General features: G+C 55.9%; 444 protein-coding genes, 4 tRNA genes and 3 pseudogenes (2 of these 451 running past the window's edge). 171 read left to right on the top strand and 280 right to left on the bottom strand.

Annotated features, from left to right (window positions below):
* The 14 genes from P0119_12215 to P0119_12150 form a co-directional block, all read right to left on the bottom strand.
* Positions 1–123 carry the 5' end (the start) of an NADH-quinone oxidoreductase subunit N gene (locus P0119_12215; protein MDF0666820.1) on the bottom strand. 1,365 nt of this gene lie to the left of the window's left edge, so the window shows 123 of its 1,488 coding nt (coding positions 1–123); the start codon lies at positions 121–123; its stop codon lies off the left edge, out of view.
* Positions 120–1,673 (bottom strand): NADH-quinone oxidoreductase subunit M, encoded by a 1,554-nt coding sequence (locus tag P0119_12210; protein MDF0666819.1) that lies wholly within the window; start codon positions 1,671–1,673, stop codon positions 120–122. The genes P0119_12215 and P0119_12210 overlap by 4 nt, the downstream gene beginning before the upstream one ends.
* Positions 1,674–1,678: 5 nt before the next feature.
* Positions 1,679–3,568: an NADH-quinone oxidoreductase subunit L gene (gene nuoL / locus P0119_12205; GenBank protein ID MDF0666818.1), complete on the bottom strand. Its 1,890-nt coding sequence runs from the start codon at positions 3,566–3,568 to the stop codon at positions 1,679–1,681.
* Positions 3,569–3,582: 14 nt separating this feature from the next.
* Complete coding sequence (gene nuoK, locus P0119_12200; protein ID MDF0666817.1) at positions 3,583–3,882, bottom strand: NADH-quinone oxidoreductase subunit NuoK; 300 nt, start codon at positions 3,880–3,882, stop codon at positions 3,583–3,585.
* A complete protein-coding gene (nuoJ, locus tag P0119_12195; protein ID MDF0666816.1) occupies positions 3,882–4,379 on the bottom strand; it encodes an NADH-quinone oxidoreductase subunit J in 498 nt (165 codons plus the stop codon). The genes nuoK and nuoJ overlap by 1 nt, the downstream gene beginning before the upstream one ends.
* Before the next feature lie 70 nt (positions 4,380–4,449).
* Entirely contained in the window at positions 4,450–4,989 is a 540-nt protein-coding gene (gene nuoI, locus P0119_12190) for an NADH-quinone oxidoreductase subunit NuoI (protein ID MDF0666815.1), read from the bottom strand.
* Positions 4,990–5,070: 81 nt separating this feature from the next.
* Positions 5,071–6,078 carry an NADH-quinone oxidoreductase subunit NuoH gene (gene nuoH, locus P0119_12185; protein ID MDF0666814.1) on the bottom strand — a complete coding sequence of 336 codons (1,008 nt, stop codon included), beginning with the start codon at positions 6,076–6,078 and terminating at the stop codon, positions 5,071–5,073.
* Complete coding sequence (gene nuoG, locus P0119_12180; protein ID MDF0666813.1) at positions 6,024–8,783, bottom strand: NADH-quinone oxidoreductase subunit NuoG; 2,760 nt, start codon at positions 8,781–8,783, stop codon at positions 6,024–6,026. Before nuoG ends, nuoH begins: the two co-directional genes overlap by 55 nt.
* Positions 8,784–8,787: 4 nt before the next feature.
* A complete protein-coding gene (locus P0119_12175; protein MDF0666812.1) occupies positions 8,788–10,092 on the bottom strand; it encodes an NADH-ubiquinone oxidoreductase-F iron-sulfur binding region domain-containing protein in 1,305 nt (434 codons plus the stop codon).
* Between the two features lie 72 nt (positions 10,093–10,164).
* Positions 10,165–10,629: an NADH-quinone oxidoreductase subunit NuoE gene (nuoE, locus tag P0119_12170; GenBank protein ID MDF0666811.1), complete on the bottom strand. Its 465-nt coding sequence runs from the start codon at positions 10,627–10,629 to the stop codon at positions 10,165–10,167.
* A 113-nt stretch (positions 10,630–10,742) separates the two neighbouring features.
* On the bottom strand, positions 10,743–12,539 hold the full coding sequence (gene nuoC, locus P0119_12165; GenBank protein MDF0666810.1) for an NADH-quinone oxidoreductase subunit C/D: 1,797 nt from the start codon (positions 12,537–12,539) through the stop codon (positions 10,743–10,745).
* Positions 12,536–13,243, bottom strand: coding sequence for an NADH-quinone oxidoreductase subunit B (locus P0119_12160; protein MDF0666809.1), 708 nt, complete (start codon positions 13,241–13,243; stop codon positions 12,536–12,538). Before P0119_12160 ends, nuoC begins: the two co-directional genes overlap by 4 nt.
* Positions 13,227–13,703 (bottom strand): NADH-quinone oxidoreductase subunit A, encoded by a 477-nt coding sequence (ndhC, locus tag P0119_12155; GenBank protein MDF0666808.1) that lies wholly within the window; start codon positions 13,701–13,703, stop codon positions 13,227–13,229. The genes P0119_12160 and ndhC overlap by 17 nt, the downstream gene beginning before the upstream one ends.
* A 458-nt stretch (positions 13,704–14,161) precedes the next feature.
* Positions 14,162–16,819 carry a CBS domain-containing protein gene (locus P0119_12150; protein MDF0666807.1) on the bottom strand — a complete coding sequence of 886 codons (2,658 nt, stop codon included), beginning with the start codon at positions 16,817–16,819 and terminating at the stop codon, positions 14,162–14,164.
* Positions 16,820–17,157: 338 nt separating this feature from the next.
* Between P0119_12150 and P0119_12145 the strand changes: the two genes are divergently transcribed.
* Complete coding sequence (locus tag P0119_12145; GenBank protein MDF0666806.1) at positions 17,158–17,553, top strand: hypothetical protein; 396 nt, start codon at positions 17,158–17,160, stop codon at positions 17,551–17,553.
* 68 nt (positions 17,554–17,621) lie between these two features.
* Here the strand turns inward: P0119_12145 and P0119_12140 are convergent, their stop codons facing one another.
* Together P0119_12140 and P0119_12135 are read right to left on the bottom strand one after the other, a co-directional pair.
* Positions 17,622–18,368, bottom strand: coding sequence for a DUF3047 domain-containing protein (locus P0119_12140; protein ID MDF0666805.1), 747 nt, complete (start codon positions 18,366–18,368; stop codon positions 17,622–17,624).
* 14 nt (positions 18,369–18,382) lie between these two features.
* Positions 18,383–19,969: a mercuric reductase gene (locus tag P0119_12135; protein ID MDF0666804.1), complete on the bottom strand. Its 1,587-nt coding sequence runs from the start codon at positions 19,967–19,969 to the stop codon at positions 18,383–18,385.
* Positions 19,970–20,284: 315 nt separating this feature from the next.
* Here P0119_12135 and P0119_12130 point away from each other — a divergent pair, with 315 nt between their 5' ends.
* Positions 20,285–20,929, top strand: a complete 645-nt coding sequence (locus P0119_12130; GenBank protein MDF0666803.1) for a sulfite oxidase-like oxidoreductase — start codon at positions 20,285–20,287, stop codon at positions 20,927–20,929.
* Between the two features lie 3 nt (positions 20,930–20,932).
* On the opposite strand, the gene P0119_12125 is transcribed toward P0119_12130, so the two are convergent.
* The 8 genes from P0119_12125 to P0119_12090 all read right to left on the bottom strand — a co-directional run bounded on the left by P0119_12125 (position 20,933) and on the right by P0119_12090 (position 30,210).
* Positions 20,933–21,403 (bottom strand): YnbE family lipoprotein, encoded by a 471-nt coding sequence (locus P0119_12125; protein ID MDF0666802.1) that lies wholly within the window; start codon positions 21,401–21,403, stop codon positions 20,933–20,935.
* Positions 21,400–24,198 carry a YdbH domain-containing protein gene (locus P0119_12120; protein ID MDF0666801.1) on the bottom strand — a complete coding sequence of 933 codons (2,799 nt, stop codon included), beginning with the start codon at positions 24,196–24,198 and terminating at the stop codon, positions 21,400–21,402. Before P0119_12120 ends, P0119_12125 begins: the two co-directional genes overlap by 4 nt.
* Before the next feature lie 150 nt (positions 24,199–24,348).
* Positions 24,349–24,564 carry a DUF3565 domain-containing protein gene (locus P0119_12115; protein ID MDF0666800.1) on the bottom strand — a complete coding sequence of 72 codons (216 nt, stop codon included), beginning with the start codon at positions 24,562–24,564 and terminating at the stop codon, positions 24,349–24,351.
* 40 nt (positions 24,565–24,604) lie between these two features.
* The gene (locus P0119_12110; protein MDF0666799.1) at positions 24,605–24,829 is read right to left on the bottom strand and encodes a hypothetical protein; all 225 of its coding nucleotides are present in this window, start codon (positions 24,827–24,829) and stop codon (positions 24,605–24,607) included.
* Positions 24,830–25,056: 227 nt separating this feature from the next.
* The gene (locus P0119_12105; protein MDF0666798.1) at positions 25,057–25,602 is read right to left on the bottom strand and encodes a heme-binding protein; all 546 of its coding nucleotides are present in this window, start codon (positions 25,600–25,602) and stop codon (positions 25,057–25,059) included.
* Positions 25,603–25,898: 296 nt separating this feature from the next.
* On the bottom strand, positions 25,899–28,466 hold the full coding sequence (locus P0119_12100) for a glucosidase (protein MDF0666797.1): 2,568 nt from the start codon (positions 28,464–28,466) through the stop codon (positions 25,899–25,901).
* A gap of 377 nt (positions 28,467–28,843) precedes the next feature.
* A complete protein-coding gene (locus tag P0119_12095) occupies positions 28,844–29,029 on the bottom strand; it encodes a hypothetical protein (protein MDF0666796.1) in 186 nt (61 codons plus the stop codon).
* Positions 29,030–29,181: 152 nt separating this feature from the next.
* Complete coding sequence (locus tag P0119_12090; protein MDF0666795.1) at positions 29,182–30,210, bottom strand: pectinesterase family protein; 1,029 nt, start codon at positions 30,208–30,210, stop codon at positions 29,182–29,184.
* 30 nt (positions 30,211–30,240) lie between these two features.
* On the opposite strand from P0119_12090, the gene coaE reads away from it, so the two are divergent.
* From coaE to P0119_12065, 5 genes are all read left to right on the top strand, one after another.
* Complete coding sequence (gene coaE / locus P0119_12085; protein MDF0666794.1) at positions 30,241–30,891, top strand: dephospho-CoA kinase; 651 nt, start codon at positions 30,241–30,243, stop codon at positions 30,889–30,891.
* Positions 30,892–30,994: 103 nt separating this feature from the next.
* Complete coding sequence (gene trxB / locus P0119_12080; GenBank protein MDF0666793.1) at positions 30,995–31,918, top strand: thioredoxin-disulfide reductase; 924 nt, start codon at positions 30,995–30,997, stop codon at positions 31,916–31,918.
* Between the two features lie 68 nt (positions 31,919–31,986).
* The gene (gene thiI, locus P0119_12075; protein MDF0666792.1) at positions 31,987–33,174 is read left to right on the top strand and encodes a tRNA 4-thiouridine(8) synthase ThiI; all 1,188 of its coding nucleotides are present in this window, start codon (positions 31,987–31,989) and stop codon (positions 33,172–33,174) included.
* 226 nt (positions 33,175–33,400) lie between these two features.
* The gene (gene lexA / locus P0119_12070; GenBank protein MDF0666791.1) at positions 33,401–33,949 is read left to right on the top strand and encodes a transcriptional repressor LexA; all 549 of its coding nucleotides are present in this window, start codon (positions 33,401–33,403) and stop codon (positions 33,947–33,949) included.
* A gap of 445 nt (positions 33,950–34,394) precedes the next feature.
* The gene (locus P0119_12065) at positions 34,395–35,105 is read left to right on the top strand and encodes a hypothetical protein (GenBank protein ID MDF0666790.1); all 711 of its coding nucleotides are present in this window, start codon (positions 34,395–34,397) and stop codon (positions 35,103–35,105) included.
* Positions 35,106–35,200: 95 nt separating this feature from the next.
* Here P0119_12065 and P0119_12060 read toward each other — a convergent pair whose 3' ends face one another.
* Positions 35,201–35,425 carry a hypothetical protein gene (locus P0119_12060; protein ID MDF0666789.1) on the bottom strand — a complete coding sequence of 75 codons (225 nt, stop codon included), beginning with the start codon at positions 35,423–35,425 and terminating at the stop codon, positions 35,201–35,203.
* A gap of 12 nt (positions 35,426–35,437) precedes the next feature.
* Positions 35,438–35,704 (bottom strand): hypothetical protein, encoded by a 267-nt coding sequence (locus P0119_12055; GenBank protein MDF0666788.1) that lies wholly within the window; start codon positions 35,702–35,704, stop codon positions 35,438–35,440.
* A gap of 210 nt (positions 35,705–35,914) precedes the next feature.
* Here P0119_12055 and P0119_12050 point away from each other — a divergent pair.
* A tRNA-Arg gene (locus P0119_12050) sits at positions 35,915–35,991 on the top strand.
* A 571-nt stretch (positions 35,992–36,562) separates the two neighbouring features.
* On the opposite strand, the gene P0119_12045 is transcribed toward P0119_12050, so the two are convergent.
* On the bottom strand, positions 36,563–36,745 hold the full coding sequence (locus tag P0119_12045) for a hypothetical protein (protein ID MDF0666787.1): 183 nt from the start codon (positions 36,743–36,745) through the stop codon (positions 36,563–36,565).
* A gap of 87 nt (positions 36,746–36,832) precedes the next feature.
* Between P0119_12045 and P0119_12040 the strand changes: the two genes are divergently transcribed.
* Positions 36,833–37,090 (top strand): hypothetical protein, encoded by a 258-nt coding sequence (locus P0119_12040; GenBank protein ID MDF0666786.1) that lies wholly within the window; start codon positions 36,833–36,835, stop codon positions 37,088–37,090.
* Between the two features lie 313 nt (positions 37,091–37,403).
* Here P0119_12040 and P0119_12035 read toward each other — a convergent pair whose 3' ends face one another.
* The gene (locus P0119_12035) at positions 37,404–37,961 is read right to left on the bottom strand and encodes a Slp family lipoprotein (GenBank protein ID MDF0666785.1); all 558 of its coding nucleotides are present in this window, start codon (positions 37,959–37,961) and stop codon (positions 37,404–37,406) included.
* A 707-nt stretch (positions 37,962–38,668) separates the two neighbouring features.
* Entirely contained in the window at positions 38,669–38,848 is a 180-nt protein-coding gene (locus tag P0119_12030; protein MDF0666784.1) for a hypothetical protein, read from the bottom strand.
* Positions 38,849–39,457: 609 nt separating this feature from the next.
* Between P0119_12030 and P0119_12025 the strand changes: the two genes are divergently transcribed.
* From P0119_12025 to P0119_12015, 3 genes are read left to right on the top strand one after another with little or no spacing between them, the layout of a single operon-like run.
* Positions 39,458–40,051 carry a hypothetical protein gene (locus P0119_12025; protein ID MDF0666783.1) on the top strand — a complete coding sequence of 198 codons (594 nt, stop codon included), beginning with the start codon at positions 39,458–39,460 and terminating at the stop codon, positions 40,049–40,051.
* A gap of 4 nt (positions 40,052–40,055) precedes the next feature.
* The gene (locus tag P0119_12020; protein MDF0666782.1) at positions 40,056–40,472 is read left to right on the top strand and encodes an Lrp/AsnC ligand binding domain-containing protein; all 417 of its coding nucleotides are present in this window, start codon (positions 40,056–40,058) and stop codon (positions 40,470–40,472) included.
* A complete protein-coding gene (locus P0119_12015) occupies positions 40,469–40,963 on the top strand; it encodes a hypothetical protein (GenBank protein MDF0666781.1) in 495 nt (164 codons plus the stop codon). The genes P0119_12020 and P0119_12015 overlap by 4 nt, the downstream gene beginning before the upstream one ends.
* Here P0119_12015 and P0119_12010 read toward each other — a convergent pair.
* The 6 genes from P0119_12010 to P0119_11985 all read right to left on the bottom strand — a co-directional run bounded on the left by P0119_12010 (position 40,960) and on the right by P0119_11985 (position 50,981).
* Positions 40,960–42,372 (bottom strand): sigma-54 dependent transcriptional regulator, encoded by a 1,413-nt coding sequence (locus tag P0119_12010; protein MDF0666780.1) that lies wholly within the window; start codon positions 42,370–42,372, stop codon positions 40,960–40,962. The two genes, P0119_12015 and P0119_12010, sit on opposite strands and share 4 nt — an antisense overlap.
* Complete coding sequence (locus P0119_12005) at positions 42,372–43,544, bottom strand: ATP-binding protein (GenBank protein ID MDF0666779.1); 1,173 nt, start codon at positions 43,542–43,544, stop codon at positions 42,372–42,374. Before P0119_12005 ends, P0119_12010 begins: the two co-directional genes overlap by 1 nt.
* Before the next feature lie 82 nt (positions 43,545–43,626).
* Entirely contained in the window at positions 43,627–45,996 is a 2,370-nt protein-coding gene (malQ, locus tag P0119_12000) for a 4-alpha-glucanotransferase (GenBank protein MDF0666778.1), read from the bottom strand.
* A gap of 232 nt (positions 45,997–46,228) precedes the next feature.
* Positions 46,229–47,521, bottom strand: a complete 1,293-nt coding sequence (locus P0119_11995) for an HlyD family type I secretion periplasmic adaptor subunit (protein ID MDF0666777.1) — start codon at positions 47,519–47,521, stop codon at positions 46,229–46,231.
* Between the two features lie 113 nt (positions 47,522–47,634).
* Positions 47,635–49,758 carry a type I secretion system permease/ATPase gene (locus P0119_11990; GenBank protein ID MDF0666776.1) on the bottom strand — a complete coding sequence of 708 codons (2,124 nt, stop codon included), beginning with the start codon at positions 49,756–49,758 and terminating at the stop codon, positions 47,635–47,637.
* 1,019 nt (positions 49,759–50,777) lie between these two features.
* The gene (locus P0119_11985) at positions 50,778–50,981 is read right to left on the bottom strand and encodes a transposase (GenBank protein MDF0666775.1); all 204 of its coding nucleotides are present in this window, start codon (positions 50,979–50,981) and stop codon (positions 50,778–50,780) included.
* A 130-nt stretch (positions 50,982–51,111) separates the two neighbouring features.
* Here P0119_11985 and istA (P0119_11980) point away from each other — a divergent pair, with 130 nt between their 5' ends.
* Both istA (P0119_11980) and istB (P0119_11975) read left to right on the top strand, forming a co-directional pair.
* Entirely contained in the window at positions 51,112–52,380 is a 1,269-nt protein-coding gene (gene istA / locus P0119_11980) for an IS21 family transposase (protein ID MDF0666774.1), read from the top strand.
* Positions 52,377–53,159, top strand: coding sequence for an IS21-like element helper ATPase IstB (istB, locus tag P0119_11975; GenBank protein MDF0666773.1), 783 nt, complete (start codon positions 52,377–52,379; stop codon positions 53,157–53,159). The genes istA (P0119_11980) and istB (P0119_11975) overlap by 4 nt, the downstream gene beginning before the upstream one ends.
* Here istB (P0119_11975) and P0119_11970 read toward each other — a convergent pair.
* From P0119_11970 to P0119_11945, 6 genes are all read right to left on the bottom strand, one after another.
* A complete protein-coding gene (locus tag P0119_11970) occupies positions 53,156–54,421 on the bottom strand; it encodes an IS1182 family transposase (GenBank protein MDF0666772.1) in 1,266 nt (421 codons plus the stop codon). The genes istB (P0119_11975) and P0119_11970 overlap by 4 nt on opposite strands.
* 376 nt (positions 54,422–54,797) lie before the next feature.
* Entirely contained in the window at positions 54,798–55,532 is a 735-nt protein-coding gene (locus P0119_11965; protein MDF0666771.1) for a hypothetical protein, read from the bottom strand.
* Entirely contained in the window at positions 55,529–56,959 is a 1,431-nt protein-coding gene (locus P0119_11960; GenBank protein ID MDF0666770.1) for a calcium-binding protein, read from the bottom strand. Before P0119_11960 ends, P0119_11965 begins: the two co-directional genes overlap by 4 nt.
* Before the next feature lie 2 nt (positions 56,960–56,961).
* On the bottom strand, positions 56,962–57,399 hold the full coding sequence (locus P0119_11955) for a hypothetical protein (protein ID MDF0666769.1): 438 nt from the start codon (positions 57,397–57,399) through the stop codon (positions 56,962–56,964).
* Between the two features lie 36 nt (positions 57,400–57,435).
* Positions 57,436–57,858: a hypothetical protein gene (locus P0119_11950; GenBank protein MDF0666768.1), complete on the bottom strand. Its 423-nt coding sequence runs from the start codon at positions 57,856–57,858 to the stop codon at positions 57,436–57,438.
* A gap of 14 nt (positions 57,859–57,872) precedes the next feature.
* Positions 57,873–58,202: a hypothetical protein gene (locus P0119_11945; protein ID MDF0666767.1), complete on the bottom strand. Its 330-nt coding sequence runs from the start codon at positions 58,200–58,202 to the stop codon at positions 57,873–57,875.
* Between the two features lie 372 nt (positions 58,203–58,574).
* Between P0119_11945 and P0119_11940 the strand changes: the two genes are divergently transcribed.
* From P0119_11940 to P0119_11925, 4 genes are all read left to right on the top strand, one after another.
* A complete protein-coding gene (locus P0119_11940) occupies positions 58,575–59,111 on the top strand; it encodes a hypothetical protein (protein MDF0666766.1) in 537 nt (178 codons plus the stop codon).
* Between the two features lie 350 nt (positions 59,112–59,461).
* On the top strand, positions 59,462–60,634 hold the full coding sequence (locus P0119_11935; GenBank protein ID MDF0666765.1) for a hypothetical protein: 1,173 nt from the start codon (positions 59,462–59,464) through the stop codon (positions 60,632–60,634).
* Positions 60,635–60,782: 148 nt separating this feature from the next.
* Entirely contained in the window at positions 60,783–61,271 is a 489-nt protein-coding gene (locus tag P0119_11930; protein MDF0666764.1) for a hypothetical protein, read from the top strand.
* Positions 61,272–61,413: 142 nt separating this feature from the next.
* Complete coding sequence (locus tag P0119_11925) at positions 61,414–61,995, top strand: DUF3365 domain-containing protein (GenBank protein ID MDF0666763.1); 582 nt, start codon at positions 61,414–61,416, stop codon at positions 61,993–61,995.
* A gap of 872 nt (positions 61,996–62,867) precedes the next feature.
* On the opposite strand, the gene P0119_11920 is transcribed toward P0119_11925, so the two are convergent.
* The 10 genes from P0119_11920 to P0119_11875 all read right to left on the bottom strand — a co-directional run bounded on the left by P0119_11920 (position 62,868) and on the right by P0119_11875 (position 71,255).
* Positions 62,868–63,119: a hypothetical protein gene (locus P0119_11920; protein ID MDF0666762.1), complete on the bottom strand. Its 252-nt coding sequence runs from the start codon at positions 63,117–63,119 to the stop codon at positions 62,868–62,870.
* Between the two features lie 269 nt (positions 63,120–63,388).
* Positions 63,389–64,732, bottom strand: coding sequence for a hypothetical protein (locus tag P0119_11915; protein MDF0666761.1), 1,344 nt, complete (start codon positions 64,730–64,732; stop codon positions 63,389–63,391).
* Between the two features lie 119 nt (positions 64,733–64,851).
* Positions 64,852–65,031, bottom strand: coding sequence for a DUF5989 family protein (locus P0119_11910; protein MDF0666760.1), 180 nt, complete (start codon positions 65,029–65,031; stop codon positions 64,852–64,854).
* Positions 65,032–65,063: 32 nt separating this feature from the next.
* Entirely contained in the window at positions 65,064–66,230 is a 1,167-nt protein-coding gene (locus tag P0119_11905) for a 4Fe-4S binding protein (protein MDF0666759.1), read from the bottom strand.
* Positions 66,231–67,242: 1,012 nt separating this feature from the next.
* On the bottom strand, positions 67,243–68,103 hold the full coding sequence (locus P0119_11900; protein MDF0666758.1) for a sterol desaturase family protein: 861 nt from the start codon (positions 68,101–68,103) through the stop codon (positions 67,243–67,245).
* Between the two features lie 33 nt (positions 68,104–68,136).
* Entirely contained in the window at positions 68,137–68,952 is an 816-nt protein-coding gene (locus P0119_11895) for a class I SAM-dependent methyltransferase (GenBank protein ID MDF0666757.1), read from the bottom strand.
* A gap of 118 nt (positions 68,953–69,070) precedes the next feature.
* Complete coding sequence (locus P0119_11890; GenBank protein MDF0666756.1) at positions 69,071–69,358, bottom strand: hypothetical protein; 288 nt, start codon at positions 69,356–69,358, stop codon at positions 69,071–69,073.
* 142 nt (positions 69,359–69,500) lie between these two features.
* On the bottom strand, positions 69,501–70,286 hold the full coding sequence (locus P0119_11885; GenBank protein ID MDF0666755.1) for a methyltransferase domain-containing protein: 786 nt from the start codon (positions 70,284–70,286) through the stop codon (positions 69,501–69,503).
* Positions 70,287–70,384: 98 nt separating this feature from the next.
* A complete protein-coding gene (locus tag P0119_11880) occupies positions 70,385–70,651 on the bottom strand; it encodes a zf-HC2 domain-containing protein (protein ID MDF0666754.1) in 267 nt (88 codons plus the stop codon).
* Positions 70,652–70,667: 16 nt separating this feature from the next.
* A complete protein-coding gene (locus tag P0119_11875) occupies positions 70,668–71,255 on the bottom strand; it encodes a sigma-70 family RNA polymerase sigma factor (protein MDF0666753.1) in 588 nt (195 codons plus the stop codon).
* A 408-nt stretch (positions 71,256–71,663) separates the two neighbouring features.
* Here P0119_11875 and accC point away from each other — a divergent pair, with 408 nt between their 5' ends.
* The 5 genes from accC (at position 71,664) to sthA (ending at position 78,277) form a co-directional block, all read left to right on the top strand.
* The gene (gene accC, locus P0119_11870; GenBank protein ID MDF0666752.1) at positions 71,664–73,082 is read left to right on the top strand and encodes an acetyl-CoA carboxylase biotin carboxylase subunit; all 1,419 of its coding nucleotides are present in this window, start codon (positions 71,664–71,666) and stop codon (positions 73,080–73,082) included.
* A gap of 44 nt (positions 73,083–73,126) precedes the next feature.
* On the top strand, positions 73,127–75,082 hold the full coding sequence (oadA, locus tag P0119_11865; protein MDF0666751.1) for a sodium-extruding oxaloacetate decarboxylase subunit alpha: 1,956 nt from the start codon (positions 73,127–73,129) through the stop codon (positions 75,080–75,082).
* A complete protein-coding gene (locus P0119_11860; protein ID MDF0666750.1) occupies positions 75,057–76,067 on the top strand; it encodes an alpha/beta hydrolase in 1,011 nt (336 codons plus the stop codon). The genes oadA and P0119_11860 overlap by 26 nt, the downstream gene beginning before the upstream one ends.
* Positions 76,068–76,095: 28 nt before the next feature.
* Positions 76,096–76,782 (top strand): thiol peroxidase, encoded by a 687-nt coding sequence (gene tpx / locus P0119_11855; GenBank protein MDF0666749.1) that lies wholly within the window; start codon positions 76,096–76,098, stop codon positions 76,780–76,782.
* 91 nt (positions 76,783–76,873) lie between these two features.
* Positions 76,874–78,277 (top strand): Si-specific NAD(P)(+) transhydrogenase, encoded by a 1,404-nt coding sequence (gene sthA, locus P0119_11850; GenBank protein ID MDF0666748.1) that lies wholly within the window; start codon positions 76,874–76,876, stop codon positions 78,275–78,277.
* 208 nt (positions 78,278–78,485) lie between these two features.
* Here the strand turns inward: sthA and amrB are convergent, their stop codons facing one another.
* The 8 genes from amrB to P0119_11810 form a co-directional block, all read right to left on the bottom strand.
* The gene (gene amrB / locus P0119_11845) at positions 78,486–79,721 is read right to left on the bottom strand and encodes an AmmeMemoRadiSam system protein B (GenBank protein MDF0666747.1); all 1,236 of its coding nucleotides are present in this window, start codon (positions 79,719–79,721) and stop codon (positions 78,486–78,488) included.
* A gap of 56 nt (positions 79,722–79,777) precedes the next feature.
* The gene (locus tag P0119_11840; protein MDF0666746.1) at positions 79,778–80,536 is read right to left on the bottom strand and encodes a hypothetical protein; all 759 of its coding nucleotides are present in this window, start codon (positions 80,534–80,536) and stop codon (positions 79,778–79,780) included.
* A gap of 10 nt (positions 80,537–80,546) precedes the next feature.
* Complete coding sequence (locus P0119_11835; protein MDF0666745.1) at positions 80,547–81,371, bottom strand: hypothetical protein; 825 nt, start codon at positions 81,369–81,371, stop codon at positions 80,547–80,549.
* Positions 81,372–81,444: 73 nt separating this feature from the next.
* On the bottom strand, positions 81,445–82,095 hold the full coding sequence (locus P0119_11830; protein ID MDF0666744.1) for a hypothetical protein: 651 nt from the start codon (positions 82,093–82,095) through the stop codon (positions 81,445–81,447).
* A complete protein-coding gene (locus tag P0119_11825) occupies positions 82,092–83,363 on the bottom strand; it encodes a hypothetical protein (protein MDF0666743.1) in 1,272 nt (423 codons plus the stop codon). The genes P0119_11830 and P0119_11825 overlap by 4 nt, the downstream gene beginning before the upstream one ends.
* A complete protein-coding gene (locus P0119_11820) occupies positions 83,360–84,484 on the bottom strand; it encodes a hypothetical protein (protein ID MDF0666742.1) in 1,125 nt (374 codons plus the stop codon). Before P0119_11820 ends, P0119_11825 begins: the two co-directional genes overlap by 4 nt.
* Positions 84,485–84,557: 73 nt before the next feature.
* Entirely contained in the window at positions 84,558–86,390 is a 1,833-nt protein-coding gene (locus P0119_11815) for a glutamate mutase L (GenBank protein MDF0666741.1), read from the bottom strand.
* Positions 86,387–86,719: a hypothetical protein gene (locus tag P0119_11810; protein ID MDF0666740.1), complete on the bottom strand. Its 333-nt coding sequence runs from the start codon at positions 86,717–86,719 to the stop codon at positions 86,387–86,389. The genes P0119_11815 and P0119_11810 overlap by 4 nt, the downstream gene beginning before the upstream one ends.
* 165 nt (positions 86,720–86,884) lie before the next feature.
* On the opposite strand from P0119_11810, the gene P0119_11805 reads away from it, so the two are divergent.
* The 3 genes from P0119_11805 (at position 86,885) to P0119_11795 (ending at position 90,004) form a co-directional block, all read left to right on the top strand.
* Positions 86,885–87,319 carry a nucleotidyltransferase domain-containing protein gene (locus P0119_11805; protein ID MDF0666739.1) on the top strand — a complete coding sequence of 145 codons (435 nt, stop codon included), beginning with the start codon at positions 86,885–86,887 and terminating at the stop codon, positions 87,317–87,319.
* Positions 87,320–87,839: 520 nt separating this feature from the next.
* The gene (locus P0119_11800) at positions 87,840–88,637 is read left to right on the top strand and encodes a hypothetical protein (protein ID MDF0666738.1); all 798 of its coding nucleotides are present in this window, start codon (positions 87,840–87,842) and stop codon (positions 88,635–88,637) included.
* A 248-nt stretch (positions 88,638–88,885) separates the two neighbouring features.
* Positions 88,886–90,004 carry a nucleotide-binding protein gene (locus P0119_11795; protein MDF0666737.1) on the top strand — a complete coding sequence of 373 codons (1,119 nt, stop codon included), beginning with the start codon at positions 88,886–88,888 and terminating at the stop codon, positions 90,002–90,004.
* A 397-nt stretch (positions 90,005–90,401) separates the two neighbouring features.
* Here P0119_11795 and plsY read toward each other — a convergent pair whose 3' ends face one another.
* The 10 genes from plsY to lepA form a co-directional block, all read right to left on the bottom strand.
* Positions 90,402–91,004 carry a glycerol-3-phosphate 1-O-acyltransferase PlsY gene (gene plsY / locus P0119_11790; protein ID MDF0666736.1) on the bottom strand — a complete coding sequence of 201 codons (603 nt, stop codon included), beginning with the start codon at positions 91,002–91,004 and terminating at the stop codon, positions 90,402–90,404.
* Between the two features lie 166 nt (positions 91,005–91,170).
* The gene (locus P0119_11785) at positions 91,171–92,007 is read right to left on the bottom strand and encodes a hypothetical protein (GenBank protein MDF0666735.1); all 837 of its coding nucleotides are present in this window, start codon (positions 92,005–92,007) and stop codon (positions 91,171–91,173) included.
* 104 nt (positions 92,008–92,111) lie between these two features.
* Entirely contained in the window at positions 92,112–92,708 is a 597-nt protein-coding gene (pgsA, locus tag P0119_11780) for a CDP-diacylglycerol--glycerol-3-phosphate 3-phosphatidyltransferase (protein MDF0666734.1), read from the bottom strand.
* 168 nt (positions 92,709–92,876) lie between these two features.
* The gene (locus P0119_11775; protein MDF0666733.1) at positions 92,877–93,992 is read right to left on the bottom strand and encodes a KpsF/GutQ family sugar-phosphate isomerase; all 1,116 of its coding nucleotides are present in this window, start codon (positions 93,990–93,992) and stop codon (positions 92,877–92,879) included.
* The gene (gene kdsA, locus P0119_11770) at positions 93,965–94,792 is read right to left on the bottom strand and encodes a 3-deoxy-8-phosphooctulonate synthase (protein MDF0666732.1); all 828 of its coding nucleotides are present in this window, start codon (positions 94,790–94,792) and stop codon (positions 93,965–93,967) included. Before kdsA ends, P0119_11775 begins: the two co-directional genes overlap by 28 nt.
* A 9-nt stretch (positions 94,793–94,801) precedes the next feature.
* Entirely contained in the window at positions 94,802–96,403 is a 1,602-nt protein-coding gene (locus P0119_11765) for a CTP synthase (GenBank protein MDF0666731.1), read from the bottom strand.
* A gap of 49 nt (positions 96,404–96,452) precedes the next feature.
* Positions 96,453–97,253 (bottom strand): 3-deoxy-manno-octulosonate cytidylyltransferase, encoded by an 801-nt coding sequence (kdsB, locus tag P0119_11760; protein ID MDF0666730.1) that lies wholly within the window; start codon positions 97,251–97,253, stop codon positions 96,453–96,455.
* Complete coding sequence (rfaE1, locus tag P0119_11755) at positions 97,246–98,313, bottom strand: D-glycero-beta-D-manno-heptose-7-phosphate kinase (protein MDF0666729.1); 1,068 nt, start codon at positions 98,311–98,313, stop codon at positions 97,246–97,248. Before rfaE1 ends, kdsB begins: the two co-directional genes overlap by 8 nt.
* A complete protein-coding gene (gene lepB / locus P0119_11750) occupies positions 98,283–99,053 on the bottom strand; it encodes a signal peptidase I (GenBank protein MDF0666728.1) in 771 nt (256 codons plus the stop codon). The genes rfaE1 and lepB overlap by 31 nt, the downstream gene beginning before the upstream one ends.
* A complete protein-coding gene (gene lepA / locus P0119_11745) occupies positions 99,050–100,990 on the bottom strand; it encodes a translation elongation factor 4 (protein MDF0666727.1) in 1,941 nt (646 codons plus the stop codon). Before lepA ends, lepB begins: the two co-directional genes overlap by 4 nt.
* Positions 100,991–101,054: 64 nt before the next feature.
* Between lepA and bioA the strand changes: the two genes are divergently transcribed.
* Positions 101,055–102,422: an adenosylmethionine--8-amino-7-oxononanoate transaminase gene (gene bioA, locus P0119_11740; protein MDF0666726.1), complete on the top strand. Its 1,368-nt coding sequence runs from the start codon at positions 101,055–101,057 to the stop codon at positions 102,420–102,422.
* A 48-nt stretch (positions 102,423–102,470) separates the two neighbouring features.
* Positions 102,471–103,670 carry an L-2-hydroxyglutarate oxidase gene (lhgO, locus tag P0119_11735; protein MDF0666725.1) on the top strand — a complete coding sequence of 400 codons (1,200 nt, stop codon included), beginning with the start codon at positions 102,471–102,473 and terminating at the stop codon, positions 103,668–103,670.
* Between the two features lie 3 nt (positions 103,671–103,673).
* On the opposite strand, the gene P0119_11730 is transcribed toward lhgO, so the two are convergent.
* The 15 genes from P0119_11730 to P0119_11660 form a co-directional block, all read right to left on the bottom strand.
* Positions 103,674–104,471, bottom strand: coding sequence for an SAM-dependent chlorinase/fluorinase (locus P0119_11730; GenBank protein MDF0666724.1), 798 nt, complete (start codon positions 104,469–104,471; stop codon positions 103,674–103,676).
* A 1-nt stretch (position 104,472) separates the two neighbouring features.
* Positions 104,473–104,949: a transcription elongation factor GreA gene (gene greA / locus P0119_11725; GenBank protein MDF0666723.1), complete on the bottom strand. Its 477-nt coding sequence runs from the start codon at positions 104,947–104,949 to the stop codon at positions 104,473–104,475.
* A 192-nt stretch (positions 104,950–105,141) separates the two neighbouring features.
* Positions 105,142–108,393 carry a carbamoyl-phosphate synthase large subunit gene (gene carB, locus P0119_11720; GenBank protein ID MDF0666722.1) on the bottom strand — a complete coding sequence of 1,084 codons (3,252 nt, stop codon included), beginning with the start codon at positions 108,391–108,393 and terminating at the stop codon, positions 105,142–105,144.
* A gap of 18 nt (positions 108,394–108,411) precedes the next feature.
* Positions 108,412–109,368, bottom strand: coding sequence for a M48 family metallopeptidase (locus P0119_11715; GenBank protein MDF0666721.1), 957 nt, complete (start codon positions 109,366–109,368; stop codon positions 108,412–108,414).
* Between the two features lie 84 nt (positions 109,369–109,452).
* A complete protein-coding gene (gene sppA / locus P0119_11710) occupies positions 109,453–110,403 on the bottom strand; it encodes a signal peptide peptidase SppA (GenBank protein ID MDF0666720.1) in 951 nt (316 codons plus the stop codon).
* Complete coding sequence (gene carA / locus P0119_11705; GenBank protein MDF0666719.1) at positions 110,396–111,568, bottom strand: glutamine-hydrolyzing carbamoyl-phosphate synthase small subunit; 1,173 nt, start codon at positions 111,566–111,568, stop codon at positions 110,396–110,398. Before carA ends, sppA begins: the two co-directional genes overlap by 8 nt.
* Positions 111,565–112,083, bottom strand: coding sequence for a DUF4149 domain-containing protein (locus P0119_11700; protein MDF0666718.1), 519 nt, complete (start codon positions 112,081–112,083; stop codon positions 111,565–111,567). Before P0119_11700 ends, carA begins: the two co-directional genes overlap by 4 nt.
* A 4-nt stretch (positions 112,084–112,087) precedes the next feature.
* Positions 112,088–113,374 (bottom strand): dihydroorotase, encoded by a 1,287-nt coding sequence (locus P0119_11695; GenBank protein ID MDF0666717.1) that lies wholly within the window; start codon positions 113,372–113,374, stop codon positions 112,088–112,090.
* A 140-nt stretch (positions 113,375–113,514) separates the two neighbouring features.
* On the bottom strand, positions 113,515–114,435 hold the full coding sequence (locus tag P0119_11690; protein MDF0666716.1) for an aspartate carbamoyltransferase catalytic subunit: 921 nt from the start codon (positions 114,433–114,435) through the stop codon (positions 113,515–113,517).
* A 13-nt stretch (positions 114,436–114,448) separates the two neighbouring features.
* Positions 114,449–115,015 (bottom strand): bifunctional pyr operon transcriptional regulator/uracil phosphoribosyltransferase PyrR, encoded by a 567-nt coding sequence (gene pyrR, locus P0119_11685; protein MDF0666715.1) that lies wholly within the window; start codon positions 115,013–115,015, stop codon positions 114,449–114,451.
* Between the two features lie 366 nt (positions 115,016–115,381).
* Entirely contained in the window at positions 115,382–117,028 is a 1,647-nt protein-coding gene (locus tag P0119_11680; GenBank protein MDF0666714.1) for a hypothetical protein, read from the bottom strand.
* Positions 117,029–117,249: 221 nt separating this feature from the next.
* The gene (locus P0119_11675; GenBank protein MDF0666713.1) at positions 117,250–118,419 is read right to left on the bottom strand and encodes a hypothetical protein; all 1,170 of its coding nucleotides are present in this window, start codon (positions 118,417–118,419) and stop codon (positions 117,250–117,252) included.
* A 231-nt stretch (positions 118,420–118,650) separates the two neighbouring features.
* Entirely contained in the window at positions 118,651–118,863 is a 213-nt protein-coding gene (locus P0119_11670; protein MDF0666712.1) for an ATP-grasp fold amidoligase family protein, read from the bottom strand.
* Positions 118,864–119,265: 402 nt separating this feature from the next.
* On the bottom strand, positions 119,266–120,204 hold the full coding sequence (locus P0119_11665) for an ATP-grasp fold amidoligase family protein (protein ID MDF0666711.1): 939 nt from the start codon (positions 120,202–120,204) through the stop codon (positions 119,266–119,268).
* Positions 120,205–121,074: 870 nt separating this feature from the next.
* Complete coding sequence (locus P0119_11660) at positions 121,075–121,845, bottom strand: YqgE/AlgH family protein (protein MDF0666710.1); 771 nt, start codon at positions 121,843–121,845, stop codon at positions 121,075–121,077.
* Between the two features lie 205 nt (positions 121,846–122,050).
* Here P0119_11660 and P0119_11655 point away from each other — a divergent pair, with 205 nt between their 5' ends.
* Positions 122,051–122,638 carry a tetratricopeptide repeat protein gene (locus P0119_11655; GenBank protein ID MDF0666709.1) on the top strand — a complete coding sequence of 196 codons (588 nt, stop codon included), beginning with the start codon at positions 122,051–122,053 and terminating at the stop codon, positions 122,636–122,638.
* A 261-nt stretch (positions 122,639–122,899) separates the two neighbouring features.
* On the top strand, positions 122,900–123,490 hold the full coding sequence (locus P0119_11650; GenBank protein MDF0666708.1) for a tetratricopeptide repeat protein: 591 nt from the start codon (positions 122,900–122,902) through the stop codon (positions 123,488–123,490).
* Positions 123,491–123,629: 139 nt separating this feature from the next.
* On the opposite strand, the gene P0119_11645 is transcribed toward P0119_11650, so the two are convergent.
* The 13 genes from P0119_11645 to P0119_11585 all read right to left on the bottom strand — a co-directional run bounded on the left by P0119_11645 (position 123,630) and on the right by P0119_11585 (position 137,434).
* Complete coding sequence (locus P0119_11645; protein MDF0666707.1) at positions 123,630–124,571, bottom strand: urease accessory protein UreD; 942 nt, start codon at positions 124,569–124,571, stop codon at positions 123,630–123,632.
* Between the two features lie 2 nt (positions 124,572–124,573).
* Positions 124,574–125,245, bottom strand: a complete 672-nt coding sequence (gene ureG, locus P0119_11640) for an urease accessory protein UreG (protein ID MDF0666706.1) — start codon at positions 125,243–125,245, stop codon at positions 124,574–124,576.
* A 91-nt stretch (positions 125,246–125,336) separates the two neighbouring features.
* A complete protein-coding gene (locus P0119_11635) occupies positions 125,337–126,023 on the bottom strand; it encodes an urease accessory UreF family protein (protein MDF0666705.1) in 687 nt (228 codons plus the stop codon).
* Positions 126,024–126,106: 83 nt separating this feature from the next.
* A complete protein-coding gene (gene ureC, locus P0119_11630; protein MDF0666704.1) occupies positions 126,107–127,831 on the bottom strand; it encodes an urease subunit alpha in 1,725 nt (574 codons plus the stop codon).
* Positions 127,828–128,280 (bottom strand): urease subunit beta, encoded by a 453-nt coding sequence (locus tag P0119_11625; protein ID MDF0666703.1) that lies wholly within the window; start codon positions 128,278–128,280, stop codon positions 127,828–127,830. Before P0119_11625 ends, ureC begins: the two co-directional genes overlap by 4 nt.
* A 325-nt stretch (positions 128,281–128,605) precedes the next feature.
* Complete coding sequence (locus tag P0119_11620; protein ID MDF0666702.1) at positions 128,606–128,908, bottom strand: urease subunit gamma; 303 nt, start codon at positions 128,906–128,908, stop codon at positions 128,606–128,608.
* Positions 128,909–129,205: 297 nt separating this feature from the next.
* Entirely contained in the window at positions 129,206–129,940 is a 735-nt protein-coding gene (gene urtE / locus P0119_11615) for an urea ABC transporter ATP-binding subunit UrtE (protein MDF0666701.1), read from the bottom strand.
* A 23-nt stretch (positions 129,941–129,963) separates the two neighbouring features.
* Positions 129,964–130,728 carry an urea ABC transporter ATP-binding protein UrtD gene (urtD, locus tag P0119_11610; protein ID MDF0666700.1) on the bottom strand — a complete coding sequence of 255 codons (765 nt, stop codon included), beginning with the start codon at positions 130,726–130,728 and terminating at the stop codon, positions 129,964–129,966.
* Positions 130,725–131,858 carry an urea ABC transporter permease subunit UrtC gene (gene urtC / locus P0119_11605; protein MDF0666699.1) on the bottom strand — a complete coding sequence of 378 codons (1,134 nt, stop codon included), beginning with the start codon at positions 131,856–131,858 and terminating at the stop codon, positions 130,725–130,727. The genes urtD and urtC overlap by 4 nt, the downstream gene beginning before the upstream one ends.
* Entirely contained in the window at positions 131,851–133,434 is a 1,584-nt protein-coding gene (urtB, locus tag P0119_11600) for an urea ABC transporter permease subunit UrtB (protein MDF0666698.1), read from the bottom strand. The genes urtC and urtB overlap by 8 nt, the downstream gene beginning before the upstream one ends.
* A 142-nt stretch (positions 133,435–133,576) precedes the next feature.
* A complete protein-coding gene (gene urtA / locus P0119_11595) occupies positions 133,577–134,947 on the bottom strand; it encodes an urea ABC transporter substrate-binding protein (protein MDF0666697.1) in 1,371 nt (456 codons plus the stop codon).
* Positions 134,948–135,326: 379 nt separating this feature from the next.
* Positions 135,327–135,980, bottom strand: coding sequence for a response regulator transcription factor (locus P0119_11590; protein MDF0666696.1), 654 nt, complete (start codon positions 135,978–135,980; stop codon positions 135,327–135,329).
* Positions 135,977–137,434, bottom strand: coding sequence for a PAS domain S-box protein (locus P0119_11585; protein ID MDF0666695.1), 1,458 nt, complete (start codon positions 137,432–137,434; stop codon positions 135,977–135,979). The genes P0119_11590 and P0119_11585 overlap by 4 nt, the downstream gene beginning before the upstream one ends.
* 482 nt (positions 137,435–137,916) lie before the next feature.
* Here P0119_11585 and P0119_11580 point away from each other — a divergent pair, with 482 nt between their 5' ends.
* From P0119_11580 to P0119_11570, 3 genes are all read left to right on the top strand, one after another.
* A complete protein-coding gene (locus P0119_11580; GenBank protein MDF0666694.1) occupies positions 137,917–139,224 on the top strand; it encodes a hypothetical protein in 1,308 nt (435 codons plus the stop codon).
* Between the two features lie 335 nt (positions 139,225–139,559).
* Positions 139,560–140,489: a hypothetical protein gene (locus P0119_11575; protein MDF0666693.1), complete on the top strand. Its 930-nt coding sequence runs from the start codon at positions 139,560–139,562 to the stop codon at positions 140,487–140,489.
* Positions 140,490–140,695: 206 nt separating this feature from the next.
* Positions 140,696–141,052 carry a hypothetical protein gene (locus tag P0119_11570; GenBank protein ID MDF0666692.1) on the top strand — a complete coding sequence of 119 codons (357 nt, stop codon included), beginning with the start codon at positions 140,696–140,698 and terminating at the stop codon, positions 141,050–141,052.
* A 59-nt stretch (positions 141,053–141,111) separates the two neighbouring features.
* Here P0119_11570 and P0119_11565 read toward each other — a convergent pair whose 3' ends face one another.
* The 8 genes from P0119_11565 to ald form a co-directional block, all read right to left on the bottom strand.
* Entirely contained in the window at positions 141,112–141,507 is a 396-nt protein-coding gene (locus P0119_11565; GenBank protein ID MDF0666691.1) for a c-type cytochrome, read from the bottom strand.
* Between the two features lie 34 nt (positions 141,508–141,541).
* Complete coding sequence (gene queC, locus P0119_11560; protein MDF0666690.1) at positions 141,542–142,240, bottom strand: 7-cyano-7-deazaguanine synthase QueC; 699 nt, start codon at positions 142,238–142,240, stop codon at positions 141,542–141,544.
* 48 nt (positions 142,241–142,288) lie between these two features.
* Positions 142,289–142,852, bottom strand: a complete 564-nt coding sequence (locus tag P0119_11555) for a TraR/DksA C4-type zinc finger protein (GenBank protein ID MDF0666689.1) — start codon at positions 142,850–142,852, stop codon at positions 142,289–142,291.
* 118 nt (positions 142,853–142,970) lie between these two features.
* On the bottom strand, positions 142,971–143,495 hold the full coding sequence (locus P0119_11550; protein MDF0666688.1) for an adenine phosphoribosyltransferase: 525 nt from the start codon (positions 143,493–143,495) through the stop codon (positions 142,971–142,973).
* Positions 143,496–143,499: 4 nt separating this feature from the next.
* Positions 143,500–144,453, bottom strand: coding sequence for a sigma-70 family RNA polymerase sigma factor (locus P0119_11545; GenBank protein ID MDF0666687.1), 954 nt, complete (start codon positions 144,451–144,453; stop codon positions 143,500–143,502).
* A 13-nt stretch (positions 144,454–144,466) separates the two neighbouring features.
* Positions 144,467–144,763, bottom strand: coding sequence for an acylphosphatase (locus P0119_11540; protein MDF0666686.1), 297 nt, complete (start codon positions 144,761–144,763; stop codon positions 144,467–144,469).
* Positions 144,764–145,233: 470 nt separating this feature from the next.
* Positions 145,234–145,310: transfer RNA gene (locus P0119_11535), tRNA-Pro, on the bottom strand.
* A 34-nt stretch (positions 145,311–145,344) separates the two neighbouring features.
* Complete coding sequence (gene ald / locus P0119_11530) at positions 145,345–146,448, bottom strand: alanine dehydrogenase (GenBank protein ID MDF0666685.1); 1,104 nt, start codon at positions 146,446–146,448, stop codon at positions 145,345–145,347.
* A gap of 170 nt (positions 146,449–146,618) precedes the next feature.
* Between ald and P0119_11525 the strand changes: the two genes are divergently transcribed.
* Genes P0119_11525 through P0119_11510 form a run of 4 tightly spaced genes read left to right on the top strand, consistent with a single transcriptional unit; the run spans position 146,619 to position 148,103 of the window.
* Positions 146,619–147,002, top strand: a complete 384-nt coding sequence (locus P0119_11525) for a hypothetical protein (GenBank protein ID MDF0666684.1) — start codon at positions 146,619–146,621, stop codon at positions 147,000–147,002.
* A gap of 13 nt (positions 147,003–147,015) precedes the next feature.
* Positions 147,016–147,369, top strand: a complete 354-nt coding sequence (locus P0119_11520; GenBank protein ID MDF0666683.1) for a (2Fe-2S) ferredoxin domain-containing protein — start codon at positions 147,016–147,018, stop codon at positions 147,367–147,369.
* Positions 147,370–147,390: 21 nt separating this feature from the next.
* Positions 147,391–147,804, top strand: coding sequence for a hypothetical protein (locus tag P0119_11515; protein MDF0666682.1), 414 nt, complete (start codon positions 147,391–147,393; stop codon positions 147,802–147,804).
* A complete protein-coding gene (locus P0119_11510; protein MDF0666681.1) occupies positions 147,801–148,103 on the top strand; it encodes a hypothetical protein in 303 nt (100 codons plus the stop codon). The genes P0119_11515 and P0119_11510 overlap by 4 nt, the downstream gene beginning before the upstream one ends.
* A gap of 86 nt (positions 148,104–148,189) precedes the next feature.
* Here P0119_11510 and P0119_11505 read toward each other — a convergent pair whose 3' ends face one another.
* Together P0119_11505 and P0119_11500 are read right to left on the bottom strand one after the other, a co-directional pair.
* Complete coding sequence (locus P0119_11505; GenBank protein MDF0666680.1) at positions 148,190–149,233, bottom strand: phytoene/squalene synthase family protein; 1,044 nt, start codon at positions 149,231–149,233, stop codon at positions 148,190–148,192.
* Entirely contained in the window at positions 149,230–149,667 is a 438-nt protein-coding gene (locus P0119_11500; protein MDF0666679.1) for a cupredoxin domain-containing protein, read from the bottom strand. Before P0119_11500 ends, P0119_11505 begins: the two co-directional genes overlap by 4 nt.
* A 212-nt stretch (positions 149,668–149,879) precedes the next feature.
* On the opposite strand from P0119_11500, the gene htpX reads away from it, so the two are divergent.
* Entirely contained in the window at positions 149,880–150,800 is a 921-nt protein-coding gene (htpX, locus tag P0119_11495; GenBank protein MDF0666678.1) for a protease HtpX, read from the top strand.
* Between the two features lie 6 nt (positions 150,801–150,806).
* On the opposite strand, the gene P0119_11490 is transcribed toward htpX, so the two are convergent.
* Positions 150,807–151,091 (bottom strand): hypothetical protein, encoded by a 285-nt coding sequence (locus P0119_11490; protein ID MDF0666677.1) that lies wholly within the window; start codon positions 151,089–151,091, stop codon positions 150,807–150,809.
* A gap of 281 nt (positions 151,092–151,372) precedes the next feature.
* On the opposite strand from P0119_11490, the gene P0119_11485 reads away from it, so the two are divergent.
* Positions 151,373–152,782: an MFS transporter gene (locus P0119_11485; protein MDF0666676.1), complete on the top strand. Its 1,410-nt coding sequence runs from the start codon at positions 151,373–151,375 to the stop codon at positions 152,780–152,782.
* On the opposite strand, the gene P0119_11480 is transcribed toward P0119_11485, so the two are convergent.
* From P0119_11480 to P0119_11465, 4 genes are all read right to left on the bottom strand, one after another.
* Complete coding sequence (locus P0119_11480) at positions 152,776–152,997, bottom strand: hypothetical protein (protein MDF0666675.1); 222 nt, start codon at positions 152,995–152,997, stop codon at positions 152,776–152,778. The two genes, P0119_11485 and P0119_11480, sit on opposite strands and share 7 nt — an antisense overlap.
* Positions 152,998–153,501: 504 nt before the next feature.
* Positions 153,502–154,284, bottom strand: coding sequence for an IS21-like element helper ATPase IstB (istB, locus tag P0119_11475; GenBank protein ID MDF0666674.1), 783 nt, complete (start codon positions 154,282–154,284; stop codon positions 153,502–153,504).
* A complete protein-coding gene (gene istA / locus P0119_11470; GenBank protein MDF0666673.1) occupies positions 154,281–155,549 on the bottom strand; it encodes an IS21 family transposase in 1,269 nt (422 codons plus the stop codon). Before istA (P0119_11470) ends, istB (P0119_11475) begins: the two co-directional genes overlap by 4 nt.
* Before the next feature lie 103 nt (positions 155,550–155,652).
* On the bottom strand, positions 155,653–156,813 hold the full coding sequence (locus tag P0119_11465) for a hypothetical protein (GenBank protein ID MDF0666672.1): 1,161 nt from the start codon (positions 156,811–156,813) through the stop codon (positions 155,653–155,655).
* Between the two features lie 172 nt (positions 156,814–156,985).
* On the opposite strand from P0119_11465, the gene P0119_11460 reads away from it, so the two are divergent.
* The 7 genes from P0119_11460 to P0119_11430 all read left to right on the top strand — a co-directional run bounded on the left by P0119_11460 (position 156,986) and on the right by P0119_11430 (position 163,341).
* Positions 156,986–157,432, top strand: a complete 447-nt coding sequence (locus P0119_11460) for a GatB/YqeY domain-containing protein (protein MDF0666671.1) — start codon at positions 156,986–156,988, stop codon at positions 157,430–157,432.
* Between the two features lie 83 nt (positions 157,433–157,515).
* Positions 157,516–158,154, top strand: a complete 639-nt coding sequence (locus P0119_11455) for a response regulator (protein ID MDF0666670.1) — start codon at positions 157,516–157,518, stop codon at positions 158,152–158,154.
* A gap of 44 nt (positions 158,155–158,198) precedes the next feature.
* Positions 158,199–159,203, top strand: a complete 1,005-nt coding sequence (locus tag P0119_11450) for a diguanylate cyclase (GenBank protein ID MDF0666669.1) — start codon at positions 158,199–158,201, stop codon at positions 159,201–159,203.
* Positions 159,204–159,467: 264 nt separating this feature from the next.
* Complete coding sequence (locus tag P0119_11445; protein MDF0666668.1) at positions 159,468–161,525, top strand: response regulator; 2,058 nt, start codon at positions 159,468–159,470, stop codon at positions 161,523–161,525.
* 2 nt (positions 161,526–161,527) lie between these two features.
* Positions 161,528–161,851, top strand: a complete 324-nt coding sequence (locus P0119_11440) for an Hpt domain-containing protein (GenBank protein ID MDF0666667.1) — start codon at positions 161,528–161,530, stop codon at positions 161,849–161,851.
* A 267-nt stretch (positions 161,852–162,118) separates the two neighbouring features.
* A tRNA-Ala gene (locus tag P0119_11435) sits at positions 162,119–162,194 on the top strand.
* Positions 162,195–162,441: 247 nt separating this feature from the next.
* Entirely contained in the window at positions 162,442–163,341 is a 900-nt protein-coding gene (locus P0119_11430; GenBank protein MDF0666666.1) for a DUF72 domain-containing protein, read from the top strand.
* Between the two features lie 17 nt (positions 163,342–163,358).
* Here the strand turns inward: P0119_11430 and purN are convergent, their stop codons facing one another.
* Positions 163,359–164,033: a phosphoribosylglycinamide formyltransferase gene (gene purN, locus P0119_11425; protein ID MDF0666665.1), complete on the bottom strand. Its 675-nt coding sequence runs from the start codon at positions 164,031–164,033 to the stop codon at positions 163,359–163,361.
* On the bottom strand, positions 164,023–165,060 hold the full coding sequence (purM, locus tag P0119_11420; protein ID MDF0666664.1) for a phosphoribosylformylglycinamidine cyclo-ligase: 1,038 nt from the start codon (positions 165,058–165,060) through the stop codon (positions 164,023–164,025). The genes purN and purM overlap by 11 nt, the downstream gene beginning before the upstream one ends.
* Before the next feature lie 276 nt (positions 165,061–165,336).
* On the opposite strand from purM, the gene P0119_11415 reads away from it, so the two are divergent.
* Positions 165,337–165,954, top strand: a complete 618-nt coding sequence (locus P0119_11415) for a response regulator (protein ID MDF0666663.1) — start codon at positions 165,337–165,339, stop codon at positions 165,952–165,954.
* A gap of 18 nt (positions 165,955–165,972) precedes the next feature.
* Here the strand turns inward: P0119_11415 and P0119_11410 are convergent, their stop codons facing one another.
* The 8 genes from P0119_11410 to P0119_11375 all read right to left on the bottom strand — a co-directional run bounded on the left by P0119_11410 (position 165,973) and on the right by P0119_11375 (position 173,351).
* Positions 165,973–167,364 (bottom strand): sigma-54 dependent transcriptional regulator, encoded by a 1,392-nt coding sequence (locus P0119_11410; GenBank protein ID MDF0666662.1) that lies wholly within the window; start codon positions 167,362–167,364, stop codon positions 165,973–165,975.
* Between the two features lie 40 nt (positions 167,365–167,404).
* Positions 167,405–169,738 (bottom strand): ATP-binding protein, encoded by a 2,334-nt coding sequence (locus P0119_11405; GenBank protein ID MDF0666661.1) that lies wholly within the window; start codon positions 169,736–169,738, stop codon positions 167,405–167,407.
* Positions 169,739–169,879: 141 nt separating this feature from the next.
* Positions 169,880–170,272: a DUF1844 domain-containing protein gene (locus P0119_11400; protein ID MDF0666660.1), complete on the bottom strand. Its 393-nt coding sequence runs from the start codon at positions 170,270–170,272 to the stop codon at positions 169,880–169,882.
* A 326-nt stretch (positions 170,273–170,598) separates the two neighbouring features.
* The gene (locus P0119_11395; GenBank protein ID MDF0666659.1) at positions 170,599–171,474 is read right to left on the bottom strand and encodes an alpha/beta hydrolase; all 876 of its coding nucleotides are present in this window, start codon (positions 171,472–171,474) and stop codon (positions 170,599–170,601) included.
* A 252-nt stretch (positions 171,475–171,726) separates the two neighbouring features.
* Positions 171,727–172,020, bottom strand: a complete 294-nt coding sequence (locus P0119_11390) for a HigA family addiction module antitoxin (GenBank protein MDF0666658.1) — start codon at positions 172,018–172,020, stop codon at positions 171,727–171,729.
* Entirely contained in the window at positions 172,020–172,298 is a 279-nt protein-coding gene (locus P0119_11385; protein MDF0666657.1) for a type II toxin-antitoxin system RelE/ParE family toxin, read from the bottom strand. Before P0119_11385 ends, P0119_11390 begins: the two co-directional genes overlap by 1 nt.
* Positions 172,299–172,422: 124 nt before the next feature.
* Positions 172,423–172,866: an SRPBCC domain-containing protein gene (locus P0119_11380; GenBank protein MDF0666656.1), complete on the bottom strand. Its 444-nt coding sequence runs from the start codon at positions 172,864–172,866 to the stop codon at positions 172,423–172,425.
* 20 nt (positions 172,867–172,886) lie between these two features.
* Entirely contained in the window at positions 172,887–173,351 is a 465-nt protein-coding gene (locus P0119_11375; GenBank protein ID MDF0666655.1) for a hypothetical protein, read from the bottom strand.
* Positions 173,352–173,630: 279 nt separating this feature from the next.
* Between P0119_11375 and mazG the strand changes: the two genes are divergently transcribed.
* Positions 173,631–174,497 (top strand): nucleoside triphosphate pyrophosphohydrolase, encoded by an 867-nt coding sequence (gene mazG, locus P0119_11370; GenBank protein MDF0666654.1) that lies wholly within the window; start codon positions 173,631–173,633, stop codon positions 174,495–174,497.
* Between the two features lie 17 nt (positions 174,498–174,514).
* Complete coding sequence (locus tag P0119_11365; protein MDF0666653.1) at positions 174,515–175,132, top strand: hypothetical protein; 618 nt, start codon at positions 174,515–174,517, stop codon at positions 175,130–175,132.
* A gap of 32 nt (positions 175,133–175,164) precedes the next feature.
* On the opposite strand, the gene P0119_11360 is transcribed toward P0119_11365, so the two are convergent.
* Complete coding sequence (locus P0119_11360; protein ID MDF0666652.1) at positions 175,165–175,581, bottom strand: hypothetical protein; 417 nt, start codon at positions 175,579–175,581, stop codon at positions 175,165–175,167.
* A 239-nt stretch (positions 175,582–175,820) separates the two neighbouring features.
* On the opposite strand from P0119_11360, the gene P0119_11355 reads away from it, so the two are divergent.
* Positions 175,821–176,657: a hypothetical protein gene (locus tag P0119_11355; GenBank protein MDF0666651.1), complete on the top strand. Its 837-nt coding sequence runs from the start codon at positions 175,821–175,823 to the stop codon at positions 176,655–176,657.
* Between the two features lie 59 nt (positions 176,658–176,716).
* On the opposite strand, the gene P0119_11350 is transcribed toward P0119_11355, so the two are convergent.
* Positions 176,717–180,460, bottom strand: a complete 3,744-nt coding sequence (locus P0119_11350) for a hypothetical protein (GenBank protein ID MDF0666650.1) — start codon at positions 180,458–180,460, stop codon at positions 176,717–176,719.
* 332 nt (positions 180,461–180,792) lie between these two features.
* Between P0119_11350 and P0119_11345 the strand changes: the two genes are divergently transcribed.
* Positions 180,793–181,521: an NADH-cytochrome b5 reductase gene (locus P0119_11345; protein MDF0666649.1), complete on the top strand. Its 729-nt coding sequence runs from the start codon at positions 180,793–180,795 to the stop codon at positions 181,519–181,521.
* Positions 181,522–181,560: 39 nt separating this feature from the next.
* Here P0119_11345 and hemG read toward each other — a convergent pair whose 3' ends face one another.
* The 3 genes from hemG to hemE all read right to left on the bottom strand — a co-directional run bounded on the left by hemG (position 181,561) and on the right by hemE (position 185,169).
* Positions 181,561–183,036: a protoporphyrinogen oxidase gene (gene hemG / locus P0119_11340; protein ID MDF0666648.1), complete on the bottom strand. Its 1,476-nt coding sequence runs from the start codon at positions 183,034–183,036 to the stop codon at positions 181,561–181,563.
* Positions 183,033–183,983: a ferrochelatase gene (gene hemH, locus P0119_11335; GenBank protein MDF0666647.1), complete on the bottom strand. Its 951-nt coding sequence runs from the start codon at positions 183,981–183,983 to the stop codon at positions 183,033–183,035. The genes hemG and hemH overlap by 4 nt, the downstream gene beginning before the upstream one ends.
* A 160-nt stretch (positions 183,984–184,143) precedes the next feature.
* Entirely contained in the window at positions 184,144–185,169 is a 1,026-nt protein-coding gene (hemE, locus tag P0119_11330) for a uroporphyrinogen decarboxylase (protein MDF0666646.1), read from the bottom strand.
* A 132-nt stretch (positions 185,170–185,301) separates the two neighbouring features.
* On the opposite strand from hemE, the gene P0119_11325 reads away from it, so the two are divergent.
* Together P0119_11325 and P0119_11320 are read left to right on the top strand one after the other, a co-directional pair.
* Positions 185,302–185,562, top strand: a complete 261-nt coding sequence (locus P0119_11325) for a hypothetical protein (GenBank protein MDF0666645.1) — start codon at positions 185,302–185,304, stop codon at positions 185,560–185,562.
* Entirely contained in the window at positions 185,559–185,975 is a 417-nt protein-coding gene (locus P0119_11320) for a PIN domain-containing protein (GenBank protein MDF0666644.1), read from the top strand. Before P0119_11325 ends, P0119_11320 begins: the two co-directional genes overlap by 4 nt.
* Before the next feature lie 88 nt (positions 185,976–186,063).
* On the opposite strand, the gene P0119_11315 is transcribed toward P0119_11320, so the two are convergent.
* The 9 genes from P0119_11315 to P0119_11275 all read right to left on the bottom strand — a co-directional run bounded on the left by P0119_11315 (position 186,064) and on the right by P0119_11275 (position 196,891).
* A complete protein-coding gene (locus P0119_11315; GenBank protein ID MDF0666643.1) occupies positions 186,064–186,306 on the bottom strand; it encodes a DUF2283 domain-containing protein in 243 nt (80 codons plus the stop codon).
* Positions 186,297–186,599, bottom strand: a complete 303-nt coding sequence (locus tag P0119_11310; protein MDF0666642.1) for a hypothetical protein — start codon at positions 186,597–186,599, stop codon at positions 186,297–186,299. Before P0119_11310 ends, P0119_11315 begins: the two co-directional genes overlap by 10 nt.
* Positions 186,592–186,870 carry a hypothetical protein gene (locus tag P0119_11305; GenBank protein MDF0666641.1) on the bottom strand — a complete coding sequence of 93 codons (279 nt, stop codon included), beginning with the start codon at positions 186,868–186,870 and terminating at the stop codon, positions 186,592–186,594. Before P0119_11305 ends, P0119_11310 begins: the two co-directional genes overlap by 8 nt.
* A 65-nt stretch (positions 186,871–186,935) precedes the next feature.
* Positions 186,936–190,487 carry an SUMF1/EgtB/PvdO family nonheme iron enzyme gene (locus P0119_11300; protein ID MDF0666640.1) on the bottom strand — a complete coding sequence of 1,184 codons (3,552 nt, stop codon included), beginning with the start codon at positions 190,485–190,487 and terminating at the stop codon, positions 186,936–186,938.
* A gap of 303 nt (positions 190,488–190,790) precedes the next feature.
* Positions 190,791–191,861, bottom strand: a complete 1,071-nt coding sequence (locus P0119_11295; GenBank protein MDF0666639.1) for a hypothetical protein — start codon at positions 191,859–191,861, stop codon at positions 190,791–190,793.
* Positions 191,842–193,755 (bottom strand): hypothetical protein, encoded by a 1,914-nt coding sequence (locus tag P0119_11290; GenBank protein ID MDF0666638.1) that lies wholly within the window; start codon positions 193,753–193,755, stop codon positions 191,842–191,844. The genes P0119_11295 and P0119_11290 overlap by 20 nt, the downstream gene beginning before the upstream one ends.
* Before the next feature lie 8 nt (positions 193,756–193,763).
* On the bottom strand, positions 193,764–194,756 hold the full coding sequence (locus tag P0119_11285; GenBank protein MDF0666637.1) for a MoxR family ATPase: 993 nt from the start codon (positions 194,754–194,756) through the stop codon (positions 193,764–193,766).
* Positions 194,757–194,812: 56 nt separating this feature from the next.
* Positions 194,813–196,081: a DUF4062 domain-containing protein gene (locus P0119_11280; protein ID MDF0666636.1), complete on the bottom strand. Its 1,269-nt coding sequence runs from the start codon at positions 196,079–196,081 to the stop codon at positions 194,813–194,815.
* 600 nt (positions 196,082–196,681) lie between these two features.
* Positions 196,682–196,891 carry a type II toxin-antitoxin system HicB family antitoxin gene (locus P0119_11275; protein MDF0666635.1) on the bottom strand — a complete coding sequence of 70 codons (210 nt, stop codon included), beginning with the start codon at positions 196,889–196,891 and terminating at the stop codon, positions 196,682–196,684.
* Positions 196,892–197,331: 440 nt separating this feature from the next.
* Here P0119_11275 and P0119_11270 point away from each other — a divergent pair, with 440 nt between their 5' ends.
* The gene (locus P0119_11270) at positions 197,332–198,387 is read left to right on the top strand and encodes an acyl-CoA desaturase (protein MDF0666634.1); all 1,056 of its coding nucleotides are present in this window, start codon (positions 197,332–197,334) and stop codon (positions 198,385–198,387) included.
* Here P0119_11270 and P0119_11265 read toward each other — a convergent pair.
* From P0119_11265 to P0119_11255, 3 genes are all read right to left on the bottom strand, one after another.
* Positions 198,384–198,854, bottom strand: a complete 471-nt coding sequence (locus P0119_11265) for a hypothetical protein (protein MDF0666633.1) — start codon at positions 198,852–198,854, stop codon at positions 198,384–198,386. The two genes, P0119_11270 and P0119_11265, sit on opposite strands and share 4 nt — an antisense overlap.
* Positions 198,855–198,877: 23 nt before the next feature.
* The gene (locus tag P0119_11260) at positions 198,878–199,702 is read right to left on the bottom strand and encodes a DMT family transporter (GenBank protein MDF0666632.1); all 825 of its coding nucleotides are present in this window, start codon (positions 199,700–199,702) and stop codon (positions 198,878–198,880) included.
* A 544-nt stretch (positions 199,703–200,246) separates the two neighbouring features.
* On the bottom strand, positions 200,247–200,423 hold the full coding sequence (locus P0119_11255) for a hypothetical protein (protein ID MDF0666631.1): 177 nt from the start codon (positions 200,421–200,423) through the stop codon (positions 200,247–200,249).
* 162 nt (positions 200,424–200,585) lie between these two features.
* Here P0119_11255 and P0119_11250 point away from each other — a divergent pair, with 162 nt between their 5' ends.
* The 18 genes from P0119_11250 (at position 200,586) to P0119_11165 (ending at position 215,356) form a co-directional block, all read left to right on the top strand.
* Positions 200,586–200,900 carry a zinc ribbon domain-containing protein gene (locus P0119_11250; protein MDF0666630.1) on the top strand — a complete coding sequence of 105 codons (315 nt, stop codon included), beginning with the start codon at positions 200,586–200,588 and terminating at the stop codon, positions 200,898–200,900.
* 49 nt (positions 200,901–200,949) lie between these two features.
* Complete coding sequence (locus P0119_11245; protein ID MDF0666629.1) at positions 200,950–201,771, top strand: substrate-binding domain-containing protein; 822 nt, start codon at positions 200,950–200,952, stop codon at positions 201,769–201,771.
* 22 nt (positions 201,772–201,793) lie between these two features.
* Positions 201,794–202,246, top strand: coding sequence for an IPT/TIG domain-containing protein (locus P0119_11240; GenBank protein MDF0666628.1), 453 nt, complete (start codon positions 201,794–201,796; stop codon positions 202,244–202,246).
* 73 nt (positions 202,247–202,319) lie between these two features.
* The gene (locus tag P0119_11235) at positions 202,320–202,694 is read left to right on the top strand and encodes a hypothetical protein (protein MDF0666627.1); all 375 of its coding nucleotides are present in this window, start codon (positions 202,320–202,322) and stop codon (positions 202,692–202,694) included.
* A gap of 390 nt (positions 202,695–203,084) precedes the next feature.
* Positions 203,085–203,435 (top strand): transposase, encoded by a 351-nt coding sequence (locus P0119_11230; GenBank protein MDF0666626.1) that lies wholly within the window; start codon positions 203,085–203,087, stop codon positions 203,433–203,435.
* 90 nt (positions 203,436–203,525) lie between these two features.
* The gene (locus P0119_11225; protein ID MDF0666625.1) at positions 203,526–204,041 is read left to right on the top strand and encodes a transposase; all 516 of its coding nucleotides are present in this window, start codon (positions 203,526–203,528) and stop codon (positions 204,039–204,041) included.
* 284 nt (positions 204,042–204,325) lie between these two features.
* A complete protein-coding gene (locus P0119_11220) occupies positions 204,326–205,525 on the top strand; it encodes a substrate-binding domain-containing protein (protein ID MDF0666624.1) in 1,200 nt (399 codons plus the stop codon).
* A gap of 55 nt (positions 205,526–205,580) precedes the next feature.
* A complete protein-coding gene (locus P0119_11215; protein ID MDF0666623.1) occupies positions 205,581–207,128 on the top strand; it encodes an alginate export family protein in 1,548 nt (515 codons plus the stop codon).
* Between the two features lie 20 nt (positions 207,129–207,148).
* Positions 207,149–207,901, top strand: coding sequence for a molybdate ABC transporter substrate-binding protein (gene modA, locus P0119_11210; protein ID MDF0666622.1), 753 nt, complete (start codon positions 207,149–207,151; stop codon positions 207,899–207,901).
* A gap of 68 nt (positions 207,902–207,969) precedes the next feature.
* Positions 207,970–208,644: a molybdate ABC transporter permease subunit gene (gene modB, locus P0119_11205; GenBank protein MDF0666621.1), complete on the top strand. Its 675-nt coding sequence runs from the start codon at positions 207,970–207,972 to the stop codon at positions 208,642–208,644.
* Positions 208,641–209,732: a molybdenum ABC transporter ATP-binding protein gene (modC, locus tag P0119_11200; GenBank protein MDF0666620.1), complete on the top strand. Its 1,092-nt coding sequence runs from the start codon at positions 208,641–208,643 to the stop codon at positions 209,730–209,732. The genes modB and modC overlap by 4 nt, the downstream gene beginning before the upstream one ends.
* Before the next feature lie 13 nt (positions 209,733–209,745).
* Positions 209,746–210,336: a hypothetical protein gene (locus P0119_11195; GenBank protein ID MDF0666619.1), complete on the top strand. Its 591-nt coding sequence runs from the start codon at positions 209,746–209,748 to the stop codon at positions 210,334–210,336.
* A gap of 13 nt (positions 210,337–210,349) precedes the next feature.
* The gene (locus tag P0119_11190) at positions 210,350–211,009 is read left to right on the top strand and encodes a molybdopterin-dependent oxidoreductase (GenBank protein ID MDF0666618.1); all 660 of its coding nucleotides are present in this window, start codon (positions 210,350–210,352) and stop codon (positions 211,007–211,009) included.
* A 303-nt stretch (positions 211,010–211,312) separates the two neighbouring features.
* Complete coding sequence (locus P0119_11185; GenBank protein MDF0666617.1) at positions 211,313–211,705, top strand: TOBE domain-containing protein; 393 nt, start codon at positions 211,313–211,315, stop codon at positions 211,703–211,705.
* Positions 211,706–211,879: 174 nt separating this feature from the next.
* Positions 211,880–212,083: a TOBE domain-containing protein gene (locus P0119_11180; protein ID MDF0666616.1), complete on the top strand. Its 204-nt coding sequence runs from the start codon at positions 211,880–211,882 to the stop codon at positions 212,081–212,083.
* A 419-nt stretch (positions 212,084–212,502) separates the two neighbouring features.
* Positions 212,503–214,050, top strand: coding sequence for an alginate export family protein (locus tag P0119_11175; protein MDF0666615.1), 1,548 nt, complete (start codon positions 212,503–212,505; stop codon positions 214,048–214,050).
* 147 nt (positions 214,051–214,197) lie between these two features.
* On the top strand, positions 214,198–214,959 hold the full coding sequence (gene modA, locus P0119_11170) for a molybdate ABC transporter substrate-binding protein (GenBank protein MDF0666614.1): 762 nt from the start codon (positions 214,198–214,200) through the stop codon (positions 214,957–214,959).
* Positions 214,960–215,266: 307 nt separating this feature from the next.
* Positions 215,267–215,356, top strand: a tRNA-Ser gene (locus P0119_11165).
* Positions 215,357–215,519: 163 nt separating this feature from the next.
* Here P0119_11165 and P0119_11160 read toward each other — a convergent pair.
* Positions 215,520–217,043 carry a DUF2779 domain-containing protein gene (locus P0119_11160; protein MDF0666613.1) on the bottom strand — a complete coding sequence of 508 codons (1,524 nt, stop codon included), beginning with the start codon at positions 217,041–217,043 and terminating at the stop codon, positions 215,520–215,522.
* 73 nt (positions 217,044–217,116) lie between these two features.
* Between P0119_11160 and P0119_11155 the strand changes: the two genes are divergently transcribed.
* Positions 217,117–218,448, top strand: a complete 1,332-nt coding sequence (locus P0119_11155; GenBank protein ID MDF0666612.1) for an MATE family efflux transporter — start codon at positions 217,117–217,119, stop codon at positions 218,446–218,448.
* A 113-nt stretch (positions 218,449–218,561) separates the two neighbouring features.
* Here P0119_11155 and P0119_11150 read toward each other — a convergent pair whose 3' ends face one another.
* The 8 genes from P0119_11150 to P0119_11115 all read right to left on the bottom strand — a co-directional run bounded on the left by P0119_11150 (position 218,562) and on the right by P0119_11115 (position 229,063).
* Complete coding sequence (locus P0119_11150; protein ID MDF0666611.1) at positions 218,562–219,194, bottom strand: carbonic anhydrase; 633 nt, start codon at positions 219,192–219,194, stop codon at positions 218,562–218,564.
* 175 nt (positions 219,195–219,369) lie between these two features.
* A complete protein-coding gene (locus P0119_11145; GenBank protein MDF0666610.1) occupies positions 219,370–221,655 on the bottom strand; it encodes a bifunctional SulP family inorganic anion transporter/carbonic anhydrase in 2,286 nt (761 codons plus the stop codon).
* A gap of 457 nt (positions 221,656–222,112) precedes the next feature.
* The gene (locus P0119_11140; GenBank protein ID MDF0666609.1) at positions 222,113–222,754 is read right to left on the bottom strand and encodes a hypothetical protein; all 642 of its coding nucleotides are present in this window, start codon (positions 222,752–222,754) and stop codon (positions 222,113–222,115) included.
* 568 nt (positions 222,755–223,322) lie between these two features.
* Complete coding sequence (locus P0119_11135) at positions 223,323–223,721, bottom strand: PepSY domain-containing protein (protein ID MDF0666608.1); 399 nt, start codon at positions 223,719–223,721, stop codon at positions 223,323–223,325.
* 537 nt (positions 223,722–224,258) lie between these two features.
* Positions 224,259–224,675: a hypothetical protein gene (locus P0119_11130; GenBank protein MDF0666607.1), complete on the bottom strand. Its 417-nt coding sequence runs from the start codon at positions 224,673–224,675 to the stop codon at positions 224,259–224,261.
* Between the two features lie 1,805 nt (positions 224,676–226,480).
* Positions 226,481–226,828 carry a hypothetical protein gene (locus P0119_11125; protein MDF0666606.1) on the bottom strand — a complete coding sequence of 116 codons (348 nt, stop codon included), beginning with the start codon at positions 226,826–226,828 and terminating at the stop codon, positions 226,481–226,483.
* Positions 226,829–226,949: 121 nt separating this feature from the next.
* Positions 226,950–227,702, bottom strand: a complete 753-nt coding sequence (locus P0119_11120; protein MDF0666605.1) for a hypothetical protein — start codon at positions 227,700–227,702, stop codon at positions 226,950–226,952.
* A 14-nt stretch (positions 227,703–227,716) separates the two neighbouring features.
* The gene (locus tag P0119_11115) at positions 227,717–229,063 is read right to left on the bottom strand and encodes a 2-dehydropantoate 2-reductase (GenBank protein MDF0666604.1); all 1,347 of its coding nucleotides are present in this window, start codon (positions 229,061–229,063) and stop codon (positions 227,717–227,719) included.
* A gap of 90 nt (positions 229,064–229,153) precedes the next feature.
* Between P0119_11115 and P0119_11110 the strand changes: the two genes are divergently transcribed.
* Positions 229,154–229,888: an NAD-dependent deacylase gene (locus P0119_11110; protein ID MDF0666603.1), complete on the top strand. Its 735-nt coding sequence runs from the start codon at positions 229,154–229,156 to the stop codon at positions 229,886–229,888.
* Here the strand turns inward: P0119_11110 and P0119_11105 are convergent.
* On the bottom strand, positions 229,868–230,596 hold the full coding sequence (locus P0119_11105) for an HAD-IA family hydrolase (protein MDF0666602.1): 729 nt from the start codon (positions 230,594–230,596) through the stop codon (positions 229,868–229,870). The genes P0119_11110 and P0119_11105 overlap by 21 nt on opposite strands.
* A gap of 141 nt (positions 230,597–230,737) precedes the next feature.
* On the opposite strand from P0119_11105, the gene P0119_11100 reads away from it, so the two are divergent.
* The 14 genes and pseudogenes from P0119_11100 (at position 230,738) to P0119_11035 (ending at position 245,516) form a co-directional block, all read left to right on the top strand.
* Positions 230,738–231,883, top strand: coding sequence for a response regulator (locus P0119_11100; GenBank protein ID MDF0666601.1), 1,146 nt, complete (start codon positions 230,738–230,740; stop codon positions 231,881–231,883).
* Between the two features lie 255 nt (positions 231,884–232,138).
* Positions 232,139–234,880, top strand: coding sequence for a valine--tRNA ligase (locus tag P0119_11095; protein ID MDF0666600.1), 2,742 nt, complete (start codon positions 232,139–232,141; stop codon positions 234,878–234,880).
* 3 nt (positions 234,881–234,883) lie between these two features.
* Positions 234,884–235,765, top strand: coding sequence for a carboxylating nicotinate-nucleotide diphosphorylase (gene nadC / locus P0119_11090; GenBank protein ID MDF0666599.1), 882 nt, complete (start codon positions 234,884–234,886; stop codon positions 235,763–235,765).
* Between the two features lie 3 nt (positions 235,766–235,768).
* Positions 235,769–236,608: a biotin--[acetyl-CoA-carboxylase] ligase gene (locus P0119_11085; GenBank protein ID MDF0666598.1), complete on the top strand. Its 840-nt coding sequence runs from the start codon at positions 235,769–235,771 to the stop codon at positions 236,606–236,608.
* Positions 236,609–236,632: 24 nt separating this feature from the next.
* Positions 236,633–237,151, top strand: a complete 519-nt coding sequence (locus tag P0119_11080) for a type III pantothenate kinase (protein ID MDF0666597.1) — start codon at positions 236,633–236,635, stop codon at positions 237,149–237,151.
* Between the two features lie 23 nt (positions 237,152–237,174).
* On the top strand, positions 237,175–237,435 hold the full coding sequence (locus P0119_11075) for a hypothetical protein (protein MDF0666596.1): 261 nt from the start codon (positions 237,175–237,177) through the stop codon (positions 237,433–237,435).
* Positions 237,436–237,525: 90 nt separating this feature from the next.
* Positions 237,526–238,107, top strand: coding sequence for a nucleotide exchange factor GrpE (gene grpE / locus P0119_11070; protein ID MDF0666595.1), 582 nt, complete (start codon positions 237,526–237,528; stop codon positions 238,105–238,107).
* A gap of 41 nt (positions 238,108–238,148) precedes the next feature.
* Positions 238,149–240,071, top strand: a complete 1,923-nt coding sequence (gene dnaK / locus P0119_11065) for a molecular chaperone DnaK (protein ID MDF0666594.1) — start codon at positions 238,149–238,151, stop codon at positions 240,069–240,071.
* A 74-nt stretch (positions 240,072–240,145) separates the two neighbouring features.
* The gene (gene dnaJ, locus P0119_11060; GenBank protein ID MDF0666593.1) at positions 240,146–241,279 is read left to right on the top strand and encodes a molecular chaperone DnaJ; all 1,134 of its coding nucleotides are present in this window, start codon (positions 240,146–240,148) and stop codon (positions 241,277–241,279) included.
* A gap of 41 nt (positions 241,280–241,320) precedes the next feature.
* Complete coding sequence (locus tag P0119_11055; GenBank protein ID MDF0666592.1) at positions 241,321–242,061, top strand: RsmE family RNA methyltransferase; 741 nt, start codon at positions 241,321–241,323, stop codon at positions 242,059–242,061.
* A gap of 195 nt (positions 242,062–242,256) precedes the next feature.
* The gene (locus tag P0119_11050; GenBank protein MDF0666591.1) at positions 242,257–243,579 is read left to right on the top strand and encodes a B12-binding domain-containing radical SAM protein; all 1,323 of its coding nucleotides are present in this window, start codon (positions 242,257–242,259) and stop codon (positions 243,577–243,579) included.
* Positions 243,580–243,937: 358 nt separating this feature from the next.
* Positions 243,938–244,285 (top strand): annotated as a pseudogene (locus P0119_11045) (DUF5674 family protein).
* A gap of 8 nt (positions 244,286–244,293) precedes the next feature.
* Positions 244,294–244,623, top strand: coding sequence for a hypothetical protein (locus P0119_11040; protein ID MDF0666590.1), 330 nt, complete (start codon positions 244,294–244,296; stop codon positions 244,621–244,623).
* Positions 244,624–244,739: 116 nt separating this feature from the next.
* Positions 244,740–245,516: a hypothetical protein gene (locus tag P0119_11035; GenBank protein ID MDF0666589.1), complete on the top strand. Its 777-nt coding sequence runs from the start codon at positions 244,740–244,742 to the stop codon at positions 245,514–245,516.
* Between the two features lie 34 nt (positions 245,517–245,550).
* Here P0119_11035 and P0119_11030 read toward each other — a convergent pair whose 3' ends face one another.
* From P0119_11030 to recA, 14 genes are all read right to left on the bottom strand, one after another.
* On the bottom strand, positions 245,551–245,778 hold the full coding sequence (locus P0119_11030) for a helix-turn-helix domain-containing protein (protein ID MDF0666588.1): 228 nt from the start codon (positions 245,776–245,778) through the stop codon (positions 245,551–245,553).
* A 105-nt stretch (positions 245,779–245,883) separates the two neighbouring features.
* Positions 245,884–246,099 carry a hypothetical protein gene (locus P0119_11025; protein MDF0666587.1) on the bottom strand — a complete coding sequence of 72 codons (216 nt, stop codon included), beginning with the start codon at positions 246,097–246,099 and terminating at the stop codon, positions 245,884–245,886.
* Between the two features lie 77 nt (positions 246,100–246,176).
* Entirely contained in the window at positions 246,177–247,133 is a 957-nt protein-coding gene (locus tag P0119_11020; GenBank protein ID MDF0666586.1) for a YCF48-related protein, read from the bottom strand.
* Between the two features lie 41 nt (positions 247,134–247,174).
* Positions 247,175–248,905: an IPT/TIG domain-containing protein gene (locus P0119_11015; protein ID MDF0666585.1), complete on the bottom strand. Its 1,731-nt coding sequence runs from the start codon at positions 248,903–248,905 to the stop codon at positions 247,175–247,177.
* Between the two features lie 176 nt (positions 248,906–249,081).
* Positions 249,082–251,958: a PAS domain S-box protein gene (locus tag P0119_11010; GenBank protein MDF0666584.1), complete on the bottom strand. Its 2,877-nt coding sequence runs from the start codon at positions 251,956–251,958 to the stop codon at positions 249,082–249,084.
* A gap of 16 nt (positions 251,959–251,974) precedes the next feature.
* On the bottom strand, positions 251,975–252,265 hold the full coding sequence (locus P0119_11005; protein MDF0666583.1) for a hypothetical protein: 291 nt from the start codon (positions 252,263–252,265) through the stop codon (positions 251,975–251,977).
* A 421-nt stretch (positions 252,266–252,686) separates the two neighbouring features.
* Entirely contained in the window at positions 252,687–253,151 is a 465-nt protein-coding gene (locus tag P0119_11000; protein ID MDF0666582.1) for a RidA family protein, read from the bottom strand.
* A gap of 94 nt (positions 253,152–253,245) precedes the next feature.
* Positions 253,246–254,427 carry a phosphopentomutase gene (locus P0119_10995; protein ID MDF0666581.1) on the bottom strand — a complete coding sequence of 394 codons (1,182 nt, stop codon included), beginning with the start codon at positions 254,425–254,427 and terminating at the stop codon, positions 253,246–253,248.
* Between the two features lie 162 nt (positions 254,428–254,589).
* Positions 254,590–255,267, bottom strand: a complete 678-nt coding sequence (gene deoC, locus P0119_10990) for a deoxyribose-phosphate aldolase (protein ID MDF0666580.1) — start codon at positions 255,265–255,267, stop codon at positions 254,590–254,592.
* Between the two features lie 3 nt (positions 255,268–255,270).
* Positions 255,271–256,353, bottom strand: coding sequence for an endolytic transglycosylase MltG (gene mltG, locus P0119_10985; GenBank protein ID MDF0666579.1), 1,083 nt, complete (start codon positions 256,351–256,353; stop codon positions 255,271–255,273).
* Complete coding sequence (gene ruvX, locus P0119_10980) at positions 256,268–256,852, bottom strand: Holliday junction resolvase RuvX (GenBank protein ID MDF0666578.1); 585 nt, start codon at positions 256,850–256,852, stop codon at positions 256,268–256,270. Before ruvX ends, mltG begins: the two co-directional genes overlap by 86 nt.
* Positions 256,853–256,856: 4 nt before the next feature.
* Positions 256,857–259,490, bottom strand: a complete 2,634-nt coding sequence (gene alaS, locus P0119_10975; protein MDF0666577.1) for an alanine--tRNA ligase — start codon at positions 259,488–259,490, stop codon at positions 256,857–256,859.
* Entirely contained in the window at positions 259,480–259,920 is a 441-nt protein-coding gene (locus tag P0119_10970; GenBank protein ID MDF0666576.1) for a regulatory protein RecX, read from the bottom strand. The genes alaS and P0119_10970 overlap by 11 nt, the downstream gene beginning before the upstream one ends.
* A 66-nt stretch (positions 259,921–259,986) precedes the next feature.
* The gene (gene recA / locus P0119_10965; protein MDF0666575.1) at positions 259,987–261,057 is read right to left on the bottom strand and encodes a recombinase RecA; all 1,071 of its coding nucleotides are present in this window, start codon (positions 261,055–261,057) and stop codon (positions 259,987–259,989) included.
* Positions 261,058–261,247: 190 nt separating this feature from the next.
* Here recA and P0119_10960 point away from each other — a divergent pair, with 190 nt between their 5' ends.
* The 6 genes from P0119_10960 to P0119_10935 all read left to right on the top strand — a co-directional run bounded on the left by P0119_10960 (position 261,248) and on the right by P0119_10935 (position 263,617).
* The gene (locus P0119_10960; GenBank protein MDF0666574.1) at positions 261,248–261,484 is read left to right on the top strand and encodes a DUF4160 domain-containing protein; all 237 of its coding nucleotides are present in this window, start codon (positions 261,248–261,250) and stop codon (positions 261,482–261,484) included.
* Positions 261,465–261,809 (top strand): DUF2442 domain-containing protein, encoded by a 345-nt coding sequence (locus P0119_10955; protein ID MDF0666573.1) that lies wholly within the window; start codon positions 261,465–261,467, stop codon positions 261,807–261,809. Before P0119_10960 ends, P0119_10955 begins: the two co-directional genes overlap by 20 nt.
* Positions 261,810–261,988: 179 nt before the next feature.
* Complete coding sequence (locus P0119_10950; protein MDF0666572.1) at positions 261,989–262,267, top strand: UPF0175 family protein; 279 nt, start codon at positions 261,989–261,991, stop codon at positions 262,265–262,267.
* A 23-nt stretch (positions 262,268–262,290) separates the two neighbouring features.
* Complete coding sequence (locus P0119_10945) at positions 262,291–262,647, top strand: hypothetical protein (protein ID MDF0666571.1); 357 nt, start codon at positions 262,291–262,293, stop codon at positions 262,645–262,647.
* A 348-nt stretch (positions 262,648–262,995) separates the two neighbouring features.
* Positions 262,996–263,310, top strand: coding sequence for a hypothetical protein (locus P0119_10940; protein ID MDF0666570.1), 315 nt, complete (start codon positions 262,996–262,998; stop codon positions 263,308–263,310).
* Positions 263,303–263,617 carry a type II toxin-antitoxin system MqsA family antitoxin gene (locus P0119_10935; protein ID MDF0666569.1) on the top strand — a complete coding sequence of 105 codons (315 nt, stop codon included), beginning with the start codon at positions 263,303–263,305 and terminating at the stop codon, positions 263,615–263,617. Before P0119_10940 ends, P0119_10935 begins: the two co-directional genes overlap by 8 nt.
* A 255-nt stretch (positions 263,618–263,872) precedes the next feature.
* Here P0119_10935 and P0119_10930 read toward each other — a convergent pair whose 3' ends face one another.
* Positions 263,873–265,024 (bottom strand): hypothetical protein, encoded by a 1,152-nt coding sequence (locus P0119_10930; protein ID MDF0666568.1) that lies wholly within the window; start codon positions 265,022–265,024, stop codon positions 263,873–263,875.
* Between the two features lie 200 nt (positions 265,025–265,224).
* A complete protein-coding gene (locus P0119_10925; GenBank protein MDF0666567.1) occupies positions 265,225–265,419 on the bottom strand; it encodes a hypothetical protein in 195 nt (64 codons plus the stop codon).
* Positions 265,420–265,911: 492 nt separating this feature from the next.
* Here P0119_10925 and P0119_10920 point away from each other — a divergent pair, with 492 nt between their 5' ends.
* The 3 genes from P0119_10920 to P0119_10910 all read left to right on the top strand — a co-directional run bounded on the left by P0119_10920 (position 265,912) and on the right by P0119_10910 (position 267,123).
* Positions 265,912–266,118 carry a hypothetical protein gene (locus P0119_10920; GenBank protein MDF0666566.1) on the top strand — a complete coding sequence of 69 codons (207 nt, stop codon included), beginning with the start codon at positions 265,912–265,914 and terminating at the stop codon, positions 266,116–266,118.
* A 403-nt stretch (positions 266,119–266,521) separates the two neighbouring features.
* Positions 266,522–266,713 (top strand): type II toxin-antitoxin system Phd/YefM family antitoxin, encoded by a 192-nt coding sequence (locus P0119_10915; GenBank protein MDF0666565.1) that lies wholly within the window; start codon positions 266,522–266,524, stop codon positions 266,711–266,713.
* A gap of 101 nt (positions 266,714–266,814) precedes the next feature.
* Entirely contained in the window at positions 266,815–267,123 is a 309-nt protein-coding gene (locus P0119_10910; GenBank protein ID MDF0666564.1) for a type II toxin-antitoxin system RelE/ParE family toxin, read from the top strand.
* A gap of 130 nt (positions 267,124–267,253) precedes the next feature.
* Here P0119_10910 and P0119_10905 read toward each other — a convergent pair whose 3' ends face one another.
* Complete coding sequence (locus tag P0119_10905; protein ID MDF0666563.1) at positions 267,254–267,856, bottom strand: hypothetical protein; 603 nt, start codon at positions 267,854–267,856, stop codon at positions 267,254–267,256.
* Positions 267,832–268,347, bottom strand: coding sequence for a hypothetical protein (locus P0119_10900; protein ID MDF0666562.1), 516 nt, complete (start codon positions 268,345–268,347; stop codon positions 267,832–267,834). The genes P0119_10905 and P0119_10900 overlap by 25 nt, the downstream gene beginning before the upstream one ends.
* Before the next feature lie 390 nt (positions 268,348–268,737).
* On the opposite strand from P0119_10900, the gene P0119_10895 reads away from it, so the two are divergent.
* The 7 genes from P0119_10895 (at position 268,738) to gap (ending at position 274,895) form a co-directional block, all read left to right on the top strand.
* Positions 268,738–269,640 (top strand): hypothetical protein, encoded by a 903-nt coding sequence (locus P0119_10895; protein ID MDF0666561.1) that lies wholly within the window; start codon positions 268,738–268,740, stop codon positions 269,638–269,640.
* 196 nt (positions 269,641–269,836) lie between these two features.
* Entirely contained in the window at positions 269,837–270,397 is a 561-nt protein-coding gene (locus P0119_10890; protein MDF0666560.1) for a zinc-dependent peptidase, read from the top strand.
* Positions 270,357–270,842: a zinc-dependent peptidase gene (locus P0119_10885; protein ID MDF0666559.1), complete on the top strand. Its 486-nt coding sequence runs from the start codon at positions 270,357–270,359 to the stop codon at positions 270,840–270,842. Before P0119_10890 ends, P0119_10885 begins: the two co-directional genes overlap by 41 nt.
* A gap of 159 nt (positions 270,843–271,001) precedes the next feature.
* Positions 271,002–271,223, top strand: a complete 222-nt coding sequence (locus P0119_10880; GenBank protein ID MDF0666558.1) for a hypothetical protein — start codon at positions 271,002–271,004, stop codon at positions 271,221–271,223.
* Between the two features lie 200 nt (positions 271,224–271,423).
* Positions 271,424–271,804 carry a DUF488 domain-containing protein gene (locus P0119_10875; GenBank protein MDF0666557.1) on the top strand — a complete coding sequence of 127 codons (381 nt, stop codon included), beginning with the start codon at positions 271,424–271,426 and terminating at the stop codon, positions 271,802–271,804.
* A 152-nt stretch (positions 271,805–271,956) separates the two neighbouring features.
* Positions 271,957–273,600, top strand: coding sequence for a transaldolase (gene tal, locus P0119_10870; GenBank protein MDF0666556.1), 1,644 nt, complete (start codon positions 271,957–271,959; stop codon positions 273,598–273,600).
* 275 nt (positions 273,601–273,875) lie between these two features.
* Entirely contained in the window at positions 273,876–274,895 is a 1,020-nt protein-coding gene (gene gap / locus P0119_10865; GenBank protein MDF0666555.1) for a type I glyceraldehyde-3-phosphate dehydrogenase, read from the top strand.
* Between the two features lie 149 nt (positions 274,896–275,044).
* On the opposite strand, the gene P0119_10860 is transcribed toward gap, so the two are convergent.
* A complete protein-coding gene (locus tag P0119_10860; GenBank protein MDF0666554.1) occupies positions 275,045–275,341 on the bottom strand; it encodes a hypothetical protein in 297 nt (98 codons plus the stop codon).
* A gap of 522 nt (positions 275,342–275,863) precedes the next feature.
* Between P0119_10860 and P0119_10855 the strand changes: the two genes are divergently transcribed.
* The 11 genes from P0119_10855 (at position 275,864) to glgP (ending at position 293,340) form a co-directional block, all read left to right on the top strand.
* On the top strand, positions 275,864–276,058 hold the full coding sequence (locus tag P0119_10855; GenBank protein ID MDF0666553.1) for a hypothetical protein: 195 nt from the start codon (positions 275,864–275,866) through the stop codon (positions 276,056–276,058).
* Positions 276,059–276,186: 128 nt separating this feature from the next.
* On the top strand, positions 276,187–277,239 hold the full coding sequence (locus P0119_10850; protein ID MDF0666552.1) for a DUF2235 domain-containing protein: 1,053 nt from the start codon (positions 276,187–276,189) through the stop codon (positions 277,237–277,239).
* A gap of 434 nt (positions 277,240–277,673) precedes the next feature.
* The gene (locus P0119_10845; GenBank protein ID MDF0666551.1) at positions 277,674–281,387 is read left to right on the top strand and encodes a nitrate reductase subunit alpha; all 3,714 of its coding nucleotides are present in this window, start codon (positions 277,674–277,676) and stop codon (positions 281,385–281,387) included.
* 22 nt (positions 281,388–281,409) lie between these two features.
* Positions 281,410–282,954, top strand: coding sequence for a nitrate reductase subunit beta (narH, locus tag P0119_10840; GenBank protein ID MDF0666550.1), 1,545 nt, complete (start codon positions 281,410–281,412; stop codon positions 282,952–282,954).
* Positions 282,951–283,514 (top strand): nitrate reductase molybdenum cofactor assembly chaperone, encoded by a 564-nt coding sequence (gene narJ, locus P0119_10835; GenBank protein MDF0666549.1) that lies wholly within the window; start codon positions 282,951–282,953, stop codon positions 283,512–283,514. The genes narH and narJ overlap by 4 nt, the downstream gene beginning before the upstream one ends.
* 1 nt (position 283,515) lies before the next feature.
* Positions 283,516–284,208 (top strand): respiratory nitrate reductase subunit gamma, encoded by a 693-nt coding sequence (gene narI / locus P0119_10830; GenBank protein MDF0666548.1) that lies wholly within the window; start codon positions 283,516–283,518, stop codon positions 284,206–284,208.
* A 280-nt stretch (positions 284,209–284,488) separates the two neighbouring features.
* The gene (locus P0119_10825) at positions 284,489–287,338 is read left to right on the top strand and encodes a bifunctional transaldolase/phosoglucose isomerase (protein ID MDF0666547.1); all 2,850 of its coding nucleotides are present in this window, start codon (positions 284,489–284,491) and stop codon (positions 287,336–287,338) included.
* 131 nt (positions 287,339–287,469) lie between these two features.
* On the top strand, positions 287,470–289,560 hold the full coding sequence (gene tkt / locus P0119_10820; GenBank protein ID MDF0666546.1) for a transketolase: 2,091 nt from the start codon (positions 287,470–287,472) through the stop codon (positions 289,558–289,560).
* Positions 289,561–289,617: 57 nt separating this feature from the next.
* Positions 289,618–290,646, top strand: coding sequence for a decarboxylating 6-phosphogluconate dehydrogenase (gene gnd / locus P0119_10815; GenBank protein ID MDF0666545.1), 1,029 nt, complete (start codon positions 289,618–289,620; stop codon positions 290,644–290,646).
* Between the two features lie 2 nt (positions 290,647–290,648).
* Positions 290,649–290,771 carry a hypothetical protein gene (locus tag P0119_10810; protein ID MDF0666544.1) on the top strand — a complete coding sequence of 41 codons (123 nt, stop codon included), beginning with the start codon at positions 290,649–290,651 and terminating at the stop codon, positions 290,769–290,771.
* Between the two features lie 46 nt (positions 290,772–290,817).
* Entirely contained in the window at positions 290,818–293,340 is a 2,523-nt protein-coding gene (glgP, locus tag P0119_10805; GenBank protein ID MDF0666543.1) for an alpha-glucan family phosphorylase, read from the top strand.
* Between the two features lie 45 nt (positions 293,341–293,385).
* On the opposite strand, the gene P0119_10800 is transcribed toward glgP, so the two are convergent.
* The gene (locus P0119_10800; GenBank protein MDF0666542.1) at positions 293,386–294,009 is read right to left on the bottom strand and encodes a response regulator transcription factor; all 624 of its coding nucleotides are present in this window, start codon (positions 294,007–294,009) and stop codon (positions 293,386–293,388) included.
* Positions 294,010–294,649: 640 nt separating this feature from the next.
* Here P0119_10800 and P0119_10795 point away from each other — a divergent pair.
* The 10 genes from P0119_10795 (at position 294,650) to P0119_10750 (ending at position 302,817) form a co-directional block, all read left to right on the top strand.
* Positions 294,650–295,291 carry a universal stress protein gene (locus tag P0119_10795; GenBank protein MDF0666541.1) on the top strand — a complete coding sequence of 214 codons (642 nt, stop codon included), beginning with the start codon at positions 294,650–294,652 and terminating at the stop codon, positions 295,289–295,291.
* A 220-nt stretch (positions 295,292–295,511) separates the two neighbouring features.
* A complete protein-coding gene (locus P0119_10790; protein MDF0666540.1) occupies positions 295,512–297,518 on the top strand; it encodes a glycoside hydrolase family 15 protein in 2,007 nt (668 codons plus the stop codon).
* Between the two features lie 318 nt (positions 297,519–297,836).
* Positions 297,837–298,484 (top strand): XRE family transcriptional regulator, encoded by a 648-nt coding sequence (locus P0119_10785; GenBank protein ID MDF0666539.1) that lies wholly within the window; start codon positions 297,837–297,839, stop codon positions 298,482–298,484.
* A 35-nt stretch (positions 298,485–298,519) separates the two neighbouring features.
* The gene (locus P0119_10780; protein ID MDF0666538.1) at positions 298,520–299,347 is read left to right on the top strand and encodes a hypothetical protein; all 828 of its coding nucleotides are present in this window, start codon (positions 298,520–298,522) and stop codon (positions 299,345–299,347) included.
* Between the two features lie 237 nt (positions 299,348–299,584).
* Positions 299,585–300,016 (top strand): CBS domain-containing protein, encoded by a 432-nt coding sequence (locus tag P0119_10775; GenBank protein MDF0666537.1) that lies wholly within the window; start codon positions 299,585–299,587, stop codon positions 300,014–300,016.
* A 108-nt stretch (positions 300,017–300,124) separates the two neighbouring features.
* Positions 300,125–301,852 carry a ubiquinone-dependent pyruvate dehydrogenase gene (gene poxB, locus P0119_10770; protein ID MDF0666536.1) on the top strand — a complete coding sequence of 576 codons (1,728 nt, stop codon included), beginning with the start codon at positions 300,125–300,127 and terminating at the stop codon, positions 301,850–301,852.
* A gap of 24 nt (positions 301,853–301,876) precedes the next feature.
* Entirely contained in the window at positions 301,877–302,155 is a 279-nt protein-coding gene (locus P0119_10765; GenBank protein MDF0666535.1) for a UPF0175 family protein, read from the top strand.
* Complete coding sequence (locus tag P0119_10760) at positions 302,152–302,472, top strand: hypothetical protein (protein MDF0666534.1); 321 nt, start codon at positions 302,152–302,154, stop codon at positions 302,470–302,472. The genes P0119_10765 and P0119_10760 overlap by 4 nt, the downstream gene beginning before the upstream one ends.
* A 10-nt stretch (positions 302,473–302,482) precedes the next feature.
* Positions 302,483–302,668 carry a hypothetical protein gene (locus P0119_10755; GenBank protein ID MDF0666533.1) on the top strand — a complete coding sequence of 62 codons (186 nt, stop codon included), beginning with the start codon at positions 302,483–302,485 and terminating at the stop codon, positions 302,666–302,668.
* The gene (locus P0119_10750; GenBank protein ID MDF0666532.1) at positions 302,656–302,817 is read left to right on the top strand and encodes a hypothetical protein; all 162 of its coding nucleotides are present in this window, start codon (positions 302,656–302,658) and stop codon (positions 302,815–302,817) included. Before P0119_10755 ends, P0119_10750 begins: the two co-directional genes overlap by 13 nt.
* A 649-nt stretch (positions 302,818–303,466) precedes the next feature.
* Here P0119_10750 and P0119_10745 read toward each other — a convergent pair.
* From P0119_10745 to P0119_10735, 3 genes are read right to left on the bottom strand one after another with little or no spacing between them, the layout of a single operon-like run.
* Positions 303,467–303,658, bottom strand: coding sequence for a DUF4926 domain-containing protein (locus tag P0119_10745; protein MDF0666531.1), 192 nt, complete (start codon positions 303,656–303,658; stop codon positions 303,467–303,469).
* Between the two features lie 41 nt (positions 303,659–303,699).
* Entirely contained in the window at positions 303,700–304,020 is a 321-nt protein-coding gene (locus tag P0119_10740) for a type II toxin-antitoxin system RelE/ParE family toxin (GenBank protein ID MDF0666530.1), read from the bottom strand.
* Positions 304,020–304,271: a type II toxin-antitoxin system ParD family antitoxin gene (locus P0119_10735; GenBank protein MDF0666529.1), complete on the bottom strand. Its 252-nt coding sequence runs from the start codon at positions 304,269–304,271 to the stop codon at positions 304,020–304,022. Before P0119_10735 ends, P0119_10740 begins: the two co-directional genes overlap by 1 nt.
* 499 nt (positions 304,272–304,770) lie before the next feature.
* On the opposite strand from P0119_10735, the pseudogene P0119_10730 reads away from it, so the two are divergent.
* Positions 304,771–304,935 (top strand): annotated as a pseudogene (locus P0119_10730) (IS3 family transposase).
* Here P0119_10730 and P0119_10725 read toward each other — a convergent pair.
* The 5 genes from P0119_10725 to P0119_10705 form a co-directional block, all read right to left on the bottom strand.
* Complete coding sequence (locus P0119_10725) at positions 304,917–305,189, bottom strand: hypothetical protein (GenBank protein ID MDF0666528.1); 273 nt, start codon at positions 305,187–305,189, stop codon at positions 304,917–304,919. The pseudogene P0119_10730 and the gene P0119_10725 sit on opposite strands and share 19 nt — an antisense overlap.
* Positions 305,190–305,375: 186 nt before the next feature.
* Positions 305,376–305,588, bottom strand: coding sequence for a type II toxin-antitoxin system HicB family antitoxin (locus P0119_10720; GenBank protein ID MDF0666527.1), 213 nt, complete (start codon positions 305,586–305,588; stop codon positions 305,376–305,378).
* 10 nt (positions 305,589–305,598) lie between these two features.
* The gene (locus P0119_10715) at positions 305,599–305,787 is read right to left on the bottom strand and encodes a type II toxin-antitoxin system HicA family toxin (GenBank protein MDF0666526.1); all 189 of its coding nucleotides are present in this window, start codon (positions 305,785–305,787) and stop codon (positions 305,599–305,601) included.
* A 212-nt stretch (positions 305,788–305,999) separates the two neighbouring features.
* Positions 306,000–306,356: a DUF2442 domain-containing protein gene (locus tag P0119_10710; protein ID MDF0666525.1), complete on the bottom strand. Its 357-nt coding sequence runs from the start codon at positions 306,354–306,356 to the stop codon at positions 306,000–306,002.
* 441 nt (positions 306,357–306,797) lie between these two features.
* Complete coding sequence (locus tag P0119_10705) at positions 306,798–307,214, bottom strand: tyrosine-type recombinase/integrase (protein ID MDF0666524.1); 417 nt, start codon at positions 307,212–307,214, stop codon at positions 306,798–306,800.
* A 550-nt stretch (positions 307,215–307,764) separates the two neighbouring features.
* Between P0119_10705 and P0119_10700 the strand changes: the two genes are divergently transcribed.
* From P0119_10700 to P0119_10655, 10 genes are all read left to right on the top strand, one after another.
* A complete protein-coding gene (locus tag P0119_10700; protein MDF0666523.1) occupies positions 307,765–310,005 on the top strand; it encodes an FdhF/YdeP family oxidoreductase in 2,241 nt (746 codons plus the stop codon).
* A gap of 104 nt (positions 310,006–310,109) precedes the next feature.
* Positions 310,110–310,895 carry a formate dehydrogenase accessory sulfurtransferase FdhD gene (fdhD, locus tag P0119_10695; protein ID MDF0666522.1) on the top strand — a complete coding sequence of 262 codons (786 nt, stop codon included), beginning with the start codon at positions 310,110–310,112 and terminating at the stop codon, positions 310,893–310,895.
* A 19-nt stretch (positions 310,896–310,914) separates the two neighbouring features.
* Positions 310,915–311,691, top strand: coding sequence for a class I SAM-dependent methyltransferase (locus P0119_10690; GenBank protein ID MDF0666521.1), 777 nt, complete (start codon positions 310,915–310,917; stop codon positions 311,689–311,691).
* Positions 311,692–312,004: 313 nt separating this feature from the next.
* A complete protein-coding gene (locus P0119_10685) occupies positions 312,005–312,208 on the top strand; it encodes a hypothetical protein (GenBank protein MDF0666520.1) in 204 nt (67 codons plus the stop codon).
* Between the two features lie 399 nt (positions 312,209–312,607).
* Positions 312,608–312,934, top strand: coding sequence for a PilZ domain-containing protein (locus P0119_10680; GenBank protein ID MDF0666519.1), 327 nt, complete (start codon positions 312,608–312,610; stop codon positions 312,932–312,934).
* A gap of 52 nt (positions 312,935–312,986) precedes the next feature.
* Positions 312,987–313,256, top strand: a complete 270-nt coding sequence (locus tag P0119_10675; protein ID MDF0666518.1) for a hypothetical protein — start codon at positions 312,987–312,989, stop codon at positions 313,254–313,256.
* A 32-nt stretch (positions 313,257–313,288) separates the two neighbouring features.
* Complete coding sequence (locus P0119_10670; protein MDF0666517.1) at positions 313,289–313,855, top strand: ankyrin repeat domain-containing protein; 567 nt, start codon at positions 313,289–313,291, stop codon at positions 313,853–313,855.
* A gap of 659 nt (positions 313,856–314,514) precedes the next feature.
* Complete coding sequence (locus tag P0119_10665) at positions 314,515–314,718, top strand: hypothetical protein (protein MDF0666516.1); 204 nt, start codon at positions 314,515–314,517, stop codon at positions 314,716–314,718.
* 62 nt (positions 314,719–314,780) lie between these two features.
* On the top strand, positions 314,781–315,086 hold the full coding sequence (locus P0119_10660) for a hypothetical protein (protein ID MDF0666515.1): 306 nt from the start codon (positions 314,781–314,783) through the stop codon (positions 315,084–315,086).
* A 19-nt stretch (positions 315,087–315,105) separates the two neighbouring features.
* Positions 315,106–315,249 carry a hypothetical protein gene (locus tag P0119_10655; GenBank protein ID MDF0666514.1) on the top strand — a complete coding sequence of 48 codons (144 nt, stop codon included), beginning with the start codon at positions 315,106–315,108 and terminating at the stop codon, positions 315,247–315,249.
* Positions 315,250–315,442: 193 nt separating this feature from the next.
* Here P0119_10655 and P0119_10650 read toward each other — a convergent pair whose 3' ends face one another.
* Positions 315,443–315,892, bottom strand: coding sequence for an Hsp20/alpha crystallin family protein (locus P0119_10650; GenBank protein MDF0666513.1), 450 nt, complete (start codon positions 315,890–315,892; stop codon positions 315,443–315,445).
* Positions 315,893–316,027: 135 nt separating this feature from the next.
* Positions 316,028–317,161 carry a citrate synthase gene (locus P0119_10645; protein MDF0666512.1) on the bottom strand — a complete coding sequence of 378 codons (1,134 nt, stop codon included), beginning with the start codon at positions 317,159–317,161 and terminating at the stop codon, positions 316,028–316,030.
* Positions 317,162–317,322: 161 nt separating this feature from the next.
* Between P0119_10645 and P0119_10640 the strand changes: the two genes are divergently transcribed.
* Complete coding sequence (locus P0119_10640) at positions 317,323–317,715, top strand: hypothetical protein (GenBank protein MDF0666511.1); 393 nt, start codon at positions 317,323–317,325, stop codon at positions 317,713–317,715.
* 12 nt (positions 317,716–317,727) lie between these two features.
* Here P0119_10640 and P0119_10635 read toward each other — a convergent pair whose 3' ends face one another.
* Complete coding sequence (locus tag P0119_10635) at positions 317,728–318,099, bottom strand: hypothetical protein (GenBank protein ID MDF0666510.1); 372 nt, start codon at positions 318,097–318,099, stop codon at positions 317,728–317,730.
* Between the two features lie 85 nt (positions 318,100–318,184).
* Here P0119_10635 and arsC point away from each other — a divergent pair, with 85 nt between their 5' ends.
* Positions 318,185–318,535, top strand: coding sequence for an arsenate reductase (glutaredoxin) (gene arsC / locus P0119_10630; GenBank protein ID MDF0666509.1), 351 nt, complete (start codon positions 318,185–318,187; stop codon positions 318,533–318,535).
* A 203-nt stretch (positions 318,536–318,738) separates the two neighbouring features.
* On the opposite strand, the gene rnd is transcribed toward arsC, so the two are convergent.
* From rnd to P0119_10615, 3 genes are all read right to left on the bottom strand, one after another.
* The gene (gene rnd / locus P0119_10625) at positions 318,739–319,944 is read right to left on the bottom strand and encodes a ribonuclease D (GenBank protein ID MDF0666508.1); all 1,206 of its coding nucleotides are present in this window, start codon (positions 319,942–319,944) and stop codon (positions 318,739–318,741) included.
* 13 nt (positions 319,945–319,957) lie between these two features.
* Entirely contained in the window at positions 319,958–320,587 is a 630-nt protein-coding gene (locus P0119_10620; protein MDF0666507.1) for a J domain-containing protein, read from the bottom strand.
* A gap of 99 nt (positions 320,588–320,686) precedes the next feature.
* On the bottom strand, positions 320,687–322,129 hold the full coding sequence (locus P0119_10615; protein ID MDF0666506.1) for an NAD-dependent malic enzyme: 1,443 nt from the start codon (positions 322,127–322,129) through the stop codon (positions 320,687–320,689).
* Positions 322,130–322,264: 135 nt separating this feature from the next.
* Here P0119_10615 and P0119_10610 point away from each other — a divergent pair, with 135 nt between their 5' ends.
* The 5 genes from P0119_10610 (at position 322,265) to P0119_10590 (ending at position 329,640) form a co-directional block, all read left to right on the top strand.
* The gene (locus tag P0119_10610) at positions 322,265–325,948 is read left to right on the top strand and encodes an aldo/keto reductase (GenBank protein MDF0666505.1); all 3,684 of its coding nucleotides are present in this window, start codon (positions 322,265–322,267) and stop codon (positions 325,946–325,948) included.
* 30 nt (positions 325,949–325,978) lie between these two features.
* Positions 325,979–326,551, top strand: coding sequence for an OmpA family protein (locus P0119_10605; GenBank protein ID MDF0666504.1), 573 nt, complete (start codon positions 325,979–325,981; stop codon positions 326,549–326,551).
* A gap of 122 nt (positions 326,552–326,673) precedes the next feature.
* The gene (locus P0119_10600) at positions 326,674–328,224 is read left to right on the top strand and encodes a Ppx/GppA phosphatase family protein (protein MDF0666503.1); all 1,551 of its coding nucleotides are present in this window, start codon (positions 326,674–326,676) and stop codon (positions 328,222–328,224) included.
* Positions 328,221–328,970 carry a dTMP kinase gene (tmk, locus tag P0119_10595; GenBank protein MDF0666502.1) on the top strand — a complete coding sequence of 250 codons (750 nt, stop codon included), beginning with the start codon at positions 328,221–328,223 and terminating at the stop codon, positions 328,968–328,970. Before P0119_10600 ends, tmk begins: the two co-directional genes overlap by 4 nt.
* Positions 328,918–329,640, top strand: a complete 723-nt coding sequence (locus P0119_10590; GenBank protein ID MDF0666501.1) for a hypothetical protein — start codon at positions 328,918–328,920, stop codon at positions 329,638–329,640. The genes tmk and P0119_10590 overlap by 53 nt, the downstream gene beginning before the upstream one ends.
* Here the strand turns inward: P0119_10590 and P0119_10585 are convergent.
* The 20 genes from P0119_10585 to gmd form a co-directional block, all read right to left on the bottom strand.
* On the bottom strand, positions 329,637–330,170 hold the full coding sequence (locus tag P0119_10585; protein ID MDF0666500.1) for a histidine phosphatase family protein: 534 nt from the start codon (positions 330,168–330,170) through the stop codon (positions 329,637–329,639). The two genes, P0119_10590 and P0119_10585, sit on opposite strands and share 4 nt — an antisense overlap.
* Before the next feature lie 171 nt (positions 330,171–330,341).
* Positions 330,342–330,770, bottom strand: coding sequence for a tetratricopeptide repeat protein (locus P0119_10580; protein ID MDF0666499.1), 429 nt, complete (start codon positions 330,768–330,770; stop codon positions 330,342–330,344).
* Between the two features lie 18 nt (positions 330,771–330,788).
* Complete coding sequence (locus P0119_10575) at positions 330,789–332,195, bottom strand: AAA family ATPase (protein ID MDF0666498.1); 1,407 nt, start codon at positions 332,193–332,195, stop codon at positions 330,789–330,791.
* Between the two features lie 31 nt (positions 332,196–332,226).
* Complete coding sequence (locus P0119_10570) at positions 332,227–333,054, bottom strand: CpsD/CapB family tyrosine-protein kinase (protein MDF0666497.1); 828 nt, start codon at positions 333,052–333,054, stop codon at positions 332,227–332,229.
* A 14-nt stretch (positions 333,055–333,068) separates the two neighbouring features.
* Entirely contained in the window at positions 333,069–334,841 is a 1,773-nt protein-coding gene (locus P0119_10565; GenBank protein ID MDF0666496.1) for a Wzz/FepE/Etk N-terminal domain-containing protein, read from the bottom strand.
* 4 nt (positions 334,842–334,845) lie between these two features.
* Positions 334,846–335,976, bottom strand: coding sequence for a hypothetical protein (locus tag P0119_10560; protein MDF0666495.1), 1,131 nt, complete (start codon positions 335,974–335,976; stop codon positions 334,846–334,848).
* A gap of 89 nt (positions 335,977–336,065) precedes the next feature.
* The gene (locus P0119_10555) at positions 336,066–336,668 is read right to left on the bottom strand and encodes a polysaccharide biosynthesis/export family protein (GenBank protein MDF0666494.1); all 603 of its coding nucleotides are present in this window, start codon (positions 336,666–336,668) and stop codon (positions 336,066–336,068) included.
* 9 nt (positions 336,669–336,677) lie between these two features.
* Positions 336,678–339,059, bottom strand: coding sequence for a tetratricopeptide repeat protein (locus tag P0119_10550; protein MDF0666493.1), 2,382 nt, complete (start codon positions 339,057–339,059; stop codon positions 336,678–336,680).
* A gap of 75 nt (positions 339,060–339,134) precedes the next feature.
* Entirely contained in the window at positions 339,135–340,769 is a 1,635-nt protein-coding gene (locus tag P0119_10545; GenBank protein MDF0666492.1) for an MraY family glycosyltransferase, read from the bottom strand.
* 32 nt (positions 340,770–340,801) lie between these two features.
* Complete coding sequence (gene xrtD, locus P0119_10540; protein MDF0666491.1) at positions 340,802–342,376, bottom strand: VPLPA-CTERM-specific exosortase XrtD; 1,575 nt, start codon at positions 342,374–342,376, stop codon at positions 340,802–340,804.
* Between the two features lie 168 nt (positions 342,377–342,544).
* Complete coding sequence (locus tag P0119_10535) at positions 342,545–343,210, bottom strand: hypothetical protein (protein MDF0666490.1); 666 nt, start codon at positions 343,208–343,210, stop codon at positions 342,545–342,547.
* Between the two features lie 283 nt (positions 343,211–343,493).
* Positions 343,494–344,363, bottom strand: a complete 870-nt coding sequence (locus tag P0119_10530; protein MDF0666489.1) for a WecB/TagA/CpsF family glycosyltransferase — start codon at positions 344,361–344,363, stop codon at positions 343,494–343,496.
* On the bottom strand, positions 344,360–345,424 hold the full coding sequence (locus P0119_10525; GenBank protein MDF0666488.1) for a glycosyltransferase family 4 protein: 1,065 nt from the start codon (positions 345,422–345,424) through the stop codon (positions 344,360–344,362). Before P0119_10525 ends, P0119_10530 begins: the two co-directional genes overlap by 4 nt.
* A 208-nt stretch (positions 345,425–345,632) precedes the next feature.
* Positions 345,633–347,132, bottom strand: a complete 1,500-nt coding sequence (locus tag P0119_10520) for an oligosaccharide flippase family protein (protein MDF0666487.1) — start codon at positions 347,130–347,132, stop codon at positions 345,633–345,635.
* Between the two features lie 22 nt (positions 347,133–347,154).
* Positions 347,155–348,258, bottom strand: a complete 1,104-nt coding sequence (locus P0119_10515; GenBank protein MDF0666486.1) for a glycosyltransferase family 4 protein — start codon at positions 348,256–348,258, stop codon at positions 347,155–347,157.
* Complete coding sequence (locus P0119_10510) at positions 348,255–349,586, bottom strand: O-antigen ligase family protein (GenBank protein ID MDF0666485.1); 1,332 nt, start codon at positions 349,584–349,586, stop codon at positions 348,255–348,257. Before P0119_10510 ends, P0119_10515 begins: the two co-directional genes overlap by 4 nt.
* Positions 349,587–349,694: 108 nt before the next feature.
* The gene (locus P0119_10505) at positions 349,695–351,575 is read right to left on the bottom strand and encodes a family 10 glycosylhydrolase (protein ID MDF0666484.1); all 1,881 of its coding nucleotides are present in this window, start codon (positions 351,573–351,575) and stop codon (positions 349,695–349,697) included.
* A gap of 520 nt (positions 351,576–352,095) precedes the next feature.
* Complete coding sequence (wecB, locus tag P0119_10500; protein MDF0666483.1) at positions 352,096–353,196, bottom strand: UDP-N-acetylglucosamine 2-epimerase (non-hydrolyzing); 1,101 nt, start codon at positions 353,194–353,196, stop codon at positions 352,096–352,098.
* Between the two features lie 167 nt (positions 353,197–353,363).
* Complete coding sequence (locus P0119_10495; protein MDF0666482.1) at positions 353,364–354,323, bottom strand: GDP-L-fucose synthase; 960 nt, start codon at positions 354,321–354,323, stop codon at positions 353,364–353,366.
* Between the two features lie 15 nt (positions 354,324–354,338).
* A complete protein-coding gene (gmd, locus tag P0119_10490) occupies positions 354,339–355,346 on the bottom strand; it encodes a GDP-mannose 4,6-dehydratase (GenBank protein MDF0666481.1) in 1,008 nt (335 codons plus the stop codon).
* Positions 355,347–355,494: 148 nt separating this feature from the next.
* Here gmd and P0119_10485 point away from each other — a divergent pair, with 148 nt between their 5' ends.
* The 11 genes from P0119_10485 to gspK all read left to right on the top strand — a co-directional run bounded on the left by P0119_10485 (position 355,495) and on the right by gspK (position 366,060).
* Positions 355,495–356,409 (top strand): hypothetical protein, encoded by a 915-nt coding sequence (locus P0119_10485; GenBank protein ID MDF0666480.1) that lies wholly within the window; start codon positions 355,495–355,497, stop codon positions 356,407–356,409.
* 266 nt (positions 356,410–356,675) lie between these two features.
* Entirely contained in the window at positions 356,676–358,427 is a 1,752-nt protein-coding gene (gene gspE, locus P0119_10480) for a type II secretion system ATPase GspE (protein ID MDF0666479.1), read from the top strand.
* A 97-nt stretch (positions 358,428–358,524) separates the two neighbouring features.
* Positions 358,525–359,763 carry a type II secretion system inner membrane protein GspF gene (gspF, locus tag P0119_10475; protein MDF0666478.1) on the top strand — a complete coding sequence of 413 codons (1,239 nt, stop codon included), beginning with the start codon at positions 358,525–358,527 and terminating at the stop codon, positions 359,761–359,763.
* Between the two features lie 31 nt (positions 359,764–359,794).
* Positions 359,795–360,358: a type II secretion system major pseudopilin GspG gene (gene gspG / locus P0119_10470; GenBank protein ID MDF0666477.1), complete on the top strand. Its 564-nt coding sequence runs from the start codon at positions 359,795–359,797 to the stop codon at positions 360,356–360,358.
* 8 nt (positions 360,359–360,366) lie between these two features.
* Positions 360,367–360,975, top strand: coding sequence for a prepilin-type N-terminal cleavage/methylation domain-containing protein (locus P0119_10465; protein ID MDF0666476.1), 609 nt, complete (start codon positions 360,367–360,369; stop codon positions 360,973–360,975).
* A gap of 15 nt (positions 360,976–360,990) precedes the next feature.
* Complete coding sequence (locus P0119_10460) at positions 360,991–361,419, top strand: prepilin-type N-terminal cleavage/methylation domain-containing protein (GenBank protein ID MDF0666475.1); 429 nt, start codon at positions 360,991–360,993, stop codon at positions 361,417–361,419.
* Positions 361,391–362,014 (top strand): type II secretion system protein GspJ, encoded by a 624-nt coding sequence (locus P0119_10455; protein MDF0666474.1) that lies wholly within the window; start codon positions 361,391–361,393, stop codon positions 362,012–362,014. Before P0119_10460 ends, P0119_10455 begins: the two co-directional genes overlap by 29 nt.
* Positions 361,990–362,895 (top strand): type II secretion system protein GspN, encoded by a 906-nt coding sequence (gene gspN, locus P0119_10450; protein MDF0666473.1) that lies wholly within the window; start codon positions 361,990–361,992, stop codon positions 362,893–362,895. Before P0119_10455 ends, gspN begins: the two co-directional genes overlap by 25 nt.
* Positions 362,896–363,000: 105 nt before the next feature.
* On the top strand, positions 363,001–364,584 hold the full coding sequence (pilM, locus tag P0119_10445) for a pilus assembly protein PilM (GenBank protein ID MDF0666472.1): 1,584 nt from the start codon (positions 363,001–363,003) through the stop codon (positions 364,582–364,584).
* Complete coding sequence (gene gspM / locus P0119_10440) at positions 364,581–365,129, top strand: type II secretion system protein GspM (protein ID MDF0666471.1); 549 nt, start codon at positions 364,581–364,583, stop codon at positions 365,127–365,129. The genes pilM and gspM overlap by 4 nt, the downstream gene beginning before the upstream one ends.
* Positions 365,116–366,060 carry a type II secretion system minor pseudopilin GspK gene (gspK, locus tag P0119_10435; GenBank protein MDF0666470.1) on the top strand — a complete coding sequence of 315 codons (945 nt, stop codon included), beginning with the start codon at positions 365,116–365,118 and terminating at the stop codon, positions 366,058–366,060. The genes gspM and gspK overlap by 14 nt, the downstream gene beginning before the upstream one ends.
* Before the next feature lie 143 nt (positions 366,061–366,203).
* Here gspK and P0119_10430 read toward each other — a convergent pair whose 3' ends face one another.
* The 9 genes from P0119_10430 to P0119_10390 form a co-directional block, all read right to left on the bottom strand.
* Positions 366,204–367,103, bottom strand: a complete 900-nt coding sequence (locus P0119_10430) for a response regulator (protein MDF0666469.1) — start codon at positions 367,101–367,103, stop codon at positions 366,204–366,206.
* Positions 367,100–367,459: an Hpt domain-containing protein gene (locus tag P0119_10425; GenBank protein ID MDF0666468.1), complete on the bottom strand. Its 360-nt coding sequence runs from the start codon at positions 367,457–367,459 to the stop codon at positions 367,100–367,102. Before P0119_10425 ends, P0119_10430 begins: the two co-directional genes overlap by 4 nt.
* A 23-nt stretch (positions 367,460–367,482) precedes the next feature.
* A complete protein-coding gene (locus P0119_10420) occupies positions 367,483–368,691 on the bottom strand; it encodes a SpoIIE family protein phosphatase (GenBank protein ID MDF0666467.1) in 1,209 nt (402 codons plus the stop codon).
* Between the two features lie 69 nt (positions 368,692–368,760).
* Entirely contained in the window at positions 368,761–369,111 is a 351-nt protein-coding gene (locus tag P0119_10415; GenBank protein MDF0666466.1) for an STAS domain-containing protein, read from the bottom strand.
* Positions 369,112–369,159: 48 nt separating this feature from the next.
* A complete protein-coding gene (locus P0119_10410) occupies positions 369,160–369,498 on the bottom strand; it encodes an STAS domain-containing protein (protein ID MDF0666465.1) in 339 nt (112 codons plus the stop codon).
* A 16-nt stretch (positions 369,499–369,514) separates the two neighbouring features.
* A complete protein-coding gene (locus P0119_10405) occupies positions 369,515–370,576 on the bottom strand; it encodes a chemotaxis response regulator protein-glutamate methylesterase (protein ID MDF0666464.1) in 1,062 nt (353 codons plus the stop codon).
* Between the two features lie 79 nt (positions 370,577–370,655).
* Entirely contained in the window at positions 370,656–371,267 is a 612-nt protein-coding gene (locus P0119_10400) for a hypothetical protein (GenBank protein MDF0666463.1), read from the bottom strand.
* A gap of 5 nt (positions 371,268–371,272) precedes the next feature.
* Positions 371,273–372,091 (bottom strand): protein-glutamate O-methyltransferase, encoded by an 819-nt coding sequence (locus P0119_10395; GenBank protein ID MDF0666462.1) that lies wholly within the window; start codon positions 372,089–372,091, stop codon positions 371,273–371,275.
* 256 nt (positions 372,092–372,347) lie between these two features.
* Positions 372,348–375,122, bottom strand: a complete 2,775-nt coding sequence (locus tag P0119_10390) for a methyl-accepting chemotaxis protein (protein ID MDF0666461.1) — start codon at positions 375,120–375,122, stop codon at positions 372,348–372,350.
* A 571-nt stretch (positions 375,123–375,693) separates the two neighbouring features.
* Between P0119_10390 and P0119_10385 the strand changes: the two genes are divergently transcribed.
* Positions 375,694–376,026, top strand: a complete 333-nt coding sequence (locus P0119_10385; GenBank protein MDF0666460.1) for a hypothetical protein — start codon at positions 375,694–375,696, stop codon at positions 376,024–376,026.
* 291 nt (positions 376,027–376,317) lie between these two features.
* Here P0119_10385 and P0119_10380 read toward each other — a convergent pair whose 3' ends face one another.
* From P0119_10380 to P0119_10340, 9 genes and pseudogenes are all read right to left on the bottom strand, one after another.
* Positions 376,318–376,866 carry a chemotaxis protein CheW gene (locus P0119_10380; protein ID MDF0666459.1) on the bottom strand — a complete coding sequence of 183 codons (549 nt, stop codon included), beginning with the start codon at positions 376,864–376,866 and terminating at the stop codon, positions 376,318–376,320.
* A gap of 59 nt (positions 376,867–376,925) precedes the next feature.
* Positions 376,926–379,094 (bottom strand): chemotaxis protein CheA, encoded by a 2,169-nt coding sequence (locus P0119_10375; GenBank protein MDF0666458.1) that lies wholly within the window; start codon positions 379,092–379,094, stop codon positions 376,926–376,928.
* A 172-nt stretch (positions 379,095–379,266) separates the two neighbouring features.
* Positions 379,267–379,545 (bottom strand): annotated as a pseudogene (locus tag P0119_10370) (response regulator).
* A gap of 259 nt (positions 379,546–379,804) precedes the next feature.
* Complete coding sequence (locus P0119_10365) at positions 379,805–380,107, bottom strand: STAS domain-containing protein (protein MDF0666457.1); 303 nt, start codon at positions 380,105–380,107, stop codon at positions 379,805–379,807.
* Positions 380,108–380,206: 99 nt separating this feature from the next.
* The gene (locus P0119_10360) at positions 380,207–381,055 is read right to left on the bottom strand and encodes a flagellar motor protein MotB (GenBank protein MDF0666456.1); all 849 of its coding nucleotides are present in this window, start codon (positions 381,053–381,055) and stop codon (positions 380,207–380,209) included.
* Between the two features lie 84 nt (positions 381,056–381,139).
* Positions 381,140–381,910: a flagellar motor protein gene (locus tag P0119_10355; protein MDF0666455.1), complete on the bottom strand. Its 771-nt coding sequence runs from the start codon at positions 381,908–381,910 to the stop codon at positions 381,140–381,142.
* Between the two features lie 12 nt (positions 381,911–381,922).
* A complete protein-coding gene (locus P0119_10350; protein MDF0666454.1) occupies positions 381,923–382,510 on the bottom strand; it encodes a protein phosphatase CheZ in 588 nt (195 codons plus the stop codon).
* A gap of 47 nt (positions 382,511–382,557) precedes the next feature.
* The gene (locus P0119_10345) at positions 382,558–382,938 is read right to left on the bottom strand and encodes a chemotaxis response regulator CheY (GenBank protein MDF0666453.1); all 381 of its coding nucleotides are present in this window, start codon (positions 382,936–382,938) and stop codon (positions 382,558–382,560) included.
* A 318-nt stretch (positions 382,939–383,256) separates the two neighbouring features.
* Positions 383,257–383,487 carry a helix-turn-helix domain-containing protein gene (locus P0119_10340; protein MDF0666452.1) on the bottom strand — a complete coding sequence of 77 codons (231 nt, stop codon included), beginning with the start codon at positions 383,485–383,487 and terminating at the stop codon, positions 383,257–383,259.
* A 177-nt stretch (positions 383,488–383,664) separates the two neighbouring features.
* Between P0119_10340 and P0119_10335 the strand changes: the two genes are divergently transcribed.
* Positions 383,665–384,564 carry a P-loop NTPase gene (locus P0119_10335; GenBank protein ID MDF0666451.1) on the top strand — a complete coding sequence of 300 codons (900 nt, stop codon included), beginning with the start codon at positions 383,665–383,667 and terminating at the stop codon, positions 384,562–384,564.
* Between the two features lie 27 nt (positions 384,565–384,591).
* On the opposite strand, the gene P0119_10330 is transcribed toward P0119_10335, so the two are convergent.
* The 12 genes from P0119_10330 to P0119_10275 all read right to left on the bottom strand — a co-directional run bounded on the left by P0119_10330 (position 384,592) and on the right by P0119_10275 (position 398,273).
* Entirely contained in the window at positions 384,592–385,203 is a 612-nt protein-coding gene (locus tag P0119_10330) for a PilZ domain-containing protein (GenBank protein ID MDF0666450.1), read from the bottom strand.
* Positions 385,204–385,290: 87 nt separating this feature from the next.
* Positions 385,291–385,617 (bottom strand): hypothetical protein, encoded by a 327-nt coding sequence (locus P0119_10325; GenBank protein MDF0666449.1) that lies wholly within the window; start codon positions 385,615–385,617, stop codon positions 385,291–385,293.
* Positions 385,614–386,006 (bottom strand): flagellar export chaperone FliS, encoded by a 393-nt coding sequence (fliS, locus tag P0119_10320; GenBank protein ID MDF0666448.1) that lies wholly within the window; start codon positions 386,004–386,006, stop codon positions 385,614–385,616. Before fliS ends, P0119_10325 begins: the two co-directional genes overlap by 4 nt.
* 21 nt (positions 386,007–386,027) lie before the next feature.
* Entirely contained in the window at positions 386,028–387,431 is a 1,404-nt protein-coding gene (gene fliD, locus P0119_10315; protein MDF0666447.1) for a flagellar filament capping protein FliD, read from the bottom strand.
* A gap of 20 nt (positions 387,432–387,451) precedes the next feature.
* Positions 387,452–387,808: a flagellar protein FlaG gene (locus P0119_10310; GenBank protein MDF0666446.1), complete on the bottom strand. Its 357-nt coding sequence runs from the start codon at positions 387,806–387,808 to the stop codon at positions 387,452–387,454.
* Between the two features lie 69 nt (positions 387,809–387,877).
* On the bottom strand, positions 387,878–388,705 hold the full coding sequence (locus tag P0119_10305) for a flagellin (GenBank protein MDF0666445.1): 828 nt from the start codon (positions 388,703–388,705) through the stop codon (positions 387,878–387,880).
* Between the two features lie 190 nt (positions 388,706–388,895).
* Complete coding sequence (locus P0119_10300; GenBank protein ID MDF0666444.1) at positions 388,896–389,423, bottom strand: hypothetical protein; 528 nt, start codon at positions 389,421–389,423, stop codon at positions 388,896–388,898.
* Positions 389,424–389,437: 14 nt separating this feature from the next.
* A complete protein-coding gene (locus tag P0119_10295; GenBank protein ID MDF0666443.1) occupies positions 389,438–391,105 on the bottom strand; it encodes a glycosyltransferase family 9 protein in 1,668 nt (555 codons plus the stop codon).
* On the bottom strand, positions 391,102–392,919 hold the full coding sequence (locus P0119_10290; GenBank protein ID MDF0666442.1) for a glycosyltransferase: 1,818 nt from the start codon (positions 392,917–392,919) through the stop codon (positions 391,102–391,104). The genes P0119_10295 and P0119_10290 overlap by 4 nt, the downstream gene beginning before the upstream one ends.
* Positions 392,916–394,067, bottom strand: coding sequence for a glycosyltransferase family 9 protein (locus P0119_10285; GenBank protein ID MDF0666441.1), 1,152 nt, complete (start codon positions 394,065–394,067; stop codon positions 392,916–392,918). The genes P0119_10290 and P0119_10285 overlap by 4 nt, the downstream gene beginning before the upstream one ends.
* A gap of 89 nt (positions 394,068–394,156) precedes the next feature.
* On the bottom strand, positions 394,157–397,279 hold the full coding sequence (locus P0119_10280) for a glycosyltransferase (GenBank protein ID MDF0666440.1): 3,123 nt from the start codon (positions 397,277–397,279) through the stop codon (positions 394,157–394,159).
* 268 nt (positions 397,280–397,547) lie between these two features.
* Complete coding sequence (locus P0119_10275; protein MDF0666439.1) at positions 397,548–398,273, bottom strand: flagellar brake protein; 726 nt, start codon at positions 398,271–398,273, stop codon at positions 397,548–397,550.
* Between the two features lie 244 nt (positions 398,274–398,517).
* On the opposite strand from P0119_10275, the gene P0119_10270 reads away from it, so the two are divergent.
* Positions 398,518–399,777 carry a DUF3391 domain-containing protein gene (locus P0119_10270; GenBank protein MDF0666438.1) on the top strand — a complete coding sequence of 420 codons (1,260 nt, stop codon included), beginning with the start codon at positions 398,518–398,520 and terminating at the stop codon, positions 399,775–399,777.
* Entirely contained in the window at positions 399,774–402,671 is a 2,898-nt protein-coding gene (locus P0119_10265; protein MDF0666437.1) for a response regulator, read from the top strand. The genes P0119_10270 and P0119_10265 overlap by 4 nt, the downstream gene beginning before the upstream one ends.
* A 216-nt stretch (positions 402,672–402,887) precedes the next feature.
* Here P0119_10265 and P0119_10260 read toward each other — a convergent pair whose 3' ends face one another.
* The 17 genes from P0119_10260 to P0119_10180 all read right to left on the bottom strand — a co-directional run bounded on the left by P0119_10260 (position 402,888) and on the right by P0119_10180 (position 418,965).
* A complete protein-coding gene (locus tag P0119_10260) occupies positions 402,888–403,193 on the bottom strand; it encodes a type II toxin-antitoxin system RelE/ParE family toxin (GenBank protein ID MDF0666436.1) in 306 nt (101 codons plus the stop codon).
* Positions 403,190–403,423, bottom strand: coding sequence for an addiction module protein (locus P0119_10255; GenBank protein MDF0666435.1), 234 nt, complete (start codon positions 403,421–403,423; stop codon positions 403,190–403,192). The genes P0119_10260 and P0119_10255 overlap by 4 nt, the downstream gene beginning before the upstream one ends.
* A gap of 208 nt (positions 403,424–403,631) precedes the next feature.
* Positions 403,632–406,742 (bottom strand): hypothetical protein, encoded by a 3,111-nt coding sequence (locus P0119_10250; protein ID MDF0666434.1) that lies wholly within the window; start codon positions 406,740–406,742, stop codon positions 403,632–403,634.
* 9 nt (positions 406,743–406,751) lie between these two features.
* The gene (locus tag P0119_10245) at positions 406,752–408,038 is read right to left on the bottom strand and encodes a DUF2130 domain-containing protein (GenBank protein ID MDF0666433.1); all 1,287 of its coding nucleotides are present in this window, start codon (positions 408,036–408,038) and stop codon (positions 406,752–406,754) included.
* Positions 408,039–408,308: 270 nt separating this feature from the next.
* Positions 408,309–408,791 (bottom strand): flagellar assembly protein FliW, encoded by a 483-nt coding sequence (locus P0119_10240; GenBank protein MDF0666432.1) that lies wholly within the window; start codon positions 408,789–408,791, stop codon positions 408,309–408,311.
* 10 nt (positions 408,792–408,801) lie between these two features.
* Complete coding sequence (gene csrA, locus P0119_10235; protein ID MDF0666431.1) at positions 408,802–409,047, bottom strand: carbon storage regulator CsrA; 246 nt, start codon at positions 409,045–409,047, stop codon at positions 408,802–408,804.
* Positions 409,048–409,119: 72 nt separating this feature from the next.
* Positions 409,120–410,889, bottom strand: coding sequence for a flagellin (locus tag P0119_10230; protein ID MDF0666430.1), 1,770 nt, complete (start codon positions 410,887–410,889; stop codon positions 409,120–409,122).
* Positions 410,890–410,905: 16 nt separating this feature from the next.
* Positions 410,906–412,930 carry a flagellar hook-associated protein FlgK gene (gene flgK / locus P0119_10225; protein ID MDF0666429.1) on the bottom strand — a complete coding sequence of 675 codons (2,025 nt, stop codon included), beginning with the start codon at positions 412,928–412,930 and terminating at the stop codon, positions 410,906–410,908.
* A 6-nt stretch (positions 412,931–412,936) separates the two neighbouring features.
* Entirely contained in the window at positions 412,937–413,443 is a 507-nt protein-coding gene (gene flgN / locus P0119_10220; protein MDF0666428.1) for a flagellar export chaperone FlgN, read from the bottom strand.
* A 76-nt stretch (positions 413,444–413,519) separates the two neighbouring features.
* Positions 413,520–413,825 (bottom strand): flagellar biosynthesis anti-sigma factor FlgM, encoded by a 306-nt coding sequence (gene flgM / locus P0119_10215; GenBank protein MDF0666427.1) that lies wholly within the window; start codon positions 413,823–413,825, stop codon positions 413,520–413,522.
* 86 nt (positions 413,826–413,911) lie between these two features.
* Complete coding sequence (locus P0119_10210; GenBank protein MDF0666426.1) at positions 413,912–414,262, bottom strand: rod-binding protein; 351 nt, start codon at positions 414,260–414,262, stop codon at positions 413,912–413,914.
* Positions 414,263–414,312: 50 nt separating this feature from the next.
* Positions 414,313–415,452 (bottom strand): flagellar basal body P-ring protein FlgI, encoded by a 1,140-nt coding sequence (locus P0119_10205; GenBank protein ID MDF0666425.1) that lies wholly within the window; start codon positions 415,450–415,452, stop codon positions 414,313–414,315.
* A gap of 19 nt (positions 415,453–415,471) precedes the next feature.
* Positions 415,472–415,738, bottom strand: a complete 267-nt coding sequence (locus P0119_10200; protein ID MDF0666424.1) for a hypothetical protein — start codon at positions 415,736–415,738, stop codon at positions 415,472–415,474.
* A 14-nt stretch (positions 415,739–415,752) separates the two neighbouring features.
* A complete protein-coding gene (locus tag P0119_10195; GenBank protein MDF0666423.1) occupies positions 415,753–416,469 on the bottom strand; it encodes a flagellar basal body L-ring protein FlgH in 717 nt (238 codons plus the stop codon).
* 7 nt (positions 416,470–416,476) lie between these two features.
* Positions 416,477–417,277 carry a flagellar basal body P-ring formation chaperone FlgA gene (flgA, locus tag P0119_10190; protein MDF0666422.1) on the bottom strand — a complete coding sequence of 267 codons (801 nt, stop codon included), beginning with the start codon at positions 417,275–417,277 and terminating at the stop codon, positions 416,477–416,479.
* 10 nt (positions 417,278–417,287) lie between these two features.
* Positions 417,288–418,079, bottom strand: coding sequence for a flagellar basal-body rod protein FlgG (gene flgG / locus P0119_10185; GenBank protein MDF0666421.1), 792 nt, complete (start codon positions 418,077–418,079; stop codon positions 417,288–417,290).
* Positions 418,080–418,194: 115 nt separating this feature from the next.
* Positions 418,195–418,965 (bottom strand): flagellar hook-basal body protein, encoded by a 771-nt coding sequence (locus P0119_10180; GenBank protein ID MDF0666420.1) that lies wholly within the window; start codon positions 418,963–418,965, stop codon positions 418,195–418,197.
* Between the two features lie 308 nt (positions 418,966–419,273).
* Here P0119_10180 and P0119_10175 point away from each other — a divergent pair, with 308 nt between their 5' ends.
* From P0119_10175 to P0119_10160, 4 genes are all read left to right on the top strand, one after another.
* Entirely contained in the window at positions 419,274–419,531 is a 258-nt protein-coding gene (locus P0119_10175; GenBank protein MDF0666419.1) for a hypothetical protein, read from the top strand.
* A complete protein-coding gene (locus tag P0119_10170; GenBank protein ID MDF0666418.1) occupies positions 419,501–420,373 on the top strand; it encodes a hypothetical protein in 873 nt (290 codons plus the stop codon). Before P0119_10175 ends, P0119_10170 begins: the two co-directional genes overlap by 31 nt.
* Before the next feature lie 163 nt (positions 420,374–420,536).
* Entirely contained in the window at positions 420,537–421,460 is a 924-nt protein-coding gene (locus P0119_10165) for a hypothetical protein (protein ID MDF0666417.1), read from the top strand.
* A gap of 60 nt (positions 421,461–421,520) precedes the next feature.
* A complete protein-coding gene (locus tag P0119_10160) occupies positions 421,521–422,123 on the top strand; it encodes a hypothetical protein (protein MDF0666416.1) in 603 nt (200 codons plus the stop codon).
* Between the two features lie 240 nt (positions 422,124–422,363).
* Here P0119_10160 and P0119_10155 read toward each other — a convergent pair whose 3' ends face one another.
* The 17 genes from P0119_10155 to P0119_10075 all read right to left on the bottom strand — a co-directional run bounded on the left by P0119_10155 (position 422,364) and on the right by P0119_10075 (position 438,566).
* Complete coding sequence (locus tag P0119_10155) at positions 422,364–423,092, bottom strand: GGDEF domain-containing protein (protein ID MDF0666415.1); 729 nt, start codon at positions 423,090–423,092, stop codon at positions 422,364–422,366.
* Positions 423,093–423,426: 334 nt separating this feature from the next.
* Positions 423,427–424,176 carry a FliA/WhiG family RNA polymerase sigma factor gene (locus P0119_10150; protein MDF0666414.1) on the bottom strand — a complete coding sequence of 250 codons (750 nt, stop codon included), beginning with the start codon at positions 424,174–424,176 and terminating at the stop codon, positions 423,427–423,429.
* Positions 424,177–424,200: 24 nt separating this feature from the next.
* The gene (locus P0119_10145; protein ID MDF0666413.1) at positions 424,201–425,070 is read right to left on the bottom strand and encodes a MinD/ParA family protein; all 870 of its coding nucleotides are present in this window, start codon (positions 425,068–425,070) and stop codon (positions 424,201–424,203) included.
* 19 nt (positions 425,071–425,089) lie between these two features.
* Positions 425,090–426,439, bottom strand: coding sequence for a flagellar biosynthesis protein FlhF (flhF, locus tag P0119_10140; GenBank protein MDF0666412.1), 1,350 nt, complete (start codon positions 426,437–426,439; stop codon positions 425,090–425,092).
* 7 nt (positions 426,440–426,446) lie between these two features.
* Positions 426,447–428,543, bottom strand: coding sequence for a flagellar biosynthesis protein FlhA (flhA, locus tag P0119_10135; GenBank protein ID MDF0666411.1), 2,097 nt, complete (start codon positions 428,541–428,543; stop codon positions 426,447–426,449).
* A gap of 6 nt (positions 428,544–428,549) precedes the next feature.
* The gene (flhB, locus tag P0119_10130; GenBank protein MDF0666410.1) at positions 428,550–429,632 is read right to left on the bottom strand and encodes a flagellar biosynthesis protein FlhB; all 1,083 of its coding nucleotides are present in this window, start codon (positions 429,630–429,632) and stop codon (positions 428,550–428,552) included.
* Complete coding sequence (gene fliR, locus P0119_10125) at positions 429,625–430,413, bottom strand: flagellar biosynthetic protein FliR (GenBank protein ID MDF0666409.1); 789 nt, start codon at positions 430,411–430,413, stop codon at positions 429,625–429,627. The genes flhB and fliR overlap by 8 nt, the downstream gene beginning before the upstream one ends.
* Positions 430,414–430,422: 9 nt before the next feature.
* A complete protein-coding gene (fliQ, locus tag P0119_10120) occupies positions 430,423–430,692 on the bottom strand; it encodes a flagellar biosynthesis protein FliQ (protein MDF0666408.1) in 270 nt (89 codons plus the stop codon).
* A 55-nt stretch (positions 430,693–430,747) separates the two neighbouring features.
* Entirely contained in the window at positions 430,748–431,515 is a 768-nt protein-coding gene (gene fliP, locus P0119_10115; protein ID MDF0666407.1) for a flagellar type III secretion system pore protein FliP, read from the bottom strand.
* Positions 431,505–431,912, bottom strand: coding sequence for a flagellar biosynthetic protein FliO (locus P0119_10110; GenBank protein ID MDF0666406.1), 408 nt, complete (start codon positions 431,910–431,912; stop codon positions 431,505–431,507). The genes fliP and P0119_10110 overlap by 11 nt, the downstream gene beginning before the upstream one ends.
* Positions 431,913–431,931: 19 nt before the next feature.
* A complete protein-coding gene (gene fliN / locus P0119_10105; protein MDF0666405.1) occupies positions 431,932–432,300 on the bottom strand; it encodes a flagellar motor switch protein FliN in 369 nt (122 codons plus the stop codon).
* Positions 432,301–432,326: 26 nt separating this feature from the next.
* The gene (gene fliM / locus P0119_10100) at positions 432,327–433,301 is read right to left on the bottom strand and encodes a flagellar motor switch protein FliM (protein ID MDF0666404.1); all 975 of its coding nucleotides are present in this window, start codon (positions 433,299–433,301) and stop codon (positions 432,327–432,329) included.
* Positions 433,302–433,311: 10 nt separating this feature from the next.
* Complete coding sequence (locus tag P0119_10095; GenBank protein ID MDF0666403.1) at positions 433,312–433,863, bottom strand: flagellar basal body-associated FliL family protein; 552 nt, start codon at positions 433,861–433,863, stop codon at positions 433,312–433,314.
* A 299-nt stretch (positions 433,864–434,162) separates the two neighbouring features.
* Positions 434,163–435,521: a flagellar hook protein FlgE gene (locus P0119_10090; GenBank protein ID MDF0666402.1), complete on the bottom strand. Its 1,359-nt coding sequence runs from the start codon at positions 435,519–435,521 to the stop codon at positions 434,163–434,165.
* 20 nt (positions 435,522–435,541) lie between these two features.
* On the bottom strand, positions 435,542–436,195 hold the full coding sequence (locus P0119_10085) for a flagellar hook assembly protein FlgD (protein ID MDF0666401.1): 654 nt from the start codon (positions 436,193–436,195) through the stop codon (positions 435,542–435,544).
* Positions 436,196–436,216: 21 nt separating this feature from the next.
* Positions 436,217–437,377 (bottom strand): flagellar hook-length control protein FliK, encoded by a 1,161-nt coding sequence (locus P0119_10080; GenBank protein ID MDF0666400.1) that lies wholly within the window; start codon positions 437,375–437,377, stop codon positions 436,217–436,219.
* Positions 437,378–438,140: 763 nt separating this feature from the next.
* On the bottom strand, positions 438,141–438,566 hold the full coding sequence (locus P0119_10075; protein ID MDF0666399.1) for a hypothetical protein: 426 nt from the start codon (positions 438,564–438,566) through the stop codon (positions 438,141–438,143).
* 360 nt (positions 438,567–438,926) lie between these two features.
* On the opposite strand from P0119_10075, the gene P0119_10070 reads away from it, so the two are divergent.
* The 4 genes from P0119_10070 (at position 438,927) to P0119_10055 (ending at position 442,239) form a co-directional block, all read left to right on the top strand.
* Positions 438,927–439,931, top strand: a complete 1,005-nt coding sequence (locus P0119_10070; GenBank protein MDF0666398.1) for a sensor histidine kinase — start codon at positions 438,927–438,929, stop codon at positions 439,929–439,931.
* A complete protein-coding gene (locus P0119_10065) occupies positions 439,928–440,074 on the top strand; it encodes a hypothetical protein (protein MDF0666397.1) in 147 nt (48 codons plus the stop codon). The genes P0119_10070 and P0119_10065 overlap by 4 nt, the downstream gene beginning before the upstream one ends.
* On the top strand, positions 440,074–440,241 hold the full coding sequence (locus tag P0119_10060) for a LuxR C-terminal-related transcriptional regulator (GenBank protein MDF0666396.1): 168 nt from the start codon (positions 440,074–440,076) through the stop codon (positions 440,239–440,241). Before P0119_10065 ends, P0119_10060 begins: the two co-directional genes overlap by 1 nt.
* Before the next feature lie 402 nt (positions 440,242–440,643).
* Positions 440,644–442,239 carry a DHA2 family efflux MFS transporter permease subunit gene (locus P0119_10055; GenBank protein MDF0666395.1) on the top strand — a complete coding sequence of 532 codons (1,596 nt, stop codon included), beginning with the start codon at positions 440,644–440,646 and terminating at the stop codon, positions 442,237–442,239.
* Positions 442,240–442,380: 141 nt separating this feature from the next.
* Here P0119_10055 and istB (P0119_10050) read toward each other — a convergent pair whose 3' ends face one another.
* Both istB (P0119_10050) and istA (P0119_10045) read right to left on the bottom strand, forming a co-directional pair.
* Positions 442,381–443,163 (bottom strand): IS21-like element helper ATPase IstB, encoded by a 783-nt coding sequence (gene istB, locus P0119_10050; protein ID MDF0666394.1) that lies wholly within the window; start codon positions 443,161–443,163, stop codon positions 442,381–442,383.
* On the bottom strand, positions 443,160–444,428 hold the full coding sequence (istA, locus tag P0119_10045; protein ID MDF0666393.1) for an IS21 family transposase: 1,269 nt from the start codon (positions 444,426–444,428) through the stop codon (positions 443,160–443,162). Before istA (P0119_10045) ends, istB (P0119_10050) begins: the two co-directional genes overlap by 4 nt.
* 147 nt (positions 444,429–444,575) lie before the next feature.
* On the opposite strand from istA (P0119_10045), the gene P0119_10040 reads away from it, so the two are divergent.
* Complete coding sequence (locus P0119_10040; GenBank protein ID MDF0666392.1) at positions 444,576–446,000, top strand: efflux transporter outer membrane subunit; 1,425 nt, start codon at positions 444,576–444,578, stop codon at positions 445,998–446,000.
* Between the two features lie 4 nt (positions 446,001–446,004).
* A complete protein-coding gene (locus P0119_10035; GenBank protein ID MDF0666391.1) occupies positions 446,005–447,135 on the top strand; it encodes an HlyD family secretion protein in 1,131 nt (376 codons plus the stop codon).
* A gap of 409 nt (positions 447,136–447,544) precedes the next feature.
* Here the strand turns inward: P0119_10035 and P0119_10030 are convergent, their stop codons facing one another.
* A complete protein-coding gene (locus P0119_10030) occupies positions 447,545–447,970 on the bottom strand; it encodes a PIN domain-containing protein (protein MDF0666390.1) in 426 nt (141 codons plus the stop codon).
* The gene (locus P0119_10025) at positions 447,948–448,142 is read right to left on the bottom strand and encodes a hypothetical protein (GenBank protein MDF0666389.1); all 195 of its coding nucleotides are present in this window, start codon (positions 448,140–448,142) and stop codon (positions 447,948–447,950) included. The genes P0119_10030 and P0119_10025 overlap by 23 nt, the downstream gene beginning before the upstream one ends.
* A gap of 185 nt (positions 448,143–448,327) precedes the next feature.
* On the opposite strand from P0119_10025, the gene P0119_10020 reads away from it, so the two are divergent.
* Both P0119_10020 and P0119_10015 read left to right on the top strand, forming a co-directional pair.
* Positions 448,328–448,654, top strand: coding sequence for a type II toxin-antitoxin system RelE/ParE family toxin (locus P0119_10020; GenBank protein MDF0666388.1), 327 nt, complete (start codon positions 448,328–448,330; stop codon positions 448,652–448,654).
* Positions 448,651–448,944, top strand: a complete 294-nt coding sequence (locus P0119_10015) for a helix-turn-helix transcriptional regulator (protein ID MDF0666387.1) — start codon at positions 448,651–448,653, stop codon at positions 448,942–448,944. The genes P0119_10020 and P0119_10015 overlap by 4 nt, the downstream gene beginning before the upstream one ends.
* 332 nt (positions 448,945–449,276) lie before the next feature.
* On the opposite strand, the gene P0119_10010 is transcribed toward P0119_10015, so the two are convergent.
* The 5 genes from P0119_10010 to P0119_09990 are packed head-to-tail and all read right to left on the bottom strand — an operon-like array spanning position 449,277 to position 453,679.
* On the bottom strand, positions 449,277–450,122 hold the full coding sequence (locus P0119_10010) for a hypothetical protein (protein ID MDF0666386.1): 846 nt from the start codon (positions 450,120–450,122) through the stop codon (positions 449,277–449,279).
* 11 nt (positions 450,123–450,133) lie between these two features.
* The gene (locus tag P0119_10005; GenBank protein ID MDF0666385.1) at positions 450,134–451,081 is read right to left on the bottom strand and encodes a hypothetical protein; all 948 of its coding nucleotides are present in this window, start codon (positions 451,079–451,081) and stop codon (positions 450,134–450,136) included.
* A complete protein-coding gene (locus P0119_10000; GenBank protein MDF0666384.1) occupies positions 450,990–451,745 on the bottom strand; it encodes a hypothetical protein in 756 nt (251 codons plus the stop codon). Before P0119_10000 ends, P0119_10005 begins: the two co-directional genes overlap by 92 nt.
* Complete coding sequence (locus tag P0119_09995) at positions 451,742–453,478, bottom strand: hypothetical protein (protein ID MDF0666383.1); 1,737 nt, start codon at positions 453,476–453,478, stop codon at positions 451,742–451,744. Before P0119_09995 ends, P0119_10000 begins: the two co-directional genes overlap by 4 nt.
* 18 nt (positions 453,479–453,496) lie before the next feature.
* The gene (locus P0119_09990; GenBank protein MDF0666382.1) at positions 453,497–453,679 is read right to left on the bottom strand and encodes a hypothetical protein; all 183 of its coding nucleotides are present in this window, start codon (positions 453,677–453,679) and stop codon (positions 453,497–453,499) included.
* 919 nt (positions 453,680–454,598) lie between these two features.
* Between P0119_09990 and P0119_09985 the strand changes: the two genes are divergently transcribed.
* The gene (locus P0119_09985) at positions 454,599–458,069 is read left to right on the top strand and encodes a hypothetical protein (protein MDF0666381.1); all 3,471 of its coding nucleotides are present in this window, start codon (positions 454,599–454,601) and stop codon (positions 458,067–458,069) included.
* 412 nt (positions 458,070–458,481) lie between these two features.
* On the opposite strand, the gene P0119_09980 is transcribed toward P0119_09985, so the two are convergent.
* The 4 genes in view from P0119_09980 to P0119_09965 are tightly spaced (each overlapping or abutting the next) and all read right to left on the bottom strand, a layout consistent with a single transcriptional unit that may run on beyond the window.
* Complete coding sequence (locus P0119_09980; protein MDF0666380.1) at positions 458,482–459,225, bottom strand: hypothetical protein; 744 nt, start codon at positions 459,223–459,225, stop codon at positions 458,482–458,484.
* The gene (locus tag P0119_09975; protein MDF0666379.1) at positions 459,222–459,662 is read right to left on the bottom strand and encodes a flagellar FliJ family protein; all 441 of its coding nucleotides are present in this window, start codon (positions 459,660–459,662) and stop codon (positions 459,222–459,224) included. The genes P0119_09980 and P0119_09975 overlap by 4 nt, the downstream gene beginning before the upstream one ends.
* Entirely contained in the window at positions 459,659–460,966 is a 1,308-nt protein-coding gene (locus P0119_09970; protein MDF0666378.1) for a FliI/YscN family ATPase, read from the bottom strand. The genes P0119_09975 and P0119_09970 overlap by 4 nt, the downstream gene beginning before the upstream one ends.
* Positions 460,956–461,373, bottom strand: partial view of a response regulator gene (locus tag P0119_09965; GenBank protein ID MDF0666377.1) — the final stretch only. The gene runs 599 nt beyond the window's last position; the window shows 418 of its 1,017 coding nt (coding positions 600–1,017); its start codon lies off the right edge, out of view — the gene reads right to left on this strand; the stop codon is at positions 460,956–460,958. The genes P0119_09970 and P0119_09965 overlap by 11 nt, the downstream gene beginning before the upstream one ends.

Genomic DNA, 461,373 nt, shown 5'->3' with positions numbered 1-461,373 from the left:
CAGGAACGATAAGAGGGCGATGGTCGCATGGTGTCGCCTGACGGCGAGTACGAGCATCGTCACAATGGAGAGCGCACCGAGATCGAGAATGGGGGAAAGGGCAATGAAATCTTGTAGCGTCACGGTGCACTCACGTGAGAGGTGAAACTGTTGGACGACGGCAAGAATTTCGATGGCGGGTGAGTCAGATTGGAGGATGGCGGCGTTTGCTGTACGAGCGTTGCCATGACCGGCATCGTGGTGCTCAACACAGGCCTCGGATAGAGCCCAAGCCAGACTTGTAGTACTGCCATGAGGAGCAATGTTCCAAACGCGATATTCGATAAGTCCGGTTCAATGCGGGTTTCACGCTGCCGGCCAAAGAATGCGCGTTGCATCATGGCAAGAGAATAAATTGCGGCCATGACCATGCCGGTCGATGCCAAGATGGTCAAGAACGGCTGAACGGAAAAGGATCCAAAGAGAACGAGAAATTCGCCGATGAAATTTGCCAAGCCCGGCAGACCGAGAGAAGCCAACGCAAAGAACAGAGTCATCGACGCCACACGTGGAATCACTCCCCACAATCCTCCCATCTGTCGCATGTCCCTCGTATGGAGACGCTCTTGCAGCGCGCCTGCCAACATGAAGAGGGCGCCGATGCTCAGCCCATGCGCCACCAGTTGCATCACCGCTCCTTGCAGCGCCAATTCCGTCCCAGCAAAGGCGCCGAGTAGGAAAAAACCCATGTGGCTGATGCTGCTATAGGCCACCAGTCGTTTCATATCCGTTTGGGCACAGGCTAAGACAGCCCCGTAGAGGATGCCCATCACGCCGAGTCCCATTGCGATGGGAGCGAACTCACTGATCGCGTCGGGAAACAACGGAATCGTGAAACGGATCAATCCATAGGCACCAGTTTTTGCTAACAGCCCGGCGAGGATGACAGTCGCGCCGGTTGGAGCTGCTGTGTATGTGTCGGGCAGCCACGGATGAAAAGGCGGAGCCGGCAGCTTCACCGCGAAGCCGATGAAGAAAGCCAGCATCAGCCACCAGCCCATCTCGTTTTTCTGCGCCAGTCCCATCAGATCGGCATAGTCGAAACTGGGTCTTCCAAACGCATGTTGATGAAGTAGTGCCAGAGCGATGATCGCCACGAGGAGGAGTAGGCTACCAGCCTGAGTAAACAAGAAGAACTTGAACGAGGCGTGCCGACGTTGCTCATGTCCCCACATGGCGATCAGGAGATACATGGGTACCAGCATGACTTCCCAGAAGAAAAAAAACAGAAACAGATCGATCGCCAGGAACACCCCGATGACCCCGCCCAGGGCCAGCAGTACGTTACAGTGGAAGAATCCGACCCGAACTTGGATTTCTGTCCAGGATGCGACGATGGCGATGAGACCGAGGAAGGTCGTCAAGAGGATGAGCACCAAACTGAGACCATCGAGACCGAGATGCAGACTGATGCCCCACAGGGGAATCCAGCTGGTTTGACTTTCTAAGAGCCATGCCCCCTGGCCTGGGTCCTGGAACCACTGGTCTTGGCTCCATAGCAGAAGGGCCAGGAGAAGATCGATGAACAAAGCACCGATCGCGATCCAGCGAGCGGCGTGGCGGGACCACTGCTCCCCCATCCACGCGAGGGGCGCGGCAAGCAGGGGGATGAGTATGAGCAGCCACAGGACCATACGATTTAGATCGCAAACAGACCGAGTAACACAAGAGCGCCGACAGCAACGGTCGCCGCATACCAGCGGACGTGACCCGTTTGAGTTCGACTCAACCACACATGGAAGGATTCAGCTGCAACACCGAGTGATTCGTAACCCCGGTCGATGAGCTCACCTGATTCCCTGGTAAGATGGAGCCAGGGCTGTACGATCAGTCCGTCATACATTCGATCAAAGCCCCACCCTCCTTGCCACAATGTCACCAGGGTATGACCCAATAATGTTCCTGCAAGTCGATCAACTACGCTGGCTCGTGGAAGGAACAGGACTGCGGCCAGCCCGATTCCCAACAGTCCCGAGGATGTGACGGCGATCTGTACAAGGGCCTCAACCGACTCATCCATCTCTGGCATTGTCTCGATCGGCGGCAGGACATGCGACAGGTACTGACTAAACAGAGACAGGTCGCCAAGCGTGCGGGGCACTTCAAGAAAGCCGACTGTGACAGCGAAGAGAGCCAACACCACCAGAGGAACGCGCATCGCAAAACCTGGTGCTCCGCTCGGTGGCGTGCGGACCTCTCCAAAAAAGACCCGAAAGATCAAACGGAAACTGTAGAGTCCGGTGAGCAGCGTCCCGAGTAACGCGCCGAACCAGATCCAACGATGGCTCAACGGTGACGACCAGGCAGACCACAAGATCCAGTCCTTGCTGTAAAACCCGGAGGTGATGAACGGGACACCGGACATCGCGGCGGCGCCGATAAGGAATGTCCAAAACGTCAGCGGCAGTTGACGCCGGAGGCCGCCCATCCGGAAAATGTCCTGCTCATGGTGGAGGCTGTGGATGACGGATCCAGCCGCTAAAAAGAGCAATGCCTTGAAGCAGGAATGGGTCAGAAAGTGAAAGAGAGCGGCAGACCAGGCTCCGACGCCAAGCGCAAGAAACATATATCCGATCTGGCTCATCGTCGAATAGGCGAGCACCCTCTTGATGTCGCGTTGAACCAAGGCGCTGCAGGCAGCGAGGAGCAAAGTCAGAAGGCCGATCACCGCGACGACCTCCAGTACCGATGGCGCGAGCTCAAAGAGTCGATGCATGCGAGCGATGAGGTAGACACCCGCCGTCACCATCGTTGCCGCATGGATGAGGGCGCTGACCGGAGTGGGACCGGCCATCGCGTCCGGCAACCAAACTTGAAGCGGCAGCTGGGCCGACTTTCCGACCGCCCCGACCAAAAATAGAATGGTCACGATCACGGCAATGTCCGAACCCACCGGCCAAGCCTCAGCGGCAAGCGTCTGGACCTGTTGTATCGACAAGGTCTTCAGTTGAGTAAAGAGGATGAATAAGCCGATGGCAAAAGCCGTGTCTCCGATACGAGTCACAATGAAAGCCTTCTGCGCGGCGGCGCCGTACTCCGGTTCGCGATACCAAAAACCGATCAAGAGGTAGCTGCACAGCCCCACACCTTCCCAGCCGAGGTAGAGCAGAAGCAGATTGTCTGCCAGCACCAGCGTCAGCATGGCTGCCACGAACAGATTCATGTAGGCAAAGAACCGCGCATACCCATCGTCATCGACCATGTACTCGACTGAGTACAGATGGATCAAAAAACCAATAGCAGTGATAACCGCCACCATAAGGAGTGAGAGAGCGTCCAGGTACCAGGAGACCCCGACGGTCATCCCCGAAGTGTCGATCCAATTCCACAGCGTTTGATGGTAGGAAGTGCGATCGGGAAAGACTCGGAGAAAATCTGCACCGACGAGCGCAGTGACGAGGGCCGTCGTGCCCACCGAACCGCAGCCGACCCACGCGACCTGTCGCCGAGAGAAACGCCCTCCGAACAGGGCTAACCACAGAAAGCCGGCGAGCGGTAGGGCTGGGATAAGCCAAAGAAGGCGAAGCATAATGTGTAGTGTTGTCAGCCTTTCATCTCGCTGAATGCATCCGCGTCCAATGTTTGGAACCGGTAGGACAGCTGGAGTACGATACCAAGCGCCACGGAGACCTCAGCCGCCGCCAGCGTGAGGATGAACAAAAACATGATCTCTCCATCTACCTGTCCCCAGCGAGCTCCGCCGGCAATGAACGCCAGACTTGCCGCGTTGAGCATGATTTCGAGCGACAGCAACATGTAGAGAATGTTCCGTCGACTCAAGAGACCGACCAATCCGATGCAGAACAGCATGATGGCCAGCACCAGCGCATGCGTCGTGAGCATCAACGCGACTCCTTCGACACACGACGGCCCAAGTGATAGGCACCGATCAGGCCGGGAAGCAACAACATCGACGCTAATTCCACCCCAATGACATAGGGGCCATAGAGGACGATGGATATGGCTTTCCGGCGGGCTTCCGTAACCTCGATCGGCAGACGGTCCCCGGCAACAATGAGATATCCCACCTCACCAAGCAGCACCAGGGCCAGCACACTTGGCCCCACCCATGTTCCCGGCGTGAGCCAACTCTTTTCCTGCTCGACAGCGAGCGGCCCTAAGAGCATCACCACAAAAATGAAGAGCACCATAATGGCGCCGCCGTAAATAATGATCTCCAGCGCTGCGGCAAACTGAGCGCCGAGCAAATAGAAGATCAGAGCCAGCGCGATGAGCGCCACGACCAGATAGAGCAGCGCGTGGACGGCATGCACATGGGTGATGACACGCACAGTCGCCAGGAGAGTTACGGCAGCGGCGATGTAGAAAAGAATTTCCATAGTCTCACATCAGTGCCGAGTCCTGAGTGCTGAGTAAAACAAGGCTTCTTGCTCACCACTCAGCACTTCTTTATGGCATCAAACTCCTCACATCCACCGGCGGGAGTTCGTTTTCAGCTTGACCCTTGTCTTTATCGCGAATTTTCACACCGGCGACTCGATAAAAGTTATAGCCGTGATACTTGCCGGTACCGCTGATTAGGAGATCTTCCTTTTCGTAGACCATGTTTCGACGCGCATATTCGCTCTGTTCAAAATCCGGGACGAGCTGGATTGCATAGGTGGGACAGGCATCTTCACAATATCCACAATAGATGCAACGCGAGAAATTGATCCGAAAGAATTCCGGATAGCGGCGCTCATGAGCGGTCGGGTCTTCAGTGGCCTGCAGGGCGATGCAATCAACGGGACAAGCCACTGCGCAGAGATAACAGGAGACGCAACGTTCTTCTCCGTCGGGATCTCGGGTGAGTACGATTCGCCCTCGCCAGCGTGGAGGCAAATAGGGCCGCTCTTCCGGATACTGAACCGTGACAGGTTTTGTAAATGTTCGTTTGAAGACGATCCATAGCCCCAGGATCAGATCGCGCGGATATGCCCACGTTTTCATCATGCTAAGACTGTTCCGAGCGTTTGACGCCGCGCCCACACCCCATACGGTCCATGCTCACTGGTACACCGTGATACCCTTTCATCCTGCTTTCCACAGAACCACGCCTCCTGTAACCAGGAGATTAATCAATGCCAACGGCATCACCACTTTCCAGCCGAACGACAAGAGTTGGTCAAAGCGAAGCCTGGGCCAGGTCGCTCGAATGAGTATGATCAGGACAATGAAGACGGACATCTTCAAGACAAACCACACCACCGGCGGCAGCCAGGGTCCGTGCCAGCCGCCGAAGAAGAGGATCACGGTCATCGCCGAGAGTAAGATGACGCTGAGATATTCGCCGACAAAAAACATCCCGAATTTCATCCCGCTGTACTCCGCGTGATAGCCGGCGACCAGCTCCGCTTCCGCTTCCGGCATGTCGAACGGCGTGCGATGCGCTTCAGCCAGTCCGGCCATGAAGAAACCGAGAAAACCAAGAAATTGGGGGACGACGAACCACAGATGCCGTTGCGCTTCCACAATGTCGCTGAGGTTGAACGATCCTGCCAGGAGCACGGCTCCCATCAATGACAGCCCCATGAACACTTCATAGCTCAATAGCTGCGCGATGGCTCGAAGGCTGCCGAGAAACGCGAACTTGCTGTTGGATGCCCACCCTCCGATGATCACGCTGTAGGCGGCGAGGCTCGCCATGGCCAAAAAAAACAGGATCCCCATGTTGAGATCTGCGACAACGAAGCCGGGAACGATCGGCACGACAGCGAACGACATGAGCGCGGTGATGACGACGATGGCCGGTGTGAGGACGAAGACCGCCTTATCCGCGAAGGGCGGAATCCAGTCTTCTTTCGTGAACATTTTGATCATATCCGCCAATGATTGCAGGAGACCGCCGGGTCCTACCCGGTTGGGTCCATGCCGTTCCTGCCAGATTCCCAGCAGTCGACGTTCAACCCAGATCAGCAATCCGGCCAGCGTGAGAACGCCGCCGAGGATGACGACGATCGTCAGCGCGGTGCGGCTCCAATCGATCACGCGACCCTCCGCTTCCGTCCGGTCTTGATCGTCTTGCACAGATCGACCCACGCCGGCAATCTCACCCCGGATACATCAGGTCCAAGAGATATGCCTGCAGTGCCGACCGGCATCGAAGGGTCGAAGTGCAGGGCAAGGCGATAGGTCGTTCCCTGCAACGCCAATTCAATTGTGGTTCTGTCTTCTAGGCTGAACCGCGCTCCATCTGATGGGTGCAAAGCCATGAACGGTTCAGAAATCCGTTCAGCAATCGCCGGAGATCGATTGCTGAGCTCCTCGCCCCCAAATACAGCGGACAGCGGCAAGAGCAACCATCGATGAGGGGTAGAGTGAAAAGGACGTGGAATGGCGGTGAACCAAAATGGCGCTTCCGTCGCGACCGGCTCGATCAGCCTCAGACCAGGCATTTCATCACGCAGCGGTCCGCCGACTTCGTCCTGGTATTTGTTCAAAGCTTGGATGGAATTCCATCCAGGACTCCAGAATTGTGGAATCAGCAGTGAAGGAACCGGTCCTCGGTACCCCTCCATAGAGAAAGCCAGCGGAGTATCGGGGTCGCGCGGAGGCGGAGGCTCGTGGACGGTGAGGTGGGACAACATAGACGTGCGCCCGCTATACCGATCCGGTTGCCGAGGGATTTTTTGTCCGACCATGCGAAGGCCGGCTGGTGGGGCAACCTCTCCGACCTTCGCGAGCTCTGGAACAGCGGAGGCCGTGGCGGCGATAGCATCCTCAAAGGTGTGCCAGGCGGCTACGCCGGACAGACCCTCCGTCTGATCTGCTTTTCTGTGGGCAAGATCCCTCAGCCAACGCCAGCTTTCCGTGATATCACCATCAGGTACGAAGACTTGGTAAAACCGCTGCGCCCGCCCTTCTTGATTCACGAGGGTCCCATCGGATTCTGGAAACGTGGCAGCCGGCAGCAGCACGTCGGCACGTTCTGTCGTACGATGCTCGAGCGAGTCGATCACGATCACTGTTTTTGCGGCATCCAAGAAGGCATCGACTTCTGCCTGCTCCGCGCGTCGGTACAGGTCGTTCTCCAGCACGATGACAGTATCGACCTTTCCCTGACTGATCGAGTCGAAGGCCTCATTCAGAGTTCCGCCGCCCAACAACGCGAGACCGACGCTATTACAATCCGGAACAACGAAACTGAGACGGGGCTGCATCCCTCTCTGGTGCAAAGCCCACGCGACATTGGCAGCAGCTTCGATCGTCGCGCGAGAGCCGCTTCTCGTGCCGGCAATAATCAACGGGCGCTTAGCTTGGGTCAGTGCGTCGGCGATGCGTTGAGCGAGGGGACGCACGTCGTCGATGAGATTCGGAACGGACGGCGCATCATTTCCGATTATTCCAGCGACGGCGAATCCGAGCCGTGCAATGTCGTCTGGCGCGGCGAAATAGCTGTCCGTCGCATAGTCATGGAACCAGGTACGTCGATAGCCGGTCACAAACAATGGGCCTCGCTTGTCCTGCATGGCGTTGCGCACCGCAGTCTCATCCCATCGGGGAATCTTCAACTCATCGACTCGTTCCATCGGCTGTTGTCGGACTGATTGCAGAATGGCGAGCGCCAATCGGGGCGCGTCGTTCAAGAGGTCTTCGCCAAGGACGAGGACGGCGTCCGATTGTTCTGCGTCCTGAATCGAAGCGGAGGGTACCGGTCCCGACCTAAGAATATTGAGGATCGTGGAAAGGAGCTGGTGTTCGCGCTCGTCAAGCCCATGAAAAAACTGATGCGGTCCGACCAATGAACGAAGCGCCACATTGGCCTCTAGCGAGGCACGAGGCGAACCGATTCCAACGATCCCGCGAGCGCGTCGCAAGCGGTCCGCTGCGAACGCGAGGATCTGCGGCACTCCTTCCGGCTTTGCCGCCTTGGCGCGGTCGGGCTCTGACCGCATGAGAGCCCGTTTGATCCGGTTGTCGCTGTTGACATACTCATAGCCGAACCGCCCTCGATCGCAAAGAAAATACCCGTTTACTCGGCTGTTGAACCGATTCGTGATCCGACGCAAAATGCCGTAGCGCTCTCCTGGCGTCGTGTTGCAGCCAACGCTGCAATGGGGGCAGATCGATTGGGCTGATTGGAGGTCCCATTTCCTTGTATAGTGATGGAACAAGGTTTTGTCGGTGAAGACTCCGGTAGGACAGACTTCCACAAGATTTCCGCTGAATTCATTCTCCAACGTGCCGTCCTGCTCCCTGCCGAAATAGAGCGCGTCATGCGCGCCGAAGACGTTGAGGTCTCGCCCGCCCGCATAGTCTCGGTAGAATCGCACACAGCGGTAGCATTGGATGCACCGGTTCATCTCGTGCCTGATGAAAGGACCGAGATCCTGATTCCGATGAGTCCGTTTAGGAAACCGGTAGCGACGGTAGGCATGACCAGTCATGACCGTCATATCTTGCAAATGACACTCCCCTCCTTCGTCACAGACCGGACAGTCGTGCGGATGATTCACCATCAGCCATTCGATCACCGAGGCCCGAAACGCTCTGGCCTCGGGATCTTCGATGGAAATGCGAGTGCCGTCGGAAACCGGTGTCATGCAGGCCATCACCAGCCGACCGGAACGATCATGCCCGTCTTTGAACTGTTTGACGGCGCACTGGCGGCAGGCACCGACCGATCCCATCGCCGGGTGCCAGCAAAAGTACGGCACGTTCAGCCCGATTCCGAGACAGGCGGCGAGCAAATTGTGCCGTTCATCGACCGCGTAAGTTCGGTTATCGACGATGATGGTCGCCATACAATTAAACCAGGACCCTCAGCTGCGCGGGCTTGTTACTCCAGGGACATCGCCCCAAGCTGATATGCCGTACGAAATCGTCGCGAAAGTATTTCAATGCCGATTGCAACGGGGCCATCGCACCGGGCGCGAGAGAACAGAATGTATGACCAGGGGCGAGCAACTTGGCCTGCATCTCCAGCAGCGCCAGATCATCGTGGGTGGCGAGTCCTTCCTCGAAGGACTCAAGTATCCGCGCCACCCACGGCAACCCTTCCCGGCAAGGCGTACACCACCCGCAGGATTCGCGGGCAAAAAACTTCTCTAAATTCAGCACAAACCCCACCGGACAGGTGTGGTCGTCGAGCACGATCATGGTACCGGTTCCGAAACGGCCGACCTGGGGCGGGATCGAAGAAAAGTCCATGGGGAGATCGAGGTGTTCCTCGGTCAGAAATGCCGTGGAAGCGCCGCCGGGCAACAAGCCTCGGAAGCTCACGCTGCTGCGCATCCCGCCGGCGTGCTGTTCCAATAACTCACGCGCCGTCGTGCCGAGCGGCAGTTCCCACCATCCAGGATGCGTGACGCGACCGCTTATCCCGTAGATTTTCGTGCCGGCGTCCTTACTCCGGCTCAAACTGCGATACCAAGCGGCACCATGGTTCACGATATGAGGAAGGTTGTATAACGTCTCGACGTTCTGCACGATCGTCGGTTGCCCCCACAAGCCGACTGTCTGTGGGAATGGAGGTTTCGCTCGAGGAACCGCTCGTTTGCCTTCCAGTGCATTGATCAGCGCTGTTTCCTCTCCACAGATGTACCGGCCCGCGCTGGCATGGAGATGGAGGTCAAAACGAAAGGCTGTCCCGGGAAGAGGCTTGCCGAGATACCCTGCTGCATAGGTCTCGGCAATGGCTTGGGTCAGTCGCTCTACAGCCAGATGATATTCCCCGCGCAGAAAGATGAAGCCGACCTCTGCTTCCAAGGCATATCCGGCGATGATCATGCTTTCCACGAGGCCGTGAGGCTCACCTTCCAAAAGGACCCGATCCTTAAACGTACCCGGTTCCATTTCATCGGCATTCGCGACGATGTACTTTGGCTTCGGTGCCTCTGACCCCATCGGCACAAAACTCCACTTACTGGCTGTCGGAAACCCAGCCCCACCTCTGCCCCGCAGTCCTGCTTCGGCGACCAAACGTTGCACATCTTGAGGCGCCATCCCGGCGGCAATCGTTTGGAGACTTCGATACCCGCCGTCTTTAACGTATTCCCGCAGCAATCGCGGGGTGCCATCTGGATGGATGTACTGGGTGAGTGGACGTTCCATCTTCAATAATCTAAGTGGTGAATTGTTTGGGTTGAATTTCCGAGAACCAAACAGTAAGAACTCAAAACTGATCTATTCGTACTTCTCCACGATGTTTTCCAGTTGTTCGGGCATGACACCGCCGTACAGGTCCTGATCGATCATCATTGCCGGCGCCCTTTCGCAATGTCCCAAGCAGGCGATCGGCAAGAACGTCAGGCGCCCGTCGCGCGTCGTCTGCCCCAGTTCGATGTCAAAGCTTTTCCGGATCTGAGCGCGAACCTGTTCGTACCCCATGATCCAACAACTGATACTGTCGCAAAGGAAAGCCACATGCCGACCGACGGGTTTGCGAAAAATGAGGTTGTAGAACGTCGCGATGCTATCAACATCCTCGCCCGTCATACCGAGGAATTGTGCAATGTCGAGGAGCGAGTCATCCGAGATCCACCCACGTCGTCGCTGTAGAATGAGCAGGGCGTCGATGGCGCCCGCCCGTTTGTCGGGGTAATGTTTCAGCGCACCTTCAAGCTCGCGGCGTTCAATGTCTGTCAGCATAAGTACTCGGCGAGACGAGCGAGAGGCGCGAGACAAGCCGCCTGGTCTCTTTCCATTTCTCGCCTTTCTCGCAATCCTCGTCTCGCCCCTCCCGCCATTCGCGCTCCTCTCGCTCACCGGTCCACATCCGACAGCACATAGTCCACGCTGCCGAGCACGGCTAACAGATCCGACAACAGTTCGCCACGCGCGAGGAGCGGCACCATCTGAATGTGTGCAAACGAGGGGGTGCGAATTCTCGTTCGGTACGAGACCTGAGCCCCATCACTCGTCAAGTAATAACTGGTCTGACCTTTTGATGACTCCGTGGGAACTTCCGCCTCACCGGGTGGAAGCACCGGCCCCCAGCTCACCCCTACAAAATGATGGATGAGCGTTTCGATATCGTGCATCGTGCGTTCCTTAAGCGGTGGAGTCGCGAGCGGATCGAGTGACTTATAGGAACCGGAGGGCATGGAGTCGAGGCACTGGCGAATAATCCGCAGCGACTGGCGCATCTCCAAGACGTGTACCACCGCTCGATCATAACAATCCCCGTTTGAAGCGACCGGAACTTCAAAGTCAAACTGATCATAGCCGGAATAAGGACGAACCTTGCGCAAATCCCAGGGCAAGCCGCAGGCGCGCAACATCGGACCGGTGGCGCCCCAGGCGATGGCCTCTTCACGTGAAAACGCACCGATCCCGACGGTCCGTTCTTTGAAAATCGGGTTGTCCATCACGAGCCGTTCGTACTCATCGAGCCGGCTTGGAAACCATTCAACGAACTGATGAACCAGTTTATCCCACCCAATCGGGAGGTCCTGCGCGACTCCGCCGATGCGAAACCAGTTCGGATGCATACGGCCGCCACAGATCGCTTCTGTGATCGCATGGATTCGCTCCCGATCGTTGAACATATAAAAGACCGGAGACAAGGCGCCGATGTCCTGCGCAAAGGTGCCGTACCAGACGAGATGGCTGGCGAGCCGATAGAATTCGGACATCATGACGCGGAGGACTTGTGCTCGTTTTGGGACCTCAATGCCGGCCAGCCGTTCGACCGCGAGACAGTACGGCATCTCGTTCAGCACGCCCTGAAGGTAGTCCACACGATCCGTATAGGGAATGAACGTATGCCATGTCTGCCGTTCGGCGATTTTTTCCTGCGCTCGGTGGTGGAATCCGATATCAGGCACGATGTTGATGATTTCTTCACCCGCGAGCTGCGTCACGAGCCGGAGGACACCGTGGGTGCCGGTATGGGCAGGACCGAGATTGATGAACATATAGTCGAAGTCCGGATCGTGATGTGTGCGGGACAAGCCCCACTCCTCGGGCTTGAATTGCAGCGCCTCCTGCGTCATGACAAGCTTCTCTGGTGGGAGTTGGAACCGCCCCATCTCTGTCCCGCGCGCGGGATGATCCTTCCGAAGCGGATGCCCCTCCCACCAGGGAGGCATGAGGAGACGCCGGAGACATGGATGACCGTCGAATGAAATGCCGAACATGTCATAGATTTCTCGCTCGTACCAATCGGCGTTGGGCCAGAGATCGACGATCGACGGCAGTGAAAGAGCCTCACTGTTGAGCGGCACTTTGATGCGGATCGATTGGTTCCGATCAAATGAATAGAGGTGATAGAAGACGGTAAAGACACCGATCGGCAAGCCTTCATGGTGCCGGCGTAGCCGTTCATCCGTCGCACTCAAGTCGAACAGCATGGAAAAAGGACGAGGAATCTCAGATTTTAGATAGCGGAGCGTCTCAGGCAGACGGTTCTTCTCGATCCAAATCGTCGGAATCTCGTCCTTTGTTGGTTGCACTGCTGTCACAAAGCCTTCCGAACCGAATCGACCTTCGATCTCTGCCACCACTCCGGTCCATTCACCCATCGAAGTATCGTTCATGGTCGATGATCGTATGGTCATGGTTTCCGATTCGAAGGACTGACTGGTTGTCCTGCGAAGTGGGGTGAGAGCAGATCGGTCCGAGGTAACACATCGATGGCGGGATATTCGCGCTGACGAGTCCGCTCCTCTCGCTTCGCATCCCGCATTGATGGCATCATGGGTTTTTGGACCTCTTGCGGACCGAACCACCAACTCAACGGTCGGCGCTCCGATGCGACCTTGTTCTGTAGGAGCAGAAGGCATTCCATGAAGGCATGCGGTGGCGGAGGGCACCCTGGCATATAGACGTCTACCGGTAGGAATTTATCGACACCCTGTACGACAGAGTAGGCGTCGAACATGCCTCCTGAATTCGCGCAGGAGCCCATCGAGATCACCCAACGCGGCTCCATCATCTGCTCGTAGAGCTGCTTGATGACGGGAGCGACCTTCATGAAAACCGTTCCAGACACGACTAGCACGTCGGCCTGGCGTGGCGATCCTCGTACAACTTCTGCGCCGAACCGGGCAACGTCGTAGACGCTGGTCAGACTCGTGGCCATTTCGACGAAACAGCAAGACAGGCCGAAGTTCAGCGGCCAGAGTGAATTCGTTCGTCCCCATGCCAGTAAATCTTGAAGTCTGGCGAAGAGTACGGATTGACCGACAACAGAGGTCAACGAGCCGTCACCGCCCTCCTGAATGCGCACTCCTTCAAGCCTTCCCTTACGCCACCCTGTCATCGCGCCGCTCCTTGATCCTTGCTGTACGGAGGTGATGGACAGGCGACCGTTGACGCTGCGTATTCCAGTCCAGCGCTCCGGTCAGCCATAAATAGATGAGGGCCGACAAGAGCAGAGCAACAAAGATGGTCACTTCAATGAAACCAAGCCAGCCTGTTTCCGGCACAGCTACCGCCCAGGCATACAGAAAAGCCGCCTCAACATCGAAAATGACGAAGAACATGGCGACCAAGTAATATTGCACCGGCGGGCGAACTTGAGCGCTGCCGGTCGGCCTGATACCAGATTCATAGGGAATGACCGTTGCGCTTTCGGATCGACGTTCGGATTTCTTCCAGTGACGCTCCCCTAGCAACGCTGGGAATCCCAACATGACGACAATTACGAGGCCGACAGCCAACCCATAGACGCAGACCTGCCAAATAGGGTCCTGTAAAATGGTAGAATTACTTATAGACACTTTCGCCTTTCTGAGGTATGGACCAAGAGGTCCTGAAAGTGCAGTTGCACGATAATCTCCTCGCTGCGTCGCAACAATGCTGTCGACGCGAGGGGTAGGAGGTACAAGAGGGAGAGAGGCAGGCCTATCGGCGTGAGGACAGCTGACAAACAGACAACGGTGAAAAGAACAGCGATTACACCGCTCATCATTGTCGCGCTGTGGATCGACATACGCCTGTTACCCCTCTTGCTGCTCAATTGTGGGGGAGGATTGTTGGTAAGAAATATGCTGAAAAACAGGAGGAAAAGTCAGATGCGTTCAGCCTTGATTAATGGCCCTACCGGGTAGGCGCTTTCAGCCGTTCTCCAGGCAAGACGATCGCACGTAGTCGGATGACCAGACTCAGCGAACTGCAAGAAACTCCCGCTGCCTCCCAGCGATGAAATACCTACGTAACTTATCCCTGTGGTTCACCCTCACATCCCGTTACCATCCGTTTTCAACCCGATAAGCTTCATTGCCAGATCCCGCTCTTCCGATTCTGTCTTGATCTCCCCGTTCAGCCGCACGTCAAGCAGTTGGTCAAGGATCTTTTTGAACTGCGGACCTGGTTTCAATCCCATCATCCTGAGATCGGTGCCTGTCAGAATCGGCTTCACCTGCTGATAGGTCGTCAGGAAGGCCGAGACCTGCCGTTTGACTGTTTCTCCCTTGCTCTTCGCCATGATGAGTAACAGTGTCTCATCGGATAATCCCAACAACAGACGGTACACTTCTGCCGGTTTGAGCGATCGCTTCGTCGCAAGCTTTCGAATCACCTTGTGACAGCCCACGTGGGCCATTTTGAGCCCGGCTGCTTCCTGCTCGGAAAAGGGAAATCGTTTGAGCACGTCCTTCACGGCACGTTCCGGCAACAGCTCTAGAAGCCCCATCATGTAGACTAACCAGGGTTCCATCTTCCGATCTAAGTAGAGTAACCGGTACCAATCGACGGTTTCCGCGAGTGCGGCCAGCAACCTGTTCAACCGGTCTGACCAACTCAGCTTCGGATGGATGAACTTCAAGAGATTGAGCTCCGCCAATCGTTTGATCGCCTGTTTCGGCTCCCGCTCACCCAGCAGCAGTTTCAGTTCTTCCAGCAAACGATGGCCGGATAATCGTTCAAACAGATTCATCTTGACGGCGCCGGCGATCAACGCCGCTGTGTCCTTTCCCAAACGAAACCCGAACCGGGATTCAAATCGGATAGCGCGAAAGACTCGGGTCGGATCTTCAACGAAACTCAGCCCGTGCAAGACTCGGATGACCTTGTCATTCAGATCCCGTTGCCCACCGTAGAAGTCGAGCACATCCCCGAACCCCTTTCCGTTCAACTGGACGGCAAGCGCGTTCATGGTGAAATCTCGACGATAGAGATCCTTCTTGATGGAACTTTGCTCCACTGTCGGGAGGGCGGTCGGATATTCGTAGTATTCCGTTCTTGCGGTGGCCACATCAAGCCTGAAGCCATCCGCCGACAGCAAGATGGCCGTGCCGAATCGCTCATGTACCTTGACCCGCGCCTGCAGCACTTCACCGAGCTTGTGGGCGAAGGCGATTCCGTCGCCTTCGACCACAAGATCCAAATCCAGGTTCTCGATGCCGAGTAATAGGTCTCGCACGCAGCCGCCGACGACAAAGAGCGGGACCTCGCAGCGGTCAGCCAATTGACCAGCCTCCTCCAGCACCGTCACTAGGCGCTGCGGCAAGCGGCTCCGCAACAGCCTCTTGACGTTGCGGCGCGACCCTCCACTCTCAGCTTCCGTTTCGCTTGGGCGTATCGTCCGCATTCGAGCCATCTTCAGTACATCGTCGTGCAAGGTCCGCAACAGATCCGTCCTCGTAATGACGCCGACGATTTTCGCCTCTGTGATGATCGGCACAAACCGCTGGTTCCGCTCGATCATGGCCGTTTCGATCTCATGAAACGGAGTGCCCGTCCGCGCCGTATACGCATCGGTCTGCATGATGTCACGCACGGCCAGCTTGCCGAGCCGATGAAACAAGGCTTTCTGAATCGACTCCCGACTGACGAGCCCGGTGTAATGATCTTTTTCATCCAGGATGGGAAAAACATTCAGCCCATAGGCCGTCATCCGCTCTCCCGCTTCAGTCACGCTGGTATCGACCTCGATCGCTTTTACCGGGTGGGTCATGACATCCTGGGCCAGCAGAGTCGGGCGATAGTGTGTGGTCAGCAGGTGAACGATCTTCTCCTTGACCTCCGCAAGCGTCCGTCCTTTGACCGCGGCGGCTGCCGCCACGGCGTGGCCTCCTCCTCCGAATTCCCGTGCGACCCAGCCGACGTCGATCTCAGGCCTGCGGCTTCTCCCGATCACTTCCACTCGATCTGCCATCATCACCGCCACAAGGACGGCATCGACACCCTGTAATTCGGCCAGTCTATGCACGACGTCAGCTGCTTCTCCGCGACAGCGATCCACCGTGCTCGTGGCCACCAGGACCTTGCGACCTTCCAGGTAATGCTCTTCGCTGTGTTCCAACAAATCGTTCAGTAGCGCGACAGCATCAGGATTCAGAGGACGGTGTAGGGTCTCCGCCACCATGGTCAGATCCGCGCCGGCTGCGAGGAGAAACGCCCCAGCTTCGAGGTCTCTGGCGGTGGTGGAAACAAAACTAAATGACCCGGTTTCTTCATACAGGCCCAGGGCCATCACGGTTGCCTCAAACGGCGTCACGGGGATATGCCCTCGCCGGAGTTGCTCGATAAGAATTGTCGTCGTCGCCCCGACCGACGCAATGATCGATTGCTTCGAGCAACCAGCGCAGGATGAGTCCGGTTCGACATGATGATCAAATACGACCACTTCGACTGCGGGATTCCCGATGCACGATCTGAGTGCTCCGATTCGGTTCGAGTCCTGTGTATCAACCAGCACCAGCCTGGTGATCTGCGAAAGATCGATATCCTTGAGCTTCGTGATGTCGAGCTCGTGCACGGCAAGAAAATTACGGACAGCCTCCTGGCCCCCAGCCGGCAAGACCAACTTGGCATCCGGAAACAGCTTGCGCGCGGCGACCATGGAGCCAAGCCCATCGAAATCCGCGTTGGCATGCGTGGCAATGACATCCATGCGCGCATTCTAACAGGGTCCTATTGCATGCGACATGCTGGATTGTGCGTCTATGACACAAGGTGGACATCAAGGCCTTTCACGTCTTTCCATAAGTTCGTCGATCTGCCAGCCATGCGGTGCTGCGGCCATTCAATATGTATCAGCATGTCCGGCGGTCGCCGTGCAATTTTGCCCAACCATGTGCCGTTTTTTCTCCGGTCTCATCGAAACGCAATGTTTTCCAGCAGCAATTTTCTGTAACTGACCAAGAGTCATCATTTCCATATCTCTCGCAATCGGCACGTACTTTGCTGCCCACTCGTACAATTCACATCGTTTGTACCAGGAGGTGCTCAATGAAGATTCAACTCAGAATGATCCCTCCAAGTGTCCTGCGAGGTCTAGCCGTTCTTTCTCTGCTTGTACCGTCCCTGACAGCCGCAAGCTCAAAGGACGTGAACCAGTCGGTTGTCTATTCGTCAGCTGCGACGGAGGTGGGGGCTTCAACAGGGAAATCTCCCTCCCTCCCCTCAGCTGATCGATCGGACCGTAAACCTGGACCGGCATGGAAAACAATCGGTGGCACCGTAAAATATATTAACGGGAATGTCTATACGGTCGAAGACTTCGAAGGGAATCAAATTCAGGTTTATGTAAGTCGCGAAACCACGCAATTGCGCGGCAGCAAGAAGGTCGGCGACCGCGTACGCGCCGAAATCACCCGCAACGGTTTTGCCAACTCGATTCAGTAATACCCGTCTCAAGTAAGCGGGCCGACTGGAATTCACACCGGCCCGCTTGGCTAGGACTCAACCATTCCCTAGTTCACCCGGCCTTTGACGAAGGTAATATCGCCGTAATAGGCGGTGGCTCGTTCTTTCGTATTGTCCGTATCGCTCATGATCGCCACGCCGTTAATCATGGGTGGCTCTTCGCTAAAGGCTTTTTTATAATCCTCATAGATGTTTCGTTCTTCGTCCGTCCAGGTGCCGACTTTTTGTGGTCCGCTTTCGACAACCACCATTTTGACGAAATCCGTATAGGCATTATCGATGATCGTGTCGACCGGCGCCTTTCTTTCCCAAACATAGTTGATCGCGCCGATGGGAATGTCTCCGAACAACACTCGACCGGCCTTATACTTGAGTTTTTTCCCCACGCTCACCTTGTCCGGGTCGTATTCGAAGGTGATGTAGAGCCGAGCCGGATAATCGTCACCGTCTTTTCGCGTGACATCGCTGGTCTTGAGCAGGTTTTCGACTTTCCATTGCCACCGCACGACAGAGAATTCCTTAGGATCTATCTTGACCTGTTTGGTTAGCCCTGAAGCTGAGGCCTCGCTCACGGCTTTTACGACCAGCCTGCCGCCATCCTTGATGACTTCGTAGTGCGTCTGTTTCGGAATCTTCGGGAAGGTAAGCGGCTTCCACCCGTCGGGCAGTGCTGCTCCCTCGGAGGCGGCTGAAAACTTACCAATCTCCAATGCCGCGGGATTTTGAGCCCAGACAAGGCTGTGGGCGCTGAGTGACATGAGCATCGTCCAAGCAAGGACACTAGTCGATGCCATCACATGTCCTGTCATCATCGCCTCAGCCACGCGAAGAGCTTCGTGAGGAGGTTCTTCGTTCCCTGCGTGAAGTGTGCCTTTCGCCAGAGATTCACCACTTTCTTATTCACCTCGATCTGGGTCGGATAAGGATGGATGGTACCGGCTATCGTTTTGGCCCCTGCCCCACCCTTCATGGCAACAGAGAATTCACTGATCATGTCGCCGGCATGGGCCGCCACTACCGTCGCGCCAAGAATCTTGTCCGTTCCTTTTTGAATGTGAATCCGCGCGAACCCGTCCTCCTCTCCATCCAGGATTGCTCGATCAACTTCATCCAATCCATATGTATAGGTTTCAACTTCGATTCTCTTATCCTTTGCGTCTCTTTCGTATATTCCGACATGGGCGAGTTCTGGTTCTGTGAACGTACACCAGGGCATGTTCAACGACTCGACACTGGCATACCCCAAGCCCAAGGGGTGAGGGAACAGGGCGTTTTGGATGATAATTTGCGCCATTGCATCAGCGGCATGTGTAAACTTATAGCGTGAGCAGACATCACCTGCCGCGAAAATCTTGGGGTTAGTCGACTGCAATCGAGCATTCACCCTGATTCCATTCTTATCGTACGAGACTCCAGCGGTCTCCAACCCGATCTTTTCTACGTTCGGAATCCGACCGACCGCGACGAGTATCTCATCGACGATGACATCGTACTGTCGGCCATGTGAGTCGACTGTCACACGTTTACCGCCTTCGATCTTTTCCACCTTCAGATATTTTCCGCAGCAGAGCAGCTTCACACCATCGCGAAGCATCTGTTGTTCAACGATACCCGCTGCATCTCGATCCTCGTTCGGCAGGATGCCATGCATCGCTTCGATCAGATAGACCTGGCTCCCAAAGCGGGCGAAGGACTGTGCCAGCTCGCATCCTATAGGTCCGGCCCCGATGACACCGAGACGCTGCGGCAGCTCAGTCAGAGAAAAGATGGTTTCGTTCGTCAGATAACCGGCTTCCTGAAGGCCGGGGATATCAGGTATGGCCGCTCGCGCACCCGTACAGACAGCGGCTTTCGCGAAGGTGAGAATCCGATTATCGGACCGACCTTCCACTTGGACCGTTTCAAAACCGAGAAAACGTCCGTTGCCGATATACACGTCGACACCCAGTTTGGCATACCGCTGGGCTGAGTCGTTCCGGCTGATGCGGGCCCGCAATTTTCTCATGCGCGTCATCACCGCGCCGAAGTCATACCTCACGCCGGCAGGAATATGGAGGCCGAACTCCGCGGCCTTCCGCAGGTCGGCCCAGACTCTGGCTGCTCGAATCACTCCTTTTGACGGCACACACCCGACATTGAGACAGTCGCCACCCATCAGATGTTTTTCGATTAAGGCGACCTTCGCTCCAAGGCTCGCGGCGATGACGGACGTGATCAATCCGGCGGTCCCGGCTCCGAGTACGACAAGGTTGTAGCGGCCGGTCGGCTCTGGATTGATCCAATCGGCAGGATGCACATTGGCGACGAGCGCTTGATTATATTCGTCGTCCGGAAGCATCAGAGAGTGGTCATGCTCGCTCATTTCGATAACTCTCGAGACGGGTTGCGTAGTCATAGCCTGACATCCTTTGGTGCAGATCGTCAATCGACGCGATATGCATCACACTGCTTTCGCTGTAATCCGTTTATAGGCATACACGAATGAACCGGGAATGATCCCAATCGCCGTGGCCGCGCCATGAGTGCGCTGCTTGCCTGGCTGCCCTCCTAGGCCGAAAAGCCTTACATGGCTGAGCGGCCAACAAGGAGTCCTCTGGAGGTTGCTGCTCGACGAAGTGTTCGGTTGCCATTCAGGTGCAAGACCGGCCGCAGGTCAGTGGGGTTGCCAGATCGGCCTCACTTCCCGTAGTCTGTCCAGAGGGAGGCCGGAATGGACGAGTCGAGCAGGCTGACAAGGACCAAAGAACAATGGGCTCGGGCTCGGCGAGGAGGTGAAGAACGAGAAGTTTTTTATGAGGGCAATGATCGTTTACCTCCAGGCCAACATCTCGTCGACAACTTTCCTGTGCTGGACCTAGGCTTCAAGCCGGAAATTCCACTAGGCGACTGGAGACTCCGCATCGGTGGATTTGTCGCCCACCCGCTTGTCTTGACGTGGGAGCAATTTCTGGCACAACCCCAACTCAAAAACCGGTCGGACTTCCATTGCGTTACTTCATGGAGCCGTTACGACAACGACTGGGAAGGCGTGAGCTTCAGACACTTCATTTCCGTCGTAAAACCGCTGTCGCTTGCGCGGTTTGTCCTCTTCAAGTCCTACGATGACTACACGACGAACCTCCCGCTTGAGGCCTGTGACGATGACGATGTGCTGCTGGCCCATAGCTGGAACGACAAACCCCTGTCCCGAGACCATGGGGGGCCGGTACGCGTGATCGTTCCGAAACGCTATGCCTGGAAAGGGGCGAAGTGGGTGAAGGAAATTACGTTTTCAGATCAGGATGAGAAAGGGTTTTGGGAAGTCCGCGGATATTCCAACCGCGCGCTCCCGTGGAAGAACGATCGTTACGGCTAGTGGCTATTTCCTGATCCATCCACTCGGACGTTCAATAAAATGTCCCTGCTTAGCATTCTGAATGAATTTATCCCCGGCGAGCGTTTCCACCGTTTGGACGTTGGTGAGGTTTCGTTTTGCGATATCTTCATAGGCCTGCCGCCGCTTCTGATTGACGCCCACTATCAACGCTTGAGCTTCAGCATTGGATGGGCCCACCGCTCCCAGATAGCCGTTGCTCTTCTCACCGACCAACCCCCTTCCTTTCGCTTCATCCAACAGTCCGTTCTCGTTCGACAGGATCTGATCCAAGTCTTTATCGACTTTCAGTCGAATCTCATGATCGATCTTCACATTGAGATTGATCGTGATCGGTTTCTCCGGCGTGGCAACTTCCGCTCGCGGAGTACAGGCCGCTAAGGTCAGAAGAAACATGAGCCACGCCGACGCGCCGACGCCTATTCGTATAGTTCCGCTCTGCACGGCTCGATTCATAATGCCCCTTGCCGTCTGTATGTGCTTTCCTCGGTCCCCTGGACATCCTCGACCATGTGAAGGCTTTTGAGGAGCGTGGGGATGTGCTCCTGCACGGTCAGGTTGAAGTGAATTGGGGGAGTATCCCTGAGATCAGGATTTCTGCCTTCCAACCGAGCATTCAGATCCAACATTCCGGTTTCGCCGTATTGCACGTCGACGCGCAGCAGCGAGTACTGAAAGTTAGTGAGCGCTTGCGCAACGAGCTGAAGTTGTCGATCTGATTCTGCAAGGATCTTTAATGATTCGGGCGTCGATGCGTACCGTATGGTACCACCGGGAGGCTGTGCCTCGATCACTCCGTCTTTCACGATGATCCCACCCGCCGTGATGGTAACGGGAAGAGTCCCGTGAAGGGTTCCGGTTCCCTGAAGTCCCTTCTGTTGTTCCAGGCTGAGAATTTGTGCGAGATCAAGATTCTGCAGAGAAAACGTCGTTGCGGCCAGTGGCTTGGTCAAGTCTACCACAGGACCTGGATTACTGATCGTTCCTCCAAATATTTTGCACTGGAAGTCGCTGACATCGATAATCGGTAAATCATCCGACAATTTCCATCTCATCTGGTAGGAAGCCGTAAGATCAGCAGCCTCCACACCGTTCTGTACTGCCGCCACAAAGATCGAGGCCGGTTGTGTCATGACAATTGACTCAAACCCTTGAATAGCTAACACCAGCGTGGTGCTCAAGCCCTTCACGGTATAATCGGAGTAGTGACCGGACAGGTCCTCGGCCACTACCTTCGCGGTCGCCGATACCGAATTCATCATATTGATCCGGTCAGGCAAGTCGCTCGACCAGGACGCATCGACGGCGGCTGTGAACATTCCATCGATGAGATCGGCAGCAGGGGGAAGACCCATGACCATCCGACTGAACCGCCGATCTGTGTCGTTGAACGTCAACGGACCGATGACCGCGTGCATGACTCCTTGCGTCTTTTGCCGAGGCTGTTCGATCCTGGCGGTGATCAACCCCGCATGCGTCGGGGTATCGACTCGGAGGTCGGCCTTGATGCCCAGCTGATCAGCCGAAAACGTGGCCGCCCAATCACTCGTTGAAGGCCACCAAGAACCCTGTTCCGGCCTCACCCCGGCGACCGACAAGGTTCCCTGCGCAGCCCATGCAGCCTTGGTCGTTTCTGCCTGCTGAAGTCTCAAGACGCCTTGTGCGAGGTGAAAGTTTCGACCACTGAGTCTCACAGTCGGAGCTCGAACCGTCGCGATCATCGCTCCCCCACTGCAGTGGATCGTCGTCAGATCGCATTCAACTGCCAGCGGTTCCGACAGATTCAACGTAACATTTGAGATGAGTGTGGGGCCATGTCCGACCTGTTTCGCCGTAATTGAAGATGGCGGTAATAGCATTCCACGTATATACGTCCGAGCCAGCTTGACCGTCCCCTGAACTCTTCCTATCACCTCTTTCGCTGAAAGCCGATCGGCAATGACCTTTGGGAGGATCCCCTCCAGGTAATAGGCTCCTTCAACGGACACCAACTCAGTTCCGACGCCCTCGGCGCGGGCGGTTTCGAATTGCGCAACCAATGGCTCGGGTATCCGACCGTACGTTACATGCAACGGTCCTTGCGCCACCGTACGTATGGGGGTTTCCTTCCAATAGAAAGTCCCTTGCACGGGCTTCTTGTTCTCAATCCGCACCGGCTGATCCCCATGAGGAAGTATCGAGCGAACTGCTTCGGGAATAATGCGCGGTTGGGTGTTGATCGTCGCGGTCAGTACGACACTGGGACTCATGGCCCAGTCGACCTGAGTGGCGTTCCCTCTGAATTTGCCTGCATAAGCAACCGCAATATCCTTGGCCACGCCTTTCAGGGCCGGCAGCGTGACATTGACTCGCATAGTACCGTCCAGATGTGTGCGCTCGTCTTCCCACAACGATTTGAGCGCGGCCTCCGCATCGGCAATTCCCGCCCAGTCTATCGCCACCTCTCCCGTGACCTTCTCCAGTTCCGACCCGATCGGGACAAGGAGTGCGATGAATGGAGCGAGTTCTTGCACATTGACCTGAAAGCTCCCATTGATTTGGATTTGTGTGCCGTTTGGACGAGCTTGCGACCGCAAGGAAACAATCGGCGCCGCTTGCGATCGTTGCGACGCCAAGGTCATCGACCAGGTACTGGCGGAATGCCCTACTACGACGAGGTTGTACGATGCGGTATCGCGTCCACGAAACGCGAGGTGACCTCCCACCTCTCTGCCGATATACGTCAAATTCCCATCAATCGTCACTCTACGAAGGGGCCCCGTCGCTTGCTCACGAAAAATGGTGAGATGATCCAGCTGCAACTCATCGAACGGGAGGATCGGGAGATTGCGTAAGAGATCCCCCGCCGTCAACAGCCGCCACGGTGATTCCATGTCATCAGGCCTCTCCGTATCCTTCGCATTTTGTGCGGAGGGATCTGTGGACTGAACGTTCAACACATGGATTGCCGTGTCGCGCAAGACGATGCGACCGACACGCCCTTGAAGCAGCTGAGCCGGGTCATAGCGAATCTCCGCATCCGTCAGCGAGACCATCAGTCGTTCTTGGCCCAAATCCTGCTGAAACGAGACGACGGGAATGCGCATCTGTCCCCAGCCCGGATAGCCGAGCTGGAGGATGACGTTGCGATACCCATGGTCACGAAGTCTATTCGCCAATAGATAGGAGGCGCCCAACGGCAACAACAAATAGCAGCTCAGGACCGTCACCAGTCCAAGCAGAACGGCGATCTGGTATCGTTGGGACAACATGGATTTCCTGATCAGCCTTGAGAACCTGACGACGGTTGTCAAACAAACCCGTGCTCTCTGTCAAGAGGTCCGAAAGGCTCTGCTGTAAGCCACGGTTCGATCGGCGTGTTTTTCTTCGGGTTATGATGAAAGAAAATGGATGGGCGGAATTCATCCCGAAGTCGGAGGAGGATCAGCGGCCGGTTCCTCGCACTTCTTGCAATTCAAAAAGGTTCCCAAATACTGGTCCCGTCCGAAGGCGGTGAGCACCCAAGGGCGATTCGTGAATGGGGGTTGATGCCGTACGTGTTGTCCGTGACCACAGGCCAGATCCGCCACCCAATCTTCGTACTCATCCTGATGATACCCGACGATCGGTTGCTGCATACTGTCAACATTCCTCAATGTTAGTTGATATGGAAGAAGCTTAGCGGTTCTCGAATGGTAGCTCGGGGCGATGGGCAGCGGCAAAGTAGGCCCACCGCTGTTCTTCATCCTGATCAAAACTTCCAACGAATAGGACATTAGGATCGAGATGGCGAAATTCTGACAGGCTCGTATGACAGTCCTGTGAATCAACTATGCGCGCATCGTACTGTCCGATCACATACAGCATGCCTTTTGGCGCGTGATAAATGTTTCGTCGACCCACATGCCCGGTATCGGGAAACAATTCGGTTGTCGAAGAACACCCCCCTGGACCTCTGACGTTCAAGGTGAGATTAAATCGTGGGAGAAATGGGTCTGTTGCAGTTCTAACGATAGTCAGCCGAAGTTGCACCGAAGGAATTACTACGGAGGCGGGCTCAGGAGTCTTGCTGTTGCAACCCACAACCAACAGCATCACACTCCCCACCACAGCAGCCCACAGGCGCTCTCTCACTTGGATGCAGGCACCTTGGGCGCTGCGCCGATCGTATCGAGCCCCTCTTGGGCGCAAGCATCATCCAGATGAGCTCCCGGTGCTCCACCGACGCCGATTCCCCCGACCACTTCTCCTCCAATCTCGATGGGAAGCCCCCCACCCAGTATCAGGATCTCGGCATTCATGTCACGAAGGGCCTGCAACGTCGGAACTTTCATGATGAGATCGGCTAGCTCACTGGTAGGACGCCGCACACTTGCTGCTGTATACGCTTTCTTCCGGCTGCTATCCACTGTATGCGGCCCGGCACCGTCGGCACGTCCCATCGCGCGAAGGACGCCGGCACGATCCACTATGGAAACGCTCACTCGATATCCATCTTTCTTGCAGGCCTCTAATGCTGCGTGAACCGCCTTGTTTGCTGCTCCAAGCGGCAACACGGACTCCTTTGCCATCTCGTCAGCAAAGATTACACAAGGTATGGCCAAACCTGACAGCGACAACATCACCGTATATGCCATGACTAGCCGACCATTTCGGTCCCATGTAAAGCATGCCATCGTACTCAGTCCTCCCAACAGATCCTGCATGTTCAGACTACGGATGCCTCCGAACTCTGTCAAGAGAGCCAGAAACCAATCAGTCCCGGTTTGGGCACTGATTCGGTTTGGCCACGACTTATTGCGGTGAGATGAGCAAGCTGCTCCAGTCGGAATCGGTACCCCGCGGGGTCTCGTATTGGCACTCGAAACGGTTCCCGATACCCTCTCCCGCGACCGTTTGTCCCAGCTATTCAACGCTCAGTGCCCGACCGGCATTCCAACAATCTACTGTCGCAACTTTTATCGGCACAGTCCTACTCCCCCGACTGTTGAATCAACTTGGCGACAAGTCCGGTCCATCCTGTCTGATGACTGGCCCCGATACCGGCACCATTATCGCCATGAAAATACTCGTAGAAAAGAATGGCGTCTTGCCAGAAAAGATCTTCGTGGAGTTTGTTCCCGTCTCCGTAGACCGGACGTCGGCCGGTTTTATCTCGAAGGAAAATATGAGTCAGCCGTCGGGACAGCTCGGAAGCAACCTCGTCTAAGGTGGCCAATCGACCTGATCGTACCGGATACTCGACCTTGTACTCATTCCCAAGAAAGTAATGAAACTTCTGGAGCGACTCGATCAGCAGATAGTTGACCGGAAACCAGATGGGGCCTCGCCAGTTCGAATTCCCTCCGAATAACCCCGTGCTTGATTCGGCAGGTTCATAATCGACCCGATAGTCTCTGCCCATGATGGAAAGCACATAAGGATGGTCCTTGTGGTAGCGTGAGAGCGCTCGGATGCCGTATGGGGAGAGGAACTCTTCTTCGTCGAGCATGTACCGCAACACTGACTTGAGTCTTGTCGGGTTGACCAGAGACAAGAATCTCCGTATTCCTCCGTCATGTGAATGGGTTTCGACATGAGCGCTGAAATCGGGGCGATTTTCGATGAACCACTGCATGCGGTGCTTAAACCGTGGGAGGCGATCGACTAACTCAGAATCCAGTGTTTCTACGGCGAAAAGCGGGATCAATCCGACTAGAGATCGGACCTTGAGCGGAAGGGTTTGTCCATCCGGAAGATGCAGCACATCATAAAAAAATCCGTCTTCCCTATTCCAGAGCTCGATTTTTTCCCCGCCGATATTGTTCATGGCTCGACAGATGTAGACAAAGTGTTCAAAAAACTTGCTCGCCACATCCTCGTATGCTCGATTATCACGCGCCAACTCGAGTGCGATCGAGAGCATATTGAGGCAATACATCCCCATCCAACTTGTCGCGTCCGACTGTTCGATATGACCTCCGGTCGGCAACGGAGCGCTTCGATCAAAGACGCCGATGTTGTCGAGCCCTAAAAAACCACCTTGAAAGATGTTCTTCCCCTCGGCATCTTTTCGATTGACCCACCAGGTGAAGTTCAACAACAACTTATGGAATACTCGCTCGAGAAAAATCCGATCACCGACCCCGCTTCGCTTTCTCTCAATTTTATAGACTCGCCATGCAGCCCAGGCATGAACCGGAGGGTTGACGTCGCCAAATGCCCACTCATACGCCGGAATCTGACCGTTCGGGTGCATGTACCATTCTCTCAACATCAGAATGAGCTGTTCTTTGGCAAAGGTTGGGTCGACAAGGGAGAGGGGAATGCAATGGAATGCCAAGTCCCAGGCCGCATACCAGGGATACTCCCATTTATCCGGCATAGAGATCACGTCGGCATTGTAAAGATGTGTCCAGTCTGAGTTGCGTCCACGAAGACGTTCAAGGGGAGGTTCAGGCATTCCTGGATCACCGACCAGCCAGCGTTTCAAGTCATAATGGTAGAACTGTTTGCTCCAGAGTAAACCAGCGAACGCCTGTCTCTGCACCAGCCTTGCATCCTCGGAGAGATCAGCCGGAGCCAGTTCGTCATAAAACTCATCGGCTTCATGGATACGTTGCGCAAAGAGCTCATTGAACGCTTGAACTTCGATCCCAGACACTTCTGTTCTATTGGTCAGCCGCAGGCGAATGGTCTCCGATGCACCCTGAGAGAGTGATAGATGATAATGGGCGGCAGCTTTCGAGCCGATCTTCTCAGGATTGATTGCATCTGTTCGACCCTGGACTATGTAGTCATGAAAACTATCTTTCACATAATTGGCGCCATCTTGGTCACCGTATAATCGGCGCGTATTCGTCTCATTTTCAGTAAAGAGTAATGCGGGCCTTCCTTCACACCATAGGCGACGTGCTCCATAATGTTCGTGATCCAATTCAATCACGCTCAGCTCATCGGCAGCTTTTCCTTCGCGCATTCTCGGCCGACGGGCATCGATTCCCCACGACCACGTGTTCCGAAACCAAAGAGTGGGTAACAGCGTTAATTCGGCACGATCCGGCCCTCGGTTCGTCATTTGAATACGGATAAGAAGCTCCTCCGGCGTCGCCTTCGCATATTCCACCACCACATCGAAGTAGCGATTCTCATTGAAAACTCCGGTATCGATCAGCTCATATTCCGGCTCTTCACGTCTCCGACTTCGATTTTCATCTACGAGCTTGCCATACGGAAATTCCGCCTGAGGATACTTATAGAGATACTTCATGTATGAATGGGTTGGCGTGGAATCTAAATAGAAATAGTACTCTTTTGCATCTTCTCCGTGATTCCCTTCGTTACCGGTCAAACCGAATAGGCGTTCTTTCAGAATGGGATCGTGTCCATTCCAAAGCGAGACGGCAAAACAGATGTATTGGTGGCGATCTGAAATCCCGGCAAGCCCGTCTTCGTTCCACCGATAAGCGCGCGACCGAGCATGATCATGAGGAAAGGCATCCCAGGCCGTCCCGTGAAGGCTGTAGTCCTCACGCACCGTTCCCCAGGCACGTTCGCTCAAGTAAGGCCCCCACCGCTTCCAGTGCTGCTGGCGGATTGCATCTTCGGCAAGCCGTTGCCTCTCAGCGCGTGAAGGAGTTTGAACGCGAGCAGGTGTCCGAACTGTGTTCCCCACTGGACCTCTCACTGTACGCACGAGTTAGTAGTGCGACGGGGCTACGATGCACCGCCCTGTGGGCAATAATCAAGCCGGTGTTCGCTGGGTCCAAAGACCTGGACTTATTCCTCTTGTCGGCCTCTCGTATATTTCCTGAATGGCGTATTAGTCGGAAGCAGAGAGGAAAGCGGGGGCCTTACACACAATCTCGATAGAGAGAGGAGGAGAAGACACTGATCATTATTGGGGGGATTGCACTGAAAAAAGCCCGGGTCGAATACTTAGCTCCAGACCACTCGTTCCTGATTCAACAGATACTCAATGACTTCGATGCTGTTCCGCATCTGGATTTGAGCCTGTTCAGACATAGGGAGTACAGCCCCGACCAACTTGCCGGACTCCATATCCATGAGCGAGGGGATGCTTTCACCCGACGGCTTTTCAAGGTTACTACGGAAGCTAGCCAAGGGAGACCTCCTGGTTGAATCCTTCTCGGCGGGCTTGTGACGTTACTTTAATTGAGGAATGGACCGGAAGGATTCGTGGTACACAGACAGCATACCATACGCATTCCATCATATCAGATGCACTCTCTAACTCATTGTTTCAACGGTGGTTATTAACGATTGTGCGCGGGAATCAGAAGCGGAGGAAGTGCTCCAAGATGACGAAACTCTCCGCGGTTGAGCAACGTCGTGTCCGGTTTCAGTCGAAAGTCGTCATGCTCGGCATCCACAAAACGGGGATCGACCGTCATATCCGACTCCGCCTGGAGTTCCGGTGCCTGAATGTTCGGCGAACCGGCTCGCATGTAGTTCACCTCATTATTAAACAACGCGTTGTACGAGGTCTTGGTCTGACTCGACGCGGCGATGAGAAAGCCCACTTTGTTGAGGCTCAAAATATTCCCCGATGCCTCAATCGTGGACAAGCCTAGGAATGCCCCTCCGCCTCCATTCTTAACCAGAGTATTACCCACCAAAACCGCTTTTGCCTGGTCGCCGATCACGACAGCCTCGAACAAATTTCGGGTGATAATATTGCGCTCAAGCCGAACCGAAGACTTGCCGGTCACGTTCACACCGTGGTCGTTATCGTGGATAACATTTCCGATCAGAAGGACCTGAGAATCAGAAAAGTGCAAGCCCGTCGTCTCACTCCCCCCGATCACGGAGTCTTCGATACGAACATCTTCTACTTGTTGACCGAAGACCATTCCTTTCACATGAATCTGACGCAGCGTGATGCGGTTTCCGTTGAAAATGCCGAGGGCATGTCCTCCATGCTCTTTGATCGTGAGGCCGCTGATCTCAATATCTGTCGCCCCATACGGCCATTTACCCACATGCAGCACACCGACCAGCTCCTCTCGTCCAAGCAAGATGACTTTGTCGACTCCCGCTCCGACAATCTTGACCTTCTCCTTACTATGAACGGTCAAATCTTGAGCGTAGGTCCCTGCCTTGATCAGCACCGTGTCGCCCTTCCCGGCACTATCGACCGCCTCTTGAATTGAATAGAAATCCCCCGATCCGTCGAGTGCAACGGTGATCGTCCGTGGACGAGACAACACGGCATCGGTTTCGGCAACACCAGACTCGGAACCAATGAAACAGCAAACGGCTGCGATAAGGAGGAGTCGTCGCACACCGAAACTCTTACAAGCGGAGAACCAAGGATGTCAATCGCGGTTTCTTGGCGAACCTATCACGTGATAAGCTCCGCCGCCATGATCCTGATCGGACTCACCGGAGGCGTCGCCACTGGGAAAAGCACCGTGGCGAAGATGTTCAAGAAATGCGGTGCCATTGTGATCGATGCCGATGAATTGGCGCGTGAGGTTGTCCAGCCAGGCAAACCAGCATGGCGGGACATCGTACGTCGGTTCGGAAAATCCGTCTTGAACTCTGACAGGACGATCAATCGGCAAGTCCTCGGACAGATCGCGTTTGGTGACGGAACAGAGCGTCGAAAGCTGGAACAAATCATCCACCCTCGTGTAGCCAAGAAACAGGCCAGACTCACCAGACAAGCGGCCCAAAGCAATCCGCAGGCCGTCGTAATTTACGATGTCCCTTTGCTCTTCGAAGCCGGTATCGATAAGCGGGTAGACAAGACAGTTGTCGTGACAGCTGATCGCGAAACCCAGATCATGCGGCTGAAAAAGCGGAACGGCTTCACCCGAACCGAGGCTCTCCGACGAATCGGGAGTCAGATGCCGCTCGCGATGAAACGATTTCGTGCAGACTACGTACTCGATGGAACGAAACATCGACAAAGCCTTTCTCGGGACGTCAGTCGACTTTTTGAAAACTTTCGCTCCCTGTGACAGGCTGTTTGCTTTCCGGAGAATTCCCTCCATCTGCCTCTTGCTATGAGACCGCAATAAGGTCCTACCTTCTTCTTCCATCGCTGTGGTACAGTCACTGACCATGCATACCGTCATTATTATTGGATCCGGTCCGGCCGGACTCACCGCAGCGATTTATGCTGCTCGTGCGAACCTCTCTCCCCTGCTCGTCGAAGGCTGGCAAGCGGGTGGCCAGCTCACGACGACCACGGAAGTCGAAAACTACCCTGGTTTCGCAAAGGGCATCATGGGCCCAGAGTTAATGAAAGAGATGCGCTCCCAAGCAGAGCGGTTCGGAACGGTCCTCAAGACCGGAGACGTCACATCTGTCAATCTCAAGACTCGGCCTTTTCAAATCGTTGTGGATGGTGAGGAAACCCTTGAAACCAAGACGTTGATCATCGCGACCGGCGCCTCCCCGATCACGCTTGGTCTCTCAAACGAAAAGCGCTTGTGGGGGCACGGTGTGTCGAGTTGCGCAACCTGCGATGGGTTCTTCTTTAGAGGCAAAGAACTCGTCGTCGTAGGCGGCGGAGACAGCGCAATGGAAGAAGCGACGTTTCTCACTAAGTTCGCCAACAAAGTGTCGATTGTTCATCGTCGTGACAAGCTGCGCGCTTCCAAAATCATGCAAGACCGAGCCACGAAGAATGAAAAAATTGCCTTTGTCTGGAACAGTGTCGTCGAAGATGTTCTTGGGCAGGATGTCGTGTCCGGTGTCCGAATCAGGAACGTCGTCACCGGAACAGTCTGGGATTTGCCCTGTGCTGGATTCTTTTTGGCGATCGGCCACCGCCCGAACACAGCGCTCTTCGCAGGCCAGCTGAAGATGAACCAGGCCGGCTATCTCATAACCAATCACGGAACAGCCACCGATGTCCCTGGTGTGTTTGCGGCCGGGGATGTGCAAGACTCCCATTATCGCCAAGCCGTTACCGCGGCCGGTACGGGCTGCATGGCTGCGATCGACGCCGAGCGGTTCTTAGAAACTTCAAGACAAGGTTGAAGCTAAGGTTGAGCTTTCACGGAAAGAAAGATCTTCCACCTTAACATCGCCCCCACCCTATCCCCAGTATGCGTTGTGTCATCGCCCATTACCACGAGCTGGCTCTTAAGGGAAACAATCGGGATTACTTCGAGCGATGCCTCGTTAAGAACATTCGGACCGCGCTCAAGGATGTCGGAATTCGGCAGGTCGAGAACCTTCACAGTCGCATCCGGATCCGGCTCCCGCTAGAAGCCTCCCCCGAGGTGGTGCGAGACCGGCTCAAACTTGTATGCGGGATCGTCAATTTTTCGCTAGGCCGTGTGGTCCCGCTTGAATTACGCGATCCCAATCTGGGTGCACTCACAACGGCCGTCCTCGAAGAGATTCGATCACAATCCTTCACCACGTTCAGGGTCACAGCCAAACGGGCCGACAAGCGTTTGACTCTGACCTCAATGGATATAGAAAAAGTGCTCGGTGCAGCGGTCTGTAACAGCACCGGCAAGAAAGTCAGCTTGAAGAATCCTGACTTGACCATTTATGTCGAACTCCTCTCGAAGGAAGCGTTTTGCTCGGCGGAAAAGATCGAAGGTCCAGGCGGTATGCCGGTCGGCGTCAGCGGAAAGATCGCCTGCCTGATTTCGGGGGGGATCGACTCACCTGTAGCCGCCTATCGCATGGTGAAGCGTGGCTGCCTTGCTTCCTTCATCCATTTTTCGGGACGACCATTGGTCAGCCGGGCTTCGGAAGAAAAAGTTCACGACCTTGTACGACACCTCACCACCTTTCAATACGAATCACGTCTCTATGTGATTCCCTTTGGAGAGATCCAACGCGAAATCGTCCTCAGTACGCCCGCTCCATTTCGCGTCGTGCTCTACCGACGAATGATGGTACGGATCGCCGAGGAATTGGCCAGAAGAGAGCAGTGTTGGGCGTTAGCGACCGGCGATAGCCTGGGCCAAGTGGCTTCTCAAACGCCTCAAAATTTGTGTGCGATTGAAGAAGCAGCGGAGCTGCCGATCCTCCGTCCACTGATCGGCATGGACAAACGCGAGATCATCGACGAAGCCAGACGTCTCGGTACCTACGAGACGTCAATCGAGCCGGACCAGGACTGTTGCAAGCTATTTGTGCCTCCCCATCCGAGTACCAAAACTCGCCTTGACGATGTGCACAGGGTCGAACGCCTGATCGATGTCTCCACCTTGGTCAAACGAGGGGTGGAGAAGGCGGAGTTGACTGAGTTCTCGTTCCCCTTCTCAACTGCGTAGCTCGTAGGATTATTCTGTTTGGAGCCGAGGATCATGAAGTCACGTGACAAACCCAGTTTCTGAGAACTTGACATTCCTCGTAACTCCTCACGGGCTTGACCTCCCTTTCCGAAAATCCTTCGATTGATCAACATTTCCAGCTGATCCGAAACGTTCTATGACAAAGTCTTCCGATCGTCTGAGCCCTACTTGACAGAGAAGCGGCAGGCATGTTACCAATGGTTACATGTTAAAGCCTAGGGACCTTAAACGGGTTCGAGAAGGATTAGGGCTCACACAGCAGCAACTTGCTGATGTCTTGCACACCACGCGGGTATCAGTGGCGCGGTATGAGGCCGGCATGAGGAAGATTCCCGGTGTTGTCTCCGTTGTGCTGGATCAATTGCGACGGAAAACCGAGATTCCCATGGCCGGCCTGGTCGCAGCCGGCTCACCCATCGAGCCGGTGTCGCAATCGGAACTCGTGGATATACCACCGAGCATGCTGCGAGGCGGTGAGACTTTCGCCCTAAAGATAAAGGGCGAGTCAATGAAAGCTGACGGGATTTTGCCCGGCGATCTGGTAGTCGTGCGCAAACAGGAAACGGCTAAAAACGGACAAACCGTCGTCGCCTTGGTCAATCGCGAAGCCACAATTAAGACATATTTCAAGAAGAATGGGCGCATTGAACTTCATCCGGCCAACGACCAGATGCAGCCGATTATCGTCCGGCCATCGGACGAGTTTCATATCGAAGGCATTGTCATCGGCGTCATTCGGCATTGCGCCGTCTAGTCACACGAAAGGAGCAACGATGATCGCAACAGAGCGAACAACCCTAATAAAAGACCACTTGATGGATTTAGAAAGAACGGTGGCAGCACTGGACAATAGATTGCAGAGCATCCAGTGGGGATTGCAACTAAGCACTATAGAATTGCTCGTAGGCCATTTTCGAAGCGTCATGCGATCCAAGCCGAGAAGCCGGTTCATGTCGACAGTTTGCAATCAACATATACGTTCGAATACAAAGCTGGCGAGTCATGACGGTCCAAGAACATAGCTCACCATCAACGACGACAGGACCCTGTTCTGATTGTGGAATCGTGATCGAACGGCGGATGGAATCGATCGACGGCTTTACACATTCCACGGTCCAGCTTTGTCCAACCTGCTGGAATGCATACCGACAGCGGCAGGTATTTGCCGGCGGATGCTGCGGATAGGAGAAGGCCGTGGTATGAGAGGCACAGAAGCGAGAGGAGGAACTGCTCAGGTGCCGGTCACAGGCTGGGAAAGTCTCCGTCACCAACTCTCGTCACGGTCCAGGCCTGCGAAAGCTGAAACAGAAGGTCCCTCCATCCATGTGGTTCCACTGAATCCGTCTGATCGGCTGACTGTGTTGTATGGTCATCCGGCTGCCTCACGAATCGCCTCACAAGTTCTCGTCGACCGCGCCCTGTCCGGGCAGCCAGTCGTGTTTCTGGATGGAATCCACGCGTTCGATGCGTTCATCATCGGAAGACTGGCTCGCAGCCGCCGGCAACAGCCTCGGAAAGTGCTGGCGATGATCCATGTGGCTCGAGCCTTCAGTGCGCGGCAATTGGAACGGCTGATGTCTCAGTGTTTGGTTGGCGCCTTGGAGCGTTATCAAGCTCGCACGGCAGTGATATCCGGCCTTCTTGAAACCCTATGTGCCGGCGGCCTGACAGATCACGAGGTCAGGCGGCTTACGGACCGCATGATCGAATCGGTGGGACACTTGACGCTGCAAGGATTTTCGTTGCTCTGCCCCTGTCCCTCCGTTCCGATGCCAACGGCTCCAGCCCATCGGCTGTTTACCATATTGCGCTCGATGAGCAACCGTTGCATCCATGTGTATGAGATGCACGGGAAAGTCGTGACAGAGGAAATTCCGTTGGAAGCCATACCCGCCTATACAGAGCCTTGAGAGTGAACATGAACTACTCTACCGAAACGAAAGGCAGACTCCTCGTTGGTGTGAAATCTATGCGGTTCGTCGATTAATGCCCCAGAGGCCACCCTTCATCGTGGGTTGACCAACAAGAAGTCGTCAGCAAAATCTTTGACCAGAGGCTCGACCGCATCGGCTATAATTTGGCGCACATTCGCTTCCCCCACCGCCCCAACAACACTCGCAGACCAGGTGGCCCCCCAGGCCTGCGCTCCCCTCCTCGACAACAAGCCAACTACTTGCTTGAGATCCACGTTTACAGCATAGGCGTACAACCCTAGCTCCTCCTTCAGCATGTTGACATTGATTTAGAGATACGGCGCTGATTCCAAACGTGTTCTTTCTACGTTCGTGAGGACTCGAATGCCTTTTGAGCGGAGGATCAGCTCGACCGCTGTTCGGATCGCATCTTGCGAGAGACTATCGGCGGAGGCATCGGGACTGATATCCTCAACCACCACCCCCACTCCAGAGATCCCTCTTAAGGATTCCCGGCTCCCCGCATCAAGCGCTTGAGCTCCCTCGATATTCCCCCAGACCAAAGCCATGACTATCAGCTGCAACAGGTACCGCATAAGACCTCCAGAAGCAGCTACCTTCTTGCCTTCGTGCATCCGTCGCAAGGGCTCGAAAACTCCTTATCTCCAGGCATGCCTACGCTACCACCAGCGACAGCTCTCTTTCACCAATTTCCGATTGACGCTGATCCTATCCGTGGCTGAAACTGGAACCGAAGTGAGTAACGGGCTTGACAGGGAACCACAAACCAATGAAACTACGGCTACGCCCCCGTAGCTCAGTTGGATAGAGCAGCGGTTTCCTAAACCGCGGGTCGTACGTTCAATTCGTATCGGGGGCACCATACCAACCTTCGGTTGAACCGCGAGGCTATTTTGATGTTTATCGTAATCAAGCCCCGCGGATAGAAACCACCAGTAATCCAAACTCTATTACAGAGCGTACCATGCGCTCTTTATCGTCCTATCGTAATTATTGCACACGGATAAACCTCTTCGGCTTTCCTGTATTTTGGTACCAATCGCGCTCGCACTGGCGTCTCATCAGACGCAGCCTGCTTCTTAGCGGCGCCAGATAAACACCACAGCCCTCTTGCTGTCTCCTTCGGTTGATCCGTGCGCTATCTATTGCCTTATCGTGGCCATGGCGTGGGATAAACACCACCGGTAAAATTTTCTCTGTGGCACTTGCTCGTGCCCTGCACCTTTTTATCGGACCATTGTAATTGTCACGCCCAGATAACTGTCGCGATCGCCGGTCACACAAATCCGGCCCTGACCTTTCCCCTCACAACTACCGCATTGTGACACTTCCCTATCTTTTCCGGCTTGTGTCCGGCAATCCACACACCGTGCTGTATTCCATGACTCGAGAAAGGGTGGTATTATGAAGAAAACATTCGCTTGAAAGGAGTACTAGCTATGAAAGGCTCCCATTCTCATACGCATCTTCACAGCCATGAGCACATGCACGGATCGGCTCAGACTCACAACCACGAACATGCTCACGAGCATGCCCATGCTCACGACCATGGAACCGACGCGGGGCGTCATGATCATCAGCACACCGGCGAGCACGGCGAGCATCAGCACCAGCACCCAATGTAGTCTTCCTTGTGCATGTCTGATTTATTCTCTTCTCGTGATGGGCTAAAGGGTCGCCCAGCTCTGACGAAGAGGCGCCCGATGCAACCACAGACGTTTGCCGAGGTCATGTTTGAACAGCCTCGCACACCTACCCGCCTGGACCGGTTTCTCGACGAGATGAACCCTGTCGTGTCGTGGACGGAACTTGCTGCCGCGATGGCGTCGGTCTATCCCGAGGCTGTGGGTCATGGCGTCCGCCGCTGGGCTGCGCCTCCATTGTCTCCAAAAATGGTTCAACCTTTAGGTGTCGGAGGCGCTGCACGACTCGCGGGCCATCCGGCAGTTCGTGGGCATTAATCTGGGCATCGATCCTCAGAATCGGCGGAAGGAATGAAACCCGGAACTGCATCAGACGAAGAAGGTGATACGGCCTGCAGCGGGCAGCGCGACGTGATCCGGCGCCACGCTCTCGGTGCCCAAAACTTCCGAGTCGAACCAGCCCTCAAGTCAAGGGTTCAATCGGGAGCGTGATTATGAGATATCGCCTCCTTGTCGAACTTCCAATCTTGGTTCTTCAGACTGCACCAAAGGTTTGCGTCGAACACTTGAGACGAATGTACACCGCGTACCATCCTTCCACTGGCACATCAATCGAGCGCGGCTTCATACGCTACCAATAATAGGACCCTCCGTAGTATCCACGGTATTCCTGTGGAATGGGATCGCCGTAGCTATAGTACGGACCATACCCACCCTTCATGTGATCCCAATCCCAGACGGTGATGTGTTTAATGACTAGCTCAGGAACTTGCCGATTGACATCGCCGATTTGTATAGTGGTCGTGCCGAGCACTTCTCCGACAACAGTCACGCGTTTCTCCTTGTCATTAAGCACAGCCGAATCCGGCACCTGATCGCCACGATCGATGATGACGAACCGGCCTTTCGACTCGGTGTCAGGCCCGGAGGGAATCAACTCTTCGGACAGCGGAATCTGCAGCACCTCGATCCATATCCTGTCTTGCATCCGCTTTGCCGACAACACCTTGCCGCCCGCCAGCATAAGCTTTCCTTGATAGGTCTCAGGATGGTCCTTGATATCAACGTAACGGAGATGCCGATCGACACGTCCCTCCAACTGATCGGGGATCACATCCGACGTACGCTGACATGCGCTTGCGACAAGACAGAACACGGCAATGCTCAACGAAAGGCTTGTGCGCTTCATGGTGACCTCCTTCTTCCAAAGATTTCCCCACTTTACAACCGAGGCTCTCTCTCCGGATTGAATAATTCGACCACCTGGCATGCAAACTAACTGTGCAATACCTATTCTTCTGCCTGGACACCGCCACAGACATGTGATGAGAATTGAAAGAGCTGGACCTTGTGGAGCGGACGGCCCTCCGATAACATGATGTCTGTCGGCGCGATATCTGCAGGAAGAGACAACCTGTTCTCGATAGGAACAACTGTCTCGATTGCGCGAGCGCGGTTTGTTCATACGTTGCTCCCACGACTTCCCTGAGATCGACGCCGGATCAAAACAAGAGGGCGTATGCGTCAACCGGAATGTGCGGAATCGAATAGCGCGGGATGGGCGGGATTGACGCGAGGCAGGTATACTGATGATATACCGCTGTTCCCTCTCATCCGACCAATGCGACGGACGTTCTATCTTCATCAATCCGTAGCCTTTCTCCGGCAGATATCCGTAGGAGTAGACGAAGGCTTTCCATCCGTTGCTACCTCGATCCTCCGTCGTCATCTAAACTCGTAAACTCGATGTTTCGATAAGTCTTGCTCATGGTCCGCAGTCTGGGACGTGACAGCACACCTCGTCAAAATTTGGTGTTTTCTTGTCATGCCGTACCCCCTCGGCTAGACTTTTTTCACACAGCCATGGCACGAGCACGCACAGCAGAACATCAACGGTCACGATCGAAAACCGCTCTCATCGATGAGATCACACACGGAATCAACAAGTTTCAGGAAGTTCTGGCGGCAATCAATGACATCAGTCAAGAGGGATTCCCTTATCGTGATGCGGCGCAGAGCAAAGCCGAGCTGCAATTTCGTGAATGCCTGCGACAGACGTTTGGTGAGCGTTCTCATGAATTCCACACGTATCGGAACTTCAAGATTCGCACAGCGACCAAGCCTGAGGTGGCACAGACCCTTTCTGTCATTAAAGACCTTATGCATACCCTAGAGGACCGGAAACTGGAACTGCAAGGACTCAAGCCACCGCCAAAAGCAGAGCCTGCAAATGAGGCGATTTCCAACACCACAGCGCACCTGGTATTGGTCTCACCCGAACCACCAACCACGGCGCCACAGGTAAACTCCCCATTGACAGTCGCCGTGGCCATGACAACAAGTATGGGACCGTCTCCTTCTCCTCTGATACCTCAACCACCACCGTCCATACCTGAGTTCGTCACTGCTCCTGAGCCGTCCCCGATGCCGACATCGACAGTCCCTCCGACTCCTCCGACTCCTCCGCCATCTCCAACACCGACACCCATCGCTGTCGCATCCCAGCCACAACCTCCCCCAGTGGCCGCCGTCACCCCTTCTCTGCCTCCCCCACTCCCAGCTCAGCCAGCGTCATCAACGATTGATAGGCCAGTGGACGTTGCGCAAGCGCCCCCATCTCCAGCGGCAGCTCAGATCTCTCCCTCGACAACGCCACAACCTCCCATCAATACTCCAACCTCTGTGGTGAACGACCAGTCACTGTCCGGAGGGACGCCTTCCACTGGTGGCCGTGCTTCGCAAGACCCATCGTTCGACATGCCGGCGATCAATCTGAGCCGCCCTCTGTTGGGCGAATCCGTGCTCGATTCCGCGCCTGAGCAGGACCCCCTCCATCTCATTCGGAAAGTCTGTCATCGCTTCCACACCATAGCCCGCCAGCTCCGACTCCGGAGAGACTATCGTCCGACACTTGAGGTCGACGACGACTACGACCTACAAGACCTCTTGTGCGCGTTGTTGAAGGTGGAGTTCGACGAAGTAGCAACCGAAGAATGGATACCACCCTATACGGGAGGCTCACCAAGAACAACGCTCCTGGTGAATCGGGATCAAATCGCCGTGGTGTCGAAAAAAACCAGGCCTGGCTTGACCACGAAAGAACTTGTCGAGCAGGTCGCGGCAGACTCCGCTTATTATGGAGCTCAAGGGCGATGCTCCACCTTGTTTTGCTTTGTGTACGATCCGGAAGGCCGCATCGGGAGCCCGAAGCGGCTGGAAACAACCTTAACAAGCGTCAGCGAGCACTGTCGGATCGAAGTGCTTGTTGCGCCAAAGTGAGACCATGGCAAAACCAAATTTAAAGAGGATTCCTTCTATCACGTCGCCATCAAAGACCATGAAGACCAAGCCCGAGTTGACAGAACAAAATGACTTTGCTATAAAACAGCCCACTTCTGGGGCAATTCCTTACACGATTCATGGTCCCGCTCCGGGGGACCAGGGCACGTCGGACCGGGCATACGTGCTGATCAATGTTCTTCCCGGCCAGACAGCGACTGTAGTCAAGGCGTTGGGTGACATTAAGGAAATAAAAACGATTGATCCATGTTGGGGCAAGCCGGATATAATAGCCACAGCCGATATACCGGACCAAGATGCTTTGACTCAATTGGTGTTGAGTCGTATACATCGTATAGAAGGAGTGACGCAGACCGATACTCACCTTGTATACCGTCTGAAGGAGGCCAGAACAAAATGATCCGAAAGGACTGTCTTGCCATCGTCGCCCTCGCCGTCTTTGTCTTTGGGTGTGCCAGAGTCCCACCACCACATAACTCCCTAGCAGAAGTTGTCGAGGTCACATTGCCTGCGCCGGAAGACCGTGTAAAGGCCGCCGTGACCAAAGTATTGGAAGACGACGACTATGATGTGGAATGGACAGACGCATCCCAGTTGAAAACAGGCTACAGGGGTGAACAGCCGAGTATCTATGATAATTGGCTCGGCAAAGGCGTGTTCGGCGTGGTCAGGAGCTATTACGAAGTTTCCGTGAGCCCAGAGACAAGCGAGACCACCCGTCTCCGGCTGCAGGTATCCTCAGAAGGAAAGAGTACCCCCTGGCAAGCCTGGGGCCCTGCGGCAACCCAGGTACCTCAGAGTGCAGAAAATAAGCTGCGCCTGATCAAGAATGAACTGAAAATCGTCCAGAATACGTACACAACAGAGACCTTTTACGGGTCGAAACCTTAGACTGACTCTTTTTCCGCTCCTTCAACCTCATCTCCAAGATCAAGGCCAAAACGCTCTGCCATCCGGTAGAGCGTTCGTCTGTCGATGCCGAGGATTTTTGCGGCCTTCACCTTATTTCCCTTCGTTTCCTTGAGTACGCGAGTCAAATGACGTTTTTCCACTTCTTCTAAGGTCAGGTACGCTTCATCGAGCTGATCGACTTGCGAAAGTCGCGCATCGGCTTCAGCCGTTGCACTCTGGCGAATCACTTCGGGTAAATCCTCAGGCGTCAGAAGAGGCCCGTGGCTCAATGACACAGCGCGTTCAATGGCGTTTTCAAGCTCTCGAACGTTGCCCGGCCATCGATATTGGATCAAGAGCGCCATGGTTTCCGGCAAGACTCCCCGTACCGCATGGTCTGTGCCTGCCGCGCACTTTTGTAGGAAGTGATGTACCAGCATCGGAATATCTTCCCGCCGATCGACCAATGACGGCAACGTGATCGGAACGACTTTCAATCGGTAGAAGAGATCGTCCCGAAACTTGCCTTCCTTGACCAGCTGCTCAAGATCTCGGTTGGTCGCGGCAATGATCCGGACATCGACTCTGGTGGATGTCGTGCTCCCGACCCGGCGAACCTCCTGATCCTGCATAACCCGCAACAACTTCACCTGTAACGCCTGTCCAAGCTCACCGATCTCGTCGAGAAACAGCGTCCCTCCATTGGCCGATTCAAAGAGCCCGACTTTGGTCCCCGCTGCGCCGGTGAAGGCCCCTTTCTCGTATCCGAACATTTCCGATTCCAACAAGGTATCGGGCAACGCACCGCAATTGACTGGAATGAACGGCTTATCCCGGCGTGGGCCGTTCGTATGAATGGCCCGTGCAATGAGTTCTTTGCCGGTCCCGCTTTCTCCTTGGAGCAGGACCGTGCTCTTGCTTTCCGCCACGCGCGCGACCAACTTGTATACCTCCAACATTGCCGTGCTGCTTCCGACCAAGGGAGACCACTCGCCCTTACTCTTCAACTCTTCTCGAAACCGGGCATTCTCTTGGAGCAATCGGCAGTGATCCAGACCCCGTTTGACCACTAGCTTGATGTCCTCTTTCTTGAACGGCTTCGCCAGGTAATCGTAGGCGCCCTGCTTGATCGCTTCGATCGCCCCTTCCAGAGAGCCGAACGCGGTGAGCACCACCACGGCCGTATTCGGACTCAATCGTTTGAACTCACGCAACACTGTCAGCCCATCCACCGCACCCATACGGATGTCCGTCAACACCAAATCGACCCGCCCCTGGCGTCCACGCGCGATCACCTCTTCCCCGTCGGCAAAGGCTTCCACATGATATCCTTCTTTCCTGAGAGCCTCCGCCAACAGCTCTCGCGCAACCACATCGTCGTCGGCCACCAGAATCGTCGCTGGTTGCATTACGCCTCCTCCCTCGTATGAATAGGTTCACTTCGCATTGCCGGTAAGGTCATCGTTACGGTCGTACCACGTCCGATTTCACTCGTCATCGACAGGCTGCCGCCATGAGCCATCGCCGATTCGCGGCTCAAGAATAGCCCCAAGCCCGTTCCCTTGCCAATCGCCTTGGTCGTAAAAAATGGTTCAAAGGCTTTCTGTACGTCTCCCTCCGGCATGCCGCATCCTGTGTCTCGCACCTCGATTGTAATCACTAACGGCGACATGTCCTCTGCGACCAGCCGACCGCGGTCCAACTCGGCTGACGACGCCTCACGATTACCTACCATGATGGTCACTTTGCCCTGTGCGGTGGTTGCGGCGAGCGCATTGGTCAGGACATTCACCAATACCTGATGGATCTTTTCCTTGTCCGCCCAAACCAGCGGAAGGTCCTTTGGAATCTCGACCGTCAGAGCGATCCCCTTCTCATGGAACGCCGGTTCCATCAGGACCGCCGAGGGGCTGACTACTTCTTCCACAGGAAGCCATTGTGGCTCAGGCTGGCGCGGCCTGGTAGAAGACAATAAATCCTGAATGATTCGAACCACTCGCGCGAGCTGGTCATCGATGATGGCCACCCGCTTTCTCATTCCCGGCGTTGCACCAGGCTCCTCGGCCAGAGCCTGAACATGCCATGCGATCGAATGAAGCGGCGTGCCCACCTCATGTGCCACAGACGCCACGAGCTGTCCCACCGCAGCCAATCGCTCCGACCGGTTCAGCTGATCTTTCGCCTGGATCAGTTGCGTGTTGGCTTTGAGCAGATTCTCGGTTTCTCGGGCTAACGCCGACCTCGCCGCCTCCTCTCGCCCCTTTCGTCCTTCCCAGCTCACTCCCAGGTAAGCCACCAATAGCAAGACGCCGACGACGACGCTCCTATTGATGACCGCGGCCTGAAATCGGCCGGGCTTCGTCGGTTGGAGTAGACCTAAATAGGTGGCAACAACACAGGCCAGCACCATAATCAACATGATGGTTCTATTTCGAAGGGTGGTCACCAACAAGATGGGTAACACGTACCCATAGGCGCCGACGACGTTGACCGGGGCGAATTCTTCAATCACTAAGATGATGAGAAAGCAGGCAGTCGCAATGGCAAGCACGAGGCGGTCACGATGTGTCATGACAGTCATCGACTCGCTCCGCCTCGCCGAGCATCACACCTTCTGAATCGAGAACATCGAGAACGAAGGGGGCTCTTCTTCACCGAAGTACTTACACAAGCGGGCGGGTCAAACGCAACAGAGACGCGAGTCGTTCAAATCGTGAGTCCTCGATCAAGTCCTCCACCGTCAGACTCAACTTCCGGCACCAATTCGGGTGCTGGTCCAATGTTCCTGGTAGATTGGCCTGGCATCGGGTGCCGATGACATCATCGATGTTGGCCAAGACAATCCAGGCGGGGGTACGGGCCAGATACTGATGAATCGCCTCCATCAACTCAGTCGTCATGATCGGTACCTGAGTCGGATCCTCAGATACTCCTGAGGGCAGGAGTCCCTCCGACTTCACTGCAACGAGAATCCCTGCTTTTTCTCGATGCCGTTCCGCCCACATCTCCTTTTCAGCATTCTCCGAAGGGAAAAGACTCAGTGCGGATCGCGTTTCGATATCCACGCCTTCCCAATACCCGCGCAGCGTCGGAAGATCGTGGGTGGTCACGACGGCAAGGGATTGAGCTGGATAATGAGCCGGAGGCTTCCACCTTCCCCCATGGTCTCGCTCAAAATACAAGACTCGGTATGATAAGACGCCAGCCGCGACAAGTCGCTCACGCACCCAATCGGGAACGGTCCCCAGATCCTCGCCTATTACTACTGTCTTCGCTCGTACGCTTTCCAACGCCAAGATGGCCAACAGTTCGTCATCCTGGTAATGGACGTACGTCCCCAGCGAGGGCGGGAGACCACGAGGGATCCAAAACAGTCGGAAAAGCGCCATGACATGATCAATCCGTATGGCACCGCCGTAGCGAAGATTATTGCGGAGCAATTCGATAAAGTACCGGTAACCGCTCGTGCGCAGACGCAATGGATCGAGCGGAGAAAATCCCCAATTCTGTCCTTCGGGGGCAAAGGCGTCGGGGGGTGCACCACAGTCAGCCTTGAACGCCAGAACTTCCTGATGCAGCCACCCATCGGCGCCGTAGCGATCGCTTCCCAGAGCAAAGTCATGGTACAAGCCGATCGGCATACCAGCTTCATGTGTTTTCCTCACGGCCTCAAGCAACTGTTCGACGGCCAGCCATTGCAGATATTGAAAGAATCGTACCCGAGACATCTGTCGACGGCGAAACTCTTCCAGGGCGTCCGACTTTCGAGTTCGGTAGGGCTCCGGCCAATCGGCCCAGACGACCGGAGCTGATTGCGAGGATTGCCGTTCTTCCTCAAGGGCCTGAAACAGCGCATAGTGCGCCAAAGACTCCCCTTCCTGCTCCGTAAAGCGATGAAAGCCTCTTCCCCGATCGGTCTTTGGTGTCAAGTCGGGTTCGACACCTTCGAAGTTGTCCCGCAGAAATGTCCGATAACAGAGATCGAGGACCTGGCGTTTCGTCGACCTCACCTCGTCGTAATCCACGAACTCGCATCGCCGAGCCGCTTCAATCCGGGAGCGAAATGCGGGGTCGGCAAGGAACCGTTGTACATCAGGACTCGTCCAGCACTCTGAAACCTGGATGACATCGAGATACAAGTCGTTCAAAAACAGCCGGCTGGTAGGTGAATAGGGACTAATATGATAGGGCTTGGTATTCTTTAGAGCATGGAGCGGGTTCAGCCCGATCACCGCAGCCCCCAGATGTTTTCCAGCCCATTCGATGACAGCACCCAGATCTCGAAAATCGCCGACTCCCCAATTGTGATGGCTCCGCAATGAATAAAGCTGTAAGGCAATGCCCCACCATCGAACACCCTGGTTTAGTTCATCAGGAATGTAACAGCGCTCCGGCGCGACGATGAGGCGGAACGTGGATTCCGCATTCGTGCCGCCTCCCTTCGAATAGGCTTTGACTGTGTAATAGCCAAGCGGCAGGTCTTGTTGAAACGGTAGCGAGACGCGAACAAACCTACGTCCCTGAATCGTGCGAGTCTCTTCGACTCTGAGCCCAGGCCCCTCCGTTCTGTCAAATAGAGTGCCTCCGTTTCCCTCACACAGTGACCACCGAACCTGAAAAGCCGACTCGTCCGGGCTCTCACAAGGCCCATACCAGGACCAGGCACCTGCGTCCCGTCCTAATCGAAGCACATGGACTGGTTCACAGCCTCGCAGCCACCAACGATTATCCCACGTCTCGAGTTCCTCAATGAGTTCTTCCCGATTCCCAGCCCGCAGATTCATGGCAGCCAAGATGGCCCGTCGCGTTTCGTCCGTCGTCACATGGTGCGTTCCAGCGATGTCATAGTAATCGGCGGCAATTCCTGCTCGCTCCGCCAACATGCGTAACAAGTCACCTTCAGATTGGTCGTACATACCGCGAGTGTGAGTGAATGGCTTGGTCAAGTCAAGGTAATGTAATTCCGAGGCTTTTTGGATGAATTCGGCCAGGATGTTGGCGAGAGGAGCAGCAGAGTGCTGGAAAGACCGCATGAAACAAGTTCCTTCAAGTCAACGCACATGCATGGTGGGTATCGGACATCGAAATCAGCTGCTCAACAGCCGCATATTCTTGAAGCGACGAACCAGATGCACCACATCTTGCCGGGGTTGTTCATGTATCTGTCACGGTGCAACAGCCCGGCGCCAGCAAACAGAAGCATAAAGGATTGAACGATCCCCCGGTAGGTAAGATTTTCAAATGGCTTGATAGGGTTCTCCGCTGTTACCGCTCCCTCAGACTTTCTTTCACGGATTTCAGCAAGGGACTCAGTAGATATTCAATGATGCGGCGCTGACCGGTCTTGATTTCAACTGTCACCGCCATACCGGGCGAAAGATTGACCTGTTTACCTTCCACTTGGATTGTCGACCGATCCATGGTGACTCTCGTTGGGTACAGCAGCCCGACTTTTTCGACGGGAGCCGCATCGTTGGAAACCGTCAGCACGTGACCGCGGATCGTGCCATACAAGGTGAATTGAAATGTTTCGACCTTGATCTCAACCGGCTGTCCCTCCCGCACAAATCCCACATCCATATTTTTGACCTGCGCCTCCACTTCGACCGGATGGTCTTGAGGTACGACAATGAGCAACTGCTGCGCCGGAGTGACGACGCCACCGATGGTATGCACGGCTACCTGCTGCACGACGCCGTCGATCGGCGAGGTCAGTCGCTGCAAACCAGTCTTTTGACTAGCCTTCGTGACCTCTTGCGCGAGAGAGGCCGCTTTGGTTTCGAGAACCGACAGTTCTGCCTTTTTCGTCTGCTGAAATTCCGAGATCATAGCCCCATGTTGCGTTTCCGCCTCGGCGAGCGCGGCCTGATCTTGTTGGAGTTTCTTCTTTTGGCCGGCGAGTTCCTGCACCTTGTCGATCCGTTGCTCTTCTGCCTGTAGAAAGTCCATCTTGCTCACTGCCTCGTGTTCGAGCAGCCTTTTATAGACCTCGGCTCGTTCAACCTCCATGGGTACGGTGGCTTCCAAACGGAGAATATTTTCTCTCGTTTGCTCGATCACTGCGAGGCGCTGATCCACAAGATGCCGGGAGGCTGCAACCTTGGCGTGGTATTCGGCCAGCTGGTCCCTTAGCAACTGCTGTTGCAGTCCGACGTAGGCTCCATCTGCACCGAGAGGTGCCTCGAAAGTGACCTGCTCCTTGATCAGAGCCCGCAATCTGGCCGCATCCACCTTCGCCGCGAGGTATTCGTTGAACGCCCGGTCATAGTCGGCACGGTTAAGGGTCGAATCAAGCTCGATCAACACCTCGCCCCGCTTCACTGCCTGTCCATCCTGCACATGGATCGATGCAATGACCGCTGCTTCGTACGGCTGAATGATTTTCGAGTAGCCGCTGGGGATGATCTTGCCTTGCGCGGTAGCCACAATATCGATCCACCCGAAGACGGCCCACAACCCCGCCGTAGTGAAGACAGCCAGTATCGTCCAGACGAGCGCTCGACCGATCGGGGACGGGGGAACCTGCTGGATTTCCAACACGGCCGGTAGAAATTCCATGGTTCGTCTGTCGGAATCAGCCGAACCGACTGGTCGGCATGATTCGGCTTGCCACACCGCCCTCCACACCGTCCAATGTCTGCCGAACGCTCCGGAAGCCATCTGAGAGTCCCCTATTCCTTGCCAATCTGCTGCGCCTGTAATCGCGCATAGAAGCCATCACGACGGAGGAGTTCAGCATGCGATCCCTCCTCGACGATCTCTCCCTTGTCGACGACATAGATGCGATGGGCAGGCCGCACCGTACTCAGCCGATGTGTAATGATGAAGACCGTACGCTCCTTACAGATCTGCGCCATGTTCCGCTGGATCACCGCTTCGGATTCGTAGTCCAATGCGCTGGTCGCTTCATCGAAAATCAGAATACGAGGGTTCGCGACCAAAGCCCGCGCAATGGCGATCCGCTGACGCTGCCCACCTGAGAGCGTGCATCCGTGCTCGCCGATCAGCGTGTCGTAGCCCTCCGTCAATTCAAGGATGAACTCATGAGCCCCAGCTATTTTAGCGGCCTGGATCACCTGCTCCATCGGCAATCCGGGATCGGTCAGCGCGATGTTGCTTCGGACTGAGCCGTTGAACAAGACATTCTCCTGCAGCACGACTCCCACTTGCCTGCGCAGCCATGCAGGATCGACCTGCGCCAAATCCGTTCCATCCACCAAAATGCGTCCCCGCTCCGGCACATAGAGACGCTGCAGCAATTTGGCAATGGTGCTTTTCCCGGATCCTGAACGTCCGACGATGCCGATGACCTGTCCAGGTTCAACGGAAAAAGACATCTTTCTGGTGACTTCCTGCCCATCAGGCCGGTACCGAAACGTCACTTCATCGAATCGTACCTGCCCCATGACCCGAGGCAACGTCGTTCGATTCGGGTTATACGATGGTTCGGGCTGAGTATTGAGCACATCGCCCAACCGTTGCATCGAGATGCCCACTTGTTGAAATTCCTGCCAGAGATTCACCAATCGTAGAAGTGGCCCTGTCACCTGTGCCGACAACATATTGAATGCGATCAGCTGCCCGATACTTAGATTTCCATCGATCACACGATAGGCGCCCATCCACAGCACTGCGACGGTGGTCACCTTTTGGACACAAGTTGCGGACTGACCGGCAATCATCATCACGCTCGTCGCGCGAAAACTCGCCCGCACATAGCCTGCCAATTGCTCTTCCCATCTCCGTACCAGTGGAGGTTCGACCGCCATGGCTTTGACGGTCTGGATCCCGCTGACCGTTTCAACGAGGAACGCCTGGTTTTCGGCGCCTCGGTTGAACTTTTCATGTAAACGCGTCCGGATCGCAGGAGTTATAGCAATCGACAGCAGTGCATAGACTGGAAGCGAAGCCATGACGACGAGCGAGAGCGTGGGGCTGTATGCCCACATGACCGTTAGAAAAACGGCAGTGAACAGGACGTCCAGCACCACCGTCACGGAATGGCTGGTCAAGAATTGACGGATCTGTTCCAACTCGCGTACGCGGGCGACCGTATCGCCGACCCGTCTGGCTTCAAAATAGGACATGGGGAGCGTCAGGACATGCCGGAAGAGTTGGGCGCCCAGACTCACATCGATCCGATTCGTCGTATGCGAAAACAGGTAGATCCGGAGCCCGCCTAGAATCGCTTCGAAGATTGCCAGCGTGATCATACCGATCGCCAACACATGGAGCGTCGTGAACCCCTTGTGTACGAGTACTTTATCGATGACAACCTGTGTAAAGAGTGGCGTCAACAGGGCAAAGAGTTGAAGAAAGAACGACGCGACCAACACTTCACCGAAAAACTTGCGGTATTTGACGATGGCGGGGACGAACCAAGTGAAGTCGAACGTGAGGTCTTGGTGACGGACAGGGGCTCGTTTAGTAAAGAGTAACAGTTCCCCGGTCCATGTCGCTTCAAATTGCTCGCGAGAAAGCGCGAGCGGCCGTGCTTCGACCGGATCCTGGACTAGTGCCTTCTCTTCTTGGACCTTCGCCAGAACGACATAGCGGCCATCAGTTCGCTTTACCATGGCAGGCAGCGGTGTTTTCTGGAGTTTGCTCCATGCGGTCTTGAGTAGACCGGCCTTGAGTCCCACATGCTTTGCGGCACGGAGGATGTCCGCATCGGAAAACACCTGCCCAGACCGCGCGAACTGATGCCGCAGCTGCGAACCATCGGCGGGAAGATCGTGAAAACGAGCGATGATCAGGAGGCAGATCAAGCCGTTGTCGGCTGGCGCCCTGTTCACAGAAGCAGCGGAAGCGTTATGCGGTAGGTGCGGTCCGGAATGGTTCATGCGATCCACGGTTGTATCGGCTCAGCGCGCAAGAGAAATCGTTACCACCTTCTGTGGTTGCACATTATGGAGCACCTGACCTGGTTCAAAGTCTTTCCGAGGCGCTCGGTTCCACGGCCTCTGGATAAAATCGCTGAGGGCCGATTGTACCAACGGATCGGAACTATTCTGGCTTCTCTTAGAGGGGGGACAGTCCAACGGAAGTGGGTACGAACAAGGACGGACGAGGGGGGGAGCAAACGGACATTTCTAAAGTAGGTTGACACTTAGGGAACAGTTGCTTGATTGTTCGCACACGTCAGGCTTAGCCTAAGAGGCCTAGGCTTATAAAGACGCTTCAATGGGAACCGTTTCTCAATTTAAGATCGAGCTGCAGCAGGAGGAAGACGTCCGGTGGATCAGCGAAGTCCCGGCATTACCGGTGTGATGGCCTACGGTCAAACCCGTGCTGCCGCCCTTCCTTCAGTGCAGGCTCTTGCGCTCCGAACCATGGCCAACCGCCTCGAAAACGATGAGGCAGTCCCGAGGAATTACTCGACGTTTCCTTCATTGCGGCATGAGCCGCTAACCTTCAACACCGGCTTCTCACCTACTCTTCACACTTCTTCGAATCGGCCGGCAGATCAAGCGCTCCACGGGGTCACATCGCGTCCTCCAACGAACAGGGCGAGCGGATGTGGTCTTTTCCTTTCACGCTCGCGATGAAATCGGCCCCCGCATGTTCGCTCGCCTAGCCAAAGTAACCGGACTCACTCCGGACGATCTGTGGTGAGGAAAGTACGTATTCATTTTTGTTATAAAAACACTCCCGGCACCTTTTTAGCCCTTCGGAGTCTCGATGGCTGTTTTCTATCACCAGTCGTGAATTATCCGGGCTAGGAGTCCGTCCGACATTGCCCTGAGCGAACTATGAATTTGACCGCGGAGTCAGCTTGTATTCGGCTGCACATGGTCGGCACTGAGCCCTGTCGCTATCTCTGTCTCCTCCGGTTCGCTTTCCGGCTGCCGCACAGCATGCGCAGGCGGTGTCCGGGACCTCGGGGCCGATGAGCGAGGGCCCGCCAGAGCTTCAGGACATTATGGGTGGTACAGATCAGCGCCCACTCGCCCCGCACCTGCCGCATCCCCCGCAACAGGAATTGCCGATAGCCACGCCCCTGCTTGTCAGCGGTCATGCAATAATCCCCAGATGTGGTCAATGAATTCTCCCCACCCTCTCACCGAAGGAGGGATGTGATGGAACTTGACGATAGCAAGGAGACAACGATCATACCGTCCCAGGTAGACCACACTCGGGAGGTATGTATGGTGGATCAAGAGCGGTGGGCGGAGATTCGACGGTTGCGTCATGAAGAGCGGGGATCCATTTCAGGGATTGCGCGGCGGTTGGACCTGGATCGGAAGACCGTGCGGCGCAGTCTGCAGCAGACGACGTGGCAACCCTATCGCCGAGCGGCGATGACGGAGACGCTGCTGACCGCCCATGCCGACTTTGTGCGGACCCGTGCGTCGCAGGTTAATTATTCGGCGCGGATTCTCTATCAGGAACTGCGAGCGAGCCACGAGTACATCGGCAGTTATGAGACGGTGAAGCGAGGGGTGGCGCCGCTGCGTGAGGGTCAGCTGCAGGCGGAGCGGGCCCTCCTCCGCTTTGAGACACCGCCGGGCCAGCAGAGTCAGATTGATTGGGGCCAAGCCACCGTGCCCTTCCGCGCCGGCCCGACGGTGGTGCACGTGTTCGTGTTGACGTTGGGGTTCAGCCGACGTGGGTTCTATTACGCCTGTGCCGATGAGCGGCTGGCGCAGTTTCTCGAGGCCCATGAACGGGCTTTTGCGCATTTCGGTGGCCACACGCGAGAGCATCTGTATGACCGACCGCGAACCGTCTGTTATGCGGATGAGACGGGGCGGCGGCTCTGGAATCCCACCTTCAAAGCCTTCGCCGACTATTGGGGCTTTGAGCCGCGCGTGTGTCGGCCCTATCGGGCCCAGACCAAGGGTAAGGTCGAATCCGGCGTGAAATATCTGAAACGGAACTTTCTGCCGGGACGAACGTTTGTCGATCTGGTGGACTTTCAAACCCAACTTGACGAATGGACCGCGACAATTGCCGACCGCCGCATCCATGGCACGACGCATGAGGAGCCACTCGTCCGGTTTGCGCGAGAACGCAACCACCTGGTCCCGCTGGCGGACCAGCGCGCCTTCCAGCAGGAGGCGCGCGTCTCACGGATCGTGGCCGAGGACTATTTGGTCAGCCTGGCGACGAACCGCTACTCCGTGCCCTTCCGGCTCATTGGTCAGCGGGTTGAAGTGCAACGACGGGGGGACACGGTCCACATCTTTCACCGTGACCAAGAGATCGCGACGCACCCGGTGCTCCCGGGCCAGCACCAATTCCGAATCCAGCCCGAGCACGGCCCTGGAGCCAGTGCGCGTCTCGCCCGCCACCGTCGGTCCACGGTGAGCGATCGGTCCCCTCGCCCCGATGCCTTGCCGGAGGTCGAAGTGCGGGATCTGGCCTGGTACGAGGCGGTGTGTGAGCGCACGGCGTCGCAGGAGGGGCGGCCATGAACGCGGCGCAACTGGAACGGCTCCGTGACCAACTCACGCGCCTACGGCTCTTGAAGAGTCGGGAGCGGCTGGAGGCCCTCTTACAAGAAGCGGCCGTCAAGGAGCTGCCCTATGCCGACTTCCTCGACCAGGTGCTCGGCGAAGAAGTCGCGTCCAAGACCGCGAAGAACATTGCGATGCGGACGAGTTTGGCGCGATTTCCATTCGTCAAGAGTCTGGAGGTCTTCGACTTCAGCTACCAGCCTTCGTTGGATAAGAAGCAGATTCAGCAGGTGGCGACCTGCCACTTCATCGAGCACGGCGAGAATGTCGTGATCTTGGGGCCGCCCGGTGTGGGCAAAAGCCACCTGGCCATCGGGCTAGGGCTGCAAGCCATTGCCCAGGGCTATCGGGTGTTGTTCACGACAGCCGCCGCCATGATCGCTACGCTGACTCGGGCGCTCACGGAGAATCGGCTGGAGGACAAGCTGAAGCTCTATACCATTCCCCGGTTGCTGATCATTGATGAGATCGGCTATCTGCCCATTGACCGCACCGGGGCCAACTTGTTCTTTCAGCTCATCTCACGCCGCTATGAGAAGGGGCCGATGATTTTGACCAGTAACCAGAGTTTCGGGGCTTGGGGCGAGGTGTTTGGCGACCGGGTGCTGGCGACTGCGATCCTGGATCGGGTGCTCCACCACGCGATCACCATCAACATCCGGGGCCATTCCTACCGGCTGAAGGAGAAACTCAAAGCCGGACTTGTGCGGGTCGAAGAAGCGTCAACGACAACCTAACGGGGTGGGGAATTTTCGATGACCATAACTGGGGCAATTTGGATGACCCTTGACACTTTGCGTTGGGCGTAGCATTGTCGCCCGCGTTGCGTACGGAGCGTACGGCGCATCCGATCGGCCACCGACAGTCCCGCTGGCGGGCAGCCACGGGATGCCCTCGGCACGGTCTGGCTGTGAAGCTGGCGGTCCGGCGGGATCAGGGGCCAGCAGCCCAGTGCGGTGAGGGCCGTGACGTTCACCTCGCTGAAATACCCCGCGTCCATGCTCACGGTCCGGGGCACCTGCTCGGTATTGGCGAGGACCTGGGTGAGCATCGGCTGGGCTTGCTGCTTGTCATTCGACTCATCAGTGACGTCGGCGGCCACAATAATCTGGGCCCTCGCATCGACGGCCGCTTGGCAGTTGTACCCTTGCACGACACTCCCCTTGGCGTCCGACGCTGGCATGATCCGGCTCTCCGGGTCGGTGAAGTTGCGCTGGGCCTTCGGATGGGGCACCGGGCTGGGGGGCTGCGGCGGCCGACCCCGGCGCGGTCTTTCTGTCTGGCGAGCCTCCTGAGCCGCCTGCGTGAGAGCAGCCTCAGCCTGGGCCTCCTGCTCCAGCACCGCTTTGGCGGCCCGAATCGTCTGGAGCCGCTGTTCGCGCCGGGCGAGTTCGGCGGGCAGTTCATCGCCGCGCCGATCCGGACCATAAGTCGCATCATCCCGGGCATCGGCGACCTCAGCCTGCTTGAGCAAGGCTGCCACCTCCGCCTGCAGCCGCGCTTCCTCCGTCACCATTCGCCCGTAGCTCATCGCCTTGTGCTTCGAGGCATTCGCCTTCACCTTCGTGCCGTCCAAGGCGATGTGGCCCAGCTTGACCAAGCCCGCCCGTTGGCAGAGTTTCAACACCTGCACAAACAGGGCGGCCAAGGCAGTCAGATGCTGTTTCCGAAAGTCGCTGATCGTCCGGAAATCCGGCCGCTGGTTCGCCGCCAGCACGCGAAAGGCCACATCCTCTTCCAGCTCGCGCGCAATCTGCCGCGACGCCGGAATGCCGACGGCGTAGGCATAGAGCAGCACCTTCACCAGCAGCTGGGGATGATACGGCGCCGTGCCGCGCGTCACCCCGCCATAGGTCGCGAGAATGGGATCGAGGTTCAAGGCCTCCATCAGATCCGCCAGGAAGTAGGCCAGGTGGTCCTCCGGCAACCAGTCCTGCGGAGATGGCGGCAACAGCCACAAGTCGTCGGGCTCGTAGGGGCGAAACGTCCGTGTCGTCATCACACAGCCTCCTCACTCATCACTACGTAGATACACGCATCAGCGGCGGCACGCAAGTGCGAGGGCTAATGTCGGACAGGCTCCTAGGAAAGCGATAATGTCACTGACCGAGTTCTTGTAGAGATCAAACCCGTACCCAACTGCCAATGTTTGCCCGCTACCAGTTGGCTCAGTATACGGCTGAATTCCTTTTGGGGTTGGCCGACCTGGTACCGGAAATGTGAGCCCCTGTTCTCCACTTAATACAAGCGCATACAAGGCATCGCCTTCTCTCTGCTTCACAAAGTCATTGCGGTCAGCAAGGTACGACCCTCTCGTCCAGTCAGTATGCAAATTTGTGAGTGCCATGTCGCGTTTCCCTTCCGCCGGTAATAATCTACAATTGTCGGCGTTCTATGTAACACACCTCTTCAAGCTGCGAGGACTTCGTCTCATCCCGTCGATAGCGCACAATCACGTGCCACGCGCTTCCACCCTCATCACAGCAAAGACCGTGAAGGTTCAAGTATGTCTTCCCGCCAAACACGAACGGATGAATCCATACAACACCCCCCACTCCATGCAACTGCATGCCACCCCGCTTGCCCTTGAACAGCGGGAGCTTTTTGAGTTCGTACCATTCTCCCGTATAGCTGAGATCTTCCAGCAATCCCTCCTGATCAACTTTTGATGGATTCACCAGCTTGTCGTAGATCCCGGACCGTGGCGCATCGCTTCGGAAAATAGAGAGCGTATCGCTGCGAATACCCCCAAGACACCCACTCAGCTTAGTGACAATCTCTGCTCGTCCATCGTTGTTGATATCGAACCGTGCCCAGCGCAGGACATGGCAGTCGGTTTCATGAAATACTGACGCATCCTGGAACTGCTCGCCAAGACTGCGCACAGGCTCCCACTGTACGAACCACCGATGGTGCGGGCGATCTTGAATCCAATGCTCGTTATATTCTTCCGCTAACACTTCAGTAATCGCGGGACAGAGCGTCTTGTCCTCGCTCATTTTCAGCGTGAAATAAAAATGATGCGGCCCCTTCCCCTCAGTGAGTGCCGCCCCCCACAACAACCAGAGCAACCCCAGTGCCAAGCTCAAACCTGTACGTCGTTGTTTCATGCCGCGATCCTTTCCATCGTCCTTGTGCTATCCACCCACCCGAAGGGATCAATCAACCGAATTCCAAACTGTCCGCTCTGGAAATCCTCATTGACGGTCAGGATCTGTGTGCCGTTCAGCTTTACCACGAGATCCGTTCCCGACATCTCGTACCTGATCGTGCCATCAGCACTGACCCAGTCCGTATGCCCAGATTTCTTCACCCCACCGCTGAGCATCTGCCCGTTGACAAAGATCACACCATCAGCATCGGAGTCCTCAATCCGATCATGGTCGTCACCCATGGACCACCGATAGGTATCGAACCCCTCACCGCCTTCAAGTCGGTCATCGCCAGCTCCGCCATACAGTCTGTCTTCGCCGGCGCCTCCATACAGCACATCCTCCCCACCATGCCCGTACACAAAGTCGTTACCCCCTTCACCGAACAAGAGATCGTTCTGGCTCAAGTCCAGACTCCCATATTCATCGAGAGTGTTACTGAACTCCGTGCCCACCAAGACTTCACCGTTGATTGTGTGACCTGAGGAAAACTCTGCAATGACTGGTGCTTTGGCAGGATTGATCACCCGCGCCATAAACTCGGTCAGCGCATCCGCATTGGCTGAAGTAATTTGTGCCTTATTCGGCGCAACAAAGAAAGTATAGGCCTGCAGCACTTCTTTCGCATCGGCCAGATCAGTCGTCGTGGTACCGGGTGCATACCCACCGGCGACTTCGACCACATTGGCAAAGCGTCGAACCGGATCATGAGGCGTTTGCCGAGCTTGTTGTGTGTGAAAGTAAAAGTTCAGCAGATCACCAACACCCAAGTCGCCCTGCTTGGTAATCCTGAACACCGTCTGCCCCTGCACAAAGCGAGCGAGCGCTCCACCCTGACTCATAGGGGGATTGGGAAGTTCAATGTTGTATTGGTTGTCAAAATCAGAGAGAAAGAGCTTCCCCAAGTCGCTTTCTAAAAACGTGCGGTCTGGTCCAGATGTTAAATTGATAACGGCGTTTGCTTTGTTAAGAAGAAGTCCCAAATGGGGGTCGAGTGCATCGTCGATCGCTTGGACACCATAGGAACTGCCTAAGGCCTGGTTAATCTTTGCCTTATCAGACGGATTCAGACTTATTCCGCCAGGCTGGATCGCCAAGCTACGGAGACGGAGCACCTCGGTGTCGTTTGAACGCCCAGTTGCCGGATTCCCATCATCCACAATAAAGCTGCCGCTGATGGTAGCGTTTTCAAGAATCTCTTTTAAGAGATTTTGTCCATCACTATTTGATGATAGGTCAAATTGAGGAACCCCGAATGAATAGCCGCTCTTGCCAACAGCGAAGCTAAGCGTGTAGGGCGATGCCCCGCTGAGTTCGTTTTGAAGGAACAAATCGTTCAGCAATCCCTTCAAGCGTATTTCGTCAGGTGTCCCTGTAAACGGCATGGTTACTTCCCCCCTTTCACATCCATCAAATGGCGATAGAGATCATCTTCGTACCGCTGCCAATCGCGATTGCCTTCTTCGCGGCTACCATAACCTTCCGACGATCCAAATGTCTGGAGGTTGTCAACGAATATTCGTCGGTTTAACAGCTTCGACTTTGTCTTGAACTGCTCGTCAAAACGGATCACAAGCCCATGATCTCTGTCTACCACTAGAAATGTGTCGTCCTCCAAAGGAACAAGGCTCGCCCGAATTGCTTCCACCTGATATGTAAAATCTTCTCCGTCATAACAATCTTCGCGAACAGTGAACCGCTTGGGCTTGCTCAAAATATAAAACAAGTATGTCTGAGCGATCAGTTTCCCTTGTGCGTCCTTCAACAGAAGGAGACGTTCAGTACGCTCAAAACAGCCTTTGCTCTGTCTAATTACATCACTCACACTTTCCAGAATCTTTCCGCTCGATAAGGTGACTCGTCAAACTGAGTGGATAATACCCTCATGCGGCTCAACGCGCTGATGCCCAAAGAATGTGATTCCGTAAGTCTCTGCCTCAAGAATATTCGCCTCTCGTTTTTTAAGTTCCTTGCTGTTGAGCTCGTACGAGATGCGAACGTCGCCATCCGATTGGATATCGGCCTGCAGATATTGCATGGCTCGATGAGGAAGCGGCGTGACCCAATCCCACACATTCGGATACGGAGGATATTTCGTGACGACGTCTGCTTTGTTAGTCGTGTCGCCTGCCTGTGCCATCTCCCACACCCACGCCGATTCTGTGAACGCGACACAAAGCGCCCCTCCCAGAACTAATTGCAGTATCTTGGGTACCTTCACCTTCATCTTTATCCCGCGCTCCTTTTCCAAGGCTTCAACAAAGACAGGCCCATGCCGTCGCATGCCCCTCCCTCTCCTCAGGATTCCGCTGTTGGCTTTTGCTGCCGGGCCTTGCGCAGGCCCACCAGCATCTGCTGAAGCTGCTGCTGCAAACGCACCAGGGCACTGACATCCATAGCGACGCGAGTGACGAGATGGCCATCTAAGCCTTTCGGTGCGGCTTGGCCGTCCTTCGCTGTCTTCGCAACGGCAGCTAACAGGGCTGGTTCGATGAAGCCGAAGTCGAGATAGGCAATCCCCTGTGCAACACCGACATTGGTGTAGTTCGCCGCGCGTGGATGCGCTGAGGATTCGGAAGGTTTCAATTGGACATTCAAGGCAATGGTGGTGTCTTTGAGTTCATTCATCGCGAGAGACTCCTTGGTAAGAAATGACAAAATCGAATGGAAAGAACCATGGATCGCCTCGGCATTGTCCGCTTCATAAGACGAGTGTGCCAGTGATTATTACTTTTGGTCCGGTTAAGAACAGTCGGACGCAACATCTCTCTTTTGCAAGGGGCTGCGAGTCGATCGGCCGTGTTCGTGTTTTCCTTCACTGAAGATCATTCTTGAACAGACATGACCAGCCGCGACCCTAACGTTGGACTCTTCTGAGTTGAAAAGACTCCCGGACCCTTTTTAGTCTTTTGGGCGAAAACCTGCATCTACTTCTTGTCATAGGGGGCAGCCGTGCGTCCGTGATACACTATCGTCGTTGGACGCCTGCGAAAGGATCTTATGGATTTTGTATCACACGGCCTCTGGGGTTCAATTGCGTTCGGTCGAAGAAGCCGATCGAGTTTCGGGCTGGCATTTGCCATCGGGATGGCCCCTGATCTTTTTTCATTCGGGGTCCTGTACGTTGCTGCCACATTCGGCTTATCGCCGAAGCCCGATTTCAGTCGCGGCACTCCCCTGGAATCGACGATTCCTCAATATGTCCATCACCTCTATCATTACACTCATAGCTTCATCATATTTCTTACCGTCTTTTTGCTGATATGGCTTTTCCTGAAACGTCCGGTCTGGGAATTGGGAGCGTGGGGACTCCATGTCCTAGCCGACGTGCCGTTGCATTCGTACGCCTTTTTCCCAACTCCGGTACTGTGGCCCCTCTCTGACTGGAAATTCGACGGATGGCAATGGATGACGCCAGGTATTCTCATCACCAACTTCGCGCTACTGACACTGCTCTATGTCTGGTATACCCGGAAGTTGTTCCTGGCTAGGAAGAAAGAGGAGGCTCGGCCAGAAGCCATTTCGCGAGCCACATGAGTTCCAATTCACACGGTCTAATCACATTAACTGGACGCTATATCCCTCTTTTTTGAGACGCTTGCTGCGCCTCTTGCATCATCGTCAACAGAGGAGTAGGCTGTCAGCAATCGACCCTTTCGCAAGGGGGATCCGATGCCATTTCTCCTCCTCTTGCGCTCTCTCGTTTCTCTCTCCACCTCGGCCCAATACCGCAGTGATCTGATCCTCAATTTATGTGATTCGACTTCGGCGTCTCGTTCCTATCAGTCACCGATATTTCACACCCTGATGGGGCTAGCTGTGCGACGGCAGAAGAGAACATGGTGTCAGCAGATTCAGCAAGATAACCTATAGCAAGGAGGATCGCCATGCATTACATCGGCATCTTAGGAGGAGTTGTTGTCGCGCTCGCCTTCGCTGCGACAGCGACTGCCGGGTCGTTTGAGGATAAGGCGCAAGTGACGGTGAGTGGTGCCGAATACATGTTAAACGGATATATCGTCAAGGTCGAAGGGAACGCCTACTGGATCAGGAAGGCGTCGGGCGAGGTAGTTCGCGTCGCAGTCACGGAAGATACTCACCTGATCTGCCCGACTCGCACCGGTAGCAAGGAAGTGAAAATGGAATCGAAGCCTGGCACCGGTTTTCGAATGGGAGACTGCCCATTTATCCGAGGAGACACTGTGAAGGTCGAGGTCACAGATCTCGGCAGCGCGAGCCTCATGCGGTTTGATGCGCCTCCAGCTTCTGAAACTGTCAACCTTGGACTGCCTCAGGGATGGGACGGCTACATGCCCAATGATGGGGTGCTTTCCTTCAAAGCGGGAGCGCACTATCCCGTGTATACCAAGGATGGTCACCCGGTCGGCCATCTCACAGGAACACTGACGGACACCACAATAGGGACCGAGTATGGACTGATCGAGCTAGAAGGAGACGGGCAGATGATGACCGTGCCCAGAACCGCGATGAGACAAGAATGGTCGGAGCCCAACAAACCTCGTGTGGCGTTGCTGATCAACAAGAATCAGCTTGGGGAGATGGCCCCTCCTACGTACCAGGCCACAAACCTTATTTCGGTCTCGGAGGTCCGTGACTACTGGGCAAAGGCCGCACCTCCCGAACCTTTCGCCCCAAGCGAAGTTGACGTGGTCATTGATATCAGCGAAAAAACTTTTCAAATCACAAAAGGTGGGACAGCCCGTGGATTTGCTCTCATGGCAGGGATGCCGGTGGTCATTAAACTTCTCAACCGGGATCTCGTGGCGCACGAGTTCATGTCTACGCTGTTCCGCGATGTCCCATTCCGTATCTCGGGCAACGCGACGGTGGTCAAGACCGCCCGAGCCTCCGGGATTCGCATCGATCCGGGGCAAGCCGTGACTCTTGAGTTTACCGCCCCTGTCGCCAAGCTGGATCAATATGGCGACAAGGCAACCATCTATGATGTCTTCTGGTGCAATGTCCATGGGAAGGAGCATGGACAAACAATGCGCGGGGAATTGGCGATCATAGAGACCAGTGGAATCGGCGGCGGCTGAAGCGATGGCGGTTCAGGTCGCCCGACGCCGGTTCATCCGATCGACGCGGGCGACCTGATTTCTGTTGCGCGATCCGTTGCTCACACTCCCCGAAGGCATGATCTTCTCCCCAGAATGCATCCGTCGACAAAAAGGAGGAGGCCGAAAAGTGCCCTCACGATCGGGATTGATCGCAGTCGTCATCCTGTTCGCATTTGGGATAGGGATGAGGGGAATAGGCTCGGCCGAAGAGCTGCTGTATGAACCGGATGTCGTCGTTGTGATGAAAGACAAGGCCTTTCATGTGGTCAAGGGCGGACCAGTTGAGAATTCTGGACCGAATCCGGCTTTTTCTTTACCAGTCGGGATGGACCTCGCCATCCTGCTCCGGAATGAGGATGAGGTCGCGCATGAGTTCGTCTCGCCATTACTCATGAAGGCGGAAGACATGGAGATCTCAGGCCACGCGACCATCGTCTATACACTGACCGCCTTCGGAGTTCGGGTTGAACCAAAAGATCGCGTCATGCTCCGCTTTAGTGTCCCTGAAGCGAGCTTTGAGCGGTTTCATTTCTGGTGCAATCTTCACGGGAAGTTACTGAGTGACACCATGCGCGGCGAGATCTTTATCCTGGATGCGAAACAACCATCCAAGTAACGGGATCGTCGGAGCTCTAAGTCATATTGACAGGATCGCGAACTGTCAGCGCTGACAAAATAGTCGAGCTGGAGGCACGCCTCGTAGAGCACATGAGTATCTGAGCAAGTCCCGCATCGGAGTATGAGGAAGGAGGGTTGCCATGATCGAGAAAGCAGCTGGACGGATCCTTGGCAAACTCTTGGCCATTCTGCTTGCAGGTATTGCCGTGACTGTTGCGCAGGCGGGAGGGCCGGAGGGAATCCCCCCGGAGTTGGTGGCAGAATACATTCATGCAGTCATTCAGGTCGATCGGAGCATCTATTCCACCCATGTCGTGGAACAGCTACAGGATCGCAAGGTCACTGTGGCGGCGGAAGACTGGAAAGAAAGGGGGGCGTTGCCTCTTCCGGCCCAATTGCTTCAGATGGCGGGTCAAGAGGTTCAGGGGTTAGGCCTCGGTCTCCATGTTCGCCTAGGCAGCTTAGGCCCAATTTACACGAAGAACGGGCCGGTGGATCAGTTTGAACGAACGGGCTTGGAAGCGGTGGTAAAGAATCCCCGGAAACCCTATACGGGAATCATTACAGAAGGTGATAGACGGTATTTCAAGGCAATTTTTGCAGACCGGGCCGTCTCCATGGCTTGTGTAACATGCCATAACAGTCATCCTCTGAGCGCAAAGCGGGACTACAAGCTCTATGATGTGATGGGAGGGATCATTATTTCCTTTCCAGTTCGTTAAGCCCCCACGATTGACCTCGCCCTCCGTGGGGGGTCTTTTCCTGAGCTCACTGCTCTGTCGTCCGGTAACTCTGCCGCTTGTTGTTGACTTGAGGCAAGACCGCCCTGCTCAAATTTCCCGCTTACAGGTCAACCAGCTCAAGAGTTTCTCTCATCCGAGGTGAGGGATTGAGCACGACGCCGGGGGGCTTTGGAAGTGTAAAGGACGCCCCTCGTGATCCATGCTCATTGATGAGATAGGTCTTGCACCCACGGACTTTGAAAAAGTGGATTCCATCCGGTTATTCACCGGTGCAAACACACTTGCAAATAGGATCAGAGCTTTCAAACGACCATTTCCCATGGTCGCCTCCCTCAACCTTTGTCTTCCCCTGCCGCGCATCGCGTAGGCCGACTAACACCTGATAAATCTGCCGCTGCCACCACACCAAAGTGATCACACCCATCGTAATGTGGGTGACCAGATGTCCGTCCAAGCCTTTCGGAGCCGCTTGCCCAGCTTTGCCGTCTTCGCGATTGAAGCCAGCAGCGCCGGTTCGATGAAGCCGAAATCGAGATAGGTTGTCCCCTACGCCACACCGACGTTCGTGGAGTTGACCGCGCGTGGGTGGGCGGAGAACTCAGAAGGTTTCAATCGGACATTCAATGCAATGGTGGTATATTTTGGTTCGCTCATGGGCGCACACTTCTTGGCCGGGGATGACAGAACGGGAGGATGCGACAAGCGCAGGAACGAACAGATGCATTGCGTTCCCAATAAGAAGTGTGCGTGAGTCCAAGAGGCTCTCGGTTGGCTGTCAAGAAAGCTGTCTCTCCATACCGCATTCCGATCTGACCGGATGAACTCTGCACGAAAGTGCTGAGGCATTCTAACTAGTCGAAAGCTGGGGATGGCTGAAGGCGGACGGCCCGCTCCTCCGCCACCGCCCACTCGATCATGACCTGCCTCGCCGTCCAGACAATCGGTGCCATCAAGGGAGGTTCGATAATCCCTGGCAATTCCCGGCTACGCCTCATCGGCAATGTGATCGATGAGAGCGCCCACCACGATATCGTCACCGTCTCCTCCAACGAGGAGATTATGGCTGCGCGCGCTGAAAAGAGCATCATTGTCTCCATTCCCATACGATGTCCTCAACAAAGGAACCCGACCCCTTTTATTCGAACGGAGAGCCATCGTAGAACATCGGCTCTCAATCCGTCGAGGCTTCACACTACGCGCACAAGGCGGTGGAAATGGTTTGGGTCCAATGAGTTGGATGGTTCAATCGTGTTACAAGCGTTCGATCAAACTGTTCCCGCTTCCTGGCGAGTATATGAGCTGAATTCATCCACGCGAATACGCCTGGAGCTGTTTTCCTTGTCGACTCACCAATTGTGCGGCAAGTCGGTCGTCAATTCGCTACCTTGACATTGCCGTCTTCGAGTATTTCATATAGGGCATCGGCAATCAGATCATGTACCGCGACACTTGGATGATTGTCAAATGGACCTGTTTTAACGGCCCGAGAATCATCGAACTTGGCTATTGAAGTTGACAAATCCACGCAGATCAGGTTTTGCGCCCTGCAGAGTGACAACATCCTCGTGTGGATATCCGCGATTTCTGGCCGCATAACCGGAGGAGCTCCGGCCTTCAATGACATATGCGGGTACAGAGTCACAATGACACGGGGTGCCAGCTCCTTCGCCAACATAGTCCAATCCGAAAAATATCGTTCGAATAATAGCCAACCAGCGCTATCCTCTTTGAAATGACTAGACATGTAGATTTCGTATGGGAGAGTAGAAGAAGGAAGTAACGTATCGAGGCTGAAATCCATGAAGAACCACAAATAAGAATACTTTTGCAGGATGGAATGAAAACACAAATGCCGCCAGAGCCTGTCCCTCCGCGGCCGATGCTCCCTTTCCAGTTCAATGTCATTGATGTACCATTGATAGATTATGACATCGGGCTGTAACTCGTAGCCCCATTTCTTCAGCTGCTGGACATGCTCGTCAATCTCCCTACCGGGCCGGGCTAATACCGCCATATCAACCGGCACGTTGGTCTCTCGAAGTCGAGTGAGCAGCCGGTTTGAGAACAGGCGCTCCTCGTTCCTCACGCCCTGCCCCCAGGTGATTGAGTCGCCCTGGATCAAAATTCTTATGTCATTAGCCTGTTTTGGACCAGCCGGCTCCGGCCCTCTGGAAGGGCCATCGAATCGATTGAATTTGACATCCTTTTCAAGCCGCTGAACGATCGGACCCTTATGCGCACTAAAAGATGCCCCTTCCCAAAACACCAGTCGAAGCGTGAGCTCTCCAGCAAGGAAGAAGATTGCGCCGAAAACAGCTACTCTTAGCGTTAGCTTTCCTACTCTTCGAATGAGCGCTCGTTGCGCTTGTTCATCAGGTGAATTGAGAAGGGAGCTCGGTGCCACGAGTAGAGGCATGCTCTCAGGCCTTTTGTCAAGCTGGATGCCACAGTTCGCACAGGTGATCACGATCAAACCTGAGGGGAACCATCCTTCAACAAATGGTTTGTGACAGCTAGGGCAATGATTCATCATCGGAGACATCCAGGTCGCGATGCTCACGATGACCCACAGAAAGCCTGCCACCTTCGCCGCGGCATAGTGAGTCGGAACGAGAATGATGGCGAGCAAGAAACCGCCAATCAAGACCGACCAAAATAACCGGCCCCGCATTCGTATTCTTGCCAGGTTACGCTGAACGTCCTGAACTTCCAGCATCGACTCCTCCAACACGATAAAATGATTGTCAGATGTGCGGGACCGTGTTTCCTACAAAAACTTCCATCGCGCCGGGTTAACTTGCCGCCTGACGCGATAGGAAGTTAGACTCATTTGGACTAGAAAATTGAATAAATCGCCGGTGCGAGCACGCTTCCTTCAAGAAAGAATCCCAGTGCCGCCAGTAGCAACAGAGCGAAGATAACAGGTGCCAGCCAGTAAGATTTTCTTTCGCCGACGAACTGGATAAATTCTCCAACCGTTCCCAGATAGGCTTTTGTTCGGGAGTCAGTCGCCATATATGTTCCTTCCTTTGTTCATGAACCAGATCTCATGCTTTACCGGCCGCGGCTGCTAACCTTGCCCTGATCTGCGAGGACCATTTCATCAGATACAGGCAACACTCTCGAAATGCGATGAAAGACAGGATTGCGCCTGGATAGAACCAAAATCCTCCAAAGCGCGAAGTGAGACCTCCGCACGCTAGGGCGACAAGAAGCGATGAGAAATCGGCAATCGGACCCAACGGCTCGAACACCTGCATGTGCCGGCTATTGCTGAGCAATCCGTCTTTTCGCACCATCTCCTGCTGCCAGGGACGCTTTTCGTACGGCTTCAGCCGATCAGTTTGGGGAACCGCCGGCAGTGAGGTATCCCTCAACACATTGTCGTCGCATGCGTCGATGCAGGCATAGCACTTGATGCATTCGAGATTCGTGACTTTTCCATCAAAATGCCAAATTTCACGACTCACATCGATTCCCTGCGGGCAGGCATTGCTACAATCCCGACACCCTACACACTGAGCGACACGAGTAATCTTCGCTTGAAACGGAGACCGATTCATGAGAGGCACCATGATCGTGACGTAGGGGCAAAGTATCCGGCAAAACGCGCCATGTCCATAGCGAAGGTTGAGGACGATGCTCATGGTGAATTGAATGAACACGGCAAAGCCAAACGCAATAAAGAAATCGTGCCAGGTTGGGCTGATATCAAAGTTGAACCAGGCGGCTTTGGCAAATGCCTTGCCTTCATAGCCCGGTAGATCGGCGAGCGGTGGGGGCGTCATCGGGCTCACTTTCGTCTGAAATCCCGTGTTGTGGATCAAAACAATGACCGGCAATAAGAGCACAAACAAGGCTCCAATTCTGAGCAGCCAGCGATGGGGAGTATTGATGAGCACGTTCTTGTTCCTTATCTCCAAGTAGCGACGGACCTTCAGCTTGAGAAGAACCCAATCCGCAAATTCGATCGCCCCCCGCATGTGGCAGACCCACCCACAAAAGCCACGTCCAAAAATAAAAATCGATCCTAAGATCAGGAGTACCATGATCGAGGCTGCATTGATGGTCCCATTCGCAAGCGACGGGACTCCCATCATGGCCGTCTTGCCCCAGATCTGTACCCCGAAGATGTGCCAAGCAACCATATGGAATGCGATGTAGACGTGCACAAGCGCCAACGCGATCATCCGGTACTTATGCCGTCTCGTCATCGGCAGGTCCCCGGGAGCGGAAACCTTACATGATGCGGCTGAGTCTCGTGAAGGGCTCCGTCTATCAACAGTAATAAGCTGAAGGGGAGGACTCATTTCCGTCGCAACCTGGTTCATTATACTCACCGTCTGAGCTGCCTGGTCTTTATGATCAAAACAGTGAAAGGGACGCCGCTTTTGAATTTTGTAACACTAATTCGCACTCTCCCGTATACCGCACAAGAGTGAGATCAGACAGGATTTAAAGCGTCATGCGTACCTGGGACAAATTCACGTCAATTGTCAGCGTGCGTCACCGCTCCTCGGCGTCGATGCCTAGCAAATTACGATCCCTCCCCGATGATCAGTCGAACCGACTCCTGTTCTAACTCGTTATGCAGAGGGAAGGGCAGGCATCTTGTGAACGCAAACATCCGACCTAGCCTGGGATGGCGTATCTACAACGACAGCAAGAATGGCAGCCGGTAACGGCTTCTGCTCAACAAGAAGGGTGAGAAACAGATCAAGAGGATTCGGATAACCCTCTATTCATTCCGCAGTCACTAGTCGGGCTGGTTATTTTTGGCGCACCTGTGTAATTGTGACACACACGACGTTTCGCCTTGTATCCAGTTGTCTGCCATTCCTTTTAGAAAGGCCTTCATGATTTCGCGCGTCGCCATGTCAGGCAAACACCTTGCTCAACGTGTCGCGCATGAACCAGGACCAAGGATTTTACTGAAGGATACCGAGATCTCGTCGTCGACAATTCCCGAAACGACTCGGATGATGCCGGCGGGAAGGTACCAGATGTCGATCGTCAGCCCTGATGTAGTGCGAGATTCGCATAACATCGACGACAAAGGCTAGGCCCTATCTCGAACCATTGTCCCGCTGCGCGAGATACCCCAGACTATCGTTCCACGTTTCGAACCGTACCGGTCCGCATGAGCCAGCAATCGACCAAGCGAACCGCTTCTGGCTTTCCCCTACCGCACTGACAACGATGCGGGAGTCCTAGATGAGGGCAAACTCAATTTCTCAGGCAGGAATGGCTTCGCCATTCTCGTTCGTACGGTACTGACGGTTGTCTTGTGTGCCGTCCCAGGGTGGTGACGAACGGAAGGCGCAGCATCCTGAAGAGGTTCAAGCAGACGGTAGGGCCGAGATATTCAAGTCCGATGTTCATGCCTAGGTGACCTAACGCGGGCGCGGGACAATAGGTACCGAACGATCGATCCCACCACGACACGTTGAATCCGTAGTTACTGTTTGTCTCGGGCACGTCCTGAGAATGATGAACACGATGCATGTCCGGAGTCACCACCACCCAGCGGAGTAAGCGTTCAAGACCCTGAGGCATCGCCACGTTGCTGTGGTTGAAAAGCGAGGTCGCGTTCAGGACGACCTCAAAGATCACCACGGCGAACGGCGATGCGCCTACGGCCATGACCGCCATCGTTTTCACTACCAATGACAGCATGATTTCCACTGGATGAAACCGAACGCCGCTCGTCACATCCAAATCCAGATCGGAATGATGCACCATGTGGAACCGCCAGAGCAGCGGTACGCTATGGAAGAGCCGATGTTGCCAGTAGATGATAAAATCGAGCGCTAGGATTGCCGTGGCCGTCTCAAGCCACACCGGTCCTTCGACAAGATACAGCAGCCCCCATCCCCAGTCCTGTGTCGCCACTGCTACAGAGACGGCCCCGCCCATGAACAAGAGTCTGGCAATAACAGTATTCAGCGCAACGATCGTCAGATTCCCGCCCCATCTATAGAGCTTCGAAACCGTGAGCGGCCTTCGCGGCGCCATCAGCTCCCACAGCGCCATCAGAATGAGCACCGACAGGTACGATCCAATGCGGATTGTGTCTTGCGTGGTCATCGAATGCTCCTTGTCAGTTGAACAGCGCCCGGCTCAGCTCACCCCCACCGTCACACGCAAGAACGTTGCAGGAATCGAAGTACTATCCTTCTGCGGACTGGTATTGTGGTCCGCGAAGAGTGTCTCCAACTCCTTCAACAGATCACCGCCTCGGCCGCTCTTGTCCGCTGCTTCGAAGGCGTTCATCGTGGGCCCGTAGTATTGTCTGAAAGCCTGGACGAACGCCGAGGGCCTGCCGGGATAATTAAAGGTATAGGTGTCCCGGACGAAGGAAATCTTCTCTTGGGCAACCCCTGCCTTGGTAAATCGCTCGATTGCGTTGGCCTCGATCCCCCACGTCATCGGACTGACGAATCCTTCCGGCGGTGGCGGCGAGTACGAGGCGCTAATTTTCAAGATTTGTGCGATCAAAGTGGGATCATTGGGAATCCAGTTCCCCATCACGATCCGACCACCTGGCTTCGTCACGCGTACCATCTCCTTGGCCACATCGAACGGCTTCGGGGCGAACATGGCGCCAAAGATGCTCACCACAAGGTCAAAGGTGTGATCCGCGAGACCTTGCAGGTTGGTTGCATCGCCTTCCTGAAATCGGCAATTCGTCAGGCCGTGCTCTTGTGCCCGTCGGTTCCCCGCTGCCACGAGATTTCTGGCGATATCCACGCCGAGAACGTCCGCTCCGAGCTTGGCCGCCGGCAAAGCAGTATTCCCATCACCACAGCCAAGATCCAACACTTTCATCCCCTTTGCGACCCCGAGATTTCTCACCAACGCCTCCCCACTTTCACGCATGCTGGCCGCAATCTGAGTAAAGTCGCCCTTTTCCCACAATGCTTGATTTGAATTCATGATGATTCTCCTCTCAATTGATCACGGAGTTCATACGACCGAACATCTCGGCTCATCGGCGGCGCACAGCGCCGTCCGCTGCAACCGGTTGTTCGGTCGTATTCTTGAAGAGCGCGTTCTATTGCCGTTCGTAAACCCGGACCTCTGGATCCGCCAAGAGGTAGGGCTTCAACTCTCTCACAACATCGTTGCCGAACAGCGCGCTCTTCAGGTAGCTTTCTGCCGAAGCGCGTGAATCGAATCCGTGAAGCACCTGCACATCCTCTTCACGGAGAAGCAGCTCCTTGGATTCCGCACCAGGAATCGTCGCGAGAAACGGTGGTTTGTACTTCGAGTACACCGCGCCGGCCTTCGCGCGATCCACGCCAGACACCTTCATCGTGATTTCGAGATATGCATTGATCATGTTGTCCTCCTGTCGGCTTGCGCGGAATCGCCGCGCCGAAACTCCCATAATGGGAGTGCGGGGAACTGGGTGTGTTTGCAAGACCCTCTTCGAGGTCTCCCCTCGATCGTATCGAGTGCATTCAAGGCACGGCGGCCGTCCGTCAAGACGGCTTGGTGCCTGAGATCACGACGGTCTTCGCCCCGTACTTTGCCGACACCTCGCGGGTATCGGCGTCTACGCTCTTAGAAAAGTAGTCCAACGTCCCGATCACGGTGACATTGTTGAAGCCGGCCGCACGAACCAAGGCAAGATAGTCTTCTTCCTGCACTGCGCCTACAATACACTCAGCCCAGAGCTGGGGATCGTTCCTGGATTCCGGCCTGATCGGCTTGCCCAACACGATGTCCGCGATCTGAATTCGGCCACCAGGACGAAGGACGCGGAAGATTTCGGAAAAGGCCTTGGGTTTATCCGGGACGAGATTCAACACCCCGTTGCTGGTGACACTATCGACGGAGGCATCGGGCAGGGGGATCTTCTCAGCGTTCCCTTTCACAAATTCAACGTGGAATGCCCCCATCTTTTCGGCATTCGCGCGGGCCTTGGACAGCATCGCTTCTGTCATGTCCAGTCCGTAGACTTTTCCGCTGGGTCCAACCAGGGTGGAAGCGATTAGGACATCGGTGCCGGATCCGGACCCGATATCCAACGCCCGATCCCCCTGTTGAATGGCGCTGACGGCAAAGGGGTAGCCGACGCCAGCAAACGATTCGACCGCCGTCTCGGGAATCGCGTCCAGCTGTCTGCTCGGATATCCGACGAACAGACAGGCCGGGCGTCCTGTCGGGAAATGGAATTGTCGATCTGGATGGCTGGCAACATCGGTATACATCTCGGATACCGCTTTGAAAATCGACTCCTTTTTCTCTCCGACAAATGCAACCATGACTCGTCTCCTTTCCTATGGCTCCCTCGGGAATCAGCCCATTGAACAGTCGGACCGATTCCATCGATCGGCCGGCAGCACAAGTTCCTGCGAAGCAATCATGGCGTTTCTCGCTTCTGCTTGGTTGTGAACTGATCAAAGAGGGTTTTGATCCGCTTCTCAAATGAGGATCGCATCGTTCCCCGACCCACCTCTCGAAGACGGATCTTCAGTGATCGCTCAAACTCCGCCCGCGAGAAACAGGTCCGGCAGATCTCGAGGTGCTGTTCCACCTCACGGTGCGTCACTGCTCCAACCTCCTGGTCGAGATAGGCCAGCAAGTGCTTTAAGGCTTCTTCACATCCAATAGGCTTCACCTTTTTCATCAATAACCTCGCTCCATCATCGAGACTTGATCAGTCCGGCGTCTTTGGCATGGTCCCATAGGGCTTTCTGAAGCAGCCCGCGTCCTCTGGACAGCCGGGAACGGACGGTTCCTACGGGGACTCTGAGGATCTCGGATATCTCTTGGTACGAAAACCCCTCCATATCCGATAGGACGACCACCATTCGGAAGACCCCCGGAAGAGCATCCACTGCCTTTTCGATGTCTTGGGAAAGCAGTTTATTGAGAAGCTCCTTCTCCGGGTTTCCCCACCACAGCAGGAACGGCTGGTGGAGCTCTTCAAAGAGCGAGAAGCTGGTCTTCGCATCGGACCGATGTTCCTCGAATGTTTCGGCCTGAGAGCGGACCGCCCGTTTGCGACAGCCGCTGATGAACGTATTCGTCAAGATTCGGAAGATCCAGGACCGAAATTTGTCCGGATCTTTGAGTGAACGCCGGGAAGCCCATGCCTTGGAGACGGCCTCAGCCACCAGATCCTCCGCATCCTCCCTGTTTTTGGCCAACCGAAGCGCGGCGCCGTAGACCTGATCCAGAAGGCCAGTCACCTTCTCCTCAAACACCCGGCGATCATCGTCTTGTGCCAAGGTACGGGATCCTTTCAATTCTGGAGGCATACGTGATGTCGATCCAGCTCCATCAATTTCTCTGTTCAACTACTAAGACGTACAAGGCAAGAAAAAGTTCCTGATGGGGGAAAAGAGTGATTATGCAAGACCCATTCGGTCGTCGTCAGCGCGGCAAGTCAACTCCCTGATAAGCCACCTTGCCAGGCTAAGGAGCCTCACCGATCAAACGAGGGCATCCTGCAAAACAGGGAATCAGGCAGCGATCAATCGCTCGACGACCGACCCGGCGCAATCGGTTCGTTTCGATGGCCACTCTTGACCGTCGATGTGGCAGTTACCCTCGACAGACATTCTGATCCTATGCTAGCGTACGCATGCATTTTTACCGTTCACTTCATTCCACGAGAGAAGGCCCGAGCGTAGGACATGTTCAAGAAGATCTTAATCGCTAATCGCGGTGAGATTGCCATGCGGATCATCCGCGCCTGCCGCGAATTGAACATCGCCACAGCAGCCATCTATTCCGAAGCGGATTCGACCGGGATCTATGTGAAGAAGGCGGACGAATCCTACCTCGTCGGGCCCGGGCCGGTGAAGGGTTTCTTGGATAGCAACCAGATCGTCGACTTGGCCAAACGGATCGGCGCCGATGCTGTCCATCCTGGGTACGGGTTTCTTGCTGAAAATGCGGAATTCGCTGAACTCTGCCAGGCTTCCGGCATCACGTTCATCGGCCCTTCTACCCACGCCATTACCCTGATGGGCAGCAAGGTCAAGGCGCGCGAGCTCGCCGAATCGGCCGGCATTCCGATTGTGCCCGGTACGGATGGCGCCATCACCAGTGTAAAAGAAGCCCTGGTCTTCGCAAAAAAGGCTGGTTACCCGGTCATGATCAAGGCGAGCGCCGGCGGTGGCGGTCGCGGGCTTCGCGTGGTCCGATCAGACGATGAGCTGCGAGAGAACATGGACGTCGCTTCGCGCGAGGCCGAAGCCTCCTTCGGAGACGGCAGCGTCTTCATCGAAAAATATATCGAGCGGCCGCACCATATCGAGTTCCAAATACTGGGGGATCGCCACGGAAATATCATTCACTTAAATGAACGCGATTGTTCAATCCAGAGACGTCACCAGAAGTTGATTGAAATCGCACCGTCGTTGATTCTCACACCGAAGTTACGGGACGAGATGGGCAATGCCGCCATCGCCATCGCACGCGCGGTGAAGTACGACAACGCGGGAACCGTGGAGTTTCTGCTCGATCAAGAAGGCAAGTTCTACTTCATCGAGATGAATCCTCGCCTCCAAGTCGAACACACGGTGACGGAACAGATCACGGCCATCGATATCGTGCGAAATCAGATTAAGATCGCGGCCGGCCTGCCGCTCAGCATCCAGCAAAAGGACGTGATCCTCCAGGGCCACGCCATCCAATGCCGGATTAATGCGGAAGACCCTAAAAACAATTTCCTGCCCTGCACGGGCACGATCACGGCGTACCTCTCTCCTGGTGGAATCGGTGTCCGCATCGACGGTGCGGTCTACAAGGATTACACAATCCCACCTTACTATGATGCGCTGCTGGCCAAGTTAACGGTTCGAGGCCGCACCTGGGAAGAAGCCGTAAGCCGCATGAGGCGGTCGCTCGAAGAATATGTGCTGCGCGGAGTAAAGACAACGATCCCGTTTATGGAAGCGATCATGCAGGAACCGGACTTTATTGCAGGACGTTTCGACACGTCGTATTTCGACACCCACCCTGAATTGTTCTCGTACCACGAGTTTGTGCAACCGGAGGATCTGGTGTTGGCGCTGTCGGCTGCGATTGCCGCCTACGAAGGGCTCTAATTCGAACAAACCCCGCTGCTTCCCGAAGGGATGTACTAACCATCATGGCGAAGAGACGACCACCGACAAGGAAACCGCAGAAAAAGACCAGATCGCCTGCTCCGGCGATCAAGACCGCCAAGAGTACCCCGGCGCTCCCCGGCGAGTTCACGATTACCCCGGCCGCCGGCAAGCCGGTCCTGATCACGGATGTCGCGCTGCGAGACGGCCATCAGTCGTTATTGGCGACACGCATGCGCACGGAAGACATGCTGCCCATCGCACAAAAGCTCGACGCAGTCGGCTATTGGTCGCTTGAGGTATGGGGGGGCGCCACATTCGACACCTGTTTGCGCTTCTTAAAAGAAGATCCCTGGGAACGGCTCCGAGCCCTGCGGGCCGCCATGCCCAACACCAAGCTTCAAATGTTGTTGCGAGGGCAAAACCTCGTCGGCTATCGACATTACGCCGACGACGTGGTGGAGCGGTTCATCGAACGTTCGGCCACGAACGGCATCGATGTCTTCCGCATCTTCGACGCCCTCAACGACGTACGGAATGTCGATCGGGCCGTGAGTGAAGTGAAAGCCTGCGGAAAACATGCTGAAGCCACCATCTGTTACACCGTCAGCCCGGTCCATAGCATCGACCGTTTCGTGGATTTGGCCAGGAGGTTGGAAGATCTGGGAACAGATACGATTTGTATCAAGGACATGGCCGGACTGTTGGCTCCGCTCGACGCATACCATTTGGTGCGTCGGCTGAAGGCCGCCGTCAAGGTCCCGCTTCATCTCCACTCGCATTACACGTCCGGTATGGCCTCCATGACCTCTTTGATGGCGATCCTTGGAGGCCTCGACATGCTCGATACCTCCATCTCTCCGTTGGCAGGAGGAACCTCCCACCCTGCGACGGAAACGCTGGTTGCTTCACTCCAGAATACGCCCTACGATACGGGCCTGGATCTCGCATCGTTCCAGCCGATCACTGAGCACTTCCGAACGGTTCGCCGCAAATATCGCCAGTTCGAGAGCGACTTTACCGGCGTGGATGCAGAGATCCTCATGTCGCAGATTCCCGGCGGCATGCTGTCGAACTTGGCCGCCCAGCTGACAGAACAGAATGCCCTGGACCGGATGAAGGAGGTCCTCGACGAGGTTCCGCTGGTGCGGAAAGACATGGGCTATCCTCCGCTCGTCACCCCGACCAGCCAAATCGTCGGAACCCAGGCAACCCTCAACGTGCTGACCGGTGAGCGATACAAGGTCATCACCACCGAAACCAAGAATTATTTCTTGGGACTCTACGGCCGTGCGCCAGGCCAAGTCGATCTCGATGTGATGGCGCGTGCAACCGGCGACGAAACCCCGATCAAGACCAGACCGGCCGATCGGTTGGAGCCGGAATTGGACGACGCCAAAAGAGAACTGCCCGAGTCGGCCCAGAGCATCGAGGACCAGCTGTCATTCGTCCTGTTTCCCAACATCGCACGGGACTTTTTCGAAGACCGCGAGAGAGGCGACTTAACCCCTGAACCGCTCGAATTGGGGTCGGCGAAAGGGCCCGCCATCGCCCACGAGCTGCACTTGGCGCCTGTGGAATTCAATGTGACGGTGCATGGTGATACCTATCATGTGAAGGTTTCGGGGTCTGGCCGTAAGATCGACGGACGTAAGCCCTACTACATCCGTGTCAACGATAAGCTCGAAGAAGTGTCGCTCGAACCAATTCAAGAAGTGCTTGCCGGTGTCCCGGAGTCGCAAGAGACTGAATCGAGAGGAAAACCCAAACGTCCCAGACCTTCGAAAGCGGGTGATGTGGCTCCACCCATGCCGGGCCGAGTGGTGAAAATCCTGGTTGCAGTCGACGATCGGGTGAAGGCCGGCGATCCCCTGTTGATTATCGAAGCGATGAAGATGGAAAGCCGAGTGCCGGCGCCGATCGATGGGAGAGTCGCCGCGATCTTGGCTGCCGAGGGTGACAATGTGAAGACGGATGAAACGGTCATTCAACTGGAATAATTCCAGCGTCGGCTCGATCTCCGTATCATGCGGACCAGAGCGACTTGCGCTGCTCGTCCTGTGCCTCGTATCGTCTTTCATGACCGCTTGTGCCCAGCCCATACAGATCCCGTCATATTTCGAAACGTTAGAACGGACGCCGATAGAACGCATTCCGATCAACACCGTTCTCGTGCATGATCAACGGATCGCGTATCTCGATGTCGGTACAGGTCCGCCTGTCATCTTGATCCACGGTTTCGGCGGATCCATGTGGCAATGGGAACATCAGCAACATGCCTTGTCTGAACATTTCCGTACCCTGACGCTCGACCTACTCGGTTCCGGATTGTCAGACAAGCCGGACATTGAGTACTTACCGGATCAGATGTTGGACTTTTGTATCGGATTCATGGACGCCTTGCAGATCCCTCACGCCACATTCATCGGTAATTCCATGGGCGCTGGGTTGGCGATTGGGATGACATTGATCCATCCGACCCGTGTCGACAAACTCGTGCTCATCGACGGGTTACCCTCTCATGTCCTGGCCAAGCTCACCAGTCGTTCATTCAAGCAAGCCCTGGAATCTCGAGCCCCTTCCTGGCTCGTCTCCTTCGGTAATTGGCTGTTCGGTGGGCTGGTCACCGAGTCCGTCTTGAAGGAAATCGTCCACGACCACAACCTCCTGACGCCGGCCGTGATCGAACGGTCCAATCGTAATCGCCGGCGCCCCGGCACCATCAAACCTATTATGGCCGTGAGAAACGCCCTCCCCTCCTGGGAAGCCGATTTTGCCCCACGCCTCAGCTCCATCACCCACCCAACCATGATTATCTGGGGTGAAGACGACCGGGTGTTCCCTCTCGCCGTGGGTGAAGAACTTCACCATCGGATTCGTGGATCCCAGTTCGTCAGAATTCCCGATGCCGGCCATATGCCGCAATGGGAACGCCCGGACCTGGTGAACCGATCGTTGATCGCGTATATTCAACTATTACCCTGAATAGATCGCGTGGGAGGAATCCCCACGCATGATCCTCAGAAAGGAGCGTATGATGCGGATAGACAATGCTGGTTTCATCGGCACCCTGTGCCTTGCGCTTGGCCTCGCCGGATGTCAGGCGATGGGAGGATCAACCGGCGCCGGCTTTTCCTACAAGAAGATGCCGGTGGCGGATGGAAGCGCTGTCGCAGGCGAAGGCAACAGCGTCTTATATAAAGGGAGCCCGCTGGCGCTTTCCGGCAACGGCGTGAAGGTCGGCGACGTACTGCGGGACGTGAACGTGGCGCAGAACGACTTATCCCTCGTGAACATCGCGCAGACCAAAGGCGTCGGAAAAGTCCGCGTCATCAGTGTGGTCCCCTCATTGGACACCCCTGTGTGCGAACAACAAACGCATATTCTGAGCGAGCGGAATAAAGGTCTCGATAGGATGGTGGAACTCATCACCGTGAGCGTCGATACGCCCTTCGCCCAGAAACGGTTTGCCAAGGAAGCCAACATCGCCAATGTCACCTTCCTGTCCGACTACCGTGGGGCCGAGTTCGGAAAAACCCATGGTCTCTTCCTGGAAGTCCCACACATTTTGACGAGAGCGGTCATGGTGGTCGATAAGACGAACACCATTCGCTATCTGCAAATCACCCCGGAACTCACGCAACTCCCGGATATGGAAGAAGCCCTACAATTTGCTCGCCGATTGGTGACGGAGAGTTGAGTTTGTGCAATGCTCAGGTGAAGGCTAAGGTTGAGGACGAGGGTTGAGCGAGGCGGATGACCCAGCCCTAACCTGAACCTCTCCCATATCAATGGCTCATTACGATTTACTTGTCATCGGCACAGGACCAGCCGGTCAAAAGGCTGCTATTCAGGCGGCTAAGCTGAACAAGAAGGTCGGGATTATCGAACGGAAGACGGTCGTCGGTGGGGTCTGCATCAACACCGGAACCATTCCAAGCAAATCCCTCCGCGAAGCGGTGCTCTATCTCTCCGGATTTCGTCAACGAAGCATCTATGGGGAAGAATACCGCTTAAAAAAGAAAATCACGATCGAAGACCTTGCTTTCCGCGCAAACCACATCATCAAGCACGAGATCCAGACCGTGCAGAATCAGATGGCCCGGAATCAGGTCGATATGTTTCTCGGTTCGGCCAGTTTCCTTGATCCGCATCGCCTGCGCATTCAAAGGGATCGTGGCGCGCTTGAGCTGACAGCGGACTTCATCGTCATTGCCGTGGGGACGGAGCCGGCTCGGCCGTCACACATTCCATTCGACGACCTGACCGTCATCGACACGGACGGACTCCTGACCCTCAAACGCATTCCCGACTCCATCGTGATCGTCGGAGGCGGTGTGATCGGAACGGAATATGCTTCGATGCTCGCCGCCTTGGGCACCCCCGTCACCCTCATCGATAAACGGCCGCGGCTGTTGGAGTTTGTGGACCCTGAGATCATTGAAACGCTCCAGCAACGAATGAAAGACATGGGAGTGACCCTGTATCATGACGAAGCAGTGCTCGCGATCAAGCAAGAATGGAACAAGTCCGTCCGAGTAACGTTGCAGAACAACCGTGCGGTCCACACATCGACACTCATGTACGCCATCGGGCGCGTTGGGGCGACACAATCGCTGAATCTCCACGCCATCGACCTTAAGCCGGATGAGCGCGGACGCTTAACTGTCAACGAACACTTCCAAACGGCGATTCCCCACATTTATGCGGTCGGCGACGTCGTCGGCTTTCCAGCCTTGGCATCGACGTCAATGCAGCAGGGTCGTCATGCCGCCTGTCACGCCTTTGGCCACCCGGAGCGTACCGACACCTCCCTCCTCCCCTACGGCATCTATGCCATTCCAGAAATCTCCATGGTGGGGCGAAACGAGGAAGAACTCAAAGAGGCAGAGATGCCCTATGGAGTCGGCATCGCCCGCTACGAAGAAATCGCCCGTGGACAACTCATCGGCGATGAAACCGGCATGCTCAAACTGCTGTTTCACCGACACACCAGACATCTGCTCGGTGTCCATGCCATCGGCGAAGGGGCCACAGAGCTGATCCACATCGGCCAGGCCGTCATGGCCTTTCACGGCAAGATCGATTACTTTATCGATACGGTCTTCAACTACCCGACGCTGGCGGAATGTTACAAGGTCGCCGCACTCGACGGCATGAATCGCTCACCGAGAACCTGGATTCCCTACCTATAACGTCGGAACTTGACCCAACTAATTTTGAGTGAGGTAATTAAGCCAGTTCGTAAGCAGGAGGTACGCTGGAGGCTTCCTGGTTCTGGGACAGAACGAGGTAGTTGGAGGCACGGCCAATATTTACAAGGCACCCCGTTCGGAGTCTGCAGCGGAGTGAATGTGTAGGCCGAACGCTCGCTATGATCATACGAATGAGACAAATCTGGAATTAGAAGAACGCCATGCTGGCGTAGGTCACGGTGGAGTTGTATTGATCAGTGATGCCGCGATCATAGCGCAGGACCTGTCCCTTTTCCGCTTGGACCAATCGTAACAAGCTGTAAATCGGTGAGAAGCCGGAGATACGCCGTAGATCGCCTTCTTTTCTGATGTAGTCGGCGAATCCCTCCGGCTTGAGTTCCTCGACCTGTTTCAACATTTCTAAGTCATGCTGCATCGAGCGGTGGAAGGAAAAATCGGTCGGTGGAGCGCTATCGCCGTAGCGGAGGCCGAGGTGGGCCAACTCCCCTGCCGCGATGACACACACGGTCTTTCCAGAGACCGCAATTGTGTCTCGCAAGGCAGTGAGAAATCGATTCACTGAGTTCCGAACGGTTGGATCATTCAGGCTCAGCGCGGAAAACGACGACAGAATGGGGATCATCGAGAAGGGTTTGCCGATAATGGTTTGAAGGAACGGCAGCTGGAATTCAATCGCATGCTCCGACTGGTGAGCGATGTCTTCCTCGAAGCACTCCGGCGCAACCGCCTTGAGGCGAGTAACGATCGGCTGGTTCACCGGCACCACACCAAGCGCGGTCTCAAAATTCTTGTCCGTGACAGCAAAGAGGTTTTCAAGCCCAGCATGGGCGGTCCCGATCAGAACATAGACATCAGGCTGTTGGGCTTCCTGTAACTCTTTGTATGCCCATGCATAGACCGGCCCTGCTTGCTTCAGATCGTAGGTCGGAACGACCAGGCCTTTGATCAGCTTACCCTGATGCTCCGACGGTTTGAAATCCGGCCCGTCGCTTGATGTGAAGAAGCCGTCGATCTGCTTCCGCAGGTTGGCGCCATCCGCCTCGTAGCCTCGCCCGGCAAAAGCTGCCTGTCGGACCGGCTGTTGCCGATAGACAATACAAGCCTGTTGCCGTGCCGACTCGGTTCTTGGCCCTTCCAAGAACAGCTTTTGTTCAAGATCCGCCACCAGTTGTTCCACTTTACTCGGCATCAGAAACTCACCGAACCGTTTCAGGTACAACGCACCGATTTCTTGTAGTGAATGTTCACCATCGAAATGTTGCACGATGAAAAACAAGTTCAACGGCAAGACGAGCTTCTCTTTGCTCAAGCCTCTGGGGTCCCAGAGCACGATCAGCTGATCGTCCCCCTGCTTGATGGGGGAAAATTGCAAGTTCCGCAGGACTGGATATTGCGCGGGTGATTTTGCGGCACCGGATATCATAGCGGAGACATTGTAGGGGACGGACTGGCGCTGCTGCAACCAAGGCCACGACCAACCTATCGAGTATCAGGAGGATGATCTGGTCTCCGCCGAGCGAGCACGAAGAGCGCTCCAACAATAAGAATCAGTAACCAGATGGCAGGCCGACCGTACGAGGCATCGGAGAATTCGATCAAATCCGTCAATCGGCCGATCAAGAGCGACATGCGAGCCATGACCGTGTACCCGAAAGCCGCGCCGAAAGCAATCATCAGGAAGATGATGCCGGTTCGCGCGACCGCCTTTCCCAACCCACTATGCTCGATCGAAAAGAAGAAGTAGAACAGGACTGAGCTGACCCCGAGCAGGATGATGATCGCGTTGAGGTTGCTGGAAGGATTGAGCACATCCATCGAGAACCTCATGCCGTCCGGCCCTGTAAGCGACAGCAACGGTCTCACCGTATCCTCGACTTGCTTTAGAATAAACGAGGAAATCGTTCTCGGAATCGCCAGCCCTGCCCCCATTCCGACGATCAGGGCGAACGCGTACCGGGACATCCAGGCTGCTTTCGGCACATATCGAGTCAACATGAGCATCCCGATGGCGACCGGAATCAGAAGAGCGACCTCACCATTTTCCACGATCGGCTTGACGACCAAGTGGACAATCACGGTGTCGTACGTCTTGACGATGATGTACCCGACGGAGACTCCGACGTAGAGGTGCTCCGCCAGTTTGAACAGCGGGTTGTCCTTGTACAGGAACGTGAAGATGAGGAGAGTCAAGCCGGTTGCAACCCAAGCCCCCACGATCAACTCAAACGGCATGGTCATCGCTGATGCTTCACTTTCTCTGCTGTCGCAGCGAAAAGTAGAATGCGTTGCACATGAGCACCAGGACAATGATGGCGAAATGCGTGGCGGACTGTGCATCCATTCCGGCCACAGCCTTACCCTTCTGACCGATGAGACTTTCGTATTCCGCTGCGCCACGGAGACCGCCAATGAGACCGTTGATCTGCCCACTCCGTAGCAACGGATACAGCCCCGGAGCCATGACTCCCGTGCATCCGCCGCCCATTTCAAACTTGTATTTGTCTTTGCCGAAGACATACCACTCTTCGACTCCGGGCTTCCCTGCTCCCAGGCTGACCAGGTATGTAATATCTTTTAAGCTTCGCACACCGTCCAAAACCGGCAAGTCCTTCGTAGCCTTGCCGCCATAGTCGCTGGGAAAGGCCGAATAGAGGTCCTGCCCCATATTGATGATCACCGCCTGCCCTCCCGGACTCCATCCGAGAAAGGCATAATCTTTTCCGTATGCTTTCTCCATTTCTTTGGCGACTTGTGTGACTAACTGATCAGCCATCCCGGTACCGGACACCCAGAGTGTAATGGTGATCACGCGAAGCTTTTTTCTGAAGGCATGGCGCAGTATGGCTATAGCTTGCGGGTACAGTTCGGGTTTTGATGCGGGATCAAAATCTATCGAGAGGAGAAAAACCGAGTGCTCCGGCAGCGACTCGATATGGTCGTACACGGCGCGCACTTCCGAGGTAATCTTGATCGGCAAACCGACCGGATAGAGCAAGGGCAAGAGTGTGCAGAGCCCGATCACCAGGAAAATGATCCGCCGATCGATCTGAAGCATGCGTTCCGAGAAGGTCATCGTGGGACCGTTGTTCGTAAATCGTTAATCGCAGATCTGCTTGTGGTTAACGAATAACGATTCACGTCTCCTCTCACTCCTTCCCACCACCGAGATATGACCGTTCGACGCCGAAAATAATCTTGAACGACAAGGCCACGGCTCCGAGACTGACTCCGATCAGAATAGCCCGGCGCACAGAGGCGTTGAGTACATTCAAGATCCAGGAAGACACATCGCCGCTCAGGGGAATCAGGTACTCACCCAGCGGCACCCGTCCCATCATGACGATCACCGCTGCGACCAAGAGCACCGCCGCTTCACGACTTCTGGCCCGGAACGAACGGTAGGCAGCCGATGCGATGAAGAATGCCAGGATGGCGAACATCGTGCCTTGCAGCGGCACCATCATGAAGTTGTATACCCAGCCGAATGCCGTCATGGCCCCATCGACGCTCTCTTTTCCGTTGGCCCACAGCCCGACGGCAATCGTTCCTAACATGCCGACATACAAGACAAGGCTATAGCCCCATCCCGCCTCTTGCCGTTTGATCTTGACCGCATGTTGATGAAAGAGACTGGTCACGCCCAAGATCAATGCGAATCCCCCGATGATCTGCAGCCACTTTGTGGCAGAGGTGAGCATCTGTTCCGAGGCCGGATGCGGCACATAGTACTGGCCGGCGAACAGCAACCCAGAAATCAAAGTGATCAAGAGTGGAAGTTGCCGGCGCAGGAAGATCATTTGAGGTCCCTGAAGAGATCGAGAAAGATTTGCGGCCATGACGCACCGGTGACGACTCCGACCGTCGCCAAGACCGTTCCGACAGCAAGCATACCCAAGATCACGGCCTTCCCGATGTCTTGACCACGAAGCGTTCCGATCTGGACCGGCTCTCTGGAAAGGTATGCACTGGCAGCGTAGAGTTCCTCACCGATCAACGTGTAATCGCATGTCGTCACGAAAAACGGCAACTGGTGATCCGAGTCAGTTCCCGCAATCTGAATCGCGCCGGTGCTGGCGCCGGTTTCCGTCAGGAGCAAGGCTTCCGCAAAATACGCCCCCATGAAGAAATTGGCGGCCGGCTTCTTCCGCAGCATAATGCCGTCCACAGCCGCTGTGTAGCTAAACTGATCGGCAGTGATAAAAAAGTTGGCGTCCTCCTTGAAGAGATCAGGCTTCCCTGCTTCCAGATAGGCCTGCTTAGTAATTTCCTGGCAGACCGCCATCGTAATCGGCTCGCGATGGGGCACCATCAGCTCCGTTTCGTACAGCGCAGCCCTTTTCGCGACCTTCCCCAAGATGACCGCGGCAGCGATCGTCGAAGGATCATGCAGGTCGTGCGCGCCGGTCAGATACAGAATCGGCTTGCCTAGTTCCGTTGCTCGTCCGATGGCTTCATCCACTGCATCAAGCCCTGGAATGCGACGCAGAAAGATCTCCTTCCGTTTCGCATGACTGATCGTGTAGAAGACCAACCCTCCGAACGAGATCGCAATAATAAGATTATTGAGTTGATTCCAGTTGAACCAGTCAGGCGAAGGAGTGGCCACTAAGATCGGGCTGAACATCCGCCGATCGTCTTGCACCGCTGCCACCGCAACCCCATAGGACGTGCCATCCTTGACCTGCACGCCTTTGGCATTTCTGATGATCGTCTGATGCCACGACTTGTCAACGTTCCTTGTCCACCAGGCCGTTTTTGTGTCCTTGACATACTTGCTGTTCGCCGGGAACTCCGCGACGACTGAGAAAGTCGCAGGATCAGTTGCGGAGGCATCGCCGACCAAGACCTGATAGCGGACATCAAGGCCATCCCATGGCGCGGGAGCCCACTGTACCGTGAGGCTCCCTCCTCCATCGCTCGGCGTATCGAAGACGTGCACATCTTGAGGAGCCGTCAGCGCTGCCTGTGCGAACATCGGAGAAGTCACGCACACGAAACAGACCAGCCTCCAGAGCGCCGCATAGGCCTTTTGCAGAACACTTGAGGGTTGGGTAAAGGACCTCATGCCCCTTCGATCACCTCGATGTTCGTCCGTGGAACAACCACCTTCTGCCCATCAGAAAACCTCACTTCCAATACTCGCACTTCGCTCTCTGTGGAAATCCTGGTGAGTTCGGACGGAAGCGCCGACACTTCGCCGATACGCCCAAACATCGGATCACGGATGATCCGGACCGGATCTCCGAGGCTGATTCCTTCCCGTTGGGGCGGAGATGTCATCTTTGCATGTCTGTCTCCCTGCGGAACAATAATCTCAGGACGAATCACCCCGGCTCTGATCTGTGTGGCGCCGGAAATCGACGCTTTCTGGCCAGCATGACTTGAGAGCAACTTGAATGTCTTGGTCGCCATCGGAATCGTCCCGAACCCTTCCGTCAGGATCAACGTAAATCCGACCTGTTCCGTTCCGGTGATGGCCACGCCAAGGTCATACCCCAACAAGGCGCGCAGATCTTCATCATGAATCCCCCCGACGACCAGGCCTGCTACACCAACCGCCTTTGCCTGTTTCATAGCCTCGGATGAGAGGAACGATCCTCCTATCACGACTTTACCCTGCATGATCGAAGTGAAATGACCTGGAGTGAGGGGTTTGTCAGGAGCCTGCACTGCCATCACAATCTCACCGGAGGTCTCCCCTCCAATGCCGAAGATCCCTTGGACGAGGCTACAAGTTGTCTCGACGACGACACCCTGCTGCGGAATCGTTTCGATGATCGTTCCGTCCACATAGGCAAGCAGCTGAAGCACCCGTGGAGGCTCGCGCAAGAGGACTTGCCCGGTCACGGTCGACACCGATTCGATCGTGCCCGCCACCGGCGAATGAATCTCCGTCTTAAACCATTTGATCAGCGGCTTGTTCTCGGCGAGGATCTCGTCCCTTTCGACAACATCGCCTTCCTTCTTGGTCAGATACTCTCTGATTTCACCAGGGGCCACGCTGAGTTGATTGGCGAGATTGACTGGAAAGACTTTTCCCGGCAACTCCGCTCGGGCCACCTCTTGTTCGGAACGGACTCTGTCACCGACATGGACTAATATTTTTCCGGGCAGAGGCAACATGCGCCGTCGGTGAACGACCGTCTGATCGGTGACTGTCAAACCAGGTGTGTATGAATGAGCCATCTTGTTCAGCAGGACTGAGCAACGAGGACTGTGGACTGAGTGAATGGGTCTCCTCTTAGCACCTCAGTCCTCACTACTTAGCAGTCGGGTACAACCCGACTGCGTCAAACCATTTCGTGAGGGCCGCGACACGGCCTTGTTGGTCAGCAGAAAGTTGTAGTGGTCGCCCGCGGCCGTCGAGCAAGAGTCCGACAACACCGCCATGGACATCCTTTGTGATCGCCGTGCCGGGACCTTCACCCATGTTGACCCCTTTGGCAGGCTGAATCGTGATCGCCGCCTTTTTGCCAGAGTCTAATGAAAACAATCTCAACTCCCCAAACTTCAATTGCTCCTTCGTGGTCTTCTCGTCGGGCCAGGTAATTTCATAGTCAGCACACAGTTCCCCGTCTTTGCCCTGTCCGATCGGAGCTACGCAGGTCCCGAGATAGATCATGCAATCCCGGACGAACACATCCGTTGCCGCCCTCTCATTGATCGTCGACAGGACTCCGAGATGCGGCATCATGAAGATGCTGTCGACCGACAATCTCGTGCAGCCCATCGGTTCATAGGCATCGACCATCATCAGCATCGACTGGATGCGGCGTGGCGCATGCGAGAGGATGCCGCCGCTGCCGACGATCAGATCCAGCTTCAACATGTCGATCAGTGCCTTGCCGGACGTTTGTTGCTCGAAGACGTCTGAAATCGTTCGTTCCTGCTGCACACCCTTCAACCCCGTGGCCAGCGACTTGTGATGGATCAAGGCCAGGCGCAAGGCTTCGCGCGCAATCGCCTGCTCGATTTGTAGTTCATCGAGCGTTTGTGGAATCGTTGTCGGACGGATCATCTTGTTCTTGATCCGATTGCGCAACGTCTGCTCGTCAATCGTAAACGGTACCCAACGCATGATGCTCGCCAGCCCCGCTTCAGCAAGGACGTTGGAGACGCTGTATGACATGCCGAGATTGGCGCTGACCGTCCGATTGAACACCCCGTCAAACACAGAAAAGACGTCCGTCGTTGCGCCTCCGATATCAACACCGATAAGATTCAGATGTTCCCGTTTGGCGATCGCTTCCATGATGAGGCCGACGGCAGCTGGAGTCGGCATGATGGGTGCCCCGGCCATATCAATCAGTTTCTTATAACCGGGTGCCTGTTGCATCACATGCTCGAGAAAGAGGTCATGGATTTTGTTCCGTGCCGGCGCCAAGTTCTCTCGTTCCAACACCGGCCGGATATTCTCGGTGACAACCAGTGCCGACTTATCTTCCAGAATTTTTTTGACTTGAGGTTGAGCGTCCTTGTTACCTGCATAGATCAGGGGCAATTTGTAGCTCATGCCGAACCGAGGCCGTGGTTCCGCCGCTGCCACATATTCCGCCATCTCTACCACGTGCGTGACGGCCCCTCCATCGGTCCCGCCGGACATGAGAATCATGTCTGGCCTCATGGACCGGATCCGCTCAATCTTTTCGTGAGGCAACCGGCCGTCGTTGACCGCTAACACATCGATGACGATGGCCCCAGCGCCCAGCGCTGCCCGCTGCGCGCTCTCACCTGTCATGTTTTGTACGACACCGGTCACCATCATCTGCAAACCACCGCCCGCGCTGCTGGTCGAGATATAGATATCAACACCGGTCTTGTCATCCCGGCAAGGAGTGATGATCTGATCGCCGTCCAAGATCTTACGACCAGACAACTCTTCGATTTCGGCGATGGCATTCAGCACGCCACGGGTCACGTCTTCAAATGGCGCTTCCACCGTGGTCGGCGCTTCGCCACGATAGGTCTGCCGGTAGTCATCGCCGACTTTTTCGATGAGAATGGCTTTGGTGGTTGTGCTGCCGCAATCGGTGGCGACAATCACGTTGAGAGGATGGTCGATTTTGGGAGGGGTGGAAGCGGAAGCCGTCATTGAGCCGTTGCTCCCTTTGGAGCAGACTTGGCTTCAATGATGGAAATAAGGCGAGTCACAGTATCCCGGCGTTCGAGCAATCGAGCAACCTGCTCGACTTCTTTAACGTTGAACGCGCAATCGATGATCGGCGTGATGAAATGCAGCGCCTGACTTCCAAGAAAGTTCATCGGCCCCATCGATTCCAAGAACATCGTCGCCGGAGCCGCCATCCCACGCTTGACGATCGTCTCGGCAATCCGCTCCAACAACTGGACATCCTCGATTGAGAGGGGCTGAGTCTCAGGCTGAACAGCAAACGCATGGCGAAGGCCAGCTCTAACTTCCATCAACTTGTCCGCCACTGCTTTCTTGGAGAACGATCGCATAAGTGTAGGCCGGACAAGGCAAACCACGAACGGATCGCATTATATGAAGGGGGTTGAGGAGAGTCAATTCAATGGTGGAACTGCGAGGCCGATGCTCTCGCATCGGCTTGCAGCTTTGAGGCATTCATGATACTCAAAAGCATGCAGCTACAAGAGTCACCTCCTACCGCTGATCTCGATCGGAAGATTGAGTCTGTGATGGCTCACTATCCATCGGTGGTCTTGGCTATCCTCTTCGGATCGATGGCCAAAAGTCGCGCGCGCAACGACAGTGACCTCGACATAGCCATCGCGAGTTCTACCCCTCTTACCCCTCAAACTCACATCGCCATCATTGAAGACCTTGCGTTGACCATTGGCCGCCCTGTGGATCTCATAGATCTCGACCGGACTCACAATCCGCTCCTTCAGCAGATCCTGACCAAGGGGCGCAGAGTCCTGTGTCACGATCGGACGCGTTACGCCGACCTTCTTCTGCGCATGATCTATGAAGAAGCGGACGTCATGCCCTATTACCGGCGCATTTTGTCGGACAGACGACAGGCATGGATCGGGACCTAGGAGCCTGTCCGACATTGATCTTTCCACTGCGACGAACGATCTGCAGCCATCTGCGTCGTTCTCAGCCCGAAAAAGTCCTCTATGTATTCCGGCGAATACACCTCCGGTTTTTCCGGGCCTGCAGCCTCACATCTTGCCGCACCACCTTCGCCTGCCACGAACGGCAATGTCGGAGAGGCTCCGAAACAAAATTGGAATCGCTCCGGCGGCGCGTCGAGCGGATTGCCGGCAAGACTCCCTCCGCTACCGTTTAACGAAAGCAGATGTCCAAGCTGCATTGCAATACGGGACTGAGTAAGGCACGAGCCCATCGCCCATATAAGACCGTTACATCCTCGCTCACTACCATGACACTGATTACCAGCGGAACTGTTGCTGAGAACTTTTCCGCCAGCCCACGACATGAATTGTAAGTGGACAGTCTAGTGGCTTGAGCAGAATCGGCGTTGCGGCGCAGTGAGAAGAATAAGTAGACTGGGACAGTTTTTCAGCCCAATAAATCAAGAACGAGTTTATACTAATGAACTGGTATCTCATTGCTGCCATTATTCTCGGTGCACTGAGCGCCTATTTTGGATACTTAGGCACGAGCACGGAATCAAAATCGGATTCTGAAGAACACACAGCGAGAATTGAGGGCCAGCTTAAAGAACTTGGCAACAAGATCGAGACGTTGGCCACTGCCGAACCACCGCACGGTGCAACTTCATCAGAGCTTGCCAGCCTACAAGAAAAATACAACTCCATCGCCGTCGAATTTTACAAGAACTTTCCCTTAGAGTTAGAGCATCAAAAGAATAGAACTGCTACAAAGACAATTCGTCAGCTAGAACAATCTCGCCGTATCGAACCTCATATGCACACTCTCGAACTAGCGGCACAGCAGCTAGTCGGTGCCTTTAATAAATATAAGGAAGGCCCTCCTATTTCCGTCGAAATTCCCAATTTCCCCATCAACGTTTTCGAGGATAAGAACTATAGGATTGTACTTTCTTTCCCTAATGGCCGGCTATGGATGGTCAACTTCGCTAGAAATCGCAATGAGCAACTCGAATTGGAGTTTCAGGCTGCAAGCAAAGCCCACAGTCTCAATAGCGACCCAAGAGCTGGAAGTACAGGAGAATACATCGCTCTGACATTTTCCGAGGATCAGTCAACGTTCGACTTTTATTCCCACCTTTCAGCTGAAAAAGACCAGCGCGTGGTTGGGGACTTGCCACAAACGCAACAGTCAATTAAGAAGCTTGATGAAACAACAAGAACTCTACTAGAAAGAATTATTAAGCTCGAAATTTTAGAAGAATCCGTGCAACACTAGGGTGCATGCGTCCTGACGCAAAGACAAGAAGGACAACCTAGATTTGTTCTATCCAAGAAGATATGTCCAAGACTGCTCTTACCCAACAAATGAGAGCCTTCCAGAGAAGCACAACTGGGAACGCAACGAGTTTGCAAGAGAATTAATGAAAGCATTGATGCGAGAGAAAGTTCAGACCCAGCTGTTGTTGTAACTGCTTACCGACCAGATCCCACCCAATGGCAAGTCGGATTCATGAAGAGGCGGACATGAAAAAACCACACCGAACGAAGTTGATTCACGAAGGGCGATATCTGGCCGAAGTTGACGTTGAGCTGCTGGTAACTGATGATGAATGGTCTCCCTACCTCACAGTGGAAGATGCCTACAAACTCGATGATGTACGTGAAGCGTTGAAAAAGGGAGACACCATGACCGCAGGAGACACTATGAATCAAGCGAATGTTCTAATTAAAGTTCTAATTGCTGACGACGAGATTCCCTACGGTGACGAACGCGATAAGCACACCCGCGAGATATTTCGCAAAACGAAGCCTAAGGCGACTGACGAGGATTACCTCAAAGGGTACGAAGGAATGCGGGGGGCCTATCAAGCCCTACACAACGAACTCTCCTTCAAGGTGACACCTGCTCAGAGATTCAAAGAGGCTGAAAACCTCATTCGCGATGCTCCGGAGCCCTTTGACGTCGCCATTATCGATCTCGGATGGTACGCAGAACTGGACTTGGAAGACCGCGACAACGCGGGAACGAGACTCGTTAATGCGATTCGAGCTGCAAAGGGTGGACGTCGCACTCGTATAATTATGTACTCGAGCCGGTACGATGAAGATGAGGTTCTCGTCGAGAGTGCATGTCGACTGGGTGCTTTGCCATTAGTAAAGACCTACACGAAAGCAAGTCATCGGACACTTGTTGCAGCTGTTCGTTTTCTCTTCGAAAACCGGGAGGCTAGTGGCAGACGCGTTTTCATTGGCCATGGCCGATCTCCATTGTGGGAAGAACTCAAGGAGTTCTTGGACCGGCTCGGTCTACCGTGGGATGAGTTCAATCGCGAAGCCGTAGCGGGATTCGGGACACCTGAAGTACTTAAAGACAAGTTGAGCCAAGCCGCCTTCGCGTTTTTCGTGATGACGGCCGAGGAGGCACACGCAGATTCCACCATTCATCCTCGTCCTAACGTCATCCATGAGGCTGGCCTGTTCCAAGGCCGACTTGGTTTTCAGAAGGCTATTGTCTTGCTTGAGGAAGGCTGTTCGGAGTTTTCCAATATCGCCGGTCTTACTCACATCCCATTTAAACCTGGCAAAATTCAAGAGAGCTTTAAAGCTTGTCAAAGCGTTCTTGAAAGGGAAGGCCTTCTTTGACGGCACCCTTCCGTCAGACTATGGGTGAGATGTCGTCCTACCAATGATCAAGCTCGATCTCTGTCGAACACTGGCCTTTACTCATCTACCAAATCTCCTCCCCCTACAGAATATGAAACACTCGGTTGTCGTTCACTGCGTGCATCGAACGAGGCCCTTCTGAAGGCACACGTTCACAAACAGTGTTTCATCAACAGTCTTTCCAACCCGCCCCGCCTCCCTCCTCTCACAAGGGTGGCACGGTTGAATCCAGAACTGCGCGCATCGTCACACTTCTTCTCTTCTACCCCCTTGAGGGCAGTGCGGTTCGGTCCTTAGGTGCGCGCGTCCACCGAGCACCGCCTGATCTGATGTAAGTCTGATGAGTCCTGCGTGCGCGGTGGGCGAGCACAGAGGATCAACCGCGCTGCCCGATCCGACTCTCCGTCCCCTTCCACAACCGTTCAATGTTCCCCTTGTGCTTGACCGCAATCAGCCCGCTCACCATAACCGAGAAAAGAATGAACGAGTCTGTTGGATGAACCAGCACGGCGATTATGGGAAAGAGTCCGAAGGCCGTCAGCGCACCGCCGGAAGAATAGCGCCATAGGGCTACCGCTCCGATCCACGCCAGGAGCAGTAACAAACCGATCAGCGGCGCAACACCGAGGACGGAACCAAGCGCCGTCGCCACTCCCTTCCCTCCTTTGAAGCCAAGAAACGGCGAAAAGAGATGGCCCAAAAACGGCGCAAGCGCAACGGCCAAAATGGCCCATTCATCCTGCAGCATTTGCGACGCCGCGAAGCCCATTATCCATCCCTTCCCCATGTCCCCGATCAAGGTCAGGATGCCGGCTTTCTTGCCCGACACGCGCAGCACGTTCGTAAATCCGACATTCTTACTTCCAACCGTGCGAGGATCAGGCAGGCCCATCGCCTTTGAGATGACCACTCCAAAAGGGACGGCACCCAACAGATATCCGCAGACCACGAGCCCAGCGATGAGTCCTTGGTGCTCCATCCTAGAATAGGGTCCAAGATTGACGTTCGTGGTGAGCCTGTCGAACCATGAACGGAACTGCCTGAAGTTACACGCCCTTCGACATGCTCAGGGCGAACGGATTATCACAGCAATGAAAGGGACACAAGGCTAGGTTCAAGTGATAAGACAGCCCGCCACACAGAAATCACAGAAACTTTTCCGGGTGCGTGAAGAACTCCAGCATCACGTGGTTGAGATTCGGCCAGGCACGATGATTACCGGTTCCCTCGCAATAGAGCGTCGCACCGCCTGATGCACATCCTTGATACGCGCGACATCCACCCTCGACTGATTTGGTCTTATTGACATCGCAATGATTACAGCCCGCCCACCAAGCTGAGGTTTGGGCTCCCCAACCCGGAAATAAACTATCGTTCTTGCTGTGCATGATCATAACCGGAATGGGCTCGCGACATTGAAACTCTTCGAGGTCCTTCCCCGTCCACCCCGCCGCGCTCGGTGCGACCGATGCTGGGATCGTCCTCGTCTGTTCGAGCACAGCCAGCGCCAACGACGCGGTTCCTCCATCGGAATGCCCGGTCGCATAGACTCGCTTCTGGTCGATGCACCACTCCGTTGCGATTTCGGCTGGAATGGCCCCAAGCCACTCAATGGCGGGAATGTTCAATTGCAAATGATCGGCATAGACCACGATAAACCCGGCGCCTGTGGCTGCGGTCGTGAGGCCGGTAAGTCGTTCCGACGCCCAGCGGCTTTGTCCGGCCGGAGCGTAGACCATCAAGAGAGGATGAGTAACCGCGGCATCGTAGTTTGAGGGCGTGCGGACCATATATTTTATGCCATAGGGGGAGACTTTCCCATCAGTTGCGCCGGCAGGCCCAGGACGGGCACCGGACGGACAATGCCCGGTCGCCTTCCCGTAAACAAACGTGCCGAGTTGAGGCGGTTGCGCGTTTTCGCTGCAGGCTGTGAGGGTGAAGTGGAGAAGGACCAACGCGCAGGCAGATCTGAAAAGTCGCACGTTGCCCACCACGTCGCGGCTAGACTAGCGAGATTCCATTCTCTTCAAGACCAACGAAAGTGCGCAGGGGTCCCGGAGACCTGGCGTGGTTGCTGACCTGCCCGTCAGAGTCCCTTCGCGACGACTTGCTTCCAGAAGGTCCATACATACTGACTGCCAGAGATATAGCCCAGCACCAGAGAGAGATACAACGTGACGGTGCCGGCTAAGTGTAAATTGCCAAGTTGGGCAAGTCCTGTCCCTTCCAGGATCAGCAGAATAATGGCGATGACTTGGAGCGCCATCTTATACTTTCCGGTCGTCTCTGCCGGGATGATCATCCCCTCGCTCGCAGCAATGGCGCGGATACCGGTTACGGCGACCTCGCGAGCAATGATCAGCAGCGCCACAAGTGCGCTGACTCGATCCACGTTCATGAGGAGAATCAGGGCCGACAACACCAAGAGCTTGTCCGCGATGGGATCAAGCAGCTTGCCGAGCTTCGTGACTTGGCCGGTTCGCCGGGCGATGTAGCCGTCCAACATGTCCGTCACCGCCGCGACAGTAAAGATGATCGCTGCCGCCAGTGACTGATCGGGCGTTGGGTTGACGAAGAGAACGATGAAGACGGGAATCAGGAGAATACGGACGAGCGTCAGGAGATTGGGCAGATTGAGCGACTCCTGCCCAATGTCTCGCCACACCTCGAGAACGCGGTTCATAGGCCGATTCGTCTCCTAACAGGTAGTCAAAAACAATCTGCACCCGCAGGATGGTCAAAAAGGTCGTCCAGCAAGGCCGCAGCGAGTGAAGAGGCGAGGCGTACGCTTCGGTACGTTGAGCCTCTGAGCGATGCGAGAACGCCGCTGGCGGACTTTTTCACCATCCTGCTAGACGATTCCGTTCTTGAGCAGGTCGTGCAAATGAATCACGCCGCGAATCGTCTGACCGTCTTCCGTCACTACCAGCGTCGTGATTGAATATCGCTCCATCATCTCCACCGCCGTTGCCGCCAATTCGTGCGGTCCGATCGTTTTGGGATTGTGTGAGGACAATTCGCTTGCCGTCGTGTTCGCCAGATCCGTCCCCCGCTGGATAAAACGCCGCAAGTCGCCGTCGGTAATCACGCCGACCAACGCACCTTCTTGATCGACCACGGTCGTCATGCCGAGCTTTTTTGCGCTCATCTCGAGCATGGCCGCCATTCCTCCGACAGAGGCTGCGACCATCGGGATCTCCGATTCAGCATGCATGAGATCTTTCACCTTGACCAGCAACCGCCGCCCCAGGGTGCCGCCTGGATGGAACCGAGCAAAGTCTTCTTCCTTGAACTCGCGCTTTTGCAGCAGGGCAATGGCGAGCGCATCGCCTAACGCCAACGTGGCGGTCGTGCTGGCGGTCGGAGCCAACCCCATGGGGCAGGCCTCTTCCTGGACAGATACATCGAGCGCGACATCGGCATTTTTCGCCAGGGTCGAAGTCATCCGACCTGTGAACGCGATCACTGGAATGCCCAAACGCTTCACATACGGAAGCAATTGAAGCAATTCCTGCGTCTCGCCGCTGTTGGAAATCGCGACCAGTGCATCACGCCGCGCCAACATGCCGAGATCTCCATGCACGCCTTCGGCGGGATGGAGAAAGAACGATGACGTGCCGGTGCTAGCGAGCGTTGCAGCAACCTTCTGCCCGATTAACCCCGACTTCCCCATCCCGGAGACAACGACCTTTCCTTTGCATTGAACGAGCAGATCCACGGCCTTCGCAAACTTGGCATCCAGCCGGTCGATCAAGGCTTGAACGGCCCGCGCTTCGATTTCGAGGACACGCCGGCCATCGGAGAGACTTTCCGCCATTTTTGCGGCTTTCAATTCATGACCAACTGGCTTCACCATGGTTTTGCCGCGGCTCGTCACGGATTTCGATTCTGGACTCGCTGCCTTCACCTTCGTCGTTTTGTTACGTCGCGCGGATGGTTTCAGCTTCTTGGCTTTGTCGCGTCGCATATCCGCATGATCCGTTCCAGCAAGGACTTCAATTGATGTAGCGGGACCATATTCGGCCCGTCGGATAGCGCCTCATCAGGATTCGGATGGACTTCCATGAAGAATCCATCGACGCCCGCTCCGGCCGCTGCACAAGCCAGCGGTTCGACGAATTCCCGTTGACCGCTGGATTGAGTCCCTCCACCACCAGGCAGCTGAACACTATGCGTCGCATCGAAAACGACAGGATACCCGAAGTTCCTCATAATAGGAAAGGACCGCATATCCACGACAAGATTGTTGTAGCCGAAGGACGACCCCCGCTCGGTGAGCAGAATCCGCCGATTCTCGCACTCCTCGATCTTCCTCACCGCATTGCCCATCTCTATCGGCGAGAGAAACTGGCCCTTCTTCACGTTCACGACTTTTCCGGTTTGTGCAGCCGCAATCAGGAGATCCGTCTGGCGACAGAGAAAGGCTGGAATCTGGAGAACATCCACGACGTTTCCCGCTTCCGTCGCCTGCTCCTCTGTATGCACATCGGTCAAGATAGGCAGGCCAAAGTGGTCCTTCACCTTGCTCAGGATGGCCAGACCATCCTTGATCCCAGGACCACGAAACGACTTGATGGAGGTGCGGTTAGCCTTGTCGAATGACGACTTGAAGATGTACGGAATCCCCAGTGTCTTCGTGATCTCGGCGACTTGGCCTGCCGTGTCCATCACCAGTTGTTCGCTCTCGATCACACAAGGCCCGGCAATCAAAAAAGGGCGCTGCCCTTGGCCGACTTTGAAGGAGCCGATGTCGACGAGCTGTGCCATGGTCTACAACTATTGGCCGAGTTTCTTCCGCAAGGCAGCTCCTACGAACCCACTAAAAAGCGGATGGGGACGGTGCGGGCGGGAGCTGTACTCAGGGTGGAACTGAGTCCCCAAGAACCACGGATGATCCTTCAACTCGATGATTTCGACCAATCGCCCGTCAGGAGAGACCCCGCTCAAGACCAGTCCTTTCGCGGTCAGTCGTTCGCGATACGCGTTATTGAGTTCATAGCGATGGCGATGGCGTTCACGAACCTCGCTCACACCGTACATCTTCTGCGCAAGCGTCCCCTCGTCCAACTTGCAGAGATACGATCCGAGTCGCATGGTCCCCCCCTTGTCGATCACGCCATGTTGATCGGGCAGGAGATGGATCACAGGATGGGGCGACCGCTCGTCAAACTCGGCGCTGTTTGCACCGGCCAATCCCGCTACATTCCGAGCAAATTCGATCGCGGCACATTGCATACCTAAACAGAGACCGAGGAATGGGACCTGACGTTCCCGTGCATACCGAATGGTCGTCACTTTCCCCTCTATCCCTCTTGTCCCAAAGCCACCGGGAATCAAGATGCCGTCGGCTTCTCGCAGGATTCGCTCCGTCCCCTGCCGTTCGACATCTTCGGACTCGATCCAATTGATGTTGACCTTGGTTTCATGATCGATCCCACCATGGACCAGCGCTTCTCCCAAGCTCTTGTAACATTCTTTCAGTCCCACATACTTGCCCACCAACGCGACAGAAATTTCATGCTTTGGACGCTTGATCTTTTGCACCATCGCATCCCACTCGCGAAGGTTGGGCTGGCCGGTCTCCATATGAAGCTGACGAACAATCAATTCGTCCAACCCCTCTTTTCTGAATACGATCGGGACTTCGTAGATCGTCTCGACGTCTTTGGCCGTGATGACGGCGTCCTTATCCACATTACAGAACATCGCGATCTTGCCCTTGAGCTCCGGCGGAATATAACGGTCGGTTCGGCACAACAGAATGTTGGGCTGGATACCGATTTCTCGAAGTTTGTTCACCGAATGTTGCGTCGGCTTGGTCTTCAACTCACCGGCCGTGCCGATGTAGGGCACTAAGGTCAGGTGGACATACAACACATTTTCACGCCCGACGTCGTACGGCATCTGCCGGATGGCTTCGAGAAACGGCAAGCTTTCAATGTCGCCGACTGTCCCTCCGATCTCAACGATCGTGACATCTGTTCCCTTTGAAATCCGCATGATTGCCTGTTTAATCTCATCCGTCACATGAGGTACGACTTGGACCGTTCCACCGAGGTAATCTCCACGACGCTCTTTGGTGATGACCGAGTGATAGATTCGACCGGTCGTGTAATTGCTCTCCTTGGTTAGCGACAGGGTCGTGAATCGCTCGTAGTGCCCGAGGTCAAGATCGGTCTCAGCTCCGTCGTCCGTGACAAAGACCTCTCCGTGTTGATAGGGATTCATCGTACCGGGGTCGACGTTGATATAGGGATCCAACTTGAGAAAGGTAATCTTCAAGCCCCGGCTTTCAAGCAGATTCCCGATGGAGGCCGAGGCCAGCCCTTTTCCGAGTGATGAGACCACCCCACCGGTCACGAAGATAAACTTGTTCATAGCTGTCCTCTCCCTTAGAGGTCAGACCGAGCAGATCAGGATAGGAACCTCATGACTTGAACAACACTCCGCTGTTGTGTAACTCACGTCTGACCGCCTCAAACTGCTGCAGTCGTTCGGCGACATCTGGCACATCTTCTGGACGATCAACCCGCAATGATGCATGGTTGGTTTCCCATACTCGGATGCGAATCCCGTGATCCAAGGCACGGAGCTGTTCAAGCTTTTCGGCGTCCTCCAAACGGCTCGTCGGCAGAGCCGCGAATCGAAGCAGGGTTTCCTTCGTATAGATGTACAATCCCAGATGCATATAATGGAGCCCTCCGATCACTTTCATCCCAGGATCATCACGGACGAAGGGGATCGGAGCTCGTGAAAAGTACATCGCATGGCCTCTGGCGTCGGTCACAACCTTGACCACGGCCGAATTGAGAAGGTCCTCCGTATGGTCCATCACGCGTTTGAGCGTCCCCATGCCGGCCCCACTTTCAAGAAACGGCTCGATCAGGTCGGTCAACAATTCTGGATTTAACGGAATCTCATCGCCCTGTAAATCCAAGAAGTATTCCCCCGCAAACATACGGGCCACGGCGGCAACCCGATCCGTCCCTGTCCGATAGTCACCGGTAACCATGATCACACGTCCACCAAACCGCTCGACGGCTTGCTTGATACGTTCGTCGTCGGTTGCAACCAAGACATCGGAAACGGCACGGCAAGCGACCGCCCGCTCATACACATGTTGAATCATCGGCTTGCCATTCAGTTCGACGAGCGGTTTGCCGGGGAAGCGCGAGGAGCCATATCTGGCTGGGATCACAACTGTGACTGACCGTGACGCGCTAGGCATCTCCAAAGGCCTCGGACAACTGTTTGGGCGAGACAGTTGCGGTGCCGACCATTCCTACCACGATCCCGGCTGCATAGTTGGCCATGACCGCTCCGGCCTTGATGCTGGCGCCGGCCGAAATCGCCAGCGCCAGCGTCCCAATGACCGTATCCCCTGCACCGGTGACGTCGTAGACCTGCCGAGCCTTCGTGGGCAAATGCCACGATGCGCCGTCGCCCTCGTACAAGCTCATGCCCTTTTCACCGCGCGTAATCAGGACGGACCGGCACCCAAGACGCTGCCGAATCATCGCCCCGGCTTCGTCGATCGTCTGGTCGCCGTCGCCGTGCAACCCGGAGGCTTGAGCCGCCTCCAGATGATTCGGTGTAAGGACGGTGACACCTTTGTAGTAGCTGAAATGTTCAACTTTCGGATCGACGATGACCGGAACTTTTCGCAAGGCAGCAAGCCGTGTGATTTCGGACATGAGCGCCGACGACACGACTCCCTTGGCATAGTCCGACACCACCACGCAGGACAAGTCCCGAATCCGCGACTCCACATACCGGAGCATCTTTTGACGCAGCGCTGTTCTTAGCTCGCTTCGTCCCTCGATGTCATACCGCACGATCTGCTGGCTATGCGCGATGACCCGACTTTTCCTGGTCGTCGGGCGATCCTGATCGATCACCACCCCCCCACGGCTTGATCGTTTGTTGCCGAGCTCCTTCATCAGAAGGCGCCCGCTTTCATCCGACCCAATCACACCGCAGAGATCGGCCTTTCCCCCCAGCGCCAAGATATTGTTGAATACGTTGGCCGCCCCGCCGAGCCGGAGCGATTCCGATTCGACATGGACCACCGGAACCGGCGCTTCCGGAGAGATCCGACTGACTCGCCCCATCACATAGTGATCGAGAATGAGGTCGCCGACAACGAGGACCGATGCCTGTGGAAATCGTTGAAGGTACTGTCGAAGTGCTTTGGCCGATGGAACGTCACGCTTCTCATTCGAGTCCTCTCCCGGAAGAGAAGCATGACGGTTTTTCTTTACTGAATCGCCTTGCCGAATCGGTCCCACCTGACCCACTCCGTCCAATTCCCCTGCCCATTCCAAGACCAATAGACACGAAACGCCTTCCCGCGGATCTTTTCTTCCCGCACATATCCCCAGAACCGACTGTCCAAACTTTGGTCGCGATTGTCACCCATGACGAAGTACGATCCATCCGGCACAGTCACCGGTCCGAAATTATCGCGGGGGTTGATCGTACCATCGATCACGCCTGGGTCGATTCGCTGCGTAAAGGTCTTGTCGTCGAGCGGCTGGCCGTTCACGAGCACGACCTTGTTCCGAAGCTGTACGGTATCCCCCGGCAGCCCGACAATACGCTTGATGAAGTCTTTCTCTTCATCCTCGGGAAACCGAAACACGATGATGTCGCCCCGTTGCGGCTTGCTGAAGGTTACGACCGTTTCGGACGTGTAGCAATTGACCGGGGGAAAATTCCATTGCAGCTTGCAGTCCGTCGGCCACTGAAGGCCATAGGAGAGTTTGCTGACCAAAATGTGATCGCCGATCAGCAAGGTGGGAATCATCGACCCTGATGGAATCTTAAATGCCTGCACGACGAACACGCGGATGGCAAACGCCAACAGCATGGCCACGATGATCGCCTCCGCATACTCCCGGACGATGGACTTGCGACCTGTGTGATCCGCGTTGCCAACCATCTTGGTTCCGGAAAGCGAGGCCTGCTCTCCTCCTCGAGGGGAGCCTGACAGCTTCTCCGCATTCCTCTGATTCTGGTCGAGGCTCATTCCTCTCCGACTCTCAAGATCGCCAGGAACGCTTCCTGTGGGACATCGACACTGCCGACCGCCTTCATCCGTTTTTTCCCTTCTTTTTGCTTTTCCAGCAACTTCCGTTTCCGTGTAATATCGCCACCGTAACACTTCGCCGTCACGTTCTTTTTCATCGCTCCGATGGTTTCACGGGCAATGATCTTGTTCCCAATCGCCGCCTGAATGGCGATCTCAAACATCTGCCGGGGAATCAATTCTTTCATTTTCTCAGCCATTTGACGACCACGATGGTACGAACGTTCGCGATGCGTGATGAAGGACAGGGCGTCCACCGCTTCTCCGTTGAGCAGGATGTCGATCTTCACCAGATCGGACTCTCGGTATCCGAGTACTTCATAGTCCAACGAGGCATATCCTTGGGTTCTGGACTTCAACTTGTCGTAAAAATCCAGAATCACCTCATTCAGCGGCAGTTCATAACTGATCATCACGCGGGTGGGATCGAGAAACTGTAGACTGCGCTGAATGCCCCTCCGCTCCTGGCAGAGCTGAAGAATGGGCCCCATATATCGTTCTGGGGTAAGGACCGTCGCGAGAATAAACGGTTCTTCAAACGAGGTGATGTTATTGGGAGAAGGCAATTCGGCTGGGTTGTCGATCTCCACCTTATCGCCCTTCGTCGTGGTGACGTGATACACCACGGTCGGCGCGGTGGTAATCAGCGTTAGACCGTACTCCCGTTCCAACCGCTCCTGGATGATTTCCATGTGCAGCAAACCTAGGAAACCACAACGGAAGCCGAAGCCGAGCGCCAGCGATGTTTCCGGCTCGTAGACGAACGACGAGTCGTTGAGCCGAAGTTTGACGAGAGCGTCCCGCAAGTCCTCGTACTTGGCGGTGTCCGTTGAGTACAGCCCACAAAATACCAACGGCTTGACTTCTTTGTACCCCGGAAACGGCGCGGCGGTGGGGGTCGCGGCATCCGTGAGGGTGTCGCCGATCTTGACATCGGCGACTTCTCTCATGTTGGCACAGAGATACCCGACCTCCCCCGTCAGCAGTTCGATCTTCTTCGTCCGTTTGGGGGTGAATTGTCCCACTTCCATGACTTCAAATGTCCGATCATTCGACATGACTTTAATCTTCATTCCTGGTCGGATGGTTCCATCGACCAGCCTCACCAGGACGATCACACCCTGATAATTGTCGAACCATGAGTCGAAGATGAGCGCCTTCAGCGAGGCCAGCGGATCACCGGATGGAGGAGGGATTCGCGCGATGACCGCTTCCAGTACCTCCGATACGCCTTTGCCGTCCTTGGCACTGATAGGCAGGGCATCGGCAGCCTCGAGCTGCAGCACCTCCGAGATCGAATGTTTCGTTCCCTCAACATCGGCACTGGCCAAATCAATCTTATTAATGACCGGAATAATCGTGAGGTTGTTGGCCATCGCCAAATTCACATTGGCAATCGTCTGCGCCTGTACGCCCTGAGTGGCATCGACCAACAAGAGCGCCCCTTCACATGCCGCCAAGCTCCGGGAGACTTCATACGTAAAATCGACATGCCCCGGCGTATCGATCAAATGCAACGCGTACGTCTTCCCGTCCTGAGCCTTGTACCGGATGGCCACTGCATGGGCCTTGATCGTAATGCCACGTTCCCGCTCGAGGTCCATGGCATCGAGGATCTGATCTTTGGCTTCTCGAGCAGTGACTGCGCCAGTAGCTTCTAGGAACCGGTCAGCGAGGGTTGATTTGCCGTGATCGATATGAGCGATTATGGAAAAATTGCGTATAAGGCTTTGCAAATCCGAGCTCATTCGTAAAATCGGTTCATTATAGTAACTGCCTCCCAGGTTGTCAAAGAGATCGCCCGCCTCTATAATCACGCGCCGCTCGGAGGGAGAAGACAACAAGAGCGTATGACTCATATCTATTAACACGCGCATGAGATGATGAGCTGGCTCTTTTTGCTGCCCCAGGCCATCCGCTCCTCTCTGCAACTCGTTCACCGTGACACGAAAGCCTTCAACCAGACAATTGATCGACTGGGACCGTCGCTACCTCTGGCATCCGTTTACCCAGATGCAGGAGTGGGAGCAGGAGGAGCCGCTGATCATCGAACGTGGAAAAGGTTCTTATCTCATTGATACGGAGGGAAACAAATATCTGGACGGCACCTCGTCCATCTGGGTGAACCTGCATGGCCATCGACATCCAGCCCTGGACCGTGCGCTCAAACAGCAACTCGACAAAATTGCCCACTCCACGTTGCTTGGCCTCTCCAACCCACCGGCCATTGAGCTGGCGCGCGAGTTGATCCGGATTGCGCCGAAGGGGCTCACACGTGTCTTCTATTCGGACAACGGCTCCACGGCGGTCGAGGTTGCGCTGAAGATGGCCGTTCAATACTGGCAACAGCGGCGGCCTGAGGCCGGTCCCAAGAACACATTCCTCCACCTCAAGCTGGCCTATCACGGAGATACGATCGGCGCGGTGAGCGTCGGCAACATCGCCTTGTTCCATTCAAGGTTCAAGCCGCTGCTCTTTTCGACCCTGGAAGGGGAACCGCCCTATTGCTACCGCTGCCCGCTCAACATGACATATCCTGCTTGCCGCATGGCTTGTATCGACCCGATTGAACAGATCCTCAAAATCCGTCATCGAGAATTGGCTGGATTCATCATTGAACCGCTGATGCAAGCAGCTGCCGGTATGATTCCCCAGCCGGCCGGTTATTTAAGACGAATCCGTGAGCTCTGCACCAAATACGGCGTCCTATTGATTGCAGACGAAGTGGCGACAGGATTCGGGCGAACGGGCAAGCTGTTCGCCTGCGATCAGGAAGGAGTGATGCCGGATCTTATGGCGATCAGCAAAGGACTCACCGGCGGCTATATGCCCCTGGCAGTCACATTGACAACGGATGAAATCTACAGAGGTTTTCTCGGGGCTTACGATGAGTTCAAGACCTTTTTCCATGGACACAGCTTTACCGGGAATCCATTGGGCTGTGCCGTGGCCCTCGCAAATCTCCGAGTCTTTCGCCAGGAGAAAACGCTGTCTCGACTCTCCTCCAAGATCAAACTCCTGACCAAATGGCTACTCCCAATGGCTGAAATGCCCAATGTCGGCAACATCCGTCAACGTGGGTTCATGGTGGGAATCGAATTAGTCAAAGACAAGAAGACTACAGAGCCTTACCCGCTCAGAGCCAAGGCCGGTCACCGCGTGGCATCAATCGCACGAACGAAGGGACTGATCTTGAGACCGATCGGGAACGTACTCGTGCTCATGCCGCCGTTGTCAACCTCCACCGGGGAATTGAAGAAAATGGTGGAAATCCTCAAAGAATCCGTGGAGACTCTGCACATTGACTGAGCGTCGCTTCGATGCTCTGCGAATCTCCCAGAAGAAGCACCAACCTACATGCAGACCTGTGATTTTCTTGTCATTGGTGGTGGAGTGATCGGTCTCAGCATCGCCCGTGAACTCCGTAGACGTCGGACGGACGCCCGGGTGTTGTTGATCGAAAAGGAACCCTCGTGTGGAGCCCATGCCAGCGGGCGTAATAGCGGAGTGCTCCATGCAGGTTTCTATTACTCACCCGACAGCCTCAAAGCGAAATTTACCCGCCTTGGAAATGAGCGACTCACTGCCTATTGTGAAGAGAAGCGAATTCCCCTCAATAAATGCGGGAAGCTCGTCGTCGCGAAGGATGCAGCGGATTTGCCATCGCTCGATGAATTATTCCGTCGCGGGCAAATCAACGGCATTGAGCTTCAGGCCCTCACGGAGACGGAAGCCAAGTCCATAGAACCGCGTGTCAAAACATTCCAACGGGCACTCTTTTCACCACGCACCTCGACGGTCAGTCCGCTCCAGGTCGTCAACACGATGCAGGAAGATGCGCTCCATGAGGGTATTCAGATCCAGTGCGGCACAGCCTATCGGGGACGAGCCAACGGAAACGTTCGAACGAACCAGGACAGCATCGAAGCCGGATACATCGTCAACGCCGCCGGTCTGTATGCCGACAAAATCGCCATGGATTATGGATTCTCGGAAAAGTATCGCATCCTGCCGTTTAAGGGTCTCTACCTCTATTCCGATGAACCACCTGGTGCGATCCGCACCAATATTTACCCGGTTCCGGACCTCAGAAATCCGTTTCTAGGTGTCCACTTCACCATCACGGCCGACGGAAAGGCAAAGATCGGTCCGACAGCCATTCCGGCTTTGTGGCGCGAGAATTATGAGGGACTCGGAAACGTCAACCTCCGTGAGCTCGTCGAAGTCGCGAGCCGAGGGTTCGGCTTACTGACCGGGGCTGGTTTTGATTTTCGACGCTTGGCGATGGAGGAGATCGCAAAATACTCGCGCAGCAAGATGGTATCGCTTGCCTCGGTACTTGCCGATGGCGTGGTTGAGCGTCACTATCGAACATGGGGTCGTCCCGGAATTCGAGCCCAGCTGCTCGATATCACGAAGAAAAAGCTTGAAATGGATTTCGTCTTGGAAGGGGATAACCGCTCCATGCACGTGCTCAACGCCGTGTCTCCAGCCTTCACCTGTTCGCTCCCCTTCGCAAGCTATGTTTGCGATCAGATCGACAAAACGATAGCCTGAGGATCAACAGAGACGCACCTCCTCGCCGACGCCGACTTGCAGGCTTTGGGCTGCACTTTCTTCCTGGAGAAAGATTTCCAAGTTCCCGCTGCTGTTGATCAATGCAGAGGGACTCTGACGATTCCCTTGGCTGTAGCTTCCAACGAGTTGATGAATGACGTGCATACCGACATGAATCTCCACCGTTTGTCCCATTGCGGCTCGGAATTCCCGGACCTGCCGCGCTGTGATATTGGAAATAAGATTCCCGAACCGATCGACGGAGATGATCTTCCCGACCAGCAACTCTTCATGCCAAACCGGGATCGCCACGGAACGTCGGATTGGATCCTGAACCACCGGTCCAAAAAACGTCGGTGGGACGCCTTTACTCAACCATGCGGCAGCCGGCGCGAACAGATCCCGACCGTCAAAGGTCGACCCAAGTGTTTCCAAACGATATTGTGGGCTGTTGATCTGCCACACCTTCGCCCCAACCTCCTGCTCCAAGACTTCGGTGAACAACCCATTGTCCGGACCGACAAAGAACGAGCCGGCTGCGGAAATGAGCAACGCCCGGCGCTCCGTCCCGACTCCGGGATCGACAACGGCCACATGGATGGTCCTTTCCGGGAAATAGCGGTAGCAGGACTTTAGGAAGTACCCGGCTTCCTGGATCTGGTGAGAGGCGATTTGGTGTGAGAGATCGACGATGGCAGCAGAGGAATTGATCGACAGAATGACCCCCTTCATGCTTGCCACAAAACAATCACGCTCGCCGAAATCCGTCAAGAGCGTGATGATGGGGCGCGCATCCGGCACGTCAGACTTCCTCGAATTTGATCTCCAGAACCTCGTATTCGACCAGCTTTACGGGGGTCTTCACTTCCACAAAATCTCCGACACGCCTGCCGATGAGCGCGCGACCGACAGGGGACTGTACGGAGATCTTGTTGAATTTCATGTCTGCCTCATCCTGTCCGACCAAGGTGTATTGTTTTTTCGCTTGGGACTCCTGCTCGATGACCAACACGGTTGCACCGAAGACCACCGTCTCGGTGGTGCGGCCAGCGGTTTCTACCACGCGGGCATCTGCGAGCTTTGTCTCGAGCTCGGAGATGCGCGACTCGATAAATCCTTGGCGCTCTTTGGCGGCATCGTACTCGGCATTCTCACTGAGATCGCCATGTGCCCTGGCCTCCGCGATCGCCTCGATCACTTTCGGTCGCTCAATTTTGCGCAAACGATCCAATTCCGCCTTCAACGCATCATAGCCCTTCTTCGTAATAGGGGTCGGCATGCTCCAGGTGCTCCTGAACAGTTTGAGGATGCTGCAAAAGTGGTCCAGCTGCGTTCTCGCATCGCTCAAGGCTTCAACGTACCACCGGGCGAGAGCTGCCACAGCAGCTCGGGGCGGGTGGGTGAGAAAATTACGCCTCAGCCTTTCGCTCGCTGCGGCCTTGCTGGAAGAACTTTTTCAGCATCCTCTAATTTATGGTCGATGATATTCCTGCAATGTGCGAATTGCCAAACCCTTTTGGGCGGTCGCTTCGATGCCCATCACGGCCGCATGGGCGCCTCTCATGGTCGTGAAATACGGAACGCCTCGGTGGAGGGCCTCCCTCCGGATGGACAACGAATCCACGTGACCAGAGGCGGTGCGCACCGTGTTGATGACGAGCGCCACCGCGCCGTTCTTGATATGGTCGACAATATGCGGGCGTCCTTCTTTCACCTTATTGACCGTACTCACTTCAACCCCGTGCTCGCTCAGATAACCGGCTGTTCCGCTGGTGGCTTGAATCTGAAACCCGAGTGCACCTAACCGCTTCGCGAGATCCAAGGCGACAGGACGATCGGCTTGCTTCACACTCACGAAGGCGGTCCCCGATGTCGGGAGGACTGCTCCGGCTCCCGCTTGGGACTTTGCAAACGCCCATCCGAAATCTCCGTCGATGCCCATCACTTCTCCGGTCGATTTCATTTCAGGCCCCAGCAGCACATCGACCCCGGGAAATTTGTTGAACGGAAAGACCGCTTCTTTGACCGAGAAATGGGTCGGCAGAGGGGCCTCCGTGAAGCCCAATTCTCTAAGTGTTTTTCCCATCATCACCTTCATGGCCAACTTGGCGAGCGGGACGCCGATCGCTTTGCTCACAAACGGCACGGTTCGAGATCCACGAGGGTTGACCTCAAGCACATAGATGGTCCGGCCTTTAACGGCAAATTGTGCATTCATAAGCCCGACGACACCGAGTTCTAATGCCAGCAAGCGCATTTGCCGCTCGATGTCTCGCGCAATGGGCTTGGTCAACGTATAGGGAGGCAGCGAACAGGCCGAATCGCCGGAATGCACCCCGGCTTCTTCAATATGCTCCATGATTCCCGCAACCACCACGGTTTCGCCGTCCGAAATCGCATCGGCATCGACCTCGATGGCATCCGCAAGGTACTTATCGATCAATACCGGATGATTGGGCGACGCCTTGACTGCGGAGTGCATGTACTCCAGCAAGCCCGTTTCGTCATACACGATCTGCATTGAACGCCCGCCCAGTACGTAGGACGGACGGACCATGACCGGATAGCTGATCCGTCCTGCGATCTGCACCGCTTCCTCGATGGATCGGGCGGTTCCGCTTTCGGCCTGCATCAAGCCCAACTTATTCAGGAGACCACGAAACCGTTCCCGGTCTTCCGCCAAATCGATGGCATCGGGACTGGTCCCAAGAATCCTCACACCGGCTTTTGAGAGCGGAAGCGCAAGTTTCAAGGGCGTCTGTCCTCCGAACTGCAACACCACTCCGACCGGCCGCTCCCGATGGACGATGTTGAGGACGTCTTCGTGCGTCAGCGGCTCGAAGTACAGCCGATCCGACGTATCGTAATCCGTGCTCACCGTCTCCGGGTTGCAGTTCACCATGATCGTGTCGATCGCTTCTTCTCGAAGTGCCATGGCCGCATGAACACAGCAGTAGTCGAACTCGATCCCCTGTCCGATCCGATTGGGACCTCCCCCCAGAATCACGACCTTCCGTCGATCCGAGGGCCTGGCTTCGCACTCCATGCCGTAGGTAGAATAGAGATACGGCGTTTGCGCCTCGAACTCCGCAGCGCAGGTATCGACCCGTTTATAGGTGACCCCTCGTGTCCTGTGTTCCGTCCGGGCGCTCTGGACTGCCGTCGCCTCACATCCGAGCAATTGCGCGATCCGATCATCAGAAAAACCAAGCTCTTTCGCGTCCCAGAGCAACCCGCTACCCAAGACGGTCGCTGGGTCGGCGGCAGAACCGGCAAGCATTCGCTCAAAGTCCACCAGCTGTCTGACTTGCTCTAAAAACCAAGGATCTATCCTCGTCGTTGCAAACAGCTCCTCGTCCGTGAATCCCAGGCGCATGGCGTCGGCCACGTACCACAGTCGTTCCGGCACCGGGGTCCGCAGCACTCGGCTAAGTTTCTCGATCGCTTCCGCACGGTTAAACCCGGCGGGGACACCTCGATCAAGTCCCAATCGTGACGCAAACCCATTCAGCTCCAACTCCAGGGAGCGAATGGCCTTCTGCAGAGACTCCTTGAAGGTGCGTCCGATCGCCATCGCTTCCCCGACCGACTTCATCTGCGTGGTCAGGGTCGGGTCGGCACCCTTGAACTTCTGAAAGGCAAATCTCGGAATCTTGACGACCACATAATCAATCGTCGGTTCAAACGATGCCTTTGTGACGCCGGTTATGTCATTGGTAATCTCATCCAAGGTATATCCGATGGCCAATTTGGCGGCGATCTTCGCGATCGGAAACCCGGTCGCCTTCGATGCCAGCGCCGAGCTTCGAGATACCCGAGGATTCATTTCAATGACGACCATCTCCCCGTTGGTTGGGTTGATGCCGAACTGAATATTGGACCCTCCCGTCTCGACTCCGATCTCTCGGATGATACCGAGAGCCGCATCCCGCATCCGTTGGTATTCTTTGTCGGTCAACGTCATGGCCGGCGCGACCGTAATGCTGTCTCCGGTGTGCACGCCCATCGGATCGAAGTTCTCAATCGGACACACGATGACGACGTTGTCCTTCAGATCACGCATGACCTCCAATTCATACTCTTTCCACCCAATGACCGATTCTTCGATCAGCACCTGACTGACCGGACTCATGGCGAGCCCCCAATCGATCAGCCTCTCGAATTCCTCGCGATTATAAGCGATGTTTCCGCCGGTCCCTCCCATGGTGAAGGACGGACGAATGATGGCGGGAAAGCCGACGGTATCAAGAATCGCCAGTGCTTCCTGTCGCTGGTGCGCGGTCCCGCTCTTCGGCACCCGCAGGCCGATTCGATGCATCGCCTGCTTGAACGCTTCCCGATCCTCCGCTTTATGAATGGCTTCAGCTGAAGCGCCGATGAGAGCGACCCCGTATTTCTCGAGGACTCCTCGTTTCACCAACCCCATCGTGGTGTTCAGGGCCGTTTGCCCACCCATGGTGGGAAGCAAGGCGTCCGGGCGCTCGCGATCGATCACCTTCTCAACCACATCCAAGGTAATCGGTTCGACATACGTCCGGTCAGCCATTTCCGGATCCGTCATGATCGTCGCCGGATTGCTGTTGATGAGGATGACTTTATAACCCTCCGCTTTCAGCGCTTTGCAGGCCTGTGTGCCGGAATAATCGAACTCACAGGCTTGGCCGATGATAATGGGACCGGACCCGATCATGAGGATTGACTGAATGTCCGTTCGTTTAGGCATCGTGTGTATGTGGTTGGATCAGCCGGGTGGGAGCATGGGTCCGATCGGAGGTTGATAGGGGGTCGACCTGGGTTCTTCGTCCCGCTGCGTCGCATGGTAGTACTTCATGGCCTCCGGTAGCCAGGCTTCAATTTGATTGATACGCGATAGATCGGAGGGATGTGTGGAAAGAAATTCCGGGATATTATGCTGCGATCGAAAACAGACTTTATCGATCATCTGTCTGGGGCACCCACTCATCCGCTCCCAAAAGGGCACTGCTTCTCGAGGGTCAAAGCCGGCCTGCGCCATCAATTTAAGTCCAATGTAGTCGGCCTCGGATTCCTGTCTTCTCCCGAACGGCAAGGAGACTCCGACTCCGTAGGCGCTCATCGCGGCCATCGCCGCATCCGGACGTCCGACAGCGGCTCCAGCAGCCAACGCACCGACTTGGCCGATCGTTTCAAGGATGCTTCGGCTGTATCGCTCCGCTCCGTGGCGTTGGAGCGCATGCGCGACCTCATGACCGATCACCGTTGCTAACCCGTCTTCGTTCTTCGTGATTTTCAAGATTCCTGTGAAGACCGCGACCTTGCCGCCGGGCAATGCGAAGGCATTGATCATGCGGTCGTCCCTTATGATGGCAAACTCCCACTGATACTCTGGTTTCTTGGCAACCGCCGCAATCCGCTGGCCGACACGGTTGACCATCCCGTTCACCTCAATGTCATCACTCAGCGGAGCTTTGCGCAGCAACTCATGATAGGCGCTGATGCCCATCTCAATTTCTTTCTCCTCAGAGATATAGATGAATTGATCGCGCGCCGTTCCCGGTGCGCGGACACATCCCGCTAGAGCCGAAACCACGCCGCCCGCTCCAAGACCCGCCACGCAAGCCAGCTTAAGCATTCCTTGAACCCCATGCAGAAGCAAGGCACGACGATCAGTGGGTGTTGAGAACAGTCCATCGAGCTCCTGATCTGCCGGCCGTATCATCCTCGATCCCTAGGTCCAAGCCGATCACCATGCATCATACTGTCAGTCATCCTACCATCAGTCATGGGTTCGGCCCCTCACTCACTATGGCATCCACAAATACATGAATTGGGGGGTTCCTCCTCGGACAAATGACATGAGGTCGAGATCGGCAAGACCGACGAGCCCACTGGGCGCCAATACTTTGGAATACACGTTGTTGGAGTATTCACCCGGTCGTATGTACGTCACGACTCGGGCGTCCGTCAGGCCGGCTTTTTTCTTGGCCATTGCGATCGCGTCTTCGAGATAGCCGATGTCATCGACCAAACCAGCCGTTTTGGCCTGTTCGCCTGTATAGATTCGTCCATCGGCCAACCGTTTGATCTGTTCCATCTGCAAATTGGCGCGACCCTCCTGCACGATGTTCAAGAAACGCTGATAAAACGAATCGATCAATCCTTGGAAGATGGCCCGTTCTTCGGTCGTCATGGTTCGAAACGGCGAACCCATATCCTTGCGAGGGCCCGATGTGACCGCCGTCGCCTCCACCCCCACTTTCTCCAACAGCCCTCGCGCGTTGACCGTCAACATGATCACGCCGATGCTACCGGTAACGGACGAAGGATGCGCCAGTACCTGGTCCGCCGCCGCGGCGATATAGTAGCCCCCTGATGTGCCCAGATCCATGATGGATGCAATGATGGGGATATTGCGACTGGCCTTGAACATTTTCAGTTCGTGATAAATAATATCCGAGGCCGTCACTGTTCCCCCAGGCGTATTGATGCGAAGCACAACGGCCTTGACTTTCTCATCCTTAGTCGCCCGCGTCAGTTGTTCCTTCACACTGGCAACCATACTGGGAGTCGCCCGAAGTCCCTCGTTCTCTTGAGAACTAATCATTCCGGAAATTTCGATCAACAGCACTTTTGCTTTGCCGGTCCCGTCGACCTGAGCCTCTTGCAGAGGTCCCGGGCCAGGGAACAGCGGGAAATTGAACGTGCAGCCTGAGAGCAACAATCCGATCATGCCCATGACGAGGCGATTACTCATGACGTTTCTCCATAAGTTGCATGAATTCATCGAACAAATAGGCGGCATCATGAGGGCCAGGAGCCGCTTCCGGGTGATACTGCACCGAGAAGACCGGATGGTCCAGACAGGCCATCCCCTCGATCGAGTAGTCGTTCAAACTGACATGGGTGAGCGACAATTTTCCATAGCGGGTGTCGATCACGGGCGGCAACTTCGGTACACCAAGGAGTGATGTGGGACCCTCCACCGCGAAATTATGGTTCTGCGACGTAATCTCGACTTTTCCCGTCCGAAGATCCATCACGGGATGATTCGCGCCATGATGACCGAATTTCAGCTTATAGATCTTGAGGCCGAAGGCCAAGCCGAGAATTTGATGGCCCAAACAAATGCCGAAGATCGGATAGCGTCCGATCAGTTTTTCCATTGCTTTCGCGGCATAGGGAAGGCCCTCCGGATCTCCCGGACCGTTCGAGAGGAAAATGCCGTCAGGTTTGAGCGCGTCGACTTCGGCTGCCGAGGTTGCAGCAGGCACCACCGTGACCTGACAGCCGACATCCACCAATCGTCGCAGGATATTGTGTTTGATGCCGAAATCATAGGCCACCACTCGCCGAGGCTTGGACGTTCCACGTTCCCGACTGTATGCCGACGGCGTCCAATCGCCAGTCCCCGTCGTCCAGTCATACTGGCGTGCGCAGGTGACCTCGGCGGCCAAATCTCGACCAATGATGCCGGGAGCTTGCCTGGCACGCCCGACCGCCCGCTCATGATCGAGATCGAGGTGGCTGATGATTCCTTGCTGTGATCCATGCTCGCGCAAGTGCCTTGTCAAAGCCCTTGTATCGATTCCCTCGATCGCGACAATCTTGGCCTCTTTCAATGATTCCTGAAGCGTCTGCCGACTCCGCCAGTTGCTGGCAAGACGGCTGGCTTCCATGACGACGAACCCTTCTGCCCAAGCTCGACGGGATTCCACATCTTCCGGTGTGATCCCATAGTTGCCGATATGGGGACAGGTCATCGTGATGATCTGCCCTTTGTACGACGGGTCGGTCAGTACCTCCTGATAACCGGTCATGGCCGTGTTAAATACGACTTCACCGACCGTTTCACTCTCATAGCCGAGAGCGCGGCCTTCAAACACCCTTCCATCCGCCAATGCCAATATCGCTTTTTTCACAGTCTTTCATCCAGATGGAGCGAGCGGTTCACCTTGATGCCGATCAGTACGAGCCCCAATAACAGGTTGAGCATATACAACGATCGAATCGGCATGAGCACGCGAAACAATGCTTCCAAAGCCGTCTTCTTGACCGTCTCATCCTTCGTGGCGAACGCCTGCATCTGAAGGGCTGCGGCGTTTGGATGGAGCACCGCGATGATAAGCCCGGCAATCGCTATCATGACTGCCAGCACGGTCATCTCACCCCAACCGACGTCAAGGATCGGATCTCCGCTCCACCGGCGGTAGCAGAGTGTAGCACAGAGGATGGCACCGGCGCCGATGACAAAACGATGATAACCTTCGAACGCTCGGGTCAAAAATATGCCTCCGGAATCCTGTCCTCCGAATGTATTGAACACGGCCGGGATCACCGCTCCGCTGAGTACGACCATGCCTCCAACCCAGACGGCGAGCGCAACCCACTCCAACGTAAGACACCCAACCATCCCCCAGCGGGACAGTCGTCGCACAGCGCTATCGCTCCACCGGACCGGTTTCGAACACCACTCTGCCGCCTACAATGGTTGTATTCACTCGACCTTTCACCTTCCACCCCACGAAGGGCGTATTGCGGCTCTTGGATCGGAACTTGGACGGATCGACTTCCCACTGTTCTTGCTGATCAACGATGACGACATCGGCATCTGCGCCGACCGCCAGTGTTCCTTTCTTGAGCCCGAACGCCGCAGCCGGAGCCGAGGTCAGTTTCTGGACCGCTTGTTCCAGTGACAGAACCTCTTCCTCCACCAACCCCAACGTCAACGGCAGCGCCGTCTCAAGTCCGACGATTCCAAACGGTGCCTCGGTGAAATCCTGCAGTTTCTCTTGCGTGGCATGAGGCGCATGGTCGGTCGCAATCACATCAATCGTGCCGTCCCGCAATCCTTCCTTGATCGCCTGGACATCCGCCCAGGTGCGCAAGGGGGGGTTCATCTTCGCGTGGGTGTTGTACCCACGCACCAGTTCTTCCGTCAGCAGAAAGTGGTGAGGGCAGGCTTCCGCCGTCACATGGATTCCGCGGGCTTTCGCCTCCCGCACCATTCTGACGGACCCGGCTGTGCTGATGTGTGCAAGATGAAGCCGAGCTCCCGTCAGCTCCGAGAGGGAGAGATTGCGCGCGACCATCACATCCTCCGCCGCAGCCGGGATACCAGGTAATCCCAGTTCGGTCGAGATCAATCCCTCATTCATACAGCCGCCTTCGGCCAGATGCAGGTCTTCGCAATGGTCGACGACCGTCAAATCGAATGCCAAGGCATATTCCATCGCTCGTCGCATCACCAGGCTGTTCATCACAGGCTTACCGTCATCCGAGATGGCGACACAGCCGGACCGCCGTAGGTCCCCGATCTCCGCCAGTTCCTTCCCTTCCGATCCTTTCGTGATAGCGCCGACCGGCAGTACATTTGCGAGGCCGGCCAACCGCGCTCGTTCCAAGATGAACTCGGTCACGGCTTGATTGTCGTTCACCGGGTTCGTGTTGGGCATGCAACAGACCGTCGTAAATCCACCAGCAACGGCCGCAGCACTGCCGCTCTGAATGGTTTCCTTATACTCAAACCCCGGCTCGCGAAAATGGACGTGCAAATCCACGAACCCCGGCATCACAAGCTTCCCATTGGCTTGAATGGTCCTGCCACCGGCCGGAGCCGGAAGATTCCGGCCCACGGCAGCGATCTTCCCGTTCTCGATCAACACATCGTCAACTCCGACAAACCGGCCTGGGTCGATGACGCGACCACCCTTGATCAGAATTGACACAGAAGGCTCCTCTCCACTATTGATAGAATCTGTCGATCTGACGATCCGTTGATGTAATGAATGGCTGCGCTCAAATTCACGACTGATCTGTTCAATCACTCAATTGACAAATCATCAGTTCAACCGATCATCAGATTCCGCTAGTTCGCTCCCGACATCAGGTACAGAATTCCCATACGCACCGCCACGCCGTTCGCCACTTGATCGAGAATCACCGAGGACAAGCTATCGGCCACATCCGGGGCGATTTCCACTCCTCGATTGATCGGTCCTGGGTGCATGACGATGGCACCGGAGTCCGCCAGCCGCACTCGCTCGGCGGTCAAGCCGTAGAGCCTCGAGTACTCGCGAATCGTGGGAAACTGCGCGCGTCCCTGCCGCTCCAGCTGCAGCCGAAGCATCATAATGACGTGGACGTCGCGCAGCCCTTCATCCATGTCGTAGTACACCTTTGCTCCCAACTTCTCCACCCCACGCGGTATCATCGTCGGCGGTCCCACCAAGCGCACTTCGGCACCAAGTTTCGTGAGCGCATAGATATTCGAACGCGCCACGCGGCTGTGCGACACATCGCCGACGATCGCGACGCGCAATCCACGGAAAGTCATCCCCCGTTGCCGGATCGTGTACAGGTCGAGCAACGCTTGCGTCGGGTGCTCATGCCATCCATCGCCTGCGTTGATGACGGACGACTTGACGCCGTTCGCCAGCGTTTCAGCAGCTCCGGCCGAGGAGTGACGCAGGACGATGATGTCCGCCTGCATCGCTTCAATATTCCGAGCGGTGTCAAGAAGTGTTTCGCCCTTCACCACGCTGCTGGAGGAGGGAGAAAAGTTGATCACATCGGCGCTCAGACGCTTGGCCGCCAGCTCAAAGGACGTGCGGGTTCTTGTGCTCGGCTCAAAGAAGAGATTCACGACGGTCTTGCCTCGGAGAGCCGGCACTTTTTTGATGTCCCGCCCGGTCACCTCCTTGAAGGAATCCGTCGTGTCCAGGACGAGCATGATCTCATCCACAGACAACGGAGCGAGACTCAGCAGATCTTTGCGCTTGAGACTCATGGGATCCTCCGCTTCAGGATTTCAAGATGACGACCCGGTCATCTTCCCCGTCTTCGTCCAACAACACTTGGACCTGCTCATCCCGAGAGGTCGGGAGATTCTTCCCGATGTAATTCGCTTTGATCGGCAGCTGCCGATGGCCACGATCGACCAACACCGCCAGTTGGATTTCCTCCGGACGTCCCAAGTCCATGAGCCCATCCATCGCCGCCCGTATCGTTCTTCCGGTGAACAAGACATCGTCTACCAGCACAACAACTTTGTTCGTCATGTCGAACGGCACGGACGTTTTTCGCAGGATCGGTTGATTTTTGCGCAACGCCAGATCATCGCGATACAATGTAATATCCAATTCACCGATAGGGACCTGTACACCTTCGATGCTCTGAATACGTTTTACGAGCCGATGGGCCAGATGCACACCGCCTGTTCTTATTCCCACTAGTGTCAGATCTCTCACCCCTTTGTTCCGCTCTACAATCTCGTGCGCAATGCGCATCATGGCGCGGGAGATATCTCCGGCATCCATGATCAGCTTTTCATCTTTTCGCTCCACCGACTTGTGTATGGGAGTCGTCATGGTCAGGTAATAATGATGTAATCAGGTTCTTGTCGAATCGAGGCATAAAAAAACCTCCTCACCTGCTTGTGGTGAGAAGGTTGCTTTGCACCGGCCATGGCCGGACCGAAGTTCATGATTGGCTCCTTGCTCACCTCACTGGATGAGCATTAAAGGTTTCAGCATCCTACTGAAAATACCCGAAACCTGTCAAGCGTTCGAAGCCGGAACGAGCTAGGACTTCTGGAATCCATTCGCGAGCAACCACTGCTATAGACGGTTGACGCCTGGCTTTGTAAGGCGACCAGACACCTTATCCGATAAATAGCTTGAAAGACTGGCACAACCTGATCGTGCTCCTTCTGAATTCGGCTAGATCGATTGCGGTTAGGAATCCCGTCCATGTTTGGTCTTCCACACTGCTAGGACGGCCGTTAGTTTCTCTCTGGACGACCGATGCTCCGCTGCAAGGGTCTCCAGAAAATCGGACAGACGTCTGGACTTCAACACCGTATAGAGCGTCACGGCGACGACGGGAATCAGGACCAGCAGGAAATAGACGACCCGCATCATCGTCGACTCTTCTCCCAGTGCGAAGAGATTCATGCCGAGTACACCGGTTGTCGCGACGCCGATCAAGCCGACTGTGGCCACGACAGTCAGGCGGACCATCGTTTCACCTTGCCGACGCAAGGCCTCGCTGTCGAGGTATTGACTCATATCCTCCAGTTCCGACCGAAGCTCCTCATAGAGTCGACCGGTACCCAAGTGTTCACTGATCATCCGATAGAGTTCTTTCACCTGTCCATGATCCGAAATCTGGTGCGACCAGTAGCGATGGGTGAAGCGCAGAAAGATGCCGAGTGTTTGGCGAATGACGCGGCGGAACTGCCGGACCGAGTCGAGCTTCGTGGGATCGAGCTGGTTCATCGCCTCCACCAGGCGATTGGTCAGCATCAACAGAGCGGCTTTGTGAAAATGCGGGATCAAAAACATCAGAAAATATTCGTGACGGAACTGCTCCAGATTGGTCTTGCGGTCCTCAAACGCCGGTTCTCCGGCCTCTCCCACCATCGTAAACACGCGACCGGTACACATGAAACGGGTTCCTGTAGGATTCCTCCCCTGCCCGTTCCAATAGCGGTCGTAACAATAGCGTGCTTCAAAGTCACTGAGATAATGCTCCGAAAACGGCAACTGGTCGGATCTGCCCGGTGCCGCAGCCAATCCCGCTCGTGCGAACTCTCCCCGAGTCAGCGCTCCCGGATCGTCCAGAGTGAGATACGCCATGACCGGCATTAGATGATACTCGATCTGGCGGTAACGAATCGGCCCTGCTTTTTCTGAATGGTGGAGCACCAGCGGTTCGAGCAGGAATTCCCAGTGCGAAGCGAGACTGAGGGACCGATGCCGGCAGACGAACGAGAGATATTTCTCACGGCGCTCATAGTCCGACAGGGCAAGCACCCTGTCTTCCGAGGAAAGCCACTCCACGTGCTTGGGGCAATGGCCGCCGTGCCCATCAGGTTCCCAATAGGTGGGATAGCATCGGCCAAAACGAAAGAGTGAGTTCTGCGCCTGCGAGAGCGGTACATCATCGGCGTAGATCTCGACGACCAGAATCGCCACATCGATGTCGTAGAAGAAATACAGATCAACGTGCGCCACAGTAAAAGTCGCAGGCGCCGTATGAGGACCAGGAAACACCATCCGCACCTTAGCGATATCGTTGCGACGGAAGACACGGATGGCAGACTTTTCATGGACATCCGAGCTGGTTCTCTTTCCTTCACCATAAAGAAAACGCTGGACATACGGCAGAAACGTCACGAACTCGCTGTAATGTCGTTCCTGGAACTGACGAGGATCGCCGGTAAACTCATCGACAAGCTCCCGCCAGGGATTACTTGAATTGGTGGCCTGCAAGAGTTCCCAGTGCTTTTGGATCGCCGCATCCTCACGGATGGGCGTGAGTTGCATGGGCCAGAGCAGAATTTGTCGAAACTGCCGAACGCGCTTTGTCACGTCAGACACGGTGAAAACCCTTTCACTGTTGGAAGAATCACCGCCCGTCAACCTCTTGATAGTTATTTCTTTGCCCGCCATTCGGCAGGGTTCGATCATAACTTATACCATAAGGATGATCAGAACAGACGACACTTGGAAGAGGAAGCATGGTTGTCAGCCTATAGCTGATACGAGTCAACACCGAGAGAACAAGCGAGGAATCTGAAGAGGCTGTTACTGTGCAGGCACTATCGAGGTGCCGTGAGGGCATCCTGTGCGACGTGACCGGTCTGAGATTTCTCGATGATATTCTGCTGAATCTCCTTGGCAATGACCAACGCCAATTGGCCACTCGACAACGCGCCCATCGGCAGACCATTCGTATCGGCATAAAAGGGATCGTCGAGGGCTGCCGTTCGATGGAGATTGATCAGAATCGCAACCGGCTGAATCAACCGTCCGACCTCTCCAACCCTCACTGCCTTGTCGGCCGGCTGCACCCTAGTTCTTGTCGCCCAATCGCGTTGGTCGACTTTGACGAACGCTACATTCCAAATGGTTCCATTGAGGAGATTTGTCACGGCGAGCGGCATCCGATCGAGAAACGACGGTTCTCGCACGATTTGCTGCAAGGCTTCTCGGACTCGAATATCATAAAACTTCGTCGCGGAGTCCGGCTGACTCGGTGGAATCAAAATGGTGCCGCCGACCTCGTAGTAGGACTGTCCGCCCAAACTCTGTTGGTCGTCGACGGTACGCAGGTACGTCTCCAAAAGGTGCTGCAGCAACCGTACTCGCTCCTCACTGGAGAGGGTCCGAATCTCCTTGTCGGTTCGAATCGATGTATGACGAAGGTCTCGTTCGATGGAGCCTATCTTCGGCTTCTGACTGGTCTCCGCTTTACTGACCACCCATTGAAACTCTCGCGCCAGCGCTGGCGCAAACCGTTCCACCGCTCCGAGATATCTCTGTTCCTTCATCGATGACGCACTGATCAATAACCTGACCCGACCAGGATCTACCGTCCGAACAACCAGAAACGGAAACGCCTTTCCTTCATGATTCTGTACGCTCGGTTGGATGATGACGCGATCGATCATCCCCTTACTCACCGCTTCATCGAACCGTGGATAGGTATGCGGATGTTGATTCAAATAGGAGAACGTCTCGATCACTGTCTGGAGAACCGCATCAGCCTGCGTCGGTTCGAGAAATCCACTAACCGCCTCTTTCGTCCCTCGATCAATGAATACTCGGAACGAAAGACCTGGAATCTCGTGGCCCTGTCCTGAGAGATCATGGAACGCTGCAGCAGATTGGCCATCAGCGCTGGCATGACCGACATAGTCATCGATCGTAAAGCTGAGTACAGCAGCTACCACGCGCAAAATCAGGCTGTGGGTAATCAAGCCAGACATGATCGATCGATTCCTTGACTCGAGGGATTGAACGAAGCACTCAAGACGAGTATCTCACGGTCGCTTCTGACTAAATGCTCCGGGAGAAAGCAATCACATCCTTGGATCAACGGGTGAATCAAGAAGATTGGCCTGATTCTCAGTGGTCCAGCGATAAATCTCATTTCTCTCCAAGCTTCAGATCCCAAAACTCAGGATCACGTTTTATGATCCACCCTGCAGGAGTAAAGGTCAACTCGCTAGATAGACTAGGTCCTTGACGTTGTAGAAATCGACGCGGACAAGGCAGACTCCAGCCGACAGCTTCACCGCGAGGGCCAGCATCCCGTCAAGATTCTTCGGCTCTTGTACCCAAGGTCGTACAACTCCCACCTCATCGGAGAAGTCGAGAAACTTCCATGTCGTGTCAGAAAAGGGACAGCTGTCGCGTATGATTGCGAACAAGAATCTGCTCCAGTGTTCCGGTTAAACAGTAGACTCTATAGTCAAAGGTCCTTGCGTGGCTTCAGGAATTGAATGACCGTTGTGCCCGGCATTCCATTCCAATAGTCGGAGGTTCTGCTCTCGATCGACTGGAACATCCCAGCCAATACAACGCGCATAGGGAACTTTCTCATGCAGCTCGGTCACGGTACGCACACACGACTTGAACGCAGGAATCACATTTCCGGCAAACGTCATGTGGCTCGTCGGATGCAGTCATGGCTAAAGAAGGGCCGAAGCACCCCCTTAACTACCGTGGTGCCCCTGCAATCACACTCTGTATGGTGATGGTTGCTCTTAGAGTCGGACCAACAGGAGACGATACCTGAGTACCTGATGAGCAACCAGAGCTCGATGCAGGTCTCAGCGATCCAAGCTCAGGTTCCACTTTTCACCGAGCTTTATATCCCATTTGTCAGGACTAAATTTTAGAATCCCTCCAGCTGGGGTGAATGTCAGCTCGCTAAAATACACGCGCCGCAAGACGTTGTAGAAATCCACACGGACGAATCCGAACCCGAGAGATTGTTTTGCGGCAAGCGCCAGCATCTCGTCCAGTTTCGCCGGTTCTGGTATCGAGGGTCGTGGTGTGCCTTCCTCACAGGAGAGGTCAAGCAGATTCCATCCCTTGTCAAAAAATGGGGAAATATCGTGTGTATGGTTACGAACAAGAATAAGCTCCGGTACGCCATTAAAAGAATAGACTTTATAGTCAAGCGGTGGACTCCCATCCTCATTGGTCAGGTATTCCTCAATCACGATCCTGGGTGGAATCCCATAATATTGATACTCACGGGCCTGCCAATAATAATCTTTGGCCAACCACCCCGACACCTGACGGATAATGTCCTCGCGATTTGCCTCGCCTCGGACAATGATCACCTCTCCACTAGAGTGGTTCGGCTTGATCACATACTCGGTCGGGAGCCGGGCAAACGGGATTGTGCGTGGGTCGTCGCCTTGCCATAAGAGCTCGATCAAATACTCCTTGCCGATTGTTCTCGCCACATGGGCTCGCACCGCATACTTATCGGTCAGCCGTCGGAACCGTGAGGGCATGGCTCCCCGATTCCAAGTGACCATGCGCCAGAACAGCTTCTCCGTAAAGGTCTGAGGATTCGTCAGACTAAGTGGTTTGCCATGGATCCGGGCATATCTCTGCAACAGGATGGCCTCGCCTTCCGACCGCCGCATGACCAGGCGCTTGATGGTCCGATATTGATCGACGAGGTCATGCAACCAGGTGTCTCGTAACCCGGCACGAAGCGCAGCGATCCATGTTGGTTGAGTAAGCTGCTTCAATGGCTACCTTAGGCCTCTGGACACATGCCGAGCTCGGAAGCGTGCAACTTGCCGCCAGTTTGACTGCCATGTCCATCCCCCCAAAGAGGGATCTTCGGTCTTGCCCTAAATATTTCCAGCACAAGCGGTGAGCAACTTGGACGTGGCGCCTGTTATCAGCAAGTAGATGTTACTACTTGGCTATTGAGAAGTAATAACTTGCGATACCACCACACGATGATAGGCACCAGACCCCAAATTGAAGTAGTCGTGATCAGGAAGCAGCCATGCAAACTCGTCCGCCAATGATTCTGAATAGCACCGCAAGTGAATCATATGAGATAGGCTCGGCGCTCAGCAGTCCAGGGTCAGATCCCACTTCTCTCCGAGTTTCAAATCCCAATGGTCGGGACCAAACTGGAAAATTCCTGCCCCGGCGTTAAGGTCAATTCGCCACAATAGACCCGCCCATTGGTGCTGTACAAATCGATGCGGACGAAACCGATTCCCTGTGACAGGCGCCTTGCCAATGACGCTCCCCGTAGCAAGCTACGGGGAGCGTCAAGTTCAACAATAGTCCTCGCTCGGATGGGGTTGCGTCCGTATGGCACCGCACCGAGTTTCTGTCTTATGATTTAATTGTCGCTGAGGCGGAAGCAAGCAAAGCGGATGCCCCTCGAACTACACCATCAAGTTTCTCCGTTTCTTCATGTTCTTCATCTCGAAATAGGCATATGTTTTCAGTAAGTTACAAACATATTTCGCGATCATCGAATCATTTTGATCGTCGCCTGATCTAGAGTTATCCCGAGGAAGTGTATGGATGGTTTAGAATGCAGCCGAAGATCGGTAGCGCGGGTTGTGAGTACAGTGAGGATTCAGGTTTTACATTCAAAATCGCTGAGAGCGCCACCATTCGGATTCCATGTTCGAGGATGCTTTGTACGATATAGCTTCTGCACAGCTTCTGCAACCCTTGCCATACGCAGCAAAATCACTCAATTGGAAATGCTCCAATGGGAAATAGTCTTGGGGGCCTGAAGAATGGGAAATAGTCTTGGGGGCCTGAAGACGGGTGATGCTGTCCGGCCAGAGGGTGGCCGGGTCTTTGTCGAAAATGTTGAACACATCCGACGGCAAGATACCCCATGCTCCTTCAAGCATTTCATGTTCGAGCTGTCCAGGTGCCCATCCGGCGAATCCGGCAAACGCTCGAAATGTTTCGGTCGGTTTAGGTTGAGTCACGATGCGTTCCAGCACGCGTGGTGTGCCCACATAAATTCCGGCGACGATCTGACGCGTATCAGGCAAGACTTGCGTGAGCCGGAACAACAGGACCAGCTGTGTTTGCTTGACCGGTCCACCGGCAAACAATCGGTAGGGGGTGCGCTTCAGTACAGTAAAATCCGGCAAGACTTCGGACAGGAGTACGTTCGTGGGACGGTTCAGAATAAGACCGACTGTCCCGCCTCGTCCGTGTTCGATAATGAGCAGGACGGTTTGGTGGAAGTTCGGATCGCTTAGCGAGGGACTGGCTACCAGGAGCACACCCTTCTCGACGGATGCAGGCGAAAACGCTTGCTGCGCCTGAGCCGCTAACGCGGATACGAGCAAGAAAGTTCCGACGAAGGAAGCGCTTCTTGTGATGTCAACTAGAGCCAAGATCTCGCCTTTTTGCCGATGCTAACAAATATCTCTTCTCTGCAGCGAAATCAACAGGAGCGCCGAAGGGTAAGCCGGTGCTCGTGTGTTAAGTCTGGTGGATTTCTAGAGAGCGAGATGTGATAGAGTGGCCTCTGCGTTGCTGCCTGTCGAGTGAGAGCCGCAAGACAGCAGACGCAGGATCATTGTCGAAGGAGAAGGGATTATGGGGCGCTTCTCGGGAAATCTCATCATGCTGACCGTCCTCTGCACCCTGTCGGCATGCATAGATCCGCCAAAGTCTCCCTACGTCGACGTGAGGGACACAGTGTCCCGTATCGACGAATCACAGGCAGCCGCAGAACAAGGAAGCCCCGAGGATCAGTACAATCTTGGCATGCGATATGAGGCCGCCTTGCCGAAAGACCACAGAGAAGCCGTTCGGTGGTACCGCATGGCGGCCACCCAACGACATGTCGGTGCATTCTATCGGCTCTGCGTGCTCTCGGACATCGGTCGTGGGATGCCCCAGGACTATCAGGAAGCTCTACGGTGGTGCCGCCTTGCCGCGGACCAGCGGCATGGGCCGGCGATGTTTATGATCGCCACATATTATGAAAAGGCACGGGGAGTCCCCAAGGATGTCGTCCTAGCCTACCAGTGGTACAACCTGGCGGCGGCCAACGGCCATGAAGCCGGAGCGAAATGGCGAGATCGCCTGGCCAGCACCATGACGCCGCCTCAAATCGCTCAGGCACAATTTCTCGCACGAAATTGGAAACCCAGGGCCACAAGTTTAGGCCAAGAACAATAGCCCATGGGTTTCGCCTGCCTACACTCTGTACGGGAGACCAACATCCGAGATGCGGTTCTTGAAACCTTCGCTTTCTTGTCGGCAATCTCGGATTGGCCACACCCAGGCCTTAGGAGGCTGTCACATCCGTCAAGGTTCCATCCATCCATCTGTCTTCTGCGGCAATTCACGCTTGAAGTCTCCCCCTCTGGCTGCGTAGGATATTTGCCGATAATTTGCTAACCGGCCAGCAAATATCCATCACGTTCACGATCATTCAGAATGGATCATCGGCTGCCACCCTACCAGCGCGTGAATCTCGTAGGAGGTGTTCTGATATTCTTTTTCGCGTCAAACTGCGCCGCTCCTCCTCCTAGTCCGCCACGCCCGCTCATCGACGGGCCGGCCGTGAGTGAGGTCCTCAAGCGCGCTCAGGCGGGCGATCCCAATGCTCAAAATGAATTGGGGTTACGGTATAGCGAAGGGCGGGGTCTTCCACAAAACTATCATGAGGCAAAGGATTGGTTTAAAAGGGCCGCCGACCAGGGACACGCTAACGCACAAGTCAACCTAGGAACCCTCTATTCCCTAGGACGAGGCGCACCGTACAGTGACCCCATGGCGTTGTATTGGTTTCAGAAGGCCGCGGAGCAACGGAACGCGCTGGCCTTCGCGAAACTGGGGATGATGTATGAACGGGGGCGAGCGGTGCCACAGAGCCTTATTGATGCCCACATGTGGTACAGCCTGTCGATTGCCCACGGTGAGAAACGTGCGGCTGAATCTCGCGACGCGGTTGTCATTCGGATGACGCCAGGACAAATTGCCGAAGCGGAAGACCGGGCGAAAAAATGGATGCCCAAGGGACGATAATAAGTAGTCCCCTCCTCTGCGCCGCCCGAAAGTCCGACAGAACTCAGTAGACTGCCACGTAACAGATTCCGGTCGACTTGAACATTCGACCAAGCCATCCGAGCGCGGCGAGTAGAGCGGTTGCAAACGAGGTAGCCGGCTAGTATTTTCGCAACGATACAGGCGGGAGATTCAACACCCCCTCGCGGATGACCGCCCATAAGGCATCGAGCATGTCTGTAAGGTCAGGGGCCCTACGAGCCAGCAATTTGATTGCGAGCCCCGGAACGCTTGGTGTTGAGACCCCTCCCAACACCTGACCTGGTCGCTCATCCAAGATCGGTACGATCTTCGACTCCAGTCGACTCCAGGCCTCAGGTTCCACCGCATCGTTTACGACGTAGAACGAGGCAACGTAGTTCCAGTCTTCTGCAAGCCCTACACAGCCCAAGCCGGTGGCGGGATCAAGGACATAGCGCTCCAAAAGGGAACTGCCGGATGCAGTCGTGATTCGGATTTCGTTCTCCAGATCGGTAAAGGCCCATCGTTCCTCTCTGGCGATGCGTCCCGAAGCGACGGCGTCCCACAAGAAAAGTGTGGCACCCGGCGCCAGTGTGACCAGAAGTCTCTGCCGGAATCGTGATCCGGCAAAAGGAATGGTATGTTCCGGGAGCCACTCCAAGATTGCGCCGGCACCAACATGGATTCGGATGTCCTGAACCGACACTGCCCCGAGTGAGTGGTAGACGCGGTTGGCGGAGGGCGCGGAGATCAGCACATGCGCGTCCTTGTCTAAGCTCATATCTATGGAAAGGCAGTCACCCTCAACGAGTCCGCCGGAGGGATTGACCAGGAGAGTGTAAGCAGCTCCCGTATCATCAAGGTAAATGGGAGGGAGAAGCTTCCAGGGTGTCGTGACGTACGAATGAGCGATAATGGTTCGTCGGTCAGGCTTGGCATACTTTAGCCTGAGCTCACCGACTCGCCCGACCAATTCAGTCGCGAACCGCCCAGGGACACTCTTTTCCCGAGAAGGTTTTCTTTTCGGAGAAGGGCTTGTTCTCCGAGAAGTGTGTTTTCGTGCTCCCTTCTGCGTCGGCACGATCAAGCGCGCCTGGCTTTCTGGGGGATGCGCTGTTCCACCCAGGCGACGACGGTATCCAAGCCCTCGCCGGAAAGAATATTGGTGAACCCAAACGGAAGATCGCCGCGCATCCGGCGAGTATCCCGATCCATAACGGACAGATCCGCGCGCACATGAGGAGCCAAATCCATCTTGTTGATGACGAGAAAATCAGATCGAGTGATGCCAGGTCCCCCCTTGCGTGGAATCTTGTCGCCTCCCGACACATCGATCACATAGATGACATGATCCACCAACTCAGGGCTGAAAGTCGCCGCAAGATTGTCTCCCCCACTTTCCAAGAAGATCAGCTCCACGTCGGGATGGCGGCGCAGCAGATCATCGATCGCCTCTTGATTGTGCGAGGCATCTTCGCGGATGGCCGTGTGTGGACATCCACCGGTCTCAACGCCAAGAATCCGGTCGACCGGCAAGGCTGCTCGCTTCGTCAGAATTTCAGCATCAATTTTCGTAAAAATATCGTTCGTCACCGCGGCCAGGCTGTACCGGTCGCGCAATTTCTGACACAGAGCCTCAACGAGCGCTGTTTTCCCTGACCCGACGGGGCCTCCGATACCAATGACTGGAATGCCTTGTTTCCGCGCTTGCGTGGGAGTCCAATTGTGACTGTGCTCACGATTTAGATCATGCATGATAATCCCCCGAGCGGGCAGCTGAGGCCCCAGGCCATCAACCGCCGTTCTGTTCCTTTCTCTGCGCAACGATGCGCGTCGGCTTCGCAGGTTAAGACCGAAAGAGCCTCCACTCCAGAGAGCCATGACGCATCGCATAAATATCTTGGATAGGCGACCACGAGCTCATCGCTGTATCTAAGTCAACTTCTCGACTGATCCATTCAATCAACGGAAGCCATTCGCCCAGTATGCGCTGCCCCTCATGTTGGCCGATCGGCGCGAGTCGCATCGCCGCAGAGACAAAACCAACAGCGGTTTGGTACAGGAAGGCCACCGCTGTTTCCTCCGGGCTCCAGCCGCAGGTGCCCATGGTGAGCCCGAACGTCACCGCGAAGTGCCCTGGAGCTCGTTCGGATTCTATCTCGTCGCGATACTCGCTCAGGATTGGTTTCGCTCGGATTTGATCCGCAGCAACCCTGATCACTTGTCGTCCCATCTGACGACTGGCCAACCGTGACTCACGGCCGAGCTTTGTCGCGTCCAACTCACGATCGATCTGGACCGCCTCATCCAGTGATCCGGCAGACCCCGCTCGATTGGCCAGTTTTGTGGCAAGAGCTTCCCGGCGGCTCATGCCACCACGCAGCAAATCCTCAATGTATCTGGCAAACTGATCGGAGGTCTTGACGGCGCCTCCTTGGATGGCAGCTTCTAGCCCCGAGGAAAACGCATAGCCACCGGAGGGGAAAAAGGTATCGACGAACCGCAGCCCTTCCAGTAACGCTGGTGTCTTCATAGTGAATATCGAAAAACAAGAACAGCCGGCCGACTACCATCACAATCCCTTCCGACCGATAGTCGAACCAGCTGCTCTGTTCGCTAGAACAAATTGTACCGTTGCGCCAGCGGCAGCACGATCGCCGGTTCGCAGGTGAGCGGCACACCATCTGCCGTCACAAGGTACGTTTCCGGATTCACCTCCACTTTCAGCACCGCATCGTTCAGCTTGAGATCGCGCTTCTTCATGCCACGGATATTCTTGACCGCGGCGATCCGCCTCTGCAGACCAAGCCGCTTCGGAATCTCATGATCCAATGCGGCCTGAGATACGAAGGTAAAGCTGGTGCTGGACAGAGCACGACCGAATGCGCCGAACATCGGTCGACTGATCGTCGGTTCCGGCGTCGGGATCGAGGCATTGGGATCGCCCATTTGCGCTTGGGCGATGAAGCCGCTCTTCAACACCATCTCCGGCTTCACGCCGAAGAACTCCGGCTTCCAGATGACGAGGTCGGCGATCTTCCCCACCTCTACGGAACCGACTTCATGAGCAATACCGTGTGTGATGGCCGGATTGATCGTGTACTTCGCCACATAACGTCTGGCCCGGAAGTTGTCGTTCTGGGCGGAATCTTTCCCGCTGGTGGGGGTGAGGTGTCCCCGCTGCATCTTCATCTTATGAGCAGTTTGCCACGTTCTGGTGATGACTTCCCCAATGCGGCCCATCGCCTGCGAGTCGGAGGACATCATGCTGATCGCGCCCATGTCATGAAGAATGTCTTCCGCCTGAATAGTCTCACGACGGATGCGTGATTCCGCAAACGCCACGTCCTCGGGGATTCGTGGATTCAGATTGTGACACACGATCAACATGTCAAGATGCTCATCCATCGTGTTGACGGTGAATGGCCTCGTGGGATTGGTCGAAGAGGGCAGCACATTCGGCTCGCCGCAAATCTTAATGATGTCCGGCGCATGACCGCCACCTGCGCCCTCCGTATGGAAGCTATGGATCGCTCTTCCCTTGATGGCCCTGATGGTGTCCTCAACAAAACCGGCTTCATTGAGCGTATCCGCATGGAGCGCCACCTGCACATCGTAATGCTCGGCCACGCTCAAACAGGTGTCGATCGCGGCCGGGGTGGTACCCCAGTCTTCGTGCAGCTTCAGCCCGATTGCACCGGCTTCGATCTGTTCATTCAATCCTTCAGGCCGAGACGCGTTGCCCTTGCCGAGATAACCGAGGTTCATAGGAATGCCCTCGGACGCTTCCAGCATGCGATGAATGTTCCATGGCCCAGGCGTACAGGTCGTCGCGGCGGTCCCGTTCGCAGGACCGGTCCCGCCGCCGATCATCGTGGTCAGACCGGCAGAAAGGGCTTCCCAACATTGCTGTGGACAAATGAAGTGGATATGCGTGTCGATGCCGCCGGCTGTGATGATACGGCCTTCTCCCGAAATCGCTTCCGTGCCAGGACCGATCTCCATGCCGGGCGTGACATTGGGCATGAGGTCGGAATTTCCGGCATGACCGATGCCAACGATGCGGCCGTCCTTGATACCGATGTCGGCTTTGATGACCCCGGTGTAGTCGAGGATGAGCGCACTGGTAATCACTGTGTCCAGCTGGCCGCTGCTGCTCGTGGCTCGGGCGGACTGCCCCATCCCGTCACGAATGGTCTTCCCGCCGCCGAAGACCGCTTCCTCTCCTGGAATGATCCGATCCTCTTCGACTTCGATGATGAGATCCGTGTCCCCAAGCCGGACACGATCGCCGACCGTGGGACCGTACAGGGATGCGTAATGTTTGCGTGAAATTTTCACCGTGCGCCTCCTTTCCCAAACCCACGTTCAGCAGCGAGACCGACAGCCTTGGCCTTGACCTTCGGATCATCCAACAATCCCTCAGTCAATCCGTTCACACCTTGGGCAAGCCGGTTGCCTGCAAGGGCCACGAGCGTCACCTTTTTTTCCTCACCCGGTTCAAACCGGACCGCCGTACCGGCAGGAATGCAGAGCCGGAACCCGAAGGCCTGCTCACGATCAAACTTGAGCGCACGATTGGTTTCGAAGAAGTGACAGTGAGACCCGACTTGAATTGGTCGATCACCCAAGTTCTTGACCGTCATATCTTTTGTCTCTCGTCCTTTTAAGATCTCGATATCACCAGCCACCGTCATAATCTCGCCGGGAATGATCGGGGCAGACAGCTCGGCTTTCACCGCAGCCGCCAAGGCTTCCTTCGACCTCTGTGGCGCGTCATGTTTCTTCATTTTCGCTCCTCCTGCCCCACCGACCTTTGTGATCAGCGATTCATTCGCGGCATAAGCGATGCCCTGTTGCCCGGCGTTTCCCAAGAGTGAGACCGCCCCGATTCCTGCCGCAACCCGCCCACTCTGTGTGAGAAATTGCCGCCGCGACGGCCCGGCTTTTTCGGAAGTACTTCGTTTTTCCTTGTCGTCTCCAGAGTCCTGTGGGTCTTTTGCTTTCATGTTACTTCACCCCTTTCATGCCCCGTGCTTCCTAGAAGATGAACAGTCTTCATGCTTGCTTCATATGTCTTTCATACAGATGAGATACCATGTAACCTGCCTGAGCTCATGGAATCGGATTGTGAACGGTGACGAGCTTAGTCCCATCGGGGAAGGTGCCCTCGACCTGGAAATTGGGAATCATTTCCGGCACACCAGGCATCACATCCTTACGAGACAGCAGCTGAGTCCCATAGGTCATGAGCTCTGCCACAGATTTTCCGTCTCGAATCCCCTCCAACACTGCCGCCGTCATGTACGCAACAGCTTCCGGGTGGTTGAGCTTGAGGCCTCGCTTCTTGCGATCGGTCGCAAGCTGCGCCGCCACATAAATCATCAGCTTGTCCTGTTCTCTTGGGCTTAGATGCATAAAGACCTCCTCTGTCAGGCTAGGGCTTGTGACTAAATTGTTCGATCCAACAAATCGTTACTGTTCTGCCGATCTTGATCTTAGTTCGTACAGAGAGGGGGGGGAGATGAGGGGGGTGTCTCGTATACCAGGGCAGACTTCCCGAAACCAGACCTCTGGTCCCCACCTCTCTTAGGTTGGGAATTGTTACTCTCCTCTGTTCCACACGACAAAACAGTATCGCGATGGAACCCTTACCTTTACAGGCCAGTATTTACCACAAAACGAGAAACTGCGTCCAGCTCGTTATCCTGTCTCTTATACCGTCAAATGTTGCCTCACCATGTCGGCATTCAACTCCGTGCTCTTGCCCTGAGCCATCACTGCTCCTCTAGCCATCACGATATACTTCTCAGCAAGTCGGGCGGCAAAGTGTAGGCCTTGTTCGACCAGGAGAATCGCGAAACGGCGCGAATGCTTAAAGCCGATGATGACGTCCTCGATTTGATCGACGATCGACGGCTGAATCCCTTCCGTCGGCTCATCCAAGAGCAGCAGTTTCGGACTCGACAAGATCGCTCTTCCGATCGCCAACTGCTGTTGTTCTCCGCCGCTGAGCACCCCACCTGGCCGGTGAAGGATTTGTGTCAGCTTCGGAAAGAGGTGATAGACTTCCTCGAATGCTTCTTTCTCAGAAACATCGCCGCTGATAGGTGGACGATTCCAATAGCCGAGAAGAAGATTTTGATGCACCGTCAAGTGTGGAATGATCTCTCGGCCTTGCGGGACATAGGCCAGCCCCTTCCTCGCCCGAAGATCCGTGCGGTCATGAGTGATATCCACTCCGTCGAACATGATCTTGCCCCCACGTACGGGAAGCAACCCGGTCAGCGTCTTCAAAGTAGTTGTTTTGCCGACCCCGTTTCGGCCCATCAGACAGACCACCTCTCCCGGTTCGATCGTAAACGAAACGCTCCGAAGAATATGACTCTCACCGTAGTACGCGTTGACGTTGTCAAGTGCCAGCGTCAAACGTGTGGTTTCTTGTGCCATGGCCGATCGTTTTCGTGTTGAAGCTAATGCGTGACCTTGGCTCGGCCAAGGTAGATTTCTCGAACATGGTCGTCAGCCTGCACTTTTTCGACCGTGCCTTCACAGATGACCGTGCCCTCTGCCAACACCGTTACAATCCGGGCGATCTGCCGGACAAAGTCCATGTCATGCTCGATCACGACGATCGCGTGTTTTTCTGACAGTGACTGGAGAAGGCGGCCGGTCTGTTCCGTTTCCTTATCGCTCATGCCGGCGACCGGCTCATCAACCAACAGCAGCGACGGGTCCTGCAAAATCACCATGCCGATCTCCAACCACTGCTTCTGGCCGTGCGATAAGGAACCGGCGCGGTCGTGGGCATGGTCCGTCAATCCTATCGTCTCCAACACCTCACTGATCCGCTCTCGTTCCGCTGAGGACGATTTTCCAACTAGGTTGAGGAACACTCCCCTGCTCGACCGCTTCACCGACAGATCCAAGTTCTGCCACACTGACAGGTTGCCGTAGACCGATGGGGCTTGGAACTTCCGCCCGATACCGAGCTTCGTGATGTCTTCCGCGTTCTTGCCCACCAAATTGATGCCCTTGCCGAACATCACTTTACCTGATGCAGGTTTGGTCTTCCCGCAGATCACATCGAGCAAGGTGGTCTTGCCGGCGCCATTCGGTCCGATGACGACGCGGAGCTCGTTGTAGTGGACGCTGAAATTACAGTTGTTCAGCGCTTTGAACCCGTCGTAGTCGACGACCACGTTTTCACAGTTGAGAATCAGATCGCCGTCCGTCACGCCGCCGTCCCCCCTTCAGCCTTGATCAACGGCGTACGGGTCTCCTTTCGCTCGGTCAACTTCCGAATCATCCCTACAAGTCCGTCCGGGAACATCGTCACCACAACCACAAAGAGTCCACCTAAGATAAACGGCCAGGCCTCCGGAAAATAGTTAGTCAGCACGCTACGGCCATAGTTAACGGCCACCGCACCCAAGATTGCCCCGATCAGCGTACCGCGCCCGCCGACCGCCACCCAGATGACGACCTCAAGGGACGGTAACACCCCGATCTGAGCTGGCGTAATGATGCCCACCTGCGGCACGTACAGCATCCCCGCTAGTCCCGCGAGCCCTGCCGCTACGACAAACACGAAGAGCTTGTACACCCAGGGGGTGTAGCCGGAAAACGTGACTCGTGACTCGCTGTCGCGGATCGCGATCAGCACGTTTCCGGCACGCGAGGCCACGATCCAGCGACAGAGCAGGTAGGAAACGGCCAGGGCCAGGACCGTCAGGATGTAGAGCCCCCGTTGCGTCGACGGATCCGAGAGCCGGAACCCGAGCAGTTGTTTAAAATCCGTTAATCCATTCGTGCCTCCGAGCCGCGTTTCGTTCCGATTGAAGACCAGCCAGGCGGCAAACGCCAAGGCCTGCGTGATGATCGCGAAGTACACCCCCTTGATTCTGCTACGGAAGGCGAGAAATCCGAAGATCGTCGCGAAGAGAACCGGAACGAGAATGGCCCCGAGGAACCCACCCAAAAAGCTTTTGAACGGGTACCAGAAGAGGGGGAGTTCTTTGACCTGCGTCCAGACCATGAAATCCGGGAGTTCGCTGCCATACACACTTTCCTTCCCGATCTGGAGGGCTAGATACATGCCCATACAGTAGGCGCCGAGCCCGAAAAAGACCCCTTGGCCCATGCTGAGGACCCCGCAATAACCCCAGATCAGATCCAGTCCGAGGGCCAGAATGGCAAAGGCCAAGAATTTGCCGAATTGATTGAGACGAAAGTCAGAAATGTGCAGCCATGAATCTTCGGCAGGCAACACGTTCAGCAGGGGGACGACGAGTAGGAACAAGACACCGACGGCGTAAAAGACCGCCGTCTCGCGGCTGCCTTGGCTGGTACCCATTGGTTCAGGCATCGGCACTCCGTCCTTTGGCCGCAAACAAGCCCTGTGGCCTCCACTGGAGGAATAAAATCACCCCGACCAGAATAAAAACTTTGCCGTAGACTGCGCCACTAACCGGCTCGATCAGCTTGTTCAGCCCTCCGATGCCTAAGGAAGCCCAGATGGTCCCGGCGAGTTTGCCGACCCCTCCGGTCACGACCACCATAAAGGCATCGACGATATAGTTCTGCCCAAGCCCTGGGTCGACATTGCCGACCATCGTAAGAGCCCAGCCTGCGATCCCGGCCAGGCCGGAGGCAAAGGCGAAGGTGTACGAATCGACTTTTCTGGTCGGGATGCCGAGGCAGGCGCTCATATTGCGATTTTGAGTGACCGCTCGTACCCGAATCCCCAGGTTTGACCGGAAGAGCAAAAAGTAAATTCCCAAGACACAGATGATCGATAGGATGATGATGAAGATCCGATTGTAGGGCAGATAGACTCCCACCATCACTTGAGCGCCCCCGCGCAAGGCCTGCGGGGCGATGACTGCGGTCAAATCACCGAAGTAGACCCGAGCGGCCTGCATCAAGATCAAGCTGACGCCCCACGTCGCCAAGAGCGTCTCAAGAAGACGTCCATAGAGAAACCGAATCACGGTGGCTTCCAACACCCAGCCGAAGCAGGCAGCCGACAGAAAGGCGACAGGCAAGGCCACTGGGAAATACCAATCGAACACTTCCGGAGAAAACCAGCCGATGAAAGCCTGTTGCGTGATGAACGTGGCGTAGGCACCGATCATCATCAGCTCTCCGTGGGCCATATTGATAACGCCCATCAAGCCGAAGACGATGGCCAACCCCAGGGACATGATCAAGAGAATCGAACTGAGGCTGATGCCCCGGAACAACGTCTCGATGACGTTGGCCCACCAACCCCATGAGTTAATCTGTTCAATCGCGGTTTCGGCTGCCGCAGCCAGATTCCTTTGTTCTTCGGTCGACCCACTTTGCGTGCCCGCTTCGATCAATTCCTGGAGCGACGACAGGCTGTTCTGACTGCGGTGATCACCCAGCTTCTTGACTGCCTCCAAACGGACGGCGGGATCTTGCGAACGGAGTTGAATCAACTGCGCGGCCTCTTCCATCGTATACTTCACCCACCAGACTTTTTCCTTTGCGGCAGCCTCCTCCAGCCAGGTGATGGCCTCCGGTCGTCCCGTCCCCACCAGATCGGCGGCGGCCGAGCGTCTGGTATCCGGTTGTTCACTTGTCAGGTTCGCGCGGTTCTTGAGCAGATCGATCACCGGTTTGATAGCGATCCTGACAGCCCGATCGGCTTCTGCCCGGATCGCATCGAGTTTGGGGACGAGGCTCGCATCACCCTTTTCAATCAGGAGCGCGACCGCCTTGCTGCGGACCACCGCATCCTCGCTTGTCACGTCGAGAAGCGCCTGTTCGATTGAGTCGGCGGAGAGGACTACAGGTGAGACTGCATGGTCCGCTTCGCTGGCAGCCGACGTTGACTGGAGACCAAGCCCAATCGCTGGAAGAAGGAACAAAACCAGTACAGATAGATTTCTCGAGATGCCGGCCAGGCTTATCACCATATCCTCTTTACGGAAACCGTGGCGACAGGCACAATCAGTAGGGGGCTGAAACCTCTACGATAGGGATTCCAGCCGGTTACCTACAGACAGTGCCCATCGTCAACATGGCTGGTGGAACAAGGGATTGCCATGCGTCCCGAACTTATTTCTTCTGATAGGTCCCTTGATGATTAATCCAATCGCAACCCTTGTCAGGATTTGTATACTCACTCCACGGTTCCGGCTTCACCAGTCCCTTGGAACGGAAAATGACCTTGAATTGACCGTTCTTAAGGATTTCGCCGATCAGCACCGGTTTATGCGTATGCTGGTTGGCGTCATCCATCATGATCTGGCCGCCGGGAGCCAGGAACTTTTGCCCATAGACAGCCTTACGGACTTTGTCCACCTCGGTAGAGCCAGCCTTTTCAACCGCCTGCTTCCACACATAGACCCCGAAATAGGCGGCTTCGATCGGATCGTCGGTGACGCGGTTTTCTCCATCCGGCAGGTTATTCCTCTTGCAGTAGGCCTTGAAATTCGCCACGAACTTCTTGTTTTGCGGCGTATCCACGCTTTGATAATAGTTCCACGCCGCCAAATGTCCGACGAGCGCGCTGGTGTCCATTCCGCGCAGCTCATCTTCTGCCACGCTGAACGCCATGATCGGCGCATCCTCCGCACGCAGTCCCTGGTTGCCGAATTCCTTGTAGAACGGCACGTTGCTGTCGCCGTTGATGGTGCTGATGACCGCGGCACCGCCGCCTGCCGCAAACCTCTTAATCTTGCCGCAGATAGTTTGATAGTCCTGATGATGGAACGGAGTGTACTCTTCTTCGATGTTGGCTGCGGGCACCTTCTTCGCCAACAACATGGCGCGAAGAATCTTGTTCGTCGTGCGAGGATAGACGTAGTCCGTGCCGAGGAGATAAAACTTCTTATAGGCGCCCCCCTCGGGGCTCATCAAGTATTCCACCGCCGGCGCTGCCTGTTGGTTGACTGCCGCGCCGGTGTAGAACACATTGCGCGAGCACTCTTCGCCCTCATATTGGACGGGATAGAAGAGCAATCCATTGTTCTTTTCAAAGACCGGCAGCACGGATTTCCGGCTGACCGATGTCCAGCAGCCGAACACCACCGATACTTTATCTTCCAGGAGGAGTTGCTTGGCTTTTTCGGCAAACAGGTCCCAGTTCGAAGCGGGGTCGACGACCTTGGTTTCTATCTGCCGCCCCATCACCCCGCCCGCCTTATTGATTTCTTCGACCGCCATCAGTACGACATCGCGTAAGGACACTTCGCTGATGGCCATCGTGCCGCTCAGTGAGTGCAGTACGCCGATCTTAATGGGTGCTCCGCCGGCCGCATAGGACAGCGCATAGTTGCCCAGGTTCCCCAAGAGCGCGGCCACGCCGACTCCGGCCGCGACACGCCCGCTCTGTCCCAGAAATTCTCTTCGCGATGATCCAACTGCCTCGGTAGGAACTTCTGCTTCGTTGACGGCCTTCGAACCCTGAGGCACTTTCGTTTCCATGTGGCATCACTCCTTGTGTTATGCTGTGAGTTGCAAACTTTCGGTTGATGCTGACGGACCCACTACGCCGAAGGACCAGCCGCCATGGGTCTTGTCACGCCTGACAACCGAGCGAGGCTATCGTCTCATCTCTTCTCTCCTTTCTCAATTTAATCCTCTCAGTCCTCGCCGTCGTCTGTTCCTTGTTGAAGGCCGCGTGAACATGCTGCCCATGTTCGGGCGCAGAGCATTTCACAAAAGTCGGCGTAGACCCATCGGGAAAATCCTGAAAGAATGGCCGGAGATCCCCGAGAGACCACGCCGACTGTACTGAAAGGATGAGAGTCGGTGAGGCTATTCGCCATAACAGAACCAGGAAATAAACCAAACAAAGGAATGATTAGGAGTCGGGCTGAATCAACCCGACACGCATCGCGAAGCGGACGAGCCCGGGCACATCGTGAATGTCGAGCCGCTCCATCAATTGGCTTCGGTGGGTTTCGATGGTTTTCACGCTCAGGTTTAAGCGTTGGGCGATGTCTTTTGTGGTTTGCCCTTCCGCGATGAGCTGGAGGATTTCGCGCTGGCGCAGGCTCAGTTTCGCCAGCGGACCGGTCGGACCTTCGGACTTTTCGCGGTAGGCCTCGATGGCGTATTTTGCCACGGCCGGGGTCAGGTACTTCTCACCCCTGGCGACCGTCTTGAGGGCCAACTCAAGTTCAGCCAATTCTGCGCCTTTCAACAGATAGCCTGAAGCACCCACCTGCAGAGCTTGCCTGAGGTATTCTTCATTGCCATGCATCGACAGCAAAATCACGCGCGTGGTCGGCGATTCTTTGACGATCCGGGCAGTGGTATCGAGGCCGTTCAATCCCGGCATCGCAATGTCCATCAGCACAAGATCCGGAGCGGCAGTCTGCACATACCTGACGGCCTCCAGCCCATCCCCCATGTCCGCGACAACCTCGGTACCCTCGATCTTTTGGAGGAGCGCCTTCATCCCGGCCCTGACCAATGCATGATCTTCCACAAGAAGAATCCGGAGGTGGCTCATGACGAAATGACCTCAACCGCTGCATGTGGCTTGGTCTGCTCTTGCTCTGTGAGTGGGAAGCACAGTTCGAGCCTGGTCCCTTCACCCGGCACTGATGAGATGACCAAGCTGCCGCCGGCCAACCGCACACGCTCTTCCATACCGAGCAGCCCGACGCTTTGCCCGCCTTGTGCCCGCCGTCGAGCCGACGGCACGTCGAATCCCACACCGTCGTCTTGAATGATGAGCGTGACTTCCTCATCTTGCCGGCGCAACGCAAGATCGATCGTCTTGGCCCTTGCGTATTTTGCGACATTGGTCAGTGCCTCCTGGGCAACCCGAAAGCAGGTGACCTCAATGGGGACCGGGACTCGCCCGGCCATTCCCTCGACCAAGAGCGAAAGGGTCCATCCATTACGCGCCGCCTGCCGGTTCGCATACCAGCGCAGCGCCGACACCAGACCCAGATCGTCAAGCAGCGACGGTCGGAGATCCAGCGCCAGACTCCGCACTTGGGTCAGCAGGCGGTCCACCAGCTCTAGGCTATCTGTGAGAGAACCAAAGCGGGCCTTCTGGGCCTCACCATGCCGAATGTCTTGCAAGTCGATTTTCAGTGCCGTCAGCAACTGTCCGACTTCGTCGTGCAGATCGCGCGCCAGACGACTTCTTTCCTCTTCCTGCACTTGCATCAGTCGGCTCGAAAGTATACGTAGGGAATGATTGGCGGCGCTCAATTCGGCGGTTCTCTCCTGAACCCTCATTTCCAATGCCTCGTGCGTTTGTCTCAGAAGGACCTCCCCCCTCTTCCGGTCGCTGATATCCCGGATGACTTTCGAGACCCCCACGAACTGACCGACAGAATCCTTGAGCGGCGATAATGTGACCGACACATCGATGCATCGGCCGTCCTTGGTCACCCGTACTGCATCGTAGCTTTGAATGTCATGGGCTCCGCGCACCGTGGCCAGCAGCCTGGCTCTGTCCCGATGGAGATAGGCTGGAATAATCGTGAGGATCGAACGTCCGATTATCTCGTTGCCGGTATACCCGAAGATACGCTCTGCGCCTCCATTCCACGTGGTCACGAAACCGTCAGGCGTCACGCTCAGAATGGCATCGCTGCTACTCTCCACGATCGCACCCAGTCGTCTGGTGGCATCGTCGAGCTTCGCCCTTCTTGCTCGCGCCACGAGCCAAGCCGTAATCCAGAGCAGGGTTATGCCCACGACGCGATTGAAGCCGGCAATGTCTACCGCGATGACTGGAGGAGACAGTGTGTGCCCCATGTAGGCGAGAACGGTCCCGGCGGCCGCAACAACATAGGGAGCAATCGGCCACTCAATCCCGAGGGTCAATAATACGCCGAAGACATCCCCAACAACCCAGACTGCATAGCCCCAGGGCATGAACACATCGAGAAGGAAGGTCGCAGCCAGGATCAGCGGAATCAGTACTCGGGCATAGTTACTGTTCATTGCAGTCTGCGATCTGAAGCAACATGACAGTCTGTCATTCGACGACCTCTGCCCCTATGGAACCAGAAGTGCCTCCGCCGCCCGGCTCTGTATGATACTCCAGATCAGGATCGGGATCGAGAATGGATGTAGACGGCACATCGTCCGTCCGCGCAAAGAGCCCTTTCGTCTGCCGACGGAGAACTGTGATCGGCGATGAGCTTGCACATCTCAGAAACGGGTGTCGGCGTCCCTGTTCTATTCTTCCACTCTTCCACCTGTGATAACAATCATTGCGCTACGTCGTGAGTCACTCTATCGGGAAAACCCTGACTGGACGACGGTATCACCCTGAGCGATACGTAATAATCTACCGAGCTCGTAGAACTTCTTGCGATCTTGCGAAGGCTTAGGCATACTCCACGCCAACTTTATCGATTTATTTTGTAATTCAACTGATGTGGGCTACCATTTCTATCACTCACCTAAGGGAGGGCATCAGTATGAAAAAACATCTAAGATGGCAGTGGGCAAGGTTTGTCATTGCCGGAGCCATCACGGCACTGGTGGCTGGAATGGGGGCCCCGTTGTCGCCTGCCTATGCCGCCGGCACGATCAAGGCCGATGACGACAAGTGGATCTCCATCGGCATGGGTATTCGGACCAGCTTCAATACCATTGAAAATGGGTCAACGAACGGTCAGGACTGGAGCAATAATTTCGACATCAACAACGCTCGTATCTACATCAACGGGCAGATCCACAAGTACGTGAAATTTGAGTTCAACACGGACTGCTTTGACTGCGCTGTGAAGAGCGGGTCTGGTCCATTTTCAAATGGGTCGCAGAACTTTGGAGGCAACTCCGCGATCGGCTTGCTCGATGCGATCGGCAAGTTTGAGTTCAATGAGAAGGTCAACATCTGGGTCGGGCGTCTGTTACTCCCGAGCGAGCGCGGCGAGTTGAACGGGCCGTTCTATCATGCCACCTTCGATGGGTTCAGAACGCCGCTCTTCCCCGCCGACTACAGCGCCAACTTCAACGGGACGAACGCCAGTAACGGTGGAGCCGGCCTCTATGGGCGTGACAATGGCGCCAGCTTCTGGGGCAAGATTCACCCTTCCTTTGGGACGCATCTGTTGTATGTGGCGACCGTCTCGCAAGGATTGCGGGGCGGGCCTAATCCGAGCAACACGATGATGTACACAGGACGTTTGCAGTGGAACCTGCTCAATGATGAAGTCAACCCCGGCTACTACACGAGCGGCACCTACTACGGCACGGCCGGAGACATCCTGGCCATCGCCGGGAACGTGCAGTATCAAAAGGATGGAGCCGGAAACTTAGCCACCGGAAATGTGTCGGATTTCACCGGGATCTCCGTCGACGTATTGTTCGAAAAGGTCCTGCCGAACAACCTGGGCGTGTTTACGTTCAACAGCGAATTCAAGCAGTTTTTCGCCAACTATGGGGTCGGTGCGTTTAATCCTGCTAATTCGGCCACGTGCTTCTGCGTGTTCGACGGGCTCTCGTATACGGTGTACGGGTTGTACTTGATTCCACAAGAAGTCGGCATAGGACGGTTCCAACCCTATGTGCGGTTCACGAGCATCAATCCGACGTACAGCGCCATGCGGCAGGAATTTGAGTATGGCCTGAACTACGTCGTCTCCGGCCACAATGCGCGGATTGCCGTGTACGGCCGGTACGGCGACTTGGAGACCAAGGGGGCGCTCACCGGGAATTTTGGGCCGACTGCGACCGGAGATAAGGCCCCTTCGTTTCACGTGGCGTTGCAGCTGCAGTACTGAACAGCTCACGTGAACGAGAACGTCACTTGTTCAACAAGAGCCGGATTCCATACAATCGGTTCCGGCTCTTGATTTTTTCATCCGACGGAACGTCGGTTCCCCGACCAGTCCCTCAGCCGAACATGCTCGTGCAGCAGGTCTGTTCGGCGATCCGTTCGCCGAGTAACCTCAAACGTCTTTGGGGCGTTTGTGAGAATTCGTGAGGAATTGATCGCGCCACTGATAATACCGATAATGCCAGCTTGGCCGAGCAGCAGAACCGGAACCACGATCCTTTGTTTTGCTGAATATTCCTGCTAGACTACGCCCCGAGAATCGACTGATGACGTGACGTGATGGAATACACTTATCGTTCCTCCTTCAAGCAGACTCTGGGCTTTCTGATTCTGGGAAGTTTGAGTCTCCTGGTTGCCGGTTGCATCGGCCCTCGCCCTGTCCAGACGCCTATTCATGAGGGTGCTCTCGGCACTGTGTTCCTTGAGAACGGATTGGACACCTCATCCCAGGCTTCGCATCCTATCAAATTGTCGGAGATGACCGTCGCAGATATCTTGCGAGGGGTACATACGAAAGAAAAGACCGGACTGTTGCTGTTATTCGGCAAGGCCGCTCGTTCCACGAACTTGAACGATGTACGGACATTCTCCGAGGCTGATATCGCGTTCCTCACTCCTCATATTGTCGCCGCTCTCGCTCAAGCGGCTCCCGATCAGCGAGTGGGATTCCGAATCTACTCCGCTCCGGAAATATCACAGGCCTCGAAGGTCAGCCAGAATAGAGAAACCACGTCCGGCTACCTCTTCGCGGACGGCCTCTCGCTGCATTTTACGTTGACTCAGTATCGATATAACCCAGGGAAAAAGTCTAAGGCCCCTGAAAAAGACCCACGTCCGCTTCCGGACACCGATGGTCTCCGTGACCGAGCAGTGACCTTCTTGCCGGAGGAGGCTGTACGGCAGGATGTCTATGACCGATCCAAATGGATCGGCAAGTCTGAGGATCGGTCTATCGCGATTGATTATCAACTGCTGGCTAGCATCCTTGCGGCTCCTCCATCCCCTGCTCCTACGGCTCAGCCGGTCCCTTCAGGAACGTCGCCGGTCGTGCAACCGCCTCAATCGATCCCTGTTCAAACATTCACTCCTGGTAAAAACGACGCCGACATGCAGACCTTCAAGGAAGAATTGAAAGCGCTCCAGCAGAAGGTGGATGAACAGAACGCCGAACTCCAAAGACTCAAGAACACCTCACCCAAGAAAAAATAGCCAAGCCCTTAGTTTTTCGGTGATCAGACACGAAGATCGCGCCGTCACAAGCCCGAAGGAGCTGAGGATGGCCTGCGGACTTGAAGAGTGATGACTATCCCCTCTCGCCTACACTAGGGATTCTGCCAGGTTCAATTCGTCTCCCCATCCGATACATTTCCTGATAAGAGCAGGTTCTTCACTACCTCTGTAAAAGGGAGGGTTGAATGATGCGTCTTTTGTCGAAAGCTATAGGAACGACATGTCTCACATTCATGTTTTGTACAGGCCTATCTACGCTCGCCCTTTCCACGGACAGAACGGTCTATGACAAACCCCACGTACAGTCAGGCAAGATTATCGAAGGGGATGTGATGAATGTCGACGAAAAATCCTCACAGTCCTGGAACGTGTCGGTAAAAGATCGGAGAACAGGCGCAGTCGTGGTTTTGCACATCGACGAGAGTACGACGAGAAAAAGCATCTCGCTTAGACCTGAGTTAGGAGCCTACGTCATCGCACAATACAATGAACAGAACAATCATGCGTACTCATTCTTAACGAATGAGCGCGACCACAACTGATCGGTGTTTACCGAGAAGAATCAGAGGATCAGGGAGGGTATAGGCCTAAGTTTAGCGGTTTAAAAAATACCGGCTTCTTTCTGGAGCCAGCGGACGTATTTGGTAATGTGATCCACATCCTCTGGTGTAACCGCATTGATCCTCGGCATGTCGCCGAACTGCCAATGATGAGCTTTGACTCCGTTGGCCGCCGCTCGCTGAAACGCCGCGTCGCCGTGATGATTCGGCTCATAGACCTTGTGAAGAAACGGTGGGCCCTGGGTGGTTCCGACTCCACCCATGCCGTGGCAGGTTGAACAGTTGGCGTTGAATTTCTGCTCTCCTTCCCGCAACTCAGCCGGAGCAGAGGCCACGGCTCTGGTTCCTTTTGGTTCTCCCCCGTTTTGGTTGCAAGCTGCTGTCGCCGCGACGATCAGCACAACGAGGCTCACCCACAACATTCGTGATGATTTCATAGAGGCTGACTGCTTACCCAAAGGAACGAGCGGTTCAACATACCGCATACTGAATCGGATCTACAACTCCCGCCTCCTCAAACCCCCGTTTCCGAATCAGACAACTGTCGCACTGCCCGCAGGCGATCGGTCCGATAGGGTCATAACAGCTATGCGTGAGATGAAAGGGAACATTCAGGGTGAGGCCAAGTCTTATGATCTCCGCCTTGGCCATCCGGAGCAGCGGCGCTCGAATCTCGATACCCATGCCCTGCATGCCTGCCTTGGTTCCCGCTCGAAGTGCTGCTTCCACGGCTTTGATGAATTCAGGGCGGCAGTCGGGATAACCGGAGTAGTCGATCACGTTGGCGCCGAAATAGACGATTGAAGCCTCCAGCGCTTCCGCGTGGGCCGCAGCCAGAGACAGAAAAATCAGGTTTCTCCCCGGCACGTACGTCACGGGCACATCTCGATTCCGTTCAGCGTCAGTCCGATGCTTCGGCACCGACATATCACCGGTCAGGGCCGATCCCCCGATCGCCCTCAAATCGACGTCTATCACCACATGCTGGTGAGCTCCCAGAGCCGTCGCCACCTGTCTCGACCGCTCAACCTCCACAGCGTGACGTTGTCGGTAGGCAATGGTGAGGAGATGCAGCGCATACCCGTCATGTTGCGCGACAGCCGCTGTCACGGTGGAGTCCAACCCGCCGCTGGCAAGAACGACCGCTCGTGGTGAAGTCTGCCCGTTCATGATGGGGAGAGAAGGATGCGGATGCCGCAGGGGAGAAATTCTTTGGAGCTAATCGCGCTCTTCTTCGCGTTCGATCTTCTCCAGCAATTCCACACGCGATTGGCACTCCACACAGAGCTTGGCGAAGGGGACCGCCTGGAGGCGTTTCTCGCTGATCTCGACCCCACATTCGGCACAAATCCCGTAAGTCCCTTCGTGTAGCCGGGTGAGGGCTTCGTCGATCGACTGCCGTCGGCGGTTACGCATCTCCATCAAGGAAATGCCGAGTTCGCGCTCAAGATCCATTAAGGCTTGGTCGCCGACATCACGCGCAGACTCCAGACGTCGCTGCTGATCTTCGGTCAGAGACTGACCAAGACTCTCTTCGATCTCCTTAATAATCTCTTGGCGTTTACCGATGAGCATTTTGTGAAGCACTTCCTGACGCTGTTCGCGTGCTTCCCGCTCTTTTGCCGTCTCCTTTGGCCGCAGAGACACCTCTATTTCGCCTTCGGCCGCCGCTTTGAGCGTCGCAGGCGCTTCTGCAATCACCGGCTCAGGCTTCTTGTCGGCACCGGCGGCAGACTTCGTCTTTGCCTCGCCCTTCTTCTTCGCCTGGGTTTTCGTTGCCATAGACGGTCCGCTCCAGAAATAGAATAGGTAATTGGAGGGTCAACAGCCTTCGGCTTCTATATCACGGTCTGTGCCCTTTGAACAAGAGGCGGTGAAGGATGCCTTGAAAACCTAGGGACTAGGGATAGGTGATGGTTGAATGGACATCGTAGCCGGTGAGTTTATCGCGTCCCTTCAAGCTCTTCAGCTCGACCAGAAAATCGAGTCCGACAATCGTGCCACCAAGCTGACGAACGAGGTGGACCGTCGCTTCTGCCGTTCCGCCAGTCGCCAGCAGGTCGTCGACGATCAGCACATGCTCTCCCATTTCGATCGCGTCACGGTGTACCGTAAGGCTGTTCTCTCCGTACTCGAGGCTATACTTTACTTCATAACAATCAGCCGGAAGTTTTCCAGGCCTGCGAACCGGGACGAATCCGGCCCCGAGACGCGAGGCGAGAATCCCGCCGAAAATAAACCCTCGGGACTCAATCCCTACAACCTTGGTGATCCCTCGATCCTGATACCGAGTCGTCAATTGGTCGGCAAGGCTCAGAACAGCGGCAGAATTCTTCAGGAGCGTGGTGATGTCATAAAAGAGAATGCCGGGCTTCGGAAAGTCCGGCACTTCTCGAATGAGGGCTTGATAATTGACGAGGGTCACGGAGTTAAAGCAAGTCTGCCTGTGTCATAGTCTTTCGCTCGATGGTGTTGCGAAGCCGAACCAACGCGGCCATCTCGATCTGCCTGACCCGCTCACGAGTCAACCCCATAGTACGTCCGATTTCCTCGAGCGTCTTCGCTTCATCTCCGTCGAGCCCAAACCGTGACACAATAACAGTTTGTTCCTTCTCAGGCAACTCCCTTACCCATGCCATCAGTTCCGTCCTCCGCCGAACGCCGTCGGCGGTCTCATCTGGTGCGAGCCCGACCGGATCCTCGATGACATCTCGCAGGAAGGTATCAGTGCGGTCGTTGAGCGGGCTATCGAGTGAACAGGTTGTGCGCACCAACTGTTTCAGATCGAGTACTTCTTCTTCCGACATCTTCATCTTGACGGCCACTTCGGCCGCCCGCGGCTCGCGCCCAAGCGCCTGCACCAATTGCTCGACACGATTGAGATAGCGATTGAGTCGCTCTACGACGTGCACCGGCAACCGCACCAGCTTGCCTTGGTTAATGATCGCCCGTTCGATGTACTGACGGATCCACCAAGACGCATACGTGCTGAACCGGAACCCTCGCTTATAATTGAATTTTTCTACGGCTTTGATCAAACCTAGATTGCCTTCTTCCACGATGTCGGAAAACGGAAACCCGCGGTGCATATACCGCTTTCCGATGCTGATGACCAGCCGCAGATTCGATTCGATCATCTGTTGCCGAGCTTGCTCATCGCCGGCCATGACCCGCTTACCCAGCTGCTGTTCTTGTTTGAAGGTCAGCAGGGTCGATCGGCGAACCTCCCGCAAGTAGCTCTTGAGGGTATCGAGACCCTCCGATCGACCTGTTTCCCGTTCGCCCTGATCAGGTGCGCTTGTAGATTCTGAGGCGTCCACGTCGTTGACGGGTTGCCTTCGAGCTTCGCTCAACTCGGAGTCCTCGTCATGCGGTCGACTCATGATTCCTCGCTTGCTAATACCAAATACTGAAGTTGGAATACCGCCCAGTTGCGACACTCCACTCCGTCTCAATTCTTGTGACATGGGCGGCAGGAGGACCGGTCTTCAATTCACGTACAAGTGCTTCAATCATCGACCTTCTCCCCTCCACATCCAGCTCCACCCGACCATCGTCGAGGTTGCGGACGCCCCCTAGTAGCCCAAGCCTTGCCGCTGCGCGTGCCGCAAACGCACGAAACCCTACCCCCTGCACATGACCAAGCACGAGGATACGTACCCGAACCGAGGGGTCATCAACCGATTGAGTCATCTGGCCCTATCAAAATCCTTGAGCGCAAGCAATCACTTACGGCTCTGCTGAGCGGATATTCTCACACCTCTTCCCATGCGTCACGTGTTTTACAATTCCATGCCAGAACTGTGCCCAGCACAGAGAGTTTCTGAGGAATCCAACTCAAGGAATTTACGACATGCACGAATGGGCAGGCAACTCATGCGAGCTGCGGTTTGGTAGAGGAAAGTCGAGGATGACGGGAGGATTTTATCCGCCGCCCTCAATCACGATGAGGCGAGAAATAGCCGGCGGCACGAGCACGCTTGGTGTGAGCAGAGAGACGAGGGCTACTGGAGGTTTTTATCCCGTCGCCTTAATGGGAAGAATAGGCTCCGGGTCGAGCAAGCTTGGTACCAGATGAAGAAAGAGGACACTGGAGGTACTTATCCGCAGGCGTCAATTAGCATGAAACGATAATTAGCCTGCGGCCCACACGAAGTGCGGTTTGGTCGGGGCGAGAGGATTTGAACCTCCGACCCCTGCGTCCCGAACGCAGTGCGCTACCGGGCTGCGCTACGCCCCGACAAGACCGAACTAGAAAATGCAGCGTGATTGTCTTACAAGACAGGGGTAAAAGGCAACCCGTGAGCCTCCGCCACAGCCCGACAGGTTACTTTTCCATCCATGACATTCACGCCCAGAGCCAGCCCCAGATCTGAACGGATTGCTCGATCCACACCATCAGAAGCGAGGCGCACCACATAGGGCAGAGTCGCATTGGTCAGTGCGAACGTCGCGGTTCGAGGAACAATGCCGGGCATATTTGTCACGCAATAATGGGTCACACCATCCACCAGATAGACTGGTTCGGAGTGAGTCGTCGGCCTGGTCGTTTCAAAACACCCGCCTTGATCGACTGCGACATCGACGATCACAGCCCCAGGCTTCATCCGCGCAACCAATGATCGATTTACCACTTTGGGCGCGCGCGCACCAGGCAGCAGTACGGCGCCGACGACCACATCCCCTTGCACCACCGCCTGGTCAACGGCAGTCTGAGTTGAGATACGGGTGATCAGTCGGCCTTGGTAGAGATCGTCCAACTCTTGCAGCCGTTGAACATTCAAATCGAGCACGGTCACTTGCGCCCCCATACCGACAGCCATCCGTACCGCCGACCGGCCGGCAACTCCTGCACCGAGCACCACAACTTTTCCCGGCTCGACTCCAGGCACACCACCCAACAGCACGCCCCGCCCTCCATATGACCGTTCCAAATACTGCGCTCCAATCTGTACCGCCAGCCGACCGGCAATTTCGCTCATCGGTTTTAGCATCGGCAGGCTACCGTCTGTGGCTTCGACCGTCTCACGAGCAATCGCCGTAATCTTCTCCGCCATCAAGGTTTTCGTCAGTTCTGGAAGAGCTGCTAGATGCAGATAGGTGAACAGGACCTGGCCTGGACGGAACAGCGGACATTCAGTGATCATCGGTTCCTTCACTTTCAGGATCATATCGCTCTTTTCGAACAGCTCTTTCTTGGAGGCAGCAATAGTCGCTCCGACCTGACGATATTCGTCATCGCTAAATCCGCTGCCCTCCCCAGCGGACGATTCGAGCCAGATGTCATGCCCCAGTTGACACAATGTTGCTGCGCCTTCAGGGGTAAGACTGACACGATACTCGTGATCCTTGATTTCTTTCGGGACACCGATCACCATATAGGTACCCCCTTTCCCGCTAGGAGTGCTGCAAGCCTGACGATGTCATTATACCTTGATATACCTCGATACCAGGAGTAATCAGTTGCCTGCGGCACCATCTACTCGTGGACAGCCTGGAAAGGCCTGTTGTAGAATACGATCGTTCAGCATCACTTATGGAGCTGTGGATGGACTCCTCGAAGGGATCCTGTCAGGCTTGCGGAACCTCCGGCGGCCCGCTCACGAAATTTTCGCTGGGGAAAGACTTTTTCGGCCGTCCCTACGATCGTCTGTCGCCTTTATCGGATCAGAACCCGAAATGGTATTGTGTCATTTGTTCAGTCCACAAGAACCTGCAGCGGGATTTTCGCGATATCCAGGCTGAGTTCGACAAACTGAGCGCTGGTCAATGGTCGGAGGTCTCGAACACCGATGAGCTCCGACGCGCGTCATTGAGGTTGCAGGAAATCATGACGATCTTGAAGGGAACCCAGCAGCAATCTCCGTTCCTCAACGGCCGGGATGTCGCGCTACTGATGGAACGGCTCAATACCCTCACCATGCCGGTATAGTTGCTACGTCTCTATGCCACCATTTCAACGTCACATCTTCGTCTGTACCAACCAGCGTCCCAAAGACGACCCACGCGGCTGTTGTGCAAACCTCGGCTCGGAAAAACTCCACGCGCATTTCAAGAATGAAACAAAACGGTTGAATCTCAAAGGTCTTGTTCGAGCCAATAAAGCCGGCTGTCTGGACCATTGCGATCTAGGACCCAGTGTGGTGATTTATCCTGAGGGAGTGTGGTACTGGGTCGGGACAGAAGCCGACGTCACCGAGATCATGGAGCGGCATGTTCTGAAGGGCGAGATCGTCACCCGATTGCTCATGCCTGATCACCCGGTTCCCGAACGATTGACCCTCATCAAGATGTCATAGGGCTTCCCTACGATCATTCCCATGCCGACAGAAGACAAATGGAAGGCCAACATGGAAAAGGTGGCCTTCACGAAACGGTTTCCAGGGCTGCTGCTGGACTGGAAATCGTTCGAAGGCAAAGCCATCCAGACTGTGATTCCATTGACCGGAAAACCCGGTGCCGCCGTGATTATCTGCAGCGATGCAACCTTTACCGTTGTCTCCGCGCTCTCACCTGAACCCTGGGCGCTCGGACAGGCCATCGCCGATGCTCGCGCTCAACTGGAACCGGCACACCAAGCAGCGTACGAAGAATACGATCGATTAGCGACACAGGACAAGGAAGCGTTGAGAACCGCCCGACTGGAAAAGATTCTTGGCGCAATCCACAACAATCTGGAACAGATTCCTGAGCTCAAAGCACGGCTCAAAGAACTTGTGAAGGAATGGAAGTGAGCAGTCTGCCGAATAAGAACATGTTTGAGATCTTCTCGCAGGGTCTCTTTGAAGGAGTCAAACCCATGCTGGTCGTTCGTGATCATCTCGTCCGCCATCCCGACCGCTGCACTCATCAGGCGCTCTGTGTCCCGATTTGCCCGACCGGTGCCTGGCTGTCGACCCCCCCTTATAAATTTGATCCATCGCGATGTCTAGAAAGTTGCCGGCTCTGTCTGGACGCATGTCCCTCACAAGCGATCTATGTCGTTTTTAGGAAAGGCGACAAGCTCTTGGAGCCGCAGAAGAAGACAGGCTAGACACTCGTGCCGGCACAAGTGGGAACCACCCGGCTTCTCAAGCAGAAGGAACGCGTGAGTAAAGCTTCTGGAGATGAGGTGACCGTTCAGATGATCTGTTTGCGCAAATGCCCCCAATAGGCGGTCCCGGCATAGCCGCAGGCACCGGTGCCGGTCGTCATAGCCATGATTTGATAGACCTTGCTGCGCGGGATTTTGACTTTTAAAGCGGGATTCAGAAGATCAGGGGAGTTCATGACCAGCTTGAGCGATTCTCCGGCAGAAAGAATCGGCCACATGCAAGCCAGCCGCAACCGGGTTTCAGAACGCGGAATCGCCATCGTATAGAGCCAGCCCTGATCAAGGTGCTCGACTGCCAAGCGAACAAGTTTGCTCAGCACAGGTTTGACAGGAAGGAGATTGTGCTGATCCAATAAATCTTGAGGTTTCAGCCCAGCTTCGGTGAGCATCATTTCGGGAATGTAACAACGCCCCTTCTGCAAATCATGAGCGATATCTTTGACGATATTCGTCAGCTGCAGCCCCTTTCCAAATCGAATCCCGATTTCCGACATCCGTTGAATGTCCCAGTTGGCCAACGCTTTCCTATGGGCACACATCAAGGAAGTCCAGAACTCACCCACACATCCAGCCACATGATAGGTGTAGCGATCTAAGTCATCGAGCGTCTTGAGCGCGGTGAGATCCGCCACGGAATTTCCAGGGAACGTGCCCAGATCCATTTCCATTCCTTGCGTCAAGATCGTCATCACTCGCTGAATCCGACGTCGGTCGTCCGACGAAAAGTCGAGGAAGCGACGGAAACACTCGTCCAGCCGTTCGAGCAGGATTCGCTCAGCCGAATCTTCGTGAAGCGACCCCATAGCTTGCTGAATCGTACGGATCTGCGCCCAATCGATCTGCTCACCGAGAAACTGCTCTCTGAAGCGGTTGAGAAAACCTAGACGACGCGATCGGTCGATCAACTCCGCATCGGCGATCGTATCGGCAGCCCTGGCAAAGAGATACGCCAAGCTTACTTGGTCTCGGACATCAGACGGCACGATCACTAACGTCGTGTAAAAAAGGCGAGACACACGTCTGAGCAGCTCGCGAAGCAGTTCCTCTCTTGAAGCGGCGGTAGGCATCATTTGACTTCCAGTATTCCTTCCATTCCTTTGTCTCTATGGCTCGGTATGGGCCACAATCGTTTGTCGCAAAAGAACGGAAAGAGACCAGGTTGAGTCAGGACGAATCTGGCCACGACGGTCCTCCCAGCTCCGACATCTTGTTCGACCAACAAGCTGCCGGCTGAGTCTTTCATGATAAAGTTATGCGGCGTAATCATTGTGACACTCGTCAGAGTCAGCTCCACCGGCTTCCCGTTTTCCACAACCAGATGGTTCGGCGAATAGGAATAGCTGTCAAGGATGACCGTGGCGCGCTGAACGCCATCCGGCGACATTGGGACAACGATCGGTAGGTCAGGCTCTGAGCCGTCAGCGGCCTGTCCGACCGCGACGAGTGCGGCCATGAACCATCCCACCATACCAAGCACGCCAAAAGACTTCCGACTGACCTCCATGAGAACTTTCTAACAGGAAGGGCTGAGATGGGTCAACTTTGCCCCGTACTTTCAGCGACTTCGAGCGTCTTGACTTTTAGCAACACGTTCTTATTTGATGAAATCAATGATCGCTGAAGACTGCAACTCTGAAGAACAGTTTGTGTATAATATGGCCGGTTCCGTCTTTGGTTGAGTGCGTAGGCGAAAGCTTATCGCGAAGGAGGATTTCAATGAAGTGGCTTAAAGGTATTGGCCTGTTCCTGATTGCAAATTTTCTGATCTATATCACGCTGTCGTTCACGGCCAATCTGTTGATAAACGTGGTTCTGCCGGCGTTCGGAATCGATGTGCGGGGAGTCTTCAATCAGCAGCTATTGGTCTGGTCGTTGGTGCTCGGGTTCGGTGGCGCGTTCATCAGCTTGGCATTCTCCAAGCAGATGGCGCGAGCGATGCTGAGCTGTCAGCAAATCACTCAGCCGCGGTCACATGCCGAGCATGTGATTTACGGCTCCGTCCAGGAGATTGCTCAACGGCTTCACATCACCATGCCGGAAGTCTGGGTGTATGAGTCGCCGGACCCCAATGCATTTGCCACCGGCCCGAGTAAGAACAATTCGATGGTGGCTGTTTCGACCGGCTTGCTGCAGAATCTCAAAGAAGATGAGGTCAAGGCGGTTCTCGCCCACGAGATGGGACACGTCTATAACGGAGACATGTTTACGACGACCGTGCTTGCCGGATTGATGAACACGTTCGTCTACTACATCAGCAACTTCCTGGCACAATTGGTTGGGCAACCTCAGGGAGACCGAGAGGAAGGGAGTGCGGGAAATCCTATCCTCGCTTTTGTGGTGTATATCTTCCTCCAAATCGTTTTGTCATTCCTGGCCATGCTGGTGATCAGCTGGCATTCTCGTCGGCGGGAATTCGGTGCGGACGCATTCGCCGCGCGGGTGTATGGTAAGGGAGCAATGATCTCAGCCTTGGAGGGGATCAATCGGTGGGTCACCAGAGCGCAGCCCGAATACGGCACGCAAGATCCCCTGGCGACCTTTAAGATCTCGGGCAAGTCATCTGGATTCATGCACCTCTTCGCTACTCATCCGCCGATCGAGGAGCGGATCGCAGCCTTGCAGCGGCTGCCGGTCTAATGAGCATCACCGCATTCGGTAAAACCTGATGTGTTCGCGATATTCCTGGACGGCCGCCCACAAGGCGGCCGCTCCCAGGACGATGTTCGCATCAAGCACAGCCTCGATCTCCGGATCGTCAATTTCAACCTCATATCGATCCTGAATATTCGTCCTGACCGGACCCTGTGCTACATCGCGAGGCATGAAGATTTCCTTCCAAACCTCCTTTTCAACCAAACAGACATCCCGAAATCGCTCATACAATAAGCTCAACTTTTCAGAATCGGTAATCCTCACGCGCTCTCCCATGAGTCCCTTTCTTCCTATATTTATCTCAGCTCTTTCTCATCCTGAGACGAGACGGGCACAACATCCTTCCTGATAACGTGCATCATGCCGACCTGGCTTCCCAACATGAAACAGCTGTTGTCTCAATCAGCAACCTGGCCTGTGGCCAATATTCCTGCCGAAACATCATCAGGCAGGGACGCATCGTACTGAGAGGCATTGCAGTGGTCAATTACCTCCGTGATCATCCGATGAATCCTTGTGCGCTATCCATTCTATGGTAGAGTGCTTTTGGCTTAAGGATGATGACAGCCCACCCAGCACCGCCGGATTCAGCAGAACAGGTTCCTGACAGTCATCCTGCTTCTATAGATCCACACGAGTCCGGTCGGCGCTATGGCATTCGTGATGGGCTGTTCCAAGCCGTTGCCCAAGGGGGAGGTGAGCAGTATCTCTCGGCCTTTGCTCTGTTCCTCCACGCGACACCATTCCAGTTAAGTCTCCTCTCCGCTATTCCCCAACTCTTGGGTACATGGGCTCAGTTGATTTCAGTCAAAATCTCACACCGGTTCCCCAGCCGAGCCTCCCAAGTGTTTTGGGGCATCATCGGACAATCTGTCGCCTGGATCCCCATTCTTGCGCTGCCGTTGATCTGGCCTGACCAAGGGGCGTGGCTACTCATCGCCACCGTCGCTGTGTATTTCGCCTTCACTCATTTCACCTCTCCTGCCTGGAATAGTCTCATCACTGACTTGCTCAAACCAAACGAACGGGGTACGTACTTTGCTCGACGATCACGAACCGTTGCAATGACCAGTTTTCTCGCACTCTGCCTGGCCGGATCCTTGCTGACCTTCTTCGAGCATCAACAACTCCTTTGGGTCGGCTTTGCCGTGATGTTCCTCGTAGCTGGCCTCTGCCGTAGTGCGTCGGCTCTCATGCTGGTGAAGGTACGCGGCTTACCATCACATGAGTCAGGTAGCCACCCGACGAGTTTTCTGGCTTTTCTTCGTACCGGCATGTCCGACAATTTTCGCCACTTCTTACTGTTTTCCGGGCTCATGCATTCTGCCGTGCTGGTTGCCGGTCCGTTCTTTGTCATCTACCTGCTCCAGGATCTTCACCTCACTCATTGGCAATATGGAACCTGGCTGGCCGCCGGTATCATCGGGCAATTCCTGACCTTGCCAGCCTGGGGACAGTTCGGCGATCGTTTTGGGAATAAGGTGTTGCTCTCTTTCACCGGACTACTCGTCGCGTTCCTGCCGATGTTGTACCTGCTCGGCACTTCGTGGCTGTTTCTTGTCACCCTAAACTTCCTTGGAGGCGTAGTATGGGCAGGACTTGGACTGGGGTTGAATAACTATGTCTTTGATGCGGTACAGCCAAGGGATCGGGCGAAGGCGGTCGCTATTTCAAGCATCGTCAACGCCATCGGGTGGGCCATGGGAACGGTCATCGGAAGCTGGCTGATCAGCACCGTCCCACTCCATTTGCAAATTGGGGCGTTGACTCTGGATCCTCCCTCCAATCTCCCGTTTATCTTCTTTCTTTCCGGCCTGTTTCGCTTGATTGTCTCGACAATGCTCCTCAGAACCTTTCACGAGCCTCGCGGAGTGGAACAACGCGCCCACCACAGGTTGTTATGGGAACTGCCGCTGCTAAAACCCTTGCGACAACTCTCACGCCGGGCGATCAACACTATTCAGTAACGAACCACTCCGGAGTCGACAGCATGATTCTTCTCCTCTTGTTTGAGCTTTTCGAACGCTTTGTCGGCATTGCTTCGAACTTGGTCTTGCGTCACTGTCGGCGAAGGTTTCGGCGCTTCGCCGGCGCAGCCTCCAGTACCCAGTAGCAACACCCCTATTCCAGTCGCGATCAACCCATGGCTCTGCCCCGTCGGCCATGTCACCTGCTTTGGCATACTACTCCTCCCTTTTTTCATAATTGCCATACGATTCAAGTCACATCATACCACTTCTAGGCTGAACACTTTCTAGCTCGTCTCGCCTATCAAGCCATTTAAAAATCTTACCTACCGGGGGATCGTTGGGTCATTTGTGAATCTTACCGAGCGGCTCATCGCTCCTTGCACACAGGAGCATCTTTGGGGCGGTCCGTCTGGGAAATCGACCGCTGTATGTGGCCCAGGATCAACGATCGCCCTGGCGTCCATGCCGGAGTAGCCTCACTTATGAGCGTCCTGTGCCGCGTAGGGTCTGGTTCTGGCGCGGGACATTGGGGCTGAAGGTCCAGCCACGCCACGGCGTACTCGCCCGAGGCTGCGGCGGCCGGGGCGCTGGCTCGCGCGGCGTGCGACTGGCCCGTGTGGCGAGTGCCCAGAGCTGTTCCAGGCGCTGATCAATGCGCTGGTGTCAAGGGTCATCCAAATTGCCCCAGTTATGGTCATCGAAAATTCCCCACCCCGTTAGGTTGTCGTTGACGCTTCTTCGACCCGCACAAGTCCGGCTTTGAGTTTCTCCTTCAGCCGGTAGGAATGGCCCCGGATGTTGATGGTGATCGCGTGGTGGAGCACCCGATCCAGGATCGCAGTCGCCAGCACCCGGTCGCCAAACACCTCGCCCCAAGCCCCGAAACTCTGGTTACTGGTCAAAATCATCGGCCCCTTCTCATAGCGGCGTGAGATGAGCTGAAAGAACAAGTTGGCCCCGGTGCGGTCAATGGGCAGATAGCCGATCTCATCAATGATCAGCAACCGGGGAATGGTATAGAGCTTCAGCTTGTCCTCCAGCCGATTCTCCGTGAGCGCCCGAGTCAGCGTAGCGATCATGGCGGCGGCTGTCGTGAACAACACCCGATAGCCCTGGGCAATGGCTTGCAGCCCTAGCCCGATGGCCAGGTGGCTTTTGCCCACACCGGGCGGCCCCAAGATCACGACATTCTCGCCGTGCTCGATGAAGTGGCAGGTCGCCACCTGCTGAATCTGCTTCTTATCCAACGAAGGCTGGTAGCTGAAGTCGAAGACCTCCAGACTCTTGACGAATGGAAATCGCGCCAAACTCGTCCGCATCGCAATGTTCTTCGCGGTCTTGGACGCGACTTCTTCGCCGAGCACCTGGTCGAGGAAGTCGGCATAGGGCAGCTCCTTGACGGCCGCTTCTTGTAAGAGGGCCTCCAGCCGCTCCCGACTCTTCAAGAGCCGTAGGCGCGTGAGTTGGTCACGGAGCCGTTCCAGTTGCGCCGCGTTCATGGCCGCCCCTCCTGCGACGCCGTGCGCTCACACACCGCCTCGTACCAGGCCAGATCCCGCACTTCGACCTCCGGCAAGGCATCGGGGCGAGGGGACCGATCGCTCACCGTGGACCGACGGTGGCGGGCGAGACGCGCACTGGCTCCAGGGCCGTGCTCGGGCTGGATTCGGAATTGGTGCTGGCCCGGGAGCACCGGGTGCGTCGCGATCTCTTGGTCACGGTGAAAGATGTGGACCGTGTCCCCCCGTCGTTGCACTTCAACCCGCTGACCAATGAGCCGGAAGGGCACGGAGTAGCGGTTCGTCGCCAGGCTGACCAAATAGTCCTCGGCCACGATCCGTGAGACGCGCGCCTCCTGCTGGAAGGCGCGCTGGTCCGCCAGCGGGACCAGGTGGTTGCGTTCTCGCGCAAACCGGACGAGTGGCTCCTCATGCGTCGTGCCATGGATGCGGCGGTCGGCAATTGTCGCGGTCCATTCGTCAAGTTGGGTTTGAAAGTCCACCAGATCGACAAACGTTCGTCCCGGCAGAAAGTTCCGTTTCAGATATTTCACGCCGGATTCGACCTTACCCTTGGTCTGGGCCCGATAGGGCCGACACACGCGCGGCTCAAAGCCCCAATAGTCGGCGAAGGCTTTGAAGGTGGGATTCCAGAGCCGCCGCCCCGTCTCATCCGCATAACAGACGGTTCGCGGTCGGTCATACAGATGCTCTCGCGTGTGGCCACCGAAATGCGCAAAAGCCCGTTCATGGGCCTCGAGAAACTGCGCCAGCCGCTCATCGGCACAGGCGTAATAGAACCCACGTCGGCTGAACCCCAACGTCAACACGAACACGTGCACCACCGTCGGGCCGGCGCGGAAGGGCACGGTGGCTTGGCCCCAATCAATCTGACTCTGCTGGCCCGGCGGTGTCTCAAAGCGGAGGAGGGCCCGCTCCGCCTGCAGCTGACCCTCACGCAGCGGCGCCACCCCTCGCTTCACCGTCTCATAACTGCCGATGTACTCGTGGCTCGCTCGCAGTTCCTGATAGAGAATCCGCGCCGAATAATTAACCTGCGACGCACGGGTCCGCACAAAGTCGGCATGGGCGGTCAGCAGCGTCTCCGTCATCGCCGCTCGGCGATAGGGTTGCCACGTCGTCTGCTGCAGACTGCGCCGCACGGTCTTCCGATCCAGGTCCAACCGCCGCGCAATCCCTGAAATGGATCCCCGCTCTTCATGACGCAACCGTCGAATCTCCGCCCACCGCTCTTGATCCACCATACATACCTCCCGAGTGTGGTCTACCTGGGACGGTATGATCGTTGTCTCCTTGCTATCGTCAAGTTCCATCACATCCCTCCTTCGGTGAGAGGGTGGGGAGAATTCATTGACCACATCTGGGGATTATTGCATGACCGCTGACACGCTGGGAGAGGATGAAGGGATCCGTGGTCTCCAGCACGCGCTGCAGGGCCGCGACCTTCGCCGGATCTGCCGCTGGACACACTCGTACCCGCTCGAACGGCGTCTGTGGGGCATCATAGCGGCGAATCCGTCGCGAGCCCACGCGCTCCTTGCGCACGAGTTTCATGGAGGGCTGAAAGAGGTTCTGAAAGAGCCGCAAGTCCGCATACAGGGCGTTCAGCGCCGCCAAGGCTTCCCGACTCTCGTACCGCTCCCAGCCGACCAACTTACGCACATGCGTCCAGTTCTTCTGCTCCACATGCGCGTTGTCATCCTTCTTGTAGGGCCGCGAGCGGGTAAACTGGACCTGCCGACCGGTGGGCCGCTTCTGACACCAGGCCAGCAGATGGTCGTTGATAAACTCGCTCCCGTTGTCGGAATCCACGCCCCGCAGAGAGAACGGGAGCTGTGACTCGATGATGGTCAGGGCCTGCACCACCCCGTGCCGACTCTTGCCCCGCACCGCCTGCCGCTCCACCCACGTGGTGTGAATATCGACCCCGTCCAGCGTGTGCAGAAACTCCCCGGCGGCCGAGGCGCCGGAATGCGAGACCAGATCGATCTCCAGATAGCCCGGCTTGCTGACGTCCCAGTGCTCCGTTTTGATGGGAATCAGGTGCTTCAACAAGGACCCTGGCCGCGTCGTCCCATACAGCCGCCGCTTGATTCGGCGCTTCCGTTCCCCTAGCCGTCGGTCGATCTGCCGGGCACTGATTCGCCGAAGCTGGGCTTCCAGCGCCGGGGGGACTGTGGTTCGCCGTTTCAACCAGGGCAGCCAGTGCGGAATCGCGGCCTGCAACCGTTGGCCACAGAGATACCCGGCGGCTTGCCAGATCTCAGCAAGCAGGCGGATCACTGGCTCGCCATAGGTCGGTCGCCGTCGGCCCGCCCGGCGCACCGGCGGCTGGGGCGGCCGCTGCTGGCGCAACACCCCGATCGCATATTTGCGATGATACCCACACACGCGCGTCACTTCGTCGAGCAACGCCGAGCGCTCCGAGCGACTGGCTCGTTGATACCGCTGCCACATGATTCGCAGATACTCGCCCTTCGCCCGTCGCGCCATCGGCTCTGCCTCCATCGGCCCCCTCCTCTGGGCCCGCACCATGCGGCCCCGGAGGGTAAGATTGACAAATGACGCAACGATCGGTGGCCCGGTAAGATTTTAGATGACTCAATACGTCTCGTTGACTCGCTGAAACCAAGAGGGTATGCTCCTCACTCAGCTCAGCACCTAATCCGTGAGACTTTTTATGTCGTTATCCGACCGCCTGACCGAGGACCTTAAGCTCGCAATGAAATCACGCGATCAACTGCGCATGGATGTCATCCGTATGATCAAAGCCGCCATCCTGAACAAAGAAGTCGAGCTGAAGAGGGACCTTGATGATGCTGAAATGAGCCGCGTGATGACGACCCTCGTAAAACAGCGTCGGGAATCCATCGAACAATTTGAGAATGCTCAACGGCTGGAACTGGCTGCCAAAGAACGCAAGGAAATCGAAATTATCGAATCCTACCTCCCCAAACCGCTTTCCCCCCAAGAGATTGAGGGCATTGTCGCAGCGGCTGTCACGGAGACCGGTTCCCGATCACTCAAAGATATGGGAACAGTCATGAAGACGGTGATGGCCCGCCTTGCTGGACAATCCATCGACGGCAAGCAAATCAGCGACCTGGTGAAAAGCAAACTCACCTGATTCATCTCCGGAATCATCAGCTTTACTGAATCCTATCCTCTCGTGGCTTCAGTTTCGTTCGCCCTTAGCCGTTAAGTAGTGGTATGGCGATCCTCATAGTTGATGACTCTCCCGACCAGCATCTATTACTTCGGTCTATTCTGACTAAGGCCGGCCATAATGAGGTTCTCGTGGCCGATTCGGCCGCGGCAGCTTTTTCGGGTTTGAACCTTGGCGGTACGCACCTCTCAATTAATATAGATTTGATTTTGATGGATGTACTCATGCCCGACATCGACGGCGTATCGGCCTGCCGACAAATCAAACAGCAGCCTCACCTTCGGGACATTCCGATCATCATGGTGACGGCCCAGAATGATCTCAATAACCTGAGAGAAGCCTTCTCGGCCGGCGCGATGGATTACATCAACAAACCCGTGAATGGAATAGAGTTACTCGCCCGCGTGTCGTCTGCGCTCACACTGAAGAAGGAAATGGATTGCCGGAAGGAACGGGAAGAGGAGCTTCGCCGCAGCAATGAGGAACTCCAACGCGCCCTCCGCGAAGTCAAAGTGCTTCGGGGGTTGATCCCGATCTGCGCCTCTTGCAAGAAAATCCGCAACGACGGCGGGTTCTGGCAACAACTCGAAGAGTATATCGGCGAACATTCCGAAGCTGAGTTTAGCCACGGACTCTGCCAACCCTGCCTCAAAAAGCTTTATCCTGGTGTTTATCAAGACTAGCTGTTACGATTCCGCAAGCTTCCCTCTCAAAGACCGGTGAATGTATGAGCATCCTCATCGTCGACGACTCTACGGATGATCGGCTACTGTTGCAGACTATTCTGTCGACGGCCGGCTACGAAGACATTTTGACTGCGGAATCGGCCGCCGCCGCGTTCGGACAGCTCGGTCTGGACGGAGGCAAGCAAGGCGCTGCGCGGGTCGATTTGATCCTGATGGATATCCTGATGCCGCGGATGAACGGCATCGAAGCTTGTCGCCAGATAAAAGCCGCCGACCGGTTCCGAGATACTCCGATTATTATGGTCACCGTCAAGACGGATCCGGTCGATCTTCAGCTGGCGTTTGCCGCAGGAGCCATGGATTACGTCGCCAAACCGGTCAACAAGGTTGAGCTTCTGACCAGAGTGCGGTCGGTGCTCCGGCTTGTCCACGAAATCGACCGCCGCCGTGCGCGTGAACAAGAACTCCTCGAGGTCATGCGCCAGCTCCAAGAAGCCAATCAGATGTTGCTCCGTCTCTCCTGCTTAGACGGATTGACGGGTATCACCAATCGGCGCCAGTTCGATGACTTTCTTGACCAGGAATGGCGGAGAGCGGTACGCGAGTCAACTCCTTTGTCTCTGATTATGTTCGATATCGACCGATTTAAGACCTATAACGACTCTAAGGGGCACACAGCCGGCGATGAATGCCTCAAACAGGTCGCTGCGGCAATCTCCGGCTCTGTGAATCGTCCCGGCGATTTGGTTGCCCGCTATGGCGGGGATGAGTTTGTGACGGTCTTGCCAGGCACCAGCCTCGACGGCGCAGCCCAAGTAGCGGAAAGCCTGCGTCGTCGAGTCGAATCTCTAGGCATGAAGCATGCCGATGGAGAACTCGTCACAATCAGCGTCGGGTATGCCTGCACCATTCCCAATAGAAACGCTTCTCCTACCGATCTCATCAAAGCCGCAGATCAGGCTCTCTATCAAGCGAAACAAGATGGACGCAATCGGACTAAATCAGCCAGCATTCTGGCGCTGGTCCGAGACTCACACGACGACTAGAACCGGTCACAGCTGTCCGCCGACTATCGACGCCCCATGTCACGGTCACACCCTCCACGTGGAAAACCACACAACCGAACAGCGGTAACCAGGAGCCTTTCTCGGCCTTTCCGCCCTGCAACCAGGCGAATCTCCGCTTCCCACAAGCGGACGCTCTCCGAACGAACACTCCTCTCGTTCGAGCAGAGGGCAACCACGCTGTTCAAGCGATATCAAGATAGCCTCCACAAGCTCGCGCAGCATAAGGCTTTGAAGGGCGGCAACATGACCCGTGTGTCTCGTGCTATTTCAGAGGCGTGCTGTAGCTTATTGCAAGTCAAACGCGCCAGCATCTGGTTGTTTACTAAGGAGCGATCTACCATCGAACTGATCGACGTTTGTACGTCCCACCGACGACATTCCAACCCTACATTCGTGTTCCAGTCCTCGCGCTGGCGTGCTTATCTTCGATCTCCAGCGCGTAACTATCGCGCCATCGCAGTTCACCATGCTTTCAGAAATTCACGATTCATGGAACTGGCACCATCGTACCTATCTCGTTTCCACATAGAAGCCATGTTGAGCGCGCCAATCAGGCAACAGGGACGACTCGTGGGCGCACTCTGTGCTGAGTCGGTCGGCGCGCCCCGACGGTGGAGTCGATTTGAACAACACCTTGTCAGCCTACTTGCATCCACGGCGGCCCTTGCTTTAGAAGCGGCCGAACGGCGTGAAGCGGAACAAGCCTTCCGTGTCGCCAAAGAAGCCGCCGATGTGGCCAACCGTGCCAAGAGTGAGTTTCTCGCCAGTATGAGTCACGAGATCCGCACCCCTATGAATGCCATCATCGGCATGGCCGATCTCCTCTGGGATACGCCACTCACACCTGACCAAAGGAAGTACCTACGTATATTCAGACGTGCGGGTGGCACACTCTTGAATCTTATCAACGATATTCTGGATCTCTCCAAAGTCGAAGCCGGTCGCTTGGAGTTGGAATCCATCGGGTTCGACCTGAACGAAGTCATCGACAAAACCATCGATATATTGGCGATGCGATCCAACGAGAAGGGGCTGGAGCTTGCCTGCCATGTGGATCCGAATGTGCCCTGTCATTTGGTCGGTGATCCGACAAGGCTCGTGCAAATATTGATCAATCTGATCGGCAATGCCCTCAAATTTACCGACAAAGGTTCCATCGTCGTTCGTGTTACAAACGATCCCGAGCGGAAGATTGCCGGTGCCGTTCGGTTTTCCATCAGTGATACGGGGATCGGCATTCCCCCCGAACAACTCCTCTCGATTTTTGACACCTTTACGCAAGCCCATGCCTCTACGACCAGGCAGTACGGAGGGACAGGACTCGGTCTTGCGATCACCAAACGCCTCGTCGAAGGTATGAACGGGCGGATCTGGGCCGAGAGTACAGTCGGAACAGGGAGTACCTTTCACTGTTCCATCCTGCTTCAAACCCAACCAGAATCGTCCCATCAGAGATCCGCAACCCAGATCAACCTTGCTGGAGTCAGGGTCCTGGTCGTGGACGACCATCCCATCAACCGACTCATACTCCGTGAACTGCTGAGTACCTGGGGGGCTCAGGTTACGGAAGCAGGCGACGGGATGACCGCAGTGGCCGAACTCCACCATGCATCCAAACGAGGACATGCGTACGATCTCTTGCTCCTCGACTGCCGCATGCCTGAGATGAGCGGCTTTCATGTTGTGGAACAGCTGAAATCCTCTCTTAACAGGAGTTGTCCGACCATCATCATGTTGACCTCTGATCATTGGGCGGACGATATCGCACGGACTTATGACCTCGGCCTTGGTGGTTATGTGATTAAACCCATACGGCGGTCCGACCTCTTGCAAACAATCGGGATCGCTCTCGGCCGGACTAAAGGGACGCCGCCGACAGGTGTGGACGTCACAGCACCACCGTCGCCCACTTCGACGCGGGCTTTGCGCGTATTGTTGGTTGAAGATTCCCCCGACAATCAACTGCTGGTACGGGCATACCTGAGGCAGCCCGACTATTTCATCGACGTCGCAGAACACGGGGCCGTCGCGCTGGACAAATTCAAGTCCACGCATTACGACGTCATCTTGATGGACGTGCAAATGCCCGTGATGGACGGCTATGCCGCGACAAAGGCCATCCGCTCATGGGAACGGGATCATGATCTCCCACCCACCCCGATCATCGCCCTCACTGCATTAGCCCTCAAGGAGGAAGGAGCCCGCATCTTCGAAGCAGGCTGCAACACACACCTCACGAAGCCCATCAAGAAATCCACCCTATTGGAAGTGCTTCGGGCATACAAGGAACACGTCCTTTAGCGATGCAGGCCTCACATCCGGAACCAACAGACCAACTCACGATGGAGATCAGTCGCGATCTTGAAAGTATTGTGCCGATCTTTTTAGATAACCGGAGGAAGGACGTCCGGACACTTCGAGACGCGCTGGTGAAGCAGGACTTCAAGACCGTTCAGACTCTGGGCCATCGCATGAAAGGCGACGGAGGTGGCTTCGGGTTCGATCGAATTTCCGAAATCGGAGCGGCGATGGAACGCGCGGGCAAACTGCAAGACCGCTTAACAATCGAACAGCATATCGTCCAATTGGAAGACTTCCTCAAACGTGTGACCGTTGTGTATCGCTAGCGGATAGAGCAAGCGTCCGAGACCAACCGATCTGCGATCTGCATTGGTTTTCGACAGCATTTCCAAGATCAGCGGTCATTCAAGTGCTTCCTCGTTCGCCTGCATGCAAGGTACTGGTAGAGTCTTAGTGACGGGTTGTGTATAATGCAGCACGGGAAGCGTGACCCTCTATTCCTCCCCGTTCTTCGACCGCAGCAACAAGACTGCATACTCCTATGCAGCCAACCCTGCGGGTTTCATGGGGTCACGCTCCAATATCCAACGGGTGGGGGGCTAGCTCAGTTGGGAGAGCACTACGTTCGCAACGTAGGGGTCGGGGGTTCAACTCCCCTGCCCTCCACCAAACCAAGCTCGCTCGTACCGGCGGCTCATCAGGCGAAGCCTCTCTTCATTGCGTCGCCGGATACACATCTACACTGGTTTTGATTTTGCGTACCGCACGCACTTCACCTTCGTATCGTCACTCGTACACTCATCTCTACAGACAAAGTGGACCGTTCGCGTGCCCACTCCAGAGCAGCTATTTCTCCTCGTAGATCTCGGCCACCGGTATTCCACCTCTGAATCGTTCGTTGTACAATCACACTCCCATGCCTCTTTCCTCCCTCATTCGCTTCGGCACTTCAACGTGGACCTACGAAGGCTGGCAAGGCCAGGTGTATCGACGCCAGTACGCCAAGACGACTTTTGCGAGGGAATGTCTAGGAGAGTATTGTCAATACCTCTACAACGGCGAACCGCTCTTTCGCACAGTCGGGAACGATTCCACGTTCTATCGCCCACCAACTGCAAGTCAACTTCGTCACTACCTGAATCAAATCCCCGAAGACTTCGAGATGTGCTTCAAGGTCTGGGAAGAGATCACGATTCCCACCTTTGCCAAGCAGTCTCGTTATGGCCCAAAAGCCGGACAACCGAATCCGCGATTTCTCGATGCAAAGCTATTTACTGACTTGGTGCTCACGCCATACCGCGAGGCCAAGTTTGAGCCGCACATGGGGCCGTTCATCTTTGAGTTTCAGAGGCACGGCCTGAGCACCGACGAGCTCTGTTCACGGCTGGATCAGTTTTTCAGCCGGCTACCGAATGATTTTCGGTATGCGGTCGAGATCCGTAATGCAGGCTTTCTCGGTCCGGACTATCGAACGGTCTTAGAGAACCATGGCGTGGCACACGTCTACAACCACTGGTCCTACATGCCGCCTTTGCTGGAGCAACATCGACGGATGCAAGAGCGCTTCACTGCACCATTCACCGTGATTCGAGTGCTCACGCCACTCAACATGAGCTACGAAGTGGCCAAGAAACGAGCGGCCCCCTACAACAGGATCGTGGGAGTGTTACCACAGATGCGAAAAGAGACTGTGACTCTCATGCAGCAGGCTGTTGGCGAAAACCGACGAGCCTATGTGTTGGTCAATAATCGCTCGGAAGGGAATGCACCATCGACAGTGCAGGAACTCGTAAGGTACATACTCCCTGAAGGGTAATGGTCATACGAGATCCATTACGCAGCACTGATGATCGACTCCCCTTCCGGCTTCCCATTCTCAATCAATACCCGCCGGCCGTCGACACGAAGTCGCCCTTCGGCAAAGAGCTGTACGGCGCGAGGATAGATCTTGTGTTCTTGGACGAGGATTCTGGCGGCGAGGGTTTCGGGCGTATCATCGTCGAGGATCGGCACGGCCGCTTGAATGATGATCGGACCTTCGTCCACGCCTTCGGTGACGAAATGCACGGTGCATCCGGACAACTTGCAGCCCCAATCAATGGCCTTCTTCTGCACGTCCAGTCCAGGAAATGACGGCAGCAGTGAGGGATGGATGTTCATCATGCGATTGGCGTAAGCATTGACCAGCACTGCCGTAACGATTTTCATGTAGCCTGCGAGTAAGACAAGTTCGACTTCATGCAGCTGAAGTATCGCCAATAACGATCGGTCGTACACTTCACGACTATCTGGCCGCCCGGCAAAGGGTTTGGGATCGACAAAAATATCGGTTAGTCCGTGCTTCCGAGCCCGCTCCAGTGCGACCGCGTCCTCCTTATTACTGATGACAGCGATGATCTGAGCCCGTACCTGACCCGCTTCGATCGCATCGACGATGGCTTGCAGGTTTGAGCCTCGACCTGATGCCAGTACCGCCACTCGCAATGGAGTCGTTCGGCTAATCGACATATTCGACTTCCGGCTCCTCCCCGGTGGAGGAAACGATTTCACCGATCTGCCAGCCTCGGTCGCCCAAGGCTGTGGCGCGAGCCAGCACTCCGGACAATGCATCAGGCGGTACCACGAGAATCAACCCAATGCCCATATTAAAAACCCGGTACATTTCTTCCCGATCGACCTGTCCAAGACGGCCTATCACGTCGAAGATCGGAGGCACTGACCAGGCTGATCGAGTGATCCTCGCCCGCACACCCTTAGGAAACACGCGTGGCAAATTCTCCGTAATGCCGCCTCCGGTAATATGCGCGATGCCCTTGATCGGAAATTGCTCGACGAGCGCCAAAATCTGCCTCGCATAAATTCTGGTGGGTGTCAGGAGCACCTCGCCGATGGGCCCATCAAGCCCAGAAAGTCGGCTGTCAACCGTCAGCCTGGCTTGTTCAAACAATACGCGCCGGGCCAGTGAGTACCCGTTACTATGAAGCCCAGAAGAAGCCAAGCCTATGACTGCATCGCCGGATACAATGTGTCGACCATCGATGAGTTTCTGGCGATCGACCGCCCCGACAGCAAACCCCGCCAGGTCATACTCCCCCTCAGGATAGAATGACGGCATTTCGGCAGTTTCTCCGCCGATCAAGGCGCACCCGGCTTGACGACAACCCTCGGCGATGCCGGCGACCACATCCTGAGCTTTCGACACGGATAACTTCCCGGTCGCGAAATAGTCCAGAAAGAACAGGGGCTCCGCTCCGCTCACCGCAATGTCATTGACACACATCGCCACTAAATCGATTCCGACGGTGTCATGCCTATCCATCAAGAAGGCAATCTTCAGTTTGGTCCCGACCCCGTCCGTTCCAGAGACAAGCACTGGCTCTTTGTATTTGCCGGCTTGGAAACCGAAGAGGCCGCCAAAGCCTCCTACGTCGGTCAGGACCTCGGGTCGAAACGTCGATCGAACAAGGGGCTTGATGCGATCGACAAGCTCATCGCCTGCATCGATATCCACACCTGCATCACGATAGGTCGTCATAGCGAAGAGACAAGGGACGTTGAACTGAGGCCGAGGCTGAGCGGGAAACTCGGCACTTATGTTGACCCTCAGCCGTCACCTCGACCGTAACCTGCTTCGGAGGCGCATCTTAACGGAGGGTTCGACGGAGGTCAACGCACCCATCGGAATCGTTTCGAAGGCACTTCCTTGTTCCCAGCCTTCTGTTTTTTCCTTGCCGCTGTAAGAATACGTCCTATACTGTTATACGTATCAGCGTGAGCTCTTCGAGCATACGAGCCAGCGAAGGAGGGCGTGGTGGCCATTTTGATCGTCGACGACTCGCCTGACGAGCGTCTCCTACTCCATCATCTCCTGAAGAGCTCCGGGTATCGGGACTTGATCACCGTCTCTTCCGCTCGCGATGCATTTACCCATTTGGACCTCGATCATCGGGGTGCACATGGTATCGCGATAGATCTGATTTTGATGGACATCAAGATGCCAGACATGGATGGCATCGAGGCCTGCCGCCGCATCAAGGCCCTCGATGCGTTTGTAGGGGTTCCAATCATCATCGTGACGGCTCGGAACCAACGGGACTGGCTCCAGTCGGCGTTCGATGCCGGGGCGACGGACTACATCAGAAAACCGGTCGAGCAGGTAGAGCTCCTCGCACGAGTGAAATCTGCTCTCAAACTCAAGCAAGAAACGGAAGCGAGAAAGAATTGGGAACAAGAGGTCACAAAAACCATCACCGACCTCGACCGCACCGTTCGCGACATCGCCGCATTACAACAACTGATCCCTGTGTGCCCATCCTGTAGAACATCTCAGCCCGCACACATACCCGAAACCGCCCTGAACAAGTACGTACGGGCTCATCCTGAGACGAAATTCCTGGATCTCATCTGCTCCAAGTGTGTAGGGCGCTGATCCTGTCCTGTCGTCGTCCTAGCTCTCAGGTCGCATCTCCACATCGAGCAACTTGATCTTCCGGTGAAGATGGCTTCGCTCGATCTTGAGATCTTCAGCGGTCCTAGAAATATTCCAGTGGTGTTCTCGAAGTTTTCGACTAATGTATTCTTTTTCGAAGGCATTTCTGGCATCTCGGAGTGAGTCGTAGGATTTTGCCAGAAGCAAGTTAGGCGTCTGATTGCCGGTCGAGATCACGCCGACGGTTCGTCCTTGTAACGACAGAGTAGCTTGTGCGGCATCGATCACAAACCCCGGCACCATGATCATCAGCCGCTCGATCAAATTCCTTAGCTCACGAATGTTCCCGGGCCATTCGTACTGCTGAAACACGGCCATCGCCTCCGGCGAGACTTCCTTCATCCGCAACCCTTGCTCCTCGACATGCGTCTTCATGAAATGCCGAACCAGAGCCGGGATATCTTCTCGCCTCTCCCGCAGGGGAGGCACAACAATCGGAACCACGTTGAGACGATAGTACAGATCCTCTCGAAATTGTCCCTTGCCGATTTCTTTTTCCAAGTCCTTGTTGGAAGCTGCCAGCACACGCACATCAACCTTCATCAATTTGGTCCCGCCGACTCGCGTGAACTGCTGTTCCTGCAACGCCCGCAACACTTTCGCCTGCGTATTGAGGCTCATGTCGGCGATTTCGTCCAGAAACAGCGTCCCTCCATCGGCCTGCTCGAACTGACCGCGCTTCATGGATGTGGCTCCGGTGAAGGAGCCTTTTTCGTGACCGAACAATTCGCTCTCAATCAATGTTTCAGGGATGGCCGCACAATTGACGGCCACGAACGGATGGTCCGATCTGGTGCTGTGCGTATGAATGGCGCGCGCGACCAATTCCTTCCCTGTTCCATTCTCGCCTCCGATCAACACCCGACTGTTCGTCGGGCCTGCCGTTGCAATGAGCTCCCGTAGCCGCTGCATGGCCGGAGACTCTCCAACCAACTCGAACTTTTGTTGGACCTTGGTCCGCAGCGACCGATTCTCTTGCGCCAATCGGAACTGCTCCAGCGCGTGCTTGACACGGAGCGTAACATTTTCCAACGACAAGGGCTTCTCGATGTAGTCGTACGCACCCAGCTTGATGGCTTTGACGGCCGTTTCGATGGATCCATGCCCGGAGATCATCATGACTTGCGTCGTAGGCACAAATTCTTTCACCCGCCGTAGGGTCTCCAGCCCATCCATTTCAGGCATCCAGATGTCCAGAATCATGAGGTCCGGCGGGTCAGCTCCATATATTTTCAACGCCTCAACCCCATTGGCGGCTACCGACACGTCATACCCTTCATCTTCCAGAATGCTTCGCAGGGACGTGCGAATCGCTTCCTCGTCGTCCACCACTAGAATCGATGCCGACATAACTCCTCTCTCCTTAGCACGTACCCTTCACCGGTCGACCCTAAACCGACAAATCAAACGTAAACACGGCTCCCTTCGGGTGATTGTTTCCCACCTGGATCTGTCCTTCGTGATCGGTGATAATCCGACGGACAATCGCCAGCCCCAAGCCGGTTCCCGTCTTCTTACGAGTAAAATACGGCACAAACAACCGTTCCTGATCTTCAGGAGCGATGCCGGGCCCCTCATCCGCCACGGTGACGACCACGCGACGGCGTTTCGTATCATACTTCGTGCCGACCCACAGCCGCCCTTTCTGATTCATGGCTTGGACCGCGTTGTCGAAGAGATTGACGAACACACGTCTTAGCTGTTCGCGGTCGAAATTGATGGACGGCAGATCTTCGTCGAGGTCCACCATCAGCTCGATATCTTTTTGCGCCTCGCGATAGAGGGTTGCCACTTCCCGTATCACGTCGTGCAAGGATTGTCGCGTCATTTGCGGAGCAGGGAGGCGAGCGAATTTTGAAAATTCGTCCAGCATCTGTTTCAGGCTCCCGACTTCGTTGATGATGACATTAGTGGCGTCGTCGAACACCCGGTCAAGATCGGGAGATTGTTCGAAGAACTTCTTGCGCAACCGCTGAGCCGATAGTTGAATAGGAGTCAGTGGGTTTTTGATTTCATGAGCAACCCGCTTCGCCACCTCCTGCCAGGCCGCAACTTTCTGGGCTTTAATCAACTCCGTCAGATCCTCAAAGACCAACACAAACCCTAAGTCTTTGTTCGCCTCATCCCGCATACGAGAGCCTTTCAGACCGATCGTGATCAGTTTCCCTTGGAGATCCAATTGGCCTTCCAGGTCCAAATCGTCGCGCTCATCGGCCAGCATACGATCATAGGCGGTCTGGAACGAGTCGAGACCGAACTCTTTGAACACCTCATTGGCCGACCGTCCTCTGAAGCGGTCGGCATCCAACCCTAAGATTCGTTCTGCGGAAGGGTTGAAGGTGGTGATCATTCCGTTTCGATCGATCGACAACAGACCGGCAGCAATCGTATCCACAACCGTTTCGATATAGGCGCGGCGTCGATCCAGCTCGACGTTGGTGTTTCGCAGCGTCAGGTTGGCTTCCTCCAGCTTCGACTTACTCCCCTGCAGATCCTGCGTCATCCGATTGAACGACTCGATCAACGTCCCAATTTCATCGGTGGCCTTGGCATCGATCTGCACCGATAGGTCGCCTTGAGCGACTGCTTCGGTTGCTTCCGCCAATCGTTGGATCGGAACGGTGATCCCGCGTGCCACATAGAAGCCGAACCACGTCGCGCTGAAGAGAATCAACACCGCCACAACGGCAACAAAAAAATACGCCCCGGCTTTAATGGGATTTTTCATCGCCTTGATCTGTTTGTACGCCGTGTATTGACGACCGATCCCCTCCATCTTGGTCAACAGAGATTCAGGGACGTAGGTTTCGACAACCACGACGCCCTCTAACTCGCCCCGTCGGCTTCCGGAGGCCACCGGGATGGCGGCGCGCACCAACCGTCCCGTCTGGGCCTCCTGGACAGAGGTAAACTCTTGCCTGCCGTTAATGACTTGTAAGACCAGCTGACTGATCGGCAGATCCAACACCCCCGACGGAATTTCGCCATCAAGTGCCTTGGTGAGAGTCTCCATCTTGTTCGAAAACACCTCGATCCCTGCGACGCCGTATTCCATCCGTTTCCGAGCCATCGCGGCGATCAAGAGATCACGCTGTACCGGAGTCAGCATGTCTTCGCGAAACAGTTCCTGAGAAATGGCCCGTGCGCTGTTGACCGCGAGCGCGACATGCCCAGCATGCTGCATACGAGCCACCTCATACGAGTCTTTCATGACCTTCTCGATGTGCTCGCTGAACCACATATCGACGGCCTTGTTGACCAGCCCGCTCGCGACGAAGGCCAGGAGCAGCGTCGGGATCAGTGAGAACCCGATAAACGCAGCGATAAGTTTGGTGCGAAATCCTGATCCAACGAGACGGTGCCGACGTTCGAAATACGCTTTGATCAAATTTCTGGACAAGAGAAGTACCAGCACCACGAAACCGATCAGATCCAAATTGACCAGGAGGAGAACCAGTGCGTAGCTGGTCGTCGGTAGGAAGAAACCGCTCTCTTCGGAGCCCGGCGCAACAACTTGGGAGTAATACAGCGTGAGGGCCACGCAGGGGATGAGAAGAATCAGAACGATCCAGACAGGACGAAGATGGCGTAGTTTCCGCTCAGGCTGCTTGAGTTGGCTGTCCGAAGCACGACGCCGGTGACTGCCGACTGGGATGAGGTGACCAGCAGCACTTCCTTCGGAAGCAGAACCTACGGCAGGTACGGGATGATTCAGCTCAGACATTCTCTCGTTCTCCGGCCACCGTCGCCACAAGAAAACAGGGGTTTTTAGCACTATAACCGACTTGCGAGGTAGTCTCAAAGCCTGCTGCACAATTTGCAGCCGTCAGAGAGCTCGCGGGACGGAGAATCGAGCGATAGGATTCTACTTTGGCGGGGCCAGCGTGACATACTTCATGCGAAGGGCATACAGCATGTCGCGCAGGACCGTCTGCTCATCAGGGGTCAGATTGCCTTTCGTCTTGGTTTCTAAGACAGACAATAGATCGATGATTTCCTTGGCCTGGGGCAGGTTGACGGGTATCGTTGCCTGATGAGGGTCGAGTTGCTCGCCCATGAGCATGAGCGATGACGAGCCCAGTGAGATGACGAAGGACGAGAACGTGACCGGAGGTGACGGAGGTGTCTGAGATGGCTCGATCGGTGCTGCAGCCGAAGGCTTCGTCTCCTTTGTGGGCGAAGCTGCCGTCGGAGCGGCCTCGGCTGCTCCGCTTGCCCGCCGATCGCGAATAACGAATCCATGCTCTTCCTCTGCCATTTTTCCTTCTCCCCCACATTCTCCGTTGTTGGCGGTACCCTACCATAGGGTCTATTCGGTCGCAAGCCGTTGCCATTGAAGTTATTCTGAACCTCCGTGCCCGCTCCAACTTTGCACCCTTGACTCCCGTGGCGCTGGACGAGGTATTCGGTACACCGCCGCCTTTGCCGTCTCGTAGGCGATCGCACGAAGACATGCGACGGCGATCAGCGCTGGCACGCTTCGCGAGACGCCATAGTGGAAATCGGCGTGAGAGATATTTTTATCCTCCTTTGTCGAACGTTTCGCATAACCGTCGCGAAATGGGGGTGCGCTGCGGGGCGTCGCTACGCCGCTTCATTGCCGTGATCCACAAGGAATGACTTGACCGCCCGGTTAAAGGCGGACGCGTTGTCCGCCTGCATCATGTGCGATGCACCTTCGATCTCGGTTCGTTGGGCGTGTGGAAGAAGCTCCTTGAGTCTATCAATCAAGTGATGAAATAGACTCAAGCTCTGCTCTCCCGTCATCAACAGGACAGGGGTCCTTATGGCACGCACTTGGTTAGGATCCAATGGCTCGAAACCCGAACCCAGCAGTTCTGCCTTCACATTAGAGAGATTGTCGCGCGCCTGCGACTTCCAGGCTTCCTGCAGTCGCTCAAAACCGTCGCGACCGAAGACCGCGTTTCCAAAAATGCGGAGGCCCGTTTCGACCTCTCCACGTCTGAACGCCCGTTGGGCCGGGGCCGCACCGGCCATGCCAAACTTGATGATGGCCGCCGCCGCCCGTGGCCGTGTTATCAGGACCTTCAGGAGCTCGGGCAGCCGGGGATTGTTGCTGACAAAGAGCGTGATGGCTGGCGGCTCGGCTAACACAAGACTCCTCGCCAGATGCGGCTCCCTCAGGACGAGCAGCAAGCAGAGAAGGGCGCCGTACGAGTGGCCCACAAGGTGCGCAGGCTTGGCGCCGAGCGAATCAACAACCTGCTTCAAGTCCTCCACATGCTGGAGCATCGAATAGTCGAGGCCGTCTGTGATCGGGCGATTCGGCCAGTGATAGCGTCGGCTGTACGCGATGGTGCGGAAGTGCATAGCAAAGGCGTCTTGTTGGAGTTGCCACGTCCGGTAGTCGCTCGCCGATCCATGGACGAGCACCACCGGCTCACCAGAACCGCATTCGGTGTATTCAAGTGAAGCTCCATTGACGTTCACGCTTGGCATTCCACTTCCTCGATGAGCGGCCAAGCTATGTTTAGGCCGATCCGGATAAGAGTCGGATTCGCCCATTTCCGCCCGTATAACACCTCATCGAATTTCCTGAAAATAACGCATTGCCATTACCATTTCAATGAGCTATGCACCATCGGCTATTTGTCACGTGTTCTTTCCGGATCAGCGAACGCTCATTCTCGCGTCATTTGGGTTTCCGCGACCGCAATGCCATCCTGACCCCAATTCCAATGGATGCGCTGATCAGGCCGCTGTGAGGCGGACTTTTCCGACCTTGCCTAGTTTCACATGCTGCTTGGCATGCCAGAGGTCATAGTTGTACTGCATGGCCAGCCAACTCTCCGGAGAACGGCCCAAGGCCTTGGAAAGGCGTAGCGCCATTTCGGGGCTGATACGGCTGGTTCCCGTAAGAATGCGATTCAGCGTTGACGCCGCCACACCGAGCTTCCCGGCCAGTTCGCGGCCGCTCAGGTTGTTGGGATCCAGATAGACCTGAATAATAAACTCACCGGGATGGGGAGGATTGTGCATAGCCATTAGCGGTAGTCCTCATAATCTAAGACGTAGGCGTGTCCGTCTCTGAACGTAAACGTTAAGCGCCAGTTTCCATTTATCCACACCGACCATCGACCGCGCTCCGATCCCTTCAAGGGATGGAGCCGAAAGCCTGGAACGTCCATGTCCTCAATGGACAGCGCCGTGTCCAAGGCAGCTAACAGCATGCGCAGGCGATTGGCATGGTGCGGTTGAATGCCAGCGACGCTCCCCGACTCAAAGAACTTCCTTAGCTCTTTGTATCGGAATGATTGGATCACATGCCAACTATAGCATGTTGCGCATCACGCAACAAGACCGAGCAGCCCGTGGCTCACCGGCAAGCGCGGAGCAACCGGAGATTGTACAGCGGCTGTCCGGTGCAGCAGCTGGCGCAACGAAGGGTTAGGCGTCACGCCTCTCGATCCTGTGTTTGAGCGCGGTGTTCATTGCTTCAAACCCCGCCTTGGTGTCCCGGTCAAGCCTGCCACGCAAGAGCGGCACGAGCAGACCGCTGAAGCGCTCACCATGTGTGAGTTGCGTTGATCCTTCGCAATCCGCAGAGAGGCAGAAGTAGTGCTCTCCATCGAATATGCCAGGAACCAAGAACTTGCCCTTCCACCGGAACTCGCGACCCGGATTGTGACGAAGAACGATGGGCGTGAAGATCATTGTCTTACCCCCTTGGGAAGAGAGCGTGACCTTGATCGAAGAACCCTCGGATGGCTGCCCTTCGATCGACCGGACGAACGGATTCCACTCTGGATAGCGCGCGAAGTCGAGCAGCACGGACCACACTTGCTCAGGGGTTGCAGCGATTGCGATCGTCGTTTTGATCTCGTGCTGCACGTGGCGCCTAACACCCTCGCTCACCGACGCCGAGCGAAGCGAGAGAAGGCCGAGCCCGCAGGGCGAGGCCCGTCCGGTGGAGCGCGTTGTTCGTCAGCGGTGTCAGCACGACCCGAAACCACCAAATACGTTATGAACAAGACGACTATCACAGAATCTACGACCACAGCGATGCCAGCCTTGCCGAGGTACTGCGTGCCGTAAATGAGTATCAGAGAGATGAAGATGATCTTGCTCAGGCCAGCGACTACCAAGACCAGTGTACGCACGTGAGGGCGAAACGCGCCGTAGATGAGCATCGCCCCGACCAATGCGATTAGTGCCCCCCAGTTGCGCACGATGATCTCAGCTAGTGGACCTTCGAGCGAGTCTCCAAATGTGGAGCGCAGCCCCGCTTGGGGCGCGATAGCAGCCTGAACCATGGTGAGAGTCACCATGCCCGACATCAACATTACCCATTTGAAGTTGCGGATGAACCAGTTCATAACACCTCTCTGTCCATGTAACACGTCATCGAATTTCCTCAAAATAACGGCATTGCGATTGCCATTTCAGCGAACTACGCCCTATCCAGGTATGTATCACCGGTTCTTATTCGGATCAGCATAACACCCATCCTTGCATGGGCTCATATCCCATTCTGGCACATAAGCACAAGACCAACTCGCGCACATTTTCAGCCTCCTCATGCTCACCGTCAAGTCCGCCCGTAGACACCACCGCCATTGAAGCGGCAACCGCCCTCGGTATACAGTGGCGCACCGATGTCTGAACGATTCACCAAAGTGGTCGAGATCATGGCGGCGCTCCGCGCTCAGGACGGATGTCCGTGGGATCGGAAGCAGACACACGAATCGCTGAAACCATACCTTCTCGAAGAAGCGTACGAGGTCATCGAGACAATCGATCAGGGTGACAAGCAGAAACTGCGGGAAGAACTCGGCGACGTGCTTTTACAAGTCTTATTTCACAGCCAGATTGCCTCGGAAACTGGATCGTTTACCATCGAGGATGTTCTCGATACGCTCTCCACAAAACTGATCCGCAGGCATCCCCATGTATTCGACAACGGTGACCAATCGAGGAATGTCTCGAACAGCGACCAGGTCTTGAGTCAATGGGAGGAGATCAAGCGTGCCGAACGGGAAGCTGCTGGCACGAAGCAGTCCGCACTCGACGGAGTGCCGAAGACCTTGCCGGCATTGTTGCGGGCCTATCAAATTCAGGCCAGGGCGGCCCGTGTCGGTTTCGATTGGCCGCAGAGCGAGGCCGGCTTGGAACAGATCCTCGCAAAGGTTGCCGAAGAAATCGGTGAGCTGCGCGAGGCGCTGGCGTCACGACGGATAAGGACGGAATCCGAGTCCAACCGGACCGATGCCAATGAGGAGGTCGAGAACGAGTTGGGCGACCTTCTGTTCTCCCTGGTCAACCTCGCTCGCTTTCTCAAGGCAAATCCTGAAGATGCTCTGCGCCGAGCCGCGAACCGTTTCATCGATCGGTTCCACCTGGTCGAGGCGCAGGCCACGGAAAAAGGACGGTCACTACCAGAGATGACGCTGGCCGAAATGGACGAACTGTGGGAGGAAGCCAAGCGACAGTTGGGGCCTTCACAGCCGGACCCCACACCGTAACTTAGAGATCGCGCGCCATGACGAAGAAGCAAGAGCCCTACGAAGAGGGAAAACGTGCCGGAGCCCATCCGCTGTTGGTGGTATTGGGCATCCTCGTCGGACTGTGGTTGTTCGTCGCGCTGATCGTCCCCAGTTCGAAGAACAAACAGGTGACCGGCACTGAAGGTCCTAATGTGCCGGTCATCGAGGATCCGGAAGCGGCGCCTGTCATGTTCAAAGTCCAGACGACCATCCTGGACATGAACACCCTCGGGTTGGTCGTTCCTTCTCAAGCGACGGATAGTCAGATCGTCGGCCTCTTGAAACGCCTCAAACAAGCACGGCTGGACGGTACACTCGGTGAACAGCTCCCATCGACCACACCAGGTCACAAACTCGGCGCTCACGCCATCGCGGACATTTTCATCTTCTCAGATAAGCAGTTCGCGGGAGAGGATACGATCCGTACACTGGCCCGTGGTGCCCATGCCCCCGGAACGCTCTACCCGAACGCCGTTCCCTTCGAGGTGGCCATGGAGCAAATCCGCGGCCACTACCGCATCGACTTGAATGATACCGGTAGTCCGGACAAGGGGTCGCTCGGTTTCGCGGACGAATCAGGCGTCCACTCGAAACACTACCGAAGAATCTTTTGAGGGATCCGGCTCACGGCTTTTCCTGAAAAGAGTCAGATGCCCGTGCGTCTCCTCACTTCTTCCCGGATCGCCGATTGATTCGCCTCAAACAACAGCTCTAGCTTCGGGAATAGATGGGCGAGCGACCCGATAAATGGCGCCAGCATCACGTCACGTCGTTCCGTCAGCATTCCTTCCTCTTCAGCCACCCGCATCTTCCAGTCGGCAATCGTTTTTGAGAGGATGTTGCTCACTACCAGTTGCTGGCCCGGTGAGCCGACAACCATCCCGAAGAGGCGACGCTTCAGCACGTCCAGCTCGTCCGGTATGGACACCTTCACGCGCACGCCATGCGGCGTCGCCCACGTGGACCGTTGAATCGAATAATCGTAGGAAAAGACTTGCTCACGTGGCTCACGAAATGGACCGTTGATGTCCACAATGGTGAAAGCACTTTCGATCGACGGCATGGTTCGCTCGTCCTCCTCGGTAAGAATGAGACCCTGTGTCGACCTACTATAAGAGCTTGAAGTTGGGAAGGACAAGAGGCTATCTATAATAATGGCAGCGTAGCTGAGGGCGGCCGTTTGGCTCAGCGTTTAGCTCTCCGCGGTTTCCCCAGCACGACAGCTGCGGTGAAAATCCAGAGCACGAGACAGCTTTTTAACACACTGATATACTCCGACCGAGGATTCCTTCGGGAGAAGGCATGGCCAAGAAAGGCTATCCTGGACTCGTCTTAGTGCCGCCCAGCGATCGAACGATCCTGAGACGCCGGCTGCTTCGTTGGGCCTTGTTGATCATCGTGCTGATCTGGGGTGCATCGACATTGCCCCTGTGGCCATCCGCCTCAAACGATGGCGCGAACTGTCCGCCTGGTGCCGGGGAGCAAACCTCCGGTAAATCCCCTGAACAATGTGACCAACCACAATCGGCCACGGGGCCGCCGGTCAGTCAGAGCGAGTTCAACCTTACGCCGCTCTCACAGGCTGAAGGGCTGGGTACGCCCGAGAATCCCCCGGCTTCACCGCTCCCTGATTCCGATCAGCTCGCGACCGAGAACGATCGGGTCCCAGACTCACAGCCAAAATCCTCCGGTTCCGCCGATCAGACCTCTGGTCATAAGGTAACACCCTCACCAGGCAACGAGAAATCAGCATCAAATCTGCCGACCACAAAATCTACTCACAATCCGGATGTCGACGTTCGCCGAGCGGAACGGGGCGATGCATTTGCTCAGTATCGCCTCGGACGCTATTACGCACGACGTGACGGGTCGCAGACACCGGAGTCGATAAACTGGTACAAGAAAGCTGCTCCCAGTCTCCACCGCCTGGCTGAGACCGGTAATGGACAAGCGATGTACGTCCTCGGGGTCATGTATGCCTATGGGCGCGGAGTGAGCAGGGATACGAAGCAAGCGCGACACTGGTTGACTCAAGCGGTTGAAAACAAGATTATCGCCGCTCAGCCGGTTCTCACAAGTCTCCAAGGTCAGCATCATACCGATCCCAAACCGAAGGCGACCGAAGAAGGCAAACGGTAACCGCTTAGAGGACCTCCCAATCCTCCTCTGCATCTTGAAGGTACGCGGAGGATGCAATCTCAAGCTTCTGTCTCTTTTTTGGGTGCAGTCAACGCCTGTGAGAAAGCGCCCAAGAGTCCCGGTAGTACGCCTAGGAAAGCGAGTGTAATCGTCCGATATTGCTCCTGTGTCAAAACCAAAAATACCATGATCAGTGCCAAGCCTACTCCGATAGGTCTCCACACTTGGAACCACGCACCGGTCCTCGCCTGGGCGATGTCTTCATCAAGCCGCTCTTCCAACCCCACCCTGATGATGAAACGCCGGAAACTTTCGTTCATCGGACGCAGATTCAGATCTGCGACGATCAACCCATTTTTCACCAATGGACCGATATCTGGATTTCTGCTGTGCAGGAATCCGTCCCGCGCCAGATTGAATAATGACCGGCGCTGAGACGTCGTACGTTGCTCCCACATCTGTCGGTACTGGTTTGCAGCCGCTTCCTGAACCTCTCGAATGATTCGCTCCTTGGCGACGTCAACATCACCTTCGATGTCCTGTTGCAAAAGGTTTTCACGAGCTGTGATCAGCTCGTTCGACCAGGGAATCCCGGTCAAACGCAGCGCGTTGCGCAAGCCGGACATTTCTTCGACGAACAGGTCCGACAGTCCCGGCGGCCATGAAGAAGCGGCTTGGCGATCCTGAAGCATTTCGGCACTCCCTTGCCCTGCATCCGTCGTCGTCGAGCCCATTGCAGGACGCAAAAAGTCCAACAGAAGGATACGCTGGGCAGCAACCGTCGGCAACACATAACAAGCCCCATAGAGCAAGGCGCTCACGCCCAGGAGTGCCAGCGCTTCTCCGAGCAATCCGAACGAAAGAGACCCTCCCAGTACACAGATGACTGCGGCTAAAACATAGGTCTTCTTGACCCGGAGCGCCACCAAGGGAACCAAGCCGCCAAAGACCAAGAGCGAATAGAGCCACTGCGGGACGGCTGGAGGGATGTGCGAGTATAGGCTGATTGGGGAAGCGGTCCCCTGAGACCGATCTGTTAGCCTCAGCGTTCCCCGTTCCGATTGGTGCCACCGTTCAGACTCTTCCAGGAACATGTCGGTCTCTGCTCCACTCTGGCCGACTCGCGGCCTATCAATGATGTGATACACCCATCGAATAAGACGTTCATCCCCTCGTTGGACCGCGTTTCTCGAAGTTGACCCACAATGCTCACTTTCCTTACCGTTCTGCCAGCAGCTTTGAAACGGAAAATCGGCATACACGTAATTCAAGCTGGAAAAATTCCGGAGGAAATCCGCTCGCACCTCGCCATCGCGGTTGGCTTCGTGGAATAACGTAGGAGCATGGAAATCCCGAACCCCTTGGGCTTGAAATGCGCGATCACGAATAAGATCGACCTGCGCAAACTTCGTCAATAGCCGCCACTCCACATCCACCGCCACTCGAAAGATCACCAAGGCCGGTATCACCACAAAAGTCACCAATAGCAGTGCCACCACCAGCGCATAGAACCGGCGATACCTCCGCCGAGCCGACCGATCCGGCTTGTCCTTAGGAATAGCATCGGCGTTGACATGAGTGATGGACACCACCGCCGCGACAAGCGCCGGCAGCAGCCCCCACAACAACATGTCAGGATAGGAATGAGGGCGCGCATACCAGATGCCCACGGCACCTAATGAAACAACGAACAATCCGATGGTCATCTCATAACGATGCAGAGGCTCCGACTGCGGCCACACCCATCGATTCGTTGCCTCATTCGCGCGCGAATACATCCACCATCCCACGGTTCCGATGCTCAATGCGATAACCGCATAGATAAAGAACAAGACACCGCTTGAATAGAGGGCACGAAGATTCAACACCCGCAGCATATCTGTGTCCCAGTAGGTCACCAGCGACCAGTACACATCGGAAGGTTCGCTGAACTCTTCCTCAAGAAAAAGAGGAGCGATGTGGAAATGCCGATCCTTCCCCCAATAGCGCCCGCTGAATTGACTGGTCGCGCGGGCAAACACAGACTGTCGAAGGCGTCCGTCTCGATCCGTCTCCTCGAATAAGTTTTCACGCAGATTCCGTCGTGCATCAGAATGGAAAAGGACATCCCCCTCCTGATTGATCACGGCAAACCCCAATCCAGGAGGCACGCCGGCGCCAGTAACCGATGGCAATTTGACTTCCAGCCCTGCCACGATCGGCCGACCATGATTTCGCCCTTCGGAGGATACCCTGCTTTTCATCGAAAGCACGGCACCGTTGCCGCCGGTGGTCCGAGAAAAAATGGGCTCAATCCAGAACTTTTGTTCATCCTGTTCACGGATCACTGTTTCATCGGCCAGGATGCGCCGCACATACTGTCGTTCTTGGAGATTCGCATATTTCCATGGATGCGGTTCGCGTGACCAGAGGATCTTTAGTTCTCCTCTCGATCCGACCCAAAACACGGTCTTGACGTCAGGATAGACGATGTGCACATCACGATTTTCGGTATTATCCGCCGAGCAATCCTCGGACGTCGTCGGGAAAAAAGAAAACCCTCTCTCGTTACCGGCCGTATTCGTCCCGATGCACAAGTGTTGTGCCAAATGTGGTTCCGCGCCTTCTCTTGTGAGTCGGCTTCGACAAGCCGATCGGGAATTGCACGCGTCATCAAACACATCGAGCTGTCGCAAGCCCAGCTCCACATTGGCCTTAAACTGCTTCCTAATTTCTTTTGAGACCGCTTCCAATCGCGTATCCAACTGTTGCTCCAGATTGTGGTACGTCGCGATATCGGCCAGACCGAACGTCAGCACGGCGATTCCCAGGAGCGAGAACACGATCAGAACGACGATGGAGATGGGAGTCAGTCGTTCAGTCGGCACATTTGTTCGCAGCTTGACATGCGGCAGCGCAAAGAAGAGGACGAGCAACAGTCCGGCCAAGAGCAGAAACGGATTGAGCGGTATGGCACGAGCCTCGGCATAAAATTGCCCGGCAGGAACGATGCCCACGAGAATCAATATTTGAGTTTTTCCCGGATTGGCAAGCAGATCCGTAGCCTGGGCAAATATCGCATGGCCTATCCCGCCGATCGGCGCTTCGTTGAACAGTGGAAGCTTTGACATCAAAGTTTCAGCCCCAGCTTTCTCCGCACCGCCATCCTTCGACTCCGAATCATTAAGTCTATGCAGGAAGGCCGAGACATCCTCGAATTCAAACCCGGAAGGATCGCGTGTGGACGGATGATGGTACAGAACCCGTCCCGTGCTATCAGCCAACAGCACATCTGAAAAGATGTCCTCGGTCACCAATTGTTTCATGATCGTGCCGATATCCATCACGGCGGTGATCTTCCATCTGGTCTGTCTCAGCTCTGCACGATCTTGATGCACGTACGTCAATTTGATGGAGGAGACACCGTTTGGGTAGGTAAACTCGACGCCGAACCCATCGAAATCTTTGGTCTCTTCGTCAACCGTCACATCCCGAAGGCCCGGCAGTGCTTGCACGGCCTGCTTATAGGCCTCCTTGCGGACGCCCTTGTCATGACAGGGTGAACCGTTACCGCATGGTTCGCCCTCGATCACAGATTTGAGCACGGTTGCGTAATTGGCCACCATCGTTCCTAGCGCGCGGCTGGTGACCGTCAAAGCCCGGAAATTGCGTTCTTGTAAATGGAGGGTCTCTGTTTCAACATATCTCCAATACCCGACTCCACAGAATCCGAGGACAAGAAGCACCACCGCAAACACGAGCATGGTCACGCCGTTCGTTTCAGATAGCGACCGAGAAGGCAACTTATTGAGCACTCGCATCATACGCCACGCACACTCATATCTATGTGGCCATCATCAAGTGGCCAATAAAATATCACTGAGGGCAATTCTTATACCACGTTGGACTACTTAGGGATAGTGGGGTAAAGTATGGAATTCCGAGCCGGTACAGGGTCTAGATTCAGGAAACGGCGTATCTCAGCCCCTCGTGCTGTATCCATTCCAATACTGATCTGTATCGGTTCTGATTCACCCCCCTATGCTATGTAGGAAGCCATGCCTGCCAAGCCGTGGGCTCCACTTTTTGACTCGCCCTGTCCAAATCAAAGCTCTGGCGTTGCACAGATCATGGCGATCGCATAAAATGCGCCACCATGGACAACATCACCCGCATCAAGACCAAAGCCCCTACTCCGTACAAGCTCGTTGCAATCGAGCCGGACACCCATGACACGAAAACATTCCGGTTCGAGCTTCCTGCCGATGCCACGCTGGATATGTTGCCTGGCGATTTTCTCTACCTCCATGCGACGATCAACGGAAAGCAGGTCAAGCGGCCATACACTCCCTCCTCGCTTGTCGGCACGACTGGTTTCTTCGATCTGACGGTCAAGCGCTATGAGGCTGGTTCCGTCTCGAAATACCTACACGATCAGCGGATCGGAGAGATGGTGTCGATGAGCGGGCCGAACAGCGGCGGACATTGGATTGATGGAATGGCGAAGCGAGTGGGATTTGTAGCGGGAGGCACCGGGATTACGCCGATGCTCTCCATCATTCGCTGGATTCTGACCAACAAGATCGATGCGGAGTTATTCCTGATCTTTGCCAACAAAACCGAATCGGACATCATCCTCCGACAGGAGTGGGAACGCAATGTCCGAGACCATCCGAACTTTCATTGCCACCATGTATTGGAACAGCCGCCTCACGGGTGGGAAGGTAGTACAGGTCGCGTCACCCCGGAAATTCTCCGACACCATCTTCCCGCTCCAGGTCCCGACACCTGTGTTTTTCTCTGCGGTCCGCCGCCGATGGTCGATGCTCTGGAAATTACGCTCAAAGAACTCGGCTACCCGGAACAGTCTATCATTCTGCCCTAAGGCATCGGCCATCGCACAGGCTCGGCCTTAGCCTAAAGTTCACCCTATTTTCGTGGTTGATCTGCTGACTACATCGGTCTTGCCTAAAAGATCATGCACGACTCGCTCCGCTGCCATGTCTCCGTCTCGAATGCAGTCGGGTATGCCGATTCCGCGATAACCGGCCCCGGTAAGAATAAGTCCAGGATAACGGCTCACCGCCGCATCGAGTTGTGCCAATCGATCCAGATGGCCGAGCTTGTATTGCGGCATCGCCTTCCACCATCGATTCACCTCAGTGTAGCTCGGCTCTGCCCTGATGCCGCATAGCGAGGACAGTTCGGCGCGGACTTTGGCCGTCAATTGCTCGTCGTCCAATCGCAGAATCTCTTCTCGCCCTACCCCACCGACATAGCAGCGCACCAACAGCTGATCCGCCGGAGCGCGATAGGGCCACTTGAGCGATGTCCACGTTGCGGCGATGAGATGACGTTGCTCCGTTCGCGGCACGATAAAGCCAAATCCTTCTATAGCACTCGTCAGAGTCCGTGGAAACGCCATCGCAACGGTGGCAGTCGAAGCATAGGGAATCATGTCCAGCAATCCGCCGGCAATCGGCGACAACGGGCGCAACAGGTCTGCTGATACATACGCAGGCGTTGCAAGGACCACGCTTTCCGCAGAAAGCGCCGAGCCATCCTGCATAATAAGGTCGTACATCCAGCGGCCGAGCTCATGCGACCTCACCCTGAGGGCCTCGACACGAGCACCCATGCGCAACTCAACCCCCTGCTGCGTCAACCGACTCGTCAAGGCGGTCACCAAATCGCTGAGGCCATTCTTCAAACTGACAAACATCGTCCGTCTTGGTTGATCCGCCGAAACTGATGCAGCGGCTTTCTTGGCTGCCATCATGCCGCGGACGATGCTGGCATGCCGTTGCTCCAGCTCATAAAACCGCGGGAACGTGGCTCGCAGACTCATTTGCTCGGCATCGCCCGCGTAAATTCCTGCCATCAACGGTTCCAAGACCCGCTCAAACGCTTGCGCCCCAAATCGACGGCGAAGAAAGGCGGCCAACGATTCATCGCCCGTTGAGGGACCGCGTGGAACAGCGACCTCCAGTCCCATACGCGCCAACCCTGTCCAGGTGAGCAGACCACTCCGAAAGAAAGACCCCAGTTGCTTCGGAACGAAAGAGAGCAGTCCCTCGGGCAAGTCGTGCATCCGCCCGCCATACAGCACAGAGGCTTTCTTGGCCATTGCATTGGTATTGATGAGTTGATCGGCAAGGCCAAGCTTCATGCAGAGATCGAGGCCTGCCTGTTTTTGCGAAAGGAAGGAGTCCGGTCCTGCTTCCGTCACAATCTCGCCGACCCGGTGCGTGACGATCTTTCCTCCCCAGGATTGGTCGGATTCGAGGACGGTGCAATGGATAGGAAGATCGGCCTTTGCGGCTTTCTCTTGTAGCGAAAAAGCGGTAGCCAGGCCGGAAATGCCGCCACCTACAATTACGACTGTGCGTGGTCGAGTCACGACTGGCTGCAGAGGGACGATTCGTGTGCCGTCAAGACGTCACGTAACGTCTCGATCAGTGGAGGAGAGTCGTTTAGCATGGCGATGCGCTCAAGATGCATGCCTTTCTTGGCCGCCAACTGCTTTAATTCAATATCGATATCAAAGAGGGTTTCCACATGGTCGCAGATAAACCCGATAGGCGCCACCAGCACCTGGCGGTGTCCCGCCAGATGAATAGCTTCCAACATCGATTCCACGGTTGGTCCCAGCCACGGTTCGCTTGATCGCCCCTGACTTTGATAGGCAAAGTAGGTCGGTTGATGACCCAGAAACTGTGTCACAGCGTCGACCGTACCCTTCACTTCGTCAGGATAGGGATCCTTCATTGCCACGATCCGTTCCGGCAGACTATGGGCAGTAAACAGCACTGGCACCGAGGCTCGCATATCGGCAGGAAAGGCGAGTAGTCCATTCCGAATGTTGTCGACAATCGCTGCGATCAGCCGAGGATGTCGGTTCCAACTCCCGACATACGTCACAGGGGTGCGATCCCCCAATTCAGCACGAGCCTCTTCCACTTTCTTTCGATAGGCTCCGGTACTCAAGGAGGACTGTTGCGGGGCCATACAGACCCCGATGATCTGTTCCGGTGATTCTTTCAGCAGATCAGCGTACGTTTCTTTGATGAAGGGATGCCAATGCCGCAAACCGACATAGACCTTGTAGCGGCTGTTTTCCGCCCCATTCAGTCGCCGCTCGAGTTTTTTCGCGACCTCCTGCGTGATGCCGACGGCCGGCGATTTCCCACCGGTGACTCGATACCGTTCACGAATCTCCTCGACAAGTTCAGGAGGCGTTGGTCGGCCACCCCTGACATCGAGCAAAAACGGCTCGACGTTCTCCAGACAATCGGGCCCTCCCATAGCCATCAGGAGAACGGCAGTATGGCGTTGAGGAAAAGACATGGCCTTTGTCAGAGAAAATTGGACACAATCCAGCTGGTGCAGCGTACTACAAATACGTTCGTGGTGAGCTTGTCGAACCATGAACGGAACTGTCTGAAATCTCGCGCCGTTCGACTAGCTCAGGGCGAACGGATTATTCTGAAATCCATGGGATACCACACTACCGTTGGCTGAGTTTGTGCACCATGTCGATCGTTGCGGCCACGTGTTCGACCGGCGTCGTAGGCAGTATGCCGTGACCGAGGTTGAAGATGTGCCCGGGACGCCCTCCCGCTCGGCGCAGGATGTCCTCCACGCGACGTTCGATTTCGTGGAGCGGCGCAAACAGCGCGAGCGGATCCAGGTTGCCCTGCACAGCGCGATCATGTCCGACCATGGTCCAGGCCTCATCCAGGTGAACCCGCCAGTCGATCCCGATGACATCGCCGCCTGCCTCGCGCATTTGACGTAGGATAGCCGTGGTGCCGGTGCCGAAATGAATCATCGGCACGCCTTCCCGTTTGAGCCCATCGAAAATCCGCTGGACGTGGGGCATGACGTATTCGGTGTAATCACTGGCCGAAAGACAGCCGACCCAGCTATCAAAGAGCTGAATCGCCTGAGCTCCTGCCTTGATCTGTCGTCTGAGATACCCGGTCAGCACGCCCGCGAACTTGTCCATGAGGCGATGCCAGGCGGTGGGGTCGCTATACATCATCTGCTTGGTGTGCAGATAGTTGCGGGATCCTCCGCCCTCAATGGCGTAGCTCGCAAGTGTGAACGGCGCACCGGCGAACCCAATCAACGGCACTCGTCCATCGAGGGCGCGACGCGCTTGGTGGATGGCCTCGGCCACATACTCCAGTTCGTCACCGTCGATGACTTTGAGGTGATCCACCGCCGCTCGGTCACGAACCGGGTTGTGAATGACGGGCCCTTCTCCCGCTGCAAACTCGAGACTGATCCCCATCGGCTCCAACGGCAGCAGGATGTCGGCAAAAATAATGGCAGCGTCCAACGGAAATCGGTTGATCGGCTGGAGGGTCACTTGAGCGGCAAGCTCAGGCGTCTTGCACATTTCGAGGATCGAATGTTTCGCGCGCAACGTCCGGTACTCGGACATGTAGCGTCCTGCCTGGCGCATAAACCACACGGGGGTGCAATCGACTGGTTCGCGGCGACAGGCTCGAAGAAATCGGTCGTTCATTGCAGCGGCATTCTAGAGGCGCATCAGCGAAGCTGTCAATTCCAAGCCTGTCGCCATGTTATGTCAGCTGCGTTGACGACAAAATCGAGATGTATTACATTCAGTATGACAACTCCGCAAAGGAGAGAGATCATGGGTCTCCGAACCGTTCGCCTAGACGACGAAACCGAAAAGGTCCTGAAGCAAGTGACGAAGAAAACCGGGTGGTCCGTGTCCACAGCCCTCAAGCGAGGGGTATTGGTATTACGAGATGAAGTGGGCCGCCGCTCTCAGCAGTCCGCGTTCGACATTTACTCCCGACTTGATCTTGGACCAGGCGGATACGCCATTGCGCCTTCAACCGACAGTCGGCGCGGCATGCAACTCGCGTTACGTCGAAAACCTCGCCGATGATCCTCGTCGATACGGGACCGTTTGTCGCGCTGTTTGACCCTCAAGATGCCGAACATGCACGATGTAAAGATATTCTTCGCACCACACGAGATGCCCTGTTTACAACCATCCCTGTCCTAACCGAAGCCTTTCATCTCTTAACGCCGAATAGTAGAGGCGCAGACTGTCTTCGGGACTTCGTCCTTGATGGTGGTGTGTCTCTCTGGTTTCTGGATCAAGCTGCGACGGCGCGAGCCTTCGAATTGATGGAACAGTACGGCGATCACCCGATGGATCTGGCAGACGCGTCCGTCATTGTCGCCGCAGAATCACTCCGCACCACCAAGGTATTTACCCTCGATCTTGCCGACTTTCAGCGATACCGCATCCGCCGTGGGCATCGCCACATCAAAGTGGATATTTGGGGCCAATAAAGGCCGGGGCAGGAGACGCTAGCGTTACGCCCCAGGAGTCCGTTCGTGGTGAGTCCTTCGATTAACTCAGGGCAAGTTGAAGCGAGGATTAGGCGGTTTTCTTGAGTCGTTTGCTCGCGTGCAACACAGTAAAGCCGATGATCTCATCACCTTCATAGCGGATGATCACATCTTCATCGGTCATCTCGCTGTCCGTGGCATGACTCGGCTTCTTGTAATTGACGTATAGCGTATCAGCCTCGGCATCGTACGTCAGCCAAACGGCATGCTGCGGTGCCCGATTGACGGCAGGAATCAGCTTCACATACTCCTGAATATCCGCTAGGGCCATAGCTGCCTCCTCTTCTCCAGCGACCGAATCCGACGTGTGAGAAACGCCGTGATGATAAAGCCGTCGTCGATTTGTTCGCGATACACCACGGCAAGATGTTTTCCCATTTCCACTTCACGAACAGCGATCAACTCTCCATCGCCTCCGAGCAGGATACGGTCGGGATGCGACAGGGTCTCCACGACGGTAGAGCGAAACCCGGCAAGTTCACAATGCTCTTCCGTTATGTGCCTCCATCGCTCATCCGTGAGCCGAATGGCAATGCCGTTCTTTGAGACAACGCGGTCAATCATACCACCCCGACATCTTAATCGCGAATTGGTAGTAGGAGTTTCTGTAAATAGGTCCACGGCAAGATAACCACCCGGAGTAGACGGTCGCGTTGTGTCTCAGGAGTCCGTTCTTGGTGACGGCGGCTGGAAGATTCCCGGTGTCTTCGTCGATCATGATGATTTCCCGTTCGTGGTGAGCCAGTCGAACCATGAACGGGATCTCACGCCCTTCGACAACCTCAGGGCGAACGGGATACCGCCAAAGTGAAAGGATCGCAACCGCCAGTCTCATTGATCTCGCGGCCAAGACCAAAAACCAAGACTCGGAGAAAAGGAAACAGAGTCAAAGGGTAAAGGTTACTTCGGAATGTCCTGGGCACAGCGAAACCCGAGATCGCCGCTCCGAGCCATGGGTGTGAGCCTGGAACGATAGACCGAGAGTACAGAGGCCGGTCCACCGCTCCAGGACCCACCCCGGAGCACTCGATATTGGCCGCTGGAGGGTCCTTTCGGATTGCGCGCTGGCCTGTTGCCGTAATAGGTCCCATCATACCAATCAGCCACCCATTCCCACACGTTACCGGCCATGTCGTAGACGCCGTAGGAACTCTTCCCTTCCTCAAAAGACCCGATATCGGTGAGTACTGCATAGTCTTTAAAATTACGACCCTGACCAAAGTTCGCTCGTTGCTGAGTGGGTTCCTGATTCCCCCAAGGATAAAGCCTTTGGTCGGTGCCTCGTGCCGCCTTCTCCCATTCCGCCTCCGTTGGGAGGCGCTTACCAGCTCTCTCACAGTACGCAGTGGCGTCGTTCCAGTCCACTCCCACCACTGGTTTGTGCCCATGCTGTTTCAGGACCTGTTCCGACCAATACTCTGGTGCGGGCCGGTTGGTCTCTTGGAAGAATTTTGCATAGCGAGCGGTGGTCACTTCATATAGATCGATGTAATAGGCATCGAGGAAAACCGGATGGGCCGGTCGCTCGTCATTTTGCCCACTTTTGTCATCTTCCTGCGAGCCCATCATAAACTCCCCAGCTGCTACCAGCACCATCGGCGCACCATCTTTGCCGCCAATTCTCAGAGGAAGTTTCTCAACCGACTGCTGCTCCGGTAGTTGTTGCTTCATCGCCTGTTGTTGTGTCTGTTCCGGCGATTGTGGCGCTGGCAGAGAGTCCAGACTGTCCTTTCCGGTAATCTCTTTCTCTACAGGACGCTGGAGGGATTTGTTCTCTTGAGGGACGATGCCGACACCCTCCAAGTACTCTTGTAATGTCACGGCAGTGGCCGCCAATGCATGACGCGCCCGTGCTGTCACAAGACCGACAACCCGAGCATTGTGGATGATTGGGCCACCTGAGTCTCCATCTTGAACGTCGGCATCAATATTGAGCGTTCGGCCTTTGCGTGACACTACATTTCCCTTGAGGATCTCCCAGCCACCTCCCGATGCATGGCTTGCGATCATCAAAATGTCCTCGCCACCAGCAAATCGGGTACTCGTGTCCAGAGAAAGTACACCAAGTCCAGCCAAGGTCGTAGGCGGTACCTTAACCAACAGAAGCGCTAGTCCGGGTTCTCCTCTTTCTACGTTGACTACCGTGGCGGGATAAGCGGTGTCTTGCATCGTATAGAATGTGACCCCCACCCGGCGATCACCTGTTACCACGTGCGCCGCCGTTACAATGTAGGCGACATCTGTCTCCCGCCGAACGACAAACCCCGTCCCGAACTTCGTCTTCCCTTCCTCCTGCGCTCTGATCATCACGACGCCCCTCTTAAGATGTTCGATCACCTCTGCGTTGACACTGGAGACGATATTCTTTTCGGTTTTGGTGCTACCAATCATCTCCTCAGTCGGAATCAGCACCTTAGATTCACGCTCCTCACCAATGATTTGCGGGGCAGATTTCGTTGCCTCTGCCGCCGTTTGTTGCATCTTGGATTCCTTTTCACTGTCGGTCACATCGCCTCGCGCTGGCGATGTGATGCTTTCTGTCCGAACAAAGGGTTGATGATAGAACCGAACCCTCTGTCGGACTGGTTGATTGGTATCAAGGGAATAGCCGTTACAGTCCAGGGCATACCTGCCTTCTTGCGCACCTGCCGCATCCCATCGCACGGTGAACGGCCGGCCGCCAGGAATTCGGCGGAAGTTTTGCGTCATGAGTTCGGTTGATTTTCCCTCTTGAAAGACCTTGCACGTAAGCCGCGCATCGCCGTTCGCTTTCATGGTGAACATATAGCCACTGATCTTCTCGGGCAGCCGTGTGTGGTAGAGGATGGCCGGCGCAACATCCTCCGCCGCAGCTGGAGTTTGTCTTCCCAAGCGAATCAAGACTCCCAACTCGCTGACGTTCAGTTTTTCATCAAGCCGCTTCAACACCCTTCCCGTGGGCCAGCTAAATTCGTTTAAGCCGACTTTCCATGGTGCAGTTGGGATGATCTTGTCCAACCAATAGTAAAGTCGGACTTCCTGTTCCCTCACAGTGATCTGGACTGGGACAGCCTCCCTCAAGTAGAACCGAAGTCGCAGGCAGTCTGGGATCAGAAAATCCTTATCCCCATAATCGGCCATAACGGAGATTAGCTCGATGTCATACCCCGACACTGGCTTTGGCCGAACGCCCTCAAAATATGTTCCCCGATTCTGATAGTCCAAATTGAACGGTCCGCCGGAGCTCGACGGGACGAATTTTCCACAGGGCACTGACTGTGCCACTTTATCTTCCGCAGACCTTTCCGCGGCAGTGATATTCTTAGCAATTGAGTCGGACTGCCGCTTGGAATCCACGAGTTTCGCCTTCTCCATTCTGACTCTGTTTTTCGCTTCACCAGATGTTTTTTCATACGCCTTTCTCGCAATTTCGAGTTGATGCAGGCCCCCCAGCCCATTCAGTTTCATCAATTCAGGAACGTCTGCGTTGGCGACTACCAAGAACCCGTCAATACCGGCTGGCCAGTGCAGGCTGGCTATCTGCGCAGTGGGTGCCACTTCTCGTGCGAGTTCCCGTCCATCCTCACGACTGACCACTCGGAGCCGCCCTTCTTTCTGGTAGATCAGCTCCAAATATCCTTCCGGATCAGACACGGTCTGCTGACCCATCCTCACCTTAGTCAAGCGATCGGTAAAGGTATTCTGTTCCCCAGATTCCACGAGAACGAATTCTTCACCCTTCTGGCCCCAGCGTTCAACGCGCCCGTTTTCTCGCTTGAGGATCACTTCATTCGAGTCCCCCAAAAACCCTACATCGACGATGGGCGACGGTAAGGGTATAGGTGCAGGATTTTTCCACCACCAGATGCCATTGGACACCAGGCACGCGGCCATCACGAGGAAAAGCGGTCGAAACCCTAACCAGGGTTGCCCTTTGGAAAAGAGAAGTGTCAGCAACGCCTTGGGCGCATAGGGTGTCAGAGCTTTCCCCTGTTTGCCAGAGAGATATTGCAGCATGACATAGTCACGCATAGGGCTGCCTGACTCGGCGGCTCGTCCCATTTCTTGTATTGCCGATTTACGACGAAACTTCTCGAGCCAACCGCGGAGCCCTGCAACTGGAGGAGCGGCTTGTTGTCTTGCCCCTGATGGCATGGCGATTTTGAGTTGGAGCGTGTCGCCACTTTCAGGATTCAGCGCACTGATAATTTCGCCAAGTTCCTGACTGATCCGCTCCGCTTCTTGCGCCGTCACCTGGTCATAGAGCGCTGCTCGGAACCAATCCGGCATAAAGGCATGCCGGAACCACACAAGTGATGTGAGCTTCGGTAGAGACGTTTCCGCAGTAGAGCCCTGTCCAAAGAGGCGGGCACCCCATTCCAGCGTCAGTGCCCAGTGAATTTCCGGGTAGGCAGCACAAGCCGCTAACCAGAGGATCCCTTCCGACCCTAGTTCCTGTCGGAGGTCGGCCATCAACCTTGCAATGATGTCCTGTGACGGTGGATGACGCTCCAACCAACGTTGGGGAGTTCGCTCATAGGTCCCCCGTCGTTCTCGTGTCGTCTCCGTGGCCGATTCCCCTTGTGGACTGTCCCTATCAAGCCATTTAAAAATCTTACCTACCGGGGGATCGTTGGGTCATTTGTGAATCTTACCGAGCGGCTCATCGCTCCTTGCACACAGGAGCATCTTTGGGGCGGTCCGTCTGGGAAATCGACCGCTGTATGTGGCCCAGGATCAACGATCGCCCTGGCGTCCATGCCGGAGTAGCCTCACTTATGAGCGTCCTGTGCCGCGTAGGGTCTGGTTCTGGCGCGGGACATTGGGGCTGAAGGTCCAGCCACGCCACGGCGTACTCGCCCGAGGCTGCGGCGGCCGGGGCGCTGGCTCGCGCGGCGTGCGACTGGCCCGTGTGGCGAGTGCCCAGAGCTGTTCCAGGCGCTGATCAATGCGCTGGGAGAGGATGAAGGGATCCGTGGTCTCCAGCACGCGCTGCAGGGCCGCGACCTTCGCCGGATCTGCCGCTGGACACACTCGTACCCGCTCGAACGGCGTCTGTGGGGCATCATAGCGGCGAATCCGTCGCGAGCCCACGCGCTCCTTGCGCACGAGTTTCATGGAGGGCTGAAAGAGGTTCTGAAAGAGCCGCAAGTCCGCATACAGGGCGTTCAGCGCCGCCAAGGCTTCCCGACTCTCGTACCGCTCCCAGCCGACCAACTTACGCACATGCGTCCAGTTCTTCTGCTCCACATGCGCGTTGTCATCCTTCTTGTAGGGCCGCGAGCGGGTAAACTGGACCTGCCGACCGGTGGGCCGCTTCTGACACCAGGCCAGCAGATGGTCGTTGATAAACTCGCTCCCGTTGTCGGAATCCACGCCCCGCAGAGAGAACGGGAGCTGTGACTCGATGATGGTCAGGGCCTGCACCACCCCGTGCCGACTCTTGCCCCGCACCGCCTGCCGCTCCACCCACGTGGTGTGAATATCGACCCCGTCCAGCGTGTGCAGAAACTCCCCGGCGGCCGAGGCGCCGGAATGCGAGACCAGATCGATCTCCAGATAGCCCGGCTTGCTGACGTCCCAGTGCTCCGTTTTGATGGGAATCAGGTGCTTCAACAAGGACCCTGGCCGCGTCGTCCCATACAGCCGCCGCTTGATTCGGCGCTTCCGTTCCCCTAGCCGTCGGTCGATCTGCCGGGCACTGATTCGCCGAAGCTGGGCTTCCAGCGCCGGGGGGACTGTGGTTCGCCGTTTCAACCAGGGCAGCCAGTGCGGAATCGCGGCCTGCAACCGTTGGCCACAGAGATACCCGGCGGCTTGCCAGATCTCAGCAAGCAGGCGGATCACTGGCTCGCCATAGGTCGGTCGCCGTCGGCCCGCCCGGCGCACCGGCGGCTGGGGCGGCCGCTGCTGGCGCAACACCCCGATCGCATATTTGCGATGATACCCACACACGCGCGTCACTTCGTCGAGCAACGCCGAGCGCTCCGAGCGACTGGCTCGTTGATACCGCTGCCACATGATTCGCAGATACTCGCCCTTCGCCCGTCGCGCCATCGGCTCTGCCTCCATCGGCCCCCTCCTCTGGGCCCGCACCATGCGGCCCCGGAGGGTAAGATTGACAAATGACGCAACGATCGGTGGCCCGGTAAGATTTTAGATGACTCAATACGCTGTCTTGCTCCAGGAGTTGGGAAAGTAACCGCAGCCCATGATACGTGAGAGGGATAACGTGAAAGCCGCGACGGCTCAGAATCCGCTCTGCCTGTGTCCATTGCCCATGGGTGCTGGTGGTGAACAGGAAGCGCTCCTCCCAGGCTTCCAGCGTTTCAACCCATGGTCGGATTTTTCCTGACAGGGGATCGAAACAGGTCATGGGATCCGCAAAGCAGAGCAAGCGACTGGTAGGAAACTTAGCCATGACCTCGCCTAAGGACATGATCTCTACTCTGGTCGCCTCGGCTGTTGCACCCTCGCTCTGTTTCGGCCTGGCGTGGAGAGGATCCACCCTCCTCAGCATGGTCGGCTGTTCATCAAACTCGTACTGCCGAAGTAAGACATATCCTTTGGCCAGATCCCTCACCACTTGGGCCGCTACATTGGCCTGGTGATCGGCCACAGTCGCTCGGTCGATGAGGGCGACATAACTGGGTTCGCGCTTTGAACCAAAGACCGGCGTAAACAAGCCTCCCCGATTCATCGTGCGGTCAATCGTGCGAGGGACGTCCAACTCCGTAGACTCCTCAAAGCGTGTTTGACGGAGACGCTGTGTGACATGCCGCAGCGAGAGCGAGGGGAAAATCCTCTGGGTACCGGCCTGGACCTTGACCTGTTTGAGTTCTGGTGGAATACGGCTCGACTGGCGTTTTAGCACCGCACGGCGACCGAACCGATAGATGAGCCACAACAGCACAAGCAGAATCGGTGCGAGCGCCATAAGGGCAGTTGAATAGGAAAGTCTCTCCCACCAAGAAGGCATCGGTGGAGGAACGGTTCGTAACTTCTCCAGCCTCAACTTGGGAGGAGTCGATTCCTGAGCAGGGGCAGGGGGTGGCGATGGTGAATCGGATCCCGTTTTTTCCTTCGCGAGCTGCACATCTCCGATCTGATACTGAACATCCCACTCGACGGCAGCCAGATAGAACCACTTTCGATTTTCGAGGATCGTTTGTCCCACAAGCGATTGGCTTGGGAGATACCCCTTCATTTCGACCAGCAACTGGAGAGGCATATCATCATTCTTAAATGGAACCTTGAAGGTCCCCTGCTTGTCCGTCGTGACCGTCTGTTCACCCAACCTCAGCGTTGCTTGGGCAACGGGCTGGCTGTCTGCCACGACACGGCCCACTGCCTGGCGTGGGCGAAGATCTTGCCAAAGAAACCAGGCCGTGAGGGCCGGCACGATCAGCAGGCACGGCACCGCCAGTTTCATGCGCCAATGGGTGCGAGGCTTTTCAGGCGGAGGAGTAGGAGAAGAACTGGATGAAATTGTGCGGGGTCGCCCGCTCCGAGCCCGTAGCCATTCTAGGTACAGCTTCTCAAACCGGTCTTGCTCGTCAGGGGTCGAACTAAAGATTGGGCAGAGTAAAGTGGTGAGACGCACCAGCGATCCAAGATCCACGTCACGTTGTGATTCCTGATGAACCACCGCTTGAGCGGCCAGGACTTGATAGAGCGAGGGATGAAATCCTTCCTGCCGAAGATGGTCTGCAAGGTCGCCTATCTCCTCTGTGTGGAGCATCGAATGCTTCAGGGACGTTTGGCAAATTGTTGCTGAACCCAGGTCGACAAATAATCCCTGTCTTCTTGGGTTTTCGCGAGCGTGCTGAGACTTTTCTTCAACGGTTCCGGGTCTTCCGTGACCTTCATGCTTGGTTCAACACCGTATTTTTCAAGCGTCTGCAGCCAGTTGAGCAGCTCAGCCGTCGACGGGGGCTTTCCCAGGTCCAATTCCCGGACTTCATGAAAAAAGTCCAGCGCCGAATCCAGCAGTGGCGAATTGTCTCGCACCGGGCTGATGTCCGGGAGTCGGCTTTGAACAATCTCGGCCAGCCTTGTCCGATCCGGTAAGGGGATGTGATAGTAAATACACCGGCGCAGAAAGGCATCCGGCAGATTCTGTTCCGAATTACTGGTCAGCACCAACACGGGCCGAAGGTTCGGATCGGCTTCAATCTCGTCGTTCAGCTCTGGGATGCTGAACCGCAGGGCATCGATCTCCAACAGGAGATCGTTTGGAAAGTCTCGTGGTGCTTTGTCGATCTCATCGATCAGGACCACGCTGCGGCAGGGTCCTGTGCGCTTGAAGTTCGACGGAAGAAGTTTCTGCACCTCTTCTCTCTTGCGGGACAAAACGATGGCCTCCCCCAAGGCCACATAGGTCAAATAGTCCAGATTCTCCTGGCTTCCCGAATTTGTATTCGCAGCATGGAAGCGCCTGAGGGTGTCATAGCGATAGAGGACATCTCGTGCGGTACTCCCTGATTTTGTGTCAAACCGTAAGGGCTTCCCGAGACCCAATTCCCACGCTACTCGGTAGGCCAGTTGGGTTTTCCCAGTGCCGGGCTCTCCGGTCACCAGCAACGGTTGGCTAAGCAGCAACGCCACATTGACGGCGTCCACTAACGGCTGATCCATGAGGTAGCCGGCGGGATCCAGCTGTTTGGCTCTAGACGGTTGTGGCAAATCCACCGGTTGTGACGGCGGTTGCTGAGCTCTTCCTGTAATGTATGGAAATGGCACGGTGCTCCTCCTTCGGGATTGTTTCTTGATACCTTGATGTGGCCAGCAGCTGGTGCTTACCGTCTCTGTTTTTCCAGCAAGTCAGTCAATTTCGTGTACAGATCGTCCATCGGCAGACTGTCGCGACCCTGAAATATCGCCTCGATCTCTGCCTCCCCTACTCTCTTGGCGGATGGCCTCACGAGGTCATGCTCCAACCAACGTCGGACGTCAGCTACCTTTGGAGAAGTCAACCGTGGCAACACCTCGACCAGGAGCTTGGAACCATCGCGATACCGTTCTTCTATCTCCTGAATGGTCTTCTCGAACAGATCGCTCCCGAGCCAACGTTTCCACAACCCCTGCTTCCCATCCTCCGCTAACGACACCACAACACCCACCAAGACACTTTCCTTGGTATCTGGGAAGGCCGCCAGATAGTCCCCAATGAGTTGAAGGGGCTTGGCAGGATTCCCTCCGCACTCAGAGGTCAATACTTGTATCTCGATCAGGAGTGCCTTTAACCGTGCTTGTTTGATATGGGCCAGAATGACACCATCATCACCCGTCTCTTGGCCACGTAACAGCCCCAGGATTTCCCGCTGCAAATGAACGGAGGTGGCCATTGCGCATGGAGACTTCCGGAAGCGAAGGACTTTTTTCTCGCCCCGTATGCCCGCCTTGGTCAGATATTCATCTAAGGACCAGAATTTGATCCTATCCAGATAGAAGCCATGCCTTTCTCGCACGTGCCCCGGCAAGATCAACAAGATCGGCCGTGTCGATCGCACCTGAAAATAAGAGACGACCTCCGACTCAAAATGGACTTCTTGAGGGTCTCGGTTGCACAAAATAGGTAAATTTTCCTTCAAGTCAACTTGGTCTCTATCCGAGCTTGCTCGGCCTACCAGCCGTTCCAACCACTTCCAAAGGTCGCGCTTGATTTGCCGTACCAACTCGTCAGTAGATTGGAAATGGTATATGGTTGGCACATTCGAAACCCCGCTCAGGCTTTTCACAAAGTCCTTCAGCTCCTCGCTTCGTTCTTCATCACGTAGGTGTTGAACATACAGGTGACAGGCAATCCCCTGTGCCCGTGCCATTTCATACTCTTCCCTTGTATACTTTCCACAGATCCTTCCAAACACACCGATGTACACACTGGCCCCACGGACCGCCGCTTGGAATCTTTCTGCTGGTGATTGATCAGAGGCACCCTCTGTCTCAAACACATAACTTTCAACTTCAAGAGAGTTCAGCTCCTGTTTAATCGCGGCTCGCTGATCACGAAATTCTCCCATGCTGGAGCTCAAGAACACTTTCAAGTTTCTTTGTTCGAATGCCATCAGAGCCTGCGTGCCACTCAATAATCAATGGTGGCAAGTCGAGCAGAGATAGTTGGCGCCGCCGTCATGGCCACTTCCGTTAGACAGATCCAAGCGGCTCTTACGTAAAGACCCGGTTTGTTGGGCAGGAGTGTAACGTGAGGATAAACAGCTGTCTAGTACCCAGAACAATAGCAATCTAACCTTATTTCGCCACCTCTAAGCTCAACGACTCATCTTCGCGACTCTTGCCAAGCCCTTTTACAACTCACGCACGAAGAACCCTGTCAAACAGGCATCTGCTTTCTTCCGGAGACTCGTCTACAAGCTCTTCCAAGACGCGGGGCTGTGCTTCGCCAAGCCTATCCTGAGCTCCTCCAAGGGCCCGCCCTGAACTCGTCAGTGGTTGAGGCCTGGCCTAGTTTTGACTCAGACCCAGCTGTTTACGAATGAGCTTGCAGAGTGAGTTGTCGATTTCTGTGTGTCGCGGAACCGGAGCGGACCGACCGTTCGCAGGATTGTGATACATGTCATGGCCGCCCTTAGTTCTGGTGAGAATACATCCAGCCTGCTCAAGGTGTCGGATAAACTCTCTGCGTTTCAAGGTCGGCTTGGCCCGGATCAGGCCGGAATGGAGATCGGAATGGTGAAGGACGGCGAATGGTGCTGACGAGAGCGACTCTCTTCAATGAGCAGTTCGTACGCTTCTCGAATATTCTGCTGCAGTTCGTCAAGCGAACGGCCTTGGCTCATCACACCAGGAACTTCACGTAACTGTCCAACGTACCATCCATCTTCACCTTCCCAATATTCCAAGGTGAGCGTTAACATGATGCGCCTCCGATGTGATCAACTCCGACAACGATAGCAGGAGCCATACAAGACGCTAGTCTTTACTACTTTTTTCGACTGTTTTCTAGACCCACTTCCGTGCCGTATCCTCATGAAAGACGCCCAGGGGCACGGGGCGAACGGATTATCGACAAAGTTTCCGGGACGCAATGCTCGCAGCCGCGAACAATAGCAATCCGACCAATACTCCACCACCGCCAAATCTTCAAGGCTCATTCGAAAAGAGTGGACAGGATGTCGCGTTCCAGTACAATCTCAGCGGCGAAGGCCACGCAAAAATCAGGTTTTACTTTCCTGATGTTCTATGTATAATGGGTGACCTAACCTATTCCGCGTGATCCATCAGCTTAACCGGGACCACGGCTCCCTGTCTCCCACCACAGTGACGTTGCCGATCCCCTGACCTAGAGGAGAATCGTATGTCCGACGTGCCAACGAGTAGCCCGACCAAAACCCAGGATATCTGGTATTCATTTCTTCGTTGGTTTGACTCCTGGGCCGGCCTCGAACACACGAAAGTGGAAGGGCCTCCCAAGGTCGACTGGGTTCGGAGTGTCCCCTTTATTGCCGTGCATCTGATGTGTTTGGGGGTGTTGTGGGTAGGATGGAGTTGGACCGCGGTCGCCGTCGCGGTCGCCTTTTATTACATCCGCATGTTTGCGATCACCGGCTGGTACCATCGCTATTTTTCACATCGCACGTTCAAGACCTCGCGCACCGTCCAATTTCTCTTTGCGCTCTTAGGCAGCTCCTGCGCTCAACGTGGTCCCTTATGGTGGGCTGGGCATCATCGTCATCACCACATCGCATCCGATACGCCGGAGGATGTGCACTCTCCGCGTCATGGGGGGTTTCTCTGGTCGCACATGGGCTGGGTGATGTCGCAAACCTTTTATGCGCCGCGCCTCAAAGGGATTGCCGACTTCGCCAAGTTTCCCGAGCTGCGGTTTCTCGACCGATTTGATGTCCTCGTTCCCACCATTACCGGCTTCGGAATGTTCGGATTCGGCAAGCTGCTGGAGGCCTATGCACCAGAGCTCGGCACCAACGGCCCCCAGATGCTGATCTGGGGATTTTTCATCTCGACCGTCGCGCTGTTTCATGGCACCTGCACCATCAATTCCTTGTCCCACGTCTATGGCTCGCAACGGTACGAGACCGGGGACGACAGCCGAAACAACTTCTTTCTGGCCCTGATTACCATGGGAGAAGGCTGGCACAATAACCACCACTATTATCCAGCCTCGACAAGACAAGGCTTCTATTGGTGGGAAATCGATATGAGCTACTATTGCCTGAAAGGGCTGGAATGGTTGGGGCTTGTCTGGGATATCCGCGGTGTCCCGGTATATGTGCGCGAGGGCAAAACCAAGCAGGATTCAGACCGCAGCGTACTCAAGAAGAAGATTGAAGCAGCTGTAAGAGCAGCGGAACTTCCAGCGCCTCAGCCGCAACTTGAACTGACCCCTCCTTAGACCCACTCTGAATCATCGTCGGACCTTGGCCGGTCGGTCGCTTGATCGGCCAGGGTCTCCCTGATGCGTCGGCTTTCCTCATCGATCACCTTCCGTTCCTCATCGGACAGCACCCAGGCATCACCTGGACCCAACTCGAAGCGGTAGTGGTCCTTGTTGAGCGTAAACCACTCGACATAGGGATGCGGCTCCAGATTGGGGTGAGGATCCAGCGAAATCAGGTTTACCGTTCCGACCTGCGGCTTCGCCATGTCGCCGATGACCTGTCCAGCCATATCGTCATCTTCAAACCGACTGTTGCGGAATCGAATCACCTCTCCTGCGATATCCGGCTTGAAATTGCCTCGCAGATAAAAATCCACCGGCCCGATCACGGCAAAGACCACCTGGCCCACAACCGTTCCATCGATGCGATTATCCAAGAATCCTTCGTGAACCCATCGTCCATTACCGAATTTCTGTGCCATACAACGTCTCCTCCTACGAACGATCAGCCGCCGAACGCCCCGATCATCACTGCCAATAAGATCAGCGCGCTCCCGATCCATCCTTGCACATCCAACGTCTCCCCGAGAAAGTACCAAGACAACCAAGCCGCATAGGCTGGTTCAGACGCAAACAATAAGGCTACCTGTTGCGCGGGCACCAGCCGCTGCGCCCACATCTGGACGGCAAACGCCAGCGTAGCCAGAATGCCCGTGACCCCAAGACCGATCAGCAAGGCGGCTGTCGGCGAAAAGGCGCTCTGTGTCGCCTCTTCCCACCAGGGAGCAGGAAGGAACAACAGCGTCATCGCCACCATCTGCCACACCAGTAACGACGGAGCATCGACTTGCCGGGTGAACCGCTCAAGACAAATGATATGCCCGGCAAACGCGACGGCGCATCCTAGCGTCATGAGATCTCCCAGATTCATAGAGCTGTCGGGCTTGACTAAGAGCCAGAGCCCGACCACCGCAATCGCCGTAGCCGACACCACCCGCCGGTCGATCCGCATGAGAATCATCGGTACAAAAATCACATACAACGCCGTCAGAAACGCTGAATTGGAAGCACTCGTATGGAGGAGTCCGACCGTTTGCAACAGGTACCCGAGAAAGAGGAAGACGGTCGTGAGCGCGCTCGCCTTCAATACGGCATGATCCCGGTGCAGTCGACGGCGGCAAATCACAAACCACAGAAGCACCAACAGGGTGCCTAGGAGGAATCGGAGCAACAGGAAAGAAAGCGGAGGGATCTGCTCAAGCGCTGCTTTGGTTGCGGGAAATGTGGCACCCCAGATGACCGTGGTCAGGAGGAGTGCGAGTTGGGGCATGGGGGAAACGTGCTGGGTGCTGAGCGTTGAGTTCTGAGTAAACCAAACCTAACAGGCTGCGAAAACCCCCTCCGTTCATCCTTCGAGAGCCTCAGGACGAACGGAGCGGTCATTGAATTTGCTGAGATTTTTCGATCGTGCTGAGCCCTTCGACCAGCTCAGGACAGGCCTGTCGAAGCACACAAAGGGAGTTTTTCCGCAGCCTGCTAAAGCCTCAGCACTGAGCACTCAGCACTTCCTATTTCTAGGGTTTGCACAGAGGGCACCGTCGTTGTAGGTTGACTCCGGCCTGTTCCATAGCACGGAGTGCCCGTTCCTTGTCCGGATAGTCGAACCATCCTCCCTCCCAGAAATCACTGGAGGTCGCGATGGACGGAACCTCTGAACAGCGATCGCGGTGGAGTGTTGCACGGTCGATCGCTCGTGCAATGTGAACCCAGTAAATCATGGCAGACCGGTCAGGGGTGAACGGACAGTCGTGAAGGTCTTCGGGAACGATTGCAGGTCACCCGATTGCCCTTCACCTCTCGCCCCTTACCGACTCTCATGGGAGGAGCTGCCACTCATCCTTCTCAATAAAAACTTTCACGCCGGTGTGCAACTTCTTGACGTCGTCTTTTTCAAAGAGCCTCATGTAGCGCTCGATTCGATCGTCGTCATCGATTCGTTCTTCCTGCATCATGCCGGTGTTGCCTTTGTACCGTCGAATCAGCACTGACATTGAAACCCTCCTATGAAGCTGGCAGTATAGTTGTGTATGTTGCTAGAATAAACGTATCCTTGTGAGCCGGTCAAGATCACCTGAGAGAGGTCGTCTTGTCAAGTCTGGACCAGAGTTCCGGATGATAGCTCTGCAATAGAGCCAGCGAAAGGATCCAATTCCGTGCCCCTCTACGAGTACCATTGTGGACAGTGCGAAAAACAATTCGAAGCCAGTCAGTCTCTGTATGCCAGGGTCGAAGACACGGAATGTCCATTTTGTCGGGCCCGACAGGCAACCAGACTGATGTCCTTGTTTTCATCCAATGTCGTCGGTGATCGCAAACCAGGCTTTTCCGAGCTGAAAGCCAAGGCCATGCATGAGGAACGGATGCGGAGCTTCGCCAAGTTGCCGCCGGTGAATGTCGCACTCAACATGCCGCCGCCTGATGCCGCCTCGGAATCAGATTCCGCGCCGACAGAAGGATCGATCTCTTGAGCATCCAAGACCAACTCGGTCGTGACCTCCTGTGGGAACAGGCCACGCGATGACCGTGGGGCAGTTCGTAACCGGGCTGTTCGTCGGAGTAGCTCTCTGTGCGTCGCACGCCGCCACCTTCGCTCAAGTAGCCGGAAACTTGATCATCGCCGGAAACGGGCCGGAGCAAAGGACCATCGAGACCCTGGTTCGGGCCTTCGAAAAAGCCAATCCACGAGTCTATGTCGATATTCTGTGGGATGAAGATTCCAAACCGTTGCAACTGGTCAACACAGGCCGGGCTCAGATTGCCGTCACAGGGGTCGAAGATCCGGCGTTAGCGGCGACTCAGATAGGCTGGGATGGAATCGGCATTCTGGTTCATCTGTCGAACTTCACCAAAGAAGTGACCAAGCAGCAAGTTGCCGACATTTTTTCGGGAAAGATCTCGGAGTGGTCGGAGCTGGGCGGACCGGAGACCAAGCTTCTCCTGATCGATAGGCCACGCAACCAAAACGTTCGGGAAGCCTTCGAAACCCAACTGGGGATAGCTGGCAAAATTCCTGATTCCGCCAAAATGATCGGTGCAGACGAGGTCGTCGTGAAGACCGTCGTCGGCACCCTTCCTCCCCTCTCCGCAGCCGCCTATATTTCATTGAGTACCGGCCTCTCGGCCGTCTCGGGAGGTGTCGCCGTCCGCTTGCTGCCGGTGGATAAGGTCGAGCCGGAAGTGCCGACGGTGAAGGACGGCCGCTACAGCCTCCGTCGCCCTCTGTTGCTGCTTTCGAAAAAGGAACCGAACAGCCTGGTTGAGGCCTTTTCACAATTTGCGCTCTCCTCTCCCGGGCAAACGATCATCGGAGAAATCTATGTTCCGATGCAGAACAAGTAAGTCTCCATAGAAGGAGGTCCCAATGTCTCCCCGATTTCTGTTGCCCTTCGCGATGGTCTCCTTGTGTGCGTTCCCCTGCTTCCCCCGCCACTCGGTTGCTGAAGAGGGAGTGATCGTCGACGGAGCGGGCTACACGCTGCACGATACAGAATCAATCAAGGGTCACGACGAACAGCACGTGTCGAAGGACCCTGTCTGCGATAGCAGTAGAAAACCGAAGATCTCGCGCGTGGAGCCGGATGAAGCCAAGCCGGGACACACGATCACCATCAAGGGAGAGAATTTCGGAACGAAGGATTGTTTCCGTGGCGTGGCGTTCAGTGCGGCGGGCCCCACCCAGATCGACTACAAGTTCGTGAACGACACGACCATCGAAGCGACGGTTCCCGATGTCCGGCCCGGCATGTCATTCATCGATGTCGTCGCCGGCGGCGGCACTGCCCGCTCAAGAGCCTTTTTGGTGCAGGACAAGTAGCGACTCGACAAAATCATTCCGCATCCTGTATTTTATGCGCGCTATCACCCTCTCTTGTCTGGGAGCTTATTTCATGCAAACATTTTGGAGTCAACGAGTTGTACCGGTAGTACTCATGATCGCGAGCCTTTCCGTTTCCTTACCTGTTTCAGCAAACCCACCGACCAAAGAACGACTTCCCCTGATGCTCAGCGGATCCGGCTGCGACAGCAAGGAAGCTGAGATGAACAACGTCTTGCAAGCTATTCCAGGCGTGACCGGCGTCTACTTCAACCGCGTCCCCGACCATGTGCTCGTGGACATTACTCCCAGCACCGTAAAGCCGGCGGATGTGGTCAACCGCGTCAACGCTGCGGCCACATCGTGGCAATGTAAGGTTGAGCTCATGCAGTCCTGCATCACGGCAGACATGCCCTCGGCATCGGCAGCCCCTCACCATAGTGAATAGCGGCGCTTGCGTGACTGAGTCCTCTCTTCAGTTGTTCGGGCAGGGTCCCCTCTAACAGGCTGCGGAAAACCCTCCGTTCATCCTTCGAAAGCCTCAGGACGAACGGAGCGGTCATTGGATGTGCTGACGCTTTTCGTCCGTGCTGAGCCCTTCGACCAGCTTGTATGGTGTTTTACCGTTCATTCTTGAGAAGCTACGAGGAGCTGGGGTGGAGGGACATCGACTAGCATCTGCCGCACAGCGGACAGACTGTCTGAGAACTCTCCCACCCACACCACAAACGTCGATGAAGAATCTCGCGGCAGGACCCCTGACCGCCGATTTGTCTGCAAGCTCACGTTGGTGTGTGCCACCCCAGCGTCATTCATTTCTGCTTTCAAGGAGGCGACGATGATGCAACCCGTTCTGAATGTCGGCGTGGATGTGGCCAAAGACGCCGTTGTGGTCGCATGTGCCGAGCACAGTTTTCCGGTCCAGCGTATTCCCAATCAGCGGGCCCCCTTGCGGACATGGCTGAAATCTCTCCCAGCCGGCAGCCGCATCGGCTTGGAATCCACCAGCACCTATCATGAATTGCTGGCGGCCCTGGCGCAGGCCCACGGGTATACCGTCTTCCTGCTGAACCCGTTGGATACTCGGCACTACGCCAAGGCCATGGGCAACCGGGCCAAAACCGACCGGGTGGATGCGGAATTGATTGCCCGACTCATCGCGCAAGAGCACACGCACTTGCGTGCCTAGACGCCTCCCACGGCGAATCAACGCAAGCTGGATCAGCTGATTCGACGGCGTGCCACGATTGTCCGTCTCCAAGGCACGCTCAAGCTGACGATGCGCAATCTGGGCGGCTTTGCCGCCGAACTCAAGGCCGTGATGAGCAAATTGGAGGCGTTGATTGCCAAGATTGATACGGCCATGGCTGCGATTGCGGCTGGTTCGCCCCAACACCAGGAGGCCCAACATCGGTTGCAAACCATTGTGGGCGTCGGTCCCCTGGTAGGCCTCAGCTTGACCAATACGTTGGAGCGCGTACCGTTTCGCAAGGCGGATGCCTTCGTCGCTTTCACCGGGTTGGATCCGCGGGCGAATGACTCGGGACAGAAAGCCGGTCGCCGCCGCTTGTCCAAACGCGGCCCGGCCGAGTTGCGCCGCTTGCTGTTTAACGCTGCGATGTCGGCCGTCAAAACTACCGTCTGGAAACCGATCTACGAATCGTACCGCACGCAAGGCTGGAGTACGACCGCCTCGTTGGTGATCATCGCTCGCAAAATCGCCCGGACCGCGTGGTCTATTCATCATTACCGGACAACATTTAATCCAGAGCGAATAACAAAATGCTTGACATGAACCATAGAATCTCATGACAGGCCTGTTGAAGCACGCAATTTGAGTTTTTCCGCCGCCTGCTAAGATCCGCATAAATACCTCCTGACCTCGCATCTCACCCGTCAATTCGATCTCCGTACTGTGTCGAGTCCTGTGCAATCAGGTCGGTCCTCACAGGCCATGCGGCGATGAGTCCATTCGGCGCAGTGGCCTCAAACTGTCGTGGATTTGTACGGCTTCTAGGACTCTTCTGTTATGAAGCCGAACAGATGGTGTAAATCATAATTGACATCTGGAAAGTATACTTGCTATACACCCTGTCCATGCGGACGCAGATCAAACAGCACGGACCCTCCGTTCGGTTTTCCAATCACCTAAAATCCATTCGTACGAAGCAGGGCTTCTCTCAGGGTGAACTCGCCAAGCGAGCTGGTATTACGCGACAAGCCATATCTTCCATTGAATCGAACCTGTACTTACCGACGACGGCAGTTGCCCTTCAGTTGGCCTCAGTACTGGCTTGCCGCGTCGAGGATCTGTTTAGTCTTGCTCCGGCGGAGGACATCATTGAAGGCACCCTCATCGGCCGGCTCCCTCAAGCAGAGGCGCAGACTCAATCGATCCGCGTCAAAGTTTCGACCGTCGGAAAACGGACGATCGTGCGACCTGTCGCCGGCTTAGGCGAGCAACTTTCCTTTGCAGTTCCTGCAGACGGCTATATCACCGACCTACCTCACCGGCTGTCCGGGACAACCATCCGGGTGAAACTCTCACGCGATCGAGAAGCGATCCAACAGGAAATTTCCGTGGCCGGCTGCGATCCGGCGATTTTTCTCGCCGGTGAGCATTTACGGCGACACAAAGATCAGACAACGGTCGTCGGCTGGCCGATGGGAAGCATGGCGGCGTTGCAGGCCTTGCAGCGTGGCGAGGTCCATGTCGCCGGCATGCATCTCTTTGATCCGGCGAGCGGAGAATCAAACGTGCCGTTTCTCAGACGATCACTGAAGGGATCTGGTTACGAGGTTGTGACCTTCGCAACCTGGGAAGAGGGATTCATGGTTCGCCGAGGCAATCCCCTGTCCATTCGCACGGCAGCCGACCTTGCTGAGCGCTCAGTAGTCTTGGTCAATCGAGAAGAAGGCTCTGGTGCAAGGCTGCTGCTCGATCAACGATTACGTGCATCCGGCATGGACTCGTCGCACGTTCAAGGGTACGAACAAGTCTTGTTGTCTCATTTTGAAGTAGCCCGAGCCATCGACGGCAGCCGGGCAGATGTCGGAATCGGGATTCGATCCGCCGCGCAACTCTTTGGACTCGATTTCATTCCACTCCAAACCGCTCGCTACGACCTGGTTGTCCCCAAGTCATACTTACAATCCCATCCGACGTTAGCGCACTTGTTTGAGACCATCGTGAGCGGACCATTTCGAAACGAGATCGAAGCCCTGGGGGGCTACGACACCAGAGAAACCGGGAAAGTCCATGCGCTGCGGGTCGTCTGATCATTCTCTTGCTAAGTTAAAACCTCATGCTTGAAGCAGGATAAGAGGAGGATCCATGTCGAGAGGGATTTTGTGGTGTGTCTTTCTGAGCCTGTCTCTTTTTCTGATAGGCCCGGAAAGGGCCAGGGCCGCCGAGTACGGGGAACTGGTACAGAAGGGCGACAAATGGGTGTTCAAGAGTACGGAAGACCCGATATTCAAGTACATGCGAGATACCGGGTGGATCACAGATGAGAGATACCATGCGGTGTCTTCACAAACCGGGAAGAACTGGATCGAGCCGGCCGATGCGATGCTCAATCGACGGCAGGACATCGAATGGAATCGATACCTCAAAACTGCGCTGCACCTTCCTGACTGGCTCGACCTGGGGCTGGAGAACCGGACTCGTTTCGAATCGTACGATCACCCCTGGCGAGTAAGCCAAGTCCCAGGGAACGGGGCACCGGATACACAATTTCCTCTGCGGTCGCGAGTTCGTTTCGGATTGGGAGGCAACGGACCATTGCGATTCCTGTTCGAGGGTAACGATTCACGCTCGTTTCTTCTTACTGATCCCCAGGGAGCTTTCCGTGACACCACTATGGTCAATACATTCGATGTTCTCCAGTTGTTTGGAGCAGTGAAATTGAACAATGTCCTGGGGACCGGACTGCGGACCGATTTCCTTTTCGGCCGCTATACCCTGGATATGGGCAACCGCCGGATGAGTGCCAGAAATGATTTTCGAAACACCTCCAACTCGTTTGACGGCTTCTATTGGCAAATCGAGCAAGACACGACTTGGAAGCTCAGGGCATTCGTCGCGGAGCCGGTCATCCGACTCCAGGAGTTTGCGGACCACCAAAACAGCAATACGCTCTTTTGGGGAACCTACTTCGAGGGCCATCATTTCCCCTGGTTCCAGATGGACGCCTACTACTTGGGACTGAACGACATCCGCTCACCGAGGGTGACCACCCATCGCACCTATTCCACGTTCGGCGGTCGCCTCTACAAAAACCCCAAACCGGGAGAATGGGATTATGAGATTGAGACCGCTTGGCAGATCGGAACCACGGGACTGACCGATCATTTTGCTTATTTTAACCATCTCGACATCGGGTACACAGTAAACCTCCCCTGGACGCCGAGATTACTGTTTCACTATGACTATGCCAGCGGGGATCGCCAACCAGGCGACAGCCAGAATGAATCGTTCGATACATTATTCGGAGCGAGAAACTTCGAATACAATCCCACCAGCACGTGGGGTCCGTTTTACAGAGTCAACCTCCAGTCACCAGGGTGGCGGCTGATCCTCAGGCCCACACCGGCCTGGATTCTGGAACTCAAACATCGCGTCTGGTTTCTCGCGCAGGCCAAGGACTTCTTCGGCCAATCCGGCTTACGAGATCCCACGGGAAACTCCGGCACCTCGCTGGGGCAGGATGTGCAACTTCGCGCCAGGTGGGCGGTTACCAAGAACCTGGACTTTGATGTCGGCTACGTACACTGGTTCAAAGGATCCTATTTCGACAGCCCCACCATCCTTGCCCAAATGCCGACCGGAGGAAACAAAGACAGTGATTACTTCTATTGGCAAGTGCGAGTCAGGATCTAGATTCCTAGAAAGGAGTAGCCATGAAACGAATCATTCTTGCGTGGTGCTTGTTCGTCATAGCGCAGGCTGTGCCACCGGCATTCGCCGAGCCGGTACTGGTGGCGGTGGCGGCGAATTTTGTTCCACCGTTCCGAGAGGTGGCGGTAGAGTTCGAAAAGGCGACCGGCCATAGCCTCAAGGTCGCCGCAGGTTCGTCCGGGAATTTCTATGCGCAAATCAAGAACGGCGCGCCGTTCGACGTGTTCTTCTCCGCCGATAACGAACGCCCCAAGAAGTTGGAAGAAGAGGGCTTCGGCGTCAAGGACTCCCGCTTCACCTATGCCATCGGTCGTGTCGTGCTGTGGAGTCCGAACGCCGACCTGGTGAAAGGACATGAGACGTTGCGCTCGAAGAATTTTAAACGCCTGGCCATGGCTAATCCAAAAACCGCGCCGTACGGAGTCGCGGCGATGCAGGCCATGCAAAAGCTGGAACTCTGGGAGAGCTTACAGTCTCACATCGTCATGGGGGAGAATCTCGGCCAGACCATCGGGTTTGTCGAGTCCGGCAATGCCCAGCTGGGATTCGTGGCCTTGTCCCAGGTCATGGACCCGAAGCTCAAGGGGAAAGGAAGTCACTGGCATGTTCCTACCGATCTACACGAACCAATCCAACAGGACGTGATCTTGCTGGTGAAAGGAAAGGATAACCAGGCGGCAAAAGCGCTCATGGAGTTCATGAGCGGTCCGCAGGCGAAAACGATTATCGAACGCTATGGCTATGAGCTGAAGTAGACGTTCAAGCGCGCGCAACGGAAGGGCGACACGACCCCTAAGACCCCCGGCAAGGCTTTGGAGTAGACATGATGACTCTGACAGATGTGGACCTGAGCGCGCTGTGGATCAGCCTGCGGCTGGCGACGATGACCGTGCTCGTTTTGCTGATTGTGGGTACGCCGCTCGCCTGGTGGCTGGCTCATACTCGTTCCCGGTTCAGACCCTTCGTGGAAGCGGCGGTCGCGCTCCCCATCGTGCTTCCACCTACCGTCTTGGGATTTTACATCCTCGTCGCGCTGGGCCCATACGGGCCGTTCAGCCGTATCGCCCATCTCTCGCTCGCCTTTACCTTCACCGGCCTGGTCATCGCCTCGGTCTTTTATTCAATGCCGTTCGTGATCCAGCCGCTGCAAGGCGCCTTTGAAGCAACCGGCAAGGCTCCCTTGGAAGCAGCCTGGTCGCTTCGCGCCTCCAAGCTCGACGCCTTTCTGACCGTGATCTCCCCGATCGCGCTGCGCGGCTATATCACCGCGATTGTGCTCGGGTTTGCCCATACGATCGGAGAGTTCGGGGTGGTGCTGATGGTTGGAGGGTCGATCCCTGGGCAAACGCGTGTCCTCTCGACGATCATCTTCGAACATGTAGAAACGATGGAATACGCTCAGGCTCATGCCGTCTCTGCTTTCATGCTGATCTTTTCGTTTCTGGTGCTGTTGGCGGTCTATGTCGCCAACCGACGATTTCCCATCCATGCGTCATGAGCCGACTGGTTGCACACTTTCATGTACGCTATCCGACCTTTCACCTGAGCATCGATTTGGACGTGCCGGCCTCAGGAATTACCATGCTCTTCGGCCATTCAGGGTGTGGAAAGACAACGCTGTTGCGATGCTTGGCTGGACTGGAGCGGTCATCCGACGGGTTCATGCAGTTCGGCAACGATGTCTGGCAGGACGAGAAGATCGGTCTGTGCCTGCCGCTCTATAGACGGCCGATCGGATATGTGTTTCAGGAGCCCCGCTTGTTCCCCCACTACAACGTACGTTCGAATCTTCTGTATGGGTACAAGCGGATTCCTCTAGCGCAACGCCGCATCGCCATCGACCAGGTGGTGGATATTCTGGGAATCGGCCATCTGCTTGAACGCCGCATTCATAAGTTGTCCGGCGGCGAGCAACAGAGGGTGGCGATCGGCCGGGCGCTGTTGACCAGTCCGCAGCTGCTCCTGTTGGATGAACCGCTCGCCTCGCTCGATATCCAACGCAAGCAAGAACTCCTTCCGTTCATCCGTCGACTTCATGAGGAACTCCGGATTCCGGTGATGTACGTCAGTCACGCGGTCAATGAAATCCTTCAACTGGCCGATCGTGTCGTGCTGTTGAAAGAGGGAACGATCGTCGGCATCGGCCCGCTCAATGAGATCTTGACCTCCTCGCAACTTCGTCGCGGTTTTGGATCACTCCGGGTCGGCGCGGTGTTGGACGCTCGGGTCGCGAATCACGAGCCGGAGTATGGCCTCACGCGATTGGAATTCAAGGGGCAATTCCTGTTTACCTCGTTGCAGGCGGCCTCAATAGGCGAGGCGGTGCGCGTCCATATTGGTTCGAGCGATGTCAGCCTCGTGATAGGGCAGACTCCTTGCCCAACCAGTGTCTTGAACATTCTTGACGCAACGATTCTGGAAATCCGGGAAACGGATCACTCATCGGTAGACGTGCTGTTGGATATCGGAGCGCCGCTTGTCGCCAGCATCACTCGGAAATCCCTCGTCAACCTTGGTCTGAAACCGGGTCAGCGGGTCTTCGCCCATATCAAAGCCGTGGCGTTAAACGAAGAATTGGTGGAGTAGATGGAGGCTCCCGATGGCACATCCTTATTTCGTTCCGAAACACCTCTGGGGGAATAGTCCGACATTCGGGCAAAGTCCTCAGTCGGACCGTTGGGCCGTCGAACAGGTAGAAGGACTGGTTCACTCTCAGCATGTCGGTCTGACCCGAAACTGCGTGCGAATTCGTGTAGGGATGCGAGTCGATCTCCGCGTGAAACTGCCGGCCGACGATGACCGTTGCTTTTTCCCCGGACAGCAGGTCATCGCCATGATTCCCGGCGAGGCCGTTCGCCTGGAAGCCGGGCTGTTCCGTCGCAGCACCCAACATCTGAACCGCTGGTGCGGTCGTATCGTGCTGATCGAACCATCCTTACTCGGGCAGGTCGTCACGGCAAAAGTTCATGGCGAAAGTTGGTCTCTCAAATGCACCGTGCCTATCGTCGGAGCCAGTCGTTCACCACGAACATGGGATCCGGTCAGTATTGTCGTCGATGCTCAGGCGGTTGAACTGATTCCCAGCCGGGGAGAGGTTGTGCCGGAGCCCAAAGGCTCTGTTCCAACCTGGGCTTGTCTATCAATAAGAGAAGATTGCATGGAGCAATCTTTTTTCACAAACCACCAATAAGAAAGGAGTGTCTATGCCTTCATCATGGCGACTTGTTTTCGTTGCGCTTGTCGGTTTCTTGGGCTGTTCGAGCGTGATGCTGACGGACTCGCTCCGAGCACAGGACATGGAGGGTCTGGAGGCGGCCGACAATAAGCAACCGGCGCCGGCCAACCTGTCACCGGAGGAAGCACGCAAACATTACCTCAACTGCCCCGGTGGTCCGTCAACTCACTTTCGTCTGGGCGGGAAAGTTACAAATCCGAAGACCTTCACCCTCGATACGCTTCGTGGACAACCGACTCAGACCAACGTCTGGGCTTTTTATCGCTCAGGAGCGAGCCCGACCGGATTTGAAACCGGCCAATGGACAGGCGTCTTGCTCTATGACTTGCTCCAGCAGGCCCAGATCGGGTTGAACCCGGAGGTAAAAAACGATCAGAACCGCAAGTTCATCCTCGTCACGGGCAGTGATTGTTACCAGCAGGCTTTCTCCATGGGAGAGTTGGTTCCGGCAATCGGAGGACAGCACCAAATCATTGTCGCCTATGCAAAGGACGGTGTGCTGTTACAGTCAGAAGGATTTGCACGGATCATCAATCCAGGTGATAAATCCGGAGCGCGCAATGTCTCGAATCTCATTCGGATTCAGGTCATCGATCCACCCTTACCAAAGGCGTCCAATTCCGATTAGGAACCGCATGTGCTGCTATGAACGTTGACACAGGTGGTGAGGCACCGTCAGCGCTCGGCGCTGACGGTGGAAACATACAACCGGGATCGACATCAGAAAGGCCCCGCAACCGGGTAGGCCCCCCACTGCGCGGCCTTTGCATCCGAGGGGTTGTGATCGAGTTTCAGCACCTTCGGATGAGAGGAGAGCCGGTCCACTCGGTCGCGGCTCTCCTCCTTTTATTCCTGATCACCGGTCAGACCCGCTGAGAGCGATCTGGTAACAGGCCCTCCAGATTGGTCACTTCGACGATTGGAGCCATCGATGGCGAAACGGATGACGGGCGATGTGCTGACGGCCAAGGAAGCGGCACGATATCTCAGGCTGACATTGCCGACCTTCTATCGATATATTTGGGAGGGTAAAATCGAGGCATCGAAGATCGGGGGGCGATACCGGTTTACAAAATCGTTGCTCGACGGGTGGCTCGGCAAAAAGAACACAGGCGCCGATGATGTCAGTGGGCGCAATAAGCTGGTCGGCCGAGTGACGGCGATCAAGCGGGACGCGATCATGGCGCAGATCGACGTCGACATCGGCTTCCACAAGATTACCGCCGTGATCACCCGTGATGCGCTGGATGCACTCGGGCTCCGCATCGGCGATACCGCGATTGCCCTGGTTAAAGCGACCGAGGTCATGATTGCGAAAGACTAACTTGCTCAATTCAATCAACCTCGTGACGAACGATTCTCAGCCTGCTAACGAAGCAGCTTGATCCCATCAGACTAGCGCAAAATTCTTACCGAACGTATGTCCTTTTCTCATCGAACGGTGCTACGCTACGATCAGGAGTCAGGGGATTCTTAGCTTACATAAGGAGGACAGACAATGAAGCTCAGCGCACGCAATCAATTTCAAGGCACCATCACAAAAATCACCGAAGGCCAGGCGATGGCCGAGGTGACGGTCAAGGTCGGCACACTCGAATTTGTCGCCGCCATCACCGAAGGCTCGGTGAAGAGTATGGGATTGAAACTCAACGACTCAGTGACGGTCGCCATCAAGGCCACCGAGGTGATGGTCGGAAAGTAATGCGGCTCTTACCGGTTGGCGGGAGCTACCTGCTATAGGTTTTTCACCACTCTCATCACACAGTCCGCGCCGAGTGAGCTGACCATCGATCGCGAGGTGCGGGCTGCCTTCAAACCGGCGCTGCGCGTCTCATTCCTCGCCGATACACCACATTTCACTTCCGTTCATCTAGGCGGTTTCACCTTACCCCATCACGCACCCAACCCTACTCTGTCAGTCTTTGCCGAAGGGCACCGACCTGTCGGACTTCCGCTTAACGGGGGTTGACTGCCTCACCCATCGCCTGAACATGTGCCCCCGCAAACACCTCAACTTTGCTATGTCCTGGAAGTCTGTGCTCGCGTCCGCCATAATTCACACGTTGCAATCAAAACTTGGAGCTGCCCCGCTCTCCTTGAATCAGAACAAGAGGAACATCCATGACGAGGAGGATTTTTTGGTGTGTCTTGCTGACCGCGCTTCTTCTCATAGGACCGGAAAGGGCAACGGCCGTCGAACATGGCGACGTGATACACAAGAAAGACGGGACCTGGGTATTTAAAAACACGGAAGATCCCGTGTTGAAGTTCATGCGCGATACCGGATGGATCACAACTGAGAAATATTTTACGGTTTCTTCACAAACCGGGAACAATTGGATCGAGCCGGCCGACGCTATTCTCAATGTGCGTCGGGAAGTTGATTGGAGACGATACCTCAAAACCGGGTTGCACCTTCCTGACTGGCTCGATCTGGGGCTTGAGCAACGGACGCGAGTTGAGTCGTACGATCACCCCTGGCGAGTCGTCCAAGTCCCCGGGAATGGAGCGCCGGATACACAAATTCCTCTGCGATCGCGAGTTCGTTTAGGATTGGGCGGGAACGGGCCGGTGCGATTTCTTTTTGAGGGGCAGGATTCCCGTTCGTTTCTTCTTAGTGGAGCCGCCGGATCTTTCCAGAATAACACCACGGTCAATGAATTCGACGCCCTCCAGTTGTTCGGCGCATTGAAATTGGATAATGTCTTGGGGACCGGTTTACGGACCGATTTCCACTTTGGGCGTTGGACCAGCGATTTCGGCCGGCGCCGACTGATCGGGCGGAACAATTTTCGGAATACCACCAACTCGTTTGATGGCTTTCATTGGCAAATCGGTCAGGAGCAGCTCTGGCGACTCAGGGCATTTGTCGTGGAGCCGGTCATCCGAAACACTGAACAGCTCGACCACCAAAACAGCAAGTCGCTCTTTTGGGGAACTTATTTCCAAGATCACCATTTCCCCTGGTTCCAGATGGACGCCTACTACTTGGGACTGAACGATAGGCGCGTAGCGAATGTGGCCAACCATCGCACCTATTCGACGTTCGGAGGGCGCCTGTATAAGGATCCCAAGCCCGGAGAGCCGCATTACGAAATTGAAACCGCCTGGCAGATCGGAACAACGGGAGCGACCGATCATTTTGCCTATTTGAACCACCTCGATCTCGGATACACATTCGACCTCCCCTGGACGCCGAGATTGGTGTTTCACTATGACTATGCCAGCGGAGATCGAGAGCCAGGCGACGGTCAGAACGGATCGTTCGATACGCTGTTCGGGTCACGGAACTTTGAATTTACCCGCACCGGAATCTGGGGTCCATTTTATAGAACCAACCTTCAAACACCGGGGTGGCGAGTAATCGTCACGCCCACACCAAACCTACTCCTGGAAATCAAACACCGCGTCTGGTTCCTGGCACAGAGCAAAGATTTCTTCGGCCAGTCCGGCTTACGAGACCCCACTGGGCAATCCGGCACCTCGTTAGGACAGGACGTGGAGCTTCGCGCGCAATGGGCACTCAACCCGAACCTGGATTTCGACTTTGGATACGCGCATTGGTTCAAGGGGTCTTATTTCGACAGCCCCATCATCATTGCCCAAATGCCGACCGGAGGGAACAAAGACAGTGATTATTTTTTCGCTGCAGTGCGGGTCAGAATCTAGCAGCTGCGCAGAGACCCTCCATTCATCCTTCGAGAGCCTCAGGACGAACGGAGCAGTCATTGAATATGCTGAGGTTTTCCGTTCGTGCTGAGACCTGTCGAAGCACGCACATCGAGTTTTTCCGCAGCCTGCTAGAAAGGAATGACCGTGAAGCAGAGACTTCTCGCATGGTGTTTGTTTGTTCTGGAGAGTACGGCCGTAACACCGGCTTTCGCCGAGCAGGTGCTGGTGGCGGTGGCGGCGAATTTTGTTCCACCGTTCCACGAGGTGGCGATGGAGTTTGAACAATCGACGGGGCATCACGTTCAGGTGGCTGCTGGTTCCTCTGGAAGTCTCCATACTCAAATTAAGAACGGCGCGCCGTTCGACGTGTTCTTCTCCGCCGATAATGTGCGTCCCAAGCTCTTGGAGGAAGGAGGGTTTGGAGTCAAGGATTCCCGTTTCACCTACGCCCTCGGGCGTCTCGTGCTCTGGAGCCCGAATGCCGACCTGGTGAAGGGAGAAGAGACGTTATCCTCTAAGAACTTCTCACGCCTGGCCATTGCGAACCCCAAAACCGCGCCGTACGGCCTCGCGGCGATGCAGGCCATGCAGGCGTTGAGGATCTGGGAGAAGTTGCAGCCCCGGAATGTCATCATCGTGGGGGAGAATCTCGGCCAGACCATGGGATTTATCGAGTCCGGTAATGCCCAACTGGGCTTTGTGGCCTTATCCCAGGTCATGGAGGCAAGATTCAAGGGAAAGGGAAGTCGCTGGGAGGTCCCCAGCAATCTATACGAACCAATACAACAGGATGCGATCTTGCTGACCAAGGGGAAAGATAACCCTGCGGCAAAAGCGCTCATAAAGTTCATGAGTGGTCCCCAGGCCAAGGCGATCATCGAACGGTATGGGTACCATCTGAGGTAACGGGACAGCGCGAAGAAGGCACGGATGGGAGCCCCTGACGGACCTGGATCTGAGCACGCTGGCTGTGGTCTTCAGATGCCGCCGGTGGTCCTCCGGGAAGTGATACCTCGCCCTCCTGCCGCTCTGCCCCGTGCAGGGTCGGAGGGTAAGATTTGCAAATGACGCAACGATCCGTCGCCCGGTAAGATTTTAGATGACTCAATACGAGCCGTTGCAAAACCTTATCAGCCAAGGTAAGCTTCCACACCCATCGAGCATGTTCTCCTCACCTGCTCGATACTCAAACCAGCCGACGATCTGCCATACCGGAGAGGTGCGAGAGCGGCCGAATCGGGCAGTCTCGAAAACTGCTGTCGGGGTAACTCGACCGTGGGTTCGAATCCCACCCTCTCCGCCACCCCGAGCTTGCTCGTACCGGGAGCCATTTGATGGCTCTTGGCGACCGGATAAAACACATCAAGTGTTTCGGAGCTTGGCCCCCTCAGTAGGAGCGTGAGCGTCTCGGCGAACGCGACTTCGAATGCCAACCCTCTCGGCATCTTGCAAGGCAAGATGCCGGATCACAACCCAACTTCTCCCGCCTTCTCTCGCAACACCTTCCGCAGTTCCACCATCGCCAGCGTATCTCTCTCACAATAGCGTAACAGCGCCTCCCGTATGGAATCCCGTTCCACCCAATCGCTTTCGAGAAAGACCATCCGGTAGTATTCGGCCGCCGCCTGCCCTCCCTCTTGAATCGTGAGATCGCCATACCCAAGCGACGGCACGACCGCCGGCAACACAGATTTGATCGAATAGGATCCATGAAAGGCTGGATGATAATAGTGACTTTTGATGACAGCGAGCAGATCCCACAAGCGCTTCACGATCGCTTTGAACGCCGATTTGAACTCGGGAAAAGTCTCCGCGAGTTGGCGTATGATGGCCTCCTCATAGGCTGAATAGACAACGATGCTCCCTTTCTCGCCGAGGGACTCAATCAAGGCCTCCGCCCAACGCCTGCGCGGCTCCGACGCTTCATGGTGAAGAAACTCCCGGTGCATGACCTCACCGGATTCGAGTTCAATGTGATTGGACCACTGAACCGGAAGAGACTGATAGGGCCTGGTCGAAGGAAACCGCGGCAGTGCCAACATGACGGTTTCGGCATCGAGATGGTGGATGGGATAGCTGACCGAACGAAGAATCTGACTCAAATCCGACGAAATCCACTCAACGTTGTCTTTGACCTTTCTTTGTACATCCGACAGCCTTGTATCACTCGGAATTTCGTCGATCGTCCTGATGCCCTGTCGGACAAGCTGACTGACAATCTCTTTCCTGCCAGGCAGATGATAGATCCAGCGCTGTGGTTTGTCCTTCGTGCAATGGGCCCAAAAGGGACATTCGTAGGGGGCGTGACAATGTTGATCGGGCTCTATCATCGGTGGTTCAGAATTCAGCACCATCACCTTCATAGCAGCTAATCGTTCCGATACCTGCCCTCGACGATCTGCCACAGCTTCCGATACATCTTCAATCGAGAAGAGCGTCTGCAGATCAACCTCACCACCTTGGTAGAGATAGCCCGTGTCGATATGCATTAGACAGGTCGCATCCAACCTCACCCCGGCCCCTTGGACGACGTAGCTTTGTATGGATAGATCATCAAGGTGAATATCTTTCACCCTGGTTGATGACTTCACCTCGATCAACCGCCAGGATGACGATCCCCCCTGAATATTCCGCACGCGCTCCAAAATATCGACGCGCACAACGACTCCGTCATGCTCGAATGCCCCCTCGAAGATGGCGGGAATGTCCGGATCGTGCAGCAACGCGGCGGTCTCCACAATCGCCGCCTCCCGCTGACGAAATCCTGATTTGACCAGCACACCACCGCGAAAGCGCTGCTGCGCCAAAATCCCGATCTCGGTTCCCATGTCCAAGATCGCCTGCGTCGACGCATCCGGCGGTGTTGCCAAGACCGGGTGATGAATTTCCAGATAGAGCCGCTTGTGGCATTGCAATCCCGAGAGAAATTTTGATTTCGACAGGCGGGGTGGTGTGGACGTCGTGGGAGATCCGTTGTGAACGTCGGCCATCGTCATACAATCCCTGGCACCAGCAACGATTTGTCACATGACGGAAGGAGGAACTCTGTTAGGATAACGCCCCATGGGCAGCGCTGTCACCCAGATCAGACGGTCCGTGATGATTTTGGCGCTCCCCGTCACGCTCACCACGTTTCTCCAACGGGCCGAAGGCATTGTCGCCGTCCTCCTGGTCGGAGGCCTGGGCGCCACTTCCATCGCCGCGGTCGGCCTGGGTCAACTGCTGACGTTCGTGGCAACGACGTTGGTCTCCGGAATCTCGGTAGGGACGAATGTAATTGTCGCCCAATTGTGGGGGGCCAGACGCCGACAGGACGCGGGAGAAGCGGCCCGTCACTTCTTATGGCTTTCGATCGGCGTATCGCTCCTGTTGGCTAGCCTTGGAATAGCCGGCAATCGGTTCGTCATGGAGCAACTCGGCGCAGAATCCGCCGTCATTGAGCTCGCCCTCCCCTATTCGACCATCATCTTCTTCGTGATTCCCTGTACCGTCCTCATCCAAGTTCTGTCGTCCATCCTCCAAGGCACAGGCGACACGAAGACCCCCATGTATGGTCTGATCGGCGTCAACCTCCTCCACATCTGCCTTGCGTACCCCCTCATCTACGGACGATGGGGAGCTCCCAACTTGGGTCTCAAAGGAGCGGCCATCGCTGTCGGACTCGCCGAAGCGACGGGGATGCTCTACCTCTTGCTGCGTTGTCGCCCAATCTTGAAGGAGTCATCCACGTTGCGCATAGACTTGATTCGATCGATCTGGGAGGTGGGAGCGTCGGTGTCCGGCGAACGGATCATCCAACAGGCGGGAATTTTCCTCTACACCAAGCTGGTCTTGCTGTACGGCACCGTCGCCTATGCCGCTCACCAAGTCGGCCTGTCGATTGAATCATTCTCATTTTTGCCTGGATATGGCCTCGCCATCGCCGCCGCCACCATGGTAGGGCAAAGCATCGGGGCAGGGAAGTACGCCAGAGCCAAGCGGGAGAACTGGGAGGCCAATCGGATCGCCGTCGTTCTGATGGCCTTCATGGGGATCATTTTTTTCTTTTTCCCCTATGCACTGCTTCGTGCGTTCACCATCGATGAAGCCGTGATCGAACTCGGAACGATGTTTTTAAAAATTGTTGCCTTATTGCAAGTGCCGCTGGCTCTCACCATGGTCCTGGCCGGGTCGCTCCGAGGCGCCGGCGACACACGCTTCATTATGGGTGCCACAATGATCGGCATGTGGGGCGTCCGCGTCCCGTTGGCGCTGATCGCCTCTCTCTGGATGCGTCACTCCGTCTTTTATATCTGGGCAGCGATGATCGTTGACTGGACCGTGCGGATGGGATTATTACTCTGGCGATATCAATCGGAACGGTGGCGGCAGATTCAAGTCATTCGGCAGCAGTGACCGGAACAGTTACGACGGCTTCCCGTCAGCCTAAGGCCTGCCATCCTCAGACGCGATGCGGCTACAGAAGTTGCGACCTAGGAACTCCAGATGTATCGGGCTGTTGCGGCGCATTATGCGCGAACAGCCGTTTCATAGAGCGAGACAAACTCCTGCGAGTTAAAGTCATAGACCCATACATCCCCGGTTGAGATGGAATAGACCCAGCCATGGAGATCTACGTTACCCTTGCGCAGTTGGAGGGCTACCGATGGATGTGTGCGCAGATGCTCAAGCTGGACGCGGACATTCTCCTGAATCGTCTTGATGAGGCGGTCTTTGCCCTTGATATCGGCATAGAGCTCGCGCATCAACCACCGGGTGGTTTCAACTTGCCCCACCCATTCTTTGACCGCCGGTAAGTCTTGCACTTGCTCGGGATGCAAGAGCGCCTTCATCACACCGCAATCGGTATGGCCACACACAATGATATGAGGCACCTTCAAAACCGCCATCGCATATTCTATCGTTGCGGTGGTGCCGCCCTGCATGGAACCGTAGGGCGGCACAATATTCCCGGCATTTCGCAGGATGAACAACTCCCCAGGCTCCGCTTGTGTTAAGAGCGTGGGATCAACTCGCGAGTCGGAACAGGTAATGAATAGAGCGCGTGGAGCCTGACTTTGAGACAGTCGCGCGAACAACGCTTTCTTGTTTCCAAACACTTCTTTGCGAAACTTCAGGAAGCCTTTAACAAGCTTTTCCATCGTCCAACCTCACCCTTATCATCCATTGGTCCACCGAACATCTATCTCATAGCCCCGAACGGTAACCGGTTCATGGCTGAATTGTCCGACCCCATACACGACAGCGACCATTTCCACCCTGCGGAGCCGAGCAGAACTGATTCGTGCCCTGTTAATCCGGCAATCGACAGACGCGCTAGAGCGTCTGTCTCATTTGCCTATCGGCGCGCACGTCGTCCGGTAAAAACTCGATGTCTCCCGTAACGACATCGTACATTGCGCCCACGATCGCGATCTGCCCCTCCCTAATGAGACCATCGATTGTCCTACTCGCTTTGTGCAGTTGTTCAACAACCCGCACGACATTCCGACGGGCCACGACATCGACCACCGTCCCTACCTCCTCGGCCGATCCTTCACTCACATCTCGACAGAGCTCTTGGTCAGTCGATTGGTGAAGTTCGTTGATGATGTAATGGAAGTGTTCGCACTCTGATGCTGCAGCGCTCATCTGGGGCAAGCAAAGGAGCTTGACGGCTGCACTGACGGCGCCGCATCGCGTATGCCCCATGACAAGAATGAGTTTCGCTCCAGCCACAGCACATCCGTATTCCGCGCTGGCGAGAACCTTCCGACTTGAGACATTGCCGGCGATACGAACACTGAAGATGTCGCCCATGCCCAAGTCAAACACTCGCTCTGCGGGAGTTGGAGAATCGATGCAACTAAGGACGACGGCTAACGGGTGTTGTGCCGCTGCAGTGGCACGCACCTGCCGGATAAAGTCTCGCGTCAGGCGCCGCCCGCTGCGAAATCGTTCGTGACCATCCTTGAGAATCTGCAACACCTGCCGGGGAGTAATGGCATCTTGAAGTTCGCGCGTCGAGTAATCGACATACTGAATCTGGTTCTCAAAGTTGTACTCACTCCGAAAACCGGCAAGACTGACCTCGACACCGTGGGCCGGTCCCCTTTGGTTCTTGAAGTCTCGAATCAAATCCAGCACGTCTGGGTCGATGTAGTCCGTGTTTCGTGCGTCAAGGAGGACATGGCCATTGCGAGGCACGTCGGCTAGTGCTTCGGACAGAGCGGCACGATTCAGAAAGCTGACCTGGTTGGCCAACTCGATATGCACGACATCGCCGCCTAAATGTTTTTCCACCAACCGATGCACCGGACGGCGCATATTGCTGTTGAGAATAAAGCCGATAGCCACGGATAGCCCGATCAGGATACCGATCAAGAGGTCAGTGAACACGATAGCAATCACGGTGGCTGCGAAAGGGAGGAATTGATAGCGGCCATCGTTCCACATTTGCTTCATCAGGGCCGGACTGGCCAGTTTGATACCGGTCATCAGCAAGATCGCAGCAAGAGCCGACAAGGGGATAGTATTGATCCAAGCCGGTATGAGCGGAACGCTCACCAACAACAATGTGCCGTGAATGATAGTCGCTGACTTTGTCTTGCCGCCCGCGTTGACGTTCACAGAGGTGCGGATGATCACGGAGGTGACCGGGAGTCCGCCGATCAGCCCGCACGCTACGTTTCCAACGCCTTGCGCCAACAGTTCTCGACTCGGAGGGGATGAGCGTTGCTGAGGATCAAGCCGATCGGCAGCGTTAAGATTGAGCAACGTTTCCAAAGACGCCACAATGGCGAGTGTCAACCCAGCGCTATAGATCGCAGGATTCATCCATTGCGAGAAGTCGGGGCGTGGAAGAAGTCTCATGAGTTCGGTCAAGTCACTTGCCACCGGTACCTGAACCAGGTGGCTTGGCTTGATCATCCAGGGATCACCGAGTTGCTCGAACCATACGCCCGCCCCGATACCGAACAGCACCACCGCCACAGGAGCGGGGAAGAGTGACTTCTTCAGCAGGTTCCACTTGTCCCAGAGCACGAGTAGCGCAATGGACATCAAACCGACAATGGCGGCACCCGGTTGGAAATCACCGAACATACGGATGATCTCAGTAAACGTCGTTTCGAGATCCGGTTGAAAGAAGGTCATTTCTCCTTCAGGGTCTGGGTCATGTCCAACGAGATGCGGAATCTGCTTCAAGATAATGATCACACCGATCGCGGCCAACAACCCTTTGATCACGCTGGACGGGACAAACGCAGCGATAAAGCCACCCTTGGCAATGCCTAGGGCGATTTGAATCAATCCGGCAAGAATCACGGCCGTCAGAAAGGTAGAAAATGATCCGAGTGAAAGTATGAGTGAGGCGACGACCGCAGTTAAACCGGCCGCCGGGCCGCTGACGCTGGTGTGCGATCCACTGAACATTCCTACCACGATGCCGCCGACAATTCCGGCCAACAATCCGGACACTAACGGTGCACCGGAAGCCAGCGCGATCCCGAGGCATAGAGGCAGAGCCACGAAACATACGACGAGGCCTGCCTTGATATCTGCCAGGGCCGTGGCTGAGGAGGCGCCATTCGTTGAAGACATGATCGCTTCGGATTCTTTCATAAACAGTTCATCGGCGCACACACTTCTGGGAAAAAGTACGCATCTCTACCGTTCAACCTTCAAACCTCTTAGACCACCGTGAGCTACCTCCGCTGTCTTTGCAACAATGTCGAAACTCGCATGCGTCACTCAATCAGTCATCGGGAGTCACGTGGGATGAGAGAGTCCTCTCCGTGCGCTAATCGCAGTTTGACAGGATTCCTGACGCATACCTCCAGCGAGACAATCAAGATTGGACAATCCTTTGTTACGAGAAACCGCCGTACGTTATCTTGCGCAGGTTCCGAAGGGGATACCGGCGTGGTCGAAAATCCGATGTGGGCAGCTTTATTGTTCTCATATTCTCCCCTTTCCAAGCCTGAACATCTCTCGTTGACGACGTTCACGCTTGGAGGAAATTCTTTACTCGGAGATCGCCTTATCGTTAGTGGGCATCCTACGAGACCGTTAGAGCCAACTAGAACCCGCCTACATGACTATCCAGTGCAATCGAATGCTGTACAGGCGATTCCACTGGTCCCACGACCGTCGGACACCCCTGTACTTCAAGAAGTCTGTCTGAATCATCCTGAGTAAACTTGCCCTCAGTAACCACCTCGCGTGTGATCCACCCACTGAAGAATCCTGTTTCTATCTGCAGCACCCAGGTCCCCAGTGAAGTGCACTCTCGTGACTGGACGCTAAATGCGGCAGGAAGCATTGTGTGCCAGACCCCCCGCATATTGTTGAAACCGATACCCGTGGCTCGATAAGAGCCGGCTGGGAGTTTCACAGCGAAAGAGTCATCAATTGGGAGATGAGAGATCTGAAACCGCTTGCCACTGGTTTCCTCTTCAAGCCACCATTGCATATCTACCATCCTCATCTTCTTAAACTTCTCCGTGTGATCCATCTCATGCCGTGTCAGATGAATTCTCCCAAGTAGCCATCCGTGATCCTTATCCGCATCTGTAACCATGATGCCTGCTGGTGATCTCGGCACAAGGACTGTGATGCAACCAAGTGTGAGGCCAGCGAACATCAGAAGCGTGCTTATGAAGCAAACATGACGAAGGATCTGCATATTCATAAAATCCTCCCCTCTTTGCTGATCGATCATGCACCAGAAAGACCTTCAAGCCATTCACAAACAGCCGGACTGTCCTTAAGACGCCAACAGGTTTAACAGCCCACGCATAGGTAGGCCGAGAGACAACATGCTGTGTGATGCGATCGTGCCGACGAGATCAGGCTAGGTAGGGAGGATGGAACACAGATGTGATCAATATCGGAAGATGTCGGATAGGGCGAACCTCGCTGAGCAGACGGAGAAGATCAGGCCTCTCCAGCTCAGGCAACGGTGATAGGGCTGAACAGTCCTCGGAGACAGGTTCAGATTCTGCACGCACATCCGAATTCAAGAGGTTAAGCAGCGTGACCGGTGTCCCGATCATCTGTGCAAGTACGCAGACGCAGAGCAACACCACCACACATGCAACACCCGCTGCGCCGTATGACGCATGGGACATCATTCGGTTCATCTCATTCATGTAAGTAAGTTACCACATGAAATACACTCTGTCATCTCTCATAGGCCTGGATGATCTGCAGGGACTCTGTTGTTTCTGCCTACACGCTGGAGAGAAATGATCGGGTCCGAGGGGCGCGTGAGTGCCCCTCCGACCCGATCATTGTTTGTGATATGCCTGATGCCGCTTGACCTTCTTTGCCTTGGCCTTGTCCTCCACAGTGATGACACTTCCCGTCTCAGCATCGATGCGGATCTCCATGATCTTCTTCTCCGGTGTAACAACTTCTATTTTCCAACTCAGCCGGTCGTGCTTCTGTTTCAACTCGGCTTCGATGACCGTGCCCGACACCGTCTCTGAGGCAGTTCTGATCGCCTCACTAATCGCTATCTTGGCCACAGTCGCCATCTCGAACTTATTCGGCTCCCCATAGGCTGAGTCGGTCACCGCCATGGCTCCGGCTGCCAACAGCAGCGCACCCAGAGGGAAGATTGTGAAGACGGCTTTGAACATGGATTTATCCTCGCTGTTGTTCTGACGTTCTGATGAAGACAACACTTTCAGACCCCTCCTCCAGGGACCGTGACATTCATACTCTCCAAGACTGACTGGCCCGAACAATCCGACTTTCCTCAACCGACTCCTCAAGCGCTCCGTAGATCACGATGAAGAATGCGGTGGGCCGATCCTTGGCAAGCATCCCGCAATTCTTTAAAAGCCCCTGGTCATGACTGTTCTCCATGGTCCAGAAACACGTCGTAACAATGACGGTGCCACATCCGACAGACCGTGTCTTGAGGAAACCAACTTGCGTTGAATTCCACGACTACATGATCGGAACCAGGGCTCGCCGGAAGTCCGCAATATGCGCACGGCGCATCAGGAAGACTCTGTGATCGTTTTTCGTGACCGTTGTTAGTCATGTGCCTCTCGTGATCACCTGAACAGAGCCTCCTTGAGCTATGCCTTCGGTCCTTTTCATGACGAGCTAGGTCCTACAGAACCTTTCCCTCACCCCTTCGTTACAGTCGGGACACCTCTCGTTGGAACAGATCCACGGCCCAACCGTCTTGTCACCAGCCATTCCGAGCTCAATCATGTCTCTTGGTGATCGATGGGGACCAAAGCTGCATCGGGTTTTACGAGCGAGGGAATCACCTGGTATTTCAGAATGGAGATCACTTGACGGATGAGTTGGACAGCCACAATGTCATTCGTCTCCAGGACATCGGCTGCTTTGCGTAGCAATGTGGCCGCATGCTTCAGAGATTGGCTCGGTGTTCCCGACGATTCAGCCCGCTTTCCATCCTGAATGTAGATTGGAACAGTGTGACCTTGCCGGTAGCGAACAGCCTCATCCTGCACGGCAAGAATGAGAACCGACGTCGCAGGACCCCGACTGGCCTCTCGATCCGACACCCAACTGTTCTGGAGAAACAAGCACAGACTCACGGCTAGCAGTGCAAGTATCAGTGCCCGCGCATTCGTAGTCCACTGTACAACAGAGGTCATAGGAATCTTCCTTTCGAGAGATGATCATGCCACCGCGACATCGGCCGATGACTGCGGGAATGTGCTGAGTCAGAGGGTAGCGCCCTCTCGCACTCCGACCTTGTAGACATCTCCGGGTCATTGACAAGGTGGATTTGGTTTCTCGGCATGTATTTTCGCTTACTGCATCGCAATCGCTCCTCTTAGTCGGAGACCGACAGCTACGGATCTAATGGTCTTTGATTGCTCTCCATCTTCCGGTCGGCAGCGCAGCCCGATGCTGAAGTTCACTCGACGACGTCCTCAATTCTAAAATCGAGCGATGCATCCTCTACTGATACCCTTTCAGTCTGGTTGATCATGCGCCTGTTCGCGATGGACTTGTGCGCTACAAAGCTGTAGGTCCAAACGTTACGAGCTCACAAAGATCTTCACGCCACAGACATTGTGCGAGTTGCCCGACCGTGAACGTCTCTGAGGAGCACGCGGGATCACGTGTTCCAATTTGATGCTAACTATGAAAACGAAGACTACCCTTGAGGAGGATGAAAGACTGCGGTTGGAAAAACCGCAAGTTGAAGCGAAGGTTGAAGCTCCGCATGAAAACTGAAACGGCTCGGCGTTCCTGGCTCAGGCGTTATCGGAGGAATTGAGAAGTCTTCGGAGAGAGACTCTGTCGGTGTATCCGACATGAGTAAACCAAGAAGCGTGAACGGTGCTCCGAGCATTTGAGACACCACGCAGAGACAGACGAATAAGAGCAGAATTGTCGCAGCTGGTCCACGAGGCAAAAAGCGGTTTGACCATCCCTCTCCTCGACTCATGACAGGCAATATACTCCAGCTCTGCCTGACGGGCAAGCGGGCCGAAATCACTCTTGCCCGAACAAGGGCCAATAGGCCGACCCCGCTTTCCTTGTTCATTGACACAACTGATGAATCCATCGAATGTGAGACGGGCGACCTACGTACTACGCGGGGTGACTCCTTACACAATTCGGCGCCTGGATTCCCAGGCGCCGAATTAACGGGGGACACCTACGAACCTCCTTGATACGCTCTGGGAAGAGCGAAGCCCTGGTTTACAGCTCGTTTCGAAGACTTTTCGCAGCCTTGGGTCTGCCCCCCTGAGTCGAGCATGAAACCACTTCCGAGGCAAGTGCTGCTGTCCCTTAGCCCGCAGTGAATAGCGCGAACGCAATGATCGCGAACACAAAGATGCCCAAAAAGATATAGGAGAGAGCATCGTTCATGCCAGGCATTGTTCGTCACCTCCTTGTCCGGTCGGTTTTATCGGGTATGTTGAGAATTCATCAGAAATCTCAACTCACCACGTTCGGAGATTGCTCCGCACCTGCAGTACAAAAGCCCACGCACCGCACCGCTCAGTGTACTGGAACAAAACTGACGCTACGCTTGAGGAGGATGAAAAACCGAGGTCACAAAGACACAAACATATGGCAACGATTGCCGATCGAGATTGGAACTCCATGCCCTTGACGTTGTCGGTTTCGGGATTGTTGGGGGAAAAGAGAAATCCTCAGAAACAGATTCCATGAGTGATGCATCGGACGACGCGACCAGGCTGAAAAAGGTGATAGGCATTCCGAGCATCTGCGCCAGAACACAGACGCAGAGAAAGAAAACCAGGTAGTTCGAATTCATCATTTGCCTGTGTCTACACATCACATATCCAATATACTGCGGCTTCTCCGGGTGTACAAGCGGTCGTAACAGCATCTTCTACCCGGATGCGACCCCGCCACGCATACCGTGCTCTCCGGCTACCTTTCCTGCATCGATTTTCTGCATAAAGCAGCGGCAGATTCAAGTCATCCGCTGATCTGACCAAGCATAGGCTGCACCAAAACACAAGCCGGCCACCGATGCCTGGAGGAACGCATTCTCTGAATGGACCGCAATTGCCCACCACAAAACAGCCGCGAGTAGACCCGAGACCGCGCCGAGAATGATCTTGCCACCTGAAAGTCTGAGCCAGTCCGTAAAGACGACCCAGGCGGTCATATAGGTCACCCCGGCAGCAATCGATGCCCAGAGGTGCATAAGGTCGCGCTTGAAAAGCCAGACTTGAATCACCCCTGCAATCACGCCAAGAATGAGGCCTGTGATCGCTCTTTTTAGTAACAGGGAATAGTGAAACGCGTTATCAGGCAATCTATCCTCCATCCCACCGGTCAAGCTTATGAACCCTCTCGTGCACTACGAGGACATGTGGAGTGCTATACCTCTGACCATCGGTAAAACTCAAGACACCACCGCAACCTTGAACACCTCATCAGTACAGCCACACCTGCCCACCGGATCGGAGCACAACGCCGGATTGCGGCGTGAATTGCTCGGCACCGAACAACCAGCGGCGCTCTGGACGCATGAAGTACAATTTCACGCTCTCAATCGCCGATCCACCTCTCGCCTCCATTTCAGGCTGAGCCCCGAGAATTTGCCGCCAAGCCGAACGCCATCGCGAAGGGCGCACATGGATGGGATCGAAACCATACCAGGCTGGATCAAGCCGAAGCAATTTGGCGTCGTAGACAGCGGACAACTTGGTCAACCCCTCGTTAACCAACTCCGCCCGTTCGAGTACTTGCGCCAGAGAGAGCCGACAGAACGGCACCAGGACTGTGCGGAATATCAGAAACTTGAAGTTTGATAAGCGGTGGACGCTGGCAAGCGGCAAGTCAGTGAGAACGATGTCGCACGTGATAGTCCTCAGACGAACGAGCGTCTCCTCGACCCATCCAAGCGTTTGCTCCACCGAGAAGCCATACAGAATATCATTACCGACATCCATGACAAGGCCCCTTGTGACCATTGGAGGGCGGCGCTCCAACTCTGCCCACAAACCCGACTTGAGGATACTGGGCAACGTGCGAAAGAGAAATCGACTCGGCGCTCCATAGGATCGACCATGGCCGAGTGCCGCCAGCACTTCGACGTCTGGACCCCATACTGATCGAGCCGTCGAAACGATGGTCTGGAAACCACGTGTCAGATTGCTGGCGCCAAGCGCAACGACGCGAACCATTGCCCTTGGTCAGGTTACGGCCTTGGAGGACAAGTCGTTTGCCTCGTGTCACGCCCTGGCCCTTTCGTCACTTCGATCCTCGTCACACCTTTCACATTGGCGCAGAGATCTTCCAGTCCCGGCGTAATGAGGCGAAACGAGCCACCCTTCGTGTCAGGCAGCCGGTCTCCATCAAGCTCATAGACAAGAATTCCGTGCTCTCGGGCTTGCTCAAGCGTGAGGCAGACGGAATACTTTCCATCCGAGGCATGAAAGACGACATGGTTTGCTTCGATCGCCAACGCTGGAACATCGAGCAGCCCCTTCAACCGAATTCCACGTCCCTCCATACCGGACATGACTGTTGAAACATCCACATGATGCTCGGCCGGTAATGACGCGATCGCCGCACGATCGAAGGACAGGGGCTGAACCACAGCGCCCTCTATTCGCACGCGCCCCTGATCAGTCTGCTCCTTCTCCGTGATCGTCTTGATCATCGCCGTCAGGGCTTCGTTCACCGGTGTCGGAATCCCCAACTTGCGCCCCTGCTCCACAATGTACCCATTCAAGTAGTCGATTTCTGTCGGACGTCCCGCCTTCCAATCGTCATACATTGAGGTATGAATATCGCGAATCTCCTGGGATGCTTTCACAACCCGTTCCGCCATGTCCGGAGGCAACGGCACTTTGATCGTCGCCGACACTGCCGCAACTTCTCCGACGATCTGCCGGATCACACCCGTCATCTCTGGATGATCAAGCGCTTTGGCCACATGGTCGTCGATGAGCACGGTGATGGGATTAAAGACACAGTTCCAACACATCTTCTCCCACTTCGTACGGCGAATGTCCTTTGACAGATGACAAGGAATACCGGCCGAGGTGAATAGATCACGGATAGCGAGAAGACGCTCGCTCTCATGTCCCATCAGTTCGCCGATCGACAAAGATCCTTTTTTATAATGCTCGATCACGCCGGGCTCGACGATCTTGGAATAGATGTAGGCGACGCCGCCCACCACGCAATCCCGTTGGATTCGAGCGAGAAGACGGTCTTCGGTATCGATTCCGTTCTGTAGGGTAAGAATCACGGTCTTGTCGTTAAGCACCGGTTCGATTTGGTTCAGGACCTCGTCGAGATCATAGGCTTTCACGCCGAGCACGATGAGATCCGGCCGAGGGATCTGACGTGCATCCGAGGCTGCTTGAGGCCTGACCGTAAATGTTCCATCCATGCTGCGGATCGTCAATCCGTTGCGTTTCACCGCCGCCAGCGTTTTCGTCCGCAGCAAGAACGACACGTCCGGATTATGCTTGGCTAATCGCGCTCCGAAAAACCCGCCGACTGAGCCGGCGCCGACTATCAAGATCTGTTTCATGCGCTCATCCTCATGGTTGCCTGTGAAACGCTCGTACTATAGCATGCGGTTGCGCGGCGACACAGCCGTGCTTAGGAGATCGGTCATCTCATGGCGCCCGGATCTGATCTTGGAATTGTGAGACAACAACTCTCCGCTGCCCGAAGCATCACCGTGCTCACCGGCGCCGGGATTTCGGCCGACAGCGGTGTGCCGACATTTCGCGGAACGGACGGCTTGTGGAAGAACTTTCGCGCCGAGGACCTAGCGACGCCCGAAGCCTTCGAACGAGACCCTCGCCTCGTGTGGGAGTGGTACAACTGGCGGCGCGAGCTGATCGCCACAAAGCAGCCGAACTCCGCACACAAAGCCATCGTCGAACTCGAGCGTCGCTCTCCGGATTTTTGGCTGATTACTCAAAACGTGGACGGGTTGCATCGAGACGCAGGCTCACAGAAAGTCTCTGAGATTCATGGCAACATCTGGAAAGTTCGCTGCACCGGCTGTGGCCTGGTCGCAAACAACCGCGATGTGCCGATTGCCATCCTCCCGTCCTGTGCTGATTGCGGGTCGCTGCTCCGGCCCCATATCGTCTGGTTCGGAGAATCCTTGTTTGCCGACGATCTCAACCGCTGCGCTAGCGCACTCAAACTCTGCGACATCCTGATCGTCATCGGCACCTCCGGGGTCGTCTACCCGGCTGCTGGGTTCGCATCCATTGCCAAAGAAGGCGGTGCGTTCATCGTCGAAATCAACCTCGATCCCATCCCACAGTCGCCGCTGGTCGATGTCTCACTGCAGGGCCGCGCGAAAGATCTCGTACCGTTATTGCTCGATCCGGTCTAGGAACGAGAACAGCCCTTCCAAGCTTCTGATAATCTGAACACCGCTTGATTCCTGCTGCCTACCGTCACGATCCAACAGGACGGCCTGAAGACCGGCTTTCTCCGCACCTTCCACGTCGTCTCGTAAACTATCCCCGACGTGCAAGGCCTCCTCAGAATCGACTGCATGTTTCTCCAACGCGATGTGAAAGATTTGTGGGGACGGTTTTGCGGCCTGAGCCAAACTTGAGATCGTCACCGTGTCGAAGGCATCGGCGATTCCGAGTCCACGCAACAGGGGAAATAGCCGGGAATCAAAATTCGAGATGATCCCGAGCTCCAGATTTCGTGCTTTGAGCCGAGTCAAGGTGGAAGCGGTTTCAGGAAACAAGCACCACGATCGATGGTCCTCAAACACGCGAAACACGTGATCGAAGAATTCGTCGAATCGCTCGAACATACCCACACGATAGAAGACATGATGAACGATATCGAACCACCACAGCCGTTCACTCTGTTTGATTCGTGCCGGTTCAGTCACGGCAAAGACCGGCGGCGGGGCTTCGTGGAACGCTCGTCTGAACGCTTGTTGAATCGCGACCAACGAGTCCGGTTTCCGTGGAAAGCCGAACTCAACCGCATGTCGAAGATAGATCTCAGCGACTGATCCCTGCACGTGAAAAAGGGTATCGGCTGCATCGAAAAACACAACTCGGATCGATGAACTCATGACGGCTCTACGCTGATCTCATTTCAACAACCGACGCGTGCCGAAATACCTCGTGGATCCAATCCTCGATCGATGGTTTTCTTGACAAAGAATACCCCCCTTGCTAGCTTCGAAGAAACCAAAAAGTTGGGAGATTTTTTCATGGCTTCGCCGATCTTCGTGGTGGACAGCAGCCCTGCGGTGAGACGGATGGTGGAACAGATCTCAACCTCGGAAGGGTTTGAGGTCGTTGGATTTCAGGACGGACCAGCCGCCCTTGAGGCCGCTCGGCGAACTTCTCCCTCTCTGATCATCGCGGACTACCATCTCGACAACCTGACTTTTTCTGGGTTTTGCAAGGAGATCAACAATCTGGACCACCTGACGGAAACCTATCTCGTTTCGTTGGTGAATCCGGCTGATCGCCCGGACGAAAACCTCCTTCGCACGTTGGGTGTCAAAGCATTCCTGAAGAAACCGTTTCAATCTGAGGACTTGCTCGGCGTGCTGAAAGCGCTTCAGCAGAAGCAAGCTGATGCCTCGAACGGCAAGAGCCTGAAACGCCGCGTCTGGCCTCCGACTTCGACCTCGACCAATTCCGATGATGAGGGGATCAACCACCCGGCAAGTGACGACGGTCAAAAGGAAGTTATGGACCAGCCTGGCAGTTCACCCATGGCATCATTGACGTCACCAGTCACCCACGCGGCCCCCGAAGATGCCATGAAGGGCCTCTTCGACCAACTCTTACAATCGATGACCACACGAAGCCAGCAGAGTCTTGCCGAGCTGGTCCCTCGTGTGATCGATGAGAAATTGGCAACCCATGTCCGACCAACCGTTCAGAAGGAGTTGCAAGCACAGCTCGGGAGCATCCTCTCTCAGGAATATCTCACAACGATCATTCGGCCTCTGGTCTCTCAAACATTGCCCGCACTCATCAGAAAAGAATTCGAGGCCGGTGAACCCATCATTCGGCAAACCGTATCCGATGTAGCCAAAGCTTCCATCGGAACGACGGTCGATCGACTGGTCAAGGATCAGGTCGAATCCGGAATCCATCAACACTTGCCTACGGTCGTGCGAGAACAGGTAGGAACGATCGATCAACTGATCAAAGATGAGCTTCAACGTGCGGTACTGAAACAGGCCCCGCTACTGGCAAATGATTTGGTGAGAGCCGCAATAGGACAAACCATCGAACAAGCTGTTCAGCAAATCGTGCCTGATGTCGCCGAGCAGCACATCAAGGCTGAACTCAAACGTCTGATCGAGACTGAAGAAGCGTCAGACTCCTCTCAGATCTAACTCTTCTTACCCCGTTTCCCTCGTCGAGCCTTGGCCACGGCTTTCATCCGTTTGACATTCTTCCGGTGTTTCTTTCGCGTCTTCCGATCCTTCTCACGACCTCGTGCCATAGTCCTCCTACCGCAATGTGTTTAAACATCTCTGTGTGGGCGACTGTATAACACATGCCTCATACGGTCACAAGCAGACAATGACGCCATTTTCTGAGCGAGACGGACGTGCTAAGATGCTGCCCGCGCTCTTGGACCTGATTCAATGGCTCCATTTCAACTCGAAAAAGGCTATGACCCGAAAACCGTCGAAACCCGATGGTCGCGTGAATGGCTCACGCGCGGATACTTTCATGCCTCACCGGAACAACCAGGCCAACCCTATTGTATCGTCATCCCTCCACCAAACGTCACAGGATCACTCCATGTCGGCCATGCGCTCAACCATTCACTCCAAGACATTCTGATCCGATGGCGGCGCATGCAAGGGCGCAATACCCTCTGGTTGCCCGGAACCGATCACGCCGGCATCGCCACCCAGAACGTGGTGGAAAAGCAGCTGATGGCTGAAGGGCTGTCACGTGAGTCGCTGGGACGGGAGCGATTCGTCGAACGGGTCTGGCAATGGAAAGCGACGTCGGGTAACACGATCGTCAATCAACAAAAGCAGCTGGGAGAATCCTGCGACTGGGACCGTTTGCGCTATACGATGGACGATGGGTTATCCAAAGCCGTCCTCGAAGTCTTTGTACGGCTGTATGAAGACGGGTTGATCTACCGTGGTGAGCGGCTCATCAATTGGTGTCCGCGCTGTCTGACAGCCCTCTCCGACATTGAAGTGGAACATGAGGAGGTGAAAGGGAAACTCTATCACCTCCGCTATCCGTTAGCGGACGACCCGAACAGCAGTCTGATCGTGGCCACCACGCGGCCGGAAACGATGCTGGGCGACACGGCGGTGGCTGTGCATCCGGACGATTCTCGGTATCGCCATTTGATCGGCAAGCAAGTCCACCTGCCGCTCACGACGCGTGAGATTCCGATCGTCGGCGATTCGATCCTCGTCGATCTGGAATTCGGCACCGGCGCCGTCAAGATTACTCCGGCCCACGACTTCAACGACTATGAAGCGGGGGAGCGGCACAAACTTCCTCGACTTGCAGTGCTCGACCATGCCGCATTGCTCGATGCTGGTGGCATGCAACAAGCGGCTGTCGAATCATCCGTGGTGGAACTGCTCCGTGGCCTTTCTGTTTCCAAAGCGCGTCCCAAAGTCGAAACACTGCTTCGACAACAAGGGGTGCTTGAGAAAACAGAGGACCACAAGATGTCCGTCGGAAAATGCTACCGTTGCAAGACCGTCGTGGAACCGTACCTCTCACCTCAATGGTTTGTGGATATCAAGCCTCTGGCCGCCCCCGCGATGAAGGCGGTAGAGGAGGGACGCATTCGTATCGTCCCGGAAGGCTGGACCAACAATTATCTTGGCTGGATGCGAGAAATCAAAGATTGGTGCATCTCACGGCAAATTTGGTGGGGACACCAAATTCCTTCCTGGTACTGTCTCAGCTGCAATGCCAAGCAGATCATCCGCACAGCAACCCGAACGACCATCTTGCCAGGAGCATCTCCTATAGTATCTAAAACCGCTCCAACGAATTGCCCTTCATGTGGCGGGAAGGACCTCTATCGCGATCCCGACGTGCTCGATACCTGGTTCTCCTCTGCCCTCTGGCCCTTCTCGACTCTGGGATGGCCGGACCAGACGCCTGAACTCAAGGTCTATTACCCGACTTCCACGTTGGTCACTGGTCTCGACATTCTATTTTTCTGGGTGGCCCGCATGATCATGATGGGGCTCAAGTTCATGGGAGATGTGCCGTTCAAAGAAGTCTATATCCATGCCTTGGTCCGCGACGCAGAAGGCCAGAAGATGAGCAAATCCAAGGGCAACGTAATCGACCCGCTGCATGTCATGGATCAATTCGGGACCGACGCCCTTCGGTTCACTCTTGCCTCAATGGCTTCGCCGGGACGCGATATCAAACTGGCCGAAGAACGGATCGAGGGCTACCGGAATTTTGCCAATAAGATTTGGAATGCCGCACGATTTGCGTTGATGTATCTCGACGGACCGCGCGCCGCTCTCCCGCCGGCGCAACGGACGTTCCCCGACCGGTGGATCTTGAGTCGCCTCGCCCATACCATCCGCGCCGTCACGACGGAGTTGGAATCATACCGATTCGATCGTGCGGCAACAGTCCTCTATCAGTTCATTTGGCATGAGTACTGCGATTGGTACCTGGAATTGATCAAACCGGTTTTGCAAACCCCTGACCACTCGGATGGAGCAAGCACCAGACACACTCTCGTGGAAACGCTGGAAACGACCATGCGGCTGTTGCACCCCTTCATGCCGTTCATCACGGAAGAAATTTGGCAGACGATCCCCCATCAAGGAGCCAGCATCGTCGTGCAGAACTATCCGACCGCTGACGAAGCATGGGCCGCGCCCGATGCAGAACAGCACTTCGCGTTGCTTGAACAAGCCGTGGGGCTCGCACGGACCGGTCGAGCTCTCTTGAATTACCAACATGGGCAGCAGATTCCGTTTCACGTCGGACACGACAACCCCAATAAGCAGAGTCGGCTCCAGGAGTTACAACAACACCTGGTCCACCTCAGCCGTGGCACCATTGAAGTGAGTTCGCCGCGTGATTGGCCGGCGGCAAGATTACTGAGACTTGTTCTGGAAGGCCTCTCGGTAGGCATCGCAGTCGCCGAGGACGTCGACCTGAAGAAAGCAATTGAGCGCCTGACAAAACAACTCACGGAGAACGACAAGGAATTGCAGCGCGTCGAGGGGAAACTCAAAAATACCGAGTTCGTGTCGAAAGCTCCGCCCGACGTGATTGCCGAGCATCAGAAGCGAGTGCAGACGCTGTCGCGCGATCGTGCATTCCTGGCCGAGAGCGAACGGCAGCTCCGTGCTATGTCCGCAACCTGACAGATGGCCACCCTCCCTGCCGCAGACATCCGGCGAGTCGTACGTCAGGGACTTGAAGAAGACCTGGCTCAGGGAGATGCCACGACAGCATCGCTTTTCCCCTCTCCGGTGCCTGCTCGCGCCGAGATCATCGCGCAACAACAGGTGGTTGTGGCCGGAATGGCCGCAGCGGTTCAGACCTTTCTCCTGGTCGATCCTTCCCTGCGGCTGTCGGTCGTCAAACACGACGGCGACCGAGCTATGAATGGAGAGGTACTCTTGCATATCGAAGGCGATGGGCGGTCCATCCTACGGGCCGAACGGGTCGCCCTGAATTTTCTTCAACACCTGTCCGGGATCGCCTCCTTAACGCAACGGTTCTGCCGAGCCGTGCGCGGCTACCCTGCCAAGATCCTGGATACCAGGAAAACGCTTCCGGGCTGGCGCGCACTTCAGAAGTGGGCCGTTTCGCTCGGCGGTGGGATCAACCATCGCCGATCACTAAGTGATGGCATTTTGATCAAAGATAACCATCTGGCCCTCCTCCGACGCAACCGACGACCGGTTGAACGGGCATGCCGATCGGCACATGCTCATCGGTCAAGCATGCTCCCGATTATTGTCGAGGTAGAATCTCTCTCTGATGTTCGACAGGCGCTCGCAGGAAAGCCCGATATTATTCTCCTGGACAACATGGCTCCGGACTTGGTTCGACGTGCCGTGGCATTGATCAAGAAGCAAGCCCTGGTGGAAGTGTCGGGCGGCATCACTCTTAAGAACGTCCGAGCCATGGCAGCAGCGGGCGCCGATCGCATCTCCATCGGAGCCCTCACCCATTCTGCTCCGGCAGTAACGGTCAGCCTTGTCACGACCTTGGCTCGGCCTCCACGACGCCCGCGTGTGTAGTCGATGCTGTCCGCCACCCTACTCAATATCGATAGTATTCGTAGTACCCTTGCGACCACATCACTTGGTCACGTCTTGTATCTCCACCAAGATTTGCCCTCAACCAACACCGAGGCGGCTTCACTGGTTCGAGCGGGCGCACCGCACGGCACCGTCGTCATTGCTGAGAGCCAGTCCGGCGGCTACGGCCGACATGGGCGCACCTGGTTCTCTCCGCCTGGGCTGAACATCTATTGCTCTGTCATCATACGAGGGACGGGGCAAAGTCTTTCCCTTTCGCAATGGCTATCCTGGGTGCCGCTCGTCAGCGCACTTGCCGTGACCGAGGCCGTTCAACAGATGGCGGCTATATCCCTTTCGCTGAAGTGGCCGAACGACCTGCTTCTCCATGATCGCAAAGTCGGCGGAATTCTCTGCGAGAGCAGCTTCGCCACAACTAATGACCCGGTCGTGGTCATTGGGATCGGACTCAACGTGAATGTCCCCCCGGTGACTTTTCCGGAGGACTTGCGACCGATCGCGGCCTCATTGATTGAAGCTTCACGACGACCAATCGACCGGAATCGGCTCATCGCTCAACTGCTTCTGGAGGTTGAACATGGTCTTGAGGAGCTTCGGACTCATGGAGTGGTCCGGTTACACCAAGCTTATACAACTCGCTGTGCCACACTGGGACGCCGAGTTCGCGTCCGGTTCACGAATGATCGAGCGATCGTCGGCATCGCCGAAGCTCTTTCTCCCGACGGCGCGTTGCAAGTTAACCCCTTGTCATCTCCCTCTCCATCACAACCGCGGTCTCTCGTCGAGGTCCGTGCAGCCGATGTCGTTCATCTGCGAGAGTAGCGAAAGAACACGAGGCCGAGTAGAATGGGGCGGATGCTCTTAGCCATCGATATCGGAAATACCAACGTTGTCGCGGGAATCTTTGACGGATCGACCCTGTTGACTCATTGGCGGTTGGCGACCGATCCTAAGACCACTGCCGATGAGTACGGCGTCCTTTGCCTCAGCCTCATGACCCGAGACGGGCGCATCCCAGAACACATCACCGGTGCGATCATCTCCAGCGTCGTTCCCGCACTCACGGACACGTTTGAATCAATGATTGAAACGTCCTTCGGCTGCAGGCCCATCACCGTCTCATCCGACATGGATACCGGCTTAACGCTCAACTACTCGAATCCGAAAGAGATCGGAAGCGACCGTATTGTGAATGCGGCCGCGGCCTATGAGAAGTTTCGCCGCGACCTCATCATCGTCGATTTCGGCACAGCCACGACGTTCTGTGCGGTCAACCGCGATGCGGAGTATCTTGGAGGCGTGATCGCGCCTGGCCTGACTATTTCTGCGGAAGCCCTGTTCTCAAGGGCTGCAAAGCAAAGTTGAGCTCGCCCGGCCCAAGACCGTCATTGGAACCGATACTGCCGGTCATTGGAACCGATATTCAGTCGGGGCTCATCTTCGGCTACGCCGGCCTCGTGGATACGCTTGTTCAGCGCATGGAAGGTGAAATGGGGCGCACATCATATGTGATCGCAACCGGTGGATTAGCACCGGTGATTGCGCCGGAGGCGCGATCAATTCAACATATTGAACCGTTTTTGACCCTTCATGGGCTTGAACTCCTCTATCGCCGTGCGCGAGGCACGAGCCTGAAGCACTGGGTCTAGCCCCCCTCAGTACCCGCATCATTTTATTTTCCCTTTATCTGTTGACTTCACTCCCTCTATGGATATCTCCCCGCTTGTACGGGTATTAGCATGAGTGACGATCAAGCGCAGGAAAAAATAAACATCAATACAATTGAGAACTTAGAGGAAGATTCTCGCGTCACAGATGCAGGTCCCTCGGTTCAGGAACAATTGGCCGGTAAGACGGAAGAATGTAAAGCGCTCAATGACAAGTATCTTCGGCTGGCCGCGGAATTTGAAAACTATAAACGGCTGACACAACGCGACCAGCGTGAGCAGATTCGATTCGGAAATGAACAGCTTCTCAAAGAGCTGCTGTCGGTTGTCGATAACCTGGAGCGAGCGATCAAAGCTGCTCAGACCAACAGTGGCGATTCGGCGCTCGTCCAGGGTGTGGAACTGACACTCAAGCAACTATCCGGCATCCTGTCAAAATTCGGTGTGCAGGCGGTCGAAACATCCGGCCAGGACTTCGACCCAAGCGCACATCAGGCCGTCTCGTACGGGCCGTCGAACGACGTACCGGCGAATAAAGTATTGGACGAGTTTCAAAAAGGGTATCGGTTGCACGATAGGATACTGCGGGCGGCAATGGTCAGTGTCTCGTCGGGCCCGGCCCGTCCAAACGAATATGACTCAACGACGAACTGACCTGAGTCAGCCGTCGTTGTCGAGAAGGAAGGAGTCCACCAATGGGTAAAGTCATCGGTATCGATCTCGGGACCACCAACTCTTGTGTGGCGATTATGAGCGGCGGAGACCCCGTCGTGATCGCCAACGCCGAAGGGAGCCGGACCACTCCTTCCGTCGTTGCCATCACCGATAAAAGTGAACGGCTGGTCGGGCAAATCGCAAAACGGCAAGCGATTACCAACCCCGAGAACACTATTTTCTCCGTCAAGCGCCTGATGGGCCGCAAGTTCAAGAGCCGTGAGGTTCAAGAAGCCCTGAAGCGGCTCCCCTATAAAGTCGTTGAGGCCGACAACGGCGATGCCCACGTGGAATTGCGCGGCAAGCGCTATAGCCCACCGGAAATCTCAGCGATGATCCTGCAGAAAATGCGGCAGACCGCTGAGGACTACCTCGGCGAAAAGGTCACTGAGGCCGTTGTGACTGTCCCTGCCTATTTTGACGACAGCCAGCGCCAGGCAACCAAAGATGCCGGCCAGATTGCCGGTCTGAACGTCCTGCGTATCATCAATGAACCGACAGCTGCCTCCCTCGCCTACGGCCTTGACAAGAAGAAAGACGAACGGATTGCCGTGTACGATCTGGGCGGCGGGACCTTCGATATCTCCGTGCTTGAAATCGGGGAAGGCGTCTTCGAGGTGAAATCCACCAATGGTGATACCTATCTCGGGGGTGATGACTTCGATCAACGCGTGATGGATTGGCTGGTCGATGAGTTCAAAAAAGATCAGGGCATCGATCTGCGGAAAGACCGAATGGCGCTTCAACGCCTGAAAGAATCGGCGGAACGGGCCAAGATCGAGCTGTCATCGTCCCAAGAAACAGAACTCAACCTGCCCTTCATCACAGCCGATGCCAGCGGTCCCAAGCACATGGTCACGAAACTGACGCGAGCCAAGCTCGAACAGCTGGTGGACGACTTGATTCTGCGCACGATCGAGCCTTGCCGTAAGGCCTTGTCCGACGCAGGCGTCACCGCCAAGGATATCCAAGAAATCGTGCTGGTCGGCGGCATGACCCGCATGCCGAAAGTGATCCAAGCGGTGAAGGACTTCTTCGGAAAGGAACCACACCGTGGAGTGAATCCCGACGAAGTCGTCGCCATTGGGGCCGGCATCCAAGGCGGAGTCCTCAAAGGAGAGGTCAAGGACGTTCTGCTCCTCGATGTGACTCCATTGTCGTTGGGCATTGAGACGCTGGGGGGCGTATTCACCAAGCTCATCGAGCGTAACACGACCGTTCCGACCAAAAAGAGCCAGGTGTTCTCGACGGCAGCCGATAATCAAACGGCCGTCACCATCCGCGTCTTCCAAGGCGAACGGGAAATGGCGAATGACAACAAACTACTTGGGCAGTTCGACTTGGTCGGCATTCCACCGGCGCCTCGCGGCATGCCGCAGATTGAAGTGACGTTCGATATCGATGCCAACGGCATCGTGCACGTATCGGCTAAGGATCTGGCCACCCAGAAAGAACAATCCATCAAGATCACGGCTTCCAGCGGTCTCAGCAAAGACGAAGTCGAAAAGCTCGTCCGAGACGCGCAGTCGCACACCGAAGACGACAAAAAACGCCGTAAATTGGCGGAAGCCAAGAACCAGGCGGATAGTCTGGTCTATCAAACCGAGAAAAACATCACGGAATACGGTGACAAAGTCTCCGCTGAGGAAAAGACAAAAATCCAGGATGCCGTCGCAGCCGTCAAGAAGGCGCTCGAGGGTACCGATGCCGAGGCCATCGAATCAGCGACTCAATCGCTCATGACGGCATCACATAAGTTAGCCGAGGAGATGTATAAGAAAGCCGCCGCATCTCCAGGCCCGCAGCCTGGCGCTTCGTCTCCGGACAGCAGTGCCGGCGAGACCAAGACCGACGAGAAAGTCGTGGACGCAGAATTTGAAGAAGTAGACAAAGACAGGAAATAGCATAGAATAGCGCATCAGAGAACCGAGTTTTCGGCTTGATCGGGAACTCGGTTCATCAATGCATTTTGAGCACAATGGCATCCGTGTCAAAACGCGATTACTACGAAACACTCGGTGTTGATCGGAACGTCTCCGACGACGAGCTGAAGAAGGCGTACCGGAAACTAGCCCGCCAGCACCATCCGGATCTCCACGCCGGCGACCATCAGAAGAAGTCCGCCGAAGAAAAATTCAAAGAAATCAACGAAGCCTACGAAATACTGAGCGATCAGGAAAAGCGAAAGCGCTACGACATGTTCGGCCATGCCGGCGCACAGCAAGGTGGGCCTGGTTTTGAAGGGTTTGATTTCGGACGCGGCGGATTCGGGGATGTGTTCAATGACATCTTCGAGGATTTTTTCGGCCAAGCGCGAGGAGGCGGGGCAACTCGTGCTGAACGTGGCAACGATCTCCAATACAACCTCGAAATCACGTTTGAGGAAGCCGTCTACGGGAAAGAGGCCAAACTCAAGATCCCGCGCTGGGAAATTTGCGTCGACTGCAAAGGGACCGGCGCAAAGTCGGCGGCGGCCATCAAACCATGCGCCAGCTGCAAAGGCGCAGGCCAACTACGCTTTCAGCAGGGGTTCTTCAGTGTCAGCCGACCCTGTGGTCAATGTGAAGGCACCGGCCACTTTGTCACGGAACCCTGCTCGACCTGCCAGGGGCGTCAACGGGTTTACAAAGAGCGCACCATCGCCGTCCATATCCCAGCCGGCATAGAGACCGGCATGCGACTTCGTCTCTCCAATGAAGGAGAGCATGGTCCCAACGGTGGGCCTCCCGGCGACCTCTACGTAGCCGTGACTGTTAAACCCCATCAAATTTTTCATCGCAAGGGCCTCGATATCGCCTGCGATGTGCCGATCAACCTTGTCACAGCCGTTCTCGGTGGAAAAGTGGAAGTCCCGACCCTCAAGGGAGAAACCATCATTAAAGTGCCGCCCGGCACACAACATGACAAGGTCCTTCGGATTAAAGGCTTGGGGATTCCCAGCCTGAAGGGAGGCTCGACAGGCGACCAGGTCTATACGATCAAGGTCAAAATTCCCACCAAATTGACGCCCAGACAAAAAGAACTGCTGATGGAGTACGCGAAAGAAAGCGGCATGACCATGGAAGCCAACGACGAGGGCTTCTTCGATAAAATGAAGACCTTCTTCGAGTAATCTGCCCCTCCCCATCCGGTTGCAACCCACAGAGCTCCCGCATGCCTGTGTTTTTCGTTCCGCCTGAGTGCATGAGCCGGCAAGCGATATCGGCCACCGGCGAGGTGCTTGTCCACCTCCGAGACAGCTTGCGCATACGAGTCGGCGAAATCGTCCTCTTCGGCGATGGAGTGAGCCACCACTATCGTACTGAAATCACGGCGGTCACAAAGCAGCATTTGACCGGACGAATCATCGAGACCATCACCCAGCCGGCGCCGATTTCCCCTTTTTTGATACTGGGACAGGCGTTACTCAAAGGCGAGAAAATGGACTGGGTCATTCAGAAAGCTACCGAGCTGGGCATGGATGAACTCGTGCCGATGGAAAGCCGACACAGTGTGGTACAGCTCAAAGCCGATCGCGTGGGCCATCAGCTTGCCAGATGGCGACGCATCGCCTTAGAAGCAGCTCAGCAGTCTGAACAGTGGCGCGTGCCCACGATCTCTCCGACAGGATCCCTCGCGGCACTTTTGGCCGGCCGTGAGACCAGCACGATCACGCTCATGCTTGTCGAGCGACGGGAAGGCAAGACTTTACAAACAGTCGAGCTACCGCAAGACGTGACCGGCTCCCTGCTGGTCTTGATCGGACCGGAGGGAGGCTGGAGCAAAGAAGAAGTCCAAATAGCCGAGGAGGCGAAAGTCGTACCCATTACCCTTGGTCGGCAGATCTTGAGAGCTGAAACGGCCGCCGTCGCCGCAATCAGCATACTCCAAGCGCGCCTCGGCAAGTTGGGATGAGCGAGGCCGGCAGCATAGGAACGACCGCTAGAGCCGCGACCAGCGTTCGACCATGCGGTTGCGCGTTATGCGGATCTCATGAACAGATTCCTGTCCCTTTGCTTCCCTTAGTCTTGACATGAGACAGCAGATTTACGGATGATTACACGCCACTCAGTCCTAGAAAGGTACCACCAAGGTGCAAGGAGGCCGAGCATGCACAAGATCCTAATTGTTCAGCCATCCCACTATCGAGACAAGTCGGATTTCTCCCTCTATAAAACCAAGAGCCGAACCCTCGCAGGCCTCACCCTCCCTTATCTTGCAGCGCTGACACCCCGCGATTGGCGCGTTGAATTGGTCGACGAACAGGTGATGGACATCAACTTTGATGCCTCGGTAGACGTGGTGGCCATTACCGCATGGACGATCAATTCCTTCCGTGCATACGATATCGCGCGTAAGTTCAGAGACAGGGGTATTCCTGTGATAATGGGAGGTCCCCACACCTTTTTCCATAGCGACGAAGCCGCCGAACATTGTGATGCCGTCGGAATCGGAGAGGGTGAAGATATTTGGCCGATGATGTTGCACGATGCGGCAGCAGGAAGACTCAAAAAGTTCTACCGTGCGAATGCCCCACACGACCTCAAAGGGTTACCCCTGCCGCGGTATGAGTTGATGACCGGCAGGGCACCTCGATGGGTGCAAACCTATTCCGTCCAATCTTCCAGAGGATGTCCTTTCAAGTGCGAGTTCTGCTCAGAACGTTTTTATGTGGGCACGCGCTATCGATTTCGCCCGGTTCAGGAGATCGTCGAGGAGATCAGACACATCAAGGCCAAGAACGTCTTTTTCGCAGATAGTATGTTCGCTGGGAAAAAGGACCACTCGATGGAGCTCATGGAAGCGTTGATTCCCCTGAAGATACGCTGGTCAACCCTGTGGACTGCGTACCTATGCCGAGATCAGGAGTTCATGGATCTCGCCAAGAGGAGCGGGTTGCTTCATGTGAATATGGGCATGGAAAGTATCAGCCGTGAGGTACTGGCCGCCATGAACAAGAAATTCAATAAGGTGGACCAATATGAGGAGATCATCACAAACCTGCGCAAACGGGGCATCAGCTACTCCATGAATTTTGTGTTCGGCTACGACGAAGAGAGTCCGGAAGCCTTCGACACAACGCTCGCGTTCCTTGAACATCACAAGGTCCCGGTGGCGTATTTTTATACGCTCCGTCCGCACAAGGGGACGCCTCTCTATGACCGGTTCAGAACCGATCATCGCCTCATTGACGAAACGCAACTGAATCGATGGCCAGGCAACTCCTGTGAAATCAAGCCGAAGAACTGTTCGGCCTCGGAACTCGATGAACGCATCAGGACGATGTACAGTCGTTTTTTCTCTCCAATGTCTATGCTGAGAAGACTTCCTCTTCCTGTGACCAAGGCCCATATGACATCGTGGTTTCTCAACTTTGCCCAACGAAGAATGTCTCGGTGGGATCGATCCATCATGAACCACGACTGGACCTAGCTCACCATGCGCAATTCCTCCAGCAACAACTGAACAGAACAATGGTCGGGCTGGGCTAGCCTGGGTTTGACGGACACCTCACCCGGGGAGAGGATAGCTCCCCCGGAGGTGGCATGTGGACCAGCAGCTCGCCCAATGGCAGCGCATCGTCTTAGCGGCCGTCCAGTAGTCCGAACACTGTCACGTGCCCACGATCACCCTGCCGCAATCGCTCCCTGGCAAACTGGGATAAACAAGCACCTATTGATATTCCGATTCTATTTCCATACTGAGTCCCGCGGCTGGTTCAAGCGAATTTGCCATTGACAGAAGCGACCACAAGCATCAATCTTGCTGCCTTTAGACCTTCCGGAGCATCATGGAAATCATCATTGTTCGAGCGAGCGTGACCAAGGCATTCCTGAACACCATGGCTGAACAGCAGTTCGGCGATATGGTCAAGGCTGTTGTGGATATCGAGCAAGGGATCATGGCCATCGGCGGCGAATTGCACTCCGACTAGGAAGCTCTGCTCTTGGAGGAAGGGTCGGTTCAGAAAACTCTGTGGGGTATCAATCTTTACCCGGAACATCCCGCCACAGAATGGATTGAGTTTGATTCCATGATCAATGTGCGCCCATCCGGGGGTAATCGCTCCCGGTATGTTGAGCACGCGGAGATTCGCGAAGCCGTCACAGCCATCGTCAATCGATTAGTACAAGGCTAGACATCAACATGGCGCCCATTCATCAACATCTAGCCGCTGGACAATGGCACACCCTCTCGCTCGTTGAGCAACTGGCCAATGTCGGAAGTGACGTGGCTCGCGCCGCTCGGTGGTATGGGAAGGACCAGTCACGTTGTGAACAGGCCTTCGAACGTGCCCTAGAACTTTTGGACCTGACTATCACGGACAATCGGTGGAAAGGTCGCCGGAAGGAGTTAACACGTGCACGCGAACTACTGTGCGATGCCATGCTCGGTGGGACGACCTACGGGAGTGACTTAGCCTCGCTCGATCGCTATTTCTTTCACTTCGCCATGGCTGCCAGAGTGGGGCGGTGAGAAGCGGATGATGGAGAATGTACGAAGCAATACCAGATTCGTCTATTCACTTGCCTCTTGTCGCTTTTGTTGCAGATATGCGCATCCTCACTGCGTGATAATATCCAATACACATCATGTCGAGCACCGTTCAGTTCGTAGCATATTTTGATGATGGTGGGCATACCAGTGATTCGCCCGCAATCTCTGTCGCGGCAGTGACAGCCAGAACCACGGCATGGGAGCAATTCAATGCGAAATGGTCCAGACGATTACGTCGCGCTGGAATTTTGGCGTTCCATATGACCGACTATGAGAACCGCAAGAAATGCTTTGAAGGATGGGCCGAAGACAAGCGCCTGACGCTTATTACTGATTTAGCGGCAATACTAAAGAACTCAATTGCATGCGGGGTTGGTGCAACAGTTACGATGAAGGATTGGTTGGCGGTGATGCCGGCTCAATTCGAACGGCCAGACTTCATCGCGAAGCGTGGCCCGTATCCGCTGTTATTTCAACTATGCGTTGAACATATTTTCTCCAAAGTAAAGCTTGATTCATCTCAACAATTGGATTGCGTCTTTGATAAGAATGTTTTCATTCGTAGGTGCCTTGAAGAACACTACCGCGATGTCTTGAATGCTCATCCCTATTCGGTCCAACTGGGTAAGCTTACATTTGATACGGCTGACAAGACAGCCGCTCTTCAAGCAGCAGACATACTTGCGTACGAAGGTCATAAACACATTAAGAACCAAGTGGTAGAGGATGGCCGCCGTCCGGAAAGAAAACTGTACGCACTGCTTAGAAAAAGCGAGCGGATTGACTATTTTACTCTCACCGAACGGTCTCTTCGTGACTATTGCGATGCCATCCGAGAATCAGAATCACGGCTCCATTTCCTTGCACGGTGATATTCGCTCCACCTGCTCACTCGATGGCTCTTACCTAGGCAGCGCCCTTTCGTGGCTCGCGATGCAACGCCTCGGCCACTGCGCGAGGGTTGCGTGCTGCGACTCGCTGGAGAGCTAAAGCCGTGCCATCGGGTGTTCGCCGCCCATGCTCCCAATTGCGTAGCGTTGCAACGTTCACGCCGATCATCAGGGCGAACTCGGTTTGCGATGCCTTGAGCTTTTCCCGAACGCCCTTGACGGCTGTTGGTCGAAACGTAGTCACTCAAGTCGGCTTCAATTTTCCCCGACGAATCCGTCCCGCCTGCCAAATGCTTTGGAGCAATGCTCGAAAGACCGCCTCTTTCATTTACACTCCTCCCGAGCAAGCTTAGCCATGATTTTGCCTGTAGTGAGCTACTTCGAGCTTAGTTCGTTGAAGTGCCGCAACAAGCTTATTCCACCAAATCATGTTAATCGCCAGCATTTCTGCTGCTTTGCGCTGCCTGACATCGGCGGTCATGAAGAGGATGGTCAGACCTGAGACGGCTTGGAATGTGACGGCCGAGGCGAGGTGCAGAGCCTCCAGCGTCCCCCGTCCGGCCATATCGCATCCAAGGCGACACGCTCAGGCGCTCAGACAATTTCGGGACTGAAGAGAAACGTGATGAGTCTGATGGGAGATCAGCGGCCTGGTTGTAGATGAACGATAGTCCCGTTTTCTCCGCTGGCCCACCCATGGGTGGTGTCGGGAAAAGTGAGACCGAATAACGAGGTAGGGGCGACCGATTTCCCTTCGCTCCAGGTGAGGCCTGCATCGATCGTCCGATACAACATCCCGCGCTCGCCGACAATCCAACCTTCTTGCGGGCTCGTGAAACGCACCTTTAAGAGATCAATGACCTTTGTACAGGTCTTGCCGCAAGGCAACGTTTGATCAACCCATTTGGCTCCACCGTCCGTCGTCTGAAACATGGCTCCCGCATTGCCGACCGCCCAGCCGGTCATGGAATCGGTGAAAAACACGTCGAACAAGGTCACCGCGCTCTGCGTTTCTTGCGACGTCCAGGTCGCTCCTCCATCCTTTGTGGCAAGGACAGTGCCCAGCGCGCCGACGATCGTGCCTCTCTGGTCATTGAGGAAGTGCAACGCATAGAGCGTGGCCGTTGTACCGCTCGCCTGTTCCACCCAATGCTGGCCGCTATCCGTAGTGTGAAAGATCGTGCCGCCTCCACCAACCACCCATCCGACACTTGAATCTGTGAAATAGACTCCGTACAGCGGTTGCTGAGTATCCAGGGATTGTGGCGACCAAGACACTCCTCCGTTCGCCGTACGGCTCAAAAATCCTCCGACTCCCGTCACCCAGCCATTTGATGAATCTGAAAAGAACACAGCCGTCAACAGATTGGAGGTTCCGCTCGTGGACCGCCTCCACTTCTTCCCGCCATCAGTGGTTTTCAAAACTGTTCCGCCGCTTCCTACTGCCCATCCATCCTGGGGCGTACGAAACTGAATGCTCATCAACGTCGATTTTGTGCTACTCGCCTGAGTGGTGATGGAAAGGTTGGAATCTGTGCTCTCACCCGATTGAGGGATCGCCAGAAGCATGCCGAGGAAAACGAAGAATGCCGCGAGCACGTTCCCTCGCCTAGCGCCGATCAGATGAAGCCAATCCAGCATTATTGCGCGGGACTCGCGTCGGGCATGTGGTAATTCCAGAAATCTGGGTCTGGAACAGGAAGGCCTTTTGCTTCGATGGTGAACGGGCCTGCTTCAACCGTGACCCACTTCTTCGGCGAACAACAGGTTCCATCGGGAAGCAGATCCCATGATCCTCGGCGAACGACCAACGGCCCGGTCGCCAGATTGTCGAAAAACTCTCCCTTCTTTCCGATTCCGTAGAGATTGCGATGCGGAACGGTGACTACAATTTCTTCGTCAGTCCATGATTGCACCAGCGCGGCTGTGCCGTTGAACAGGACTTCGGTGCGTGACACATTCGAGACGACAGTTGTGTGTTCGTCCGGCTCGTTGATTTCGATATCTGTTCGGCGCTTGTAGGATTTCTGGTTCAATCCAAGGTCTGCATGTTCGGCGGTCTTGAGAAATGTTCCGAACCCGCGACCTTTGATCGTCACCGTAGCATCCAGCCCTGCGGTATGAGGTGCATACGACTCGATGGCCGGCGTAACGAGCACGAAGTCCCCGGCCTCAACGGCTTGGGTCCCTCGCTCGGCACAACAGAGTCCTCCAATGTTCGGCCGGTTGGCACTCCGGTAAATGACGACCTTGCCGGCTTTTGCGCTGAACGGCACCCAGACGTCGATTCGGTCGTCGTTCCACCGATAGATCACTGCCGGCACCCCGCCGATTTCGACGCGATTCTCACCGGGATTAAAATCCACGAAGTTGTAGGGAGTCGACCCGCTCTCTGAGTAGAACCCGAAATGCTCGCCGTTAATGCGCAGCAACGTCCCGATGGGAGCGCTGGCGGGACTCATGGAGATGACGCGGGGAACATGGACCGTAAACTGTCCAAGCACCCGTTCCCGCCCTTGACGTTTCAGCACAAGCGGACCGGACTCCGCATCGAGCGGGACATGGAAAACGATGACGTCGTCTTTCCATTGGGCGATAGTCACCGGCCGACCGGCGATCAGGACAGCATCCTCCATCAGTTCTTTGTCATGTCCAAACCCCTGACCGAACATGACTACTTTCGTACCGACAGGCCCACTGATCGGATCCACTCGAATGGACGGAATCAGTTGCAACGGAACGCCGTTGCTCAGCACATACTCGACGGGCGCGCAGCATGATCCGTCCGGGAGCGGATCGGAGGAGGCCAGTCGAATCACGACATCACCGCTCACCGCATTCGGCGGAATTTCAAGCTCGATCTTGTCGTCTTTCCATCGCGTGGGGCGCACCACAACTCCGCCGACCATTACGTCATTGACACCGAACATCGTGTTCGGATCCCGCGCACCAGCCGAAAGGCCGAAATTCCGACCGGTGATCTGCAGCGAGGCACCGCGCTCGGCTTCCGTGGGCGTGATAGCCGATATCTGGGGAGCTAGGATGATCAATGGTCCAGCGGACCGCTTTTTCTTCCCCATGAATACTTCGACCGGGCCGCTGATCGCCTTGAAGGGAACCTTGACCTCGATGACGTCCGGTTCCCATCGTTGCACTAACGCCGACACTCCGTTGACCGTCACTCGGTTGAACCGGGTCGACTTAAAAGTTCCAAACCCTTTCCCGTTTAGGACCAAGGTTGCGCCTGGAGTAGCTGCCCGAGAAGACAATTCAATTGATCCCCGGCCGGCTTGTGCAATACAGATATTTGCCCCACCCAGAAAATACACCAGCCCAAGGAGGAATGTGGTCCAGCCAGAGATTTGTTTCATGGACAGCCTAATAGAGGAAGAGGAAAAAGCCAGGACAGTGATTTGAAACACGACATGCCCGACTTTAACAAGCCATTTTTTCTGGAGTCAAGGAGGCAAGGAACAATCGGATCGGGCACTGATTCATAGTCATTCAGTCGATACTCTGGAAGTAGCGGGGTTTCAACAGAACACCTCTACAAGGAGCGGGATGAAATCTCCCGCGGAATCACCTGACCTCCTTCCGTGGCTTGTGAACCGACAGCCTGAACGATCGTGTCGTGGAGTTGCTCCACCGCTGCATCTTTGGTGAGCAGCGTGGCCGCTCCCGCTCGGTACATCGCGTCGCTGTTGTCGCCCCCGATGTTCACGGAAATGCCGATGACGATGGTCTCCGGCCATTTGGTTTTGATCTGCGCCGTGGCGTCGATCCCATTCAGCTTCGGCAGATTGATGTCCATGACCACGGCTCGAGGTCGGAACTTCTCGACCAATTTCACCGCCTCCAGACCATCGTGGGCCTCCCCGACGACCTGAATATCTGCATAGGCATCCAACACCGATCGCAACCCTTCCCGCACCATTGCGTGATCGTCCACGAGTAGCACCGGCACCGCCATCCGTCTCTTCTCGGGGCTAGCGGTCCCATCGGCATGAACCGTGGCAGGGACATCCTCGAAGGCAGTGATTGGAGGAGGCGGCTGGTTGTCCCCTGCGCATTTGGCCAACGGCAGGATCAGCGTTGCAATGGTCCCGTGCCCCGGAGCGGAGTCAATAGTGAAGGAGCCGCCCAATGCCCGCATCCGCTCCTGGATGCTATATAAACCAAACCTGGACGACATCTCGTCACTAGGCGTTCCCACCGCCGCCGCAGCGGCAAGATCAAATCCCGCCCCCTCGTCATTCACGGTGATGCAGAGATGGTCCGCTCGAATTTCCATCGTGAGAGCCGCTTGTCCTGTTCCAGCATGCTTGGCCGAATTGATCAGAAGCTCCCGCACCGATTGAAAGAGCAGCAACCGTTGCTCTTCCGGCAGGTCAAGACCTTGCTCCTCCGGCACGACGACGGTCACGGTTTGCTCATGCTTTGTCTTCATGTACTCGGCAAGCCAGTTGAGACTGGCGGCCAAGCCATGATCACGCAGGACCGGCGGGCTGAGTTCCGCCACCAACGTCCGGCTATAGGTCAGCGCATCGGACAAGATATCATCGACCTTCTTCAAGACGCTTTCATAAGCGGGCACGCCGCTTGCGTTCCGCTTGCCCTGCCCGATCGTCAACTTGCCGACGACCAACATCTGCTGCAGATGGTCGTGCAGTTCAGTGGCCAAACGTTTCCGTTCACGCTGTTCCGCCAGGTTCAACTCGCTCGTCAGGGCGCGCAGGCGGTCCTGCGACTGTCGTAATTCCGCCGTCTTCTTGTTCACCGCTTGTTCGAGCTCCACATTCCAGCGTTGCAAGCGCGCTTGCGCCTCGCGCAGTGCCTTCTCCGTCTGTTTCCGATCATCGATATCCTCAATGATGGAAATGAAATGGAGCGGCCTGTGCTGCGCATCTCGGAGGAGCGAGACCGTCTTATGAACCCAGATGGGCGAACCATCTTTTCGGATGTAGCGCTTTTCCAGTGAATAGGTGTCAATCTCACCCTCCAGCGCGCGACGTGTTTGCGCCCACTCTGCCTTGAGATCGCCGGGATAGGTGATATCCGCAAAGGTCCTGGTGAGCAATTCCTCGCGGAAATAGCCGGTGATCGTGCATAAGGCATCGTTGAACCGTAACCATCGACCGTCCAGTCCGATGTGGGAGATGCCGACAGGCGCATTGGCAAAGGTCGCGCGATAGCGCTCTTCGCTCTCGCGTAGGGCCAGCTCCGCTTCTTTTCGATCATGGATATCAGTGCAGGTCCCCACCCATGACTGAATACGACCTTCAGCATCCCGCACCGGCGCCGCCCTCACACGAAACCATCGGTAGGTTCCGTCGATGGCCCGGCGACATCTTGTTTCCACGTCATACTCGCCGCCTGTCTCGACGGCTTTCTTCCACGTGTCGGCCAATCTTGGGGCATCGTCGGGATGTTGGACCCTGAGCCAGCCGCCCTGTCTCGTCGTCTCATGCGTCAGTCCCGTATAGTCGTACCACTGTTGATTTTCGAACTCCGGCTCTCCTTGCTCGTCGGTCCGCCACACGAAGTGCGGGATCGCTTCGGCCAGCATGCGGAACCGTTCTTCGCTCTTGCCCAGCGCGTCTTCCACCTGTTTGCGGGCGGTAATATCCGTGAACAAGTTGACCGCGCCGACGATGTGTCCTTCGGCATTGCGCAGAGGATCGATGTGCACGATCACGTGGCGTCTTGTACCGTCGGAGCGTTCGATAATGACTTCCTGACCATGCAGCGCTGTGCCCTCCTGCAGCGCATCGACCATGGGCGTTTTGTCGTGCGGCAGCGCGGTCCCATCCGGCCATAGCAGCTTGTGCGATCCACAAAACCGACGTTCGCCGTCATCCAAGTTCGGCCTGCGACCCCACAATTCGGCCGCCTGATCGTTGTAAAATGTGATGCGTCCCTCTCGATCGACCGTGTACATAGCCGCCGGCATGTGCTCGATGAGAGACCGATAGCGCGCTTCGCTCTCGGTCAGACGTGCGATGAGCCGCTGATTGTCTCGCTCGTGGTTGGCCAGAGCGAGCAAGGCCCGCACAGTGCCGAGCAATTCCTCCTCTTCCGCCGGTTCGACCAGGTAGGCATCCGCGCCGACTTCCAGACTTTTCACTCGATCCGGTGCGTGGACGCGGGCGGCGGAGGTCTGTAGTATTTTGATGTGCTTCGTCTCAGGCTGAGTCTTAAGCAACCGACAGACGTCAAATCCGCTGACGTCCGATAGGTTGACGTCAAGCAGGATGAGAGCCGGCCGTTTTGCGGCGGCGACGGCGAGCGCATCGGCGCCGTTGCTCGCTTCAATGATTCGGTAACTCTGCCGGCCGAGCAGTCGGCTCTTCACGCACAAGGCGGCCGGATCATCGTCGACAACGAGAATGGTCGGGTAATCGGATTCGGCGGTGGACTGGGTCATATCAACCTCGCAAGACTCATCGGAGACCGGAGCGGCATCCGGTCGTTTCTCTCATCAGATAGACCCATTCGATGGCGAGGACCATCCCTCCCATCATCGGAACCGTACGTTGGAGCATCGAGCCTCCCCCTGTGCCGGCTGTCGCCGTTTTCACCAAGCCTCGATCGGGCCGGAGACAGAGGAGGGCAAGACTCAGCAACACAAACGAGACGGCCGTATGCAGCACCATCGACTTGTCCGATGGTATGGCAGAAAGCGCTCGCTCGTGGCAGAGATACCCAGGCAGGGCGAGCGAACAGATGAACATTGCAACCGCGGCTAGGCTTTGAGCGACCTAGTGCCGGGCGTGCTGCTTCATCGAAGCAAGGACGGCTCCCCCTCGCGACAAGCGACTTGGAAGTCCGAAAATACCACTCGTGGGACAGGCCGGCCTGGTGCAATTCACCCACGGAGTTCCAAGTCTGCTGATTCATACGTTGCAGGTCACACCAGTGGGAGGGATTGGCTTCGGCGGTTCTCGCTTCATTGCCGATATCGTCTCCGGACGATCACATTGTTCTGAATCAAGGACAAACGCTTTGGAAGGAGGAGAGTGGTCTTGATCTCATGCATGGAGGAGTCCTTAGACTCAAGAGAAGCAGCGTCAGGAAGAGACAGTGTACCGCGTGCCGTGGTCTCGGTAAACCCCTGAGGGTGAAAACTAGGGCTTTCCCTAGGTGGTGGGTGACTTACGACGAATACAGCTCCACGATCAGCTCGATTTCGACGGGAGCCATGCATGGCAACTCCGCGGCACCGACGGCTACCCGAGCATGTCGACCTGCTTCTCCGAACACGGAAACAAGCAGATCAGATGCGCCGTTGAGAACTTGCGGTTGATCGGTAAAGCCGGGAGCCGAGGCGATATAGCCGACCATTTTGACGATCCGCTTGACCCGATCCAGCAATCCGGCTTCGCTCCGGATGATACTTAGGCCATTCAGCGCCGCCATCCTCGCTGCCTCAACCCCCTGTTGGACTGTGAGATCCCCTCCGAGCTTGCCGGTCATCACAAGCTGGCCATCGCGCGAAGGCAGCACTCCCGAGAGGAACAAGAGGTCACCAACCCTGATAACAGGCACGTAATTCGCCACCGGCTTCGGCGGAGCCGGCAGGATGAGTCCGAGCTCTTTTAGTCTGTCATCATGGGACACGTTCCTACGCCATCCTATCCTTCCTCGCCTATCCTTCCTCGCCCTTCATCTCACGCTTCACCGCTCACGCGTACCTTTCACTCCTCACTCAAGACTACCCTGGTCGGAGCGCATCCAAGAAACTCTCACCGACCGGCAGCCGCTCGGCTCGAAGTGCCTCCACAATCGTCTGCCCTACATCCGCCGCAGTTGGCCTCGTTCCCAAATCGACGCCGTGGGCTAGTTTTGGGCCGCTCGCGAAGACCGGAACATACTCTCGCGTAGACGTCTGTCCAGGTAATGAGAAATCTCTCCCATGGTCACCCGTCACAATGACCATGTCGCCGAGACGTAACCGCTCGAACAAATCAGGCAGACGGCGGTCAAATTCCTCTACGGATGCCGTCGACTGTACAGCATCTTCTGACAGCAAATCCAGGCCGGCACAGATGAGACCGCGAGGCACCTTGTTCAACATGCCGATGACTTCCTCAAACGCCGCCATCCCTGACGCAACCGGGAAAGCTTTCGTCATCCCGCGCCCACTAAAGAGGTCATAGACCTTTCCCACCCCCATCGCGATCTGACCGGCTCGGCTTAACACATCCAACATCGTCATGCCCGGTGGCTCGATCACAAAGTCCTTTCGTCCGACCTGTGGTCGAAGCATGTCATGTCCGCCGATGACCGGCTGCGCGACGACACGGATGAGAGTCCCCGCATTCTTCACGGCCATCCGGATCTCGCGACAACGCTGGTGGAATTCCATCGGTACCATGAGGGATTCATGCATGGCCACAAAGCACGTATTGCCTCCATCCGTCCACAGCAGAGGCGCACCGGTGGCCATATGTTCCATACTGTATCGACGGAACATCCATCCCATGGACGAGACGCCACGGCCAATCGATTTTCTGCCGAAAAGCTGTTCAATGACGTCGATGATCTTGGTAGGAATGCCGCACCTGCAGACCGTCGAGGCTTCTTTCTGGATCACTCCACTCATTTCCCAGTATCCGACGACAGAATCTTTGCCCGGCGATGCGAATCCCAGTCGCCCGAAGGAACCGTTCGGTTGGACCATAGCTCGTACGCCTTTGATCGAAGCGATATGCCCTAGCCCGAGCATCTCGAAATTCGGCAAACTCAGTCCATCGACCGTCTCAGCCAGGTGCACGAGGGTGTTTGCGTCGGCATCGCCGTAGTCGGCGCCGTCCGGTAACGCACCCACCCCAAGTCCATCGACGACCAACAGAATGACTCGATTAATCATCAGCCGACTATAGCAAGTCGCCATAGTTCGTCATAGATGCGTATGGGACCGACATGGAGATACAGGAGGACCTAGGCCGGAGAGAAACGGCTGTTATGCCGTACGATCCCACGATAGATACCGGCGGAAACGTATTTGGACGGTTCGCCTGAGCTACCGAAATCCACACCCAGACTCAGGACGGTCTTATTCTTGTTCATGTATTGCCACTCGCCATTCGCCGATGATCTTGAGGCCGGCACTAGTTCCGATCCTATCGGCTCCTGCTTCCAACATCGCGTGCGTCGTTTTCCAATCGCGAATGCCGCCCGAAGCCTTTACCTTGACCCGCCCCGCTACGACTTCCTTTAGCAACCGCACATCTTCCACCGTCGCCCCCGCAGCTCCGAAACCGCTCGACGTTTTCACATAGTCAGCCCCGGCTTCCACGACCAAATGACAGGCCGTTCGTTTCTCCTGCTGTGTGAGATAGCAAGTTTCTAGGATCACTTTATGTTCAACATCCACGGTCGATTTCACGACTTCAGCGATGTCAGTGCGAACATAGTCATGATCGGCCGATTTGAGTCTGCTGATATTCACCACCATGTCCAACACCGTTGCACCCCGCTGCACGGCCTCGATGGCCTCGGCCACCTTGGTCTTTGTGCTGTGCCCCCCTAACGGAAACCCGATGGGAATGCCGACGCGAATGCCGGTGCCGGCAACCGCCGCCACCGCCTCATCGATGTAACATGGCGGGACGAAAACGACCGTGAAACCGTTGGTCTTCGCCTCTTCACACAACCGAAGCACCTCGACTTTCGTCGCATCCGGTCTCAATATCGTATGGTCGATAAGGCCAGGGAGCTTCCATCTTGACATGCTTTACGATACTCCTTCCTTCTGGTCTGTCTGCCTCCCGTCGGGGGTCATAAAGGTCTGCGAGTGATTTCCTCTTCGGAATGGGCGCTTTTGGTACTTTTCCACCGCCTTGTTGTGCTCCACGAGCGTCGCGGAGAATTGATGCGTTCCGTCGTTCTTTGAGACGAAGTAAAGATTCACAGAAGGCACGGGATACAAGGCGGCACGGATCGATTGTGCCCCGGGGTTGGCGATCGGTCCTGGCGGCAGCCCGACCCAGCGGTACGTATTGTAGGGACTGGGGTGCGTGAGGTCCTTTTTGCGAAGGTTTCCATCGAAATTCGACAGACCGTAGATCACCGTCGGATCGCTCTGTAGAGGGATATGTTTTTTTAGCCGGTTATGGAATACGGACGAGATGTGAGGCCGCTCGTCTCCGACACCAGTTTCCTTTTCAATCACCGACGCCAAGGTCAGGACTTCATGGACCGTCAAGTGAATGTCTTTGGCCCGAGCCTGCCACTCCTGAGTCATCACCTGCCTGAGTTGCTCTACCATGGCCTTGATGACGTCTTTCGCAGCTGTCGGCCTGGCAAAACGATAGGTGTCGGGGTAAAGATACCCTTCCGCCGTATCCGCAGAAATTCCCAACGTCGTGACGAAGGACTTGTCGGAGGCCAATCGAACGAATTCCGCGCGATTCGTGATGCGATGTTCGTCCAGCACATCGGCGATTTGATTGATCGTATAGCCTTCTGGAATCGTGATGGAATGAAGCACCACACGACCGGCAAGCAACTTGGCAAGAATCTCCGCCGGGGCCATGGCGGCGTTGAGCTCATACTCTCCGGGATGAATCTTGCGATCAACCTCCTGGGTTTTCCCCAAAAGGAGAAACGCCGAACGGCTCCTGATCAGCTGCTCCCGTTCGAGCAAGGCTGCGGCTTGTTGAAATGTCGCGCCTTCGGGAATCACGACGATTTTCTGAAGAGGATGATCGGACTCGGAAAGAACGGGCCCTTCAGCCCACCGAATCATCTGATAGCCGGCCACGCCGGCGAGGGCGACGACGGCGATCAATACGATGAGGATCAGGCGCAGCGTCATAGGATCGGTCGTCAGGAGACAATGACCCCCACTCTTCTAGCGGCTCCTCGGCAGGTCGGCCCCCGACCGCTCGAGTCGAGACCTGGTTCTGCGCTTCAAGGTAACTTCGCAGAAGAATCGCGGCTGCAATACGGTCGACGATTCCTTTGCGTTTCTTCCGACTGACATCAGCGGCGATCAGCAACGCTTCCGCCGCTTTTGTCGTCATCCGCTCGTCCCACCGGACGACCGGAACGGACAAGCCCGCTTCCAGCTTCGCAGCAAACTCCCGCATTGCATGGACAGCCGGCCCTTCCTGCCCGTCCAACTGGAGCGGCAACCCCAGCACCACCCGTTCCACCGCGTGCGACCCGACCAGCCCGGCGATATGGGCGACATCCCGGTCCAGCGTCTTCCGTTCGAAGGTTTCGAGCGGCTGCGCCGTCCAGCCGAGTTCGTCGCTGAGCGCGACGCCGATCCGCTTGGTGCCGTAATCGAGCGCAAGAATGCGGCCAGGCATGATTCTACCGCCGGAGGGTGGTTTCAACCAGGCCAAAAACTTTTTCCAACGCTGCGTCGAGCTTGGCTGGATCCTTCCCTCCGGCCTGAGCCATCTCCGGCCGCCCGCCTCCGGTTCCACCCACCTCAGCCGCCATCGCCTTAATGAGATCGCCGGCTTTGAGCTTGCCGATCAAGTCTTTCGTCACCACGACCAACAGTGAAACTTTGCCGTCGCCGGTCGCCGCGCCCAACGCGATGACGCCGCTCTTCAGCTTATCCCGGAGCTGATCCGCCAACGTTCGCATGCCGTTCACATCCAAGCCATCCGTCCGCTGCTGGTGCACCGTCACCCCGGCGATCGTCTTGACCTTGGAAATCGTCTCCGATCCGCTCGCCATCTTCAGCCTCAGCTCTTCGAGTTCGCGTTCCTTGTCCTTGAGCTGCATCATCAGCTTGCGGGTCTTGGCGACCAGTTCGGACCGCCCCGTCTTCAACAGATCCGATAGCTCGCGGACATCGGCTTCGAGCTTCTTCATGAGTCCGTAGGCGCCGCTACCGGACTGAGCTTCGATGCGACGTACACCCGCCGCCACGCCCCCTTCCGAGACAATGCGAAAGAGCCCGATGTCACCCGTCTGTCGGCAATGGGTGCCTCCGCACAGTTCTTTGCTGAACGACTCGACACTCACGACACGCACCTGTTCGCCATACTTGTCGCCGAAGAACGCCAGAGCCCCGTTCGCCACTGCATCCTGAATGCTCATCACTTCGGTGCGCACTGCCTCGTTCTTACGGATTTCTTCATTCACCGTCGATTCGATATCGTCGATGTCGCGGGACGAAAGCGGTCGAAAATGTGCAAAGTCAAACCGAAGGCGGTTCGGTCCGACGAGCGATCCATACTGCTTCACATGCGGCCCGAGTAAATCGCGCAAGGCCGCATGGACCAGATGCGTTGCCGTATGATTGCGCGCTGCGTCCCGGCGCATGGAGACATTCACCGCCATGCGCAGGCACTCGCCCTCTCGAATGCGCCCCTGACGGACGATTCCCTTGTGAAGGATGACCGTCGGAGCCGGCCTCGTCGTTTCCTTGATATCGACCAACCCTTCAGGTCCAACCAATGTGCCTTGATCTCCGACCTGACCCCCGCCTTCAGCATAGAAAGGCGTGCTATCCATCGCCAGCTCGACCGTCTCCCCTTCTACCGCTTCCTTGACCAGTTGCTCGCTTTTTAGAATAGCCCGCAGGACGCCGTTGCTTTCCAGATGTTCATAGCCGACGAATGTCGTCGCACCGATCCGCTTGGCCAGCTCCGCAACGGCCGGTCTGGCCGTTTCCTGTTCGAATCCACCGGTCTTGCGCGCGCGAGTCCGTTGCTCTTCGATCGCCGCATTGAAACCAGGTTCATCGACCGTCATGCCCTGTTCCCGGCAAGCCTCGGCAATCAAGTCCATGGGAAAGCCATAGGTATCATAGAGCCTGAAGATGTCGTTCCCAGCCAAAACAGTTCGCTTTGTCGCCTTCGCCCGCTCGATCATCTCGCTCAGAATCGGCAAGCCCTGTTCGAGCGTCGCGATAAACCTCTCCTCCTCACCTTTCGTCGCTTCGGTGATCGTGCCGGATGCCATGCGCACTTCCGGGTAGGCGCCGGCCATCTGCTCGACGACGACGGCGCTGAGTTCATGCAGAAAGGGCTCGACAATGCCGAGCAGCCGGCCGTGCCGCGCGGCGCGGCGCAGAATGCGTCTCAACACATATCCTCGACCTTCGTTCGATGGCAACACGCCGTCGGCCATGAGGAAGGTGATTGCTCGCAGATGGTCAGCAATAACACGCATTGAACGATCAGCCGCCTCCTTCTTGCCGTACTCGGTGCCGGACCGTCCTGCGACAGCCGCAAGCAGCGGCGTGAAGAGATCACTGTCGTAATTGCTGTAGACCCCCTGGGCCACGGCGGCCAGCCGCTCAAGCCCCATCCCCGTGTCGATGCTCGGCTTCGGCAGCGGGTGGAGCGTTCCCGAGGCATCACGGTTGTATTGCATGAAGACCAGATTCCAAATTTCAATGACGCGATCCCCCTCCCCGTTCGGTCGATCATCGCCGGGAACCACTGTCCCCTGATCATAATGGATCTCCGAACAAGGACCGCAGGGGCCTGTATCGGCCATTTGCCAGAAGTTATCCTTTTCGTCGCACCGGACGATGCGCGACGGCACCACACCGATCTTCTTCCACAATTTCTCGGCTTCGTCGTCCTCGCGGAAGATCGTCACCCATAGTCGATCTTTCGCCAACCCGACCCTCCGAGTCAGAAACTCCCATCCGAATCTGATGGCATCGTCCTTGAAGTAATCCCCGAACGAAAAATTGCCGAGCATCTCGAAGAATGTGTGGTGCCGCCTGGTGTACCCCACGTTTTCAAGATCGTTGTGTTTCCCGCCTGCGCGAAGACACTTTTGCACCGATACGGCTCTCTTGTAGGGGCGCGATTCTTCTCCGAGGAAAGTCCGCTTGAATTGATTCATGCCTGCGTTGGTGAAGAGCAGGGTCGGATCCGCTTGTGGAAGGAGAGAGGCGCTCGGCACTGCCTGATGCCCTTGCTCCTCGAAATAACCGATAAAGGCTCGCCGCAGATCAGTCGCACTATTCTTCATAGACAGTTTCCTCGTGTATACACTGCTTCTCTATCATACGATCAATGGTCTCCTCACTGAAACCCCGCCGGCGGAGAAAGTGCGCCGTTTGAGAGAGCGTCAACCGACGACCAGAACGTTGCGCGATCTGCAAGGCTCGATGAGCCACAGTTTCTTCGTCCACTTCACGAAACGTTTCAGTCAGCACCCGGTCTGACAGAGCATCAGGGATTCCCTTGGCCTGCAATTCGGCCTTGAGCCGTTCCCGTCCCCTCGGCCGGGTGATCAGCCGATTGGCCACCCACCGCTGAGCATAGGTGTGATCGTTGAGATAGCTGAGGTCGGACAAACGGCGAACTGTTTGCCGTACTTGAACGGGCGAGGCTCCTTTGGATGCGAGAAACCGTTCAACTTGGGCGACGGTACGATCCCGACGGGCAAGGAACCGCATCGCGACCTGCATCCAATCTTCGAGAGAAGCTCGGCTTCTCCGTTTCGGCGCTTTCACCGTTTCCCGCTATCGATGCGCCCGTTTGTCCTCACTTCGTGAAACAGGTTTTTCTTCTTTGGCCTCGGCTTTCTTCTCGTTGCGAGCAGGCACGCCGGCCAGTTCTCGAAGTTTCATTTCAATCTCACGAGCGGTGGTGGAGTTGTTCTTGAGGAACTCTCGCGCGGCGTCGCGCCCCTGGCCGATTCGTTCTGACTTGTAGGAATACCACGCACCGGATTTTTCGATGATTTTCTTGTCGACGCCAATATCCACGAGTTCGCCGGTCTTGGAAATACCCTCGGCAAACATGATGTCGAACTCCGCCTGGCGAAACGGCGGCGCCATCTTGTTTTTCACGACCTTCACACGGACCCGGCTCCCCATCACCTCCTGACCTTCCTTAATCGATTCAATACGTCGGATGTCCAGCCTGACAGAGGAGTAGAATTTGAGCGCATTCCCTCCGGTTGTGGTCTCTGGATTTCCGAACATCACGCCGAGCTTCATGCGGATTTGGTTGATGAAGATCACCGTCGTCAGAGACTTTGCAATCGCGGCTGTCAGCTTTCTCAGCGCCTGCGACATCAGCCGGGCCTGAAGGCCCATGTGGGCATCGCCCATTTCACCCTCGATTTCCGCACGAGGCGTCAACGCCGCAACTGAATCGACCACGATCAGATCAATGGCGCCGCTTCGCACCAACGTTTCGGCAATCTCCAGCGCCTGTTCACCGGTATCCGGCTGAGACACAAGCAGGTCGTCGGCCTGGACGCCGAGCTTTCTAGCATACGTCAGATCAAGGGCATGTTCAGCATCGATAAAGGCGGCCACTCCACCGGTCTTCTGCACTTCGGCAATACAGTGCAACGTCATCGTCGTTTTTCCAGAAGCCTCCGGTCCAAAGATTTCAATCACCCTCCCGCGTGGAAGTCCGCCGACACCGAGGGCGATGTCGAGCCCCAAGGACCCGGTAGAAATCGCAGGCACGTCGACCTTCTCCTCGGTCCCCAGCTTCATGATCGCGCCCTTCCCGTACTGCTTCTCAATCTGGGACAGAGCTAGGTCGAGCGCACGCTTCTTGTCGTCTTTTTCGGACATACGATCTCCTATGAGATAAAAGAGATGAAACGGCTAAATCCGATGGATTATACCCAAGCGGCAAAGGGAAACCTAGTCTGATCTCACGACAGGATCAGGGCCTGCGAATTGACTTGGTATTCTTGAAACGGAAATGATTGAGATCTTCACCAGGCTAGAAGCGTGCTAATATAGCCGCGGATCGACGAGGATGCCCACTGTACTACGATCGGGGCCGTATCGCTTTTTCTTTTATGCAGGAGATCGTGATGAGCCTCGACATGTGCATGTTGAGCGCGAGGACAAGGTAGCCAAGTTTTGGCTTGTACCCGTCAGGCTACAGGAAAGCGGTGGATTTCCTCGTGCTGAATTGAATCGGATTCGGCAGCTCGTTCAGTTTCATCAGGATCGATTTCTGGAGGCCTGGCATGAATACTTTGGCGATTGAGATTGCTGCGTGCACAGCAGAATCTGTCACCCTCACGAACGACACGTTGACCGTCGAACTGAGCGATGGGCGAAGCCTATCCGTTCCACTTGATTGGTTCCCACGCTTAGTCCATGCGACCCAAGCGGAACGAAAACGGTGGCGGTTGATCGGGCGAGGACGTGGCATTCATTGGGACCTGCTCGACGAAGACATCAGTGTCGATGGGCTCTTGGCCGGCAAACCTTCTGGAGAAAGCCAGGCATCCTTTCAGAAGTGGGTCGCCTCCCGCCAAGGTACCAGATCCAGGCGAATGGGTTCCCGCTCCAGTGCTCGTCGGCGTTAGCAGCCACTCCATTTCGCCGCCGGAGTCCGCCGAGTTCATCGGCTTACCCGCCGACGCCGAGGGACGGTTCAGATTCACCGGCAACGGCACACTGATGAGTGCGTGTACCACAGAAGTTCTGGCCTGCGTTTGAGACACCAATCTTGGTTTTCGGCAGACTGTCTGCTAGACTCGCTGTCATGGGACAGCCACTCACGATCGATATTCCGCCCGAGTTGCTGCAGGTGATCGGGACGGAAGATGAGGCGCGTCAGGAAGCAAAGACCGCCCTCATCTTGGACCTGGTCCGCCGAGGAAAAGTTTCGCGGGCTCGCGCAGCAGAGTTTCTCCAGATCTCCTTAGCTGATTTTCCGGCCATCTTGGCCCAGTATCAGATTCCCTGGTTTGACTATTCCGCAGAAACGCTTCATGAAGATCTGCGGACATTAGCCGCTCCACCACCCACTCCTTCCGCGTGATTCTCGTCCTTGACGCGAGTCCCTTGATTACGTTGGCTCGGATCGGCTCGCTTGACTTGTTGCGTCAATTGGCCGATCAGATCGTCATTCCCGATGCGGTCTATGCGGAAAGCGTGAGCCGCGCGCCTGGTCGTCCGGGAAGTCTCGATCTTGCTCAGGCCGATTGGATCACATGCCGAACGGCTGAGAATCAGGCACTCGTCCAGCAGCTCCGCACCCGCATCGGTCTGGGGGAATCCGAAGCCATTGTCCTGACCCGAGAGATCGGAGCAGACGCCGTCGTGTTGGACGATGCCACGGCTCGGCGCCTCACCGAACAAGAAGGATGCCGAGTTGTGGGATTGCTAGGCTTGCCCGTCACGGTGGCCAGGTTCAGATGATCCAATAAACCATTCCCGACCCCATTGTTTCGACCGGCTACAATCAAGGCCGTCAGGATATTACGTATCCGGTTCACCAGGTCTGGCTGCAGCCCCCTGGTTTGATTGCTCTCAAGGAGGCGCTTGAGTCCCCGGTGGCGCCCGGATCGGAAAATCATCTCCTTCGAAGGTACGGCATGAGCGTACGTGCTGCAAGAAACTTGTTCCCCGGCAGTGCAAGGGACAGACGGGCTCTCTCCTTCATATTGCACTTCAATGCCCTTCGGGCTCCTTGATGGAGTTCTTGGTTCTGATAGCGCCGCGCGGCCCCTTCTTGCCTTTTCTACGCCTGAGGCGTATAGTTCACCAGTGTTCACATTCATAGAATCGTCCGTCTTCGAGCGCATACTTCCCGCATATCTGGACGACGATGAGTATTCCGACTTGCAGCAGTTCTTAATGCAACACCCAGAGGTCGGCGAAATTGTCCCCGGTTCGGGCGGGGTTCGAAAGGTGCGCTGGTCCCGCCCGGGAACGGGGAAACAGGGCGGGCTACGGATCATTTATGTTGTGCGGTACCGGCCCAACGAATTCTGGATGTTGACGCTCTATGCAAAGTCGAAACGCGAGAACGTGCCCTCACATATTCTCAAACAACTCGTGGAGGCATTTCGAAATGGTTAAAAAACTGACTGGTAAGGCACTCGCCGATTTCGAGGCCAAACGCAATGTGTGGCAAGAAGTCCTCGATGGCGTACGGGAGATCAAAGCCGGGGGAGGTAAGAAGACGAAAGTTCACGCCAAATCGTACGTCGTGCGCGTACGGCTCAAGAGCGGGCTGTCGCAGGCGGAGTTTGCCGCAGCGCTGGGTGTGTCGAAGCGCACGCTAGAGCAGTGGGAACAAGGCCGCCGTAAGCCGTCCGGAGCTGCGAAGCAGCTCTTGAAGATTGCCGAACGCCATCCCGAGATCCTCGTTGAGGTAGCGGCGTAAACGGCAGCAGTAATCTTTGCGGGGTGAAGCGTGAAAAAGGTTTCAAGAACCGTTGATGATCTGTGGCTTCAGGATTCGCTCAACGGAATGCACAAAACAAGATTTGACCCTCATTTATGTTCACTCCTGAAAGGCGTCAACTTCTTCCGCGAACCAGCCCATCAAGTATAACGCCAAAAGGCTCAGTTCAAACAACGACTCCCGACCCCTTTTTACATCCACATTGACCAGGCGGTCGTCCGAATGTTAGGCCGTTCACTCCAAGCGCCACTGCGTCCGATATGACCACTCATCACAGACCTCGAGCGTCACGTCAGCATGTGTGCGAAGTGGAAGCAGTTGTGATAGGTACGCCCGAAACTCCCCCTCGGAGTGCCGAACGGCAGCGCGGAGACTGTAGTCACGCTCATGATAGGCTACCTTGATTCGAAGGTTTTGCTCGTGACGAGGGTTGTCCCCTCCTATAAAGATCCTAAACGTTCCGTATGGAAGAAGAGCTGCATTGAATGCGATCAAACCTTCCACAATTAAGTATTTTGCCGGCAATATCTCGGTTACTGCAGCCAAAGGCAAACCGGTATAGTGATCGTACTCCTGAATCCTAATTGGAAGATTGCGAGTCAAGTAGTTCGCCAAATCTTCTTGGGCCCGTTCAAATCGCCAGTTGTCGGCGGCAAAGCCGTGAGAAATCGGCTTCGCTTCGCGCTCGAGTCGGCTGAATTGATAGGCGTCGAGGGACAGAATCGCAACTGAATCAGGACCTTCTATTGCGTTTATCACTCGCGCAAGCTCTTTGGCAAATGTAGTCTTTCCTACCGCCACGCCACCACAAATCTGAACCACATGTTTTGTGATTGGAAAGGGCGCGGTTCGTGTGTGACGAAGGGCTTTTTTGTAGAGATTCTCGGCGACCGAGGAATTGTCTGTCTGCGATTGCGCCTTGCTGCGAAAGTCCAACAACTGTCGGATCCGTGAACTGTGATGGTGAACCGGGTTATTGTCTCGCCTGGTCCACCTCATATCCTGAAGGCTAGAGATCAAGAACGTCGACAAGCCTACATGGCCTTCCGAACTGTTCCTGTACTGATAGACACGATAATCGTGCAGGTCGAAAGGAATACCCTCGAGCGCATCAGCAATCATGAGTACGTTCGTACCAAATGAGTGTGCGACGCCAAGCTCATAGAAGACATTTGGGTTCAGAGTAGTGAGATCCGCGATTACGACGTCAGCAATCTCGATTTGGCGGACAATTTCTTTGCCGATTACGTATGTAGCGTCATCGTGTTCGTCTGCCCGCTTGCAGCGCCAGCCCGACACGCTCTCGATGGATGGCTTAATGACTGTCTTGTAGCGAGTTGTGAAGTCAGCATGCCGGAAAGGCATGATGACAAATGCGAGCGACACAGTGACTCCTTGCTTCTACTTAGGCCTAACGTCAGGCATCAGGCGCTGCACCGTCGGCTGCGTGCCATCTTAGAATATTCGCTTCCACCATTTGAATGCTCGCATGTCGTCGAGCTTCAGCACGAACCACTCCCCCCTGCTTTCGTCTATCCACAAATCGCTGATGCCAGTAACCATTCACGCCTGAGGGATCATCGATCTTAGGCAATAGCGGTCAGAGTACAATTTCTACTTGGAGGTCTGTCTGCTTCGGGCGCCTCCGGGTTCGCCTTGCGCAGACACTCCAGAAACACCTCGTAGTCTTTTAACGCCAGAAAAATCGGTTGGCGATTATTGCCACGTTGGATGACGTGATAGGGATACGACGGCAGGCTGAGTCGAGGCAACCGCGCCATAGTTGGAAGACCTCATAAACTACTGAGGCAGGCACCTTACTTCTCAGTTGGTTTAGCTGTCAAGAAATGGTTCTCTGCCCCCCATTTCTCTCTCTTGGCCCAACGTTCCGCCCGTAGGCCACGTGCGAGCACCGGAACTACAATCTCTATTCGTTCAGGACTACCCCACAACATAATAGGGTCAACAACTGTCTGCGCTGTCAAGTGCCAAATCGGGAATCTTCAGATTCCTTGTATCGTGCATAGAATAGCTACGATGTTCGGGCATCCGTCCGACACCCTCGCAGATGCCCCGAACCGAGTCCTCATCTGCCAGCACACTCACTATTCGCCATCTTAATGACGGCCATCGGCTCGACTACACACATCACCGCGTCCCCTCGCGTTCTACAAACCGATCCACTCCGACAAACAAGCCACGTTGACAGGCTTCTTAATCGCCAATAGAATTCATTCAACGCAAGCTGCCCGAGTCAGGGAAGAGGAGCAACCATGAGGCATATCCCGGCTCACTATGATGGCGAGAAGGTTGTCCTGGATGAGCCGGTGTCACTTTCGGCGAATACACCAGTGGAAGTCGTGATTCCTGATTCCCAAGAGGAACTAGCCGTCCTCAAGACCGACACGCTCCTTGCTTCCTTGCCCAGCTTAACGCAGATTTGGAACAACCCGCTCGATGCCGAGTATGACAAGCTATGACCGGGGCGATGTCGTCCTGGCCATCTTGCCGTTTTCGGATCTCACAGGGGTGAAACAACGGCCGGCCGTTGTTGTCAGCGCCCCACACCCGTCAGTAGACCTGCTGCTCCTTGCGCTGACATCTCAGCTTGCGCATCTACAATTGGGCAAATTCACCTTGGCTGATTGGAAAAACGCTGGCCTCCTGTTTCCCAGCGCAGTCATGAGAAGGGAAGTGAGGGTCCGATCTTGTTTTGTGCAGACATTTGAGAGTCTGCCTCTTTGCACCTCAGCTCGCACACCAAGCGTTCATCTTTCCCCTCACGCGTCGCGCAGCGCCCACTAGCCAGTTCATTAGACGACACTCCGCCCGTCGCTGTAAGATAACGACCATAATTCTGGTCGTCCATACAAGAGGTCTACAATGGCAAAAACCTTGTCGCTATCGGAAGTCAAAACCCGACTGCCTGAACTCGTGGCGGGCGTACAAGAACGCGAAGAAGAAGTCATCGTCACAAAGAACGGCCGTCCAGCTGCCATTTTGATGAATGTCGATGAATATACCCGTCTGAAAGAGACCTTGGATGTCCTAAGCGATCCCGGTCTCATGAGCTAGATTACTGAAAGCCGAGCCTTTTACAAAACGAAACGCAACGGGCTTTCGTTTGAGGACGTGTTCGGCGAACCCCTCGCGCCCGTCAAGAAACGACGCACGGCGTGATCTCCTTCCGACCGGACATCCCTCCGCATATGGCGGACGTGACGCACTCGCTCCGTCCCGATCTCAAGCAACTGATCAAGTCAGCCATTCGCGCCATTACCGCAAACCCCGAATGTGGGGAACCACTCAAGCGGGAACTCGATGGGTTACGAAAGTATCGCGTTCGTCGCTTTCGCATCGTCTATGCCGTTGATCGAAAAATACGAGTCATTCGGCTGATGGCTGTGGGTCACCGTCGATCTGTATACGAGGAGTTGACGGAGCGACTTCAACGAAGGACCCGGTCATCGCGATTCGCCGATTGACTCCATTGCAGTCTTACCCGGCTGCGGAAAATCACTGCGTTCGTCCTGAGTCTTTGACTGACTCAGGACAGGCCGGTCGAAGCACACACATCGAGTTTTCCGCAGCCTGTTAAAGATCCTGGCCAAAGATTCACAGATGAAAATAGCAGTAGTCTTTCGAAGCGTCGCTCAAATACCCGGCGGGGCGATATCTCCATACTGTCGCAAGCACGTGGCAAGACAGGAGTCTGAGTTTCGTCTGCAAGAGCTCGCCCGAGACACCCGCTGGAACATCCATCCGCGCCAGGCCGCTCCATGCATCTTGTTCATTCTGGACGAAGAGACTCTGTATGGAGACTGTCAATTGTTCCGTATCCTTACTCTGCGATGAGTATGCGAGCACGACCTGTTCCGCTTTCAATGACCTGGCTTGGGACAATGCGGCCTGTTGTTCACAACCGGCACATGATTCCGCCTCTTGTCGAGGGGATGCCGTACCCAGAACGATCAACTTATGGCCCCGCAACCATGTCTCCACCACCTTACGCAGGGTGGGATCCTCCGCCCACACGAACAGGCTCGTGCCTTCTCCAGGAATAGCTCGGAAGGAGCCGGCGGTATAGATGTGATTGAGGTCCCCAACGCAGCCCGACGAGAGGAGCCCGACAATCAGCAACAGATTCCATCGCACCCGCACGAGCCTATTCGATGCGAAGGTTCGGAGACCCGTCAGGTACAGGAATAGCTGGTACATGGTGTTGCAACCAAGTCCGACCACCTAAATGAGAAGAAGAACAAGACCGTGTATTGATTATAGAAGGCCAATCCCTCATACCATGCGGTCGATCGAACCAGTTCCCCAGTCCGGACATCATAGACATCTATCGTGAAACGGGCGTAGGCCTGTTGCCGCTGTTCTTCAAATATGGTTATCTGCGGTAACGCAAAGGGGATGAGGACGCTCTGAACCGGCGGCATACCAAAAAAAAACTTTCCCTGTTCAGTCCCCAGCGCTTCTACGACGACACGAAAGAGGTACCGGGTTTCCTCGCCACGTATGCGCAAGGGGAAGCCCAACTCCCCCAGGCGAGCCTCAATCTTGCCCTGCATGACAGGCAGATCGGAGGCCTCATGGCGAACGACCTGCGGCTCCGGTGGAGTGATGGGGCTGATGATTTGAGGTGTGGCAAACGACGCCTGTAGGAGCGACCGATCATGGGGGAAGCCGGCTATCTCTACGACCACCGGCTGTCCCGAAGGTACCGGAATTAAGAGATGCTTTACACTCCGTGTGATGGCCTGACTCAGAAGCAACTGCTCTATCGCGGTCCTGGACGTGCGGGTCGGCTCACGGGGCCCCACACAACTGGATAGAAGCAAGGAGGAGACGACGACCACAAGGAGGATGGATTTTCTGAATCTTGGCACGATCAAGCAACCCGCACCCTGCTCTGTGATGAAGTGCTCGCTTGAACGGGTCGATCGCAGCTCATGAAAGGAATCTACTGAAGGTCGCTCTTCTTTTCAAGATGTGCTCAATCCGTCCTGCTAGGTGTTTTACGAGGTGTGTTCGAGGGAGGAGATTTGCTTCACTAAAGGGACGTTGGAAGCCGGGACGAAGCACGCTCATGGATCATGACGCGGATCGACTTTGTGTTGCATCCGGTGCAGCCCTTTCGACTTGATCTCACCGTCTGGGCATTGCGACGGCGTCCGAACAATGCCATGGATCGCTGGGAGGAAGGGATCTACAAGCGGACGATTGTCGTGGGTGCAACGCCGGTTCAGGTGGCCGTCACACAGCAGAACAGCACACTGACCGTTACCGCCACCGGAACCCAATTGCCGCCTACGACGCAGGTAGACGTGACGGCTGCATTGGACCGGTTGCTAGGCCTGCGGGTAGATCTTCGCGAATTTTATCGGTTGGCGTCGCAGGAAACAAAGCTGCATCAGTTGGCTCGACGTTTTCTCGGGATGAAACCGCCTCGTTTCCACAGTGTGTTTGAAGCATTGGTTAACGGAATCGCGTGCCAACAACTCAGCTTGACCGTCGGGATTGCCTTGCTGAATCGCTTGACGGAACGTTACGGATTAGGGAGCCGCAATGAAGGTGTTGCCTTTCCGCGTCCCGACGATCTGAGCGCGGTTGAGGTGCAAGCGTTGAGAGCATTGGGATATAGCCGAAGCAAGGGACAAACCGTCATCGATGCAGCCCGAGCGATGAGGGAAGGCAAACTCGCCCCCGATGGGTTCGCGACCATGGATGACACTGAGACGGTCAATCAGTTGATGGAGTTGCGAGGAGTGGGTCGTTGGACCGCTGAATACACGCTGCTGCGCGGCCTCGGACGGATTCACCAGTTTCCTGGCGATGATGTCGGGGCACAGAAGAGTCTCCATCGATGGTTGAGGCTGAAACGGCCGCCGGATTATGACCAGGTCCGCAAGGTCCTGCGTAAGTGGCGTCCGTACGGCGGGTTGATTTACTTTCACTTGTTGCTGGACGGGCTCGACCAAAGGGGGTGGGTGGCATGAGTCTGCACCGGGAACAGCTAAGGAATTGATCGAGAGAAAGAGTATCTGGATGCGAGGAAGGGAAAAGAAGCAGACGCCGGATAGGTCACAGCGTAGAGACCACCCAGTCATGGGTTTGGGCGGCCTTCTCGTCAGCCCTGCGTTGTCGCGAAAGGCTGTTGAGATCACCGCCACGATCAAGTAGGAGCACGCGCGCATGCTGGTGACGCCCGAACGCAATCGTCGGAATCGACAGGACGCTCTCGCCGTCACGATCCTCATGGCAGTGACGTCGGGCATCGTGGGGTGGTTTTTCCATCCAGCGCTGATTGTTCTGGGATTGTGCCCGTTTGTGTACCGACGGTTGCGGCGACGGTGTCTTCGTCGGTTAGCGGTGATCAACCAACCGTTCCCTGAGCACTGGGATCGAATTCTTCGCTCTCACGTGGCGTTCTTCTGCGCCCTAGACGACTCGAAAAAAGAGCGATTCAGACAATTGATGAAGGTCTTTCTCGATGAAGTCCGGATCACGGGAATCCGAACGGATGTCGATGACACGATTCGGGTCCTCGTCGCTGCCAGCGCCGTGATTCCCATCTTCGGGTTCCATGATTGGGAATACCATCGCTTGAGTGAGGTGCTGATCTATCCGACCTCGTTCAGCGATACATTTCAAATGAATGGAGAACCGAATGAGAACATCGTTGGGATGGCCGGTCTGGAACATCATAAGCGGCATGGTGATTCTTTCCAAGCCGGCTCTCCTGGCTGGATTTGAAAATCAATCAAGCAAGGAGAATGTGGGTGTTCATGAGTTTGCGCACGTTGTCGAGAAAGAAGAGACCGACTACGGTCTCCCGCAAGAGGTTCCCTGGGAGGTGGTCAAACATTGGATTCAATACGTGGCGCGGGAACTGGCCCGTCCTCCGAAGAATCGTTCCCACATCAACCCGTATGCCTACACGAATGAGCATGAATTCTTCGCGGTGCTCGCTGCGTACTTCTTCAAGTCGCCTGATGTCTTACTGAAACAAGATCCCGCCTTGCACCGTATGCTTCAGGACATGTTCCACCAGAACACGAACGATCTTCTCAGGCTGGTGCCTAAGCCGCGCCGGAGATACGGTCGGAACGCTCCCTGCCCGTGCGGCAGTGGCAAGAAATACAAGATGTGCTGTCTGTTGCATAGAGAGAGGTCACCAGACTTCGAAGTCGTCGCATGAAGAAGATATGACGACGATTGCGATTCACACATGAGGTCACACCGAGTTTCCATCATGGCCTGTCCTGTTAAAGACCGGCGCCCTTGGCAAGGGGCTCGAAGGATGCGCACGAGACAAGATATCGCAGAGCTGTCTCTTAACGAGAAAGTGAGGTGTAGCATGTTGCGAAAGCAGGCTAAGACGAAACCAACGGCCGCTGGTCGTACCGCCGAACGAGAGGAGGACCCGCTGGCTTACGAAATGTGGCTGACTGATGAAGCTGAACATGGACCGGTGGAAGAACGAGGGGCCGCAGCAGACCTCTTACTTTCAGAACTTCAACGTCGAGGCCCCAGAAAGCGGTCCGGAACCAAGACATCCAGGAGAAAAAAGTTGAAGTAACCGCTTGTCCTATTCAGACGGCTTCGGCCCAAACCAACCGCAGGCTGTGGCCATAGGACAATGAATCTCAGCAAGGTCCAAAGCCGAAAGAGGTGTCATGCCGGCCTCTACAAGAGTCCTTGTGACCTCGGTCAAGTCCACCTTACGGTCGCCCGCATACTCGTGAGCGCTCGATGAGGTCGCAGGAAAGGAAGACTGACATGATTACACTGAAACGCGTCTATGACCCAATGACTTCCGCCGATGGGGTGCGCTTTCTCGTGGAGCGGCTGTGGCCTCGCGGCGTGAAAAAAACCGCCCTGCACATCGACGCCTGGCTGAAGGATGTGGCGCCAAGCGGACCCCTCCGTCGTTGGTTTGGTCATGATCCAAACAAATGGAGTGAATTCCAACGACGATACCATGACGAATTACGTTCGAATGCAGATGCATTGGAACCCATTCTGAAGGCCGCTCGGCGGGGTCGAGTCACCCTCGTGTACAGCTCCCATGACACGGAACATAACAATGCCGTGGCATTGAAAGGGTACCTGGATGCGAGGAGCGGGAAGAAGCAGCCGTCCCATGAGCCGGCAGCGTGAGGAACGTCCAGCCAGCGGCTTCGACGACGTTGTCGTCAACCCTGCGCTCGCGAAGGAACTGGTCACAATATTTCCAACAGGACGATTTCGAGACGCCGAGCGTCGTCGTCTCCCGGGGGAAGCGGCGGAACTCGAACGCAAGGAGGATGAGCATGAAGAGCAATCGTTTGAAGAAATTAGAATCGTTCGGCCAATCGATCTGGTTGGACTACATCCGACGCGATCTGATCGCCAGCGGACAGCTTCGGCGTCTGATCGAAGAGGATGGTCTTCGGGGAATAACCTCGAATCCCTCCATCTTTGAGAAGGCGATTGTAGAAAGCCATGAGTACAACGATGATATTCGGGCCATGGCCCTTGAGGGGAAAGAAGTGATCGCCATCTACGAAGCTCTCAGCCTACATGATGTCCAGCGCGCAGCAGACGAATTCCGCCCGCTGTATGACAAGACCAATGGCCACGATGGATACGTCAGCTTGGAAGTGAATCCCCATTTGGCACACGACGCCGGAGGCACGATAGAAGAAGGTCGCCGATTATGGGGAATGTTGGATCGACCCAATGTCTTCATCAAGGTCCCGGCCACGACCGCAGGCTTATCCGCCATTCAGGAACTCATCAACGAAGGCATCAATGTCAACGTGACCCTGCTCTTCGGGTTGCCGCGGTATCGACAGGTGGTGGATGCGTACCTCGCCGGCCTCGCCTCGCGTCTGGCCCATGGGAAGCCTGTGAACCATGTGGTCTCGGTGGCCAGCTTCTTCGTGAGCCGTATCGACAGTCTCGTGGACCCGATGTTGGCACAAAGCATCGCGCAAAGCGGAGAAAAGGCGGATCTCGCGAAGACGTTGCGTGGACAAGTGGCCATCGCCAGCGCAAAGGTCGCCTATCAGATCTACAAGGAGATCTTCGGCAGTGATCGCTTTAAGACATTGTCAGGCCATGGGGCTCGCGTCCAGCGCCTGCTGTGGGCCAGCACCAGCACCAAGAATCCTGACGACAGCGACGTGAAATACGTTGAGGCGCTCATCGGGCCGGACACGGTCAACACCGTACCGCTCAAAACTCTCGATGCGTACCGCGATCACGGCGATCCGAAAGTTCGCCTCACCCAAGGTGTCGAAGAAGCACGATCGCTCTTGAAGCGATTGGCAGAAGTGGACATCAGCCTCGATCAGGTGACGCAACAACTGGAAGACGACGGTGTCGCAAAATTCAACAAATCTTTCGACCAATTGATAGAGACCTTGGCGCAGGCGCGCGCCGCCGCGAAAGGAGAGCGTGCCGACCCTCAGGACGGGCAAGGAAATCGAGAGGAGTCGATCATGGCGAAACATTCCCAGGTCAAAGTCGAATTGACGGGCGTCCATCTCTGCTGTCAGGGCTGCGTCGATGCAGCTGACGCCGCGCTCAGGAGCGTGGTAGGGGTCACATCTCATTGCGATATGGAGAAGGGGACCGTAGCCCTCACGGCCGGTAATGATGCCGTGGCTCAGAAGGCTCTCGACGCCCTTGCCGCCGCAGGCTTCTATGGTCGCCCCGGCAATCAGAAGCTGGCAATGAAGGCGTTGGGCGACATTCCCAGAGGCAAGGTCAGCAGCTTGAAGGTCTCGGGCATCCATAACTGCTGCGAGCCCTGTTGTGAGGCCATCAAGGAGGCAATCGCGACCGTGGACGGCGTAACCGGCGATACAGCCAAACCTCAAGCGACGAGGTTTGAGGCAATCGGCGACTTCGATGCCGCCGTCCTCGTCAAGGCGCTTAACGCTGCCGGGTTCAGTGCGCGGGTCGAGTAGTGCTCCCATGGATGATCATTGCCGGTACCGCCTGCATAGCAAGCCGCGGAAAAACTCGGCTGATGCCGACAATAGAACTGGAATTGTCCGTACAGTGTCAGCGCCAGGACACCTTCAGGATGCTCAAAAAGGCTGTCCAGCAAGGCCGCCGCAAGTGAAGTGGCGAGGCGTACGCGCTTCGGTACGTTGAGCCTCTGAACGATGCGAGAACGCCGCTGGCGGACTTTTTCAGCATCCTGTTAGACATGTCCGAAGGAAAAGGAGTAAAGCGGGCTATGGCGACGATTGCGATTAACGGATTAGGCCGAATCGGGCGCGCAGCCTTCAAGATTATTCTTGAGACACCGGAGTTGGAGCTTCGAGCGGTCAATGACCTCAACGCTGCCGACGATCTTGCGTATTTGTTGAACTACGACACGGTCTACGGACGTTACCATGAGAAGGTCGTTCCGCTGTCCGATGGTCTGAGGGTCAAGGAGAAGACCTATCCTGTATTTAGCGAACAAGACCCGGCCAAATTGCCTTGGAAGAACCTGGAGGTTGATATCGTGCTGGAATGCACGGGGGTGTTTAACCAGTCAGTAGATTTGGAACGTCACCTGGCGGCGGGGGCCAAGACTGTCATTCTCTCGGCGCCCAGTAAAGACCCGGAAATTGCCACCATGGTTCATCGAGTGAACACGGCGAACGGACCGACTACAGGCATTATCTCCTGTGCCAGTTGCACGACGAACTGTATTACCCCCGTGGTCGAGATTATGGGAAGAAGAATCGGAGTCGAGAAGGCCATCATGACCACGGTGCATGCCTACACCGCCACCCAGGCGACTGTCGATCGCCCGAATAAGAAACGACGGCGAGGCCGAGCTGCCGCCGCTAATCTGATTCCTTCTTCGACCGGCGCCGCCATTGCGACGGCTAAAGCCCTGCCTCAATACGCGGGGAAGTTCGCCGGCCTAGCCGTTCGCGTTCCGCTGGCGATCGGTTCACTCGCGGATCTCGTGTTCCTCACGAGCCGAGGTACGACAGTTGATGAAGTCAACAGGATCTTCAGAGAAGAAGCCGGTAGTGACCGGTACCGGGACGTGCTCGGCGTGACAGACGAATCGCTCGTCTCCTCCGACATCGTTCAGGACCCGCGCGCGTCGATCGTCGATCTGGACCTGACCCAGGTAGTGGACGGGAACCTTGTCAAAGTGATGAGCTGGTACGATAACGAGTGGGGATATACGTCTCAGATGATTAGGGAAGCCGTCAGAATCGCCGGCGCGTCAAAGGCTGCCGCAGCACGTTAAGGCTCAGCGTCCTGGAAGGATCCAAGTCTCGGTATCGAATACCTGTCCAAGAAGCAAGACATGGGGCCGATGGCATCTACGCATTGGGCTTGGTCCTCTCGCATGCCGGCCTCCCCAGAAATGTCACGGCGCAGTCTCGATGAGGTACCCTAAGTCGAGGGTGTCCAGCGATAGCCGTTCTCTCCGTGAAGCCGCATTTCCTGGGCAACATCCTCCGTCAGTATCTGGTCAATTCTCTCAGGCGTAAAAGTTCTATCTGCTAAGGTAGGCCATCCGATAATCAATTTAAAGAGCTTCTTCTCGTTATTTACGGTAAAGGTATGGGTCAGCGGTCTGTCGGCGTGATACGCAACAGCAAAATTCTCGAATTCTTTCGTCAGATAGTTTGTGATCGCCTCGACATTTCTATCGATCCATGACGCGTCGTTATTAGCCACTTCTACCATCGCAGCACCTCCCTTGGTAAATCTTAAGACAACTCGGGTAGGTTCGAGCGTGCGAGCGTTGCTTCCAGTCGAGTCTCCGGACTGCCTTCACCCTCGCTCGAACCGGCTTAGATATTTACACGCAAAGTTTGTGCTCACTCAGATGCATGGTCTGTACTTGCCGTTGTCATTACGCCTGTGGCGGTCAAAGTTGTAGCGATCAAGATGTCACAGCAGGAACGATGCCTGAGGTCACCGGCGCAAGTCCAACGAGCTGATGCATGTTCACCTGACGGTTCAGAGATCGAAATGACTCGTTTCGCACAGGCCGCACAGTTCGAAGAGACCGCCATCGCATCAGCTCCGGCTCCTCACAACAAGATTCTCCTGTGATTTCAACATCTGTTCAGTCGAGCAAGGGTTGTGCACAAAACGATCTCGGTCCGGAAATCACGTGCAGTCAGCCTTTCCTCTTCTTGTCTTAATTGAGGAAGGATTCCGTGGATCGATAAGTTTGTACTGGAGATCTTGGTTCAAAAGCACATGGACAAGACATCCAACATCGAGCCGCACGTCAAGCAGTTGCAAGTTGCCGCCAAAACAGCCGTCAAGGAACGGTATGACGGTAAGCGCAAGAACATGAACCCTGTCCTGGAGGTGCCGGAAACAAAGGAAGATGGGGTCAGCCTCGAGACCGCGCATCGAATTTTTGCCATAGTCGTCAAAATAGTTCCCTAGCCCACAGGTACAACAAAAGTGAATGACGTCAAATGGAAGAGGCTACTTTTAACCCTGCTGTAGGGACCGCGTACGATTCCAACGTCCTGCCTGTCGCTCTAACGGTTGGTTAAGGGAGAGGGAGGTTTATGCCCAAAAACATCATCGTCTGTACCGACGGCACTTGGGACCATCCGGATTCCAAGACTCCCAACGTCGGCACGTCACCGGATGAGACGAATGTCTTCAAGTTCTTCTCCCTTCTGCCGGGCGAGGCGCAGATCCGCCCGACCGGGGTGCGCGTCAAATCGATCCAAGGACAAACCGCCTTTTACGACGACGGCGTCGGGGCCGATGGAATCTGGGCGGTGCGGATCGCCGAAGGGGCGACGGGAGCCGGTTTGGAGCTCAAGCTGCAAGCCGGGTATCGATTCGTCTCCGAGCAGTATGAGGATGGCGATCGGATCTACCTGTTTGGGTTCAGCCGAGGTGCTTATACCGCCCGTAGCATCGGAGGAATGTTGACCAGATGCGGCGTGCCGGCAAGGAAGCTACTGGACGATACCTTCGCGAGCCATGCCTTCGACGTCTACCGTCGACACGACAACGCCGTGACGGCTCAATTCCGCAAAGATTATCAAAGCCGGGACGTGTCGATCGAAGTCATCGGTGTGTGGGACACAGTGGGGGCACTCGGCATTCCCCTCGCACTCTTCAGCGGCCTTGACCATGTATTGTTCAGTTTTCACGACACCTCGCTGCACCCGAATGTCCGGTTCGGCTACCATGCCGTCGCCATCGATGAGAAGCGGGAAAGCTTTCCGCCGACGCTGTGGGATCCACGCGAAGGTGTGGAGCAGGTATGGTTTGCCGGAGTCCATTGCGACATCGGCGGCGGATATAAGGAAACGGGCCTGTCCGACGTGACGTTCGGTTGGATGCTGAACAGAGTGCAACCCCATGGCCTGCTGTTCAAGGACGGTACGTTCACCAAGGATGGAACCGCCACGATCACCGGCGATCCCCTCATGGTGCCGATGCATGATTCCTACAAACCGCCGTTCATCACGCTCCACCCCTCTGTGCGCGTGATTCCTCCGTCCGCCCCATTGCATGTCAGCGTGCAAAATCGACTGGAGAAGGCGAAACCTGAGTACCGACCCACAAACCTGCCGCCGGAACCGCGCAAATACGTCGAGTGATGACGCCTCGCCGACCGGCGTTCGCGGAAAAACAAAGGGAACCCCCAGCTCGAAGGCATCGGTTAAGTTAAGTAAGCATACATGTTCGTTCACATTCCAGCTCATCAGCAGAGCGGTCTGTGAGCGTCCCTCTCCACACGAACTCACGTGTATATGCATTTCGTTGGCCTGCTCCCAAGTTGAGGTGGTTCGTCCTTTTTAATAGGACAGCTTCATGTCTCATAACTACGACTTCCAAATCAGATTCATCTGGGTATCGATCTGCCGACCTGTCGTCATATAAATGAGGAGAGTGTGGGGTCAATAGATACGTGGTGGCCCATCGATCGGCAAGGATCCATAATTCAAAACGATTTCACTCCGCCAAGTTCGCATTCCGTCCGCTCCGTACATCAGAAACCGCAGGCCTGCGCCATATTTCTGGAAGGGTACCTATGAGTCATTTTCTCGATCGGCTTCTGTTTTTCCGGGAAAACCTCGACAGGTTTTCAGGAAAACACGGAGTCGTCAGACGAGAGGATCGTACTTGGGAAAATGCCTATCGCGATCGCTGGAATCACGACAAGGTGGTGCGTTCTACACATGGGGTCAACTGTACCGGCTCATGCAGCTGGAAAATCTATGTCAAGAACGGATTGATCACCTGGGAGACGCAACAGACGGACTATCCTCGGACGCGCCCCGACCTGCCGAATCATGAACCTCGCGGATGTCCCAGAGGGGCGAGCTATTCCTGGTACCTCTATAGCGCGCAACGCCTCAAGTATCCGTTGGTGCGGGCACGCTTGATGGCCTTGTGGCGAGAAGCTCGGAAGACGTTGGAACCGGTAGAAGCCTGGGCATCGATCGTCGAAGACGTCGACAAACGTGAGCACTACACCTCGATACGAGGACAAGGCGGCTTCGTGCGTGCGACGTGGGACGAGGTCACGGAACTGATCGCGGCGGCTAATATCTATACAATCCAACGGTACGGTCCGGACCGTATTGCCGGGTTTTCTCCCATCCCGGCGATGTCGATGGTGAGTTTTGCGGCTGGCAGCCGCTATCTGTCGTTGATCGGAGGCGTCATCCCGTCATTTTACGACTGGTACGCCGACTTGCCGCCGTCCTCGCCGCAGGTCTGGGGCGAACAGACCGACGTGTGCGAGGCTGCCGATTGGTACAACTCCTCCTATATTGTCGTCTGGGGGTCGAATATTCCGCAGACTCGGACTCCCGATGCGCACTTCTACACGGCTGCACGGTACAAGGGCGCCAAAACCGTCGCCGTGGCTCCCGACTTTGCGGAATACGTGAAGTTCGCGGATCTCTGGCTCGCGCCCCGGCGTGGCACGGATGCTGCGCTTGCCATGGCACTCGGCCATGTCATCCTGAAGGAGTTTCATCTGACCGCCCGCAGCCCCTACTTCTTGGATTATTGCCGCCAGTACAGCGACATGCCCATGTTGGTCTTCCTGCGCCCTGCCGGCAACGGATATGAGCCGGGTCGCTTTGTCCGGGCATCCGATTTCGACGGCCACCTCGGCGAAACCAACAACCCCGACTGGAAGACGGTGGTCGTTGACGAAACGACCGGCCATCTGTGCGTCCCCCAAGGCAGTGTCGGTTTTCGGTGGCGCGAGAAAGGACGTTGGAATCTCGATCTGGCCGACGCGACGACAGGCCGCAAGATCACGCCCGCATTAAGCGCATTGCCACAAGGCGAGGAGATCGTGCCGGTCGCCTTTCCCTACTTTGCGGACGATCACCCGTCGGTCATGCGCCGCCTGGTCCAGGCCAGACGGCTCAGCACCGTTCACGGCGACAGCCTCGTGGTCACCGCCTATGACCTCCTGCTGGCCAGTTACGGCCTCGATCGAGGGCTTGGAGACGATCAGGCGGCGCGGGACTACGATCAGGACGTGCCCTATACGCCGGCATGGGCCGAAAAACATACGGGTGTCTCTCGTCATCAGATCATTCGTCTCGCCAGGGAGTTCGCAGAGAATGCCGAGAAGACAGGGGGCCGTTCGTTGGTCATCGTCGGAAACGGGATCAACCAGTGGTACCACACCGACATGATCTACCGCGCGATCATTAACGTCCTGGTCATGTGCGGATGTGTCGGGCGATCGGGTGGCGGGTGGGCTCATTATGTGGGGCAAGAAAAAGTGCGGCCTCTTGCCGGTTGGACGACCGTGGCCTTTGCGCTCGATTGGGTCCGCCCACCGAGACACATGAACGGTACCTCCTTCTTTTACGCCCACACCGATCAGTGGCGGTATGAAAGCCTGCGGCCGGCCGAAACTCTCTCGCCGACGGCCAAAGACGATCCGGATGCGGATGCGGCCCATATCATTGATTGGAACGTGCGGGCCGAACGCAGAGGTTGGCTCCCTTCCGCACCTCAACTCAATAGAAATCCGCTCGATGTGGTGAGCGAAGCGGAGGCAACCGGAGCACATCCGATCGCCTACACCGTCGAACAGCTCAGAACCGGCAAGCTCGCGATCGCCTCCGAAGATCCCGATCACCCCAAGAACTTCATCAGGAACCTGTTCATCTGGCGTTCCAACTTGGTCGGCTCCAGCGCGAAGGGTCATGAATACTTTTTGAAGCATCTGCTCGGAGCCGATCACGGCGTCCTGGCTCCCGATCTCAAGGAACAGGACGCGCCGCTCCCGCGTGAGGTGATCTGGCGAGATGAGGCTCCCACGGGAAAACTCGATCTACTCGTGACGCTCGATTTTCGCATGTCCTCGACCTGCCTCTATTCCGATGTCGTGCTGCCCAGCGCGACCTGGTACGAGAAGGACGATCTGAACACATCGGATATGCACCCCTTCATCCACCCGTTGTGCGAAGCGGTGAATCCACTCTGGGAGAGCAAGGCTGATTGGGACATCTTTAAAGAAATCGCTTCGAAGTTCTCCGAACTTGCCGGACCGGTCCTTGGCACGCAGAAAGACCTCGTCTTGACACCTCTATTGCACGATACCGCCAGCGAGCTCGGTCAGGCGATGACGGCGGACGACTGGAAGCGCGGCGATTGTGAGGCCATCCCAGGCAAGACCATGCCGAACATGACCCTGGTCATGCGACCCTACGGTGAAACATACGATCGTTACATCGCGCTTGGGCCGTTGACGTGGGACCTCGGGACCGGGGCGAAGGGCATCGCATGGGACAGCAAAGAAGAAGTTGAAACGCTGCGCAGGCTCAACGGCGAGACGGGCAATCGGGAGCCCTATCCGAAGCTGGAAACGGCGCGGCAAGCGGCGCAAACCATCTTGACACTCGCGCCGGAGACGAACGGTCATGTCGCGATCAAGGCCTGGGAAGCCCTCTCACAGCGAACCGGTCGATCCCACAAACATCTGGCTGAAGGGCGGGCTGAGGAGAGAGTCACTTTCGATGACCTGATTGCGCAGCCCAGGAAGGTCATCTCCGCGCCGACTTGGAGCGGCATCGAGTCAGAAAATGTCTCCTACACCGGAAGCTATACCAACGTCCAAGAGCTGATCCCCTGGCGAACGCTGACGGGACGCCAACAACTGTACCAGGACCATCCGTGGATGCGCCTCTTTGGTGAGCAGGTCTGCGTCTACAAGCCGCCCGTGGATACCCGATCGGTTGAAGCGCTTCGTCGTCACATGAAAGACGACCGGAACTTCCTCGTCGTCAGTTGGATCACCCCTCACCAGAAGTGGGGAATCCACACGACCTACAGCGAGACCAGTCCGATGCTCACCCTGTCTCGAGGTGGTCCGATCGTCTGGTTGGCGGAGACGGAAGCCAGAGAAGCTGGTATCCGGGACAACGATTGGATTGAGGTCGTCAATGCTAATGGCGCGCTCGTGGCACGGGCGATTCTCAGCCAGCGGATACCGCGCGGAGTGGCGATGATGTACCACGCGCAAGACAAGATCATCAACATGCCCCTGGCTCCGGCCACAGGCCGGCGTGGAGGCATTCACAACAGCCTGACAAGGATCATTATGAAGCCGACTCACATGATCGGTGGGTATGCGCACCTGGCCTATGGCTATAACTACTATGGAACGGTCGGGACCAACCGAGACGAGATGGTCGTGGTGCGGAAGCTCGAACACGTCACATGGGACGTCGATCCATCGCGACCAAACGGTCACGCTCGAGTGATGTGAGACGTGCATCGATGGAGGCCTTATGAAAGTCCGCGCGCAAGTGGCCATGGTCATGAACCTTGATAAATGCATCGGCTGTCACACCTGCTCCATTACCTGCAAGAACGTGTGGACGTCACGTGAAGGCATGGAATACGTCTGGTTCAACAATGTCGAAACGAAGCCGGGCGTCGGCTATCCTCACGAATGGGAAAACCAGGAACGCTGGAACGGCGGTTGGGAACGTAAGGAGAACGGCACGATCAAGCCGAAACAGGGCGCTCGCTGGCGAATCTTGACCAACGTGTTCTCGAACCCCAACTTGCCGCAGCTGGACGATTACTACGACCCGTTTACCTTCGACTACAACACACTCCATCACGCGCCGGAAGGACCGGTGGTGCCCACAGCCAGGCCGATGTCCGTCATCACCGGGGAATTCAAGGACAAGATCGACGGGGGCCCAAATTGGGAAGATGATCTTGGCGGCGAGTCAGCGGAGCGCCTCAAAGACGTCAATGTCGATGGAATTGATCCGGATCTCCTGGCGTCATTCGAAAACACCTTTCTGTTCTACCTCCCGCGGCTATGCGAACATTGTTTGAATCCCACCTGCGTCGCGTCCTGTCCGTCCGGTTCGATCTATAAACGGGAAGAAGACGGCATTGTGCTGGTGGACCAGGATAAGTGTCGTGGCTGGCGAATGTGCGTCAGCGGCTGTCCTTATAAAAAGATTTATTACAACTGGCACACAGGCAAGGCTGAGAAATGCACCTTTTGTTATCCGCGCATCGAATCAGGCCAGCCGACAATTTGTTCGGAGACCTGTGTTGGTCGCCTGCGATACTTGGGCGTGATGCTCTACGATGCGGATCGCATCGAAGAAGCGGCGAGCGTCGAGCAGGAACAGGATCTGTATGAGGCCCAACTTGGACTGTTTCTCGACCCCAAGGATCCGGCTGTGCAGACGCAGGCGAAACAGGACGGGATTCCCGACAACTGGCTGGAGGCGGCCAAGCGGTCTCCTGTCTATAAGCTGGCGGTCGAGTGGCGTCTGGCGTTTCCTCTCCATCCCGAATACCGAACGTTGCCCATGGTCTGGTACATCCCGCCGCTCTCACCGGTTTCGAATTCAACCGAGACTGCGCATCCTGAGGCGGACGGGCTTCCCGATACATCCTCCCTCCGGATCCCTGTACGCTACCTCGCACACCTTCTGACGGCGGGGAAAGAGGAACCCATAGTACGTGCGTTGGATCGGATGCTCGCGATGCGCCGATACATGCGAAAGAAAGACATGGGGGACGACGCAGTCGTGATGCTGCCACGGGTGGGATTGAGCGAAAGCCAGATTGAGGAAATGTATCGGTACCTCGCGATTGCCGATTATGAGGACCGGTACGTCATTCCAACCAACCATCAGGAGGCCCTGTCGCACAGTTTCGATGACCAGGGCTCCTGCGGTTTCTCTGCCGACAGCCGATTTTCCGAGGGAGTGACGGGCCCGAGTGTGTTCGCCGGCAAGGAACGGACGAAGGCCCAATTCATCAGCGTGAATGAGATCCGGAGAGGGAACCGCAGGCCGTGAGGATTTATAAGGTCATCGCCTTGCTCCTGACCTATCCCGAACAGGATTGGCTGCAATCGGTCGGCGAGTTGCGCGCGATGGTGTCCGCCGAGGTCGGAGAGGGTCGGCATGCGGGGCGCCGGCTCGACTGCTTGTTCCACCATCTGCAGCGCGGAGCCTTGATCGACCTGCAAGAGACATACGTGGAGACCTTTGATCGAAATGCCGCCCATTCACTGCATGTCTTCGAGCACACGATGGGAGATTCCCGTGAGCGGGGTGAGGCGATGGCTCGACTGGTGGAAGGATACAGACGGTTTGGTCTGGAACCGACGAGCCTGGAGTTGCCGGATTTTCTTCCGCTGTTCCTCGAGTTCCTGTCCCTGATTCCGCCGGAGGAGGCGCAAGGGCGACTTGCCGATATCGAAACTGTTGTGGAAACCCTGCATGGCCGGCTCGCGGATGTCTGCTCACCCTATGCTGGAGCCTTCGACGCCCTGACGTCGCTGATGCCCGGCTCCCTGTTGTCAGGAACCTCGTCCTCGATTCGCACCATGAAGCGATTTCTTCGGTGGATGTGAGATGTCCAATCTTCACGAGTTCTTCTTTCAAATCTACCCGTACCTCGCCGGCTCCGTGTTTCTTCTTGGCAGTTTACTGAGGTTCGAACGAGGCCAGTATACCTGGACCAGCGATTCAAGCGAGTTGCTCAAGCGAGGAACGCTCCGATTCGGCAGTAACCTCTTCCACGTCGGGGTGTTGTTCCTCTTCCTGGGACATTTCATCGGCATTCTCATGCCGGAGGTGTTTGGGATCGTAGGCATCGGTCTGCAGGGACATCAGCTGGTGGCCATGATCAGCGGTGGACTCTTCGGATCAGCCTGTTTGGTCGGACTCGTCCTGCTCATCCATCGGCGTATATCGGAGCCGAGAATCCGCGCGACCACGCGCGTGATGGATATGATCGTACTCGTGTGGATTCTCATAACCCTGTCCTTCGGCTTGTGTACATTGTATTTTTCCGCCCAGGAACTGTCAGGAAGCAACCTGATCCCCTTGTCCCAATGGGCCCGCCATATCATCACGTTTCACGGCGGTGCTGCTTCTTTCGTGGTGGAGCTGCCGCTGGTCTATCAAGTTCACATGGTCTTAGGGATGACGCTGTTCGCGCTGATCCCGTTCAGCCGGCTCGTACACATCTGGAGCGGATTTGCATTGGTGGTCTACCTCCTGCGGCCTTATCAGGTGGTGCGTCCGGGATTGCGTCAGCGGTAAAGCGGTCACCAAAAGGCAAGAGCAGAGGAAGATGTGGCGACGTGCAGGACATCATCGGGACGGACATCATGAAGCTGTATACACACGGGATTTTGTCCTCAATGGAACGACACAGAACATGCTGTGATTTTTCAGCAGGACGATGAGAGTTTTCATGATGTTATGACTGGTCGAATGGATGTATCACTCCCGGTCAGGATAGAGCCTCAGAGGAATAGGCAGAGCCCTCGATGACTCAACCCCTATGCGGGAAGGCTTCTAACGCGAGAAGGACGACGCCATGACTAATCCCTTACTACATCTTCAGACATTTGGACAGAGCATCTGGTTGGACTTCATTCGACGCGGCATGCTGCTCTCGGGCGAAATGCAGCGGTTGAGGGATGTCTGCGGCGTTCGAGGAGTCACGTCCAACCCTTCCATTTTTGAAAAAGCTATCGGGGGGAGTCGTGACTACGACGACAGAATTCGCGCCCTCACGCTGAAGGGCAAAGCCTCCCGGGAGATTTATGAGGATCTGACGCTCGACGATGTGCAACACACTGCCGACCTGTTCAGACAAGTCTATGACCAGACGGAGGGAAGAGACGGTTTCGTAAGCCTGGAGGTCTCTCCGGACCTCGCTGATGATGCGACAGGAACCGTGGAGGAAGCGCGTCGCCTTTGGCAACTTCTCAATCGACCGAATGTCATGATTAAGGTCCCAGGAACGAGCGAGGGGATCATTGCCATCCGCCAGCTCACAGCAGAGGGTATCAACGTCAACATTACCCTGCTGTTCGGCCTCTCCCGCTATCGCGAGGTCTGCGAAGCCTACCTTGAGGGACTGGCCGCCCGCATGGCGAAAGGGACTCCGCTCGGCCCTGTGTCGTCGGTGGCGAGCTTTTTCCTCAGTAGAATTGACATCCTTGTGGATTCCTTATTGGACCAATACCGGCAGGAGAGGAATACCGACAAGTCTTATCATGATCTCCTAGGACAGACGGCGATTGCCTGCGCGAAGGCCGCGTACGGGATCTACAACGAGATCTTTCATGGCGACCGGTTCCGTCCACTGGCTGTTCAAGGGGCAAGACCGCAGCGACTGCTCTGGGCCAGCACGAGCACCAAGAATCCGAGGGAAAGCGACGTGAAGTATGTGGAGGCATTGATCGGTCGGGATACAGTGAACACACTGACGCTGGAGACATTGCATGCCTATCGGAACCACGGCCGGCCGTCGGCTCGATTGAAAGAAGGCATAGCGGAGGCGCGTGAGGTGCTCGATCGGCTCCGTGAGATCGGGATCGATCTGGAGAAGGTGAGCGACCAACTCGAAGAGGACGGCATCCGGAAATTCATCATGGCGTTCGATGGTCTCATGGAAAGCATCGAACGAAAGCGCATGGCGACATTGAAGGAGCCGCTGGATCGGCAAACACTGATGCTTCCGGAATACGACTCATTCGTTCAGGATCGGCTCAACGCACTAGAGCGCAATCGGTTCGCCGCGCGCTGCTGGCGGAAAGAGGCGGGTTTGTGGAAAACGGACGCACACCATCAGGAGGTGATCCGGCACTCTTTAGGATGGCTGCATGTCGCAGAGAAAATGGAAGACCATCTGGACGATCTCTCCGCGTTCGCCGAAGAAATCTGTCTCGCCGGGTTTCGACGCGTCGTTCACATGGGGATGGGAGGCAGCAGTTTGGCACCGCTGGTCTTCCAGCGAACCTGCCCACTGGGGGCAGACGGGCTCCCGTTGACGGTGTTGGATACGACCGATCCCGCGACAATTCTCAAGATCGAACAAGAGGGGCCTTTGGCCGATACCCTGTTTATTGTCGCGACGAAATCCGGGACAACCGCCGAGCCCTTGGCGTTCGGGGACTATTTTTTCGCCAAGATGAAGAAGATCAAGGGCCTTCAAGCAGGAGACAATTTTGTCGCGATCACGGATCCGGACACGCCGTTGGTCAAGCAGGCTGAAGAACGGAGGTTCAGGAGAGTCTTTCTGAATTTTCCCGATACCGGCGGTCGATATTCTGCTCTGTCATATTTCGGCCTTGTGCCAGCGGCATTGATGGGCATCAATGTATCCGAATTGCTGGTGCGGGCCCTTCGGATGGCGCATGCCAACACGACCTGCCTGTCGATCAAAGAAACTCCGGGAATCGTCCTAGGCGCGGTGCTGGGAGAATTGGCTCTGCATCACCGCGACAAGGTTACGCTCCTGACCTCGGCTTCGCTTCGGGCCCTGGGGCTCTGGCTGGAACAACTGCTGGCTGAAAGCACCGGCAAGGAGGGTACTGGGTTGCTGCCGGTCGCGGACGAAGCCTGCGGGGAATCATTCGTCTACGGGGAGGATCGGCTGTTTGTCTCTATCCGAACGCAGGACGAACATGACGAGTCGCTGGATCGGAGCCTCGCGGCTCTACAAGCGACAGGGAAACCGATCGTGGACATTCACCTTGAAGATCCGCTCGATCTTGGACAGGAGTTCTTCCGTTGGGAAATGGCCGCAGCGACTGCTGGGGCGATCATAGGGATTAACCCATTCGATCAGCCGAATGTGCAGGAAAGCAAGGATAACACCAACCGCTTGCTTGCGAACGTCGAACAGGGAGGGAAATTGCCTGAAGAATCCCCGACGGTCGTGGAAGGACCCTTGACGTTCTATGCTCGGGAAGTCGAGTGTTCCGCATCGGATGTGCTGCGACGGTTTTTTCAGCAAGCCCACGTCGGGGATTATGTGGCGTTGCTGGCCTATCTCACGGAAGAACCGGACATCGAGCACCGGCTTCAATCGATCCGGAGGTTGCTGCGCGATCGGTTGCATGTCGCCACCACGGTCGGTTACGGGCCTCGCTACCTCCATTCCACCGGACAATTCCATAAAGGTGGTCCCAATACGGGCCTCTTCCTGCTGATCACTGCCGACGAGACAGTCGATGCGCCGATTCCCGACCGATCTTACACCTTCGGCGTCTTCAAACGCGCCCAGGCGCTCGGCGACCTCGAATCGCTGCACAAACACGGCAGACGAGTGCTGCGGGTCCATATAGGCGAAGAGGTCACAGCCGGCTTGATAATACTGGGCCAGACACTGGATTCCGCTCTTGCTTCACCGGTCCAGGAATCTGTCGTCCATTGAGTGAAGAGTAGGACGTCCGTTGATTGCACCGCGATCGACAGCCTGCGGCACTACTCAGCCGGAAACATTCAGCTTTTTGGAAACATCAAGGCATTGTCGTTAAGCCACCGAATGAAACGAGAGAGGGCAACATGACTCAGGACAACCGACTTGACATGCTCTGTATCAACACGATTCGCACGCTCGCGATGGACGCGGTGCAGGCCGCCGCTTCGGGCCATCCCGGGACGCCGATGGCGCTGGCACCGGTGGCCTATTGTTTGTGGCAACGGTTTCTGCGGTTCGATCCTAAAGACCCGATCTGGCCGAATCGCGATCGCTTCGTGCTGTCGAACGGCCATGCCTCCATGCTGCTGTATTCGCTGCTGCATCTCTGCGGCGTCAAGGCGGTCAACCCTCAGTACGAGGCGCTGGGGGAACTCTCTGTTACGCTCGACGACATCAAACGCTTCCGCCAGCTCGACAGCAAGTGTCCCGGCCATCCGGAGTACCGATGGACGTCCGGCATTGAGACCACGACGGGCCCGTTGGGCCAGGGAGTCGCGACCAGCGTCGGCATGGCCATCGCGGGCAAGTGGATGGCGGAGTATTTCAATCGCCCGGACTTCACGATGTTTGAGTACGACGTGTACGCCTTGTGCGGCGATGGGTGTCTGATGGAAGGCCTGTCGGGAGAAGCCGCGTCGCTGGCCGGCCATCTCAAACTCTCCAATCTCTGCTGGATTTACGACAATAACAAAATCACGATCGAGGGGCACACCGAGTTGGCCTTCAGCGAAGACGTAGCCACGCGCTTCATCGGCTACGGCTGGAACGTCACACGCGTCGGCGACGCGAATGATCTGGCGATGCTTGACCGAGCGTACAATACGTTCAGGTCCACCACCGACCGACCTACCCTACTCATCGTGGATAGTCACATCGCCTACGGCTCGCCCAACAAGCAGGATACCCACGCGGCGCACGGCGAGCCCCTCGGCGAGGAGGAGATCCGGCTGACCAAGCTCAACTACGGCTGGCCGGAGGACGTCAAATTCCTGGTCCCGGATGGAGTCCGCGAACATTTCCAAACCGTGATGGGCAAGCGCGGACATCAGGCGCGTGAGGCTTGGATGGGGACATTCCTCGACTACAAGCGACGCTATCCGAACCTCGCCGACCAACTCGATCGGATGCAACACCGTCGCCTGCCGGACGGTTGGGAGAAAGACCTGCCGACCTTTCCCGCCGACGCCAAAGGGCTCGCCTCGCGGGATTCATCAAGCAAGGTGTTGAATGCCATCGCCAAGCATGTGCCCTGGTTGATCGGCGGCTCCGCGGATCTGGCGCCCTCGACGAAGACCAGGCTCACGCTCGATGGAGCGGGAGATTTCGAAGCAGGCTCGTACGGAGGTCGAAACTTCCACTTCGGCATCCGTGAACATGCGATGGGCGCTGTACTGAACGGGCTCTCGCTCTCAAAAGTCCGGCCGTACGGGTCCAGCTTCCTGATTTTCAGCGATTACGCCAGGCCGGCGATCCGTCTGTCTGCGCTCATGGAGCTTCCGGCTATTTACATCTTCACCCACGATTCGATTGGATTGGGCGAGGATGGCCCGACCCATCAACCGGTCGAACAGCTGGCCTCGCTCCGAGCCGTCCCGAATCTCCTCGTGCTCCGGCCGGCTGACGCCAACGAAGTGGTCGAGGCTTGGCGAGTCATCATGCAGTTGCGGCACGAGCCGGCGCTGTTGGTCCTGTCGCGGCAGGCGCTGCCGACGCTGGATCGCAGGCACGTCGCCTCGGCTTCCGGTGTCGCCAAGGGAGCGTACGTACTCGTCGAGGGCGGCAATGGAATTCCGGACGTGTTGCTGCTGGCCAGCGGAAGCGAGGTCGCGCTCTGTGTCGCGGCTGCCGAACAGCTGAGGGGCGACGGCATCAACGCTCGCGTGGTGAGCATGCCCTGCTGGGAACTGTTCGAACGACAGAGCCAAGAATACCGCGACCTGGTGCTCCCTCCCGACGTGATCGCGCGTGTCGCTGTCGAACAGGCCTCGACGTTCGGCTGGACACAATACACAGGGCGCGGCGGCGCCGTCATCGGTATGAGAACATTCGGTGCCTCGGCGCCGCTGAAAGAGCTGCAGCGCAAATTCGGTTTTACGCCGGAGCAGATCGTGGCCGTCGCCAAGGCCCAGGTGGCGACTGCACAAGGCTTGACAAGTGGTCTGAGGACACCCTGACTCAGGGAGAGGCGTCTAAGAAGGATTTCGCTGCCGCAGCGAGAGAAAGGATGGTCTATGGAACTCGGACTGATCGGACTCGGCAGGATGGGCTCAAACATGACGCGACGACTGATGCGAGCCGGCCATCGCTGCGTCGTATACGATATCCATCCGGAAGCTGTGCAAGCGCTGGCCAAGGAAGGAGCGCACGGAGTCGGCTCGCTCAAAGACTTCGTCCATCATCTGCCCAAGCCCCGCATCATCTGGTTGATGGTGCCGGCCGGTGCGGTGGACCGAACATTGAGCGGTCTTGTTCCGCTCCTTGATCGCGACGATATCGTCATCGACGGAGGGAACTCCCACTATCATGATGACATTCGGCGCGCAACAGACCTGTCACCCAAAGGCATTCACTATGTGGATGTCGGGACGAGTGGAGGTGTCTGGGGACTCGACCGTGGCTTCTGTCTGATGATCGGTGGCGACAAGGACAGCGTCCAGCGGCTCGCCCCTATCTTCGCCGCCTTGGCTCCCGGCATGAAAGCCGCTCCCCGCACAACGGGCCGCGAGAAAGTGGGCGGCACCGCCGAGCAGGGCTACCTCCATTGTGGGCCAAGCGGTGCCGGCCACTTCGTGAAGATGGTGCACAACGGAATCGAGTACGGACTCATGGCGGCGTACACGGAGGGACTGAACATCCTGCGTCACGCCGATGTCGGAAACCGCCCGCCCCCTCCCGATGCTGAGACTGCTCCACTGCGGTATCCCGATCACTATCGGTACACCTTCGATCTGGCCGACATTGCCGAGGTTTGGCGCAGAGGCAGCGTGATCTCGTCATGGCTCCTCGACCTCACCGCGAGTGCGCTCACCGAGAGTCCTGACCTCTCGCAATTCTCCGGTCGGGTGTCGGACTCCGGGGAGGGACGATGGACCATCAACGCCGCCCTCGACGAGGCGGTTCCCGTTCCTGTCCTGAGCGCGGCGCTCTACCAGCGGTTCAGCTCGCGCGGGGAAGCGGAGTTCGCAGACAAGGTGTTGTCCGCCATGCGGCGTGAGTTCGGAGGACACGAGGAGAAGGGGGTTAGAACAGCGGGAGCCTGATCATGACCGTCGAACAGTCCGACGTGATCGAATTCTTCGGGGCCAGCCGAGATCTTGCGTACAAGAACCAACTCCCGGAGCCTTGGCTGAACCGCCGGTGTCACAAGTCGGCAGTTGCCATGTGAGGAACAAGGCGGCGACAACCGCTCACAAAAGAATAGGGATCACCGCATGAGTAAGCACCCATTAGTGATGCTCCGCGCACTTCCTGATGAGTTGGAACCCCTCGCGGAACTGGCGCTCGATGTCAGATGGACGTGGGACCATACCAGCGACAAACTGTGGACCATGCTTGATCCCGATATCTGGAGCCAGACGCGCAATCCTCGGGCGGTGCTCCAGTATGCTCCGCACGAACGGTTGGAACAAGCCGCGCACGATTCGGTATTCAGAGAGGAACTGCAACAGGTTGTCGCTGCGAGACGCAGATATCTCGCCGAGAGCGGGTGGTGTCGCGAACGCTATTCTCCGCAGGCCCTCAAGACGATCGCCTATTTCAGCATGGAGTTCGGACTGGGTGAGGCGCTTCCGCTGTATGCCGGTGGCTTGGGTATTTTGGCCGGAGATATGTTGAAGACGGCCAGCGATCTCGACGTACCGATGGCCGGGATCGGCCTCCTCTATCAAGAGGGATATTTCCGCCAACTCCTGGATGGTCACGGCTGGCAAATCGAGGCCTTTCCATACAACGATCCCCTCAGTCTGCCGGTTCAACCGGCCTTGCTCCCCACGGGCGAATGGCTTCGCGTCCCACTCGAGCTGCCGGGTCGCACCGTATTTCTTCGTGTCTGGTTCGTGCAGGTTGGACGAACCACGTTATACTTGCTGGACAGCAACGACCAGCTCAACAGCGCGTTCGACCGAGGTATTACGAGCAAACTCTACGACGCTCGACCCGAACTCCGCCTGATTCAGGAAATGGTGTTGGGCATCGGTGGTTGGCGTGCACTCCTCGCTCTGGGCATTGAGGCGGACATCTGCCATCTCAATGAAGGGCACGCGGCCTTTGCGGTGTTGGAACGGGCTCGGAGTTACATGCAAAAAACCGGGCAATCCTTCGCAGAAGCCTGGTGCGCGACGAGAGCCGGCACAATCTTTACCACACACACCCCGGTGGCGGCGGGTTTCGACGCCTTTCCGTCCGACCTGATCCGACGGTCTTTCCGGGACTATGTGGCGCAATTGGGAATGACGATGGAAGAGTTGCTCCAGTTGGGCCGGAAGAATCCGCAGAATCTGGAGGAGCCTTTCACCATGGCGGCGCTGGCCATACGAGGAAGTCTCTTGGCGAACGGAGTCAGCAAACTGCACGGCGCGGTCAGCCGCCGGCTGTTTCAACCGTTCTACCCGCGATGGCCGGAACAGGAAGTGCCTGTGACGTCTGTGACCAACGGAGTGCATGTGCCCTCGTGGGATTCGGAGTGGGCGGATAGGCTCTGGACAGAAACCTGCGGCAAAGAGCGGTGGCGAGGATCCTTGGAGGAATTACCCAAGGCGATCCACGATGTATCGGACGAAGACCTCTGGAAGTTGCGCGCACAAGGCCGGCAAGCTCTCGTGACCTATGCACGCCAACGGCTCGTGCATCAATATCAATTGCTCAGTATCGATCCCGAAGCGGTCTCGGCGATCCGGCAGGCTCTCGACCCTCAGGCCTTGACGATCGGATTCGCCCGGCGATTCACAGCCTATAAACGTCCCACGTTGTTGCTCCATGATCCCGAACGGTTGGCCCGGCTCCTGAACCACCCCAACCGACCGGTCCAACTTGTGGTGGCGGGAAAGGCTCATCCACAGGATGAGGAGGGCAAGCAACTCGTTCAACGGTTCGTGCGTTTCGCGCGCTCGCCGGTGGTTCGCCAGCGGGTCATTTTTATCGCAGATTACGACATGGTCTTGGCTCAGCATCTGGTGCAAGGCGTGGACCTGTGGATCAACACGCCGAGGCGCCCATGGGAAGCATGTGGAACAAGCGGGATGAAGGTCCTGGTCAACGGCGGGCTCAACCTTTCTGAGCAGGACGGCTGGTGGGCCGAGGCCTACGGCCCGGAAGTGGGCTGGGCTTTGGGCGACGGTCGGGAGCACGACGATGCTGGGTGGGACGTCGTCGAGGCGGAGCAGCTGTATGATCTGTTGGAACGGCAGATTGTGCCGGAGTTTTATATGCAGGATGCGCGCGGCATCTCATGCCGGTGGGTCGCTCGGATCAGAGAAAGCATGGCCCGACTCACCACCGCTTTCAGCAGCAATCGTATGTTGCGCGAGTACGTAGAGGCCCTCTACCTTCCTGCGACCCGGAACTATCGCAAGCGGACGGCGGAAGGCGGGAGCCTGGCGAAACAGCTTCTTGCTTGGCAAGCTGCGCTGCATCAACACTGGTCGAGCATCCGCTTTGGAGAAGTCCGAATCACGCGTGAAGGTGAGTTGTGGCGCTTCTTGGTACCGGTTCATTTAGGCGGGCTGGCCCCCACCGCTGTCCGGGTCGAACTCTATGCCGATCCGGAAGAAGGACAAGATCGCCTATGTCGGTTGCTCGTCAGAGAGGAAACAGCATCGACCGCACCGGGTTGGTATCTCTACCAGGGGAGCGTCCGGTCCGATCGGCCGGCGGACCACTTTACTCCGCGCGTCGTGCCTGCCCACCAGGAGGCGACGGTTCCGATCGAAGCCCCCCACATCGCATGGGCCCGGTAGTGAGACCATCGTTGCGTGCGCCGTCCAGAAAACACGTCGACCGGATCACACAACCAGCTTCTGTTCCAGCGCGTATCGCGTGAGCTCCATGTTGTTTCTCAGGTGGAGTTTCTCGAGAATGCGCGCCCGATAGGTGATGATGGTCGTCACGCTCAGAGACAGTTCGGCGGCGATCTCCGTGCCGGTCTTGCCCGAGGCGATCAGGCGCAAGACCTCCAGCTCACGGTTGCTGAGTTGGTCGCGATGCCTGGTGGGGAATCCGTAGGCGACGGCCAGTTGCTCGGCAATCCGCGGGGTGACGTAGTTGCCGCCGCCGAGGACTTTCTTGACGGCTTGCACCAATTCGGTGGGAATGGCCGTTTTGGTGAGGTATCCATTGGCGCCGGCCTTAAACATCCGTAGCGCGTACTGTTCCTCCGGATACATGCTCAACACAAGAACCGGAAGCCTGGGATACTCGCGTTTGACGTCACGAAGCGCGTTGACTGAGCTCCCACCCGGCATATTGACATCCAGGACGACGACATCCCAAGGTTGAGTCCTGATGAGCTGAAGCATTCCCGGGATGTCGGCGGCTTCTCCGATTGTGACAGACATGACGTTGCTCAAGACCTCTTTGACGCCTTCCCGGAGGACGGGGAAATCATCGGCAATCAGAATCTTAAACATGAGTCCACCATCCGTCTTCTGGGGCACGTGGCCGAGAGGCAATCTGCGCAAAGAACCTGCCGAATCAATGGATCACAGAGTCAAGGTGTTCCATCCTTCCCGATCTTGTCGCGACCATTCATGGTGGGTTCGCGTTCCGGGAGACAGATGTCGACACCGATGGTCCGGTTCTTACTCAATTGGATTCTCCGATCTCGTGGATTGTTCGATCTCGTTGTCACAGTCAGATATGGAAAAGGGTCCAATCTACTCGACCTCTCAGAAGCCAAGTCCATGTAGTGATCCGGTCCGGCGACGAGTTCCTTCAACCCTACCATCGTTTTGGGATTCTTGAATAACGCTGCAACCGAATTCCCCCACTATCGTATCCACCTCGTATTGGATTAGCTCAAAACTTCCAATCCGGTCAGCTAGGATAACCCCTAGCAGATCCGCCTTGATCGGCAGGACAGACCAAATCCAAGAATTTATGACATGATCGAACCTATGAACAACGATAGCGCAATGGCGCGATAGCTTCTAAGATCTCTCTACAAGGTATGTACAAGAGTACCGCTCAACTTCATCCACCCTCTATTAATCTTGTGAAGAGTGCTGTCTGTGTTGAGCCTGCAAACCACATCCTCTTGGTAAGGTCGCGATGACGACCGAAGATGGTCAATTTCCTGTTCGCAAGACGTTGACCATGAAGCAGGAGTTGCCCATCTCTCGTTCCACCCCTCAGCCTGCATTGCCGAAGCGAGCCGACCGGAGCAAGGTCGGGCGGCGGTCCTCAACCGATCGGAGCAACCTTTCCATTCGGATTCTCGTTGCGGTTGACGGCTCCAAGGATTCAATCAGGGCGGTGAAATATGTGGGACGGCTACTCCGTTCTACTTCCGGTGTGAACGTGACGCTCTTTCATGTTCTTAACCCACTGCCACCGGTTTTACGGGAGCATGGAGGATCCGAAGATCCTGTTCGTGAGGAACAGTTAGGCAAGCAACTCAGGAAAGATCGGAAGACCTGGTATCGGAAGGAGCAGAAGCTGGAATCCAATATTTTGTCGAAGGCTCATCAGACGCTCGAGGGGACCGGTTTTCCTGCTTCTCGGATCCGCCTGAAGTTCGGCGAGGAAGACAATGTCGTCGGAACTATTCTTGAAGAGGCTCGAAAGGGTCGTTATCAGACCATCGTAGTCGGTCGGCACGGCGTGTCAGGTCTGAAAAAACTCTTTTTTGGCGGCATCACGCGGAAGCTGCTGCAACAGGCGACCGGGTACGCGGTGTGGATCGTTGAGTGATAAGCCTATGCGCGCAAGCTCTGCACCTCTCTCTTCATCGGCGATTCGATACTTCAGAGAAGGAGTCAACCGGTATCCCACCGTCCCCGAATCATTCGACGTTTCTGATCGGCCCACCACGTCGGCCGCTTGCACACAACCGTGAAAAGATGTGTAAATAGGCCCCCTACCCCAGCGGCTCATTCCGATCGACGGGAATGAGTGGAGAAAGGGACGGCACGTGCCGCGTGATCTGCCTCTTGGCAATGGGTCGCTGCTCCTCAACTTCGACGGTAGCTATCAGCTTCGTGATCTCTATTGGCCGCATGTTGGCTTGGAAAATCATACCGATGGGCATGTTTGCCGTTTCGGCGTCTGGGCCGATGGGCGGTTCGTGTGGCTGGACGATCCACGTTGGAGTCGGCGACTGCGGTATTCCCATGAAACGCTGGTGACTCAGGTCGACCTCTCCCATCCGGATCTCCAACTTGATGTGAGTTGTCAGGACGCCGTGGATTTTCACGAGAATCTCTACCTTCGTCGTATCGAAGTCAGAAACACGGCAGACCATGACCGCGAGGTGCGGCTGTTTTTTCATCATGACTTTCATATCTCAGGGCACGAGCTAGGCGACACGGCGTACTATGAACCGGAGCGCCGGGCGATCTACCATTACAAGGGCCCGCGGTGGTTCCTCATCAACGCGGCGGTGCCGGGCAAACGACCGGAGGATGTGCCGGATTCCGTCCAGGGCTGGCACATCGGCCTCCATCAATGGGCCTGCGGCCACAAGGAGGTCAACAACCTGAAGGGCACATGGAAGGACGCCGAAGATGGTCTGCTCTCGGGGAACCCGATTGCGCAAGGATCGGTCGATTCCACCGTAGCAGTCCATCTCGTTGTGCCGGCCCGCGCCACGCAAACCGCGTACTACTGGCTGGCGGTCGGCTCGAACTTTGACGAGGTGACACGACTCAATCGGTCTGTGCGCCACCGTGGCCCTTGGACCTTTATCGATCGAACCGCCTCGTACTGGCAGCTCTGGTTGGATGCACACCGACCGGACTTCGTCGATCTGCCGGCTGAGATTTGTCGACTCTACTGCCTGAGTCTGCTCATCATACGCACGCAGATCGACAACGAAGGCGCCATCGTCGCCGCCAATGACTCCGACATCGCCTCTGACGTGCGCGATACCTACTCTTACATGTGGCCTCGCGATGGGGCGATGGTCGCTTATGCGCTGGACTTGGCGGGATTCCTGGAAGTCGCGCGTCCCTTTTATCCCTTCTGCGACCGGGTCCTGACCAAGGAAGGATATTTGCTCCACAAATATAATCCGGACGGCACGTTGGCCTCGAGCTGGCATCCATGGGTGCGCGCCGGCCGGAAGGAGTTGCCGATTCAGGAAGACGAGACCGCCCTCGTCCTCTGGGCGCTCTGGAACCGGTTCGGGACGTGGAAAAATGTCGAGTATATCAAGCCGCTGTACCGGTCGTTGATCGTCCGCGCCGCAGACTTCATGACGAATTATCGCGATGCAGCCACGGGATTGCCATTATCTTCCTACGACCTCTGGGAAGAACGGCGCGGCGTCTTGGCCTTTACCTGCGGAGCCGTGTGGAGCGGCCTCGTCGCTGCTGCACGCTTTGCGAAAGCCTTCGGAGAGGAGGCGCTCGCTGGGCGTTACAGTGCTGCGGCAGACCAAATCAAGAAAGGCGTAGAACAAGTCCTCTACAGCCCGGGATTGAATCGCTTTGTCAGGATGGCGAATCGAGCCTCGGATGAAAGCTGGACCATCGATGAAACTCTTGATTCATCGCTGTGCGGGCTGTGGTATTTCGGCATGTTACCACCGGACGATCCGCGCATCGTGCGGACCATGAAGGCTGTGCAAGAACGCCTCTGGGTGAAGACCGACATCGGCGGCATGGCTCGGTACGAGGGCGATGGCTATCACCGGCAGAGTCAGGATCTTGAGAACGTTCCTGGAAACCCCTGGTTCATCTGCACGCTCTGGCTCGCTCAGTGGCTCATTGCGACGGCGACTAGCAAGGAGGACCTGAAAGGAGCGCTGCCGCTGTTCGAATGGTGCAGCCGCCATGCACTGCCTTCGGGAGTGTTCTCGGAACAGATTCACCCTTACTCCGGTGTCCCACTTTCGGTTTCCCCTTTGACCTGGAGTCATGCGGCGTTTGTCACGGCAGTTCAAGAATATGTGAATCGGTGGCAGAAGCTTCCACCGTAACGGCTACGGATCAAAACAGCAGCTAAGCGGAGGTTACGGTATCCGGTGTAATCCTGCACCCTGATCGTCCTCGCGACCCATCTGACTCACCGCCCCATCGTTGTCCTTTATAAAACGACAGAATCTTTATCGTCCAATTCGACAAACGAACCGTTTATTCCCTGATAGCGCGAGACCGTACAATCTGTAAGACTTTACGCGCAGCACAGGATATCGAATCGCAGGAGCTCATGAAATGAAAGGTACTGACTGCCCGGATCCGTAGCGTATTAAGTCAGCTCCTGAACGTCGCCATCGAATCGGGGAGGGACCTTCACTGTGAATCTCAAAGGCCTCATCCACAGGGAATTAGGCGAGGGTTTAACGGAAAGGGAATTGGCATTATCGGTCGGAGTCTCTCTCCGAACGATCACCAATATTCTCGCCAACAGAACCCCCGACGATCCCGCGGTCTGGGACAAATTTGCGAAATATTTCCGGATGAACGCAGACTTCCTGCGCACCGGCCTGTCGCCGCATGTCCGAACGACGGTTGAATTGCCGGTCAAGGCTCATCATTCCACGGCGGGTCAACTCCAACAGTTTCCCCTGCTGCGCTGGGATCAAATGGGTCAGGTTGTATCACTGAAAACCCTTCCTGATTTTCTCCAGGCCGAGGCAATGATCGAGGCGACCGACGTGTCCGGAACGCGCACCTTCGCCGTGAAAGTCCAAGACGATTCGATGGAGCCCCTCTTCAGCAAAGAGGAAATGATTTTTGTCAATCCCGACCTCGAGTGGGAACCGAACGACTATGTGATCGCGCGTCATCGGGATGGCGATTCAGAATCCATGCTCCTGCGTCAGGTGAAACGTGTCGGCACCCACTGCATCCTCCATCCGTTGAACCGGAAGTATGACGCCATTCCGGTGGCGAGCGAGGATGCAGTGTGTGGAAAAGTCGTCCGGCTCAGAAAGAATCTCTGAACGTATGTCGATCTGTCACAAAGGAGGGCACAAAGATGTGGACTCAACAGCATTCCGAGCAGGATCGTTACTTAACCCGCACCACGCTGGCGCGAGTCGTCGCCTTGTCGGTGTGGTGTCTCTCGACGGCGTCCTTCAGCGGCGCGGCGACCCAGACGGAACCAATGCACCCGCAGCTACTCCCAGGAGACCGGGTACTCCTTGGCACGGTGGATGAAGTCAGGAGCGATCAGGCGAGAATTAATACCGGCGAGCTGCAACCGCGATTCATTCCAATGGAGGTACGGAAGGCCAAGGGATTACCGGACTTGAAAGTGGGCAATCGGATCGAGCTGATCGTCAACGACCAGAATCTTCTTGTAGATGTGCATGTGATAGGAGAGTCGAGCCACCACTCGGTCGTTCATGGTCAGCTCGTCGAACCGATGGAGACCGGGCATGACAAGGCTGTAGTGCGCACAGCCGCCGGCACGGAAGCGTCTTATTTCATCCGGCCGGTCGCCCGAAGCAAGGTCGCCTCAGTTCCAGTCGGCGTGGATGCCGTGTTTCTCATCGACGAGTTGGATAAGATCGTCGACGTCACGTTTGGAAGCAAAGAAGCTGTCCATCGTGCGGCAGAACTTTGGCAGAAGAAATCCCCTCTGACAGGCAACCTTGCTCAGGTTTCTGGAAGAATCGTGATGCCTTTAAAGGACAATACCATCGTCATTCAAACCAAGGACGGCAAAGACCACACCTACAAGGTGAGACCGCTTATTCAGACGAAGCTGGCGACGCTCTCCGCAGGCGATACTGCCGTACTCCTCGTGGATGATGAGCACAAAGTCACGGACGTCGCCTTTGCCCCCGACAAGAGGCCGTAAACAGACATGCTCGTGAGTCCGTTAGACCCGATACAAATTCCGTCTTGCCGCTCACGACAAACACATTGTTCACGCTGTGGCGTCCTCGGCGATCATCGTGGCTAAGCGAGGGAAGGTCAGCGGAGTCACGTTCACCCTCACGAACTGTCCTAAGAAGGAATGGACGCATGGAAACCGGTACGACTCAAAAACAGACGATCAACGAACTGTACCAAGCAACTCCTTGAGGAGGATCTCATGACCATGGAAGGTGTGCCTGTAGGCGGGCTCAAGACCGTCGGTCAAATCGACGCGACCAATCCGTTAGTATTTCACGCCGGAGAGAACGGCATGGACATTGCGCTGGCGTTGTTGTCGACCCACACGGCCGGGGCGCCGGTGGTGGATGCCAAGGGTACGTATCTCGGCTTCATCAATGAGTTTGATGCAATGAAGGCGCTCGACAAGGGACATGATCTGAACAAGCTATCGGCCGAACAGATCATGCGGAAGGATCGCTTGACGATCACCCCATCGACGGAAATTCCCGAGGCTGCGAAAATGATGGAGAAACATCGAGTCGTCAGCCTCCCGGTCGAGCGCGGCGGCGTGGTTGCGTACTCAGTCACTCGGCATGATCTCCTGCGGGCGAGAATCGGTCTTGGCGTGGGCATGGGCATAGAGCCCTGACCGTAAATCCGAACCGCCGTAATCCGAAACATTGAAATCGCCCAGGAAGAATGTGAAGTTGAAGCCCCTTTTCCTGCCGCGACGAATCTGCCTAACCGCCAAGGCCCCATGAGCAAGAAAACAGTGGCGGAGCTCTTGGTCGACAGCCTGGCCCTCGTTGGGGTCAAGCGAGTGTATGGCGTAGCGGGCGACTCTCTCAACGGGATTACCGATTCCATCCGCCGGCGCGGGGATATCCGGTGGGTGGCCGTGCGACATGAAGAGACAGCCGCATTCGCCGCCGGAGCCGAGGCTCACCTGACCGGGCGCCTGGCGGTGTGCGCCGGAAGCTGCGAGCCGGGAAATCTCCATCTGATCAATGGGCTGTACGGTGCCCACCGGAGCCGTGTCCCGCTCCTGGCGATCGCCGCTCAGATTCCAAGCCGCGAGATCGGCAGCGGTTATTTCCAGGAAACCCATCCGGAGCGGCTGTTCCGTGACTGTAGTCACTATTGCGAATTGGTGTCACAGCCGGAGCAGATATCTCGCCTCCTCCAGATTGCGGTGCAAACCGCCTTGTCGCGCCGCGGTGTCTCGGTGATCGTTCTACCAGGCGAGATCGCCTTGCAACCAGCCCCTGTGAGCGAATCGCGCCTCAGCTTTGCACAGGCAACGCCGACTGTGCGACCGTCCGATGATCAGCTCGACAGGTTGGCGGAGGCGTTGAACGGCGCGCGTCGGATCACGATTCTAGGCGGCGCCGGTTGCGCCGGCGCTCACGATCAATTGATGGAAGTGGCGGACAAACTGCAGGCGCCGATTGTTCACGCCATGCGAGGTAAGGAGTTCATCGAGTACGACAATCCCTTCGATGTCGGGATGACAGGGTTGCTGGGATTTGCCTCCGGCTACCATGCCATGATGGACTGTGAGACATTGTTGATGCTCGGCACCGACTTCCCCTATCAGCAATTTTATCCAGATCACGCCACTGTCGTGCAAATCGATCTACGCGGCGAGCAGATCGGTCGACGGACCAGGGTGGATCTGGGGTTGATCGGTGATGTTAAAACGACGCTCGCAGCCTTATCGCCCAGGCTGGAACGGAAGAACGATGATCGACACCTGACAAATGCCCTGCAACTGTATCACATGGCGCGTAAAGAACTTGACGATCTTGCCTCGGGAGAGCCGGGCCGAAAGCCGATCCATCCCCAATACATCGCCAAGGTGCTCGATGACCTTGCCGCTGACGACGCTATCTTCTGCTGCGATGTGGGAACTCCCACCATTTGGGCGGCACGGTACCTCAGGATGAACGGCAAACGGAGGTTGCTGGGATCCTTCACGCATGGATCAATGGCCAATGCCCTGCCTCAAGCGATCGGCGCGCAACTGAGCCATCCCGGTCGTCAGGTGATCACCTTGTCCGGGGACGGCGGCCTCGCCATGCTCTTAGGCGACCTGCTGTCGCTCCGTCAGTTGCGATTGCCGATCAAGTTGGTGGTCTTCAAGAACGACTCACTCGGTTTTGTTGAGCTTGAAATGAAGGCGGCGGGCTTTCTCGATTACGCCACGACACTGCACAACCCGAATTTTGCTCAGATCGCCGAAGCGGCGGGATTGTTGGGGCTGACGGCAGAGACGCCGGAGCAGGTCCGTCCCATGCTGGCGGACGCGTTGAATCATGACGGCCCGGCCTTAGTTGAAGTGTCGGTGAATCGCCAGGAACTGGCACTGCCTCCCTCGATCAAGGTGGATCAGATGATCGGGTTCGGTCTCTTTATGATCAAGGCGGTGCTCAACGGACGCGGCGACGAGATCATCGACCTGGCGCGGACCAACGTGTTTCGCTGAGTGCAACCTGCTACACTTTTCGCTATGAGACAGCCGCTTACGATCGATATTCCCCCTGAGTCGCTGCAGGTGCCTGGGACAGAAGCCGAGGCACGTCAGGGAGCAAAGATCGCCCTCATCTTGGACCTGGTCCGTCGCGGAAGAGCTGCAAGGGCTCGCGCAGCGGAATTTCTTCAGATCTCGTTGAGTGACTTCCCGGCCTACTTGACCGAGTATCAGATTCCCTGGTTTGACTATTCTGCGGAGGCCCTTCCCGACGATCTGCGGACATTAGCCGCTCCACCACCCCGTCCTTACGCATGATTCTCGTCCTTGACGCGAGTCCCTCGATTGCGCTGGCTCGGATCAGCTCGCTTGGCTTGTTGCATCAATTGGCCGATCAGATCGTTATTCCCGATGCAGTCTATGCGGAAAGTGTGAGCCCGGCGCCTGGTCGTCCGAGAAGCCTTGAGATTGCCCAGACCGATTGGATCACTCGGTGGTCGGTCGATAATCGGACACACGTCCAGCAGCTCCGCACCCGCATCGGTCTGGGAGAAGCCGAAGCCTGGTCGCTTGTAAAACGGGGGGCACACCGCTACCTTTGTAACGGTCGACTTCGGAATCGATGTCTCTCATAAAGAGGTGATCATGCCCTCCGCAAAAGAACAGCTCGCCAAAATCCTTCAAGATCAACCGGATGACAACTCCTCTGATGAGCTTCTACGGGAGCTAGCGTTCGCACGAATGATCGACCGAGGGCTCGCTGACTCTGACGCAGGAAAGACCATCAGCCATGAAGAGATGGGGCGCCGCAGCAAGACATGGCAGAATTGACGTGGACCGTCGAAGCCGAAAGATGGTTGCGTGACATCTACGACTACATCGCGCTCGATAATCCCTCCGCTCCAGCCCGAACTATCGAAACCATCTATCTGAAAGCCGAAATCCTTAGGCAATTTCAAGAATCAGAATACCGCTACTAGCAGAAGCCAGACCGACACATCCGCATCCTGCTTCACGGACATTATCGTATCGCTTGCGTGATCAAGAGCTCGGAAGCGATCGACATCATCGCCGTCTTCCACGGAGCTCTGAATATCGACCGGTATCTACCCTAGCCCGATCGACCTGCGCCAGTCGGCATCGATGGCCTGCTTCGAATCAGGGAACTGGATGCCCAACAAGGAGCGAGCCCCTTTTGTAATGCATTCGCTGGCCATAAGTCTTGCTGGAACAGTCTACGCCGTCTTGAATATGGAATCCCGTCATGCAATTGAGTGCACAATTCAAGGTGCGACCCTCATCATGCTCCCATGACTCGCGCAATGGCATGCACAACACGAGATCTGCCCCCACATTTCTTTTCCTATACACCGACGACGGGGGGTACTTCGTGTTCGCGGGCTCACGCGAGGCAGACGGCGTTTCCAGTTGCGCCAGGGGGAGCGATGCCTCCGTTCGAGAGCTGCACGAAGCAGGACTATGCGGTGCTCATCGCGATCGGCGTGGGCGTGGAAGACTGAACACAGGCTGGGCATCGACAGCTTTCGCGGCGACGTTAGATCAAAGGCAACGCGAAGCTGTTCGTAAACGAATCACAACCCCTTTTATATTCCTCAAGATTGCGAAGGATCACACGGACTGAAAGTGCAACACAAGCAATTGGCAGGATTTCACCGGAAGCACGGCGTAGGGCTTGCCGTTGTTATCCACAAACCCCACCTCAAACAGGCCCGGATCAAGCGATTCCACCACAGTCCCCAGTTGTCCGCACAGTAACCCACGATCAGAGATATCTTCGGTCAGCGCCACCACATCGAGCACGCGAATTTCATGGCTGATGATGGATGCTCCCCCGTCTCCTGCTAGGTTTCGATCCCCAGTAAGCTCCACCAGTCCCTTGCCGCATGCAGCACGCGCACGATGGTGACACCATCCGAGTGTGGAATATAGAAAATCAGGTGGTTCTCAAAATCTTTGATGCGCCACTTGCGCATAGCAGCAAGATCAGGATGGCGCAGGGCCAGCGGCGAACCGATCATCGGGTGACGGACCAGATCGTTGAAACTCGCCTCGGCACTGGCCAGGAACCGCTCTGCCGTGTCCAACCCTGCCTCTTCTGCGAGATACACAAATTGCTCAGCCAGGTCACGCTTGGCCGCCGCGTGCCGGTAGACTGTCGGCATCAGCGCGGCTTCTTTCGGGCAGCCACCTTTGCCAAAGCCTCGGCGCGAATCTCTTTCCAATCTGACGGCGTCAGTTCCGCTTTCGAACTCCTCAATCCCTCCAGCAATTTTGCTTCCAGCTCATCCTCAGCTTTGCGCTTTTCATCGGCTCGGATGAGTTCCCGCACATATTCGCTGGCGCTGCTGTACCGGCCTTGTGCAATCTGTCCATCGACAAATTGCTTCAACGGATCAGGCAGAGAAATGTTCATGCTCTGCACCGGGTGCCTCCTTTCGTAATGTACCTTCTCAACTATGCCATGGATGGCTATAAATGGCAATACATGGCATTAGATGCCATGCTGAAATATGGCTGAGCAACTGATCCAAATAGACGAATATCCCATTTCATCTATTTGAGTGCGAATTCAAGGTTGAAGGGAAACACAGGCGACCAGAGAGAGGACTCATGGCGACAGGCGCTGGGAGCTCGATCACGGCGCGACGCTTTACGACGTGACACACCTGGCCTGCCGTTCCGCGCGCTATACCCCAGCGACGGTGGGTGGATCCTGCTCACTGGCTCACGCGAGGCAGACGGCGTTTCCAGTTGCGCCAGGGGGAGCGATACCTCCGTTCGAGGGCGGCACAAAGCAGGACTATGCGGTGCTCATCGTGATTGGCCTAGGTGTGGAAGACTGAAAACCGCTATTGCGCCGCCAGCTAGGCGTCGGCTTCAACACAAAGATTCCCAGTACATTTTCTGCTGGTGAGCTGGTGCATCATCGTCGCTACGAGACCCGTGAGCAGGCTCAGCGCGAGATCGCGGAGTACATCGAGCTCTTCTAGAAGCGTCAGCGGCGGCATTCCCGGCTCGGGAATCGCTCACCCGCCGCATTTGCCCAGCAATGGGTCCGTCAACAGCCGGCGGCATGAGGCTGCAATTCATGGCGTCCACTATTGCAACCGGGGTCAGAGAGCCCATGCTGCTCGACCAACTTCTCTGCCGCCAACGTCGGTCCAAACTCCCCATAGCGCATCTCATACAGCCTCCGCATCTTCGCCTTGACCGGCTCCGCGATGCGCCGAGTGGATGGCCTTCCCCGTCCCCGATGGATCAACCCTTGGTCGCCCTCTGCCTGCACCCGTCGATGCGCGCCGGCTCCCCGTTGGTTCCTTCGCGCCGGCACGAAAGGATTCTGGGGGCGCGCTTTGCACGACGCCTCAATCTAGAGGTCGGCACAATTGCAGAATGCACGCGGCCGCAACGCGAGCTTAGAACGCTGCAGCCCTGTCTGGCTAACACAGAGATGAGCGGGGCGGACACTGCGCCCAAGAAAGGAGCAAAGACATCACACGTCCGCTCGAGCGATTGGTTATGCGGCGACTTCTATGTACTGAACCTTGCTCGAAGGTGGGGGAATCGGAGCGCCGTCTTCCCGCAACCCCTCCAAGTGTAACTCGATCGCCTCGCGAATCTCGCGCTCAGTGTCCTCTGAAGTTACGCCTGTTGCAACGCACCCTGGAAGATCCGGAACGTAAGCCGAGTAGTTGCCCTCTGCTTTTTCGATAACAACTGCATAGCGCATGCTTTCTACCTCATTTCTTTAGGCCAGCCTGCTTCAAGATACTGTTGAGCGTCCCTGGGGCCAGATCGTCACTCGGCTTACCAGGCACCGTCACGCAACCAGGCTTGGTGCCGTGCTTGTATTGACGGTGGCTGCCCCGCATAGCAACCAGTCGCCAACCATCGTCTTCAAGCAGCCGCACGACCTCCTTGACTTTCATGCCCTGAGGATACCACTCCTCGCCCGGCGTTCCGATTGCTTACCCCGCCGCTAACGGCCCCGCGGCTCACCGGCAGGTGCGGAGCAACCGGAGGTTGTGCAGCGGCGGTCCGGTGCAGCCGCTGGTTCAGGACGCGCTTCGCGTCTTGAACCACGCGCGACAGCCGCGGGGCCGTTCGGGTGACGCGAAGCGTCGCCCGAACGACCTGGCGATCAGCGGCGGCCGGTCCCTCCGGTCGTCCGCTGCATCGGCGGGTTAGCTGCCTTCGCTTTCGGTTCCCTCCGCTTCGCCAGGCCGGTGTTCTGCCGGGGGACAGGCCCGCCGGGCGCCGGCGACCCATACAGCATGCCCTCGACGCTGATATCTTCATCGACTTCTGGCCAGTGGATACCCTGTCCCGCCCCGATCAAACGGAACTTCGCACGCTGGGCTGGCGTTGCCTCCGAAAGCCGCCATGACCAGGCGAGCGGGACACTGATTACCCGACCGTCTGCCAGGTGCGCGGTGATCTCGCTCTGCGTTATCTTCACGTCCCTGATAAGGGGTTCACTCCCTACCGCAGTGGTCATGCCATGCCTCCATGATTTGCTTGTGATGCTGGTGAATGATTCGGCGGATGCGAGTCAACTACTGGGCCGCGAAGCCATGGCTGCGCGCCAGCATGAGCGGAGCCAGCCAGAACTTGCACGTGGAATCGTCTCGTTCCACATGGACGTGAGGAGGCTCGCTGCAATCGAAGCTTGTGAAGAAGAAGCGGTAAGGTCCCGGGATGCCCCTGATGCGCGGCACTCATCACCTCCTCGTGGTTCGCCCCTTTCGTCATGGTTTCCCTGCCTCTGAGCAGCTAACTATGTTTAGACGGCCTGTATAATCCGGTTATGACAGGCTGTCCACTTCTGCCTAAACCGGCTAGCACGCACCGATTGTCCACCCTAACTCATTGAAGCATGGCACATTCTGCGCAAATACCGCCTTCAGGTCGTCGTCTTATGCAGTCTGTATAAGACAGTTCACAGACCATCGATCGGACTCCTCACCCCATGGCCGCCTTTGTTCAATACGTGCGTGTAGATCATGGTGGTGCTGACGTCCTTGTGACCGAGCAGTTCTTGGATGGTCCGGATGTCGTAGCCGGTCTCAAGGAGGTGCGTGGCGAACGAATGCCGGAATGTGTGGCACCCGGCATGCTTGACCACACCGACTCTGCCGACAGCATCCTTGATAGTCCGTTGCAGTATCGTCTTGTGAACGTGATGCCGTCCTTCTTCGCCCGTCTTCGTGTTGTTCCACCGGGTTTCCTGCGGAAAGACCCATTGCCAGCGCCAGTCTTTCGGCGCGTTGGGGTACTTCCGATCGAGGGCGTGTGGGAGCTGCACGATCAGCTGTCCATCCTCCCCCGGTCTGATCCGAATCGGAGCTGACGGCATGATCAATTCTTGATCCCTTCCTTATGTCCATGCGGGGCCGGAACAGAGGCGGCAGATTCTTGCGCCGAGCCGGACCCACTGTCAAGTAGAACGCAGATATAACCTAGCTTCCTGCTATTGGACCGCCTGCCCCTTCACTTCAGCGCGTCGGCGAACCTTTCACCGTTTCCTACACAAACTTAGGAGGTCGGACCTTGGATCGTGCATAACATAACTACGACGTTCGGATGTCTATCCGACACCCCCAATCAGGAAAAACTAATGGGAGTCAGACCTTGGATCGTGTATCGTTCACTTCCGGAGGACCGACTGCTCGCTTGGCACCCAACCTGCCGCGGCTGAAGTCCCATCGCGACTCCTCCTTTCCTTGGTACGAAGTATCGATATCGCCGCTCTTATGCGAAGCACGCATCGGTCTCAATTGTAAGCCTCAAGCGGCACTTCAGAAGAATCCGTTGATGACAAAAATTATGGCGAGACTCGAAGGGAGAAGCCTAACCTGACTAAGGAGTGCTACAATACCGGTCTGCAGAGAAGGAACCTGAGAGTCATGGCGGACGAGCATGCATCAGGGAAGGGATCGGCTCAAAGAAACTGGGTCAGTCTGATCCCCTTCGGGCTCCATCAGCAGCATCCGAACAATTACAAAGACATCCTCGACGCAGTCTGGGAAAATCGCGACAACCTCGGCTACGCCTACCGCATCTTGCGCGACGGCTGTTGTGACGGGTGCTCACTCGGCACCACGGGCATGCACGACTGGACCATGAAGGACCTGCACCTGTGTTGGGTCCGGTTGCAGATCCTCCGGCTCAACACGATGCCGGCCATGGACTGGCATCGCCTCGAAGATGTGGCTCCGCTGCGCGCCATGAAAGGCAAGGCTTTGAGGAAGCTGGGGCGACTCTGCGTTCCGATGATCCGTCATCGCGGAGACAGAGGCTTTCGACGAGTCTCCTGGGAAGAAGCTATCCGCCTGATTGTTCAACGACTACGTATCACCGACCCTCATCGCCTCGGATGGTTTCTGACTGCTCGTGGCATCACGAACGAAGCCTACTATGCCCATCAGAAAGTAGCTCGTTTCATCGGCACCAACCACATCGACACGAGTGCGCGCATCTGCCACGCGCCCAGTACGGCGGCGCTCAAGGAAACGATCGGCTGCTCGGCCACCACCTGTTCCTACCGGGATTGGATCGGAGCCGATCTCCTGGTGTTTGTCGGCGCCAACCCCGCCAATAATCAGCCGGTGACATTGAAATACCTCTACTATGCGAAGAAAGCCGGCACGAATATCCTGGTGGTCAATCCCTTCGTCGAGCCGGGCATGGAGCGTTATTGGATTCCATCCGTGGCAGAGAGCGCCTTGTTCGGCACGCAACTCGCGGACGATTTCTTTCACATCCATGTCGGCGGGGACATTCCGTTCTTCTACGGCGTGCTGAAACATCTCATCGAGCAGGACTGGGTCGATCGTGATTTCATCATCGCCCGGACCGTCGGCTGGGAAGACCTTCAATCCAAAGTGCGCGCCCTCCCCTGGGAGAGCCTCGAACGGGGTGCAGGGGTGACCCGCAGCGACATGTACCGGTTCGCGCAGGCATTCGGGAAGGCGCGTCATGCCATCATCGTGTGGAGCATGGGTGTGACCCAACATCGGTATGGGACCGACAATGTGAAGGCAATCGTGAATCTGCAGCTCGCCCGTGGGAATGTGGGGCGGCCACACACAGGCCTCATGCCGATCCGTGGGCACAGCGGAGTCCAGGGTGGCGCTGAGATGGGCGCCATGCCGAACGCCTATTCGATGGATTATCCGGTCAGCAACCAGAACGCAGCTCTGTTTGCCATGCCGGAATTTTGGGGCTTCCAGCCTCCTTCATGGAAAGGTCTAGGAGCGGCCCAGATGATCCTGGCGGCAGAACGAGGCGAGATCGACATCCTCTGGCAAAGCGGCGGCAACTTTCTGGAAACATTACCCGAGCCGGAACGAGTGCGACGGGCATTCGGTAACATCGGCCTTCGTGTGCACCAAGATATCGTGGTGAGTTCCACCATGCTGGAAGAGCCGGCGGACCTCGCGGTCCTACTCCCCTCTCGGACACGCTACGAGCAACAGGGCGGCGGGACAGAGACAAGCACGGAGCGGCGGATCATCTACAGTCCGGAGATTCCAGGGCCTCGTCCCGGCGAGGCCCTAGATGAGTGGGAAATTCCTGTCTTAATCGCTCGAGCGCTTGATCCTGTACGGGCAGCCAAGATCTTCCCGTGGGTTGACACACGCGATATCAGACGAGAGATCGAGCGAGTCTGTCCAACCTATAAAGGGATCGGCACTCTGTACAAGAAGGGAGATCAGGTTCAGTACGGGGGCCCTCGCCTCCTGGCCGATCGCTTCGGGACGCCTGACGGAAAAGGCCGGTTCACGCCGATCGATCTGCCGGAGGAGACGATTCCTGAAGGGCGATTCTTCCTCACCACCAGACGAGGCAAACAATTCAATAGCATGGTCGGAGCCGAGGTAGACCCACTCATCGGGGCTGCCCGCGACAGTGTGCTGATGGCGGCCGAAGATGCAACCCGCCTGAAACTCGATGCAGGAGATCCTGTCATCCTGCGCAATGAGCTCGGCGAGTATCGCGGACACATCGTCATTGAACGTGTCAAACCGGGATCGGTGCAAGTCTATTGGCCGGAGGCCAACCACGTTATTCCGGCAGGCCGTCTCGATCCCTGCGGCATCCCAGATTACAACGCCACGGTTGAGATCGTTTCGGCAGACGGCTAGACAACATGTCCTCGCGACCTTCGCGTACACAGAAACCCACCGCTGATTCACGGAGAAAACTACGCATAACGGCCGTCCCCGTGCGCCCTGTGGAGGTCACGGGAGTGACCGAATGGCAGGAGGGCAAAGTCTCTCGGTTTGAAGATTACCTCGTCGGAGAAGAACCGCTTGAGATTCGTATCGGCTCCAACCCAATCAGCATCACCATGCGCACACCAGGACAGGATCTTGAGTTAGCCTCTGGATTCCTACTGACGGAAGGCGTGATTACGAGCGCCGAGGAAATCGTCACGCTCCGGCAAGTCACTACCGGCAACCATAAACACAATGTTGTCCGTGTGGATCTCGTCCGAAGTGTCCGGTCCAAACCAGCCGCGCTACAACGAAATTTTTTGACGTCATCAAGCTGCGGTCTTTGCGGCAAGGCCTCCATCGACGCGGTGCGGGTGCGTGGTATCGTCCGGCCCAATCCAAATCTGCGTGTCTCCCCAGAGGTCTTGTGCGTTCTGCCTAAAACCTTGCGCTCATCCCAGACTCTCTTCGGCCGAACCGGCGGGCTCCACGCAGTTGGTCTATTCGATACGACAGGGAAATTGATTGCGCTGCGGGAGGATGTGGGACGCCATAACGCCCTGGACAAGCTGATCGGTTGGGCTCTACTGGAACAACGTCTGCCGCTCGACGAATCCATCTTGCTCGTGAGCGGGAGGGGAAGTTTTGAAATCGTCCAAAAAGCTCTGGTCGCCGGGCTCCCTGTCGTCGCCTGTGTCTCCGCCCCGTCCAGCCTGGCGGTCCAACTCGCCTGGGAATTTAATTTGACGCTCGTCGGCTTCCTGCGCGGCAAACGATTCGTCGTCTATACAGGTGAAGATCGTGTCCCAATGGCCTAACAACGGAACCTAACGTCGCATGACAGACCAAGAACGTATTCGCATCTTTGATTCCCAAGGAGAGGCCTATAAGCAAGCCTTTCAAATATTCCTCCAACACACGGACCAGAAGCGGAATGCTAAACGTTGGTTGCAGGGAGTGGTGGAGAGATTACCGGCTCATCGGGTCTTCATCGACGCCGGCGCGGGGAATGGTGAAGTGACACAGTCTTTCGCGGGCGCCTTTACCCGCACCATCGCCATTGAGCCGAACACCCATCTCCGAACACAGTTACAGCAGACGCTTCCGACCATCGAGGTGATCGGCCTACCGATCCTGGCAGCCCAGCCTGATGCGCCGGGCGATCTGGTCCTCTGCTCCCAGACGTTCTATTACATTCCGGCTGAGGAATGGCCGGCTCACCTGGAACGCCTCGTCTCATGGATGTCGCCGACCGGCGTGACGATCGTGGTGCTGCAACATCGAGAAAGCGGGTGCATGAACATGTTGTACCACTTCTTCGGTCACCGGTTTGAATTGCGTCAAGCCGCCGACGCCTTTCGTGCCAAGCATCCGGACCAGTATGATGTCACGATCGCGCTGGATCCTGCGCACGTCGACACGCCGGACTTGGACAAGGCCTGCGCCGTTGCGGAATTTATGCTCAACTTGGTGGAGATCACCGATGCACCCACCAGGCACGACATGGAAACCTACGTTCGGACCCACTTCGCAACGCACGACGGGAGGTACCGCATCCCGGTGCATCAAGATTTCCTTATGATCAGCCGCCGACCAAACGGGCAAGAGGCGTGAGTGTTTGGATGAGCGGGAAATACCTTAGCAGCCCTACCGCCCACTCTCTCTGCATGATTCTCGTCCTTGACGCAAGCCCGCGGTTTAACCGATTACGATTGCATTTCAACACCAGAGGGTAGCGGCAGGCTAATGTTACGAGCTTCACCGGACCAAGACCGTGCTAATATCACCCCGAATCGACGGGCATGCCCACTGTACTACGATCAGGCCCTATCGCTTTTTCTTTTATGCAGGCGAGCGTGATGAGCCGCGACATGTGCAAGTGGAGCGCGAGGACAAGGTGGCGATGCGAATTCTAAGGAGCTGACGCATGCCCGCTGATAAATCGCAGCGTGAAGGAAGCCTCGTTATTGCAGCCTTGATCGTGTTGAGTCTTGTGTTTGCCGGTCATTGGATCGTGAGCTACGTAAAGCACACCGATCCATGGGTTATCTTGCCTTGGTATGGGATGGTCGCAACCGTGATCATCGTCGTTGGCATTGTTACCATCCTGCGCCACGGCCGAGACAAATGAATCAATACTTGGACTAAGAGTCAGGGGAGCAGCTTGATCGGACTTGAATCATGGATAGCCCAGCTTCGCCGCTTCTGCATCGCCTATGCCGTCGATCAGAAGAGACGAATCATTCGCCCGATGGCCGTTGGTCACCGTCGATCTGCGCATGAGGAGTTGACAGAGCGGCTTCGAAGAAAGACCCGAGAATCGCCATCCGTCAGTTGCCCCTCACCTACTTCGACATTCCCGGCACTCCACCGCCGGGTTCATATTGCCTTTTCGATGATAGAAGAGTATTTTCCAGACCATTCATTATTCGACTAATCGAAATTGATGCGTCCCTTTGGGGATGCTGATCGAGACGGCGATACGTGGCATAGGCTGTTCTAAAGGCAATTCCATAAAAGGAGGGGCCTTATGTATCAGCGTCGCTGCGCCAGGTACCCGGTGCATTTTCGAAGCAGCTTATCAACGCCGGAAATTCCAGAAGGGACAGGAACAGCCATAGACCTGTCTATCCGAGGCTGTCGAGTCCAAAGCTTCATTCCCGTACTGGTTGGAATACGCATGAAGCTTTCTATCGATGTCCCGGAACCCATGACGACCATCGAGGTGGAGCAGGCGGTTGTCCGCTGGGTGTCCAGTCAAGAATTTGGAATCGAATTTGCCTCCATCTCTCCAGAACAGTTTGAGCGGTTGACAAAAATCATTCAGCAGCTTCCTTCTGTCCCTGATCGAGGATAGTGGCTTCCTGCGGCATTGCTTTTCCCGGTCATTCAGTCTATACAAACGCGCTATGACTGATGCACAGGTTGAAGAAATTAAGCGACACTTTGGCGTAGTCCCCGAAGCCCTCCAAAGTAACATCCGCCAAATCGCGGAAGGCCATTCGGATATTCGGCATGAATTGCAGGAGATCCGAGATGAATTCCGCGATGAATTCAAAGAAATGCGCGCGCTCATGCGACTTTCTTTTTCACAGCTCGACCAACGAATCCGCACACTCGAAACAGACATCTCCATGCTCAAAGCCAGGATGGACCGTCTCGAAACCCAGCGCATCTAATCTCCTGCCGACGTTTCTGCTGGCAAGGATCCATGGCAAAAGCTACGGTCCATCTATCGATGAGTTGTGTATGGTATTTCGGCCTGTCAGCCCTCTGTACGCTCACTCTCGTGAGCGGCTGTGGCACAACCTCGGAAGAGAAACTCCGACTGGCCGCAGCGGAGGGAAATGTTCTCCGAGTGGAGACATTCCTGGGACAGGGAATCAACCCGCAGGCAGCCGATGAGCGCGGGGTGACTCCGCTCTTCTTGGCTGCACAGCATGGACATCGGGACGTGGCGGCACTCTTACTGAAACAAGGCGCCGCAATGAATCACGCAAGGCAGGATGGAGTCGCGCCGATTTTCATCGCGGCACAAGAAGGACAGCGAGATGTGGTGGCGCTCCTTTTGGAAAAAGGAGCGGATGTGAATACTCAGGCGCGAATCGGGGGAGTGACACTTCTGCATATTGGGGCGTACCGAGGTGATCAGGAGCTCATCACCCTTCTGCTCCAACATGGAGCGGACAAGAATGCCAGAATGTCATCAGGCGAACGCCCGGTGGATTTGGCCGATAAACAAGGCCACCAGTCGCTGATTCCACTCCTCGAACCATGACCTGCTCAGTGTAGGTGAGCCCCAGACCGGAAGCGATTCAACTGCCTCAACGTACCAGATGTAAGGAACGTCTGATTCATTCACGTGTGTACTGAGCAATCTGTTTCTGGGTTGGTTAACGAGCACAACCAGCATCGGACCGAGATCGCCAGGGATCGCTTTATCGGAGGTTCGCCCACCGTCGGGCCGCCCGTTACCCCGTTCGCACCCAGGCCCTGCTTGACGGCCAGACGGCAACTGCTGTAGAAGGGCCGCGTGTCGATGACGTTGCTGATCTTGGTGAAGGCGAAGAGTACGTGGACGGCACGGCGCTCTAACCCAACGTTGCACCGCTCCAGTCGGCCCAAAGTACAGTGATGAAGGACGTTCGATCTCTCTTGACCACTCACAGACTCTATGTCGCTCCAGATCCTCGAGCAAGCCCATGATTCATGATGACGGCGATGCAAGCTATCAGGGGTTCTTCCGACAGGCACGCTTCATCGACGACCAGATTCGCCAACGCTCAACCGTCTTGTGTTCGATGAACGAATTTGCTCAACGCACAAGCAGTCGAGCGTTTCGTCGACGACCAGCGCCGACTTCCCTCCTGTATTCCTGCAAGTTGTTGGTGGGATCGAAGCGATAAGACTGCAATGCGGATTTTCAAGAGCTGACGCATGACCGCTGATAAGTCGCAGCGTGAAGGAAGCCTCATTGTTGCAGCGCTGATCGTGTTGAGCCTTGTGTTTGCCGGTCATTGGATCGTGAGCTACGTCAAGCACACCGATCCATGGGCCATCCTGCCCTGGTATGGGATAGTCGCAGCCGTGATCATCATCATTGGCATTGTTACCATCCTGCGCCGCGGCCGGGACAAATGAATCAATACTTGGACAAAGATCAGGGGGTTAGGAGCGCTATATTACACTGGTGATTTGTTGCTATGAGGTTCACTACGGCCGTCGCTTACAAGAAAGATGAACTGCTCAGTGCATCGAAAGTCCCTCGGTGCTTCGGGCAAGTACTGGCTGATTTGAGCGAAAAACGCCGTCGTCGCCTGGCCATCGTCAAAAACAATCATCTGGAGGCCATTCTCCTTCCCGTCGATGAGTACGAAACCATGGCGGAGGCTCTCAGTCTCCTGGAACATCTTGAGATCTACCGGCTGGTGCAAGAACGAAAAGATCGCAAGCCCAGTAAGTCCATCCGCCTTACTGCCTTGGTCAAGGAACAACGCCTCGCGCTATAGCGTCACGCTCACGGCGGACGTGGCAGACGATTTTCGCCGTCTCAATGGCGCCCTGAAGCAACCGGTTGCCAAGCAACTCAAGAAGCTCGAAACGGCTCCCCTCCTCGAAGGGCATCTCGGCAACAAGGCAGGCCTCGACCTCACAGGCTATTACAAGCTCTAGGTAGCCAAGAAGAGCGTCAGAATCGTCTACTGTATCATCGAGCGAGAGGTGATCGTGGAAGTCGTGGCGATCGGTAAGCGAGAAGAACTTGCGGTGTATCGTACTTCCCTGAAACGAATCCGATGAAGCGGCACAAATAAAAAGGCCCGCCTGATGAGGCGGGCCTTTGTTCTAAGAAACCTTTGAAACCAGCTTACGCTACCTTGACTTCGATGGCCTTCGGTTTGGCCTTCTCCGATTTCGGCAGATGGAGATTGAGCACTCCATCCTTGAACTCCGCCTTGACCTTCTCATCGTCAATCACATCGGGCAAGGAGAAGGTTCGGACGAAGCTGCCATAGGATCGCTCAATCCGATGGAACTTCTTCCCCTTCTCTTCCTTCTCATGTTTGCGCTCGCCTTGGATCGTGAGCACACCATCCTCGAGCGTAACCTTCACATCCTCCTTCTTCACATCCGGAATCTCGGCCTTGATCTGGTATTCGCCCTCGGTCTCACTGATATCGACCGACGGCGTCCAGTCCGCCACGATCATGGTCTCCTTCCCATCGGTGCGTGCCGCAGCCGGACGAGCGAACATTCTGTTCAACCGATCTGAAACTTCTTCTAACTCCCTAAACGGATCCCATCGTACGAGTGTCATAGCAACCTCCTTCGTGACTTTCCTTTATGATTGTCCGACTAAACCTACTGGCGCTGCGCCGATTCGCCTGTATGGTTCCTAGATAAATCGACAAAGGGGGAAGTCAAGAGTTTGAGGGCCTTGTCAATCCGTGGATTATCGCTGATCAATGGGCACGTACGGCCGGTTATGCTCGCCGGAGTAGATCTGGTCCGGCCTGAACAGCTTGTTTTCGCGCAACTGCTCCAGCCAATGGGCCAACCAGCCCGACACGCGCGACATGGCAAAGAGCGGAGTAAAGAGATCGACATCGATACCCATCTTGTCGTAAATAATTCCCGAGTAGAAATCGACATTGGGATAGATGTCCTTGTCCTTCAGCATTGTTCCGGCCGCCGCCTCCACTTCCAATGCGATTTCATACAGGGGCGAGCTTCCGCATTCTTTGAAAAGGCGCCGACAGAGTTCCTGCAGTACGGTGGCACGAGGATCTTTGACCTTGTAGACGCGATGGCCGAACCCCATCAGTTTTTTCTTGTTCTGCAGGGCATGCTCAACATACAGCCGCGCCTTATCGAGAGTTCCAATCTCTTGGAGCATCACCACCACTTCTTCATTCGCGCCACCGTGCAAGGGACCCTTCAAAGCGCCGATCGACGAGGCCACGACGGTATAGGGATCGGCCAGGGTTGATGCCGTGACCAGTCCCGTAAAGGTGGACGCGTTCATGGTGTGTTCGGCATGGAGGATGAGGCAATCATCGAATATTTCGTCCCACAAGAGAGGGACGACAGATTCCGTCAGCATATAGAAGAAGTTCTCGCTGAACCCCAGATCGTCGCGCGGCATGATCGGAGCATCGCCATGGCGAAGCCTTGCCCAGGCCGCCACGATCGTCGGCAATTTGGCGATCAGTCGCACCGCGCTCCAATAATTGTTCTGGACGTCCTTGACGTTGCGGCCCGGATAAAACATGCCGAGCGCCGCCACTGCCGCCTGGAGCGCATCCATGGGATGACCCTGTTCCGGCAAACTTTTCAACAAATCGATGATGCGAAATTTGATGCGCCGATGATGGGTGACGTCGGTGACCCACCGTTGGAATTCAGTCGCTGAAGGAAGCTGTCCGAAAAGAAGCAGATACGCCGTTTCCAGGTACGAGGAATTCGAACACAGTGTTTCGACTCGAATCCCGCGGTATTCCAGAACGCCGCGTTGACCATCGACATCGCTGATCGATGAGGTAGCAGCCGGGACTCCGGCTAATCCCGGCATGAAATCATGTGGCATGATGGACCCTCAGATTAAAAGAGATCTTGCTTTGTCTATTACTACCCTACCATGACGGTGCGTCATTCTTGCAATGGAAAATCATGATTGGCATACTAAGCCGTGCATGATCGACATGATCGCATGCTCGGATGGTATAGGGGCATGGATCAGAGATGTGAATGAAACGACCAGCCGCGATCATTTGTTGCTTGTTGATCATGCCGGCGGGGATCATGACCGTCTCAAGCACCATGGCGAGCGACACAACAATCGCGTTCGCCGTCGTCAGCGAACCTCCTAAGGACAAGACACGGATTCCAGCAAAGGTCGCGATCGAGGATACGGTCGCGGACATGAATCTGCTTGCATCCGACCAGATGCTGTCCAATTTAGTCTGGAAAACACTCGAAATCTGTCATGCGCTCAAACTCGAAGGGCAGAAGTCTTCGGACGGATTCCGTGTTCTCTCGGTGCGTGCGATCGACGCAGCCATGTTACCGATGGTGTTGCAGGGGGTCGCGGGAGATTGCCTGTTGAAAAAAGCCTTGGAAGTGGCTCCCTTTGTCGACTAACATCCGGGGTGATCAGGCTGCACAGTCTGGACACTGTTCTGGTTCATGGTCAGACTCCTGTTCCTCCATGGTAAGAGGAAAGTGTATCCCGCAGGCTCGACATGACCGAATCTCAAAATACGGAACGCCATGCTCATCAATTTCAGTGGGAAGCAGGAGCTCTTGAGGGTCATAGCCCACGAGTCCCTCATCGCTAAACTTCACAACGGCCAGCCGGTCGTTGAAGGCTTCAAAAGTTGCTTCTTGTTTTTTACGGGCGAGCACATGCCCAAGGACAAAGACGGGCTGGCCCTTACGCTTGATACGGAGATCCTTGAGTGTTCGTTGAGCGGCATTGGCGCAGGCGAACTGACCGGTGGAGCTGGTTCCAATCCACGGCATCATGATCCTCTTTCAGGCATCTCCCCGGTTGGGATCTAACACAGACTGAAAAAAATCGTCAAGACGCGTTTTTTCACAAGGAGTGACTATGGCGGAGATCACGATCTATCACAAACCGACCTGCACCACATGTCGACAGGCCGTACAGCTGCTCAAGGACAGCGGGACCCCCTTTACAGCCGTCAACTACTACGAGCGTCCGTTTACCAAAGCTCAGCTTAAAACGCTCTTGAAGAGGGCCAATCTTTCCCCTAAGGACGTACTTCGAACTAAAGAAGACCTGTATCGTGAACTCGGCCTGGCGAAGAAACAGCTCTCGGACGATGAGCTACTCGACCTAATGGTGAAACACCCAGATCTTATTCAACGGCCGATCGTGGAGAGAGGCGACCAGGCCATGCTGGCGCGACCAGCTGACTCTATCAAGAAGCTATTGTAGATCATAGCTTTAAATTCATAAACATAAAGTTACACTGTATGTCATAGGATGATGGCGAAAAGGCTCATCCGTCTCACCCTCCGAACCTTGGCGCTCGGAGCCATCCTTTGCCAGATAAGGCCGCAGCGAGTGAACGGCTGAGGTATACATGGTTGATACGTTGAACGGTGCGAGAACGTTTACAGCATTCTCAAGCTCAATCGCTAGCCATTGGTGGTCGGCGCGGACAGAGACCACCGAATCGTCCTGCTGTGTGGATCAACGGTGAAGGCGACCTTTCCGTTCAGCGCGTCAAGCAGGAGCTCACCTACCAAGATTCGTCTCCATCCCTTCAGGAGTGGGAGATCCGGCGTTGACCGATTCGTCTTGGCATCGACCAATTCCTGGAGATCGGCGCTCGTCGCCAACAGGGTCGGGGCAATCTCTTCCTCCGTGGCGCGAGCCTTCACGATCGCCTGAAGCAATTCGACGAGTCCGTTCGATTCCGGTTCAGATTTTCGTGCTTTCGGAAGCACCGGCCACGCCGAGGGGGGAAGCGCAATCGCCATGTGAATCGTGGCAAGGATCGACTCTCCATTGCGGTCTACTTCTGAAGCGTGGAGACCTCTGACGTTGCGCAACTCATCCTGGCGCCGCGGAGGATGCCGCGCCAGCTGAAGCAGCACTTCATCCCGGACGATCCGGCTCCGAGGCACATTCCTCCTTTTCGCTTCCCCCTCGCGCCAGGCTGCAAGTTCCCGAAGTACGGCAGCCGCGTTCGGCTTCAGCTGATCCCATCCTCTGATGCGTTGATACCGTTCTTGTGGCTCGCGACGAGTCTCGCCCACGACACCCTCAAGGCGAGAGAACTCTTCCTGAGCCCACTGAAGCCTTCCAAGCTTCGACAGTCGGCTGTGCAAATGGTCATGGATGGCCAACAAAAACGTCACATCCTCCAGCGCGTAGGCCAGTTGATCTTGGGACAAGGGGCGGGCACTCCAATTCGTAAAGGTATGGGCTTTGTCCAGCCTTCTTCCATGCACCCGTTGCACAAGGTTGGCATAGGCGACCTGAGGGCCGAAGCCGACCAGCGCCGCTGCAATCTGGGTGTCGAAGAATGGTTTGGGGATTTGCCCAGCGTGGACTGCGAAGAGATCCAGATCTTGCCGCCCCGCATGTACGACCTTCTGAATCCTCGAATCGCAGACAATCTCCCAGAACCCATCGAAGGCTTCTCTTGAGAGGACGGCTGGAAAATCGATAATGGCCGCAGTGTGGTCGGTGGCGACTTGAATGAGTTCGAGCTTCGGCACAAAACTCTCCTCGCCCACGAATTCCGTATCGAGCGCCAGGCGCGGGCTGTCCCGCAGTTGCGCGCACAATTCGTTGAGTGTGGCCGCGCTCGTGATGTACTGATGTGGGGTGGGCATCGTCACCGGTGCGTTACTCAGATGGGCTATAGCGGCGATCCGGAGGAGGCATGGGTTCCGTATTACTGAGACTGAGGTATTCCTTCAGAAACTGATAGGCTTCCAACATGCGCCGGAGCTCCGGTTCAGCACTGCGATCGCCGCTGTTCGCGTCAGGATGGAGTTGCTTCGCCTTGGTTCGGAACGCTGCGGTGACGTCGGCGAGAGAGCTGCCGAATTCCACACCCATGATCGCATAGGCATCCACCGCGTTATTCACGGCACGGGGATTCTGGGACAGCTGTCCTGTTCCACCGGCGGCTTTGAGCATATCGGCGAGACTGACTCGTTTGCGACGTCGTCGCGGGCGTTCGCGAATTTCGCTGTCGAATTCATCCCAACGCTCTTCGACGAACTCCAGCCGGGACTCCAACCGCATGGCTCCGGCCAAATCTCGAATCGCCTCCAACTCTTCCTCGATTTCGACGAGGGACTTGATGATTTCCTCGAGTCCCTGCTCCACCTGAAAGAACCCGTCCACACGATCTTCCATCATCGTATCGACGGCACATTCCAAGCTGTCCTCCGTCTTTAAACGCAGTGAACCGATGCGTTGCTGCATCCCGCTTCGGAATTTCACAAATTTCGCGGTTGAGAACGGCATGGTTCCTCGGCCTTCCAAGAAGCCGCATTGTACCACAGCCACCAGGACAGCCTGAAGACCGCAGCAGACTGTGTGTTTCCCATAGGGGCGACGTGACGCTTACTCAAGGATGGAGGGGTCGTCCGCCTTAGCCCGTCGTCTGGCCACTCCACTGGCGCGCGCAGCGGCAGCGACCGCCCGCGCGACACGCGGGACAACGTCCTTGTCAAACACGCTGGGGATGATATAGTCCTCACTCAACGTATTTTCAGGAATCACCTGGGCAATGGCCTGTGCCGCGGCCAACTTCATCGCTTCGTTGATCTCGCTGGCTTGGACATCGAGCGCACCGCGGAAAATTCCTGGAAATGCAAGTGCATTGTTAATCTGATTCGGATAATCCGATCGCCCCGTCGCAAAGATCCCACAGTGGGAAACCCCAAGCTCGGGAGAAACTTCTGGATCTGGGTTGGCCAACGCAAAGACGATTCGATTGGGAGCCATCAGATCGAGATCGTCGACCGTCACCACGTTGCCGACGGATAGACCGATAAAGACATCGGCGCCTTTCAACGCGTCCCGTAAGGTTCCTTTCGGACTGTGCGGCACCAAACAGGCGCGAAGATCGGTTCGGCAGGCTCGTAGTTGCTCGGCTTCGCCGTACAGGATGATGCCCTCCTTGTCGCATCCCAGCACATGTGCCGCGCCGGCAGCCAACAAGATTCGACAGCATGCCGTGCCGGCGGCACCGAGCCCATTGACGACGATCCGAACCTGTTCCAGCTGTTTCCCCGTGACCCTCAGCGCATTCGACAGTGCTGCCAAGAGAACCACGGCCGTGCCGTGCTGGTCATCATGCATCACAGGAATATCAAGCGATTTTTTTAGTTCTTGCTCGATCTCGAAGCAACGCGGGGCGCTGATGTCTTCCAAATTGACGCCGCCGAATCCAGGCGCGATCCCTTGGATGATCCGCACGATTTCGTCCGGCTCTTGCGTCTTCAGGCAGATCGGCCAGGCATCGATATTCGCCAGCTCTTTAAAGAGCATCACCTTGCCTTCCATGACAGGAAGGGCCGCCTCCGGACCAAGATTGCCCAGCCCCAACACCGCGGACCCGTCCGAGACGACCGCCACGCTATTGCTCTTGCTCGTAAAGGTGTAGACTTTCGACTTGTCTTTCGCGATCGCTTGAGAAACACGACCGACGCCCGGTGTATACACCATGGAGAGCACGTGTCTGGTACTGATCGGGAACTTGTTCCCCACCCGAATTTTGCCTCCAAGATGGAGGAGGAAAATTCGATCGGATGCAGAGAGCACGACGACGTCCGGCAACTCGCCTAAACGAGCGACAACTCTTTCGCCATGCTGCTCACTCTGAACATCGAACGTGATATCCCGAACCATGCGGGTCTTCGTCGCCGACACAATATCGACAGCGCCGAGATTGGCCTGCTCTTCCGCCAACAGCGCCGCCACTCTGGCAAAGATGCCCGGCTTGTTCGCCAATTCCAGACGGACAGTCAAACGGTAATTGGAGTAGGGACCGATCTCTCTCATTCGTGTCCTGCTGCTCCTAGACTATCACAACTTCAATCACGACAAGATTGGAATTTCCGACATCTATCGGGCTGGAACGCGACCTGTTCCGCGACTCCGTTGACGCTGTTCTCGTCGCGATGCTAGGTTGACCCAATGTCATCCACTCCTGAGAAACGCACTCCCAATCGACTCATTCACGAAACCAGTCCTTACCTGCTCCAACATGCCTATAACCCCGTAGACTGGTACCCTTGGGGACCGGAAGCCTTGCAGCTGGCCAAAGAAAAGAATCGCCCGATCCTGCTCTCGATCGGCTATTCCGCCTGCCACTGGTGCCATGTCATGGAACGGGAGTCGTTTGAAAACGAGACCATTGCCGAGCTCATGAATCGATGGTTTATCTGTATTAAAGTCGACCGGGAAGAACGGCCCGATCTCGATGAGATTTACATGGCCGCCACGGTCACGATGAATCAGGGTCAAGGCGGTTGGCCCATGACGGTGTTTCTGACGCCCGCACAAGAGCCGTTTTTCGCAGGCACGTATTTTCCTCCTGAAGATCGGTGGGGACGGCCTGGCTTCGGCAATATTCTAAAGCAGATTGCGGACTATTGGGACACACGCCCATCGGAAGTCCTGGAACAGGCCAAAGAGCTGACGGCCCAGTTGCAAGGCTTGAGACAACTCCCCTCTCCCATCTCCATCAGCGAATCGGTGCTCGAAGACGCCGTCGGCCAGTTCAAGGACGAGTTCGACGAAACGCATGGTGGATTCGGAACAGCACCCAAGTTTCCCCCGGCCATGGGCTTGTCGTTCTTACTCCGCAGCCACCGACGCTCTGGCAATCCCCACACGCTCACGATGGTGACCAAAACCCTCGACATGATGGCGGCCGGGGGAATCTACGACCACATCGGCGGTGGTTTTGCGCGCTATTCGACCGATGCCCGCTGGCTGGTGCCGCATTTTGAAAAAATGCTCTATGACAACGCGCTTCTGGCACGGGTGTATGTCGAGGCCTATCAAGTCACCAAGAAGCCGCTCTATCGCCAGGTGGCCACCGAAGTGCTCGACTATGTGCGCCGGGAAATGACAGGACCTGAAGGCGGCTTTTACTCATCGACGGATGCCGACTCTGAAGGTGTCGAAGGAAAGTTCTTTGTGTGGACTCCGGCCGAAGTGCGAAACGTACTCAAGCACGACGAAGACGCACGGAGATTTTGTGCGCTCTACGACATCACGGAATCAGGGAATTGGGAACACACGAACATCCCCAATCGACTGCGACCTCTCGAAGACATAGCCAAACAGCTGAATCTGACGAGGGACGAGTTGATGGAGATCGCATCTCGTGCGAAGCCCCAGTTGTACGAAGCACGCCGACATCGCGTCCCTCCCGGACTGGACGACAAGGTGATCACCGCATGGAACGGCATGATGCTGTCTGCCATGGCCGAGGCAGCCCGAGTGTTTGGACAGGCCAAGTATCTCGAAAGCGCTCAACGGACGGCCGATTTTCTGCTGCGCAGTCACGCCAAACCGGACGGCCGATTGCTGCGCACATCACGCGGCGATCGCGCCCATCTCGACGCCTACCTTGAAGATTATGCGTACCTGACCGAGGGCTTGGTGGATCTGTACGAAGCCGGTTCCACGGAGTCGTACCTGCAGGCCGCCGGCCGGCTGGCGGAGTACTTGATCAGCGACTTTATGGATCAGGAACAGGGCGGGTTTTTCACGACCGCACGACACCATGAATCCCTCATTCTCCGACACCGGGACGGCATGGATGGAGCCACGCCCAGCGCAAACGCCGTCTCCGCTTCAGCACTGGCCCGACTGTCTTTCCACTTTGACCGCGAAGATTGGCACCGCGCCGCGGCTGCTGCCGTACGCGCCTATGGTCGGCAAATAGCCCGTTACCCTCGCGCGTTCGCCAAGAGTCTGGCCGTGGTGGATTTTCTGACCGAAGGACCGGTGGAATTGGCCCTCGTGGGTGATAGCCCACAGGACAATGTTCACGCCCTCCGTGATGCGGTGGCGCGCTGTTACCTTCCCAACCGCATCCTGGCGACTGGTTCGCAGGGGCAACCAACTTCCCTTCCCCTCTTACGAGATAGGCCGGCCATTGCCGGACAACCGACACTCTACATCTGTCGGAATTACACATGCCGGCAACCGATCACCGATTCTCGTTCCGTCGAAGCAGCGTTGCAGGCAGACCAGACTGCATCGACGGATCGAGGAACCGAACCAAGGTTGCTGCGGGGCACCAGTATCTCAGGAAGCGCGACGGCCCAGGGTACGGCGACCTATGCGTCTCGGGTAATGGCACGGACAGGCGAGGCAGGCTCGGCAAACGGCTTTACAATGCTCGGTGCAACCGGCTTGACCACGACCAGGTTAGGGTTCGGAACATATCGGGTTGATATGCAGAATTCTCAATACCGCGAAGCGTTGAAAATGGCGTTGCGATCGTCTTGCAATCTCATCGACACCTCGACGAATTACACCGACGGCGACAGCGAACGGTTGGTGGGGTCTGTGCTGGCCGAGCTTGTTGCCTCGGGTGAGGTTCGCCGTGACGAAATCACCGTCGTCTCCAAAATCGGGTATCTCCAGGGACAGAATCTCAAACTTGCCGAAGCCAAGGAACGGTCCGGCCGTCCCTACCCCGAACTGGTGAAGTATGGGGACGGTATTTGGCATTGCATTCATCCGGAATTCTTGGCGGACCAGCTGACGCTGTCCTTGGATCGGCTTGGACTTGCGACGCTCGATATCTGTCTTTTGCACAATCCGGAATATTTCCTGTTGGAGGCGGCGCATCGTGGAGGCGACAGCCTGGAGAACCTTCGTGACGCCTTCTATGCCCGGATCGAGCGGGCGTTCGTCTACTTCGAAACGCAAATTAGGGCAGGGCGAATCAAATATTACGGTGTATCATCCAACACGGCTACGTCTCCTGCCGATAATCCGGACGCCACCTCTCTGTCGCTGATGATCCAAGCGGCCGAAGCCGCCGCCAAATCCGTAGGAGCTTCGACTCATCACTTTCTAGTCCTTCAATGCCCGATGAATCTCTTCGAATCCGGAGCCGCCGTTGCCGCCAATACTGGACGGTCCGGCTCTCAGACCGTCCTTGAGTATGCACGGCGGAAGAACATCGCCGTCTTGGTGAATCGACCATTGAATGCGATGTTGTCTCACAACAGAATGCTGCGACTGGCGGATCTCCCGCTCGAAGACCCGCCTCTCGACGTCGATCAACAGCTGAGCAAGGTCGGCGCGCTCGAACAGGAATACCGTACTTCCCTCTCGCCGACTATCCCAGCCTCCGGAACAGGGACGGCCCCGGCCGATTACTTCACTTGGTCTGCCGAACTGCGCCGTATTCATGGGCAAATACAGGGGATCGAACATTGGGAACAAATTGAGCATCAGATGATCGCCCCACACACCAACCACGTCTTACAGTTGCTCTCGCGCCAGCTTTCCGGAGACGTGGCCGAACAATGGGAACGCTGGCGGCAACGCTACATTCCGGAGCTGCTGACTCTGCTGCGAGGGTTCCGGCGCGAAGCCACCTTGCGCAGCCAAGCGCAGACCGATCGCGTCGCTCAAAGGATCGACCCGCTCGTGCCGACTTCACATCGCACCGCTTCACTGTCACAAAAAATGTTGTGGCTGCTCACGAGTACGCCCGGAGTCACCTGCGTGTTAAACGGCATGCGCGTGCCAGAATACGTTGAGGATTCGTTGGCAGTCTTAAAATGGGAACCGATCACAGATACCCGGCTGATCTATGAAGCAGCGATGACGCTTCCTCGCCAATGATCGGTTCGTCCTTCACTCGGAGGAGCATCGATGAGACAGGTGCGCTGTATCATGGCGTCGAGCCTATTCGGCTTTACCCTTCTCACCGTACAGGGTTGCGCAATAACAGGGTGGTGGGGATCGGAATCCGGTCAAGAAGAGTCGGCACAAGCAGAGCTGATCAAGGAGCCCGCGATTAAAGAGATTCCTCCTGACGACGACCAACTGACCGACTCGCGGACAAGCCTGGGCATGCGATCAGAACTCTTGTCTCGAAACGCCACCGGCCTCTCCGATGGGACATTGGGCGACGTCCTGTTCGATTTTGATCAGGTCACCATCCGGATGGATGCGATGCGCGTCTTGGAGGCCGATGCCAAGCAACTGCAACAAGACCGAGTGGCAGGCCTCCTCCTGGAAGGACGCGGTGATGAATTCGGCACATCAACGTACAACCTCGTGTTGGGCGAGCGTCGAGCCAGGAATGTGAAATCCTACCTTCAAGAACTGGGGATCTTCATCGATGTCCAAACAACCAGTTACGGGAAAGATCGCCCGCTGTGTTTTGAGTATACCGGCGAATGCAGACAGAGAAACCGGAGCGTCCATTTCGTCGTCAAATAATCCTTCGCCACCATGCTCCCCAGCTGTCATGTCCATACACCGCACAGGTTACACGTTGATTGTTGACAGGCTGCCCGCTCTTTCATTAAGGTCCGTCGATTCTCCAATCGTAGGGAACTGCTGTGTCTAAGCTCGCCGTCATCGACATCGGGACAAACTCCATTCATATGTTGCTGGCTGAGATTCTCCCCGATGCCAGTTTCAAGATACTGGACCGTTTCAAGGACATCACCAGGCTGGGTAACGGCGTCTTTGCCACAAGGCGGCTTTCGGACGAAGCCATGGCCCGTGCGTTGGAAGTCCTGAAAACGTTGGTCACGCTCGCCCGCAACAAGGGATTCGACCGCATCGTCGCAGTCGCGACCAGTGCCGTGCGCGAAGCCCAAAACGGCGGTGATTTCGTCGCCTTGATCATGGAGCACATGGGTCTGAGGGTGCGGGTCATCAGTGGGACAGAAGAAGCCCGACTGATTTTCTTGGGCGTCAAGCACAGCATCGCCCTCCCGGACGGACCGACATTGGTCGTCGACATCGGGGGCGGCTCCGTGGAATTGATCGTCGGGAATCGAGAAGGCTTGATTCACGGCAAGAGTCTCAAACTCGGAGCGATCCGTTTAGCTGAGCAATTCCTTCCCAAAACTCCGCCGTCTGAGTTGATGATGCATGCCATGGACGATGCCGTGCTCGCCCATCTGCGCGACGCGCTCGGATCATTCAAGATGAAGACGTTTCAGTCATTGATCGCCACCTCCGGCATGGCCGGGAATGTCGGTGAAGTCATTCATCTCCGTCAAACCGGACGACCGTTGCCACAGCATAATCTCGCGACGATTCTGCTGAAGGATATCCGCTCTCTCGAAGCCGAGTTGGCGAAGTCATCGGTCAAAGCTCGGTTGGCGATTCCCGGTCTAGACCCCAAGCGGGTCGACACGTTGTTGCCGACCGCCGTGGTCCTCAGATGTCTGCTGGAGCTGTCCGGCCTCAACGAGATCACGCTCTGCGACAGGGCGATTCGAGAGGGTGTCATCTATGATTTTATCGTGCGGCACCGAGAAGGGCTGAAAGCTGAACGTGATATTCCCGACGTTCGTCGTCGAAACGTGATCGGCCTTGCCCGGCGCTGCCATGCACCGGAGGCTCATTCACTGCATGTGGCCGACTTGGCACTGGGTCTGTTCGATCAAACCAAGCAGGAACATCGCTTAGGGCAGCAAGAGCGCACCTGGCTGGAGTACGCAGCCATTCTGCACGATGTCGGATATCTCATCAATCCGAGACAACATCACAAACACGCGTATTATCTCATCAAGAATAGTGACTTGGGTGGATTGACGGCTGAGGAAATCGACGTGGTCGCCAACATCGCCCGCTACCACCGGCGAGCTCTGCCGTCGTTGAAGCACGAAGCACTCGCCTGTCTGACACCCCGCTTGCAACGTGTGGTCAAGATCCTTGCCTCGTTGCTCCGGATCGCCGACGGGCTCGATCGGACGCATTTCTCGCTCGTTCAGGCACTGAGTGTCAAATTCGGGAAACAGATTACCATTGAAGTTCATTTGACAGGAGATGCTGAAATGGAATTGTGGGCCGCGAAGAGCAGAGCCGACCTGTTCGAGCAGGTCTTCCGTCGACGTGTCCAGTTCTCCGGACTACTGAAAACCGATCGATCATGACTGAGCCTCACCTACTCAAGACAGCCTGTCACCCTTACCCAGGGAAGTTGATCATCGTCGAAGGCATCGACGGGTCAGGCAAAAGTACTCAACTGCAACTACTGCATAAGTGGCTCGAGTCCAAGGGGCACAAGGTATTCTTTACCGAATGGAATTCCTCGGCACTCGTGAAAGAAACCACCAAACGAGGGAAAAAATCGAAGAGCCTCACCCCAACAACGTTCAGCTTGCTGCATGCCACTGACTTTGCCAGTCGGCTCTATCATCAGATTCTCCCTCCCCTGAAGGCAGGCATGCTTGTCCTGGCCGATCGCTATATGTATACGGCGTTTGCGCGCGATGTGGTACGAGGCGTGGCGAACGAGTGGGTACGGAAACTCTACGCATTTGCGATCAAGCCGGATATGGCGTTTTATTTCAAAGTCCCCATCGAAGTCGCCATCTCTCGGCTCTCGCGAGGAACTCGTGGCCACTTCAAGTACTATGAAGCCGGTATGGACATGGATCTGAGCCCGGACATCACGGAAAGTTTCCGACTCTTTCAATCACGGATTCTCGCCGAATACAACAAGCTCGTCGACGAATATGGTCTGTTGACGATGGATGCGACCCAAGACATCGAGACCCAGCAGGAACACATGAGGGCGCTGGTGGAAGAAGCGCTCCGTGGCTACAAACCAAGACGAGGCACCTATGGCCGACGCACGCTTTTTTGGCGACGGTTTGAAGTACCTAGATCCGAGTGATCTGAAAGGCAAGTTGATCGCCATTGAAGGAACCGATGGAGTCGGCCGAACGACCCACATCGAGTTGCTGCAAGAGTGGCTGGAGGTGCAGGGGTACGGCGTGATGACGACCGGTTGGACCCGTTCCAACCTCATGTCCAAGACCATCGAAATGGCGAAGGCCGGCAATATCCTCGACCGTTGGTCGCTCAGCCTGCTCTATGCGACGGATTTTGCCGATCGCCTCGAACACCAGGTCATTCCCGCTCTACGATCAGGGTTCGTGGTTTTGGCGGATCGCTATATCTACACGGCGTTCGCGCGTGACTTTGTGCGGAGCGCCGACCGCAAGTGGATCCGCGACGTGTTTGGGTTTGCGTTGATTCCCGACCTGGTGTGTTACCTGCGGATCGATGTTGAAACCCTGGCCCTTCGAGTCATCGAGACGACTGGGATGAACTACTGGGAATCCGGAATGGACCTCCGCCTCGGGGCTGACCTCTACGATAGTTTCAAAAGATATCAATCGCTGCTGATAGAAGAATTCGACAAGATGGCGATGGAGTTTCGCTTCAATGTCGTCGATGCAAGAAAGTCTCCCGAAGAGATTCAGGACGAGCTCCGAGGAGCTATTCTCCCGGTGTTACAGAACCCTAAACCCACAATCGGTACCGAAACGGTGCCGTCTTAATCCTGTCCCAGCCGTTTCTTGCCATGCGTTCGCTTGCCTATGGTCCGCAGCTGCATCGGCTGAAGCAGCCAGCACAGCCGACCCTGGCCAGGTCTAAGACCGTCCGCAGCCTCAAGATAGGCGGCCCCCGCCTTCTTAAGTGGAAAGTTCGGAAGGGTTTTTCCACAGAGCAACAGGCTGACCGCTTCACCGAGCTGAGGTTCATGCCCCACACAGACCACCACAGCATCCGACGGGAGAGTGTGGAACAATCCAACCAGCAGCTCAGCCTTTGCTCCGACCGCCAACTCTTCCCGCGTCTCGACCTTCACAGTTGGACAGACGACAGCGCGTATCAGCCTCGCTGTATCGTACGCCCGCACGAAGGGACTCGTGAATATGTGAGTCGGCTTACAGTCAAGCCCAGCCAACCCTTCGGCAGCCTGCCTGGCGCGATTCTTTCCCTTTTCGGTGAGCGGGCGATTCTCCTCCGCCCCTTCCCACTCATCAGGCTCTACCGCGATCCCGTGACGAATCAGAATACAATCCATAACACCTCCTCTGCATCGTGTCGCGCGAGCCTACCACAGAGAGCCTGTGCACTTAAGACAAGGTTTACATGGGTGGATAGCCAACTCAGTGACCGAGAACTACACTGCTCGCGGCGGCAAAGCTTCACCTATGAATTGCGACCTTCCCGCCCGCTTAACCACTGTCTCGCCCTAGCTCTTTTTCGTAGCCCCTGTCGGGCGGCGGGAGCTCAGCCGCTCAATACGATCAGCGACATCCCGATAGGTCGCATCCTCCCGCCTGATCCAGCGATAGGCTTCCAGCGCTTCCGCCACGCGACCCAAAGATTGCAACGTACGCCCTAGGACATAGAGAATCTGAACGGTTTCATTCGGCGACGCAGGTTTGGCTTTGAGGGCTTTCTGCAAGGCCGGGACGGCCTCCTCATAACGGCCGGACAATTTATAACACAGCCCGATCTGGGCGTACGCCTTCACGGCCCATAGTGGATCGACAGCAACCATTTCTAACTGCTCGATCGCGGCCTTGTGCAACCCGGCTTTTTTCAGCGCGAGTCCCCGTTCATAGCGTTCAGCAGACCTCACTTCAGGGTCGGCTAGGTTCTTGCTGGAATCCGACACGATTCGCCTGCAATCCTCCTACTTCTGAGCGTCGATGAGAAAGCGGTGGACATGATCCACGACGCTACTGAACCAAGAACATTTTTCGTTGACGGATTTCCCCTTGTGACTCAATTGCTTCAGCGTCCGCTCCAACGCTCGTAACCGATCGGCGACATCTCTAAATATTGGGGTTACCTGGTTGACGCGATGATAGACTTCTAGCGCCTGGTCGACCCTCCCGATGGTTTCAAGACTGCGCCCCAATAGATAGAGCACATCAAAGACGTCTTGCTGCTGGGCCGTGGGATCCTCCAAGGCAGTGCGAAACGCCTGTATCGCGGCATGATGCTCGTTCATCTTGACGTAACAGAATCCGATGTGTGAATTGGCCTTGAACCACATTGATTTGTCTCTAGTCGCTGAATGAAACAACTCTACTGCCTCTTTCAATCGCCCTTCCTCTTCAAGCGCCATCGCGCTCGTATAGTCCTCGTCCGGAGAAGTTATCAGATGATCGTCGGACGATTCTGCGCACACAGTGGTCTCCCCTGGACTCGAAATCGGATCATCCATTTCCGAGCGATCTTCCGGCGCCGCGGCAAGTCCGGCCAACTCCTCTTTCGCGGCCAAGGGAAGGATTCCTCCCTTGCTCCGATCAAAGGCTGCTTGGGCCACCACCTTGAAAGTAATGACGCTTGCTTGTTCGGCATACCCGTAGATCAAGGCGGTATCCGACACCTGATTGATCAGTCGCGGGTTCCCTTGACTCAATCGATGCACCAATGCACAAGCCTTGTTCGTAAAGAGGGACGGTTGTCCACCGGCGACTCGTATTCGATGCCGAATACAGTTGGCGGTCTCGATGTCAGAGAGCGGTTTCAGATGATAGTCGACGACGATTCTCTGTGCGAATTGAGTCATATCGAAACGACGGAGCAACGTATGGAGACCAGGTTGGCCTGAAAGGATGATCTGCAGCTTGAGGGTCTTGTCGTCGTTCATGTTGGACAACAACCGTAGTTCTTCAAGCAGCTCAGTGCCCAGACTTTGGGCCTCATCAACGATAAGAATGACCCGCCGTGAACGTTTCGACTCCTGGGACAGAAACTCCGAAAAGAGATGATAGGCCTCGATCGGGTCAAGCCGCTTGGTGCTTAACCCAAGGGACAACAGAATCCACGGCAAGAGCTGCTCAATATCGTAACGGGCATTGGTGACCAGCCCGATTTTATGCTTGCTTCCATGCTCAACGATGAGCTTTTGCAACAGGGAGGTTTTCCCCATGCCTGGATCACCCGTAAGCACCATAAACGGCGCCTGGCTCAGAATGCCGTACTCCAGGAGGCTGTAGGCAGTTTGGTGCTCCGAGCCAGGATAGAGAAAACCGCTGTCCGGCAGGAGCGCGAATGGCTTAGCCTTGAACCGATAAAATGCTTCGTACATGATTACGCCGTTTGATGACCGACATCTGGATCTAGGTGGCCAACATGGTCCTCATCTCTGCAAGAGTCAGAGACGATCGGCCGGCCTTGTTCAACACCGTTCCCAGAACAGGGCGGAAATTCTTGACCAGCGCCAGAGCCCGCTGCAACTCTTCACCCGTGGTCTTTCCCTCCTCAACCACCATGAGAAGGGCGTCTGTGTAGGGGGAGAAGGCCAAGACATCCGCTGTATGGAGCAATGGAGGGAGATCAAATATAACGACTCGGGAGGGATACCGATGTTTCAACTCCTCCACGAGGTCCACCATTTTGGGAGAGGTCAAAATCTCGGTGGAGTTTGAGATCGCCCGCCCCCCGGGCAGCAAGACGAACCGCCCGATACCGGGATGAAGGAGCAGATCCTCGACCGGCTGATCGTCCAACAAGTAGTCGGCAAGGCCAAGACAGTCTTTCAAGCCGAATACCTGATGTACGGTGGGATCCTGCAAGTCCGAGTCGACGAGAAGCACCGTCTGTGTTGTTTCCATGGCTAAACTCACGGCCAAATTGACGGCGGTCAGCGTCTTGCCTTCGCCGTAACCTGGGCTCGTCACTCCCACCACATTCCACCCGTTCTCTCGCAATCGCTGCGTAACCTGTGTTCGGAGGATCTTGTACGCATCGACGAACGGTCCTTTGCGATGAGCCGCCATGACCCGATGCCTGTGTAGCACCGCATGCGGAATGCTCAGCGATCTGGTTCGTGTATAGGTGATCGAGGGCGGCACCGATAGCCTGGCAGCCCGCTTCGGGCTCTCCCCGTCAGACGAGGAACCTTTGAAACCTTTATACAGCTCAAGCGCGGTACGAATACGATCCATGGTTACCTTTCTGCTTACTCCATGCCCAACCGTCTCAGCGTGGCAAACCACAGCACATCCAAAGGGACTACAAATACATGAAGCAGCAACAGGACGGTTCCAAACGCGCCGATCCCCGCACTTTGAACGATTCGCCGTCGCAATTTTGCGTGGGACACATCTGCTTCGTTCGGCATAAAGGGAACCACTGCCAAGGGAAAATGCTGCGTCAGGGCGACCAGTTGATCGGGCGTCCGAATCGAATGGTCGAGCGACTCGGCTGCAGCTCCCAGGCCGGCTCCCCCACCAGCGGCAAGGATGAAACCAAGTAGTACGATGGCCAAACGGTTCGGCTTATAAGGCTTTTCAGGAAGACTCGGTGGATCAATGAGGGAAAAGCGCTCGCCTTTCCGTTGCACCTCCAAACCTTCGGCCACCTTCGCCTCCAACAACTTTGATCGAATGTCCTGATATTTTTGTCCGGATGTATCTCGATCCCTTGTCAGAACAAGATACTCCGGTTCAATCTCCGGCCCCTTTTCCAGGCGTGTCGCATACTCCTGTAGCCGACGCTTGATGTCCAGACGAGTTTTTCGCAATGCTTCCAACGAGAATGTTGTGGAATTCAACTGAGCCTGGAGATTGATATAGGCGGGATTTTCCGGACGCTGATTGATCACCTTGTTTCGAACGGCGCTGAGGCGATGGACATCCAGCTCAAGAGCGGAGATTTTTCTCCGCGTCTGCAGAACGTCCGGATGCTCACTTCCCAACCGTTCTAAGCCGGCGGCCAATGCCGCGCGCGCATCGATGAGTCGCTTCGAGGCCTCCTCCCCATCAGGGGCCTGTCCTGTCTCTCTTTGCAATGCATCGATCTCCTGTTTCATCTTGATCATGTCGGGATGATCCGCCGACAGATTGGCCGCGGCGCCGGCATACTCCGCTCGAAGTGCGCGTAAGCGCTCGGTTGAATCCAAAATGCGCTCGCCGGTCACGGATAGGATGGGCGTATTCGGTTTGATCGTCGCCAATTCCCCTTCGAGATAGGTTTTGCGTTCTTCGAGGCTTCGGACCTGCTGGTCGACCTCCATTGATTCACGCTCGGCTTGGTTCATCAACTGCTGATTCAACGGCATCAACTCCGGAAGCGCCCCGTTGGCCCGCTGTTTAAACGCGGCGATCTTTTCATCGATGTCGCTGATGTGGCGAGCAAGATTTTCGGCTTCTTGCTGAAGGAACGAGGTGGTTTCCTGGGCTTGGCGTTCACGGCTCTTCAGGTTTTCGCCCAAGAACAAGCTGGTCAGCTCATTCGCCACCTTCTGCGCCAATTCCGGAGAGCGATTTTGATACGCCACCGTAAAGGCAATGGTCGCCTTGGTCGCGTGCTGTGTGCGTTTATCTACGACGTCGGCACTGATCACTTCCACCTCGAGGTCCTTGGCGAAGCGTTTAACAATTTCTTCGGTCGGACTATTCTTCCGTTGATCGTGGTAGAGATCGTACTGTTCCACCACCTTCCAGAGGGTCGTTCGACTCATGATCTGTTGTTTGATAGTCTCAATCCTCTGATCGGCATAACTCGTAATCGTCGATCGTACGAGGTCGGATGGAATCTCCTGCTCCTCGATCAAGATGGTCGCGGTCGACTTATAGGTCGGCGGCCAGAGAAATGCTAACGTCAGGGACGACGCCAAGAGTCCTAGACCGGTCAGGAGGATAAGCTTGCGACGGCGATGAAAAGCCGCGATGTAGTCCTTCACGCCCATGCCGGGTCCAGATGTCTGTGGCGAAACATGTGTCTGTGCCATAGCCTCAGTAGGAGTAGGAAAGTTTTGATGGATAATAGGTCACCATGAACGTCGTCGCGTGGGATTGAGCTGAATCGATGGCACTGTCGGTGTCTCGCCATCGGTACATATATGACACCTCCGCCTGCCACCATTCGAGAAACTTCCAGGAGAGTTTTGGCGTAACACTGACATACCTGCTATCCGGATAAACTTCCCCGATGACCGCGTTCGTCGTTCCCGATGTGAGGATTCCGACGACAGTCAAGGAGCAGGCCAGAGTCTCCGAGACATCGTATGACGCGGAGGCTTCTCCTCGATCGGTCTCAAGGAGTAATCCCAGCCCACTTGGAAGAAGGTCCCGAGACAACGAGGCTCGCAATGAAGCTCTCTCAAATCGTTTCGTCAGACTCGCCCCTGCCAACCACACCGTATCGCTCGTCGTAATGTCGCCGAACGGTGAATGCGAGCTCGTAGATAAAAACCTGGGACCGCCAGACACGGTTCCTGTGAGTGATTCGGAAAAGGCATGTGTGAGGCTCATATTGATCCCGGGGAAATCGGCTCGAAACGGAGACGGCGAATCGGTCGTGTGGAAATCAACATACGATCCGGATAGCTGGAGTTGATCCCGCTCCGAGAGTTGATAGAGCAATCCCCCTGAACCTCCCACCAATCGGTAGTCAACCAATCTGTTGCCCTCATATGTGGTGTCGGAAAATCGTATGGCCGATTGCAATGACAGTTTTTCGGTCAACCGTCTCGTCCACGTAGGATTCGCAGTCCATTGATTACGCTGAGTAAACTGCAAGACAACCCCGGTCTCCTGTAACTCACCGAGCAGCGTATTGTCGCGGATGAACCCACCGGTGAAACCTATGAGATCCTTTTCGGCCTGGTATCGCACCGACAAGGGAGCAAAGACATTCGTAAACTGCCTGTCCTCTCCACCGAAATATCCGACGACATCCGCGGCGATTCGGCTGCTCACCTCAAGACGCTCGGTCTTGCCGGCGAACTCTGCCGCTGGAGTCACCCAATAGCCGTAACTCTCAGAGTGAGGCAGAGGGGTCAACAGCAAGTTGCTGTTGTAAATGCCCGTGACTCCGATTGATGGCGCGAGTGACCATTCGGCAGCCTCGCTTCGCGGCGCCATCTCACATGCAACGACCACCACCGAAAGAGCGTACACGGTATGACAAACCCGGTCTCTCCATTTGCGGCTCGGGGGCATGAGCACGACGCTCAGGGGACCATGACGACGTCACCGCGCTGCAGAATGATATTTTGCTCCAAATCCCTGCCTTTCCGAACATCTCCATAGCGAAAGGGAATGGCATGTTGTTCTCCCCTCACCCGCCGTAAGACCTTGATATCGTTCTCCGCTGCAAACGGAGTCAGTCCACCGGCAAGACTGAGCGCCTGCAGCACGTCGGTGTAATGACCGATCAAATACTCACCCGGCTTATTCACTCGGCCGACGACGTACACCTTGTAACTGATGACTTTTGTGACCGCGACCGAAACATTGGCATTCGGAATATACTTTGTCAGCCGCTTCACGAGGTCGCCACGAATGTCCTCAACTGTTCGATCTTCCGCCTGGATATCGCCGACGAGGGGAAACGAAAACATCCCGTCCGGACGGACGACGACTTCTCGCGTCAGCTGTTCATCCTTCCACACCGATACCAGCATGATATCCTCGGCGCCGAGCCGATACCCTGGTTCGACTTGCGACACCAGCCCGACAGTCATCGCATCCCCGGCATGAGCAGACATCGCCGTTATTGCGACGGCCGTGGCCAGTAGTACCCCGTTCACCATCGATCGCACAGATCGAGACATGAATTCTTCCTACCCCCTTATCTGCGCAAGGACTTGCTCTGCCTCCCGCCGTCCCTCGAACGAATCGGAATTCTTCAGCGCCTTTGAAAGATAGGTACGGGCCTCGGTGCGTTTACCGGACTGAAACAATGCCATTCCAAGATGATAGTTCAGGACAGCAATGTCGGGTGCTTTGGCCACGGCGTCTTTCATCAGTCGCATCGCCTCCTCCGATTGCCCCATTCGGAATCGCACCCAGCCGAGGGTGTCGATAAAGAGCGGGTGTGGCGCCTCTTTCTCAAAATCTCGACTGAGCGCGAAGGCCTTTTGCAGACTTGACAGATCACCCTTGTGGTCCACGAGCAAGATGGCCAGATTATTCGCCGCCAGAACGTTGCGAGGATTTAGCCGCAAAGTCGTCTCGTAGGCGTCCATCGCAAGATCGATCTCTCCATGCTCTGAGTGCACAGAGGCCAAGAGCATGTGCAACTCCTCACTATCGGGGTTGGCCTTGAGCCCCTCATGTAGCACCTGTACGGCCACATCCGGGTTCTTCCTAGAAGCCGACGTGGCCCAGTTAAGCCAAGGCGTCATCCACTTTGAATTCAGTCGTACGGCTTCGCGATAGTGAGGAACCGCGACTTCATGTGCTCCAGACAGGGACAATACTTCTCCCAGCAACCCGTGGGCGAACGGATGGTCCGGACGAGCCGCGAGGAGCGTTTCCAGCCGTGCCTGAGATCGGGCCATGTGACCTAGAGCCACTTCAAGCCTCACGAGAGACAGGAGAGGTTCGGGTTCGTTTGGAACCAACGCCGTCGCACGCTCATAGGCATTCATCGCGTCATTCAAACGACGTTGAGCCTCGTACAGTCGTCCTTCCGCCATCAAGGCCATGTGACTCCCGGCTGCGACGTGACGGATCCGTCCCAAGGTCTGTTCTGCTTCAGGCCAGTTTTTCTTCACCAGGTCCAGCGTCATCACCATATCGAGGGCAGCAACATCATCGGGATGCTGTTTGAGCAGGTCTTCCAGTCGAACACGTGCCTGCTGGTACTGACCGTTTCTACTTTCCAGTACTGCGAGGGACCGGTTGGCATCGACCTGGTCAGGATACAGAGCCACGGCCCGCTCAAAACTCTCTTTCGCAAGGTTGGTCTCTCCGGTGAGCTGATAGGCCTGGCCAAGGAGAAAATGAACCGTTGCCAATTCAGGCTGATCATGTAAGACCGTGCGAAAAGCCTGAACCGCATCTTTTCCATTCCGTCTGGCTAACGCCACACGTCCTAAAAGCGTCAAGCCGTCCGAAGAACGGGGGTTGTCTCCTAAAACCTCCTGCACTTGCCGCTCAGCTTCGATCTGCTTGCCGGCCTGAAAGTCCATCTCCGCCAACTTCACCTTGGCTTCCGACCCGACCGGCTTATCCTTGTACTCTTGAACCAATGCGGCGTAGCGCTCACGGGCTTTTGCGTCTTGTCCGGTCTTCCTGTAAATCGTGGCAATCCCGAACTGAAGTTGACTCGAATGCGGCAACTGTGCGACGGCTTCCAGCAAGACTCGTTCGGCAGACGCAACATCTTTCCTACTCATAAAATAGTCGGCCAAGAGAAGGCGGCGCTGCTCGCTGTTCAGATCAAGCACCACCGCGTTGCGTAGAACTGCTTCCGCTTTCTCGTAGGCAGCCTGTTGAACATAGAAGCGAACGAGCCTCAGCCGATGGTCGATGGACTCAGGCTCGGCGTCAATCATTCGACGAATAACCGTCTCCGCGCCGTCGACGTCGTTCGCCTGTGTCAAAACTCTAGTCAAGTTGTTCAGAAGATCCAGATCTTTCGGATGAGCACCCAACGCGCGTCGTAACGTGGCCTCGGCATCACGATAGCGTCGGCGCTGGTCGTACAACGTGCCAAGAAGGATGGCGACATCCGGTTCTGTTGGAAACTCTTTCGCGAGTGCCTCCGCTTTAAGAATCGCCGAAGGAACAGCTTCCTTCGTCATCGCCTGTGAGGCGATCTTCAGTGCATTCGCTTGAGGATGCTTTGGCTCCTTCTTCAGAACCGTATCTGCCGTTTCCACCACCTGTTCGGTCAACCTGGCTTCCAGGTAGTACTTACCCAACGTAATCAACGCTGCGGTGTGACCTGGATCCAGCCGGACAGCTTCCTGATAGAGCTGGACCGCGTTACGCCAATTCTTTTCCTTTTCCTCAACACGGGCAAACAGGACATAGGCTTCCGCATCCTTTGGGTCTATTTTCAGCACATTTCTGATGGCGACACGCGCCTTGGGATAGTTGGCCGCCTGAATGTACTCACTGGCGCGAGCGAAGTACTTTGCCTTTCTCTCCTCGGGACCACCACAAGCCGTCCATGCGACCACCGATAGAATCACGACGCCGGTCCTCACGTACATACTGAAAGTCCACCCACGTCTGTTGTATTGGAATGCCCTTGGCATGAAACCTAGGCTATTACGTAACTCGGTTTGCTACAACAAAATCCGAATTCCGAGTCCGAACAGGATCCAGAGCGAAACGAATCCCAACTGTCGGACACGGCTGGAAAATGCATGGAGCAGCAATTCGAAGGTGAAGAAGAGCACCATCAATTTTGCGGCAAAGATCCCCAAGTGCGAGAGATCGGCGCTGACCTCCGGAAGCAGCGGGAACGTGACGGCCAAGAAGACCATTAAATAGTCGAGCGGTGTCGTCTGAAACCGGTTCTCCTGGTTGAATCGAAGACTCAATAACACCATGACGGCGACCACGACGAAGAACGCGTTGTGCGCCATCGTGACGGTAGATAACGTGCTCGCTCGCGACCCATCGTAGACATACAGCAGAAACGTGGTGCCCACGTAGAGTCCACCACGGACGAAGTACGGCGCGACTCGAGGAGAAAGCGAGAGGCCGAGCAACACAATCCCGAATACGATGATCGACAGATAGCCGACATCGGTCGGCACATTTGATGGGACAAACACCAGGGCAATGAGGAAACATGGGACGGTCACGGCCAGAAACTGCATCGGCAGATCTGTCAGCCAGGGGCCATTCGTCAATCGCGTCACGGCCACATTGGATAGAAAATGGCCGCTTTGTGGAGTGAGATTGGGAAGAAGGTCGCGCCCTGCTGCGACGAACAGTATCAAGACTGATCCTGCAATCATGAGGTAGAGGGGAAGGAGCAATAGGTCGGACTGCCATCGCAGCAGATACGCCAAGCCCAACATCCCTGCCTGGATCACGTAAATGACGGTCACAGCCTCATAATGCGTGAACCCAAAGCGAAGCAGTTTGTGGTGAATGTGCGCACGGTCGCCGATGAATGGAGAGCGGCCTTCAGCCAGCCGTTGTCCGATCACACCAAGGGTGTCCAAAAACGGCAGCCCCAATAGGAAGAGAGCAAGGCTCGGACTGAATGGCCCTCGTGAGGAATCCGTCAGGAGAACGGCGAATACCCCCATGATGAATCCCAACAATTGGCTGCCGCCGTCTCCCATAAAAATGCGAGCCGGGTACGTGTTGTACCGCAAGAACCCCAAGAGCGCCCCAAGAAACGGAATAGTAAGGATAAGGACGGTCGAATCACTAGATAGATAGGCCAAATAGGCGATCCCGCTGAGCGTTAAGAACGATAAGCCTCCGGCTAGTCCATCCAATCCATCCGTCAGATTCACCGCGTTTGATACTCCGATAAGAAACACGACGGTCACACACATCCCAGCCCATGCCGGTACTTCCACATCCGGTAACAAGGGGAGTGAGGTAAACCAGATATCGCCGCCCAGGACAACGGCAAGGGCGGCAATCAGCTGCCCTACGAGTTTGCTTCGATAGGTAAGATCGACACGGTCGTCCCATACTCCGAACCCCACGAGAATGACGCTGCCGACCAGAACCGATAGCGCAACAGCATCTTTCGGAACCCACCAGGCAATCGCAGCGCAGGCACCGATGGCGAAGGCAAGTCCCCCCACTCGTGGAATGGGGTGCTCGTGCACTTTTCGTCCTCCGGGCAGATCCATCACCTGAAATCGTTCGGCTGCCAGCCGTAACGGAGGAATCAGCGCCATGGAGAGAAGTAGCGCCGTCATGAAGCTAAAAAACAGCTCATTCACCATGGATTGGTCACCGCATCCTCACCTGTGTTGGTTCAGTTCGGTACAAACCTGGTCAGCTCCCGCCCCACCGCAATCGCTAATTCCTGTAGACGTTGATCCACAATTGCCTCGGATTCACCGGGACCAACGAGCGAAGCCAGTCTCACCAGCGCTCCATCAGTTCGTTGTCTTGAGAACGCATCCCACAGCAAATACCACTTCACCAGATATTCGTCCGTGAGGTTTCGGTCCCGTTGTTTGAACCAGTACAGCACGATTTGCTTCTGTTCTCCCTTCTGGATCACGGCTCGATTGACCCTGAGTGGTTCTATCACCCCTGATGACATCGATAATTCTTGCTGTGTCAAAGACCCTATTTCCCATCCCCCGCCCGGCAGACAACTCTGAGGCGAATGAGCCGACTGACCTTTCCGCTGTGACCGATAGTACGCCGCATAGAAATTCACGGGATGCTGAGTGCCCCAACGATAATCGGCAAGCACATAATCATCGAATCGAAGCGCATCGATGTATTGCTGTTCGAGGGGAGCGGGTTCGCCTCGCCATCCATCGATCTGCATCGGGAAATCGACAAATGCGGTTCGTGGAGGGGAGACCTCCTCACGGTCCATGACCGTGGTCGAAAACAACGTAAAGGGCGCGAACAGAGCCACACTGCACAGATAGGCCGGCCCCGGTGAGAAGATGTTGCCCGGTGTATTCTCGAGCCCGACTTTGCGCCCAGCGTCCAACTCCTGATGTCTCAACGTCAATCGCTCAGACCACGATTGCTGCGGCACAGACACTCCTAGCTTTCCTAGGAGCTTCATTTCCATCAGCAACAGCCCGAAACTCACCATGAAAACGACCCATCCCTCGAACAGATGATAGAAACCCTCCGCAGCTCCTTTCCCGTAGAGCTCGACAAGCACTCCGATCATGCCGATCCGAAAGCCATTGGTCAGGATGGAGATCGGAATGGCCGACAACACTAGGACCGCTCGTTTCCACATCTGGTCCTTAAATGAGTAGGCGCAGAGCAAGGCGAGAGAAATCAGTGGAAGCAGGTAGCGAATGCCGCTGCAGGCCTCCACGACTTGAAGCTGCACGGGCCCTAGATCAATGACATTGCCTTCCTGAAAAGCCATCACGCCGACGAGTTGCAAACAACCGACGCCGAGCGATGAGGACCAGAGTTGAAGCTGGCTCGAAAGACCTGCGTAGAAAAACGTCGGCAGCGGGATGGCGGTCAGAAGATAGCCAAGAGGGAAGGCGATGGTCCTCGTCCCGCGAATCCCGAGGAGCGTAACGGCCAACCCGACCATCACGATCCACAAAGAGGCATGTAGGACCACAAACAACGTGGACAATTCGCCCACGACATAGAGAAAAAGACCCGCTGTGATCACACCAAGTCCCCACCATGATTTCTCCCTCGGTACCTGCAATAGACGATTTCGAGATCGCCATATCAAGAAGGCACTGATGAGTGGCACAAAGATGCCGTGGCTATAGTCATCGGTGCCAAACCAACGGCTGAACAAGAAGGCAAGACTCTCTGCATACATGTAGATCACTAGCGCCACAATCAGGACTGAGGTGAAAAGCAAGGAACGTGTGCCGGTCATAAGCGTGAGGTACTCACACGATGATCAGGAGCTAGAGAAGCGAGCTAAACCGGTCTTGAAGAGCGGGGCGATACTTTCCTTGGCAACTTTCCAGCTATCGATCGGGTCCGCAGAAAGAACGGGCTTGATACCATAATCGAAGTATCAAGCCCGTCAGAAATTAGACGACTAGGCCTTGGACGCTCGGAGATTTCTCAACCCTCCGGCTCCCAAACCTACCAAGGAGATAAGCCCCGCTCCAAACAGCAGGACCGCCGCCGGCAACGGTACAGCGGTCAGGCTACTGATCGATCCGAGATACACGGATGGATTACCGTTGACATCCTCGAAAAAGAGCCGCCATTGCGCACGACCGCCATTCAAACTGCTCAAGCTTGGCGGACCTTGAAGGCTCAAGTCGGTGAACAACCCTCCGCCATTGTGGTCGAGACGAAGATCAAAACTGAATGGTCGCGTGGTGGTACCACTAATCGCTTCACCAGTGGCAGCAGTCACCAATGCCCAACGGTCGACAATGCCACCCCCCAGCGGCATGTTCTGGGAAATCGTCACAGCATTGGCACCAGGGGCAAAAAACGAGTTGTGCCCGAACCCCTCTATCTTCAGGGTAAAGCCTGTTACTGCACCGTTATAAACGCCACCGCTCCCTCCCGTCGCATTGTCAAATTGAAAGAGGCCGGAGATTGTGTCCTTGGGAGCAATGTTGTCGACACTGCCGGTGAACGAATAGGTCACTAGAGCCGCTTGCGCTGCACTGATCGAAACCGAAAGGGCACACACCGCAGCAGCCGGCAGGATAAGTCCTCTCCTAAGCCATCGTTTCATCATCCGCATGTCGCCGCTCCTTCTAGAGGTTGATTCATTAGGGACACGTATAAATGGGGAGTCGTTCAGCAAATCCCAGACCATGCAATAAAGTTTGCATGTCACTGAAAACTAAGGAAGACGATGGAGACCAAATGCAGCAACTGTGTCTATGTTGCTGCAGCCGTGTTCAAATCTGTAAAGAGCGACAGATAGAAACACCATGACGTCGCCGGCACAGCACTAGCGACGGGGAACACAAAGCATCACAATTCCAAACCGGTGAGCCACACCCTGCAAGTTCAGTCATGAGCTAGGCAGCCTTTTTCTCGCCGTGGTGGGCAATTTCTTCCTGCTTCGACCCATCTGTAGCTGTCAGAGTGGTATCTCCACGGAAGATGTGTCGACGAAGCACTAACCACACAAACTTTGGTGCGGACACGAGGTTGCGTCGCCACATGCGGCGAGGTTCAAGGATGAATCGATAGGCCCACTCCAAGCCGATGTTACAGACCCATTTAGGAGCTCGTGAATAAGTTCCAGCGTAAAAGTCAAATACCGCACCGATCGAACCGATCACCTGAACATTGAGCTCCCGACGATTGATCTCCACCCATTTTTCCTGCTTCGGCGCCGTCATGCCGACCCAGAGAACATCGGGTTTAGCCTCGTTGATTACTTCCACCATTCGGTGATTCTCCGTTTCACTCCAGGTGCCAAACGGTGGAGACAAGGCTCCGCAAAGCGTCAGAGATGGAAAATCAACGGCAAAGCGTTTCGCGATACGATCCAGAACCTGCTGCGACGATCCAAAAAAGAAGACACGGCCCTGGCCACGTTGTTGGAGTGCGATCAGCACTCCATAGAAGTAGTCGGTTCCTGTGATTCGAGGCCCGATCCGGATACCGACGAAACGTGCCATCAATGACGCGCCGATACCATCCGCGACAACAAAATCGACATGGTTCAGGGCGGAATGAAAGTCCTCGTCCTGTTGTGCGACCACCAACGAATGAGGATTGGCGCAGGCAATTACCTTTTGAAACGTTCTGTGGGCGACAGCATGCATGGACGCTTGCACCATGTCTGTGAGGGACGTCCTGTCAATTGGAACTCCTAGCAGGATTCCGGCATCTCGTTTGCCCACACCGGCATTCTCACCTGCGCATACGATTGTGCTCATACAGCACCTTCCTTGCAGGACAACGAAAAGACATCAATCATCCGTTCGATGTGTCGTTCTTTTGTATAGAGAGCTTCATATCTTTTGCGGGCGCGTACTCCCATCGCTTTGATAGCCTCAGGATGATCCAGCAACCACAGTATGCGATCTGCCAACTGACGAGGATCTCCGATCGGCACTTCTAGTCCAACTTCTCCATCCGGCACTGTGTCACGCAAGCAACCTCGATCCGTAAAAATCACAGGTACTCCAGCCGCCATCGCCTCAATGACAACCAACGGCTGGCCTTCTTGCTGGACTCCAGGAAAGACGAAAATATCGGCAGAGTCAAACAAAGCCAGTTTCTCTGCAACGTTTACCTGCCCGCTAAAAGCAAGATAGGCCTCGATTCCCTCATGCCGAATGAATTCGTCGGCCCACACTTTGTCTTCCGCGTGCGACCATGGTCCTGCGAATATGAACTCCACATCCTTTCGCTGGTGGAGTACGAATGGGACAGCTTGGAGAAACACCAGAGCACCCTTCAAATGGCTCAATGTACTCAGATGAAGAATGCGGAACCGAGATCCGGACCGAGGAACGTTCTGACACACAGCGGTACTCGACCAATCGATGCCGTTTGGTACGACGGCAATTCGCTTTTCATCAATAAGGCCCGCGAATTGATCCTTCAAAGGTTCTCCGAGGACAATGGCTCGCGTGACACGTCGAAGGACAGTTTTCACGTAGGCCTTCATGAACCAAGAGCGCCCAAGAAACCACTCACGAAAATGTCCTCCGTGCAGGTGAACAACGATGTGGCTCCCGCAAAGATAAGCCGGCCAAATTAGCAAACTGTCTCGTAGAAAACCGATCGTTGACTGAGAGAGCACGAGATAGCTCACTGTCGGCCATGAACGAATGAGCACATCGACCAATTTCACCCATTGTCGAACAAAGAGGAGAACGTCATGTAAATCTGGCTTATTGACGTGTTGAATGCCACGGCGATCAGCGAGATCGAGATGATACACATCAAACTGTCCTACGATGTCCGATTGCAGCAATACACCTATCGCCACAGCAACTCCATGGAATGGTGGCGGAGTAGGCCCTATCAGAAGAAGTGATGGTCGTGTACTCATGGACTTGTGAAGATGCGGGCTGAAGAGGTGCGCAATCAATTCATGGCACCTCACCAAGATTCATGGTTTGTTCATGCTGGCTCAGCACACAGAGGCGTCTCACATGCACGCCCCCATCGAGACGCACCGAGTTCCTCGCCCCTGATCAACTGGATATGACAGCTTGTCGCATTTTCGACTCACCCACCTTTCGAAATTCTCCTACTAAACTTTGAGCACTTATGCCTAAGTGCCTCAACATCGCGAGATGCAGTACCAAGTAGGCCCCAAAGGCCCATACATGGGAATTCTCCGACTGAACTGGAAAAAGACCTACATACAGACACGTGGGGAGAGCCAGCCAGAACAACGGAAAACAGTCGCCGAGATCTATCCTTCCATAACAACGACGGAACATCAGAAGGTTAGAAAGACTGAACACACCAAATCCGATGAGAAGCGACACAGTGATCGACCAAGAAAGAGAGGCAATGCAGATCAACAGCGACATCTGTACAATGAGGACTGACACCTGCAGGGTCGCGCTGTACCAGGAACGGCCTGAACCTTCGATGGCCTTGTAGAAGACCTCCGTCGAGTAATAGATGGCAAACCCCAGAAACAAGCTGGGAAACAACTCGGCGGCCTCATTCCCCTTTTGGCCGAGCCACAGATTGAACAATGGTTTCGAAAAGGTATATGCAAACATCACTGCAGGTGGCAGCACGATCACTCCGTAAACAAGGAGAGGGCGAAGGATTCGCATTAAGTCGTCATGTCGCCGTGACAGAAGCGCAGAAACCCCTAACACCCCGAGCAGGGGAGTTGTCATGACAGAAGCCAGTTGTGTGCACAGCCTATAAGCGACTTCGAACGCTGCTACGGTCGCCAGACCGTACGCCTTGGCCAAGACGATCTTGTAAAGAGGTTCCCTGAGAGCGATCGCTACCGCCGCCACCTGTATCCCAATGCCATACTTGAGCATGCTTCTCAGTTCGCCGGTGTTCGTTCGCCATGGAGCAAGGTGCAAAAACGGGAGACGCCATTTAGCGACTCCATAGAAACCGAGCACGATGCAGAGATTGCTTACAAGGAGGGCAAGGCCCAGGCTATAGATACCCGGCCACACAACGAGAGCTATAAGAACAGCGGCACTATAGATAAGCAGCCAGCCAAGAAACACGGATTGAGAAAGAGAAAGTTCCTGAAGACCCTCCAATACTGCCTGATAGGGAATGACCACCAGTCTTACGCTAAAGGCGATCACCGTGACGACAAACAGAAACCGGGCCTCCTCGAAAAGATAAGCTGGAACGTACAACAAGTCTTGGATAATCACCCTATGGAATAGCAACAGGATGAAGGTAATACTGGAGGAAAGGATCAAGTATACCTTCACCGTAGCCATGAAATGTTGGCTCACAGCTCCATGGTTGTCTCTCAGCTGCGCCACATGATAGAGGAGACTATTCTTGAGCCCAAAATCCACTAAGTTGAAGGCATTGACGATCATCGTGCTGAACGCCCAAAGCCCGAAACGCTCCGTTCCCAATGTGTTGAGCATAATTGGGGTCAATACCAAATAGACGGGAACTGCGAGGCCGACTCTCAGAAATCCGACGACTGAGCCTGCAAGCAGTTTCCTCCTAAGCGTTGATATGTCCATGCTCTTCCTGAGAAAGGCAATCTCACTTATGACTCGAAACCATTCCCTTTTCCTGGACAGATTCGAGATACTGTGTTGAATAATGTTGAGGGTCAAAGTGGAGTTGCGCATGCCTGCGTCCTTCGGCACCTACTCTCCTTCTCAGCTCAGGATTACTGGCGAGTAGGCTAAGCTGTGAGGCCAAGGCGTGACTGTTACCACCTGGGTAGAGAAAGCCACTCTGGCCTTGGACCATCAACTCAGGATGGGCCCCCCGATCGGAGATTATGACGGGAATACCCGATAGCATGGCCTCGACCACAGCAATCCCAAAACCTTCATCAAGCGTCGGGTTCACATAAATATCTGCGGCTTGCAGATAATCTCCGATGTCCTTGCTATTCCCGATGAACGTGATCACATCCTCCAGGCCGTTCGCCTTAGCATGTACTTTCAGATCGTCTCGGCAAGGGCCCTCCCCTATCATCACGAGCCGAACGGAAGGCACGGCTTTCTTCAAATCGCCAAATGCCTGAAGCAGCGTGAGCTGATCTCGCTCCGGAATCATTCTTCCCACGTGAGCGATGAGCACTTCATGGTTAGCCACCCTGAGCGCGGCCCGAACATTCTGCCTGGTCCTACGAGCAATCCGCTCCTCAACTGGATTGTGAATCGTTATGAGTTTGTTCTCAGTTCCGGGAAAACTTTGCTGAATGGATTGACGCGTATGATCGGAATTGCAGATGATGAGATTCACCCAAGGCAGTACAAACCGAGTCAATACTCTCCCCAACCCTTGGCGATAATGAGCACTGCTGTGCTCATTGTGAACGATCGGAATACGGTTCATTTTTGCCACCACAAACCCCGTCAGGAGGGACCTCGTAAAATGCGTACATATGATGTCTGCCCTGCACTGCCAGGCTATTCGCTGGATCTGCCAAACTAGAGCCAGCGGTGATTCTGCATCGATGGCATGCACCTCACATCCACATTCGATGAACTCGTGCGCGAGCGGCGATGGTCTGAAATGGGCAAAGACGAGCTTGGCATGTTGCCGGTCGATATGTCGCGCCAAATACAACAACTTTCGTGGCGTTCCGCCATGTCCCTCTAAGGTTTCTAATACATGGAGCATGGTTGTCATGCGATCTTCCTCGCTCCAATCATCTTCTCCCGTTCAATGAGGCCCAGAGCTATTCCAAATGGCAGAAGGCCAAAACTATAGGTTAGAGGCGCATGTACCGGCTGTACCACAAGAAATACGAAGATCGTTGCTGCCAAAGACAGGCAACGAACAGTCAAAAGCGGTCGGATCTTCTGGCGAGCTAATTGAATGAGGCACCAAGAAAAGCACACAAATGTGCCGTACAGAAGAAACTGCCCCGGATAGCCAAACTTTAGAGCTACGTCCAAATCCCCTTTGTCGATATATCCCAACATGTCTCCTTTGATTTGTTTTTGAAACAGAAGGCCGGCCTTGGAGTCTTTATCAATAAAACCATAGCCCACATACGGATTCTTGTTTAAGATTATCCGGCGTTCTCTGGCGAAAACTTCTCGCCCTTCGATGGCCCCACCTTTTTGACTTTGGAATTCGTTGATGCCAGACGAAATGAATTGATCAAACATCCGCTCAATCGCGTCAAAACTTCCACCGATCACAATCGCGACAACCCAAACCGATGCCGCAATCAACGAGCCGAGCTGTGCGGCCTTCGATAGGATCTTCACTAACCTCTGCCTCACGAGCAGAAGACACACCGGAATGGCGCCTAACACTCCCAGCAGATAGGAGCGAAAGAATGTGAGGAGAATCCCGCAGAGCGTGAGAACCAGCCTGATATTTGCACGTCCGGCGGATTGTGTCAGTTCGAAGAATGAGTGAAGAAAGGTGATGACAATGACCGGCCAGAAGGACACATAGACCTTCCAAAACCAGTGTGCTTCCCGGCGATAATCAAAAGACATCTGCTTAAGGAGTGTTTCCCCAAAGACTTGGCTAAGAATCTCCAAACCAGAATAGTACAAACCTAGACCCAAGAGACATCGCCATCCCCATTCCACATCCTTTTCTGTTCGAAGAAACAGAAACACCCCAAAGTAGGAAAATACCGACATGAATTCCTTTGAGGCCTTCAAAGACAAAAACAGGGAAGAGTTCTCCGCCACCACGGGAAGTGCGACGCCATAGATCCAGAACAAGCACAAGATCAGATAGGGAACAATGAATGTGGCTTGATACAGTTCTCTAAGCCTGGGAAGCGACAAGAGGACCAACCCAAGCGTTACTAGGACAATGTACAGATGAATATCGAAGATGCCTTTCACTGCGATAGACATCGGGTCTACCAACCCAAGCATCTGAGAGGCAGGCAGAAGCATTAACAGGACAGCCGTGCCGCGAGAAAAGACAAAGAGGAGGGATCCAAGGGCTACGACCGCAGCCAGGTTGAGAAGGACAACGATGCTCATGGGCAAGACTTCTCGGAACAGGGAAAACAGCTTACGCTCGGATTTGTTCTGACCAGACTGGATAAATCACGGTAGCGCGACGTCCTAAACCGGTGCGCTCCCGCGCTCCTATCGAATGCCAAGCCCCTGTAGCGTTCGCACCGAGACGGCGTCGGTTTGCTGTCGCTTCAAAAGTCTCCAGGAAGGGACTGCCTCTTCTTTGAAAGGGCCTCCGCGCAATGCTGATACCTGGTCGTCAGACATCTGAGCATAAATGTAAAATCCGATCCCCAGTGAGGACCACCGGCGTTGCGCATAGGAGGCGTACTTAGCGACAAGTACTCCCTTTCGTGGAACGGCCGGAGCGGTCTTATGCAGGCGGTCGTAGTTCCCAAAAAGAACGATCAGCTGCTCTGGTCGGCGAAGATCTTTTCGAACGGCATCGATGGTTTTGTAATCGATCGTTTCCCGATAATCCATTGCGAAGATCACGTCGATGAGACCTTCGTTCAGCCAACCCACTTCATCTCTTCCTTCGAGAGGTCTGGACTCTGTGTTGGGCTTAGGATGACCGTCCACACTGATGAGAAGATTTGGTTTGATCTCCCTGGCTCGCGTGGAAAAAGCGTACACGATTTCCCGGACTGCGCTATCTTGCCACTGCTCGAGACGGCCTCTAGCTGACCCGACGATTCCCCTCTGATAGTAGTCAGTCCAAAGGCTCACTCCGGTAAACCGTCTGTAATCATCCTGACACGAGTCCGACGTACAGAGGCCCATCGCACGGATATAATCGAGATTCACGCCATCCACATCGTAGCGTCGAACAAGGTCAACCATCAGATCAATGATAAACTTCCTGAACTCCGGATTATGGACGTCATATGCGCCGTCCGGAACCCCGTCGCCGAAATAGCTTGGGTGAAGGACGTTTTCTCGCCGCATAATGGTAAACCAAGGATGGACCTCTATCCCAAGCGAATGGGCCTTCTGGATCAAATAGGCCAACGGGTCATATACAGAAACGACGGCGGCGAGCTTGGGATCCGGCTCCGCCAGCGGGGTCGGGTAATATGCGCCGTTGCCGTGCCACACACATGGAATGTACACGTTGAATCCAGCCGCCTTGACTCGACTAAGAATGGCATCTGCACTCTCTTTTGATACGGCCCAGTGCATATCTTCGTCGAAAATCACGCGGCTTTCCTGCACCTCTCCTCCTCTTGATCGGACAAGCGGCTTCTGAATTGCCAATCCTTCATCAAGCCATCTCCACTTTCTCGCGGTTGCCCCCTCCTGATCCTTCTCTTGATCCTCGTATGTTCTCTTCGCCTCTTCCTCACTGAATGGTCGGGAGTACAGCAGAAGCTCATCCAGTAGCGCGTTGGCGCTGCGTCCCGATACTTGGGTCGTCCCCCTATCACTTCCAAGATACAGAGGGCCCAGGCCGGAATAGTCACCGACGAACGATTGATCTCGAGTGGCCACTTTTCCGCCGTTGATAAAAAGCTTGCAATTACCGTTCGCTCCTGCCTCCCACACTGCGGTGACCATCGTCCACGCGTCGCGCTCGAATTCATATGGCAGGGAGCAATGAATGGATTCTTGGTTGCTCACGATGAAATAAAGACGATTGCGCCCTTGCGGCTCCCACCACCCGAGTGTTATAGCCAAGTAACTCTTCTTGGGGTCATTCCAAGCCAAGGACACAAAGGTGTGTGACGTGCGGTCGTCTTCCTTCCAGAGTGGGTACACCCAAAATGAAATTGTTCCGCCAGCGGCCCTAAGCTGCGTTCCCACACCAACCTCGGCGTACGCCTCAGATCTCAAGCGAAGCGAGTTCCCTGACCTTTGAGTTCGAATGAATTCTGACCCAAAGTGCTGGATTCCTCTTTCCAACACACGCTGTGCATCTACAGACGCGCTATCGAGCCGACCTGAGTTGCTTGCTGCTTGAGCTATTCCGCTCAGCTCGGCTAAGACAGCCACGGACAATACCAGTATCACCATAGCCCGAATATAAGACGACGTTGGTCTTGCCAGGAACGCACAGGCAATGAGATGGAAAACGTGCCTCCAGAGATCAATGATAGAGTTCGTTGGGACCCTGCTCGCGCTACTCATCTCTAGAGAAGCACGAATGACAATGGCATCGGACTCATTCAGGTTTTTGACAGATACCATAACAAGTTATGCACCTCCACTGCTGACACGATGGATGCAGATTTAGTTAGGAAAGCTGCTGAGATCGTATTGGCTCTACCTACACGTGGCAACTTAAAACTGTTTTTTATAACAGTACGATTTGTGTCGAATCGGGTGCCTTGAATGATGCGATGAGTAGGAAAGTTGTGAAACTGATCATGAAACGCCGTCGTCCATGAACGAATGTGAGACCGTACAGCCCTGCACTAACTAGAACGGACAGAGACTCGTGCGCTATTCAGGACTTGACTATACTGGTTGATTGATGGATTGCGATATCAGGCATAACTTGAATGAGGCGGCTCCGCATGGAACCAACCATGAACTACCTATCGTTCAACACCCGCTCCAAATGCTCTACAATCCGTTCCGCAGTCTTTCCGTCCCACAGCGGAGGAACTGAGCCCTTCTTCCATTCTCCTGCCATTAATCGCGCGAGCGCGGGAGAAAGTTTGTTTGGATCAGTCCCGATCAGTTCGTTTGTCCCGATGGAAATGGTCTCCGGTCGCTCGGTGTTATCACGAAGGGTCAGGCACGGCACTCCGAGCACCGTTGTTTCTTCGGTGATGCCCCCCGAATCGGTAATCACTCCTGTGGCATGCTTGACGAGATAATTAAATTCCAAATAGCTCAGTGGATCGACATAGTGAAGCTGGGGTGTCGCACTGTCGAGTTCCAGGAGATTTTTCGCGGTCCGGGGATGTACGGGAAATACCACGGGCAGTCCTCTGGTGCCTTCAGCGATGGCGCGGAGCAGCGACAGGAGCTGCTGTGCTCCATCGACATTCGCCGGTCGATGCAGCGTCACCACAAAGTATTTCTGCGATTCAAGTTTCAGCGAATGCCAACAGGTCGGCGGCCGCAAACGTGGAAGATGCTTCATCAATGTATCGATCATGGTGTTGCCGACGAAAAAGATCCGGTCATCGCTCACACCGGCGCAACGCAGATTGTCGTTGGCCGTCTCGCTCGTCGTGAAAAACCAGTTGGTGATGGAGTCAGTCACCACTCGATTGATTTCCTCCGGCATGGTCCAATCCCCGGATCGAATGCCGCCCTCGACATGGGCCACCGCCACACCCAGCTTTCGCGCCGCGATGGAACAGGCCATCGTGGACGTGACATCACCGACGACAAGACAGAGGTCGCTTTTGTCCTTCAACAAGACCCTTTCGTACCCGACCATGATACCGGCGGTTTGTTCGGCCTGAGTGCCGGATCCCACCCCGAGGTTGATATCCGGGTCGGGAATCCCTAGTTCCTCGAAGAAACTCCCGGACATGGCACGATCATAATGCTGGCCCGTATGAATCAATCGGTACCGCAACTGTCCGCCACGCCGCTCGGCGGCGTTCAATACCTCGATGATCGGCGCGATTTTCATGAAATTGGGCCGTGCTCCGGCGATGAGATCGATGCGCTTCACTCAAAACCTCACATTGCAGGCCGATTCAACTTTGTCGTCCACCGATTGTAGCTGACTTGGAGCTTCGTGCAATGGTTCCAGTTTTTGGCGAGCGCCATGGGTCGCAAAGCCGATGTCGGCACATCCACACGAGTTCCCGCTGGAATGAGCCGACTTGGGAGAGAGATCTAGAACCGCACTTCCCGTATCGCCTGACGGTTGTCTTGAAACCACTGGGTCGTCTTTTTCAATCCATCGCGCAAGCTATGTCGGGCTTGAAATCCGAAAAGCTGCTTGGCTCGACTAACATCAAGACAGCGACGCGGTTGGCCGTTCGGCTTGGTGGTATCCCAATTCACTTGGCCGGTGAACCCTACTTCGGCTGCGATCATGCCGGCCAGATGACGAATCGAGATTTCTTCACCGGTTCCCAGGTTGATGGGTAGGTCACCATCATACTGTTCAGCTGCGAGCAGAATGCCTTCCACGGCATCCTCGACATAGAGGAATTCTCGAGTCGGCGAGCCATCCCCCCACAGGCTAATCGATGCCTGTCCTGTTTCCTTTGCCGTCACGCATTTGCGGATGAGTGCCGGAATGACGTGAGAGGTTTCGAGATCAAAGTTGTCGCGCGGCCCATAGAGATTTACGGGGAAGAGCACGATCGAATTAAAACCGTATTGCTGCCGATAGGCCTGTACCTGCACCAACATCATTTTTTTCGCCAGCCCGTACGGAGCATTGGTTTCTTCAGGGTACCCGTTCCAGATGTCATCCTCCTTGAATGGAATCGGAGCAAATTTCGGATAGGCGCAAATGGTTCCCGTTGCGATGAACTTTTTCAGCCCCAGCTGGCGGCCCACCTCGATCAGCTGTGTGCCCATCATCAAGTTATCGTAGAAAAACCGACCTGGATTGGCCTGGTTGGCCCCGATGCCACCGACACGAGCTGCCAGATGGATCACCATGTCGGGCTTCGCGTCGCTATACAATCGCTTCACCGCCTCCATCTGGACCAAATCGTAATCCTTGCTTCGCGGCACCACGATCTGCCGGCATCCTTTCGCGCGCAACTGGCCGACGACGAACGACCCAAGAAATCCGGCTCCCCCTGTGACAACGACGCACTTATTGGACCAGAAAGACATGAGGACACCCAAGTCTCAATGTTTTCTACCGACCCCTTCCAATCTCTCTCGCTCCGCCGCGAGATCCGCGTCTACCATCATGGCGATCAGCTCGTCGAACCGTACCTTGGGTTGCCACCCGAGTTGTTTCTTGGCCTTGCCGGCATCACCGATGAGTAGATCAACCTCAGTCGGACGGTAGTACTTGGCATCGATCTTCACGTGTTTTTTCCAATCCAATTGCAACCGGTCAAACGTCAACTCCAACATTTCCTTTACTGTGTGCGTTTCGCCCGTCGCGATGACATAATCGTCCGGAGTCGGAGCTTGCAGCATCATCCACATGGCTTCGACATAATCGCCGGCATATCCCCAATCGCGCTTGGCTTCCAGATTTCCCAGAAACAAATCTTCTTGGACACCCAGCTTGATGCGGGCAGCGGCCTTGGTGATCTTCCGCGTCACGAAGGTTTCCCCACGTCGCGGCGATTCATGGTTGAACAGGATGCCGTTGCAGGCAAAGAGATTGTACGCCTCCCGATAGTTCACCGTAATCCAGTAGGAATAGACCTTGGCAGCACCGTACGGACTCCTTGGATAGAAGGGAGTCGATTCCCTCTGTGGCACCTCCAGCACCTTGCCGAACATTTCGCTGGACGACGCCTGATAAAACTTCGGCTTGAGCCCCGATTCTCGTATGGCCTCAAGCAACCGAATGGTGCCTAACCCTGTGATCTCGCCGGTATATTCAGGAATATCGAAGCTCACGCGGACATGACTCTGAGCGCCAAGATTATAGATCTCATCGGGCTGGACGGTGCGCAAAATCCGATTCAGAGAACTGGCGTCGTTCAGATCACCGTAGATCAAGTGAAGTCGCCGATGGGGCACATGCGGATCTTCATAGATCGGATCGATACGACCTGTGTTGAACGAACTGGAACGGCGCACAATGCCATAGACTTCGTAGCCTCTACCGAGCAGAAATTCCGATAGATAAGATCCATCTTGGCCGGTAATCCCGGTAATTAGTGCTTTCTTCACGCAGAAATCCTCCCTGAAGCGGAACGGATTATTGCGTGCTTCAGTCCGTTTGTCCACTCATCCACGCAAAAAGATCGTTGATGAAAGATTCTTGCGACCAACGATAGGAGCCATGTACGATGGAGTCAGATAGAACTGAGGGCAATTCGTGGCAGCAATTCCTCCACAACGAGTGCGCCGTATCGGCCTATTCCTCTGTCTGGTCGTGTGCGGGCTCTTGATCGCGCACTCCATCAATGCCTTCGTCGCCGAGGCCTTGTATGTGATCCCTACCCATCCGGTTGGTTCCGGCAACGACCGAGCGACTGGCTCTCGGCTGCGCGCCTCCTATTCACCGACCCAAGCAGCGGAGGATGTGCGTTCCAGCGGCCTTTTCCTTCTCCCCGCCGCTCCTCAGGGCGACCTCACAAACTCTGATAGGCGAGGGCCAGCCGGCGCCCCGGTTCGAGCTTCGCTCGGCTTGGCGGCCAGGATTCGCTTGATCGGTGTCGTACTGGGCGATCAGCGCGGTATGTTTGCGATCGCGGAGGAGCTGGCCTCTAAACAACAGACGTTGTATCGCGTCCATGACCAAGTTCTCGATCTGGGAGAAGTAACTGAGATTCGGCGGAACGGAATTCTGGTCCGCCAAGGTAACCTGGAGGAATTATTGGAGCTGGCGCAGTCGGAAAACCAAGCGGTTCCAGGCGGTTCCACTGGTACGACTGCTGCGGCGGCTGCCCAGACGCAGGCAACCGGCGTGCCTCTACGAAAAGTCATCGACCGCCGGGAGGTGGACCAGGCCATGAGCGATCTGCCGAAACTCTTATCCCAGGCCAGAGCCGCGCCGCATATGGTGAACGGAACCATCAACGGGTTTCGACTGGACTACATCGCCCCGACCAGTTTCTACGAAAAAATCGGGGTTCAGGCGGGAGATGTGTTGCAGCGCGTCAATGGCGTCGACATTCGCGATCCCAGTACCATGTTGAATCTACTGCAACAACTGAAGAATGAGCAGATCGTCAAGCTCGACGTGCTGCGAAACAATCAACGATCCACGATCACGTACGAGCTTCGCTGAAAGCCGAGTCGCGCGCTCTCCCGACAATCTCCCTGGCATTTGAGCCAGCACCCCTCGATAAACGACGAAGCGACTCCTGCAACAGCCGACTGATGGCGAGGAACACTCACCGTCTAGGGAACAGAAGAGTTCACCATTTGCGTTAAGAATTCGAGGCGTCCTTGCCAGTCCATCGGGAGGGAGAGTATCTTTACGACCGGGATCAAAGCGCATCAGAGGAACGCCTACGATGGCGCTCATCCCTATTTCTGAGAGGTCTGGGCAAAGTGTCGGAACAACTCGACAACGATCAGGCCAATCCGACGGTACATCGTCCTCTATTGGGACAAATCCTCGGGCAAAAGTTCAACCTTTTGGATTCAAAACTCGAGGAAGCCTTAGCCTACCAACGGGAGAAAGGTGGCCTGCTGGGAGAAATCCTGCTGCACTTGCGCTCATTGAAGGAAGAGCAATTGATGGAGGCTCTCGCCCAGCAGTTTGAGATGGCTTGGATGCCCCATCTTGACAACGCCCATGTGGACCACGAACTGATCAAGAAGGTACCCATCGCGTTTTGTCGACGCTATCGCGTCTTGCCGCTTCGATATGAGGAAGGGGTCATTCTGACCGCATCGACCGATCCCTTGGAAACGGTCGCGCTTGACGATCTTCGATTGCTCTTGAGCAAACCGATCAAACCGGTCTTGACCACCAGCGTCGTTCTGCTGGCCAGCTTGAACCGGGCCTATGACGAAATCGCCAACCCAGCCGGTGCGGAGCAGGTCATGGAGGACATCGCGGCAAACCAGAGCCTCGACCAGCTTGCGCATGAGCTCGACGAGCCACAGGACTTGCTGGACGCCACCGACGAGGCTCCGATCATCCGATTGGTCAACTCGGTGCTGTTTCAGGCGGTTCGACAACGGGCGAGCGACATCCATTTCGAATCGTTCGAGCGGGGGCTGGTGGTCCGCTATCGTATCGACGGCGTGCTCTACCCGGTCCTCACCCCGCCCAAGCACCTGCAAGCCAGCATTATCGCTCGTCTGAAGATCATGGCCGGTCTCAACATTGCTGAGAAGCGATTACCGCAGGACGGTCGGTTCGGCATCAGGACATCCGGGAAAGACGTCGACCTGCGGGTCTCCGTCTTGCCCACTTCGCATGGCGAGCGGGTCGTATTGCGATTGTTGGAGAAAGAAAATCGCCTCCTGAATCTTTCGGAAATGGGGTTCTCGAAAGAACGGCTCGCCGTGATCCATCAGCTGATTCAACTCGCGCACGGGATTATTCTCGTCACCGGTCCGACCGGAAGCGGCAAAACCACGACCCTCTATGCCGCTTTGAGCCACATCAATGCGCCGGACAAGAATATCATCACGGTCGAAGATCCGGTGGAATACCAACTGCTCGGTATCGGGCAAATGCAGGTGAACCCCAAGATCAATTTGTCCTTCGCCGCCGGACTCCGCTCGATTCTCCGGCAAGACCCCGACGTCATCATGATCGGCGAGATTCGCGACCGTGAAACGGCGGAGATCGCGATTCACGCCTCGCTCACTGGACATCTGGTGTTTTCCACGTTGCATACCAACGACGCCGCCAGCGCCCCCACGCGCCTGATCGATATGGGAATCGAGCCTTTTCTAGTGGCTTCATCGGTCGTCGCCGTCCTGGCTCAACGACTGTTGCGAAGGATCTGTCCTGACTGCAAACGCCCCTATCGTCCAAGCGAAGCAGAACTCGGTCGCTTGGAGGTCGCACCCGGTTCCAATGTCACCCTGTATCGAGGAGCCGGCTGTGCGGCCTGTTCGCAAACCGGCTATCGTGGCCGTACCGGTATTTTTGAGCTCATGGTACTGGATGACGAGATCAGGCGGCTCATCGGAAGCAAGGCCGACTCTACCGCCATCAAACAGGCCGCGATTGCCAAAGGCATGGTCACGTTAAAGCAGGAAGGGGCTGAGCGCGTCGTTCAAGGGCATACCACCCTGGAAGAAGTCATGCGGATCACTCAACAGGAAATCGACGTCGAATAATGCGGCATCGACGCGCTGACCGTCTACCCCTCTCAATTCGAGCTTGGACTGTCCGGCACCGGTCGCCCAAGCCCGATACGTCCGGAGTCTGCTGATCATGCCTGTCTATCAATACCAGGGCTACCGGAGCGACGGCGGAGCCGCGACAGGGATCATCGACGCGGAGAACGTCAAGGTTGCCCGACTCAAACTGAGGAAAGAGGGTGTCTATCCGACCGATGTTGTCGAGCAAGGCCAAGCGCCGAGTCGGTCGCGAGACAAAACCCACAGCCGCACGGAACGATCCCTCGGTCGATCGGCCACCCTCACCGCGAACGATCTGGCCCTGATGACCAGACAGTTTGCGACACTGCTCGTAGCAGGGCTCCCGTTGATCGAAGCGCTCGGCGTCTTAGTGGACCAAGCGGAGAAGAAATCCATCAAGGCCCTGCTGGCTGATCTCCGGGAACAAATCCGTGGAGGTAAAGCCCTGAGTGCTGTCTTGGAGACGTACGAAAAGGACTTTTCTCCCATCTATGTGCACATGGTACGGGCCGGTGAGGCCAGTGGAGCGCTGGATCAGATCTTGTTCCGCCTCGCGGAGTTCTTGGAGAAACAACTCGCCCTGAAAAACAAGGTCACCAATGCGATGCTCTACCCCATTATCATGCTCGTGATCGGGTCGGTCATCCTTTTTTTCCTTATTACGTTTGTCGTCCCCAAAATTACCCTCGTATTCGCTCAGCAGAAACAAGCACTGCCATGGCCGACGGTTGCCTTGATGTCGGTCAGCCAGTTCTTTGCCGACTATTGGATGGTATTGGTGGGGCTCATACTCGGAAGCCTCTATGCGACGCGGCGCTTCGTCCGAACCGGCGCCGGTCGCATGATGGCGGATCGATTGATCCTAAAACTTCCATTGCTCGGAGACGTCGCGCGGATGGTGTCGATTTCCAGACTCACCAGCACCCTCTCGACAATGTTGGCCAGCGGAGTCCAATTGCTCGACGCGATGGATGTCTCGAAGCGCGTCATGAACAATGGAGTCCTTGAGGAAACGGTTGAAACGGCACGGCAGAACATCCGCGAGGGGGAGACGATCGCCGATCCGTTAAAGCGCAGCGGCGAATTTCCGGCCTTGGTCACCCATATGATCGCCGTCGGTGAAAAGAGCGGTGAAATGGAGGAAATGTTACGCCGGGTGAGCCAAATATACGATGGCGAAGTGGAGCGGGTCATCGGTCGCTTGACGTCGCTCATGGAGCCGATCATGATCCTGGCCATGGGTGCCGTCGTCCTCTTCATCGTCGTCGCAATCCTATTACCCATCTTCGAGATGGGGCAGATGGTCCACTAGGGAGACAATCGGAACATAGTAGTAAAAGAGCGTGAAACGAGATAAAGGGGGACTCACGATGACCGATCCGGGAAAACAGTGCCAGCCTACCACACACATCGGTGAACGCAATCGACTGCTTCGCTTCGTGGCCTGCTTGGGCCAGCGGACATCGGCAAACTCTGCAGGCTTCACATTCATCGAAATCATGGTCGTCGTGGCTATTTTGGCCATACTTGCGGCCCTTGTCGTCCCACGCATCATGGGCAGGACGGATGATGCCAAGCGCACGGCGGCTAAAGTTCAGATTCGAAATATCGAGGGAGCGCTGCAACTCTACAAATTGGATAATGGTGTCTATCCCACTACGGAACAGGGCCTTAAGGCACTCATTGAAAAGCCTTCCGTCGGTGTGGTCCCAAAGAAATGGAAAATCGGAGGATACCTCCCCAAGCTTCCCGAAGATCCTTGGGGAAATCCGTACAAGTATCTTAGCCCAGTCCAAAAAGGCGAATATAAAGTGGAATATGAGGTCACCTCCCTTGGGACGGACGGCGAGGTCGGCGGTGAGGGCGTAAACGCCGATATCACCAATTGGAACCTCGACAAAGAATAGGAAGTCAATTGGTCACCGGTCATAGGTCATTGGAGAGCGCAGGCTTCACCATCCTAGAAATGCTGATCGTCCTGTTTCTCTTGACCATGGTCGTGGTGGTCGTTTTCCCTCGCTTCAGTCTCGACGAAGACCTGAGCTCCACCGGACGGAAACTGATCGGTGTCCTTCGCACCTTTCAAGGACTGGCGACCACAAGCCAACAACCCCTGAAGCTCTACCTCGATTTGGATCAGGGAACCTACTGGATGATGCTGGTGGAGGGCAAGGAAGAACGGCTTCCGCTCGATCCCGCCTGGAAGCTGCCTCGTTCGCTGCCTGAATCGATTCGATTGACGGAAGTCTCCGTCGGACAAGACAAACGTTTTTCCGGACGAGTCGACATATCCTTCTTCGCCAATGGTAGGATTGAGCCGGTCACGATGTACTTGATGGATGCGAAGAATAATCTCCTGGGGCTGGCCGTCGATTCATTGACGGGAGGGATTCGGGTGAGCGACGAACGACTCGACCCCCCTCTGAACCGGATCATCCCCGATCGGGTCCGACCTCTGTTGAAACCGACTCAGCAAGCAGGAGCAGGCGCACCGCCGAGAGGGTTGTTTCCAACTCAACAGTAGATCGCGATGGACCAAATGGGAGACCGAACGAAGTCCGATGAAAGCGGATTCACCCTGCTCGAAGTGCTGCTGGCCATCGCCTTGCTGGCTATCGCGCTCCCGATTCTCCTTGGCCTCAGAAATTTCGATTTGGAGCTCCAGGAAAGAGCGTCCGAACTGACGGCCGCCACGCTGTTGGCCCAAGAGAAACTCCTTGAAACCGAACTCGCAGGACAATATGCCATCGGGGAAAGCACCGGAGAATTTCTCAATACCCCGCTTGGAGCACAAATGACCATCCAGACAACCCCGAGAGCGGTCGGGTACAAATGGAAGCGGACGATCACGCCCACCCCGCTGGAGCTGATTCGAGAGATTCGTATCAAGATCTCGTGGCTGCGGGGAGGACTGGAGGAAACGGTAGAGGTCAGCACCTATGTCTTCGCCGGCCGTCTCACTTTCTAAGTCCCAAGCGGGCTTTACGCTTGTCGAGATCCTGATTGCTGTGGCCTTGCTGGGCCTGGTCGGCGCCATGGTCTTCGGGTCGCTCGTCATGACGACGAACGCCGTGGAATCCGGACGAGAACAGGCCGCTAAGGAACAAGCGATCCGAAGAATCTTGCGTCTCATGGCTGATGAAATCTCCCTCAGCAAACGCAATACCATGTATCCCTGGGTGGGAACGAACGGGACACAAGACGGGCAACCGGCCGACATCCTGGCCATCCTCGCGATGAGTCAAGAATTGAGCACGTCGGCCGCCAAGGAAAGCGAAACTGTTCGCGTGGTCTATACGCGCGAGCGTGATCGCCTGATCCGGTTCGTCCGTAGAAATCTCTATACGCTCACCGATACCAATGAATCGTTGGATCAGATGGAACTGGCCGATCACGTCCAGGCCTTCAATATCCGATATTACGACGACCAGAACCGGATCTGGCTTGACCAATGGCCGACAGTCCCCAAAATTCCTAAGGCCTTGTTGGTTGAAGTGACATTTCAATACCCCGATGCCGACCCTTGGACGGTGAGGGAATGGGTCGCGATCGGCACATCATGACCATCAAATGGCCCGAAGCATGGCGAGAGATCCTCGCTTGGACAGTAGCGGGAGTCACCATCTTGGTGTTGGCTCTGGTGGCCACCTTTCCGTACGGTCTGCTCCAGGCGCGGGTGGTTGCGGAACTCACAAGAGCGACCGGGATGGAAATCCGAGTTGCCGATTGGACCGTGGAGCTTCCGATAGGCCTTGAATGGCGAAACGTCACCTTGACACAACCGAACTGGACCCCGATACAATTGGCGGTGCTGGAGGCCAAACTCGGAGTCATGAAGGCGTTGGGCGGCACGCTGGGGCTCGATGTCGTCGCAAAGCTGAATGAGACCTCTTCCCCGATAGGTCTCGCCAAAGGCACCGTCACCACCTCGTCCCTTTCCTTGGCGAGCCCCGTCACGATCAATGGGAAGGTTCAACAAGTAGATCTTTCCAAATTGCTCCGTCGCTACGTCACGCATGGTACGCTCAACGGAGATTTTTCCCATCGGGTGGACTCCGCTCAGGCGACCGTCGCCACGATAAAGGGGGAAGGCATGTGGACGGCCGAGGCAACGGACTTGGTGATCGATCAGATTCCCCTTGGTAACGGACGAACCCTGTCACTCGCATTCAGCAAGGTTTCGTTGGGACTCGCATGCCGAGATCTCCGCTGCGACGTGACACAGATGAAAGGCGAGGGTATCGACGGCACCTTTACAGGCGAAGGACTCATTACCATTCAGCAACCGATGCAACAGAGCCAATTGAATCTCACGGTGACGGTCGTCCCAGGCCCTGGATTTGCTTCGAAAGCTGGAGCACTTGGTCTCCCCTCGCTACCTCCGGGAACACCCATGACCGTCAAGATCGTCGGAACCTTGGCACAGGCCAGGATTGCATTGTAAAGTACGGGCTGAAGTTTCAGGTTGCAGTTTCAGTTCACCTGATGCTATTCGCTCGTATGTGAAACCAGAAGCCACAAGCACGAAACAATTACGGAAGCCGGATTCATGGCCATTGTAAACGAATGTGTCGGGCTGGACATCGGACAAACGGGCTTGAAGGCCGTACGTTTCCGTCGCCGCTTGAGCGGGCGGGAAACGATCGATTACTTCCAACATCCGATGCCGTTTTCCCGCCCCGAGGACCTCGAGCCAGCTCGACGGGTCAAATCGTTGCGTGGATTCCTCTGGCAAAACGGACTCTACGGCACAGACCGGATGGTGACCGCGATTCCTTGCCAGGACCTTTTCGTCAGAACTCTGTCCTTTCCCTTCAAAGATTCAGCCAAGCTCGCCCAAGTCGTCCCTTTTGAAGTCGAGAACCTCGTTCCGATGCCGCTCGAAGATCTTGCGGTCGGAAGCTTAGTGTTGCCACCTGGACCAACGGCGGAAGGCACGGCCCGCGAGAGTAAGGGTTCGGATGTCCTAGTCACAGCCGCACCGAGAGACAAGGTCGCGGAACATCTCCGGTTTCTGGCTCAAGCCGATGTGGAGCCCTCGGCGATCAATGTCGATGCCATGGCTCTCTTCACCGTGACTCAATTCCTTCAAGAAGAAGGCGCGGTTGTCCCGCAAGACCTGGCCATCATTGACGTCGGAGCGTCGAAAACCACGCTCTGCCTCGTGCAGGGAGGACGTCCCCTGGTCCTTAGGACGATTCTGTGGGGAGGCAACCACCTGACACATGCCTTGGCCGTCCGCCACGCCTGTAGTTTCGCAGAAGCAGAACGTCGGAAGCGCACGATGGCCGTGGATCAGGTGGACAGTCTGTTGGAACCGATCCTAAAGGAACTCCGCATCACCTTGCAGGCCCATCTGGGAAACGAGCGCAGCCGCTTGACGCACTGTTGGGTATGCGGAGGGGGGGCCAAGTTGCAAGATATCGGCGAGTATGTCTCCCGACAATTGGGACTGTATCCGGTAGGACCCCGGCAGGGGTTCGGAGCTGAAACCCCAAGGGCATTTTCCATCGCCTTCGGCTTGGCGATTCACCCAAAGATTATCCGGCCACGATGGCGATTCACATCGTCTCCTATGGAGCTCGCGCTCGATCTCAAAGGCGTGACCGACGCCGCCTCGCCGGACCGCAGCACGACCAAACAAGACCGCCGCCTGGCGATTGCCGCCGGGCTGGTCATTGCCGTCCTGGTGATCATAGATTTCTCGATTCACTTCATGTTGCACGGCCAGCGGGTCGATCGGCTCAAGACTGCGCTGCATAGCCAGTATGAGCAATTCTTCGGAGCGGGTGCGGCTCCCGGGGAAGAGCTCGATCAAGCGCAGTACCGCATCGGAGTCCTGGACAAGGCCCTCGGCGTCGTCGATACCGCCGACGGCAACGCGTTGCGCACGCTCTCGACCTTCGTGAAACAACTCCCGCCTGGAACAATGGTGAAGGTGCGCGAGCTGACCGTCGACGGAGCAGCCATTCTCATGGAGGGTGAGACCACCTCCTTCGACGCCGTGGAACGACTCAAACAAACCTTCGCATCGAGCCCCCAATTGAAGGATGTTGCGGTGACGGAAACCCGAGTGGGCGCAGGCCCCAATCAAGTCGTATTTCGAATTACCGTCACGGTGGAGAAAACATGATGCAGGGTTTCCGGGAACGTTGGCGACAGATGTCGCAGCGTGAACGCGTCATCGTGCTGGCAGGCGGGATTGTGTTTGGCCTCAGTCTCCTCTTTGTCCTGATCGTCGACCCTCTATTGGACACCCTGGATCGACTCGATCGACAGGAAGTGCGGAAGCAGAAAGACCTGGCCGAATTGGCGGTATTGGGTCAAGCGTATCTCGTCAAACGGGACCGCTTGGCACAAACCGAGAGCCGCATGCCGGGACCAGACAGCCGTTTCTCTTTACTGACATTCATGGAGGAAGCAGCCACCACCGCCCATGTGCGCGAACGTATCACAGGCATGCAACCTCAACAACAAACGTTGGCGCAAGGTTACGAAGAAACGGCGGTTGATCTCCGATTGGACGGCATCCAATTGCCGGACCTGTTGGCACTGCTCGTGGCCATCGATCAAGCCCCGTACGACCTTCACGTTCGCCATCTGCAGATCCGCCCGAAATTCGATAATCCGGTCAATATCGACGCAACCGTCCGGGTCTTGAGCTATGCCAAGAGCTGACGAACGAGGCGTCGCGCTACTCTTGGCACTCCTGGTGCTGACGATCCTCACTGCTCTTATCCTTGAGTTCGATGCGGAAGCACGCCGGGAATATCGAGCCGCCGCCGCCTTTCGGGACGATTATAAGGCAAGCATGTTGACCCGCGCCGCAGTACAGGCCGCTCGAGCCGTACTGCTGCAAGATCTCTTACGTGAAAAGATGACGGGGCAGAAATACGACGGGCCGACCGATATCTGGGCCATGCCGATCAAAAATTATGCGATCGGAGATGGGTTTCTGACCGCCCAGCTCCAGGATGAGACCGGGAAATTCAATTTGAACGACCTCGCATCGACTTCGGGAGGTGACATAGCACAGAAAAAGAAGATCCTTCGGGCCAAACGATTATTCGAACTCCTTAGGGTCAGCCCAAATCTGGTCGATGCTCTCATCGATTGGATAGATCAGGATGAAGTGCCTCAGCCGGCCGGTGCCGAGAGCCTCTACTACCAATCATTGAGGCCGCCCTATCGATCCCCGAATAGTCCGCTACCCGGGCTGGGAGATCTACGGCTCATCAAGGGGTTCACGCCGGAGATCATCGAGCGGATCACTCCCTATGTGACGATCTTCCCGCATGAAGGAGGGGCGCCGATGAACGTCAACACAGCTGATCCTATCGTCCTTCAGACGCTGGATCCGAGCGTCACTCAATCCGTCGCGCTGGAGATCGTCCAAGGACGCCCCTACAAGACGAAAGTGGAACTCGATCGGGTTGCGAGCTTTCAAGAAATCGGCCGGACACTGAGAAGCGATTACGATGTCAAATCGGACTATTTCTCCGCGCGCCTTGCCGTCACCGTGAATGAAACGACCAAAACCGCATGGGCCATACTGAAGCGAGATGCCGGCAAGGGGGAGAGCACTGTCGAATATCTGCGAATGCTCTAACCGGATGCCGATATTAGCACCGAACAGAAACTTCCGGCGATATTTTGGGCAGCGGCTGAGGTTTACAGCAACCTCCTAACCATACAAGATGGGTTTCGAGTTTTAAGGTCCAAAAGATCATGCTCTCAACATCTGACTTGGAGCTAATCAAGCGACACCGTGATCGTCACCTCATTGCCCCGCTCGTTATACGCCAAACAGGGAAAGAACGATCGGGCCAAGAAGATCCCCCGCCCGTTCGTGTCTTCCGCCTCACAGAGCTCTTGGGATCGCGTGAGTAGGCTCCTCCATTTGAAGCCCTTGCCTTCATCGGTGATCCGGTACGCCAGACTGTTTGCGTCCTTATCGTGAAGCACATGCATGATTACCCGACGGTCTCTCAGCCGTGCTTGAGCGAGCCGATGAGCCAGCAATTGCTCGTAGCGGCCGTCCACGAGAGCTTCCTGCTTTTCCCGGTAGACGATCTCGAGATTCCCATGTTCAACGGCATTAAAAAGCAATTCGTGTAATGCTCCGCGAAGGTGCAGCCGTCGGATAGGAGACAGGGTCGAGGCCGTCGTCTTGATGAGCCAGGAGATCACCCCTGGGATATGGGTCGGGTCGGAATCGACGGTCAGTCGATATTCTGATCGACAGAGTCCCGGAATATCCGCGAGGTCTCCAGGCAGGAGATACCGAGCGCGCTGCAACGCATGCGCCAGTTCTTCTTCAGTCACGGGCTTGTGCAAATAGTCGGCGGCTCCGACCCGAAGCGCCTGTACGATCATCGGTTCCGGTGCATCCTCCGCCATGACGATCACAGGACAGAGTTCGTGCCTGGCCTTGAGCTGCTTGAGCAAGGTCAGGCCCGTTGCTTCAGGAAGAAACAGGTCGGTGATCACAATGTCCGGTGCCGCCATATCGATCGTGGTCAATGCGGTGGTCGGATCGGACGCCGCAACGACAGAAAACCCTCTGCCTTGCAACTGTTCTGCGATGCGCGCCTGAGTATCCGGACAGGGATCGATCACCAGGAGATGGTCAGACGTTGTGGGTCTGTTCATGCGACCATTCCTTTGTTGCGCACCTGACAGAGTGCGGCCAGAAGCCGTTGGAATTCCTGCTCCAACGTGGCATAGAGCCGTCCCCCCTGCGCCAGATTGTCCACTTTCGCCGACGCTTCCAATGCTTTGCAGGCTTGAAGGGCAGCCGGCGCGCAGAACTGCAATACAGCGCCCTTCAACCGGTGACAGGATCGTGCCACACCCCCTGCATCCCCGGCATTGAGAGCCGCCCGAACTTCCGCCAAATCCTTTGGACCATGCTCCATGAACAATTCGATCATCATCTGAAACGTCTCTCGATCGTCATCCAACCGAGCGAGCGCTTCATCCATGCTGAAGATTGAGTCTAGGTTCATGGGTTCCACTCCCATTGAAGCGGTCACAGGGCTATTTCCACTCCCATCACCGCCACATCATCTGGAAATTGCTCATGCCCTTGCCATCGAATGGCCTCTGCGATGGTCCCTGACACCACCTCCGTCAGGGGTCGCTCACCAAACCCGCGAATCGTCCCGTCCAAGCGCGCTTGCCCCCATAGTTCGCCGGACGGATTCGGCACTTCGTAGAGGCCGTCACTGAGCAGATACAGACGGTCACCCGGGATAATAGGCAGCTCCGCCGTGAGGTAGCTTGTCGAGCTATCGAAACCAAGCGGCAGATTCGGTTGGGCCATCCAGCAGGTCTCACCAGACCGGCGATGAAGCAACACTCCGTTGTGCCCGGCTGTCGCATAAGACAGTGTACGGCACCGGAGGTCGAGGCTTACAAATACGATCGTGAAGTAATGGCCATTTTCCGTAAGAGGGAATTGCTTATTCGCTTCCGTCAGGACCGCACCTGGGTCATTCGAGCCGACATGGTGCAGCAAGCTGTCTCTGCGGAGAAAGGTTGAAATTGAGGCTGATCGTAACGCCGGCGAGACTCCGTGGCCGGACGCATCCAGCAAATACAGCCCCAAGAAATCGTCGCTCCACTGAACGATGTTGAAGAGATCACCGCCTAAGGTGAGAGAAGGTCGATAGGCGCGAACCATCTGCACACCGGGCACGACTGTCCCCGAGGCTGGGAGCAGCGTTTCGACATAGCGGGCGGCGGACTGAAGCTCCCGTTCCAGCGCCTCCTGCTTCTTCAGAATTTCCTCCGTCACATCCTCAAGCCTTCGGATCAAGGTCGCCGTGCGCATGCCCGCCTGAACGCGTGCCGTGATTTCGTACTTGCTGGCAGTCTTGCTGAGAAAGTCGTCGGCGCCTCGGGCCAGGCCTTCGGCGATCTGTTCAGGCTGGTCATGACTCGTCATCATGAGGATTTGACTCGACAGCAGCTCAGGATCCTGACGAACCTGCTCGCAGAACGACGGTCCGTCCATCTCCGGCATCATCCAATCCAAGATGGTCAGATCGGGCCGCTCGCGGCGGAGCACTTCCAACCCGGCCTTTCCGTCTCCGGCTTCGATCACCCGATAGCCGAGCCGTTTGAGTCGAGCCGCCAACGCCAGCCGTGCGGTAGGCTCATCGTCCACGACCAACACAGTTTGTGGTTTCGACGCTTCGGCACTTCGAGGAAGTGATACCTTCACTGGAATCGGCATCACACCTCCTGTGACGAGATGCGGCACGCATGGCGGCTGTCTGTTCCGACGGACGGTGTCACGGTTTGGCTACGCTGCTTGTCGATGCCCGGTCAACGCGTCCTGCTCGTTGTCGTAGACTGGGATTAACTTCTGAATGTTCGCCAGGCTCATGATTTCCCTCACATAGCTCTGCGGCTTCAACATGCTCACTTTCCCTTGACTCAGTTTGAAATTCTGAGAGACGAGGGCCAGCAAGCCCAGTCCTGAACTGTCTACGAATCGGACCTCAGCCATGTTTAAAATCAGATGTCGGCAACCTTTCTGCCGAATGGCTTCGACCGCCGTCTTAAACTGTTCACGATTGGCATAGGTCAGATCACCCGTCATTTCAAGGATGACCCCGTTTGGAACAGGTCGTTCTCTTGTTTGCATCGTCATGAGCACCTCCTTCTTCGGATCCAGTCGAGATCGGCTCGCATCGAGTTCTCACGAGCCCCGGCCTGCAGCCGCCGCTTCCTCGGTAGGAAACACCGCGATCATCCTGTCGATGTTCGCCATCTCCAGAATCTGTCTCACCGTACCCTGCGGACCCACCAGGCTGAGTCGTCGTTCTACCGCCGTCAGTTGCTGGGACGTTAGCACCAACAGCCCGATCGCTGCGCTGTCGACATAGGTCGCCTCTTGCAGATTGACGATAAGGTGCCGGCTTTGGGATTCCCGAAACGCCATCACCGCAGACGAAAAGTCCTTGCGATTGCGATAGGTGAATACCTCGTCGATGTGAAGTACGGTGGCGTCGTGCAATGTCCGTTGAGTAATCGGCATAGAGACTCCAGCTTCGTTAACGTCCGACGTATGCAAGGATGGCCCCGGCAATGTCATCAAGCGGCACAACTTTGTCGACCGCGCCGGCCTTGATGGCCTCCTTCGGCATGCCGAACACGACACAGCTCGTTTCATCCTGAGCGATCGTGAGGGCCCCAGCCTGTTTCATCGTCAACATTTCTTTGGCGCCGTCGTTTCCCATTCCTGTAAGGATCACGCCGACGGCGTTGGAGCCGGCATAACGGGCCACGGACGAAAACATGACATCCACCGACGGCCGATGGCGATTTACCGGAGGATCTTGATGGATCCGCACCGTGTACCGAGCCCCGCTCCTGACCAACATCATATGGAAATTACCCGGAGCGATTAAGGCATGTCCCGGCAGGACACTGTCTCCGTCTTGTGCTTCCTTGACGGCAATCCGGCAGAGACGGTTCAACCGGTCAGCCCATGTTTTCGTAAATCGTTCCGGCATATGTTGCGTAATCAGGATGGGTGGGGTATGCGGCGGGAGTCTTTCCAATATCTCCTTCACAGCCTCCGTTCCACCGGTAGAAGAACCAATGGCAATGATAGTATCGGTTGTTTTGATCATCGCGGTGGAAGACGGACTGGGCAACGGTGAAGAACTTGCTTTCTGATCGACCCTACACCCTCCATTCTGCCCTCTGATCCGAGCCACTGACGCCGCTTTGACCTTGGCGATGATATCCTGGGCGATCTCCTCCATTCCTTCTCGAAGATCGATCTTGGGCTTGGCAATAAAATCCACCGCTCCGAGTTCCAACGCGCGCATGGTGGTCTGGCAGCCGGCCTCGGTCAGCGAACTCATCATCACGACCGGCATCGGGTGCCCACGCATCAGTTTCTCCAAAAATGTGAGCCCGTCCATCTTGGGCATTTCCACATCGAGAGTCAGCACGTCGGGGTTCAGCGCCTTGATCTTTTCCCTCGCAATATAGGGATCCGGCGCCGAGCCGACGACCTCAATTTGAGGATCTTTCGCGAGCAACATGGCAAGCACTTGCCGCATCAACGCTGAATCATCGACCGTCAAGACGCGTATCTTCTTCATCGATTGCTCATGACCGGTCACCAGTAGCCCATCCCCATGGATCGAGGATGAGGACAATGGTCGCTGGTCCCTTGTTCCATCAGAACAGCGTCACGTCCTCTACCGATGCTTGTTCCTTCAACTGAATCTTTGTCGCATACTCGTTCTCGCGTTCGGCGATCGTGTAATTCTTCCCCCGCTCGATCTTCTTCATCAGCACTCGTCCCGACTCGGTAAAATAGTAAATTTTTCGCGCGAAGCTGTCTCCGAGATCCGTCCGACAGGCAGTCAGTCCTTCCGCTTGGAGATAGTCCAGGACCCACTCGGCATTCCTGGCACCCACGTCAATGTTGCCATCGTAAATTCGTCCTGCCCCGAACAACTTGATCTCCAGGCGACTCTTGCTGCCTCCGCGTTTGACAATTTCATTGATCAGCGCCTCCATCGCATATGAGCCATATCTGGCGGACTCGCCCCAGGAGTCATTCCTCCCCTCTTTTGGCTTCGGCAACATAAAATGGTTCATCCCGCCGACCCCGGCGACCGGATCACGAACGCATGCCGACACGCAGGAACCCAGCACGGTATAGACAATCATGGGATCCGGACTGACAAAAAATTCTCCCGGCAGGATCGCGGCAATTTCGTGCGGGAAGCGACTGTCACGCATCCGCCGAATATGGGCGAAGTGATCGGTTTGGATCAGCGCCATCGCTATCAGTGTTCCCTCTGATAGATCGTCGGGGCCAACGAGCTGAACGCGTGATTCACCCACTGGAGACTCTCGGAATGCCCGATGAAGAGATAACCACCCGGCTTGAGATGGCGGTGGAACTTCTTGATCAATGTTTCCTGAGTCGGCCGGTCGAAGTAGATCATGACATTCCGGCAGAAAATCAGGTCCAGAGGATTCTTGATCGGGAACTGACTGTCCATCAAGTTGAGTCGACGAAACCGAATCACCGCAGCAAGATGCGGCTTCACCTTAAAGAGGCCCGCGCTAGCCCCCCGCCCGCGTAAGAAATGCCGCCTCAGCACCTCCGGCGGCACATCACGAAAGCGGTCTTTGTTGTATGTACCAGCTGCCGCTTTATCCAGTACTCGGGTGGAAAGATCCGAAGCGAGTATCTTGAAATCCCACTGGGCGGGATTCTGCGCATGTTCGAAGAGCGTTATGGCGATCGTATAGGGCTCTTCACCGGTCGAGCAGGCGGACGACCAGATGCGGATACGCTTTTCTTCCGCCAATTCTGGAAGAATCCTGTCACGGAGGAAATCGAAATGTTTCGGCTCACGAAAGAAATCGGTCTTATTGGTCGAGATCAGATCCAGCAGACAGGTGAATTCTTTCCCCTTCGGATCGTTCAGGACGAGATCGTAGTACTCTGAAAAGGTCGACAACCGGAGGTCGCGCAGTCGCTTGGACAGGCGGGACTGCACCAACGATTGTTTTCGGTCTCCAAGCGCAATTCCGCTCTTGTCGTGGATGAGCCTCCGAAAGCGTTGATACTCCTCTGTCGAGATGGCGTATTCCATGGCGGTCAAAACCTGGGACGAACAAGGCGCGCCTCGGCTGACGCAACGCACCCATGCATAGAGCTCTATCGGTCTGTCAAGAGCTAATCTTAAACGAAGCGGACGGACACGGGCTGAGGGAACACGACGGAGGGTGCTATGCTGCACTCGGCTTTGTACAAACCTTCACATGGTTAGGTTGAGGCCAAAACAGAACTACGTGATGTCATGAAGGAGAACCTCCCGTCGGGAACAATTTCAGCTGAGCAATCCCTCGTTAAAACTCTTCGAACTCCTCCGACCCCTGGAAGGTATTCCCTCCGGAGACGACCATGGCATTCTTCGGCGTATTCGTTTGAGGGGATCGTGACTTTGCCACCTTCTGTTCCCGAGTGTTATACGCGCGGTCGATCGAGCGCGCAGTATGTTCCCTCACACTGGCGATGGCCAGGTTCTCCGCTTTCTCTGCCTCGGACATCCTCTGGATCTTGAACAACGCCATTCGGCGCAGGAGTTCCGCCGCTTGACTCCTCATCGACTGACTGGCGCTCGTGGTCTCCTCCACCAGGGCCGCATTCTGCTGTGTCGTTTCGTCCATCGCCATGATCGCCTTGTTCACCTGGTCGATCCCGCTCGCCTGCTCCTGCGACGCCGCCGTGATCTCAGCAATAATGTCACCGACCCGCTTCACCGCACTCACGATTTCTTCCAGTGTCTTCCCCGACTGATTGACCAACTCGCTACCGTCGTTCACCCGTTGAATCGACTCGTTGATCAGGGCCTTGATTTCCTTGGCCGCCGTCGCCGAGCGCTGCGCCAAATTCCGTACCTCCGCCGCCACCACGGCAAACCCGCGCCCATGTTCTCCCGCCCGTGCCGCTTCCACGGCTGCATTCAAGGCCAACAGGTTTGTTTGGAATGCAATCTCGTCGATCACCGTGATGATGTCGGCAATCTTCTTGCTGCTTCTGTTGATCTCCCCCATCGCGTCCACGGCCCGTTTTGTGACCGCCCGACCCTTGTCCGCCGTATCCCGCGCGGCCACCGCCAGTTGATTAGCCTGCTTGGCATTGTCCGCGTTCTGCTTGACGGTGCTCGTCATCTCTTCCATCGAGGCACTGGTCTCTTCCAGTGCCGAGGCCTGTTCGCTGGTCCGTTGCGACAGGTCTTCGTTGCCCTTTGTGATCTCTTCGGCACCCGTCGCGACCGCCTCCACAGATTCACGCACGGCAGCGATCGTGGTGGCTAGATTCATCAACGCGCCGTTCAAGCTGGTCTTCATCTGCTCGAATTCGCCCTGATAAACCCCCGTCAACGCCTTGGTGAGATCATTACTCGCCAACGCGGTGAGCACGGCTTGGGCTTCATTCAAGGGAGTGGCGACGGCATCAAGGAGTTGGTTAAAACTCTGAGTGAGCACCTTGGCCGTACCCTCGAACCGATCAGTCTTGATGCGCTCGGATAGTTGGCCGGCTGCCGCGGCGACAATCAGTTTTTCCACTTCGACCTGCGCCTGCTTCTGTCCCGTGATGTCATCGGCCAATTGCAGCACTTTGAACGGCCGCCCCATCTCGTCCATGACCGGGTTGTAACTGGACTGGACCCAAACCTCCTTGCCGCTCTTCGTGATGCATTTGTACTGACCGGCCTCTCGCTCGCCGCACCCGAGCTTCTCCCAGAAGGCGCGATACTCTGGCGATCCGCTATACGACGATTCTACGAACTGACTGTGGTGTTTGTCCTTAATTTCCTCCAGGCTGTAGCCCATCGTCTGCAAGAATACATTGTTGGCAGTGAGCACATTGCCTTTGAGGTCGAACTCAATGGTGGCATAAGACGCGTCGATCGCATCGACGATGCCCTTCATATTCTGACGCGCGAGCTCATATTGCGTGATTTCGTAGCGCACACCTAAGTATTTCCTAGGCTTGCCGTTCAGGTCCATGATCGGCTTGATCACCGCATCGACATAATAGGGTGTACCATCTTTCGCGCGGTTCTTGATGACACCTCGAAAGATCTCTCCCTTACCGATCGCTTTCCACATGGTCTTGAAGATCTCCTTCGGCATGTCCGGATGGCGCGTGATGCTGTGCGGACTACCGATCAATTCTTTCTCTGAGTACTTGGAGATTTCACGATATTTCTCGTTGGCCGTGAGGATATCGCCCCTGAGGTCGGCTTCCGAAACGATGCTCGTGGTGTTCATGATGTCGATGCGTGCCTGCATCTCCTCCATCATCTCCTGTTGTTTGCCCCCCGCCTGGGCCAACGCCTCGGCCATTTGATTGAACGCCTGCGCCAACTCGCCGATTTCGTCCTGTGTCGTGACCGTCGAGCGGTGGGTCAATTGGCCGCCTTGGAGTTTATGTGCCGCATCAAGCACATTCAGCAAATTCTTACTGATCAACCTGGAGACAAACCATACGGTGAATGCGCCGATGAGGATCGCGCTGATGTTCAATAACCCCATCCCCAAATTCAGGTTCGTGCTGAGATCGTGACCGGATCGATAACTCTCCTCCGCTTGTCTTTTGTTTTCTTCGACCAACCAGTCTACTGCCTCATAGAGCACGTCGATTTTCCCTGCCAGCTCGGTCTTCTGAACCTCTGCTGCCGCGTCCTTGCTGAAGTTCTTGCTGAGCTGCAACACTTTCTTGCGGATTTCCATATACTCGGGAATCCCGGCAATTAGTTTTTCAAATACCTTTTTTTCAGATTCCGTGACGATGAGCGGGACATACTTCGCCAAGAGATCCTCGATTTCTTTGTCGAGTTCCGTGATGCTCCTTTCCCGCGCGGCCATTGTGGCCGAGTCGTTCGCCAATATGTGCCATACGACGAAGTTGCTCCTGCGCAGCATCTGCGCGCGCAGATCACCCATGACCGTGACCCCCACCAAGTTCGTCTTATAGATGAACTCCGTGTTCCCATTCAGCCGATTCATGCCTACGATGGACAAGCCGCCGATGATGATGAGCAGTAGTCCGATGATCACGAAACCACACAACAGTTTCGATCTGATCTTGAAATTACTGAACCTCTCGATCACAGGGCCTCCCTCAAGCGCCGCCGGCCAGACCTTCTTGGAATTTCCAGTCTGCTATACCCCTTTCATTGTGTTCGCTCAACTGAGCCACGCCGAACATGGGCACCGCCGCAAAACACACAAAGAGCATTCCCCTCGTTACAATGTGGCAATCGATTTGAACTTGGTCCGCAAGTTGAAACACTTGTTCACGCTGCGCTCCGTTCGTCCGAGGAGGTCAAAATGTGGCTCGGTTCAACGATAAGACAGCGCATCCATGAGACGCTTAGTTTCGAGTGTCCCCTGGGTGCGCCGTCAACTGACAGGTCCCTTCCCTGCCCTACTCAAACATTTTGAGCCGTTTGCTCGACCGGCATCCTACACCTTGACTGACACTCTATCGGTTTGGGATGGGAAAGCTTAAGCGGCGACGGAAGACAAGCTCGCGGTCAGAACAACGGAGGGCCATGAGAAGGAGTGCTTCGGGAAGGGATGTTTGAGAGCTCCATCGGTACAGAGATAAACACCACCGATGCAATCCTCACATGCGTGAGGAGCGACCGTCCTTCGCGAGCGACATCGGACCAGCGCCAGCATGGACGTCGGATGCGACTCGAGCGATCTCACGATTGAACATGCCGATGAATTCGGCGCGGGCATGGGGGGCTCTTCCACCTGTTTCACAAGCACAAAAGCGTTCTTGATCCCGGTGATCGGGTGGTTGATTTCATGCGCGAACCGGCGGCTAAGCGATCCATCACCACAGATGTTCAATCTGCGCTCGCTGCGATTTCAGTCTGACGATCTCATCGGTTCGCTCGGCAATCTGATTCTGCAGCTCTTCCGTATGGCGAGGCCGCTCAGCCTCCAAGAGCTTACCCTCGCAAATATCGCGGCCCCCACCAGCCGAACTTCCTTCCCACGATAACGACAGGGCCTTCCTACATTTGAACACTCGTTCCGGCGAAACACCTCGTCCCACAATACAAGATGTTCCGGTATCTCTTCCGAATGCGCCATCATGGTGAGGAGTCTGGCCAGAAGCTCGAGTGTGTCGTATCCGCGCAGCTCGGAGTAACGCACCCCGCCCTTCCGGGCGGGGCGCGTTACTGCCGACCCTTCGACAATGATCGCATCTGTTTCAAGACCGGCGGCTGACCGGAGCTTCGTTCACGTTTCGCCATAGGGGATCACTTTCCGCTATGGCATGGCCGCCAGATTAGTAGCCGGACATGCCGTTCGGTCCGGCTCCTTGCGCTGAGAGCACCACCGGCAAATCCTTGGATGAATCTTTCCCGACTAAATCCAGTAACAACCGGTCGAGGTCCAACAGTGACACCAGTTTGTCGCCGGACTTTCCAATCCCGTTCAAGAACGTCACGTCGACCTTATTCCCGAAATCCGGTACCGACTGAATATCCTTTTTCTCGATGTCGAGCACGTCCCATACCGCATCAACTACCAACCCCATCACTTTGGCCTGCACCACCACCACGACGATGACGGTCAACGCCGTGTAGTCGATTGTCGGCATACGGAATTTAGTCCGTAGCTCGATAATGGGCACGATGGTTCCGCGCAGATTCAAAACTCCCTTGATATGAGGCGGTGTATTCGGAATTTTGGTCACGACCGTATACCCCTTGATCTCCTGCACACGGAGAATATCGACACCATAGAGATCTTCTCCAAGACTGAATGTCAAGAACTGGCTCCCGTCTGTGCTCAATCCTGCTTGCTGATTGAGGTCATTGATTTTCTTGTCCATAGCTGCCCCTCCATAGAAGCTCTCTTCTCGCTGTTTCGCTGACTCAGGGTGACGGATGCTCAAGCTGCAACCGGATGACCGTGGCGAGCGATTTCGAGCACGCCACGTACATCGACAATGAACCCGACCCTGCCATCTCCAAGAATTGTTGCACCGGCGATGCCTTCGACCTTACGAAAATTCTGCTCTATGCTTTTGATGACAACCTGCTGTTGTCCAAGAATTTCATCCACCATAATCGCCACCCGCTCCCCTTCCGTCTCCAGAATGAGCAGAATAGCCTCCTTGGGATCCCTATGCTGTGACTCGCTCGCGAAGACTTCGTACAATCGCACGATCGGGATGTAGATGCTTCGAACATTAATGAGTTCACCCTTGCCGACCACGGTTTTGATCAATTCGGCTTTAGGTTGGATCGACTCGAGTACGGACAGGAGCGGCACGATGTAGGTTTCCTTCCCGACCCGCACCGTCATGCCGTCAATGATCGCCAACGTGAGCGGCAGCTTGAGTATGAATATGGTGCCCTTACCCTTGGTGGTTCTGATACTGACTGTCCCTCCCAGACTTTCGATGTTTCGCTTCACCACATCCATGCCCACACCACGACCCGACACGTCCGATATTCTCTCCGCGGTTGAAAATCCTGGTTTGAAGATCAACGGCCAGATTTGATCATCTGCCAGTTTATCGCTGTCGCTGATCAAGCCTTGCTTGTTTGCCTTCGCCACAATCTTGTCGCGGTCCAATCCACGCCCATCGTCCTCCACTGTGATGCAGATGTTTCCGCCCTCATGGAACGCATTGAGCCGGATCGTCCCGACCGCTTGTTTATTATTGTCCAATCGCTCTTCCGGAAGCTCCAATCCATGATCGGCCGAATTCCTTATCAAGTGAATGAGCGGATCGCCGATGGACTCGATGACCGTCTTGTCCAATTCCGTCTCTTCTCCGGACAGGATGAGTTGGATCTTCTTGCCTGTTTTGGCTGAAAGGTCGCGCACGAGCCGAGGAAACTTGGCAAATACGGTACCGATGGGCAACATGCGGATGCTCATGACACGTTCTTGAATTTCTCGAGTGTTCCGTTGCAGTTCCACCATACGCTCCAATAACACCGGCAACTGCCGCATCTCGAATCGAGACCCCAAATCGTTCAGCATAGATTGGGTGATCACCAGCTCACCCACCAAGTTGATAAGCCTGTCAATCTTTGCCGTATCAACGCGGATGGAGGTGGCATCCGGTTTTTTCGCCAGCGCGCGGAATTCCTGCTGACGTTGTTTCTGCAGCGCCTGTTCGATCTGTTGGCGGGTGACCACCTTTTGTTTGACAAGAATTTCTCCTACCCGCTCTTGTTCTCTCAGCGCGCGATCAAGCTCGTCGTGAGAAACCACGCCACCTTCCACGAGAATTTGCCCAAGCAGTTTGGGAGCTTCTGGTTCGGCGGAGAAGTCTGCTTCCGTTACAAGATTCTGCGCTCGCTCTCCTGCGCCTTCAAGCGGCTGGATTAATAGCGCGCTGTCTTCTCTGACACATTCGAAGACGGACTCGATTACCTTCTGATCTTTGCTTGTTGTCAGTTGCATGGTCCATGACAAGTAGCAGGTCTCCGGATCGATGCAGCCAAGCTCCGGTACTCGAGACATATCGAGCGTGACTCCGGTTAGGACGCCAATGCTTTTTAGTTCTTTGAACGTTTGAAGCGGGTCGAGCCCTCGTTGAAATAACCATTCCGGAGGGATCCACTTGATCGCAAAAGTCTGATCTCCACCACAATTTTCGCCTGAAACAGGTTGCGCATTTGTCCTATTCACATTCACTGCCGACGCCTGCGAGTCCGACGCACTCGATGAGGCCAACTCTCCAGCGAGTCTCTCGACGGTTTTGTCGTCAATCGCCGCGCCTGACTTTGTTGATTGGATCAGCATCTTCAAGCAATCGAGTGCCTCTAAGAGGAGATCCGCGATGGATGGAGAAACCGCCTTCCGCCCATTCCGGAGTAAATCAAGCAACGTCTCAATCTTGTGGGTAAATTCCGCAACCGCATTAAAGCCGAACATGCCGGCTGTGCCTTTGATCGAATGGGCCGAGCGAAAGACCTTATTGAGAAGGTCGAGATCCTCCGGGTGCTGTTCCAATTTCAGGAGCCCTTCTTCAACGACCGCGAGATGCTCAGCCGCCTCCTCAAAGAACGCGTCCTGAAATTGTGCGAACTCGTTGTTCATCTTCTGCCTTGTCCTCCGTGAGGGTCATCGTGACTCAGCGAGAGCTGCGTTGTTTCATTGGTAGGGTCTAAGTCTTGGGTTTCAAGTCTCAGGTTTCTGATTCCATCATGAAACTTCGACCTGCAACTTAAAACTCCGACGCGAACGCTCCTCGCACGACGGGTTCGCGCCGCTATGCCGACAATACTTTGGCGATCGTTTTCAGTAGGATGTCCGAGTTGAACGGTTTGACGATCCAGCCCGTTACACCGGCTTCTTTTCCTACCTGTTTCTTGTCAGACGCCGACTCGGTCGTGAGCATGAAGATCGGTGCGAATCTGAACGCGTTCAATTTCCGTAATGCTTTGATGAGCGTGATCCCGTCCATCTCCGGCATATCCAGATCGGTCACGATGATATCCAACTTGGGCTCTGCTGCAACTTTACTCATAGCATCTTTCCCATGCTCTGCTTCGACGACGGTAAAAGAGGGCTGTCATCTGGGCTTTCAAATCGGCCTCAAGCGCATGGCACGCTCCGGAAGCGACTCCCCTGCTCGATGATGCTCAAGAAGCGCACTGAGTGCCGCTTCAACGGCGGCCTAAGGATGCGCGAACCTTCTGTTGTGGTTCTCCGAAGAATTCATAGCACACAGTCCCGGCCCCCCTCGCACCTCTCGATTGCGCTTCGAACCTGTGTCCGATACCGTCTCAGCACCCGCAGTAGGGTTCTCACTCGCTCAGAGGATCGGCCAATCCCAAGTGATTCAGTTTCGTCTGAAGGTCATCGGAGATCCCCATCACGATCATGCGTCCTTGCTTGCGTGCTGCCAGCATCAGCTGAATCGCCGCCGCGTCCACTCGTGCAACGCCGCTGAGATCCAATGACACCAACCCCTCATTTGCAAGCAGCTTCATCAGAGATGCCTTGAACTCCGTCACCTCAAAGATGGTGAGATCGCCCTTGAGGGCGAGGTGTCGGGGATTTTGATCTTCAGTCCGCTTCGTTTGAGATGGAGCCGGTTCCGTTGTCATCGATCGTGAAGCCACTTTGCTGAGGTTACTGACACGTACTGTCGGTTTCATTCGAACGAGACTTGAGAGTCAGGCTGCCTGTGGGAACCTACGGTAGGGCTACGGCGTCCGGAGTCGACCTTCACCGAGCAACTCAGGACCAGGCTGCGACGCGCTCGGCGGCGATTCGTCAGTCGGTTGCTTAGGTATGTCCGTCTTATCCGCTGTTTGGAGAAGGGGAACCGGAGGCGCTTGCTCAAGAATCACGACTTCGACTCGACGATTCTTAGCCCTCTGTTCCGCATCAGCGTTCGCCGTCACGGGTCTGGTATCGGCATGCCCCACGGCCGCCAGGTGATCCGCCGATACTCCGTACAGCTCCGACAATACCCGTACAACCATTACTGCTCGAGCGGCCGACAGTTCCCAATTAGAAGGAAATTGTGCCGTCCGAATTGGAACATTATCCGTATGTCCTTCGACACGGGCATGTCGGTTCATTTCCAGGATGGCTCCGCCTAATCCTTCGAGAAAAGGGAGGGCTTCCGCTCTGACAGTCGCTTCTCCACTGGTAAACAGTAGACGATCAGGAATGGTAATTACGATGTCTCCATTGATCGTCTGCACGACGGTGACGAACGCCACCATGTCTCTCAGTTGCTTGTCTTTAATGACTTGGGCTAATTGGCGGATACGGCGGATCATGACTTCCTTGGCGTCGGTTGGATTCCGCCCTTGCAGCGCTGGTTTTGCTTCGCCGACGCTGATTACCTGATTCGCACCCGAGTGGTTAACGAGCGGATTCAACGCCGCCTTGATCGATTCGCTGACAGTTCGGTACTTTCCGATGTTGACCGACGAGATCGAGTACATCACGACGAAGAACGCAAACAGTAAGGTAATGAAATCGGCATACGAGACCAGCCAGCGCTCGTGATTTTCGTGTTCTTCGTGTTTATGCTTCGCCATAAGCGTGTAAATCGTTAGAGGTGAAAAAGTGAGACGTACAGCTTGGACTTGAAATATGACGCTTCACTTTTTATTTTTCATATTTCACTTCTTTGTCTCTTTCGTACGTTCGCTGTGTGGAAGGACACTCTCCAACTTTTCTTGCAGCAACCGCGGATTTTCACCATGGGCGAGCCCGACGAGCCCCATGATGATCAGGTTGCGGCCCCCCGCTTCCTCTTTCAGCTTCAGCTTGATCTTGTTGGCAACGGGGAGGAAGAAGAGGTTCGCCGCCCCCACGCCATAGATCGTCGCGACGAACGCGACCGCGATCCCGCTGCCAAGTTTCGAGGGATCAGCGAGATTTTCCATCACATGAATCAACCCCAGCACCGCGCCAAGGATGCCGACCGTTGGGGCGTATCCTCCGGCTGCTTCCCAGACCTTGGCCGCAATCATGCCTTGTTCCTCATGGTGTTCCACTTCAATTTCGAGAATCTCATGCACAGCTTTCGGTTCGGTGCCGTCAACAATCAGCTGAATTCCTTTCTTTATGAAGGGGTCTTTGATGTCTTTCAATTTTCCCTCGAGCGCCAGCAACCCCTGCTTTCGCGAGAGGTTTGCGAGATCCAAGATCAACTTGATCGTGCCCTTATTGTCGATGTGATGGCCGAAAAGCGCCAGAGACAGGGCCCCGACCGCCTTGATGACGACCGGCAGCGGATTCTGGATACAGATCGCTCCGACCGTCCCACCGATCACGATGATAAAGGCGGTCAGCTGCAGGATCGAACTCACGTGGCCGCCTTCCAGCACTTGCCCCCCAACGATGGAACCCAACGCGATCACGATCCCGAGTACTGTTGCAATATCCATTGTGCGGGCGCCTCATTTGAATCCGAGCTGAGCCAGGATGTCGTCGGCAACCTTCTGCTTCATGCCCGTCGTTTTCGATTCCTCAAGTTGTTTGAGTAACTGTCCGGCTGTGCCGGTATCACGTGCCACCTCGCAACTTTCCTGAAATCCGAACACGACCACAAGCTCCATCAGCCGTCCTTGCACTTCGTCGAGAATGGCAACAAGTTTCTTCACCCGTTGAGCCACCAGATCTTGAAAGGATAGGGCGGTCATGATCTCCGTCAGACATTTGCCGTCCCGAGCGAGGACAGAGGTCACCTTCTCGAGACGTACTGCAAGGGTCGCGCAATCCATCGCCTGTAAGACCTCGACGACCGAGGAGAGGTCGTTGGCCATCTGCCCGTGATGATCCTGAATCATCTCCGTTAAACGCATCACCTCAAGTGTGCCATCCTCCGTCATCTTGCTCAGATCGCTCAAATGGGAGGCAGCGGTCGGCAGCTGAGTACTGCTGGAAATGATCTGCGGGGTGGCTGCCGAGATGGCTTTCATCGCGTTATCCACAAAACGAGTCAAGGCCCCGAGTTCTTCGACTAATTTAGGTTCTTGATTCTGCACAACCTTCCCCCTATCCCAGTGCAAACACGGATCTGTTTGATCACGGGTTACTTGAAGATTTTCGCAATCTTTTCCTGCAAAGTCTCGGCTGTGAATGGCTTGACGACATAGTTGTTGACACCCACTTGCACTGCCTCGGCCAAGTTGCTTTGTTGCGCCTCGGCGGTCACCATCAAGACGGGCGTTGTCTTGATCTTCTCGTCCGCTCGAATCGCACGAAGCATGTCGATGCCCGTCATGACCGGCATGTTCCAGTCGGACACCACGAAGCCGAAGGTGTCTGTTCGCAGCTTCTGCAGCGCCTCTTGTCCGTTTTCCGCCTCATCTATATTGGCGAATCCCAACTGCTTCAGAATATTCTTGACGATTCTTCTCATCGTCACCATGTCATCAACCACGAGGATTTTCATGTTTGGATCGGCCGGCATAACCCCTCCTTTTTCTTATCATACCGTCACAGTCACGATGACCCACGGCCTTGTCCAAGATAGGACGGTTGGACCTTTCCACGGACTCTCGGCGCTCCGTTGGATATCGGCACATTCACCGATCGACCTGAGCCGGAAAGGCCCGATGCGGTGCCGACTTCGCTGCATGAGTGAGGAATGATCGAGGTGCTTGGAAAACGCTTGTTCGGGAGGCCCTCGCCGATAGGATCAGGCCTCCGCTCAGGACCTGGGGCCTTGTCGGCTAAGGGCGGCAGTCGAATCATTCTGCCGATGAACCAAACAGCCACCCCCGGATCGCTAGGCTTGCCGAGACCGACCATGCATCCATTCATGGATATCACGGCGAAGGAAGCGCCAATGCTTGCCAATTTTTGACGCCGGCAGTTCACCAACTCGGGCGAGTTTGTAGACAGTAGACTTCGGTACCCGAAGGAACTGAGCCACCTCCATGACGGTCAGAATTTCCCCTTCCCGTGCTGTGGTCTCCACGGCCTGGATCGCTGCTGCTGTAGAGTCTTGATTATTCATGACGACTGAGGTATCGGCGTAGCGGTTTCAAAACTTGAGTACCTAGTAGAAGCGGATGTCGACCAACGACTCTTTTTTTACCCATTCCACTCGGATGAATGATATGCATTCATGTTTCTCCACGACTGACCGACACAGTCTGTGCTACCGGGCTCAAACCCATAGAAACTGAACTCAATGGCGTGTGTGATATCGGTCGCTTCGGGAAAAGGCGGAGTGGGGAAAAGTGTGATTTCGGTCAACCTGGCTCTCGTCTTGGCACGGAAGGGGAAGCAGGTAGTCCTCGCAGACCTCGATGTCGGCGGCGCCGACGCACATGTGCTGGTGGGCCTCCTAAACCCGCCGTTCACCCTGACCGACTACCTCAACCATCGAATCGAGCACCTAGATGATCTGGCTCAACGTCTCTCCATTCACCCGAACTTGCGGATTATTCCCGGCACCGGCGACACATTGGCGACGGCCAACATGGCCTATTCACGGAAGATCCGCCTGATCCGGAATTTTCAGGACATCCGCGCGGACGTGATCATCGTCGATATCGGAGCAGGAACGGGCTATCATGCGCTCGATTTCTTTCTGATGGCCGACCATTACCTTGCTGTCGCAACCCCGGACCCGACCTCTGTCCTGGATCTCTACAGATTCATCAAGCTGGCTGCGATTCGTCGTGTCTTGTCGATGTTCGTGATGCGGGATGTCATGCCTGAGAGGTTTACTAATCGAGACTACAGCAGTGTGGAAGAGGTGTTGGACGTGGCGGGAAAGACTGATGAATCGGGCCGAGCGGCTGCTGAGAACACTCTGCGAGCTTTTCAGCCAACCCTCATCCTCAATCGAGTCACAGGGCGGGCTCGCGTCAATGTGTTGCAGCTTAGGAAGTTGCTCAAAGAGTATGTTGGGGGTGACTTAACCTTATTGGGTGAAATTCCCGAAGACCCTGCGATGGAACAAGCGGTACGAGCCTACATGCCGGTGAGTCAGTACGCCCCTTCTTCCCCTGCCGCCGCTGCGTTGGAGAAGATGGGAGAGGCGCTGCTACAGCTCCTCAAGACCCCTCCTGCCCAAGCGGCATAACCTGTATCGTTGAGGAACGATCAATTTCTACAAGACAGAAGTCCGGCGGGCTCTCAATCGTTCGGCTTGTGTATGGAGAATGTGGCGGATGAGATGCTCCTGATCGTTTGCACTGATCTCGACGAATTCCGTGGCAAGAATCCAGCCCTGTTTCTGGGGCTCCGATGTCGATCGGATAACCTCCGCCACTGCGTGGATGGAGGTAAACGGAGGCAGGATCAGCTTGACCGATATTCGGTCGCCAACAGCGAATTCGCGGCAGGACGTGAAACCCACTCCCCCTCCGCTCAAATTGACATTCGTCAGCTTCGCCATGACGACACTTGACGGCGCGATCGTCGTGAGGGAATTGAGAATGACTTCGAGTAGGTAGTCGACTTTCATGATCCAAGGAAGCACCGGTGAGCCGATCAATGACTCGCCAGTGCGCGCGAGCAGGTCCGCTGTAGGCTTCGTAACCGCTGCTGAAATCATCTCCGGAGTAGTGCTGCCTGTCTCGACAGAATTGACGGTTCCAGTATCGGTCAGCAAACGATATTCCATCAGCACCCTGTCGTCGATTCTGATCCATTCTCGCCGTTCATCTGCGGAATGCTTGGATGGTACGGAAGGAGCCGTGACTGGAGACGTCATGGTCATGTAGCTTTCTTTGCTATGGGCCTGTCTCAGCGTAGCGGCGCGCGCCGGCTCTCGGCCATGAAAGACGACTCAGTTCCAGTGGAAACGCTATACCTTCCTGGATACGGTTACAGGAGCTGAAGACCGCACCTCGAGTCGCTGATGTAGGCCTTGAAGTCGCTGCCTGGTCGCCGCCGCCTCACCCAATAGAGACACCAGCGCGGCTTGCGCGATACGCACACGATCGCAGATCTGTTCATCGACCTTCAACAGATCGCTCGCCTCTCGAATCGGCGTCTGTATGACCGACAAGTGAGCAGCGCGATCACGATAACATTGAACAACGGCGTCCCATTGTCCGAACTCAGCCGCCTCTGCAGCAGCCTTTGTGAGCCGGGCAACGACGACTTGACTATTCTCCCCCGTGGAGTTCACCGTACACCTGCCATACGAGTCTGCTGTACCGCAACCTCAAGCCACCCCTCACGAAGTGTCGTCATGCAACGCAGCGGGCCATCAAGTCGGCGCGCATCATTGCGGGCATTGGCCGTGACTAGTTCGCTGAGCATGTACTCGTAGAGGCGGTGCAGCGAATGGGCGATCTCACCGCCTTGTTCGAAATCGAGCACACTATTGAGCTCCCCGATGATGGAAATGGCTCGTCCGAGGAATCGGCCTTTCTCTCTTAGATTGTTCGACTCAATCCCAACCCGGGCCAGTTCAATCGATTGGATGGCCGCGTCGTAGAGCAGCACGACGACCTGGACTCTGGAGGAGGTCATCACCTGTGTCTGCTGATACTGGTTCGTGTATTGAGTGAGCATAGATCCCTTCCCTGGACGATCCTAATTTTTCCCAGTTAGTGAGGAGTTGGACTGAAGGAAGCCGATCTGGCTTTGCATTTGTCTTAGGAGCCCATCGAGCGCGGCGTACTGGCGGCGGAGCCGTTCTTCATACTGCGTGATGAGATCTTCTTTCCGGGCAATCTCGTCCGTCACATCCGAAATCTGGTCGGTGAGGCCTCGTTTTCGGACCGTCAGCGCTCCGGATTCAATATCATCGAGCGTATCCACCGCTGCATTGAGGAGCTGGGCGACTCCGACGCTGCCGGTTTGATTCACGAACAGATTTTTGACTGCCGTGTAATTAGAACTGAGCGCCGCATTCAGCTTGGCATCATCGACCGTCACCGATCCGTCACGCTCCGTCTTGAACCCGACGTCACCCACCGAAACATAGGCGGTCGATCCCGACACGACGGAGGAGAGTGCCGTCCTTACCTGGCTGAGCACCGTCCGCACCGTCGGTTCGTTAAAGAAGATTCCGCCCTTCTTGGTCGTGATGTCGTAGGTAGTCCGCTCGGTGATGAACTTGACCACCTCATTGTACGCCGTCGCCAGAGATTTGATGTTGGTTTGGACGGCCGACATATCCCGTGAGACATTGACCGAGATCGTACTTGAGCCGGTCGTCTTAGTCAGCGTCAACGCCACATCAGTAATAGCATCGGTAATACTGTTGCTGCTTCGTTGGAATGTCAGTGGATTCAGGGTGGGATCGCCCACAACGATCACGGCGTCCTGAGCCGCTTGAAGAGTATCGGTTCCTCCGGTTCCGGTGCTGTTTAGAAAATCGAGGTCGGTGTTGTCTGCGACAATGGTGACCTCGTTGGTAGCACCGGTACTAGTGGCGGTCAGCACCAGCCGGTAGGCGGGAGAAGCCTCACTCCCCGTGTTCACGACTGATGCGGTGACGCCGGCACCGAGATCATTGATGGCGGATTTAAAATCTTCGATTGTCGCGGTGGCGTTCAGACTGACGGTTTGATTCGTGCCGCTGCCCACGCGGAAGATGAACGTCCCCGAGCCGCCGCTCACGATATCGGTCGTCGTGGACGCAACCGCCTTCGCCGCCTTGCTCGTGATCTGGTGGGATTGCGCCAGTTGCGTGACCTTGACCGTATAGCTTCCCTGAACTGCCGACGACGACCCAGTTGCCGTGAGCACGGTTGTGTCGCTGACCGACACACTGGTGCGGTCGAAGTTGGAGGGCAGGCGCATCTTGTCGGCCGCGCTCTGAAGGCCGATCAGCTTCGTGTTCAGCGTAGCGTAGTCGGTCGATTTCGAATTCAGGTCGTCCTTCTTGGCGTTGAGTCGATCGACGGGGATGCGCGACGCCTTGACCAATTGATCGACAACCTGGCCGAAGTCCAGTCCGTTTCCCAGGCCGCCAAAACTTATCGTGGCCATGTAGGCTCCTCGCGATTATCCTACGCCTGTTCGCTCAGTAGGATCCCCTTCTGGCTGGACAGGTACTGTTCCAACTCCAGCAACTCTTTAGCTGGAATCTGGCGAATCACCTCACCGGATTTCTGCTCAATCACCTTCACAACCACCCGTTTCGTTTCATCGTCCACTTCGATCTTGAGCCGCAGGTCCGCCAGACTCATGACTTCGTTGACCTTCGTTGCAGCCCGATCGATCCTGGCACGGTCATTCTGGAAAGCCGACTGACCGTCCGAGTCGCCTCTCTTCGCCCGCAGCTTCTGCCCGACCGAACCCGATAGGTCCTCTTCGCGAACGCGATTCACCTGAGGATCTGCCTTTGGGGAAATGCTCTGGATCATGGCAGCCTCCCTACTGAACTATCGAGGCCGCGCCCACCCAGGAAACGCGGGCGCGGCCTCGATAATCGATTACCCTCGGAGTAACGCCAGCGCCTGCTGCGGCAAGGTATTCGCCTGCGCAAGCACGGCAATACCTGTCTGCACCAGAACCTGGTTCTTTGTGAATTGTGAGGTTTCATAGGCAATATCCGCATCGCGGATCCGCGATTCGGCTGCCGTGAGATTTTCACTCGAAACCTCCAGATTTGCGATCGTAGCTTCGAACCGATTCTGGAGCGACCCATACTCGGCGCGTGCGGTTGCCACGGCGCTGATGGCGCTGTCGATGTTGCTCAGCGCGCTCTGTGCATTCGCCGCTGTGGACACGTTCACACTGCTGATACCCAACGCGGAAATCGTCAGTTGGTTCAGATCCATCGTCAACGTGTTACCGGTGCCGCTCTTGAAACCCACCTGCATCGTGAAACTGATCGTGCTGCCGCTGGTCAACGCTTGTCCATTGAACTCCGTCACCTGCGCAATGCGGTCAATTTCCGAACGCAGCGCCACGAACTCCTGATCGATATACGATCGTTCGGTAGCGCCCACCGTGCCGCTGGATGATTGCGAGGCTAACTCGCGCAGGCGAGCCATGAGATTGCCGATAGTAGCAGCCGCTCCGTCGGCGATCTGCGTTAAGCTAATCCCGTCCGAAGAGTTCCGAACAGCCTGGTTGATGCTGCGAATGTGCGCCCGCAAGGTTTCGGATAGGCCGAGACCGGCCGCGTCGTCGGCGGCGCGGGTGATGCGGAGCCCGGACGAAAGACGCTCTACCGAGCGGCTCAAGCTTGCCGAACTCACACCCAAATTGCGCTGGGCCGAGATGGATGCAGGATTGTTGTTGACAATAAGTGACATAGCCCCTTCCTCCTTGAGTCAAAAACCTGATCAGCCCTTCGCCTCCGGCATCCGTGCAGAAGCTCGCCCTGCTCATCTCCGTGAGCGGGTCTGGTGTCTTATCGGCTGAATCAAGTGGGACTTGAGTCTTTCATCAATCAAGCACGAAGTGGCTGAGCCGATGATAATGGACACCAATCTGCTGTCACCATCAGATATCCAACCGAGGCAAAATTTCATACTCCAAGAGATCCGCCAAACGAACCACGTCTTGAGCCGCCCGCGACTCCAAAAGCTGTTGAACCCAAGGCATGACGTCGGAGGCTCCGGCCCCTACCTGCATCGTGACCGAAGTCCCATCTACGAACTCGAGATAGTCTGCCAGCTGTCCCAGCCAGGCGTCGAGCGAGGAGAGCGGCAATGGTCCGAATCGCAACGGCGAGAGCAAGGCCGCCCCCTCGGTGCGCAGAGTTTCTGCGTATTTCCTGATAGACCCTTCGGCGGCCCGTATGAGATCCGGCATCGGCTGCGACACGGCCGTCAGCTGCCGAAAGCGCACGACCGATTCAGCGAGAAATACAGGGTCCAAGTCACGGTCTGTAATCGTACGATGATCGAGCTGCAGTTTGGTGACGATCCGAGCCCGAGCATGAGCGCGCTCACTAAGCTCCGTCAGTACATGTTCCATCGTCAGCGGTGCGTCGACTTCCCAGTGGTCTTGATCGAGCGTAATCTGCATGGGCCAGTCTCCTCTCATTTGATACCGGCGTAGGACACAGGTATGTTTGCACTCGAAGCGGGTACCTCTCGCGGGGATGCGAGGTAGGAGGCCACGACCTTCGTCTCGTGGCGCCAGCGATGATACGCCGCCGCGTGATGCCTCGCCATTCGCTCCAGCCCTTGCTCATTGTCCTGATGCAACAGGCGGAGCGCGGCCGTGATCAGCGGTCTTGTGGCCCACGTCGTTCTTCCGGCCTGAGCCACCTTCTGACGTTCCTCCGCTTGTGCCCGTTGTAACGCTTGAATGGCTTGGACAGGAAGCGGCATTTGCCCGGTTAGCCGGACGATGTGGTCAGCCCGTCGGCAGAGGCTGTCGAGCAACGGCATCATCGCCCTCATACAGGCCAATCCCTCGCCGGTGTCCGGTGCAACACTGTTGAGTGTCGGCAGCCGGCTCGTCCGACCGGCGAACGACTCATACCAGCGGCGACGCCAGAATGCCGCGTACCAGGTCTCTATCGCATCTTCACAACCGGAGACGAGTTCAAAAGTACCCAATTGATCCGCATCGACGCCTGATCTGTACAAACGATAGCCCGGTACAGTCATGGGCAACGGTCCCTGCCTCACCACATGTTGCATGACACCGTCGACCACGTCGATCGGCAGCCGATCCTTACAAGCGTGGTGCGAACACACCTGGTCAAAACCACAAGGCGCGCATTCGAGATCCGACTGCAAAACCCAATGTCCTGGCCCGTGTGGACCGGTCTCCTGGAAATCCACATGGCCGACGGACAGATCGATGACCGGAGTCTGCACCCCAACGGCCAAGTGCATCGGTCCTGTATCGTTTGTGAGCAACACCCGACAGTCCGCCAGGAGAGCGACGAGCTGCGGCAAGGTCGTTTGCCCGACGGCATTCTTGATTGTGCTGCGCCCACCCGCCTCTCGATAGGTCCGGATAACATGAGCGATCGCATCCTGTTCCGATGGCGATCCGATGAACAGAATGCCGCCATCCCAATGCTTGCTGAAGCGGGCCAGTGCCACGCCGAAATGCTGTGGCCGCCAGGCCTTCATTACGTCGCTCGCCCCTGCCTGCACCGCGATCCATTTGCCATCCGGCCCTCCCGGACTCGACAGAAAGCGCCTCGCCCAGTCTGTATTTTCGGCTGGCGTCGTCACACACAATGGTGCAAACGAGCCCGGCCTGCTCCCAGCCATTGCATAGAGGTCGACGAGGTTGAATCGATTGATCCGGCGGATCTGATGAATATCGGTAAAATACACCATCCAGGGATTGTTGATGACCGTACCGCCGTCCCAAGCGCTCCGCGCGCCGCGGATATCCTGCGCGCCGACATATTCGGCCAGGAGCGCACTGGATCGGTTGAATGTGAGGTTGATGATGCGATCGTAGCGGCGCTTGTGCAATTCGTCGGCCCACAATGCGATCTCTCGATAGAGCGCAACGGCATCTTTGGCGCAGACCCGGCTCTCATCAATCAACGCGTGGAAATCATACGCGATGATGTCACGCAAGCCGCTCAGCATAGAGGCCACCGGCGCGAATTGTCGATCGACCACAAGATCTACCGCCACGCCGGGCCATTCGTCTCGGAGACGTGACAGTAGAGTGCCCATCTGGACGAGATCGCCCATCCGGGTGATGTTGATGATCAGGACTTGCCGCATCATACGAGATCTCTCGTTTCTACTCGATAACTATCCAGCATCAGAACCAGCAGCTCCTCTCGCGCCAATTCTCGGTCGGCACCTTTCGTCTTGATCTGAGCCGCTACCTCCTTGAGCTCCACTCGTTGATCCGACGGAAATCGGCGAAGGAGCGCTGCAAGCTCGGGTGGTGTATTTTCACGCTGCGTCAACGCGCCGGCGTTGCGGTCCCCGCGCATAATGGCTCCGATTCGATCAGGTTGATGCACACCGATGGTAGTCAAGAGTTCCTTCATGCGATGTTGGTACGTGTGCTGCGCGAACACACGACGACGCGCGGCCTCAGCAATCGCGCGTCGTCCGGGCACATCATCGAGCCAGGCACGGATAAGCAACGGCACTTCAGCCACCGCAGCGAACCGGACCAGCTCATCGGCGGCGAAAAGATCTGGCATGAGTGATCGCTCGTCGACCAGCTGAAATGCACCGCAAGCAGCCAATTCGAATGTCCGAGGGTTGACGAAGTCGGCCTCCGGATCGAGTCCGTCGCCGTCATAGGAATGAAGATTCAGGTTGATGGAGGTGGCATTGAACACTTTGATGCAGGTCTCTGTATCGATACGGTCACCGCCGCGCTGGAGCACCGACGTGAAGCCCTCTGCGCCTTCCCACTCATTGCCCCAGAGCTTGAACGACCAATCATTCGATAACCATCGCGGAAGAACGGTGCGCCGGTTGGCATACCCCGCCCCTACAAAGGACACATCGGCCCCATACTCGTCCTGGTCGGCTGCAGTCAACACAATCGGCCGATGCAGGTTTGGCTCGGCCGCCATCGGCAGATAGCTGACATGGCGAGCCCCCGCCCGCTTCAGCGATTCGAAGCAGGAGCCTTCCTGGATGACAAACCAATAGTCGTACCCGCCGGCTAACTGCTGCCAGTAGGTCAGATGCCGGTGGTTTTCAACGAACCACATCGCGGTGAGAAATTTCTTCTTGCGCAGGTGCTCGAGCACCGCGAGATTCATCGGCGCCTGGGCAAGCGCCAGCACAAGATCCGGCGGATCTTCGGCAAGATGCGTCACAACGCCTAAACTCAGCACGTCGGCAAACCGGCTTTGCATGGTGAGGCGGTGGCGTGGCTCGTGATAAACCCCGAATGTTTCGTAGCTTATCCGATGGGGACTTTGATCCAGCCAGCTGACCCGATGACCCAGCGATTCCAGTGCTGCGACCGTGTGGTGAGCGATCGGGAGCGAGCCGCCGTAGATCGGCCCCACTACGGCAACATGAAGTCGGCCCGTCTGTTTGGCCGAAACCATCCGTCGGAGCCCTGCTTCCAAATCGCGATGAGCGTCGGCGTGTAGGCGGGCGGCCGGTCCATACGTCATGAACCGAAGCGGCTCCGACTTTGCGGCCAACTCCTCTGCCATCGCCGCAGGAGTTCCCCACAGCCATTCGACTCGGTGGACCCAAGCCGCCATAGGCCTCGTCGAGACGGCGTCTTTGAGCTCTGCCACATTGGGCACGACAACCGCCAGCATCGCCCCTTGCGGCTTGAGAGCGACCAACGCTTCGACGTGATACAGCAAGCCGACACCGAGCACGACCCCAAGCTCGCCGGCTTTCCATTCACGCAATTGAGCTTTGGCCCATGCTTGGGCTTCTTGACGCGGATCGTATCCGCTGTGAACCCATCGTCCTTCATACGTAGCCGATGGACTCCCTTCTCTTGAAGGCGCGACCGTCAGCAGACCACCGGAATTTTCCTGCGTAGTTTGGACCAGCGCTGGGTACTGCTTGCGAAGGGCTTCAAGATTCTGCGCCAGATACTTCATGAAAGGACCGTCTCCAGTTCAAGCCAGAGCGCTTCACGTTCGGGCGGTGGAACGGCTGATTGGCCGGCCGGCGTATAATAGGCGCCCCATGCATCGCAGTGGCTCGTCCATACACTCCAGCCGACCGGTGCATGGTGCCCCTGCTCACACATCACGGCGATAGTTTCGTCGACCGGCCAGATCTCACCCCGCATGTCTTCGGCCTGCCACACGACATGATGGAAACCGTAGGGTCCCGTCTCATGGACCCGTGCCCGCGCAAAATACCAACCGATAACCGGCCTGCCGAGCGCCGCAGCGAGGTGCAGGGGACCTGTGTCCGAACCGACGACTCGATGACAGCGAGCAAGAATGGCGGCAAGCTGCGACAGAGAGGTGCGACCGGTCGTGTCCCAAATCCGACCCAGAGCCGACGGAGGCAGCGGTGCTTGAATCTCTGCGGCTCGTTCGCGTTCCATTCCGACAAGTACGATACGACTTTGCGGCATGCATGAAAGCAATAAGGTCATCAATCGGCGCCACACCTCCGTGGGCACAAACCGCTCGGTCTCCCCCGCTCCCACGATGAGCGCAATCCACGGAGCACCGTGTTTACCAATAGGTTCCAAATCCTCAGGCAATCGGACGGTCGGAGGATCGAGCATGACGACAGACCCTGGCGGAGAGATTCCACAGAGCCCGCAGAAAGCATCAGCCAGGTGCACACGCTGTCCCAGACGCCGCTGCGCCACATCGCGAATGTAGCTTGCCCACGGTGTCAGCACCTCGCTAAGCGGCCCGTAGAGAAATGGTCCTTTCACTTCTTGAGCGAGTAATGAGGCCACCAGCAGTGCCCGGTGATGTTGATTGAAAACATAGGCATAGTCGTACCGGTCCGGCGCCAATGCCATCAAGGTTGTATCGACCTCCACAAGATGCTCTGCTCGCAAATTCTGCTGGGCGTCCATCGCACGTCGCTGCCAGGCCGCTCCATCCCACGCAAGGACTTTCTCGATGCCCGGCAGCAGACGTCCCACATCGGTAAGATGAGACGGACAGAGCAGATCGAATTGCGTCTCGGGTTGACGCGCGTGGAGCTGCGCGATCGCCGGCAGCGATTGCAGGAGATCTCCCAGTCTCGCTAATTGTATGATTAGCGCGCGTGGCATCCTTCCCATGTCACTGGCATGAGCTGGACCGATTGAGGGGTTCTTTCAGGTCCTGCTTTGACACCCCTCAGCTAGAACGAGGTGGCGAATCACTGGGCGGCTTCCGTCAGGATCACGGCTTCTTTTCCTGCAATCGCCCGGCCCAGTTGGTCCAACCCATCGGAACCTGGTGCAAGCGTCTGCAGCGCATCATATTCCCGTCGGGCCGCTTCGACCCGTTCACCCCTCAGCAACACGCCAGCGAAGGCAAATCGCACGGCTACGTCACCAGGGTTTCTCGTCACATATCGATGCAATCGCTCACCCAACTCTGACCAACGGTTTTGTGCCGTGCCGGCACGGAGCAGCCAGTGGATCGCCTCGGCATCGTCGGGATTTTCCTCCAGCACCTCAAGAAACTGCTCCCAGGCCCCTTGCGTGTATGCCCTTCCCATTGCCGCCATTCCCACCCCCATCAGACATTTCCTGCGATCCGCTCCCTCCTTCATTGCCAAAGCAAATGAGCGCTCGGCTTGCTCATATTGTTCCCTCTGCATGCACAGAATGCCTTTTAGCAACAGTCCCTCCGCATGATCCGGGGAAGACTCAAGCAGGATCCGGAGGTGCTCCTCTGCATCCACCAAGTTCTTCTGTTCGACCAACATACGGATCAGCGCGAGTCGCTCGCTAGGCGCATCAACCAATTCCAAATAGCGCGAGCGGAACCGGACCCGTAGAAGCGGCTCTTTCATCCGCTCGGCCACCATGGCGCCCCAACACAGCACGAATCGGTCATCCGGCCAGTAGTCCACCAATCGGAGCTCACGTGTGACAGCCGACCAATCCTGCTTCAGAGCAGCCGCTTGCGCGGCTGCGACATGAGCCCAACCCGCCTGATCGCGTATATCTCCCATCGGCTTTAATTGTGTGGCAAACTCTGCGTCTTGAGCACCGCCGACCAATTTAAATCCATCCCTGTGATAGTGGAGATCCTCATCCCCCAGCCACCAATGATCGCCCCACCGTTCTTGAAGCCGACGGCTGTTATGCACCTCGTACTCTTTTCGACCAGGAGTTTGGCTTTCCAAGTGATACAACACGCTGCGGGGCTGGTAGATCACATGGTACCCCTTTCCCCGAACCTTCAGACAGAGATCCACATCCTCGAAACCATTGACGAAACCTTCGTCGAATCCCTGTACCTCGTCAAAGATCTCCCGACGCACGAGCATGCAAGCCGCAGTAACCGCCTGGAACTCGCGCCGCTGATTCACCGCAGAAGCATTACTAGCAACGGTCCGATAGATGTGATAGGCACTCCGCTGTGACCGCATGAAGACCACCCCCGCATGCTGGACGGAGCCATCCGCGAAGAGCAGTTTGCTGCCCACTACCCCAACTTCCTGATGCTCATCCACCTCGCTGACCAACGGCTTAAGCCACTGTGGTTGAGGGATCGTGTCGTTGTTCAGGAACACCAGGTATTTACCGCGGGCCGCCCGAGCCCCTTGATTACACGCCTTGGCAAACCCGAGGTTCCGGTCGTTCCGGAGGATTTGCACATCGCCCTTGAGCTCCCCTAACAATTCCCCGGTCCCATCCGTGGATCCATTGTCGACGACGATCACTTCGAACCAGATATCGGTCGTATTGGAGGCAAGCGCGGTCAGACATTGCCTGGTCAGTTCCACCTTGTTCCATACCGGGATGATGATGGAGCAGACGTAGGACTTCATCGGCATCGACGCTTGGAGTTTTTCGAGATGACGCTGCTGGGCTTCCCGGACGCCGGCAATCCGTTCTGCGTAGGGCGCATATTTTCGGTAAATGATTTCAGTGGTGCGACGATAGGTCGCTCTGGTCCCGCTCGTCATGGATGTACCGTCATTCCGCCAAGTGAACTCGGCAGTCCTGACCGGCAGGTGTTTAAACGGGAATCGAGTCGCCATGCGGATCCAGAAATCCCAATCTTCATGAGCGAAGAGAGATTCATCGAATAGGCCCACCTCATCGAGACAGGCTCGGTCGTGCATCACACAGAGAACCGGAAAGTAGTTGGACACCAGCAGATCCGCCGGTCTGAATTCAAAGGAGTACGGAACATCGCGCCCGGTCTCGACATACTCGCCGTCGCTCTGCCGTTCCTGCACTCGCCAGGCGTCGGTGTACGCGATGCGGCATTCACGACGATCCAGGTAGGCGACAAGGGTCTCAAGATGATGAGGAAGATAGCGATCATCGTCATCAAGATAGGCGATGTAGTCACCCTTCGCCGCACGGAGTCCGCTGTTGCGGGCTGCAGCCAAACCGCGGTTTCTATCGTGGGTAATGGCCGTGATGCGATGTCGATCGACACAGGCCGCCACGACGGACGCCACGTCGCAACCAGCATCATTGACGACGATGACCTCGAAGTCCTGATAGGTCTGCGCAGCCAGGCTCGCGAGTGCCATCTGGAGACGATCGAGGCGATTGTATGTCGGGACAATGACGGACACCTTCGGTGCGCGTGTAAAGGGAATGGGACGTTGGCCGGCGGGTCGGCGACAGCACCATACTTGATAGATTGGGAGTAGGTTCATGGAGCGGAGATCGGCCGGCGTGGGCGCCGGCACATAACGCAAGTCAGGAACCTCAACATGAATACGGTCCAGTCCCATTTCGACGAAGCCCTGCGCAGTGAATAGGCTCCGCAGTTGCTCTTCGGTCACCCAGTCTTCAACCGGTTGATTGGGCGGCGCGATGGTCTTCCACTGTTCCCACACTTCACCCCTCGGCGTCGTAAGGATCAGATAGCCGTCCGGCTTAAGCAGTTTGGCCAGTTGCGCGAGAAACTCTTCTTTTTGCCCATGCGGAACATGCTCAATGACCTCCGACGTGAGCACGACGTCGTACGGCTCGAAGTCTGTCCGCCTCAAGACGCTCTCCGCCGTCCCTCCTTCGAACCGAAGATGGGGAAACAGCTTGCGCGCATGCTCGACGACGCCTGCGACCGGCTCAATGCCCTCACAGAAACCATATCCTGCAGCGAGATTGGTGAGCCATCCGCGGCCACACCCGATGTCCAACATCCTGAGTTGCTTGTTCGGCTCCTGCTGCCACACACGGCGCAAGATATACTCCAGGAAAGCCGCGATCTTGCTCCAGCGTGCGGCTTCATCCGAGTTGGGCTCAGGCGTGGACCAGTGCGGCGCCTTCACGAACAGGTTGATATAGAAATTATCGCTGTCCATCGATTCCTCACAGACCGGCGTAGTGTCGTCGTCTCATCACATCGCACAGCCCGCTCTGCGGCTGATTGACTCAGCACCGACTCCTGCACCCGCTGTCCAGTCGATACGCTCAGAGTGCATTCCAAGTCCTGTGCCAGCCGTTACTGCTGTGGCGCGATGAAAATCGCCCTATTCAAGGGCGGGACCTTCACCGCAACTTTCATACGAGGTAATATTTTCCCGGTGTGGAGGCAAGAACGCTCACCCGGCGAGGCTACGGAGATCAGGGTTACGGGACAACAAAAGAGGCGCCGGCCTTCTGGAAGACGCAATGTTCGACTGCCTGCCGGACGGATCCGCCCCACCCGCGATATTCGATGTACTCGAGTTCATTGAATCGAAACTCGATGCCGATCATCTCACTGCCCTCCCGCATGTCGGCGTTCTTCACGACACCCGTGAGGTTCGTAATATGTCCGAGACCAGGGAGTTCGAATTCGAGTCGGACCGTTGCTCCTGGGCACAGCCAGGCTGGTCTTCGCACCAGCACCACACTGCATCCCCCCTGACTGAGATCTTTCAGCAAGCCACCGAAATAGTTGCTGGTGGGCAATGCGGACTCGGACGCGTTGCCAGAATCCGCTCGTATCAACAAGACCGGCTCATTGGTCGATACGCGGAGATGTTTTCGCAGATGCATTTCTTCCACCGCCTTCGGAAACGCAACGAACAGCAGGGGCACCGGCGAGGTAATCAGATCGCGTATTTCGCTGCGATAACCCACCAGTTTGCCGTCAAGCAGATAACTCACCGTGCACGGAGTACCTGCTGCGACCGGCTGATCATGGCCGAGTTGAATCGGCCATTCGCAGACAAGCCATGCGTGATCCTTCCAGCCGAGAAGCGTCGAGCCGTGCATGACCTTCTGCTGATCGAGCGTAAGGGATATTTTTAGAGGAAGTCCGACCGATAAGAATGATGCCGCGGACGGAACAGACACGACAATCTCGTTCATGCCCTTCGCTCCAGGATAGTCGGCTGATATGGACCAACCCTGATGAGCCCTATCGGAATGTCACAGACAGATCTTGATGAGGAACAGAGACGATGGAGCGTATCGTCTCAGAAGTGATTCACGCGCATCACGATTCACGGATAATAATCAAGTTCGGCGCATGCTTCGCCGATAATGGACGTAGAGCCTCCCTTCTGTCGGCACGTTCGACTGGAGACCTTTCTGACCTGGAGTCCAAAACCGTATGGCGACAAAACGTATCCCTATCGAGCAGCTCATACCAGGCATGTTCATCATCGAGATGGATGTCCCGTGGTACCGAACTCCGTTCCTTTCCCATAAACGGCTGATCAAGGATCTGCAGACCATCCAACTCATGAAACAGCATGGGATCAAGATGGTGACCATCGATACCGGCAAAGGGTCCGACCTCCCATCGGAATCCTCGACGAATACACAGCAAGCTGCAAACCACCACTCTACCAGCCCTGATGTCCCAGCTCCTCCGAGCCAAAAACCCGAAGGTAGGCAGGAGGCGAAATCCGAAGATCATTCCGTTACCGTCATCTACGCACAGGCTCAAGAAGCGGTGGAGCACATCTTCGAGGAGCTTGAACGGGGAATTCCTCCTTCTCCCGAAGCGACCAAAGCCATCGTGTCGAACGTGTTGGCGCAAGTTCTCAGCGACCGCGCCGCCATGGCTACGCAGGTCGCCATCCAGAAGATTAAGCACTTCGACCGCTCCCTGACGGCTCATGCGTTGGACACCTGCATTTTGTCCCTTGTAGTGGCCATTGAGAGCGGGTTGGATCAACCGACGCAAGAACAGGTCGGCATGGGCGCGTTGCTCCATGACACCGGATATGTCCGGCTCCCGCGCAATCTCGTTCGTAAACGGGATGAGTGCAGCGGACAAGATAAGACTCTGCTCGAACAGCATTGTAAACTGGGCGTCGCACTCCTCTCCGAACATCCCGGCATGCATGAGGATGTCTTACGCATCGTCAGGGAACATCATGAGCGGGCTGATGGAAGCGGGTTTCCAGCCGGTCTAGCCAACGACCAGATTTCGCGCCTCGCCCAGATCGTCGGCATCGTCGATGTTTATGACGGCATGGTCAGTCGGCGCGGCACACGCCCGGCTATGATCCCACACGACGCCGTTCGCCAACTCTTCTTGACCGCTGAACGAGGACAGTTCGCAAAATCCCTGGTGGAGCTCATGATTCGAAGCATCGGCGTCTATCCGGTCGGGAGCCTCATCCAGCTCAATACCGGCGAACAGGCGGTCGTCATCGGAGTTAACCCTCAACAACGACTCAAACCTCTGATAAAAATCACGACCGACTCACATGGAGGTTCTTATGCCACGCCCATCGAGGTGGACCTGGCTACACCATCTCCCGACCGCAAGGTCCGAACCGTGCTGCGCGTCTTGGACCCGGCCCAAGAACGTGTCAACATCGGGATACACCTGGATCAAACCCTCTCACGGGCCGCATGATGAAGCCGGCTGGACGGAAACGGAAACGCAACCGCGACCGACACCGGCCTGCAGCCTCGCTTCCGACGACCTTCACAGGCCTGGATCTTCTCGAAGGGCTTCCGCTGGCCACCGTCATCCTCGACAGTGATTTCATCGTATTGGCCGTTAACCGTGAGGGCCATCGGTTGCTTGGACCACGGTTTTCTTCCTCCACGATCCGATCCTTTCCATCCCTGTGGTCGATGCTCACCCAGTCGGACGCAACCGTCATGACCGCGCAGCTGAACGAAGTGCTGAACAACCGCCGCCCGACTTCCGTGACACAACATCTGATCTTGCGGAAGGCAACCCGCCCCGTTCCAGTGGAATGGACTTGTGCGCCCAGTATGTTCAATGGAAAGACCGTGCTGATTGTCGGTATTCGAGACTTGTCCCATGAACTGGAATTGAAACAAGCTCGCGATCGGCTGGTCGCAATCGCGGAGGAAAGTCCCTTACCGATGATCGAACTGGACCGGCAGATGAGTCTGCTGTATGCCAATCCCGCGATGATCTCTCTGCTTACTCGATTCGGATACAGCCTCGAAGGATCTCCCAACGTCGCCCCGCGTACCCTTCCAGACATCGTGCGGCGCTGTCTAGCAACAGGCCAGGTGCTTCATGACGAGACAGTTGTGCTGCCAGAAGCCAGTTTTTCATGGACCTTCTGCCCGGTTCTCACTCATGGGCTCGTGCGAGGCTATGCCGCTGACATGACGAGCGTCCACAGGACACAGCAGGCGCTCCAACTCTCCGCCGACCAGCTTCGCCAGAGTAACCGCCGTTTGGACCAAGCTCTGGACGAGGCCAAGGAATCGGCACGCGTCAAGACGGCATTTCTGGCGACCGTCAGTCATGAGCTCCGCACTCCCATGAATGGGGTCATCGGTATGACGAGCCTGTTGATGGAGACGCCCTTGACGCCGGAACAGCAGTCCTACGCGGAGACTATCCGGCAATGCGGCGAAGCGCTCCTGCAGCTGATAAACGACGTGCTCGAATGCAGCAAGATCGAGGCAGGTAAGCTGGAACTGGAGTGCCTCGACTTCAATCTAAGAACCACGGTGGAGCAGGTGTTGGCACAATTCGCCAAGCGGGCGGAAACGAAAGGATTGGAACTGACCGGACTGGTACACGCAGCGGTTCCGATGGGACTCAAAGGCGACCCAGGCCGCCTCCGTCAGGTCCTCACCAACCTGGTCGCCAACGCGGTGAAGTTCACCGACAAGGGCGAGGTGACCCTGCAGGCCTATCTTGAAGAAGACCTACCGGACACCGCCGTCATCCGTTTCGAAGTCATTGACACAGGTATCGGAATCAATCCGAGTACCCAAGCCAAACTGTTCCGTCCATTTGTGCAGGCCGACAGCTCCACAACGAGAAAATACGGAGGGACCGGTCTTGGTCTTTCCATTTCCAAGCAACTGGTGGAGTTAATGGGTGGACGGATCGGAGTGCGCAGTACCGAGGGGCATGGCAGTACCTTCTGGTGCACCGTGCGTTTCAAGAAACAGGCGGATTCTCTGCGCGCGATTCTTCCAACCGGAGATCTTACCGGAAAGCGTGTCTTGATCGTCGATGACAACGAATCGAATCGTTTGATCCTCCACCATCTGGTTTCAGGTTGGGGGATGATTGACGAACTCGCGGAGGATGCCGAATCAGCTTTACACCGCATCGCCGAGGCAACGCAGCGTGGAGTGTCGTACGATCTTGCAATCTTGGACGTCATCATGCCGGGAAAAGACGGGTTGCAGCTCGCACGAGAGCTGCAAAGCCACCCGGCTGGGTCAGGGATTCGCCTCGTCGTGATGACCTCGATGCTGCAACGTGGTCATGCGGAACAAGCCCGTCAAGCCGGCGCGATGGGCTACCTGCCGAAACCAGTCCGCCACGACGAATTACGCGATTGCCTACGAACCGTGCTCGGGTTGCCCGATGGCCAAGCGCCGAAGGACGCACAGGCATGCCCCGTCGTGCCTCAACTCGTCACCAGGCATATGGTCGCGGAGCATGTGCAACATCGACGAATTTTGGTCGTGGAAGACAACATGGTCAACCAGAAGCTCGCCGTGCGGATGGTTGAAAAACTGGGCTACAAACCGGACGTCGTCGAAAACGGTAGAGAGGCGCTGGCTGCCCTCACCAAGGGGGACTATGCCGCCATCCTGATGGATTGTCAGATGCCCGTCATGGATGGATTTGAGACCACTCGACGCATTCGGGAAGGTGAAGCGTTGGTGGCCTCGCGTGACTCGACCGACGGAAGCGCGAACCGTTCAGACGAGACTCCACAATCGACTCGGCACATGCCGATTATTGCGGTCACCGCCAATGCGATGCAGGGCGATCGCGAGCGTTGCTTGGCAATCGGGATGGACGATTATCTCGCCAAACCAATTAAACTGGAGGAACTACGGAGCACACTGGCACGTTGGGCACTCGCACCACCCAATGTGGTGGTCCCCGGGAAACAGCAGCCAATTCTCACTACCTCTGACTCAACCAGAGGAATTTTTGATCCTGCAAAAATGTACCAGAACATCGGGAGCGACAGTGAGTTATTCGCTCAACTCGTCCGCCTGTTTCTCGATCGTCACCAGACTATGCTGGCTGACATCAGAACGGCGCTGGCCGATGCCGACTCGATCGTCGTGGAGCGCATGGCACACACTTTCAAAGGCACAGCCGGAAATCTTTGCGCATCCGAAGTCGCGCTCTCTGCCGGTCGTCTCGAAGCAGTCGGCCGCCTCAACGCGCTCCACGACGCCCCTCCCGTCTACGCGCAGCTCGAACTAGAAGTCGCACGACTCGTCCGTGTGCTTGAATCCTACAGGCAGGGATATCAGCCTATCTCCCAGGAAGCCGCCTGAGTCACGCGGGCCGTGTATTAAGACCATCATCGTTTTATTGCGAACTGACTAACTAATCCAGCCAGTGTCTTGGTTCCATAATTACGTCGCGGGGACTGAGCCCATACTTTCACCCTTGCCAGCATTGCTGAGGATGTGGGTTGGGCGGCTCCAGCTTAGGCCGGAACTCATTCCTAATCCAGACGAGTTCGAGTTTCTGCTTGGCGTTGCGATCGCTCACGAAAGGGACCTTCTGGTTCTCGCGGTCCAGTACCCGGGCTTGCGCTTGAGGTGCATAACAGCCGCGACATAGACCGTCTTGCCTTGTACGGCATAAATCAGGCCATAGGGAAACCGTGGGATCAGATACCTGCGGAACCGTCCCTTGATCTTGCGCCACATGAGCGGATGCCGGACAATCTCCTCGGTTGCCGCCTCGACGTCGGCTAGGAATGCCTTCCCCAAACCGGGCTGACTGTCCTCGTAGAACGCGGCGGCGTTTCGCGCTTCCGCCAGCGCTTCGGGGTCAACGAGGAGTTTCACCAACCCAGATCCTTGCGAATCTGTTTGAATGCCCGTTCGACCGGCACCCCTTTTCGTGTCCCACGTCGCCAAGCGGAAAACCGGCGCTCGGCCTCCTCTACCCAAGCTTCCTCCACCTGGGTCAACGGCTCTTGTGTCACACTTCGCATCAAACGTTCAGCCAGAACTTCCCGGTCCTTTGCCGACAAACGAACCGCTTCGCGTTCGATTTTGAGCAATGCTTTACTCATTCCCCTTTCCTCCATTCGGTTCTGAACTCACTCCATGATGAGAAAAATGATGTCGCTTGGCCCCTAGGGCCGGGCTCGTTCTCCCACACGATGAGTCGGTTGTCGTAATATGTCGCGGCCCGTGACTCTGTGCGGGATGTGATAAGACTTCTCTGGGTCCTCCAGCAGGATGCGCGGCTCCAGCTTGAGCCGGAGTTCCTTCACGATCTTAGTGATACTTGCTGCGGCGGTTATCAAAAGCTGGCTTCGTACCTTCGAGCACGTTAACGACATGGACGTTAATTATTGGGTTTTCAATTGAGCCTGACACGTATGTAATCTTGGACGACTGTTTCCGGTCAAATGAGCAATAGATCACCTGCTCCGCATCGCATACTACGGCCAAATTGGGATTGTGAGTCACCATAAATATTTGCCGCTTCTTCTTAGCCTCATTAAGCACCGGCACTAAGAGATTAACCACGGTTTCGTTATCCAGATTTTCTTCTGGTTGATCCAAGATGATGGGATTGCGACCCTTATCAACTAGCAAATAGAAGATGAGCAGGAGCGCTCCGCGCTGACCGGGCGACAGCTGCTCAATCTGAGTATCTTGGAACAAGAGGGAGTAGCGAGGCTCTAGAAAGGAGAGCCCAAAGATTAGATCGTAGACGTCCACAGATGTCTTGTTTACTCCGCTTGGGGCTTTCGCTGTTCGAAGAATCGATGAGATCCCAACAATGCTCGGATTCCCACCGTTGGCTGCTGCAACGATCTTGTCATGTAATTCAGTAACAAATTGGAGCGCTTGGTCCCTCTTGCTGAGATCTAGCTTCTCCGCAACTCGCTTTACAGCAGCATGGCTTTCTTCGTCGCCCTTGAACTCACCAGCATTTTGCTTGATGAGCGTAAAGAGAGCTGTAGATAGCGCATCGGTCGATCCGCCGAGAGTAGCTTGAAATTGAAGTTTGTATTCATCACGAATCAACCGGTTACTTTGAATTAGATCTTGTACAGGCTTGAACAGCTCCTCGCGAGCCTTACGTTGAGCTTCCAGAATATCAAAGATTTCTCCTGCCATTCGGAGGCGTTTCGTCCTCCGATCTGTCAACGCTGAAGGTAGTTGTTCTAACTGAGTAATTCTTGCTTCAACTCCCTTTAACGTATCCGGGACATCACCGGCGCCAGTCAATTCAGCAAGCTTCTCCTGCCACGCCTGGATGGCTCTTAGGCTTTGCTGGTATCGAAGCTGCGGCTCGTTCAACTCTGTATTGAGAAGCAATTGCTTCTCCAGCAGCTGTTGCTTTTCCTGTGTATCCGCCTCAGTCTTCTCATCGAGCCCTTTTCGTTCGAGAGCGATTTCTTGGATCACTTTATCAAGTGGTCCCTCGTTAATGGTTAATGTGGCGATTGCAGACAGTTCCAAGCCGAGTGTTTGCAAGTCGGAACTCGTCTCTTGCTGAAACGTTTTGAATTGGCGCTGGAGGATGCGAAGCCGCTCTCGGAGCGATTGTACTGCCTGTGCTTTTGCTGTCAGATTAGCAGTTGTTGTTGTCGCGGTGCGTTCTCGAACTTCAATTGCCTTGAGTTGGTTATCAATGTTCTCGAGGGCAGTGGCGGCTTGTTGCTGCTCGACTGTTAATTGCTCCGAGGGTTTAGGCTCCGCCTTCGGAGAGATTTTCCTATGCTCTTCGATCTGCTTCTTTTTAAGAGTTAGCAATTCTTCAAGGGACTTCCTGACGCCTGGTTGAAGCTGCGCTTCAATCGTTTCAATTTCCTGATTCAAGCGCCTCAATTCTTTGCGATACTCGCTTAGTTGATCTCTGTAGCTACTTTCTTGTTGCTCAATGAGTTGACTGAAATCGAGTGCTTTCTGACGGATAGCGACACCCGTATGGTCAAAAATTACAGCCCTAAGCTCATTCTCGAAAACGTCCGATTGCCCAGACACATGGTCGTTACATAGCTTTTCGAAGTGGGCCTGTGGAATATATCGCACAAGCTCTACGGCTGTGGGTTCAGGATCTTCAGATAGCGCCTTCGCCTTGCTTTTGGATTGATCGCACCAAGTCATTTGCCCTTTGAAGTGCTTTGCCAGCTCTTTCGGCTTCGCACGAAAACGTTTGGGCGAAAGAAAAGAGAAATGATGATTTTGTTTGGAGTCTCCGAGAAGTGCGATTACGTCTGCGAGTGCGCTCTTACCACTTCCCTTGTTGCCTATGATTGCAACCAAATCTGGGCTTAAGGACAGATTACAACTTGAGAGCCAGTCGTCCGCTACGGATGAACCTGTGTTCTTACTAACTTCGACTCTATCGATAAAGTAAGTCTTGTTTTGTTCAACCTCTAGCAACTTGGGTGGGCGCGTACCGATGAAAGAACGCTTTGCTGGTTCCTTTACCGCTTGAAGCAATCCCAGAAAGGTGGGGTCTGCCTTAATCCAAGTCACTTTAGAGGAGGGAAAAGCGCCGTAGCCGCGCTTATCGTTGTTACCAGCGTCCCCCACGAAACGATGGGCGTCACTGCCGGACACAGCCAGTCTTGGCTGGCCCAAGCTAGCCTGAAAGCTTTTTATCCATTTTGAATTACCTGGAGTTTCCTCACCCACGAATGCTCCTCGGAGGTCACCGTTGCGAGTCTCGAAAATTGGCGACGAGGTGAATAGCCTCAAGAAGTAAGCATAATGATCCTGCCATTTGACTTCCGAAAGACCATCACTCGTGTCATAGGGCATGAAGCCGATCGCCTGACCCTTCGGTACCTTTTCGATAGCCTTTTTATAGCTTTCACAGTTTATCTCGGCGATCGTTGCACCTGCGAAAAGGGCGCTCTGGTCGTCGCCATCTATCTTGGTTTTCTTGAAGCCGTGGACTTTCAATTTGTCTTCGCTGACTTTTCGAGCGAGATCGATAAGTGAGCTGTCAGATAGCGGCCTGTTAATAATTTCCACTTGAAGCGCAGACTTAAAGTCGTGAAGAACCTGCTCGTCAATCTGATCAGAGAACAATACGTGGGCATTTAGGCGGCAGGGGGTTGGAGCGGCTAATCTCAATTCAATACCTGGAAACACTGTCTTTGTAAGCTTGTGCGATTCCGATTGCTGCAATCTCCTCTTTAGAGTAAACCAACCTTCGAACGTCCAATAATCCATGATGGCATACACAGCCGGTTCAGCTGCATTTAATGCCGCGATCATTTCATCAGTCAGATCTTGATTCTTCTTGGAGCCAGGAGTGGATTCGAACCGCGTACCTTGCCAGTGAAATGATGCAGGCGAGTGAATATGGAGATCCCATTGTCTCCACTCAGCGCCTCGCTCATGTTTCTGCTTTTCGGACATGATTCGCAATTACTCCGAAGTGAAACCTTTGCTCGCAGAGTCGCTCTCCAAGAGAGGTAGCTCAAGCCCTTCTATTTCCTGGATCGTCTTCCCGGCAATCCCCTGCAGATCTCCGTACATCCCAGCCGTGGCCTGCATGACTCGATCAATCTGTTCTTCCCTCTTGGCCCATTGTTTGATGATCGCCTTCTTCTCTCTATCGAGATCCTCCTGCATCGAAGAGAAGGCCTCGACGATGGCTTCGACTCGCTGACGGAAGCGTGGGCCTGTCAGGTATTGATAGATCATTTCCGTTTTGGTTTGCTGACCCTCCGAGGCTTGGCGAGCCGAGGCGACTTCGATGAGCGTCTGGCGGAGCGTCAGGGCGAGAGGAAGTACCGTCTTCGTGTGGGTGACCCACACGTTTTCGACCAAGCCAAAGGTTTCGACTTCCTTCGGGAGCGATTGGCTGACGATGACTGCAATCTCGGCTTTGGCAGCCCGCTGGTCTTCGCGCAACTTCGCGAGCCAGCCATCGCTCCAATTCTTGGTGCGTTTCGATTCCCAGATAATGGTCCCGCAGGACTGACCGTTTGTCCCCACGACACGCTGAAGCGCGTCTCCGCCATGTTCCCCTTTGGGAACCGGCTCGATTGTGTCTCTCGGAAATTTGGTGCGAAGGAGCGCTTCCAACTCCAATTCCTGCACTTCCCCCTGCAACTGCTGAGATCCCTGTTCAGCCTTTCGTTTCAGCTCCTCAATCTGCTTCTGCATCGAGGCAATAGTTTGTTCTTTCTCCAATACCTTTAGTTTCAGCCCTTCCTCGGCTTCTTTCTTAGCTTGTTCCCTTGTCACAGCGAGCCCTTCCTGGACTCGCTTCTCGACGGTCAGATCCAGCTCGCGCTTGGCATCATCCAATTCTCGCTGCTTTCGGAGGAGATCGGCCTGTGCCTTCTGCGCCTCGGCCAGCTTCGTGTCCCGTTGCCTCAGAATGTCGTTCAGATCAGCAACTTCTTTGGCCTTTTGGTCGAGGTCATTTTGTAAAGCGAGCTTCGCCTTCTTCCCCTCCTCGATCGCAATCCTGCCTCGCTCGTGCATGAGTTTCTCAGCCACCTGCTCATCGAGTGCCTGCTGGGATTTGGAAAGAACTTCCTCCCGCTCACGTAAGGCTGCATCGCGTTTCGCCACATCGGCATCTTTCTGAGCGAGGCGTTTTTCGTACTCGCGGCGTGTAGATTCGATCAGTGGAGCAGCAAGCGACTCGGTCAGCTTGATCTCTGTCTTGCAGCTTGGACAAATGATGGTTGGTTCACTCATTTCAGATTTCGTCCTCATCGTATCTACAAACGGCTTACCAATAACGGCAGCGAGGTGAATCTTACACGAAGTACCTGTCTTGAATGAGAGTGCGCATGCCCAAAGCTCTTCCGAAATCAATTGATCGGAATGAACCCATCGAGAGTGCTTACCGCTTTTCATCCGAGAAAGCAATCATTCCGAAGCCAGACCTGCCAAATCAGGCTAGACATTCGGTCGCAGGAGGTTCGTGAACTACAGGAGTATCAGAACAGTCAGGGTGCGTATCGTCTAGACGCGACATTCTACAGGGTGAGAGGCTTGCGCCATCTCGGATGATGAAGGTCCGGAGACGGGAAACAAGGGGTGCCGGGTGGGAAAATCTTCCGAGAGCACTAACTGCTTTCCGAGTTTGGTCTTGTGGCTGATGACCAGCGGTCCTCGCAAATTGGCGGTGATCCGACCTGGGTCGTCGGATGGGATGGTCAAAATCACAACCAGCGCGAGATCTTCTCTCTCCCTCGCTCTGATTTCAGCCCAGGCGTCGGTGGGAACGTCGACCTGATAACCTGGATGAAACAGGGCAGGATCCATGATCACAAATGCCAGCGTCGATTCTTCAACCGATTGAAGCCACTTGAAGGGGGCATCGGTGTCATGATCCAGCATGACATACCGCTGCTGCTCAGGAAAACCGAGCAGCCCTGAAGGAAACGTCAAGATGCTTTCGGCGCGGACTTCGAATGATCCAAAACGAGTCGATGTGCACTTCACGATCGTGCCCTCACGAAGCAATCCTGGTTTTTGAAGGGATCAAGCGACGCAATGCATCGATGGGTACCACGTGAGTCTTCGCGGCCAATCGATTCTCCTCTTGAATCCTCACATAGACTTCTTCCCGATGGACCGCAACAGCAGGCGGCGCTTCGATTCCCAGACGGACTTGGCCGCTTTTCACCCCGAGCACGACCACACGGATGTCGGGACCGATCGTGACGCTTTCTCCACATCGACGGCTGAGCACCAGCATACCAGCCTTCCTTGGCCAATCGAGGTCGCACAGAACTATCGGCCATCATCCGAACAATCTTGAGGTGCGACTTCAACGCAGATGTTTCAGAAGAGAGTTATCGAATAACCGACCGAGCGTTTCGCCCGCTGCTTGAATGGCATACTCCTGCAGAGTGAGATCTGAGATGGTTCGTGCCAGGTCGATATCTTCGAATGACGACAACTGGTTAGTGGACAAGTCTTTTGACTCCGCCAATGCTGAAGACGTAGAGTCCAATCGGTTTGCTAACGCGCCAATGGTGCCCTGCGCTGCAGACACCTGACTGAGGGCTCGGTCGAGGCTGCCCAAACTCTCCGCGATTCCAGCTTTGAAATTTCCCCGGAGTGCCGCGAGGAGTTGTTGCACCGTATCGAACAGGTTGACATCGGAACCACTGAACACCTCATTGCCCGGCACGTTGGTGGGAACGACCTCTCCGTCCGCCACTTCGATCTGATGGCTACCGGAATCTCCAGCGTACTGAGTATGAGTCAGGACATGAAATATGTCCCCCGCAGCCGGCGCCGATACGCCGTTGGTTATGCGAAACCGGATTCCGTCAAACTCCATAGGAGCTCCTGACGTGTACGTCTGATTGGCGAGCACGGTTTTCGGGGCAATTGCGACAGCGAATCGATCTCCGGTCGCGGGTCCTCCTTGTTGCCCATTTGAAAGCACCAGGCGGAGGCCATCGAATTCGATGGCGCCGCCCGACAGGTAGGAGTTCCCGGTCGAAATCGTGGCTCCCGTGGTCGTGTTCAAGACGGAATACTGGGATGCTGAAGTAAACTGTATTTCATACGTGTCGAGCGTCACTCGCTGAGGGTCGACGATTCCGGCATCAGTTGCCCCAACGCGACCTGCATTGGCAGAATTTGGAGCGACCGTGACCGGTGCCGAAACATTGACGACGTCAAAAGTCCCAGGCCCACTAAACCTCACAACATAGTTATCAAAGGACGTCGTACTCGTATTGACGATCTGCCCTTGCGAGACTGATGCTCCACCGCTGTTGCCCGCGGCCGCATTCGTCGTCACTGTCGCAGCGAACGTCGATCCGCCGGAACCGGCACTCCCTCCGTTGAATCCAAGCAGGGTGCGAGCGGAGCCGCCCAATACTTCTATGTTTGACGTTGGACCGTCAGAATTTGAGGCGATGACCAGCCTTCCGTCGGTGTACGTCACTGAAGCGCTTTTTCCCGCCGCGATCAGAGTGGAATCGGCATTGATGCGGCTTTGCACCCGAGCCGCCAATTCGGTTCCACTGAGAGTCTCGGTACCGCCGGTCAAATCGATCGTACCCGATGTCACGCCATCAATCCTCACCGTCAAGGTATCTGCAACGCTGTTCGTCAGCGTCACAGGTGTCGACAATGTCAACCCCGCGGCGAACCCGTGCCGGCTTGTCCCACCGAAGACCGGTTGGTTTTCGTCAAACTCGGCGTTTCCAAGCTGGAGCAGATGCTGGAGCAACTCTTTGATTTCATGTGCGCCGGTGGCTCGCTCTGTCACGCCATTGGTATCGGACGCATACTGAACCGCCAGCTGTCTAATACGAGCGAGCGTCGCGGTCGTACCTTGAAGAGAGGCATCAGCCAGCTCGACTCTCGTGGTGGCGGTCGAGACATTGCGAAGTCGCTGTTCAAGTTTTACTAATGTCGCTTTTTCTCCGACGATTTGATGGAAACGGCCGGGATCGTCGGAGGGTTGCAATACCTGCTTGCCGGTAGCGAGATGTTCCTGTAGTCGCAACGCTCTGGATCGAGCTTGTTGATAACTGTTGACCAGAAACCCGAAAACCTGTTGCTCGGTTACTCGCATAGCCGTGTGACTCTCCCTATCGTTTGAGCGAGATCAAGGTCGACATCATTTCATCGGCAGCAACGATCATGCGTGATGCGGCCTCAAATGCCCGCTGATACTTGAGAAGATTGACCAATTCCTCATCGAGCGAGACACCCGACACTTGGGCACGGAAGTTCTGTAATTGCTCATGACGAATTTCCTCCGCATCAAGGCGCTGACTCGCCACCTGTGAGGCCACTCCAAGGTCGGTCGCGGTTTTACGGTAGGCGTCGAGGAGCGTGGCATTGTCGAGGCCGGTGAGAGTTTTTGACTGGAGCGCAATCAGCGCCAATCCGTTCTGATTGTTCCCGGGAACACCAGCGCGCGTCGAGGAGAGCGCGATTTTGGACGGGTCTGATAGCGAAACGGTCACATCACGGGCGGCATGCTCGCGCGAGTTAAAGCTCAGAACGTCGTTGGCGGCGGGCACCCCATTAACAGTCACCGCAATCCCATCGACATGAAATGTTTGAGGGCCGCTGTAGGTTCCAGCTGCAGCCGTGCTGGTCCCGGCAGACAGGCCCAGGCTCGCCCTAGCCGTTCCACCGATCACATCCACGGAACTCGTGCCTCCGACGGAACTCGACTGCAACACCAATCGGTTCGTCGTGCTGTCGAACAGCACTGTCACCCGTCGGCCGGCCGCAGCAAGCGTCGAGTCCGCGTTGATTTTGCTCTCGAGTTCAGCCGCCACCGCCGCACCGGAGATATAGGGCCGTCCTGGTGATGCGGCACCGTTCAGTGTGATGCTTCCCGATGTCGTTCCATCTACCGTCACCACCAAGGTATCATTCGCTCCTGTGGCGATGTTCAACGGCGCATCGACGGTTGGAGAACCGATGGCGGTGCCTGTGTAATTGCCCTTGATACCGGTCCCGGTTGTTGCATCGACGAGCGCATAACTGTTGGCCCCAGTGAACCTGATTTCATAGTCATGAAAGGTCAAGAGACTCGGCGCGGTCACTACTCCATTGCCGACTGAACCGGTTCCAACATTCGTCGTAGGCGCTTTGGTCGTGACCGATAAGCCGGAGAAGAAGTCCTGCCCGGTAGAACCGTCAAGGCCATACCCCAGGCGGTGAATTTGGTTGACCTCATTCACCAGAGATCCGGCTAACGCATCGATTCCCTGTTGGACCGAAGGAATCGTCCTGTCTCGTACGTCCAAGAGTCCGCGAAGTCTCCCGCCGGCGATCAAGTGGTTCACGACACTCGGCTGAGTTCCTCCGATGTCGTACCCGATATCCAAGAGGCCCTGGTTGTCCGAGGATTCCACCCCGACCAGATTTCGCGTCGTTTCATGATCGACCAAGACCAGTCCGCGGGCCATGAACACCGAAACAGTGCCGTCAGGCTGTTCGAGAGTCGCCACGTCGATCCTCATGGCTAATTCATTGATAGCCAAGTCCCGCTGATCTCTGAGATCATTGGCGTTCTGACCGCTGACCTCAGCGGACTTAATCTGGGTATTAAACTCGGCGATCTTTTTCGTCAGCCCGTTGATCTCTCGAATGTTGACACCGATTTGCATGTCGATGGCACGGCGACTCTCGGTTAAATCCGCATTGATTTGATGGAAGGTACCTGCCAACGTCGAGGCCTTTGCCACCACAACCGAACGCGGGGTGACCTGAGAAGGCGTGGTAGTTGCGTCCTGCAGAGCCTCAAAAAACTCATCCAGTTGTCCAGCCAACCCCTGCCCGCGAGTATCACCAAAAAGACTCTCCAACCTCTGTAGTTCGTCTCTCGCCACGGTGAATTGGCCCAAACCTTCTTGAGAGTTCGTCAGTTCCCGATTCAAAAATACGTCCACTGCCCGTCGTATTTGCTCAATTTTTACGCCGGTCCCCACTTGCCCAGGGTTGCCGTCAGCAGGCCGTTCTTCTGTTAGGACGACTTCCTGTCGGGAAAAACCCGGCGTGTTGACGTTGCTGATATTGTGTCCGGTAACGGTCAACGCCTGTTGAGCGGTGAAAAGAGCGGACTTCGCGACATCGATTAAGCCGTTCAGTCCCATCGATCGTCAGCCCTCCCGCCTGATCAACGCAGCCGGCATTCCGCTACTGCTTCGAGAGCCCGACACTGTATAGAGGTCTTCACCTAGAGGTGGTTGGCGGTGAGCCTCCATTGCCCGAATGAGAAACGATTGAATATTCTTAATCAGTATCTGATTGACCGTGATGTCGTGCTTCACCCCCCGGACTTTATCCGCAAGCCGCTCATACTGCTGTATGATTCCCTCTGCCTGCGGACTATGCGTTCGGCCTAGAATTTCTGTCAGCGTTCGCCCGGTTTCCGGCCCGCGATAGGCGCTTGCCAGGCGATCCAGGACCACATCCAGCTCTTCCCTGAGAATACGAAGGCTCTCAAGGATCGTGATCCTTGAGTGATTGATTGACACGAATTCTTGGAGTGCCAACCGCTTGATGACCTCTCGCTCTTGAACGATGTTTTGCGCGAGAAGGTCACACTGAACGGATTCGCGGGTGAGGATATTGCTCAACTCATCGAGAGAGATTGACTCATTCACAATCGGCAACCTGCCCATCCATGGGCCAACACGCAGACCCGGTTGTTGGTATCGAACATCCGCAGGTCGAAGAGACTCACAGTATGGCGTCGGTCAGAACCTGCTTAATGAGAGCATCTCCAACCGCACGGCCACTGACATCGTAGGTGCCGCTGTCAAGAGCGCGCTTGATGCGCTCCACATGCTCAGCTCGTTCAGGATCAGGCTGATTGGCCAGCTCCCGAATCCGTTGAAGCTCCTTCGCCTGGGCGGAGATTTGAACCTCATCTTTACGCACCTGGGTGCTGGCAGCCGCTTGTCGCACCCCTGAACTCTCGGTGTCCTGAACCCCAAGCAACAGTTTTGCAAGATGATCTACTTTCCCATGACCTGAAATCTGCATGTTGCCGCTCCTTCCTCGGCCCGCTTCTCCCAACGACCGTTCTGAGAGAAATATGGATGTATCTCGGTCGAGCTTCTTATCGGTTTCTACCCTGAAGAACTTGAGTGTTCCAGCGAAGATGAGCCAAAATGTTGTTGTGCATAATCCTGGACCATCCTCGCAATGCCTATTCCCTCGGATTCGGCCGCCCGCCTCCCAATCTCCTCATCATAAAATGAGTAAAAATACGCTCCCTGTTTGTTGGCGACGGTTCCTTCAGGAACCGTTTCTCTCATCACCTTCAGCAAATACGAGATAAAATAGGCCTCGAACTGCCGCCCGGCCTGGACCAGTTGTTGACGTGCCTCAGCAACGTCCTGAGACTTTAAAGGATCCGCATGAGGGGCAGGACTAGAACGTGAGAACACATGGTCCATATACAACGTCGCATCCCCCATAAAATGGCTTCTGTATGGTTCTATATTATTCATATATATCCATGCTATGATTAAATTACCTCAAGATTAGCCTGAAGTGCTCCGGATGACTTGAGGGCTGAGAGTATTGCGACAAGGTCGCGCGGCGTCACTCCCACTGCATTGAGAGCCCGCACGACCTCTCCCAATGTCACGGTCTCATCCACCACCATAAGCCGCGATTCCTGCTCCTTTACCTCCGTCTGCACATCCGGTGTGACGGTGGTCTGTCCCGCCGAGGAGCCGATAAGCGGCGCCAGGGGCTGCGACACGTTCAACGTGTTTTTCACCGAGATGGTGAGATTACCGTGAGAGATCGCGCATGTGGAAATCCGCACATGCTCTCCCAACACCACTGTCCCGGTCCGCTCATTGACGACGACTTTGGCCACAGCATCGACGGTCACATCAAGCCCCTCGATGGAGGCTATATACTCGACGACGCGGCCTTGAAACGATTGAGGAATCGTCGCTTTGATGGATCCGGCATTCACGGCCGATGCACTGCCTTTCCCGAAGGTACTCTCGATGGCTTCGGCAGTCCTGATGGCAGTCGTGAAATCAGGTTGCCGTAGGAGTACGGAAACCGTTTCCCAAGAGTCGATGTTGACCAGCAGCTCTTTCTCGATGATGGCTCCCCCCGGAACTAAACCGGCCGCCTGATGATTCTTGGCGACTGTAGCCCCTCCCGGGCCGCCCGTCCCGCCGAGAAAACCGCCGATGGAGACCGGCCCCTGCGCGACGGCAAACACTTGTTGGTTTGCCGCCTTCAAGGGTGTGAGCAAGAGTGTCCCCCCTTGCAGACTCTTGGCGTTCGCCATCGACGACACGACTGCATCCAGCGTCATCCCCGGCTTCGAAAATGGAGGAAGCTTGGCGGTGACCATGACTGAGGCGATATTTCTGGTCAGTAACTGGATGGGATCGATCACCAGGTTCACGCCCATTTTGTTCAACATGGACATCATCGCCTGAATCGTGAACTGTCCACCGATCACTCGGTCGCCGGTACTGTCCAGACCGACCACCAAACCGTATCCGATCAGCTGGTTTTCGCGCACCCCTTCGATCACGCCGATATCCTTGATCCTCACTGCATCGGCGCTGGAGGGAATTAGGAGACAACCAGTCAGTATCAGCACGCTCAAGGTCGGGGCAAGTCGTGTGAACATGCGTGAGTACTCAGTCTCGCTACGGACGTTTAGAAATGGAGAACTGCGACCGACGAGCAAGTAGAAAGCGCGCCAGCCATCCCTGTTCAGGGACCACTTCTTTCACCGAGTCACGATCAACATCTTCCAGCATATGGAATTGCGTCCTGCTCTCGGAGGAGGGGGGATCAAAGTCAGCCCGTCGTACGACTCCACTCTGCACCATCATCTGCAGAGTGTGAGGATTGAAGGGACGCCGCTTGGGAATCCCCCTCCTCGTTGTCGTGCGTCTCAACGAAGCCGCCATGGCAGACTCCCTCCTCAGAACGGATAGACCCAATCGAGAATGCGAATGAACCACCCTGGTCGCTGCACGTCGTCAAGCACACCGAGACCGGAATATTCGATTCTGGCGTCGGCGATGGCGGATGATAGAACCGTATTCTTTGTATCAACATCGACTCGCCGCACGATGCCGCCGATGCTCATCAACTGCTTTTCGCTGTTGACAGTCACTTCACGACGCCCCTCGACACGGAGATCGCCGTTGGGAAGCACTTCGGTCACGATCGCGGAAATGGTCCCGGTTAGAGTCCCTTCACGACTCGTCGCGCCTTTTCCACCGAATTTATTACTGGCGCTGGCGTCGATTCCCATCCCCCGTCGAGTCTCATCGCTCAATCGTATGCCCGGTATTCCGATATATCCCATCGCACTGCCGACGAGACTATTCTTAATCGTCGACTCGCGTTGGGCCTCCGTATCCGCCGACTTCGATCCTTTGTGTTTTTCGACGATCTTTACGGTAAGGATATCGCCGATGCGCATCGCGCGGAGGTCCTCATAGAGATAGGCCCGCCCGTTCTCTTCTTGCCAGAGCGAACCCACCGTCTTCGGCGGCGGCAATGGAGCCACGACGACTTTGCTCGCGACATTCGGCGGACTCGAACATCCCTGAAGGAGCAGCACCGCAATGACACCAAGACCCGTGGATCGGCAAGGCAGGCTTAGGTTAAGGGACAGAGCGAGAGTCACCACGATTTTTCTAGAACTCCACCTGAACGAGATTGGGAGCAATGACTTTAGCCCTCAGCTCTCTGCCGGAATCCAGATTGGCGACCATGATGGTCTGCCCGATTTGTCCGCTCGATTTCGTCACGCCATAGGCCCGAATCGAGAGCCCCCCACGTCGCGCTTCGATGAGGACTCGATCGCCCTTTTTGATCACCAACGGAAGCTTCACGAATGCGGCGCGCAACGGAGTATCCGGCGGAAGAGGTCGTGAGGCGCTTTTTCCTATGACCTCACCTTGATCCGTAATGAAAGGATGGTTGACCTGATGAACCTTCATTCCGACAGTCTTGAGATCTCCCATCTCGATCAGTTCGTCGGTCTTCAGCAAGCGGGTCGCCACGACCGCATCGATCATCGCCGCAATATCAGCCATCACTTGGATCGTCCTCAGAGGTTTTCCGTTCGCCACCGCCTCTACATGAAACAGGCGCCGGCCTAAGCCTTCTTCCGTGGGGCCGGGAATAACATGTAATTCCACCGTCCCACCGGGAATCATCACAGGGTCAGCTGGTTCCAGGACCGTTACATGCACGGTCTTGACCTTGCGCCCCCACTCGCTCTCCAGATGCTTCTGAATGGCCTTCCTAATCAGATCGGGACTGACCTCGCTGGGAGCCGTTCGTTCCACAACGCTGTCGGCCGCGCGATGAATCGCAGTTCGAGACATCGGCGAAGTCGCGCGAGATTCGCCACTCGGTCCCGCAACTACCGCCGTCACATCGAAGATTCCTGGCAAAAGGAGCATGATCAGGATCGGTAAGAATCCGGACATGAGGCGCTCCTTATCGTCTGAGATTGTTGGCAATGGCCATCATTTCGTCGGATGCCTGAATCGTCTTGGAGTTAATCTCGTAACTTCGCTGGGCGATGATCATGTTGACCATTTCCTCGGCGAGGTTGACATTCGAGCTCTCCAGGAATCCCTGCTGAATCGTGCCGAATCCGGTGGTGAAGCCGCCTGTCCCCTGTGTTGGAGGTCCCGATGCAAAACTGTCGATAAAGAGATTGTTTCCCATGGCGACCAACCCGGAAGGATTGTCGAATCGTGTGAGTTGAATCTGGCCGACCTGTGACGCTTGCGTCACGCCGGGAAGTAAGACCGAGACCGTGCCGTCCTGACCGATATCCACCTTCAGTGCGCCGGACGGAATCGTGATGACGGGGTTTAGTAGATCGCCATCACCGGTCACAAGGTTGCCCACGTTGTCGCGTTTGAAGGAACCATTTCTGGTGTACATGATCGTTCCGTCGGGACGAGACACTTGGAAAAAGCCGTTGCCGTCGATCGCCAAGTCCAGTTCGTTATTCGTTTGACGCATATTGCCTTGCAGCCATTCTTTCGCCACCGTCGTTGGACGCACCCCGGCCCCGACTTGGATGCCGACGGGAAATACGCCCACGTTGGATGCATTCGTGCCGGGAAGGCGTTGAATTTGATAGAGCAAGTCGGCAAATTCCGCCCGGCTGCGTTTGAAAGAGTTGGTGTTGACGTTGGCGAGGTTGTGCGCGATGGTGTCGACATTGATCTGCTGCGCCGTCATGCCGGTCGCCGCTGTCCACATGGCACGAATCATAGAATCCTCCAGAGCTGAAGAACTGATCGCAGATAGCTGATCGCAAGAGATTTCATATCAGTTGAAATCCAGGCCTTGCCCTCGGCTAGTGGCCGTCGGCGATACACATTCCGTCTCATAACACCCGCCCTACGTCTTGAATCGCGACCTCAGCCATCCGATCAAGCGTCTGAATTAGTTTTTGTGTCGATTCATAGTTGCGCATGCCCTGAATCATCTTCACCATCTCGCCGATGGAATTGACGTTGGACTCTTCGATGTGTCCGACCTGAAGCTGTGGAGCTTTGGCGATTTTTCCCTTGTCGGAAGAGAATAGGCCATCCGATGATTTCTGCGGCATCTCGTCCTGGTTGAATTCCATGACTTTGATGGTCGCCACAGGTTTATCATCAACTTTGATGGCTCCCTGTGTCGTGATCTCCAATTTGCCGGGAGGAACCTTGATCTCACCCATTGTTCCCATCACCGGATAGCCGAGTCCGTTCACTAACCGACGATCACGATCGAGCGAAAACATACCGTTGCGGCTATAGCGAGTTCCTTGTGGAGTATTCACTTCAAAAAATCCGGGGCCTTGAATGGCAATGTCCAGGGCATTGCCTGTGAGTCTGATCCGACCCACTTCAAACGTCGTCTTCATCGCGTGTGGGGCCACAAACGCACGTTCCGTAACCCCCAAGGGTCTGGCCATCATCTGCTGGGCCAATCCTCCAGTTGGACCGCCGACCGGAATCACTGCATGGTATCGAGAAAAGATGGTTTTAAAGGCCTGCTCATCCTGTTTGAAGCCGGCGGTATTCGCGTTGGCCATGTTGTTCGCGAAGACTTGCATCCGCCGCTCATGGGCCAGTGCTCCGGACAAGATGGGATAGATACCTCGATTCATGCTGCCGACTCCTTTGGCTTTCGAACGAGGGACAGCAACCCCCATGCCAGGGTCGCCGACGTGAAGCAGCTGAAACAGGCTCGATTACACGGTTCGAAATGATCCTATTTTTCCGTGAGATGCAAGGAAATGGACAACGCTGCAACAGGAGTGACGGACGTCGTCGCGTCTTAGCTGTAGAGCTCTAGGCTATTCCTGCCAGGCCCAGAGAAAAATATTCCTAGTAACGTCCAAACAAACCTCTTGACATCCGTTGGCGGAAGGTATAAGTAGTTGTCCTGAACCATTCGGTTCATCCGAGGTGCCACATGGCCCTCCAAGTCCGCCATCCGTCGTCCCCCCTCACGCCTCGGCTTCCTCGCTTCATTTCATCTCAGCGCTTCGCCGATATCGCGGATCACGTAGAAGACCACACCACCCATGCGCGCCATCATCCGGACCTCCCTCCCAAAGCGAGCCGATCCGATCGTGAGGAGGCTCTCGCGACCAAGCCTCCGGCTGGAAGACCCACCATCCATCACGAAGAAGGCGCACCATGCGTCACCCCATCTCTCTGCGACTGCTGACCATCACGCTCGTATTCCTCGGCCCTCTGTGCAGTATCGAAGCAGCCGTGTCTCCACCAAACCCGGCACCGGCTCTGTCGAAACCTCAGATCACCGCGACCCTGATGCGGTTGCCGCTCCAGTTCGAGGCCAATCAGGGCCAGGTGGATGAACAAGTCAAGTTCCTGGCTCGCGGCACCGGCTACCGCCTCTTTCTCACCCCATCCGAATCGGTCCTGGTGCTGCAACAGCGGGAACCGGCCACGGAGCCGGCTCAGCGGAAGCGCGGCGAGCCCACCGCCAGACCGGAGCCGCCGGCGATCAAGCAGGCGGTCGTGCGGATGAAATTGGAAGGCGCGAATCCCACGCCGACCGTGGACGGCATGGAACAACTTCCGGGGATCGTCAACTATTTCATCGGCCATGACCCAGCCAAGTGGCGGACCAACATTCCCACCTACGCTAAGGTCCAGTACCAGGATGTCTACCCGGGCATCGATCTCGCCTATTACGGGAACCAGGGCACAGTGGAGTATGACTTCATCGTGGCGCCGGGGGCCGACCCGGATCAGATCAGGCTGGCCTTCGAAGGGGCATCCGACATCCAGGTGGCGGACAGCGGCGATCTCCTCCTCGCGACCGAACTGGGCGACGTGCTGGTCCAGAAGCCGCTCGTCTATCAATTGGATCAGGATGGGCACAAAACGCTCGTCGCCGGGAACTACCTCGTCGAGCGGAAGGCCGCCAACCTGCCCTCCGCGCGGTCCACTTCCGGGTGGAGCCTCCTCACATCGTCGGGCGTCCGCCTCCGAGATTGGCCGCTGGGCGTGCCTAGGCCAGACTGCGGCAGCGAGTATTCCTGAAGAGCCCGGTGCGGGAAAACCGCACGCCGGGATCTGTGGGGGGGGCGGTCGGGTAACTGGCCGTCCTACCGCGATGGCGCCAATAGGAATGAGGTTGCGTTGTTGGAGGCTGCCAAGAAGGACAAAAGCAACCTCAGCGAATGAGAGGAAAGGAGGCTCGAAAATGCGAGCAATGTACGTTCTCTCGGTTCTCTTTGTGGCATCGATCACCTCGACGGTCAGGATCCAGAGCGCCGGTGCGATGCCGATCGTCGATCTCCCTGGTATCGTGTCGGTCACGATCTGGGAGGATACGCGGGTTCTGCTGACGGACCCGCTCAACGAGGTGACCATTCCTCTTTCGGATAACCGGCTCTCGACCAGGCTTGCTACGTTGGATGCGTCGAACCATGACTTCGCCGTATTCCGTAGCGGCTTCGACGAGTTCTACGACTTTTTCTTCTCGAACGCCGATAGCAGGCCCAACCCGAGGGGCGCCTTCCTGACGGTCGAAGTCAGGTATAATCCGACCTCTTCGTCCAATGGAGGCAACATCTCGGCGGTCGCCCTGAACTTCCTCGATGGCCGCAGGGTGTTCGCCAACTTCGTTGCGAGCTTCGTCGTCTTGGGTCCGGGAGATGCCAAAACGGTAGTCTACGCTGTGGACGGAGACCTCGACACGGCGACGCTCCTCGGCAACACGCTTGGCTCGGACCAACGCCTCAGATTGACCGTAGGCTTCCCTCCCATAGTCGTTGAAGTCCTCATCGACATCCGCCCCCGCAACTGCCCGAACAGCATCAACCCCAAGAGCGAAGGGAGGATCCCGGTGGCCATCCTAACGACTGACTCTTTTAATGCCGCGACTGTCCACCCGACCTCAGTCCGCTTTGGTGCTACCGGCACTGAGGCTACTCCAGTGCAGACTGCCATGGACGATGTCGATGAAGATGGGGACACCGATATGATCCTCCACTTCGATACCCAGGACACGGGCATTGTGTGTGGGGATACCGACGCATCGCTCACAGGAGAGACCGTCAGCGGGCAGAAAATCGGAGGATCTGATTCCATCAAAACGGTGGGGTGTAGGAAAGGTTTGGGGTAAGGGGTCAATCACACATCCGGCGCCTGCACAAATGGGGTCGGTTTCGACCCGGATGCCTTCGTGACACAATTCACGGCCATGGGCGCCCTGGCCTACTCCACCATCCTGGGCGGCGGTGATCGTGGGTTTGGCATCGCGGTGGATGGGAGCGGCCAGGCCTATGTGACCGGCGCGACTGGCCCAGGGTTTCCCACCCTCAATGCGAGCCAGCCGGCTCACGGAGGACATTTCGAGGATGGCTTCGTGACCAAACTCAGTGCCTTGGTGACGAACCAGTCTCCCGTCTGCAGCGTCGCCCAGGCCAATCCCGCCGCGCTGTGGGCGCCCAATCATCAGTTGGTCCCGATCGCCATCATGGGGGTGACCCATCCGGAAGGGGATGCGGTGACGATCACGGCCACCGGCGTGACCCAGGACGAGCCGGTCAACAGCAAGGGCGACGGCAAGACGAGGCCTGATGCGGTGATTCAGGACGGTGCCGCCTCGGTGCGCGCCGAACGAGCCGGGAACGGCAACGGCCGCGTCTATCAAATCTCGTTCAAGGCCGAGGACGGCCACGGCAACTCCTGTAGTAGCGCGGTCACAGTCGGCGTGCCCCATAGCCAGAAGAAAGGGCTGACCGCGATCGACGACGGCCAACTCTACGACTCGACTATTCCATAATCCGTCCCGATCTCATGAAGAGGAGGGCTGCCGCTTGTGGCAGCCCTCCTCCGGAGTCTGCTTTTGTGGCTCCAACAATTCGTCCATTTTTTCAAACGACATATTTGGCTCCGAGAGCCAGGCATCATACAAAGGCGGCATTTCTTCGGACAACGGAAGGATGGAGCTTGCAGGTGCTCACGCGGATTTTCGGGATTGTCAGGAGTAGGCAAGAAAAGCAGAACAGGGTTGCGGCAGGGATTACTTCATCGAGATCATGGCTCGCGGCTGCCGATCTGCATAGGCCAGGCTTGACGACGAAGAAGTAGTTGTAACGGGATCCGATACAAATGCAATGGACTCATCGGCTGTTTGCCTCTCCGAGAGGGCTCGTGACGCGGCTTCAAGGAGTGCCTCTGCTTTAGCCCCCGGTTGCGGCCCCACGATTCCATCAATTCGACAGGAAATCAGCAACTCCTGACCTTCGATCAACAGTGGGAGTGCGATGGTCTTCTGGATTTTCTCAGCAACCAATTGAGCCTCATCCGGTGATTCGAGGTTATCGGCGATCACAGCGAAGGTGTATTCGTCCAAGCGTGCCACCACGTCGTGCGGTTGCAACGTGCTCTTAATGCGGGCGGCTTGCACTCGCACGACCAGAGTCACATTTGGTGCGGCTGAGGTAGACAGTGGACGGAACTGTTCCAGGGTACATACCAAGACAGCGACGTGCCGCTGAGTCGTCTCAGCCCTGCTCAGGGCCTGTTTGAGAAGTACAAGGAAAAGCCGTTGAGTTGGAAGACCGGTCAGACTATCGTACGCCGATGGCGCACCATCCTGCTTGTGCCGCGCAAGGTCCTGACTATATGACCAACGCAAGAGTCCCGCCACCCCAAATCCGGCAGCGATGAAAAGGCCCATCCATCCGATGATACGCTGTAGGGAGAGGACCTCGGCCACGCTGGATGAACCGGCGGGTGTTGTCTGCATCCACGCGATGCTGACGCCGCAAGCTGTTGCCGAGGCACACCACCATGCTAGAGAAGGTGGCCGCGACCGTGAGGACCCATGGTGTGATGCCTTCCAGTGCATCGTCGTGATGGCTGATGGAGGACCTGACTTGAATTCGGAATAAACGGAGAGACGATCCGTGTTCGAGCCCGATGCGATGAATTTCCCTTCAATCCACCAGGCCCCTGTCGAGATCTCGTCCAATAAGATATCGGTTTTTTGACTCAGAACTGAAGGTAGCGATCGCCGGACATCGCGATCGGCATCACAACGAAGCCGATGAGGAGCCGACTCAGTCGGTCGGCCGATTCGATCAATTCGGTTTTTGCAAGTGCGCCTTGAGCCTGATGATGGCTTTGGTGTGGATTTGACAGACCCGTGACTCAGTGACTTTCAGCAGCTCGCCGATTTCCTTCATCGTGAGCTCCTCGTAGTAATACAACGTTAGAACGAGCCGTTCTTTTTCCGGCAACGATTGGATAGCCCCGGCGAGCGATGCTCGTTCACGTTCGTTGACCAATGAGGAAAGGGGATCAGGCGTGTGTGTATCGACCAACATCTTGACCACTTTGTGCCCGTCCGGCTCATGAAGATTTAAGTCGTCCACGCTGATCATCACTGCCCCCCTAGCGCGTGTAGTGAAATCATCCAGCTCTTCCAAGGACATCTTCAGTTCTGCCGCCACCTCCTCATCCTGCGGCGGTCGACCCAGTCGGCTGATGAGCGCTGTGTGAGTCTTTTGCAGCAGGCCGATTCGTTCATGAACCGATCGTGGGATCCAATCCATCGAACGAATCTCATCCAGCATGGCTCCACGGATTCTGAACTCCGCGTAGGTCTTGAACTTCGCTTCTCTGGTCGGATCATACCTGTCCATGGCATCCATGAGTCCGATGGTGCCGACCGAAATCAGATCCTCCGCGTCCAAGTACGCGGGAAGCCGGAAGGCCAGACGGTGGGCCATTGCGCGAATGACATGGGCGAACTCCTTGATGAGTTGTTCGCGCCTGACTCCCTGGGCCGAAAAGGATTGCCGCTCCCGTGGCGAGGCTGTCTTGCTCATGATCTTCCCTTGTCCGATCGGGTTTCAGTTGCCCGCCGACGTTGCCGCTCGTTGCCAGACGAGCTGTACGGAACTTTTTGGGAGAGCAGGCCTCGGCCACTGGAGTATCTGTTGTGCTAACCGCTTGAAGGCTTGGGCTGCCGGGGCATCGGGGAATAACTCCGATAGCGCCCTCTGTTGCATGACCGCCAAATGCACATAGTCGTCATAGGGGATCGCTCCGACCAATTCGACGGTCACATGAAGAAAATGATCCACCGCCACATCCAACTTACCGAACACCTCGGCAGCTTCGCGAGGACTCTTGGCCTGATTCACCAGCACTTTGAAACGGCGTTCCCGATACTGGCGGGCCAAGACTTTGATCAGTGCGTAGGCATCGGTGAGCGATGTCGGCTCCGGCGAAACGACGATCATTGTCTCATCTGCCGCAGAGGCAAAGAAGGTGACGTTCGGCGAGATGCCCGCACCGGTATCGATCAACAGCACGTCCATCTCTGAGGTCAGCTGCGCCAGTTGCTCCTGGATCATCAACTGTTGGGCTTCAGTCAGCAACGTGAGGCGCGGCACACCGGAACTGGCCGGAAGGACATGGATGCCCCCCGGACCTTTGAGCACGATCTCGTCGAGCGTATGGGTACCCGCCAATACATCTTCGATGGTATGCCGTGGAACCAGCCCCAGGAGGACATCAAGATTCCCCAAACCGAGGTCGGCATCCAAAATCAGCACGCGCTTCCCAACCCGCGTGAGTGCGACGGCAAGATTCGCGACCACATTGGACTTCCCCACGCCCCCCTTGCCGCTGGAGACCGCTATGACGTGGGTGGACGAGCCACCTTCCCGACTCAAATCCTCCGACATCAGGACAGACTTTCTTGTTCCGAACGGCATATGACGACCTCCAGCCAGGTTATCCATGGTGAATTCTTGCTTCCATTACAGCAGGAGTTGCTTCTGAAGATTGAACCGACCGATTGACAAACACCTGAGAACCGGTGGAGCATTCCGCAGTGAGCAGCGCCGCCAACCGATCGGATGAGGCCACCTCGATATCTCCCGGAACTCGCCGTCCGATGCTCCAGTAGGAAAGAGGCACTCCGGTTTGATACATCACTTCGAAGATGGTACCGAACGATTCCGTCTCGTCGAGCTTCGTGAACAGAAGACGCAGCTGCGGCAGATCACCCAGGCGCCTCGTGATCCCACAGAGGTCCTGCTGTCTTGTGGAAGCCTGAAGAACCAAATGCGTCGTGACGACCTTTTTTGGCAGAAGCTTCTGCAGTTCATAGACCAATGCCAAGTCACGCGGCCCGATCCCAGGCATGTCGATCAGCGCAAGGTCTACCTGAGTATGGCGACGGAGCCCTTCATGAACTTGTCGAGCCGACAGGGCGCAAGCGAACGGCACACCCACGACCTTGGCATACCGGCGCAACTGTTCGACCGCGGTTTCCCGACAGGTATTAAAGGTAATGAGGGCGACGGATCTCCGCTGCTCGAGACGATAATGTGACGCCAGCTTGGCTACGGCAGCGGTCTTCCCGGCTCCGCTCGGCCCGATCAGTACACCGATAGAAGGAGAGCCCTCCCCGTTCAGGAGTGACTCGCTCGTTCGCACACGCTTCGCGATTTCACGCTGTAACGCGCGCCGCATCGACTCAGCGTCCCATGAACCGACGGCCTGTTCAGTCATGCCAGCCTCGTGCAAGAGTAGATCCGCGGTGGAGGGAGTCATCCCCCGCTCGATAAGCGAGCGACGCAGCCACTGCGGCATGGGCGACGGCTGACTTCCGATTATTCTGCTGTCCTCCCGCGAGAGATCTTCCAACAAGCGGCCCAATTCATTCATCACGGTATGTAGATGCCGCCGGCGATTCGGCTTCAGATGTACCGTAGATGGCTTCAACGAGGCAGACTGCTCACCGATAGGCTGTGTCGTCGTCTCACAATCAGGCTTCAACACTCTCTGCAGTGTCTGTTGAAAGGTATGTAAGGTCTGCTCGGACAGCGCGGAATCCGACCCGGCGTCAGACGGTTTCGCAGGAGAAGCTTGTTGCACCTCCTTACTTTGAAGAAACCGTTGTCCGTCATGATCGGAGGCGGCCATCACTTCCAGAACCGGTCGATCGAATGCCCGTACGATGCGCCCCCCCTCACGCACTTCTTTCGCCGACAAGATAATGGCGTCCGGCCCCAGTTCTTCCTTGATGTCGCGCATGGCATCCTGCATGGTGAGCGCGTGAAATGTCTTAACCTTCATGGTTTATCTATGTCGGCTGCGCCAACTCCAGGTCGATCCGCACCGTATCTAGCGACTGCAGACGGACGAAGGAATCCACTTCATTGAGTCCCATCACGGGAACGCTATGTAACAGACGATCGCTGTGCCGACGGAGATGGCGGCGCACAACCTGAGAGCACAGCACGATCGGCTGCTGCCCTCGCGCTGCAACCCGTTCAGCTGCTTGTTTGAGGCCGGTTAACAGCTTATGCGAGAGGGTGGGATCAAGGTTCAACGTGGCCCCGGGCGGCAATGCCGCCGCTTGTTCCGCCAACGACCGATCCAGTCGGGGATCCAAGGTGATCACCTGTAAACTGCCGTCAGGCGCTTGATACTGTTTGGTGATGGTTCGGGCCAACGCCTGCCTCGCATACTCCGTGAGGACTTCCGCATCCTTGGTGTTGGTGGCCTGATCGGAAATGGCCTCGAGGATCGACCGGAGGTCACGAATGGGAATGCCCTCCTTGAGAAGGTTCCCGAGAACCCTGACGACCGTTCCGAGCGGCAGCAGCGTAGGAATAAGCTCTTCCACCAGCTTCGGATGCGCCTTGCCGATTTCGTCCAACAGGGCTTGAACTTCCTGCCGTCCCAACAATTCATGGCCATGGCGCTTGATCAATTCAGAAAGATGTGTGGCGATCGCTGAACTCGTATCGACCACGGTATAGCCAGCCATTTGAGCCTGCTCTCTGGCAGCTTCCGGTACCCAGAGCGCCGGTAACCCGAATGCAGGCTCCTTCGTCGGGATGCCCTGCACCAAACCCCGTTGGCCGGTACCAGGATCAATCGCCAACAGATTCCCCGGTAAGACGTCAGCCTTGGCCACCTCCACCCCCTTCAACATGATGGCGTATTCGTTCGGGCGCAGCTGAAGGTTGTCACGTATATGGATCGGAGGCACGACAAAGCCCATCGATTCCGCAAATTGTCGCCGGAGCGCTTTAATCCGATCGAGTAGTGCGGTGCCTTGTGTTCCCTCGACGAGTCCTATCAAGCCGTACCCCACCTGGACTTCCATGAGGTCGAGCGGAGTCACTCGGGTCTGGCCTTCCTCGACCTTCGGAGCGACGGGACTGGGAATCGGAGCTGCTTGGACCTGTTCCTGCTGATGGAGTTGGTAGGCGATCCATGCGATAGCGCTCCCTAACGCTAAGAACGCCACATGCGGAAGCCCCGGCACCAATCCAAGCGCGAGAAGAATACCAGCAGCAATGCCCACCGGTTTGGAGGACATCAACAGTTGTCGAGTCATCTCGCTCCCTAAATCCGTTTCCGAGGCGGCACGAGTCACCACGATGCCGGCGGCGGTCGACACGATCAGGGCGGGAATCTGTGCCACCAACCCCTCACCGACGGTCAGCACCGTATAGGTTTGAGCCGCGAGCGCCGGACTCATGCCCTGTTGCAAGATCCCGATCGCCAAGCCACCGATGATATTGACGAGTATGATGATGACGGCGGCAATGGCATCTCCGCGAACGAACTTGCTGGCACCGTCCATCGCGCCGTAAAAGTCCGCCTCTTCCGCAATCTCCCGTCGACGGCGGCGCGCGTCCGCCTCATTGATCAGGCCGGCATTCAGATCTGCATCGATGCTCATCTGCTTTCCCGGCATGGCATCCAAGGTGAAGCGGGCCGCAACCTCCGCCACGCGTCCGGCGCCCTTCGTCACCACGACAAAGTTAATGATGACGAGAATGGAGAACACTACCAAGCCGACCGTGTAATTGCCCCCGACGATAAAGTTCCCGAATGCCCGAATGACTTCCCCTGCCGCCCCTGCTCCTTCGTTCCCATGCAGCAAAATGAGACGCGTGGAGGCAATGTTGAGGGACAGCCTGAACAAGGTGATCATTAAGAGGACCGACGGAAACACCGAGAAATCGATCGGACGCCGTACTTGGAGTCCAACGAGCAGGATCACGACCGACAAGGTGATGTCGAAGCTCAGCAACAAATCGAGCAGGAATCGAGGCAAGGGCAACAGCATCACCATGAGAATCGCCACCACCCCGACGGATATGACCACGTCCGGATGCTTGATCAGCTGGTTTCGTTCGACCGGTTCTATCGCCGTTGCCATAATCCCTTAGACTTGTGGAGTCAGGCCTTTAGCGCGATACACAAACGCCAGAATCTCCGCAACCGCGCGGTACAGCTCGTTTGGTATCTCTTTGCCGATATCGACGAGTTTGAAGACGGTTCTGGCCACGAACTTATGTTCGACGACCGGTACTCCGTGATGTCGAGCCAACTCACGAATACGTTCAGCGACCAAGCCGGCTCCTTTGGCGACCACCACAGGAGCGCCCATGGTGGTGGTGTCATATTTCAGCGCAACGGCCAGGTGGGTCGGGTTGGTAATCACCACATCTGCCGTCTTTACGGCGGCCATCATGCGTTTCTTCGTCATCTCGCGCTGAAGGGTCCGCACGCGACTCTTGATCAGCGGATCGCCTTCCGTGGCCTTGTGTTCCTCCTTGACCTCCTCCTTCGACATCCGCAGACTTCGTTCCCACTCATAACGTTGGTAGAAGTAGTCGAGCCCTGCCAGAACCGCGATCGCCCCGGCGACGGTCAAGCTCACTTTCAAGGAGAGACCTCCGGTTACTTGGAGGGCGGTACCGAGATCGAACTCGATCAACCCAGGAATCTGGAGCAGATCATACCGAGCTACCCAAAGGCCGATTCCCGTCACGATCGCGATCTTGAGCAGCCCCTTCAGAAGCTCCATCACAGAACGAAGCGAGAACAAGCGGGAAAGCCCCTTAATCGGGCTGATGCGCTCGACATCCGGTTGAACGGCATTGGCACGCCACAGCAAGCCGGTTTGCAGCAGCGACGCAGCGCTGCCCATCGCCAGAATGCCCACCACGACGGGGAGACTCAGCGTCACCACTGCGAGACCGGCATGGATGACGACGGAGGACACCTGCTCGATCGACATTCCTTCGCGGAAACCTAGGGGGAACGAGAGCGCGAGTCCTTGGCGGGTCATCTCGGTCATTTTCTGAACGCCGAGCGGCAGCATGGCCGCCAGCAGTCCGATGCCGCTCAAGAGGATGACTGCGGTAGACAGATCGCGACTGACGGCGATCTGCCCTTTCTTGCGCGCCTCCTCTTTGCGTTTCGGCGTCGCTGGTTCTGTCTTGTTACTCCGGTCCTCAGCCATGTCCCAGCGCTTTCATGATCCCATCGATCGTGAATTGCAGCCGCTCGATTTCCCGAACCAGAAGCTCCACCACAAACGGTATGGACAATCCCAGCACTGCCAAGCCCCCGGCGATGGTGACGGGAAAACTCAGGACAAACACGTTGATCTGACTGACGGCACGTCCAAGAAGCGCGAGAAGAATATTGATCAGGAGAATGACGACCAGCACGGGCGCCGCCAATTTCAACCCCACCATGAACATGTGCTGAAAGAGGCGAATGATATCGTCTCCCATTCCTCCGGGAAGGGACGCACCGAACGCCGGGATGGACTCATAGCTGGAGAGAATTGTGGCTACCAGAAGCAGATGGCCGTTCAACGAAAGAAAGATGAGGGTCGCCAAGAGCGTGAAGTATTGGCCGATAATGGAGGTGTGATCGGACGTCGCCGGATCGAAGAGTTGAACCACGCCGAACCCCATCTGCACGCCGATCATCTCTCCGGCAACCTCCAGCGCGCTGAAAAATAATCGAACGGCCAGTCCGATCGTCAAACCAATGGTCATCTCATTGACGAGCCCGCCTGCCAAGGCGACAGGATCATAGGGAATGACGGGAAGCGGGACCAAGGGAGCCAACAGGACTCCCAACGCCAGGACGAGAGCCACTTTGACTTTCAACGGAACAGCTCGGCCGCTCAAGACCGGCAACGCAGCAAGCAGCCCTCCGATACGGGAGATAAGGACCAAGAACCCTTGGAATTCCGGGAGGACAATCTGGATGGTCTGCGTCAACGCCATAGCCTCGTACTAATGGATGTAGTTGGGAATATTCATCAAGAGATTTGCCATGTAGGTGGTCATGACGTTCAGCATCCAGGGAAGAAAAAGCAACAGCGCCACAAACAGGGCCACCACTTTCGGGACAAATGTGAGCGTCGCCTCGTTCAGTTGGGTCATGGCCTGGAGCGCACTGACCGCCAGACCGATGAACAAACTGAGTCCCAAAATCGGCGAGGACACCAACAGCGTCGTTTCCAGCGCTTGCCTGCCCAGTTCTGTCACCATTTCCGGCGTCATTCGGTCATCCTCACAATCGACACCCAGCGATCGGCTGGCTGCAGAGGGCTCACCGCTACTGAAAACTCCGCACCATGGACCCCACGACCAGGTACCAGCCATCGGCCAAGACGAATAAGATCAATTTGAACGGCAGAGAAATCACAACAGGCGGAAGGAGCATCATACCCATCGACATGAGAATACTGGCGACGACCATATCGACGATCAAAAATGGGATATAGATTAAGAACCCGATTTGGAAGGCAATCCGCAGTTCGCTCAGAATGAAGGCCGGAATGATCGCCTGGGTCGGCACGTCCTCGACACGGGCCGGTTTCGGCATGTGGCTCAATGTGATAAACAGTTCGAGGTCCTTCTCCCTCACCTGGCGCAGCATAAAGTTCCGCACCGGCTCGATGCCCTTCTTCCATGCGTCTTCATAAGAGAGCTGTTCAGCCATTAATGGTTGCAGCGCATTGTGGTAGACGGCTTGGCCCACCGGAGCCATGATGAACATCGTCAAGAACAGCGCCAACGCCAGTAACACTTGGTTCGGAGGAACCGCCTGCGTTCCCAGCGCTTGCCGGAGAAAGGCCAACACGATCACGATCCTGGTAAACGACGTCACCATGATGAACAAGGCCGGCGCCAAGGAGAGCACCGTGAGGAGGATCAAGATCTGGATCACCACGGCGGTTTGTTTCGGACCGTCTGCGCCGAAATCGATGCTCACCGATGGGCCGACCGCCGCCGCTTCCGAAGGCGGTAGGATGACCAGCGCCATCGCTCCGACAATGATCACCGCCAATAGGCGGGCGCGAGGCTCGTATTTATCGGTCATGAAGGCCCTTGTCGTGATGAAAGACGCCGAGCGGTAGGCGTCGCAACCAAGCAGCAAAGCTGTCCCGCGGAATCGGCGCCGCATCGGTGGGTGGCTTCTGGTCGGTGAAGGCGAGTAATTCACGCAATTCAGCGGAATCGCCGATGCGTCCCAACGGGACAAGATCGGTCGGGGTCGTCCCCACGATCAGATATTCTCCCGCAACCGACACGAGGGCAATCGTCTTGCGTGGAGCGATGTAGCTGCTGGCTAAGACGCGAACCAGAGGACGCCCGCCGACGATCCCCAAACGCTGCCCCATCACCCGACGGACCGTCACCGCGACGATCCCCATCAAGACCAGCACGATGGCGAGTGCTGAGACGGTGCGGAACAGGCTTTCCCACAGATCAATCACGGCCTTCTCCTCGGATCATTCAGCGAAGTTGCTGCACGCGTTCTGCCGCACTGACCACATCGGTCAACCGAATGCCGAATTTTTCATTGACGACCACCACTTCGCCGCGCGCAACCAGTTTGTTATTCACCATCACTTCCATCGGCTCACCCGCCAGTTTATCCAGCTCAATCACGGAACCTTGAGCCAGTTGCAACAGATCCCGGATGGCCATCTTCGTAGAGCCTACATACACAGTGACGCTCATTGGAATATCCAGGATAAAGTCGATGTTCTTCGGGGTTCCTCCCGTCTCCGCCTGTTGGACGGGGGGAAATGAGGCCGGCTGCGGCGATTGATTACCGGCCGTCTGAGACTCGGGACGAATTGCGGAATCTGACTCAGCCATGGTCACTCGCTTATATGGTGTCGCGACTAGTTCAAGAGTTTGGCCACGCGACACGCGTGATTGCCCTTGTAAATTCCCGGGCTACCTTGAAATTTGTGATACCCCTCGATATAGCAATCGAGCGGGTCCCCTGGGTGCTGGTCGAGCACAATCACGTCACCGGGGGCGAAGTTCATGACGTCCTTCACCGTGACGGTCGCGGTTCCCAGCCGTACCGCAATCGGAAGCGGACAGTCTTGTAATCGCTCTCGGAATCGATGATTCCACTCGCCGTTTTGATCGACCTGATCGGAGACGAGGCCGGAATAGAGTTTCTCTTTGATCGGCTCAAGCATGCTGTAGGGATAGACGATGTACAGTTCGCTGTCCCTTTCTCCCAAGATGACCTGCAACGTGACCACGACGACAATTTCCGATGAGGTCACCACCATCGCGAACTGAGGGTTGCTCTCAGAACGCACATACTCCACCTTGACCGGCAGGACGGCATGCCAGGCTTTTTCCAGGTCGACAAGCGAGTGCAGCAACAGCTTCTTGATGATCCTTTGTTGGACCGGCGTAAAGTCCCGCCCCTCGGGCTTCACTTGGGTCTGCCCTTTCCCACCAAAAAAATAGTCCATGACCAGGTACACCAGGAACGCGTCCATCACGAAGAGCGCGCTGCCTCGTAACGGAGCCATATGGAACACGTTCAACGAGGAGGGCATCGGAACTTTCTTCAGAAACTCGCCGAACTTGATCACCTGCGTCCCAACGACGGCGAACTCGATGGCCTCCCGAAACATGCCGGTCCAGACGACTGATTGGCGGCGAATGAATCGGTCGTTGATCATCTCCATGGTCGGCATCCGCCCGCGGATGATCCGTTCCTGGTTGAACAGATCGTATCCCTTGACGCCTCTTGCGTCCGGGACAGCTTCCTTCGGAACCGTCTCCACTTCGCCTGAGACGACGCCCTTCAAGAGCGCATCGATTTCGTCTTGTGAGAGAATCTTGTCCATCGTGCCGTTGTTACTGAACGACGAATTCCGTGAAATAGACGGATCGAACGCCTGGTTTCTTCAGGAGGCCGTTGGTGCGCTGTGTAATTTCATCGCGCAGCTGGAATTTCCCCTGGGTCGTTCTGATCGCATTGACGTCCTTGCTGCTGAGCAGGACGAGGATGGCATCCCGCATCTGAGGGATGCGGGCGGATAGCTCGGCGGCCACGGCTTCGCTGTCCACCTCAAGTTTGAGGGTCAGCTTCAAGTACCGAACATCGGACGTGTCGGCGAGGTTGACGATGAAGGGGTCCAAGTCGAACATGACGCCCGGCGCAGAGGCCTGACCATGTTTTCCACCGGCCTCGCTCTTGGAGTCTGCCTTTGCATCAGCGTCGGCCTTATGCTCTTCCGAGTTTTCAGCACCTTTGCTTGACCCTCCCAGGAACTTGACCACCACAAACGCTCCGCCGACACCGAACACCAAGGCAACAACCGATACGATAATGAGCAGTTTGATGGGGAATACCGGAGCGGGAGCCGATACTGAGGTTTTTTCATCGGCCGCGGCTGCATCTGCCATAACTCCTCCTCGATTGACTCAGTGGCCCGGTGGGGAGACTGCAATGGATATGCCACTATGCCGCTGAAACCCCTGGTCAAAAGAGATCGTGAATCAATGCACTTGGCGAGGATCCTATTTGGAATTTTCCTAACGTGCAGGAAGAATCGCTCACTGTCGGGCGGCCCCTTGACACTGTAGTCAAGAATCTGACGTGAGAGATGGGTAAACTCGGACAATGGGCGGACGTTGGAGCCGGGATAGGGAGGGAGGTCGGGCTGGGTCGGGCAAGAGTCCCAGCCCGATTTCACATCAAGAAACTACCGTTTCAGATTCACCAATTCCTGGAGGACCTCATCGGAAGTCGTGATGACTCTCGAATTCGCCTGAAATCCTCTCTGTGCAGCAATCATGTCGATAAAGCTTTCCCCGAGATCCACGTTCGACAGTTCAAGCGTGTTGGAAAGAATTCGTCCCAGGCCCGCGGCCGTTGCAGGACCGACCAGCGGCTGTCCGGACGTGCCTGATTCGGCAAAGGTATTCTTACCGGTCCGGACGAGTCCGAGCGGGTCAGGGAATCGAGCAAGAGCCAGCTGAGCCAACGGACGAACCTGCCCGTTGGAGAATCGTCCGTTGATGAGCCCGTTGGTTTCCACAGAGAAGGATTGCAGCGCGCCGGCACCGAACCCATCCTGAGTCTGCTGAACCAATCCTGATGCAGCTCCGAATTGCGTACTGAGATCAACTCCGGCGCCACCGTCGGTCGTCACACTGCTGCCGAAATTAAACGCAAACACCTGATCGGCTGTCGCACCGACAAAATCGATTTGCGCCTGCCCCACCAGGGCTCCGGCGACCCCGGCGGCGGTGCCACTATCATAGCTCGTGACCACGCTCTCGGTATCAAGAGCACCTGACGTCGTAAAGGTCAGATTCCCTGAAGCCAAGCGCACGATACCAAGGGACGCATTGATGTTGGACGCATGATAATTCGTCGTGACCACCTCGTTAGTACTGCCGACGATGTTGTAGTTCCATGTGTTCGCCGCGGTCTTAGAAAAATACGTGGTGAGCAGATGAGGGTTCCCAAGCGAATCGTAAACGGTGAGCGATGTTGAAAACTGGGATGTCCCGTTCGGATCCGTGAGGGAGAAGACACTCGTTGAGGACTGTGAATTGAGATTGGCGCCGATATCGACGGTCGTCGTTGGATTCGGCGGAGCGGTCGTCGAGGGTAACGTCACGCCTCCGATGCTGGCCGTAATCAGCCCGCTGGTGTTCACTTGGTAGCCCTGGAGGAAGAAGCCGCTTGGGTCGACGATGCGACTTTGGGAATCCAGATGAAACTGTCCCGCTCGGGAATAAAAACTCCCGCCGTTTGCATCCCGGAGAAGGAAAAAGCCGTTGCCGTCGATCGCCAGATCCAGTCCGTTACTGGTGGTGCTCAGCGAACCTTGGCTGAAGTTCCCTTGCACTCCATTCAGGGCTACGCCGAGGCCTGTCTGAATCGCCCCTCCTGCTCCTCCGAGGGAAGAACTGATCAAATCGGCGAATACGGAACGGCTGGATTTGAACCCGATCGTACTCAGGTTGGCAATGTTGTTCCCAATGACGGATAACGCGTTCCCGTTCGCGTTGAGCCCGCTGACGCCCGTGAAAAGCGACGACAGAATTCCCATGAGTACAACCCTCCTCTTGGTTATCGCAACTCAACGATCTCGGACGGATCGACGGCCAAATCACCGACAAGGAGTTTGGCTTGTCCCTCTTCCATACGCACCCCGGACACGACGAGCGACGCACGCCCCTCCACGTTCACCGGCTTGCCTTCCGAATCAACGGCCGAAATGAGATAGCGGTACGTTCCCTTAGGCATGAGGGTTCCACTCTGGTTTTGCCCGTCCCACGCGGCTGTATGCGGTCCTGCCGGTCGATCGCGATATTCCAGACTTCGCACGACTTGGCCCAGTTGATCCTGAATACTGACCAGAACTTTCGCGGCATCCTTGTCCAATGTGTACCCGAATTGAGCGGGGCCATCGGTGAGTTGCACCATCGGTTGCCCGATGGTGACGGTGCGGCCGATCATGGGCAGCAGCGTGAACTGCAACGAGGCGGTCTGTGCATCGAGGCTCTTCTGAAGAAGCTGCGCCTGTTTCGCGGTCTGCTCCAACTGACTGAATTGTGCGAGCTGCGAGATAAATTCGGTATTGTCGGTGGGCTTCAACGGGTCTTGGTTCTTTAATTGCGTGATGAGCAATTTCAGAAAATCGTCCTGACCCAACTGTCGGGGTCCTGTCTTTTCCGCTGTCGGAGGAGTTCCGGTCGAGGTGAGTTGGGATACATCAATCATTTGCTCTATCTCCTTTACTGTCTACGCCACCAAATTCAATAGGCCATGAAGCGGTATGCGCGTTTCGTCCTGTCGCTCCTGACTCTGTCCCCATTTCATCCCTTGCGAGCCCTGATCCCAGGTCTGTCCTTGTTCCTGAGAAGGGCCATGGTGGAAGGAACGACCGGCACTCTGACGATCGATATCCACGCGGAATTGTCCCATGTCCAATCCGTTCGCTTGCAATGCGGCCTGAAGACGGTCCTGTCCGTTGATGAGGAATTGCCCCACTTCAGGCCTGTCGGCCGATAAATGTGTATGCACCACATCGTTCGTGATCGCCACACGAATGTTCACGTGACCCAAGTCTGGCTGTGCCACATTAAACACGACTGACCGGCCCATCACCTGTGCGGATTTATCTCCGAGATCGTTGCCGGGCATGGCAGGTTGCGCATGGCTAACGAAAGGGGTGGTGGGAGGAGGCGGCAGAGGTGAGCTGGAACCGACGCCTCCGTGAACTCCGGTGATGGTCGCCGCTATAGGTTGTCCCCCCGTCGCTTGGTGCTCACCAACCGCCGCCTGCGATACCTCAATCTCAGCTTGATCATGCGGAGAGCCGCTTTGACCGGTCCTCCACTCGACGAAGGATTTGATCACATCAAAGTTCGATTGATGGCCACGCAGTAAAGGCACACTGACCTTCGATTCACCGTTTCCATCGCCGCTGACGGATTGTGGAGGATCTTCGAACGACAATATGGCCGCCGTCTTCGATTCCACATGATCTTTGTCACCGTTGGCTGCTGCATGGCCCTCCGAATGTAAAGCAGCGGGACGTACAAGCGCGACTCCATCCGCGATCCGAGGAGCATCATTCATCGGACGATCGATCCTTCCCTCAGTCGGCGTCGAGCCGGAACTTAGATTGGACGCGTTTTGAGAAAGACCGTCGGACTGTGGACGAGAGCGACCGATCTCCTCCCCGGAAGAAGCGGTATGAATTTTCACATCAGCAGGAGCGGTCTTTGTATCGGCACCGCCGACAACGGCTTGCAGGCCAACTTTCACGATCGGACCTGCTGGAGCGTCACCCTTCGTAGAAAGCGCCGCCATGGCCGATGGCTGTTCTGGTTGATCCTTTGATGCCGTAGCCGCTCCGTCTAAGGACGCCGCATCATCGTGAGTCGCAAGAGCCGTCATGGAAGGCACGGAGGATTCGGGTGGTATCAAGGTAGAGATGGAAGACACTGTTGTTGCCTGGTGATCGTCTTCGGACGATCGAGAGTCCTCTTCCCTGGCCATCCGTTCTTGGTTGATCCTGTATGTCGCGACCGGAAGTGGAGTCGGAGCAGATCCGGGCTGAGACTCTGAGCCATGAGAATCGGAACGGGCATCGTCCTTTACAGCGGAAGATTCGCCATCTCCCCTTGCCCCCCTTGAAGCCTTGACCGACCTGTTTGCATCCTGATCAGAACGATCCTTCTCCGACAGCTTTGATGATGGCGCGTCAGCACGATCCGCTCGAACCGAGGAATCATCTCCACCTTTCGCCTCGTTCACCCGAGGCTTGTTATCAGATTGGCTTGAGGATCGAATGGCGGCCGTCTCGCGGCGATCACCCCTCCCCTCCTCTCCACGAACTCTCTGAAGAACCGTCGAGAAATGTTTCCCGATACCACTGGAGTTGGAAGGAGAAGCTGTCCGGACCGACCGAGAACTCCCGTCCATAGAAGATCTAGAGGACCTGGATGGAGGAGAAAAGGTGTCGGCAGCAATGAAATCCATGGGTGTCAATCCTACTTCTGATCCAAGGCAGGCGAATACAAACCCCATGCCAATTGAGCGGCTTCTAACACCGCAGGGAATTAGGCATTGGGGTGAAAATCCTTACGACTCTGTCCGGAAAGAGGAAAACTTTACAGCGTGGTAGGCAAAAGTAACCCGTGAACGGTAAGCAGCCCTGTTACAGCGGGGGGTCGACCTGTCGGGAGGGATGTTTCTTGGTGCGATCTTCCGGCTGCTTGAATTGAAAACGCCAATCATATTGGCCGGATTCGGGAACTGAGCCGAACCATCCTTCGGCCGTGAAATGCTGATCGGACTTTGACTTGCCCTCTGGATAGAATTTGAAGCGCAGATGTTTCCCCTGATCACCCTTCGTGTCATCAGAGTTAAGGCTCCCGGAAATTTCTAAGTGGTCCTCAAGACTATCGAGCGCTTGATTCAGCAGCGAACGGAGGAGACCGGAAGTCATTGCCTGATTGAAGGGTTGATCGGGATCGAACGATTCCGCCTCAGTCGCCCAGACAGGAGCAGCCAGGCACATCAGAAAGAGCGCGGTTGCACAAGCTCGTATCATAAGGAGCACTGTAATCCGTGGGCAGGACATGGTCAAGGCTTCCCTAATACCTGGTCACCTCCGTCGTGCACAAGTCAAGATCCGGTCCGAACTTACTCGACCTCAACTTCTCACTTCGACCGTTTGTTTTCAAGTCAGTGACGTTGGCAGCGGGAGATCAAGCTGAGGATGCTGTCTGGTGAGATGAGGAACCAGCCATTCCGCATTAAACATCATCTCATCTTTCAAGAATTCACGGAGGCGGGTGAACGGTGAGGTCAAGGAGCTGCAGGGTATCGACAGTGGCCGGCGTGGCAAAACATCGCGCAGGTCCGTTTGACCGAAACAATGATCCTCCTGCTTGATTGAGCAATCCGGAAGGAGGATAATCCGACTGGGTGAGGTCAGCTCATGGCCCTATCACGAACTCGAATCGGGTTTTTGGTCGGAAGTATCTCCACCTTGCTGGTCGGATTGCTGGTTCTCCATCTCTCCGCGGAAATTGCAAACTCTTTCTTGTCGTTGTTCCCCCAACAAATAGTTATTCGCGTCGTGATCATGGCCTTGATCGGGCTGCCCATTTGGTACCTTCTACAACGTCATGAACGTGCAGAGGAGATCCAACGGCTCGATGAAGGTTGGGCCGCGCGCTTACATGTACGGAGCGAAGAACTTCTGGCCGTCAATAACGCGCTCGTCAGTGAGGTGTCAAAACGAATCGATACTGAACAGTCACTCGAAGCCAACCGTCGGGACCTTCGCCTGCTCGCCTCGCAGCTGCTTCACCTCCAGGAGGAAGAGCGACGGCGGATTTCACGCGATCTGCACGACGACATCAATCAACGCCTCGCCCTCTTGTCGATCGACATCGAAATGTTGGAACAACAACTTTCCCATGCCCCTGTCAGTAGTACGGTCAACAGGGTGCACACGATTCATACCCGGATCGCCGAACTCTCAGACAATGTTCGTCGCTTGGCCCATCAGTTTCATCCATCCATCCTTGACGATCTGGGTGTCTCTATTGCACTCCGACGTCTGGTCGATGACTTTCAAGCCCGTACCGGTATCGCAGCCCGGTTTCTAGGTAAAGACATCCCCACACACGTGGCGCAAGACGTCGCCACCTGCTTGTACCGCGTGGCACAAGAAGGGTTAGCAAACATTTCCCGCCATGCCAGGGCAAAGAATATTCGCGTCGACCTCCGGCGAGTGCGAGACGGCCTCCAGCTTATGATAAGCGATGATGGAGTGGGATTTGATGTGAATCAGTACGAGGGTCGGCGGGGAAGCCTCGGGTTGTTGAGCATGAGGGAACGCGTTTCACTGATTGCCGGAAACCTGGAGATTCAATCGACACCGGGCGAGGGGACACGTGTCTGTGCGTGGGTGCCGTTCAAACAGAAGCCTGCATGAGCAAGCCCCGCGTCCTCTTGGCGGATGACCATGCGCTGGTGCCGGAAAAACAGTGTCAGGTGGTGGGGTCCATCGCTGAACCCAATCCGGTATCGACGATCAGGATCGTTTGCCGATACGCCAGCGGGGGATTCTCCAATTAGTGGCCGAGGGACGGACGCTCAAAGAAATCGCTTCAACACTGGGGCTTCCTCCAAAGACGCTCGAGTATCATAAGTCAAAGCTGATGGAACAAGCTGGCCTCCATACGACGGCTGAACTGACAACGTACGCCTTGGCCCACGGCCTCACCCGCTCATCATCCAAATAGCCTCGAAATCTTTTCCCTTTTCGTTCCATCCTTCCCGTGGAATTTCCCCTTGCACTCTAGGGAAGTACCTTATGGTCCACGAAATGGTTTCTTGCTACGTAGGAGACAGGGTGGCCGGTCGTTAACAAACGAAGCATGGTTCAAGGCAGAGGCCTGACACAATGCTTGTTGTCGATACATCCAATCCAGTGGCCACGACTCCCTCTATTCTCCCGAATGCCAAGAGCTGGGCATATCTGTCCCACGCAGAGGGCGGTGTGTGCAGAGATAAGGCTATTACATAGTCCCACTGCGCCATGAGGCGGCTCAGCGGGGAAATCATCTGGCGGCGATCCAACGGAACAACATGACCTCAGTAGACGAGCACCCGAGCCCGCTACATTCTGTCGAGCGAGCGTTCGTATGACGACAGGGGATCATTTAGAGACCCGCTGCCTCGGATGGCACTTCCTCCTTCTCAACCTCGTGCTGGGCCTCGCCTACATCGTGGTGTTCTTCTCCGGCTCGTACGTGCTGATGGAGCCGTACGCGGCAGGAGACTTGGGCGGCGTGAGGGTCAGTTTCGGGGGGTGGGCACAATCGACTTTCTTGACCGCCCTGGCTCTTGGCTTTCCCCTCGCCCGCTGGCTCTCCGACCGTTATGGAGAACCCCGTGTCTTTTGCGGCGCCTTCCTCGCCTACGCCGTGGCCTCGGCCTGCTGCGCGACGGCCGACAGTATTGTGGGCTTCGTGTCGGCACGCATCCTGCTCGGTCTCGTCGGCGGCGTCATCTTGCCGCTGAGCCAATCCTTGCTGCTCAAGGAGTATCCCGATCACCTGAAGTCGGTGGGGCTGGCGATCTGGGGGTTGTTCACCTTGATGCCCTTTACGGTGGGGCTGGTGACCGGCGGGTGGCTGACTGAGCATTGGGGCTGGCGTACCCTCTTCGTCCTCAACATCCCCCTGGCGCTGTTGATCGCTGCCCTGGCCGCTGCCTTGTTCCATGGACGACGGCATGAGGTTCGCCAGGAGCCCGTCGATCTCGTCGGCTTTGTCCTGTTGTTCGTAATCTTCGTCAGCTTTCAGTCGATGTTGAACGGAGGCAACGACTTTGATTGGTTCGACGATCCGCTGTTACGCGGCCTGTTGGTCGTCGTCCTCGTGGCGGTCCCGATCTGGATCGTCTGGGAGCTCGGCGAACGCCGGCCGGCGATGGATCTGCGGTTATTCGCGCATCGGAATTTTGCGGTCGGCCTCCTCTGTCTCTGTTTAGGCTTCTTTTCGATCCAAGGCTTGCTCGCTCTCTTTGTCGTGCACCTGCAGCTGTTGCTGGGCTATTCCTCGGAGCTGGCCGGGCTGGTGTTCCTGCCCATGGTCCTGCTGGGGATGCCGCTGATCGCCGTGATGCATGAAGTCGCCAAACGGCTGGACGTCCGCTGGCTGGCCTGCGTGAACAGTTTGGGCTTCGCCGCCACGTTTTATTGGATCGGCCTCTTCGACGATCCCCACTCGTTCGATCAGATCTTTTGGCCGATGGTGCTCGAGGGGGTCTTCCTCGGCTCGTTTTTCACCCCGTTGACCGTGTTGACGTTACACGGCCTTTCGGGGGAGCAACTGCTGCGCGCGGCAGAGATGGCCAATATTCTTCGCCTCGCATTCGGCGGGATGGGAATTACCTGGCAAGGGATCGTGCTCTTCCGCCGGCTCCCCTTTCATCAATTGCACCTCAGCGACCATTTCGGCGGGCGATTCTCGGCGTCGTATGATGCGCTCAGCCAGTTCACGGCGAAACTCGAGGCCCTCGGCGTCGATCCTGCCGTGATCCAGCGCAAAGTGCAACTGACGATGAAGCAGGCGGCCGGCATTCTCGCCTTGAATGACGCGTTCCTCCTGTCGAGCTACCTCTGTCTGGGGATTGCGGCGCTGGTCTGGTTCGCGCGGTCCAACCGCGTGCCGCTGTTGCAGCCGGCGAAAGCCCTGCGTGAGGTGCAGGCGAAAAAGCTGGTGAAGCAACCATGAGCTACGGCCGCCTGACCCTCTCCCGCTCCGCCTCGGCCTTGTGCCTGGCGGCCCTGGTCTCGGTCACCGGCTGTGAATGGTGGATCTGTCAAGGGTCATCCAAATTGCCCCAGTTATGGTCATCGAAAATTCCCCACCCCGTTAGGTTGTCGTTGACGCTTCTTCGACCCGCACAAGTCCGGCTTTGAGTTTCTCCTTCAGCCGGTAGGAATGGCCCCGGATGTTGATGGTGATCGCGTGGTGGAGCACCCGATCCAGGATCGCAGTCGCCAGCACCCGGTCGCCAAACACCTCGCCCCAAGCCCCGAAACTCTGGTTACTGGTCAAAATCATCGGCCCCTTCTCATAGCGGCGTGAGATGAGCTGAAAGAACAAGTTGGCCCCGGTGCGGTCAATGGGCAGATAGCCGATCTCATCAATGATCAGCAACCGGGGAATGGTATAGAGCTTCAGCTTGTCCTCCAGCCGATTCTCCGTGAGCGCCCGAGTCAGCGTAGCGATCATGGCGGCGGCTGTCGTGAACAACACCCGATAGCCCTGGGCAATGGCTTGCAGCCCTAGCCCGATGGCCAGGTGGCTTTTGCCCACACCGGGCGGCCCCAAGATCACGACATTCTCGCCGTGCTCGATGAAGTGGCAGGTCGCCACCTGCTGAATCTGCTTCTTATCCAACGAAGGCTGGTAGCTGAAGTCGAAGACCTCCAGACTCTTGACGAATGGAAATCGCGCCAAACTCGTCCGCATCGCAATGTTCTTCGCGGTCTTGGACGCGACTTCTTCGCCGAGCACCTGGTCGAGGAAGTCGGCATAGGGCAGCTCCTTGACGGCCGCTTCTTGTAAGAGGGCCTCCAGCCGCTCCCGACTCTTCAAGAGCCGTAGGCGCGTGAGTTGGTCACGGAGCCGTTCCAGTTGCGCCGCGTTCATGGCCGCCCCTCCTGCGACGCCGTGCGCTCACACACCGCCTCGTACCAGGCCAGATCCCGCACTTCGACCTCCGGCAAGGCATCGGGGCGAGGGGACCGATCGCTCACCGTGGACCGACGGTGGCGGGCGAGACGCGCACTGGCTCCAGGGCCGTGCTCGGGCTGGATTCGGAATTGGTGCTGGCCCGGGAGCACCGGGTGCGTCGCGATCTCTTGGTCACGGTGAAAGATGTGGACCGTGTCCCCCCGTCGTTGCACTTCAACCCGCTGACCAATGAGCCGGAAGGGCACGGAGTAGCGGTTCGTCGCCAGGCTGACCAAATAGTCCTCGGCCACGATCCGTGAGACGCGCGCCTCCTGCTGGAAGGCGCGCTGGTCCGCCAGCGGGACCAGGTGGTTGCGTTCTCGCGCAAACCGGACGAGTGGCTCCTCATGCGTCGTGCCATGGATGCGGCGGTCGGCAATTGTCGCGGTCCATTCGTCAAGTTGGGTTTGAAAGTCCACCAGATCGACAAACGTTCGTCCCGGCAGAAAGTTCCGTTTCAGATATTTCACGCCGGATTCGACCTTACCCTTGGTCTGGGCCCGATAGGGCCGACACACGCGCGGCTCAAAGCCCCAATAGTCGGCGAAGGCTTTGAAGGTGGGATTCCAGAGCCGCCGCCCCGTCTCATCCGCATAACAGACGGTTCGCGGTCGGTCATACAGATGCTCTCGCGTGTGGCCACCGAAATGCGCAAAAGCCCGTTCATGGGCCTCGAGAAACTGCGCCAGCCGCTCATCGGCACAGGCGTAATAGAACCCACGTCGGCTGAACCCCAACGTCAACACGAACACGTGCACCACCGTCGGGCCGGCGCGGAAGGGCACGGTGGCTTGGCCCCAATCAATCTGACTCTGCTGGCCCGGCGGTGTCTCAAAGCGGAGGAGGGCCCGCTCCGCCTGCAGCTGACCCTCACGCAGCGGCGCCACCCCTCGCTTCACCGTCTCATAACTGCCGATGTACTCGTGGCTCGCTCGCAGTTCCTGATAGAGAATCCGCGCCGAATAATTAACCTGCGACGCACGGGTCCGCACAAAGTCGGCATGGGCGGTCAGCAGCGTCTCCGTCATCGCCGCTCGGCGATAGGGTTGCCACGTCGTCTGCTGCAGACTGCGCCGCACGGTCTTCCGATCCAGGTCCAACCGCCGCGCAATCCCTGAAATGGATCCCCGCTCTTCATGACGCAACCGTCGAATCTCCGCCCACCGCTCTTGATCCACCATACATACCTCCCGAGTGTGGTCTACCTGGGACGGTATGATCGTTGTCTCCTTGCTATCGTCAAGTTCCATCACATCCCTCCTTCGGTGAGAGGGTGGGGAGAATTCATTGACCACATCTGGGGATTATTGCATGACCGCTGACAGTGGATCCCGAAGGGTGAGCCGCCGGCGACCTATCTGGAGCCGCCCGAGTTGCAGGAGACCCTGGAGGAAGTGACCCACCGGTTGCATCAATGGCCCGAGGACCGGTGGTGGGACCAGTTCCACAACGCCGAGCTCACCCGACTGATCGAGACGGCGCTGCGCGACAACCCGGGGCTCAAGGTGGCCTCCGCACGCTTACGCGAAGCGCAAGGGCTGGCCCGGGTGGAAGGGGCCCGCCTGCTGCCCTTCCTGGAGGCCGATGCGTCGTTGACCTACGAGCGCATCTCGCAACACGGCGTGTTCGCCGCCTTGAACGCGGAGACGGCAGGACAACGTATTCTCCTCGGCATGATCAACCCGCTCACAGTGCGGTACGAGTTCGACTTCTGGGGCAAATATCGCGCGACGCTCGACGCGGCGCTCGGGCATGCGGCCGCCGAAGAAGCGGAACGGGCCGAAGTCCGACTCCGGCTGACCACCGGCATCGCCCGAGCCTACTTCCGCGGGCAGGCGCTGCAGCAGCAGCTGGAATTGGTCCACGCCATCGTCGAGCTCCGTCGCCGGCTACGGATGCTCGCCGAGACCCGGTCCACCCTGGGCATTGATAATGACCTGGCGGTGAAACAAGCCATCGCCGACTACGAAGCGGCGGTCACGCGCCAAGCTGCGGTGCACGATCACTTGGACGTGCAGCGGAATTTGCTTGCCCGCCTCATGGGCACAGGGCCGGACGACGGGCGCCACCTCGTCACGGTGGCGGGCGCCACCATTCCCGAGCAGATGCCCGTCCCGGAGCACCTCTCGATCGGCTTGCTGGTCCACCGGCCTGATTTGGCGGCGGCCCTGTATCGTGCGTACGCCGCCGCGCGGGTGGTGAAGGTCGCGAAAACGCAGTTCTACCCCACGATCGATCTGACCGCCTTCGTCGGGTTCAATGCGTTGACGTTCACCAAGGGGGCCGACAAGTTGGCGAATTTCCTGTTCTCCGGCCAGAGCTTTTCCTATGGCCTCGCCCCGGGCCTGCGCTTGCCGATCTTCGAAGGGGGCCGCTTGCGCGGCGAACTAGCGACACGTCGGGCGGAGTACGACACGGCGGTGGACCTGTATAACGACACGCTGCTCGACGCCTTGCGCGAAGTCGCGGACAGTCTGAGCGCGTGGCAGGCGACGCGTGAGATGTTGGCATCGCATCAGCGCGTCGTGGCGTCGCTCAGCGAGGACTGGCGGCTCGCCAACGTCCGGGTCGTGTCCGGACTGGACGACGACCGGGAAGGGCTCCGCCATCGCTACCCGGTATTGGAACAGGAATATGCGCTGCGGGCGCTGGAGAGCGATCAACTCGTCGCGATGGTGGATCTCATTGAAGCCTTAGGCGGCGGCTACCACAATCCTGATATCGAGAAGAGGCCGGCGCTGCCGGCGAGTTGACCGGATGAGCGACACCGATGCCATACCCCCACCGGCACCGCAACTGATCGAAGAATCGCTGCACGCGCAGCGCAACCGGCGGCTGGCGCTCGTGGCGCTCGGGCTGAGTCTAGCCGGTCTCGCCTATGGCGGACATTGGTGGACAACGGCCCGGCATTGGGTGCAAACCGATAATGCCTATGTGACCGGCAACCTCGTGCCGGTCGCGGCGCAGGCCGGCGGGATCATCACGCAGGTGTTCTTCGAAGAGACGCAGTTCGTCACGCGCGGCGAGGTACTGGTCCGGCTCGATGCGAACGAAGCGACGACGGCGCTGGGCCAGGCCCGCGGGCGACTCGGCGACGCGGTCCGGCACATCAACGCGCTCTTCATTACGCAGCGGCAACTGGCGGACAAATTGGCGGCGCGCCGGGCGCGGCTCGACGTGGTCCGCCACGACCTGGCTCGGTACCGGCGTGCGGTGCCCAGCGGCGCTGTGTCGAAGCAGATACTCCAGAATGCGCAGGATCACGTGCAGGCCTTGGCCGCCGAGGTGCGGGAAACCCAGGCGGAATACGACGCGCTCGACGCGCAGATCGGCGGCACGACGGTGCTGGACCATCCGACGGTCGAGCTGGCGAAGCATGCGTTCATCCACGCCCATCTCGAATATGCGCGGCAGCAGATCCGCGCGCCGGCGTCGGGCTACGTGGCGAAACGCCGGGCCCAGGTCGGCGACCGGGTCAAGCACGGCACGCACCTCATGACGATCGTGCCGCTGGACCATCTCTGGGTGGAGGCCAACTTGCGCGAAACCGACGTGGCGGACGTTCGCCCGGGTCAACCGGCTGAAGTGCGCGTGGACCTCCACGGCGGCCACCACACGTTTCGCGGCACGGTGGAGGGCCTGGTCCCCGGCACCGGGAGTCCGTTCGCACTGTTACCGCCGGACAACTCCACCGGGAACTTTATCCACATCGTCGAACGGGTGCCGGTCCGGATCGCGCTGGCCGCCGAGGAACTCCGGGAGCATCCGATCAGGCCCGGCCTCTCCACGGTCACCAAAATCCAGGTCAGCGAGGGAGGGCAATCCGTCTGTCGTCGGCGAACGTCGAGACCGAGGAGTATCAGACCGACGTCTATGACCACGAATTGACGGACGCCGAAGCCCTGGCACAGGACGTCATCCGGGTCAATCTGGTGACTCGCCTTGCAGGATCCGTGGGGACGGCAGACGATTAGGAATCATTCCCCCTCGTCCCGATCACCCTTCGTGTCATCTGAGTTGAAGTTCTCGAAAATTTCTGCGCGGTCTTCACGTCTATCGGATGCTTGATTCAGCAGCGAACGGAGCGCCAGCGGCGGTCAGCGCCTGATTGAAGGGTTGATCCGGGGCGAACGATTCCGCCTCGGTCGCCTAGGCGGGAGCGGCCAGGCACATCGCAAAGTATACGACTACGCATGGTCGTACCATAGCACCAATGCAATGGCTGGGCGTGATATGGTCAAGCACTCCATCGGGATGGAGGAGCCTTCTCCTGCTTTCGCCCTCATCAAAACTCCGTCTATTCCCAACACACGAGATGAAAGGACAGCTCCCGCTGAATCACGCGAAAGTCTGCGTGATTGGTCGTGATCACCCTGGCGCCGATACTTCTTGCCGACAGGGCGATCAACACATCACAGGCCCGCTCACGCAACTTGGCGGCCTCATAGTGCTCTCGCCGTCTGAGCTGATGGAGGATCTCGGCGGCCCTCAGCCACTGCTGCTCCGTGGGCGTCAACACTTGGCACCGCCGACTCAATTCCAAAACAAACTTCCGCTCAGTGGCGGTTCGAGCCCCGCGAAGCAATTCGTGGAGTACGACGGAAGAACAACGGATGACGAAAGGAGATTGCAGCAGGCGAAACGTGAAGCGGCCGGATCGGAAATTATCAATGTAGACCGTGGTATCGAGCAGCGCGAACTTAGTGGTCTTCGCCGAAGGCATCGGGATTGCCCACACCGCTATAGCGCTGGATGATGCGATCATGCGCGGCTTTTTCCGTGACCAAATCCAAGGCGCGCTGCAGCGTTTCGCTCGTCGTCTTGGCACCGAGCGCTTTTTGAGCTCGTCGAAGTTGTATGGGATTTACTCTGGCGGAAACTCGAATGAGCGCCATGCACAACCTCCTATCCGACAGAGTGCTAAAATCTGTCCGACAGCGTCAAGCCAGCCACGCCGATCACAATGAAGCCAGGTTTATGGGAGGTCCCTCGGCGAAGCAGCCGTCGCCTTCTTCCCTGTTTTCTCCCTCTCGCGGGAAGTCAGGTTGCGTATGTATATCCAATCCAGTATATTTGACCCATGAAGCGACTACGATTCCTTGGGGACTCGCTCACGTGTTTGCGGGAGTTTCCCGAGGCTGCCAGGCACGACGCGGGCTATCAACTGGACAAGGTGCAGCGCGGTGAACAGCCGGACGATTTCAAGCCAATGCCTTCTATCGGCAAGGGCGTCGAAGAAATTCGGATGTGGGACGACACCGGCACATACCGCGTGGTCTACACGGCCAGGCTAGCCGATGCGGTCTATGTGCTGCACGCATTCCAGAAGAAAACGCAGGCGACGGCCAAGCGCGACATCGAGCTTGCCAAAAAGCGATTCACCGAACTGATGAGAGGTGCCCAATGACCAAAACCAAGACCAAAACTAAAACTTTCAGCAGCGTGTGGGATGCAATTGCCGACACCCCTGAGCAGGCGGCCAATCTCCAAGCGCGAGCCGAACTGATGCGGCAGATCGCGGCTATCATCAAAGCCAAGGACTGGAAGCAGGCCGACGCCGCAACCCATTGCGGCGTCACCCAGCCTCGCATCAATGACTTGTTACGCGGACGCGTGTCGCGGTTTTCGCTGGATGCCCTAGTGAATATCGCCACGGCGCTTGGCCGGCGCGTGCATGTGGAGTTGAAGGTCGCGTAACCAGCCACCGACATGCTGGTGCGGCTCTACTTGGGTGCATCATGCCGGAGTAGGGTCGGACCTTGTACTGTGTATCACCGACAACCGTATCTGTTTCTTACACCGTGCGGTGGCCGAAGCCCCACGTCGGAAATCGCCCAAGGCGCGGCGTCATGAGGAGAATAGAGGCTGGCGAATACGGCGTGCGCTGGAGTATTGAATGACAAGTTCGAACCGACTCTTCAGCGCTATGCACGATTCAAGAGCCAACCCCATCTTTCGATGCACGTTTCAAGATCCGACCCTAGCTTCTACGCATGACAGCGCAGAAGTTGCTGACCCCTTGGGCCTGTTTAGGGTTGAACTGTCTCACCTCTGACTCTTCGTTTTCTGCGTCCGGCAGACCGCCTGCAAGCTTTATGAAGAGGTAAGCGATTGGCCCCATCGAACACACTCCTTGGGTTTCCTGGACCAAAACGAGACGACCCGGTAACCATTAAGGAAGCCGTTGTACTGCACTTGTGCACACACGTCCGCATTTCGCTCGAGCTTTCATCATCGGTATGCCAGCCGCTTCGGGCATGAGAGGGATTGGTCACCACTTCAGCTATCTCATGGCTCAGGGTCAGGGTGAACTGATCGAGAAGATGTTTCCCCTCTGGATAGACAATGACGGCGAAGTAAACTTCATTCTCCTCATCAGACGACGACAAGAAGAAGGCATCATGCAGACCTATTCCGAGTTCGAGGACCAGACCAGGTGGCAGAAAAATGACATAGCATCGATTGGGACCAGCGAAGGGCAATACGCCTCTCAGAATTTGTTGTCGCAGCCAGGGCACGACATGCGCCGACCCCTGCATGTTGGCCTTGTCTAGAACCTCAGCTTCAGGAGAGGTGGCGATCACATTCGCCTGCCCCTCTTTCTGAAGAAACGGACCCGCTGTCAAGAAGTAGGAGGCCAGTCTCCTTCCTTGTCCAATCTGGTAGACAGTGTCTTCTCCGTATTCGGCCAGTGCATCCAGGTAAGCACTCGTGGCCAACGGATCCAGAAAGGTATCCAGGGAGGATGCCATCTCACGCAACTGGGGTGTGGACCAGTTCCCAGTGGAGACTCCGCGTACAATCACGTTCAAGTAAATGCAGACCAGTTCAATCTGTTCAAGCACTGGACCGCCATGGTAGATCATCTCGGTCATACATACTCCTCTCAGGAAAGACAGGGCTGGGCTTCCAACAACAGATCAGCAATGGCATCGTCAATCGGATGACCCGTAGCGTCCTGATAGTAGGTGAACGCCGGTGAGGGATTCACTTCGAAGCAGTACCAACTCTCATCGGTGCTTTTGCGCAAATCAATCCCTGCCACAGGCAAGGCGAGCGCGTAAGCCAGCGCTCGACATCGTTCAGCGATAGCCAGTGGGAGCGTGGAGGGCAGCAGTTCAGCCCGCATCCCCTGGGAGGTCGCATACCTGTAGTCGCAGGCTGCCGAAAAGATTTCGCAGGCAAACACCTTGGCCCCAACAACATGCACCCGATAATCGGTTCCCGCCACGTAGGCTTGAAATTGCGTCGGACAGGAGGCAACATTGTCCAACCGCTCCTCATGAGCAGTGGTCAGGCGCGAGACGATACTGCGTACCCCGCTGATCGACTTATAGATGACCTCCTGGTGTTGGGCCCAGAATGCGCGAGCAGCCTCTGGGTCAGTGGTAATGAGCGTTTCGGGAGTGGCAAACCCGGACGTGCGAATAAGTCGAGCTTGATAGGGCTTGGAGTTGTTGCTCGCCATCGCGCACGGGCGATTGATCACGAAGGCTTCTGTGAGGTCTGCCCACGATAATAACGCATCATCGATACGCATCGCGTGCTGCCAGGCCGCACTTGTTGGACCCGCACGCTCGATCACCGACAACCGCACAGACTCGTGGGGTCGCAGATAGGCTGCCCTAACTCTGCTCAGATCGATAACCTGATTGGGGGTGCGTACCCAACCCTGCACCTTAGTTCCTACGATCAGTGAAACCTCTGTTTCGAGCACCGCGCCTTGATCAATGAAGGCGATCTCATATCCTCTGCGGGAGAGGGCCTGCTGGACCGCTAGGAGTGGCGTATCCTCGGGCAGCCCCCACAGAACAAAAGTACTCGAGGACCGCATGGGTAACCTCGTTATCGGTCAGATCTGGAAACGGATGAGCGCCAATAAACAACGCTCCTGGCTCCGGGCTGCTAAAATCGACGGCGAGTAGATCCACACCGCTAGCTTCAGCTAAACGTCGAGCCTGCAGAGCCAGGGTTGCATGCCCTTCTCCGAGACAACGTTTCCCCACTACCGTGATCCTCGCCACGTTCGCGGCTGGATCATCCATCGTCCGATGCGGGCCAAAGGAAACTTGTCGCTGTACTGCGGAGACAAGAAGGCCAGCTCTGGCCGCAGCATACGTCCATTGTTCTTTTCGCCAAGCAGGCCCACAGAGACCGGTAGGGGTTGGGCGATTGAGGACGTGACAGGGCACACTGATTAACCAGGCAAGCAGAAAGGCCGTCATCTCGACTGCGACATAGGGGCGATCGGCTGCAACGATATGGCCTAACTCCTGCTCCGGCACACAAGTCAACCGGGTCAGCACGCCTCCAATCTCCCGCACACCTACTTCCTGTCCTTGGATAATTGCCGTCGAGGAGGACATATCGTCAGGGAAAAAGCGCCAACCCGGCTTGGAGAGATCCCCAGCAGTGAGGAGCCTAGCATCGTGCGATTGCCAGCACTGACGTAGGGTGCCGGCAATCGCATCATAACGACTAGCGACAATCACAATCATCCGTCACTTCCTTGCCGCTCACTGGCTGCCCGCACAGCTTGCATGCCGACAGCGGGACGCTCTTCGGGGCGAATGAAGGCATGTTCACTGGCCTGACCTTCTGAGGGCAGCTCTCCCGTATCAGCGTCCGTCGTGCCGCGCAAGCTTTCGACGTTGTCCCGCCCTTTCTCCTGAAGATTCTCTTTGCTCAGGGATTCTTTGTTATCTTTGCGATCTTTAGACAGCTCTTTTCCTTTCTCTTTCTCTTTGCTTTCTTTGGTATCTTTGCCCTCTTTCTCCTTTTCTTTCTCCTTTTCCTTCTCCTTCTCTTTGCCCTCTTTGCCTTGTTTGATCAAACCTGCTGGCAGGGAGACGAAATGGGTAATAAATGTGCCATCCTCCTTCGTGAATTTGCTTGTGAGGAGAGCCTCAGCAGCGAAACCCCAGGTACTAGACCCGATATTCTTATCTGGTTTGGGCAGACGCACTGTGCCCGCAGAGCCAAGATGGCGAGACACAATATTTGTCGGGGCAGGACCGTGGGGCGCCGTTGGCGAGAAGAGACTAGTAATTGGAGCACTAGGCTCAGTAGGGAAAACGAAATGAAATGTTCTCCAGCTGTACTGGATGGGACCGTCTCCCTTTCTAAGTAACAGAGTAGCTGCAGCCTCTGAGGGTACCGTTGCCTCACCTACTGCGTCTGAGGGTATGGACGCCCCAGTCACTGGATCTGAGGGTAAAGCCATCCCCCTCACTATATCTGAGGATGCGCTCGCTCGACTCGATGCGTCTGAGGGTATGAGTTCCTCGCCCCTTATGTCATCATCTCTGAGTTGGATGCGTTGCACTCCAAAGACACAGAGCCTCATAGCAGGTGTGGGACCAAATCCAGCGTTGGTCGCTGCGTAATCAAAACTCACCGTCGCTCCAGATGACGGTGAAGGAGGAGTCGTGACTATACTCTGGAGCAGTCCAACCACTTCAGGTGGACGACTAAACTGGTAGGAGGTGCAGAAGAAGCCTTTCAGTGGGCCTCGGTCGACACTAGGGTGACTTTCTGTCACTTGCAGCTGGGAACCTGCAAAATTCAGAGTGATCGTCACTTCTTCATCCGGATAAACATTATCATAGAGGAACAGGGTTCCTGTTCCGTTGTCATTATCCGTGTAGCCATAGGCCAGGACCTGATGATTATGCAAGGGAGACAAGGTGGTGCCTATGAGGCAAAGGGGCCAGGGTGTTCCTGAATCGATATGCTGCTTCACCTTCACCCACTCCCCCTTCGTCCTGCTGAGCAAGATATCGGGCCTAGAGAGGACTTTGAGAATAAACCACCACTCAATAGTCGTCGAAGCCGCCCCCCCGCTGAGCATGCTATCCATGAGCCGTTGCCAGATATAGTCTCGGATCCGGCCGCCCTGCAGCGTAGTGTGATCGGGAGGGGTATCACCGAACCCACGCTCAATAATCAGATTGGCCTTGTAATAGTCGAGCGCAGCATATGCCATGCCACCGCAGAGGCCATAACGCTCACTCAGCTGCTTATCAATGACGGACTTCATGGTGCCGATAAACACAGCGATCGCGAGGGGATCTGGTGGGATCAGCGGAACAAGCCCGAAGATAGTTGCCACAACAACACCATCAAAAATCGAGTAGATTTTATCCTTCTCTGCCTGTTCAAATGTCCAGGAGTTCTTAAAAGCGAATCCATCAATATCAGGACGAAAGTCGAGTTTGTTCGTTGTTACCATTATTGTCTCCTTTTTCTGTCACTTGTTACGATAACAAGCTTCGGACCGAGCCAGATGAAGCCGCACGTGAGCGCTCTTCCTCATCACCACATCGGTCATCCAGCGAAACCATTCGCCGCTCACTCGCGGGCGTTTGAACAACGCCACGCTCGAAACCAGCACCAGGCCGCCTTCAGCCGCCCGCACCGCAGTCTCCCGCAACGAACGACCTCCGGCCAAATGTATGAACAATCCCTTGAATGAAAGGAGGAGACACAACAGAAATCCATTAGCTTAAGTTCAGGGAAAACCTGTCCAAACAATGGGGGGAAGCTCACCGTAGAATCTTCATGATTCCGCATGTTGACTCCCTCCTCTCTCCCATGATGTTCTGTGCCCGTAGGCGAAGCAAAACGAATACCAAGAAGAAATCTGTAGCTCGACAAGTCATTGCCATTCATAATTCCTTTTATTTTATTGCTTGTTTTATGCTCTCGATGGGTACGAAGCGTGAGATGAAGGATATCTCTAAATTCAGCAAGCTCGTATTGAAAGAGATACTACCTGTATCGCGAGAGATACAAAGGGATGCCAAGTTGCATGTGGTCGGCAATGATCGTGTTCGCGTCAGTGCCGGGCAGCAACCCATCGACGCCGTCAAAATCATGGACGTGAGGACGAAAGAGGAGTCATTCGTACCACTAACATCGTGCCACTAAGACATAGGTGTGTCGATATGACCCATCGATAGAATAGGAAGCCGATGGATCCGAACCGATCTCAAAATTAATTTTTCAATGAGGTTGGTTCTGCATCGCTGGCTGGCTGATGAACCAACGGCTGAATTGCCCGATAAAGTTCAGCCCGACTTAAAATAAAGTAGAGTGTAGGCGTTTTCATTTAATCAAGTCTTGTTCTTGCAAACCGGTGAGCAATGTTCTGAGTGTCAACTGTCCACGGTGAGCAATCACCACCAACGAAAGGACATGCATCCAGTCGGAGGGACGAGGCCACACCTGCTGGGGCAGCGCCGCCAATGCCGGTTACTACTGCGATAACGACGGTTTCAGGCGCTGCCTTCCGCGGAGGCTGAGGCACATTCCTGCGGCCTAGCCATGAGTCGAACACGCGAGGAGGCCGTATGAAAACTCTGTCACGAACCGTGCTGTGTACCGTCTTGCTCGTCGGCTGCGGGCAAGCGACCACGCCACCGCCCCCCGCCACCGCGCGCTCCGCGCTCGGCGCCAAGCCGCAGGAATACGTCACCATCCCTTCCGGCAAGATCGAGGGGCTGGTGCTCCCGCTCCTGATCGGGACGTACTTCCAGATCGACCAGACCGATGACTCGACCCACGTGGGCCTCATCGACGACGACAAGCAGCAGCCTCAGCCGCTCGTCACGCGTGTGCCCGATTGTGCGACCACAGCCGAGAAGGCCGCCTGCCGCGCGGGCTGCCTTGACGACGACGATCCCAATGTCCTGAAGCAGTGCTGGCAGCGGTGCGCGAAGCTGCCGGACTGCAACGGCGAGGTGAACGTGTTGCCGTTCGGCGGATGGCACGAGGTGCCAGGCAACGGCACGACGGCTGTCGCGGACACGGCCGTGAGCTTCGGCAACAAGCTGTACCTGTTCGGGATCGGGATCGGTGACCACCACCATTACATGAACGTGCTGACCGGCAACGCGTGGAGTGGCTGGACCGCGGTGCCCGGTGGCGGGACCACGCTGCTGCCTGATGCCGCCGTCGCATTCGGCAACAAGCTGTATCTGTTTGGGATCGGGATCAATGATCACCGCCACTACGTCAATACGTTCGACGGTGCGGCGTGGAGTGGCTGGACCGCGGTGCCCGGTGGCGGGACCACGTTGCTGCCTGATGCCGCCGTCGCATTCGGCAACAAGCTGTATCTGTTTGGGATCGGGATCAATGATCACCGCCACTACGTCAATACGTTCGACGGCGCGGCGTGGAGCGGGTGGAACGTGGTCCCAGGCGGCGGCACGACCGTGCTTCCCGATACGGCGACCGTCTACAAGAACATTCTCTACCTGTTCGGGATCGGAATCAACGATTACGCGCACTACATGAACCGCTTCGACGGTGCGACGTGGAGCGGCTGGCACGCGGTGCCCGGAGGTGGCACGACGGGCACATCGGATTCCGTCGTGGTGTACAACGGTCAGCTGTACCTGTTCGCAACCGGCCTTGGTGACCATGGCCATTACGTCAATGCGTTCGACGGGACGAGCTGGAGCGGGTGGACTGCGGTGCCCGGCGGTGGCACGGTCGCGACCGCAGACGCGGCGGTCGTCCACAACAACGGGCTCTACCTGTTCGCGGTCGGCGGCGACCAGCGCCACTACGTCAACGTGACGGGCGGCCCGCCGCGCTACAACCAGGTGTTCCGCAAGGCGACGCACAACTCGTACTGGGTGAATGCGTCGACGGCCAAGGCGGACGCCTTCGCGGCGGGGCCGCAGCAGCGCATACTCGACCAGGCGCTGTTCGAGCACACGCGCGGGTTCGAGATCGACATCCACTACAAGATCGGCCACCCCGGCGAGTTCGACGTCTATCACACCGACAACCAGGATAACTCGACCTGCTACTCGCTCGAGGACTGCCTCGAGCTGATGCGGCGCATCGACTACGTGCTGCCGAACCACGATCCGATCAACTTCATCGTCGAATTCAAGGAGGTCGCGCTGCCGCTGTTCGGCAACCTTGGCGGACAGGACCATCACGCCGAGGATCTCGATCGCGTGCTGTGGGAGCGGCTCGGCTCGAAGATCTACACGCCGCGCGAGTTCCTCGAGCGCTGCCCGCCGGGCTACTCGCTGCGCGACTGCGCGCACGACTACGGCTGGCCGACGACGGACGAGCTCCGCGGCCGGTACATCGTCAACGTGATCGGCAACTACTACCGCAACGACGAATCGTATCGCAGCTACACCGACGAGGGCGGCGGCATCCTCAACCGCGCCGCGTTCCCGCTGCGCAGCATCCTCGATCACAACGACGACACGACCGACAACTGCACCGGCACGTGCGCGACCCGTCGCGCGAACGAGGTGTTCTGGCAGGTCGAGGACGGCAGCAAGCCCGGGCTCGCGGACTTCCTCGCGCACGGTGGCGTGGCTCGGTCGGGCGCGGCGCACATGATCGGCGCGGTGCCGGCGGGTAACTCCGACGACATCGGCAAGATCAGCCAGCAGTCGGTGCTCCAGCTCGGCTACCAGATGGTGATGACCGACTACCCGTGGAACTTCATCGAGGACGAGGCGCTGCGCAACCCGAGCTACGTGCCGTCGGCAGTCGATCGGCCGTCGTTCCAGGCCCACGACGCGATCTTCTCGATGCCGCAGCAGTGGGACCCGTCGCTGCTGCGCGAGCAGGGCGGCCGGATCTTCTTCGACACCGCGATCCGCTACACGCAGCCGGACCGGCTGACCGACGTCGGCATCACCGAGGTCGCGCCCGACAAGACCGGCTACGCCGAGGCGTTCCAGGACGTCACGAGCTCGTCGAGCATGGCGTGGGAGGTGTTCCCGTCGACGACGTCGATCACGCACGGCGCGGGTCCGCGCAACAACGGCGCGCCGGGGACGGGCTGCTTCTTCGCGCGCTCGCTCGACAATCAGAACGAGGTGCGAGTCTGCCGGATCGCGTTGATGAACAGGGGAAGGGATGTCGACGTGCGCGTCACCGTGAAGGACCAGGGCGCGATCGTCTACGACAACACGTCCAACGTTCACAAGAACGTCGTGTCAAATGGCCTCGGTGACGCGTTCCGCGTCGTGCTCACGCAGGGCGACGGACGTACTCAGGTGTCCGTGATGACCGGCAACGTGGTCGCTCCCGATGGCACGATGTGGTGGGTCCAGCACCCGGTCAATGCGGCGCGCGGCACGGCGGCAGCGTTCTACGTCACCGGACGACTCGCACGTCAGGGCCTCTCAGCCGATCACGAGGTCGTGTTCACCGGCACGACGCTCGACGGCCAGCCGGTCACGCTCTCGCAGCTGACGATCTCCGGTGGGCGCATCCGTGATCTGTCGTTCTGCCTCGATGGCTCGTGTCGCCAGTCTGCAGGGACCAGCCACGCGATGACACGTCGCAGCGGCGGCAACGTGTGGATCGGCGTCCATGAGACTGAAGGCCGCGTGTTCGGTCAGTGGCGCACGCTGTATACGACCGATCGGTTCGAGGTCTCGACGAGCGGGCTCGGCCAGTATCCGAGGTACGAGAAGTTCGAGCTGTCGTTGTACCCGAGTGACGGCTACGTCCCGCTGTACCGTTGCGTCGACTGGAGGCGCAATTACCACCAACACTGGCTGTCGACGAACGGCGGTTGCCCGAACCCGAGCACGAAGGAGCCGTTCGCGCTCGGCGCGGGGATCATCGGGTACATCTCGACGACGCAGCAGCCCAACATGCAGCCGCTGTGGCACCTGCGGAAGGGCACGCACAACGCAGGCAGCGCCGACACGCACGACCACTACTTCGCGGTCGGCAATGCCGAGCGCGACATCAAGCGGAACCAAGAACGCTACTCGCTCGTGGGCTTTGCGCCGATCGGGTACGTGTACACGCCTGCGACCTTGCCGTGACGGCCACGCCGTCGGTGTGTGATGGTGACCTCGGTGGCGCATGACCCGGCAATACCGAGCCGCCAGCGGCTGTCCTTCACTCGAATGGCCGCCAAAATCACCTGGCCGCAAAGCTCGCAAGGTCACAGGGATGGGCTTCCCGCTTTTCTTGGGAGTCCAGCAACGAGTGGCGCAATCATAGTTTGGGAACAGGACTGAAATCAATGATTCACAAATATCGACACAGACGCGATATCGATATCCAGCAGTCCTAGCTTCTGCTTTATGTGATAGACGCGCTTTTTGTTGAACCGATAGGAGGAGTACATACGGGTCGGACAAGTTAGGGCCGGATCTTGAATCGTGCATGATGCCGGACAGCAGATTCGATCTTGCCACTCAATACATCAGCAAACACCTTGTTCGCTAGTCACTACGGCGTTTGGGCCAGCAACTGCTCCGTGAGTTTCGCGGCCCGGTCGGTTTTGACCTGAGCGAGGATCGCCCCGGCGGTCTTGGCTTTCACCAGTCTGAGGATTTCGATCGCTTTCCGATCCGGCATCCGTTCGAGGCGCGAGGCGGCGTCCTCGGACGGCATGGATTCGTACATTTTTGCGAGCCGAGCCCGTTGCTCCTGGATCACACGTTCTTTCTCCTTGGCTCGTGGCCCGTCCTCTTTCGCCTGTACGTCCTGCATCCGCTTCTCCAACGCTTCGTTCTGATCCAGCAGTTCCTCAACCTGCCCCCTTACGATCATGAGCCGTTCTTCGTTCTGGCGAATCAATTGCTCGCGCCGGTCAAGATCGCGTTTGCGCTGGTCCAGCATCTCGAGTACTTCACGCGGAGCATCGATCGCCGGTCCTTGCGTCGCAGGCGGGGCAAACAGCTTGATATCATTGTCGTCGGATTCTGCGCTTGGGCCCTCCGCATCCTGCGATTGTGGAGGCGCCCTCTGCTTCAGTTCATTCATCGTCACCGGTTGTGTCTTGTATTTCGGTTCGGAGGAGGCTTGTCCCAGTTGCACCATGATCCAAAAAAGCATCGTCGAACCGACAATCCCAGCAATCATCGTCCAAAGCTGGGCATGCCGGTTTATCCCCGGCACCGTTCTCGCCGCCAGCCCAAGGCCGCCGAGACGGAAATACTGCGTCCAGCCCTTGATGGATCCTGCCCTCATGAGTTGCTCGCTTTTAGAACGGAATACCGACGACTCGCCCCTTCATCCGTGGTCCGCTGTTCCTGACGCTCTGCCTCGGCTCGCTGCACTTCGCGGCGTTTGTCGGCGACAGCATCAAGTAACCTGCGTTCCTGGCTGGCTTCGACAAGAAGCGCCTTGGTCTGCTGCCACGCTTCGACGGCTTGGTCGATCTTGCAACGTACCCGCCGTAGCGTTGCCTGTTGCGAATCTAGACGCCCCTGCCATTCCAGCCAGGCTTCGATCGTCAGCCCTTGCGCTGATTGCCGGTCATAGATGACGACATCCTTCTGAATCTGGGCTTCGATGTCACGACACCGTTCCTCGCTTTGGGCCAGGGTGCGGGTGACCTGCGCCAATTCCAACATCAGACGCTCGACGGTCCGAGCACGCAGCTTCCGCAAGGACTCGAGGCTCATGCTGCCTCTTTCGCCAGCGTCTCAAGTTGCTGCACCGATGAAGGCAGGCCGGCCGGTTGGTCGATGTCCTGCCGCAAATAACCATTGATCGCGTTCTGTGCTTGTACCGCACGGTCGAGCGCGGCGTTCATCCCCGGCTTGTAGGCTCCCAGCAAAACCAGGTCTTCAGATTCGCGGTACCTCGCCACCAATTCGAGGACTGTCCTGGCGGCATCGTAGTGGGTCCGTCCGACGAGATCCCGCATCACACGACTGGTACTCTGGAGGAGATCGATCGCAGGGAAGTGATTGCGCCCGGCCAATGTGCGCGACAAGACAATATGGCCGTCCAAGATCGAGCGAGCGGCATCGGCGATGGGATCGGTGAGGTCATCACCATCGACGAGCACTGTATAGAGTCCGGTAATGGTTCCTGGACCTGGTCCGGTCCCGACCCGTTCCAAGAGTTTCGGCAAGAGAGTAAATACAGAGGGGGTATAGCCCTTGGTCGTCGGAGGTTCCCCGATCGCCAAACCAACCTCCCTCTGACTATAGGCAAGTCGGGTCAGTGAATCCATCAGCAACAAGACCTGTTTCCCCACATCACGGAAGTATTCCGCAATGGTCGTCGCCACCAACGCCGCTCGCAACCGTATGAGCGGCGCTTGATCGGAGGTCGCCACCACCACCACTGAACGTCCGAGGACCTCGGCACCCAGGTCGCGCTCAAGAAATTCGTTGACCTCACGGCCCCGCTCTCCGATGAGGGCGATGACATTGACATCCGCTTTCGTGTACCGGCTGATCATCCCCAGCAGCACACTTTTCCCGACCCCGGAACCGGAAAAGATGCCCATCTTCTGGCCACGACCACAGGTCAGAAATCCATTGATCGCACGGACTCCCAGATCAAGCGGAGCGCATAGACGAGGTCGTTGTAACGGGTTCGGTGCCGCTGCATACAGGGGGTAGCGCTCAGCGGCTATCAGCGCCCCTTTCCCATCCATCGGATTTCCACAGCCGTCCAGCACTCTCCCCAACAAGCCCGGTCCGACGGCGAGATCGGCCACTTGTCCGGACATGGTAATTCGACTTCCCGGCCCGATCCCTTGCATGTCGCCCAGCGGCATGAGGAGGACACGGTCTCCGCGAAATCCCACCACTTCGGCAGGAATCGGCCCTCCAGCCACCTCCCTCGTGATTCGGCAAAGCTCTCCGACAGTCGTCATGGGCCCATACCCTTCCACGACGATCCCAACCGCTTGAGCCACTCTTCCGGACACTTCGATGGGGTCGACGCACTCGATCCGTTTACTAAGACTCATGATGAACCCTGTTCCTCAAGGCATCGCCCAAACGGAACAACTGCGTATCAAGGGAGGCATCAACCAATCGCGTTGCGCTGTGCAAAAGACAGCTGCCTCGTTGGAGGGAAGCCACCGGCTCGATGGTAAGCTTCACTGCAACATTCTGCCCTCCTGTCAGCTCCGCCCGAACCTCCTCAAGTATGGTCGCGTCTGCCGGATGCACTTGTATCACCACGCCATCCGCCTCTTGCACAGCGCTTAGTGCCGTCTTGACCTGCGTCACGATCTGCTCGCGACAGGACTCGGCCGACTCATGAAGTACTTTGGACGCAACCTGAATCGCGAGCGCGATGATTTCCTCCTCGACCGTCTCTCGAAGCGCGGATCGAGCAGCGTCAAACTTTCTGACGGCCTCGATCACGACA

The sequence above is a fragment of the Nitrospira sp. genome, from assembly GCA_029194665.1.
Lineage (GTDB): Bacteria > Nitrospirota > Nitrospiria > Nitrospirales > Nitrospiraceae > Nitrospira_D.
Note: the sequence above shows the minus strand (reverse complement) of the source record. Positions and strands in the feature narration are given on the sequence as shown.

Bases quoted from the DNA above. Each gene is read 5' to 3' on its own strand.
- P0119_12130 (MDF0666803.1), top strand. From the start codon at position 20,285: ATGGACGAGTCGAGCAGGCTGACAAGGACCAAAGAACAATGGGCTCGG.
- P0119_10205 (MDF0666425.1), bottom strand. From the start codon at position 415,452: ATGTTCACACGACTTGCCCCGACCTTGAGCGTGCTGATACTGACTGGT.
- P0119_11080 (MDF0666597.1), top strand. From the start codon at position 236,633: ATGGGGCGGATGCTCTTAGCCATCGATATCGGAAATACCAACGTTGTC.
- P0119_10925 (MDF0666567.1), bottom strand. From the start codon at position 265,419: ATGGCGCGGTTGCCTCGACTCAGCCTGCCGTCGTATCCCTATCACGTC.
- P0119_11500 (MDF0666679.1), bottom strand. From the start codon at position 149,667: ATGGAGGTCAGTCGGAAGTCTTTTGGCGTGCTTGGTATGGTGGGATGG.
- P0119_10150 (MDF0666414.1), bottom strand. From the start codon at position 424,176: ATGAGCAAGACAGCCTCGCCACGGGAGCGGCAATCCTTTTCGGCCCAG.
- tkt (MDF0666546.1), top strand. From the start codon at position 287,470: ATGACTCAGGACAACCGACTTGACATGCTCTGTATCAACACGATTCGC.
- P0119_10425 (MDF0666468.1), bottom strand. From the start codon at position 367,459: ATGAACCTAGACTCAATCTTCAGCATGGATGAAGCGCTCGCTCGGTTG.
- P0119_11355 (MDF0666651.1), top strand. From the start codon at position 175,821: ATGGCCAAGAAAGGCTATCCTGGACTCGTCTTAGTGCCGCCCAGCGAT.
- P0119_10175 (MDF0666419.1), top strand. From the start codon at position 419,274: ATGGCCCTCCAAGTCCGCCATCCGTCGTCCCCCCTCACGCCTCGGCTT.
- P0119_10715 (MDF0666526.1), bottom strand. From the start codon at position 305,787: ATGAAAGTCAAGGAGGTCGTGCGGCTGCTTGAAGACGATGGTTGGCGA.
- P0119_10895 (MDF0666561.1), top strand. From the start codon at position 268,738: ATGACGCGGATCGACTTTGTGTTGCATCCGGTGCAGCCCTTTCGACTT.
- P0119_10705 (MDF0666524.1), bottom strand. From the start codon at position 307,214: ATGCCGTCAGCTCCGATTCGGATCAGACCGGGGGAGGATGGACAGCTG.
- P0119_12120 (MDF0666801.1), bottom strand. From the start codon at position 24,198: ATGTTGTCCCAACGATACCAGATCGCCGTTCTGCTTGGACTGGTGACG.
- P0119_11590 (MDF0666696.1), bottom strand. From the start codon at position 135,980: ATGAGCCACCTCCGGATTCTTCTTGTGGAAGATCATGCATTGGTCAGG.
- P0119_10070 (MDF0666398.1), top strand. From the start codon at position 438,927: ATGGCCCTATCACGAACTCGAATCGGGTTTTTGGTCGGAAGTATCTCC.
- mltG (MDF0666579.1), bottom strand. From the start codon at position 256,353: ATGACGCTGCGCCTGATCCTCATCGTATTGATCGCCGTCGTCGCCCTC.
- ruvX (MDF0666578.1), bottom strand. From the start codon at position 256,852: ATGCCTGGCCGCATTCTTGCGCTCGATTACGGCACCAAGCGGATCGGC.
- coaE (MDF0666794.1), top strand. From the start codon at position 30,241: ATGTCAATCGCGGTTTCTTGGCGAACCTATCACGTGATAAGCTCCGCC.
- istB (MDF0666394.1), bottom strand. From the start codon at position 443,163: ATGAACGCGGCGCAACTGGAACGGCTCCGTGACCAACTCACGCGCCTA.
- gap (MDF0666555.1), top strand. From the start codon at position 273,876: ATGGCGACGATTGCGATTAACGGATTAGGCCGAATCGGGCGCGCAGCC.
- sthA (MDF0666748.1), top strand. From the start codon at position 76,874: ATGGCTCATTACGATTTACTTGTCATCGGCACAGGACCAGCCGGTCAA.
- P0119_11140 (MDF0666609.1), bottom strand. From the start codon at position 222,754: ATGATCGATCAGCAAAGAGGGGAGGATTTTATGAATATGCAGATCCTT.
- P0119_10165 (MDF0666417.1), top strand. From the start codon at position 420,537: ATGCGAGCAATGTACGTTCTCTCGGTTCTCTTTGTGGCATCGATCACC.
- P0119_10660 (MDF0666515.1), top strand. From the start codon at position 314,781: ATGAGGTTCACTACGGCCGTCGCTTACAAGAAAGATGAACTGCTCAGT.
- P0119_10360 (MDF0666456.1), bottom strand. From the start codon at position 381,055: ATGGCGAAGCATAAACACGAAGAACACGAAAATCACGAGCGCTGGCTG.
- P0119_12145 (MDF0666806.1), top strand. From the start codon at position 17,158: ATGAAGATTCAACTCAGAATGATCCCTCCAAGTGTCCTGCGAGGTCTA.
- deoC (MDF0666580.1), bottom strand. From the start codon at position 255,267: ATGTCAAGATGGAAGCTCCCTGGCCTTATCGACCATACGATATTGAGA.
- P0119_11145 (MDF0666610.1), bottom strand. From the start codon at position 221,655: ATGAAAGAATCCGAAGCGATCATGTCTTCAACGAATGGCGCCTCCTCA.
- P0119_10710 (MDF0666525.1), bottom strand. From the start codon at position 306,356: ATGACCACTGCGGTAGGGAGTGAACCCCTTATCAGGGACGTGAAGATA.
- lexA (MDF0666791.1), top strand. From the start codon at position 33,401: ATGTTAAAGCCTAGGGACCTTAAACGGGTTCGAGAAGGATTAGGGCTC.
- P0119_10280 (MDF0666440.1), bottom strand. From the start codon at position 397,279: ATGGACAGCGATAATTTCTATATCAACCTGTTCGTGAAGGCGCCGCAC.
- P0119_11315 (MDF0666643.1), bottom strand. From the start codon at position 186,306: ATGGCCCTAGCGGATATTCAGGAGTATGTGAAGCTGATTCCTGCCGTC.
- narH (MDF0666550.1), top strand. From the start codon at position 281,410: ATGAAAGTCCGCGCGCAAGTGGCCATGGTCATGAACCTTGATAAATGC.
- P0119_10750 (MDF0666532.1), top strand. From the start codon at position 302,656: ATGGCAGAATTGACGTGGACCGTCGAAGCCGAAAGATGGTTGCGTGAC.
- P0119_11945 (MDF0666767.1), bottom strand. From the start codon at position 58,202: ATGAATGAACTCAAAGACACCACCATTGCCTTGAATGTCCAATTGAAA.
- P0119_11395 (MDF0666659.1), bottom strand. From the start codon at position 171,474: ATGCCAAGCGTGAACGTCAATGGAGCTTCACTTGAATACACCGAATGC.
- P0119_11110 (MDF0666603.1), top strand. From the start codon at position 229,154: ATGGCGCCCGGATCTGATCTTGGAATTGTGAGACAACAACTCTCCGCT.
- P0119_10510 (MDF0666485.1), bottom strand. From the start codon at position 349,586: ATGAGCATCGTTGTCCTTCTCAACCTGGCTGCGGTCGTAGCCCTTGGA.
- kdsB (MDF0666730.1), bottom strand. From the start codon at position 97,253: ATGCCTAGCGCGTCACGGTCAGTCACAGTTGTGATCCCAGCCAGATAT.
- P0119_10545 (MDF0666492.1), bottom strand. From the start codon at position 340,769: ATGGTGAATGAGCTGTTTTTTAGCTTCATGACGGCGCTACTTCTCTCC.
- glgP (MDF0666543.1), top strand. From the start codon at position 290,818: ATGAGTAAGCACCCATTAGTGATGCTCCGCGCACTTCCTGATGAGTTG.
- istA (MDF0666393.1), bottom strand. From the start codon at position 444,428: ATGGTGGATCAAGAGCGGTGGGCGGAGATTCGACGGTTGCGTCATGAA.
- P0119_12055 (MDF0666788.1), bottom strand. From the start codon at position 35,704: ATGCGGTACCTGTTGCAGCTGATAGTCATGGCTTTGGTCTGGGGGAAT.
- P0119_10345 (MDF0666453.1), bottom strand. From the start codon at position 382,938: ATGCCGGCCGATCCAAACATGAAAATCCTCGTGGTTGATGACATGGTG.
- P0119_11095 (MDF0666600.1), top strand. From the start codon at position 232,139: ATGGCTCCATTTCAACTCGAAAAAGGCTATGACCCGAAAACCGTCGAA.
- P0119_10505 (MDF0666484.1), bottom strand. From the start codon at position 351,575: ATGGTGATACTGGTATTGTCCGTGGCTGTCTTAGCCGAGCTGAGCGGA.
- mazG (MDF0666654.1), top strand. From the start codon at position 173,631: ATGTCTGAACGATTCACCAAAGTGGTCGAGATCATGGCGGCGCTCCGC.
- P0119_10255 (MDF0666435.1), bottom strand. From the start codon at position 403,423: ATGAGTAAAGCATTGCTCAAAATCGAACGCGAAGCGGTTCGTTTGTCG.
- P0119_11040 (MDF0666590.1), top strand. From the start codon at position 244,294: ATGGCGCCCATTCATCAACATCTAGCCGCTGGACAATGGCACACCCTC.
- P0119_10055 (MDF0666395.1), top strand. From the start codon at position 440,644: ATGACGACAGGGGATCATTTAGAGACCCGCTGCCTCGGATGGCACTTC.
- P0119_12040 (MDF0666786.1), top strand. From the start codon at position 36,833: ATGCAACCACAGACGTTTGCCGAGGTCATGTTTGAACAGCCTCGCACA.
- istA (MDF0666673.1), bottom strand. From the start codon at position 155,549: ATGGTGGATCAAGAGCGGTGGGCGGAGATTCGACGGTTGCGTCATGAA.
- P0119_11555 (MDF0666689.1), bottom strand. From the start codon at position 142,852: ATGGCAACGAAAACCCAGGCGAAGAAGAAGGGCGAGGCAAAGACGAAG.
- nadC (MDF0666599.1), top strand. From the start codon at position 234,884: ATGGCCACCCTCCCTGCCGCAGACATCCGGCGAGTCGTACGTCAGGGA.
- P0119_11230 (MDF0666626.1), top strand. From the start codon at position 203,085: ATGATGCAACCCGTTCTGAATGTCGGCGTGGATGTGGCCAAAGACGCC.
- P0119_11890 (MDF0666756.1), bottom strand. From the start codon at position 69,358: ATGATCAATGCATATCTCGAAATCACGATGAAGGTGTCTGGCGTGGAT.
- P0119_11820 (MDF0666742.1), bottom strand. From the start codon at position 84,484: ATGGCTCATTCATACACACCTGGTTTGACAGTCACCGATCAGACGGTC.
- P0119_10960 (MDF0666574.1), top strand. From the start codon at position 261,248: ATGCCCACTGTACTACGATCGGGGCCGTATCGCTTTTTCTTTTATGCA.
- P0119_10670 (MDF0666517.1), top strand. From the start codon at position 313,289: ATGGCAAAAGCTACGGTCCATCTATCGATGAGTTGTGTATGGTATTTC.
- P0119_11480 (MDF0666675.1), bottom strand. From the start codon at position 152,997: ATGCCAAAGCAGGTGACATGGCCGACGGGGCAGAGCCATGGGTTGATC.
- P0119_12210 (MDF0666819.1), bottom strand. From the start codon at position 1,673: ATGGTCCTGTGGCTGCTCATACTCATCCCCCTGCTTGCCGCGCCCCTC.
- P0119_11290 (MDF0666638.1), bottom strand. From the start codon at position 193,755: ATGCTCCACACAGAGGAGATAGGCGACCTTGCAGACCATCTTCGGCAG.
- gspK (MDF0666470.1), top strand. From the start codon at position 365,116: ATGCCAAGAGCTGACGAACGAGGCGTCGCGCTACTCTTGGCACTCCTG.
- P0119_11115 (MDF0666604.1), bottom strand. From the start codon at position 229,063: ATGAAACAGATCTTGATAGTCGGCGCCGGCTCAGTCGGCGGGTTTTTC.
- accC (MDF0666752.1), top strand. From the start codon at position 71,664: ATGTTCAAGAAGATCTTAATCGCTAATCGCGGTGAGATTGCCATGCGG.
- P0119_11515 (MDF0666682.1), top strand. From the start codon at position 147,391: ATGCCGACAGAAGACAAATGGAAGGCCAACATGGAAAAGGTGGCCTTC.
- P0119_10535 (MDF0666490.1), bottom strand. From the start codon at position 343,210: ATGCGGATGATGAAACGATGGCTTAGGAGAGGACTTATCCTGCCGGCT.
- P0119_10915 (MDF0666565.1), top strand. From the start codon at position 266,522: ATGGCAAAAACCTTGTCGCTATCGGAAGTCAAAACCCGACTGCCTGAA.
- P0119_10310 (MDF0666446.1), bottom strand. From the start codon at position 387,808: ATGATCCAGAGCATTTCCCCAAAGGCAGATCCTCAGGTGAATCGCGTT.
- P0119_10650 (MDF0666513.1), bottom strand. From the start codon at position 315,892: ATGACACTCGTACGATGGGATCCGTTTAGGGAGTTAGAAGAAGTTTCA.
- P0119_10155 (MDF0666415.1), bottom strand. From the start codon at position 423,092: ATGCAGACAACACCCGCCGGTTCATCCAGCGTGGCCGAGGTCCTCTCC.
- P0119_11190 (MDF0666618.1), top strand. From the start codon at position 210,350: ATGCCTTCATCATGGCGACTTGTTTTCGTTGCGCTTGTCGGTTTCTTG.
- P0119_11180 (MDF0666616.1), top strand. From the start codon at position 211,880: ATGAAGCTCAGCGCACGCAATCAATTTCAAGGCACCATCACAAAAATC.
- P0119_11155 (MDF0666612.1), top strand. From the start codon at position 217,117: ATGGGCAGCGCTGTCACCCAGATCAGACGGTCCGTGATGATTTTGGCG.
- P0119_10890 (MDF0666560.1), top strand. From the start codon at position 269,837: ATGCTGGTGACGCCCGAACGCAATCGTCGGAATCGACAGGACGCTCTC.
- P0119_12035 (MDF0666785.1), bottom strand. From the start codon at position 37,961: ATGAAGCGCACAAGCCTTTCGTTGAGCATTGCCGTGTTCTGTCTTGTC.
- P0119_11650 (MDF0666708.1), top strand. From the start codon at position 122,900: ATGGATCATCGGCTGCCACCCTACCAGCGCGTGAATCTCGTAGGAGGT.
- P0119_11520 (MDF0666683.1), top strand. From the start codon at position 147,016: ATGCCACCATTTCAACGTCACATCTTCGTCTGTACCAACCAGCGTCCC.
- P0119_10030 (MDF0666390.1), bottom strand. From the start codon at position 447,970: ATGCCTTCGGCGAAGACCACTAAGTTCGCGCTGCTCGATACCACGGTC.
- P0119_11270 (MDF0666634.1), top strand. From the start codon at position 197,332: ATGTCCGACGTGCCAACGAGTAGCCCGACCAAAACCCAGGATATCTGG.
- P0119_11810 (MDF0666740.1), bottom strand. From the start codon at position 86,719: ATGGAAGTTAGAGCTGGCCTTCGCCATGCGTTTGCTGTTCAGCCTGAG.
- P0119_10735 (MDF0666529.1), bottom strand. From the start codon at position 304,271: ATGAACATTTCTCTGCCTGATCCGTTGAAGCAATTTGTCGATGGACAG.
- P0119_09975 (MDF0666379.1), bottom strand. From the start codon at position 459,662: ATGAGCCTCGAGTCCTTGCGGAAGCTGCGTGCTCGGACCGTCGAGCGT.
- P0119_10645 (MDF0666512.1), bottom strand. From the start codon at position 317,161: ATGCCACATGATTTCATGCCGGGATTAGCCGGAGTCCCGGCTGCTACC.
- P0119_10005 (MDF0666385.1), bottom strand. From the start codon at position 451,081: ATGCGGTCCTCGAGTACTTTTGTTCTGTGGGGGCTGCCCGAGGATACG.
- P0119_11490 (MDF0666677.1), bottom strand. From the start codon at position 151,091: ATGGGAGAGCGCGTGAGGATTACCGATTCTGAAAAGTTGAGCTTATTG.
- P0119_10875 (MDF0666557.1), top strand. From the start codon at position 271,424: ATGATTACACTGAAACGCGTCTATGACCCAATGACTTCCGCCGATGGG.
- P0119_10025 (MDF0666389.1), bottom strand. From the start codon at position 448,142: ATGGCGCTCATTCGAGTTTCCGCCAGAGTAAATCCCATACAACTTCGA.
- P0119_10685 (MDF0666520.1), top strand. From the start codon at position 312,005: ATGCCCGCTGATAAATCGCAGCGTGAAGGAAGCCTCGTTATTGCAGCC.
- P0119_11400 (MDF0666660.1), bottom strand. From the start codon at position 170,272: ATGGCAGAGGAAGAGCATGGATTCGTTATTCGCGATCGGCGGGCAAGC.
- trxB (MDF0666793.1), top strand. From the start codon at position 30,995: ATGCATACCGTCATTATTATTGGATCCGGTCCGGCCGGACTCACCGCA.
- P0119_11995 (MDF0666777.1), bottom strand. From the start codon at position 47,521: ATGGAATTTCTACCGGCCGTGTTGGAAATCCAGCAGGTTCCCCCGTCC.
- P0119_11050 (MDF0666591.1), top strand. From the start codon at position 242,257: ATGCACAAGATCCTAATTGTTCAGCCATCCCACTATCGAGACAAGTCG.
- P0119_10250 (MDF0666434.1), bottom strand. From the start codon at position 406,742: ATGTCCGAAAAGCAGAAACATGAGCGAGGCGCTGAGTGGAGACAATGG.
- P0119_10095 (MDF0666403.1), bottom strand. From the start codon at position 433,863: ATGGCAGATGCAGCCGCGGCCGATGAAAAAACCTCAGTATCGGCTCCC.
- P0119_10855 (MDF0666553.1), top strand. From the start codon at position 275,864: ATGGACAAGACATCCAACATCGAGCCGCACGTCAAGCAGTTGCAAGTT.
- nuoJ (MDF0666816.1), bottom strand. From the start codon at position 4,379: ATGGAAATTCTTTTCTACATCGCCGCTGCCGTAACTCTCCTGGCGACT.
- P0119_11800 (MDF0666738.1), top strand. From the start codon at position 87,840: ATGAACTGGTATCTCATTGCTGCCATTATTCTCGGTGCACTGAGCGCC.
- P0119_10495 (MDF0666482.1), bottom strand. From the start codon at position 354,323: ATGTCTTTCTGGTCCAATAAGTGCGTCGTTGTCACAGGGGGAGCCGGA.
- P0119_10300 (MDF0666444.1), bottom strand. From the start codon at position 389,423: ATGCAGATTACGCTCGATCAAGACCACTGGGAAGTCGACGCACCGCTG.
- fliP (MDF0666407.1), bottom strand. From the start codon at position 431,515: ATGACCGATAAATACGAGCCTCGCGCCCGCCTATTGGCGGTGATCATT.
- fliR (MDF0666409.1), bottom strand. From the start codon at position 430,413: ATGGCGTTGACGCAGACCATCCAGATTGTCCTCCCGGAATTCCAAGGG.
- thiI (MDF0666792.1), top strand. From the start codon at position 31,987: ATGCGTTGTGTCATCGCCCATTACCACGAGCTGGCTCTTAAGGGAAAC.
- P0119_10755 (MDF0666533.1), top strand. From the start codon at position 302,483: ATGCCCTCCGCAAAAGAACAGCTCGCCAAAATCCTTCAAGATCAACCG.
- P0119_11305 (MDF0666641.1), bottom strand. From the start codon at position 186,870: ATGAGACTGGCGGTTGCGATCCTTTCACTTTGGCGGTATCCCGTTCGC.
- oadA (MDF0666751.1), top strand. From the start codon at position 73,127: ATGGCGAAGAGACGACCACCGACAAGGAAACCGCAGAAAAAGACCAGA.
- P0119_10995 (MDF0666581.1), bottom strand. From the start codon at position 254,427: ATGGCGACTTGCTATAGTCGGCTGATGATTAATCGAGTCATTCTGTTG.
- plsY (MDF0666736.1), bottom strand. From the start codon at position 91,004: ATGGAGCACCAAGGACTCATCGCTGGGCTCGTGGTCTGCGGATATCTG.
- P0119_11910 (MDF0666760.1), bottom strand. From the start codon at position 65,031: ATGGCGACTGACTCCCGAACAAAAGCCTATCTGGGAACGGTTGGAGAA.
- P0119_11905 (MDF0666759.1), bottom strand. From the start codon at position 66,230: ATGACGAGACGGCATAAGTACCGGATGATCGCGTTGGCGCTTGTGCAC.
- P0119_10570 (MDF0666497.1), bottom strand. From the start codon at position 333,054: ATGGATCGTATTCGTACCGCGCTTGAGCTGTATAAAGGTTTCAAAGGT.
- P0119_10020 (MDF0666388.1), top strand. From the start codon at position 448,328: ATGAAGCGACTACGATTCCTTGGGGACTCGCTCACGTGTTTGCGGGAG.
- P0119_10000 (MDF0666384.1), bottom strand. From the start codon at position 451,745: ATGATTGTGATTGTCGCTAGTCGTTATGATGCGATTGCCGGCACCCTA.
- urtA (MDF0666697.1), bottom strand. From the start codon at position 134,947: ATGGAAACGAAAGTGCCTCAGGGTTCGAAGGCCGTCAACGAAGCAGAA.
- narI (MDF0666548.1), top strand. From the start codon at position 283,516: ATGTCCAATCTTCACGAGTTCTTCTTTCAAATCTACCCGTACCTCGCC.
- P0119_11775 (MDF0666733.1), bottom strand. From the start codon at position 93,992: ATGCGACGCGACAAAGCCAAGAAGCTGAAACCATCCGCGCGACGTAAC.
- P0119_11860 (MDF0666750.1), top strand. From the start codon at position 75,057: ATGAAACGGTCATTCAACTGGAATAATTCCAGCGTCGGCTCGATCTCC.
- P0119_10270 (MDF0666438.1), top strand. From the start codon at position 398,518: ATGGCGACAAAACGTATCCCTATCGAGCAGCTCATACCAGGCATGTTC.
- ureG (MDF0666706.1), bottom strand. From the start codon at position 125,245: ATGCATGATCTAAATCGTGAGCACAGTCACAATTGGACTCCCACGCAA.
- gspM (MDF0666471.1), top strand. From the start codon at position 364,581: ATGATGCAGGGTTTCCGGGAACGTTGGCGACAGATGTCGCAGCGTGAA.
- P0119_10245 (MDF0666433.1), bottom strand. From the start codon at position 408,038: ATGAGTGAACCAACCATCATTTGTCCAAGCTGCAAGACAGAGATCAAG.
- istB (MDF0666773.1), top strand. From the start codon at position 52,377: ATGAACGCGGCGCAACTGGAACGGCTCCGTGACCAACTCACGCGCCTA.
- P0119_11005 (MDF0666583.1), bottom strand. From the start codon at position 252,265: ATGTTCATCTGTTCGCTCGCCCTGCCTGGGTATCTCTGCCACGAGCGA.
- P0119_10405 (MDF0666464.1), bottom strand. From the start codon at position 370,576: ATGAAGAAGATACGCGTCTTGACGGTCGATGATTCAGCGTTGATGCGG.
- P0119_10035 (MDF0666391.1), top strand. From the start codon at position 446,005: ATGAGCGACACCGATGCCATACCCCCACCGGCACCGCAACTGATCGAA.
- P0119_10080 (MDF0666400.1), bottom strand. From the start codon at position 437,377: ATGACGGCTCTTGCGACTCACGATGATGCGGCGTCCTTAGACGGAGCG.
- P0119_10085 (MDF0666401.1), bottom strand. From the start codon at position 436,195: ATGATTGATGTATCCCAACTCACCTCGACCGGAACTCCTCCGACAGCG.
- P0119_11950 (MDF0666768.1), bottom strand. From the start codon at position 57,858: ATGCGACGGCATGGGCCTGTCTTTGTTGAAGCCTTGGAAAAGGAGCGC.
- P0119_11960 (MDF0666770.1), bottom strand. From the start codon at position 56,959: ATGCCGTTTACAGGGACACCTGACGAAATACGCTTGAAGGGATTGCTG.
- P0119_11345 (MDF0666649.1), top strand. From the start codon at position 180,793: ATGGACAACATCACCCGCATCAAGACCAAAGCCCCTACTCCGTACAAG.
- P0119_11970 (MDF0666772.1), bottom strand. From the start codon at position 54,421: ATGACGACACGGACGTTTCGCCCCTACGAGCCCGACGACTTGTGGCTG.
- P0119_10610 (MDF0666505.1), top strand. From the start codon at position 322,265: ATGTCATCCACTCCTGAGAAACGCACTCCCAATCGACTCATTCACGAA.
- nuoL (MDF0666818.1), bottom strand. From the start codon at position 3,568: ATGCTTCGCCTTCTTTGGCTTATCCCAGCCCTACCGCTCGCCGGCTTT.
- kdsA (MDF0666732.1), bottom strand. From the start codon at position 94,792: ATGGCACAGCTCGTCGACATCGGCTCCTTCAAAGTCGGCCAAGGGCAG.
- P0119_11410 (MDF0666662.1), bottom strand. From the start codon at position 167,364: ATGTCGGCATCGATTCTAGTGGTGGACGACGAGGAAGCGATTCGCACG.
- P0119_11455 (MDF0666670.1), top strand. From the start codon at position 157,516: ATGGCGATCCTCATAGTTGATGACTCTCCCGACCAGCATCTATTACTT.
- P0119_10455 (MDF0666474.1), top strand. From the start codon at position 361,391: ATGTCTTCGCCGGCCGTCTCACTTTCTAAGTCCCAAGCGGGCTTTACG.
- P0119_10395 (MDF0666462.1), bottom strand. From the start codon at position 372,091: ATGGAATACGCCATCTCGACAGAGGAGTATCAACGCTTTCGGAGGCTC.
- carB (MDF0666722.1), bottom strand. From the start codon at position 108,393: ATGCCTAAACGAACGGACATTCAGTCAATCCTCATGATCGGGTCCGGT.
- P0119_10275 (MDF0666439.1), bottom strand. From the start codon at position 398,273: ATGAACGAGATTGTCGTGTCTGTTCCGTCCGCGGCATCATTCTTATCG.
- P0119_11085 (MDF0666598.1), top strand. From the start codon at position 235,769: ATGCTGTCCGCCACCCTACTCAATATCGATAGTATTCGTAGTACCCTT.
- P0119_12005 (MDF0666779.1), bottom strand. From the start codon at position 43,544: ATGACTGTCATGACACATCGTGACCGCCTCGTGCTTGCCATTGCGACT.
- P0119_10355 (MDF0666455.1), bottom strand. From the start codon at position 381,910: ATGGATATTGCAACAGTACTCGGGATCGTGATCGCGTTGGGTTCCATC.
- P0119_11505 (MDF0666680.1), bottom strand. From the start codon at position 149,233: ATGATGCCTACCGCCGCTTCAAGAGAGGAACTGCTTCGCGAGCTGCTC.
- P0119_10720 (MDF0666527.1), bottom strand. From the start codon at position 305,588: ATGCGCTATGCAGTTGTTATCGAAAAAGCAGAGGGCAACTACTCGGCT.
- P0119_11195 (MDF0666619.1), top strand. From the start codon at position 209,746: ATGGCACATCCTTATTTCGTTCCGAAACACCTCTGGGGGAATAGTCCG.
- P0119_11150 (MDF0666611.1), bottom strand. From the start codon at position 219,194: ATGGAAAAGCTTGTTAAAGGCTTCCTGAAGTTTCGCAAAGAAGTGTTT.
- P0119_10520 (MDF0666487.1), bottom strand. From the start codon at position 347,132: ATGGACATATCAACGCTTAGGAGGAAACTGCTTGCAGGCTCAGTCGTC.
- P0119_12135 (MDF0666804.1), bottom strand. From the start codon at position 19,969: ATGACTACGCAACCCGTCTCGAGAGTTATCGAAATGAGCGAGCATGAC.
- P0119_11580 (MDF0666694.1), top strand. From the start codon at position 137,917: ATGAAAAAACATCTAAGATGGCAGTGGGCAAGGTTTGTCATTGCCGGA.
- P0119_11450 (MDF0666669.1), top strand. From the start codon at position 158,199: ATGAGCATCCTCATCGTCGACGACTCTACGGATGATCGGCTACTGTTG.
- P0119_11935 (MDF0666765.1), top strand. From the start codon at position 59,462: ATGCATTACATCGGCATCTTAGGAGGAGTTGTTGTCGCGCTCGCCTTC.
- P0119_10265 (MDF0666437.1), top strand. From the start codon at position 399,774: ATGATGAAGCCGGCTGGACGGAAACGGAAACGCAACCGCGACCGACAC.
- P0119_10460 (MDF0666475.1), top strand. From the start codon at position 360,991: ATGGGAGACCGAACGAAGTCCGATGAAAGCGGATTCACCCTGCTCGAA.
- P0119_11310 (MDF0666642.1), bottom strand. From the start codon at position 186,599: ATGATTGACCGCGTTGTCTCAAAGAACGGCATTGCCATTCGGCTCACG.
- P0119_11430 (MDF0666666.1), top strand. From the start codon at position 162,442: ATGCCTCTTTCCTCCCTCATTCGCTTCGGCACTTCAACGTGGACCTAC.
- P0119_10560 (MDF0666495.1), bottom strand. From the start codon at position 335,976: ATGGCGCCGCGAAGCGAGGCTGCCGAATGGTCACTCGCGCCATCAATC.
- P0119_11565 (MDF0666691.1), bottom strand. From the start codon at position 141,507: ATGAAATCATCACGAATGTTGTGGGTGAGCCTCGTTGTGCTGATCGTC.
- P0119_12105 (MDF0666798.1), bottom strand. From the start codon at position 25,602: ATGGCATGCTTTACATGGGACCGAAATGGTCGGCTAGTCATGGCATAT.
- P0119_10850 (MDF0666552.1), top strand. From the start codon at position 276,187: ATGCCCAAAAACATCATCGTCTGTACCGACGGCACTTGGGACCATCCG.
- P0119_10825 (MDF0666547.1), top strand. From the start codon at position 284,489: ATGACTAATCCCTTACTACATCTTCAGACATTTGGACAGAGCATCTGG.
- P0119_10180 (MDF0666420.1), bottom strand. From the start codon at position 418,965: ATGAATCGAGGTATCTATCCCATCTTGTCCGGAGCACTGGCCCATGAG.
- P0119_10620 (MDF0666507.1), bottom strand. From the start codon at position 320,587: ATGCCGTTCTCAACCGCGAAATTTGTGAAATTCCGAAGCGGGATGCAG.
- lhgO (MDF0666725.1), top strand. From the start codon at position 102,471: ATGCAGACCTGTGATTTTCTTGTCATTGGTGGTGGAGTGATCGGTCTC.
- P0119_10410 (MDF0666465.1), bottom strand. From the start codon at position 369,498: ATGCCGATTACTCAACGGACATTGCACGACGCCACCGTACTTCACATC.
- P0119_11445 (MDF0666668.1), top strand. From the start codon at position 159,468: ATGACCCGTGTGTCTCGTGCTATTTCAGAGGCGTGCTGTAGCTTATTG.
- P0119_11130 (MDF0666607.1), bottom strand. From the start codon at position 224,675: ATGACCTCTGTTGTACAGTGGACTACGAATGCGCGGGCACTGATACTT.
- P0119_11055 (MDF0666592.1), top strand. From the start codon at position 241,321: ATGCCTGTGTTTTTCGTTCCGCCTGAGTGCATGAGCCGGCAAGCGATA.
- P0119_12125 (MDF0666802.1), bottom strand. From the start codon at position 21,403: ATGAATCGAGCCGTGCAGAGCGGAACTATACGAATAGGCGTCGGCGCG.
- lepB (MDF0666728.1), bottom strand. From the start codon at position 99,053: ATGAGCCTCGACCAGAATCAGAGGAATGCGGAGAAGCTGTCAGGCTCC.
- P0119_10845 (MDF0666551.1), top strand. From the start codon at position 277,674: ATGAGTCATTTTCTCGATCGGCTTCTGTTTTTCCGGGAAAACCTCGAC.
- P0119_11325 (MDF0666645.1), top strand. From the start codon at position 185,302: ATGGGTCTCCGAACCGTTCGCCTAGACGACGAAACCGAAAAGGTCCTG.
- P0119_10340 (MDF0666452.1), bottom strand. From the start codon at position 383,487: ATGAATAATCAAGACTCTACAGCAGCAGCGATCCAGGCCGTGGAGACC.
- purN (MDF0666665.1), bottom strand. From the start codon at position 164,033: ATGTCGATTAGCCGAACGACTCCATTGCGAGTGGCGGTACTGGCATCA.
- flhA (MDF0666411.1), bottom strand. From the start codon at position 428,543: ATGGCAACGGCGATAGAACCGGTCGAACGAAACCAGCTGATCAAGCAT.
- P0119_11025 (MDF0666587.1), bottom strand. From the start codon at position 246,099: ATGGCCGGACGGGGGACGCTGGAGGCTCTGCACCTCGCCTCGGCCGTC.
- P0119_11035 (MDF0666589.1), top strand. From the start codon at position 244,740: ATGTCGAGCACCGTTCAGTTCGTAGCATATTTTGATGATGGTGGGCAT.
- P0119_10780 (MDF0666538.1), top strand. From the start codon at position 298,520: ATGTGGACTCAACAGCATTCCGAGCAGGATCGTTACTTAACCCGCACC.
- sppA (MDF0666720.1), bottom strand. From the start codon at position 110,403: ATGAGTAATCGCCTCGTCATGGGCATGATCGGATTGTTGCTCTCAGGC.
- grpE (MDF0666595.1), top strand. From the start codon at position 237,526: ATGAGTGACGATCAAGCGCAGGAAAAAATAAACATCAATACAATTGAG.
- P0119_10380 (MDF0666459.1), bottom strand. From the start codon at position 376,866: ATGGACAAGAAAATCAATGACCTCAATCAGCAAGCAGGATTGAGCACA.
- fliD (MDF0666447.1), bottom strand. From the start codon at position 387,431: ATGGCCACGATAAGTTTTGGCGGCCTGGGAAACGGACTGGACTTCGGC.
- P0119_11235 (MDF0666627.1), top strand. From the start codon at position 202,320: ATGCAAACATTTTGGAGTCAACGAGTTGTACCGGTAGTACTCATGATC.
- P0119_10420 (MDF0666467.1), bottom strand. From the start codon at position 368,691: ATGCCGATTCCAGTGAAGGTATCACTTCCTCGAAGTGCCGAAGCGTCG.
- nuoE (MDF0666811.1), bottom strand. From the start codon at position 10,629: ATGCTGACAGACATTGAACGCCGCGAGCTTGAAGGTGCGCTGAAACAT.
- modC (MDF0666620.1), top strand. From the start codon at position 208,641: ATGAGCCGACTGGTTGCACACTTTCATGTACGCTATCCGACCTTTCAC.
- P0119_10680 (MDF0666519.1), top strand. From the start codon at position 312,608: ATGTATCAGCGTCGCTGCGCCAGGTACCCGGTGCATTTTCGAAGCAGC.
- P0119_10335 (MDF0666451.1), top strand. From the start codon at position 383,665: ATGGCGTGTGTGATATCGGTCGCTTCGGGAAAAGGCGGAGTGGGGAAA.
- P0119_10760 (MDF0666534.1), top strand. From the start codon at position 302,152: ATGATTCTCGTCCTTGACGCGAGTCCCTCGATTGCGCTGGCTCGGATC.
- P0119_10170 (MDF0666418.1), top strand. From the start codon at position 419,501: ATGCGTCACCCCATCTCTCTGCGACTGCTGACCATCACGCTCGTATTC.
- P0119_12065 (MDF0666790.1), top strand. From the start codon at position 34,395: ATGAGAGGCACAGAAGCGAGAGGAGGAACTGCTCAGGTGCCGGTCACA.
- P0119_11320 (MDF0666644.1), top strand. From the start codon at position 185,559: ATGATCCTCGTCGATACGGGACCGTTTGTCGCGCTGTTTGACCCTCAA.
- flgA (MDF0666422.1), bottom strand. From the start codon at position 417,277: ATGTCCGGATTCTTACCGATCCTGATCATGCTCCTTTTGCCAGGAATC.
- arsC (MDF0666509.1), top strand. From the start codon at position 318,185: ATGGCGGAGATCACGATCTATCACAAACCGACCTGCACCACATGTCGA.
- P0119_10065 (MDF0666397.1), top strand. From the start codon at position 439,928: ATGAGCAAGCCCCGCGTCCTCTTGGCGGATGACCATGCGCTGGTGCCG.
- P0119_11255 (MDF0666631.1), bottom strand. From the start codon at position 200,423: ATGTCAGTGCTGATTCGACGGTACAAAGGCAACACCGGCATGATGCAG.
- P0119_10515 (MDF0666486.1), bottom strand. From the start codon at position 348,258: ATGACAACCATGCTCCATGTATTAGAAACCTTAGAGGGACATGGCGGA.
- P0119_11160 (MDF0666613.1), bottom strand. From the start codon at position 217,043: ATGGCCGACGTTCACAACGGATCTCCCACGACGTCCACACCACCCCGC.
- P0119_11915 (MDF0666761.1), bottom strand. From the start codon at position 64,732: ATGCTGGAAGTTCAGGACGTTCAGCGTAACCTGGCAAGAATACGAATG.
- ald (MDF0666685.1), bottom strand. From the start codon at position 146,448: ATGGTGATCGGTGTCCCGAAAGAAATCAAGGATCACGAGTATCGTGTC.
- P0119_12010 (MDF0666780.1), bottom strand. From the start codon at position 42,372: ATGCAACCAGCGACGATTCTGGTGGCCGACGACGATGTGGTTGCGCGA.
- nuoK (MDF0666817.1), bottom strand. From the start codon at position 3,882: ATGCTCACGACGCATGCGCTGGTGCTGGCCATCATGCTGTTCTGCATC.
- P0119_10290 (MDF0666442.1), bottom strand. From the start codon at position 392,919: ATGAAGTATCTGGCGCAGAATCTTGAAGCCCTTCGCAAGCAGTACCCA.
- htpX (MDF0666678.1), top strand. From the start codon at position 149,880: ATGAAGTGGCTTAAAGGTATTGGCCTGTTCCTGATTGCAAATTTTCTG.
- P0119_09970 (MDF0666378.1), bottom strand. From the start codon at position 460,966: ATGAGTCTTAGTAAACGGATCGAGTGCGTCGACCCCATCGAAGTGTCC.
- P0119_11655 (MDF0666709.1), top strand. From the start codon at position 122,051: ATGGGGCGCTTCTCGGGAAATCTCATCATGCTGACCGTCCTCTGCACC.
- P0119_11100 (MDF0666601.1), top strand. From the start codon at position 230,738: ATGGCTTCGCCGATCTTCGTGGTGGACAGCAGCCCTGCGGTGAGACGG.
- P0119_10330 (MDF0666450.1), bottom strand. From the start codon at position 385,203: ATGACCATGACGTCTCCAGTCACGGCTCCTTCCGTACCATCCAAGCAT.
- P0119_11485 (MDF0666676.1), top strand. From the start codon at position 151,373: ATGATGACAGCCCACCCAGCACCGCCGGATTCAGCAGAACAGGTTCCT.
- P0119_10015 (MDF0666387.1), top strand. From the start codon at position 448,651: ATGACCAAAACCAAGACCAAAACTAAAACTTTCAGCAGCGTGTGGGAT.
- fliN (MDF0666405.1), bottom strand. From the start codon at position 432,300: ATGGCTGAGTCAGATTCCGCAATTCGTCCCGAGTCTCAGACGGCCGGT.
- P0119_10955 (MDF0666573.1), top strand. From the start codon at position 261,465: ATGAATACTTTGGCGATTGAGATTGCTGCGTGCACAGCAGAATCTGTC.
- P0119_11965 (MDF0666771.1), bottom strand. From the start codon at position 55,532: ATGAAACAACGACGTACAGGTTTGAGCTTGGCACTGGGGTTGCTCTGG.
- P0119_10550 (MDF0666493.1), bottom strand. From the start codon at position 339,059: ATGTACGTGAGGACCGGCGTCGTGATTCTATCGGTGGTCGCATGGACG.
- P0119_11940 (MDF0666766.1), top strand. From the start codon at position 58,575: ATGGATTTTGTATCACACGGCCTCTGGGGTTCAATTGCGTTCGGTCGA.
- urtC (MDF0666699.1), bottom strand. From the start codon at position 131,858: ATGCCTGAACCAATGGGTACCAGCCAAGGCAGCCGCGAGACGGCGGTC.
- P0119_10665 (MDF0666516.1), top strand. From the start codon at position 314,515: ATGACCGCTGATAAGTCGCAGCGTGAAGGAAGCCTCATTGTTGCAGCG.
- urtE (MDF0666701.1), bottom strand. From the start codon at position 129,940: ATGGCACAAGAAACCACACGTTTGACGCTGGCACTTGACAACGTCAAC.
- P0119_11675 (MDF0666713.1), bottom strand. From the start codon at position 118,419: ATGTCTGGCTTGATTACCCACAGCCTGATTTTGCGCGTGGTAGCTGCT.
- P0119_11365 (MDF0666653.1), top strand. From the start codon at position 174,515: ATGACGAAGAAGCAAGAGCCCTACGAAGAGGGAAAACGTGCCGGAGCC.
- P0119_11625 (MDF0666703.1), bottom strand. From the start codon at position 128,280: ATGAAGAAACATGACGCGCCACAGAGGTCGAAGGAAGCCTTGGCGGCT.
- P0119_11570 (MDF0666692.1), top strand. From the start codon at position 140,696: ATGATGCGTCTTTTGTCGAAAGCTATAGGAACGACATGTCTCACATTC.
- P0119_10590 (MDF0666501.1), top strand. From the start codon at position 328,918: ATGGCCGACGCACGCTTTTTTGGCGACGGTTTGAAGTACCTAGATCCG.
- P0119_11280 (MDF0666636.1), bottom strand. From the start codon at position 196,081: ATGGCATTCGAACAAAGAAACTTGAAAGTGTTCTTGAGCTCCAGCATG.
- tal (MDF0666556.1), top strand. From the start codon at position 271,957: ATGAAGAGCAATCGTTTGAAGAAATTAGAATCGTTCGGCCAATCGATC.
- P0119_11835 (MDF0666745.1), bottom strand. From the start codon at position 81,371: ATGACCTTCTCGGAACGCATGCTTCAGATCGATCGGCGGATCATTTTC.
- P0119_11245 (MDF0666629.1), top strand. From the start codon at position 200,950: ATGACCGTGGGGCAGTTCGTAACCGGGCTGTTCGTCGGAGTAGCTCTC.
- P0119_11825 (MDF0666743.1), bottom strand. From the start codon at position 83,363: ATGAGGTCCTTTACCCAACCCTCAAGTGTTCTGCAAAAGGCCTATGCG.
- P0119_10010 (MDF0666386.1), bottom strand. From the start codon at position 450,122: ATGACCGAGATGATCTACCATGGCGGTCCAGTGCTTGAACAGATTGAA.
- queC (MDF0666690.1), bottom strand. From the start codon at position 142,240: ATGAACGGGCAGACTTCACCACGAGCGGTCGTTCTTGCCAGCGGCGGG.
- P0119_10555 (MDF0666494.1), bottom strand. From the start codon at position 336,668: ATGTCTCGATCTGTGCGATCGATGGTGAACGGGGTACTACTGGCCACG.
- hemH (MDF0666647.1), bottom strand. From the start codon at position 183,983: ATGTCTTTTCCTCAACGCCATACTGCCGTTCTCCTGATGGCTATGGGA.
- P0119_11260 (MDF0666632.1), bottom strand. From the start codon at position 199,702: ATGCCCCAACTCGCACTCCTCCTGACCACGGTCATCTGGGGTGCCACA.
- P0119_09985 (MDF0666381.1), top strand. From the start codon at position 454,599: ATGAAAACTCTGTCACGAACCGTGCTGTGTACCGTCTTGCTCGTCGGC.
- P0119_10385 (MDF0666460.1), top strand. From the start codon at position 375,694: ATGGACGTCGGATGCGACTCGAGCGATCTCACGATTGAACATGCCGAT.
- P0119_10775 (MDF0666537.1), top strand. From the start codon at position 299,585: ATGACCATGGAAGGTGTGCCTGTAGGCGGGCTCAAGACCGTCGGTCAA.
- P0119_10210 (MDF0666426.1), bottom strand. From the start codon at position 414,262: ATGGGGGATGCGACGTTGTATATGGACCATGTGTTCTCACGTTCTAGT.
- rnd (MDF0666508.1), bottom strand. From the start codon at position 319,944: ATGCCCACCCCACATCAGTACATCACGAGCGCGGCCACACTCAACGAA.
- P0119_10230 (MDF0666430.1), bottom strand. From the start codon at position 410,889: ATGCGAGTAACCGAGCAACAGGTTTTCGGGTTTCTGGTCAACAGTTAT.
- P0119_11185 (MDF0666617.1), top strand. From the start codon at position 211,313: ATGGCGAAACGGATGACGGGCGATGTGCTGACGGCCAAGGAAGCGGCA.
- P0119_12150 (MDF0666807.1), bottom strand. From the start codon at position 16,819: ATGGATGTCATTGCCACGCATGCCAACGCGGATTTCGATGGGCTTGGC.
- P0119_11375 (MDF0666655.1), bottom strand. From the start codon at position 173,351: ATGAACTGGTTCATCCGCAACTTCAAATGGGTAATGTTGATGTCGGGC.
- P0119_11925 (MDF0666763.1), top strand. From the start codon at position 61,414: ATGATCGAGAAAGCAGCTGGACGGATCCTTGGCAAACTCTTGGCCATT.
- P0119_10615 (MDF0666506.1), bottom strand. From the start codon at position 322,129: ATGAGAGAGATCGGTCCCTACTCCAATTACCGTTTGACTGTCCGTCTG.
- malQ (MDF0666778.1), bottom strand. From the start codon at position 45,996: ATGCGGTCTTTCCAGCACTCTGCTGCTCCTCTCGCCAACATCCTGGCC.
- P0119_10605 (MDF0666504.1), top strand. From the start codon at position 325,979: ATGAGACAGGTGCGCTGTATCATGGCGTCGAGCCTATTCGGCTTTACC.
- pyrR (MDF0666715.1), bottom strand. From the start codon at position 115,015: ATGACGACTCCCATACACAAGTCGGTGGAGCGAAAAGATGAAAAGCTG.
- P0119_09980 (MDF0666380.1), bottom strand. From the start codon at position 459,225: ATGAGGGCAGGATCCATCAAGGGCTGGACGCAGTATTTCCGTCTCGGC.
- P0119_10795 (MDF0666541.1), top strand. From the start codon at position 294,650: ATGACGACCGAAGATGGTCAATTTCCTGTTCGCAAGACGTTGACCATG.
- P0119_10305 (MDF0666445.1), bottom strand. From the start codon at position 388,705: ATGTCACTTATTGTCAACAACAATCCTGCATCCATCTCGGCCCAGCGC.
- fliM (MDF0666404.1), bottom strand. From the start codon at position 433,301: ATGGACAAGATTCTCTCACAAGACGAAATCGATGCGCTCTTGAAGGGC.
- P0119_10880 (MDF0666558.1), top strand. From the start codon at position 271,002: ATGTTGCGAAAGCAGGCTAAGACGAAACCAACGGCCGCTGGTCGTACC.
- P0119_11010 (MDF0666584.1), bottom strand. From the start codon at position 251,958: ATGACCCAGTCCACCGCCGAATCCGATTACCCGACCATTCTCGTTGTC.
- P0119_10375 (MDF0666458.1), bottom strand. From the start codon at position 379,094: ATGAACAACGAGTTCGCACAATTTCAGGACGCGTTCTTTGAGGAGGCG.
- P0119_12175 (MDF0666812.1), bottom strand. From the start codon at position 10,092: ATGGAACGTCCACTCACCCAGTACATCCATCCAGATGGCACCCCGCGA.
- P0119_11360 (MDF0666652.1), bottom strand. From the start codon at position 175,581: ATGCCGTCGATCGAAAGTGCTTTCACCATTGTGGACATCAACGGTCCA.
- amrB (MDF0666747.1), bottom strand. From the start codon at position 79,721: ATGATATCCGGTGCCGCAAAATCACCCGCGCAATATCCAGTCCTGCGG.
- tmk (MDF0666502.1), top strand. From the start codon at position 328,221: ATGACTGAGCCTCACCTACTCAAGACAGCCTGTCACCCTTACCCAGGG.
- greA (MDF0666723.1), bottom strand. From the start codon at position 104,949: ATGCCGACCCCTATTACGAAGAAGGGCTATGATGCGTTGAAGGCGGAA.
- P0119_10400 (MDF0666463.1), bottom strand. From the start codon at position 371,267: ATGGCGCTGATCCAAACCGATCACTTCGCCCATATTCGGCGGATGCGT.
- P0119_11540 (MDF0666686.1), bottom strand. From the start codon at position 144,763: ATGACTCAATCGGTTGATGACCCCTCGGTTCGGGTACGTATCCTCGTG.
- P0119_10295 (MDF0666443.1), bottom strand. From the start codon at position 391,105: ATGATGCGGCAAGTCCTGATCATCAACATCACCCGGATGGGCGATCTC.
- P0119_10415 (MDF0666466.1), bottom strand. From the start codon at position 369,111: ATGACGATGCAAACAAGAGAACGACCTGTTCCAAACGGGGTCATCCTT.
- P0119_11215 (MDF0666623.1), top strand. From the start codon at position 205,581: ATGTCGAGAGGGATTTTGTGGTGTGTCTTTCTGAGCCTGTCTCTTTTT.
- P0119_12115 (MDF0666800.1), bottom strand. From the start codon at position 24,564: ATGCAGCAACCGATCGTCGGGTATCATCAGGATGAGTACGAAGATTGG.
- xrtD (MDF0666491.1), bottom strand. From the start codon at position 342,376: ATGACCGGCACACGTTCCTTGCTTTTCACCTCAGTCCTGATTGTGGCG.
- P0119_11620 (MDF0666702.1), bottom strand. From the start codon at position 128,908: ATGCATCTAAGCCCAAGAGAACAGGACAAGCTGATGATTTATGTGGCG.
- nuoG (MDF0666813.1), bottom strand. From the start codon at position 8,783: ATGGCGACCATCATCGTCGATAACCGAACTTACGCGGTCGATGAACGG.
- P0119_12160 (MDF0666809.1), bottom strand. From the start codon at position 13,243: ATGACAGGGTGGCGTAAGGGAAGGCTTGAAGGAGTGCGCATTCAGGAG.
- P0119_12060 (MDF0666789.1), bottom strand. From the start codon at position 35,425: ATGCTGAAGGAGGAGCTAGGGTTGTACGCCTATGCTGTAAACGTGGAT.
- urtB (MDF0666698.1), bottom strand. From the start codon at position 133,434: ATGGTGATAAGCCTGGCCGGCATCTCGAGAAATCTATCTGTACTGGTT.
- P0119_11120 (MDF0666605.1), bottom strand. From the start codon at position 227,702: ATGGTTCGCGTCGTTGCGCTTGGCGCCAGCAATCTGACACGTGGTTTC.
- P0119_11690 (MDF0666716.1), bottom strand. From the start codon at position 114,435: ATGAGTCTCAAGCGCAAAGATCTGCTGAGTCTCGCTCCGTTGTCTGTG.
- P0119_11830 (MDF0666744.1), bottom strand. From the start codon at position 82,095: ATGATCTTCCTGCGCCGGCAACTTCCACTCTTGATCACTTTGATTTCT.
- P0119_10885 (MDF0666559.1), top strand. From the start codon at position 270,357: ATGGTGATTCTTTCCAAGCCGGCTCTCCTGGCTGGATTTGAAAATCAA.
- P0119_11545 (MDF0666687.1), bottom strand. From the start codon at position 144,453: ATGAGTCGACCGCATGACGAGGACTCCGAGTTGAGCGAAGCTCGAAGG.
- nuoC (MDF0666810.1), bottom strand. From the start codon at position 12,539: ATGACCATACGATCATCGACCATGAACGATACTTCGATGGGTGAATGG.
- P0119_11900 (MDF0666758.1), bottom strand. From the start codon at position 68,103: ATGACCACGCAAGACACAATCCGCATTGGATCGTACCTGTCGGTGCTC.
- tpx (MDF0666749.1), top strand. From the start codon at position 76,096: ATGATCCTCAGAAAGGAGCGTATGATGCGGATAGACAATGCTGGTTTC.
- P0119_10740 (MDF0666530.1), bottom strand. From the start codon at position 304,020: ATGCCGACAGTCTACCGGCACGCGGCGGCCAAGCGTGACCTGGCTGAG.
- P0119_11575 (MDF0666693.1), top strand. From the start codon at position 139,560: ATGGAATACACTTATCGTTCCTCCTTCAAGCAGACTCTGGGCTTTCTG.
- P0119_10935 (MDF0666569.1), top strand. From the start codon at position 263,303: ATGGTTAAAAAACTGACTGGTAAGGCACTCGCCGATTTCGAGGCCAAA.
- istB (MDF0666674.1), bottom strand. From the start codon at position 154,284: ATGAACGCGGCGCAACTGGAACGGCTCCGTGACCAACTCACGCGCCTA.
- P0119_12020 (MDF0666782.1), top strand. From the start codon at position 40,056: ATGGCAAAACCAAATTTAAAGAGGATTCCTTCTATCACGTCGCCATCA.
- P0119_11765 (MDF0666731.1), bottom strand. From the start codon at position 96,403: ATGAACAAGTTTATCTTCGTGACCGGTGGGGTGGTCTCATCACTCGGA.
- P0119_11985 (MDF0666775.1), bottom strand. From the start codon at position 50,981: ATGACCGCTGACAAGCAGGGGCGTGGCTATCGGCAATTCCTGTTGCGG.
- P0119_11350 (MDF0666650.1), bottom strand. From the start codon at position 180,460: ATGATGCGAGTGCTCAATAAGTTGCCTTCTCGGTCGCTATCTGAAACG.
- P0119_10565 (MDF0666496.1), bottom strand. From the start codon at position 334,841: ATGGCACAGACACATGTTTCGCCACAGACATCTGGACCCGGCATGGGC.
- P0119_11460 (MDF0666671.1), top strand. From the start codon at position 156,986: ATGTCGTTATCCGACCGCCTGACCGAGGACCTTAAGCTCGCAATGAAA.
- flgK (MDF0666429.1), bottom strand. From the start codon at position 412,930: ATGGGACTGAACGGCTTAATCGATGTCGCGAAGTCCGCTCTTTTCACC.
- P0119_10090 (MDF0666402.1), bottom strand. From the start codon at position 435,521: ATGGGAATTCTGTCGTCGCTTTTCACGGGCGTCAGCGGGCTCAACGCG.
- fliS (MDF0666448.1), bottom strand. From the start codon at position 386,006: ATGCTCACTCAATACACGAACCAGTATCAGCAGACACAGGTGATGACC.
- P0119_10810 (MDF0666544.1), top strand. From the start codon at position 290,649: ATGACCGTCGAACAGTCCGACGTGATCGAATTCTTCGGGGCCAGCCGA.
- P0119_11920 (MDF0666762.1), bottom strand. From the start codon at position 63,119: ATGGGAATGGAGACAATGATGCTCTTTTCAGCGCGCGCAGCCATAATC.
- P0119_11880 (MDF0666754.1), bottom strand. From the start codon at position 70,651: ATGAAAAAGGTGAAGCCTATTGGATGTGAAGAAGCCTTAAAGCACTTG.
- P0119_11240 (MDF0666628.1), top strand. From the start codon at position 201,794: ATGTCTCCCCGATTTCTGTTGCCCTTCGCGATGGTCTCCTTGTGTGCG.
- P0119_09995 (MDF0666383.1), bottom strand. From the start codon at position 453,478: ATGGTAACAACGAACAAACTCGACTTTCGTCCTGATATTGATGGATTC.
- P0119_11390 (MDF0666658.1), bottom strand. From the start codon at position 172,020: ATGGCTATGCACAATCCTCCCCATCCCGGTGAGTTTATTATTCAGGTC.
- P0119_11105 (MDF0666602.1), bottom strand. From the start codon at position 230,596: ATGAGTTCATCGATCCGAGTTGTGTTTTTCGATGCAGCCGATACCCTT.
- recA (MDF0666575.1), bottom strand. From the start codon at position 261,057: ATGTCCGAAAAAGACGACAAGAAGCGTGCGCTCGACCTAGCTCTGTCC.
- gspN (MDF0666473.1), top strand. From the start codon at position 361,990: ATGGGTCGCGATCGGCACATCATGACCATCAAATGGCCCGAAGCATGG.
- P0119_10365 (MDF0666457.1), bottom strand. From the start codon at position 380,107: ATGACAACGGAACCGGCTCCATCTCAAACGAAGCGGACTGAAGATCAA.
- modB (MDF0666621.1), top strand. From the start codon at position 207,970: ATGATGACTCTGACAGATGTGGACCTGAGCGCGCTGTGGATCAGCCTG.
- poxB (MDF0666536.1), top strand. From the start codon at position 300,125: ATGAGCAAGAAAACAGTGGCGGAGCTCTTGGTCGACAGCCTGGCCCTC.
- P0119_10950 (MDF0666572.1), top strand. From the start codon at position 261,989: ATGGGACAGCCACTCACGATCGATATTCCGCCCGAGTTGCTGCAGGTG.
- P0119_10575 (MDF0666498.1), bottom strand. From the start codon at position 332,195: ATGTACGAAGCATTTTATCGGTTCAAGGCTAAGCCATTCGCGCTCCTG.
- P0119_10430 (MDF0666469.1), bottom strand. From the start codon at position 367,103: ATGAACAGACCCACAACGTCTGACCATCTCCTGGTGATCGATCCCTGT.
- flgM (MDF0666427.1), bottom strand. From the start codon at position 413,825: ATGCAGATTTCAGGTCATGGGAAAGTAGATCATCTTGCAAAACTGTTG.
- P0119_12030 (MDF0666784.1), bottom strand. From the start codon at position 38,848: ATGAGAACGCTCACCAAACGTCTGTCGCAGGCATTCACGAAATTGCAG.
- P0119_10285 (MDF0666441.1), bottom strand. From the start codon at position 394,067: ATGCCACGCGCGCTAATCATACAATTAGCGAGACTGGGAGATCTCCTG.
- P0119_11225 (MDF0666625.1), top strand. From the start codon at position 203,526: ATGCGCAATCTGGGCGGCTTTGCCGCCGAACTCAAGGCCGTGATGAGC.
- P0119_10700 (MDF0666523.1), top strand. From the start codon at position 307,765: ATGGCGGACGAGCATGCATCAGGGAAGGGATCGGCTCAAAGAAACTGG.
- P0119_10640 (MDF0666511.1), top strand. From the start codon at position 317,323: ATGAAACGACCAGCCGCGATCATTTGTTGCTTGTTGATCATGCCGGCG.
- P0119_12015 (MDF0666781.1), top strand. From the start codon at position 40,469: ATGATCCGAAAGGACTGTCTTGCCATCGTCGCCCTCGCCGTCTTTGTC.
- gnd (MDF0666545.1), top strand. From the start codon at position 289,618: ATGGAACTCGGACTGATCGGACTCGGCAGGATGGGCTCAAACATGACG.
- alaS (MDF0666577.1), bottom strand. From the start codon at position 259,490: ATGAAGAATAGTGCGACTGATCTGCGGCGAGCCTTTATCGGTTATTTC.
- P0119_11715 (MDF0666721.1), bottom strand. From the start codon at position 109,368: ATGATACGGCCGGCAGATCAGGAGCTCGATGGACTGTTCTCAACACCC.
- P0119_10675 (MDF0666518.1), top strand. From the start codon at position 312,987: ATGACTGATGCACAGGTTGAAGAAATTAAGCGACACTTTGGCGTAGTC.
- P0119_11525 (MDF0666684.1), top strand. From the start codon at position 146,619: ATGGACTCCTCGAAGGGATCCTGTCAGGCTTGCGGAACCTCCGGCGGC.
- flhF (MDF0666412.1), bottom strand. From the start codon at position 426,439: ATGAAGGTTAAGACATTTCACGCGCTCACCATGCAGGATGCCATGCGC.
- P0119_11840 (MDF0666746.1), bottom strand. From the start codon at position 80,536: ATGACCATGCCGTTTGAGTTGATCGTGGGGGCTTGGGTTGCAACCGGC.
- P0119_11895 (MDF0666757.1), bottom strand. From the start codon at position 68,952: ATGAATTCAAATCAAGCATTGTGGGAAAAGGGCGACTTTACTCAGATT.
- nuoI (MDF0666815.1), bottom strand. From the start codon at position 4,989: ATGAAAACGTGGGCATATCCGCGCGATCTGATCCTGGGGCTATGGATC.
- lepA (MDF0666727.1), bottom strand. From the start codon at position 100,990: ATGCGCGTGTTAATAGATATGAGTCATACGCTCTTGTTGTCTTCTCCC.
- modA (MDF0666622.1), top strand. From the start codon at position 207,149: ATGAAACGAATCATTCTTGCGTGGTGCTTGTTCGTCATAGCGCAGGCT.
- flhB (MDF0666410.1), bottom strand. From the start codon at position 429,632: ATGGCTGAGGACCGGAGTAACAAGACAGAACCAGCGACGCCGAAACGC.
- flgG (MDF0666421.1), bottom strand. From the start codon at position 418,079: ATGATTCGTGCCATGTGGACAGCGGCGACCGGCATGACGGCGCAGCAG.
- hemE (MDF0666646.1), bottom strand. From the start codon at position 185,169: ATGAACGACCGATTTCTTCGAGCCTGTCGCCGCGAACCAGTCGATTGC.
- P0119_10585 (MDF0666500.1), bottom strand. From the start codon at position 330,170: ATGGATTGTATTCTGATTCGTCACGGGATCGCGGTAGAGCCTGATGAG.
- P0119_11405 (MDF0666661.1), bottom strand. From the start codon at position 169,738: ATGTCTGAGCTGAATCATCCCGTACCTGCCGTAGGTTCTGCTTCCGAA.
- P0119_11440 (MDF0666667.1), top strand. From the start codon at position 161,528: ATGCAGGCCTCACATCCGGAACCAACAGACCAACTCACGATGGAGATC.
- P0119_10635 (MDF0666510.1), bottom strand. From the start codon at position 318,099: ATGATGCCGTGGATTGGAACCAGCTCCACCGGTCAGTTCGCCTGCGCC.
- pilM (MDF0666472.1), top strand. From the start codon at position 363,001: ATGGCCATTGTAAACGAATGTGTCGGGCTGGACATCGGACAAACGGGC.
- P0119_11805 (MDF0666739.1), top strand. From the start codon at position 86,885: ATGATACTCAAAAGCATGCAGCTACAAGAGTCACCTCCTACCGCTGAT.
- P0119_10970 (MDF0666576.1), bottom strand. From the start codon at position 259,920: ATGCGGTTCCTTGCCCGTCGGGATCGTACCGTCGCCCAAGTTGAACGG.
- pgsA (MDF0666734.1), bottom strand. From the start codon at position 92,708: ATGAACCGCGTTCTCGAGGTGTGGCGAGACATTGGGCAGGAGTCGCTC.
- P0119_11015 (MDF0666585.1), bottom strand. From the start codon at position 248,905: ATGAAACAAATCTCTGGCTGGACCACATTCCTCCTTGGGCTGGTGTAT.
- P0119_10145 (MDF0666413.1), bottom strand. From the start codon at position 425,070: ATGCCGTTCGGAACAAGAAAGTCTGTCCTGATGTCGGAGGATTTGAGT.
- P0119_11635 (MDF0666705.1), bottom strand. From the start codon at position 126,023: ATGAAGACACCAGCGTTACTGGAAGGGCTGCGGTTCGTCGATACCTTT.
- P0119_11175 (MDF0666615.1), top strand. From the start codon at position 212,503: ATGACGAGGAGGATTTTTTGGTGTGTCTTGCTGACCGCGCTTCTTCTC.
- fliQ (MDF0666408.1), bottom strand. From the start codon at position 430,692: ATGACGCCGGAAATGGTGACAGAACTGGGCAGGCAAGCGCTGGAAACG.
- P0119_10075 (MDF0666399.1), bottom strand. From the start codon at position 438,566: ATGTCCTGCCCACGGATTACAGTGCTCCTTATGATACGAGCTTGTGCA.
- P0119_11815 (MDF0666741.1), bottom strand. From the start codon at position 86,390: ATGACGGCTTCCGCTTCCACCCCTCCCAAAATCGACCATCCTCTCAAC.
- P0119_10765 (MDF0666535.1), top strand. From the start codon at position 301,877: ATGAGACAGCCGCTTACGATCGATATTCCCCCTGAGTCGCTGCAGGTG.
- P0119_11275 (MDF0666635.1), bottom strand. From the start codon at position 196,891: ATGTTAACGCTCACCTTGGAATATTGGGAAGGTGAAGATGGATGGTAC.
- P0119_11465 (MDF0666672.1), bottom strand. From the start codon at position 156,813: ATGGAGGCAGAGCCGATGGCGCGACGGGCGAAGGGCGAGTATCTGCGA.
- P0119_10800 (MDF0666542.1), bottom strand. From the start codon at position 294,009: ATGTTTAAGATTCTGATTGCCGATGATTTCCCCGTCCTCCGGGAAGGC.
- dnaK (MDF0666594.1), top strand. From the start codon at position 238,149: ATGGGTAAAGTCATCGGTATCGATCTCGGGACCACCAACTCTTGTGTG.
- P0119_10530 (MDF0666489.1), bottom strand. From the start codon at position 344,363: ATGAGCACAATCGTATGCGCAGGTGAGAATGCCGGTGTGGGCAAACGA.
- gspF (MDF0666478.1), top strand. From the start codon at position 358,525: ATGCCTGTCTATCAATACCAGGGCTACCGGAGCGACGGCGGAGCCGCG.
- dnaJ (MDF0666593.1), top strand. From the start codon at position 240,146: ATGGCATCCGTGTCAAAACGCGATTACTACGAAACACTCGGTGTTGAT.
- P0119_11265 (MDF0666633.1), bottom strand. From the start codon at position 198,854: ATGGCACAGAAATTCGGTAATGGACGATGGGTTCACGAAGGATTCTTG.
- P0119_11300 (MDF0666640.1), bottom strand. From the start codon at position 190,487: ATGGCCGACCTCCGACAGGAACTAGGGTCGGAAGGGATCCTCTGGTTA.
- P0119_11585 (MDF0666695.1), bottom strand. From the start codon at position 137,434: ATGAACAGTAACTATGCCCGAGTACTGATTCCGCTGATCCTGGCTGCG.
- P0119_10905 (MDF0666563.1), bottom strand. From the start codon at position 267,856: ATGTACCAGCTATTCCTGTACCTGACGGGTCTCCGAACCTTCGCATCG.
- P0119_10920 (MDF0666566.1), top strand. From the start codon at position 265,912: ATGAGGCATATCCCGGCTCACTATGATGGCGAGAAGGTTGTCCTGGAT.
- istA (MDF0666774.1), top strand. From the start codon at position 51,112: ATGGTGGATCAAGAGCGGTGGGCGGAGATTCGACGGTTGCGTCATGAA.
- purM (MDF0666664.1), bottom strand. From the start codon at position 165,060: ATGACGACCTATCGTGATGCAGGTGTGGATATCGATGCAGGCGATGAG.
- P0119_10690 (MDF0666521.1), top strand. From the start codon at position 310,915: ATGACAGACCAAGAACGTATTCGCATCTTTGATTCCCAAGGAGAGGCC.
- P0119_12140 (MDF0666805.1), bottom strand. From the start codon at position 18,368: ATGGCATCGACTAGTGTCCTTGCTTGGACGATGCTCATGTCACTCAGC.
- P0119_11795 (MDF0666737.1), top strand. From the start codon at position 88,886: ATGAAAAAACCACACCGAACGAAGTTGATTCACGAAGGGCGATATCTG.
- csrA (MDF0666431.1), bottom strand. From the start codon at position 409,047: ATGCTGGTGCTCAGCCGTCGATGTGGAGAAAGCGTCACGATCGGTCCC.
- P0119_10200 (MDF0666424.1), bottom strand. From the start codon at position 415,738: ATGGCGGCTTCGTTGAGACGCACGACAACGAGGAGGGGGATTCCCAAG.
- P0119_11885 (MDF0666755.1), bottom strand. From the start codon at position 70,286: ATGGTTGCATTTGTCGGAGAGAAAAAGGAGTCGATTTTCAAAGCGGTA.
- P0119_10860 (MDF0666554.1), bottom strand. From the start codon at position 275,341: ATGGTAGAAGTGGCTAATAACGACGCGTCATGGATCGATAGAAATGTC.